This window comes from Janthinobacterium rivuli (genome assembly GCF_029690045.1).
Classification (GTDB): Bacteria; Pseudomonadota; Gammaproteobacteria; order Burkholderiales; family Burkholderiaceae_D; genus Janthinobacterium; species Janthinobacterium rivuli.
On sequence record NZ_CP121464.1, the window covers coordinates 5,665,502 to 6,125,066 of the forward strand.

Sequence of the window (459,565 nt, forward strand, 5' to 3'; positions counted from 1 at the left end):
CCTTCGCAGCAGAGCGGCTTTCCCGACGCGCCGCCGGGCGCCATGCTGATGGATTACCACCAGCCCCTGTTCGACGGCCAGCGCTACGTGGGCAGCCTGGTGGCCACCTACCAGATCAGCAGCCTGCTCGATGAAATGGTGCCGTGGTGGTTTGCGCAGGATAACCAGATTTCGCTGATCGACCGCGACGACAAGGTGCTGGCGCGGCGCGCCGCCGCCGGTCCCGGCCACGGCGTGTACACGCACAAGCGTGCGCTCGACGTGCCCGGCGCCACCATCACCCTGTTTACCGACAGCGTGAAAAGCCAGCCCAAGCTGCTGCCCAATTTGCTGGTCGGCTCCGTCATCGCCCTGTCGCTGGGGCTGCTGTGGAGCTTGCTGGCCCTGTGGCGCCACATTTCGCGCCGCCTGGTGGCCGAAGGCGCGCTGCGCCAGCAGATGCTGTTTCGCACGGCGATGGAAAACTCGCTGGTGACGGGCATGCGCGCGCGCGACCTGGAAGGCAGAGTCACCTACGTCAATCCCGCGTTTTGCCAGATCGTCGGCTATCCGCCCGAGGAAATCCTGGGCCGTTTGCCGCCCATGCCTTACTGGGTGCCCGAGGCGCTGGAGGAATACCAGCAGCGCTTCGTCAAGGCCCTGGCCGGCAATCCCACGCCGCAGTTCGAAACCTATTTCCAGCGTCCCGACGGCACGCGCGTGGCCGTGCTGATCTTCGAGGCGCCCTTGGTGGACAAGAATGGCCAGCAAACGGGCTGGATGGGTTCCGTGCTCGATATCTCGGACCGCAAGCGGGTCGAGGAGCTGAATCGCCAGCAGCAGGAAAAACTGCAAACGAGTTCGCGCCTGGCCACCATGGGCGAGCTGGCGTCGATGCTGGCGCACGAACTGAATCAGCCGCTGGCGGCCATTTCCAGCTACACGACGGGCGCCTTGAATTTGATCCGCCGCGCCATCGAGCATGACGCTCCCGTCGATCCGGGCACCTTGAAACCGGCGCTGGAACAGGCCAGCGCGCAGGCGCAGCGGGCCGGCCAGATCATCCGCAGCGTGCACGATTTCGTGCGCAAGAGCGAGCCGCAGCGCCAGGATATCGCCATCCGCACCCTGATCGACGGCATCCGCGCACTGATCGACCTGCAGGCGCGCAAATACTATGTCACCATCCAGGAAGAGCTGCCGCCGGACCTGCCGCTGCTGCGCGCCGACCCCGTGATGATCGAGCAAGTGCTGCTGAACCTGACGCGCAACGCCATCGAGGCCATGCAGGACGCGGCGCCGGGACGGCGTATCATGCGCCTGCGGGCCAGCCACGACGCGCAGCAGGACATGGTGACGGTCGACGTGATCGACCATGGACATGGCATTCCCCAGGACGTGGCCGAGCGGCTGTTTTCGCCGTTTTTCTCGACCAAGTCCGAAGGCATGGGCATGGGCCTGAACATCTGCCGCACCGCCATCGAATTTCACGGCGGCGCGCTGACCTTCGGCGCCAACCCCGCTGGCGGTACCATCTTTACATTCAGTGTGCCGGCCGCGCCGCGCGCGCCGCACTCGCACTAACCAGTAACTAATAACGCATAACGACAAGCCGGAGACCCCATGCTACACATTATCGACGACGAAGAAGTCGTACGCGACTCCCTGTCCTGGCTGGCCGCCTCGCGCAGCATCGAATCGCGCAACTACGCCAGCGCCCAGCAATTTCTCGATAGCCTCGATGGCAGCTTCGATGCCGCCGGCGACTGCGTGCTGCTCGACGTGCGCATGCCCGACATGAACGGCATCGCCCTGTTTGACCAGCTGGTCAAGCGCGACCTGACGGCGCGCCTGCCCGTGATCTTCCTCACCGGCCACGGCGACGTGCCGATGGCCGTCGACAGCCTGAAACGGGGCGCCTTCGATTTCTTTGAAAAGCCGTTCAACGACAACGACCTGATGGACCGCGTGCAGCAAGGCCTGGCCAACTCGCGCCAGGCGGGCGAACTGGCCGCCGTGCACGCGCGCCTGGCCACCCTGTCGACGCGCGAACGCGAAGTGCTGGACCTGATTTTGGCGGGCAAGATGAACAAGGTGGTGGCCGACAAGCTGGGCATCAGCATGCGCACCGTGGAAGTCCACCGCGCGCATATCTTCGACAAGATGCAGGTCAAGACGGCGGTGGAGCTGGCGGGGTTGTTGAAGTAAATGCAGTAGGTCGGCTTAGCGCAACGCGCGTAAGCCGACACCACCACCATCACTCATCGTGATGCTCATGATGCTCGGCCGCCCCATGCTTCCAGTAGCTGGCCACATGCAGATGCTGCTTCGGCACCCCGGCGTCAATAAAGTGCCCACGCAAGCCCTGCACCTGCGCGTGCTCGCACGCCACCCATACATAGCCGTCGCCATCCTGCGGCAAGGCCACTTGCGCCAGCGCTTCCAGCAGCAGCGATCCCTTGCGGCCATTGCGCGCCACCCAGCGCACGTCCAGCTGCGCCGCACACTCGAGCGCAATATGTTCGCCATCTTCGACGACCTCGATCACGGCCATCGCGCGCGCCGTGGCCGGCAACTGCTCCAGGCGGCGGGCGATGGCCGGCAAGGCCGTCTGGTCACCCACCAGCACATACCAGTCGAAATCGAGCGGCACCAGCATCGAGCCGCGCGGGCCGCCCACGCCCAGGGTCTGGCCGGGCGCGGCTTGCGCCGCCCAGCTGGCCGCGGGGCCGTCGCCGTGCAGCACGAAGTCGATTTCCAGCTCGCGCCGTTCGGCGTCGTAGCGGCGCGGCGTGTAATTGCGGGCAATCGGGCGCGCGCCTTCCGTATACTGGATGGGATTCGGGCCATTGCCCAGCACGGGAAACACGGGAGTAGCCTGCCCCGGGGCGGGGAAGAACAGTTTCACGTGGTCGTCATGCGCCGGCGAGGCAAAGCCGTCCAGGTCGTCGCCCGCCAGGGTGATGCGGCGCATGTGCGGCGTGATCTGCTCGGTGCGCACGACGGTGAGCACGCGCAGTTTCAAGTCATGCCGCACGCGCTCGATGGCATGCGGACGTGGTGTTGCTGGTGATGCAGTAGTCATGGCTTATCCTTGTAAAGTGGGCTCAGTGGCCGTCGACGATGGCGTTCGCCGCCTGTTCCAGCACGGCGGATACGCGCTCGGCTTCCGCGTCGCTCCAGCTGGTCTTGTTCAGCAACAGCGCATGCTTGAGCGTGTGCATGGCCTGGCGCACGCGCTCGGGCAAGGCGTTGCGCGCCTGGACGCGGGCAAACATGTCGAGGCGGGCCAGGATGCCATCGACCTGGGCGCGGTTCTCGTCGAGATACGCACGCCCCAGGTCCGTGATCGTGTAGAGCTTCTTGCCGCTGGCGCTTTCGGACGATGTGACATGGTCCTGCTCTTCCAGCAAGGTCAGGGTCGGATACACGGCGCCCGGGCTGGGGGCGTACGCGCCGCCGCAACGCTCTTCGATGGCCTTGATGATTTCATAGCCGTGGCGGGGGCTGATTTCGATCAGCGCCAGCACGATCAGCGGCAAGTCGCCGCGGCCGAAGACGCGCTCGGCCCGTTCACCGCGCCCGCCGCGTCCACCAGGACCACCGCCCATGCCGCCCATGCCGCCCATGCCATCACCGCGCTCGTCGAAGCCGCGCGGGCCGCGGCCATGCATAAAGTAGTCACCGCGGTGCTCATGGAGATGTTCGTGGCGGTGTTCGCCATGCTGGTGATGCTGGCCGCAATGGCCGTGATGATGGTGATGGCCATGCTGGCCGTGTTCTGCGTGGTGTGAGTTTCTCATGTTTTCTCTTTAAAGATATATCGTTAGTAGGTATCGTCATTTTATAACGATATATCGATAAGTCAAGGAGAAATTTGTTATGCTCGTCTTTTCACCATCCACACGCCGATGCCATGCCTGACAAATCCGCCCTTGAGAAAATGTATGTGAAAAATGCCAGCTCCCTGGCCGTGCTCAATGACGGCGGCGAACATGGAGAATTGCTGGCGCAGCTACCGACGGAGCGGCTGGTACTGGAGGGTGACAATGCCGACTGGATCTTGCTGTTCGCGCGCAGCCGCGCGGAACTGGAACAGTTTCTGCCCACCGCGCAGGCGCGGCTGGCGCCGGGCGGCGCCGTCTGGGTGGCGTACCGCAAGGGTGGAATCAAAGCGGGCAGCGACATCCACCGCGACGATATCCGCTTGTATGCGCAGGAATCAGGACTCGACAGCGTGGCGATGGTCGCCATCGATAACGAATGGTCTGCGCTGCGGCTGAAGCAAGCTTAAACGCAGGTCAAGCGACGCCGTGCAAGGCCAGCGCCCACTCGACGTGTTCGCGCACGATGGCCGACGGATGCTCGCGGCGCGACAGCAGGGCCGCGACGATGTCGGCCTGGCCCTTCGCCTTCGTGGCCGCATTGCCCATGCCGACGGCCAGGTTGCGCAGCCAGCGTTCGTGGCCGATGCGGCGAATGGCGCTGCCTTCCATGCGGCGGTTGAATTCCTCTTCCGTCCAGGCGAACAGCTCCACCATGCCGGCGCTGCCCAGGCTGTGGCGCTCGTCGAAGTCGGGCACCACAGCGCGCTGGGCAAACTTGTTCCACGGGCAGACGGTCTGGCAATCGTCGCAGCCGTACACCTTGTTGCCGATCAGGGGACGCATCTCGACGGGAATGGCGCCCTTCAATTCGATGGTCAGGTAAGAGATGCAACGGCGCGCGTCAAGCTGGTACGGTCCCAGGATGGCTTGCGTCGGGCACACCGTGATGCACGCCGAGCACTGGCCGCAGCGCGGGGTCTCCGGCGGGTCGATGGGCAGCGGCACGTCGATGAGGATCTCGCCAAGGAAAAAGAAGGAGCCGCCCTGGCGGTTGATCAGCAAGGTGTGCTTGCCGCGCCAGCCCAGGCCCCCCTTTTGCGCCAGCTCGACTTCCATCACGGGCGCCGAATCGCTGAAGACGCGGTAGCCGAAGTCGCCGATCTCGCCCTTGATGCGCTCGGCCAGCTGCTGCAGGCGCGAACGCATCACCTTGTGATAGTCGCGGCCCCGCGCATACACGGAAATGACGGCCGCAGCGGGATCGGCATCGCGCGCAGCCTCGTGCTCACGCCAGTCGGGCCCCAGCGCCGGCGGCAGATAATTCATGCGCGCGCTGATGGCGCGCACCGTGCCCGGCACCAGTTCGGCCGGGCGCGCACGCTTCATGCCGTGGCTGGCCATGTAATCCATTTCGCCGTGATACCCTGCATCGAGCCAGGCTTGCAGGGGCGCTTCCATGTGCGACAGATCCACGTCGGCGATGCGCACCTCGGCAAAACCCAGCTCGCGCCCCCATTCTTTGATGGTGCGCGCCAGGACGGCGAGATCGGTGATGGTGGCGGACATAGGGGACTTTACGGAAAACGGCAGGCGCGCGGGCGGTTACAATGACAGCAGCCTCCATTTTATGCGATACCGAAGATCATGACCGAACACTTCAAAGCCCACCTCCACGACGAAGCCGGCACCGCCGCGCTGGGCGCCGCGCTGGCGCGCGCGCTGGCGCCGGGCCTGGCGATCTACCTGCACGGCGACCTCGGTGCCGGCAAGACGGCCCTCACGCGCGCCCTGCTGCACGCGGCCGGCCATGCGGGCCACGTGAAAAGCCCCACTTATACGCTGTCCGAACCGTACACGGTGCAACTCGATGGCCGGAGCGTCAACGTCATCCACTTCGACCTGTACCGCATGGGCAGCGCCGAGGAATTCCTCGACGCGGGCTTTCGCGAAGACTTCGACGGCCGCAATATCTGCATCGTCGAATGGCCGGAGAAAGCCGAACCGGTGCTGCCGCCGGCCGACCTGAATATTTATTTGAACGTTGCGGGTACAGGACGTGATGTAGAATTGCAAGCGTCTTCTGAATTGGGTCTGTCATGCCTTCACCGTCTCAAATTCGCCCCGAACCTTTGATCTCCTCGCCCATCACCCGGCGCACGGTCCTCAAGGCCGGCGGCACCCTGCTGTTGTCCGTGTTCGCGCCCATGTCGGCGATGGCGGCGCAAATTCTCGCCGTGCGCGTCTGGCCGGCCGAGGACTACACGCGCGTCACCCTGGAAAACGACAGCATCCTCAAGGCGACCCACTTCATCGTCAAGGACCCGGAACGCCTGGTGGTCGACATCGAGGGGCTGGAACTCAACCCCACCCTGAAGGGCCTGGTGGCGAAGATCCAGTCGAACGACCCGTACATCAAGCAGGTGCGCGTGGGCCAGAACCGGCCCAACGTCGTGCGCCTGGTGTTCGACCTGAAAGAGGAAGTCACGCCGCAGCTGTTTACCCTGCCGCCGGCCGGCTCCTACAACCACCGCCTGATCTTCGACCTGTATCCCGTGCGCGAGCCGGACCTGATCGCGCAGATGATCGAAAAAGGCGACTGGTCGAGCGACCCGGCCAAGCCGCCGATGGCCGACACGCATACGCCGCCGCCCGCGCTGCCCCTGCCCGAGAGTGGCAAGCCGCCCGTGGCCGCCGTCGCGCCGGTAACGCCCATCGTGCCGCCCGTGCCCGACGTGCGTCCGGAACAGCGCCCCGAAGCGCGCCCGCTGCCGGGCCAGAAGGTGGTGCGCATGATTACCATCGCGCTCGATCCCGGCCACGGCGGCGAAGATCCGGGCGCCATGGGCAGCCGGGGCAGCCGCGAAAAAGACGTGGTGCTGGCCATCGCCAAGCGCCTCAAGACCAAGCTGGAAATGCAGCCGAACATGCGCGTCATGCTCACGCGCGACGCCGATTTCTTCGTCCCGCTGGGCATGCGCGTGGAAAAGGCGCGCAAGGTGCAGGCCGACCTGTTCGTCTCGATCCACGCCGACGCCTTCATCCAGCCGACGGCGCGCGGTTCGTCCGTGTTCGTGCTGTCCGAAAAGGGCGCCACCTCGACGGCCGCGCGCTGGCTGGCCAACAAGGAAAACCAGGCCGACCTGATCGGCGGCGTGAACGTCAAAAACCACGACAAGCAGCTGGCCAGCGTGCTGCTCGACCTGTCGACGACGGCGCAGATCAATGACAGCATGAAGCTGGGCAAGGCCGTGCTGCGCGAAATCGGCGGCATCAACCGCCTGCACAAGGGTTCCGTCGAGCAGGCCGGCTTCGCCGTGCTCAAAGCGCCGGACATCCCTTCCATCCTGATCGAGACGGCGTTCATCTCGAATCCGGAAGAAGAAGCCAAGCTGACCGACAACGGCTACCAGGACCAGATGGCCGACGCCATCGTCACGGGCATCAAGAATTATTTTGCCAAGAATCCGCCGCTGGCGAAAAGCCGCCTGACCTGACATGAAAGCCTAGCATGAGCGAGAGTATCTTTGGCGAGCTGCCGGCCGTGACCATCCGTGCCGCCGACGGCGCGCAAGCGACCGTCACCCTGTACGGCGGCCACCTGGTCTCGTGGCGGACCAGCGATGGCCAGGAGCGCCTGTTCTGCAGCCGCGCATCAAGCCTCGACGGCAGCCGCGCCATCCGTGGCGGCGTGCCCGTGATCTTTCCCCAGTTCGGCGCGCGCGGCACCGGCATGCGCCACGGCTTTGCGCGCGTGGCGACGTGGCAGCAGGAATCGAGCGGCGACACCGATGGCGCCGCATGGGCGCAATTTATCCTGACCCAGGCCGACTTGCCGGCAGCGATCGCCGCCAGCTGGGCTTACGCGTTCACCTTGCGCCTGCGCGTGGCCGTCACGGCCCAATCGCTGGAGCTGCATCTGTCCGTGCACAACACGGGCGAACAGGCGTTTCCATTCTCCGCCGCCCTGCATACGTATTTTTCGATTGATGATTTGAGCGAAGCGCGCATTGGCGGCTTGCAGCGCGTGCGCTACTCGGACGAGACGCCGCAAGACGCCTTGCAGGCGGAAGAAGTGCTGCAATTTTCGGACAAGCTGGACCGCATCTACTACCAGCTGCCGGGCGCCTTGAGCCTGCAGTCTGGCAGCCATACGCTGCGCCTGGAGCAGCAGGGCTTTACGGACGCCGTCGTGTGGAACCCGGGCGCGCAAGACGCGGCCGCCCTGCCCGACCTGGCCGACGACGAGCAGCCGCGCTTCATTTGCATCGAGCCGGCCCTGATCCAGCCCGACCTGCTGGCCGCCGGCGCCGAATGGATCGGCCGCCAGCGCCTCGCATTCGTTTAATTGGACTCTTTGATGATGCGGCCATTCGTCGGCTGAATCGGACGCGCATTCAGGGGATACAAACGGCTGAACAGCGCCATCTGCGCCGGCGACGCCTGCACCGGCTGCTTCATCACCATCCACAGCACGCCTTCGCTGCAAGGCGGCTCCGTCATCGATCCCATGTACGTGTAGTAATCGCGCCGCGTCGGCAGCATCTCGGCCGGGTCGAGCAGGATGGTCGGCTGCATGGTCTCGAATTTTTCCAGCGGCAGGTTGTTCCACACGGTCTGGATGGTCGCTTGCGGCGCACCGCGTTCCAGCAGCAGCGCCAGCACGGCTTGCCGGCCTTCCGCATCGCGGTGCACCAGGTGCACCACCATCTCGAACGCCTTGCCATTGATGCGCTCTTCGGACGGGCGGTGGAAATGGAATTGCTGCAGCTCGAACATGCGGTTCTGCACCGTGATGTAATTGCCGCCGCTCACGCCCACCTGCACCGTATGGCCATTGTCGACCACGTTGAATGACGACGGATGGTAGTCAAAGCTGATCTGCTCGAGTTCCACCTTCATGCCATCGCGGATATCGATCGGCGACTGGCGGCTGCCATTGCCGCACTTGCCCCAGTCGACGTTGATCTTGCTCCAGTGGGCCGGGCCGCTGTCGCCCTCGTACGACCAGTGCGTGCCGCGCGGCACGGGCGGCGGTGGCGGCGGCGCGGCCTTCACCACGGCGGCGCGCTTGGCGCGGGCGGCGGCGCGGGCAGCCTGGGTGGCGCGCATTTCCGCCAGCCGCGCCGCGATGCGTTCTGACAGGTCGACTTCGGCCGCTTCTTCCTTTTCGCGCGCCGTGGGCGCGACGACGACAGGCGCCTTGGCCTCCTTGCCCTTCACCGATTCGGTCAGGGTTTTCATGGCGGCCGCGCGCGCCGACGCCGACATGGGCGCGGATGCGGTGGCGCTCGCCGGGACGGGGGCATCTTTGGCGCTTGCCATGGCCGCCATCGCGGCAAGGCTGCAAGCTAACAGGGCGCTCAAATGTCGCATGGAAATCCAGAAAGTGAGAATACCCTCTGGTTTACGGCTGGAAAGCAACAAAACTTGAATCAACGCGGGAGTAAAACAGAAACAAGACAGGGAAAAACGGGATCCGGGGCCGGCTGCGGACTGTGCCGCAGCGCGCTTGCCCCGCATCCATGCGGCCTTACGCCGACTTGCCGACCATGCGCTTGTAGAGCTTCCACATGCCGCCCAGCACCACCGGCACGACGGCGGCGCCGACGCCGATCAGCACGATCAGGGTCAGGTGGTCGCGGATCCACGGGATATTGCCGAAGAAGTAGCCCGCCGTCACCAGACCGACCACCCACAACAGGGCGCCCGTGATGTTGTACATCTGGAAGCGCGCATGCGTCATGTCGGAAATGCCAGCCACGAACGGCGCGAAGGTGCGCACCACCGGCACGAAACGGGCCAGGATGATGGTCTTGCCGCCGTGCTTTTCAAAGAACTCATGCGTGCGGCGCATGGCGTCCTTGTTGATCCAGCGGTAATCGTGGGTAAACACCCTTTGCCCGATGGCCTCGCCTATCCAGTAATTGAGCGTGTTGCCCGTGACGGCCGCCGTGACGAGCAGGAAGATCAGCAAGCCCAGGTGCATCTGTCCCGTCGCGCAAAACGCGCCGGCGATAAACAGCAAGGTATCTCCAGGGAAGAAAAACAGCACCACGAGGCCTGTCTCGCAAAAAATAATGGCGAACAGCACCGCATACACGAGGGTGCCGTACTGCTCGATCAAGAGACCCAGCGTCTTGTCGACATGCACGATCATGTCGAGGAATTGCACAAAATCCATATATTTTTCCCTAAAGGTAGCGGCGGAATCATACACCACCGGACCGGCGCAACGGCAGTCCCCGGGCCGATATTTCTGGATTAATTATGCGGCGCCCTTGGCGGCGTGGCAATTTAAGTAAAGGTTAAGGAATCGCCTTATCGGCAGACAACTGTCAGGATTGCTGTCTGCAATGTTTTTCCAACGAAATATTGGCATTCCGGTATACACTTTCTGCACGGCGCAACCCGCGCCGACCAGGAGAAAACATGTATCGACACCCACTGAGCGGCCTGACCATGGCCACCGTACTGGGCCTTGCACAGCTGGCTGCCCACGCGGCACCTGTCCAGATCAAGGCGCCCGCCGAACTGCCCGCCAAGGCGACCTTGGCCGACGTGATCAAGGCTTCGAAACCGTCCGACTGGCGCCCACTGGACCCGAACAACACCCTGTACCTGGACATTCCCGCCGGCCGCGTGGTGATCGAACTGGCGCCGGACTTCGCGCCGAAACACGTGGCCAACATCAAGGCCCTTGTGGCCGAGCAGTATTACGACGGCCTGGCCATCACGCGCGCGCAGGACAACTGGGTGGCGCAGTGGGGCGATCCGAACGAGAAAAATCCCAAGCCGATCCAGCATGCGCAGCGCACCCTGCCCGGCGAATTCACGGTACCACTGAAAAATATCAAGAGCTTCACGCGCCTGCCGGACGTGGACGGCTACGCGCCGCAAGTGGGCCATTCGAACGGTTTCCCGTCCGCGCGCGATCCGAAAACCGGCACGGCCTGGCTCACGCATTGCTACGCCACCGTGGGCGTGGGCCGCGACAGCGCCAGCGACAGTGGCGGCGGCACGGAACTGTACGCCGTCATCGGCCAGTCGCCGCGCCACCTGGACCGCGACATCACGGTCGTCGGCCGGGTCGTCTCCGGCATGCCATTGCTGTCCACGCTGCCACGCGGTACGGGTCCCATGGGCTTTTATGACAGCCCCGAAAAAAACGTGCCGATCAAGGCCATCCGCCTGGCCGCCAGCGTGCCGGCGGAGCAGCGCGCGAACCTGGAAGTGATGCGCACCGACAGCGCCGCTTACCAGGCCGTGCTGGAAGCCCAGCGCCACCGCGGCGGCCCGTGGAGCAAGGTCACGGCCGGCCATATCGACCTGTGCAATGCGCCGATACCGGTGCGGGAGGTGGGGAAGTAGGCCAACTTTTAGCCCAAGAGCAAGGGCTGGGGTCAGACCCGGCGGGTCTGACCCCGGTATAATTGGCGCATGAACGCTCCCATTACGCCCCACCGCCCGATCCAGGCCCTGCCTGACCAGTTGATTTCGCAAATCGCCGCCGGCGAGGTGGTCGAGCGGCCATCGGCCGTCGTCAAGGAATTGCTGGAAAACGCGCTCGACTCGGGCGCCACGCAGATCACCGTGCGGCTGGAAGAAGGGGGCGTGAAACGCATCGCGATTACCGATAACGGGCGCGGCATCGACAAGGACCAGCTACCGCTTGCCCTGGCGCGCCACGCCACCTCGAAAATCGCCTCCCTGCACGACCTGGAAAACGTGGGCACACTGGGCTTTCGCGGCGAGGCGCTGGCCTCGATCGCCTCGGTGGCCGCCGTCACCGTGACGTCGCGCACGGCGGACGCCGCGCATGCGTGGGAAATCGTCGGCTCGCACAATGGCAGCGTCGCGCCATCGTCGGGCGCGCACGGCACCACGGTCGACGTGCAAGACCTGTATTTCAACACGCCCGCGCGGCGCAAATTCCTCAAATCCGAACAGACGGAATACGGCCACTGTGCCGAAGTCGTGCGCCGCATCGCGCTGGCGCGGCCGGACGTATCGTTCTCGCTGTCGCACAACGGCCGCACCATCGACCAGTGGAATATCAGCGAACTGGCCAAGCGCAGCGCCCACATCTTGGGCAACGACTTTGCCGAAGCGCGTCTGGCGCTGGACGAGTCGGCTGGCAGCCTGCGCATCCACGGCTTTGCCGGCTTGCCGACGGCGTCGAAGGCGCGCGCCGACGGCCAGTTCTTTTATGTCAACGGGCGCTTCGTGCGCGACAAGCTGCTGGTGCACGCCGTGCGCATGGCGTACCAGGACGTGCTGCATGGCGACCGCTTCCCGTCGTACGTGCTGGCGCTCGACCTCGACCCGGCCCTGGTCGACGTCAACGTGCACCCGTCGAAGATCGAAGTACGCTTCCGCGACAGCCGCTCCGTGCACCAGTTCGTCTTCCACGCCGTGCAGCGCGCGCTGGCGCAGACGTCGGCCACGGCGTTTGGCAGCGTGCCTGCACCTTTGCCGGCCGCTTCCACCCTGGGCGGCGATACCGCTGGCGCGGGTTTGGGTGGCCCCGGCATCTGGCGCCGCGAGCAGACGCAAACGTCGTTCGGCACGCAATTCACGAATACCTTCGCGCCCGCCTCGCCCGGCGCGAACCTTCCCTTCTTTGCCGACGCGCCAGGCGTGGCCCAGGACACGGCGGCGTATGGCGCCCTGTTTGGCGGCGCTGCTGCATCCTCGCCGATCACGCAGGTGGAACCGTACATCGCCTCGCCCGAAGCGATGGCGCGCGAAGAATATCCGCTGGGCTTTGCCCTGGCCCAGCTGCACGGCATCTACATCCTGGCGCAAAATACCAAGGGCCTGGTGCTGGTCGACATGCACGCGGCGCACGAGCGCATCCTGTACGAGCAGCTGAAAAACGCACTACAGGCGCAGGTCTCGGGCCAGGACATGCAGGTGCAGTCGCTCTTGATCCCCGTGACGTTCTACGCGGACGCCATTGAAGTGTCGACGGCGAATGAAAACCAGGACACCTTGAAAGCGCTGGGTTTTGATATCGCCGCCCTGTCGCCCACGACGCTGGCCGTGCGCTCCGTGCCGACCCTGCTGAAAAACGCGGACGCGCAAACCCTGGCGCGCGACGTGCTGCGCGACGTGCGCGAATACGGCGGCTCGCGCGTCCTGATCGAGCGCCAGAACGAATTGCTGGGCACCCTCGCCTGCCACACGGCCGTGCGCGCTAACCGGATTTTATCGGTGCAGGAAATGAACGCCCTGCTGCGCCAGATGGAGAGCACGGAACGCGCCGACCAGTGCAACCATGGCCGGCCCACGTGGGTGCAGGTCGAGATCAACGCGCTCGACAAATTATTCCTGCGCGGCCAATAAACAGTAGGGACAGTAGGTCGGATTAGCGCAGCGTAATCCGACACTGCAGCGGCGGCATCACGTCGGATTACGCTTGCGCTAATCCGACCTACGCATCACCTTAAAGAATCAATATGCTAAACACCCCACACCTCCCCCTGGCCGTCGCCATCATGGGCCCCACGGCCAGCGGCAAGACGGCCAGTGCGCTGGCCATCGCGCAAGCCATCCCGTCCGAGATCATTTCCGTCGATTCCGCCCTCGTCTACCGAGGCATGGATATCGGCACGGCCAAGCCGTCGAAGGAAGAGCTGGCCCAGGTACCGCATCATCTGATCGACATCATCGACCCGCTGGACGCGTATTCCGTGGCGCAGTTCCGCAACGACACCCTGCGCCTGGTGAGCGAAATCTCGGCGCGCGGCAAGCTGCCGCTGCTGGTCGGCGGCACCATGCTGTACTTCAAAGGCCTGGTCGATGGCCTCGACGACTTGCCCGGCGCCGATCCCGTGCTGCGCGCCCAGCTGGAAGAAGACGCGGCCGCCATCGGCTGGCCTGCCATGCATGCGCGCCTGGCCGAGCAGGATCCCGTCACGGCCGCGCGCCTGGCGCCACAGGATGCGCAGCGCATCGGCCGCGCGCTGGAAATCATCGCCCTGTCCGGCCAGCCCATGTCGGCCCTGCTGGCGCGGCGCGAAAAGACCGTGCTGCCGTTCCAGCTCCAATCGTTCGCGCTGGAGCCGTCGGACCGCGCCGTGCTGCACGCGCGCATCGCCACGCGCTTCGACATCATGCTGAAAAACGACGCCCTGCTCGATGAAGTAGATGGGTTGCGCCGGCGCGGCGACCTGTACCCGGGTTTGCCTTCGATGCGCTGCGTCGGTTACCGCCAGGCCTGGGAATACCTCGATGGCCGCATCGACCGCGCCGCCTTGCGCGAGACGGGCATCATCGCCACGCGCCAGCTGGCCAAGCGCCAGCTCACCTGGCTGCGGGCTATGCCCGAACGCATCGTCATCGATTGCCTGGGTCCTGATCCGGCCTCGTCCATGCTGGCGCAGATCCAGCCGTTGATGAAATAATCATGAACGCTACAGCACACAAAAAATCCACAGATTTTTCATGGCCGGCATTGACAAGGAAATGGGAAGACTGGATAATGCTCGGCTGTTGGGTGATATAGCTCAGTTGGTTAGAGCACAGCATTCATAATGCTGGGGTCGGTGGTTCAAGTCCACCTATCACCACCAAAGAACATCGATCAGGTTTTTTTACTGGTCAAAACCAGCATCCGGTCTGACCGGTCTGTTTGGTGATATAGCTCAGTTGGTTAGAGCACAGCATTCATAATGCTGGGGTCGGTGGTTCAAGTCCACCTATCACCACCAAGAATTAGCAGCATGAAAAACCCGCCCCTGCCCTGCGCAGCGGCGGGTTTTTTCATTTCCGGCACCATCTCGCGTGCGGCCTGCGCGCAACACCTGCCCCATCCCCACGCATTGGGGATTGTGGCGACACGCCTCTGCCGCTTACAATGAGAATAATTCTCATTTATATTATTCATCGCCCATGTCCGCCATCCAGTCCAGCCTGCAACAGCAAGTGCAGTCGCTCTACAGCGAGCATCACGGCTGGCTGGTCGGCTGGCTGCGCAAAAAACTCAGCTGCCCGCATGGCGCGGCCGACGTGGCGCAAGACACCTTTTTACGCATCATCGCCTCGCGCGACGCGCTGTTCGGCATGCGCGAGCCGCGCGCCTACCTGTCGACGACGGCGAAGCGCTTGCTGCTCGACCGCGCGCGCCGGCAAGTACTCGAGCGCAGCTATCTGGCGGAACTGGCCCTGCTGGCCGACAGCCTGCCCGGCGCGCCCTCGCCCGACGAGATCCTGATGGCCGTGCAGGCGCTCGGGCAGATCGCCACGGCGCTGGACGGTTTGCCGGCCAAGGCGCGCGACGCCTTTCTGTTGCACTACCTGGAAGAGCAATCGCAGGCCATCGTCGCCGCGCAACTGAACGTTTCCACGCGCATGGTGCAAAAATATCTGGTGCAAGCCTTGCTGGCCTGCCGCCACGCCTGCCCGGCCATGGCGGCATGAGCGGCACGCGCACGGATATCGCCGCCGAGCAGGCCGCGCGCTGGATCGTGCAGCTCAGCGCCGACGATCCGGCCGAACGCGACATGGCGCGGGCCGGTTTCGCCGCGTGGAAGGCAGCCGACCCGCTGCACGCGACGGTCGCCGCCGGCATGGAAAACCTGCTGCTTCAACTGAGCGCCGTGCGCGAGCCGGCCGGCGGCGACCATCGCCCCGCGCGCGCCGCCCTGGCTGCCATCGCGCCCAAGCGCCGGCGTCTGCGCCAGCTGGCCGCCGCCAGCGCCGTGGCCGTGCTCGCGCTGACCGGTACACTGGCCCTCGGCGAGCGCCCCGCCTACCTGCTGGCCGACCTGCGCAGCCCCACGGGGCAATGGCAGACGCACACCCTGGCCGACGGCAGCCACATCACGCTGGCCGGCAACAGCGCCGTCAACGTGCGTTTCAATGGGGGCGAGCGGCATGTGGAACTGGTGCGCGGCGACATCCTCGTCGACGTGGCCAAGGATGCGCAGCGCCCCTTCATCGTCGACAGCAAGCAGGCGGCGATCCGCGCGCTGGGCACGCGGTTCACGGTGCGCAGGGAAGGCGGCACCACCATCCTGAGCATGCTGGAGTCGAAGGTCTTGGCACAGGTGCCGCAACATCCGGCCGTCGTGGTGCAGGCGGGCCAGCGCACGCGCATCACGGACGATGGCGTCGGGCCACTGACAAGCATCGATGCGGCCAGCGTGCAGGATGCCTGGCGCGCGCGCCAGCTGGTGGTCGATGACTTGCCGCTGGCCCAGGTGCTCGACGAGCTGGCGCGCCACCGTCCCGGCCAGCTGCATTACGACCGCGCGCAGATCGCCGGCATCCGCGTGGCCGCCGTGCTGCCGCTGGACGACACGGACAAGGCGCTGCAGCTACTCATCGACAATTTCCCGCAGCTGCGCATCCGCATGCTGACGCGCTACCTGGTGATGGTGGACGCGCCAGACACTGGCACCGCAAAAAAATAAATGTTTTTTTGCGTTCGCGGTTCCACTTTGCGCATCTCGTGCGTCAAGGCAGCTGAGATCAATCAAAAAAGGCTGTCACCATGTACGCTCAAGTCGTTCCCGTTTCGTCCCCGAATCCCTTGCGCACGCGTTTGCGTCCGCTGGCCCTGGCGGCCATGCTGCTCGCTGGCGCCGGCCTGCACGCCCAGGCAGTTGCGCAAACGGCGCCTGCCACCGCCAGCTACAGCATTCCCGCCGGTCCGCTGGCCGGCGCCCTGAACCGCTATGCGCAGCAGGCGGGCGTGTCCATCGTCATCGATGCATCCAAGGTCCAAGGCTTGACCAGCGCCGGCCTGCAAGGCAGCTACGCCATCGATGACGGTTTCGCCATGCTGCTGCGCGGCAGCGGCTATGCGATCGGCAAGACGTCCACCGGCTATGTGCTGGTGGCCGCGCCTGCGGTCGCCGCTCCCACGGCGGCGGCCAGTAGCGCCTCGGCGGCCGAACGCACCATGCCCTCGATTACCATCGTTGGCCAGGCCGAGCAAGGCGCCACCACGGAAGGCAGCGGCTCCTACACGGCGCGCAAGATCACCATCGGCAAGGGCGAGCAAGCGATGAAGGATATCCCCCAATCGGTCAGCGTGCTGACGCGCCAGCGCCTGGACGACCAGGGCATCACGGATTTGAGTGTAGCCGTCAACAACGTCACCGGCGTGGTGGGCGTGCATGGCGTGGGACCGGGCGTGGTGATCACGGCGCGCGGCTTCCAGATCGACCAGTGGCAGTATGACGGCGTGCCGATCGACCGCAACACCTATGCACTGGGTAACTGGGGCCAGGAAAACATGGTCATCTACGACCGCCTGGAAGTGCTGCGCGGCGCTGCGGGCATGCTGGTTGGGACGGGCAGCCCCGGCGGCTCGGTCAGCCTGGTGCGCAAGCGTCCGGGCGCCACGCGCAGTGTCAGCCTGACGGCGCGCGCGGGATCCTGGGACCATTATGGCGCGCAGCTCGACGTCAGCAGCCCCCTGACTGCGGACGGCAGCCTGCGCGGACGCGTCATTGTCGATGAAGACGATACCCACTCCTTCATCGACCAGGTGTGGAGCAAGAACCGCACCCTGTACGCGGCGCTCGACTATGACCTGGGTCCGGCCACCACCCTGGGTCTGGCCATCAGCAACGTCAATGTCCACGGCCGCCCCACCTTCATCGGCCTGCCCCGCTACGAGGATGGCAGCGCACTGAACCTGCCCCGCTCCACCTTCACGGGTGCTGACTGGAACCGCAGCGAGGCCAAGCAAACCAACGTGTATCTCGACCTGGAGCACCATTTCAACAGCCAGTGGAGCCTGAAGGCCTCGGCCGTGAACATGAAGGAAAACACCGGCTCCGTGCACCAGCGCCTGGCTTCCGCCATCCAGCCCGACGGCAGCGGCGCGAGCTATGGCGACTTTGGCATGGATTTCGACAACCGCAAGCGCGGCATCGATACCTACGTACGCGGCAAATTCGACGGCCTGGGCATGGCGCAGGAAGTGCTCGTGGGCGCCAGCTATGTCACACTGGCGTCGGACGACCGCTACGCGCGCGTCTGGGAATCCGGGGCGAATGTCTTCAACATCAAGCACCATCGCCCTTGGCAAGATATCGACAGCATCGCCGCGCGCCCAATGGGCGTGACCAGCAACAGCACCTACGAAATACGCCAGAAAGGCCTGTATGGCAGCTGGAACGGCCAGTTGACCGGCAAGCTGAAAGCCGTGCTGGGCGGACGCTTCAGCTGGTATGACTTCCTGTATGCGACGCCGAAAGGTTCCGAAGAACAACTCAACGCCACCGCCAAGTTCACGCCGTCGGCGGGACTGATCTACGCGCTCGATCCGCAATGGTCGGCTTACGCCAGCTATGCCGACATCTTCACGCCGCAAAGCATCCGCGACGTGCAAGGCAAGATCCTCAAGCCCATCACGGGCAGCAACTACGAGGCGGGCATCAAGGGGGAACTGATGGATGGCAAGGTCAACACCTCGCTGGCCGTGTTCCGCTACGACCACAAGAACCGCGCCGTCACCGACTACGCCGCCGACCTCGCGTGCGACGGGCAGTACTGCTCGCGCGCTTCGGGCAAGGTGCGCAGCCAGGGCCTGGAAGCGGAAGTATCGGGCGAAGTGGCGCGCGGCTTGCAGCTGTCTGCCGGTTACGCCTACACGACGACGACGTATCTGAACGACCCGGACAATCAGGGCAAGGTCTTTTCCACCTGGACGCCGAAGCACATGCTTCGCCTTTGGTCCAGCTACACCCTGCCCGGTGATTGGGACAAATTCAGCGTGGGTGCCGGCACCAGCCTGCAAAGCCATACGGTCGATACCGAGCGCACCTTCAAGGTGGCCGGTTTCTCGATCTGGAATGCACGCCTGGGCTGGCAAGCCACGCCGCAAGTGGCCCTGTCGCTCAACGTCAACAATGTGTTCGACAAGCGCTACATCATCCCATCCTACAACACCACCGGGTCGAACAACTACTATGGCGACCCACGCAACGTGCAGTTCACCGTGAAGTACACGCCGAAGTGGTAGGCTGACGCACTGCGCTGACAGCACAGGCGGGCACGGCACTGAGCCGTGCCCGCCTTTTTTTCGTTCAGTGCTAGGCTGGCGTCCGAGAATGAATCACCACGAAAAAACCATGTCCCAACCGCTTCCCCTGTCCAGCATTGCGCTGACCCTTGCCCTGTACGCCAGCCCCGCCCTGGCCGTCGACGGCCATTACCAGACCAAGACGCCGTATGCGCCGCAGCAAGACCCGGCCACGTATGCCGCGCCGCCGGCCGGCTTCCAGCCGATCTACACGCAACTGGTGGCGCGCCACGGTGCGCGCGGATTGACGAGCATGAAGGGCGACGCGGCCCTGTATGCGATGTGGCAGCAGGCGGCCGCGCAGGATGCCCTGACGCCGCTGGGGCGCGCACTGGGTCCCGACATCCTGGCCCTGATGCGGGCGAACGCCTTGCTCGGTTATGGCGTGGCCGGCATCGAATCACCCGGCTACGGCAACCTGTCGCAGACGGGCATCGAAGAGCACCGGCAACTGGCCGCGCGCCTGCTGGCGCGCCTGCCCGCCCTGTTTGCGCAAGTGGGGCAAGACGCCGCGACGGCGCCGCGCCAGCTCGTCACCATCCATTCCGGCGTGGACCGCGCACGCGACAGCGCCCGCTTCTTCACGCAATCGCTGCTCGAGCACGCGCCCGCGGTACAGCCGATATTACAAGCGGATGGCGTCAACCGCTTCCTGCTGTACGCACACAAGCTGGCGCCGCAGACGGACCGGGTCACCGATCCGGCCCATCCTTATTACGCCACCTACCATGCCAGCCAGGCGTACCAGCGCTATATCCGCACCAAGGGCCTGCACGCGCTGATGGACTCGCCCGCCCGGCTGCCGGCAGCGGCGATGCACGCGCGCCATGTGCTCGAACGGCTGTTTGCGCCCGCCTTCCTCGACCAGCTTGAGCGCGGCGGCGCCAGCTATGCCGACACGGGCAACTACACCTTCACCAGCGACGACGGCAAACTCACGCGCAGCATGAAGGGCAGCGGCAAGACCTTCATCCGCAGCCTGAGTGCGGCCGCCACGCAGCTGTATGCGCTGTACGCGATCGCCGCCGGCATGCGCCATGAAGCGCCGGCCGATTTCAACCGCTACATGCCCGCCGAGGATGCGCGCTACTACGCCGCTGTCGCCGACCACGAGGATTTCTACGAAAAAGGACCGGCCACCACGGAAAGCGCCGGCGTGACCTGGCGCTTCGCGCTGGCCTTGCGCGAGGATTTTTTCAAGGAAGTCGATGCGCTGGCCAAAGGAGATTTGCGCCACGCGGCCAAGCTGCGCTTCACACATGCCGAGATGATCATCCCGCTGGCATCGGCCATGGGCTTGCAGCAGCCGCTGCCGGCTTCGGCCAGTTACAGTTATGACGCGAATCCCTGGCGCGGCCAGACCGTCGCGCCGCTGGCGGCCAACATGCAGTGGGACGTGTACCGCAATGGCGAGGGCCAGCTGATCGTGCGCCTGCTGTACAACGAAAAGGAAACGCCGTTCCAGCCATCGTGCGACAGTGCCCGCATCGCGCCGGGCAGCGTCTTCTATGATTACGCGGGACTGAAAGCCTGCTACGGCCACGTGGCGGCGCAATAAAAAAGCCGCCAGCTGGGCAGCTGGCGGCTTTCGAACTTCGAGCAGAAAGCAGTTACTGCCAGGCTTCCTTGCCCTCGCGTGGCTTGCCCACCATCAGCAAGGCGCCCAGGGTCAGCACGGCGGCCAGCGACAGGTAGTAACCCACGTATTGCAAGCCGTAATTCGTCGCCAGCCAGGTGGCGATGTACGGCGCCAGCGAGGCACCCAGAATGCCGGCCAGGTTGAACGTCAGCGAAGCGCCCGTGTAGCGCACTTCGGGCGGGAACAGCTCGGACAACATCGTGCCCAGCGGTCCGTAGGTCATGCCCATCAGGCCCAGGCCGACGGCCATGAAGACCGTCACTTCCCACGTCACGCCGGAGCCGAACATGGGCGCGAGCACCAGGCCGAAGATGGCGATGGCGACGGAGACCCAGATCAGGGTGGCGCGGCGGCCGCGGCGGTCGGCCAGCACGGCCGAGAATGGAATCGTCAGCGCGAAGAACAGCACGGCGAACAGCTGCACGATGAGGAATTCCTTGCGCGTGAAGCCCAGCTTGGTCGTGCCCCAGCTCAGCGCGAACACCGTCATCAGGTAGAACAGCACAAAGGTGGCCAGGGCGATGATGGTGCCCAGGAACAGCATGCGGCCATGCTGGCGGAACACGGTGGCGACGGGCAGTTTGACGACTTCGTTCTTGTCGATGACTTTCTGGAAGTCCGGCGTTTCCGTGATCTTCAGACGCACGTACAGGCCGACGATGACCAGCAGCGCGCTGGCCAGGAAGGGGATGCGCCAGCCGTAGCTGAAGAATTGCTCATCGGTCATGGTTTCGCTCAGCAGCAGGAAGATGCCGCCCGACAGGAAGAAGCCGATCGGCGCGCCCAGCTGCGGGAACATGCCGTACCAGGCGCGTTTGCCGGGTGGCGCGTTTTCCGTGGCCAGCAGCACCGCGCCGCCCCACTCGCCGCCCAGACCCAGGCCCTGGCCGAAACGGCACAGCGCCAGCAGCAGCGGCGCCAGGGTGCCGATGGCGGCATACGTCGGCAGCAAGCCGATGATGACGGTCGAGATACCCATGGTCAGCAAGGCTGCCACGAGAGTCGCCTTGCGGCCGATGCGGTCGCCGAAGTGGCCGAATACGGCCGAGCCGATAGGGCGGGCGAAGAAGGCGATGGCGAACGTGGCCAGCGACTGCAACACGGCGGCCGACGGGTCGCCGGCGGGGAAGAACAGTTTCGGGAACACCAGCACGGCGGCGGTGGCGTAGATATAAAAGTCAAAGAACTCGATGGTGGTGCCGATCAGGCTGGCGAACAGCACCGTGCCGGGGGAATTTTTCTTGGGGGGGGTGCTCCGGGGCTTACTCATTTACTGCGCTCCTTGGGGAGGGTGTCTAAAGGCCATTCTCTGGATGTTTTTTCAGGCAGCAGCACAGCACGGTGTCTAGGCGCGCGGTTCACATATCATAGCTGTGCGCGGGCGTAATTGCTGCGAATTTGCTATTAAATTCGCAAACAAATTCCACGCCGCAACACGCCGTTGTTAACGGCAGACAACGGTGTACCAACACGCGCTATCGCGCCGTGATCAGTGCTGATTTAGAGAAACAACGGTCGTGCGCCATCCGGTTACCCGGGGCACGGCAGGAAAGGCGTCAGGGGATGGGCGACGTGTATCAGGCCCGGCGTATCGCCAGGCATTCCGTACCAGACCCGCGCGTCGGCATCGCGGCATCGGTCATTTGTGGTGAATCCTTGCCTGCGGCCCCTCCGGGTGGAGCGGGCCGGCGATGATCGCGCCTGCATCACTCAGGATGCGGTTGATCTTGCTGTAAGCGGCTTATGATACGCGCAGTGGTGCAGTGCGGCAAGAAATGATGGAAATCACCTAGGCCTCGATCAGGGCGAACGCCTTGCCGATTTCCGCGCTGTCGAGCGGGCGCACGAGGCGCGCCACTTCCTGGCCATCCTTGAGGAAAATCAAGGTCGGCCACAGCTTCACCCGGAACGCGCGCCCCAGGGCGCGGCCGGGGCCGTCTTCCACGCGCAGGTGTGGTACCGCGGGGTGCTGCGCAAACGCGGCGGCCAGCGGCGCCTGGGTGGCGCGGCAATGGCCGCACCAGCCCGTGCCAAATTCCAGCAGGGCCGGCCCCGTCAAGGCGTCGATCTCTGCGCGCGTGGGTTGTGCTACAGAATACGTGTCGTGCATCATGCCAGTCTCCCAGACAGCTTAGACCACTTTTACGCGCAAGGTCTCCAGGCCGTCGATGGCCCCCACCAGCTCGTCGCCGCGCTGCACGGCCGCCACGCCGGCCGGCGTGCCCGTGTAGATCAGATCGCCCGGCTGCAAGGTAAAGTAGGTCGACAGGTCGGCGATGGTTTCCGCCACGTTCCAGATCAGCATGTCGATGCTGCTGCCCTGGCGCAACTCACCGTTCACGTGCAGGGTAATGGCGGCGCTGCCAATATTCCCCGCCTGCGCGGCCGGGGTGATGGGACCGATGGGCGCCGAATGCTCGAAGGCCTTGCCCGTATCCCACGGACGGCCCAGTTTTTTCGCTGCGCCCTGCACGTCGCGTCGCGTCATGTCCAGGCCGATCGCATAACCCCACACGTGGTCCATGGCATCGGCCACGCCGATGTCGCTGCCGCCCTTGCCGATGGCCACCACCAGCTCCATCTCGTGCTGGAAATCCTGCGTCTGCGCCGGATATGGCAGTTCGCCCGTCGTGCCGGCAGGCACGGGCAGCACGGCGTCGTTTGGTTTCATGAAGAAAAACGGCGCCTCGCGGCCCGTGTGGCCCATTTCCTTGGCGTGGTCGACATAGTTGCGGCCCACGCAATAGATGCGGTGGACAGGGAACGTATCAACGCTGCCGGTGACGGGAACGCTGGGCTGGATGGCTGCGGGAATGACATACGACATGAAAACTCCTGATCGGCACGATAAAAAGACGGTGATGAAAAAGGGACACCGCAGTGTCCCCCATTTTACGACAACGTTACTTCAACAGCCCCGAGCGGCTCGGGTCCGGCATGCGGATGGCGACGATGAAGGAAATCAGGCACATGACGGTCACGTACCAATAGAAATATTCTTCCACGTGCCAGGCCTTGAACTGCAGCGCCACGTATTCGGCCGAACCGCCGAACATGGCGTTGGCGACCGCATACGACAGGCCCACGCCCAGCGCGCGCACTTCGACGGGGAACATTTCGGCCTTGATCAAGCCGCTGATCGACGTGTAGAAACTGATCACGGCCAGGGCGATGATGATCAGGCCAAACGCCGCGTACGGGCTGGTGACGTCCTTCAAGGCATGCATGATTGGCAACACGCACAGGGTAGCCAGGCCGCCAAAGAACAGCATCGACGTGCGGCGGCCGATGCGGTCGGACAGGGCGCCGAACACCGGTTGCAAAATCATGTACACCAGCAAGGCGCAGGTCATGACGGCGCTGGCCGTCTTGGTATCCATGCCGGCCGTATTGACCAGGTATTTCTGCATGTAGGTGGTAAACGTGTAGAACACGAGTGAGCCGCCGGCAGTAAAGCCCAGTACCGTGATGAAGGCGCGCTTGTGCTTGAGCAAGCCGCGCAGGCTGCCCGCGTCCTTGTCCTTGCGCTCGCTGGCGGTGGTCGTTTCCGTCAGGGATTTACGCAGGTTCAGCGACACGAGGGCCGCCAAGGCACCAAACACGAACGGGATACGCCAGCCCCAGGCACGCAATTCTTCCAGGGTCAGCAGTTGCTGCAAGACCACCAGCACCAGCAAGGCCAGCAATTGGCCGCCGATCAGCGTCACGTACTGGAACGAGGCAAAAAAGCCGCGCTTGCCCGATTCCGACACTTCACTCATGTAGGTGGCGCTGGTGCCATATTCGCCGCCCACGGACAGGCCCTGGAACAGACGCGCCACGAGCAGCAGGAACGGGGCGAAGGCGCCGATGGTTTCATACGTGGGCAGCACGGCGATCATCAGGGAACCGCCGCACATCATCAGCACGGAAATCATCATCGACTGGCGGCGGCCGTATTTGTCGGCGATGCGGCCGAACAGCCAGCCGCCCACGGGACGCATGAGGAAGCCGGCGGCAAAAATGCCGGCCGTCTGCAGCAACTGCGTCGTCGGGTTACCGGAAGGGAAGAAAGCGTGCGAGAAATACAGCGCGCAGAACGAGTAAATGTAGAAGTCGAACCATTCGACCAGGTTACCGGAGGAAGCGCCAATGATGGCCTTGATGCGCTGCTGGGAAGTCAGCTGCGCAACGTCATGCGGAGTATCGTGGGATGTCATATCAGTCTTCTTGTTCGTGTGAAAAAGCCAACGCCAGCCGGATTGCCCGGGCTGGTTTTGCATCATACGCCCTTGATCCGGGTCAAAAAGCCGCCCGGCATACGCGTTAATACGTATGACGGGCAACTTTTTTCGCCTGCGGGCGCGTGGAATCAGACCCGTTCCAGCACCAGCGCGATGCCCTGCCCCACGCCGATGCACATGGTGCAGAGCGCATAACGCCCGCCCGTGCGGTGCAGCTGGTTGACGGCCGTCATGGCCAGGCGCGCGCCCGAGGCGCCCAGCGGGTGGCCCAGAGCGATGGCGCCGCCGTTCGGGTTGACGCGCGCATCGTCATCGGGCAAGCCCAGCTGGCGCAGCACGGCCAGGCCTTGTGCAGCAAACGCTTCGTTCAGTTCGATGACGTCGAAGTCGGCCAGGCTCAAACCCGTCATGGCCAGTACTTTCAGGGTGGCGGGCGCGGGACCGATGCCCATGATGCGCGGCGCCACGCCAGCCGTCGCCATGGCCACGACCCTGGCGCGCGGCGTCAGGCCAAAGCGGGCCGCGTTCGCTTCATCAGCCAGCAGCAGGGCTGCCGCGCCATCGTTGACGCCCGATGCGTTGCCGGCGGTAATCGTGCCGTCCGCGCGCACGACGGGTTTCAATTTGGCCAGGGTCTCCAGGCTGGTGGCGCGAGGATGCTCGTCGCGGCTGACAACAACGGGATCGCCCTTCTTTTGCGCGATGCTGACGGGGCAGATTTCACTGTCGAACACGCCCGCCTGCTGCGCCGCCAGCGCCTTGACCTGGCTGGCCAGGGCGAACGCATCCTGATCAAAGCGGCTGATGCCGAAGTCCGACGCCACGTTTTCCGCCGTTTCCGGCATCGAGTCGACGCCGTACTGGGCCTTCATCAGCGGGTTGATGAAACGCCAGCCGATAGTCGTGTCTTCCATTTTCATGCCGCGCGAAAAAGCGCTGTCGGCCTTGCCCATGACAAACGGCGCACGGCTCATGCTTTCCACGCCGCCGGCGATCATCAATCCCGCCTCGCCGCTCTTGATGAAGCGGGCGGCGCTGCCGATGGCGTCCAGGCCCGAGCCGCACAGGCGGTTCAGGGTGGCGCCCGGCACGCTGTCGGGCAAGCCGGCCAGCAAGGCCGCCATGCGCGCCACGTTGCGGTTGTCCTCGCCCGCCTGGTTGGCGCAGCCGTACAGCACGTCGATAACAAAAGTCCAGTCCACTTCGGGATTACGCGCCATCAAGGCACGGATGGGTACGGCGCCCAGGTCGTCGGCGCGCACGCCAGCGAGTCCGCCGCCGTAGCGGCCGAACGGCGTACGCTGCGCGTCGCAAATGTATGCGTGGGTCATGTTCTTTCCTCCAAGAAAGTGTTGAATTAACGTCCGTCCGTCAGCGGCACGGCCGTCAACGCTTGCAGCTGTTCAAAACTCAAACCATCGGCCAGTTCGACGACTGTGGCGCCATTTGGCCCCAGGTCAAGCACGGCCAGGTCGCTGTAGATGCGGCTGACGCAGCCGATGCCCGTCAGCGGATAAGTGCAGGCCTGCACCAGCTTGCTTTCGCCCGTCTTGGTCAGCAATTCCATCATGACCCAGGTTTTTTTCGCGCCGATGGCCAGATCCATGGCCCCGCCCACGGCGGGAATGGCGTCCGGTGCGCCCGTGTGCCAGTTGGCCAGGTCGCCCGTGGCGGATACTTGAAACGCGCCCAGCACGCAAATGTCCAGGTGGCCGCCGCGCATCATGGCGAAGCTGTCGGCATGGTGAAAATAGCTGCCGCCGGGCAGCAAGGTGACGGGCTGCTTGCCTGCATTGATCAGGTCGTAGTCTTCGTCGCCGGGCGCGGGCGCGGGGCCCATGCCGATGACGCCGTTTTCGCTGTGCAGGATGATGTCGGCGCCAGCCGGCAAGTGGTTCGCCACCAGGGTCGGCAAGCCGATGCCGAGGTTGACGACACTGCCCTCATGGATGTCGGCCGCCACGCGGGCCGCCATTTGATCTCGATTCCATTTGTTCATTTGATACTCCTCAGGCAGCTTTGAAGCCGGCGGGGCCGGTGGCCGTGCGCGGCACTTGCACGAGGCGTTGCACGAACAGGCCCGGCGTGATGACGTGCTCGGGATCGATGCTGCCCAAGTCAAGCACCTCGTGCACGGAAGCAATGCTGACTTTCGCGGCCATGGCCATGATGGGACCGAAGTTGCGCGCCGTCTTGCGGTAAGTCAGGTTGCCCCAGCGGTCGCCCTGCTCCGCCTTGATCAGCGCGAAATCGGCGTGGATCGGCGACTCGAACACATACATGCGGCCGTCGATCTCGCGTGTTTCCTTGCCCTTGGCCAGGTCCGTGCCATAGCCCGTCGGCGTGAAAAAGCCGCCGATGCCGGCGCCGGCGGCGCGGATGCGCTCGGCCAGATTGCCCTGCGGCACTAGCTCCAGCTCCAGCTTGCCCGCGCGGTACAAGGCATCGAAGACGTGGGAATCGGCCTGGCGCGGGAACGAGCAGATGATCTTGCGCACTTGCCCGTTTTTCAGCAGGGCGGCCAGGCCCGTGTCGCCGTTGCCCGCATTATTGTTGACGATGACGAGGTCGCGCGCGCCGTGGGCGATCAAGCCGTCGATCAACTCGGCCGGCTGGCCCGCGCCGCCAAAGCCGCCAATCATGACGGTGGCGCCATCGTGGATATCGGCCAGCGCATCAAGCACGCTGGAACGCAGTTTGTCGATCATTGCTGTCTCCTCCAAGTCAAACCCATCAGCCATTTGTTCGCATAACGAACAAATATTCGCATTTAGAACTTATTCGTGAGAATATGCCTGATCGGGGCGCTTGTCAATTTGCCGTTTTCGCCAGCGCCATGGCTATAATTGCCACCTTGATCAATTGGAATTGCCATGACCGCACGCAGCAGCACCTCCCTCTCCGCCGAAGACACCGTCGATGCCGATGGCGCACCGCGCCCAGGCGACAGCTATGTGCAATCGTTCGCGCGGGGCCTGGCCGTGCTGCGCAGCTTTGGCGCGGATGCGCCGCAACAGACCCTGAGTGAAGTGGCGGAACGGGCGCAGCTGACGCGCGCGGGCGCGCGGCGCATCCTGCACACCTTGCTGCATCTTGGCTACGTGGAAGCGGAGGGGCGGCTGTTCCGTTTGACGCCCAAGGTGCTTGACCTCGGTTACGCCTACCTGTCATCCCTGCCCGTGTGGACGCAGGCGCAGCCGCTGCTGGAAGAATTGATGCAGACCTTGCGCCAGTCGTGCTCGGCCACCGTGCTCGACGGCGACGACATCGTGTATGTGGTGCGCCTGTCCGCGCACCGCACCATGTCGATCAACCTGGGCATCGGCAGCCGCCTGCCCGCCTATTGCACCTCGATGGGACGGGTTTTACTGTCGGGCCTGGCGCCCGACGTGCTGCGCGAACGGCTGTCGAAGATGGCGCTGCTGAAAATCACGCCGGCAACCAAGGTCGATATCGACGTCTTGATGGAAGAGATTGCACAAGTGCGGCGCCAGGGCTGGTGCCTGGTGCAGGAAGAACTGGAACAGGGCTTGATCGCCCTGGCCGCGCCTGTGTTCGACCGGGCCGGCAAGGTGGTGGCGGCGATCAACGTCAGCGGCCAGACGGCGGGGCCGTCCGTGGCGCATCTGCTGGAACACAGCCTGCCGAAACTGCTCGATACGGCCAGCCGGGTCAGCGCGCTGGTGCGGGTGCAGCAGTAGGCTTATTTCTTGAACCTTATTTCTTGAATTTGGCGCACGGGTCCGGGCGCGGTTGCGCCGGCATCGTTTGCGTCAGGTCAAACGTGCCCTTGAAACCGGTGCTACCCTGCTCCAGGTAGCCGATGCTGCGCAGGTTCAGTTGCGGGTCGGCCAGTTTCAGCCAGCGGGGCACGCCGATATCCTTGCGCACATGCGCATTGCCGGCGATCAGCACCACGTCGCGCGGCGCCTGGTCGCGGATCAGCTTGGCCATCCAGATATCGCGCGCCACCTGGGCGTTGACGACGCCTTTAATCATCATGTCGGGCAGCATGTTGCAACGGGCCGCCTGGACTTCCTTCTGTTGCCCGTCGAGGATATCGGCCGGCACGGGCGCGGCCAGGTAGGTGGCCACCATGGCGGGCGGCATCGACCACTGGATGCCGTCGCGTACGATGCGCGAGGCATCGGCGGGCGACAGATTGCCGGCGACCAGGGTCAGCTGGTAGCTGATGACGAGGTCCAGCACGGGGCGGTACAAGCTCCAGTCCCAGCGCGGCTGTTCCATCACGCGGATGATGCAATCGGGGTCGGCGCAATCGCGCGCGGCGCGCGTCAGCAAGGCCTGGTTTTCGCGGTCGAACTGTTCCATGACAATCACGGGACGCCAGCCGGTCGCCAGGCGGCGGCGCAATTCCTCCACGCGCAGGCGCTGGCCTTGCGCATTGTCATGGACTTCGCCCAGCAGCAACACTTGCGGATTGGGCAAGGTGTCAGCCACGGGCACGGGAGCGGGCGGAGCGTCTTTCTTCAGCAAGCTGCCGCAGGCGGCCAGCGCCAGCACGCTGCACAGCAGGGCGGCGCGCGCGCCGGCGCGGAAAATCACGGTTGTCATGTAAGCAGTATCCAAAGTGGCGATGCGCCAGATTGTACCGTCTCAGGCCGGCGCGGGCAGCTTGCGGCGCTCCAGCACTTCAAACAGGGCCATGCCGGCCAGCATCGCGCTCACAAACATCCACGCCTTCGGCTGGCCCGCCAGCAGGGACACGAGGGCGGGGCCGGGACAGAAACCGGCGATGCCCCAGCCCGCGCCAAAGGCCAGGCTTCCCAGCAGCAAGCGCCGGTCGATGCGCCGCGATGCTGGCAATTGCATGGCTACACCCAACAGCGACCTGGTGCGCCGCCGCGCCAGCCAGAAGGCGGGCAGGGCCACGCCGATGGCGCCGCCCATCACCAGCGCCAGCGACGGGTCCCAGGCGCCGGCCAGATCGAGGAAAGCGAGCACCTTGGCCGGGTTGCTCATGCCGGAGACGATCAGGCCCAGACCAAAGACGAGGCCGCTCAACAGGGAAAGGATCAGCTTGCTCATAAGTGTCGCAACAGATACACGGTGAAGAAACCGGCCGCCATGAAGGCGCAAGTGGCCGCCAGCGAACGCGCAGACAGGCGCGACAGGCCGCACACGCCGTGGCCGCTGGTGCAGCCGGCGCCATAGCGCACACCGACGCCCACCAGCAGGCCCGCGACGATCAGGGCCGGCGTGCCCGCGTCGATCTGTACGGGCGGCAAGGCTTGCCACAAGCGGTACAGCAGGGGCGTGCCGATCAGGCCGGCAAGAAAGGCGATACGCCAGCCCAGGTCGCCGCTGCGCGGGCGCAGCAAGCCGCCGACAATGCCGCTGATGCCGGCGATGCGGCCATTGAACAGAATCAGCAAGGCAGCGGCCAGGCCGATCAGCATGCCGCCGGCCAGCGAGGCCCACGGCGTGAAGTGCTGCCAGGCTATGTTCATGGCAGTATCAGTCGGCTTCGTCGTTGAAGCTGGGGCGCGGCGCGCAAAATTGTGCGTACAGCACTTGCAGCACGGCCAGCACGGGCGCGCTGGCGACGCGGTAATAAATCTGCTTGCCGTCGCGCCGCGTGGCCACCAGCATCTCTTCGCGCAGCACACCCAGCTGCTGCGACAGGGTCGGCTGGCCGATGCCCACTTTCTGTTCGAGGTCGCTGACGCAATGCTCGCCCTGCGACAGCTGGCACAGCAGCATCAAACGGTCGGCATTGCCCATGGCCTTGAGCAGCGAGCTGGCCTTGTAGGCCGAGCCACGCATGGCGTCGAGGTTGTATTCGGCGTGTTGTGTTGCAACTGTCTCCATCTTGCCCTCCCACAGGCGGTCATATTGAACATCGTGCGATAAACAATATACTAATCAATATATTGTTTTCGTGCTGGCGATTCGCACAAAAAAACAACAGTGTTTTTCGACGATAGCGTGCTCATGCCAAGTGTGCGGCAGCGATAGCCTGCGCGCTATCAAAATGATAAATATTCGTAATTTAAAGCAAATATACGTAGCAAAATTGCCACGATTTGTGCTGTAATAAGACCTCATCAGAAAAATCGTGATACGCCCCCGTACAGGCGAATTATCCGTCCATGCGCAGGCCGGTTTCGGCCGCGCCGCACGGTGAACCAGGGAGTCAAAGATGAAGATACTTGAGCCGCTATGCATGGCCATGCTGGCGCTGTCGGCGTGTGCCGGCAATGTGGCGGCCAGCGATAGTTCCCCGCCCACGGCACGCGCGCCTGCCGTCAGCGACGACAGTCTCGGTTTCACCAGCACGGCCGACAATCCCGGCTGGGAAACACCGGACTTGCCGTATGCGCGCCTGCTGACGCAGGGCACGACGCTCAATGCCACCCCGCGCTGGCGCAGCGCCGGTGCGCGCCAGGGCGCATTGCCGCCGCCTGCGGCCACCATCCCGGCGGTACAGCAAGCGAACGTGCCGCCGCCTGTGCCCGAAGCGAGCATGGTCTCGATGTTGCTGGTGGGACTGGGCTTGCTGGCCTTTAGCATGCACGGTGAAAAACAGGAAAAATTCGATAGCTGAGCGTATTTCGGCGGCCGATGCCGCTGCCTTAAAAAAAATTCCGCCTTGTGCGGAATTTTTTTGACCACGTCAATCGTCCGGCCTCACTTGTCCAGCAAGCGGCAGACTCTTTCGATATTCCCCACAGGAATGCCTGACTTCAGGGCGCGCGCGATGCAGGCCGCCTTGTCCGTGCCCGAGGCGGAAATGAGCACGAAGGCCGTGCCCAGGGCGCTGACGGCAACCAGCAGGATCAGCACGCCCTTGACGATATCCCAGTTCATGGCGTCTCGATGGTAGACATCAGTGCTCCTTGGCAGATGTGGCTGCCGCCTCCGGCCCGTTCAGCAGCGCCTGTAATTTTTGCATGGTGGCCCAGTTGCGCGAGGTGACGCCATCGCCCAGCAGCACACCGAGCGCCGCCACCACCTTGCTGGCCAGCACGCCGTCGGGACACCAGGCATACGCGGCCCATTGGCCCAGCGCCAGCGCTTCCGGCTGCCACGGCCGCTGCAGCAAGGGCGCCAGGCGCTGCATGTCGGCCGGATTGTTCAGCACCAGGGTCAGCAGACGGGCCGCATCGGCCGCTGGCGCCAACGTGTTTTGTTCGATCAGTTCGGCAAACTGGCTGGCCGACAGCACCGTCACCCTGGCCGCCACGCCCAGTTTCAGCACCAGCGCTTCCTCGATGCGGGCAGCGGCGTCGGCCGGCGCGACCTTGCCGCCGTCATACACGACGTTACCGCTGTTGAGCACGGTGCGCGCCTGCGCAAAACCCAGGTCGCCCAGCAGTTTGCGCAGGTCGGCCATGGCCACGCGCTTGGCGCGGCCCACATTGATGCCGCGCAAAAACGCCACTTGCTGACTGTTTTCCATCTGTGCCATGTCTTGTCTCCTTGCCTATGCCTGGCCGGCCGGCACGCTGGCGGCGCCTTCCGGCAATGGCGTCACCTTGGGCAAGCGCAGCAGGAACGTCGCGCCCTGCCCCAAGGTGCTGCTGACCGTGATGGTGCCGCCAAACTGCTTGGCAATCAAGTTGAATACGATATTCAAGCCCAGGCCCGTGCCGCCCTGTCCCCGCCGCGTGGTGACAAACGGATCGAACACGCGGTCGAGCATGTCGGGCGCGATGCCGCGGCCGTTGTCGCGCACCTGCATGGCGATCCAGTCCTTGTCGCCATGCACGCCGATATGGATATGGCCGTCCGTGTCCGCATCAAAGGCGTGCTCGACGCAGTTCAGTACCAGGTTGGTCAGCACCTGCGCCAGCGCGCCCGGATAGCTGTCGAGCATGATGCCGGGTGGGCAATCGATATCGATGCGGATGCGCGTCTTTTTCAGGGTCGGCTGCAGGCTCGAGATCACCTCGCCAATATAGTCGCGCAATTCAAATAAACGGCGCGCCTCGCTGACCTGGTCGACGGCGATCTGCTTGAAGCTGTGGATCAAGTGCGCGGCGCGGTAGGCATTGTTCATGATCAGGCGCGCGCTTTCGCCGGCCGTTTCCAGGTAGCGCACGATATCGGTCTTCTTCACGCTGCCGCCGGCCACCGCCGCGCTGATCTCATCGGTCGCTTCCTTCAGCACCGAGGCACTGGTCAGCGCGATGCCGACCGGGGTGTTGATTTCATGCGCCACGCCGGCCACCAGGCTGCCCAGCGAGGCCAGGCGTTCCGACTGCAGCAACGATTCCTGCGCGCGGCGCAGCTCGTCCATGGCCTGCGCCGTTGCCTGCTGCGAGCGGCGCGCCATGTCTTCCGCCTCGCGGCTGCCCTCGATGATGGACTTGAGCTTGCGCTGCACGGCATTGAAGCCGCGGATCACGTCGCCCAGTTCGTCGCGCCGGTTTTCCGGCAGCTCTTCAACCTCGTCGCTGCCGCGCGTGGCCAGGTCGAACAAGCCGTCGCGCAACTGTTTCAAGGGGCCAAAGACGATGCGCAGGCTCAGCGCCAGGGCGCCCACCAAAATGATGTCAAGCAGCAACACTTCCAGCACCTTGCGCCGCACTTCGCCGCGCAGGGCCGCATCGATCTGGGCGCGGCTGAAATTGACGATAACCTTGCCGACGATCACCGGCTTGCCGCCCGTGGCCGCAGCCACGGCGTCGCGGAACACCAGCGGCGCCTCGACGGGCGTGCCGCCCATGGCTACGTCGGCGCTCAAGGGCACCAGGGTGCCGGCCGCGTCGCGCACTTCGCCGGCGAACAGGCCGACGGAGGCGTCGTAGACGCGAATACCAACCAGTTCCGGCGGCAGCATTTCTGCCGCGACAATGCTGTCAACCTTGGATTTGTCGAGGTCCCACAGGGCCGAAGGCAAGCTGGTCTGCAAGCGCGTCAGCACGCCGCTGCGCAGGCGCGCGCTGCCCGATTCGAGTTCCTGGCTCAGTGTATATTGGGTATAGGTACCCGAAATGCCCAGCACCAGGGTGACGATCACGACAAAAAGCAGGGTCAGCCGGACTTGGATACTCACCATCGATCAATACTCCCCGTGCCAGGCCGCCAGCCCGCGGCGCGGGCGCACAGACGTCAGCGGACAACAGCCTGAATCAAATGTACGGTATGACATGCTTATTGGCAAGATTTACAGCAATGCCGTTTTCCTCAGGGCCTTGATACAGGTTGAGACATTGCGTCATGGCAATGGTAATATCCCGCAATCATCTAAGGAGTCGTCATGGCGGTCATGCATCAACATCTACCCCTGGAACAAGTTCGTCCTGGCATGGTCTTGTCGGATGTCTTGCTCGATGCGCATGGACAAGTGCTGCTGCCGCAAGGCGCGGTACTCACGGAAAACATGCTGGCCCTGATGCCGCGCCACAACATCGACATGCTGCCGATCCAGGCGCCGCCACCGTCACCCGAAGAAATCGCCGCGCAACAGGCGGCCGACAGTGAACGGCTGGCCTACCTGTTCCGCAAGCATGACCCCGAGGATCCCTTGGACGCGGCCACCACCTTGCTGCGCGCCTATGTCACGGCTTACCGCCTGGGCACGGGAGAGGCCGCATGAGCACCCAGCTGACGCTCGACGACATCGTCGCCCACCTCGACGATCTGCCCTCGCTGCCCGCCGTCGTGATGGAACTGCTCAACAGCATCGACCAGGAAGACGTCGATATTTCCGTGCTGGCCAAAAAAGTGTCATACGACCAGGCGCTGACGGCAAAAACCCTGCGCCTGGCCAACTCCTCGCAATATGGCTTGCAAGTCAAAGCCACCACCATCCAGCAGGCGATCACTTACCTAGGCTTCCAGACGACGCGCAGCCTGATCACGTCGGCCGCCATCACGGGTTGCTTCCCGGAAGGACGCTGCCCCGGTTTCGACGACAAGGCTTTCTGGCGCCATTCGGTGGCCACGGCCGCTTGCGCCAAGGTGCTGGCGCGGCAGATCCGCTTCAACCAGGACTACGCCTTCACGGCCGGCCTGCTGCACAACATCGGCCGCCTGGTGCTGGTCAGCAGCTTTCCCGCGCACTACGCGCAAGTCATCGCGCACCAGGCGGCGCACGATTGCAGCCTGCTCGAAGCGGAGCAGACCGTGCTGGGCGTGGACCACGTGCAGGCGGGCGTGGCGCTGGCCGAGCACTGGAATTTTTCCGACACCATGCGTCTGGCGCTGGGCAACTACCTGCAGCCGGAAACGCCGGGAGCAGGCTTCCTCGCATCGCTGATCCACGTGGCCAATGCGATTGTGTGCGCGCTCGACCTGGCGCAGGCGGGCGACGACATGGTGCCGCGCGTCTCGCCGGTGGCCTGGGATGCGCTGGGCCTGGGCGAAGACACGTATCTGCAGCTGTTCCGCGAAACGGAGCTGCGCTACGATGAAATCACCTCGGCGCTGCTGAGCTAAACACTGGCGCAAACGCAAACGGCTCTCGCTGCGAGGCGAAAGCCGTTAGGGGTATTACGGTACGTCCATGCTGCCCGGTCCACGCCAGCCTGTTGCCGCCAGCAGCTACGCAAGCGGCACAGTCAGCGTACAACCGCCACATCAGTGCGCGTAATTCGATTCTTGCGCATCGCCGCGGTCTTCCGCTTTTGGACGGCCCTGGGCGTCGGACAAACGATACTTGGTGCGGCGGTCGCCCATCAGGTCGCGCAGGTCACGGATGCTCATGCCCGTCACTTCGTGCATGCGGATCAGCAGCGAGGCGCCGACCGGCAAGCGGTGGTGGCGGATCTTGCTGATGACGGGTGGCGCCACTTCCAGCAGACGCGACAGGGCTGCATCGTTTTTCAGCTGCATCTTGCTCAGCAGAATATCCAGCAGGTGGTTCGGGTTGTAACTCTCTTGCGATGCTAATGCATGATGTGCCATGATTTTTCCTCGTCTGGTGAATGTAGAAAATAATGCCGATTCGAACTTAAGGCTGGCTTAGAGTGTTTAATTAAATAAACGTCTTTCCATCGGATTCAGCCTCCCCTCCTTATCGCACTGCCTGCACAGGACCTGCACAGCCACGCCCAGCCAAGGTACGCAGCTTGCCGCGTGGCTAAAAGCACGTGCAATTCACTGAAATGAATTGCATATAAGACAATATACTAGCCCAATCACGCAGCATCTGCGCCTCGCGCAAACTTCCTGATTGTTAAATATCAATCAAGCTGCTGGTTGGCTTGGCAACGATGCTATTTCAACACATTAGGATGCCAGCGGGCGCACACAAGGCTTTGCAGCAACTTGTTACAAATCAATGGTGTCGCACGGCAATAAATGCTTTTAGGCATTACTGAAAATGGGCGCATATGCAGGCGGCAACCTTGTCGGCAAGGTAAGCACAACATGGCCCGCCCCGGCGATTTACGCTAAACTATGGCCTGAACTTGCAGCGAGCCTGCCACCGGGCAGCCAGAGGCGCCCGGCCGGTCATCCACCGCGCCCGCCCCTGAGCGGCCCCCTGCGCTGCAGCATCCTGCCCAACCCTCTTGTTTGCCGCCACACTTACCGATAAGCGCCCGACGCCATGCAGAAAAAAGTATTCATTAAAACCTTCGGCTGCCAGATGAACGAGTACGACTCGGACAAGATGGCCGACGTGCTGGGCGCCTCCGATGGCCTGGTGCGCACCGACACGCCGGAAGATGCCGATGTGATCCTGCTCAATACCTGCTCCGTGCGCGAAAAGGCGCAGGAAAAAGTGTTTTCCGACCTGGGCCGTCTGCGCGAGCTGAAACTGGCCAAGCCGCACCTGTTGATCGGTGTAGGCGGCTGCGTGGCGTCGCAGGAAGGCGACGCCATCGTCAAGCGCGCGCCGTATGTCGACATGGTCTTCGGCCCGCAAACCCTGCACCGCCTGCCGCAGATGATCGAGTTGCGCCGCGCCAGCGGCGATGCGCAAGTGGACATCAGCTTCCCGGAAATCGAAAAGTTCGACCACATGCCGCCGGCCAAGGTGGAAGGCGCCTCGGCGTTCGTCTCCATCATGGAAGGCTGCAGCAAATATTGCAGCTACTGCGTCGTGCCCTACACGCGCGGCGAGGAAGTCTCGCGCCGCTTCGAGGACGTGCTGACGGAAGTGGCGGGCCTGGCCGCCCAGGGCGTCAAGGAAATCACGCTGCTGGGCCAGAACGTGAACGCCTACCGGGGCGCGATGGAAGGCGGAGACATCGCCGACTTCGCCCTGCTGCTCGAATACGTGGCCGACATTCCCGGCATCGAGCGCATGCGCTTCGTCACCAGCCACCCGAAGGAATTCACGCAGCGCCTGATCGACGCGTACGCGAAGATCCCGCAGCTGGTCGACCATTTATATCTGCCGGCGCAGCACGGTTCCGACAAGATCCTCGGCGCCATGAAGCGCGGCTACACGGGCCTCGAATACAAGTCCATCATCCGCCGCATCCGCGCCGTGCGCCCGAACATGGCCATTTCGTCGGACTTCATCGTCGGTTTCCCCGGCGAGACGCAGGCCGACTTCGACGCCATGATGAAGCTGATCGCGGACGTGGGCTTTGACAACAGCTACAGCTTCATCTTCAGCAAACGCCCCGGCACGCCGGCCGCCAGCCTGGAAGACGACACGCCGCATGAAGTCAAGCTGGCCCGTTTGCAGCAGCTGCAGGCGGCCATCGACGCCAACACGCGCAAGTACAGCCTGGCCATGGTGGGCACCGTGCAAACCATCCTCGTCGAAGGCCGTTCGAAGAAGGACACAATTGATCGTGAGCTGCAAGGCCGCACGGAAAACAACCGCGTGGTCAACTTCGACGCCGGCCCCGACGGTTTGCAATTGATCGGCCAGCTGGTCGACGTGCGCATCACCGAAAGCCATTCCTACACCCTGCGCGGCGAACTCGTCGCCAGCGCACCCGCATTGAAAAGAGCCAGTTGAAAACCAAAGCCCCGATACAGCCGCATTACTTCATCCCCGAGCCGCTGGACAACACGCGCCTGGCGCACCTGTGCGGCCCCCTCGATGAAAACCTGCGCCAGATTTCCGCCGCCCTCGACGTGACGATCTTCCGCCGCGGCGAGAAATTCATCGTCGGCGGCAGCAATGCCGAACGCGCAGTGGAAATCCTGGAACAGTTCTACGCCATCGCCAACAAGGTCGTGCCGCTGGAAGAAGTGCAACTGGCCCTGGTGGAGCAGCGCGCGGGCCTGTCCGCCGCCTCGGAACACCACGCCAACGCGCCCGCCAGCACCTTCGTCGAGCCGGACATCGCCAGCCCCGTGCTGAAAACGCGGCGCTCCGACCTGCGCGGGCGCACGCCGCACCAGATCGCGTATTTGCGCGACATCCTCGAACACGACATCAGCTTCGGCGTGGGTCCGGCCGGCACGGGTAAAACCTACCTGGCCGTCGCCTGCGCCGTCGACGCGCTCGAGCGCGATGCCGTCAAGCGCATCATCCTGACGCGCCCCGCCGTCGAAGCGGGCGAACGCCTGGGCTTTCTGCCGGGCGACCTGGCGCAAAAGGTCGACCCGTATCTGCGTCCCCTGTACGACGCGCTGTACGATTTGCTGGGCTTTGACCGCACGCAAAAGCTGTTTGAAAAACAGGTGATCGAGATCGCCCCGCTGGCCTACATGCGCGGACGCACCCTGAACCACGCCTTCGTCATCCTCGATGAAGCGCAAAACACCACCGTCGAACAGATGAAGATGTTCTTGACGCGCATCGGCTTTGGCAGCAAGGCCGTGGTGACGGGCGACGTCACGCAAGTCGACCTGCACAAGAGCCAGACGAGCGGCCTGATCGACGCCGTGCATGTGCTGAAAGATGTGCGCGGCATCGGCTTCACGCAATTTAACAGCACCGACGTGGTGCGCCACCCGCTCGTCGCACGCATCGTCGACGCGTATGAAACGGCGCAGGCGGCCAACGCCGACGCCGCCCACCTGCCCTCCTTATTGAAACCAGCTGCCGCCAAAAATGTCCGAAAAAAATAAACTGTCCTTGTCCGTGCAATACCCGGACACCCGCCTGGAAACCCTGATCACGCGCCCGAAAGTGCGCCGCTGGGTCAAGGCGGCCCTGTTCGCGCCGGCCGAATTCACGATCCGCTTCGTCGACGCGGAAGAAGGCCGCAGCCTGAACCGCGACTACCGCGAAAAGGACTACGCCACCAACGTGCTGACCTTCGCCTACAACGAAGGCGAAGAACTGGCCGAGGACGAGCCGACGCGCGCCGACATCATCCTGTGCACGGACGTGCTGGAAAAGGAGGCGCAAGAACAAAAGAAAAGCGTGGAAGAGCACACGGCCCATTTGATCGTCCACGGCGTGCTGCATGCGCAGGGCTACGACCACATGGATGACGAGGAAGCGGCCGAGATGGAGGACCTGGAAACGGACATCCTCGCGAAACTTGGCATTACCGACCCGTACAAGGAGTAAGCGCATGGGAACCTGGGCCACAGACGCCTTCGGCAACGACTACGCCATGGATTGGGCGCAGGATTTGCACGAATATAAAACCCTGGAACTGGTCGAGACGACGCTCGACAACGTCATCGACAGCCAGGAAGCGGAACTCGAGGCGCCGTTCGCCGCCGAGGCGCTGGCCGCGCTGGAAGTGATCGCGCGCCTGCAGGGCCAGCCTGGCGAGGGCGAGGACGATCCGGCCACCGCGGAAGTAGACGAATGGGTGGCCGCCTGCAAGAAGAAAGTCACGCCGCCGCTGCTGGAAAAAGCGCGCCTGGCCTTCGAGCGCATCACGGCCGAATCGTCGGAACTGCGCCAGCTGTGGCAGGACAGCGAGCATTTCGCCGACTGGCAGGCCGACGTGGCGGCCTTGCGCACACGCGTGCTGGGCCAGGAAGCGGCGTAAAACATCGCGCAACGGCGCACTTCAACGTATTAAATTTGCATCAAAAGCGGGGAAATCCGGTATGGCCCCACTTTTGGTGTATCCTATATCCCTTCGCAACAACGGCTCACGCCTCCTATGCCCGAGCACCCTAGTGGCGTCAGAACTGACGTCAAGCCCCACCGGTCACTGTTTGAACGCCTGACCGCACTCATTTCCCCCGAGCCAGAGAACCGTGCAGAATTGCTCGAAGTTCTACACGATGCGCATGAACGCAAGCTGATCGACGCCGACGCCCTGTCGATGATCGAAGGCGTGTTCCAGGTATCGGATCTCTGCGCGCGCGACATCATGATTCCCCGTTCGCAAATGGATGTCATCGACATCAGCAAGCCGATCGAGGAATGGATGCCGGAAGTCCTGTCGACCGCCCACTCGCGCTTCCCCGCGATCGAAGGCGAGCGCGACAAGGTTATCGGCATCCTGCTGGCGAAAGACTTGCTGCGTTATTACGCAGAAGAAACTTTCGACGTCCGCGACATGCTGCGCCCCGCCATCTTCATCCCCGAATCGAAACGCCTGAATGTGCTGCTGCGCGATTTCCGCGCCAACCACAATCACATGGCCATCGTCGTCGATGAATACAGCGGCGTCGCCGGCCTGATCACCATCGAAGACGTGCTGGAACAGATCGTCGGCGACATCGAGGACGAATACGACTTCGACGAAGCCGAGGACAATATCCTCTCGCTCAAGGAAGGCCAGTTCGGTCCCCGCTGGCGTGTCAAGGCGCTGACCGAGATCGAACAGTTCAACGAAGAAGTGGGCAGCCACCTGGTCGACGACGACGTCGACACCATCGGCGGCCTCGTCTCGAAGTACCTGGGCCGCATGGCGCACAAGGGCGATATTTTCGACCTGGGCAATCTGCGCTTCGAGGTGCTGCGCGCCGATGCGCGCCAGGTGCACGTGCTGCTCGTCGAGCGCCTGCCCAACGTGCCGGAACTGGAACTCTGACATGCGCGTGCTGTAAATGCGTTTCAGACGCGTCGATCCCAACGCCCCCGCCAAACCGCCCCGCAGCACGTGGGCGCGCATGCTGACTGCCGCCATCGCTGGCGCCGTCGCGGTGCTGGCGTTCGCCCCTTTCGGCTATTGGCCCCTGCAAATCCTCAGCCTGGGTGTGCTGTTCTACCAGGTGCTGCGCGCATCGAACGTCAAGGCCGGCGCGCTGATCGGCTGGGCCTATGGCTTTGGCTGGTGCGCGGCCGGCACGCACTGGCTGTATATCTCCATGCACCGCTATGGCGACATGGCCGCGCCGATCGCCGCCATCGCCGTGGCCCTGCTGGCCCTCCTGATGGCCATTTACGTGGCCCTGGCCATGGGTGCGGCCGCCTGGCTGCGCCAGCGCTGGGTGCTGTCCCTGCCCGCCATGACCCTGCTGGTATTGCCCGCCACCTGGACCCTGTTCGAATGGACGCGCGGCTGGCTGTTTACGGGTTTCCCGTGGCTGGCCACCGGTTACGCCCACAATGCCAGCCCGCTGGCCGGCTTTGCTCCCATCGTCGGCGCGTATGGCCTGGGCTGGCTGGCGGCGCTGTCGGCCGGCGCTCTGCTGCTGCTGACACATCGCACGCGCTGGTTTGCGCTGGGCGGCGTCATCGCCCTGTACGCGGCCGGTATCGGCTTGCAGTACGTGGCCTGGACGCACCCGGTCGGACGCCCGATCACGGTGCGCCTGTTGCAGGGCAACGTGCCGCAGCAGCAGAAATTCGACCCCGGCTTCGTGCTGGGCGCCCTGCAGATGTACCAGAGCGCCATCACCAGCGCGCCGGCCGACCTGATCGCCACGCCGGAAACAGCCGTCACCGTGCTGCCGCACCAGCTGCCGCCCGGCTATCTGGATAACCTGGCGGCGTATTCGCAGCAGACGGGCAGCACGATCTTGGTCGGCATGCCCGTGCTCGACGAGCAGCAGCGCTTCTACAATGCGGCCGTAGGGATCACGCCCAACGGCACAGAAGGCCCCTACTACCAGTACCGCAAACACCACCTGGTGCCGTTCGGCGAATTCGTGCCGCCCGGCCTGCACTGGTTTGTCGCCATGATGGCCATCCCGCTGGGCGACATGGGCCGCGGCGCGGAAGTCCAATCGCCTTTGCCCGTGCGCGACCAGCTGGTGCTGCCGAATATCTGCTACGAAGATTTGTTTGGCGAGGAAATCGCGGGACAGCTGGCCAGCGCCCACCGCCATGGCAAGCAGTCGGCGTCCGTGCTGCTCAATATCTCGAACCTGGCCTGGTTTGGCGACTCGATCGCCATCCCGCAGCATCTGCAGATTTCGCAGATGCGCAGCCTGGAAACGGGCCGCCCGATGCTGCGCTCGACGAACACGGGCGCCACCGCCGTCATCGACGGCAAGGGCGTGGTGCAAAGCCTGCTGCCGCCGGAGCAGCAAGCCACCCTGGCGGCCAAGGTGCAAGGCATGGGCGGCATGACGCCATACATTCTGTACGGCAATAAACTGGTGCTGGCCCTGGCCGCGCTGGCCCTGCTGACGGCCTTCCTGCTGTCGCGCGCCGCCCGCCGTGGCCGCGCCGCGCAGCAATAAGCGGCCGATATTGCCCGAAGAGTCACAGTGGGCCCGTAAAAACCGCTAAAATTAGCAAAACCCCGGCCCGGACGCGCTGCCAAGCATGCGTCCGGGCTTCAAGCAAACCTTAACAAAGCGCAGCCTCCCGCGCGGCGAACTCATACGATGCTCACATTTCAACAAATTATCCTGACCTTGCAAACCTATTGGGACAAGCAAGGTTGCGCCCTGCTCCAGCCTTACGACATGGAAGTCGGCGCCGGCACCTTCCACACCGGCACCTTCCTGCGCGCGATTGGCCCGGAACCGTGGCGCGCCGCGTATGTGCAGCCGTCGCGCCGCCCGAAAGATGGCCGCTATGGCGAAAACCCGAACCGCATGCAGCACTACTACCAGTATCAGGTGGTCTTGAAGCCGGCGCCGGAAAACATCCTCGACCTGTATCTGGGTTCGCTGGCCGCCCTGGGCCTGGACTTGAAGCAGAATGACGTGCGCTTCGTCGAAGACGACTGGGAAAGCCCGACTTTGGGCGCCTGGGGCCTGGGCTGGGAAGTCTGGCTGAACGGCATGGAAGTGACCCAATTTACCTACTTCCAGCAAGTGGGCGGCCTCGATTGCAAGCCCGTGCTGGGCGAAATCACCTACGGCATCGAACGCCTGGCCATGTATCTGCAAGGCGTGGAAAACGTGTACGACCTGGTGTGGACCGAGTGGGAAGAAAACGGCACCACGAAAAAACTGACCTACGGCGACGTCTTCCACCAGAACGAGGTGGAGCAATCGACCTACAACTTCGAGCACGCGAATACGGACCTGCTGTTCGAACAGTTCGGCAACTACGAAGCGGAAGCGAAGCGTTTGATCGAGCTGCAACTGACCCTGCCCGCCTACGAGAAAATCATGAAGGCCTCGCACAGCTTCAATATGTTAGATGCGCGTGGCGCCATCTCGGTGACGGAACGCGCCGCCTACATCGGCCGCGTGCGCACCCTGTCGCGCCTGGTGGCACAAGCGTATTACGACTCGCGCGAGCGCCTCGGTTTCCCGATGCTGCCCGCCGCAGACCAACCCGCCGCCGCTTGATCGCCTAGCTCATACACCGCCGTACCAGACAAGAACACCATGAACCAAACACTGCTCATCGAACTGCTGACCGAAGAACTGCCGCCGAAAGCGCTGGCCAAACTGGGCGCCGCCTTCACGGCCGGCATCGTCAACGGCCTGAAGGCGCGCGACTTCCTCGAAGCCGACAGCGTCGCCACCAGCTACGCCTCGCCGCGCCGCCTGGCCGTCTCCATCACCAACGTGCGCGAAGTCTCGCCCGACAAATCGATCCGTGAAAAAGTCCTGCCCGTCTCCGTGGCGCTGGACGCGAACGGCAACGGCACGCCGCCGCTGGCCAAGAAACTGGCCGCGCTGGGCTTCCCCGACCTGACGGTGGCCGAGCTGGAACGCGCCGCCGACGGCAAGGCCGAGAGCTTCTTCTACACCTACACGGCGCCAGGCAGCCAGCTCGCCACCGGCGCGCAGGCGGCATTGACGGAGTCGGCCGCCAAGCTGCCGATTCCAAAACTGATGAGCTATCAGCGCCCGGACGGTAGCACCGTGCAGTTCGTGCGCCCGGCCCACAGCCTGATCGCCCTGCACGGCATCAATATCCTGCCCCTGACCCTGCTGGGCCTCGCGGCCGGCCGCACCACCCTGGGCCACCGCTTCCTGACCGACGGCGAACCGATCACCATCGCGCACGCGGAAAACTATGCGCCGTCGCTGATCCTCAACGCCAGCGTCATCGCCAGCAACGAGGAACGCAAGGAACGCATCCGCGCCCAGCTGCTGGACAAGGCTGGCGCCGACCAGGTCTTGATGCCCGAAGCGCTGCTCGATGAAGTGACGGCCCTGGTCGAATGGCCGGTCGTGTATGAATGCCACTTCGAGGAAGAATTCCTGGCCGTGCCGCAGGAATGCCTGATCCTCACCATGCAGACGAACCAGAAATACTTCGCCCTGACGGACAGCGAAGGCAAGCTGCGTTCGCGCTTCCTGATCGTCTCGAACATCGAGACGGACACGCCCGAGCACATCATCGGCGGCAACGAGCGCGTCGTGCGCCCGCGCCTGTCCGACGCCAAGTTCTTCTTCGAGCAAGACAAGAAGAAAACCCTGGCATCGCGTCTGCCGCTGCTGGCCAACGTCGTCTACCACAACAAACTGGGTACGCAAGCGGCCCGCACAGAAAGAGTAAAAGCATTAGCCGGCGCCATCGCCGCCAAGCTGCAATACGACGTGGCCCTGGCCGAACGCGGCGCCCTGCTGGCCAAGGCCGATCTGCTGACCGACATGGTGGGCGAATTCCCCGAGCTGCAAGGCATCATGGGCACCTACTATGCGCGCCATGACGGCGAGCCGGAAGAAGTGGCGCTGGCCGCCTCCGAACATTACCAGCCGCGCTTTGCCGGCGACAGCCTGCCAACCACCGGCACCGGCACCGCCGTGGCCCTGGCCGACAAGCTCGAAACCCTGGTCGGCATCTGGTCCATCGGCCTGGCGCCGACGGGCGACAAGGACCCGTTCGCGCTGCGCCGCCACGCGCTGGGCGTGCTGCGCATGCTGCTGGAAAAACGCTTGCCTTTGTCGATCCAGGGCTTGCTGGCAGATGCGGCCGCGCAGTTCGCCGCCGTACCAGGCTTCAAGGATCCGGTCGCGGATGTCACCACCTTCATGCTGGACCGCCTGCGCGGCATCCTGCGCGAGCGCGGTTTCTCGCCAAATGAAATCGAAGCCGTCGTGGCGCAAAACCCGGACCGCCTGGACGACATCGTGCAGCGCCTGGAAGCCGTGCAAGCCTTTGCCGCCCTGCCGGAAAGCGCCTCGCTGGCAGCGGCCAACAAGCGCATCACGAACATCCTGAAAAAGAACGAGGAAGCCGTGAGCCAGGTCGCCGCCGGCGGCGTCAACGTGGCGCTGCTGCAGGACGAAGCGGAGAAAAAACTCGCCGCCGCCGTCTCGCGCGTGCAGCCGGAAGTCGATGCGGCCTTTGCCAAGGGCGACTTCACCAGCACCCTGCAAACCCTGGCGCAGCTGCGTGACGACGTCGATGGCTTCTTCAATGACGTGATGGTGATGGCCGAGGATGTCGCCCTGCGCAACAACCGCCTGGCCTTGCTGTCGTCGCTGCACGGCATGATGAACCGCGTGGCCGACATTTCCAAGCTGGTGGCATAATGGGCACGCCGGCGCTGAAACTGATTATTCTCGACCGCGATGGTGTCATTAATCATGACTCGCCGGACTTCATCAAGTCGCCTGCCGAATGGCTGCCGATACCCGGTTCGCTCGAGGCGATCGCCCGCCTGAACCAGGCTGGCTATCGCGTGGTCATCGCCTCGAACCAGTCTGGCATCGCGCGCGAATATTTCGACATGACGGTGCTCAACGCGATCCACCAGAAGATGCACACCCTGGCGCAGCAGGTGGGCGCCGATATCGACGCCATCTTCTTTTGCCCGCACGCGGGCGCGGACAATTGCGACTGCCGCAAGCCGAAACCGGGCATGTTCCATGAAATTTCGCAGCGCTACAACACCAGCCTGAAAGGCGTGCCCACGGTCGGCGATTCGCTGCGCGACCTGCAGGCCGGTTTCATCAGCGGCTGCGTGCCCTACCTGGTATTGACGGGCAAGGGCGAAAAAACCAATGAAACGGGTGGCCTGCCGCCTGGCACCCAGGTCTTCGCCGACCTGGCCGCTGTCGTCAGCCACCTGCTCAAGGCGCCCGCGGCATCGGCGCCCGCCGTGGCATTGAGCATCTAATCTTCGGAGAACCGCATTGCGTAATATTTCCCTGTTCCTGCGATCCCTGCTGTTCATGATCATCATGATCGTGGCCACCATCGTCTGGGCCTGCGTGTGTTTTTTTGCCGCGCCATTGAGCTACAACAAGCGCTATTGGGTCACCTCGCGCTGGAACGTGTTTATCCTGTGGTGTGCCAAGGTCATTTGCGGCATCCGCTACGAAGTCAAGGGCGCCGAGAACTTCCCCGATGCGCCAGCCATCGTGCTGTCGAAGCACCAGTCGGCCTGGGAAACCATCTTCTTGCTTCCCAGCCTGCCACGCCCACTCGTGTATGTGTTCAAGAAGGAGATTTTGTACATCCCCTTCTTCGGCTGGGCCATGGCGCTGCTGCGCATGATCCCCATCGACCGCAAGCAGGGCAAGCATGCGTTCAAGAGCGTCGTCGCGCATGGCAAGCGACGCCTGGCCGATGGCCAATGGATTATCATGTTCCCTGAAGGGACCCGCATTCCCGTCGGCCAGGCGGGCAAGTACAAGAGCGGCGGCACGCGTCTGGCGATTGCCACGGGCGCCGTGGTGGTGCCGATTGCGCACAATTCAGGCGAGTGCTGGCCCAAGCAGTCATTCCTCAAACGCCCGGGACTGATCACCGTCTCGATAGGCAAACCGATTTCGCCGGAAGGGCAAACCCCGGACAGCATGATGCAACAGGTGGAAAATTGGATAGAATCAGAAATGCGCGTCATTTCGCCTCACGCCTACAACGCTGGCTAGACGGCATCAGCGCGGTCATCCAGGAGCCGACACTGCGCCAGCAGATGAAGACCATCAAGGTCGGCGACCAGCAACTGGATTTGTTCGCGCATGACGTCTCGACCAGCACGCCCCCGGCGGTGCGCCCCACGGCACCGCCAGCGCCGCCCGTGGAGGCAAAGCCTGTAGTTCACCTGGCGCCGCCACCGGCGCCTGTCACGCCTCCCGCGCGCCCTGTCCTTCCCTCCCCGCCACGTACCGACGATGGCCCGCCATTGCGCCAGCTGCAGCTGGGCAGCCACCTCGTCGAATTCGCCCTGCGCCGCTCCACGCGCCGTTCCATCGGCTTCATGATCGACGATAACGGCTTGCGCGTGACGGCGCCCAAGCGCGTCACCCTGGCCGAAATCGACAACGCCATCCGCGCCAAGCAAGGCTGGATCGTCTCGAAGCTGCTGGAACGGGGCGAGCGCAAGGTGCAGCGCCAGCAGCGCCCGCCCGTGGCCTGGGTCGACGGCGCCGTGCTGCCTTACCTCGGCGGCGAGATCACCTTGCGATTGCACCAGGCACCGCGCCACCGCGCCAGCTTCCAGCGCGAGACGAATGAGCTGCACGTATGGGTCACGCCCACGGGCAGCGAGCAGCAGTTGAAGGAAAAAGTGAAGGGCTGGTTCCAGCATGAAGCGCGCCAGCTGTTCGAAGTGCGCCTGGACGTGTATGCGGACAAGCTGGGGGTGCAGTACGACTCGCTGTCGCTGTCGTCAGCCGGCACGCGCTGGGGCAGCTGCACCATCGAGCGCAAGATCCGCCTGAACTGGCGTTTGATCCACTTCGCCCTGCCGCTGATCGACTACGTGGTGGCGCACGAACTGTCGCACCTGCTGGAAATGAACCACAGCCCCCGCTTCTGGGCCACCGTGGAATCGATTTATCCCGATTACGACGGCGCCAAGCAGGCGCTCAGAAAACGCTCGCAGGAGTTGCCCGTTTTGTTCCAATGAGACGGCACTACCGCCTGCGCCGTAGGCATGGGATACTGGATGTTCCATCCTGCCCATTTCGTCCATGAATATTTTCAAGATGCTGTTTGGCGCCAAGGCTGCCGCCGCGCCAGCAAGCCAACCACTGCCTGCAGCGCCCAGTGACCAGCCCTCGCTGGAAGATGAACTGAACCATTATTCCGGCTATGAACGACAGGCCGCGCTGGAACGCTGTGCCGCTCTGGACAGGACAGACCTACTGCCCTTGGTCATCGTGCGCCTCAATGACTGGGTGCCTGCCGTGCGCGATGCAGCGCGTGTCACCATGCAGCACCTATTGCCACTGGCGCCAGTCCCCCAGTTATTGCAGATACTACCGAACGTTCTGCGCCTGCGTGAAATGAGCAGGAGCGACCATGCGGACTGGCTGCAGCACTTTGAACGCACCGTACTTGAACTGCTGAGCGTGCAAGACTTGCTCGATGGCGTCTGTGGCAAGAACGTCCATGTCGCCAGGAGCTGCTTCTACATGCTGCACCAGTACGGTCTGGGCGATCGAGCACAATACATCGGTATGGCGCTCGCCACGCGCGGAGATACGGTACTGGCAACGCAAGCGCTACGGCTGTGCGCCAGCACCGCACCCGACGTACAAACGGCGCTATACCTCAAAGCGATGTCGTCGCCTTTCGGCCGGATACGTACCAGTGCGTTATTGTCGCTGACGCAAGCGCCTGGCGGCCAGGATATGCGCGCGCTGGCGTTGACAAGCCTGTTGGATGCCCAAGCGTCGGTACGCTACCTGGCCGTCGCCTGCCTTCAAACAATGGGAGAGGATGCACGCATCAGCTACCGCGCCATTCTGGCCAATCCGGCATCGAACACGCAGGCCATTCGTGTCAGCCTGCTGTCGCTGGGCAGCCTGCGCGCGCCAGAAGATCTTGAGCTGATTCGTGCCTTTACGCAGTCAACGCCGCCATCCGTGCGCCTGGCGGCCTACAACGCCTGGTTCAAGGCGGCGCCATCCGATAAAGACGAGATCGCCCTGCAAGCTGCAGGCGACGTAGCGCCAGGCATGCAGAAATTTGCCTGCCAAATGGTATCGCGTCAGGGTGCGTTCATTCCCTTCGCCACACTGCGCCCCTTGCTGGAAGCGAGGGGTGAGCATTATCTGCTACTACGCTACGCTTCCGGCAACAAGTGGCAATGGCTCGCGACCATCGCGCACCTGGCCCTGGCGCACGCACCACACGGGCCACCCCAGACGTACCTGGACCATGAACTGCTGCGTTGGATCAGGGATGCTCACCGCATTACCGGTGAGCCGAATGGTCAACAGCATGACCTTCTGTCACAAGAGTACGCACAAGCAGCGCTGCGCGCGCTGTTGACAGTGCACGACGAGCAATACAGCACGTTGCTCACGCATGAACTGGCACTGCATCAGTTGACTCCTGCCAAGACCCCGCAGCACTAAACTATCGCAGCAAAGGTTGGACGGCAGCGATAGTGCGCGGCGTGGCGCCCCGGTGCTGCGCCGCGAAGGCCAACGCCTTTTGCCCCATCGACGCCAGCTGCGCGGGATCCTGCAGCAAGGCCGACGCCTGCGCCATCAGCGCGTCGGCGTCCGCCACCCGCGCAGCACCGCCGGCAACAATCGCCTGCTCGGTCACGAGCGCGAAATTGAAGGTGTGCGGGCCGATCAGCACGGGCTTGCCCAGGGCCGCCGGCTCGATCAGGTTTTGCCCGCCCAGCGGCAGCAGGCTACCGCCCACAAAAGCGCAATCGCAGGCCGCGTAATACGCAAACATCTCGCCCATCGAGTCACCCAGCAGCACCTGCGTACCCGCAGAAACAGTATCGCCCTTGGCCAGACCAGACCTGCGCTGCACGGCCAAGCCCTGAGCCACGACCAGTTTTTCCACCTCGTCGAAGCGCTGCGGATGACGGGGCACGATCAGCAGCAGCGCATTCGCCGGTAGAGTGGTGCGGGCATAGGCATCGAGAATCAGCTGCTCTTCCCCTTCGCGCGTGCTGGCGCATAGCAGCACGGGACGTGCGCCGATGGCTGCGCGCAGCGCCGCCCCCGTCGCCAGCGCCGCCTCGGGCACGACGACGTCGAACTTGATGCTGCCCGTGACGACGACTTCCCGCACGCCCAGCTGGCGCACGCGATCGGCGTCGTCCTGCGTCTGCGCCGCCACCAAGGTGATGCCGCGCGCCGCATCGGCGATGAGCTTACCCAGTCTCTGCGCCTTGCCCAGCGAGCGCTGCGACAGGCGCGCATTGGCCAGCACCACGGGCACTTTGTAGCGATTGCATTGGTGGATCAGATTCGGCCACACTTCCGTCTCCATCAGGATGCAGATACGCGGTGCGAAATGGCGGATGAAACGGGCCGGCATGGCGCCCGTGTCGTAGGGCAGATAGCTTTGCACGAGGCGCGCGCCGTGTTTGGCGAACAGGGATTTGCCCGTGGCGCGCCCCGTCGGCGTCATGTGCGTGAGGACGATGCGGCACGCAGGCCAGGCGGCCAGCAGCGCATCGATCAGCGGCTCGGCCGCGCGCGTCTCGCCGACGGAGACGGCGTGCAGCCAGATGGTGTCCGTGGCAGATGCCGGCTGGCGGCCGTAACAGCCCAGGCGCTCGCCCCAGTGCTGGCGGTAGCCGGGTTCCTGGCGTCCGCGCAGCCACAGCCGCGCCAGCACCAGGGGCAAGGCCAGCCACCAGGCGAGGGTATAAAGAAGTCGCATGTTTATTGAATGTTAAAGTCAGGCGGGAGGATAGTCGGCCAGCAGGCGCCGCGCCGCGGCCAGCACTTCCGGCACGCCGGGCGGCGCGCCTTTGTCGCCCAGGTTGATGATTTTCGGCGACCAGTTGCCTTCCGTTTTCCACAGCGGCGAATCGGCATAGATTTCCACCGTCGGGCGCACAAAGGCGGCGGCGATGTGCGTCAGGCCCGTGTCAACGCCGACCACCAGCGCCGCGTGGCGCGCCAGCAGGGTGGCGTCGCCCATCGACAGTTTCGGCAGCACGCGCGCGTTGGGCAGGCCGGCCGCCAGCACTTCCGCTTCCGCCTTTTCCTTGGGCGAACCCCAGGGCAGCAAAATCGGCATCGGTGCGAGCGCCTGGCCTAGAGCGATCCAGTGTTCCGGCGCCCATTTCTTGGCGTCGCGCGCCGTGCCGTGGAAATACACGCAGTAAGGTGCTTCGCCCATCCAGTCCGGGCGCGGCTCGCTGTTCGATACTTCCGGCAAGCCGAAATCGGCCGGGGTGTCGACCGCGTAGCCGAGCGCCGCGCCGGCCACCAGTCGGCCGCGCGCCACCGCATGCGTGCGCGGGTCAAGCGGAATGCTTTTCGTGTGGAACAGGCGCGAGATGCCTTCGTAGCCGGAGCCTTCGCTGCCATTGGCCAGGCCGACCTTCTGTCCGCCCGGCGCCAGGCGCGCGGCACCCATGATGATGCCCGTCTTGAGCAAGCCCTGGGTATCGAACACATAATCGTAATGCGTCTGGCGCAGGCTGCGGAAGAAGGCGGCGATTTCCGCGCGCGTCTCCTTCTTGCCCAGGCTCTTGCGCCAGCGCCGCAGCGCGAACGGGAAGATGGTATTCACGCGCGGGTTCAGGCGCACCAGACTCGTGTAGCCCTCTTCGACCACCCAGTCGATGGTCGCATGCGGGAAATGGCGGGCGATGTCCGCCACCATCGGCAGGTTATGCAGCACGTCGCCCAGCGAGGATACCCGCACCAGCAGGATTTTCAAGGGCGCCTGTGCGCCAGGTTGAGCCGCCATGCTGTCAGAACGGCAGTTCGGCGTCTGGCTTGGCGGCCAGGATCACGCTCTTGAACTGTCCCTGGATGCGCGCCAGGGCTGCCGGCGTTTCCGCTTCGAAGCGCATGACGATCACCGGCGTGGTGTTCGACGAACGGGCCAGGCCGAAGCCGTCCGCGTATTCCACGCGCAAGCCGTCGATGGTGATGATCTGTTCATTGCCGGGGAAGACGGCGTCGCGGCGCAGCATGTCCATCAGCGCGACGTTCTCGCCTTCCTTCAGTTCCAGGTGCAGTTCCGGCGTGCTGTCGGACTGCGGCAGGGAGTTCAGCAGGGCCGAAGGATCCGCTTCGCGCGTGAGGATTTCCAGCAGGCGGGCGGCCGAATACAGGCCGTCGTCGAAACCGTACCAGCGGTCCTTGAAGAAGATATGGCCGCTCATTTCGCCGCCCAGCGGCGCGCCCGTTTCGCGCAGCTTGGCTTTCACCAGCGAGTGGCCCGTCTTGTACATCAGCGGCACGCCGCCATGCTTGCTGATCCACGGCGCCAGGTGGCGCGTGCATTTCACGTCGTACAAAATCTGCGCGCCAGGATGGCGGGTCAGCACGTCGGCGGCAAACAGCATCATCTGGCGGTCGGGGTAGATGATCTGGCCATCCTTGGTGACCACGCCCAGGCGGTCGCCGTCGCCATCGAAGGCGATGCCGATTTCGGCATCCGTCTCGGCCAGGCAGCGGATCAGGTCTTGCAGGTTTTCCGGATGCGCCGGGTCCGGGTGGTGGTTCGGGAAATTGCCATCGACTTCGCAGAACAGTTCGATGACGTCGCAACCCATGCCGCGGAACAGGTCGCCCGCGAACGCGCCGGCCACGCCATTGCCGCAGTCGACGGCGATCTTGATCGGGCGCGCCAGCTTGACGTCGCCCAGGATGCGCTCGATGTAGGCGGCGCGGATATCGTGCGTGGCATAGGTTCCCGGGTTGGCAACGTCCTTGGCGCTGGCGCTGCCGTCGTGCGCGACGATGCTGTGGTACAGGGCCTGGATCGCTTCGCCGTGGATCGCTTCACCGGCCAGCACCATCTTGAAGCCGTTGTAGTCGGGCGGATTGTGGCTGCCCGTGACCATGATGCCGGAGCGCGTATCGAGCACGTTCGTGCCGAAGTACACCATCGGCGTGGCCACCACGCCCAGGTCGATCACGTCGACGCCTGCCGCTTGCAAGCCCTGCGCCAGCGCCGCCGTCAATTCCGGTCCCGACAAACGGCCATCGCGGCCGATCACGACCCGCTGCTCGCCCTTGGCCAGGGCGGCCTGGCCAAATGCCTGGCCGATCTTGTGCGCCACGCTGGCATCGAGGGTTTTAGCGATGATGCCGCGAATATCGTAGGCCTTGAAGATCGTTCTGGACAATGGAAGCATGGTGTGGGCGGTATAAGAGGGTCAAATAGGGAAGCCTGGCAAGGCGCGGCGCGCGGCTGACAGCCGTGCCACTGCGCCAGGAGTATACCGAATTATACGCGCAGCAGATCGATCGACTTGCCCGATTCCACCCACTGTTTGACCCACAGCGGCTGGCGGCCACGGCCAGTCCATTGCTCGGCCGCATTGTCAGGATGGCGGTAACGCACGGCGACTTTGCCCGTGCGCGGGTGCAAGCCATCGAGTATCAGCTGTTTCAACGGAATGCCCGCCTGCTGCGCGATGGCCATGATCTGTTCGCGCGCCTTGTTCAAGTCTTCGCGCTCGCGGCCATTCAATTCCTGCTTCACATTATCTTCCAGTTTGCGCAATTCCAGCATCGTCAGCGTCGACAGATCCATTGGTACATCCTTTATATTAATTTAAATAATAAAATCACGTGGAATATACTACATTGCATAAATACCTGCGCACCATTGCATAATCCATCGCCAATTGAATCACGACTCCCGATTTATTTGGCGGCCCAACATTAAGATTAAATGAAGAATATGCAGGAAGCGTGCGTGGAGGTAAATAAACATGGATGAAATGGCATTCCGGCATGCCTGAGCGGCGTGCCGCAAGATAATGACCGATATATGACAGCGGAAAGTTCCACCCAATTAAATCCCCCTGCGGCCATAATCGGCGCCCTTATTTTCTTCCGCCGGCCAGACTCGCAATCGGGAAACCGCCAGCAATACAGCCGACGCCAATGGGCCGGCATGCTTATAATGCAGGCGCGTAGTTCACTTCACCCGGCACATATGAAAACTTACTTTATCGGCGATCTGCAAGGCTGCCATGCACAAACCGTCGAACTGATCGAACGGATCCAGGCGGCAGCCGATGGCCCCTACCACCTGCTGTTCGCGGGCGACTTGATCAATCGCGGCCCGGCCTCGCTGGCCACCCTGCGCCACGTTTACGCGCTGGCGCGGCAGGGCCTGGCCGACAGCGTCCTGGGCAACCATGACTTGCACCTGCTGGCCGTGGCCAACGGCATCCGCCCCGAGCATGCGTCCGATACGCTGGCCGAGATCCTCGACGCGCCCGACCGCGACGAGTTGATCAACTGGCTGCGCCAGCGGCCATTGGCGCTGGAACACGACGGCCATGTCCTCGTGCATGCGGGCCTGCTGCCGCAATGGAGCGCGGCCCAGGCCCTGTCCCTGAGCGGGGAAGTGTCCGCCATGCTGCGCAGCGACGGCTGGGTGGCCTTCCTGCGCACCATGTACGGCAACGAGCCGGCCGCCTGGCGCGACGACCTGCAGGGCGCCGACCGGCTGCGCTGCATCGTCAACGCGATGACGCGGCTGCGTTTTTGCACGCCGGACGGCGTGATGGACTTCAAGATGAAGGAAAGCGGCAGCCCGCCACCGGGCTCCGGCCTGCTGCCGTGGTTCGACGTGCCGGGACGGCGCAGCGCCGGCGACACCATCGTCTTCGGCCACTGGTCGGCGCTGGGACTGCAGTTGCGGGAGCACCTGATCGGCCTTGACAGCGGCTGCGTCTGGGGTGGAAAACTGTCAGCCGTGTGCCTGGAAGACCGCTCCTTGCTGCAGGTCGATTGCCCCGCCTTCCAGCAGCACAGCGGCAAGCGCTAAATGGCAAGCATGGCGCGCATATGCTTAGTCGAAATCGGTCGTTGGCCTTGCCGCGCGCAGCCCGTATGATGGCGCTTTTTCCTGTGCGATCCCATGCATCCTGATACCGACAGACTGGCGCGCTGGCTGCTCGGCAGCCTGGAACTCGACACCGCCGTCCTGCATGTGGGCCAGTACTGCGGCCGCTGGCGCGCTTCCACGGCGGGCCGGGAACTGGGCAGCTTCCACCTGGTGCTCGACGGCCACTGCTATCTGCACCTCGACGGGGCGGCGCCGATTGCGCTCGGCCCGCGCGACGGCGTCTTCCTGCTGCGCGACTTGCCGCACTTCCTCAGCCCCCACAGCGACCCGCTGCAGGCGGTCAGCGCGCAAGCGATGCTGCCGCTGCAAGCGTCCACGGACCAGCCGGCGACGGCGCTGGCCTGCGGCTTCTTTCAATTTCGCGGCGCCCTCTCCGCGCTGATCGTCGACTCGTTTCCGCCGTATCTGCTGATACGCGGCGACGCCCCCGCCTTCAGCGCCGCTGCCGCCCTGTTCGACCTGATCCTGGCGGAGGCGGGGGGCGACCCGGAACAGCCATCGCCCCTCATCGCGCGCCTGGTCGAACTGCTGTTCTTTTACCTGATCCGCCATGTGGCGCAGGGCGAGCAGGTGGCGGCCGGCCTGCTGTCGCTGCTGCACCAGCCCGCGTTTTCGCCGCTGCTCGAACGCATGCTCGACGCGCCCGCCGACGACTGGTCGATCGAGAACATGGCCAAGGCCGCGTGCATGTCGCGCGCCAGCTTCTGCAAGCATTTTGCCAGCGCCAGCGGCCACTCGCCGGCCCAGTTCCTGCTCCTGCTGCGCATGAAGATCGCCGCGCGGCGCCTGCACGACGGCGTCTCCGTCGAACGCGCGGCCGAACTGGTGGGCTACCGCTCCCACGCCGCCTTCACGCGCGCCTTCAAGCGGGTCACGGGCGAGCAGCCGGGCGCCTACCGGCGCGACCAGCGATTGCGCCAGCTGGCCAGCTGAAGTCAAGGAACGCGAAATCGCAGACGAACGAACACAAAACGACGACGCTGACGTCTGTTGCGTGCACGGCATGGCCGATATAATGGCCGGGTGACTTACCAACTTAGCAAGGTACCCCATGTCCCGTCTGACGCTGCACACTCTCGATACCGCCCCGGCCGATAGCCGCCCCTTCGTGGAAAAGGCCATCGCCAACAATGGCTTCCTGCCCAACCTGATCGGCGTGCTGGCCAATGCCCCGCTGGCCCTGGAAACCTATCTGACCGTCTCCGGCATCAACGGGCGCGCCAGCTTGAGCCTGATGGAACGCGAAGTGGTGCAGATCACGGCCGCGCGCATCCACGGCTGCGATTTCTGCATCGCCGGCCATAGCGCCATCTCGCTGAAAAAGGCCGGCCAGACGCCGGACACGGTGCGCGCCCTGCAGCACGGCCAGCCGACGAACGACGCAAAACTCGACGCCGTCGCCGCCTTCGCCACGGCCGTCATCGCCACGCGCGGCGCCGTCAGCGACGCCGAATATCAAGCCTTCCTGGCCGCCGGCTACAACGAGCAGCAGGCGCTGGAAGTGGTGCTGGGCATCAGCCTGGCCACCCTGTGCAATTTCTCCAACAGCCTGGCCGGCACGCCCGTCAATCCGCAATTGACGCCCTACCTGCCTGGCGCCGTCTGACATGGGCCAGCTCAATCACTGGCTGCACACGCATGCCGACCAGCTCGACCAATCGTCGGAACTGGCTGAAGCCGTTTTGCCGGCACTCGCTGGCGACCAGTTGCTGGCCATCGGCGTGCCGCGGGAACACGGCGGCGCGGGCGGCGACGTGCGCGACGCCATCGACGCCATCGCCAAAGTGGCCGAGCAATCGGTGACGGCCGCCTTTGTCTTCTGGGGCCAGCGCTGCTTCATCGAATTCCTGCTGCAAAGCGAGAACCGCGCGCTGGCCGAGCGCCGCTTGCCCGGCCTGCTGGCAGGCACGCAGGCAGGCGCCAGCGGTTTGTCGAACGCCATGAAATTCTTGTCCGGCATCGAGCAGCTGCAAATCACGGGCGCGCGACACGATGACGGCCTGCTCGTCGACGGCGGCCTGGCCTGGGTGACGAACTTGCGCAAGGCGGGCTTCGTCGCGGCCGCCGCCGTGGCGCCGGACGACGGCGCGCCACCCGTCATCGTCGCCTTCGACAGCGGCACGGCTGGCGTCAAACGCAGCGACGACCTGGACCTGATCGCTCTGCGCGGCAGCAATACGGCTTCCGTCAAGCTGGCGCAGGTGCACATCCCCGCCTTGGACATCATCAGCGACAACGCGCCGGCCTGGCTGCCGCAGGTGCGCCCGTCGTTCCTCGGCATGCAGTGCGGTCTGTCGATCGGCCTGGCGCGCGCCAGCCTGGCCAAAGCGGCGCAGATTTCCGCCGGCTCGCGCAACGCGCTCACGCCCCGCATCGAAGCGCTGCAAGCGACCCTGGAAAGCGCCGTCGCGACCCTGCTGGCCGGCGTGCACGATGGCCGCTTCAGGACGCAGGCGCCGGCCATGTTCCGCCTGCGCATACAGCTGGCCGACGTGCTGCAGCAGGCGCTGATGCTGGAACTGCAAGCCATGGGCGGGCGCGCCTATTTGAACGCCGAGCAGCAGGGCTTTGCCCGCCGCTGGCGCGAATCGTCGTTCATCCCCATCGTCACCCCCAGCCTGACGCAATTGCAGGCGGCCTTGCAGCTGTTCGACAGCCAGCAGGCGGCCAAGGCGGGAGCGTCGGCATGAGCGTGGCTGATTGGGCGCTGCAGGCACAGGACCTGAGCTACGCCTATCCTGGCACGGCGCCCGTGTTCCAGCACGTCTCGCTGGGCGTGCGCAAGCGCGAAATCGTCTGTCTGCTGGGCGGCAGCGGCTGCGGCAAATCGAGCCTGCTGCGCGTGCTGGCCGGCTTGCAGCCACCATCCACGGGTGAGATCCAGTTCCTCGATGCGCCCATGCGCGAACCGGACCCGCGCAGCGCCCTCGTCTTCCAGCAAGCCAGTTTGCTCCCCTGGCTGAACGTCACGGGCAACGCCGGCTTCGGCCTGGACTTCAAGCACCAGCCGCAGCTGACGCGCGCAGCGCACGAGGCGCGCGTGGCGCAAGCCATCGAAGCGGTCGGCTTGAAGGGCCGTGAAAAGCTGTATCCGTCCGCGCTGTCGGGCGGCATGGCGCAGCGCGTGGCCCTGGCCCGTGCTCTCGCGCGCGAGCCGGAACTGCTGTTCGCCGACGAACCGTTTTCCGCCCTCGACGCCATCACGCGCGCCGAGATGCAATCCTTGCTGGTCGACGTGGTGCACCGCTGGCACACGGCCGTGCTGCTCGTCACGCACGATATCGACGAAGCGATTCTCGTGGCCGACCGCATCTTGCTGATGGGCGGCAAGCCGGGCAACATCGTGCGCGAATGGCCTGTCGCCATCGACCAGCCACGGATCGGCCACAGCGCCGACGTCATCGCCCTGAAGATGGATATTCTCGACGCCCTGCAGGCGCTGCAAAAGCAGGATCAAGCGCCTGCCTTTGCTCCCCATTAATCGACCGGAACTTTCCCATGACATTCGAAGACCACAACAAACCCCTGCATATCTGCGCCTCGTCCGATTGCGACTGCGGCCTGACGCGGCGCGACTTCCTGCGCATGTCGGCCCTGGCCACGGCCAGCGTCGCCTCGCCCCTGCTGTTCGCCGGCGACGCCATGGCCCAGCAAGGCCCGAAAGGCGACGACCAGCCCGTGAAAATCGGCTACCTGCCGATCACCGACGCCACCCCGCTGCTCGTCGCCCACGCGCGCAAGCTGTTCGAAGCGGAAGGCTTGCAGGCGGAAACGCCACGCCTGTTCCGCAGCTGGGCGCAGATCATCGAAGCTTTCGTCGCCGGCCAGGTCAACGTCATCCACTTGCTGTCGCCCGCAACCCTGTGGGTGCGCTACGGCGCCAAGTTCCCCGCGAAAGTCGTCGCCTGGAACCACGTCAACGGCTCCGCGCTGACGGTGGCCAACGAGATCAACAAGGTCTCCGACCTGGGCGGACGCACGGTCGCGATCCCCTTCTGGTACTCGATCCACAACATCCTGCTGCAGCAAATCCTGTCCTCGAATGGCTTGACTCCAGTCACGCGCGCGCGCAACGCGGCCATCAAACCGAATGAAGTCAACCTGATCGTGCTGGCGCCGGCCGAAATGGTCTCGGCCCTGGCCAGCAAGTCGATTGCCGGCTACATCGTGGCGGAACCCTTCAATGCGGCGGCGGAAAACGCCGGCATCGGCAAGATCCTGCGCTTCTCGGGCGACGTGTGGAAAAACCATGCGTGCTGCGTCACTTTCCTGTCAGAGCGCGACATCAACACGCGTCCCGAATGGGCGCAAAAGGTCACCAACGCCATCGTCAAGGCGCAGCTGTGGACGCGCTCGAACCAGGTCGACACGGCCAAGCTGCTGTCGAACGTGGGCGAGCACCGCTACACGCCGCATCCGCTGCAAGTGCTGACCAAGGTGCTGGCCACCACCGATTACGCCGGCTATGAAAAGCAGGGCCTGATCGTGCACAAGAACTGGCAGCAGCGCCGCATCGACTTCCAGCCGTATCCATTTGCTTCGTACACGGAAGAACTGGTGCGCGCCATCGGCCGCACCAAGGTGGAGGGCGATACGCGCTTCCTGGCCAACCTCGATCCGAAGTTCGCCGCGCGCGACCTGGTCGATGACCGCTTCGTGCGCAAGGCCATCACGGCGGTCGGCGGCCCGGCCGCCTTCGGCTTGCCGGCCAACCTGCTGCGCAGCGAAACCGTGGCGGTCTGACGATGGCAAGCAAGTTGTTCACGAAGTTCGGCCTGCCCCTGGTGGGGCTGGCCTGTGCCTTGCTGCTGTGGTCCATGGGCGTGACGGCGCTGGAGAAATCCACGCCGATTGCCACCGCCTTTGCGCCGCTGCCAACGGCGCTGGCGTTCCAGGAGATGGTGGGCGGTGCGGATATCTGGCTGCACGTGGTATTGAGCCTGCAAAGGGTGGCCGTGGGCTTGGGACTGGCCATCGTCATCGGCGTGCCGCTCGGTGTGCTGGTGGCCATGTCGAAAAGCTTTTCCGGCGCCGCCATGCCGCTGTTCCAGCTGCTGCGCATGATTTCGCCGCTGTCGTGGATGCCGATCGCCGTGATGGTGCTCGGTGTCGGTGACGCGCCCGTGTACTTCCTGCTGGCGTTTGCGGCCGTCTGGCCGATTTTGCTCAATACGGCGGCCGGCGTGGCGCGGCTCGATCCGAACTGGCTGCTGCTGGCACGCAGCCTGTCGGCCACGCGCAGCGAGATCGTCTTCAAGGTGATTTTACCAGGCATTACGGCCGATATCCTGACGGGCGTGCGCCTGGCCATCGGCATCATCTGGATCGTGCTGGTGCCGGCGGAAATGCTGGGCGTGTCGGCGGGTCTTGGCTACTTCATCCTCGACACGCGCGACCGGCTCGCGTATTCGGAACTGATGGCCGCCATCGTGCTGATCGGCATACTCGGTTTCATCCTCGACTACCTGGCCCGCGCCGCGCATGCGCGCTGGCTGCACGTGAAGAATTAAGCTGCCTTCTCCAGCGGCAGCGTGGCGGCGATAGTCGCCTGCGTTGCCGCCGCCAGCTCGCGCCGGTGCGCGTCCAGCGTCGCCACCGGCGCCAGACAGGTCAGGCGCGCCGTGATGGGCGGGCCGCTCAGGATCGCCACCATGCTTTGCGCAAAGCTCATGTCGCCGATGAAATCGACGGCGTGGTGCAAGGCCCCCTTGTCATCCACATACACGAGCGCGAACGGCTGCACCGGCACTTGCGCGTCGATGGCCGCCTCGAACAGATTGGCGTGAAACGGCAGGATCTGCCCTTGCGCTGCGGTCGTGCCTTCGGGGAAAAACGCGATGCGCTCGCCCGCCGTCAATTTATCCACCAGGCCCTGGAAGATCAGGCGCAAATCGCGCTTGCTGCCGCGCGAAATGAAAATGGTGCCGGCGCGCCCCGCCAGCCAGCCCAGGATCGGCCAGGCGCGGATTTCCGCCTTGGCGACGAAACGGCAGGGATGGACGGCATTGATAACGAAGATGTCGAGCCACGAAACGTGGTTCGCCACCACCATCGCATGCTCGAGCGCCGGCACGCTGTCTGCCGGCTGCGCCACGTGCACGCCGCAGATGTCGAGCAGCTGCGTCGACCAGCGGCGGATGCGCCGGTTGCGCCCCTCCAGGTCCAGCCAGGGAAAGAGCACGGCGCTCTTGGCCATGCCGCAGCCCAGGTGAATGGCGATGCGCGCGAGGCGGTAGGTAAGCAGAAGTTTCAAATCACACCAACAAATAAACCAGAACCGAAATCCGGGAGCAGACAAGGGGTGCCGGGGCAGCATGCCCCCGGTCCATGGATCTGATTTTTAACGCTGAAACGCCACCCGTCCGGCAACGATGGTCGCCTTGACGATGCCGCTCAGCTCATAGCCGAGGAAAGGCGTGTGCTTGCCCTGGCTGGCCAGCGAGGCCGACGACACGGTCCAGCGCGCGGCCGGATCGAAGACGCAAATGTCGGCCGCTTCGCCCACGGCCAGGCTGCCGGCCGGGATACCGGCGACACGGGCCGCGTCGGACGTGACCTTGGCCACGGCGCGCGCCAGCGGACGTGCGCCCGCCTGCGGCTGGCCCAGCGCGTAGTCGTCGGCCCATTTCAGGGCCAAGGACAGCAGCAGTTCCAGGCCAGTGGCGCCGGGCGACGCTTCGCCGAACGGCAGCAGTTTTTCATCATCGTCGACCGGCGTATGGTCCGAGCACATGGCGTCGACCGTGCCGTCCAACAGGCCGGCTCGGATCGCATCGCGGTCACGCTGGCTGCGGAACGGCGGCGTCACGCGTGCGTTCGGGTCGAAAAAGCCGATGTCGGCATCCGTCAGGTGCACATGGTGCACGCCCACGTCGCAGGTGACGGGCAAGCCTTCGGCCTTGGCCGCGCGGATCAGTTCCAGGCCGGCCGCCGACGAAATGCGGCACAGGTGCACACGCGCGCGGCTGGCGCGCATCAATTCGAAAATCGTGTGCAGGGCGATGGTTTCGGACATCACGGGCACGCCGGACAAGCCCAGGCGCGAGGCCAGCGGGCCGCTGTGGGCGATGCCGCCACGGCCGATATGCGGGTCTTGCGGGCGCAGCCAGACGGTGTAGCCGAAGGTGTTCGCGTACTGCATGGCGCGCAGCAGCACGGTGGTGTCTTCGATCGGCTCTTCCGCCTGCGCGAAGCCGATGCAGCCCGCTTCCGTCAGTTCCGCCATCTCCGTCAGCGACTTGCCTTTCAAGCCCATGGTCAGTGCGCCCAGCGGGTGCACGTGGGCCTTGTTCTGCGTCTTGGCGCGGTATTTCAGCATTTCCACCAGGCCCGGCTCGTCCAGCACGGGATCGGTGTCGGGCGGGCAGACCAGGCTCGTCACGCCGCCTTGCAGCGCCGCCTGCAATTCCGATTCCAGGGTCGCCTTGTATTCGTAGCCCGGCTCGCGCAGGCGCGCGGACAGGTCGACCAGGCCGGGGGAAACCACCAGGCCGGCCGCGTCAAACGTGGTGTCGGCGGTGAAGCCGGCCGGGGCGCTGCCCACGGCCAGCACCTTGCCGTCGGCGATAAACAGGTCTTGCAAGCCATCGATGCCGTTGGCAGGGTCGATCAGGTGGCCGTTCTTGATATGTAGTGTCGTCATGCTCGCTTACTCGTCCTTGGGCTATCAGCCCTGATTACCAGCCAAAATACTCATCACCGCCATGCGCACGGCGATACCGAAGGTCACCTGCGGCAGGATCACCGCCTGCGGACCGTCGGCCACGGCCGAATCGATTTCCACGCCGCGATTCATCGGGCCCGGATGCATGACGATGGCGTCCGGTTTCGCCAGCGCCAGGCGCTCGGGCGTGAGGCCGTAACTCTTGAAATACTCCTGCGCCGACGGCAGCAGCGCGCCGCTCATGCGTTCATTTTGCAGGCGCAGCATGATGATCACGTCCACGCCTTTCAAGCCTTCATCCATGTTGGTGAAGGTGCGCACGCCCATCTGCTCCAGGCCGCCTGGCAGCAGGGTGTGCGGGCCGATGGCGCGCACTTCCGGCACGCCCAGGGTGGTCAGCGCATGGATGTCGGAACGGGCCACGCGGCTGTGCAGGATGTCGCCCACGATGGCCACCGTCAGATTGGTGAAATCCTTCTTGTAGTGACGGATCGTGTACATGTCGAGCAAGCCCTGGGTCGGGTGCGCGTGGCGTCCGTCGCCCGCGTTGACGACGTGGACGTGCGGCTGCCTGGTGTCGATCAGGTGCTTGGCGATCAGGTAGGGCGCGCCCGACTGCGCGTGGCGCACGACGAACATGTCGGCATGCATGGCCGACAGGTTGTCGATGGTGTCGAGCAGTGACTCGCCCTTGCTGGCCGACGAGGCCTGGATGTTCAGGTTGATGACGTCGGCCGACAGCCTTTTTGACGCGATCTCGAAGGTGGTGCGGGTGCGCGTGGAGTTTTCAAAGAACAGGTTGAAAACGCTCTTGCCGCGCATCAGCGGCACCTTTTTCACATCGCGGTCGGAGATGCCGACGAACGAGGAAGCCGTGTCGAGGATGTGGTTGACGATAGACTTCGGCAAGCCTTCAATCGTCAGCAGGTGTTGCAGTTCGCCGTGTTTATTCAGTTGCGGATTAAGCATGGTGGGTATCTATGGTGAGCGTGAATTTTCCATCGTCGGCTTGCTTCAGGACCAGAGCCTGGCCCGGCGGCACGGCTGTGAAGGCGGCCACGAAATCGGCGGCCACCGGCAGCTGGCGTTCGCCGCGGTCGACCAGGGCGGCCAGCATGATCTTCGCCGGACGGCCATAGTCGAACAATTCGTTGATGGCCGCGCGCGTGGTGCGGCCCGTGTACAGCACGTCGTCGACCAGCAGGATGGTGGCGCCGGCCACGTCAAAGCTGATTTGCGTCGGCTTGACGTCCGCATGCAGGCCCTTCTGGGCGAAGTCGTCGCGGTAGAACGAGACGTCGAGCACACCCAGGCGGCCCGGCAGGTTCAGGTCGCGCGCCAGGCGTTCGGCCAGCCAGGCGCCGCCCGAATGGATGCCGACGATGGCCACGTTGGGGATGCCCGCCAGGCCGCTCTGCACTTGCTGCAGCAAGACCGCGTACAGGGCCTCGGCGTCGAGTTGGGATGGATTCGTAGGATGCGGCATGGAGTTCTTGATCATTCAGGAATGGGCCAAAAGGTCAGATTAATAATTCGCGTCAAAATACTGTTGCAGGATGATGGCGGCGGCGCGGTCGTCGATGACCTCACCTCGCCTGGCGGCGATGACGGCCGAGGAATAGCGCTCGTCGACCAGTTCCACCGGCAGGTTGAAGCGGCCATGCACCTGGTTGGCGAAACGGCGGCAGCGCGCGCTCATCTCGTGTTCCGTGCCATCGGGATGGCTGGGCAAGCCCACCACGATGCGGCTCGCGCCCCACTCCTTGATCAGGCTATCGATGGCGGCAAACTTCGGCTCGTTCGCCGTGGCCGTGATCACGCTGAGCGGCTTGGCCTGGCAAATCATGGTATTGCCGATGGCCACACCGATGCGTTTCAAGCCGAAATCGAAGGCGAGGATGGTGTCAATGGCGTCACCGCTCATGCGTGTCCGGCTTCCGATGCCAGCATGAGAGGGTCGATACCCAGCAGCTTGATGGCCGCCACGTAGCGCTGCTCGATGGGAAAATCGAACAGGATGTCGGCCGAGGCGCCTACCGTCAGCCAGCCATTGCGGCCGATTTCGTCTTCCAGCTGGCCCGGACTCCAGCCCGAATAGCCGATCGAAACGAGCATGCGCTCGGGGCCATCGCCCTTGGCGACGGCTTCGAGCACGTCGATCGACGTGGTAAACGCGATTTCATCGGTCACGGTCAGCGACGAGGAATAGCGGGCGCCCGGCGTATGCAGCACGAAGCCGCGGTCGTCCTGCACCGGGCCGCCGAACATGATCGGTTCGTTGATGATGGGCGTGTCGCTGCCGGCCGCCAGTTTCAGGTCGATGCGGTCGAACAGCACTTCCATGGTCATGTCGGTGGGTTTGTTGATGACGACGCCGAGCACGCCGTTTTCATTGTGTTCGCACACGTAGACGACCGTGCCGCCGAAGATCGGGTCTTGCATGGCCGGCATCGCAATGAGGAAATGGTTGGCCAGATTCAGGGTGGAGGAACCGGTCGCGGCCGGCTCTCCCACACCCTGCATCAAACGATGTCCTGGTAGAGTCTGGTCGATTTTACTCTTTTTCATACGCGATGCTCTCTCTGTGGGCTTGCTGGCAAGTCTTGCTTACCCCGCTATCGTACGCCTGGCACAAGCTGCCGCAAATCTTGGGCGGCGCGCACCGTGGTGCCAGGCGTTATTCTTGTTATGTTATAAATTAATGATCCATTTGCCATGCTTGCCGGCGTATTTCAATGCCAATTGTAAAATTGATTGCAAAATCGCTGTCGCACATAAAGCACCATGAACATACCCGGTAGTTTACACTGAATTGCCGCCGCAGCGACGCCAAAGGCGCGACGCGAGCGGCCATAAATCCCTGTTGGCGGCAAAAAATCGCCTATCTTTGACCCTGAACACGCGAAATAATGACAATCAAGACTTCCCTGGTGTGGTTCCGGCGCGATCTGCGCGCGTTTGATCATGCTGCACTGCATCACGCCCTGCGCCAGAGCCAGGCCGTGCATTGCGTCTTCGTCTACGACACCACCATCCTGGCAACCCTGCCGCGCCGCGACCGGCGCGTCGACTTCATCCATGCAAGCGTGGCCGAGCTCGCCAGTGAGCTGCGCCAGCTCGGCGGCGACCTGATCGTGCTGCACGCGGACGCGGCCGAGGCCATCCCGCGCCTGGCCGCCGAGTTGAACGCCGACGCCGTCTTTGCCAACCACGACTACGAGCCGCAAGCGATCGCCCGCGACGCCACGGTGGCCGCCGCGCTCACGCGCGACGCGCGCCTGTGGTTCAGCTTCAAGGACCAGGTGATCTTTGAAAAGGACGAGGTGCTGACGCTTTCCGCCAAGCCGTATACCGTCTACACGCCGTATAAAAATGCCTGGCTGAAGAAAATGCGCGCCGAACCCGGCTGCCTGGCGCCGTTCGACATCGAACCGCATGCGGCCAGCCTGGCGCCGCCGCGCACTGGCACGCCGGCGCCCCTGCCCACCTTGGGCGAGCTGGGTTTCGAGGCCAGCAACCTGGCCGAACTGGCCATCCCCACCGGCATGTCGGGCGCCAGTCAACTGTTCGAGGATTTTTTGCCGCGCGTGGCCCGCTATGACGTGGCGCGCGATTTCCCCGCCCTGAAGGGACCATCCTACCTGTCCATGCATCTGCGCTTCGGCACCGTCTCGCTGCGCTACCTGGTGCGCACCATCGTCGACCTGATGGACCGTGGCGGTGGCGGCGACGGCGCGCCCGTGTGGCTGGCGGAACTGATCTGGCGCGATTTCTACGCCATGATTTTGTACCAGAACCCGCACGTGGAAGGCGGCGCCTTCAAACTGGCCTACGACGCCATCGCCTGGGAAACGGGGCCCGAGGCCGATGCCGCCTTTGCCGCCTGGTGCGAGGGACGCACCGGCTATCCGCTGGTGGACGCGGCCATGGCGCAGCTGAACCAGACGGGCTATATGCACAACCGCCTGCGCATGGTCACGGCCTGCTTTTTGATCAAGGACCTGGGTATCGACTGGCGCCGCGGCGAAGCGTATTTCGCGCTGCACCTCAATGACTTCGACCTGGCATCGAACAACGGCGGCTGGCAATGGGCATCGTCCTCCGGCTGCGACGCCCAGCCTTACTTCCGCATCTTCAATCCCGTCACGCAGTCGGAAAAATTCGATGCCAGCGGGCGCTTCATCCGCCGCTATCTGCCGCAACTGAAGGCGCTGGGCGACAAGGAAATCCACGCGCCCTGGCTGGTGCCGCGCATGCTGCTCGAACAAAAAAACATCGTGCTGGGACGCGATTATCCGGAACCGCTGGTGCAGCACGACGAGGCGCGCAAGGAGACCCTGGAACGTTATGCAGTGGTCAAAGTGCTCAAGTAGAGCCGCCGGCTTCCGGTGTGGTGAACGGCGTCCAGACCGACCGCCAGGCGCCGTGCGGCAGTTTCGCCTGCATGGAAAGGGAGAGTCCTCCCGTTCCTAGTGGCTCACCCGGCTGCCATTGCTGGTTTTCCAAACTCAGTGCCCGCGCCCTTCCCACGTCGACATTGATCATTTCCTTGGTGTCATAGCCGATTTCCAATATCGGGTGCAGCACCTTGCCCATACCGGTCAGATACAAGGTATCGACATGGACATCGGGCTTGTCGAAACGTTCGTACTTCCTTGTCGCCGCGGATTTGAAACCCTTGCCCGTGGCGATGGCAATGGTAGCCGGGCCATCGCATCCCAGCAGCGCGGCGAGTGCCCAATAGTCATGGTCAACAATGAGCAGCCTGGCCAGGCAGCGTTCTATCCATGCCGGCTCATCGGCCCTGAACGCATTCCAGTAGGGCTTCAGCGAGTTCTGGAGATAGCCCACTTCGTGCAGCGCCCCGACAAGGTTGATTTGCCTGTCGATGGCGTCGACATCCTGCAACAGGTGGGCTGCGGCCGCGGCGACCGCATGCTCACCATTGACGATGGCTTTGTCTTCGAGTTTTTTCAGTTTGACGTGAAGGCTCATTATTTTCCTGGTTTGGCGACGTCGGCCTGTTATGGTAGCCGAGATGTTTCGGAACCGTCACGCGTTTGCAAGCGCCGCACCTCCGCCAGCAATTCGTCCTCCTGGAACGGCTTGCCGAAATACGCATTCACGCCCAGCTCGAACGCATGGGCGCGGTGCTTGTCGGCGCTGCGCGAGGTGATCATGATGACGGGGATGGCGCGCGTCTTGTCATCGCTGCGCACATTGCGCGTCAAATCAAAGCCATCCATGCGCGGCATTTCCACGTCCACCAGCAGCAGGGCCGGCATGGCAGCAGGTTCCAGCGCATGCAACTGCTCCAGCGCATCGACGCCATCCTTGGCCAGCAGCACCTGGTAGCCTTCGCGCTCGAACAGGCGCTGCATCACGCGGCGCACCGTCAGCGAATCGTCGACCACCATCACGCGCACGGCAGGCGCTTCCAGCGCGCTGGAAGCGGCATGCTGCGCGCTGCTGGCCAGCGCATACTGCGACAACAGTTCCGGATGATGCTCGAGGTGCTGCGCCAGCGCCACCGGATTCAGAATCAGCACGATGTCGCCCGTGCCCAGCACCGTGGCGCCGGCGATGCCCGGCATGCGCGCCAGCTGCGGGCCCACGTGCTTGACCACGACTTCGCGGTTGCCCACCACGTCATCGACCTGCAAGGCCAGCCTGTCATTGCCATTGCGTAGCAGGAGCACGGGCGCATAGCGCTGCGTGGCCTGCGCCGCCGGTGTCTCGCCCAGCATGGCCGACAGGTGGTGCAGCGCCAGCGACTGCCCGTGCGACTCGATGCGCCCGGCCGCCCGCACCTGCTCCAGCTGCTCGCCTTTCAGGTGCAGCACCTGTTCCACGAGCACCGATGGCAGGGCATACGTCTTGCCGCTGGCCGCCAGCAGCACCACCTGCGTGACGGCCAGGGTCAGCGGCAAGTGGATGGTGAAGCGCATGCCCAGGCCCGCCTGCGTCTGCGTTTCCACTCTTCCGCCCAGGGCCAGCGCTTCGGAGCGCACGATGTCCATGCCGAAACCGCGCCCGGCCAGTTCCGTCAGGCTGTCGGCGGTGGAAAAGCCGGGCGTGAAAATCAGCTCGGCCGCCTGCGCGTCCGTCAATGGCGCATCCGTCGCCACCAGGCCGGCGCCGTGCGCCTTGGCGCGGATGCGTTCCAGGTCCAGCCCTGCGCCATCGTCGGAAAAGGCGATCGCCACTTCATTGCCCTGCTGGCTGACCTGCACCAGCAGCTCGCCCGTCTCGCTCTTGCCCGCGGCCAGGCGCGCGTCGCGCGGCTCGACGCCATGCACGATGGCGTTGCGCAGCAAATGCTCGAACGGCGCCGCCATGCGTTCGAGCACGCTGCGGTCGATTTCCACGCCACCGCCACGGATGTCGAGGTTGACGCGTTTGTCGACTTCCTTGGCGCTTTGCCGCGCCACGCGGAACAGGCGTTCGGCGATGCTGGCAAACGGCACCATCCGTATCTGCATCAGGTCGCGCTGCAGCTCGCGCGTCAACCGCGCCTGCAGCACCAGGTCGTCCGTCACCGCATCGACGCTGTGGCTGAGGTTTTCATGGAACGAAGCCACGTCGTTGACGCTTTCGGCCATCATGCGCGTGAGTTCCTGCAAGCGCGTAAAGCGGTCGAATTCGAGCGGGTCGAATTCGCGCTCGCTGCCGACAGCCATGCGCGAGGCGATCTGCGATTCGGCCTGCATTTCCACTTCGCGCAACTGGCGCCGCAAGCGCGCCAGGTTATCGGAAAACTCGGACAGCGAAGCGCCGAGCACGCCCACTTCATTTTCCATTTTGGAGCGCGTGATCGACACTTCGCCGGCCTGGTTCACCAGGCGGTCGAGGATATCGGCACGCACGCGCACCAGGGCCGCCTTCGGTTCGGCGGCCGGCGTGTCTTCCATGCCCGGCAAGGGCAGCAACGGTTGCTGCAGCTGCTCGAACAGGTGCAGCGCATGATCGTAATGGGCCAGCAATTCCTCGAAGGCCTGCGGCGTGGCGGTGCCCGCGTGCAGCATGTTTTCGATATGCGTCTCGATTTCATGCGCATGCTGGCCCAGGCGCATGGCGCCGGCCATGCGCGCGCTGCCCTTGACCGTATGCAGGGTGCGCAACAGCATCTGCGCCTGGCCGCTGTCGTGCGGCTGCTGCTGCCAGCTGCGCAGCGCCTCGCCGATCCGCGGCAGCAGGTCAGCCCCCTCTTCCAGGAAGACGGACAATAAATCGAGGTCGAGTTCATCGCTGATGCCGGCGCTGGCCGCCAGCAGCGCGGCCGCATCGGCCGGCATGATGGCGGGCGCCGGCGCTTCCAGCGCCGCATGCTCCAACGGCGGCGCGTGTTCAAAACCGGCGTCGAACAGATCGTCGCCAATGCCGGTGTCCGGTGCCGGCGCCGCGGCAGCCTCCGGCTGCAGCGCGTCGGCGACGATGCTCGCATACGTCGCTTCGAACAGGGTCTCGAGCTGCTGCACAGGGACTTCGGCCTGCGGCTCGGCAGGCTGCGCCGGCGCGCCGACGATGCTGGCGTAAGCGGCCGCAAACAGGGCGTCGAGCCGCTCTTCCTGGCTCTCGCCGGGCGGCGCCGTCAGGGCGCGCCACAAGATGTTGAGCGCTTCGATCATGTCCGGCTGCGTGGGTGCCAGGTCGCCCAGCGCGAACGCCTGCAGCATTTGCCCGATGCGCTGCGTGGCCTGCTCCAGCACGTCGTGCTGCTCGGCGCGCAGGCCAGCCAGCGGCGGCACCACCGTTTCGATCACCGTTTCGAGCGCATGCGCCAGGTCGCGCAGCGACTGGAAGCCCACCGTGCCCGACGTTCCCGCCAGGGTATGCACGGCTTGCAGCGCCTCCGCGCTGACGGCACGCTCCTCATGGCGCCATTCGCCGAAGTCGCGCGTGAGCACGCGCAGCAATTCATCCGTCTCGGCCAGGTAGATGTTGTACAAGGGAAGGCTGATGCGCAGTTCGCCCACGTGCTTGAGGTGATCGTCCGGCGCTTCGTGCAGCGTGGGCGCCGTGGCCAGGGGAAGTCCGATCACATTGCCATTGCTGGCCACGTGTGCGGCCGATGCCGGGCGAGGCTTGCGCAGTTCGAACGGTCCGCCTTCGCGCACGCGCTCGGCCGCCATCAGCAGCATGCCGGCCTCGCGCTCGCGCCCCGCGCCGCCTTCCAGCTCGGCCACCCATTCACTGAGCTGGTACCAGCCGTAATTCAGCAGGGTGAACAAGTCATCGCTGACGGGGCGCGATTCGGCCAGCCAGGTATTCATGACGCGTTCGATGGCGCCAGCTGCTTCGGCAAACTGCGCCAGGCCGATCATGCGGCTGCTGCCTTTCAGGGTGTGGAACGAGCGGCGCAGCATGGCCAGGTGATCGCCGCTGGCGGCCTGTTCGCGCGGCAGGGCCAGGGTGGTGTCGATAAAGGCCAGCACTTCGCGCGCTTCGGCGATGAAAATATCGAGCATTTCCGCATCAACATCGGTCACGGCCGGCGCGGCATCCATGCCGGCTGGCGCGGCGGGCGCCAGGGCCTGGTCGAGCAAGGGTACCGGTACGGCGCCGGCGGCGGCGACTTTTTCAAATGGCAGGGCGCGGAAAGTGCCGGCGGCCGCGTCGAAATGGAAACGCCCGCTGGCCGCCTGCGCGTTGCGGCCCAGCATATCGACAAAAAAGCCCAGCGCGCTGACATTTTGCGCGATCTCGTCGAGCGCCTCGGCATGGGCTTCCGCCTTGGCGTCGCCGCCGGCCAGCTGCCGCACGGCCGCATCGACGTGCAGCACGGCGGCGCGCGCGTCTTCCTGTCCCAGCCCGGCCAGCTGCTGCTGCAACTGCTCCAGCACGGGCGCGACGCCGTCGAGGGTTGCCGTCCCCGCGCCCGCCGCATCCGCGTAATACGCATTGAGCACCTTTTCCACCTGGCGCAGGCCCGTCTTCATGTCCTCGGCCAGCGCGGCCACCGTCTGGCCCTGTTCGATCTGGCGCGACAGCTCGCCCGCCGTGACGGGCGGCGGCGCTTCGCCAGCCAGCAGCGCCTGCAGGCGCGCGGCGATGGTTTCCGCATTGCCGGCGAAATCGTCGGGCAGGCGGCGCAGCTGCTCCAGTCCCGTGTCGGCAAACAGCAGCGCCATGCCGATTTCATTTTCCAGGGCCGCGCTGCGTCCACTGGCCACGGCTTGCCGCGCCACGGCCGCGCTTTCGCGCAGCAGGCTGGCCAGGGCCGGCTGCTTCAGGAACTCAGCATGTGCCGCCACCTCTTGCAGCGACGCTTCAAACTCGGCGCCCAAGGCTGGATCGAGGTCGGCTTGCGCCAGGCGGCTCCAGCTGGCGCGCGCCTGCGCCAGCGCCGTGCGGGCGCCTTGCAAGGCTGCCTGGTCGACCTGGCCGTAGCGTCGCGTTTCCACGTCGGCGGGCAGCATGCCTTCCAGCGCGAAGGCGGCACGCAGCTGGCTTGCCTCAGATGTGGGCTCGGGTGCCGCGGCGATGAAGAACAGGGCGTCGCGCAGCATCGCTTCGGGCAGGCTGGCCGTACCCTGGGCCAGGCGGCGCAACTGCAGATTGATCAGGCCAAACAGCTGCTTGACGTTGAGCGTGCCCATGCCCTCGCCGCTGGCCGCCAGCCCGGCAAACGCCTGCATGGCGAACCAGAAGGTGCGCGCCGGCGCTTCCTGCTGCGCATCGGCCACCAGGGTCAAGGTGGCGTGCAAATCGCCCGCATGCTGGCGCCGCGTTGCGTCATCCTGCGCCTTCAGGAAGGGCAGCAAAGACTTTTCAAAGCGCCCGCGCCAGGCCGGATAATCGGCTGCAGGGGGTGCCTCCGCCAAGGCGATGGCATGCCCTTCCAGCATCGACGCTGGCGGGAAAAACAGGTCGGCCGGGTGGATGCGCTCGGCACCCAGCATGCTTTGCAGGTCGCGGTAGTAGGGGAACAAACGCGCCGGCTGCGGCGGTGTGCCGGCCACCAGGTCTTCCAGGTATTCGCTCAAGGCCTGATACAGTTCGGCGACGACTTGCGCATGGTCCAGCGTGTATTCGAGGCTGCCGTCGCGAAAGCGCGCCAGCGCCTGTTCCGCGCCATCGGTCAGCAGGCTGGCGCCGGCCACGTCCACCATCACCAGCGCGCCATGCGCCTGGTGCAGATGCGAACGCGCATGCTGCAGGGCCGTGGCGCGTTCCTCGCGCTCGCGGCCACCCGCTTCGAACAGGGCCGTTTTCGAGCGGCCCAGCGCTTCGCGGATTTCCACCATCACCCACGACAAAGGCTCGCTGTCGAACGGCTTGGACTGCTGTGGACTATCTGGTGTGCTCATGCATGCCTCGGTAAGGAAATCGCCTGGACTGGCGCGGCGTTCAGGCGGCGACGCGGAAGCGCGACACCGAATTTTTCAGTTCCTGCGCCAGCATCGACAGTTTATGGATCGATTGCGCCGTTTGCTGCGTGCCATCCTGGGTCTGCTCCGTCACGCTCAGGATATGCTGGATATTCAAGGCCACGCCGCTGGCCGAACCGGCCTGCGTGCCGGTGGCGAACGAGATGCCCTGGATCAGTTCCGCCAGGTGTTTCGACACCTGGCTGATGTCGTTCAAGGCCGCGCCGGCCGCGTCGGACAGGCGCGCGCCCTCGACCACGCCCTGCGTGGACGTTTCCATCGCCCGAGTCGCATCCTGGGTATCGGCCTGGATGGTGCGCACCAGCGCGCCGATCTGCTTGGCGGCGGCGGCCGAGCGCTCGGCCAGGCGCTGCACTTCCTCGGCCACGACGGAAAAGCCACGCCCCGCCTCGCCGGCCGATGCGGCCTGGATGGCGGCGTTCAGCGCCAGCACATTGGTCTGCTCGGTGATGTCGGAAATGAGCTCGGTGATCTCGCCGATTTCCTGCGACGATTCGCCCAGGCGCTTGATGCGCTTGGAAGTATCCTGAATCTGCTCGCGGATTTCATGCATGCCCTTGATGGCGTTTTCCACCGCCGTCGAGCCCTGCTGCGCGGCCGCCACCGACTGGCGCGCCACGTCGGCCGAGACGCTGGCCGACTTCGACACGTCGGTAATCGCATTGGCCATCTTGACCACGGTGGCGCTGACGCCCTGGATTTCGCGCGACTGCTGCTGCGACGCGATCAGCAGTTTGCTGGAAATGCTTTGCGCCTGCGTCGAGGCGCGGTTCACCTGTTCCGCCGTCGCCGTCACCCTGCCCACCAGGCCGCGCAATTCCTCGACCGTGTAGTTGACGGAATCGGCGATGGCGCCCGTGATGTCTTCCGATACGGTGGCCTGCACCGTCAGGTCGCCGTCGGCCACCTTCTGCAATTCGTTCATCAGGCGCAGGATGGCCGCCTGGTTCTGCTCATTCCTGGCCTTCGCCTCTTCCTCTTTTTCCTGCGACTGCAGGCGCCGGATTTCCGCTTCCTGGCGCCGCCGCTCGGCGTCGCGCGTGCGGTTGACGGAGTCCTGCAGCAGCACCCTGCCGATGCCGGCCGCCGCGATCAGGGTCAGCAACACGCCGGCGACCATCATCCAGAAGGCGATGCCCAGGGTTTCCTGGTTCACGTGGTACATCTGCTGCAGCAGGGTCAAGCGCTGGCGCAGGTCTTCGTTCTCGTTGAAGATCAGCTGCTCTGCGCTTTTCGCCGCACTGAATTTATCGAGCCGGTCGAGTATCGACGACACCAGCTTCTGGTAATTGTCAAAACTGGCTTTCAGCGCCACCAGCCGGTCGCGCAGTTCGGCGTCGCGCGTGGGCGCCAGTTGCAGCGTCACGCTGCCATTGAGCAGGCCTTCGACGGCGGCGCGGAAATACGTCGTGTCGCGCCCCAGCGAAAACGCCGTTTCCGAGCTGATGCTGCCCGACGACAGGAATTCGCTGGCGCTGCGGCTCATGCGCTGGCTCAGCATCATCAGCCGGCCGATGACGGCCAGGTCGCGCGCATTGCCGCCGCGCTGCACCTTCAAGGCCGCGATTTCCTCGGTCTGCGCCAGCAGCGCCGGCGACAGCGCGTTCAATTGCTGCAAGGTCTTGTCGAATTCGCCCAGCTCCGGCTTCAGGCGCAGGATGGTGCTGGCCGCGCGGTCGCTGCTGGCCCACTTCTTGCGCGCGTCGGCCACCGCCGCCAGCAGGGCGGAACGCGACTCGCCGATATCGCGCCCGTGATACGTCCCGCCGCGCAGCATCAGGCGGAAATCCTGGCTCAGTTCATTGCGGCTTTCCTCAAGCTGGCGGAAGGCTTCCGGATTGCCTTGCACGGCGTTCGGCGCGGCCTTGCCGATGCGCTGCGAATGCATCAGCGCATCGCTGGCCAGTTGCGTCTGCGCCGAGGCGATATTGCTGCTGCGCGTGTTCAGTCCGACGAACAGCAGGCTGGCGGCCAGGCTCAGGGCCATCAGCGTCGACAGGATGCTCAGCTGCTTTTGCAGCGGAAAATGGCCGATCAGCGGCAGCTTCCAGTCCCCGGCCGGCGCGCTGGCCAGCGACTTGCGCCGTCCCAGCGCGTCGCGCAGGCGCAGCGGCAAGTCGGCCGCCGATGCCGGCGCGTCCGGCGCATGCTGCGCTTCGGGCATGCCGGCCGCCAGAATGGGAGAATGGGCGCCCATCAGCAAAGATCCTTGTGGACGGCGAGGCCGCCAAAGCCGGCATCAAGGAAGCGTGCCGATTGCGCCAACTGCGCCAGGTCCAGGCGCAGCCACTCTTGCCCTTCGCTGTCGCGCAGCGCCTGCGCCGCCCACGATGGCAGCACACCCGGCGCCGCATCCTGAACGGGCACCGATTGCATGGCGCGCAACTGGCGCAAACCGAGCACGCGTTCGACCAGCAATGCGCAATTGAGGCCCAGGCGGGGAGAAAAGGTGATGATGCGGCAGTGATTGCCCGGCACGCAGGCCGGTTCGCCCATGTAGCGGGCCAGGTCGACGACACCCGTCAGGCGGCCGCGCATGGCCGCCAGGCCCAGGTACCAGTCCTGCGCCAGCGGCACGCCCTGGATCTGCACGCCGGTGGCGATGACGATTTCACCGAGCTGCGTCAGGTCGAGCAGGCAGGGCCGGCCACCGAGCATCACGCCCAGTTCCTTGTGCGCCGCCAGCACGCCGCTGCGCGCGGCCTGTATCCGCTCGATCAATTGCAGCTGATACTGGCGCAAGCGCCCCTGCCGCGCACCCGCCTCGAAGACGGGCATGGCGGCAGCGGCAGGCGGAAAAGCCGCGGTGGACACGCCGTGACCTGGCATCGTGTGCATGCTCAGGAAATCGCGGCGATCTTGGCCAGCAGCTCGGCTTCGACCACCGGCTTGACCAGGTAATCGCGCGCGCCCTGGCGCAAGCCCCAGATGCGATCCGTTTCCTGGCTCTTGCTGGAGCAGATAATCACCGGCACGTCCTGCAGTTCGGGATCGCGGGCGATGGCGCGCGTGATCTGGAAGCCATTCGCACCGGGCATCACCACGTCCATCAGGATCAGGTCGGGCCTGGCCTGCTTCAGTTGCGCCAGCGCGTCGGCGCCGTCCTGCGCCGTCAACACGGCATAGCCGGCACGCACCAGCATCTCGCTCAGGTAGTAGCGCTCTGTCGGCGAGTCATCGACGATCAGAATTGTGTGTATGGCCATCTGCTTCCTTGCTGCGTTGTCAATCAATAAATCACTACTCAAAATGCCCGGCCAGGTGCTGCCGCACGGCCTCCAGCAGCGCCTCGCGCGCCAGCGGCTTGGCCAGGCAGGCGCTGGCGCCCGCCATGGCGCCGCGCGCGCGGTCGAACAAGCCTTCCTTCGACGACAGCATCAGCACCGGCGTGGCGTGGAAAGCCGCACTGGCCTTGATCAGCGCACAGGTGCGGTAGCCGTCCAGGCGCGGCATCACGATGTCGCACACGATCAGGGCCGGCTGGCAGTCGGCGATCTTGGCCAGGGCCGCAAAGCCGTTTTCCGCCACCACCACGCGATAACCGGCCTCGCCGAGGATCTTCGCGGCCGCGCTGCGTATCGTCGCGCTGTCGTCGATGACGAGGATCGTGGCGCTGGCACCCACGGCATCGGACGGCGCCGCGGGCAAAAAAGGACGCGTCATGTGATTATTCGACAATCTTTCATACGATAGCACAGGCAGCCGCGATACCTGCGTGCGGCAGCGGCATCCCGTGGAACTGATTGATTACAGCGCCACCATCTCGAAATCATCCTTGCGCGCACCGCATTCAGGGCAGGTCCAGTTCATCGGAACATCGGCCCAACGCGTGCCGGGAGCGATGTCTTCGTCGGGCAGACCGGCCGCTTCATCATAAACCCAGCCGCAAATAAGACACATCCACGTTTGGAATTGCTGCGTTGTTTCGTTGCTACTCACGTTCTGCCACCCTTCAATCAAGTAAAATGCTGAATTAGGTATCTTAATCTACCCGCCGTGCAAAACCAAACTTCTCCCCTCATATTAAGCTTCGGCGTGTCCGATCCGGTCGGCGCGATCGGCATCCAGGCCGATCTGGCCACCTTTTCAGCCTTCGGCTGCCATGGCCTGTCCGTCACCACGGGCCTCTTGATCAGCGATACGGCGCGCGTGGAAGACGTGCAGGCGGTCGACCCGGACTGGGTTTCCGACCAGGCGCGCGTGCTGCTGGAAGACATGTCCGTGGCCGCCATCAAGATCGGCGCGCTGGGCAGCGTGGAAAACGTCACGGCCATCGCCGAAATCGTCTCCGACTATCCGAACGTGCCGCTGATCCTCGATCCCTTCATTTCGGCGCTGCCGGAACAGGGCATGGACGATGAAGATATTCTCACGGCCGTGCGCCAGCTGCTGATCCCGCAAACGACCCTGCTGGTGCTCTCGCCGGTGGAACTGGAGCGCCTGGCCGAGACCTGGCGCGACGCCGATCCGGACGACACCCTGCAAAACGACGTCGACTACCTGGTGGCGCTGGGCTGCGAATACGTGCTCGTCACCGGCATGCCGGCCGACGCCAGCAAGTCCGGCACGGGCGAAGGCAAGCTGCGCGCCAATACCCTGTTCGGCGAGGACGGCGTGGTGCGCCACGACGAATGGCAGCACCTGCCCGGCATCTTCAACGGCGCCGGCAGCACCCTGTCGGCGGCGGCTACCGCCCTGCTGGCCCTGGCGGAAAACGAAGACGACGTGCCGCAGGTGGTCGTGGCGGCGCAGGAATTCACGGCCGGCGCGCTGGCCCACGCGCAGCGCCACGGCATGGGCAAGCTGGTGCCGAACCGGCTGTTCCGGCAGCAGCGCCAGCGCGGCGCCCAATAATTCTGTAGCAGACCAGACAGACGACACAGACAACGATCCACTTTCAAGGCACGATTATCATGACGACGACTTCACAGAACGACATCCTGTTTGCCCGCGCACAAAAAACCACGCCAGGCGGCGTCAATTCGCCCGTGCGCGCCTTCCGCTCCGTCGGCGGCACGCCGCGCTTCATCACGCGCGCCGAAGGCCCCTACTTCTGGGACGCGGATGGCAAGCGCTATATCGACTACATCGGTTCCTGGGGCCCGGCCATCGTCGGCCACGCCCACCCGGAAGTGGTGAAAGCGGTGCAGGATGCGGCCGCGCTTGGCCTGTCGTTCGGCGCGCCGACGGAAGGCGAAGTGCTGATGGCCGAGGAAATCACGCGCCTGGTGCCGTCGATCGAGCAGGTGCGCCTGGTGTCGTCGGGCACGGAAGCGACCATGAGCGCCCTGCGCCTCGCGCGCGGCGCCACGGGACGCGACAAGATCGTCAAGTTCGAAGGCTGCTACCACGGCCACGCCGATTCGCTGCTGGTGAAAGCGGGCAGCGGCTTGCTCACCTTCGGCAACCCGACATCGGCCGGCGTGCCGGAAGATTTTGTGAAACACACTCTGGTGCTCGACTATAACAACGTGGAGCAGCTGAAAGACGCCTTCGACAGCTTCGGCGCGGACATCGCCTGCGTCATCGTCGAACCGGTGGCCGGCAACATGAACCTGGTGAAAGCCACGCCGGAGTTCCTGCAGGCGATGCGCGAGCTGTGCACGCAGCACGGCGCCCTGCTCATTTTCGATGAAGTCATGTGCGGCTTGCGCGTGGCTCTGGGCGGCGCGCAGGCGCTGTACGGCATCAAGCCGGACCTGACGGCCCTGGGCAAGGTGATCGGCGGCGGCATGCCGGTGGCGGCCTTCGGCGGCAGCGCGGCGCTGATGCACAACATGGCGCCGCTGGGCGCCGTCTACCAGGCCGGCACCCTGTCGGGCAACCCGGTCGCCGTGGCGGCCGGCATGGCCACCTTGAAACTGATCCAGCAGCCAGGCTTCTACGAGCAGCTGGGCGCCACGGCCAAGCGCCTGGCCGAAGGCCTGACCGCCGCCGCCAAAGAGGCCGGCGTGGTCTTCTGCGCCGACTACATCGGCGGCATGTTCGGCATCTATTTCAGCGCCACGCCGCCGACCAGCTACGCGGAAATGATGGCGGGCGACCGCAGCAAGTTCAACGCCTTCTTCCACGCCATGCTGGACGAAGGCGTGTACTTCGCACCCGCCGCCTTCGAAGCGGGCTTCGTCTCGGCGCAGCACGATGACGCCGTCATCGACGCCACCATCGCCGCCGCGCGCAAGGTGTTTGCCAAACTGGCATAAGCGTTTTACACGGCCGCGGTGTCCATCACCGCGGCCACCAGCGCCGGCAGCCTGGCCATGTCATTGAACACAAGAAGCGCGCCGGCCGTCTTCAGGCGCGCTTCCTGGCCGGCGGCGACATGCCCGCCGCCGATGAATCCCAATACCGTCATGCCCGCCGCCACGGCGGCCGTCACGCCCGTGACGCTGTCTTCCAGCACCAGGCACTGGCCTGGCGGCACGCCAAAGGCGGCCGCCGCCGCCAGGTACAGGCCCGGATGCGGCTTGGCATGGCCCACCAGGTCCGGCGTAAACACCCGTCCGCCAAATAACGGTGCCATGCCGGTCCGCTCCAGCGCCGACCGCACGCGCGCGCCAGTATTATTCGACGCCACCGCTTTCGGCATATTGATGGCAGCCAGCGCCCGCAGCACGCCGGGCACGGCCCGCTGCAGCCGGTCGCAATCGGTTTCGACGCCCTGGCGGATCGCTGCGCAGACATCCGGCGCCGGCGGCGCGAGACCCAGTTCGAGGAACACGCCGGTCAGCAGCGTCTCGAAGTTCTGTCCTTGCCGCGGCTGGATCAGGGCGACCAGCGGCGTATCGGCGGGCACGTACGGGCGCAGCTGCTTGAGCAGAGAAAACAAGGTCACGCTTTCGCTGTCGACCAGAACGCCATCACAATCGCTGATCAGGTGCGTCAAATAGACATCAGACATACGCTACTCGCATGGTGCTCTCCGGCATGGGTATTCTTGAAGGGACGCCGGCCCGGTCGCGGCCAGCCTGGCCAGCATACAAGCGGCGCGGGGGCGGGCGCTACGTCAAAGACCCTGTTTTATCGATACTATTTTGTGCAATTGCCATCTTTTCCCGCCAACGTATTGCTCAGCAACATTTGACGCAATGCACAAAATTTGACTACGTCTCCTCTGATGCAAGGAAAATGCAAAAAAAGTATCGGTATACCCACATGGAATGAGTGGCCCCGCCGGGTTCGCCTGCATAGAATGGAACCATAAATCAAAAACACGCCCGGCCGGCAACAGGGTCGAAGCGCACGGTAACCCAGCAGGAGACACGTCATGCCACGCATCCGCCTCGCCCCGTTTACGCTTTGCCGCCACCGCGCTGTTTCTCTTTTTCCCGCCGTCACCGGCTAAGCGGCGCGAGGGAGCACATCATGAAACCCGATCTCGAAGTCGTCCGCGTGCCCGCCGATGAATCGTTTACAGCCTGGTCGCACGGCTACCCTTACCGCACCGTGCGCTGGCACTTTCATCCCGAATATGAAATCCAGCTGATCACCGACACCAGCGGCAAGTACTTCGTCGGCGACTATATCGGCGATTTCGAGCCGGGCAACCTGGTCATGTCCGGCCCCAACCTGCCGCATAACTGGGTCAGCGAGCTGCCCGATAACCAGCCCGTGCCGCAGCGTTGCCTGATCCTGCAATTCACGGCCGAATTCATGGCCAAGGCCATCGCCGCCTTCCCGGAATTGCAGCCGGTCGTGACCCTGCTGGACGAATCGCGCAGCGGCCTGCTGTTTACGCCGGAGGCCGGCGCCGCCGCCAGGCCCCTGATGCAGGCCTTGCTGGAAGCGCGCGGCTGCCGCCGGGTCATGCTGTTCCTGTCGCTGCTGGACCTGCTGCTGCACGACAGCGAGCGCCGCAAGCTGTCCAGCCCCAGCTACCTGCCCGATCCGCACAGCTATATGGCATCGAAGATCAACCTGGCGCTGGCCTACATCGGCAAGAACCTGTCGACCGACTTGCGCGAATCGGAACTGGCGGAGCTGATCGGACAAAACGTCAGCTCCTTCTCGCGCTCGTTCAGCAAGCACACGGGAATTTCCTTTGTGCAATACGTGAACTTGCTGCGCATCAAACTGTCCTGCGAAATGCTCAGCAACAGCGCCTTGAGCATCACAGACATCTGCTATCAGGTGGGCTTTAACAATCTGTCCAATTTCAACCGCCAGTTCCTCGCGCACAAGGGCATTTCACCGTCGAAATTCCGCCGCTACGACGGCTTGAAAACGGCGGCCCCAGGCACCTGACTCCCTTTTTCACGCTTCATGCCCCGGCAGCAGGCAAGGCAAGGCTGCCACGACACCCAAAATCCATACTAAAAACCAGGAGACGATGATGTTGAAAAGAAAATTGCTGGCCCTGTCCACGACCGCCCTGTGCGCCGCCAGCCTGTCCGTGAGCGCCAGCGCCGCGCCGCTGAAGATCGGCATGTCCTTCCAGGAACTCAACAACCCGTATTTCATCACAATGAAAAAGGCGCTGGAAGAGGCGGCCGCCAGCATCGGCGCCACGGTGGTGATCACCGATGCGCGCCACGACGTGGCCAAGCAGACGAGCGACGTGGAAGACATGATCCAGAAAAAGATCGACATCCTGCTGCTCAACCCCACCGATTCGGTCGGCATCCAGTCGGCCGTCAAGGCGGCCAAGGCGGCCGGCGTGATCGTCGTCGCCGTCGATGCGAATGCCAACGGCCCCGTCGATTCCTTCGTCGGCTCGAAAAATTTCAATGCGGGCCAGCTGGCCTGCACCTACCTGGCCAAGAGTCTGGATGGCAAGGGCGACGTGGCGATCCTCGACGGCATCCCCGTCGTGCCCATCCTGGAGCGGGTGCGCGGCTGCAAGGATGCGCTGGCAGCCTTTCCTGGCATCAAGATCGTCAGCACCCAGAACGGCAAGCAGGAACGCGACCAGGCCTTGACGGTCACGGAAAACATCCTGCAGGCGCAGCCCAAGCTGAAAGGCATTTTCAGCGTCAACGATGGCGGCGCCATGGGCGCGCTGTCGGCCATCGAAGCGAGCGGCAAGGACGTGAAACTGACCAGTGTGGACGGCGCGCCGGAAGCCATCAAGGCGATGCTCAAGCCCAATTCCAGGTTCATCGCCACGGCCGCCCAGTACCCGCGCGACCAGGTGCGCCTGGCGCTGGCCATCGCCATGGCAAAAAAATGGGGCGCCAACGTGCCGGCGCAAGTGCCGGTCGACGTCAAGCTGGTGGACAAGGCAGGCGCCAAGTCCTTCAGCTGGTAAGGGCAGCGGCCACCGTGCCTGCCCACTCCCGCGGCCTGGCTGCGGGAGCTTCACCGTTACTCCGGATCCCACCATGCAGACGATCTTGCAGCTACAAAACATCACCAAAGGTTTCCCCGGCGTGAAAGCCTTGAACGACATTAACCTGAGCATTCGTCAGGGCGAAATCCACGCCTTGCTCGGTGAAAATGGCGCCGGCAAGTCAACCCTGATGAAAATTCTCAGCGGCATCTACCGGCCCGACGCGGGCAACATCGTGGTCGATGGCCAGCCCTGCGATTTTCACAGCTACAACGACGCCATCGCCGCCGGCATCGCCATCATCTTCCAGGAGTTTTCCCTGGTGCCCTACCTGAATGCGGTGGAAAACATCTTCCTGGGACGCGAGCGGACGAATGCCCTGGGCTTGCTGTCGAAAAAAGCCATGCGGCAGGAAGCGGCAGCCATCTTCGCGCGCCTGAACATCGCCATCGACCTGTCGGCCGAAGTCAGCCAGCTCAGCATTGCCCAGCAGCAGTTCGTGGAAATCGGCAAGGCCCTTTCGCTCAATGCCCGCATCCTGATCCTCGACGAACCGACGGCCACGCTGACACCCAGCGAAGCGGGGCAGCTGTTTGCCATCATGCGCGAACTGCGCCAGCAAGGCGTGGCGATGATCTTCATTTCGCATCACATGGAAGAGATTTTCGACGTGTGCGACCGCATCACCGTGCTGCGCGATGGCCAGTACGTGGGCATGACGGACGTGGCCGCCACCGATATCGGCCAGCTGGTGGAAATGATGGTCGGGCGCAAGCTGGAAGCGAACTTCCCCGCCAAGCCGGCGCGCCCCGCCTCGCCCGCCATCGTGCTCGACGCCCGCGACGTGCGCCTGAGCAAGGATGGCCCCGCCAACAGCTTCCAGCTGCAGCAGGGCGAAATCCTCGGCTTTGCCGGCCTGGTCGGTTCGGGCCGCACGGAACTGGCGCTGGCCGTGATGGGCGCCCACCCGGCCTGGCACAAGGAGATCCGCATCCACGGCAAGCGCGCCCGCCTGCGCGATCCGGCCGATGCCTTGCGCCACGGCATAGGCCTGTTGCCGGAAAGCCGCAAGACCGAAGGACTGATCCTCGATTTCAGCATCACGGAAAACATGTCCATCAATAACCTGGGGAAATACACGGGTGCGGGCCTGATACGCCGCCCCGCCGAGCTGGCCGCCACGCGGGCCATGATGGCCAAGGTGGGCGTCAAGGCCCCCGGCCCCGGTACGCGCGTGGGCACCCTGAGCGGCGGCAACCAGCAAAAAGTGGTGATCGCCCGCTGGCTCAACCATCACTGCAAGATCCTCATCTTCGACGAGCCCACGCGCGGCATCGACGTGGGCGCCAAGGCGGAAATCTACCGCCTGATGCGCGCCCTCACCAGCGATGGCTATTCCATCATTCTGATTTCATCGGAACTGCCGGAAATCACCGGCATGTGCGACAGGGTCGCCGTGTTCAAGCAGGGCGCCATCGTGGCCATGCTGGAAGGCACGTCCATTCACTCCAGCGAGGTAATGCGCCATGCAACAGCCGGTCAACACTGAATCCCTCGCGGCGCCGCGCCGCCCCGCCCCTCCCCTGCCAGCCAGGCGCCTGTGGGGCATGCTGAAGCAGTCGCCCGCCTTCCTGCCGCTGCTGGGCCTGCTGCTGGTGTCGGCCGCGATGGCGGCCACCACCGACCATTTCTTTTCCAGCGATAACCTGGTCAATATCGCGCGGCAAGTGTCGATCAACGCCATCATCGCCGTCGGCATGACGTGCGCCATCCTCAGCGGCGGCATCGACCTGTCCGTCGGCTCCGTGATGGCGCTGACGGGCACCTTGACGGCGGGCCTGATGGTGGCCGGCCTGCCGCCCGGGCTGGCCATCGCGGCCGGCCTGGCCGTGGGCATCGCCTTTGGCGTGGGCAATGGCTTCTTTGTCGCCTACGCCAGGATGCCGCCGATTATCGTCACCCTGGCCACCATGGGTATCGCGCGCGGACTGGCCCTGCTGTACACGGGCGGCTACCCGATCAACGACTTGCCGGACTGGTTCGAATTCTTTGGCCGCGGCAATGTGCTGGGAGTGCAGACGCCGATCCTGGCCATGCTGCTGGTCTTCCTCGTCGCCTATGTGCTGCTCGACCATACGCCGCTGGGCCGCTATATCTACGCCATCGGCGGCAACGAGGAAGCGACGCGCCTGAGCGGCGTGCGCGTGGCGCGCTACAAGCTGCTGGTGTATGCCATCAGCGGCGGCACGGCCGCCATCGCGGGCCTGGTGCTCACGTCGCGCCTGATGAGCGGCCAGCCGAACGCCGGCATCGGCTTCGAACTGGACGCGATTGCCGCCGTCGTCATGGGCGGCACGGCCATCACGGGCGGACGCGGCTCCATCGTCGGCACCCTGATCGGCGCCGTCATGCTCGGCGTGCTGAATAACGGCCTGAACATGATGGGCGTCTCGCCCTACCTGCAAAACATCATCAAGGGCGTGATCATCCTGCTCGCCATTTACATCAGCCGCAACAGCAGCAAGCGCGCCTGACCATCGCCTGACCACCTTTACCACCTGGAGCCTGCCATGAAGTACACCGAAGTCGAGATGCAAGCCGTCGTTTGCCACGGTCCGAAAGATTACCGCCTGCAAAAGATCAGCCGCCCGAAGCCACGCCTGAACGAGTTGCTGATCCGCATCGCCGCCTGCGGCATCTGCGCCAGCGACTGCAAATGCCACTCGGGCGCCGCCATGTTCTGGGGCGGCGACGGCCAGCCGTCGTGGGTCAAGCCGCCGGTGATCCCCGGCCACGAATTCTTCGGCTACGTGGTCGAGGCGGGAGAGCACGGCGAGGAACACTTTGGCGTGAAGGTGGGCGACCGCATCATTGCCGAGCAGATCGTGCCTTGCGGCAAGTGCCGCTTTTGCAAATCGGGCAAATATTGGATGTGCGAAGTGCACAATATCTTCGGCTTCCAGCGCGAAGTGGCCGATGGCGGCATGGCTGAATACATGCGCATCCCGCCCACCGCCCTCGTGCATAAAATTCCCGAGAGCATTTCGCTGGAAGACGCGGCCATCATCGAGCCGATGGCGTGCGCCATCCACACGGTCAACCGCGCCGAAGTGCAGCTCGACGACGTGGTGGTAATCGCCGGCGCCGGGCCGCTGGGCCTGATGATGACGCAGATCGCCGCCCTGAAGACGCCGAAAAAACTGGTGGTGATCGACATGGTGCCGGAGCGCCTGGCGCTGGCGCGCGAGTATGGCGCCCACGTCACCATCAATCCCGCCACCGACGATGCGCTGGCCATCATCCACGGCTTGACGGACGGCTACGGCTGCGATGTGTATATCGAGACGACGGGCGTGCCGGCCGGCGTGACGCAGGGCTTGAATGTGATTCGCAAGCTGGGCCGCTTCGTCGAATTCAGCGTCTTCGGCAAGGAAACCAGCGCCGACTGGTCCATCATCGGCGACCGCAAGGAACTCGACGTGCGCGGCGCCCACCTGGGACCGTATTGCTACCCGGTCGCCATCGACCTGCTCGAACGCGGACTGGTCACGTCGAAAGGCATCGTCACGCACGACTTTCCGCTGGAAGACTGGGAGCAGGCGTTCGCGCTGGCCAACTCGCTCGATTCCATCAAGGTATTGCTGAAGCCAGCGCAACATTAACGGGGAAACCGGCATGGATTACGTCATCGGTGTCGATATCGGCACGCAAAGCACCAAGGCCCTGCTCGTCACCAGCGGCGGCGCCATCGTGGCCCAGCATGCGCAGGGCTACCAGGTCGATACGCCGCGCCCCCTGTGGGCCGAGCAGTGGCCGGCCGTGTGGTACGACGCCGTCGTGAGCTGCGTGCGGCAGGTGCTGCACGCCAGCGGCGTGCCGGCGGAGCACGTCAAGGCCATCTGCGTGAGCAGCCTGTATGGCGGCTCCGGCATTCCCGTCGATGCCGCCATGCAGCCGCTGCACCCGTGCCTGATCTGGATGGACAGGCGCGCCACCGACGAGGTGGAATGGGTCAATCAGCACGTCGATCTGGAACGGCTGTACGCGACGACAGGCAACGGCGTCGACAGCTATTACGGCTATACCAAGATGCTGTGGCTCAAGCGCCATCGGCCCGACGTGTGGGCCGGCACGCGCTACTTCCTGCCGCCGAACAGCTACATCAACTATCTGCTGACGGGGGAAGTGGCCGTCGACCATAGCTCGGCCGGCAATATCGGCGGCGTGTACGACCTGGCCGCGCGCAGCTGGTCGGCCCCCATGCTGGAGGAACTCGGCATCCCCGCGCGCATGATGCCGCAGCGCCTGGTCGACTCGTCCGAGGTGGTGGGCGCCCTGCTGCCGCTGGCGGCGCAGCAGCTCGGTTTGCTGGCCGGCACGCCCGTCATCGCCGGCGGGGTCGACGCGGCCGTGGCCACCTTCGCCGCCGGCGCCAGCCGCGCGGGCCAGCATGTGGCGATGATCGGCACGAGCATGTGCTGGGGCTATATCCACCAGCAAGTCGATGCGCGCCACGGCCTGATCAGCATGCCGCACGTGTTCAACAGCCAGTCCGACCTGTATGTGTTTGGCGGCGCCATCACGGCCGGCGCCTCCGTCAGCTGGTTCCGCGACGAGTTTTGCCAGGCCGACGTGGAGGCGGCCAGACGGCTGGGCCATGCCGATGCGCACCAGCTGATGGAAGAGCAGGCGCAAGCCGTACCACCCGGCGCGGAAGGCGTGCTGTTCCTGCCCTACCTGATGGGAGAGCGCAGCCCCATCTGGGACGCCAGGGCCAGCGGCGCCTTCCTGGGCCTGAGCCTGTACCACAGCCGCGCCCATCTGTACCGCGCCGTGCTTGAAGGCGTGAGCTTTGCCCTGCAACACAATATCGAGGCGGGCGCCAGGGGCACCGGCACGGTCGCGCTCGACGACAAGCTGATCGTCGTCGGCGGCGCCGCGCACTCGCCCCTGTGGATGCAGATCATTGCCGACATCACCAATTACCCCGTCTACACCATCGCGGAAAACGTCGAGGCGGCGCTGGGCGCGGCCTTGCTGGCGGCGCTCGGTGCCGGCCTGGTCAGCAAGGATGCGGCCCAGCGGGGCTGGGTCACCCTGGTGCCGCGCAGCAAGCCGCAAGCGGACGCCAGCGAGGTCTACCGCCGCACCTTTGCCCTGTACCGCGATGCCTATCCCGCCTTGCGGCCCCTGATGCACCGTATCAACCACGCCAACCCAAACTAAGGATGACCATGCTATTCGATTTCCGCCACAAGAAATTCATCGTCACGGGCGCTTCCAGCGGCATCGGCCTGGTCACTGCGCGCATGCTGAGCGCGGCCGGCGCGCGCGTCATTGCCATCGGACAAAACGCCGAACGGCTGGCCGCGCTGGCCGACGAAACCGGTTGCGAGCCGCTGCAGCTCGACATCAGCGACAGCGACGCCATGGCGGCCGCGCTGGCGCAGCTGCGCAACATCGATGGTCTCGTCAATTGCTCCGGCATCTCGCAACTGGGGCCCAGCATGGAAGTCGATGCGGCCAGCTTTGACCGCGTGATGGTGGTCAATGCGCGCAGCGCGGCCATGATGGCGCGCCATGTGGCGCAGGGCATGCTGCGCGAAGGACACAAGGGCAGCATCGTGAACGTTTCGAGCCAGGCGGCGCTGGTGGCGCTTGAGCATCACTTGGCGTATTGCGCCTCGAAGGCGGCCATGGATGCGATCACCCGCAGCCTGTGCCTGGAACTGGGGCCGCACGGCATCCGCGTCAACAGCGTCAACCCGACCGTGACCCTGACGCCGATGGCGGAACGGGACTGGAGCGATCCGGCGAAAAGCGGCCCCATGCTGGCCGCCATCCCGCTGCGCCGTTTTGCCACCCCGGAAGAGGTAGCCAGCCCCATTTTGTTCCTGCTCAGCGACGCCGCCGCCATGATCAGCGGCGTCAGCCTGCCGATCGATGGCGGCTATACCTGCCGCTAGGCGACTTGCGGCTCGGTGGCCGGCTGCAGCAGGGCCGCCACCAGCGCCGGCAAACTGGCCATGTCGCCGAACACGACATGCGCGCCGGCCGCCTTCAGGCGTGCTTCCTGGCCGGGCGCGATATGTCCGCCGCCGATGAAGCCCAGGACCGTCATGCCCGCCGCCACGGCGGCCGTCACACCCGTGACGCTGTCTTCCAGCACCAGGCACTGGCCTGGCGGCACGCCGAAAGCGGCGGCCGCCGCCAGGTAGACGCCCGGATGGGGCTTGGCATGGCCGACCAGGTCGGGCGTAAATACGCGCTTGTCGAACAGCGGCGCCATGTTAGTGCGCTCGAGCGCCGACAGCACGCGCGCGCTGACGCTGTTCGAGGCCACGGCCTTGGGCAGGGGAATGGCGGCCAGCGCCTGCGCCACGCCAGGCACGGCGCGCAGCTGCGCATCGCAGGCCGCGTCGACGGCGTTGCCGATGGCCATGATGTCATCGGCCGGCAATTGCGGCAGGCACAGTTCCTTGTAGATATCCTGCATCAGCGGCACCAGGCGCTGGCCCAGGCGCGGCTCGATCAAGCCTTGCAGGGTGACGCCCTCGGGCAGGTTTTGCAGGCGCGGCCCCAGCAATTCCAGCAGCGCTTGCAGGGCCACGGCTTCACTGTCGATCAGCACGCCATCGCAGTCGCTGATCAGATGGGTAAAGCGCGGTGGGGTGATGGCGGTATCAGGCATGGACTCTCCAGAAGACAACGGTGACGGGAAATGCGGCGGCCAGCCGGCCAAGGCCGGCATCGTAACGATCATAGGTGGAACAGGCGGACGCCACCACGCAGAAAACGTCTCGATGACGATACTTTTCTGCGCAGCCGGCGGCAGGCATGAATCAGCAATCAGCAATGAGCAATGAGCAATGAGCAATCACGCAATACCAATTCAATACCACACAATACCAGTGATTATCGCCGATTTTTGAATTCGCTGCGTTCGTCTTGACACCGGGACGCGGAAGCGCCCCGGCGATGCGGCTTATTTCAGCCAGCCGCGGTGGCGGAAGTACAGGAAGGGCGCGATGGCGCTGGTGATCATCAAGCCCCAGGCCCATGGATAGCCGAACGACCATTCCAGTTCCGGCATCAGCTTGAAGTTCATGCCGTACACACTGGCGATCAGGGTCGGCGGCAGGAAGGCCACACTGGCCACCGAGAAGATCTTGATGATCTTGTTCTGGTTGATGTTGATGAAACCGACGGTGGCATCCATCAGGAAGTTGATCTTGTCGAACAGGAAAGAGGTGTGACCGTCCAGCGATTCGATGTCGCGCAAAATCTGCCGCGCTTCCTCGAACTGCTCGGAATTGAGCAAGCGGCCGCGCATCAGAAAGCTCACGGCGCGGCGCGTATCCATCATGTTGCGGCGGATACGGCCATTCAAATCTTCCTCGTGGGCAATGGCGTTCAGCGCTTCGGCCGCGTGCGCATCGGTAAATTCCTTTTGCAGCACGCGCGTGCTGACTTCTTCCAGGTTCTGGTAGATGCCTTCGAGCACGTCGGCCGAATACTCGGCATCGGTGGCGTACAGGTCGAGCAGCACGTCCATGTAGTCGGCAATCGAGCCGGGCCGCGAGCGGGCGCGCATGCGCACCAGGCGGAACACGGGCAAGTCGTCCGTATGCATGGAAAACAAAATCTTGCGGGCAAGAATGAAGGCGACCGTGATGACGCGCGACGGGCCGTCGTCCTCTTCACGCAGGAAATCCGTGCGCAGGTGCAAGTCGCCGTTTTCCGCTTCGTAATAGCGGGCCGACGCTTCAATATCCTTGACTTCGTCTTCGCCCGGCAGGGTGACGTTGTAGATGGCCTTGACCCAGGCCCGTTCATCATCGGTGGGGTCGGTCAGGTCGACCCACACCGGTTCGGCATTTTCGAGGTCTGCGCGGCTGTCGATCGGCACCTGGTTGAGCCGGCCATTCTGTAATACAAAGACATTGATCATGCGCGCTCTCAGCCGGATGTGGGGTTATCGTGATGTGCTGGCGCTGGCGCCAAAAATGAAAACAGCGCAAGTGTACCCGCAAAGGCCTTTTCACGACCACCCCCGGCACGGCTTTTTCACGGAAAAAGTGCGGCGTTGCACCAAGCGGGGCCGATTAAGATGCTGCGTCGCAATAGTGCCAATCAGGCAGCTTTAATTTTATGCAAAGAAAGCCCGCTGCACTCAAGGCAATTCCGCCGCCCCCATGCGGCGCAGGATCACGCCCGTGCGCCGGTTCAGGTAACCCGTATCGCGGTGACGGTCATAAAAACGGGGATTCGGCAGCATCACGGCCAGTTTCGCCGCCTGCCCCGCGCTCAGGCCCGCCGCGCTGACCTTGTAATAGTGGCGCGCGGCCGCTTCGGCGCCAAAGGTGCCCGTGCCAAACTCCACCACATTCAGATAAATCTCGAAAATGCGCTGCTTTTCCATCAGGTTTTCCAGCATGTACGTGATGATCAGTTCCTGCCCCTTGCGCACATAGCTGCGCGAACCGGACAGGAACAGATTCTTCGCCAGCTGCTGCGTGATGGTGGAGCCGCCCGCCACGACCTTCTGCTTCTTGCTGTTTTTTTCATACGCCTTTTGCAAGGCTTCCCAGTCCACGCCTTCGTGCTCGGAGAAATTCGCGTCTTCCGAAGCGATGATGGCCCGTTTCAGATTGTTCGAGATGCGGTTGTACGGCACCCACGTCTGCTTGATGGTGGCATTGGGATTCTTGTCCTGCAAGACCGACAACTGTTCCCGCATGAAGGCCGTGCTGGACGGGTTATGGTCGACCCACCACCAGATTTGCAGGAAGAAATACAGTTGCACGACAATAAAGGCCAGCACGGGAACGATGAACAGCCACTTGATCCAGCCGTAGCGGCTGCCGCTGCCCCCCTTGCGATGGCCCTTCTTGCCGGCGCTCACAGGGTACTGCGCAATTGCGCCAGCAAGTCCTGCGTCTGCGGACGCACGCCGCGCCACACGTAAAACGCTTCGGCCGCCTGCTCCACCAGCATGCCCAGGCCGTCGCGCACCTGCGCGCCATGCTGCGCGGCAAAGTCCATGAAGACGGTAGGCTGGGCGCCGTACATCATGTCCAGCGCCAGCGTATGGCTGCCGAAAATTCCAGGCGGCACGGGCGGCAAGTCGCCCGCCAGGCTGGCCGAGGTGGCGTTGATGACGATATCGAACACGCCATCGGGCTGCGCGAAACCGCCGGCGCGCAGCTGGCCGGGGTGCGCCAGCGCGTCGGCAAACTGCGCTACCAACGCCTCGGCCGTGGCCACGGTGCGGTTGGCAATGAAGATTTCCTGCGGTCCCTGTTCCAGCAAGGGCAGCACGACGCCGCGCGCGGCGCCGCCCGCACCCAGCAGCAGGACGCGCTTGCCGGCAATGCTCACGCCCGCGTTGCGCACGATGTCGGCCACCAGGCCCGCGCCATCGGTATTGTCGCCAAGAATGGTGTCGCCATCGAAACGCAGGGTATTGACGGCGCCGGCCGCCCTAGCCCGCGGCGTCAGCACGGTGGCCAGCGCACACGCGTCCAGTTTGAAGGGCACGGTCACGTTCGCGCCCTTGCCACCCTCGGCGGCAAACGTGCGGGCCGCCAGGGCAAAGCCATCGAGCGGCGCCAGCCGGCGCTCATAGACCAACGCTTGCCCTGTCTGCAGGGCAAACGCGGCGTGGATCAATGGGGACTTGCTGTGGGCGATGGGATTGCCGAAGACGCAATATTGATCGTGATTCATTGCTTGCTTGTTCAATTGCTGCCGCCAGTCAGGTTAGCTTCCATTTTTTCTTCGCGCGTAAATTTGAAGCGGGTGATGACGACCCACAGGTCATCCTTGTCACTCGACAACATGTTCGGTGGGAAACGGCCAAACGGCGCCGCGCGGCGCACGATGGCCAGGGCCGCCGCATCGAGTGCCGGGTTGCCCGAGCTTTTTTCCACGCGGGCGCCGCCCTCTTTCTGGTAAATCGTGCCGTCCTGGAAGATGGGGATATAGACGACCAGTTCGCCATACATCTTGCGGCCATTCTTTTGCGGGAAATTCAGGGTGCCGATTTCCTCGATGCGCTTTTGCAGAGTCTTGTAATACATGGCATAGCCGACCTCCTGCGTGCTGGGCGTAATGAACGTCTTGCGCGGACGTTTATTCTGGTCTTCCACGGTCTGGCTGATTTCGGCCGCCATGCGGGCGATGGCCTTGCTGCTTTCCATCAAGTCCGAGCCGGTGGCCAGGGGATTGGGCTTGTCCTTTTCCGTGACGGGCGCGGCGCTGTAAGGCGTCGGCCTGGCCGCCTGCGTCAGCAATTCCTGCTGCTTCTGCTCCAGCTCGGCAATGCGCCTGGCGCTGGCCTTGACGCTGTCGCCCTCTTCCACCTTGCGCATGTCGGGCAAGGGCGACTTGGCGCGACCCTTGTCGGCCTGTCCACCACCATCGAGGTTGGCTTGCGCCAGGGCATCGGCCTTCAGCGGCTTGTTCGCATGCTTGGCGTTGACCAGGATCACTTCCAGGCCAGGATCGGTGGCGACGGCCCGCTGCGGGGCCGGGGCGACAAAATGCATCGCCAGCAAGGCGCCGTGCGCCAGCAGCGATACCGCCACGGCTATCATCAGGAAACGATTCTCTCGGAAAGACTTCACGCGCAACCCAGTTCGCAACAAGCACACCATACAAGATGGCTGAATTCTACGTCAAAGGGCGGTGCCGGCAACAGTTTTCAGCACCGCCTTGATGGCGTGAGGAATGCCTTACTTGACCTCGGGCTCGCTGACCACGTCTTCGCTGGCCAGTTCCGCCACTTCCGCCTCGGCGTCGCCGACCTGGTTGGCCGCTTCCGGCGCGGCTTCCGCTGCCACGTCGCCTTCATCGGCGCCTTCGTCGCCAGACTCTTCCTCATAGTCCAGCTCGGCATCGGCCGCCGCATCGGGCACGGCGGCAATTTCCAGCAGGCGCGCTTCGATGCTCAGGTCGACTTCATCCCAGCGCAGCAAGTCCAGTTTCACCTGGGCACCGCGCGCCACCGATGGCATGCCCGGCAGCTTGATGACCAGCGGAATGTCGACCAGGCGCAGGATCTCGTCTTTCAGCACGACGGCGTCGACCTGGCGCGCGTTTTCCTGGTGCAGCCAGCGCAAGCACCAGTAGCGTTCCATGTTCGACTGGAAATCGCCATACGCGGCATACGCGGCGTCGAACGCCGAGACGATGGCGAACAGATTCGCGTCGCGCGGCTTGAACGGGGCCACCAGCGGCGCCGTCACGCCATGCTCGGCGCAAGCGATGATTTGCCACTGGTTGACCAGGTCCGTGTAGCGGCGCAAAGGCGAAGTGCTCCACGCGTATTGATCCACGCCCAGGCCCTGGTGCGGCGCCGCATGGGTAACCATGCGCACCTGCATCTTTGCCGCCCAGCTATTGCCGCTGCCGCCGCCCTGGCTGCGGTAGATGCCTGGCACGCCATGGTCGTGCAGCATCTTGCCCCACGTGCTGTTGGCAAAAATCATCAGTTCGGCGACGATCTTGTCGAGCGGCGCGCCACGCTTGCGGCGCGCCACGGTGACGATGTCGTTTTCCACATAGAAATTGAAATCGACACGGTTATTCTGTTCCGGCTTCAGGCCAAACGCTTCGCGTTTCTTCATGCGGCCCTGTTCCAGTTGCTGCGCCCATTGCCACAGCACGGCAAAATCGGCCTTGTGCGGATACTCGCCCTCACCGCTGGCCAGGGTTTCCTCATTGACCAGATCGTCTAACTGGTTATGCCGCAAATTGCTGGCAATCGGCACCAGCTCGGCGCGCGTCTGCGTGCTGACCACGGCCCAGTCCGCTTTCGGATCCAAGGTCGCGTACAGCGACAGGGCCGGGCACGTCGTGCCTTCCGCCAGGGTAAACGCGTTGACGATTTCGTCGGGCAGCATGGTGATCTTGTCGCCAGGCATGTAGACGGTCGACATGCGCTGGCGCGCCATCTTGTCGATCACGTCTTCCGGACGGATGCCCAGGCCCGGCGCGGCGATGTGAATACCCACTTTCACGGTGCCATCGGGCAAGGGTTGCACGGAGAAGGCATCGTCGATCTCGGTCGTGGTTACGTCGTCGATCGAGAAGGCGGCCACGTCGGCCAGCGGCAGCTTGGCCGTCACGGAAGGCACGGGCACGTTCGGGAAACCGGCGCCTTTCGGGAAATTTTCGAAAAGGAATTTCGACAGGTGCAAGTCTTTTGGCGAAGCAATACCACCGACGGCCAGCATCAGCCGCGGCGGCGTCGTGTGCAATTCCGTGCACGCCGCTTCCAGCGCCTTGTATTCAATCGTGTTCTTGTCCGGCTTGAACAGCAGTTGCAGCACCATGGGCTGCATCGAGGCGGGCAAGCGGTTCTGCTTCAGCTCTTCCACATAGCCTGCCTGCACCAGCGCCTGCTGCTTTTTCTTTTCAATTCCGGCCAGAGCCGCCTTCAGCGAGGCTTCCGGCGCCGCCTTGTAGCGGCCACGGCCCTTCTTGTAAAAATATACGGGCGCCGAATGCAGGGCCAGGATCAGGCCGGCCGCTTCCGGCGGCAACGGTGCATGGCCGAAGTACTCGGCGCCCAGCTCGGCAAAGCCGAACTCGTCTTCGCCCGCCACTTCCCACAGGAAATCGAGATCGATCTCGGCGGCAACCGCCTTGGCTTGCTCGAGCAACTCGGCCGGGGCCGGCTTTTCATACTGCAGCAGCACATCCTTGACCTTGACCTTGGTGCGCTTGCCGCTGGCCATTTCGACCTGGTAGGCTTCACCCGCTTGCGACAGGACCGTGCCGACCTTGAAATCGCCGGATTCTTCAAAAAATAGATTCATTGTTATGCTTTGTTTATTAATGTGTCGGTTGCAACGGTGCGAGTGACGGACGTCAACTCCAGCACCGCCGGCAAAAATACTTCGGTTACCAGCAGCAAGCCCTGGTGACGCTGATACAGGCAGCGGCGGGCAAAAAACAGCGCCTGCTCGTCGGCGCGCTGCCCTTCCCATGCCAGCGCCGCCTGCGCTCGCTGTACCAGCGGGTGCCCGGCGCGCAAGCGGGCAAATTCCAGTGCACCGCGGCGTACCATGCGGTCGCCAAACAGGGTCGTGCCCAGCGAACGTTCGCCCAGCGCGGAAAACAATGGCCAGTCCGTGGCCGTCGCCTGCATGGGCACGACGGTATGGCCAAACACGGCCGGCTTGTCATCACAACGCAACAGCACTTCGCGTTCCCACACCCTGCCCGCGCGGTGCAAACCAATGATGGCAGCCTCGTCGCTCAAGCAACGTGCCGTTTCCTGATGCAAACATTGCACGCGAAATGCCTGGCTATGCGCTTTCAGCTTGGCCGTCAGCGACCCGCCACCCGTGAGCCAATGGCGCAAGGCCGCCGGCGCATTGACGGCATTCACGTGCGCATGCCATTGCGCCTGCCGCAGCGAACCCGGCCTCACTTGGCGGCATCCGCATCGATGCCGCAAAAGGCCAGCACGGGCGCCAGGTAGTCGGCAAATTCGCTGATGCCATGGTCGCTGCCATCGATGACCAACTGCCGCGCCCCCTGATAATGCGCCACCATGTCGCGGTAGTCGAGCACTTCATCGCCCGTGGCGGCAATCAGGAAATAGCGTTGCGGCTCAGTAATTGTCTCTACGGCAAACGCGCGCAGCTCATCAATGTACTCGCGCTTGAACTCGAATGGCTTGTCCGAATGGAACTCAGTCGTCACGCCCACATGCTGTTCCAGGTCGATCAAGGGCACGATGGCGGGGTTGAGCAAGACGGCGCGGCAACCGAGTTGCTCGGCCAGCCAGGTGGCGTAATAGCCGCCCAAGGACGAGCCGATTATCGTCAGCTCAGCCGGCGCCACGTCCTTGACCAGCGACAAGGCCAGTGCTATGGCCAGCTTGGGCGAGGCCGGCAATTGCGGGCACAGCCACTGTGCTTCACGGCCCAGCGCCTGCATCTGCGCGGCCAGCAGGCGCGACTTCATCGACAGGGGCGACGAGCGAAATCCATGCAGGTACAGAATCATCGGCCCAGGGCCTCCAGCAATTTCTGGTGCACGCCGCCAAAGCCGCCGTTGCTCATGACCACGATCTGGTCGCCGGGACGGGCGCTGGCAGCCACGGCCGCCACCAGGGTGTCGATGTCTTCGTAGGCGCTGGCAATCTTGCCCAGCGGCGCCAGCGCGTCGCCCAGGCTCCAGCCCAGCGCGGCATGGCTGCCGAAACCGAAGACCAGGTCGGCATCCTTGAGGCTGCCCGGCAGCGCATCTTTCATGGCGCCCAGCTTCATGGTGTTCGAACGCGGTTCCAGCACGGCCAGGATGCGGCCGCTGCCGCCTATCTTCTGGCGCAGGCCGCCCACGGTGGTGGCAATGGCCGTCGGGTGGTGGGCGAAATCGTCGTACACGGTGATGGCGTTGACCACGCCGCGCACTTCCATGCGGCGCTTGACGCTCTCGAAGCTGGCCAGCGAAGCGCACGCCTGGGCAATCGGCACGCCCACGTGGCGCGCGGCGGCGATGGCCGCCAGCGCATTGCTGCGGTTGTGCTTGCCCGTCAGCGCCCACGCCACGTGGCCTTCCTGCTTGCCATTGAAGAACACGTCGAAGCTGCCATCGGCCTGCTCTTGCAGTTGCCAGTTAGCATCTTGACCAAAACTTTCCTTTTCACTCCAGCAACCGCGCGCCAGTACGCGCTGCAGCGATGCTTCGTCGCCGTTGAAGACGAGACGGCCGATGCCGGGCACCGTGCGCACCAGATGGTGGAATTGCGTCTCGATCGCGTGCAGATCGGGGAAGATGTCGGCGTGATCATATTCCAGGTTATTCATGATGGCCGTCTTCGCGTGGTAATGCACGAACTTGCTGCGCTTGTCGAAGAAGGCCGTGTCGTATTCATCGGCTTCGATGACGAAGAAGTCCGACTCGGCGCTCTTGCCGTCGATCTTGCCGCTGAGGCGGGCGGAAATGCCAAAGTTCATCGGCACGCCGCCGATCAGGAAGCCCGGCGCGTAGCCCGCGTCTTCGAGTATCCAGGCCAGCATGGCTGATGTTGTCGTCTTGCCATGCGTGCCGGCCACGGCCAGTACCCACCGATTGCGCAAGATGTGTTCGCCGATCCACTGCGGGCCGGACACGTATGGCAAGCTGCGGTTGAGGATTTCTTCCACCAGCGGGTTGCCGCGCGAGACCACATTGCCAATCACATACAAATCCGGGTTCAGCTTGGTTTGTTCCGGATCAAAGCCCTGGATCAGTTCGATTCCCTGCGATTCCAGCTGGGTGCTCATCGGCGGATACACGTTGGCATCGCAACCGGTGACTTTATGGCCGGCTTCCTTGGCCAGGACAGCCAGGCCGCCCATGAAGGTACCGCAAATGCCGAGAATATGAATATGCATGTGATCAGTGCGAAAGGCGCACGCTTAAGTAAGTAAGACGGTGAGATAAAAAACAGCAAGTGCAGGATTTTACCTGACGCCATGACTTTTTCCGCTTCGGAGTATCATCTCGCTCATGACGAACGATGCATTTGACGATAGCGCGCAGTTGCGCCTGGAAATCGCCGCCGCTGCCGCGCGCCTCGTGGCGCAGGATGGCGCCGACTATGGCAGCGCCAAGCGCAAGGCGGCGCGGCAAGTCCTCGGCGACGCGCCGAACCGGCCCAATATACTTCCCGACAACGACATGATCGAAGAGCAGGTGCGACAATACAATGCCCTGTTCCTGGCCGACAGCCAACCGGCCCGGCTGTTCCAGCTGCGCACGATCGCGCTGCAGGTGATGGAAGCGTTGCAACAATTTCATCCTCTGCTCAGCGGCCCCGTGCTCAATGGCACGGCCGGCCCCCACGACGAGATCTATCTGCAGCTGTTTGCCGAGAGCGCCAAGGATATCCACATCTTCCTGCTGAATAAAAATGTCGTGCTCGATATGTCGGAAAGCCCGCATTTCAAGGGAGCGCGTTATGATGCGGTCGAGACAGCCAGTTTCTTGTGGAAAAACGAAGGCGTGCACGCGGCCATGTACGAGCTCGACGATATGCGCGGCGCGTTGAAAGCCAAGGCGGATGGTAAGGTGCTGCGCACCGACATCGCCGGGCTGCGCAGCCTGCTGGCCGCCAGCCTCGCCGATGGCGTGCCGGCTGCCGACTAACATTGATATAGATAAAGTTATGACAAAAAAGAATTGGATCGCCTGCGCCATCGTGGCGCTGATGTTTGCCGGCATGGGCGCTTACGTCGGTTTGAGCAAGGAAAAAGCGAAGGAAGCGGGACCGCAGACGAGCACCATCGCACCAGGCGCGACCGGCCCCGTCAACGAGCTGTATGCGCTGTCCCTGCCGGACGCGGCGGGCGCCACGCAAGCCTTGTCGCAATGGAAAGGCAAGAATTTGCTGGTCAATTTCTGGGCGCCGTGGTGCCCGCCGTGCGTTGAAGAAATGCCGGAGTTATCCGAAGTGCAAGGCCACTATGCGGGGAAAAACCTGCAGGTGATCGGTATCGGCATCGATTCGGCCAGCAATATTGCCACTTTTGCCAGCAAGGTCAAGATCGCCTATCCCGTGTATGTGTCCGGCATGAGCGGTACCGACCTGTCGCGTCATTTTGGCAATGCCACGGGCGGTTTGCCCTTTACGGTGCTGATCGGCGCCGATGGCGAAGTCAAAAAGACCTATCTGGGCCGCTTGAAATTTGATCAGTTGCGCGCCGATCTGGATAAATTGTAAATTCGGAGCGTGCTTTTTTCTCTTGCCAATGCGTATCTTTGGCGGCAAAATGCGGAACTTTCGCTAAAACGGTCTTCCATACATGGCAAAAAACCTCCTTCTGCTCAACGGTCCCAACCTGAATTTGCTGGGAACGCGCGAGCCTGAGGTCTACGGCGCCAGCACCTTGGCCGATATCGAGCAGGCAGCAATGGCGCAAGCCATGGCGGCCGGCGCCGACCTGGTCTGCTTTCAAAGCAACCATGAAGGCGCGCTGATCGACCGCATCCATGCCGCGCGAGCGGAAGGGATCGATGCCATCGTCATCAATCCGGGCGGCCTGACCCATACCAGCGTTGCCTTGCGCGATGCGCTGGCCGGGGTCGCCATCCCGTTCGTGGAAGTCCATATCTCGAATATTTATCAACGCGAAACGTTTCGACATCACTCATTTCTCAGCGCGATCGCGCAGGGGACGATCTGCGGCCTGGGTATCGATGGATATCGGTTTGCCATCGACTTTGCGCTTAAAAAACGTTAATCTACGCGATCTGCACGCATTTAGCGCGGCGATAGGTTCTTGGACATCACCGCATCACTCATAAAACAAACTACATTCCTAGGGGTTTTACATGGATCTACGAAAACTCAAGACCTTGATCGACCTGGTCGCCGAATCGGATATCGCAGAGCTGGAAGTTACCGAAGGCGAAAGCAAGGTTCGCATCGTCAAATCGTCGGCCATGCCGCAAAACCAGATGGTCATGATGCAGCCGCAAGGCATGCAAGCCCAGTACCAGCCAGCCGCGCCAGCCGCCGCCCCCGCTGCGGCAGCCGCCGTCGTGGTCGCCGCCGAGCCAACGGGCTATGTGGTCAAGTCGCCGATGGTCGGTACCTTCTACCGTTCCTCCGCTCCTGGCACCGCCGCCTATGTTGAAGTGGGCTCGGCCGTCAAGGAAGGTGATACCCTGTGCATCATCGAAGCGATGAAGCTCCTGAATGAAATCGACTCCGATAAAGCCGGTGTCGTGACCCAGATTCTGGTCGAAAACGGCCAACCGGTCGAATTCGGTCAACCCTTGTTTGTGATCGGCTAAAACCCAGTCCACACGGCCGGCAACGGCCGTTTGCAGTTTTAGCCCCTCACACTTGTTGTTTCGCCGGCTCGCCGGCTCTCACAGACATACGCGAACCTACCATGTTTGAAAAAATCCTGATTGCCAACCGTGGTGAAATTGCCCTCCGTATTCAGCGCGCCTGCCGCGAAATGGGCATTAAAACGGTTGTAGTCCACTCCGAAGCCGACAAGGACGCGAAATACGTCAAGCTGGCCGACGAATCCGTTTGTATCGGCCCGGCACAGTCGTCCCTGAGCTACCTGAACATGCCCGCCATCATCAGCGCCGCTGAAGTAACGGATGCGCAAGCGATTCACCCAGGCTATGGCTTCCTGTCGGAAAATGCCGACTTTGCCGAACGCGTCGAGAAATCGGGCTTCGTCTTCATCGGCCCCCGCTCCGAATCGATCCGTTTGATGGGCGACAAAGTGTCGGCCAAGCAAACCATGATCAAGGCTGGCGTACCGTGCGTACCCGGCTCGGAAGGCGCGTTGCCGGACGATCCGAAAGCGATCGTGCAAATTGCCCGCAAGATCGGCTACCCGGTCATCATCAAGGCCGCCGGTGGCGGTGGCGGACGCGGCATGCGCGTGGTGCACACGGAAGCAGCCCTGATCAACGCCGTGGCGATGACCAAGACGGAAGCCGGCACGGCTTTCGGCAACCCTGAAGTGTATATGGAGAAGTACCTGGAAAATCCACGCCACGTGGAAATCCAGATCCTCGCCGACGAACACAAGAACGCCGTCTGGCTGGGCGAGCGCGACTGCTCCATGCAGCGCCGCCACCAGAAAGTGATCGAAGAAGCACCAGCGCCGGGCATCCCGCGCAAACTGATCGAGAAAATTGGCGACCGTTGCGCCGAAGCTTGCCGCAAGATCGGCTACCGCGGCGCCGGCACGTTTGAATTCCTGTACGAAAACGGCGAGTTCTATTTCATTGAAATGAATACCCGCGTGCAAGTGGAGCATCCCGTCACCGAGATGATCACCGGCATTGACATCGTGCAAGAGCAGATCCGCATCGCCGCCGGCGAAAAACTGCGTTTCCGCCAGCGCGACGTCTTGCTGTCGGGCCACGCCATCGAGTGCCGCATCAACGCCGAAGATCCGTTCAAGTTCACGCCATCGCCAGGCAAGATCGTGTCGTGGCATGCACCGGGCGGCCCTGGCATCCGCGTCGATTCGCACGCCTACGCCGGCTACTACGTGCCGCCGCACTACGACTCGATGATCGGCAAAGTGATCGCTTACGGCGCCACGCGCGAGCAAGCGATCCGCCGCATGCAGATCGCCCTGTCCGAAATGGTCGTCGAAGGCATCAACACGAATATCGCCCTGCACCGCGAACTGATGATCGACGCGCGCTTCATCGAAGGCGGCACCAACATTCACTATCTGGAACAGAAGCTGGCCGACATGCCGGACCTGGGCAAGAACCTGAATGGCGGCAGCCCCAGCATTGCCAAGAAATCCGAAATCAAGGCGGGCGCATGAGCTGGACGGAAATCGTCATCGAAATCGCCCGTGACAACGCCGAGGCCATGTCCGACGCGTTGATGGAAGCGGGCGCCCTGTCGGTGTCGGTGGAAGACGCCGATGAAGGCACGGATGCCGAGCAGCCCCTGTTTGGCGAACCCGGCATGGAACCGAAGGAAGCGGCGTGGGAACGCAGCCGCGTGGTGGCGCTGACCGACGTCGACGCCGACCAGGCCGCCATCGTGGCCGCCGCCGCCCAGGCGGTCGGCATGGCGGAAGTGCCCGCCTTCACCATGCGTCCCGTGGAAGAGCAGGACTGGGTGCGCCTGACGCAGTCGCAATTCGCGCCGATTCACATCGGCAAGAATATCTGGGTTGTGCCCAGCTGGCACGAGGCACCGGATCCTGACGGCCTGATCCTGGAACTGGACCCTGGCCTGGCCTTCGGCACGGGCAGCCATCCGACCACGCGTCTGTGCATGGAATGGCTGGAAGCGAACCCCGCTCCAGGCAAGACCGTGCTCGACTACGGTTGCGGCTCCGGCATCCTGGCCATGGTGGCCAAGAAACTCGGTGCGCAAACGGTGGCCGGCGTCGACATCGACCCGCAAGCGATCGAATCGGCGCGCGACAATGCCGAACGCAACCAGTGCGACATCGAATATTTCTTGCCAGACACGTTTGCCACCTCGGCACACGCCACGGCCAAGTTTGACATCGTCGTCGCCAACATCCTGTCAAGCCCATTGAAGCTGATGGCGCCGATGCTGTCCGGCCGTGTCGCCGATGGCGGCGCGCTGATCCTGTCCGGCGTGCTGGCACGCCAGGCGGAAGAAGTGGCCGCTGCCTACGCCCCGTTCATCCAACTGGGTGTGTGGGCCGAGCAAGACGGCTGGGTGGCCCTGCATGGCCGCCTGGGCAGCACGCAAGCGCCTGCGCCCCGCGCGGAAGGTGCATAAGCACAGCAATGGCCCTCGCCACCAAATGCCCCCATTGCAACACGATATTTCGGGTCGCTGCTGACCAGTTGAAGTTACGTGGGGGCATCGTGCGCTGTGGCACGTGCAGGGAAGTGTTTGACGGCAATGCCGCGCTGGTCGATCCAGCCGCGGCATCGCCGTTTTTAACCTCCGCCCCCGGCACTGCCGCCCCGCTGCCGACCGATTATCCGCTTGACGCCAGCCTGCCGTCCGCCACGGACGACGAACCCATTTATTCCCTCGACTTCGACACCTCGTTCGACCCGTTCGGCATCTTGCCGGAAACGGCGCAGCTCAAGGACGATGAAGACGATGGCGAGCACATCGAGCTGGATCTCGACGTGATCCTGCCCGAAGAGGCGCCTGCCGCCGCACCACTCGACATACCGCTCGACATACCTGAACCTGATGCAACACCGGTAAAAGCACCGGAAGCACTGCCCGAACCACCGTTGCCCCAGCCGATGGCGCCCTTCAAGCGCCGCCAGGTCGATGACGCGCCCGCCTTCGCCACGTATCTGCGCGACAGCCGCCACGAACCGAACCTGGAAACTGGCGCCGCACCGGCGCTGCCCGCGGCCGAGAAAGTCAGCCTGGACAAGCCCACGCCCACGCGCCGTGAGCCGACGCTGGCCGACCATTCCTTTACGCCGCTGCCCGCCGCCCCCGTTGCGCCGGAGCCAGCCGAAGAGCAGGACGAACCCGTCCAGCCGCCAGCCGACGACGAGCCTGCCTTTGTGACCCTGGGCCGGCGCCGCGAACAGAGCGGCAAGGCCTTGCGCGTCGCCATGGGCGCCGGCTCCGTGGTACTGCTGCTTTTGTTGTTCCTGCAAGTAATGACCACCTTCCGCAATCCGCTGGCGGCGCAGTTTCCGCAGTGGAAGCCGACCCTGGTCACGCTGTGCAAGCTCAGTGGCTGCCAGGTCGACTTGCCGGCGCAGATCGAGGCACTGGCCATCGAACAAGGCGAATTGCAGACCATCAAGGAGCACACCTTTTCCTATGTCTCGCTGCTGCGCAACCAGAGCCGCAGCGTGCAAGCCTGGCCCAGCATCGAACTGATCCTCAACGACGCCAACGACAAGCCCGTCTTGCGCCGCGTCATCGCGCCGCGCGACTACCTGCCGGCCACGATCGACGTGAGCAAGGGCTTTGCGCCGCGCTCGGAACAAACCATCAAACTGTACTTTGCATTAGACCAGCTCACGGCGTCTGGCTACCATATCGCCATCTTTTACCCTTAACCGACACTATCATGACCAAAACATCGCTGATCTGCGGCTCGCTTGCCACCGACACCATCATGCAATTCCCTGGCCGCTTCGGCGAATCCCTGCTGGCCGACCAGTTGCACAAGGTGAACGTCTCCTTCCTCGTGCCTACCATGCGCACGGAGTTCGGCGGCTGCTCGGGCAATATCGCCTACAGCCTGAAAATGCTGGGCGGCGACCCGCGCATCGTCGGCGTCATGGGGCAAGACAGCGCCGCCTACCTGGAACGCCTGCAAAAGCTGGGCATTTCCACCGCCAACATCCTGATCAAGGCCGACAGCTACAACGCGCAGTGCTTCGTCACGGCCGACGCGGACAATAACCAGATCAATGCCTTCCACCCGGGCGCCATGTCGTTTGCGCATGAAAACCCGATCGCCAATGCCGGCCCGGCCAAGGTCGCCATCATTTCGCCGGACGGCGATCAGGGCATGCTCAAGCACGCCGCCGACCTGGCCGAGCTGGGCATCCCCTTCATGTTCGATCCGGGCCAGCAGTTGCCACGTTTCAATGGCGAACAGTTGATCGACTTCATCAACAAAGCCACGTATGTGTCGGCCAACGATTATGAAATGGAAATGTTGATGGAACGCACGGGATTGACCCTGCCGGACATCGCCAGCCGCCTGGAAGCGCTGATCGTCACGCGTGGCGAAAAAGGGTCGGAAATCTATACGGACGGCAAGCGCATCGACATTCCTGTCGTGGCCGCCAAGGAAGTGCTGGACCCGACCGGTTGCGGCGACGCCTACCGTGCCGGCTTGCTGTTCGGCATCACCAACGACCTGGGCTGGGAAACCAGCGGCCGTCTGGCCAGCCTGCTGGGCGCCATCAAGATTGCCACCCAGGGCGCGCAAAACCATGTGTTTACGCCAGAGAGCATCGCCGATCAGTTCGAAGCGGCGTTTGCTTACCGCTATTAATATGTAGGTCGTAGGTCGGATTAGCGGGGCGCAGCCACGCGTAATCCGACAACATCATTGGCATGGCGGGTAACGTCGGGTTACGCTACGCTAACCCGACCTACGCCACCACATCACCATCATCGCAGCACAATAATCATCCCCACCAGCACTTGCGCAATCTGCAGCAGGATCAAAGCCACCAGCAAAGACAAATCCAGGCTGCCGACCAGCGGCACCACCTTGCGGATCGGACGCAGCAGCGGCTCGTTCAGGGCGCGTACAAACGGCGCCAGCGGCGCATGCGGGTTGACCCAGCTGAAGATGGCTTCGATGATCAGCAAGGCCATGAAACCGTAGAGTATCCATTGCAGGAAGCGTTGCAGCGACTTGAGCAGCACCACTTCGACGGGAGCGCCGGTAATAAACAGCACCGAGCTGGCCAGCAGAACGATCAGGAAGGCGCCGATCAGGCTGGCCCAGTCATACCCGCCCACGCCCGGCACCACGCGGCGCAGGGGGCGCACCAGCCAGTCGGACAATTGAAACGTGAATTGCGCCACCGACGAGGGCGGCCGCACGCGCACCGCCTGCATCCAGAAGCGCAGCAGCAACACGCCGCCCAGCAAGGTGGCGATGGTATCAACGATCAATGTAAGGATAACGATCAGCACGACTAATTCTCCAAAAAAAAACCGCTGTGTGATTGAGTCACACAGCGGCGTGTTGCCTCATCCAGGCACCCGTATCGCAGGAATTACGATGGGCGGGTGCTGGTTGGGAATGGCCAGGCTGCAGCCGGTGCCAACACGGTTTTTGCTACAGGTGCGATAGGCGCCGATGGCTTGGCGACAGGAGCTGCCTTCTTCGGTGCGGCCTTTTTAGGCGCGGCCTTCTTGGCGGCTGGCTTGGCTGCCACGGCGGCTGGTGCCGCTGGAGCTGCTGCCGGCGCTGCTGCTGGTGCGGCTGCCACGACTGGCGCTGCGGCTGGCTTGGCGGCAGGTTTCGCTGCTGCTTTCGCTGCCGGCTTCGCTGCTGGCTTGGCGGCTGGCTTGGCTGCAGCTTTTGCTGCTGGCTTCGCTACTACCTTGGCCGCTGGCTTGGCTGCAGGTTTTGCTGCAACCTTGGCGGCAGGTTTCGCTGCTGCTTTGGCTGCCGGCTTCGCTGCTGGCTTCGCTGCTGCCTTTGCTGCCGGCTTCGCTGCTACCTTGGCGGCTGGCTTGGCTGCTGCTTTTGCCGCTGGCTTCGCTGCTACCTTGGCGGCTGGCTTGGCTGCCGCTTTTGCGGCTGGCTTCGCTGCTGCCTTGGCGGCTGGCTTCGCTGCAGCTTTTGCTGCTGGCTTGGCGACGACTTTTTTCGCTGCTGGTTTGGCTGCTGCTTTGGCGGCCGGTTTCGCTGCTGCCTTGGCTGCAGGTTTCGCTGCGGCTTTTTTCACTGCTGGCTTGGCTGCAGCTTTTGCTGCTGGCTTAGCTGCTGGCTTGGCTGCTGCTTTGGCGGCCGGCTTGGCTGCTGGCTTTGCTGCGGCTTTTTTCGCTGCTGGCTTGACTGCTGCCTTGGCGGCCGGTTTGGCTGCTGCCTTGGCTGCAGGTTTCGCTGCGGCTTTTTTCACTGCTGGCTTGGCTGCAGCTTTTGCTGCTGGCTTCGCTGCTGCTTTGGCGGCTGGTTTTGCTGCGGCTTTTGCTGCTGGCTTGGCGGCCGGTTTGGCTGCGGCTTTTTTCGCGACAGGCTTGGCTGCTGCCTTGGCGGCAGGTTTCGCTGCGGCTTTCGCTGCTGGCTTGGCTGCCGGTTTCGCTGCTGCCTTGGCCGCTGGTTTCGCTGCGGCTTTCGCTACTGGCTTGGCAGCCACTTTTGCCGCAGGCTTGGCTGCTGCTTTGGCGGCTGGTTTTGCTGCTGGTTTCGCTGCGGCCTTGGCAGCTGGTTTAGCGACTGGTTTAGCGGCAACCGTCTTCGCTGCGGCTGCCGGCTTCTTCGCGGCAGGAGCAGCCTTGGCGGCTGGTTTCTTTACTTCTGATTTCTTAGCGGCTGTTGCCATTTGTCTCTCCTTCATCTGAGATGAGAAATTTAAGCTACAAGATTTAAACCCGTCCGACCCACCACAGGGATAGGCCAGGCGAATTATTCATCGGCACAAACGGTCGTTTGCGCTAATGAATTCGGCACCAGCTGAACTGCTGCAACTCCTCACGTTTGCAGCACTTCAGCCATCGTCGGTGCCACCCTGCTTTATCTCGCAGCTGGTGGCAAAGTCTGAATTCGGTCATTCGTTTTCGATGCCGTGCGTTTTTTCGCTCCTCGCATCGCGCTCGCCACAACACCGTTGCGTCAAATAAAAAACCGCCATGCCTGAAAAAATTCGGGCACGGCGGCAGACGAAAACGGTGTGGTTTTGTGCATATCCGTGTAAATCTGTATCCCTGTTTTGCGAGGTTTTTTCGCTACCGCGCTGGTTAAAAAACCCCGCATTCTAACGCTCGCATTTGCAATCTCATAAAGTACACGAAAACCTTGTCAATGCGCAACCGGCACGACACGTTTTCGCCCGCTTTTTTGCACGATACGCGTGCTATCGCACAATCGCGCGGCAAATGCCGCCGCCAGCGTCTCCGGAAATGATTTTTTGGGTTCGTGATACGGCCATTCGCGGCAGCCGAAAATCGTGGCGCAAGCGTCGTCGCATGACCCGATGATGCACGCATTTTTCTGCCGCCATGCACGCGAAAAAAAAGCGCCGTCACGATGACGGCGCTTCTTGTCGTTGACTGAAAAAGGATTACTCCCAGTTCAGCGCACCCCCCGTTTGATACTCGGTCACGCGCGTCTCGAAGAAGTTACGTTCCTTCTTCATGTCGATCATTTCGCTCATCCACGGGAATGGATTTTCTTCCTGGGCGAACAGCGGCTCGATGCCGATCTGCTGCGCGCGGCGGTTGGCGATGAAGCGCAAATAGCCCTTGAACATCGGCGCGTTCAGACCCAGCACGCCGCGCGGCATGGTGTCTTCCGCGTATGCGTATTCCAGTTCCACGGCCTGCATGAACAACACTTTAATCTCTTCGCGGAATTCGGCCGTCCACAGCTGCGGGTTTTCCATCTTGATCGTGTTGATCAAGTCGATGCCGAAGTTGCAGTGCATCGATTCGTCGCGCAGGATGTACTGATACTGCTCCGCCGCGCCCATCATCTTGTTCTGGCGGCCCAGCGCCAGGATCTGCGTGAAGCCGACGTAGAAGAACAGGCCTTCCATCAGGCAGGCGAATACGATCAGGGATTTCAACAGCTTCTGGTCGTTTTCCACCGTGCCGGTGACGAACGCCGGGTCGGTCAGCGTGTTGATGAACGGGATCAGGAATTCATCCTTGTCGCGGATCGACTTGACTTCGTTATAGGCGTTGAAGATCTCGCCTTCGTCCAGGCCCAGCGATTCGACGATGTACTGGTAGGCGTGCGTGTGGATCGCTTCCTCGAACGCCTGGCGCAGCAGGTACTGGCGGCATTCCGGCGCCGTGATGTGGCGGTAGGTGCCCAGCACGATGTTGTTGGCGGCCAGCGAGTCGGCCGTCACGAAGAAGCCCAGGTTGCGCTTGACCAGGCGGCGCTCGTCGTCCGTCAGGCCGTTCGGGTTTTTCCACAGCTCGATATCGCGCTGCATGTTCACTTCCTGCGGCATCCAGTGGTTGGCGCAACCGGCCAGGTATTTGTCCCACGCCCATTTGTACTTGAACGGCACCAGCTGGTTGACGTCCGTCTTGCCGTTGATGATGCGCTTGTCGTCGGCATTCACGCGGCGCGCCACTTGCTCGGCGTTCGCTTCGGACGGCTCGGCACCTGCCGGCAGGTTCAATTCGGTATTACCCAGTGGCGCTTGCTGCGCCGAACGCGGCACAGCTGCCGACGTGGTTTCATCATCCCATGACAACGACATATTCTTCTTCCTTTCCATGCCGGCGAGCCGGCGATCCGCAACAGGCCCGTTGAATCGGACAATGCGGATATTGACAACATTGAATCAGCCCAGAAGTACTGGGCTGACAACTAAAATCTTACTGGCAGGCTTCGCATTCTTCAAAGCCGTCATCCCCTGGGCGCAGGTAGCAGGCTTCGCCATCGGCGTCGTCCGCTGCCGCTGCCGTCACTGGCGCCACGGCCACGGCCACTGCTGCTGCCGCCACGACGGCTGCCTGGGCGCTGGTTTGTGCACTTTGGGCGCTGGCCGACATGCCGCCATCGACTGCCACGGCGTTCAGGGCGCCCGTCTTGGAGGTCGATTTCTCCATGTGGGTAGCGGCGATGGTACGCAGGTAGTAGGTGGTTTTCAGGCCACGCAGCCATGCCAGCTTGTAGGTCTCGTCGAGTTTCTTGCCCGAGGCGCCAGCCATGTAGATGTTCAGCGACTGGGCCTGGTCGATCCACTTCTGGCGACGCGAAGCCGCTTCCACCAGCCAGCTTGGCGACACTTCGAAGGCGGTAGCGTAGATGTCGCGCAGGTCTTGCGGGATGCGGTCGATCTTCACCAGCGAGCCGTCGAAGTACTTCAGGTCGGAGATCATGACTTCATCCCACAGGTCGCGCGCCTTCAGGTCGCGCACCAGGTAGCCGTTGATCTCGGTGAATTCGCCCGACAGGTTCGATTTCACGTACAGGTTCTGGAACGTCGGCTCGATACAGGCCGACACGCCGATGATGTTCGAAATCGTCGCCGTCGGGGCGATCGCCACGCAGTTCGAGTTGCGCATGCCGAACTTGGCGATGCGTTCGCGCACCGGGGTCCAGTCCATGGCCGACGAGGAATCGACTTCCAGGTAGCCGCCGCGCTCTTCGGCCAGCAGTTTGACCGAGTCCTGCGGCAGGATGCCGCGGTCCCACAGCGAACCGGCATACGATTCATAGCGGCCACGCTCTTCGGCCAGTTCCGTCGACGCCAGGTAGGCGTAGTAGCAGACGGCTTCCATCGAGGTGTCGGCGAACGACACGGCGGCGTCCGAGGCGAACGGGATGCGCATCATGTGCAGGCAGTCCTGGAAGCCCATCACGCCCATGCCGACCGGACGGTGGCGCATGTTCGAATTGCGCGCCTTCTCGACGGCGTAGTAATTGATGTCGATGACGTTGTCGAGCATGCGCATGGCGGTGCGCACGGTCTTGGCCAGCTTGACGTGATCGAGCTTGCCTTCCTTCATGTGCGCCGGCATGTTGACGGAACCGAGGTTGCAGACGGCGATTTCGTCAGGGCCCGTGTTCAGCGTGATTTCCGTGCACAGGTTCGAGCTGTGGACGACGCCGACGTGCGACTGCGGGCTGCGGATGTTGCAAGGATCCTTGAACGTGATCCATGGGTGGCCCGTTTCAAACAGCATCGACAGCATCTTGCGCCACAGGTCCAGCGCGGCGATCTTCTTGAAGACGCGGATTTCGCCGGCGGCGGCCTTGGCTTCGTAGCCCAGGTAAGCCTGCTCAAAGGCCTTGCCGACCTTGTCGTGCAGGTCTGGCGTGTCCGATGGCGAGAACAGGGTCCAGTCGCCTTTTTCCATGACGCGCTTCATGAACATGTCGGGAATCCAGTTCGCCGTGTTCATGTCGTGCGTGCGGCGGCGGTCGTCGCCCGTGTTCTTGCGCAGGTCGAGGAATTCCTCGATGTCCATGTGCCAGGTTTCCAGGTAGGCGCAGACGGCGCCCTTGCGCTTGCCGCCCTGGTTGACTGCCACGGCCGTGTCATTGACCACTTTCAGGAACGGCACCACGCCTTGCGACTTGCCGTTGGTGCCCTTGATGTGGGCGCCCAGGGCGCGCACTGGCGTCCAGTCGTTGCCCAGGCCGCCGGCGAACTTGGCCAGCAATGCGTTGTCCTTGATGGCGTCGTAGATGCCTTCCAGGTCATCCGAGACGGTGCTCAGGTAGCACGACGACAGCTGCGAGCGCAGGGTGCCCGAGTTGAACAGGGTCGGGGTCGAGCTCATGAAGTCGAACGAGGACAGCAGGCTGTAGAACTCGATGGCGCGCGCTTCGCGGTCCGCTTCGTTCAGCGCCAGGCCCATGGCCACGCGCATGTAGAACGCTTGCGGCATTTCGATGCGCACGTCCTGGATGTGCAGGAAGTAGCGGTCGTACAGGGTTTGCAGGCCGATGTAGCCGAACTGCAAGTCGCGGTCGGCGACGATGGCTTTGGCCAGGCGCTCCAGGTCGAAACTGGCAAGTACCGGGTTCAGCAGCTCGGCGGCGATACCCTTGGCGATGTATTGCGGGAAATATGTCAGGTATTCGGCGGCAGCGGCCGCTTGCGGCACTTCCTTGCCGAACACTTCCTTGCGCACCGTGTGCAGCAGGATGCGGGCCGTGACCTGGCTGTAGGCCGGGTCTTTTTCCATCAGCGCGCGCGCCGCCAGGATGGCCGACTTGTGCAGCTCTTCGACAGGCACGCCGTCGTACAGGTTTTTCACCGTTTCAGCCAGGATGGCGTCGGCATCGACGTGCTTTTCCAGGCCGGCGCAGGCGGCGTTGATCAGGTCGCGTACTTCCTGCATGTCCAGCAGGCGGCGCACGCCGTTGTCGGTGACGTTCAGCTGGGGCGCGGTCACTTGCGCGGAAGCGCCCAGCGCTTCCTTCTGCAGGCGGCGCTCTTCCATGTGCTTGGCGCGGTACAGCACGTAGGCACGCGCCACGTCGTGCTCGCCCGAACGCATCAGCGACAGTTCCACCTGGTCTTGCACGTCTTCGATATGGAAGGTGCCGCCGCCCGGATGGCGGCGCACCAGCGCGGCGACGACGCCGTCGGTCAGCTGTTCCACCAGTTCGCGGATGCGTGCCGAGGCTGCGCCCTGGCCGCCGTTAACGGCCAAAAACGCCTTGGTCATGGCGATGGCGATCTTCGAAGGCTCAAATGCCACCACCGCGCCGTTGCGGCGGATGATGCGATAGTCGCCCAATGCCGCGCCCGTGCTCGCCACGCTGTTGGCCGCGCCTGGCGCTGGCGATACTGGCGTTGGATGGATGGAAATATCTTGTGGTGATTGCATTGAAGCTCCCGTTGTCAGCTAAAGTCAGCCTGCAGTTTTGCTGCCGCGTGTGTTGTTGAATAGAACGCCCGATGGTCAGGGTTTCTTCAGGTATTTGTTGCTAAATAGTAAATTAATAATGCATAAAACAGTGTCAGAATCCATCTCGCCACACCGCACTGCCCGGCTGGCGCGAAACACGATCAAGGGTGGTGAACCGCCAGTTCCAGTGCTTTATCAGCAATCCGGGTAGCTTTGACAATAATTCTGAAAACGTCTGTGATGGCACTACATATAGTCTTTACGTCCAACTTCTGCACTAATTGTAGTGCCCATCGAAGGGCGATGCAATAGTTTTCCGGCATCCGTCGGCGTAATTTTTTGTATTTTCATATACGATTTCGGTTGACTTTTCAGGGTATGGATGGAAAGCCCAATCCCCGCGAAGTAAGCGCTAACGCAGGCTGCCCGCGCAAGGTTTCCAACCAGCACTCTTGGTAAAAAGACCAGTCGAAAAATGGCCCCGGATCCGTCTTCCTTCCCGGCGCGATATGCTCGTGGCCGCGCACCTGCGACAAGCCGTAGCGCGCCACCAGCGCCGCCGTCAACGCCGCCAGCACATGGTATTGCCGCCGCTGGAAGGGTACATCGTCCGCGCCTTCCATTTCGATACCGATGGAATAGCCATTGCACTGCGGGCGTCCTTCGAAGGTGGACGCGCCCGCATGCCAGGCACGTTGATCAGCAGAAACATATTGCAGCAGCGCACCATCGCGCCGCACAAAAAAGTGCGCCGACACCTGCAAGCCACGCAGGTCGGCGAAAGAAGGATCGGCATTATAATCTACCCGGCCCGTAAACAAGTCCGACACATGCGGCCCGCCGAAGTGGCCGCCCGGCAAGCTGATGTTATGGATCACCAGCAAGTCGACTTGCACCCCGTCCGGGCGCGCGTCGTGGTGCGGCGAGTCGTAGCGCAGCGCGCCGTCGCACCAGCCGTCTTCATCTATCGTCCATGCGTGCATCAAGTATGCTTTCCTGTATCGTCAATTTCTGCATGCGGTAACGCAACTGGCGCACGCTCAGACCCAGCTGGCGCGCCGCCCGTGCGCGGTGGTAGCGCGCCTGCACCAGCGCCAGCATGATCATGTCGCGCTCGGCCTGGCGCAAATACACGTCCAGCGGCAAGGCCGGGGCCACGCCATGCGCCGCCATGCCGGGCAGGCACAGTTGCCGTTCCGGCAAGGCTGGCGGCACCCTCAGCGGCATACTGCCAGCGGCGGATGGCAAATCCAATCCGTCGAGCGCGATCACGCCGCCGTCGGCAAAGGCCAGCGCCCGCTCCAGCACGTTTTCCAGTTCGCGCACATTGCCGGGAAACGCATACGCGGCCAGCGCCGCCAGCACGGGCGGCGCCAGGATCACGGTCCGGCGTGGCGACAGGCGCGCGAGGATCACCTCACATAATACCTGCAGATCGCCGCGCCGCTCGCGCAGCGGCGGCAGCGCCAGCTCGATCACATGCAGGCGGTAAAACAGGTCCTGGCGAAACGTGCCGGCGGCCACGCCGCGCGCCAGGCCATGCTGGCTGGCGCACAGGATGCGCACGTCGATGGCTTCGTCGCTGCTGCCGCCCAGCTTACGCACGCGGCGCTCCTGCAGCACACGCAGCAGCTTGACCTGCATGGCCAGCGGCAGGTCGTCGACTTCGTCGAGCAGCAGGCTGCCGCCATGGGCCGCCTGGAACAAACCCTGGCGCTCGTGCAGCGCGCCCGTATAGGCGCCCGGGCGGCAGCCGAAGAATTCCGCTTCCATCAGCGCTTCGGGAATGGCGCCGCAGTTGACGGCGATAAACGGAAAGCTGGCGCGCGCGCCCTGCGCATGGATGGCGCGCGCCGCCAGTTCCTTGCCCGTGCCCGATTCGCCGCGGATGGCCACCGGCGCGCCGCAGCGGGCGATGCGGCCGATCTGCGCGCGCAGCGCCTGCATGGGCAGCGAGTTGCCGCTCAGTTGCGGCGCCGGCGGCATGCCGGCGACAGGAAGCTGGCTGGGACTGGGACGGGGACTTGGACTTGACATGGGGAGCGCGCCTTTCCACAATGGCGGCGACGAACCGCCTCATGCAGATGCTACGCCGGACGGATGCCGGACGACGTTACGATACGGCTGAGCAACGCGCGCAAACCTGCCGGCCTGCCCTTACACCGTGGCGTGCGCGTGGCTGCAGTAATCGTGGCCCTTGGCCTGCACATTTTCCGAGGCCGGGTAATACACGCCGCAATGGGCGCAGCACAGCATCAGCTCGGCATCCGGCAATTCCTGCGGCCGCGCGGGCGACGCATACGGATTGGGCTGCTGTTGCTGCTGCGCGCGGGCCCGTTGCTGCATGCCCCGGATCTTGCTGCGGATAGCAAACAGCACCAGGAACACCAGCGCCAGCCAGAATAAAACACGTGTCATGCGAATCCTCGGTGTAAAACCACTTCCAGTACAAAACGGCTGCCGACATAGGCCAGCAACAAGGTGGCGAAACCGGCCAGGGTAAAGCTCAGAGCCGTCTTGCCGCGCCAGCCGCGAAAGCGGCGCCCTGCCAGCAGCGAGGCAAACAGCAGCCATGACAGCATGGTAAACACGGATTTGTGATCCCAGTTCAGGGCCTTGCCAAACAGTTGTTCAGAAAATACGATGCCCGACAGCACGGTCAGGCTGAGCAAAATAAAACCCAGGCCAATCATGCGGAACAACAATTTTTCCATCGTCAGCAGGGCTGGCAGCTGGTCCAGCGCCGTGCCGATGAAGCCGCGGCTTTCGCTGCGCGTATGCAGACGCGATTCCTGCAGCGCCATCAGCACGGCGTGAAAGGCGGCAATCGTCAGGGTGCTGTAGGCGAGCACGGCCACGGCAATATGCCAGCCGAAGACGGCCGACTTGCCTTCCATGCTCACCTGGCTGCCCGGAAAGGCCCAGGCCAGGCCAATGGCGAGGACGGCGCTGGGCATGACCATGCGGCGCAGTCCGTCCAGGCTGAAATTGCGGTTCTCTATCCAGTAGGCGCCCACCGACACCCACAGCGCGGCCGACAGCATGGCGGAAAAACCGAAGCGCAAGGTGCCCGGCGCCATCAGGTCGAACCACAGGGTGGCGGCGTGCGCCAGCCAGGCGACGCCGGTCAGGCCGGCAATGAGCCGGGCACGGGACGAAGGAAGTACCGCGCACGCCGCGTACAACAGGGCGGCGATGAAAAAGAAATAGATCTGCATAGTTTAAGTTTACACCATAGCCGGCAAGCGCGATTCAGGCGACAGCCCGGGTGACAGGCACGACGCCGCCATCCAATGCCGCAAGCCTGCCATGATATCGCGCCTGAGGCATGACGGGGTGGCGCACCCTCAAGATTTCGGCAATCTTTCCTGCGGCGCACGGTCGCCGCGCCGCAGCCACGTTGCCATCCCGATGAGCCAGTCCTATAATTATGTCCACATAGCAATATTTATCCACCCTTACGCCACGTCCTCTCGCCATGTCTTTTCGAAAATTGTCCTGGACCTGCCTCCTGCTGGCCGCCTGCACTCTATTAAGCGGCTGCATGAAAGACGCGCCTTCCCAATCCACGTACGAGGAATACTTCCGTACGTCCATCCAGAGCTATGACCTGTACAAGGAATACTTCGACATCGCAAAGCTGGAAAAGCTGAATGGCTGGAAAGAAAACGAACAGTACGAAATCAAGGGCTCGGCCGTGCTGCGCGCCAAGGTGGGCTACCTGGAATTGCTGGCCGACGTGGCCAACAAGCTCGAGGCGGAGGCGAAGACGGATGGCTCCGTGGGCATGACCATGGGCCTGGGCCTGATGGCGCGCAGCATGGGCGGCGAAAACAAGGTTTTCCGCGAATTCTGGGTACAGCAGCAGGAAAAGAAGGCGATCCCCGCGCCCCTGCTGGCACGCCAGGCGGCGATGACGGCCGAGCGTTTCGAGAACCTGCTGCAGTGGTCTGACCAGATCGTGCAAGACAATTACGGCGCCCTCATCAACCGCCAGCTCAAGAAAGGCGATGAGCTGACCCGCATCTACACGCTGAGCTTCCGCCAGACCGAGAAGGGCTGGATGGGTTTTAACGCCCGCTAAGGCCACTCCTCCATCAAAAAACCTCCGCGCCATCGCTGGTCCGGAGGTTTTTTTCATGGCGGCCTGATTTACTTCACGTTCAGGCTCTTTTTCGCCTGTTCCAGCAAGTCCGTCTTGACCCAGTCCTTGGCCACGGGCGGCTTCGTCATGCGGCCCACGCCCGTTTTCACCATCACGTCGGTGGTGATCTGGATATGCTCGGGCGAAATATCATATGAATACGGCGAATTGCTGATCGCGTCGTCGAAGTCATCCTTCGTGATCTGGCCGCGGAACACGACTTCGCGCACATACTTTTCCGCCGTCGCCTTGTTGTCGATAAAGGTCTTGGTGGCTTCGACGAAGCAGCGCATGAATTTTTCCGCCACGGGACGGCGTTCCTTGTAGAACTTTTCCGTCATCACCATGGTCCGCACGGGTTCGCCGATCGGCGTGTCGTACGGCTTGATGACTTCGGTGCCGAAGCCCTTGTTGATGGCCTGCGACGATTGCGGTTCCGACTGCATCATGGCGTCGATATTCTTGCCCATCAGCGCCTGGTTCAAGTCGGCGTAGGCGAGGAACACCAGTTGCACATCCTTGCCCTTGGTTTCGGAATACGTCAGGCCCGCTTGCGACAGCTCGGCCAGCAGCAACACTTCCTGGATGCCGCCGCGCGTCACGCCCACGCGCTTGCCCTTGAGTTCCTTGACACTGGTAATTTTTTGCCCCGCGCCCGCCACCAGGCGCGCGCCGCCCTTAGCAAAACCGGCCACCACGTAGATCGGGGCGCCGCCGGCGCGGCCGGAAATGGCCGCCTCGGACGCCGTCGCCCCCACGTCCAGCTCGCCCGCGATAATCGCCTGCATCACGTCGAGGCCCTTGGCGAAGATATGCTCTTCCACCTTGATGCCGCACTTGGGCGCGATTTCCTTGATGTACGATACGGCGCCGTAATGGGCGAATTTCAAATTACCCAGGCGCACGACCTCCTGCGCCTGCGCCTGCACGGCGCCCATGCCGAAGGCCAGCACGAGGGCGGCGGCGATACCGGTCTTCAAAGTTGATTTTTTCTGCATCGGGTTCTCCTGTGGTGGTTGGTGTGTGCCCGCAAGGGCACGCGAATCACTGCTTTTTGTTATGGGGAGATAGTACCGTGTGTTAAGCCAGGAGCAATCTTTTTTATTGCACGATGACTTAAGCGAGTGCAAGCTATGTCCACTGTCAAAGCGGAAACAAGTTCTGCGCGATGAAGTCCACGAACACCCTGAGCTTGGGCGACAGATGTTTGCTGGAGGGCCACAATATGCGGAATGTGGTGCGGTCCTGGTTGTATTCGTCCAGCACCGTGACGAGACGGCCTTCGTCCAGCTGACGACGCACGGCGATGTCAGGCACACAGGCAATACCGAGACCTTGTTCGGCAAAGCAGATCTGCGGATCCAGCGAATTCGTGACCATGCTGCCCGGCAGCTCCATGGAGAGGGGTTGATTGTTCCTGCTCAACGGCCATGCGTCCATTTTGTCCGTCGTGGGATAGCGGTACAGCAGGCAGGCATGGTTGACCAGGTCTTCCGGTTGCCGCGGAAGTCCCGCCTCCTGGAAATAGCCGGGAGCGCCGACGATGACTCGTCGGTAAGCGCCCAGCGTGCGTGCCATCAAGCGGGAATCGCTGGGTTCTCCGGTACGGATCACGGCATCGAAGCCTTCTTCGATCACTTCCACCAAACGATCCGAACAGTCGATGTCCAGCGCGACAGCGGGATAGCACCGCTGGAAGGCCGCCAGCCTGGGCATGAACAAGGTGCCGAGCGATGGCAGACTGATGCGCAGCTTGCCATGCGGGGCGCTTTGCGTTTGCAAGAGTTCGGCCTCGGCCAACTCCACCTCGCAAAGGATGCGGCGGCAGCGCTCCAGGAACAACGCCCCTTCCGATGTCAGGCTGATGGTGCGCGTAGAGCGGTGGAACAGACGAACCCCCAGGCGCTCCTCCAGCCGCGCGATGGCCTTGCTGACGGCGGATGCGGAGATGCCCAGCTGCTGCCCGGCCGCGGTGAAGCTGCGGGCCTCCCCCGCGCGTACGAAGAGATCAAGAGAACCAAGATTTTCCATTTATGCCCATCAATTAATGACGGTTATGTCACATATATTGTTCACTTTAGCCTATTTTTCTTTTATTGGTAAGCAGGCAGCATACGTACTGATACTTCACACAGAACCAGAACGACTTCAATTTGAGGAACCTAGTTTATGCATCAGACAACAACATCCGCTCGACACAAGAGCGCCGAGCGACTACCCTTGGGTGGACTGCTTGCCTTGGCCATGGCAGCCTTTGTCACGCTGCTGACCGAGATCATGCCGGCGGGATTGCTTTCTTCCATTGCGCAAGGCTTGAGCGTCTCTGACAGCCTGGCAGGCCAGTTCATTACCGCCTACGCGGTCGGTGCGCTGGTCGCCGCGATTCCCGTCACCATGCTTACGCAAGGCATGCGGCGGCGTCCCTTGCTATTGACGGCGATCTTCGGCTTTGCGCTTGTCAATCTCGTCACCGCGCTGTCCGACAGCTATGCCGTCTCTCTGGTGGCGCGCTTCTTCGCCGGTGTCTTCGGTGGAATCGTCTGGACGCTGCTGGCTGGATATGCGGTGCGCATGTCGCCGTCTCATCTCGGCGGACGGGCGATTGCGATATCCGGTGCCGGCGCGACCATCGCGCTGGTGCTCGGTGTGCCGCTCGGAGCGCTACTTGGCCGCGCCATCGGCTGGCAAGGCGCGTTTGGCCTGATGAGTGCCCTGGCACTCTTGCTCATGCTGTGGATCATTGCCATCGTCCCCGACTTCCCTGGCCAGAGCAAGGGGCAGCGCCAAGCGCTTTCCAGCATATTTTTCAAGACCGGCATTCGCGCCGTGCTGTTCGTGGTCCTCACCTTCGTTGTTGCCCACAACATTCTCTACATCTATATTGAGCCATTGCTCGTGCCTTCGGGCTTGTCAGCGAACGTGGAAACCGTCCTGTTCGTCTTCGGACTGGGTTCGATCATCGGCCTATGGGTCGTCGGTGCCATGGTCGATCGTCGGCTGCAGTTTCTTGCCGTGGCAAGCGTCATGGTCTTTGCCGCCGCATCCCTGTTGCTGGGTCTTTGGGGCGACCTGTCGCAAGTGGTCTACCCCTCTGTGGCGGTATGGGGCCTCGCTGTGGGCGGTTTTGCCACGATCACTCAAACGGCCTTGTCCCGCTTTGCCGGCGAATCGGTTGATGTGGCGCAATCGATGTACACGACGGGCTGGAACACGGCAGTGGCCAGCGGCGGCGTGGTCGGCGGAATTTTGCTTGACCGGTCAGACGTGGCGTCGTTCGCATGGACCGTCATCGGATTTCTCGCCGTCTCGTTGCTCGCTACAGTCTTCGCCATGAACAAGGCGTTGGCAGGCAGGAGTTGCAGCGGAAGTTGATGCGTGCGGCCGCGCCGGCGCCATGCCTGGCCGCGATGGCAGGCATGGCGCCGGCGTTTTTACAACAGCCGGCCTTACTGGCCAGCCAGCGCCACGACCGGGTCGAGTCCCGACGCCTTGCGCGCCGGCATGAAGCCAAACACCAGGCCCGTCACCACGGCGCAGGCAAATGCGCCGGCGATCGCGCTCAGGGAAAAAATCACCGGCACGTCCCATACCAGCAGCAAGCCGGCCACCGTCACGCCGACCACGATGCCAGCCACGCCGCCCACCACCGACACCAGCACGGCTTCCGTGAGGAACTGGCGCAGGATGTCGCGCCGGCGCGCGCCCGTCGCCATGCGGATGCCGATTTCGCGCGTGCGCTCGCGCACCGTCATCAGCATCACGTTCATGACGCCGATGCCGCCCACCACCAGCGAGACGGCGGCGATCAGGCTGAGCATCATGGTCATGTTGTCCTGCGTCTTGGCTTCAGCGGCAATCGACGCGGCCGCGTTGCTGATGCCGTAGTCGCGGATGCGGTGGCGCTCGAACATGGTGGCGTCGACCGCCGCCTCCACCTCCGTCACGCGCTTGACGTCGGCCACCGCCATGACGGTGTACGTCGGCTCGCGCTGGCCGAAGACGCGGATGCCGGCCGTGGAAAACGGCAGCAGCAGCACGTCGTCTTCATCCTTCTCGCCCGTCAGCGCGCCCTTCGCGCTCATCACGCCGATCACCTGGAACGGCACGTTGCCGATCAGGATGCTCTGCCCCACGGGATTGGCCACGTCGGGCATCAGTTTTTCCGCCAGGTGCGCACCCAGCACGGCCACGGTGGCCATCTCGCGCTCGTCTTCCTCGGTAAAGAAGCCGCCCTTGGCCACGGGCCAGGTCTGAATCTGCGGCAGGGCCGGCCCCGTGCCGCGCACATAGGTCTGCACGTCGAGGTTACCGTGGCGTATCACCTTGTTGCCCGTGACATTCGGCAGCACGTGGGTGATGCCCGGCACGTCCTTGAGCGCATCGAGGTCGGCCAGGGTGATGCTGCGCCCCGGGATGCGCGAGCTTTCGCCGCGCGACGCCATGTACAGCAAGTTCGAGCCGAAGGCGCCCAATTGGGCCATCACCTGCTGGCGCGTGCCCAGGCCGATGGCCAGCATGACGATGACCGAAGCGACGCCGATGACGATGCCGAGCAAGGTCAGGCCCGTGCGGAAGCGGTTGATCCACAGCACGCGCCATGCCGCGCGCGCCGCGTCGAGCAATTCCGTGCCCAGCGACGCCCCCGTGTCATGCGCGGCGCGCGACATGTCCAGCGGCGGCAGGGCCGTCGACGTGGCAGGAATGGCGATGGCGCCCGAGTCTGCGACGATTTCCCCATCGCTGATCTCGATCACGCGGCGCGCCTGGGCCGCCACCTTGCGATCATGCGTGATGAGGATGATGGTGTGGCCCGCGTCGGCCAGTTCACCCAGCAGCGCCATGACTTCGGCGCCGCTGCTGCTATCTAACGCCCCCGTCGGTTCATCGGCGAGGATGATGCGCCCGCCATTCATCAGCGCGCGCGCGATCGACACGCGCTGCTGCTGCCCGCCCGACAACTGGTTCGGCCGGTGATCGAGCCGTTCTCCCAGTCCCAGGCGCTTGAGCAGCGCTGCGGAACGCGCATGGCGGGCGGCGGCCGGCATGCCCGCGTACAGGGCCGGCACTTCCACGTTTTCGCGCGCCGATTCCGTGGCGATCAGGTGATAACCCTGGAAGACGAAGCCGAACGCTTCGCGCCGCAGCCACGCCAGTTCATCGGGGTTCAGGCTGGCCACATCCTGGCCGGCAAAGCGGTACGTGCCGTCGCTGGGCCGGTCCAGGCATCCGAGCAAATGCATCAGGGTCGACTTGCCGGAACCGGACGCGCCGACGATGGCGACGAATTCGCCGGCGCCAATCGACAGGGTCAGGCCGCGCAGCACTTCCACGGCCGGTGCGCCGTCATGGCCGCCGTAGCGCTTGCGGATGCCGGCAAGTTCAATCAAAGGAACCGGCTGGCCAGCTTCTCCGGCTTGCCCCAGCGACCTGGCCTCGCTCATCGCGCTCACAGCTGGAACCTGCTGCTGCCGCTGCCGGCCGGCTGTTCGCCCGTGACCAGCAGCTCGCCTTCGCGCAAGCCTTGCAGCACTTCCGCGCTGAGGCGGTTGCGCACGCCCACGGTGACGGCGCGCGTATCGACCTTGCCGTCCGCATCCATCACGCGGGCCGTGAACTGCCCCGGCTTGGCGCCTTCTTCCGTCGAGGGTTTCAGGGCCGGCAAGGGCACGGCCAGCACATTGTTCGCCGCCGCCGTGACGAATACCACCTGCGCCGTCATCTGCGGCATCAGTTCGCCGTCGGCGTTATCGACGTCGAACAGCACTGTATACAAGATCACCTTGCTGGTCGACGGCGCCAGGGCCGTGCCGGCGGCGGAACCACCGGGCACCGGCGGGGCCGGCAGCACCTGGCGCACCTTGCCGCTCCAGCGCCGCTGGTCGCCGCCCAGGGTGGTGAAGTACACGGGCATGTCCGGGCGCACGCGGCGCACGTCCGCTTCCGATACTTCCGTCCATACCGTCATGGCCGACAGGTCGGCGATGCGCAGGATGTTCGGCGTCTGGTACGTGGCGTTCAGGGTTTGCCCCTCTTTTGCATCCAGGCCCACTACCTTGCCGGCCATGGGCGCGTAGATGCGCGTGTAACCGAGGCGCGCCTCGTCCGCCTTCAGGCTGGCCTGGGTCTGGGCTATCTGCGCCTTCAGGTGATCGATCTTGGCACCGGCCGAGGCCAGCGTGGCTTCGGCCGTTTCCAGGTCGGCCAAGGGCGTGGAGTCGAACTTGGCCATCTGCTTCTGGCGGCCATGCTGCTGGCCCGCCAGGCGGTGCTGCGCCTGCTGGTCGGCCAGCTGCGCGCGCAAGCCCGCCAGCGCGGCGCGGCCCGCGTCGACCGTGGCTTGCTGCACGCTGGGGTCGATCTCGGCCAGCAACTGGCCTTTTTCCACGGCGCTGCCCGGCTGTACGTGCAAACGCGTGATCTGGCCCGACACCTGCGCGCCCACGTCGACATAGGTTTGCGGCTGCAGGGTGCCGATGGCCGTGACGCTGGCCTCAATGTTGCCGCGCTTGACGGGCGCCGTGTCGAACACGGTTTTCGGGCCGCGCGTGGCCCACAGTGCGCCGGCGCCGAACAGCGCCAGCAAGACCACGCCGCCCAGGATGCGGGCGCGGCGGGTAGGCAGGCGGGCCGCCATCAGGCAGCCACTTTCAATACATTCAACACATCAATCGGTGTCGCCAGGCGTGAAAAGTGCATCAGTCTATCCTTGAAAATGGCGGTAAACATCACCGCAGGAACGTCACAAGACCTGCCAGCGCGGCGACGGCTGCCAGCAGGGAACTACGAAACAGCAAGCGGGGCGCATACGGCAGCAGCAGGGCCACCAGCAGCGCGCCCGCCCCGATGAACCCCAGCCAGGCGACCACGCCGACGGTGGCGCTCCAGCCGGCCACGCAGGGCCAGATGGCCAGCGCCAGCAACACCGCGCCGGCCAGTTGCAGCGCGCGCCGCACGTTTGGCGCCGCGTCCCTGCCCCAGACCTGGCCATGGTGGCGGTCCATCGCCAGCGAGAGGCTGGCCATGCCCGCATACGACAGGCCCAGCGCGCACAGGATGGTATTGATCATGACTGTCCTTCCGTAGTGACGTGCAGGCTGGCCGTGGGCGCAGCGTTTTCCCTGGCCGCGGCCTTTTTCAGTGGTTTTTCCTTGCGCTTGTGGACTTTCCACGCGCCCCAGGCGGCCAGCAGACCGAAGGCCATGCTGCCCAGCTCCACGCCGGCGCTTTCCCAGTCGCCGCGCGCGATTTGCGCCGCCAGATTGTCGCCCGTGCTCAATACATTCAAGACGGGCAGCAGCAGGCACAGGGCGGCCAGCAAGCCCAGTTGCTCGATCCACGCGCGCTTTTCCGCGCGCAGGCAGGCGTGCACCAGCATCACAAACCACACGCCGAAGAAGGCCCGCAATTCCCAGCCGGCGCGGTGCTCGATGCCGACGGGGATCAAACGGTTGGCCCACAGGAAGCCCACGCAGGCGATGGACAGGCCGGCGATCGCCGCCACGTTCAGGCAGGCGATGACGCGGTACACGCGCTGTGTGTAGGCGCCGAACTCGCCGCCCGACTTCTGGCGACGCTTGACCATGAACAGGATCGCCCCCGTGCCCATCATGGCCGTACCGGCCAGGCCGCAGAAAAAGTACAGCCAGCGCATCGGCGTGCCGCCGAAGCCCACCATGTGCAGGTTCGACATGACGGAGCGCGTCAGGCCCGCGCCACCCGTATCCGACTCGCCGGGCAGGCGCAAGGCGACCTGTTCGCCCGTGGCCAGCGCATAGCAGGCCCGGCCCGTGTTGGCGCTGAGGCGTTCCATCGTGTCCGTCTCTTCATTCCAGCCGTACATGCACACGCGCATGGACGCGTCGTTCGGGTTGTCCAGCACCACGGCGCGGATTTCCTGGCCGATGGCCTGTTCGGCGCGCAGCGCGAACGATTCCAGCGCGGGAATGGCCAGCGGCTGGCCCGTTTTCACGGGTTTACCCACATCGTTCCAGTCGGCCAAAAAGGCTTTCTTGGCATTGTCCATGCCGTATTGCGCCACCACGGGGGCCGGCACATAGTCATCGCTGAAGAAGGCCAGGCCCGTGTAGGCGATCATGAACTGGAACGGCAAGGTCAGCACGGCCACCGCGTTGTGCGCGTCGAGCCACGAGCGCTGGCCCTTGGCCGGGCGGAAGGTGAAGAAATCCTTGAAGATGCGCTTGTGCGTGATGACGCCGCTCACCAGCGCCACCAGCATGATCATGGTGGTGATGGCGACGATCCATACGCCGATGCGTCCCGCGTGCAGCTCGTAGTGAAAATCGACGAAATGGTGGCCGCCGATGGTCTCGCGCGCATTTTCCTCGCGCGCATGTTCGATGACGGCGCCCGTCAGCGGATCGAGGTCCGCCGAGCCGTAGCCGCCGGCGGGCTGGAACCAATAGGCGGACAAGCCGTGGCCGGGACGCTGCACGGGCCAGATTTCCCACATGTCCGCCTTCGGATGTTCCTTGGCCATGAAGTCGAGCGCCAGTTCCAGGCGGTGCCCACGGTCCGTGACCTTCGGCAGCGGCGGATCGTTCGCATGCGCCGCCTCTTCGAGCGCGTGTTCGGGCGTCATCCAGTGGCCGATCGGGTCGTCGAAGACGGCCAGGGTGCCGGTCAGGAAAATGGCGAACAGCAGCCAGGAAATCCACAGGCCGCTCCACGTATGCAGCCAGGCCATGGCCTGGCGCAAGCCGCCCTGCTGCGGCGTTTTCACCACTTTATCTACCTTGACGGCGTTCATGCTGCACCTCGCGACAGCAGCAGGCCAAGGCCGCCGCATAGAATCGCCGGCAGCAGCATGCCCAGCCAGGCGCGGCGCAGGTCCTGCACGGCAAAGACCCAGATCACGGCGCAGGTGTAGACGACGAAGGCGCTCAGGGTGGCCGTCAGCACGGCTTCGGCGCGCGACAGCGGCAGCACGGCGGCCAGCAGCACGGCCACGCCGGACGTGAGCGCATAGCCGCCAAAGACGGCGGCCAGCACGCGCGAGAACAACATCATGTGGGCCGATTTCATCATCGCGGCGCTCCCTGCGGCACACGCTGGCTCACGCCATTGCTGGCGTGGGCCAGATTCAACTGCACATTCATAAGCCATGCATCCTTCATCAAGATAGATCATTCAAAAGCGGTTATTTACAGTGTGTAGTTCAAGGTCAGCATCAGGTTGCGCGGCGTGCCCACCAGGTTGCCCACCACATCGGAGTAGATGCTCTGGTAGTAGCGCTTGTCGAGCGCATTGTTCACGTTCAGGCGCAGCTCGGCGCGGCTGTCGATCTGCCACGCGGCGTTCAGACCCACGATCGCGTAGCGGCCCTGGCGCAGATGGTAGGCGCCTTCCTTCGACTCGGTCGCGCCCTGCCCGTACACCGAAGCGCCGATGCGCCAGCCCTGCGCCGCGCCGGACAGGCGGTAGCTGGTGGCCAGCTTGAGCTGCTGGCGCGGATAGCGGCTGTTGAAGTCCTTGCCGATATTGGCCGGATCGCTGTCGCGCGTAAATTGCGCCTTCACATACGTAAAGCCGGCCGACAGCTGCCAGTCGGGCGTCAGCGCGCCCGCCACGTCCAGCTCCACGCCTTCGCTGCGCACTTCGCCCGACGCGCGCTGGCAATAGCCCCAGGTGCTGCCGGGGCAGGGATCCGGGCCGGCCAGGTCGTCCACGCCGCGGTTTTGCTGGCGGATCTGGAACACGGCCGCGCTGGCATTGAGAGCGCCGCCGAAGTATTCGCCTTTTACGCCCGCTTCATAGTTGGTGCCGCTGATCGGCTTCAATGGCTGCGCATTGGCGTCGGTGGCCGCTTGCGGCTGGAAGATTTCGGTCCAGCTGGCGTACACGGAATGCTGCTTGTCGAGGTCATACACGACGCCGGCGTACGGCGTGAATTCGCGCGCCACCGAGTAGCCGGCATCGTCCTTGTACCAGCTCACGCGCCCGCCCAACACCAGCGACAGCGGCTCGGCCAGGCGCATGCGCGTGCCCGCATACACGCCGCTTTGCTCGGTGATGCTGGCCGTGCCCCACTGCGCGTAATTGATGACGGGGCGCGCCACGCTGCCCACATCCCAGTGGTAGGGGTCGATCACCGGCGCGCTCGCTTGCCGGGTGTACGCCGCCCAGCCGCCATAGCTGTTTTTCGACGAACGGCGGTGGCTGGCGCCGACCGTCAGCTCGTGCTCGCGGCCGAACAGGCTGTAGCTGCCGCTGGCATACGCGTCATAGCTGGTATTGGCCAGTTCGGCGCGGTAGCTTTGCGAATTGAAGCGCAGGGTGTCGCCGCGGCGGTTGATGCCGGAAAACGTCGTGTCGATCTCGGGCGTCTTGCGCGTGGCGGCCAGCTTGGCCTTCCAGCCATTGCCGAAGCGGTGTTCCAGTTCGGCGAAGATGGTTTTATCCGTCTGGCGCCAGCCATCGAAGTCGGTGCCCAGGTAAGTCGAGCGGGGCAAGTTCAAAAAGCTGCCGTCGGCGGCCGTCACCACGCCCGTCGCGACGCCGTCGTTATCCGTCTTGCGGTAGTGGGCGCCCACGGTCAAGGTGGTGTCCGGGCGCAGATCCGCCTCGATGATGCCGTACAGCTGGTGATTGCGGCCATGCAGCACGTCGACAAAATCCTTCTTGTCCTGCACCGTCGCGACGATGCGCCCGCGCAGGGTCTTCGCTTCATTGAGCGCGTTGGCCGCATCGGCTTCCAGGCGGTAGTTGCTCCAGCTGCCCACGCTGGCCGAGAATGACGCTTGCGGCGTGGCCGTCGGGCGCTTGCGCACCATATTGATGGCCGCGCTGGGCGTGCCGCTGCCCGTCATCAAGCCCGTGGCGCCGCGCACCACTTCGATGCGGTCATAGATGGCCAGGTCGTCATTGTCGCCATTGAAGGTGCCGTTCGCGCCCAGGCTGGTAGGCAAGCCATCGAACAGGATGTTCTCGACTGGAAAGCCGCGTGCGCTGAAACTGCCCGAATCACCCGTAAAGTTGCCCTTTTGCATGACCAGCCCCGTGATCGACTGCACCGCGTCGTCCAGTGTCGTGATGCCCAGGTCGTCGATCTGCTGGCGCGTCAGCACGCTGACCGACTGCGGCGTCTCGCGCAGCGACAGGTTCAGCTTGGTTGCCGTATTGCTCACGCCCGTCGTGTAGGAGCCGCTGCCTTCTGTTGTCGCATCGCGCCCTGCCGTGACGGACACGCCGAGCATGGTCTGTTCGGCAGCAGGGATGGCAGGCGTGGCCTGCTGCGCCAGCGCCGGCAGGCTGGCGGCCAGGCACAGGGCGGCAGCCGCTTGCGCCAGCGGACGCAATGCGCAGTGATGAGATGGCAAACTGACAAAATTCAAAGCGTGAAACATGCAAGTTCCTGATAGTAGTGGCGTCATCAGACGGTGAAAAACAGGCGCCCTACTCTGTAGGTGCCGCGAAAACGAAAAACGGGCAGTCCGGCTGCAAGTATTTTTTGTGGGGTGCTACGGCGCCGGTTCGACGCTGACCCAATACCGCGTGCGGCTGCGCACCTGCACTGGTAAGGAATTGGGCAGCATGTTCAGGATGCGCTGGGTGTCGGCCAGCGGGAACACGCCCGACAGGCGCAGCTGGGCCACTGCCGGTGCGCAATCGATCACGCCGGGGCGGTAGCGGGCCAGGTCGGCCAGGAAATCGCCGAGGGTCACGTCGTCGACGATCAGTTGCCCACGCGACCAGGCGTGCGCATACGCATCGATGGCGTGCGGCGCGTCTGGCGCCTGGCGGGAAAACGCCACGCCGTGGCCGGCCGCCAGCAGCAAGGGCGCGCCGCTGCCATCGCGGGGCAGGATTTCAACGGCGCTTTCCAACACGTCCACGGTGCTGTAGTCATCCTGCTGGCGCACGGCAAAGCGCGTGCCCAGCGCGCGCACCATGCCTTCGCGCGTGGCCACCACCAAAGGCGCGCCGCTGCCGGCGCCATGGCCGCTGGTGACGAGGATCTCGCCAGCCAGCAGCTCGATCAGGCGCCGGCTGGCGTCGAAACGCACGTTCACGGCCGATCCCGTATTCAGACTGAGCACACTGCCATCGTCCAGCACCACCTCGCGCCGCTCGCCCGTGGCCGTGCGGTAGTCGGCGCGCAGGGCGCGCACGCCATCCCAGGCATCCGTCTGCGCGGCCAGCATGCCGCCGCCGGCCGCCACGCCCAGCCACGCCAGCAACTGGCGCCGCTTGCCGTTGACGGCTTGCTGCTGCGTGCCGGCCAGCGCCTGCGCGGCCGCACCGCGGTGCAAGCCGTTGAAGCGCTGCGATACGGCTTCGATATGCCGCCAGGCCCGTTCATGTTCAGGGTCGGCCTCGCGCCAGCGCTGCCATGCGGCGTGCTGCGCCGCGTCCATCTCGCCCGACATCAGCATGGTCAGCCACTCGGCCGCCTGCTTCTGCACATCCTCGCGGATGGCCGCCGGGGCCGCAGCATTCCCCACCGTGCTCATGCCGGCAGCGAGAAAAACACCTGGCGGTTGGCGCGCGTCAGGTATTGCTTGACCGAGCTGGCCGACACGTTCAGGCGCGCGGCGATCTCGGCATAGCTGAGGCCCTCCAGTTGCGCCAGCAGGAACGCCGTGCGCACGGGCGCCGGCAAGCCGTCGAGGGCCGCATCGATTTCCTGCAAGGCTTCCAGCGCCAGCAGCCGTTCTTCGGGCGCGGGCGCCAGCTCGGGCGGCAGACAGGCCAGCGCCTCCAGATACGCATCTTCCAGCACTTGCCGGCGGTGGCGGTGCGCCACCAGGCGGCGCGCGATGGTGGCCAGGAAAGGCCGCGCTTCGCGGATCTGCGGCGCGGCATCGGCCGTCAGCACGCTGATGAAAGTATCTTGCGCCAGGTCCGCCGCGTCGCCTGCATTGCCCAGCTTATGCCGCAGCCAGCCCTGCAGCCAGCCGTGATGGCTGCTGTAGAGCGCGTGCAGGTCTTGTTGCTGTGCAAAATCGGCGGCCGACATGGCATCCCTTTCCGCCCGGGCGTGCGGCGCCCGAGAATGTAAATAAGAATTATTCTCATTCTAACCGCGTTCCTGCCATTCATGCAATCGCGGCATTGCCAGAAATACCAACTAATTCAAAAGCAGGCCAACCGCCAGGCGGCGCAGCGCGGGACCGCCAGCCACCCGCGATGGGGTAAAATGGCGCCCATCGTCCGGCTTGCGCCGCCCACTCCCAAGCTTTTCATTGCAGGTTCATCATGCTAGATAATCTCACCCAACGGCTTGCCAAAGTCGTCAAGACCATGCGCGGCGAGGCGCGCCTGACCGAAGCGAACACCGCCGACATGCTGCGCGAAGTGCGCCTGGCGCTGCTCGAAGCCGACGTCGCCCTGCCCGCCGTGCGCGAATTCATCGCCAAAGTCAAAGAAAAAGCCATGGGCGAGGATGTCATTTCCTCGCTCACGCCAGGCCAGGCCCTGGTAGGCGTGGTGCAGCGCGAACTGGCCGCCCTGATGGGCGCCGACCTGGGACCGGAAGCGTCGCAGATCAGCTTTGCGCAGCAGCCGCCCGCCATCATCCTGATGGCCGGTTTGCAGGGTGTGGGTAAAACCACCACCGTCGGCAAGCTGGCGAAGTATCTGAAGGAAGAAAAGAAGAAGAAAGTGCTGACCGTCTCGGCCGACGTGTACCGTCCCGCCGCAATCGCCCAGCTGCAATCGGTCACCGCCCAGGTGGGCGCCGACTTCTTCCCGTCCACCAGCACGGACAAGCCGGTCGACATCGCGCTGGCCGCGCTGGACTGGGCGAAAAAGCATTACCACGACGTGCTGATCATCGATACGGCGGGCCGTCTCGGTATCGACGAAGAGATGATGCGCGAAATCGCCGCCGTCCACGGCGCCGTGAAACCGATCGAAACCCTGTTTGTCGTCGACGCCATGCTGGGCCAGGACGCCATCAACACGGCCAAAGCCTTCAATGATGCGCTGCCGCTGACCGGTATCGTGCTGACCAAGCTCGATGGCGATGCGCGCGGCGGTGCGGCCCTGTCCGTGCGCCACATCACGGGCAAACCGATCAAGTTTGCCGGCGTCTCGGAAAAACTCGACGGCCTGGAAGCGTTCGACCCGACCCGCATGGCCAACCGCATCCTGGGCATGGGCGACATCCTCGCGCTGGTGGAAGAAGCGCGCAAGGGCGTCGACAGCAAGGCGGCGGCCGACCTGGCGCAGAAGATCAAGGTCGGCGGCAAGTTCGACATGAACGACTTCAAGGCGCAACTGGGCCAAATGAAGAAAATGGGCGGCATGGCCAACCTGATGGACAAGCTGCCGGCCCAGTTCCAGCAGGCGGCAGGCGGCAAGAACATGGATCAAGCCGACAAGCAGGTGCGCCGCATGTGCGGCATCATCGACTCGATGACGCCGCAGGAACGCGCCAAGCCTGAACTGATCAAGGCCACGCGCAAGCGCCGCATCGCCGCCGGCGCCGGCGTGCAGGTGCAGGAAGTGAACCGCATGCTGACGCAATTCGAGCAAATGCAGACGATGATGAAGAAATTGTCGGGCGGCGGCATGATGAAGATGATGCGCTCGATGAAGGGCATGATGCCTGGCATGAGGTAAGGCTTCAAAATCCGCTGCGCGGTGGTCTTTGCGGCCGGCGATGCTCACCGTACTAAAGTACGGTTGCGCTTCTCGGCCACAAATACCATCCGCTCGCTGTGATTTTGAAGGCCTTTTTTACGCCGCGTGAGGCGTATCTCAAATCAAGAAACACCGTTATCAAATAATGCCGGATTGCATTTTCATGTGTCCGGCATCACTCTTCCCTCCCCCAGCAACGCCCCTCCCCGCATAGCCAGCAACCATGCCATTTACAGGCAAAAACGCCGTTCTGCGCTCCCAAGCGGTGCGCCCGGGCGACAGCATTGCCATTTCCCTGCTTTTTCCTCGTGAAAACGTGAAAAACACTTGCATACAAGGTAAATCCACACCAATATTAGCCGTGCGATTAATTGCGCAATTTCCCATGTGTTTGTTAAGGAGGCTCGAAGATGGCAACAGCCAAAAAAACCCCAGTAGCAGCGCCAGCCAAAGCAGCAGCAGCCAAGCCTGCAGCCGCCAAGAAAGCAGCACCCGCAGCCAAAGCAGCAGCTAAACCAGCAGCGGCGAAGAAAGCGGCAGCACCGGCAACACCACGCAAGCCAAACGCAGCATTCATGAAAGCAATGACGCCATCGAAAGAGCTGGCCGCCGTTGTTGGCGCAGCACCACTGCCGCGCACGGAAGTGACCAAAAAGGTATGGGATTACATCAAAAAACTCGATCTGCAAGATCCGGCCAACCGCCGCATGATCAATGCGGACGACAAGCTGAAAGCAGTTTTCGGCGGCAAAGCCCAAGTCTCCATGTTTGAAATGACGAAACTGATCTCCGATCATTTGAAATAATCAGATACGCACAGGGCGTTTCGCGCCGTGTGAGTGCCCCGCCGCTTTACTGCGAGCGGGGCATTTTTTTGGGGTCAGACCCGTTGGGTCTGACCCCAGCCTTCATTTGAATTCCCACTGCCGCCAAGCCGCCCTGACCGCATTCGGATACTCGGCCCGCCCCCGGCTGCCGTTATACCGCCCCAGCGCCAGGTACAAATCGCCTTTTTCCATATCCAGGTACATGCGCAAGATCGCGCAGCCGTAGCGCAGATTCGTCTGCATGTGAAACAGCTTGCTGCGGTCATGGTCGCCGATGACGCCCGTCCAAAATGGCATCACCTGCATGTAGCCACGCGCGCCGGCCAGCGAGACGGCGTACTTGCGGTAGGCGGACTCCACCTGGATCAGGCCCAGCACGAGGGCCGGTTCCAGGCCCGCGCGGCGCGCTTCATACCAGACGGTTTCCAGGAATTCCGTGCGCAGCTGGGCGTCCGGCAGCTTGCGCTGCAGGCGCGACGACATCTGCGCCAGCCATTGCTGGTAGCGCTGCAAGTCGGCGGGCGTGGCAAATTTGGGTTGCGGCGGGCGTTCGTCGCGGATCGCGTGCGACAGGGCCAGACGGACGGAGTCGGCCAGCGCCTCCTCCTTCTGGTTGCCGGCCTGCGCCGGAGAGACGCAGGCCAGGCCGGCGGCCAGCGCGAGCGCGCCAGCCGTCTTGCTTACAGATAAACGCTTCACTGCGCCATTTTGCCCTGGATGAAGGCGACGATCTCGTCCGGTGCCACGCCGGAAGCTTCCGTATCGCGGCGGCCCTGGTATTCCAGCTTGCCTTCTTTCAGGCCGCGCTCGCCGATGACGATGCGGTGCGGCACGCCAATCAGTTCCCAGTCGGCGAACATGGCGCCAGGGCGCAAGCCGCGGTCGTCGACGATGACGTCCACGCCAGCGCCTTGCAGGGCCGCGTACAGCTTCTCCGTCTCTTCCTTGACCAGTTCGCTGCGGTCCATGCCCATCGGGCACAGCACGACCTCGAATGGCGCGATCGACGCGGGCCAGATGATGCCCTTGTCGTCGAAGTTCTGCTCGATGGCGGCGCCCAGGATGCGCGTCACGCCGATGCCGTAGCAGCCCATCTGCAGCGGCGCAGGCTTGCCGTTTTCGTCGAGGAAGGTGGCTTTCATGCTTTCCGAGTACGCCGTACCCAGCTGGAACACGTGGCCCACTTCGATGCCGCGCTCGATGGCGAGTGCGCCCTGGCCGTCCGGCGAAGCGTCGCCGGCGACGACATTGCGCAAATCAGCCACGATGGCAGGCTCGGCCACGTCGCGGCCCCAGTTGGCGCCCGTGTAGTGGAAACCGGCCTCATTCGCGCCGCAAACGAAATCGCTCATGTGGGCGACCGTGCGGTCCGCCACCACGGTGACGGGTGCTTGCGTGCCGATCGGGCCCAGGTAGCCAGGAATCGTGCCGTAGACTTCCAGGATTTCCGCTTCCGTGGAGAAACGGTGACCGGCCAGGCCGGCAACCTTGCCCACCTTGATGTCGTTCAATTCATGGTCGCCGCGCAGCAGCAGCATGAAGTGCTGTTTCGTGACTTTCTCGTCCTTGCCCGTCGTTTCCACCGTCAGGGCGATGGTTTTCACGGTGCGCGACAGTTCCAGGCCCAGCAAGGCGGCCACGGTTTCGCACTTGACGGTGTCCGGCGTGGCCGTTTTCGTCAGTGCCTGGGCGGCGGCCGGGCGCTCGCCGGCTGGCGGCAGCGCTTCGGCCGCTTCCATGTTGGCGGCGTAATCGGAGGTCGGGCAGTACACGAGCGCATCTTCCCCCGTGTGGGCGATGACGTGAAATTCATGCGAACCGGAACCGCCGATGGCGCCGTTATCGGCTGCCACGGCGCGGAATTTCAGGCCGAAACGCGTGAAGATGCGCGTGTAGGCGTCAAACATGACCTTGTACGACGCTTGCATGCCGGCCAGGTCGCGGTCGAACGAGTAGGCGTCCTTCATCGTGAATTCGCGGCCGCGCATCAGGCCGAAGCGTGGGCGGCGCTCGTCGCGGAACTTGGTCTGGATGTGATAAAAATTCAACGGCAGCTGGCGGTAGGACTTGATTTCCGTGCGCACAACGTCGGTGATGACTTCTTCCGATGTCGGCTGGATCGCGTATTCGCGGCCGTGGCGGTCTTTCACGCGCATCAGTTCGTCGCCCATCTTGGTCCAGCGGCCCGTCTCTTGCCACAGTTCGGCTGGCTGCACGAGCGGCATCAGCAGTTCGATACCGGCGGCTTTGTTCATCTCGTCACGGATGATGGCTTCCACCTTGCGAATCACGCGCAAGCCCATCGGCATGTAGGTATAGATGCCGGAACCGAGGCGTTTGATCATGCCTGCACGCATCATCAATTGGTGGCTGACGATTTCCGCGTCAGAAGGTGCATCTTTAAGTGTGGAAATAAAAAAACGGGAGGCGCGCATAACGGTGAATTCTTTTTAAAAAGAGAGGGTTATAATCAACCTAATTTTAAAGGATTAGCTGGCTGATGCGTCCATACTTTACACAAATGCGCTCAATTGGTGCGATTCCGGCGCTTTTCGCACCCCGAAAAGGTCACCGGCTTGCGAAGTTGTGGGTAATTATGTAAAAAAAGACGCACTGTCGCAGAAAGTTTGAGGTGCATTATGCTCGACCGTGAAGGGTTTCGGCCCAACGTCGGCATCATCCTGCTAAACGCCCAGAACGAGGTGTGGTGGGGCAAGCGGGTGCGCGAGCACTCATGGCAGTTTCCGCAAGGCGGTATCAAATATGGCGAAACACCGGAACAAGCCATGTTTCGCGAACTTGAAGAGGAAATCGGACTCAGACAGGAACACGTCAAAATTGTCGGCCGCACCCGCGACTGGCTGCGCTATGAAGTGCCAGACCACTTCATCAAGCGCGAGATTCGCGGCCATTACCGTGGCCAGAAGCAGATTTGGTTTCTGCTGAGAATGTGCGCGCGCGATAACGACGTCAATCTGCGCCTGACCGACCATCCCGAGTTCGACGCCTGGCGCTGGCATGAATATTGGGTCCCGCTCGATGTCGTCATTGAATTTAAGCGCGATGTTTACCAGCGCGCCTTGCAGGAGCTGTCCCGCTTCCTGACCTGGCCCGTGCATGGCAACGCACAGCAAGCGCACCGCCACACGTCGCGCTACCTGCGCCAGCCCCATGCGCCACGGGCGCAGGATGGTACGGCACTGGCCAAGCCATGCGACGGCATCGCCGCCGAAGGGTGTACGCCGGAGCTGATTCTGCCAGGCAAGGAGTAGTCCGCCGCACCATGAACGCACTCTCCCACGCAAAAGGGGCAGCCTGAACAGGCTGCCCCTTTTTCATGCCGGCAGGAAACTTCCCTGCCGGTCAGGCTGACTTAGTTTGCCGCAGGCGCCGGTGCTGGCGCTGGTGCCACATCCAGGGTGATCGCTTTCAAGCCCAGGATATTGCTGCTGTAGTGGCGGATCTTGTTGGCCAGGGCCGGGTCGTTGTTCAGCTTTTGGCCATACGACGGCACCATTTCCACCATCTTGGCTTGCCACTCTGGCGTGGCCAGACGGCTCTTGAATGCCGTTTGCAGCACCTTGATCATGATCGGCGGCGCGGTCGAAGCGCCTGGCGATGCGCCCAGCAGGGCAACGATGCTGCCATCGGCGGCGCCGACGACTTCCGTGCCGAACTGCAGCAAGCCGCCTTTGACCGGGTCATCCTTGACAATCTGCACGCGCTGGCCGGCGTTTTGCAGGGTCCAGTCTTCCATCTTGGCATTCGGCAAGTACTCGCGCAGGGTGTTCAAACGGTCTTCCGGCGAGTTCATGACCTGTTCCACCAGGTATTTCGTCAGCGGAATATTGTCGTAACCGGCTTGCAGCATCGGTTTCACATTGCCCGTGCCGATCGAGGCAGGCAAGTCGATCCACGAACCGTTTTTCAGGAACTTGGTCGAGAAAGTGGCAAACGGGCCAAACAGCAGGGCTTTCTTGCCGTCGATGATGCGCGTGTCCAGATGCGGCACGGACATCGGCGGCGAACCGACGGACGCCTTGCCGTAGACCTTGGCCGCATGCGCCGCCACCAGTTCCGGATTCGTGGTCACCAGCCATTGGCCGCCGACCGGCACGCCGCCGTAGCCCTTGGCTTCAGGAATGCCCGATTTTTCCAGCAGCGGCAGCGAACCGCCGCCGGCGCCGATGAAGACGAACTTGGCGCGCATGGTCTTTTCCTTGCCTGCGGCCAGGTCTTTCACCGTCACGTTCCACACGCCATCGGCGCCGCGCTGGATGTCTTCCACCTGATGGCGCAGGTGCAAGACCATGCCGTGGCTGTCCGTCAGGTATTTCACGAGACCGCGCGTGAGGTTGCCGAAATTGACGTCGGTACCGATTTCCATGCGCGTCGCGGCCACTTTCTGGCCCTTGTCGCGGCCTTGCATGACGAGCGGCGCCCACTGCTCGATCTGCGCCTGGTCTTCCGAGAACAGCATGCCCTTGAACAGGTTTTCCTTTTGCAGCGCAGCATAGCGCTTCTTCAAAAAGGCAATATTGTCGTCGCCCCATACAAAGGCCATGTGCGGCACGTTGTTGATGAAGGTCTGCGGCGCACCCAGATGCTTGTTGGCGACCTGATAAGCCCAGAATTGCTTGGAAATTTCGAATTGCTCGTTGATGGCAACGGCTTTCTTGGTCTCGATGCTGCCATCGGCCGCTTCCGGCGTGTAGTTCAGCTCGGCGAATGCCGAGTGGCCCGTGCCGGCGTTGTTCATCGCGTCCGAACTTTCGGCGGCCACGGAATCGAGGCGTTCGACCATTTCCATCGTCAGCGACGGATCGAGTTCCTTGAGCATGCTGCCCAGGGTGGCGCTCATGGTACCGGCGCCGATCAACAGCACGTCGACCGGTTTTTCGGACGAGGCCGGCGGGGTCTTGTTACATGCCGCCAGGATCAGGCACGACATCAAAAGTAATAGCGATTTACGCATGGGTAACTCCGTTATGAATACTGAGGGGTGGCTCTTCCAGTCCACCGGGCGGCAAGTGCAAGATCATCGGAAAATGGCTATCCCTCCAGCAAAAAAACGGCCGGATCAAAGGATAACGATGGTGATGAAGCAAGCATGCTGCCGCCGCGCCGCAAGTTGCGGCAGCGATCGGGTGGCGATGGTGCGGACAAGGAAAACACGGCGCCGCTGCTGTTATGGCCCTCGCGCGGGGCCAAGCTCACAACACGGCGAATGTCCATAGCAAATATCAAGAACAGCGATTTTATCACCGTTATTTGCCCTTGCCGGGCCCTCAGGATCGTGGATAACACTTACTGTGGAGTATTAATTTAACGGTAACCAGGCGTTAAAATCCAGTTGATGCAGCAATGCACGGCGCAATACGGAGCAAGATACGGATGGCGGGACCGTATCCATCGTGGTGTGATAACGCTTTGACCACACCGGAGCTTGACCATGTCTTTTCGTATCCGCGGCCTGTCGCCCACCCCTTTCCTGGCCTGTTTCGGCCTGCCCGACGCCGAACTGGCCGCGCTGGGCATGATCCGCCACGTGGTCGACAGCCAGCCCGGTTATCCGGACCGCATCGAACTGCGCGACGCGGCGATCGGCGACACGGTGCTGCTGCTGAACCATGTTTGCCAGGATGCGGACACGCCCTACCGGGCCTCGCACGCCATCTTTATCCGTGAGGGAGCCACGCAAACCTATGACGCCGTCGACCAGGTGCCGGAATCGATGCGCATTCGGCTGCTGTCGCTGCGCGGCTATACGGAAGATGGGATGATGGTCGACGCCGATGTGGTGGAAGGCACGGCCATCGAAACCGTGATCGCGCGGCTGTTTGAGAAACCGGCTGTCAGCTATATCCACGTGCACAATGCCAAGCGTGGTTGTTATGCGGGCAGGATCGACCGGGCCTGAGAACTTATCACGGCTACGCGGTACAATATCGCCTGCCCTTTTCAGCCCCGTGCCAAAACGATGTTCAATCCTTCTTCCGACGATGTGCGCCGCTTCTTTTGCGACACTTTGCGCAAGCACCGCGCCCATGACATCCTCACGCCGATGGAAGCCATCGCACTCGACTGGATCCTCGAACATCCCGAGTATGAAAGCGAGCTCTCCGACGTCGAAGCGGCGCTGGCGCGCGATTACTCCGTCGAAGGGGGACAAGCCAATCCTTTCCTGCACCTGTCCATGCATCTGTCGATCACGGAGCAAGTGCAGGTGGACCAGCCGCGCGGTATCCGCCCGGCCGTCCAGCAGCTGACCCAGCGCCTCGATTCGGCCCATGCGGCCCAGCACGAAGTGATGGAATGCCTGGGCCAGATGATCTGGGCCTCACAACGCTCGGGTTTGCCGCCGGATACTGAAGCCTACATCGACTGCGTCCGCAGGCGTTAACCGGGCCGCACCGCCTGCGGTTGCAGTAAAGCCGCCTTCGGCGCCTTGCCCAACAACCCCAGCACCACCTGCAGCGCCATGGCCACCGCGCCGACGATGAAGACCACGTCGCCGAAGGTGCGTATCCAGCGCAGGTTCTGCAACAGCGGCTGCTGCATGAATGCCTCGCTGCGCGCATACCACAGGCCTTCCGTCACGCTGGCGTGGAACTGGATGATGCCTATCGGCAGCAAGCTGGTAAAGATCATCAGCACCAGGCCCGCATTCAAGCCCCAGAACGCCGTCTTCATCAAGGCAGGGCTGAAGCGGTAGTCGGGCCGCAAATAGCGCAGCACCAGCAAGGTAAATCCCAGCGCCAGGAAGCCGTACACGCCGAACAGCGCCGCGTGCGCATGCACGGGGGTCGTGTTCAGGCCCTGAATATAGTACAAGGCCACGGGCGGGTTGATCATGAAGCCCAGCACGCCGGCGCCCAGCATGTTCCAGAAGGCGACGGCGACAAAGCACATCATGGGCCAGCGCAACTGCTCCATCCACGGCGCGCGCTCCTTCAAGCGCCAGTTTTCCCACGCTTCATGCCCCAGCACGATCAGCGGCACCACTTCCAGCGCGCTGAAGCTCGCGCCGATGGCCATCACGGGCGTGGTGGTGCCGGCGAAGTACAGGTGGTGGAAGGTGCCGGGTATCCCGCCCAGCATGAACAGCGAGGCCGACGCCAGGCTGGCCGTCGTGGCCATGCGCACCGACACCAGGCCCAGAGTCGAGAAGATGAAGGCCAGCGCCGTCGTGGCGAACACTTCGAAGAAGCCTTCCACCCACAGGTGCACCACCCACCAGCGCCAGTATTCCATCACCGACAGGTGCGTGCGTTCGCCGTAGAACAGGCCGGCGCCGTAAAACAGGCCGATGGCGCCGACGGATGCGGTCAAGAGCGCCAGCAGGTTCTTGTCGCCGCCCGGCTTGCGCAGGGCCGGCACGACGCCGCGCAGCATCAGCACGAGCCACAGCAGGATGCCGATATATTTACCGATCTGCCACAAGCGTCCCAGGTCCACATATTCATAACCCTGGTGCCCCAGCCAGAAATTCCACTCGGGCGGCATCACTTGCGCGATGGCCAGGTAGTTGCCGATGAACGAACCGACGACGACCGCGACGAGGGCCCAGAACAGCACGTCGACGCCCAGACGCTGCCACTTGGGGTCCTTGCCGCCATTGATCAGGGGCGCGAGGAACAGGCCGGCGGCCAGGAAGCCCGTGGCGATCCAGAACAGCGCGGCCTGGATATGCCAGGTGCGCGTGAGCGCATACGGGAACCAGCGCGACACGTCGACGCCGTAGAACCGCTGCCCTTCCACCGTGTAGTGCGCCGTAAAGCCGCCGATGAAGACCTGGAAGGTAAACAGCGCCACCACCAGGAACAGATATTTTCCCAGTCCCCGCTGCGAAGGCGTCAGCGCGAACGTGGTGAGCGGGTCGCGCGGGCCGGCGGCCGGCAGCGCTTCGTCGTGGTCGCGCAAGAAAGCCCAGCCCCAGACGAGGAAGCCCACGCCGGCCAGCAGCACCACCACGCTGGCAACGGACCAGACGAGGTTTTCGCCGCTGGGCTGGTTGCCGATCAGCGGTTCATGCGGCCAGTTGTTCGTATAGGTCACTTTCTGCCCAGGACGCTCGGTGGCGGCGGCCCACGCCGTCCAGAAGAAGAACTGCGTCATCTGCGCGCGCCGCTCGGCGCTAGGCAGGGTGTTTTCCTTCATGGCGAAATGCTCGCGGCTGGCGTGCAGCGCCGGCGCGTCGGAGAACAGCTGGTCGTAGTAGTGCGCCGTGTTGGCAATCGCTTGCACGCGGCGCGGCGACAGGCGCAGCACTTGCGCATCATCGGTGCGGTTGCCCCGGTATTCCAGCTTGAGCGCTTCGCGCAGCGCCGCCTGCGCGGGGCCGTCGAGCGCCGCGTACGCCTTGCCATGCTGCTCTTGTGCGGCCAGTTCCAGCCAGGCCGTCAGTTCGCGGTGCAGCCAGTCGGCCGTCCAGTCGGGCGCCTGGTAGGCGCCGTGGCCCCAGATGGAACCGAGCTGCATGCCGCCGACCGATTGCCAGGCCGTCTGGCCATCGAGGATGCCCTCGCGGTCGAACAGCTGCCGGCCATCCTGCGCCAGCACTTGCGCGGGGATGGGCGGCGCCTGCCGGTAGACTTCCGTGCCGTAGTAGCCGAGCAGCGAAAACGTCACGATCAGCACACCGATCAGGGTGAACCAGAGTTTTTTGTAGGGACCCATGGGTCTTTCCTTTGTCAGTGCACCACGGCCGGCGCAAAGCGCTCGAACAGGATATTGTTTTCAGTGTGAATATGCGCCATCAGGTCTTCGCGGAAGGTGCGCAAGCCCGTGTACAGCGCGCGCCAGGTGGTGCAGGCGCCGCCAGGTGCGGTGATGTCGTTCGTCATCGCCTCCATCGCGCGCAAGGCCACGCCGTGGTCGTCGTGCTCCATGCGCATCACGTTGATCGGTGCGCCGGCCCGGGGGCCCTGGCCGCGCACGATCATGGGGAACAGCACGTCTTCTTCCTTGCGCATATGGCTTTCCAGCTCCTGCGTCATGGCCGACAGGTGTTCGGCCAGCCCGTGCGGACAGTCGGCGCGGTCGCCATGCACCTGCTCGACCTTGCGCGCCAGGCGTATCAGCTCGGGCAGCTGCTCGCGGTGCACGGCGTGGTAGCGCGCCAGGATGTGCTCCACCAGTTCGGTGGCCGAGGCCTCCTGCCAGTCACGCTCGCCGCTGGCGTCAGCCCGTCCTGCCAGCACTTGCAGTTCCTTGACGATGGGCGCCGTGTCCACGCCGGCCGCTTCGGCCGCCGCGCGCAATGTCTTGTTGCCGCCGCAGCAGAAATCCAGGCGGTGGGCATCGAACAGGCGCGTGGCGCCGGGGATGCGGCGGGCCAGCTGGCCCAGGGATAGCTCGATCATGTCCATAATGGTTCCTTGAGGATGAATGGGGTTTATTGATGGGTACCAGCGTGGTAGACGCCGGGCACGGGTTCGCCAGTCACTTCCAGCACGCCCACGGCGCCCTTGCCGGCGCGCGACAGCGCATGGTCGACCAGCAGATAGCTGCCCGGATGCTGTACCTTGAGTTCGACGATGGTCGCGCCGCCCGGCGCCACGAGCGTCGTTTGCACGTCGTGTTTCGGGCTGCTGATCGAGCCTTCGCTGTACACCTTGTCGAAGATCTCGCCGATGATGTGGAACGATGAAATCTTGTTCGGGCCACCGACGCCGAAATAGATGCGCACCGTCTCGCCGACTTTCGCCTGCAATTTGTGCGTCTTGCTCAGGGCGCCCACTTCGCCATTGAAGACGTAGTAGTCGGGCAGCTCATTGGCCATTTTTTCCAGGTTCGGCTCCTGGTGCACGGGCGCGCCGTGCGGACGGCCCGTGTACATCTCGCCCTGCATCACGTAGTACTCGCGGTCGACTTTCGACAGCCCGCCTTCCGGTTCGACCAGGATCATGCCGTACATGCCGGCCGCGATATGCTGCGGCACCAGCGGCGTGGCGCAGTGGTACACGAACAGGCCGGGATTGAGCGCCTTGAAGGTGACGGTTTTTTCCTGCCCCGGCGCCACCTGCGTATGCTGTCCGCCACCATGCCCGCCCGTCACGGCGTGCAGGTCGATCGAGTGGATCATCTTGCTGTCCTTGGCGTTGAACAGGGTCAGCTCCACCGTGTCGCCCACCTTCGCGCGCAGCATGGGGCCCGGCACCTGGCGATTGAAAGTCCAGTACGTAAAACTGGTGCCGTCATCGAGCTTGCCCGGCAGTTCCACCGTCTCCATCCGGTATTTCAGGGTTTGCGGCGCGCGCGCGCCGATGGCGGTCGGCACCGAGGCCGGATTGGCCGCCACGTTGACGGCAGATGGATCGGGGCCGCGCATCGGCGATGGCGCGGGCGTGTACAGGGCCAGCGCTGCGGCCTGGCTCGATTCGCTGGCGGCCTTCGGTGCCGCCGTCTCGGCCAGCGACGTGCCGCTCACTTCCAGCTTGCCTTCCATGCCGATCTGGCGGTGGCCGGGGATCGAGCAGTAATAGGTGAACGTGCCGGCGCGCGTGACCTTGAAGCGCACGGTGGTGCTGCCGCTATTGGCGCTGAACTTGGCGGATGCGACGTTCAGTTCCGGGATCAGCAAATCGTGCTCGGCGCCTTCGCCGCTTTTCAGCACGAGTTCCACCGTGTCGCCCACCTTGGCCGCCAGCACGGGGTTGACCTGGCCCTTGGCATCGATGAACACCATCTTGCCATCGACGATATTGGTTTGCAGTTCATAGCGCTTGACCGCAGCGGTAGCGGGTTTGGCGGCGGTGGCGGCGGCGCTGGCCGGCAGGCTCGCCTGGGCTTGCACGGACAGGGGCATGGCCAGTACGCAGACGGCGGCGGCGATGGCGCGGAGGGAGGGAGTCGTTTTCATCAAGCTTTCCTTGGTCTTGTATGCCGGTTCGGCACCCTTACCTAGGCAATCCGTGTGCCAGGAAAAACTTGTTTTAAATCAACGATTTGAAAAATGCAGGGTCGGTATGACCCTCTTTGGACGTGGTCCGTTGTACCCTGCATGGTACTTATGACCACCACTGCCATCCACCTGCTGTTACTCACCGACCTGGTCGCCGACCTGCCCGTGGCCGTGCGCCTGCAACGCCTCGTCGGCAGCCTGCGCGCGCACTTCGGCTGCGAGGCCGTGGCCTTGCTGAAAATCGATGGCGAACACCTGCGCCCCGTGGCGATGGCCGGCCTGGCCAGCGACGCGCTGGGACGCCGCTTCGCCGTCGCCGACCATCCGCGCCTGGCCGCCATCCTGCAGCGGCGCGGCGTGCTGTGCTTCCATCACGACAGCTCCCTGCCCGATCCCTACGATGGCCTGATCGCCGAGCGGGCCGGCGAACCGCTGCCCGTGCACGACTGCATGGGCATGGCGCTGGACCTGGAAGGCGAACGCTGGGGCGTGATCACGCTCGACGCGCTGCAGGTGGGCACCTTCGATACGCAGGCGCAGCGCGACCTGGGCGAACTGGCCTGCGCCATCGAGGCGGCTGTGCGCGTGACCCGCCTGGAGACGGAAATCCGCGCCCTGCGCCTGTCGGGCGGCGCCATGCTGGCCGATGCGCAGGCGCCGCGCGAGGAACATGACTTCGTCGGCCAGAGCAGCGCCATCACGCACTTGCTGCACGAATTGCAGGTGGTGGCCGATTCCGAACTGCCCGTGCTGCTGCTGGGAGAAACGGGCGTGGGCAAGGAGCTGTGCGCGCACCGCCTGCACCGGCTGTCGCGCCGCGCGGGCAAGCCTTTGATCCACGTCAATTGCGCGGCCTTGCCCGAGTCCCTGGCCGAAAGCGAATTGTTCGGCCATGTGCGCGGCGCGTTTTCCGGCGCCGTCAGCGACCGGCCCGGGCGCTTCGAGGCGGCCGAAGGGGGTACCCTGTTTCTCGATGAAGTGGGGGAATTGCCATTGTCGATACAGGCCAAGCTGCTGCGCACCTTGCAAAATGGCGAAATCCAGCGCCTGGGCGCGGACCGGCCGCGCCGGGTCAACGTGCGCGTGATCGCCGCCACCAACCGCAGCCTGCGCGAACATGTGCGCGACGGCTCGTTCCGCGCCGACCTGTATCACCGTTTATCCGTGTATCCCGTGCCGATTCCGCCGCTGCGCGAGCGGGGCAATGACGTGCTGCTGCTGGCCGGCGGTTTCCTGGAACTGAACCGCGCGCGCCTGGGCTTGCGCAGCCTGCGCCTGTCCGCCGCGGCGGAAAACGCCTTGTGCCATTACCGCTGGCCGGGCAACGTGCGCGAATTGGAACATGTGATCAGCCGGGCCGCGCTGAAAGCCGTGATCCGCGGCGCGGACCGCAAGGATATCGTGACACTGGAAACGGATATGCTCGACCTCGATGCGCTGGAAGCGCCGGCCGGCACGGACGCGCTGCCGCTGGCGCCAGCCGCGTGCGGCACGCCGCCGGCGCCGCTGCTATCGATGCATCAGATCGTGGAAGCGAGCCAGCGCCAGGCGATCCGGCAAGCGCTGATCCTGCATCAGGATAACTGGGCCGCCGCCGCGCGGCAATTGGGACTCGACGCCAGCAACCTGCATAAGCTAGCGCGCCGGGTGGGGCTGAAAGCCTGAGCCGGCGATACTGCTCAGCGGTGAGTCACCAGGCTGCTCGGCAAGCTGTGCAAGTAGGCGGCCAGGTCCTTGATGTCCTGGTTGCTCAGCGGTTTTACCTGGCCCGTCATGATGGCGTTGTTGCGGCCGTTGGGCTTGTCGCCCCGTTTATACGCGGTCAGGGCGTGTTCCAGGTAATCCTTGTGCTGGCCCGCCAGTTTCGGGTACGACGGGTCGATGGGTGAGCCGTAATCCTTGCCGTGGCAGGTGGCGCAGCTGTATTTTTCGGCCAGAGCTTTACCTGTATTGATATTGCCGGCGGCGCTGGCGGAAAACGAGACGGTGGCACAAACGAGGGCGGCGAGTAATTTTTTCATCGGGCTGGTCCTCAGTTCGTCTTGGCTTGTTGCGCATAATACGCGGCGACATCGGCGATATCCTGGTCCGACAGACTGCTGGCGATGCCCTTCATGCTGGGGTGCTTGCGGTCGCCCTTCTTGTAGGCCTGCAGCGCATTCTCGATATATTTTGCCGGCTGGCCGCCGATCATCGGCACCTGGAATACTTCAGGGAAGGTTGCCTTGTAACCGGGAATGCCGTGGCAGCCGATACACATTTCCACCTTGGCAGGGGCTGCCTTGGCGTTTCCTACAATGTCAGCCGCTGTGACGGCATTTGCTATGCCGGCAAGCACGAGAAGTGCAAATATTTTTTTCATAGTGGCAATGTGAACAAAGGTAATCGGAGAAACGCCAGAGCTGGTTTTTATTGATTTTATGTATTGACAATTAAGGTTGCCAATTAATCTGCTGCTTGCCGATTCTAGCCAAGATATTCTTGCAAGTCCACCTATAAAACCCGCATTGTAGGCAGGCAGGCACAGGCTGCCCGCGTGACGCTGGGCCACAGTTCTGTTTATACTCACCATTTCCCCACTTTGGCAGACCGCTCATGCAAGCACAGCACACCCAGCAAGGCCAACGCTTCGAAGGTTCCGACAGCTATGTCGCCACCGCCGACCTGAAACTGGCCGTGAATGCGGCGCTGACCCTGCAACGCCCGCTGCTGATCAAGGGCGAGCCGGGCACGGGCAAGACCATGCTGGCCGAGGAAGTGGCCGCCGCGCTGAACATGCCGCTGATGCAATGGCATATCAAATCGACCACCAAGGCGCAGCAGGGCCTGTACGAATACGACGCCGTCTCGCGCCTGCGCGATTCGCAGCTGGGCGACGAGCGCGTGCGCGACATCCAGAACTACATCGTCAAGGGCGTGCTGTGGCAGGCCTTCACGGCGCCTGAACCGGTGGTGCTACTGATCGATGAAATCGACAAGGCCGACATCGAATTCCCGAACGACCTGCTGCGCGAACTGGACCGCATGGAATTCTATGTGTATGAAACGCGCGAAATGGTCACGGCGCGCCACCGTCCGCTCGTCATCATCACCTCGAACAACGAGAAGGAGTTGCCGGACGCCTTTTTGCGCCGCTGCTTCTTCCATTACATCAAATTCCCGGACAAGGACACGATGGAGCAGATCGTCGCCGTCCACTACCCGCACCTGAAACAGGAATTGCTGGCGCAGGCGCTGCAAACCTTCTATGAAGTGCGCGACGTGCCGGGCCTGAAGAAAAAACCGTCGACGTCGGAATTCCTCGACTGGCTGAAACTCCTGCTGGCCGAGGACATCCCGGCCGAAGCCTTGCGCAGCAAGGACAACAAGGCCGTCGTGCCGCCGCTGCACGGCGCGCTGCTGAAAAACGAGCAGGACGTGCACCTGTTCGAGCGCCTGATGTTCATGTCGCGCACCAACCGTTAAGGAGCGCCGGTGAACGACATCAGCCCCGACAAGGTCTTCGTCCCCCTGGAACTGCACGGCATCCGCCTCGAAGCGCTGGCGCCGCACCATGCGGCCGGCCTGCGCGCAGCGGCCATGGATGGCGAACTGTGGAACTTGCGCGTCACCTCCGTGCCCGAGCCGGACCAGGTGGACCAGTACATTTTCAAGGGCATCGAGATGCGCCCTTCGCGCTTCGCCTTTGCCGTCATCGATGTGGCCAGTGGCGAGGTGCTGGGCACCACCAGCTACCACGACGTGGTGCCGGAGGTAAAACGCCTGGAAATCGGCTACACCTGGTATGCGAAGCGCTGCCAGCGCAGCCACGTCAACACCACCTGCAAATTGCTGCTGCTGACGCACGCCTTCGACACGCTCGGCTGCGCGCTGGTGGGCCTGCGCACCGACAATTTCAACCATGCCTCGCAGGCGGCCATCGAACGCCTGGGCGCGAAAAAGGACGGCGTGCTGCGCCACCATGCGCTGCGCCGCGACGGCACCGTGCGCGACACCGTCATGTACAGCATCACGCGCGGCGAGTGGCCGGAGATTGCCGCGCATTTGCGCTACAAGCTGGCGCAGCGCCCCATCGCCGCGCTGCCCCGCGCGGGGGAACCCACGCCATGCTGATCGACTTCTTCTTCACGCTCAAGGATGCGAAGATTCCCGTCTCGATCAAGGAATTTTTGACCTTGCTTGAGGCCCTGCAAAAGAACGTCATCGACGCGTCGATGGATGATTTTTACTATCTGGCGCGCCTGACCCTGGTCAAGGATGAAGCCCATTTCGACAAGTTCGACCGCGCGTTTGCGCAGTACTTCAAGGGCGTCAACGCGGCCTTCGACACGAACGCGGCGATTCCCCTCGACTGGCTGCTGAAACGCATGCAGCGCGAGCTGTCCGAGGAGCAGAAGGCGCAGCTGGAAAAATTCGGCTACGACAAGCTGATGGCCCGCCTCAATGAACTGCTGAAGGAGCAGAAGGAGCGCCACGAAGGCGGCAGCAAGTGGATCGGCACGGGCGGCACGTCGCCATTCGGCAATGGCGGCACGAATCCGGAAGGCATCCGCATCGGCGGCAAGGGCGGCAACCGCACGGCCGTGAAAGTGTGGGAAGCGCGCAGCTACAAGGATTACGACGGCGAGCGCGAACTGGGCACGCGCAACATCAAGGTGGCCTTGCGCCGCCTGCGCAAGTTCGCGCGCGAAGGCGCGGAAGACGAACTGGCGCTGGACGCCACCATCGCCGCGACGGCGAACAACGCGGGCTACCTCGACATCAGGATGCGGCCCGAGCGCAAGAACCGCATCAAGGTGCTGATGCTGTTGGATGTGGGCGGCAGCATGGACGACCATATCGAACGCACCGAGGAACTGTTTTCGGCCGCGAAGACGGAATTCAAGAACATGGAGTTCTTTTACTTCCATAACTGTGTCTACGACTATTTGTGGAAGAACAACCGGCGCCGCAACGCCGAGCGTTTTCCCACCTGGGACGTGCTGCGCAAATACCCGCCCGACACCAAGCTGATTTTCGTCGGCGACGCCACCATGAGTCCCTATGAAATCCTGCAGCCGGGCGGCAGCGTCGAATACAACAACGAGGAAGCGGGATCGACGTGGCTGGCGCGCTTTACCCAGGCGTTCCCGAAATTCATCTGGCTCAATCCCGAATCGGAAGGCTTGTGGCAGTACCGCCAGTCGATCGGCGTAATGCGGCAGTTGATGAACAACCGCATGTTTCCCCTGTCGATTGACGGGCTGGAGCGGGGCATGCGCCTGCTCAGTAAATAAAAACGCATAACAAAAAGTCCATGGCGGCAGGGGGCCGCCATGCCGTACACTGCGACACGGCACTACCGTGCGGAGCATCTCCGCTGCGGGCGGGTACCATACGCTGATACCAGCCCTGCCCAACCTGCTGCATCCTGTGCGCGGCCGCCATGGCCGCGACACTGTTCGATTGCGCACATCGTGCGCGCCTTCTGCTCCGGTAGAATCGGCGCATCGCTCTGCGCAAACCATGCACCACCGCTGCACCACGACATTGCCGCGCCAGCCCCCGTGCTGCCGGCCTGTGCCAGCGCCATTTTCAAAGGAATGAGCATGCAAAGTCTGATCTCGATCGCCGCCGACCTGTCCTGGCCGTTCGCCATCACCCTGGCCTGGGTGGTGGGCGAATTCGGCCACCGCTGGACTGGCCTGCCGCGCATCAGTTTTTACGGCGTGATCGGTTTCGTCCTCGCCCAGACGCAGGTGGGCATCCTGCCGCAGACGGACGCCGGCCCCATGCTGGTGCTGGCCGACGTGGCCTTCGGCCTGATCCTGTTCGAGGTCGGCTACCGCATCAACCTGCGCTGGCTGAAGAACAACCCGTGGATCGCCGTCACGGGCCTGGTCGAATCCTTGCTGACCTTTGCCGTCGTCTACTTCATCGGCATCGAATTCGGCAGCACCTCGATGACGGCGCTGCTGCTGGCATCGCTCGCCATGTCCACCTCGCCGGCCACCATCATGCGCGTCATCAACGAGGAACGCAGTTCGGGCCAGGTCACGGAACGCATCGTCCACCTCACGGCCTTGAATTGCGTGCTGGCCGTCTTCACGTTCAACATCATCGTCGGCTTCTGGATGTTCCAGAGCTCCACCGACCTGATCGAGGCGAGCAGCAGTAGCGCCGCCGTGCTGGCCGCCTCGGTGGCCGCCGGCACCGTCTTCGGCATCGTCGTGCCGGCCATGCTGCGCCGCCTGGGCAACATGGCGCAGGACGCCACCGTGGCGTTCGCGCTGTCGGTGATGCTGCTCGTCGCCCTGACCTACACCACCAGCCTGTCGCCGCTGCTGGCCACGCTCACCTTCGGCCTGGTGGCGCGCCACCGCCGTGTCGCCTTCAGTCAGGCGCAGCGCAATTTCGGCGCCATGGGCGAGCTGCTGACGGTGCTGCTGTTCGTATATGCCGCCTCGACCCTGGAATGGGCCAGCGTGACGGCCGGCGCGGGCCTGGCCCTGGCCGTCGTCGGCGGACGCTTGCTGACGAAGGTCGTTGGCGTGGCCGCGTTTTCGCACGTGAGCGGCATTTCCTGGCGCAAGGGTGTGCTGACGGGCGTGGCGCTGACGCCCGTCTCCGTCTTCATCATCCTGCTGCTCGAACACGCGCGCCAGCACGGCGTGAACTTCGGCGACGAATTGAACGCCCTGGCCGCCATCACCCTGGGCCTGGAACTGGTTGGCCCCGTGCTGGTGCAGCGCGTGCTGATGCTGGCCAAAGAAACCCACGAAATCAAGGAGCGCTAAATGCCGCTGGAACCCTTTGGCCAATCGGCCGCGCTGACCTTCGGCGTCGAACTCGAACTGCAACTGGTGAACCTGTCGGACTATGACTTGACGGCCGCCAGCCCCGACCTGCTGCATCTGCTGAACAAAAAACCGTTCCCCGGCAACGTCACGCCGGAAATCACCGAGAGCATGATCGAGATTAACTCGAGCGTGCACACGCATCACGGCCCCCTGCTGGAGCAGTTGCAGGAGATCCGCGACACCCTGATCACGGCCGGCGACAAGCTCAATATCGGCATCGCGGGCGGTGGCACGCACCCGTTCCAGCAATGGTCGTCGCAAAAGATCTTTTCCAAACCCCGCTTCCAGGAGATTTCGGAACTGTACGGCTACCTGGCCAAGCAGTTCACCATCTTCGGCCAGCACGTGCACATCGGCTGCGCCTCGGGCGACGACGCCATGTTCCTGCTGCATTCGCTGAACCGCTACATCCCCCACTTCATCGCCCTGTCGGCGTCTTCTCCCTACGTGCAGGGGCGCGACACCCTGTTCGACTCGGCCCGCCTGAACTCCGTGTTCGCGTTTCCCATGAGCGGGCGCGCGCCGTTCACCCTGAGCTGGGACCAGTTCTCCAACGAGTATTTCGCCAAGATGGAGAACACGGGCATCATCAAGAGCATGAAGGATTTTTACTGGGATATCCGTCCCAAGCCGGAATTCGGCACCATCGAACTGCGCGTGTGCGACACGCCGCTGACGGTGGAACGGGCCGCCGCGCTGGCCGCCTACCTGCAGGCCCTGTGCCGCTACCTGCTCGAACGCAAGGAGGTGCCGCCGGTCGAAGACGATTACCTCGTATATAACTACAACCGCTTCCAGGCTTGCCGCTTCGGCCTCGATGGCGCCATCACGCATCCGAAAACCTACGAAACGATGTCGCTGCGCGAAGACATCATGACCACCTTGCGCAAAATGGAACCGCACGCCGAGGCGCTGGGCAGCACGCCGGCCCTGAAACACCTGTCGGACGTGGCCAAGCAGTGGAGCGATGCGCAATACCTGCGCAAGCAGCGCAATGTGCAGGGCAGCGCGGAGGGGATGGTTGATTCGGCGATTCGATGTTTTCGCGGCGAGCCGATGAACTACTGACGTTGCTCTGCCTGGTAACGTAGGTCGGATTAGCGGCGGCACGCCGCGTAAATCCGACAACATCGTTAGCGCCGGTGGTGGCGTCGGATTACGCGCTTGCGCGCTAATCCGACCTACCAGCCCCTCAACCCAAAAAACCACACCGCGCCTGCCCGTCATTTACAGCCCCCACCCCCGCTTGTTACAATAATTGAGAATGATTCTTATTATTGTTTAAAAACACCAGCCCACCCGGGCCGGCCATGCAAGGGGAACGCGATGCCGCTGGCAGAGCCGCTACAACGCCAGGACATCGCGACACTGTATGCCGACCACCACGGCTGGCTGCAGGGGTGGCTGCGCAAAAAACTCGGCAGCACGGCGTGCGCCGCCGATGTGGCGCAGGACACCTTCGTGCGCCTGCTTGACCGCGAAGACGCCGTCGCCGCGCGCGAGCCGCGCGCCTTGCTCGCCACCGTCGCGCAGCGCGTGCTGTTCAACCACTACCGCCGCCAGAAGCTGGAACAGGCTTACCTCGACGTGCTGGCGCAACTGCCGCCCCTGCACACACCGTCGCCCGAGGAACGGGCGCTGCTGCTGGCCACCGTGTTTGAACTGGACCGCATGCTCGACGGCTTGCCGCCTGCCGTGAAACGGGCTTTTTTGCTACGCCAGCTCGACGAACTGCCGCAGGAAGACATCGCGCGCCAGCTCTGCATCTCGCTGGCGACAGTCAAACGCCATCTGCAGCGGGCCGGCAGCGCCACGCAGGCGTGGCAGCAGCTGCAAATGCAGCACGAGCATCTGCCGTCCGCGGCGCACACGACCCTGCTGCGCGCCTGCGTGCAGGCGAATGCGCCGCGCCGCCACGCCGTCAAGACCCTGGCACTGCTGCTGGCCTGCGGCGCCTCGCTGTATGCGTTTGAGCGCCGCAGCCCATGGCGCGGCTGGATGGCCGACTATCGTACGGCCGTCAACCAGCGCCGCGTCGTGACCCTGGCCGACGGTACGCAACTCACGCTCAACACGAATAGCGCGGTGAATATCGACTACAGCGCGGAACAACGCCAGATTCATTTGCTGGCCGGTGAAATCTTCATCGCCACCGGCAAGGATGCGGCACAGCGGCCCTTCTTCGTCGGCACGCCGCATGGCAGTCTGCAGGCGCTGGGCACGCGCTTCACCGTGCGCCTGCACGAAGGCTATGCCAGCGCCGGCGTGCTCGAAGGGGCCGTCGCCGTGCTGGCCGATGATGGCGCCCAGCGCCTGGTGCTGCGTCCCGGCGAAGGCGCGCATTTCGACGGCACGGGTGCACACCGCCAGGCGCTGGCGCCATATGGCGGCGGGTGGCTCAATGGCATGCTGGTGGCGCGCGACATGCGCCTGGCCGATTTCCTCGCCGATCTGTCGCGCTACAGCGACCATCCGCTGGCCTGCGCGCCCGCCGTCGCCGGCCTGCGCGTCTCCGGCTCCTACCCGCTGGCCGATGTGGGCGCCATCCTCGACGCCGTCAGCGCCAGCCTGCAACTGCGGCGCAATACCGTCACGCGCTTCTGGGGCCATCAGGTGGTGCGCATCGAACTGGCGGCCCGCTGAAAAATATTTTCTGCAAAGTGAGCTGTTTCGGCGTGCTCGCGTGACTTGGAAGACAGGCAGTCTCCATCTTGCGCATCCACGAAAGGTTTTATTCCATGCACCACGCTTCGCGTTCCCTCCTTACCCGCACCGTCCTGGCCTGCGCCCTGTCGCAGATCGGCATGGCCCTGGCCCTGCCGGCATTCGCTCAGGCGCAAAGCCAGCAAGTACGCGTCTACAGCATTCCGGCCGGCGCGCTGGGCGACGTGCTGACGCGCTTCGGCAGCGACAGCGCCATCCTGCTGTCGTTTTCCAGCGATGCCACGCAAGGCTTGCGCAGCGCCGGGCTGCAAGGCAGCTATGGCGTGCAGGACGGCTTCCGCGTGCTGCTGGCCGGCAGCGGCCTGCAGGCCGTGCCGCAGGCGAATGGCGGCTACCTGCTGCAAAAGGTTCCCGCCAGCACTGGCGCCCCTACGGCGGACAGCCGCAGTGTGGCCGTCATGGGCGGCGTCACCGTGGTGGCGGCGGCCGAGCGCAACGCCGCCACCAGCGGCACGGGCAGCTACACGGGCGGCCCTGCCAGCGGCGCCACGGGCCTGGCCCTGACGCAGCGCGAAACACCGCAATCGCTGACCATCGTCACGCGCCAGCAGATGGATGACCAGAACAGCAACGCCGTCTCCGACGTCATGAAGAACGTCAATGGCGTGAGCGTGCAAAACTATGACAGCGACCGCTGGAGCTTCCAGGCGCGCGGCTTTTCCGTCACCAATTTCCAGTACGACGGCGTGTCGGCCATCTATGACGGTGTCTACGACTGGGGCACGACCAACAGCGATATGGCCATCTATGACCGCATCGAGGTGCTGAAGGGCGCGACGGGTTTGATGAGCGGCTCGGGCGACCCGTCGGCCACCGTCAACATGGTGCGCAAGCGCCCCACCGCCCACTTCGAAGGCTCGGGCACCCTGGGCGCGGGATCGTGGGACAACTACCGCGGCGAAGTCGATGTCTCCGGCCCCCTGAACGACAGCCGCACGGTGCGCGGCCGCCTGGTGGGCGCCTATCAGGACAAACACTCCTACCTGGACCGTTACAAGCAGCAAAAATCCGTCGCCTACGGCCTCATCGAGGCGGACCTGACACCCGTCACTCTGCTGACGGCCGGCTTCACGCACCAGGACTACAAGCCGCGCGGCTCCACCTGGACGGGCTTTCCCCTGATGTTTTCCGACGGTACGCGCACGAACTTTCCCACCTCGTGGAATCCTGCCACCGACTGGAGCCGCCGCGACATGCAGAACACCACGCTGTTCACGTCGCTGGAACATACGTTCGCCAACGAGTGGAAGCTGACATTGAGCGCCAACCAGCTGCGCAGCAAGCATGACAGCGTGCTCGGTTCGGCCAGCGGCGGCAATCCCAACCCTGTCACCGGCGCAGGCGCGTTTTACTACATGGGAAAATACAAGGGCGACCGCCGCCAGAGCACCGTCAACGTGGACGCCAGCGGGCCATTCACGGCCTTCGGCCGCCGGCATGAAGCGATGTTCGGCTATTCCAGTTCGACGGCAAAGCAGGATGGCCCCGTCTACGAATCGGTCTACCCGCCCGTGGAAGGCAGTTACTTTGACTGGCGCGGCCAGTACGCGGAACCGGCGTTCAAGCGCCTCGGGAACGACAACGACAGCACGCGCCAGAGCGGCCTGTATGGCGCCGTGCGCCTGCGTCCCGTTGACGCGCTGTCGGTCATCGTCGGCACGCGGATCAGCAACTACAAGATGGACCAGAAGCGCAGCTTATTCGACAATGCCACGCCCAGCCATACGCACATGGACGAAAGCGGCGTCATCACGCCGTATGCGGGCGTCGTGTATGACCTCGACAGGACGTACTCCGTGTTCGGCAGCTACACCAGCATCTTCGCGCCGCAGAGTAACCGCGACGTGAACCGTAACTTCCTGTCACCCGTGCGCGGCAAGGGTGTTGAAGCGGGCGTGAAGGCAGAATATTTGGATGGCAAGGTCAATGCCAGCGCGTCCCTGTTCCAGATCCGCCAGAGCAACATGGCCAGCTCCGTGGGCCAAGTCAACGGTGAGGAGGTATTCAAGGCCATCGAGGGCATCACCAGCCGCGGCGTGGAAATGGAAGTGACGGGCGACGTGATGCAGGATGTGAAGCTGAGCGCCGGCTACACCTACACCCACGTGCGCGACGCGGATGGCAAGGACGTCTTTTCCACCATGCTGCAAACCACGCAGCCTGCCCACCTGCTGCGCGTACAGGGCACGTGGCGCCTGCCGGCCAGCCTGGACAAGCTGAGCATCGGCGGCGGCATCAACTGGCAAAGCAACTACTACGGCAATATCTGGAATCCCGCCATCGAGGACGATTCACGCATCAAGCAGGGCAGCTATGCGCTGGTCAACCTGATGGCGCGCTACGAGATCAGCAAGAACGTCACGGCCAGCATCAACGTGAACAACCTGCTCGACAAGAAGTACTTCACGGGCCTGGGCCTGTTCCAGACGGGCTTTTACGGCGAACCGCGCAATGTGATGTTCACCGTGCGCACGAAGTTTTAACGCGACGTCCTCACTAAGCGCCATACAGCGCCAGCGCCCAGGCTGGCGGGCGCAAGTCCAGGACCAGCGACAGGTAAGCGGGATCGAAGCGCGCCGCCAGCAGGTACACATTGGCGGCGCCCTTCGGCTCCCAATTCCCCGTAAAGCCCTTTTCGCCGGCCGCCACGCGCTTGCGGTCGAAGGGCACGGCGCTTTTGGCGAATTCCTCGTGCGTCTTTTTGCCCTGCGCATACGGCGCCAGCCAGGCCAGCGCCTCGGCCAGGCGCCGCGCTTCCGGCGCGCCGTACCAGTCGTCGCCATGCGCCTGCGCCATCAGGGCCGTCGTCAGCAGCGGCTCCAGGCTGTAGGTGGTGTAATGCAGGGCGTCGCGCTGTTCGAAGTCGAAGGGCACGCCGCCGGCACCGATATTGCGCGGCACGTGCGCCAGGAAGCGCTCTTTCGCGCGCGCGATCAGCAAGGCGTCGCCCGTCACATACGCGGCGGCCGTGCCGATCTTGATGCGGTGGCTGTGCCAGTTGTTGCGCGCCGTGGACGGGCCGCCGACCTTGATGGGGTCACTCAGATACCCTTGTGCCAGGGTGCGGCAAAACGCCTGCACCTGCTCGCGCTCGACGCCGTTCAAGCGCTCCTGTACCAGGTCAAAACCCATCAGCAGGCTGGCCAGCTCCGTCTCGTCGACGGGACTGAACGAGGGTGCATAGCTGCCGCTCCAGGCCAGCAGCAGCTGGCGCGCCGCCTCGAAATGCGCCAGCTCGCCCGACAGCCGCCAGGCCAGCGCCTGCAAGCGCGCCTGGCGCCAGTCTTCCTGCGCCTGCTGGCTGGTCTCGCGCCCGCCCTCTCCCTTCAGCAAGCCGCCCGTGCGCACTTCGGCCATCAAGTGCACGGGCCGCGTCGCATCCTTGCGTGCCGCCTTGAGCACCTGTTCCGCAATGGCCGGCGCCACGCGCGCCTTGAGCGTGCGGGCGCGTGCGGCAGACGTCAGCGCAAACGCCAGCGGGCCGTCGTGCGGGCGCGGCGCCGCGCGCAAGCCCGCCAAGGGAAGTGCCAGCAGGCCGGCCAGCAGCGTGCGCCGGCGCATCAGGTGCGCACTCAAAACCGCGTCTCCCGCGCCGCGCGCAAGAAATTATCGAGGATGGGCGTGCAATCGAGCAGCTCGACGCCGCCCGCCGAATGGAATTCAGGATGCCACTGCAAGCCCATGACGAAACGCGCCCGCTGATAGCGGATGGCTTCGACGATATTGTCCCCTTGCGAATACGCTTCCACGGTGACGTCGCGTCCCAGATCCTTGACCGACTGGTGGTGGATGGAATTGACGAGCGCCTCGCCCGTTTTAGGAAACATGCCCGCCAAGGACGAGCCTTTCGGGAAAACGATGGTGTGGCGGTGGCGGTCATACAGGTCGTTGACGTGCGAGGTAGCGCCTTCCACGTCCGAGGCGATGTCCTGGTACAGGGTGCCGCCAAAGCCCACGTTGATCAGTTGGCAGCCGCGGCATATGCCCAGCACGGGTTTGCCCGCATCGACGAATTCGTGCAGCAGTTCCAGCTCGTACAGGTCGCGCGCGCGGTCGCCGTTCCATTCGGGCCGCGTGGCCGCCTCGGAATATGTCTGCGGCGAGACGTCGGCGCCGCCCTGCAGCACCAGGCCGTCCAGGTGGCGCGCATAGTGGCGCAGGGTGATGTTGCTCGGGTGTAGCTGGCCGCTGGTATTGACCGTCGGGATCATGAACACCAGCACGTCGCGCGACATGACCCATTGGGCGATCGACTCTTCCAGGTATTGCAGGTTCTTGCTGCGCAGGCCAGTGGCGCCCGGCTCTGGGTGGAAAATGCGGGCCGAGATGCCGATGCGCAGGGTGCGCCGCATGAAATCGCGGCTGGCCTTGTCGCGCATGGAGCGGTAGCGCGACGAGATCACCCGCCAGGCCAGCGCCAGCGGCGTGTCGTTATCCTTCAGGTAGCGGGGAGCGGCGTCGCGCGCGCGGTGCTCGTCATCGGGCGCCCGGCGGCCCACCCGGTCGGGCCGCGCCGGTGCTGGCTCTGGTGGCGCTGGGTCGGTGGACGGGGGCTGCTGGGGATCTTTTTCGTCTGACATGGCGGGGCTGACTGAAAGCGGAGAACGGTTTCAATATAAACCCCTGCTTCCGAAAGCACGATTCAATTTTGTAACAAAAGCATACCTGCGGGGCATCCACGCAACACGCCGGCGGCAAACGCATACGCCCCGTTTACGCTGGGGGCCCCGCTTTTTAGAGAATCTTTACGCCCCCGCTGCTAATCTTGAACGTACCTCAACCACCGCTGCAAAGCCACCATGGAACCCCATTCACGCCTGTCCGCACATCACGCACTGCCCCACCGCCATCCCCGCCTGCCCACCTTCCTCATGCATATCACGGTCGATAGAGCCTGTCTGGCCGAGCTGCGCCAGCTGGTCGTCAGGACGTGCGGCGGCATGCTGTCGTTCATGCGCGTCGAGGCGGTCGACCATGCCGAACGCATGAAAGTCTGGCTGTGCGTGACGGAACCTGCCCTGCGCCTGACCATGGACGCCGTCATGCGCCTGCTGCCAGCGGCGGAATTTGGCCGCATCAGCCAGGGGAAATCGCTATGAACCAGTATGCCTGCGACCACGCGATGTCGTCGATGCGCATCACCGCGCACTTCCAGGGCATCTGGGTGCCGATGGTCACGCCCTTCCATGATGGCGATGGCGACATCGACTTCGGCGCGGCCCAGCAGCTCGCGTGCGAGCTGGCCGCCAGCGGCATCGATGGCCTGGTGGTGTGCGGCACCACGGGCGAAGCGGCCATGCTGAGCGCCGCCGAACAGACCATGCTGTTAGATAGCGTGCTCGAAGCCGTCGGCCCCCGCTTTCCCGTCGTGATGGGGATAGGCGGCAGCGATACGCGCAGCGTCGTCTCCGCCGTGCAGCGCTACAACGACCATCCGCTGGCGGGCCTGCTGATCTCCGCTCCCGCGTATGTGCGCCCGTCGCAGGACGGCATCGCGCGCCACTTCCAGGCCATCGCCGCCGCCACCGACCAATCCATCGTGCTGTACAACGTGCCGGCCCGCACGGGCGTCAATATCGAACCGCAGACGGCCGCGCTGCTGGCGCGCGACTCGCACTTCGTCGCCATCAAGGAAGCGGGCGGCAAGCTGCAGCAGCTGGGCGAACTGCTGCTCGACACGCGCCTGGACGTCTTGTGCGGCGACGATGCCCTGCTGCTGGCCAGCCTGTCCATGGGCGGCCACGGCGCCATGTCGGCCGCCGCCCAGGTGCGTCCCGACCTGTATGCGCAGCTGTACCACCTGGTCAAACAGGGCCGCCACGGCGCCGCCGGCGCCCTGTTCAAGACCATGCTGCCCGTCATCCGCCTGCTGTTTGCCGAACCGAATCCCGCTCCCGTCAAGGCGGCGCTGGCCATGCAGGGCAAGCTGCGCAACGCCTTGCGCCTGCCGATGACGCAGATGTCGGCCGCCGGCCAGGCCGCCCTGGCCGCGACGCTCGAACCCCTGCTGGCACTGCCCGCATGGACAGCCAGCGACAGGGATGCGCCGCGCGAAGGCTGTCTGCTGCAGCTGGTCTCCCCTGCCAACATCATGCCAGCCGTACGCCAAGATGATCATCGCCATCACGGATGAACGCGGGGGAATGGAGAAATCCATCCTGGCCGGGCGGCTGGCCGCTTCGCGCGCGCTGGCCGGACGCAAAGTATTGCTGCTCGATGCCGATCCGCGCCAGGGCGCCATGGCGCAGGCCAGGAACATGCACGACGGCGCCATGCACGGCAGCCTGACGCGGCCGCGCCTGATGGCGCGCGCCATCAGCGCCAAGGGCTTGCAACCGGAGCTCGAACACCTGGTGCACTGCTACCATGACATCGTCATCGACAGCGAGGGCCGCGACTCCATGGGCAGCCGTTCGGCCCTGATCGCCGCGCGCGTACTGGTGGTGCCGCTCGACGGTGTCGTCGACGCCACTGCGCAATCAGGGCTGGCGCGCCGCATCGCGCACGCGCGCAGCGTCAACCCCGAGCTGCGCGTCCTGCTGGCAACGGACACCCAGGCGGCACCCGCCCATGCCCTGGCCACGCAGATTCCGGCCGCCCGCGTGGTCAGCCTGGGACAGCTGTATTGCGCCGTTTTCAACCTGCGTTCTTAAACGCTAAAAAGGCGGCGCATGCGCCGCCTCTTCTCTCATCTCCGTTAATTAAAACGTCTTGCTGACCGTCAGCTGCAGCGCCGTCTTGCCCATGAATTTGCCATTCACGGGCGAGGCATAGGCCGACTTGCCCGCGTTCGTGCCGATCACGGCCAGCGCGCCTGTCACGACGCCGAAATCGCGCGTGACGCCCACTTTCCAGTCCGTGTAGCTGGCCGCATCATTGTTGTTGACCTTCTGGTGGCCCGCGTGCAGGTTGCCGGTCCAGCCGTTCGTCAGGTCGATATTCGCGCCGATGTCCAGGTAAGCGCTGTTCTTGCTGTTGACGATACCGAACAGGTTGGAGACGGCGTGCGAATACTTGATATAGGCGGGGCCGTACGACAGCTGGCCATAGATTTCCTGCGTGTCCGCGTTGGCCAGGCCGGCGACGTGATTCAAGCCGTTGTCCGCATACACATACGCGAGCACGCCCACGTCATAGCCAATGGCGTCGTTCAACTGACCGCGCTTGCCCGCATACAGGTCCACTTCCACGTCGCCGCTGCCGCCCGCATCCTTGGTCCACTTGATAGTCGACGCCCAGGCGCCCGCGTACAGGCCCGTCGGGTTGTTGACGTAGTCGGCGCCGCCCTGCAGCGCCGGTTTCAAGCGCGTCTGCGAGATGCCGCGGTAGCGGTAGTCGGACACGCCGGCCACGTTGAAACTCACTTCATTGTCCGGCTTGGCCTCGTCCGCGTGGGCCAGGCTGCCCGTAAAAGCAGTGGCGACGGCAAGTGCAAGTAGCATTTTATTCATGGTTATTCTTCTTCATGGGTGGTATGGGCCTTTGCCAACATGGCGCAGCTGGCCCGCCGCTGCAAAAAATCGCTGCAAAAATTTTAAGTAAAGCGTCCCCCTGGCGCGCGCAGCGCCTGTTTCAAACGGGGGAAAAGAATCGGTTTAGAGCGGCAGCAGCAAGCGGTAGCCGACGGCCGTTTCCGTCAGCAAGTACTGCGGCTGGGCCGGATCGGCTTCCAGCTTCTGGCGCAGATGGCCCATGTAGATGCGCAGGTAGTGGCCGTTTTCGCTGTTCGACGGCCCCCACACTTCGCGCAGCAGCTGCGGATTGGTGACCACCCTGCCCGCGTTTTTCACGAGCACGGACAGCAAACGAAATTCCGTCGGCGTCATGTGCACCAGCTGCTTGTTGCGCGTGACCAGCCGGTCCTTCAGGTCGACGCGCACGTCGCCGAACTGCACCACGCCGTCATCGCTGGCGGCGGGCTGGCGCTGGCGGCGCAGGGTGGCGCGCACGCGGGCCAGCAATTCGCCCACGCCAAACGGCTTGGTCAGATAGTCGTCGGCGCCCGCGTCGAGCGCGCGGATCTTGTCCTGCTCGTCGACCCGCGCCGACAGCACAATGATGGGAACGGCCGACCATTTGCGGATGTCGGCGATGAAGTCGATGCCGTCGCCGTCGGGCAGGCCCAGATCCAGCACGATCAGGTCGGGCCGGCGCGTGCCCGCATCGATCAGGCCCCGCTGCATGGTGGCCGACTCGAAAATCTGCCAGCCCTCGTCTTCCAGCGCGGCGCGCACGAAGCGGCGGATTTGCGGTTCATCCTCGACCAGCAAGGCGGTGGCGGAAGGTTCGTTCATGTTGGTTTTCCTGTTTCATGATCATTGGCGTCGTCGGGCTCGAGCTCCGGCGGCGCCGGGGGCGTGCCCAGCGGCAGGCTGAAGACGATGGCCGCGCCCTGTCCCGGCGCGTGCGGCTGTGCGTGGATGGTGCCGCCGTGGGCTTCGACGATGGCGCGGCAAATGGCCAGCCCCAGTCCGACGCCCGGCTTGTTCGATTCGCGCTCGCCGCGCGTGAATTTTTCAAAGATGGCTTCTTCGCGGCCGGGCGGCAGGCCCGGGCCATCGTCAGACACCGTCACCTGCAGGAACTGGCCGTGCCCCCCGGCCGCGACCGTGATGGTGCTGCCGGGCGGCGTGTACTTGGCCGCGTTTTCCAGCAGGTTGCACAGCACCCGCTCGATCAGCACGGCGTCGTAGCGCACCAGCGGCAAGTCCGGCGCCAGCTGCGTCTGCACGGCATGCTGCTGCAATTGCGGACCGCTGGCGCGCAGCGCGCTGCCCACCACCTCTTCCAGCGCCTGCCATTGCAGGTTCAGCCGCACCTGGCCGCTTTCAATGCGCGCCATGTCCAGCAAGTTCGCCACCAGGGCGCTCATACGCACGGTTTCGGACTGCAGCGAGCGCGCCATATCCAGCTGCGCGGGCGACAGCGCAGGCCGGGACAAGGCCAGCGATTCGGCCAGGCCCACCAGCGACGTCAAGGGCGTGCGCAAGTCGTGCGACAGGGCCGCCAGCAGCGAATTGCGCAGCCGTTCGGACTCCATCTGCAGCAGCGCGCCCTGGGCCACGTCGATGTAATGCACGCGTTCGAGGGCGATGGCCGCCAGCGCGGCAAAGGTATCGAGGTGCTGGCGCTGTTCCGGCACCAGCAGCCAGCGCCCCCGCTGCGCGCCCTCGAGCGGCAGCAGCGCCAGCACGCCGCGCGTGCGCATCGGCGCGATCAGCGGCAGGTAGAAAATGGGCGACGCCGGCAAGGTGTCGGTGCCCGTTCCCGCCGCCTGCGCATGGTCGAAGGCCCACTGTGCGATGCCGATATCGAGCGGCTCGCCGCCATTCGGGGCCTGCAAGCTGCTCTCGTCATCGGGCAGCAGCAGGGTGGCGCGCGCGCGGAAAGCCCGTTCGATGGCGCTTTTCGTGATGTCGAAAATCTGCTCCGTCTGCAGTACGCCGGACAGCTCGCGCGAGAATTCATACAGGGCGCGGGCGCGCGCTTCGCGGTGCGAGGCCACGCGCGCCTGGAAACGCAGGCCGGCCGTCAGGTGGCCCGTGATCAGACCCACGGCCAGCATCACGCCAAAGGTAATCACATACTGGAAATCGCCCACGGCAAACGAGAAGCGGGGCGGCACGAAGACGAAATCGAAGCAGGCCACGCCCACCAGGCTGGCCAGCGCCGCCGGTCCGCGTCCCAGGCGCACGGCCACCAGCACCACCGTCAGCAAGGACAGCATGGCGATATTGGCCAGGTCAAGATAAGGCTGCAGCGGTACCGAGGCGAGGGCCGTGGCCAGGCTGGCGCCGGCAGCCAGGATGTAACGCCAGTGGCGCGAGGTCCGGCGCGGCACCTCCGCATCGTCGCCGACTGCGCGCCGCGGCGCCGCATCGGCTGGCGGCAAGCCCACCTCGATCAAATCGATATCGGGCGCCACGCTGGCCAGGCGCGCCGCCGGCGGTGCCTGCCACAGGCGCGCCAGCGCATTGGCGCGACCACGGCCGACGATGACTTTCGAGATATTCGCGCTGCGCGCATACTCGACCACGGCGCCGGCGATGTCGGCGGACGGCATAACAGCCGTGCGCGCGCCCAGGTCCTGCGCCAGTTTCAGGGTTTTCAAAATGCGCTCGCGCTGGCTCGCCGGCAGGCGCTGCAAACGCGGCGTTTCCACGTACAGCGCATGCCATTCCGCATTCAGCTGGCTGGCCAGGCGCGCCGTGCTGCGGATCACGTGTTCGCCACCCGCATGCGGCCCCACGCAGGCCAGCAGCGCGGCGCCCGTCTTCCACACAGGATTGATGGACTTCTCGACGCGGTAAGCCTGCACGTCATCCTGCACCCGGTCCGCCGTGCGGCGCAAGGCCAGTTCGCGCAGGGCGATCAAATTACCCTTGCGGAAAAAATGCTGGGACGCCCGCTCGGCCTGCAGCGGCTGATACACCTTGCCCTGCTTCAGGCGGCGCAGCAGTTCATCGGCGGGAATATCGACCAGCACCACTTCATCGGCGCGGTCGAACACCGTATCGGGCAGAGTTTCGGCCACGCGCACGCCTGTAATCCCCCCCACCACGTCGTTGAGGCTTTCCAGGTGCTGCACGTTGACGGTGGAGAGCACGTCGATGCCGGCCGCCAGCAATTCCTCGACATCCTGCCAGCGCTTCGGATGGCGCGAACCGGCCACGTTCGAGTGGGCCAGTTCATCCATCAATATCAGCGGCGGCGCGCGCCGCAGCGCTTCGTCAAGGTCGAACTCGAACAGGGTCTTGCCCCGATACTCGATCGCTTTTAGCGGAAGCACGGGCAAGCCGTCCAGCTGGGCCGCCGTATCCTGGCGCCCATGCGTCTCCACCACGCCCACCAGCAAATCCTGGCCATCGGCCAGCAGCTTGCGGGCGGCGGCCAGCATCGCATAAGTCTTGCCGACGCCGGCCGAAGCGCCAAAATAAATGCGCAGCCGGCCGCGCGCGGCTTTCTTTTCCTGCGCCTGCACTTGCGCCAGCAGGGTGTCAGGGTCGGGGCGTTGGCTGTCGTTGGGGAGCATGGGCATCTTTTAATTGTCGATTAGCCCAAGAACAAGGGCTGGGGTCAGACCCGACGGGTCTGACCCCGGTATCATCTTACTTTGCGGCCGCATCGAGCGCCAGATTCAGTTCCAGCACATTCACCCTTGGTTCGCCGAAAAAGCCGATATACGCGGTCTTCTGCACCTTGGCGATGGCGTTTTCCACCTGCGCCAGCGGCACGGCGCGCACGCGGGCCACGCGCGGCGCCTGGTACAGGGCACCCGCCAGGCTGATTTCCGGATCCAGGCCGCTGCTCGACGCCGTCACCAGGTCGACGGGAATGGCGCGCGTATTGCCCGGGTCAACTTCCTTCAGGGCGGCGATGCGCGCCTTGACGGCGTCCACCAGGGCTGGATTGGTCGGTCCCTGGTTCGAGCCGCCCGAGCCGGCACCGTTATTGGCCATCGGCGCGGTGGCCGATGGCCGGCCCCAGAAATACTTGGGCGAGGTGAATGACTGGCCGATCAGAGTCGAGCCGACGGGCTTGCCACCACGCTCGACGATGCTGCCGTTGACTTCATCGTTGAAAGCCAGCTGCCCGATGCCGGCCGTGGCAAATGGATAGACGACGCCGCAGATCACGGTCAGCGCGGCAAACAGGACCAGGGCGGGACGTACGATAGTGCTCATGATGGTTCCTTTAGACTAAATTGAGTGCGGACAGCAGCATATCGATCAGCTTGATCCCGATGAAGGGCAGGACGATGCCGCCCAGGCCGTAGATCAGCAGGTTGCGGCGCAACAGGCTGGCCGCGCCGATGGCCCGGTATTGCACGCCTTTCAGCGCCAATGGAATCAGCACGACGATGATCAAGGCATTGAAGATCACGGCCGACATGATGGCCGACGCAGGGCTGGCCAGGTGCATGATGTCGAGCGCCTTCAATTGCGGATACGTGCCCACGAAGGCGGCCGGGATGATGGCAAAGTACTTGGCGATATCGTTCGAAATCGAGAACGTCGTCAGCGAGCCGCGCGTCATCAGCATCTGCTTGCCGATTTCAACGATTTCCAGCAGCTTGGTCGGGTTCGAATCCAGGTCGACCATATTGCCCGCCTCCTTTGCCGCCTGCGTGCCCGAGTTCATGGCCACGGCCACGTCGGCCTGCGCCAGCGCCGGGGCATCGTTGGTGCCGTCGCCCGTCATCGCCACCAGCCGGCCTTCGGACTGGTAGCTGCGGATCAGTTTCAGTTTGTCTTCCGGCGTCGCTTCGGCGAGGAAATCGTCCACGCCCGCCTCGGCCGCAATCGCCGCCGCCGTCAGCTTGTTGTCGCCCGTGATCATGACCGTCTTGATGCCCATGCGGCGCAATTCCGCGAAGCGCTCCTTGATGCCGCCCTTGACGATATCCTTCAGCTCCACGGCGCCCATCACGCGGCCGTCGTCGACCACCACCAGCGGCGTGCTGCCGCGGCGCGCGATGTCGTCGACGGCGCGCCCCACCTCGGCCGGATACGGCTGGCCCAGCGCTTCCACATACTTTTTCATGGAATCGGCCGCGCCCTTGCGCAGCTGGCGCACCTGCTGCTCGCCAGGGATATCCACGCCGCTCATGCGCGTTTGCGCCGTGAAGGGCACGAAGGTGGCGTGCAGGCTGGCCATCTCGCGTTCGCGGATGTTGAACTTTTGCTTGGCCAGCACGACGATGCTGCGCCCTTCCGGCGTTTCATCGGCCAGCGAGGCCAGCTGCGCCGCATCGGCCAGCTGCTGCTCCGTCACGCCGGGCGCCGGCACGAAGCTCGACGCCTGGCGATTGCCCAGGGTGATGGTGCCCGTTTTATCGAGCAGCAGCACGTCGACGTCGCCGGCCGCTTCCACGGCGCGGCCCGACGTGGCGATCACATTGGCCTGCATCATGCGGCTCATGCCGGCCACGCCGATGGCGGACAACAAACCGCCGATGGTGGTCGGAATCAGGCATACGAGCAGCGCGATCAGCACGGTGATCGTCACCGGCGTGCCAGTGCCGGCCGCCGCCACGGAAAACAGCGAATACGGCAGCAGGGTCACGGTGACGATCAGGAACACGATCGACAGGGCCACCAGTAAAATCGTCAGGGCGATCTCATTTGGCGTCTTCTGGCGCTTGGCGCCTTCGACCATGGCGATCATGCGGTCGATGAACGCTTCACCGGGGTTGACGGAGACGCGCACCAGCAGCCAGTCCGACAGCACGCGGGTGCCGCCCGTCACAGCCGAAAAATCGCCACCCGATTCGCGGATGACGGGCGCCGATTCGCCCGTGATGGCGCTTTCGTCGACGGAGGCCACGCCGGCCGTCACTTCGCCGTCGGCCGGAATCACGTCGCCCGCTTCGACCAGCACCGTCATGCCCTTGCGCAGGTCGGTGGCCGGCGTGGGCAGCCAGGAAGTGCCGTATTTCGGCGTCTGCATTTTCTTTGCCATCACCGTCTGCTTGAGGGCGCGCAGCGAGGCCGCCTGCGCCTTGCTGCGGCCTTCGGCCAGCGCTTCGGCGAAGTTCGCGAACAGCACGGTAAACCACAGCCACACGGCGACGGCGGCGATGAAGCCGAACGGCGCTTCGCCCTGGCCACCGCTGATCCCGGCCTGGGTCGCCAGCAGGCTCGTGATGATGCTGCCCACGTAGACGACGAACATCACGGGGCTGCGCCACTGCGTGCGGGGGTCGAGTTTTTTGAACGCATCGACGACGGCGGGGCCGATCAGTGCGGAATCGAACAAAGTCAGGCTTGTGCGTGACATGGTAGCCTCTTATTTGATGAAAAGTTGCAGGTGTTCGACGATCGGGCCCAGGGCCAGCGCGGGAACGTAATTCAATACACCGACCAGGACGACGACGCCGATCAGCAAGCCGATGAACATGGGGCCGTGCGTGGGCATGGTGCCGGCATTGGCCGACAGGCGCTGCTTGGCCGCCAGCGAACCGGCCACCGCCAGCACGGGTACGATCACGCCGAAGCGGCCGAACCACATGGCGATCGCCAGCATCACGTTGTAGAAAGGCGTGTTGGCGGACAGGCCAGCAAACGCGCTGCCGTTGTTGTTGGCCGCCGACGTGAAGGCGTACAGGATTTCCGAGAAACCATGCGCGCCCGGATTGGCCACGCCGATCTTGCCCGGTTCGACCATCACGGCGATCGCCGTGCCCGTCAAGACGAGGGCTGGCGTGATCAGGATGGCCAGCGAGACCATCTTCATTTCATACGCCTGGATTTTCTTGCCCAGGTATTCAGGCGTGCGGCCGATCATCAGGCCGGCGATGAAGACGGCCAGGATGGCGAACATCAGCATGCCGTACAGACCCGTGCCCACGCCGCCGAAGACCACTTCGCCGAACTGCATCAGCAGCAGCGGCACCATGCCGCCCAGGGGCATGTAGGAGTCGTGCATGGAATTGACGGCGCCGCACGATGCCGCCGTCGTCACCGCCGCGAACAGGGTCGAGGAGCTGATGCCGAAACGCGTTTCCTTGCCTTCCATATTGCCGCCCGATTGCAGGCTGCTGGCCTGCTGGTCCACGCCCAGCGCTTGCAAGGCGGGATTGGCTTGCTGCTCGGCGCTCATCACGCCGGCCGTCATGACGACAAAGATCAGGGTCATCGCGGCCAGCACGGCCCAACCCTGGCGCAGGTCGCCCACCATGCGGCCAAAGGTGAAGCACAGGCCGGCGGGAATGATGAAGATGGCCAGCATCTGCAGGAAGTTCGACAGCGCGGTCGGATTTTCATACGGGTGCGAGGAGTTGGCATTGAAGAAACCGCCGCCATTCGTGCCCAGCAGCTTGATCGATTCCTGCGAAGCGACGGGGCCCATGGCAATCGTCTGCGTGGTCGCCACTTGCGCTTCCATTACAGGCTTGCCGGCGGTATCGAGCACGGGCTGGCCGTCGGCCGTCACCTTCGGCGTTTCATACGCCACGTGGTCGAGCAGGGTCACTTCCTTGTAGGCGGAAAAATTCTGGATCATGCCTTCGCCCATGAAGACGACGGACAGGGCCAGCGACAGCGGCAGCAGGATGTACAGGGTAGAGCGCACCAGGTCGACCCAGAAATTGCCGATCGATTTGCCCGAACGCGAAGCGAAGCCGCGCACCAGCGCGAAGATCACGGCGATGCCGGTGGCCGCCGAGAAGAAGTTCTGGCACGCCATGCCCAGCATCTGGGTCAGATAGCTCATGGTCTGTTCGCCGCCATAGCCCTGCCAGTTGGTATTGGCGACGAAGCTGACGGTGGTATTGAACGAGGAATCGGGGCTGACGGCGCCCAGGCCCTGTGGATTCAACGGTAAAAAGCCCTGCAGGCGCTGCAGGCCGTAGACGAAGACGGCGCCCACGGTATTGAAAACGATCAGGGCGATGGCATAGCTTTTCCAGCCCATGGCCTTGTCGGCGGGCAGGCCGGACCAGCGGTACAGCAGGTTTTCCAGCTTTTGCAGCCAGCCCAGGCCGCGCACGGGCGCATCGCCGGCCACTTTGGCCATGTACAGGCCCAGCGGATAGCCGGCGGCCAGCAGCACGGCCAGGAAGGCCACCAATAACAGTATCGATTGCGTCGTCATCACAGTTCCTCCGCCTTCAGCAGCGCCACCAGCAGGTACACGAGCAGGCCAGCCGAGACGACGGCGCCCAGCACATAAAACGCGTTCATTTGACGCTCCCTAATTTGTCGCAGGCGACGGCAAAGCCGGCCGCCACGACGAAAAACACGGCAATCAAGCCGAGATACACGAGATCCATTCCCACCCTCACACAGGTTTGTTTTGATAGTGAGCAGATTAGCCAAAAGGGTCTAAAAAATTCGTAAAGACTGGGGAGGTGCATGTAAACAAGATGTAAAAACGGGAGCTTTACCGCATAAAATCCATCACAATTGGCGCAAAACCACGCGCGCGGCGCACTGTTGTTGCCTTGGAGTAGCGCTATTGCTCGCGGGACAAGATAGAATGCGCGAGCGTCCGCACAAGGACGCCAAGCCTGCCGCACTGCCCTCCCCCAGTGACGCTGGACGGGATATACTGTATATTCATACAGTTATCGCCGCCGCTGTCATTGCGCCCGCAGTGCCCTGGCCTGGCGTTCCAACCACTGTCTTTACTTAGCTTGAACACGTATGGCCACTAAAAAACCAGCATCCGACTACAGCGAATCATCCATCCGTGTCCTGAAAGGACTGGAACCCGTCAAGCAGCGCCCGGGGATGTACACCCGCACTGAAAATCCGCTGCACATCATTCAGGAAGTGATCGACAATGCCTCCGACGAGGCGCTGGGCGGTCATTGCACGCATATCGCCGTCACGCAAAACACGGACGGCAGCATCACCGTCGAAGACAATGGCCGCGGCATTCCCGTCGGCCTGCACCCGGAAGAAGGCGTGCCGACGGTGGAAATCGTGTTTACACGGCTGCACGCGGGCGGCAAGTTCGACAAGGGTTCGGGCGGCGCCTACGCGTTCTCGGGCGGTCTGCACGGCGTCGGCGTGTCCGTCACCAATGCGCTGTCGACGCGCCTGGAAATCACCGTCTGGCGCAAGGAAAGCGATGGCAACGGCTTGCACCACATGGTGTTCGCGAATGGCGACGTGATCGAGCCCTTGACTTCCCGCCCCGCCCCGCGCGACGGCAAAAAATCGGGTACGCGCGTCACGGCCTGGCCCGATGCGAAATACTTTGATTCGCCGAACATCTCGCAAACGGAGCTGCAACGGCTGCTGCGCTCGAAAGCCGTGCTGCTGCCGGGCGTGACCGTCACGCTCACCAACGCGAAAACGGGCGACACGCAGACCTGGCAGTACGCGGAAGGCTTGCGCGGCTACCTGACTGAAACGCTGGCGCAGGTATCGAATGGCGAAACCCTGATTCCCCTGTTCGAAGGCGCGCAGTACGCTGGCCCGGATTCGGAAGGCTTTGCCGAAGGCGAAGGCGCGGCCTGGGTGGTCGCGTGGACGGAAGAAGGCGCCATCGTGCGCGAATCGTATGTCAACCTGATCCCCACCTCGAATGGCGGCACGCACGAATCGGGCTTGCGCGACGGCCTGTTCGGCGCCGTGAAAAACTTCGTCGAAATGCATTCGCTGCTGCCGAAAGGCGTCAAATTGCTGCCGGAAGACGTGTTCGCGCGCGCCTCGTTCGTGTTGTCGGCCAAGGTGCTGGACCCGCAATTCCAGGGCCAGATCAAGGAGCGTCTGAATTCGCGCGACGCCGTGCGCCTCGTCTCGACCTTCACCAAGCCGCCGCTGGAACTGTGGCTGAACCAGCACGTCGACTACGGCAAGAAGCTGGCCGATCTCGTGATCAAACAGGCGCAGTCGCGCCAGCGCTCGCTGCAAAAAGTGGAAAAGAAAAAATCCTCAGGCGTCGCCGTCCTTCCCGGCAAGCTGACCGACTGCGAATCGTCGGACATCGCGCGCAATGAACTGTTCCTCGTCGAGGGCGACTCGGCGGGCGGTTCGGCCAAGATGGGCCGCGACAAGGAATTCCAGGCGATCCTGCCCCTGCGCGGCAAGGTCTTGAATTCGTGGGAAACGGACCGCGACCGCCTGTTCGCCAACAACGAGATCCACGACATCGCGGTCGCCATCGGCGTCGATCCGCACAGCGTGGGCGACTCGCCCGACCTGTCCGGCCTGCGCTACGGCAAGATCTGCATCCTGTCCGACGCGGACGTGGACGGCTCACACATCCAGGTACTGCTGCTGACCCTATTCTTCAAGCACTTCCCGGTCCTGATCAACAAGGGCCACATCTGCATCGCCCGCCCGCCTTTGTACCGCGTGGACGCGCCAGCGCGCGGCAAGAAGCCGATGCAGAAGATCTATGCGCTCGACGACGGCGAACTGGTCGCCATCGAAGACAAGCTGCGCAAGGAAGGCGTGAAACAGGGCGCCTGGTCGATCTCGCGCTTCAAGGGCCTGGGCGAGATGAACGCCGAGCAGCTATGGGAAACGACGATGAACCCGGACACGCGCCGCCTGCTGCCCGTGACCTTGGGTGAAGTCGACCACATGGCCTCGGCCTCGCGCTTCAATATGTTGATGGGCAAGGGCGAAGCGGCCGGACGCCGCGCCTGGATCGAAGAACACGGCAATGAGGCGGAGGCGGATATCTGATGATCATCGGCATCGACCTGGGCACCACCAACAGCCTGGTCGCCATCTGGCGCGACGGCAAGGCTTCCATCATCCCGAATGCGCTCGGTGAACACCTGACGCCGTCGTGCGTCAGCATCGATGACGACGGCACCGTGCTGGTGGGCCGCGCCGCGCGCGAGCGCCTGCAGACGCACCCGCAGCTGACGGCGGCCGTCTTCAAGCGCTACATGGGCAGTGAAAAGAAGATCACCCTCGGCACGCAGCAATTCCGTCCGGAAGAACTGTCGTCGATGGTGCTGCGCGCGCTGAAGGAAGATGCCGAAGCCTTCCTCGGCCACAAGGTCGAGGAAGCCATCATCACCGTGCCCGCGTATTTCAGCGATGCGCAGCGCAAGGCCACGCGCATCGCCGGCCAGCTGGCGGGCCTGCGCGTCGAGCGCCTGCTCAACGAGCCGACGGCCGCCGCGCTGGCCTACGGCATCCGCGACAAGGAACAGGAAAGCAAATTTCTCGTCTTCGACCTGGGCGGCGGCACCTTCGACGTGTCGATCCTGGAACTGTTCGAAGGCGTGATGGAAGTGCGGGCCTCGGCCGGCGACAATTTTCTGGGCGGCGAAGACTTCGTCACCGTGCTGGTCGACGCTTTCATGGAAGGCAGCGGCTTGCGCGACGCCGTCGGCAGCCGCCTGCTCGACCCGCGCCAGCAACAGCTGCTGCGCGATGAAGCCGAGCGCGTCAAGCGCCTGCTGTCGGACCAGCCGTCCGCGCGCATGGCCACGCGCTACCAGGACAAGGAATACAGCTGGGAGATCGGCGAAGACAAACTGGCGCAGCTGTGCGAGCCCCTGCTGGCCCGCTTGCGCCTGCCCGTGGAACGGGCGCTGCGCGACGCCACCATCCGCGCCGCGGAATTGAATGAAGTGGTGCTGGCCGGCGGCGCCACGCGCATGCCGCTGGTGCGCAAACTCGTCTCGCGCATGTTCGGCCGCTTCCCTGCCATCCACCTGGATCCGGATGAAGCCGTGGCGCTGGGCGCCGCCGTGCAGGCTGGCCTCAAGATGCGCGACGCGGCCCTCGACGAAGTGGTCATGACGGACGTGGCGCCGTATTCGCTGGGCATTTCCATTTCACGCCAGGTCGGCGCGAACCAGTATGAAGGCGGGCATTACCTGCCCATCATCGAGCGCAACTCCGTGGTGCCCGTCTCGCGCACGGAAAACATCACCACCATCCACGACAACCAGAAGGAAATCAACGTGGCGATCTTCCAGGGCGAATCGCGCCTGGTGGCCGACAACGTTTTCCTTGGCAAGATCAGCTTCCCGATCCCCGCGAAAAAGGCGGGCGAGATCGGCATCGACGTGCGCTTCACCTACGACGTCAGCGGCGTGCTGGAAGCGGAAGTGACGGTGCTGGCCACGCAGGAACGCCACAAGATGATCATCAGCGATAACGCTGGCGTGATGACGCCGGAGCAGATCGAGCAGCGCTTTGCGGAACTGGCCGACCTGAAGATCCACCCGCGCGAGCAGATGGAAAACCGCACCCTGGTCACGCGCGCCGACCGCCTGTACGAACAGTCGCTGGGCGACGTGCGCCAGTACCTGGCGGCGCACACGGCCAACTTCCAGGCCGCGCTGGAAACGCAGGACCCGAACACCATCCGCAAGGCGCGCCAGGCATTGGATGACGTGCTGCGCCAGGTCGAGAGCGAGAGCTTCCTGTAGATGGACGGCGGCATGGACAACGGACAGCGCAGCCTGTGGGCCATTCTGGGCACGGAGCCGACCGGCGACGAGCGCGCCCTCAAGCGCGCGTATGCGAAGCGCCTGAAGGTGACGCGTCCCGAAGACGATCCGGCCGCCTTCCAGGAGCTGCGCGAGGCGTATGAGTACGCGCTGCGCCATGCGCACCTGTTTGCCGAGGAATTCCCGGAAGCGCAAGCGGCAGCGGTAGAAACGCCGCCCATGGAAACGGCCGAGCTGTGGGGCGTCATCGACGAACCCGCGCGGGAAGCGCAGGAATCGCAGGAACCGCCTGCGGAACTGTGGGGCGTCATTGCCCAGGAACCCGCACCGCCATCCGAATTATGGGGCGTGGTCGCCATCGATCCGGCGCAGGAAGCGGCCAGCCTGTGGCAGGCATTCCTCGAGCAGTCGCGGCACGCCGATGCCGGCGAGGTACTGGCCGGCATCCTGCAGGACGACGCCATGCTCAACCTCGACGTGCGCGAGGAATTCGACCTGTGTGCGCTGCGCTACTGCGCCAGCGCCGGCTATGAGCTGGCGCTGCGCCAGGCCCTGTTCGAGCAGCTGGGCTGGGACCGCGATTTTTCCTACCTGGCGCGCAGCCATGGGGACCTGGTGCGCGCTGCCGTGCAGCGCTACCGGGCCGACCGTTCGTTCGCCCATTTCAGCGACAACCGCGACAGCTACCCGGGCCTCGATTGCATCATGTCGCAGCAATCGCCAAGCGCCTATGCGCGCCAGCTGTTCGACCAAAAATTCACGCTGCAGCTGCGCGAGCTGCTGCACGCGATACGCTGGCAGCACGCCGAGATGCTGGCCTGGAAGCTCGATACGGACCTGTTCGAGCAATGGGAACACGCCGTCCATGCCAAGCGCTACTTCAAGCAGACGGCGCTGGCCTCGGGCGGCCTCGGTTTCGTGCTGCACTTCATGCTCGCAGGCGTGCTCGATGCTGCCGGCTTCAAGCTCGGTGACACGGCGGCCTATGCCAGCCTGCTGGGCTTCCAGGCGCTCGCCTTTGCCTTGCTGGCCATGCATGCCTTGCGCTGGCCGGCGCCGCTGTTCACGCGCCTGGAAGCGCTGCAAGAAACGCTGCAGGACCGCCTGCCCGTGCTGTGGCAGCGGCCCGGCTTGCGGCAACTGGGCTGGATCGCACCCTACCTCGTGCTGGCACTGCTGTTGTTCCTGCCCGAGCGCAGCGACGGCATGCGCCTCGTTACCGCCGCCGGCTTGTGCGCGTCGGCCCTGCTCGCGTATGCGATGAACCGCCAACTGCTGCATGGCATGCTGCTGCTCCTGTGTCTGGGCCTGTCGCTGTTCGCGGCCATGTTCATGAGCGGCAGGGGCCCGTCGGCGCTGGCCATCGGCGAGGCCATGCCATTGATGTTTTGCCTGGCGGCGCTGGCCCTGCGCTGCGCCACCGGCCTGTATGGCGATTGCGGCTTCCCCGAGGCGCTCTTGCCCCGCCTGCGCGCGGCATGGCTGATCGGCTGCGCGGGCTTGCTGTCGCTACTGTATGTGCAGCAGCTGCCGGCCGCCTTGGTCGGCGCCGCGCTGTATGCCTGGTCGTGCGCCGGCTTGCTGTTTTCCCCCACCGATTTCAAATGGAAGACGATCTGGCCGGTGGTCCTGGTGCCGTCACTCGCCAGTGTCGTGCTGGCCGGCCACGCCCCGGCCATCCGCGCCATGCCGATGATGCATCACAGCGTCGAACTGGCCCTGGCCGTGCTGTATCTGACCCTGCGCTATATCTATCTGTCGTACCGCACATCTGTCACAAAACCCGGGCTGTCATAATCAGCCCCACGAATTCAACCGCAACCACTTAACACCGAAACAAGCGCCATGTCCACACAAACCAATTTATTTGACGATGCCCAGCCTGAGCCGATCGAGCCGGATGAACCGGTATTCGACGGCGAAGCGCTGACCCTGTCCACCTTTGCCGAGCGCGCCTATCTCGATTACGCCATCTCCGTCGTCAAGGGCCGCGCCCTGCCCGACGTGTGCGATGGACAGAAACCCGTGCAGCGCCGCATCCTGTATGCGATGAATGAGCTGGGCCTGAACTCCACGGCGAAGCCCCGCAAATCGGCGGCCGTGGTCGGCGACGTGCTCGGTAAATTGCATCCGCACGGCGACCAGTCCGTGTACGACGCGCTGGTGCGCATGGCGCAGGATTTTTCCTTGCGCTACCCGCTGATCGACGGCCAGGGCAACTTCGGCTCGCGCGACGGCGACGGCGCGGCGGCCATGCGTTACACGGAAGCGCGTCTGACGCCGATCGCCAAGCTGCTGATGGATGAAATCGGCATGGGCACGGTGGACTTCCAGCCCAACTACGACGGTTCGACGGAAGAACCGAAGCTGCTGCCGGCGCGCCTGCCGATGGTGCTGCTGAACGGCGCCTCCGGCATCGCCGTGGGCCTGGCGACGGAAATCCCGTCGCACAACCTGGCCGAAGTGGCGAAAGCGGCTGTCGCCATGATCCGCGATCCGAAAATGACGCACGCCGAACTGATGGCCATCATTCCCGGCCCCGACTTCCCCGGCGGCGGCCAGATCATCACGCCGCCCTCGCAAATCGCCGACATGTACGCGAGCGGCCGTGGCAGCATGAAGGTGCGCGCGCGCTGGAAAATCGAAGAGCTGGCGCGCGGCCAGTGGCAAGCCGTCGTGACGGAACTGCCGCCGGGCACCTCGTCGCAAAAGGTGCTGGAAGAAATCGAAGAGCTGACGAATCCGAAGATCAAGCTGGGCAAGAAGGCGCTGTCGCCGGACCAGGTGGCCCTGAAGGCGCTGATCCTCAACTCGCTCGACACCATCCGTGACGAATCGGGCCGCGCCGCCCCCGTGCGCCTCGTGTTCGAGCCGAAGTCGAAGAACCAGGACCAGACGGAATTCATGCTGATGCTGCTGGCGCATACGTCGCTGGAATCGTCGACCTCGATCAATCTGGTGATGATCGGCGGCGATGGCCGTCCGCGCCAGAAGGGCCTGGGCGACATCCTGCGCGAGTGGATCGATTTCCGCTTCGAGACCGTCACGCGCCGCACCGGCTACAAACTGGGCAAGGTCAAGGACCGCATCCATATCCTGGAAGGGCGCGAAGCGATCCTGCTCAATATCGACAAGGTGATCCAGATCATCCGCAATTCGGATGAACCGAAGGCGGCCCTGATCGAAGCGTTCAAGCTGTCCGAACGCCAGGCCGACGACATCCTGGAAATCCGCTTGCGCCAGCTGGCACGCCTGGAAACGATCAAGATCCAGCAGGAACTGGCCGAGCTGCGCAAGGAAGAAAAGTCCCTGCAAGACCTGCTCGACAACCCGGGCTCGATGAAGCGCGCCGTCATCCGCGAAATCGAAGCGGACGCCAAGCAGTTCGGCGACGCGCGCCGCACCCTGATCGAGGAAGCGCAGAAAGCCGTGGCGGAACAGAAGGTGGTCGATGAACCGGTCACCGTCATCATTTCGGAAAAAGGCTGGGCGCGCGCGCGCACCGGCATCGGCCACGATGCGGCGCAGTTCACCTTCAAGGCGGGCGACAGCCTGCATGGCGCCTTCGAGTGCCGCACGGTCGACACCCTGCTGGGCTTTGGCAACAACGGCAAGATTTACTCGGTTCCCGTCTCCGCGCTGCCCAATGCACGCGGCGATGGCGTGCCGATCACGACCTTGTGCGACCTGAGCGGCGGCACGCCCGGCAACGCCGTGCGCATCCTGCACTACTTTGCGGGCAATGGCGCCACCAATTTGCTGCTGGCGTCGAGCGCGGGCTACGGCTTCATCGCCAAGGCGGGCGACATGACGAGCCGTCTGAAAGGCGGCAAGGCCTTCATCACCCTGGACGACGGCGACGTGCCGCTCGAACCGAAAGTCATCCCCGAGGCGGCCAGCGCCCTGGCCTGCCTGACGGAAGGCGCGCGCCTGCTGGTGTTCGGCCTCGATGAAATGAAAACCCTGTCCAAGGGCGGCACCGGCGTCAAGCTGATCGACCTCGATGCGAAAGACAAGCTGCTGGCCGTGCAGCCGATCACGCAGCGCGGCGTGGTGGTCTCGGGCATCGGCCGGGCCTCGAAACCGCAGGATGCGTCGCTCGGTGCCACGGCCCTGGCCGAGCATTTCGGCAAGCGCGCGAAAAAGGGCAAGGCGCTGGCGGCCAAGCTGAAACCGGTGTCGATGGCGGCCATCGGCTGACCGGCATCGCGCCACACGAAAAGACAGGTTCGCCTGTCTTTTTTTTCGCCTGGCGCATCTAGCGGCGGCAGGGATAAATAATTTTACAAATACATCCCCCGATCCCGTTACTCCTGCAGGCATGCCACCGGCATGCCGCCAACTGACAGGAGAACAAGGATGACAAACAAGGTTTCAGGCAGGCTGCCATGCAGCGTCTGACCCCGGCCGAGCGGCTGGTGGCGGCCATGGCGGCCGAAGGATTGCCGTATAAAAGCATCGCCAGGGAACTGGGCAAGTCGCCAGCCACCGTGCGCAACCAGCTGCATGCGATTTACCAGAAACTGGGCGTGGGCAACCGCACGGCGCTCGCGCACAAGCTGCGCGGCCAGCCTTAGCGCCGCGCCAGGCGCAGCACGTCGGGTGTCGCTTCGACGATGTCGATCACGTCCTGCGCGCCTGCGCCATCACCGAGCGCATAGCGGCCCATGCCCAGGGGCACCAGCCGGGTCACGGGGCCGGCGCGGGGCCGGTCGTCGGGGCCGGGCGCCATGGACGTCAAGGTTGCCGCCCCTTGCGCCATGGCGCCGGCCGGCGTGCCGAATTCCAGCACCTTGCGTCCCTTGCGGCTGGGAGGGAACGCGAACGTGGCCGTGGGCCGGTACACCTCGATACCGTCCGCATCCTCCTCGAACGAGTGCGTCCAGCTGCCGCTGGGCAGTGCCGTTGTCATGCCGTGCATGGCGATTCCTCCCTCATAAACACGATACCACGCCGCCCAGGCTTTCATAACCGCTCACGGACGGCGACCAGGCCGCGCCGTTCCACGCCTTGTGGAACAGGGCGCCGTTCGTGCCCGTGACAAACACGTCGAGGCGGTTCGGCGCCCAGGCCGTGGCGCGCGGCCGCGAGGTGCACACGCCGCCCAGGTTGTCAAAACCCGTCACGGAGGGCGACCAGGCGGATCCATTCCAGGCCTTGTGGTACAGGGCGCTGTCCGTGCCGATGACGAACAGGTCGAGCCGGTTCGGCCCCCACGACACGGCTTCCACCTCGCCCACGCAAACGCCGCCCAGGCGCTCGAAACCATCGTTGGAAGGCCCCCATTTCGCGCCATCCCACCATTTGTGATACAGGGCGCCGTCGGTACCCGTGACGAAAACGTCGAGGCGGTTCGGTCCCCACGCCACGGCTTTCGGCGACGAGGTGCAGATGCCGCCCAGCCGCTCATAGCCCGTCAGCGACGGTCCCCAGGCCGTGCCGTTCCACCACTTGTGGTACAGGGCCCGGTCCGTGCCGACGACGAACACGTCCAGGCGGTTCGGTCCCCACGCCACGGCTTCCGGCTGGCCCAGGCAAATACCGCCCATGGCTTCATACCCCGTCAGCGACGGCCCCCAGGCGGCCCCGTTCCACCACTTGTGATACAGGCCGCGGTCCGTGCCGACGACAAACACGTCGAGGCGGTTCGGTCCCCAGGCCACAGCGCGCGGGTCGCCCACGCACAAGCCGCCCATCGCTTCGTAACCGGTCAGGGACGGTCCCCAGGCCGTGCCGTTCCACCATTTGTGGAACAAGCCGCTGTCGGTGCCCGTGACGAATACGTCGAGCCGGTTCGGCGCCCACGACACGACTTGTGGCGCGCTGGTACAGATGCCGCCCTGCCCCTCGTAGCCGGTGACGGATGGCGCCCAGGCCGTGCCATTCCAGGCCTTGTGGTACAGCGCGCGATCCGTGCCCACCACGAAGACGTCGAGGCGGTTCGCGCCCCAGGCGACGACGGGAGAAGAGCTCTGGCGCGGCGTGGCGCCTGCGCCCGTTCCGCCCGTGCCGATGCTGGCGCGCGGGCCATCGAGGCAAGCCTGCATGCGTGCCACCTGACCGGCCGTGAACATGAACATGGCGGGATCGTCGACGTAATCCATGTAGTTCATGAACATGTCGCCATTCGGCCCGTTATTGCACGACACCTGGGGAAACGAGGGCTGGCCCGTGTTCGGCCCGCCCTGGTTCGGCGTGTCGGCCACGTTGTCCGTGCCCGAGCAACCGGTGCCGTCGTCGCCCCAAATATGGTTCAGATTCAGCCAGTGGCCAATTTCATGCGTGGCCGTGCGCCCCAGGTGGAACGGCGGCGCCGCCGTGCCCGTCGTGCCAAAGGCCGATTGCAGTATCACCACGCCGTCGGTGGCGGCCGGGCCGCCGGGAAACTGCGCATAGCCGAGCAAGCCGCCGCCGAGCTGGCAGACCCAGATATTCAGGTAGCTGTCGGCCGGCCAGGCATCCATGCCGCCCGTCGCCTGCGACTTGACGGCATCGTCCGCGCCAAACGAGGCCACCGTCGTCTGGCGCCGCTCGATGCCGCTGGTGGCCGCGCCATGCGGATCGGTCGTGGCCAGCGCGAACTCCACGCGCGCATCGGCCGTCAGCGGCAGGAATGGCGCTGGCGTACTGTTCACATCCGGGTTGACGCGGCGGAAATCGCGGTTCAGCACATCGATCTGGCTGCCGATCTGCGCATCCGAAATATTCTGCGCGGCCGTATTCCACACCACGTGCACGACCACCGGGATGTGCGTCACGCCGGCACGCCCCGCAATGCTGGCGTCGCCCTCGTACAACCCGGCCAGGTTTTCGATATCGGCGCGCACGTTCGCATACGATGGGTCTTCGGTCAGCAGGCGCCGATGCACGTCCATCGTGGCGCAGGTGCGCGTCTGCGGCGTGCCGCCGCCCTGCCCCCCATCACCGCCATTGCCTCCGCTATCGCCACCATCGCCGCCCATGCCGCCACCGCCAACCTGCATGCAGCTGGCGCCCGCCATGCCCTGCGGCGCCTGCTGCATGCCGCCGCCCGGCATGGCGTAGGTATCCGCAGCGGACGCCGCCTGGGTGAGCGCCACCTGGTCGGCATATGACACGCCCAGGCGCAGCCCCGGCATGGCGTCGCCGCCCGCCGCATCGGCGCCAGCCTGCATGTCGCCCTCGACCGGCATGGACTGCGTGGCGGACATGGCTGGCGCGCCTTCCGCCGACCCGGTGGCCGGTGATTTTTTCGTTTTAGCGGTGCTCATGATGTCTCCTTCGTCTGTTTGCCAGTTCACTATGGCACGGCGAAAAGCGGAGCATTTGCGCCAGATCAAGACTGGCAAGCGCAAGCAAGGAAAAGTGCTGGACGAAAAAAAAGACAGCCGAAGCTGTCTTTTGGGCTTGCGGGCCGTGGCCCGCAAACAGGGAATTACTTGGCGGCGGCGGCCTTGACTTCAGCGTCTGCCTTGGCCTTGACTTCTTCCGTCTTGGTGGCGGCGATGGCTTTATCGGCGTTCGCTTCCACTTTTTCCTTGGCGACCTTGGCGTCCGCTTTCACGGCGGTTTTGCCCGCTTTCGCATCGGCCTTGGCGGCGGCCTTGTCAGCCTTGGCTTGCGCCTTCATCTTGTCTTCCGGATCGGCATCGACCACTTTGTCGTGGGCCTTGGCCTTGGTTTTGTTCGCCTTGTGCTGGGCGTCGGCTTTCTTTTCGTCAGCCTTCATTTCAGCCTTGGCGACGTTGGCGTCAGCCTTGGCATCGACTTTGGCTTCCTTGTTGGCAGCCTTGTTGATGTCATGCTGCGCAGACGCCTGGGCGCTGGCAACGGCTGGGGTAACTGGCGTTTGCGCGATGGCAGCGGTGGCAAACAGGGTAGCGATCAGGGTGGCGAGTAATTTGTTCATGATGAGACCTTTCAATATGGTTTAATTTTATTCTTACTAAAGGCGGGCAAAATGTTCAAAATTTGCCAGGCATCGCGCTGTTTCTTGATGTAGCGCAATGGCATGACTTCATAGTAAAGATAACGGGCAAACCACACAGTGCGTTAGCGCACTCAACGGAAAATATGTTCAATTCGGCAAATTTCCCATCGAGCGCGATTTTATGCTTCCAATCCTCATGCGCCCACGGCCAGCGCCGCATGGCGGGCAGCCACCCACTCCTCGTTGGCCGGCTCCACGCCCACCACGATGCGGCTGGCATCGGTGGAAATACGGCTGGCGTTGCGCGCATTCGCCTCCCCGTCAAGCAAGGGACCGAGGAATCCCAGCTCGGCGCAGATGCGCTGGCGCAGCTCGGCGCTGTGCTCGCCGATACCGGCCGTAAACACCAGCATGTCCAGTCCCCCCAGCACGGCCGTCAGGGCGCCGATCTCGCGCACAATACGGCGGATATATAAAGCCAGCGCGGCGCGGATGCGCTCGCCCGTGGCGTCCTGCCGGTCCTGCTGCGCCAGCAAGACGGGTGGGTCGGCCGACACGCCCGACACGCCCAGCAAGCCCGACTCGTGGTACAGCACATGCGCCACTTTTTCCAGCGACAGCTTTTCGATTTCCATCAGGTAGATGACGGCGCCCGGATCGAGCGAACCGCAGCGCGTGCCCATCATCAGGCCATCGAGCGCGGAAAAACCCATGGTGGTGGCCACGCTGTGCAAGTTCTCCATGGCGCACAGGCTGGCGCCGCTGCCCAGGTGGGCCACGATGACCTTGCCGCGCGCGACGGCGCCAAAACGCTGCTTCAGCACCAGCGACTGGTATTCATATGACAGGCCGTGGAAACCATAGCGGCGCAAGCCCCGCTCCCACGCATCGTATGGCAGGGCCAGCATCTGCTCGACCTGCGGCACCGTGTGGTGGAAGGCCGTGTCGAAGCACGCCACCTGGGCGATGTCGGGCCGCGATTCGAGCAGCACCTCGATCGCTTCGAGCGCAAACGGCTGGTGCAGGGGCGCCAGCGGCACATAACTTTTCAGGTCGGCCAGCACCTTGAAATCGATGCGCACGGGGGCGAAATACTTGCTGCCGCCGTGCACCACGCGGTGCGCCACGGCGCGCAAGGAACGCCCGTCCAGCTGCGCCACGACTTGCGCGCGGATGTATTCGAGCGCCGCGTGATGCGGCTGCGCCGGATCGAGTTGCAAGGCGACTGCCGGCAGGCCGCCGGCCCGGTAGGTGGCGTTTTCACGGCCGATGCCTTCGACCTTGCCGCTCCATTGCGCCTGCTGCGGCAGCACGCCGCCCGCCTGCTCGAACAGGGCGAACTTGATGCTCGACGAGCCGCAATTGAGCACCAGGATCAGGGTGCCATCGGCATGTTGGACTGCTGCGTTCATGGCGGCGTGCTCCGGTAATGGTTGGCCAGCATCACGGCGATGGCGCACGAGGCGATGCGGCTGGCGCGCGAGTCGGCGCGGCTGGTGAGGATGACGGGGATTTTCGCGCCCAGCACGATGCCGGCGCTGTCCGCGTCGCCCATGTATTCGAGCTGCTTGGCCAGCATGTTGCCGCTTTCCAGGTCGGGCACCAGCAAGATGTCGGCGCGGCCAGCCACTTCCGAGACGATGCCCTTGACGGTGGCGGCGGCGATCGACACGGCGTTGTCAAAAGCCAGCGGACCGTCGAGGATCGCACCCGTGATCTGGCCGCGGTCGGCCATCTTGCACAGGGCGGCCGCGTCCAGCGTGGCCGGCATGTCGGCGTTCACCGTTTCCACGGCGGCCAGGATGGCCACGCGCGGGCAGGCCACGCCGATCACGTGCGCCAGGTCGATGGCGTTGCGCACGATGTCGGCCTTCATGGCCAGGTTGGGCGCGATATTGATGGCCGCGTCCGTAATGATGAAGGGGCGCGGATACGCCGGCGTCTGCATCAGGAAGCAGTGGCTGATGCGGCGCTTGGTGCGCAGGCCGGCGCTGGCGGCCAGCACGGCCGACATCAGTTCATCCGTGTGCAGGCTGCCCTTCATCAAGGCTTCCACTTCACCCTTGCCCGCCAGTTCGGCGCCGCGCGCGGCGGCGGCATGGCTATGCTCGACGTCCTCGATGGCGATGCCTTCCAGGCTCAGGCCCGCTTCCAGCGCCACGGCTTCCAGGCGCGCGCGCGGCGCCACCAGCACGGGCGTGATCAGGCCGGCCGCATGCGCGTCGAGCGCGCCCGACAGGCTCAGTTCATCGCAAGGGTGGATCACGGCCACCCTGATCGGACCCAGGGTGCGCGCGTGTTCCAGCAGGCGCCGCGTGCCGTCGCCGTTATGCAGGCGTACTTCGGGGAGGGTGGCGCGCTTGCGTTCGATCTGCTCGGCGGGCGCGATCACCTGCGCCTCGCCATCGAGCACCACGGCGCCGTGCTGGTTGACGCAGCGGCAAACCAGGGTCACGTGGCGGCTGCGCGGCTCGAGCGCCGTCACGGTGACGCTGATGGCCAGGGTATCGCCCACCCGCACTGGCTGCAAAAAGCGCAGGGTCTGGCCCGTGTAGACGGTGCCTGCGCCGGGCAGGCGCGTGCCCAGCACGGCGGAAATGAGGGCCGCACCCCACATGCCGTGCGCGATCACGCCCTCGTAACGGGTGGCGGCGGCAAATTCCGTATCGAGGTGCTGCGGGTTGTCGTCGCCCGACATCACCGCGAACAGGGCGATGTCGTCCATGCTCAGGGTGCGCGTGATGCTGGCGGTGTCGCCGATGGCGATCTGGTCGAAGGTGCGGTTGCGTACGATATTCAGATCATCGTCTTGGGGAGTAGTCATCGTGGTCTTCTAGGCAGGGGTAATGTGTTTGGCCGGTTTGGCTTTCGGTTCAGTCCTGGATGTGCGCACAACCGATTGCTGCTCCTTGACCGCCCGGTCAAAGACGTCCAGCATCTGCTGCAGGCTCGCTTCCTCGTCCGGCGTCGGCGCCTCGGGCACTTGCAGCACTTGCTGCAGCCATTCGGCCAGCGCGCCGATGTCGTCCGGGTCGGCGCGCGACAGCAAGGCCGGCAAGGCGGCGATGGCCGCATCGAAATCATGCAGCATCAAGCGCGCCTGCTGGCGCACGATACCGCGGAACTCCTCCATGCCGACATCCTGCCGGTATTGCGGCTTGATCAGTTTGAGGGCCAGGTTGACCCTGCGCTCGTCGGCGATCATGCGGAAGCGGTAGATGTAGAACAGCGCGCGCACGGCCGCTTCCACCAGGCCGCCCCGCTGCATGTCCTCGTCCATCTTGCGCGTTTCGCAGCGCACGTATTCGCAATGCTCGGGCGAGATGCCGGGATGGGGGCGCGGCGGCGTCGTGTCGCCGATGGCTTGTCCCGTCAGCGCCTGCACCAGGGGCGAGCCGTACACCAGGTCGAAGGTGGTTTCCTGCACGCTGTCGCGCCAGTCGCGCCAGCCGTTCAAGCCGGCCGTGATGGCGCCGGAGATGGCTTCCTGCATGGCCAGCAGCGGATTGTCGGGCGATACCGGCTGGCGCTGGGCGCGCACTTTTTCCGCCTCTTTGGCCACCAGCCTGGCCAGCGGATTGTGATCCGTCCAGCGCTCGTACGACACGCGCAGCGGATGCGCGAGCTGCAGGAAGCGCGCCGTCTGCGGCGTCACCATGGCGCGCACCCACGGCTGCGCAAACGTGCGGTACAGGGCCAGATTCACTTCCGACACGCGCGCGGCGGCGGCGAACTTGCGGTCGTTTTCCACGCTCGGCTGCACGATGGCGCGCACGTCGTCGATGCCGCGGTGCTCGACCTGCAGCACATAATCGCCGCTGGCCAGGTCCGCGTTCGGCGTATCGGGCGTCTTGTCGACAATCCGCGCTTCGTAGATACCGGCCGGCAGCAGGTTGATCAGATCGATATTGCTGGCGAATTTCTGGTGTTCCTTGTGCCCCACCTTGGCCGACACAAAAATGCCCAGGTGGCCGATGCTGTCATGCACGGCGTAGACGATGGTCTGGTCGTGCAGCAGCACGTCCTTGTCGTCGCGGTACAGGTCCGTGATCCAGCCCAGCGCCTGCGGCGGCGGCGTGATGTTGTCGCCGTTCGAGCAAAACACGACGATGGGCGAACGGATGTTGCGCAAATCCAGGCGCACGCCGTCGGAGGTGATCAATTCGGCCGTGGCCAGGCGGTTGCCGATGAACAGATTGTCGACGATATACTGCATCTCGACGTCGTTCAGGAAGACGTGGCCGCCCCAGTATTTTTCAAATTCCAGGTAGCGTGGCGCTTCCGTGTCGATGTTCGCGTACAGATTGTACTGCTTGCCCCACAGGGTATTGGCCGGGTTGAGCTTTTCGAAATTTTGCACCAGGCTGGCGCCGTCGAAGCGGCCCTTGCCCAGGTCGCCCGCCAAGGCCGTGGCCCAGCTGCCGCCCATCAGGCCACCCGCGTAGCGCATCGGATTGCGGCCATGCCAGCCGGCCCAGTACGACACGGGCGCGCCGGCCACGATGATGGGGCCGAACAATTCCGGGCGCATGGCCGCCGTCATGAGGATTTGCCAGCCCGCCTGGCAATTGCCGATGACGACGGGTTTACCCTCGCTGAGCGGATGCAGGGCGATGACTTTTTCCAGGAAGGCCGCCTCGGCGTGCATCACGTCTTCCACCGTCTGTCCCGGCACGGGATCGGGCAGGAAGCCGATGAAGTAGCACGGGTGGCCGGCGCGCAGGGCCACGCCGATCTCGCTCTCGGCCTTGAAACCGCCGATGCCGGGACCGTGTCCCGCGCGCGGATCGACGACGACGAAGGGGCGCTTCGATGGATCGGGTTCGGGCGCATCGGGCGTCAGGATGCGCGCCAGGCCATAGTTGACGGGGCGCGCCAACTCCAGGCCCGACAGCACCAGTTCGGCGGGGAAGTCCAGCACGTTCGGCACTTCCTCGGCCATGTGCTCCTGGTACTGGTTGCCGCGCCGGCGCATCACGTCCGCATACAGCACGATGCGCTGCCACGAGTCGCGCGCATAGTCGCCCAGCACGCCCAGCGACGGCAAGCCGCCGGTGGAGAAAAATGGTGCAGCTTCGATCTTCATGGCTATCCTTTTCATGCAAAAAACGCCGGACCATTCCGGCGCGGGAGCTATGCCATCTGACTGATGGTCTTGCGAAAACGGGCAAGGGCAAACGTGAACAGGGCCGTGCCGATGGCCAGCAGGGCCAGGAACGGCTTCCACACCACGTCGATGCCGGCGCCCCGGTACAGAATCGCCTGGCTCAATTCGACGAAATGCGTGGTCGGCGCGATCAGCATGATGTTCTGCACCAGTTCGGGCATGCTTTCGCGCGGCGTGCTGCCGCCCGACAGCATCTGCAGCGGCAGCAGCACGAGGATCAACAGCATGCCGAATTGCGGCATGCTGCGCGCCACGGTGGCGAGGAAAATGCCCATCGACGTGGTGGCAAACAAGTGCAGGGCCGCGCCGCACAGGAACAGCGCGATCGAGCCTTCGATGGGCACGTGCAGCATGCCGCGCACCACCAGGTTCAGCGACAGGGCGGCGGCCAGCAGCACCACCAGGCCCATCGACCATACCTTGCCCAGCATGATTTCGGCCGGCGTCACGGGCATCACCAGCAAGTGCTCGATGGTGCCGTGTTCGCGCTCGCGTATCAGCGCCGCCCCGGTGAGGATGATCGACAGCATCGTCACCTGGTTGATGAGCTCCATCAGCGAGCCAAACCACGCCTGGCTCAGCGACGGGTTGAAGCGCGCGCGCATCACCAGTTCCACGGGCGAGACGGTCGCACCGCGATAACGTTTGGCGAATTCGGATACTTCACCGGCGACGATCTGCTGGATGTAGCCGCTGCCGCTGAAAGCCTGGCTCATGCGCGTGGCGTCCACGTTCAGCTGCAGCTCCGCGTGGCGTCCGCCCAGTACGTCCGCCTGCAGCTTGGGCGGTATCGTCAGCACGAAGGTGTACTGGCCCGCGTCCAGGCCCGCATCGACCTGGCTCTGGTTGATCATGGCCGGCGGCGTGAACTGCGGCGGGAAGAAGGCCGAGGCGATGCGCCCGGACAGCGGCGAGCCATCCTCGTCGACGATGGCGATCGAGGCCATGTGCAGGGTTTCCGGCTTGGCAGTGGCGGCCACGTAGATCGCCAAAGTAAACGTGTAGAGGATCAGGATCAGCATCATCGGATCGCGGATCAGGCTCCAGATTTCCTTCACGCCCAGGCGGTAGATGTTTTCAAGGTGCCGCATATCAGCTCTCCTGTTTCTTCAGCAGCGCCACGGTCACGCCGAGGATCACGGGGATGGCGATGATCAATGGCCAGAACGAGGCGTGCAGGTCGCCGAATCCCAGCGCCTTGTTGAACACGCCCCGGCTGATATTGAGCATGTGCGTGGCCGGGTACATCAGGCCGATGGCCTTGCCCACGCCTTCCATCGAGGAAACGGGATTGAGCAGGCCGGAAAACTGGATGGCCGGGATCATGGTGCCGATCATCGTCACGAACAGGGCCGCGATCTGGCTGCGCGTAAAGGTCGAGGCGAACAGGCCGATGCCGGTGGCGCAGATATTGAAGATGAAGGTGGCGCCGATCAGGGTCGCCAGGCTGCCCTTGATCGGCACGCCGAAAGCGGTGACCGCCAGCAGCGCCATGAGGAGGAAGTTGAACATGGCCAGCGCCACATACGGCACCTGCTTGCCAAGCAAGAATTCCAGGCGCGTGACGGGCGTCACGTACAGGTTGATGATGGAACCGAGTTCCTTTTCGCGCACCACGGACAGCGCCGCCAGCATGGCCGGCAGCATCAGCAGCAGCAAGGGAATCACGGCCGGCACCATGGCCGGCAGGCTTTTCACGTCGGGGTTGTAGCGGTAGCGGGTCTGGATGGCGACGGGGTTGTTCATCTTGATGCCATAGCGGTGCAAGGCCTGGTCGGCCAGCCACAGCTGGTGCATGCCCTGCACGTAGCCCTGCACGGTTTCCGCGCGCATCGGCATGGCGCCATCGATCCACGCGCCCACCTGTGCCGGCGCGCCGCGCTGCACGTCGCGCGCGAAGCCGGGCGGGATCTCGATGGCCAGCGACAGTTCGCCGCTGCGCATGCGCTTGTCGATATCGGCATAGTCGCGCAGCGGCGGGCGTTCGACGAAGTAGCGCGAGCCGGCCAGGTTATTCGTGTAATTCTGGCTCAGTGTCGTCTGGTCGTGGTCGAGCACCGCGTAGCTCAAGTCCTCGACGTCGAGGCTGATGCCGAAGCCGATGACGAACAGCAGCAGCACGGAGCCGCCCAGCGCCAGGGTCAGGCGCACGGGATCGCGCCGCAGCTCCAGCGTCTCTCGCCACATGTAGCTGAGCATGCGGCCCAGGCTGAAGCGGCTGCGCTGCTGCTTCTGCTGTGGTGCGGCCGCTTCAGCCTTCTGCACGGGCGCCTCGCTTTCCTGCGTCGCCGCTGCCGTGCCGCCGCCCGCCTCTTCCAGGTAGGCGATGAAGGCCGCTTCCAGCGATGGCGCACCCTTCTTGCGCACCAGTTCGGCCGGCGCATCGCTGACCAGCACTTTACCCGCGTGCATCAGCGAGATGCGGTCGCAGCGCTCGGCCTCGTTCATGAAGTGGGTGGAAATGAAAATGGTGACGTGGTCGCGCCGCGCCAGCTCGATCATCAGGCGCCAGAAATTGTCGCGCGCGATGGGGTCGACGCCGGACGTCGGCTCATCGAGGATCAGCATTTCCGGCTTGTGCACCATGGCCACGGCCAAGGACAGCCGCTGGCGGATGCCCAGCGGCAGGCTGTCAGGCAAGTCGTCCATCACCGCGCGCAAATCGAAGCGCTGCGCCATCTCGTCGATGCGCGCCCCTATTTCGCCCTCTGGCACGTGGAACAGGCGCGCGTGCAGCACCAGGTTCTGGCGCACCGTCAGCTCGCTGTACAGCGAGAAGGCCTGCGACATGTAGCCGACCCGGCGGCGCGTGTCGATATCGCTGGAGTCGACCTCCTTGCCGAACAGCCAGGCCTTGCCTTCCGTGGCCGGCAGCAGGCCCGTGAGCATTTTCATGGTGGTCGACTTGCCGCAGCCGTTCGAACCGAGAAAGCCGAAGATCTCGCCGCGGCCGATGCGGAAATTCACATGGTCGACGGCCGTGAAATCGCCGAAGCGCATGGTCAGATCCTGCGCCTCGATGGCGACGTCCTGCGCGCTGGCCGCGTCCAGCGGCGTGATCACCACAGGCTGGTGGCCAGCGCGCTTGGCTTCCGGCAGCAGCTTGATGAAGGCCGCTTCCAGGGTATCGCTTTGCGTGCGCGCCAGCAGTTCGGCCGGCGTGCCCGTATCGAGCACCTTGCCGTCATCCATGGCCACGAGCCAATCGAAGCGCTGCGCCTCGTCCATGTAGGCCGTGGCCACCATCACGCTCATTTGCGGGCGCTGCACGCGAATGCCGGCGATCAGGTCCCAGAACTGCGCGCGCGCCAGCGGATCGACGCCGGTGGTCGGTTCATCGAGAATCAGCAGGTCGGGATCGTGGATCAGCGCGCAGCACAGGCCCAGCTTCTGCTTCATGCCGCCTGACAGCTTGCCGGCCGGACGCGCAAGGAACGGCTGCAAGCCCGTGCTGCGGGTCAGCTGGTCGATGCGGCGACGGCGCTCGGCCGCGTCGTGGCCGAACAGGCGCGCGAAAAACTGCAGGTTTTCCTCGACCGACAGGGTCGGATACAGGTTCTTGCCCAGGCCTTGCGGCATGTAAGCGATACGCGGACAGACCTCGTCGCGGTGGCGCGCATCGCGCATGTCGCCGCCCAGCGCCATCACTGTGCCCTGCTGCACGGCGCGCGCGCCGGCCACCAGCGACAGCAAGCTCGATTTGCCCACGCCATCGGGGCCGATCAGGCCCACCATGCGGCCGGCCGGCACGTCCAGGTCGATGCCGTCCAGCGCCACCGTCTTGCCGTAATGCTGGCTGACGCCCTTGATGCTGACGACAATGGAAGTGGAAGCCACGGTCACTGCGGGACCTTGGCCGTCAGTTCAGCGGGCCATGGCTGCTTCGCATCGAGACGCACCCAGGCCACGCCGGGCAAGCCCACTTTGACGAGGGCCAGATGCTTTTGCAGCAGCTCGCGGCTGATCTGCGCTTTCACACGGAACATCAGTTTCTGGCGTTCGCTGGCCGTTTCCACGGTCTTCGGCGTGAACTGCGCGCTGGCGGCGACAAACGAGATCGTCGCGGGAATCACATAGTTCGGCGCCGCGTCGAGGATGATGCGCACTTCGCCGCCCAGCGCCACCTTGCCGGCCGCCGTCTCGGGCAGGAAGAAGGTCATGTAAACGTCCGACAGGTCGACCAGGTTGAGCACCTTGCCGCCGCCGGCCAGCACTTCACCCTGCTGCGCCACCAGGTATTGCACGCGGCCGTCGCGCGGCGCCGCCAGCTGGCCGTCAGCCAGGTCGGCATCGATGCGCGCCGTGGTCGCCTCGGCCGCCACGACGGCGGAGCGGGAACCGACCACCTGCGCTTTTGCCGCGTCGATGGCCGCTTGCGCCGCCGTCACTTGCGCCCTGGCCGCATTCAGGGCGGCGGCCACGCTGCGCACGCGGGCGCGGTCGTCGTCGAGTTCCTGTACCGAGGAAGCGCCCTCTTTCGACAAGGTTTCGGAGCGGGCCAGGCGGCGTTTGGCCGCATCGAGTTCGCTTTCGCGCTGCGCCACCATGGCCAGCGCGGCCGCCTTGTCGCTTTCGCGCACGGCCACCTGCGCCTGCACGCCGACCACGGCGTCCAGCGCCTGCTGCTGGCGCGCGCGCGCCTCGTCGCGCTGGGCCGTCAGCGAATCGACCTGCATGCTGGCCAGCGGCTGGCCCGCCTTGACGAAGTCGCCCTCGCGCACGAGGATCTCCTTGACCCGGCCCGCCAGCTTGGTGGCGACGTCGACTTCCGTCGCTTCGATACGGCCATTGCCGCTGACAAAACCTTCGCCAGGGCCCGTGGGACGCATTTTTTGCCAGGCCACATAGCCCAGCACGAGAACGGCCACGAGCAGCGCCGCGGGGATGAGTTTTTTCTTCAGTTGAGCATTCATGGTATCGGGGCGATCAAATTAGTGGGTGGAAGCGGCGGCGGAGGCGACGGGTGCGCCGCCGCCCAGGGCGGCATACAGGCTGACCTGGCTCGAGAGCAGCGCGCGGCGCGTCTGCACCAGTTGCTGCTCCACCGTCAGCAAGTCGCGCTGCGCATCGAGCACTTCCAGGTAGGGCGCGGCGCCATTGTCGTAGCGCAGCTTGGCCAGGCGCGCCCGTTCGCTCTGCGCGGCCAGGGTCGTCTTGCCGATGTCGACCTGCAGCGCCAGCCAGCGCCGGTTCGACAGCGCATCGGCCACTTCGCGGAAGGCGCCCTGCACGCTCTTTTCATAATTGGCCACGGCCACGTCGCGGCGCACTTCGGCCAGGTCCATATTCGCGCGCAGGCGGCCCGCATCAAAGATCGGCAGCACCAGGCGCGGCGCGAGATTCCAGGCGCCGCTGCCCGAATCGAACAGGCCGTTCAATTCCGCGCTGGCCGTGCCGTAGGCAGCCGTCAGCGAAATGGTCGGGAAGAAGGCGGCGCGCGCGGCGCCGATATTGGCTTGCGCGGCGCGCAACTGGTGTTCGGCCGCGATCAGGTCGGGGCGCTGCGTGAGCAAGGCCGAGGGCAAGCCCGCATGCAGCGGCTGCAGCACGCTGGCGTCGTCGAAGCGACTCACCTCACCAGCCACCGGCGTCAGGTCGACGGGGCCGCCCACCAACTGCGCCAGCGCATGCGCCTGCACGGCGCGCGCCTGCTCCAGCTGGGCCGACAGCGAGAGGGCCTGGCTGAGCAGGGTTTCCACCTGCGTCAGGTCCAGCTTGGAAATCGAACCGACTTCAAAACGGCGCGTGAAGATGCGCAGCGATTCGGCGCGGCTGTCGACCGTGGCACGCGCCAGCGCCACCCTTTCATCGAGTTCGCGCAAACCCAGGTAGCCATTGGCCACCTGCGCCACCAGGGCCACGCCGACGGCGCGGCGCGCCTCGTCGCTGGCCAGCAGGGTTTGCAGCGCGCTGTCCTTCAGGCTGCGCACCCGGCCCCAGAAATCAAGCTCCCAGGCGCTCACGTTCAAGCCCGTTTGGTACTGCGCGCTCATCATGGCGCGGCCCGTCGGACTCAGGTCGGCCGGCACGCGCGCGCGGCTGCCGGAGGCGCCCAGCGCGATGGTGGGAAATTGCTCGGCGCGCACGATGCCATACGCGGCGCGCGCCTCTTCCACGCGCAGGGCGGCGATGCGGATGTCGCGGTTGCTGGCCAGCGCCTGCGCAATCATCGCCTGCAGGCGCGGGTCGGCAAAGTAGGCTTGCCAGGCGACGTCGGGCGCGCTTGCGCCGGCCGTATCGGTTTCCGGGTACTGCGCCGCCACGGGTAGCGGCGGTGGCGCATACGGCGGCGCCATCGAGGCGCAGCCGGCCAGGGCCAGCGTGGTGGCCAGCGCGGCCATCCTGGCGCGGTGTGGCAAAGTAAAAACAGCCTTGGTCATCATCTTCCAGTCAATTCAGAATGTTGTAGCCGCCATCGACATACAGGGTGCCGCCCGTGATGGCGCGTGCGCCGTCGCCGGCGAGGAAGGCGCACAGCGCGCCCACGTCCTCGATGGTGGCCAGGCGCCGCATGGGCGAGCGTTCGATGGCGTCAGCCATCAGGCGGTCGAAATGGGCGATGCCGGAAGCGGCCCGCGTCTCCAGGGGACCGGGCGAAATGGCGTTCACGCGGATGCCTTGCGGGCCCAGTTCCGCAGCGAGGTAGCGCACCGACGCTTCCAGCGCCGCTTTTACGGGACCCATCAGGCCATAGTCGGCGATGACTTCCTCGGCGCCCAGGTAACTCATGGTGGTCAAGCTGCCGCCGTCCGGCATCAGCGGTTCGGCCAGTTTCGCCATGCGCATGAAGGAGTGGCAGGAGACATCCATCGCCTGCGCAAAGCCGTCGGCGGAACTGTCCGTCACGCGGCCATGCAGGTCCTGCTTCGGCGCGTAGGCGATGGAGTGGACAACGAAATCGAGCCGTCCCCACTGCCGTTCGATCTGCGCGAACAGCGCTTCCAATTGCCCCGGCACGGCCACGTCGAGCGGCGCCATGATGGCCGCCTGCACTTGCTGCGCCAGCGGCTCCACGTGCGGCCTGGCCTTGTCATTGAGCCAGGTCACGGCCAGTTCGGCGCCGGCCGCGCGCAGGGCGCTGGCGCAGCCCCAGGCGATGCTTTGCGTGTTGGCGATACCCACCACCAGGCCCCGCTTGCCCTGCAAAGGCAGCTGCTGCAAGGGGGCCGTCATGCCTGGACTGGACGCAGGGCGGGCCACGGCGTGGCCGCCTGCACGCAGCGCACGGCGCCGGCGCGCACGGTGGCGGCGCACGTGGCCAGGGTCACGCCGCCAACGCGCGCATACGGCAAGGCAATCGGAGAGTGGGGGTGTAAGGTACTGCACGCGTCAGGCGCGGGGGTCTGCATCTTCATGAATCGGCTTCCGTCACTGAAATTCGAGGCACGCACCAGTGCATTTTCGGGGAACTGGTGCGGGGCGAAAATTACTCTACAGCATTTAGATACGTGATTCGCGATGAGGCCGGTCCGCATGCATAACGCTTTTGAGCTAGGTCAACTATAAGTGCGATTGCGGCAATGCAACATTGATATACATCAAATTCTACATCAATATTATTTAAATGAACTAATTAACAAGCAAGCGAATCGCAGTGCTCATTTGATAGCAACATGGGGCTGGCGTGCGTAAAAGCGGCCGCGCAAAGGAAGGGGAGATTGCCTGGAAAACAAGCTGTGCTGCGCCATGGCGCGAGGCGCCAGGCGGAAAATGGTAAAAAATGGGGGCCATGCTATTGCGTTGCAACATGGCCCGCCTTGCCTCACTGCTTATGGGAATGACAGAAGCGGTCTTATTTGCCCGATGCCGGGGCGGGACGCGAATACAGGTCGATGATGGTGCTGATGCCATCCTGGCACACGGAGCAGAACGTCTCGCTGCGGTCGAACATGATGCACTGCATCTCGGGACGGTAGTAGCCGGACGACTCGTAGTTCGCGCCTTCAAAGGCGCCCACCGCATGGCGCTGCGGCGCCTTCGAGAACAGCTGCTGCGTGTACGCCAGGTCGGCCTTGAACAAATCGCTCATCTCGCTTTCGGGACGGTTGGCCGCGCGCAGGGCGGCGCGCTGCTTCTGGTATTCGCGCGCATGGCTGTCGTACGCTTCCTTCGGCCACGGCGTGGGCAGCGGCGTGCCCGCCTTGACGTGGTTCTTCCATTTCAGCCTGGCTGGATCGCGCAGCGCCGTGGCGTTCGGCTCCCAAGGTTCCTGGCGTTCGCCATTCGACTGATAGGCCACGGGCGAGGTGTAGTACTCGTCGGCCAGGCCCGCAAAATGGTGGCCGAATTCATGCACGAACAGGTAATTGGCCCAGTCATTGTTCGCCGCCGCCGTGCTGAACTGGCCGAAGATGCCGCCGCCGCCATAGGTATCGTTATTGACGAGGATTTCAATGAACTCATACGGCGCGTACTGCGCCAGGTCGCGCAGGGCGCGGTTGTCCGTCGTCAGCACATAACGCTCGCTGCCGAAAATGTCGTAGCGCGTGCCCAAGGGTGACGCGTGATGCACGCCCGTCGAAGGGCGCGACACGCCCGATTCCTGGGTCGGTGCGGCCATGGCCCACACATTGAAGTCCTTGGCCCGCTCGCGAAATGGCGAGACGGTGAAAAGATGCTCGGCCAACTTGCGCGCCGTCGCTTCGAACTTGCCCATTTCGGCCGCCGTGTAGCCATCGCCCATGATCAAGAGGTCGACCTTGTCGCTGGAGGGACCACTGATGCGGATCGGGATCGGCTTGACGGGCGCAGGCGGCTGCTTGCGGATCACGTCCTGCGCGGCCGGATCGACATCGGTGCTCCACACCACGGAAAACAGGCCGCGCTCATCGCGTTTCAGGATGCGCACGCGCACGGGATGCTCGGGCTGCGGGAAGCGCACGGATTCCTGGAAGGCGCGCGTCGTGGTTTTCGCTTCATCGGTGCTGGCCCATTCGCCAAAGATGGTGGAAAAACCGCGCGAGTACAGCACCTTGCCCGACTTGATGTCGACCACTTCCAGCATATTGTTACCGCGGTTGCTGTCGTCGATGGGACGCGCCAAATTGCCCGGCCATGGCAGGGGTTCGACCAGCACGCGCTCGACTGCATAATGCTCGCCCAGCGCATTGCCGCTGTGCTGGTAATCGAGGCGCATGGTGGCCGGCTGGGCGACACTGGCAGCGTGCGCGGCAGGGACGATGCCGAAGGCCAGCGCCAGCGCGCAGAGGAAAGATCGAATCGGGGTCTGCTGCATGTCATTCCTAAAACGGTAGAAAAACAGGTGAATGGATCGGTTTTCCAAACAATCGGCGGGCCTGCCGGCAGGCGCGGGAAAAACCGCTGCGGCACATTGTAGCGACAGGAAGCAAGCGTGCAAAGCGCCCTTTTCAGCCGATTCGCTTGACCAGGCAAGGCAATCGGCCTATATTAGACTGACCAGTCGATTAATTAAAGGCAAATCCATGCGCACCATCGATCCCGATAAACACGCGGCCCGCCGCGACGCCATTCTCGCCGCCGCGCGCCACTGCTTTGCGCGCAAGGGCTTTCACCAGACCAGCACCGCCGCCATCTGCGCGCAAGCGGGCATGAGTCCCGGCAATCTGTTTCATTATTTCCCCAGCAAGCAAGCCATCATCGCCGCCATCGTCGACCAGGAAGGCAGCGAGACGGCCGCCTACTTCGCCGGCGTGCAAGGCAGCGCCGATGCCTACGGCGCCCTGCTCGACTTCATGGATGTGGTGCTGGCGCTGGCGGCCGACGCGGATTTTGCGGGACTGGCGCTGGACATTGCCGCCGAAGCGATGCGCGACACGGATATCGCGGCCAGGGTGGCGCGCAACGACGCCAGCCTGCGCGGCGGCCTGCAAGCCTTGCTGGAAGAGGCGGCCGCAGGAGGCCAGGTCGACGCCGCGCTGGACGCGGCGCAAACTGCCAGCTGGATCGCCGCGCTAATCGACGGCATCTTCAACCGGGTCGCCGTCGATCCCGATTATGCACCGTTGGCGCAACGCGCCAGCCTGCACCTGCTGCTGGCGCGCTTCCTGCGCCCTGCCCTGGCATGAGCGCCGTCATGCAAACCCGGCCCACGCGCATCGCCGACGTCGACGCCCTGCGCGGCTGCGCCCTGTTCGGCATTTTGGTCGTCAATATCGGCGCCTTCGCCACGCCCTGGTTCGGCCTGGGCTTGACCGATCCCGCCTTTCCCGGCGGCGTGGACCGCGCCACCCACTTCCTCGTCGCGCTGCTGTTCGAGACCAAATTCTACCTGCTGTTTTCCTTCCTGTTCGGCTACAGCTTCACCTTGCAGATGCAGGCGGCCGCGCGCGCCGAGGCGCCGTTCGTGCCGCGCATGCTGCGCCGGCAAGCGGGCCTGTGGCTGATCGGCGCCCTGCATGCCGTGCTCCTGTTCCACGGCGACATACTCACGACCTACGCCCTGCTGGGCATCGTGCTGCTGGCGCTGCACCGCTGCGGCGAACGCCAGGCATTGTCCCTGGCGCTGGTGCTCGTCGCCGTCTGCGTGGCGTTCTGGGCAGGCATGGCCTGGCTGCAAAGCCTGCAGCCGGAGGGCGACACCGCCGACAACGCCGTGGCGATGGCGCAAAAGGCGGCAAGCGCGCTGGCCGCCTATCGCGCCACGCCGGCCGCCGTCATCCATCAGCACCTGCGCGAACTGAATGACATCTGGCTCGTCCTGCTGCTGGTGCAGGCGCCGTGTGCGCTGGCCATGTTCCTGTGCGGCCTGGCCGCCGGCAAGCGCGAGATGCTGCTGCACGCCAGCGATTATCTGCCGCTGCGCCGCCGCCTGCTGTGGGCCGGCGCGCTGGCGGGGCTGCCCGGCGCCGCCTTCTATGCGTGGACGTCCGTGTATGGTGACAGCCAGACATGGCAGGTGGCGGGACTGGCCGTGGGCCTTGCCACCGCGCCGTTGCTGGCGGGCGCCTACCTGGCATTGGCGCTATCGCTGTTCGAGCGCCTGCGCGACGGCACGCTGTTTGCGCTGCTGGCCGACACGGGCCGCATGGCCCTGTCGAACTACCTGCTGCAGTCGGCCATCTGCGCCGTGCTGTTCCTCGCGTATGGCGCGCGGCTGATGGGCAGCGTGTCGCCGCTCGGTGCGCTGACGCTGGCCGCCATCATCTTTTGCGCGCAGCTGCCACTGAGCCACTGGTGGCTGCGCGGCCATGCGTATGGCCCCGTCGAGTGGCTGCTGCGGGCCCTGACGATCGCCGCGTGGCCGCGCTGGCGGCGATCGCGCGCCACTTACTTGTAGCGGTACAGCGGCTGGCGCAGCTGGATGGGGCGGATGTCGAGGCGCAGCTTCAGCACCGAATACGCTTCCGCCTCGGTCGAGCTGTAGCCGACGCTGTTGACCGTTTTACTGAAGCGGAACTCGAAGCCCAGGTCCGGGTACGGGTCGCGCGGGTTACCGAAGGCGATGCCGATGGCTTCCTGCTGCGCGTTGTCGATCAAATTGCCCATCAGGTCGAGCACGGCGTTGTTGCCGAGGATATCGTTGGTAAACACGGGCTCGCGCATGTCTGGCTGGTTCGGATCGAGCTTGTTGTCGGCCTTGTCCGGCGACGGCGTAAACACGCGCGTGACGAGGTTGAATTTATCGCCCCGGTCCAGGTAGCTGATGGCGGCATTGCTGATATTGAAATTTTTCACGCCACGGTCGCTGATGGCGCCCGACAGGTCGATCAGCAAGGCGCCGCTGTAGCCGATGACTTCCACGTCGCGCATGGCGTCGACCACCATGGCGCTGTTTTCATCGATGCCCAGTCCCAGGTGATAGCCTTTTTTCAGCATCACGGGGATCATGCGCGCAAAGCGCCCGCGCACCAGCAAATGCTGGTCTACGAAGACATCGCTGCCGATGAAGCCGAGGCCAGGCGCGATCTCGCGGCCGTCCGTCACGCCCATCTTGAGCATGTCGAGCACGGGCTTGGCGTCGTAAAACATGGTGGTGCTCATGATGGCGGCGCCGGCGCTGGAACCGGCGATCACGCCGCCGTTGCGGTAGACCGACCAGATGGCTTCCAGCGCGGCCGTGCGGCTGCCGTCCGGACGCAGCAAGGCTTGCGTGATGCGTCCCTGGTCGCCGCCGGCAAAATAAATGCCGCTGGCCGACTTGATCTGCGTGACGATGGCCGGGTCTTCGGCCGCCTTGCGGTAATCCCTGTTCGCCAGCTTGACGGCCAGCGGCACGAAAAAGGCGTCGGCGCCGTACTGGTTCAGCTTTTTGATGATGCTTTCGCCCGATTTTTCCGGGTTCATCGCGGCCGAGGCCAGCACGGCGATGCGCGCGCCTGGCCCGCCCGACAGCTTGACGATGCGCTGCCAGACTTCGGCATTGTCGGCGCGCAGGCCGCCGCCGATGATGACGAGCGTGCCCTGCGGCGCGCTGCCGATGGCGCTGCCGCCCGGCGCCGCCACGGCATGGATGCTGCACAATGCCAGCGCGAACAGCAGCGCGGCGCGGAAGGTGTGATACAGGCTTGCGGATGATTTCATGGTGCCTTTCGAATACAAGGAAAGTGGCGCGCACTTGTTGATACAGGCACGCGCCCTTGCTGCCAATACTGCTGCTTGCAACCCAACTGCATCAAACTGCAATACTACTTGCTGCATATGACAGCGCTGTTGCGGTATCTCCTGCTTTTCCGCCTTATTTGAAGCTGTAATTGGCGCTCGCATAAAAGCGCCGGCCACGCGGGTCCGAATAAGTAGGGTCATAGCCGGACAGGAAGTAGTACGCCTGGTTCGAGTATGGCGGGCTGGTATTGAACAGATTCTGTATGCCCGCGCGCAGCTTGAACTGCTTGCTGACGGCGTACGCGCCCGACATGTCCCACAAGGTGTAGGCCTTCACCCGGTTCGGCTTGACGACGCTGCCATCGTCCGTGTTGATGGCCGAATTCTGGTCATCGTAGCCGCTCGAATACGTGTTCGACAGGCTGGCCGAATACGGGCCGTTGTCCCAATCGAGCGTGATCGTATGGCGCCAGCGCTGCACCACGCCTTCCGTGACGAATTTATTGAGGTTGCTGATAAAGACTTCGCCAGGGCTGGTCTGGATAGTCGAATCGAGCACATATGTGCCGCTCAGGTGCGCGCCAAAGCGTCCCCACGCCGTTTTCACGCCATGCAGGTCGGCCGTGATATCGATGCCCGCCGCCTTTTGCGCGCCGCGGTTTTCCTTGCGCAGCTCGATGTAGTCGATCAAGCCGTCTTCATCGCGGTGCACCAGATCGCCGTACTTGGCCAGATTGCCGAGGATGATGTCGTCGCCGATTTCGCTGATCAGGTCCGTGCGCTTGATGTTCCAGTAGTCGGCACTGAAGGTCCAGTGCTGGCTCGGTTCGAGCACCAGGCCGGCCGTGAACTGGCGGCTGCGCTCCGGTTTCAGCTTGTCGTTGCTGTAGCGGCGCGTATCCCAGTTATCGGCGCAGACGGAATAATCATTGTTCTCGCTCGCGCAATATACGGGATCGGGCAAGGTCGCCGTGCTGCTGTAGGCAGTGGGCCGGTGCAGGTCGGACATCGATGGCGCGCGAAAGCCCTTGCCGGCCGAAGCGCGCAGCAGCACCTGCTTGCTGGGCATGTAGGTCAGGCCGATCTTCGGACTGAGGGCGCCGCCCACCTGCTGGTAATGGTCATAACGGCCCGACAACTGCGCCTGCCACTGCTTGGTAAACGGCAGCAGCAATTCGCTGTAAATCGCTTGCACCTTGCGGCTGTCGCTGGTGGCCACACCGCCTTCGGGCGCCGCGTCGTTGTTGATGTTGTCGCTCATCAGCAACGCCGACGGACGGAACTCGGTGCGTTCGCGCCGCACTTCGCCACCCACGGCCAGCGCCATGTCGCCGCCCTCCAAGGCCATCAGCGCGCGCGATGCCTTGAAGTCGAGCGCATCCATGGTGCCGCGCGCATGCCGCACTTCGTCATTGACCTGGATGCTGTCGAGCAGCGCCTTGCCCTTCGCGCCCGATGGGCCAAACGGGTTGATGTCGCCGGAGGCGATGCCTTCCAACAGCTTGTCGTACAGGACATAACCATGCGTGTCGCGGTCCTTCACGACGTTGACGCTGTGATTGAAGCCCACGTCATAATCCCAGCCGCCGAGCGTGCCGCTGGCGCCCACCACGAAGCGCTGGCTCTCGCTGGTCAACTGGCTGGTGCGCATGCCCGCCTCGTTCAGCCGCATGCGCAGCTCCAGTTCGCGCGCAGTCGGATTGCCGTCTTCGTCGACGATGCTATCGAGGCCGGTATTGGCCAGCTGCGGCACCTTGCTGTAATCGAGATAGCCGATCACGCGCGCCGACGAGCCCACGTAATAGCTGCGCGAGCGGCTCAGCGCCACTTCCGCATACAGCTGGTGGTCATTACTCAGTTTCAGCACGCCGCGCGTGAGCAGGTTCTGCTTGTCCGTCTTCGGATACAGCTCCGTGTCGCCCATGTAGTCATAGGTACAGGCATCAACACCACCCGTTCCCGCCGGCAGGTACAGGTTGGCCGGCGGCGAACAGTTCGGGATCGACGGATTGATCTGGCGATTGGTAATCGGCTGGCCATTGAGCAGGAAGCCATTCTCTTGCAAATAGTCGCGCTGCTCCCCCGACAGGCGGATATTCGCCGGGCTGGTAAAACTCGACAGCAAATGCCCGAGGCGCTGCGGCACCTGCAGGTTCGGAATGAACTTGCGCTGCGAGGAACTGAGGCGGTCCGTTTTTTGCAGGTCGACCACAGCGAAGATATTGTAGCCATCCGTGGCCAGGTCGCCCGTGCCTGCCGTGATGCTGGCCGTGCGCTTGCCCGCGCCGCCTTCATCGGTGCGGCTGCCGTAGACGTTCAGCTCCACGCCCTGGTAATCCTTGCGCGTAATAAAATTGATGACGCCGCCGATGGCGTCCGTGCCGTACAGGGCCGAGGCGCCGTCGAGCAGCACTTCCACGCGCTGCAGGGCGGCGGCGGGAATGTTATTCAGGTCCACGCCCGCGTCGTCGCCGGGCGAGGCAAAGTTGGCCATGCGCCGTCCATTGAGCAGCACCAGGGTCGACGACGTGCCCACGCCGCGCAGGTTGGCGCTGTTGAAGCCGCGCTGGTCGCCGCCGATATTGATGCTGGCGCCATCGGTCAGGCCACCCACGTTGGCCGACACGCGCGCCATCAGCTCGGCCGCCGTCGTCACGCCCGCCTTTTCGATCTCGGCGCGCGTGATGACCTGCACCGGCAGCGCCGTCTCCGACTCCAGCCGCTTGATGGCCGACCCCGTGATCTCCACGCGCTGCATTTTTTTCGGCGCAGGCTCTTCATCCCGCACCGGCTCCTGTTTCTGCTCTTGCGCCTGCGCGCCGCCGGCCAGCATGCCCAGCGCCGCCGACACGCTCAGGGCGCCCAGCGCGAGGCGCACGCCTTGCGCCAGCGCCGACTCGCGCGGCAAGGAGCCACCGTCCTGTCTTTTCATCTGCATTGCCACTCTCCCCAATAATGATGCCTGATTTTTATAATGATTTTGCGACTGCCTTGCGTTGCTTTGAAGCTGTTTTCCGGGAGCCCTGCACACCATGCTCGCCGCCGTACAGATAGGCGGCGATGACGTCGCTCAGGCGGGCCGCTTTTTCAACGTTCTTTTTGTTCGATACCATCAGTGCCACGGCCAGCGCCTCGATCATGGCCAGCGCCGTGCTGGCGCTGCTGGGCAGGACGGGATGCGTGCTTTGCGCATACAGCGCGTGGTCGGCCAGTTCGGCCAGCGGTGAGGCGGGAGAATCGGTGAGCGCCACGATGCAGGCGCCGCGGTCGCGCGCGAAGCTGGCCAGGCCGATGCAGTCGAGCGTGTAGCGGGGGAACGAGATCACCACCAGCACGTCGTGCGCCGTCAGGTTGACCAGATGGCCGGCCGCCACTTCCGAGCCGCCGATGCCCACCACTTCCACCACATGCGGGCAAAACGGCTGCAGGTGCTGCACCAGCATGCCGGCCAGGTTGGCCGACAGGCCGAAACCCATCACATACACGACCCTGGCGCGCGTCAGGCGGCGCACCACGGCCTGCATGGCCTGCGGCGACAGGGCATCGGACGTGGCGGCGATGTTCGCGGCCGCATATTCCAGGCTTTGCGTGACAGGCGAGGTGGCGCGCGCGCGCCGCTCTATGGTGCGGCGCAGTTTGTCGACCGGCTGCAACAGCGATTGCAGGGTTTCGGCCATGGCGCCGCGCATGGCCGAATAATTCTTCTGGCCGATGTCGCGCGCGAAGCGGCTGATGGTGGCTGTCGATACCTGGCAGCTGTCGGCCAGTTCCTCGATGCCCAGCGCCGTCACCCGCATCTGGTTGCGCAGCAGGTAGTCGGCGATCTGCCGCTGCGAAGCCGAGCCGCCGGCCAGCACGTGCATCAGCGCCTGCCCCAGCGGCGATTGCGCGAAGGCGGCGTCGGGCGACGCCAGCGCGGTGGCAAGTGGCTTGGGGACGCTGCTTCTGGCAGGACTGGCGGATGCTCTCATATCACTGGCGGCCTGTATTCTTGGGCACTGCGGATCACTGGCGGAAGGCGAAATCGGGTCGCTGGAACTTACTGTACTCATATCAAAAAGAAAACTCAACAAATATTTGTAAAAGGATTTTCATTGATTTACTTCGTGAAAATATTGCTACATAATCGACCGGAATCCATCAACCATGCACCTTTTCGGGGCACCCACCATGCAAGTACACCAGCATCCCATCTCCACCGCACACGCCAGCGTAGCGTGCCAATTGAGCAGTTTCCACTTCGGCGCCGCGGCCGCCACCAGCCGCAGCGGCAAAAAGGTGTACATCCAGGCGGCGCTGCACGCGGACGAGGTGCCGGGCATGCTGGTGTCGCAATTTTTGCGCCGTGAACTGCTGGCGCTGGAAGCGGCCGGCAAGATCCACGGCGAAATCATCCTGGTGCCGGCCGCCAACCCGATCGGCCTGGCGCAAGCCATCCATGGCGCGCCGTTCGGCCGCTTCGACCTGACCACCGGCATCAACTTCAACCGCGCCTACCGCCACGTGGCCGATGAACTGAAAACCACGCTGGCTGGCCTGCTGGGACAGGATGCGCAAGCCAACGTGGCCCTGATACGCGAGCATGCGCGCGCCGCCGTCGCCGCCTGGCGGCCGGGCACGGATGCGGAGACCTTGAAGAAGACCCTGCTGGGCATGGCCATCGACGCCGACATCGTGCTCGATCTGCATTGCGATAACGAGGCGGCCCTGCACATCTACACGGGCACGCCGCTGGCGGCGCAGATCGCGCCCCTGTCCGCGCTGCTGGGCGCGCGCGCCGTGCTGCTGGAACTGGCGGCCGGCGAAGAGCCGTTCGACGAAGCCTGCAGCCGCTTGTGGTGGGATCTCGACGCGCACTTCGGCGGACGCTATCCGATTCCCGCCGCCTGCCTGTCGACCACCGTCGAGTTGCGCGGCGAAGTGGAAGTGAGCTACGCCCTGGCCGAACGCGACGCCGCCGCCCTGCTGCGTTTTCTCGCCATCGAGGGCGTGCTGGAGATAGCCGGCGCCGGCGACGACCTGCCCGCGCCGCAATGCGAGCCCACGCCGCTGGCCGGCGTGGAACCGATCCTCGCGCCGCATCACGGCGTGCTGGTCTACCTGCGCGAAATGGGCGAGGTGCTGGCCGCCGGCGACGCCGTGGCCGACCTGATCGATCCCGTCAGCGGCGAGACGACGACCTTGCGCTGCACGGTCGCCGGCGTCTTTTTTGCGCGCAGCGCCCACCGCCACGTTTTGCGCGGCATGAACGTTGGCAAGGTCGCAGGCGCCGTCGCCTTCCGCGGCGGCAGCCTGCTGAGCCAATAAATGACACCCATGAGAAAATTCAAGCTCCCCAATACCTTCGTCCTGCTGTGCGGCATTCTGGCCATGATCGCCCTGGCGACGTGGCTGGTGCCAGGCGGGAAATTCGACACCCAACTGGTCAATGGCAAACAGCTGATCATCCCCGGCACGTTTCATTACGTCGACAACAAGCCGCAGGGACTCGCCGCGCTGATGATGGCGCCCATCAAGGGCTTTGTCGACGCCAGCCTGATCATCGGCTTCGTGCTGATCGTCGGCGGCGCCTTCGCCGTGCTGCAAAAAACGGAAGCCTTCGATTCGCTGATCAAGGCCATCGCCAAGGCGCACACCAGTTCGCGCTTCGTGCGCGCCGCCATCATCCCCGTGTTCTTCACCATGTTTTCGCTGGGCGGCGCCACCTTCGGCATGAACGAGGAAGCGATTCCCTTCATCCTGATCTTCGTGCCGCTGGCCCTGGCTCTGGGCTATGACACCATCACGGGCGTGTCGATTCCCTTCATCGGCTCGCAAGTGGGATTTTCCGCCGCCTTTTTGAATCCGTTCAACGTCGGCATCGCGCAGGGTATCGCCGGCGTGCCGATCTTTTCCGGCATCGGCTACCGCCTGATCGTGTGGGCCATCGCCACGGCGGTCAGCATCGTGTTCTTGATGTGGTACGCAGCGCGCATCAAGCGCCATCCGGAAAAAAGCCCCACTTACCTGCTCGACATCGAAAAGCGCAGCGAGCACACACTGGACCTGAGCAGCTTTGCCGGCATGACGCGCACGCATCGCGCGGTACTGTGGATTTTCATGGCGACCCTGCTGACGATGGTCGTCGGCGTCGTCAAGTACGACTGGTTCATCGATGAAATCGCCGCCCTGTTCCTGGTGATGGCCATCGTCGTCGGCCTGGTCGGCCGGCTCGACATGGACAGCCTGGTGGCGTCGTTCGTGCAGGGCGCGCGCGACATGGTCAGCGTGGCGCTGGTCATCGCGCTGGCGCGCGGCACCATGATCCTGGCGCGCGACGCGCAGATCATCGACACCATGCTGCATGCATTGACGCCCCTGGTGGCGTCGTCGAGCCCCGTCTTCGCCGCGCAAAAGATGTTCTTCATGCAGTCGGTGATCAACTTCTTCATCCACTCGGGCAGCGGGCAGGCGGCTCTCACCATGCCGATCATGGCGCCGCTGGCCGACCTGGTGGGTGTGACGCGCCAGACCGCCATCCTGGCCTTCCAGTTCGGCGAATTCACCACGCCGATGATCCCCACGTCCGGCATCACCGTCGGCGTGCTGGCGCTGGCGCGCGTGCCCTGGATTACGTGGGCCAAGTGGATGATTCCGCTGCAGCTGATTTACCTGGTGCTGGCGCTGCTGCTGCTGATTCCGCCCTGCCTGATGCACTGGCAGTAAGCACGGCGGCACCATCGCCGTGGCTTTCTTATTTGCGGTACGCCTGTCCGTAGGCGCCATGGATGCCGCCCTTTGCCCAGTCGGCCATCAGGTCGTAAAACCCGGGCGTGATGACAGTGGACTTGCGCGTTCCATCCGGCGCCTGAACGTAGCCGCGCATGCCGTGATCGGCCTGCGGGAAAACGTAGACAGAGATGGCCTGGCCCTGGCCACGTAACGCCGTCAGGCGCTCCACGGTGACAGCCGGCGGTGCCTGGCGGTCGTCCTCCGCCAGGGCCCATAACTGCGGCGCCGTGACTTGACTGACAACCTGCACGGGATCGAGCGACCAGTCGATATCGAGCTTGTCGAACCGCGGTATGCCATGCTTGCGCAACTCCTCGGCCGGCATGCCCAGCAACACCCCCGTGTAGCCTCCCTTGATGAGGCCAAACCACGCTTCCTTGCCAAACTGCTGCTGGAATGCCGACAGGTCGTCCAGTCCATCCTGGTAGCTGGATTTGACGATTCTGGCCGTGATATCCGTCACCGTCCTGGCCTTGGCGATGACGTCGTCGCCATAGCCCTTATCCTGCAATTCCCTGGCGACCTGCGCCGCATCCTGTTCCGTGATATCGGCCACCAGGCCATAGCCAATGCCGAGAAATTGCGCCTTGGCGCGCGCCTGCGCCAGCGGGGCGATCCAGCCACCCTGGCTCACGCCCATCAGGCCGAAGCGGCCGTAGCGCCCTTGCGCCAGCCGTTTTGCTTCACGCGACGCAGCCACCAGGTCATCGGCCAGGCGTGGGAAATTCTGCGTATATTCGCCTTCGGACAGCCCCGTACCGCGCTTGTCATACACGAAAACGGACACGCCCCGTCCAACCATCTGGTAAGGGTCGCGCGCGCGGTCTATCCAGCCGCTGCTTTCGGAACCATGGGCATACACGACCAGCGGCGTATCCTTGCCGGCGCCCGGCGCTTCCAGCAAACGGCCCGCGAGCATGATGCCATGCGATTCAAAACGCGTATCCGCTTCGGCCAATGCCACTTTCGGCCAGCGTTCCTTGCCGTTGACAAGCACGGCGTCCTTTCCGCACGCGAGCAACGCGCCGGCATCCTGCGTGTTGCCGACGGTCCCGTCGCTGAAGGTATAGGCGTACCCTTTTCCCCCTTGGGTGAGGGCGACGAAGCCCGTCTGGTCCTGGCGAAAAATACCCGTCTCGCAAGGCGCCGGACTGAATGCCTCCGGCATCGGTGCGGCAGTCGCCGTGAGCGATGCGACAAGGAGAGGCCAGAGAAAATAAGGAGTCATGGAGTCAGTATCCGCTAGGGAGCTGTCGCGTTGTTGATCAGGAAAATGGCGATATCAGGCCAAGACTGGGGGCGCGCACAAACCGCGTCAGCTGTTCAACGCCGATAAATATCGGGAAAATACCGCTCCATCAGCGTCTCCGGCCTGAGTGGCGCCGTAAAGCCGTGACGCGCATACAAGCCATGCGCCGTGCTGGTGGCCAGCATGAAACGGCGCAAACCCTGCAAGTCGGGATGCGCCATCACGGCCTCCATCAGGCGCTTGCTGTAGCCGCGGCCGCGGCACTCTTCCAGCACATACACGTCGACCAGATAGGCAAACGTGGCGTAGTCGCTGACCACGCGGGCGAACGCCACTTGACGGCCGTCCAGCGTGCCGCCGAAGCATAGCGAATGGTCAATGGCACGCTGTACGGTGGCCTGCGCGATGCCGATGGCCCATGTCGATTGCGTACTGAGAAAATGGTGAATGGCCGGAACGTCAAGTTCCGCCCTGTCGCTACTGATCTTCAAGTGTGGCATCACGCTGTCCGCCTGTCGTGGGAAAAACTGATCATCGGCGATTTGCGCGCTGCTGTCACCTGGGCAGGAAAGAATCGGGCTGCCTCCCCTTCTGACTGCTGATGACGGGGGTACTCTGCCTGCTGCTGCCGTAGCTGCGACTGGCACGCTGCCGCCATGCTTACAGCGCGGCTTTTTCTTCGGCGTTCAGACGCTTGGCGCTGACATACACGGTATGCATGGTGGCTTGATCGGCGCTGGCAACGAGGGCGGCGGAAGCGGCTGGCGCGGCGCGGAACTTCGGCACGGCGGCGGTGGCCAGGCTGGTGGCAGCGGCGATGGCGATGATGGCGACGAAGATGGCTTCCATATTTTTAGCGATGTTCATGATGGTGTCCTTTGGATGGCTGGTTGTCTGCTGCGATGATGGAACTGTAGGCGCATCGGCCCACCATCTCCACCGGATTGCGACAAACCGCCCAAAAGAAGGGACAGAATACCAAGTGACCCGATGAAAGGCAGGAAGCGGCGCTGGCCGCGCTGCTGCTGGCCTTGCTCGACCCGCAGCCTGTCGTGCGCCAGCTTGCCGTCTGGGCCTTCAGTGAAATGCGTTTTCCCGAAATGGCTCCCGCCGCGGCGGCGCTGCTGGCCGATCACGACGCCTCGGTGCGCGCCGAGGCTGCCGCTGCGCTGGGCATTGAACGAAATGCGCCAGGGCGTGGCTGTCCACTGCCGCCGGCGCGATGCCGATGGTCACTGAGGGCTGTCTGGTGAAAATAAGCTGCCTGGCTGGAAGCGCGCGTTCTGCCTGCGGCTACTGTGTGTTGGGTATTGCTGCTGTCACCTGGGCTGGAAAGAACCGGGGGCGCCGCCCGTTCCGATTGCCCATGATGGGATACTGCAAGGTGCTGCAAGATGCGGTGCGGCTACTGCTGTTACTGATACTGCCTGCATGGCATTGCCGCGCTTACAGGGCAGCTTTTTCTTCGGCGCTCAGGCGCTTGGCGCTGACGTACACGGTATGCATGGTGACTTGCTCGGCACTGGCGACGATCGGTGCCGGCGCGGCGCGGAACTTCGGCACGGCGGCGGTGGCCAGGCTGGTGGCGGCGGCGATGGCGATGATGGCGACGAAGATGGCTTCCATGTTTTTAGCGATGTTCATGATGATGTCCTTTGAGTGGCGGGTTGTGTGCTGCGATGATTGAACTGTAGGCCGATCCCCCCTGAACTGCCATCGGATTGCGACCAAACGCACGATTCGCGGGACAGAATACAAAAAGCCGGGATGGAACGCACAACCTACCCGCGCCGTGGCATTTGAGGCTTGCCAGCCCCATTCCTGGCCATTTCAGCGCCCTGCAAGCCCCTAAAAGCCCTACCGCCGGCCAACCTTGTTTATAATCGCCCTACACTAAAGGACTTCTTTCATGACTGATCAATTCTCCAAAAAGGGCGAAGCCTGGTCGGCCCGGTTTTCCGAACCGGTCTCGGACCTCGTCAAGCGCTACACAGCTTCTGTATTTTTTGACAAGCGCCTGGCGCTGTTCGACATCGAAGGTTCGCTGGCCCATGCGGAAATGCTGCATGCGCAAGCCATCATCAGCCCAGCCGACTACGCGGAAATCCAGCGCGGCATGGCGCAAATCTCGCAGGAAATCGCCGCCGGCCAGTTCGAATGGCTGCTGGACCTGGAAGATGTCCACCTGAATATTGAAAAGCGCCTGACCGAACTGGTAGGCGATGCGGGCAAGCGCCTGCACACGGGCCGTTCGCGCAACGACCAGGTGGCAACCGACATCCGCCTGTACGTGCGTTCCGCCATCGACGACATCACCGCCCTGCTGGCGACGTTCCGCAGCGCGCTGACGGACCTGGCCGAGCAGCATGCCGACACCATCATGCCCGGCTTTACGCACATGCAGGTGGCCCAGCCGATCACCTTCGGCCACCACATGCTGGCGTATGTCGAAATGTTCGGCCGCGACGCCGAGCGCATGGCCGACTGCCGCAAGCGCGTCAACCGCCTGCCGCTGGGCGCCGCCGCCCTGGCCGGCACCACCTTCCCCATCGACCGCCTGCGCGTGGCAAAAACGCTGGGCTTTGACGACGTCTGCCACAACTCGCTCGACGCCGTCTCGGACCGCGATTTCGCCATCGAATTTTGCGCCGCCTCCGCCGTGCTGATGATGCACGTGTCGCGCATGGCCGAAGAACTGGTGATCTGGATGAGCCCACGCATCGGCTTCATCGACATCGCCGACCGCTTCTGCACCGGCTCGTCGATCATGCCGCAAAAGAAAAACCCGGACGTGCCGGAACTGGCGCGTGGCAAGACGGGCCGCGTCTACGGCCACCTGATTGGCCTGTTGACCCTGATGAAAGGCCAGCCGCTGGCCTACAACAAGGACAACCAGGAAGACAAGGAACCGCTGTTCGACACCGTCGACACCGTTATCGACACCCTGCGCATCTTCGCCGACATGGCCGGCGGCATCACGGTGAAACCGGAAGCGATGCGCGCGGCGGCCCTGCAGGGCTATGCCACGGCGACCGACCTGGCCGACTACCTGGTCAAAAAGGGCTTGCCGTTCCGCGACGCGCATGAAGCGGTGGCCCTGGCCGTGCGCGCCTGCGTCGACGCCGGCTGCGACCTGGCCGACCTGTCGCTAGAGCAGCTGCGTGCGTTTTCCCCGTTGACGGACGACGACGTGTTTGCCGTGCTGACCCTGGAAGGCTCCGTTGCCGCGCGCGACCACGTGGGCGGCACGGCGCCACGCCAGGTCCGCGCCGCGATCGCCCGCGTGCGTACACAGCTGGAAAAATAAGCAGCGACTACTCTGCCTGACGCCCCGCTGCATTGCTGCAGCGGGGCGTTTTTCATTGGGCGACGATTTTCGACAGCACGGAAAAGGCGGCCCCCGTCTGCGACGCTTCCAGCAGCAAGGTCAGCTCCGTATACGTGCAGATGATGTTGATCAGGTTGATGCGCTCCCAGGCCAGGCGCTTGAGGATGGCGTGATACACGCCCGGCGTATAGCAGGTTTCGGGCGCCAGGTGCAGGGTCACGGCCGTCACCCGCTCCAGGCGCGCCAGTTCCTGCTCGCCGCCAAAGACCTCGTCCACCAGCGCATGCAGCGAACGGCTGCAGATCACCATCACCTCGTTGACGCCGCGCGTGACGGTGATGAAAGTGCCGCGCTGGGGCGCGGCTAGCGCCAGCAACTGGCGCTGGCAGTCATAGGTCTGGTCGGAATAACGGTAGGTAAAAATCATCAATTCACTGCGCGTGGACAGTTCTCCCGCGCGGTGCGCCAGCACGATCTCGCCGCTTTTCTGCTGCGGCATCCGTTCGGCCAGGCGGCGCAGCGCCATCACCACGGCGGCCTGCCCCACCGGTTTCCATAAGTCGCTCTGCAATTGCGGCTGCAACTGGCGCGCCAGTTCCGACAGGTTCAGCAAGCCCCGGCCCAATCCCTCGCTGAGAAAGGCCGATTCCATCACGATCTGTTCCACTTTGGTCGCTATCGAAAGCATAGTTCGTCAGGCCGGTGATTCCGGTGCACGCACCAGGAGCCGGCAACCCTTCCTGAAAAAAAGATGCACTGCGCCAGCGGCCGCGCCGGGCGGCGCGGTCGGACTCACTGAAAAGCCCCCCTCGCGGGGGAAGAGCCGGCTGGCGGCGGCTAGGAAGGCGGATGCAGCATGAATGCCGCTCCAGAGGGGAAATGGCTGAAACCAACAGCAGAAAACAGAACTGACGTCATGTGAAACTCCCGATTTTTTTCCCGATGCGCTGTATCTGGACGCGGTCATTGCCGCGTGCGCTTTTTTTGTCGTCGCCTGGTCCACTGGGGACAATGCGAAGAGCTAGTGTAGATCGCAACATTTAGAAAATGCAACAGTGTTTTTCCAACAGAGCGCGCCATTAGGGGAAGTAGTCCAAAACAAAAGTTACAGCTTGTGGTAGATCAAACTTTCCGATGATGCAGCGTCGATAAATGTTCAATTCTTAACAAAAATTCGCCTGGTGACCCATTTCTTGAATTTTTTGACATGGCGATCTCGACAAGTTTAGTGTCCCCCTACCCGGCGTCACGCCACCACAAAACGGCAGGCTATCCGCCTGCCAGGCACGCCGGGGTGGCCATCAGGCATCGCGGCCAGCTCATTCACCATTTCCTTAACCGATACCATGGAGCAGAAATGAATTTACGTTTGACGATAGTTGCCGCATCCATCGCCGCCCTGCCGCTGATGGCCACCACGGCGGACGCCGCCACGCCGCTGCCACAGACCCTGATGGCTGCCCCGGTGCCCCTGGCCTCTCCACAAGAGAACGCCGGCCTGGTCAACAAGCTGGCCGCACAGGCACGCAGCCGCGGCTTGAATACCGAGCATGGCTTTGCCGTCGGCGCCCAGCATCCGGGCGTCAGCGGCACGCGCGTGAGCCGCGTGCAGCACACCTACAAGGGCTTGCCCGTCTTCGGTTCCGAGACGGTCGTGGTCAGCAACAGCGCCGGCGACATCGTCAGCGAATCCGTGTCGGACCGCGCTTCCGGCCTCGGTAGCGGCGGCGTCAATTCCGTCACCCGCAGCGCCACCACCGATATCGACACCACGCCGGCCGTCAGCGCCGCCGCCGCCATCGCCGCCGCCGTGAAAAGCATCGGCGTGCAGGCCGTCGACCACGTGCCGCCGCATGCGCAGCTGCTGATCTACCCTGTCATGAAAACCGTGCGCATAGCCGGCGCCGAGAACAAGTCAGAAGCCGCGCTGAACGCCCTCGACGTGCAGGACGTGGTCGACCACTACGAGCTGGCCTACCTGGTGCAAACGCGCATGATCAGCGGTAGCAAACCGGTCTACTACGACACCGTCGTCAGCGCCAAGGATGGCCGCATCCTGCGTCAATGGAAAGCCCTGAAAACCGTGGCCGGCATCGGCAACAGCCAGTACAACGGCCAGGTACCGCTCAACACCACGCTCACGGGCAGCACCTACACCATGAAGGACCCGAGCCGCGGCACGGGCGGCAGCTTCGGCGGCATGGCCATCACGAATGCCAACCACGGCACCACCTCGGGCAGCGTGTACAGCAGCACCAGCAACACCTGGGGCGACGGCCAGCAATACATCAACGGCGGCAGCACCACCAACGCCAACGGCCAGACGGCGGCCGTGAACGCGATGTGGGGTCTGATGAACACCTACGACACGCACAAGAATGTGCTGGGCTGGTCCAGCCTGGATGGCAACAACACGGCCACCCACATCGCCGCCCACGTCAACACGGCCTACGACAACGCCTATTACGACAGCAGCTGCAAGTGCATGTACATCGGCGACGGCGGCAGCTCGTTCAACAACCTCGGCTCCATCGACGTGATCGGCCACGAAATGGGCCACGGCATCACGGACGCCACCTCGGGCCTGATCTACTCGCAAGAATCGGGCGGCTTGAACGAATCGAGCTCGGACATCGCCGGTGAAATGGTGGAAGCGTATGCGCGCGCCGGCGGCACGGGCACGACGATCCCCAACACGGGCAACGATTGGATGACGGGCAAGGAAATCGCCAAGAATGGCCAGCCGCTGCGCTGGCTGTACAAGCCAAGCAAGGATGGCAGCAGCCCGAATGCGTGGAGCAGCACCATCAAGAACCTCGACGTCCACTACAGCAGCGGTCCGAACAACCGCATGTTCTACTTCCTGTCGCAAGGTTCGAACTCCACGTCCAGCAGCGACTACTACAGCTCCTACCTGAACAAAAGCCCGCTGGCCATGACCGGTATCGGCAGCGACAAGGCTTACCGCATCTGGTTCAAGGCCGCCACCACCAAGTTCACCTCGTCGACCAACTACGCCGACGCGCGCAACAAAGTGCTGCAGGCAGCCGAGGAACTGTATGGCGTGGGCAGCGCCGAATCGATCGCGGTCAAACGCGCGTATGCGGCCATCAACGTGGGCGCCGACGTCGATGAATCGACGACGGGCGGCGCGGTGACGATCACCAGCCAGCCAGCCAGCATCACCGTCGCACCGGGCGCCACCGCCTCGTTCGCCGTGGGCGCGGGCGGCGGCACGGCACCGTACACCTACAAGTGGTTCCGCAACGGCGCCGTGATCAGCGGCGCCACGTCGCCAGCCTACAGCTTCACGGCCGTGGCGGCCGACAGCGGCGCCGTGTTCAAGGCAACGGTGACGGATTCGTCCTCGCCTGCCGTGACGGCCACGTCGAACAACGCCACGCTGACGGTGGGTACGAGCAGCGCTACCGAGCGCGTGACGAACGGCGGATTCGAGTCCGGCGCCACGGGCTGGAGCGGCACCACGGGCGCCATCGGCACCTTCACGGGCCAAACCGCGTACGAAGGCACGAAGTACGCCTGGCTGGGCGGCAATGGCGCCACGGCCAGCGAATCGCTGACGCAAAGCGTGGCCATTCCGGCCGCCGCCACCTCGGCCAGCTTGAGCTTCGCGCTGCATATCGACACGGCTGAAACAGGCAATACCGTGTACGACAAGCTGGTCGTCACCGTGAAGAACAGCGCCGGCACGGTGCTGGGCACCCTGGCCTCGTACTCGAACGTGAACAAGGCGGCCGGCTACCAGATCCGCACCTTCGACCTGATCGCCTACAAGGGCCAGACCGTGCAGATCTCGTTTGCCGCAACCGAGGACGCATCGCTGCAAACCTCGTTCGTGATCGACAAGGTCAGCCTGGTTACCCAGTAAGCGGCTGAATTGCGGGCAAGCCATCGATGCAAGGCTTGCCCGCACGGCACGATTGATTTCCTGGCAATTCCAGTCTACCCTGAGGCAGTGATTGCCTCTTGCCTGCTGCCGGTACCCGCGACGAATTGAACTTTTTTGGATTGTTCCTGACCGATGCCTACTTCGACCTTGTCCGCACGCGCTTTCCCCTTTTCACTTCACCCCATTTTCACGCCCCAGGCCCTCGCCATGCTCGCCTGAGCCGACGATGCAGTTCCACCTCCAGGTGCAGGGCCCGGCGGGCAGCCAGGCGCTGGCCATCGACGCCGCCAGCGAGGCCGAGGCGATCCGCGCAGCCGTGCGCGGCGGCTGGCGCGTGCTGGCCGTCGACGCCGGCGCCGCGCCGGACGCGGGCGCCGCGCCGCGTCCCGGCAAACAGGGCCTGCCACTGCTGCAATTCAGCCAGGAACTGCTGGCCCTGCTCGAAGCGGGCCTGAACCTGGGTGAGGCCATGGCCACCCTGCACAACAAGGAAACGCGCGCGGGCGCCAGGGCCACGCTGGCCGCCATCGTGCTGACCCTGCAGCAAGGGCAAAGCTTCTCCGACACCCTGGCCGATTTTCCCGACATCTTCCCCGACATTTACATCGCCACCGTGCATGCGGCCGAACGCTCGGGCAACCTGCCCGAGGCGCTGGCCCGCTTCGTCGGCTACCAGCTGCAGTTCGACGCCATCCGCAAAAAACTCATTTCCGCCGCCATCTACCCGTGCATGCTGCTCGTCGTCGGCGGCCTGGTGACGCTGTTCCTGCTCGGCTACGTGGTGCCCAAATTCAGCGTCGTCTACGAAAGTTCGGGGCGCGAGATTCCGTGGATGTCGCAAATGCTGCTGGGCTTTGGCCAGACCCTGGCCGCGCATCCACTGCTGTGCGCCAGCGCGCTGGCCGCCGTGGTGGCCGCCGTGGTGTTCGGTATCGCCAACCGCAGCATGCGCATGGCGCTGGTGCTGCGCCTCTTGCGTCTGCCCGTGCTGGCCGCGAAGGCGGCGGAATTTCGCCTGGCGCGCTTCTACCGTGCCCTCAGCCTGCTGCTGCACGCCGGCATCCCCCTGCACAAGGCGCTGGCCATGGTGGCGCCCATGCTGCTGCCGGCGCAGCAGGAGCCGCTGGCGCAGGCGCGCCGCGCGGTGCAGGAAGGCATGCCGTTTTCCACCGCGCTGGAACAGGCCGGCATGGCCACGCCGGTGGCGCAATCGCTGCTGAAAGTGGGCGAGAACACGGGCCGCCTGGGCGACATGCTGGAACGCTCGGCCAAGTTCCACGACGAGGAATTCGCCCGCTGGGTGGACTGGGCGTCGCGCCTGCTCGAACCGCTCTTGATGACCATCATCGGCGTGGTGATTGGCGGCGTGGTGGTGCTGATGTACATGCCGATCTTTGAACTGGCGGGGAGCTTATCGTGACGGTTTTTACCATGTGGTGCATGACATGAACGCGCGCGACGAAGAACGGGCCGTGCTCGATGCGGCCATGCTGCGCCGGGCCCACGCCAGCGCAATGGAACAGGGCCGCCCGCAAATGACCGTGCTGCAGGAAACGGCAGCCCTGCCGCCTGAAGTCTTCTTGCGCCAGCTGGCCGCCCTGTTCCGCTACCCGGCCTGGACGATGGCCGAGCTGCAGGCGGCCTTGCCCGCCTTCGGCCTGCTGCCCTACACGGATTGCGCCCAGCGCGACTGCGTGTTGCTGCACCCAAGCGTTCCCGGCGCGCCGCCCGTGCTCGTCATCGGCAACCCGTTTGCCGAAGACTTGCTGCAGTGGGCCGACTTCGCCTTGTCCACACCCTTCACGGTGGGGCTGGCGCATCCGGACGATCTGGCCGCCTATCTGCTGCAGCAGGAAAGCGTGCAGCAGGCGATGCAGGAAATGCAGCATGGGGATGACATTCCAGGGCTCGACCAGAGCATCGAGGATATCTCGCTGATTCGCATCAGCGAGGACAGCAGCCCGGTGGTGAAACTGGTGAACTCCACCATCTACGACGCCCTGAAATTCCAGGCCAGCGACATCCACCTCGAATGCGACGTGGCCAGCTTGGTCATCAAGTACCGCGTCGACGGCGTGCTGGTACAGGCGGGCCAGGTGCAGGGATTACAAATGGCCGAACAGATCATCTCGCGCATCAAGGTGATGGCCGATCTCGACATCGCCGAGCGCCGCATCCCGCAGGATGGCCGTTTCAAGGTGCGCGTGAAAGGGGCGGAGATCGATTTCCGTGTCTCCATCATGCCCAATATCTTTGGCGAGGATGCCGTGCTGCGCCTGCTGGACCGGCGCGCGCTGACGGAAGCGGCGCAGGCGCTGCGCCTGGAAAGCCTGGGCCTGAACGAGGACGCCATCGAGCAGATACGCCGCCTGGCCGCCAAGCCGCACGGCATGCTGCTGGTGACGGGGCCCACGGGTTCCGGCAAGACCACCACCCTGTACGCGGCCATCACGGAAATCAATACGGGGCGCGACAAGATCGTCACCATCGAAGACCCCGTCGAATACCGCTTGCCGCGCGTGCTGCAGATCCCCGTCAACGAAAAAAAGGGGCTGACGTTCGCGCGCGGCCTGCGCTCCATCCTGCGCCACGATCCCGACAAAATCATGATCGGCGAAATACGCGACGATGAAACGGCGCAGATCGCCGTGCAGGCCGCGCTCACGGGCCACCTGGTGTTTACCACCGTGCACGCGAATAACGTCTTTGATGTGGTCGGCCGCTTCCTGCACATGGGTGTCGATGCCTACAGCTTTGCGGCGGCCCTGAACGGCATCGTGGCGCAACGCCTGCTGCGCCTCAATTGCGCCCATTGCGCCGTCGACGCCAGCGCCGAGGTGCTGGCCGATGCGCAGCAATTGCGCGATAGCGGCCTGGCCCTGCACCAGGTGCAGGACTGGCAGTTCATGGCTGGCAAGGGCTGTGGCCATTGCCGCGGCACCGGCTACAAGGGCCGCAAGGCCGTCGCCGAAGTGCTGATGCTCAGCGACGCGATGCGCGAAATGATCTGCACGCGCGCGCCCCTGAGCCAGATGAAGGAAGAAGCGGCGCGCAACGGTTTCCGCCTGGCGCGCGAAGCGGGCCTGGACCTGGTGCGGCGCGGCGAAACCACGTTAGCGGAGCTCAATCGTGTCACTTATTGAACGCCTTGCCCGCGCCACCGTCTGCCTGCACCTGGCGCCGCACGGATTGCACGGCGTGCTGCGCCGCGCCGGCCGTCCCGTGGCGGACAGCGCCTTCCACCTGCCGATTGCGAACCCCGACGCCAGCCGGGAAGTGGCGCTGACCGCCCTGCGCGGCTGGCTCGAACAGGATGGCGGCAAAAAACTGCCGCTGGCCGTCAGCCTGGCCAGCCGCTGGTGCGCCATGCTGATGGTGCCGTGGAGCGGCGCCCTGCTCGATGCGGCCAGCGCCCAGCGCTTCCTGCACAGCCAGTTCGCCGCCGTCTACGGCGATGGCGCGCGCGCCTGGCGCCTGGCCGCCGACGATGCGCCCTATGGCAAGCCGCGCCTGGCCTGCGGCATCGATGCGGCCCTGCTGCAAGGCGTGCAGGAGGCGGCGGCCGCGCATGGCCGGCGCTGCCTGTCCATCGAACCCATTGTCGGACCGGCCTGGCGCAGCATCGCCGGCGGCAAACCGGCCGCCTTCGCCCTGGTGGAAGCGGGACGACTGCTGCTGGCAACGACGGTCGCCGGGCGCATCACGGCCCTGCACAGCCAGTCTTGCGACGCCGCCTGGGGCGATGAACTGGAGCGGGCGTGGCGGCGCTGGAACTTGCGCGCGCCGCAACTGGACGCCATCGAACAGGTGGCGCTGCTCGACCTGAGCGGCGTGCCGCAAGCCAACGTGCCGGAGCGCTTCGTGCCCATCGCCGTGGCCAGCGGCGCCCACCTGATGCGGGAGGCCGCATGGGCCTGAGCCGCCTGGAATTCCTGCCGCCCGGCGTGGCACAGACCTTCAAGGGCTGGCGCCTGGCCCTGTGCCTGGCGGGCGGCCTGATGCTGCTGCCGGCCGCCGGATATTGGCTGGTGCAGGCACAGGAAACGCGGCGCCTGGAAACGCAACTGGCGCAGCTGCAGCCCGCGCGTCCCGTGCGCGCGCCCCTGTCGGCGAGCCAGCAACGCGAACGCGACCTCGAACTGAAACAGGTGGCCGCCGCCGTGCGCCAGCTCAACTTGCCCGTCACGCGCCTGGTCAAGACGGTGCAGGCGCCGCGCGACGTGCGCGTGGCCTTGCTGGGACTGGACCTGAACGCGCAGCAGGGACAGGATGGCGCCAGCGTCCTGAAAATCGCCGCCGAAGCGGAGACGCCGCAGGACATGCTCAACTACCTGGCCTTCCTGAACCAGCAGCCCATGTTCAGTTCCGTGTACTTGCTCAAACATGAGATGAATGCGAACGCCCCCGAACACCCTTACCGTTTTCAGCTGGAGGCGCAATGGCGGCAATAAAACCCGTATTCAAAGCCGGCACGCCCGTGGCCCGTCCACGCCTGCAACTGCGCATGCCGCCGCGCCTGGCGTGGGAAGTGCAGCGGTTGGGGCGCACCCTGGGCTGGCCCAGCGCGCTCGGTGCGGCCTGCCTGGCGCTGGCTGCTTTCGCCATGCAGCAGGGCGATGCGCTGGCCCGACACCAGCAACAATTGCGCGCCCAGCTGGCCATAATGGCGAAACAGGCGGCGCTGCCGCCGGCACACATCACGCTCGATGCGGATGCCGACAGCCTGGCCGCCTTTCACGCCTACCTGCCCGCGCATGACAGCATTCCCGACCAGTTGAAAGCTTTGCTGGAAGTGGCGCAAAAGAGCGGCGTCACCCTGGCCAAGGCCGACTACAAGCCGCAGGAAGATGGCAACACGGCCTTCCTGCGCTACCAGATCACCCTGCCGGTAAAAGCCGAATACGCGCAGCTGCAAACCTTTATCGTCGACGCCCTGCAGGCGCTGCCGACCCTGACGCTCGACTCCGTGCTCTTCAAGCGCGAGCAGATCGAGGCGGGCGAGATCGACGCGCGCATCCAGTTCATCCTGCTGGTGAAAAAAGCGGAGGTGCGCCGATGAAAAAAGCCGTATTGGCAGGCGCCGCCGTGGCGACCTTGCTGGCCGCCCTCTTCGCCCCCGAGGATGAAGGCAGCATCGTGGGGCCGGCCACGGCCACCACGCGCCAGGTGGAGCGGGTGGCGGTCGCGCCGCTCGCCGCAGTCGCCGCGCCGCCAACCCATCGCGCGCTGGCCATCGAACCGCGCCGGGCGCTGGAAGACGAGGAAGCGGCCACCCTGTTCGCCAAGCAAAGCTGGCAGCCGGAGACGCCGAAAAAAATCATGCTCGACCAGCAGGCAGCCCAGGCCGCGCTGCCCGCGGCCCGCGTGGATGCAAACGCGCCGCCACCGCTGCCCTTTCAATTCCTGGGCCGCTTCGTCGACGAAGGCAAGGCGGCCTACTTCCTGCAAGCGGGTGAACGCAATGTCGTGGCGCGCCCAGGCGACACGCTCGAAGAACGTTACCGCTTCGACGGCGTGGTGCAAGGCGCCCTGCAATTTACCTATCTGCCTCTCAACCTGAAACAGACACTCGCCGTAGGGGACCTCAATTGAAACGATGCGCCGCATGTATGTCTCGTAATCTCATCACCCTGCTGCCGATGCTGTCCCTGCTGGCCGCCTGCGCCGGCAACCAGGCCTACAACGATGGCCAGGCCATGCTGGGCGCGGGCCGCACGGAACAGGGCCTGGCCCTGCTGGAACAGGCGGCGCAAGCCGAGCCGACCAACGCCAAGTACCGTATCGCCGTTACCAACGGCAGGATGCGCGCGCTGAACAAGCTGAATGGCGCTGCGGAAGCGCTGCGCCAGCAGGGCAAGCTGCCCGAAGCGCAAGCGCTGTACCAGCAGGCCTTGGCGCTGGACGCCAGCAACGACGTGGCGCAGCGGGGCCTAGCCGGCGTGGCGCAGGATGAACGGCACCGCAAGCTGGTGCAGGAAGCGCAGGCCAGCTACCAGCGCGGCGGCGAGGCGAATATCGCGCAAGCGCAGGAAGCCTTGCGCCAGGTGCTGCAGGAGCGCCCCGCGCAGCGCGAGGCCCTGGCCCTGAAAAGCCGCATCGGCGAATCGCAATCGAAAAGCCTGCCGGCCGGCGGCAAGCTGGCGGCCGCCTACCGCAAACCCGTGACCCTCGAATTTCGCGACGCGCCGCTGCGTTCCGTGTTCGACTTCATCAGCAAGGTCTCGGGCCTGAACTTCGTCTTCGACAAGGAAGTCGACCCGGCCCTGCGCGCCACCATTTCCGTGCGCGACACCAGCATCGAAGAGGCGATTGCCATGCTGCTGGGCGCCAACCAGCTGGAACAAAGCGTCACCAACGACAAATCGATCACGATCTATCCGAACACGCCGCAAAAGGTGAAGGATTACCAGCAGCTCGTGGTGCGCACTTTTTTCCTCGCCAATGCCGACGTCAAGACGGTGGCGTTTTCCATCAAGACCCTGCTCAAGGCCAAGGACGTCGTCACCGATGAACGCCTGGGCATCATCATGCTGCGCGATACGCCGGAAATGGTGCGCATGGCCGAGCGCATCATCAACGTGCAAGACCTGGCCGATCCGGAAGTGATGCTGGAAGTCGAGGTGCTGGAAGTCAAACGCACGCGCCTGATGGAGCTGGGCGTGCGCTGGCCGGACCAGGCCAGCCTGACACTGGCCGGTGCTGCAGGTATTACGGGAGGCCTGGGCGGCCTGAAAGTGGCGGACCTGCACCGCATCAATGGCGACAATATCAACCTGGGCATCGGCGGCGTCACCCTGAACGCCAACAAGACGGACAGCGACAGCAATATTCTGGCCAATCCGCGCATCCGCGTGCGCAACAAGGAAAAAGCCAAGATCCTCATCGGCGACCGTGTGCCCGTCATTACCGTCACGACGAATAACGGCGTCAGTTCCGACAGCGTCAACTACATCGACGTGGGCCTGAAACTCGACGTGGAACCGAATGTCTACCTGGACGACGAAGTGGCCATCAAGATCAACCTGGAAGTGTCGAACGTCGTCAAGGAAGTCATCAGCAAGACGGGCACGCAGGCTTACCAGATCGGCACGCGCAGCGCCTCGACGGTCCTGCGCCTGAAGGATGGCGAGACGCAGGTGCTGGCTGGCCTGATCAGCGACGAAGACCGGGGCACGGCCAACAAGGTGCCGGGTGTGGGCGAGCTGCCCGTGCTGAACCGTTTGTTCGGCAGCCAGAAGGACGACGCCATGCGCAGCGAGATCGTGCTGTCGATCACGCCGCGCCTGCTGCGCAGCATCCGCCGCCCGGACCTGACGACGGCCGAATTCAACTCGGGCACCGAAGCCTCCGTGGGAGGCCGCGCCAGCGTGGGCGGCTCCCCAGAGGCTATCGCCGCGCCGGAGCAAGCCCCGGCGCGCACCGGCTCGCCCATGACGGGCGGCGACGAGGCTCCGGCCGCCGGCGAAAAATCAGGCAAGGGTGGCCAGTGAAAGAGCGGGGCTTTACCTTCATCGAGCTGATGATCACCCTGGCCATCATGGCGACCCTGGCCACGGTGGCCGTGCCGATGGCGCAGGTGGCATTGCAACGGTCCAAGGAACAGCAATTGCGCAGCGCCCTGATCGAAATGCGCGAAGCGATCGACGCCTACAAGCGCGCTTCGGACAATGGCCGCATCAAGCTGTCGCTGGGCGCCTCCGGCTATCCGAAAAAACTCGATGAACTGGTCGAGGGCGTGCCCGACCAGCGCAGCCCGTCCAAGCAGAACATCTATTTCCTTCGCCGCCTGCCGCGCGACCCGTTCCAGCCCGGGGAAGAAGGCAGCGCCGCCGACAGCTGGAGCAAGCGCGCCTATGCCTCGCCGCCCGACAATCCCAGCGAAGGCGAGGACGTGTTCGATGTCGCCTCGCGCTCGACCAAGGTGGGCCTGAACGGCGTGCCGCTCAATCAATGGTGAACCCGATGCCAGCCTCTTCTCCTCGCCGCGGCTTTACCCTGGTCGAACTGCTGGTGGTGCTGGCGATCATCTCGCTGCTGTTGACGATCGCCATTCCCCGCTATTTCGGCTCGGTGGAAAAATCGAAGGAGGTCGCGCTGAAGGAAAACCTGCAGGTGCTCAGGAGCGGCCTGGATAAATACTATGCCGACAAGGGCGAGTATCCGGCCGCGCTGGCCGACCTGGTGACCCACCATTACTTCCGCAGCGTGCCGCTGGACCCCGTCACCGAGTCCGCCGCCACCTGGCAGCTGATCCCTTCGCCGAATGGCGAGATCGGCGGCGTGGCCGACGTGCGCAGCGGCGCCAAGGGCAAGACGCGCGAGGGCATCCCCTTTGAGCAGCTCTGATTTTCGACGCCGCGCACGGGGCTTCGCATATATCTGGACCCTCATGCTGGTCGCCTTCATGGGCGTGGGCCTGGTGCTGGCCAGCGAATTGCATGCCACGGCCGCGCGGCGCGAGAAAGAGCGCGAGCTGCTGTTCATCGGCCATGAATTTCGCAATGCGCTGGGCCGCTACTACGACAGCACGCCGGGCGACGGGCGGCCCCGCTATCCATTGACCCTGCAGGAATTGCTGCGCGACCCGCGCTTTGCCAACGCCCGGCGGCACTTGCGCCGCCTGTATGCGGACCCCGTCACGGGCAAGACGGAATGGGGCGTGCTGCGGCAGGAGGGACGCATCGTCGGCATCCATTCGCTGTCGCCGCAGCTGCCCATCAAGCAGGACAATTTTCTCGATGAAGATGCCAGCCTGCGCCGCAAGCAACGCTATGCGGACTGGCACTTCACCTATCCGCACGACCTGGTGCTGGCACCGCCCGATGCGGCCGGCGGCGCGCCCGGGCTCAAGCCGAAAGGCGCGAACTGATATCATGCCCGCATTCCATATTCAGCATCGAGCAAAGGAGCAGGCATGAGCATAGGTGGCACTTCCATCGAACAGGCATTGGCATCGCTGTCGGACATGACGGGCGGCATGGTTGCCATCGGCAAGGACGAACATGCGCAACGCATCGCCAAGGCGCAAGCGTTCATGCGCCAGCAGGGCATCGCCGCCATCTACCTGAACGCGGGCGCCAACCTCACCTATTTCACGGGCACCAAATGGTATGCCAGCGAACGCATGGTGGGCGCCATCCTGCCGGCCAGCGGCGACATCGAATACATCGCCCCCGCGTTCGAGGAAAGCACCTTGCAAGGATTCATGCTCATCGAAGGCAAGGTCAATTGCTGGGAAGAGCATGAAAGCCCGTACCAGCTGTTCGTCGACGTGCTGGCGCGCATGGGGATAGCCCAGGATGCGGCTGCGCCGCCGCGCGTGGGCATCTGCGAAAGCGCCGCCTACTTCATCTACGACGGCATCAAACCGCTGGCCCCCGGCTATGCGCTGGAAAACGCGCGCGCCGTCACGGCGTACTGCCGCAGCCGCAAGTCGCAGGCGGAAATCGCCCTGATGCAGCGCGTGATGGACATGACACTGGCCGTGCACGTGGCCACGGCCAGCATGCTGGTCGAAGGCATCACGACGGTGGAAGTGGAAGAATTCATTCAGCGCGCGCACCGCAAGGTAGGGGCGCCCCGCTCGTATTTCTGCATCGTGCTGTTCGGCGAGGCGACGGCCTATCCGCATGGCGTCAATTACGTGCAAACCCTGAAGGCGGGCGACACGGTGCTGATCGACACGGGTTGCCAGGTGATGAACTACATCTCCGACATCACGCGCACCTATGTGTTTGGCGACATCAGCGAGCGCCAGCGCAGCGTGTGGAACAGCGAAAAGGCCGCGCAAGCCGCCGCGTTTTCCGCCGCCCGGCTGGGCGTGCCCTGCGGCGACGTGGACCGTGCCGCGCGCGTCTCGCTGGAAGCCGACGGCTTTGGCCCCGGCTACAAATTACCAGGCCTGCCGCACCGCACGGGCCACGGCATCGGTCTCGATATCCACGAGTGGCCTTACCTTGTGGGCAATGACACGACGCCGCTCGACGTGGGCATGTGCTTCTCGAACGAGCCGATGATCTGCATCCCCGGCGAATTCGGCATCCGCCACGAAGACCATTTTTACATGACGGCAGACGGTCCGCGCTGGTTCACGCAGCCGGCGCACAGCATCGACGATCCGTTCGGGCTGCGGGCGTAGCGTGACGCCCTTGTGTTGGATTACGCTGCGCTAATCCAACCTACGCACACACCAATGTCAGGTAGGTCGGATTAGCGCCTTGCGCGTAATCCGACATCACCGCAACGCCAGGTAAGCCGCAGGAGCGCCCTGCGCCAGCTTGAACACGGCCAGCGCCGTGCCCAGTTGCACGGCTTGCTCCTGCAGCGATTCGGCGGCCGCCGACGCTTCTTCCACCAGCGCGGAATTTTGCTGCGTCATCTGGTCCATGCTGCCGATGGCCACGCCGATATCGCCGATGCCGGCACTTTGCGCCTGGCTCGCCGCGCTGATCTCGGCCATGATGTCGGCCACCTTTTTCACGGAGTCGACGATCTGGCCCATGGTCAGCCCCGCCTCGTCGACCAGCTTCGAACCCACGTTGACCTTGGCCACCGAATCGCCGATCAATTGCTTGATTTCGCGCGCCGCAGCCGCGCTGCGCTGCGCCAGGTTGCGCACTTCGGACGCCACCACGGCAAAGCCCCGTCCCTGTTCACCGGCGCGAGCCGCTTCCACGGCCGCATTCAAGGCCAGGATATTCGTCTGGAAGGCGATGCCGTCGATGACGCCGATGATGTCGACGATGCGTTTGGACGAGTCGTTGATCTCGCCCATGGTGGTGACCACCTGGCTGACCACTTGCCCGCCTTTGACTGCCACGGACGATGCCGACACCACCAGTTCGTGCGCCTGGCCCGCGTTGGCGGCGTTGTCGCGCACGGTGGAAGTCAGGCTGTCCATGCTGCGCGCCGTCTGATCCAGGCTGCCCGCCTGCGATTCCGTGCGCGCGGCCAGGTCCGCATTGCCCTGGGCGATTTCGGCGCTGGCCACCTGGATGGTTTCGGCCGACGCCTTGATACCAGACACCATGCCGGCCAGCCGGCCGCGCATTTCTTTCAATGCCGCCAGCAGGCTGGCCTGGTCGCCCGCCTCGGTGGCGATCTCCATCGAGAGGTCGCCATCGGCCACGGCGCGCGCGATCTGGCGCGCGTATTCGGGTTCACCACCGAGCTGCTGCCAGATGGCGCGCCCGACGAAATGCGACACGGCCACCAGGCAGACGATGACGGCCAGCGCCACGGCAATGCTGGTATTGAGCGCATTGCGCACATTGGCCGCGCTGCGTTCGATGCCCTGCTTGAATTGCAATTGCGCCTGTTCGTTGGTCTTGGCCAGGTCCGTGTTGAGCACTGCCAGCGCGCTCTGCATGCGGGTCACGGTCGCTTGCGGGTCGCCCTCTTCCATTTCCAGCATGATGCGCGCCGCGCTCAGGGCCGGCGCGTAATAGGCATCGAATTCCCTGGCCAGCCGCTGGCCCTGCTCGCGCTGGCCGGGGATCGCCGCGAAGGCGGTCAGTTTTTCGCGCAGCTTGACTGCCTGGCCGCCAACTTGCCCGATACGCTCCTTGTCGCCTTCGCTGACGGCGTCGCGCAAGGCGTCGCCGACGGCCGCCACGTCCAGAGTCAGCGACTTGGCCATGTCGAGCACGGGATAGTCGGCGCTTTCCGTCGCGTGGATGGAATTGAGCGTGGCCGTGGACAGATAGGCGCTAACGGCCAGCCCCAGCCCGAAAATCACGGCCGAGACGACAGGCAGCGCCCATATCTTGCGTTTGATGCTCATTGCTGTCTCCTGATGTATGTGTACCGGGCCGCCGCATGGCGCGCGGCCCGGGCCGGCTTTATGGCGCCGTCAGCACCACTTTGACGCTGGCGTCGACGGCACTTTTTTCGATATAGCCGATGGCTTTCGGATCGGCGGCCACGGCCTTCTTCACGTCGGCGCTATTGGCCACTTCCTTCGGCAAGGTCGCCTTGCCCGTGAAGACCAGTTTGGACCACAGGGCCTTCGCCTGCGACGGCTCCTTGTCCGTCACCTTCTTGTAGAACTCGGCGCGCACGGGAGCGCTTTCCGGCTGGTCGATCGGCGTCATGGCCGTCGATTTACCGAGGAAAAACTGCGCCACCTGTTCATTCGTCATGGCGCCCGCAGCGTTCTTCGGATTGACCACCACGACCACTTCGGCCATGGCGGGAACAGCGGTCGACAAGGCCAGCAAGGCAGCCACATTCAAGATCAATGGTTTCATGCGGCGCTCCTTAGAAAACGAAATCGATGGCGGCGGCAGCCACCGTGACGGAGCCATGGGAACCCGGCTTGGCTTGCACGAACAGGCCAGGGCCATTCTTCGGCTTGATGCGGTCGATCTGCACCTTCAGCGCGGCCGAACGGTGGAAGTCCCAGCGCACGCCGATGCTGTCCGTCGATTGCTCGAGCTGGTTGCGCGTATAAGCCAGGGTGTCGACGCCCGCCGACAGGGCGCGCAGGGTCGGCGTGCAGGCGGCCGGATAGCCGGCCGGGCAGGATGCGGGCACCGTGTTGTTCACGCGGCCATCGGCCTTCAGGCTGGCGTGGCTGTAGTACGGCAAAAAGGCGCCGATGCGATAGCCGCCCATCACGTACCACGAGGTGCTGTCGCTGACATAGCTGTCCGTCTTGCGCTTCGCATATTCCGACTGCACCAGCACATTGTTCCAGTCCAGGCCCAGGCCCACGGAGGTGAACGACGCCTTCTTGTCCTCCACTTCCAGCGCATCGGCCAGGGCGCCCAGCTGGGCGATCCTGTAGCCGCCGCCGGCCGCGCGCAAGCTGCCCATCAGGGTGTTCAGGCTCGGCGAATCGTTGATCGTCAGCTTGGTCTCGGCACGGCCGAAGCGCACGGTGACGGGGCCATGTTCGGCCACCACGTTGAGGGCGACGATGGACTTGCCTTCCACCTGCACGGTCGAAGCGGGACCCGTGGCCAGGGTGGCCTTGGTGCGTCCCAGCGCCAGCTGCGTGGTGATGCTGGTGTCGCCCGCGCTGAACTGGTAAGTGCCGTCGATGCCATCGATGCTGTTGAGGGGAACCTGCGAATACATTTCGCCGGGCGGGCGCAGCATGGTGTTGGCATAGCCGACGTTGCGGTAATCGGAAATCATGAAGACGGGCAGGCCCATGCGGCCAACGCGCACGCTGAAGCTGTCCGATACCTTGGCCTTGGCGAAGGCCCACGCCAGTTCGGCGCCGAAGTCGTCCTCGCCATCCTTGCGCGCCAGGCCCTGCACGGTGGCCGACAACCACTGGTTGACGGTGACATTGGCTTGCAGCCCCAGGTTGGAATCGACGCCCGTGCGGGCGGTGCGGCCTGCGCCAGCCGCCTGGTTCGGGCGCGCGAACTGCGCGCTGTCGGTATCGGCCATGGTCAGGGCGGCGGTGCCGTAACCGCTGATCTTGACGGCGGGGCCAGTGGCCTCTTCGGCATAAGCATGGCTGATGGCCAAGGGCATGGCCAGCAGGAAAATCAGGACGTGTTTATTCATAGTAATTAAATACCCGTAGCGGTGAACGTGGAGTTGGACTCGCGGTCGATGGCTCACCGGCCGTAAAAGGCCGGGTCCGTTTTTTTCGCGCCGCCATCGCGTCGAGGAGCGTGCATGGCGGCGTGACCAGTGAGTAAAACAATGCTACAGAGAAAAAGTTTTACGTTGGAAAGTTTTCTTGAGGCAATGAGTGAATTCGCCCCTTTTCACGAAAAAAGCACGCGTTCTAGAGGGGTTTATCTAAATAGCACGCCGTGCAAAACCACACTTACGCTATATTTTTCATACACTTATGGATAATTCAAGACCAAAAGAAATCGGAATAAAAAAGCGCCACCCGCGCGAAGATCGCGGCTGGCGCCGTTCACACCAGTGCTGCAGCAGACGCTTATTCGCGCTTCGACACCAGGGTCAGAATGTCGTAGCTGGCCACCAGTTCCTCGTTCTGGTTCGTCACTTGCACGTCCCACGCGACCACGCCCTGGCCGACGCCAAAGACGTCCTTGCGGTTGCGGTCGACCTTGCGCTTGCACGTCAGGCGTGCGCGGATGGTGTCGCCAATCGCCACCGGCGCGACGAAGCGCAGGTTGTCCAGGCCATAGTTGGCCAGCACGGGACCGACGCCAGGCGAGACGAACAGGCCGGCGGCGGCCGACAGCACGAAGTAGCCGTGGGCGATGCGCTTGCCGAACTGCGATTCCTTGGCCGCGATTTCGTCGAAGTGCATGTAGAAGAAGTCGCCCGAGATGCCGCCGAAGGCGACGATGTCCGCTTCGCTGACGGTGCGGCGGTGCGTGAGCAGCGAGTCGCCCGTCTTCAAGTCCTCGAAGTGCTTACGGAACGGGTGGATCGGGCTTTCATTGACGTCCGCGCCGCGCACGTATTCGCCCGTGATGGCCGCCAGCATGGTGGGCGAGCCTTGCACGGCCGCCCGCTGCAGGTAATGGCGCACGGCGCGCACGCCGCCCAGCTCCTCGCCGCCGCCCGCGCGGCCAGGGCCGCCGTGCTTCAGTTGCGGCAGGGGCGAGCCATGGCCCGTCGAATCGACGGATGCCACGCGTTCGAGCACGTGCACGCGGCCATGCGTGGCGGCCACTTGCGGCACCACGCGCGCGGCGATCTTCGGATCGCGCGTCACCAGGGTGCTCACCAGGCTGCCCTTGCCACGCGCGGCCAGGGCCAGCGCTTCATCGATATCGTGGTAGCCCATCATGGTGCTGACGGGGCCAAACGCTTCCACGTCATGCACGGCGTCGTTGCCGAAGGCGTCGCGGCACAGCAGCAAGGTCGGCGAGAAGAAGCTGCCATCCTGCGCGCCATCGCCGAGCGGATTGAAACCGTCTCCGGCGCCAAATACCACCTCGTTACCCTGCGACAGAGTGGCGACACGTTCCGCCACGTCGTTCTGCTGTTCTTTTGATGCCAGCGCGCCCATGCGCACGCCTTCGATGGACGGATCGCCCACCACCACTTTCGCCAGGCGCTCGCGCAGGCGCGTGCCGACGGCGTCCATCAGGTGCTCGGGCACGATGATGCGGCGAATCGCCGTGCACTTCTGGCCCGACTTGCCCGTCATCTCGCGCACGACTTCCTTGACGAAGAGGTCGAATTCCACGTCGTCTGGCGTGACGTCCGGCGCCAGGATGGCGCAGTTGAGGGAATCGGCTTCGCCGTTGAAGGGCACCGACTGGGCGATCAGGTTCGGGTTCGTGCGCAGCTTGGCGGCCGTGGCGGCCGATCCTGTGAATGTCACGAAATCCTGGCCATTCAGGCGGTCCAGCAAGTCGCCCGTGGAGCCGATCACCAGCTGCAAGCTGCCGGCTGGCAGCAAGCCCGATTCATGCATCATGCGCACGACGGCCTGCGTCAGATAGCTCGTCGCCGTGGCCGGCTTGGCGATGCAGGGCATGGCCGCCAGGAAGCTGGGCGCGAATTTTTCCAGCAAGCCCCAGATGGGGAAGTTGAAAGCGTTGATATGCACGGCCAGGCCACCGCGCGGTACCAGGATGTGCGTGCCGGCGAAGCCGCCCTTCTTGCCCAGCGCGATGGCCGGGCCTTCGTGCAGCACGTTCGACGATGGCAGCTCGTTGCTGCCCATGCTGGCGTAGGCGAACAGGGTGCCCGTGCCGCCTTCGATATCGACCCAGCTGTCGGCGCGCGTGGCGCCCGACAAATGCGAGATCGCATACAGTTCTTCCTTGCGCTCGACCAGATACAGGGCCAGCGCCTTCAGGCGCGCGGCGCGCTGCTGGAAATCGAGCGCCATCAGGCCCGGCACGCCCGTCTTGCGCGCATACGTGACGGCTTCGTCAAAGTCGATCTTTTCCGCATGCGTGTGATAGATGACGCGGTTGTTCAAGGCGCTGTGCAGGGGCACGGCGGCGCTTTCGCCCAGCCAGCGGCCGGCGATCAGGCTTTGCAGGGTGGATATGTGAGCCATTTTTTTCTCCATAAATGATGTTGGCGGTGGCGTCGGATTACGCGGGGCTTGGCCCCGCTAATCCGACCTACGCCCATATTGCTTATTGCGCGGCGGCGTTCTTGTGCAAATGCAGCGGCAAGGCGGATTCGAAATTCAGGCGCTGGCGGTTCGCCTCGACTTCCGTCAGGGCTTCCACTTCGCGCATCGTCTGCATGGAGCGCACGGCCAGTTCGTGGTACTGGCCCGTGCCCGAGCTTTTCCATTTGATTTCATCGTCGGTCAGCGCGCGGATGATCTTGGCCGGCGTGCCCACCACCATGCTGCGCGGCGCGACGATCATGCCTGCCTTCACAAAACTCATGGCTGCGACGATGGATTCCTCGCCGATGACGGCGTTATCCATCACCACGGCGTTCATGCCGACGAGCGCATTGCGGCCGATGCGGCAGCCGTGCAGCACGGCGCCATGGCCGATATGGCCGTCGACTTCGACCACCGTGTCGCAGCCGGGGAAGCCGTGCATGACGCAGGTATCCTGCAGGTTGGCGCCCTCTTCCAGGATCAATCGGCCGAAGTCGCCGCGGATCGAGGCCAGCGGACCGATATAGCAGCGCGGACCGACGATCACGTCGCCGATCAGCACGGCCGACGGGTGCACATAGGCGCTGGGGTGGACGACGGGGGTAACGCCGTTGATTTCGTAGACTTTGACCATATTGCTCTCCAAAACATTATTGCCAGCCGTAGCGGCTGATGTCGGATTACGCGCAAGCAGCTCGGCGCCCCCGCTAATCCGACCTACGTCATCACATACCCAGGTACGCGCTCTGTACCTGCTCGTTATGCAGCAATTCGGGACCGGGACCGGACAAGGTGATGGCGCCCGTCTCGATCACGTAACCGACGTCGGCGATCGACAGGGCCGCGTGCGCATTTTGCTCGACGAGGAAAATGGTGATGCCCTGGTCGCGCAGGTCGGCCACGATGCGGAAGATCTCCGCGATCAGCAAGGGCGCCAGGCCCATGCTCGGCTCATCGAGCAGCAGCAGTTGCGGACGGCCCATCAGCGCGCGCGCCATGGCCAGCATCTGCTGCTGTCCGCCAGATAAGGTCCCGGCCAGCAGCAGGCGCTTTTCCTTCAGGATCGGGAACAGGCCATACATGCGTTCCATGTCACCGACCACGTCCTGCTGTGGGCGTGTAAACGCGCCCAGGCGCAGATTGTCTTCCACCGTCATGGGGCCGAACACTTGCCGCCCTTCCGGCACCTGGCAAATGCCGCTGCGCACGCGCTTGTCGGCGCTCATGCGGCTGACGTCCTGGCCGGCGAAGGCAATGCTGCCGGCGCTGATCGGCTGCACGCCGGAGATGGCACGCAGCAGGGTGGTCTTGCCGGCGCCATTCGCGCCCACCAGCGCCACCAGCTGGCCCTGGCGCACCTGCAAGTCGATGCCGTGCAGGGCCTGGATGCGGCCGTAATGGCTGGTCAATCCCTGGATGTCGAGCACCAGCGGAGTCTGAGGTTTTTCCATCTTCATCATGCCGCCACTCCCAGGTACGCCGCCACCACGTCAGGGTTCGCGCGCACTTCGGCGGCGGTTCCTTCGGCCAGCTTCTTGCCATAGTCGAGCACCAGGATATGGTCCGACAGATTCATCACCAGTTTCATGTCATGCTCGACCAGCACCACCGTCACGCCCGATTGCGCCACCTTGCGGATCAGGGCTTCGATCTCGCCCGTCTCCGTATGGTTCAAGCCCGCCGCCGGCTCATCGAGCAGCAGCACTTTCGGCTTGGCCGCCAGCGCGCGGGCGATTTCCAGGCGTTTCAAGGCGCCATACGACATCTGCCCCGCCTCGTCATCGATATGCCGGCCCACGCCGACAAACTCCATCAGGCCCGCTGCCTCGTCGCGGCAGGCCGCATCCGCGCGGCGCACGGACGGCAAACGCAGCATGGAGGCGAACAGGTTCTGGTTCAGGCGCAAATGCGCACCTACCATCACATTATCGATGGCCGTCATGTTCATGCACACTTGCAGGTTCTGGAAGGTGCGGCTCATGCCGCGCCGCGCCAGCGCATCGGGTGACATGGCGGCCACGTTCTCGCCATTGAGCAGGATCTCGCCCTTGCTCGGCGTGTACACGCCCGTGATCAGGTTGAACAAGGTCGTCTTGCCGGCGCCGTTCGGTCCGATTACGGAGTGGATATTGCCTTCCTTGACGGTAAAGCTCACGTCCTGCACCGCGTGCACGCCGCCAAAGCTCTTGCTCAGATTGTTAATCGTCAGCATCTCACACCTCCTGCGCAGATTTAGGCGGTGCTTTCGGCGTAGCGGAACGCTTGCGCGAACGGCTGGCCAGACTCGGCACCAGGCCCTTGGGCATGAAGATCATGGTCGCCATCAGGATCACGCCAAACACCACCGTTTCCCAGCCTTCAAAACTGGACAGCAGTTGCGGCAAGATCGTCAGCAGGGCCGCGCCGATGATGGAACCGAAAATCGACGCCATGCCACCCACCACCACCATCGTCACCAGCTCGATCGAGTGGAAGAAGCCGGCCAGGTTGGGGGTGATGAAACCGATGTAGTGGGCACTGATGCTGCCCGCGATGCTGGCAATGACGGCCGACAGCACGAACACGCGCACCTTGAAGCGGGTCGTATCGACGCCGACCACGCGGGCCGCCACTTCCGAACCGTGAATCGCCTGCAGCGCGCGGCCGACGGGCGAGTCGATCAGATTCAACGCCAGCCACGTGACCAGCAGCAGCAATACGGCGCACACCAGGTACCACGATTTTTCACCGGCGATTTCCAGGCCGGCGACACTGAAGGCGGACACGCCGATGCCGTCCGGGCCACCCGTCCACTGCGTCTCGTTGTTGATGACGATGGAAATGATGATGCCCAGGCCCAGGGTCGCCATGGCCAGGGTATGGCCCTTGAGTTTTAGTACCGGACGGGCCAGCAGCAGCGCCAGCAGACCGGTGGCGACGGCGCCGGCGGCCAGCGCAGCCAGCGGCGGCCAGTTGTAGTGCGTGGTCAGCACGGCAGACGCATACGCGCCCAGGCCATAGAAACCCGCGTGCCCCAGGCTGATCTGGCCCGTGTAGCCCATCAGCAGATTCAGGCCGATGACGACGATGGCGTTCAGGGCGATGCGGATCGCCACATCATAGTAGAACGCGTTGGTGAGGAACAGGGGCAGGATGGCCAGCACGAGTGCCAGCACCAGCAAGCCAGCGTGGCGCGAGCGGGAGAAGAAGGTCGTCATACACGCTCCGAATTTTTAGCGCCAAACAAGCCTTGCGGCAGGAAGAACAGGATCAACAGAATCAGCACGAACGGGACCGCGTCTTTATAAGCCGACGAAATATAGCCGGCCGTCATGGCTTCGGCGATGCCGAGGATCAGGCCACCGGCAATCGCGCCCGCGCCGCCACCGAGGCCACCGAGGACGGCGGCGACGAAGCCTTTCAGGCCCAGCATGATGCCGGCGTCATACGAGGTATAGGTGATCGGTGCAACAAGGATGCCGCCGGCCGCGCCCAGCAGGGCCGACAAGCCGAACGAGAACAGCAGCACCTTGCGCGTGTTGATGCCCACCAGTTGCGCGGCCAGCTTGTTGTGCGACGTGGCCAGCATGGCCTTGCCCATCAGGGTACGGCCAAAGAACCAGCCCAGCACCAGCACGATGACGACCGTCACGCCCAGCACCCACAGGCTTTGCGGCAGCAGGCTGGCGCCCAAAAATTCAATCGGCGCGTCGCCGGAAAAGGCTGGCAGTGTATGCGTATCCTTGCCCAGCCAGATTTGCACCAGGCCGCGCAGCACGAGCGAGGCGCCGATGGTGATGATTAGCAGGGTGATGACCTGCGCATTTTGCGCCGGTTCGATCACGGTTTTTTCCATCAGCAGGCCCACCAGGCCCGTGGCGATGACGGCCAGGATGATGGCCAGCGGCAGCGGCACGCCGGCGGCCGACATCACGGCGGCCAGCATCCCGCCCAGCATGATGAATTCGCCCTGGGCGAAATTGATCACGCCGCTGGTGTTGTAGATGATGGTAAAGCCCAGCGCCGCCAGCGCATAGGCGGAACCGACCGTCATCCCGGAATACAGAAATTGTAGAAATTGAGCGACTTCCATGGTGTCTCCATTATGTTCGGCTATGCGCGGGCCCCCTTCAAGGGCAGCCCGCGCAGGTACTTCTGGCTTACATCACTTCGACAATTGCCATTCGCCGTTCTTCACTTCCACCATGCGGAACGCCGACAGGTCCAGGCCCATGTGGTCTTTGGCCGACATGTTGAACACGCCCGTCGTCCCCACAAAACCCTTGGTCGATTCCAGCGCCGCGCGCACTTTTTCACGGTCCGTGCCGCCGGCGCGCTTGATGGCGTCGACCGACAGGTTCAGGGCGTCGAGCGCATAGCCGCCAAAGGTCGACGGGTCGATCTTGTAGCGCTCTTTATACGTCTTGTCGTAACCGACGACGATGGCCTTTTGCGCGTCGCTGTCCGGCAGCATGGCGCCAATCAGGAGGGCCGGCGTTGGCAGACGCACCCCTTCGGCGGCCTTGCCCGACAGTTTCAAATACTCGTCCGACGCCACGCCATGCGACTGGTACAGCGGCAGCGCGGCCATGCCCAGCTGGCCATAGTTCTTGGTGACCACGGCAGGGCCCTGGCCCAGGCCGAAGACGAAGACGGCTTGCACGCCAGCCGTATTTTTGATGCGCGTCAGCTGCGCCGTGATGTCCGTGTCTTTAGGACCGTAGGTTTCATCGGCCACCAGGGTGATGCCGTATTTCGAGGCGACGATTTGCGATTCCTTGCGGCCCGAGGCGCCGAAGCCGCTCGTTTCCGACAGCAGGCCCACCTTGCTGATGCCGCGCTTCTTCATGTCTTCGAATACCTTTTCGGCCGCCATGCGGTCCGTATGCGGCGTCTTGAAGACCCATTTCTTGACCGGGTCGATGATGACCACGGCGCCCGCCAGCGAGATGAACGGCATACTGGCGCGATCCACCAGCGGCGCCATCGCCATCGTCGCACCGGTGGTGGTGCCGCCGATCAGCACGTCGACCTTGTCGGACTCAATCAGGCGCTTGGTAAAGCCGTTGGCCTTGGCCGCATCGCTGCCATCGTCGTAATGCACCAGTTCCAGCTTGCGTCCCAGCACGCCGCCGGCCGCGTTGATCTTCTCGATGTACAGCTGCAGGGTTTTCAGTTCAGGGTCGCCCAGGAAGGCGGCCGGTCCCGTGACGGACAGCACGGAACCGATCTTGATGTTATCGGCCGCATACGCGCCTGCGGCGGACATGGCCAGCACGCCGGCGATCAGGGTTTTCTTGAAGATATTGGCAATCATTGTGGTCTCCACCAGGTTGGCACTACGGTCAATTATGCTTGGCGCTTTTTTACAAGCCTGCGCCTTTTATGTTTACTTTGTTTTTACTTTGTTATACGCGTTCAATTACGACGGCAATACCCTGCCCCACGCCGATGCACATGGTGCACAGCGCATAGCGCCCGCCCGTGCGCTCCAGCTGGTTCAGGGCGGCCATCACCAGGCGCGCACCCGATGCGCCCAGCGGGTGGCCGATGGCGATCGCGCCGCCATTCGGATTCACGTGGGCCGCGTCGTCCGCCAGGCCCAGGTCGCGCGTGACGGCCAGTGCCTGTGCGGCAAACGCTTCGTTCAGTTCGATGACGTCCATCTGCTCGATGGTGAGTCCCGTTTGCGCCAGCACCTTGCGCGACGCCGGCGACGGGCCAAAGCCCATGATGCGCGGCGCCAGGCCGGCCGTGGCCATGCCCAGCACTTTTGCGCGCGGCGTCAGCTTATATTTATCGACGGCGGCGGCGGACGCCAGCAGGATGGCGCAAGCACCATCGTTCAAGCCCGAGGCATTGCCGGCCGTGACCGTGCCGTCCGGCTTGACGACACCCTTGAGCTTTGCCAGCATCTCGATCGAAGTGTCCGGGCGCGGATGTTCATCCATCGTCACCATCTTCGGCTCGCCTTTTTTCTGCGGCACGGCGACGGGCACGATTTCACAATCAAAGACGCCAGCCGCGTTGGCCGCGGCCCAGCGCTGCTGGCTGCGCAAGGCCAGGGCATCCTGGTCGGCGCGGCTGATGCCGAACTCCACGGCCACGTTTTCCGCCGTTTCCGGCATGGTGTCGATGCCGTACTGTGTTTTCATTTTGCCGTTCACAAAACGCCAGCCCAGTGTCGTATCTTCGATTTTCGCCGCGCGCGAAAACGCGCTGTCAGCCTTGCCCATCACGAAAGGCGCGCGCGTCATGCTTTCCACGCCGCCGGCGATGATCAGCTCCGCTTCGCCCGCCTTGATGGAGCGCGCCGCCATGCCCACGGCGTCCAGGCTCGATCCGCACAGGCGGTTGATGGTATTGGCCGGCACGGCCGCCGGCAGGCCGGCCAGCAGCGCGGCCATGCGGCCCACGTTACGGTTGTCCTCGCCCGCCTGGTTGGCGCAGCCGTAGAACACGTCGTCGATGGCGGACCAGTCGACGGACGGGTTGCGGACGATCAGCGCGGCGATCGGCAGCGCGCCCAGGTCGTCCGCGCGCACGCTGGACAGCGCGCCGCCATAGCGGCCAAACGGGGTGCGTACGGCGTCACAGATAAAGGCTTCGTTCATGTTTGCTTCCTTGTTCGTTTTCTTGTTCAAACTATCAGGAAAAAATCTTCGGGCGCTGGTCGACCACGCGGCGGGCCTTGCCCGTCAAAGTGCGTTCGATGCCGGCGGCGGCCACCAGACGCACGCGCGTGCTCACGCCCACGTGTGTCTTGATGCGGTGTTCCAGCTCGCGCGCCAGCGCGTCCGTTTCGCTGGCCGAGATGGTGGCGGTCAGGTCGATGCGCAGCTCGGCGATCACTTCCAGTTTGTCGAGGTGGCCGTCGCGCGTCACCACCAGCTGGTATTGCGGCGCCAGACGCGGCATCTTGAGGATCAGCTCTTCGATCTGCGTGGGGAAGACGTTCACGCCGCGGATGATCAGCATGTCGTCGGAACGGCCCGTGATCTTGCCGATGCGGCGCATCGAGCGCGAGGTCGGCGGCAGCAAGCGGGTCAGATCGCGCGTGCGGTAACGGATGATGGGCAGCGCTTCTTTCGACAGCGAGGTAAACACCAGTTCGCCCTCTTCGCCGTCCGGCAGCACTTCGCCCGTTTCCGGGTCGATGATCTCCGGATAAAAATGGTCTTCCCAGATGACGGGGCCATCTTTGCTTTCGATGCATTCGGATGCCACGCCAGGCCCCATCACTTCGGACAGGCCGTAGATATCGACGGCGTCGATACCGGCGCGCGCCTCGATTTCAGAACGCATGGCGTCCGTCCACGGCTCGGCGCCGAAGATGCCCACCTTCAGCGACGATTCGGCCGGGTCCAGACCCTGGCGCGTGAATTCCTCGATGATGTTGAGCATGTAGGACGGCGTGACCATGATGATCGATGGCTTGAAATCCTGGATCAATTGCACCTGCTTTTCCGTCTGGCCGCCGGACATCGGAATGACCGTGCAACCGAGACGCTCGGCGCCGTAATGCGCACCCAGGCCGCCCGTGAACAGGCCGTAGCCGTAGGAGATGTGCACCATGTCGCCCGCGCGGCCACCGCCGGCGCGGATCGAGCGCGCCACCACGTTGGCCCAAGTATCGATGTCGTTCTGCGTGTAGCCGACCACCGTGGCCTTGCCCGTCGTGCCGCTCGACGCGTGGATGCGCACCACTTGCTCGCGCGGCACGGCGAACAGGCCGAACGGGTAATTATCGCGCAAGACCTTTTTATCGGTGAACGGGAATTTGGCCAGGTCGGACAGGGATTTCAGGTCGTCCGGATGCACGCCCGCTTCGTCAAAAGCGGCGCGGTAATGGGGCACGTTGTCATACGCGTGCTTGAGCGTCCACTTCATGCGTTCGAGCTGCAGCGCCTGCAGTTCATCCTTGCTGGCGCGCTCGATCGGCTCGAGGTCATTCGGTGCTGGGGTTCTCTGGACCATCTCTGTCTCCTGTTTAATTCTTTAACTGTTCAATCGGTACCGGCAGTTCAAGCCTGCTCTTGTCACTTCAATTGCTGATAACTTCACCGGCCACGCGGATCGACTTGCCGCGGAAGAGCGCGACGGCGCGCCCTTCCTGGTTGCTGACCTTGACGTCGTAGACGCCGCTCTTGCCGGCCAGCGCCTGTTCGACGGCATGCGCTGTCAGCACGTCGCCTTCGCGGCCCGGCGCCAGGTAATCGATGGTACAGCCGGCGCCCACGGTGTTCAGGTTGTAGCTGTTGCAGGCGAAGGCGAAGGCGCTGTCGGCCAGGGCGAAGATGAAGCCGCCGTGGCAGGTCTGGTGGCCATTGAGCATGTCGGCGCGCACCGTCATCGTCATGCGCGCATGGCCGGGGCCCACTGCGGCCAGGGCGATACCCATGGCGGCGGTGGCGTTGTCGCGCGACAGCATGGAGGCGGCTGCCGCTTCGGCCAGGGCTTGTGCAGTGATGTTGTGGTCTTCATTCGGCATGAAAGCGATCTCCATTGGCAAGTTTACGGCGCAGCAGCGGCGAGACCCGGTAGCGGTCTTCGCCATAGCCCAGCGCCAGGTGCTGCAATACGGTGACGATGTGCTGGACGCCGACGGCATCGGCCCAGGCCAGCGGCCCGCGCGGATAATTGACGCCCTTCTGCATGGCGATATCGACGGCGGCCACCGTGCACACGCCCTGGTTGACGGCGTCGGCCGCCTCGTTGGCCAGCATGGCGACGGTGCGCATGACGGCCAGGCCAGGCACGTCGTCCAGGCGCGTGACGATGAAACCGGCCGCCTGGAACAGGCCGACGACGGCCGCGTAGGCGGCGTCGCTGCACTGGTCCGCACGGGCCACGGCGATGCGCTTGGCGCCAGCATAATCGAGCGCCAGGTCGAACAGCACCGTATCCGGATGCTGGTTGTCGTGCGCGCGCTGGGTGGCGCTGCGCCCATCGGTGAGGTAAATCGCGGCGCCATGGCAATGCAGGGCTGGCGCCTCGTCGTGCGCCTGGCCTTCCTGCGTCACGCGGCGGCTGACGGTGATGCCCGCCTGCTCGAGCCGCTGCACCAGGCTGTGGATGATTCCGCTGTGGCCACGGCCATCGCCGCCGATGGCCGCTGACAGGGCGACGAATTCCGGGGTCGCTTGCGCGCTTTCCGCCTGCGCCACAGGGGCAACGGCGCCTTCGCCGTACCGGTAAAAGCCGCGGCCCGATTTGCGGCCGAGGAAACCGGCGTTGACCATTTCCTGCTGCAGCACGGACGGCGTGAAGCGCGGGTCGTTGAAATAGGCGCCGAACACGGATTGCGTGACGGAGAAATTCACATCGTGGCCGATCAGGTCCATCAATTCGAATGGGCCCATGCGGAAACCGCCCGCTTCGCGCAGCACGGCATCGATGGTGGCGGCATCGCCCGCCTGTTCGTTCAGCAAGCGCCAGCCTTCCGCGTAAAACGGACGGGCGACACGGTTGACGATGAAGCCCGGCGTCGATTTCGCATGCACGGGGTTCTTGCCCCAGGCGATCGACGTATCGTAGACGGTGGCGGCCACCTGCTCGCTGGTGGCCAGGCCACTGATCACTTCGACCAGCGCCATCAGCGGCACGGGGTTAAAGAAATGCATGCCGACCAGGCGTTCCGGGCGGCGCAGCTTGGCGGCAATCGCCGTGACGGAAATCGACGAGGTATTCGTCGCCAGGATGCAGTCGTCACTGACCAAGGTTTCGAGTTCGGCGAACAGGCCGCGCTTGACGTCGAGGTTTTCCACGATGGCTTCCACCACCAGGGCGCAATCGCTCACATCGGCCAGGCTGCCGGCCGCCTGAAGGCGCGCCGTGGCGGCCGTGGCTTCGTCCGCCGTCATGCGGCCCTTTTCGGCCAGCTTCGAATACATTTTCGCGATGTCGGCCAGCGCCTTGCTGACGGCTTCCGCCCGCGTGTCATACAGTTTGACCCGGTAGCCGGCGGCCGCGGCCACCTGCGCGATACCGGCCCCCATGGCGCCACTGCCGATGACGGCGACGATACTGTTGTTGTCCAGAGCTGCCATATCAATGTCCCTTGAATTGCGGTGCGCGCTTTTCCATGAAGGCGGCCACGCCTTCGCGGTAATCGTCGCTGTGTCCGAGATCGCTCATCATGCGCGCTTCCAGCGCCAGCTGCTGCGGCAGGGTATTGGCGCCACTGGCGGCCAGCGCCTGCTTGGTGAACGCCAGACCCTTGGTCGGCGCCGTGGAAAAGTGTACGGCCAGCTTGCGCGTTTCTTCCACCAGCTGGGCATCCTCGACGCATTTCCAGATCAGGCCCCAGTCTTCCGCTTTTTCCGCCGTCAGTTTTTCGCCAAGCATGGCCAGGCCCATGGCGCGCGCGGAACCGATCAGGCGTGGCAGGAAGAAGGTGCCGCCCGTGTCCGGGATCAGGCCCAGCTTGCAAAACACTTCGACGAAGCTGGCCGACTTGCCGGCGATGACGATGTCGCAGGCCAGCGCCAGGTTGGCGCCCGCGCCGGCGGCCACGCCGTTGACGGCGCAAATCACGGGCATGGGCAAAGCCTTCAAGGCCAGCACCAGCGGCGCGTAATTCTTTTCCACCGACTCGCCCAGGTCCACGCCCTTCGAACCTGGTTCCACGGCGCGGTCGGACAAATCCTGGCCCGCGCAAAAACCGCGGCCCGCCCCCGTCAATACAAACACGCGCACGCTGCTGTCGGCGTTGACTTTCGCAATCGCGTCGCGCACTTCCTCGTGCATGGCTTGCGTAAAACTATTGAGCTTGTCGGGACGGTTCAGGGTCAGGGTGGCGATACCCTGTTCGATGGTGAAGAGGATGTTTTGGTAGCTCATGGCGTGTCTCGGTTTTTAGTTTTCAACCCAAGGACAAGTGCCGGGGTCGAACCTTAAGGTCCGACCCCAGTCTTCGCTTGGGGTCTGATGTTATTCAGCCTGGTCGAAGTCGACGACGACCTTGTCGGTCAGCGGAAAACTCTGGCAACTGAGGACGAAACCGCGCGCCACTTCGTAGTCTTCCAGCGCGTAGTTGACGTCCATTTCGACTTTGCCGTCGAGGATCTTGCAGCGGCAAGTCGAGCATACGCCGCCCTTGCACGAATAGCGCATGTCCAGCCCGGCGCGCAGGCCCGCGTCGAGGAGGGATTCCTTATCCTTGTCCATCGTGAAGGTGGTGTGGTTGCCGTCCATGATGACGGTCACTTCCGTTTCCTGCACAGTATCGGCGGCCAGCTGGGCGCGCGGCTTGTGGGCATTTTTCGGGATGCTGGCGGCAAACAGTTCGATCTTGATATTCTGCTTGGGCATGCCGGCTGCCTGCAGGGCGGCGGAGACGCCCAGCATCATGTCTTCCGGGCCGCAGATGAAGGCGTTGTCGTAGTCTTCGACCTTGATCCAGTGCTGCAGGAACTGCTCGCATTTTTCCTGCGTGATGCGGCCGTTGAACAATTCGATATCCTGCTGCTCGCGGCTCATCACGTAGACGAGGTTCAAACGCTCCAGGTACACATCCTTCAGATCCGTCAATTCTTCCTTGAAGATGACGGACGACGAGGCGCGGTTACCGTAGAAAAGGGTGAAGCGGCTCAGGGGTTCCGTCAGCAAGGTCGTCTTGATGATGGAGAGGATGGGAGTGATGCCGCTGCCGGCCGCGAACGCCAGGTAATGCTTACGGTTGACGCAGTCGAGCGGCACGTTGAAGTGACCCATGGGCGGCATCACTTCGATGGTGGCGCCGGCTTTCAGGGTGTCGTTCGCCCAGGTCGAAAATGCGCCGCCCGGCGTGCGCTTGATGGCCACGCGCAGGGTGCCGTCCTGTACCGCCGAACAGATGGAATACGAGCGGCGCACGTCTTCCGCATTGATATTGGCGCGCAGGGTCAGGTGCTGGCCCTGCTGGAAGCGGAACTGCTGCTGCAATTCAGCTGGCACGTCGAACGTGACGGCGATGGTGTCGCGCGTTTCGTTGCGCACCTTGGCCACGCACAGCGGATAAAATTTACTCATGCTTCATCTCCAGTTTCTTCGGAACGTGTGCCTGATTTTTTTAGTGGCACTTGAAGTAGTCAAACGGTTCGCGGCAATCGATGCATTTGTACAGGGCCTTGCACGGTGTGGAGCCGAACTGGCTGGTCAGCTGCGTATGCGTCGAGCCGCAGTTCGGGCAGATCACGTCCAGCTTAGGCATGGGCTGACGCTTGACGCCACCCGCTGCTCCTCTACCAAGGCCGCTAATGTCGATCACCTGCTGCTGCGGCGGGGCGATGCCATAGCCTTTCAGCTTGGCCTTGCCTTCTTCGCTCATCCAGTCCGTGGTCCACGCAGGCGCCAGCTGATTCACCAGGGTCACCTTGGCCACGCCATGACTGCGCAAGGCATCCGTGACGGCGTCGGCGATCACCTGCATGGCCGGGCAGCCCGAATACGTGGGCGTGATCGTCACGATGCACTCTTCGCTGCTGACCACATCGACGGCGCGCACGATGCCCAGGTCCACCACCGAAATGACGGGGATTTCCGGGTCCGGCACGTCGCCGAGCCAGGCCCAGACCTGGGCGGCATCCAGCGCTGCGGCGCCAGCGACCGTGTTCATTACCACTCCGCCCCGGGATAGGCGCGCTGCAGGAACTGCATCTCGGCCAGGATAAAACCCAGGTGCTCCGTGTGCGTGCCCTGCTTGCCGCCCTTTTGCATCCAGGCGTCGGGCGCCGGCATGGTCAATGTCGCTTCGGCGAAGATCTCGGCCACGTGTTCGAGGAAAGCGCGGCGCAGCACGTCCGATGGCGGCGCGATGCCGGCGGCGACCATGGCCTGGTCGACGGCGTCGTACTTGAACATCTCGCCCGTGTACATCCACAGCTGGTCGGCGGCGGCCTGCGTTTTCGCGTGGCTGTCCGCCGTGCCGTCGCCGAGGCGCACGATCAGGTCGCCGCTGCGGCGCAAGTGATAGGTCACTTCCTTGATCGATTTTTGCGCCACCTCGACGATGCGCGCATCCGTCGATTTCGTCAGTTCCAGCAGCTGGAAGTAGTGCCAGCTGTCGAAGAAGAACTGGCGCATCATGGTGTCGGCGTAATTGCCGTTCGGCTGCTCGACCAGCAGGCAGTTCTTGAAATCGTGGGCGTCGCGCAGGAAAGCGATGTCGTCTTCGTCGCGGCCCGCGTTTTCCAGCTCGGCCGCATAGCTGAACCACAAACGCGTCTGGCCCAGGAGGTCCAGCGCCACGTTGGTCAGCGCCATGTCTTCTTCCAGCGCCGGCCCCTTGCCGCACAGCTGCGACAGCTGCTGGCTGAGGATCAGGGCATTGTCGCCCAGGCGAAAAAGATAATTGACCTTGTCATCCATTGCAGGCGCTCCCATCACAGGTTCTTGACTTCTTCCGGCATCGGGAAGAAGGTGGGATGGCGGTACACCTTGCTGTTCGACGGTTCGAACAGGGCGCCCTTGTCGCCGGGGCTGCTGGCAACGATATCGGCCGCGCGCACCACCCAGATGCTCACGCCTTCATTGCGGCGCGTATAGACGTCGCGCGCATGGTTGACCGCCATGGTGGCGTCAGAGGCGTGCAGGCTGCCCACATGCTTGTGCGCCAGGCCGTGCTGGCTGCGGATGAAAACTTCCCACAATGGCCATTCTTTGCTCATGTTGCTCTCCCCTATCTGTCTTATGTAATTACGCTGCTGCTTTGTTAGCGGCTTGCTTGTCTGCATACGCGAGCAAGGCATCGCGGAACCATGCGCCGTCTTCATACGCTTTGACACGCGTTTGCAGGCGTTCGCGGTTGCACGGGCCATTGCCCTTCAGGACGTTGTTGAACTCGGACCAGTCGATCTCGCCGAATTCATAGTGGCCCGTTTCCGCATTGAACTTCAGGTCGGGATCGGGCACGGTCAGGCCCAGGTATTCGATTTGCGGCACGGTCTGATCGACCATGCGCTGGCGCAATTCGTCGTTCGAGAACAGCTTGATGCGCCATTGCGCCGACTGGGCGCTGTTGACGGAGGCGGCGTCGGACGGGCCGAACATCATCAGCGAAGGCCACCACCAGCGGTTCAAGGCATCCTGCGCCATGGCTTTCTGCTCGGGCGTGCCCTTGCACAGCGACATCATGATGTCGTAGCCCTGGCGCGCATGGAACGATTCTTCCTTGCACACGCGGATCATGGCGCGCGCATACGGACCGTAAGAGCAGCGGCACAGGGGAATCTGGTTGATGATGGCGGAACCGTCGACCAGCCAGCCGATGGCGCCCATGTCGGCCCACGACAGGGTCGGATAATTAAAGATGCTGGAATACTTGGCTTTACCCGAGTGCAAGGCGGCCAACAAGTCGTCGCGCGACACGCCCAGGGTTTCCGCGGCGCTATACAGGTACAGGCCATGGCCTGCTTCGTCCTGGATCTTCGCCAGCAGGATGGACTTGCGTTTCAGGGTCGGCGCGCGCGTGACCCAGTTACCTTCGGGCAATTGGCCGACGATTTCCGAGTGCGCGTGCTGCGAAATCTGGCGGATCAGGGTCTTGCGGTAGGCATCCGGCATCCAGTCCTTGGCCTCGATCTTGATGCCTTCGTCGATGCGTGCCTGGAAAGCGCGCTCTTCTTGACCCATGTCGTCGAGGGAACGGACGTTCTTGAGGCCGGTTTCAACCATTTGTGCGTACATGATGTGTCTCCCATGTCTTTGATTTTGCGCAGCAACGCGGTGCGATGAACAGATAATACGATACAAAAAACGATTTGCATACACTTGATATGAATCATTTTAAAAATTCGTATCTTATGCCGCTTTTTTGTGCGTATGATATTGCTTATGAGAAAACACTACGAAGCGCCACCAGCGCTTCCGGCAAATTATTGCCGCGCTACCCGCGCAGCCAAGTAAACTGCTGCTTTTATTGAACCGACCGCAACACGGCCAGACCGGAACCACATGAAGAACACCCGCTGCACGGCATGGATAGCCGATTTCCTGGAAAGCGACCCACCGCGCTCGAAGTCCCTGGTGATGACCATCTTTGGCGACGCCATCGTGCCGCGCGGCGGCGCCATCTGGCTGGGCAGCCTGATCGAACTGCTGGCGCCATTCGGCGTCAATGACCGCTTATTGCGCACCAGCGTATTCCGCCTGGCGCAGGAAGGCTGGCTCAGCTCGCAGCGCGACGGCCGCCGCAGCGCCTATACGATACGCCCGGAGGCGCTGGCCCGCTTCGAACGCGCCTACCGCCGCATCTATGCGCCGCTGGTCGTGCATTGGGATGGCAGCTGGACCCTGGTGATCGGACCGGCCGGCAGCATCGGCGCGGCCGAGCGGGGGGCGCTGCGCAAGGAATTATTGTGGGCCGGCTATGGTTTGATTTCTCCCGGCATCTTTGGCCACCCGGCCAGCAATGCGGAGGCGCTGGAAGATATCCTCGTGCGCAATGAGGTGCAGGGTAAGCTGTACGTCTGCCACACCACGGAATTGCCGGGCGTGAGCACGCGTCCCCTGCGCGACATGGTGGGCGACTGCTGGGACTTGTCGGAAGTGATGGCCGGCTACGCAAAATTCATCGCCAGCTTCCAGCCCCTGCTGACCCTGCTGCAGGAAGAACCCGTGTTCGATGCGGAGCAGGCGTTCGTCATCCGCTCCCTGCTGACGCACGCCTACCGCCGCGTGCAATTGCACGACCCGCAACTGCCCGTCGAACTGCTGCCCGAACCGTGGCCCGGCACGCAAGCGTATGCGCTGGCGCGCGACCTGTACCGCATCACGTATGCGGCTGCCGAGGAACATATCCTGGCTACCCTGCGGCGCGAGGATGAGCAGGCGGCATCTGTCGAGCCGTGGTTCTACGAACGATTTGGCGGTCTGACTACTTGAACGTCTGAAAAATGTTCAGGGCCAGGCGCGTGGCCGCAGGCAGTACGACTAGTACGCCAAGGCAACGCAACGCCGCCATGGGCATTTTCTCAGGCGTTCACTGCTTCAGCACTACTTGCTTGGCCCCAGCCAGCAAATCCTGCCCCAGCTTTTCCAGCGCATTGACCTGCACCAGCATGGTGTCGAGGATGGCGACGTTGAAGGTGTATTCGGCCGGCGTCGTATAGCCGGGGAAACGTATGATGCGCAGCAATTCCTGCAAGGTCGTGCCCTTGCCCAGGTGCGCCAGGGCGTCGCTGAGGGCGCTGACTTTCTTTTCCAGTTCGCGTATGTGTTTGCCGTTGTCGTCCATGATGATCTCCTGTGTCGGAGCTTCCACGTTAGCAAAGCACGTCCGCCGTCGTTTGCGCCAGCACAAAGGCGCGGCTAAAACGGGTATCATCGCGCCATTGCACACGATGCAAAACCCATACGTTTTTATCAGGAACACACATGACCATTAAAATCAGTCAGCAATTCGACGCCGGCGCGATCGAGGTGCTGCGCGCCGACGATGCCCACTCCATCGAGCTGAACATCCGCAAGGATTCCCACGCCGACATCACGCAGTGGTTTTACTTCCGCCTGCAAGGCGCGCAAGGCGAGGCGTGCACGATCCGCTTCATGAACGCTGGCAAGTCGGCCTACCCGGACGGCTGGAAAGATTACCAGGCTGTCGCCAGCTACGACCGCGAAACCTGGTTCCGCGTGCCGACCAGCTTTGACGGCACCGTGATGACCATCGAACATACGCCGGAAGAAGAAAGCGTGTACTACGCCTACTTCGAACCGTATCCATGGGACCGTCACCTGGCCTTGATCGACAGCGCGCAAGCGTCGCCGCTGGTACGCCTGATCGACCTGGGCAGCACCGTGGAAGGCCGCGACATGAACCTGCTGGTGGTCGGCGACGCCGATGCCGAGAAAAAAGTCTGGGTCATCGCGCGCCAGCATCCCGGTGAAACGATGGCCGAATGGTTTGTCGAAGGCATGCTCGAAGCCTTGCTGGACCAGGCCAATCCGTTTGCCCGCCAGTGCCTGCAGGACGCCGTCTTCTACGTGGTGCCGAACATGAACCCGGACGGTTCCGTGCATGGCAACCTGCGCACCAACGCGGCCGGCGCAAACTTGAACCGCGAATGGATGACGCCAACGATGGAGCGCAGCCCGGAAGTATTCTTGGTGAAACAGAAGATGCATGAAATCGGCTGCGACCTGTTCCTCGACGTGCATGGCGACGAAGGTCTGCCATATGTATTCGTGGCTGGCAGCGATGCGCTGGAAAATTTCACGCCAGCACAAAAAGCCGAGCAAGACCGCTTCATCGCCGACTTCAAGGTGGCCAGCCCCGACTTCCAGGATGAGCACGGCTACGAAGACGGCCCGTTCACGCCGGAAGTGCTGACCATGGGTTCGCCCCACATCACGCACGCCTTCGGCTGCCTGTCGCTGACCCTGGAATTGCCGTTCAAGGACAATGCCAACGATCCCGACCCGCAAACGGGCTGGAGCGGCGCCCGCAGCGCCGCCCTGGGCGCGGCCGTGCTGCAACCGATTCTGTCCACTTTGCGCGCCTGAGCGCCAGGGCCGAACCGGCCCGCTTGATCCCATGCCCCGCTCGCCGGGGCATTTTTTTGCCCGCGCGGCCAGCGTTTGGGAAGCGTGCCGAGGCAGCAGCTGCCGTCTGGCATCGAACCGCTTGCGCCTCAGCCGCCCGCCACCACCATGCTCTCGATAAGGATGGAACCCGTCTCTTTGGTGCCGCGGCGCAAAGCGTCGGCACCCACGGCCACGATGTTGCGCAGCATGTCCTTCATGTTGCCGGCGATGGTGATTTCTTCCACCGGGTATTGGATGACGCCATTTTCCACCCAGAAACCGGACGCGCCGCGCGAATAATCGCCCGTCACGTAATTGGTTCCCTGTCCCATCAGTTCCGTCACCAGCAAGCCCGTGCCCAGCTTTTTCAGCATGGCGCTAAAATCGTCGCTGGCGGCCGTCAGCTTCGAGGTCAGGTACAGATTGTGCGAACCGCCCGCGTTGCCCGTCGTCTGCATACCCAGCTTGCGGGCCGTGTAAGTCGACAGGAAATAGCCTTGCACCACGCCATCCTTGACGACGTCACGGCTGACGGTTTTCACGCCCTCTTCATCGAACGGGGCCGAACCGACGCCGCCGATCACATGCGGGTCTTCAAAGATCTGCACGTGCGACGGCAACACTTGCGTGCCCAGGGAATCGTTCAGGAACGTGGACTTGCGGTACAGGGCGCCGCCCGAAGTCGCTTGCACATAAGTACCGAGCAAACCGGCCGCCAGCGGCGCTTCGAACAGCACAGGGCAAGTACGCGTGCCCAGTTTGCGCGCGTTCAGGCGCGACAGGGCGCGCTCGGCGGCGTAGCGGCCGATGGCTTCCGGGCTAGCCATTTTGGCGGCGTCGCGCACGGACGAATACCAGTCGTCGCGCTGCATCTTGGCGCCCTTGCCAGCGATGGGCGCCACGGACAGGGTGTGGCGCGAAAACGGGTAGCCGCCGATGAAGCCGCGCGAATTGGCGGATACAAAGTGCGATTGCTGCACGTGCACGCTGGCGCCTTCGCTATTCGTGATGCGCGGGTCGACGGCAAACGCGGCCGCTTCGGCCCGCTGGGCCAGCACGACGGCTTCCTCGGTGGAAATGCGCCATGGATAAAACAGTTGCAAGTCGCGGGGAGACATTTCCAGCATGTCGGCGTCGGCCAGGCCGGCGCAATCGTCCTCGGCTGTGAAGCGGGCGATGTTGTAGGCGGCGTCCACCGTGGCGCGCAGGGCGGCCGGAGAGAAATCGGAAGTGCTGGCATTGCCGCGCTTCTTGCCGATAAAGACCGTCACGCCCATGCCCTTGTCCTTGTTTTGCTCGATCGTCTCGATCTTGCCTTTTCGTACAGAAACGGACAGGCCACCGCCTTCGCTGACTTCGACGGCAGCGTCGGTGCCGCCCGCTTCCCGCGCAAAAGACAACACATCACGGGCCAGTTGCTGCAATTGCTCTTGACTATGGGTAAATACGGAGTCGTTCATGCGCTGTTTTCTTCGGAAAGCCGCTAAAAAGGTTATCATAGCAGTCGTTTACAGTTTACAGGTGCGGCCTACGCGGCCAATCCCGCCTTATCATGCCAAATCCAAACCGGGGAGCTTGCGGCTTCCAATCGACCGAATTCGAACAGGAATATGAACGTCCTTCGAAGTCGGAACTCAAACGCCAGATGACCGTCCTGCAAAAGCTGGGCGAAGAACTCGTCAATGAAGCACGTGACCGCGTCAAGCGCGTCCCGATGCCGGAAGACGTGCGCGACGCCATTCTCGAATGCCAGCAAATCAAGGATCACGAAGGCCGCCGCCGCCAGTTGCAATACGTGGGCAAGAAGATGCGCACCCTGGATGAGGAAGAAGTTGCCGCCATCCAACGCACCATCGATAGCTGGAAAGGCTTGTCGAAAGCCGACACGGCCAATATGCACGCGATGGAACGCCGCCGCGACAAGCTCTTGACGGACGACAAGGCGTTGACCGTCTTGCTGTCGGAAAACCCGGAACTAGACGTGCAGCACCTGCGCACCCTGATCCGCAATGCCCGCAAGGAGCAGGCCGAGAACAAGCCGCCAAAAGCCTACCGCGAAATCTTCCAGATCTTGAAAGAGATCGCCAAGAAGAACAACGGCGGCAAGAAAGATGCCGACGAAGATGACGTTGAAGGCGAAGACGACGAGTAAAAAACTGGGGTCAGACCCGGCGGGTCTGACCCCGAAAGTAGCTAAAAACCGGGATCAGCCCGGTTTTTTTACGACATAAACAGGTGCCCCATGACCACGATAGAAGACGAATTGATTATCGGCCTCGTGTCGATCTCGGACCGCGCCAGCGGCGGCGTGTATGAAGACCTGGGCATCCCGGCCCTGGAAAGCTGGCTGTCCGCCGCCATCCGCACGCCATTCCGCCTGGAAAAGCGTTTGATCCCGGACGAGCGCTCGCAGATTGAAAACACCCTGATCGACATGGTCGACCTGAGCCACTGCCATTTGATACTGACGACGGGCGGCACGGGACCGGCGCGGCGCGATGTGACGCCAGACGCCACCTTGTCCGTCGGGACCAAGGAAATGCCCGGTTTCGGCGAACAGATGCGTCAGATCAGCCTGCAATTCGTGCCGACGGCGATCCTGTCGCGCCAGGTGGCCGTGATCCGCGAGACGCCCGAGCGCGCCGCCCTGATCATGAACTTGCCGGGCCAGCCGAAAGCCATCAAGGAAACCCTGGAAGGCTTGAAAGATGCCGACGGCGTGCAACTGGTCAACGGCATCTTTGCCGCCGTGCCGTATTGCATCGACCTCATCGGCGGTCCCTACATGGAAACCGACCCGGCCATCTGCAAGGCCTTCCGTCCCAAATCGGCGCTGCGTCCGGCGCAACCTTTACCTGAGGAAAACACATGAGCACCTTGCTGGAAACCATAGAACTCGACAGCGCACCGAATCCCACCGTCTCCATCATCTGGATGCACGGCCTGGGCGCCGACGGCAACGACTTCGTGCCTCTGGTGAAAGAACTCGATTTGCGCGGCTGTCCCGCCATCCGTTTCATTTTCCCCAGCGCGGGCACCATGCCCGTCACCATCAACAACGGTTATGTGATGCGCGCCTGGTACGACATCCGCGAAAACGACCTGGTGCGCCGTGAAGATGAAGGCGGCTTGCGCGCCTCGCAAGCCCAAATTGAAGCGCTGATCGCGCGCGAAAAGGCGCGCGGCATTCCCGCCAGCCGCATCATCCTGGCCGGTTTCTCGCAAGGCTGCGCCATGACCTTGCAAACGGGCTTGCGTCACGCGGAACCGCTGGCCGGCCTGATGTGCCTGTCCGGCTATCTGCCGCTGGCCGACAAGACGGCGGCCGAACGCACCCCGGCCAGCCTGGAAACGCCGATCTTCATGGCGCACGGCACGGCCGACCCCGTGGTACCGGTCGGCCGCGCACAGCAGTCGCGCGACTTGCTCACCGGCATGGGTTACAAGGTGGAATGGCACGAGTACATGATGCAGCACTCGCTGTGCCAGGAAGAGATCGACGCCATCGGCGCGTGGCTGAAAAAAGTGCTGGCATAAAATAAAACAGGCGCGGTGTGCGCCGCGCCTGTTGCCTTGCGAAACGCCGGGAACGATCAGTTCGCCGGCGTTTTTTCGTTCCAGATTTTCAGCATGTCGGGCGACGCTTCCGAACGGATGCCATTGTCCGTCAGTATCGATTCCGTCGCCGCCAGCATGTCCTTGCGCGGCACGACGACCATTTCCGCATCGCGCTGCTGGAAGCGGAACGTCAGCAGCTCATCCGTCTGGTCGCGCAGCAAGGCCACCAGGTGCGCCAGGCTGCGCACGCGCACGCCATTGACGGAATCGACGACCGAGAAGAAACGGGTACTGTAACCATTCATCAGCTTGTGCGGGAAGAAGGGTGCGGCGATCACCACCAGTTCGTCGCGCTCGCTATCGGGCGCATCGCCGCGCCGCGTGGCCAGCGGATTGCCGGCAAACGCCATGCCGCCCAGGATCGCCGGGTTGCCATTCGGCGCCGCCATGAATTCCGTCGTGGCGCGTGAAAACACCATCGGGCCGAAGATGAAATAGGATGGGTAATTGCCCTGCAGGCCGGCGATCAGCATCGGATGCGCAGCCGAGACGGGCACCTTGATTTTCAGGGGCGCGCCCTGGCGCACCACCGTCAACGGCAATTCGCCATCTTTCGCCAGCTGCTGCACCCGGTACTGGAAGCGCACGCGGCTGTTGGCGTTCAGCTTGACCATGCCCTGGTTGTCGATGGGAAAATCGCCGATATGCGTGATGACATCCCACTCCTTGAGCGGATAAGCCGCATCCTTGCTGGCTGGCGACATCACGACGGCGCCCTCGACACCCTTGGCCAGCTTCAGATAGGTGCGCAGCGCCGGATTTTCCAGCGTTTGCGTCACGTCGCGCATGGCCGGCTTGCCCTTGGGCGCACCACTTTCCTGGTCGCGCAGGAACAGCTCAATTTCCTCGTTGGGGATGATGTAGCCGATGTTTTGCGCATTGAGCATGCCGGCAAAGGCCAGGCCGATCATCTTGTCGCCGGCAATCACGGGGCCGCCGCTATTGCCCGGATTGATGGCCGCATCGATCTGGATGCGCAGGCCGGAGACGGGAAAGTTGTAGCGCACGAATTCGATGCGCGAGACGATGCCCTTGGTGATCGACAATGAAGTGCCGCCCGTCGGATAGCCATACGCCAGCACGGCATCGCGCACGTCCGGCAAGACATTCGCACGCGGCACGGCTTTGTGGCTGGCAAAAAAACTGTCGTCGTCGATTTTCAGCAAGGCCAGGTCCATGCCGCGCGAGATGGCCAGCACGGTCGCCGGTATCTTGTCGCCCGCGCCATTGGCCTGGATCTGCACCTGGCTGGCATAGCCGACCACGTGCGCATTGGTGAGGATGCGGCGGCCTTCGATGACGACGCCGGAGCCCGTCACCTCTTGCGGCGCGGCCTTGCTCCAGGGTTTATAGGGGTCCGGCCCGCGCAGGGTGGAAAACACCTTGACGACGGAGTTTTCCAGGGCGGAAGCGCTGGCGCTGGCGGCCGTCTCGGCGGCAAGTGCACGCACCGTCATCAAGGGGCCAAGGGCCAGTATCAGCAAGATACGGCCCATCAGGGTGAAGCACGGACGAGTTTTCATTGAGCTTGTTGGCAATGGAAGGGAAGTAAAATTATATATTGAATAATTGCAACTTCATTACACTTTGTCCATCTTTGCCGAAGAACTCCTCTAAACTCCTCTCGTCAGGCGGGCAAGGGCGTCACGCCCAAGGCCGGCACGGCCGTCTGCGCGCCATTCATCACCATGGCCAGGAAAGTGTAATAGCCATTGATACCCATCAAGTCGACCACGCCATGCTCGCCAAACAGCACCAACGCCCGCGCATACGTGGCGTCGCTGACCCTTTTGTTCTGCTGCAGCTCGATGCAAAAGTCGTGCACGGCTTGCTCATCTTCTTTCAAGGCAAGCGGCACGCGCCGTTCAGCGATGGCGTCCACGGCCGCTTGCGCGATGCCGTTCTGCACGGCGAGCGGCGCGTGGATGGCCCATTCGACTTGCTGGTCCCACTGGCGCGCCGTCACCAGGATCGCCAGTTCCGACAACCGCGTGCCGATGGCGCTGCGGTAGCGCAAATATTCTCCCATGCGCTGCGCCGTTTCCATCAGCTCGGGGCTGCGGATCAGCGGCACGAAAGGACCGTACAGCGCCCCGCGCGGGCCATCGATGATGGCTTGCGCGGCGGCGCGCTGCTGCTGGTCAAGCTGGTTCAGCGGCAGCGGCGGCAAGCGGTCGATATCGCTACCGGCCATCAGGCAGTCCAGGCGACCACGTCCTGCTGCTGTTCGCCCAGACCAGGGATGCCCAGGCGCATGCTGTCGCCTTTTTTGAGGAAGCGCTGCGGCTTGCGGCCCTGGCCCACACCCGGCGGCGTACCCGTGGCGATGACGTCGCCCGGTTCCAGTGTCATGAATTGCGACAGGTAGCTGACGATCTGCGCCACCGTGAAGATCATGGTTTGCGTATTGCCCGTCTGCATGCGCTTGCCGTTGACTTCCAGGTACAGGTCCAGGTCTTGCTCATCGATGATTTCATCGCGCGTCACCAGCCACGGGCCGATGGGGCCGAAGGTGTCGCAGCCCTTGCCTTTATCCCATTGGCCACCCCGTTCCAGCTGGAACGAGCGCTCGGAGATATCGTTGACGACGCAATAGCCAGCCACGTATTTCAGGGCGTCTTCTTCGCTCACGTATTGCGCGCGCGTGCCGATGATCACGCCCAACTCCACTTCCCAATCCGTTTTTTTCGAACCTTTTGGCAACACGACATTGTCGTCCGGGCCATTCAGGCAAGTGATTGCCTTCATGAAGACGATGGGTTCGGCCGGAATCGGCATGCCGGATTCGGCCGCGTGGTCCGCGTAGTTCAGGCCGATGCCGATGAACTTGCCGACTTTCGCCAGCGGCACGCCGAAGCGTGGATTGCCGCGCACCAAAGGCAAGGTCTTTTCGTCGAGCTTGGCCAGCTTGCGCAGGGCTTTGTCGGACAGTTGTGCGCCGTCAATATCGGCAATCACGCCGGACAGGTCGCGCAGTTTGCCTTCTTCATCGATCAGGCCCGGTTTTTCCTTGCCTGGACGTCCATAACGAACGAGTTTCATAGTCTTCCTTGGAGTTGATCATTGCCGCTGTGCAGGCTGCCATTTTACCGGATGGTCCGGCACGGCTGCAGCGGTGAATGAAAAACATCGCAAGTCCCGGCAGTTGCAAGGCCGCCAGCACGCCAAACGCGACCTGGTAGGCCTGCGGCGGATACTGCTGCTGGCTGTTCAGGGGCCAGCAGCCGAGGATCAGGCCAAAGCCCGCCTGTACCAGGAAGGCGCCCGTGAAAATGAGCAGATTGAGACAGGTGGCCGCCCTGCCCGTCAAGCTGGCCGGCATGCTTTGCGCGACGATCGCATATTCGAGGCCCGTCACCGTGCCCAGCAAGGTAAACAGCACGGACAGCAACGGCAGGCTGGGCACCACATTGCATGCCATCGCCACTTGCACTGCGACAAACAGGACGATGCCGGCGCCCGCCACTTGCATGGGTTCAATCGCGCGCCGCCCGGCCCATTCCGTCAGCATGCCCATGCCGATGGCGCCGAAGATGACGGCCGCCATGCCCAGGTACAGCAGATACGCCACATTGTCATCGGACAAGCCGCCCACATCGGCCAGCCAGCGGCCTATCCATAAACCCTGCACGCCAAAGAACACCGTGTGCGGCAGCAGGATCAGCGCGATGGTGCGGCGAAAGGCAGGGTCACGATAGACACTCCACACGCTGACCTTGCTCATGGTTACGGCAGGCGCGGGCATGGCCGGCGACAGCAGGCGGATCAGCAAGCCGATGGCCAGCGCCGCCAGCGCCAGGCCCAGGAAGACGCCGCGCCAGTCCGTATAGTGCAGGGCCAGCTTGACGGGCATGGTAGCCGTGGCCGCGCCCAGTCCGCCCACGGCGATCAGATAGCCATGCACGGACGGCAGGCGGGCTGGCGCGATGGCGCACGAGATCGCTTTCACGGCGGCCATGAAACAGCCGCCCAGGCCCGCTCCCATCAAGGCGCGCGCCCACATCAGCTCGGCAAAGCTGTGGCCCCGGCTGAACAGCCACACGCCCAGCGCTGCCAGCGCCAGCAGCCACAGTTGCACCGTGCGGGGGCCGTAGCGATCCAGCGCCATGCCAACCGGCAATTGCACCAGCGCAAAGGCGAGAAAAAAAGCGCTGGTCAGCAGGCCCAGCTGGGCTGGCGTCAGGGCGATGGCGCCCAGCAACTCGGCCGTCAGCACGGCATTCACGCCGCGCAGCAGGCAAGACAGATAATGCCCGAGCGCGAACGGCAGGAACACGAGGCAAAACACGGCCACGCCGGAGCGGGAAGAAGCGCCGGCGCCGTGCATGCTCAGGCTGCCTTTGCCAGACGGATGACTTTATGCGGCACGTGCGGCACAGGCTCATCCGTTTCAAAGAAAAACTTGTCGTGGCCAAAGGCCGGCTTCAGATCGTCCATCCACGTCGCTTCCGCATCGAATTTCGCATAAAACGGCCGCCGCACCCAATCCGGATTGCGCGCCTGCAAAAATTGCAGGGCAAACAGTTTTTCGCCATTGATGGTGACTATGCCGTCGATGACGATCTTGCCAGGGAATGCACTCATGGACGGTCCGCGCACCGTGCGCGACAGGCCCGACACCATCTGGTAGGCGGCCTGGAAAATCTCGTGCGCCTTCGCCAAGGGCAACTCGAAATAGCCGCGCGGCCCCGTGTCACGTTCGACGAACATGTAATACGGAATCGCCCCCAGGCGCGTGCCCGTCTGCCACAACTCGGCCCAGCTTGCCGGATCTTCATTGATGTGGCGGATCAGCGGCCCCTGCATGCGCAAGGTGGCGCCCGTGGAGACGATGCGTTTCACGGCTTGCTGGGCGATGTCCTGGCGCAACTCAACGGCGTGGCTGTAATGGCCCATCACGGCCAGGTTCTTGCCCGCCTTGACGACGCGCTCGAACAGGCGCATCAAGTCGTCCGCATCGCGGTCGGACACGAAGCGCTGCGGCCAATACGCCACCGCCTTGGTGCCGATGCGAATGTTCTGGATGTGTTCCAGACCCGGCGCCAGCAGCGGCTCCAGGTAGGCGGCCAGTTGCCGCGTGTTCATGATCATCGGGTCGCCGCCCGTGATCAGCACGTCCGTCACCTCCGGGTGCAGTTTCAGATAGGCGGCCAGCTCATGCGATTCGCGCGCATCGAACTTCATGTCGTCCATGCCGACGAACTGGGGCCAGCGGAAGCAGAAGGTGCAATACGCGTGGCAGGTCTGGCCCGCGCTGGGAAAAAACAGCACCGTCTGCGCATATTTATGCTGCAAGCCGCGCACGGGCGCATCGTTGACCTTCGGCACGTTATGCGTCATCTGGCCAGCTGGGTGGGGATTCATGCCCAGGCGCAAGCCATGCACATAGGCATCAATGGCAGCCTTGTCCTGCTTGACCAGCACCAGGTCGCGCAAGTGCGCGTACTGCTCGGGTGGCAGCATGTCGCGGTGGGGAAAGACGAGGCGATAGATGGGGTCGTCAGGAATATTGTTCCAGTCGATCAGCTGATCGAGCACATATTCATTAGTGCGAAACGGCAAGACGTGCGACACCACTTGCACGGCTACACGCTGCTCTTCCGGCAGCCATTCCCACTGCCGCGCCTGTTGAATGGTTTGCCGCGTGTACGGCTTGAACTTGGGTGAAAACGGCTCGGTAATGAGTGCGGCCACGATAAGCTCCTTGCCTGTAAATAGCGATAACTTGCATGAAATCAGCCCTACATCGTCCAATTCCAGCCTCTCCCCCCTCATGCCAGACCCGCCCGGCATGCTGTGAAAGTCATCATAATTCTTGCCGTTCGGAACCAAATTGCTACATATCAACAAGCCGTCGATACGTTGCAAGCTGCCTACAAGCAACACCTTAGTTTGTTCCATCGCAATTTGAGGGACGCGTCGGCGACGTAAATTACGACTTGGCAACATATCCCTCGATATCACAAGGAGCTTTCATGAAACGCTTATTCACGGGTAGCCTGCTGTGCCTGGCATTTGCCGGCGGCAGCGTCAGTGCCGCCGTCGAACCAACGGAAAAAGACGCCATCGCCATGGCCGAACGGGGCGCCGCCTTCATGAAGGCGCATGGCAAGGAAGAAATGATGAAGAAAATCACGGCGAAAGACCCGGACTTCGTGCAGGGCTCGCTATACGTGGACATGCGCGACATCAAGACGGGCATCGTGCTGGCCCACCCCATCAATCCTTCCATCGTGGGCAAGGATTTGACGGATGTGCCCGATGCGAATGGCAAGAAATATCGCCGTGAAATCATTGAACTGGCGCAAAAACAAGGCAAGGGCTGGGTCGACTACCAGTACAAGAATCCCACCAGCGGCAAGATCGAACCGAAGACCACGTACATCCTGCGCGTCAACGATGTGGTGCTGGAAGCGGGCATCTACAAAAAATAAGGCAGGGGCGGCGCGCATGCACACCGCGCGCCGCCTGCGGTGTGAACAGCCATAGCCAGGAGTCAAGCATGCTCAATCAATTACGCATCGGACCAAAATTATTGCTGGCGCCCATACTGGTCTTGCTGTTGCTGATACTCAGCTCGACCGGCGCATGGTATGGCATGGTGCGGCAAAATGCCTCGCTGGAAAACATGGTGCGGGTGCGCATCACGCATTTGAAGGCGGCCGCCGATGTACTCGGCGAAGCCAGGCAGGTGCATGGCAATATGTACCAGTTGCTGTCGTGGACCAATGGCAGCTTCGCCAAGGCCCGCCTCGATGCACTTGAACAACAGATCAAGGTGCGCCACGCGGCCATCGGCACCCAGTTGACTTCGCTGCGCGCCACGGCCACGGGCGCCGAGCGCACTTTGGTCGATGCGGCCATCGCAGCGCTGGCCGGCTATCGCAAGGCAGTGCTGGAAACCATGGAAATGGCGCAGATGGATCAATCGATCGCCACCAATTCCATGCTCAAGGCGGAAACCCAATTCGGCCAGTTCAATACGCAGCTGGCGCAACTGTCGGCCCTGGAAACCACCCTCAGCAGCCAGGCCCATGCGACGGCCAGCGCCGAGTTTCGCACCCTGGGCTGGAGCCTGCTGCTGACGGTGCTGCTGTCCATCCTCGTTTCCATCGTCGTGACCATGCTGGTGCGGCGCGCCATGCTGGTGGAAATCCGCGGCATCGCCGACGCCGTGCAAGACCTGGCGGCGGGCAAGCTGACGGCCGGCGCGCCCAAGCAGGGCAATGACGAAATCGCCGCCACCTCGCGCGTGCTGGACCAGACCATCGCCCACCTGAACCAGACCTTGCGCACCATCATGGACGCCGTGCAATCAATCGACACGGCCTCGCACGAAATTGCCACCGGCAACCTGGATTTATCGGCGCGCACGGAAATGCAGGCCAGTTCGCTGGAGGAAACATCGAGCGCCATGGAAGCGCTGACGCAAGCCGTCAATGACAACGCCGACAACGCCCAGCTGGCCTGCGAGCTGGCCGGGCAAGCATCCACCCTGGCCGTGCAAGGAGGGGAGTCGATGCAGCAGGCGGTGACGACGATGGCGACAATACGTGCCAATTCGCGCCAGATCGTGGATATTATCGGCGTGATCGATGGTATTTCCTTCCAGACCAATATCCTCGCGCTAAACGCGGCGGTGGAAGCGGCGCGCGCAGGCGAGCAAGGCCGCGGCTTTGCCGTGGTGGCGTCCGAAGTGCGCACCCTGGCGCAGCGTTCGGCGCAGGCGGCCAAGGAAATCAAGACCCTGATCGCCACCTCGGTCACCACCATCGATGGCGGCAGCGTGGCCGTGCAGCAAGCGGGCGACAGCATGGGCGCCATCGTGGCCTCGGTGCAGCAAGTCAATGAAATCATCCAGCGCGTGAAACAAGCCAGCGCGGAGCAGGCGTCCGGCATCACGGAAGTGAATCAGGCCGTCACGCAAATGGATGATGTCACCCAGCAAAATGCGGCCCTGGTGGAGCAGGCGGCGGCAGCGGCAGCCAGTTTGCAGGACCAGGCCGTCAAATTGTCGGCGGCAGTCAGCGTCTTCACCCTGGACCAGCGCCCCGCCGCGCCGAGCGGTCACACCGAAGAAGAAGCATTCCAGCATCCGGCGAGTACGCAGCAGGACAGGCGCGCACTGCACAGCCCGCTGCGCGGCAAGTCCGCCTTGCCCGGCACAAACACGGCGCCGCAGCGCCGCCGCAGCTAGGCGGCTGGCGCGCGCATCGGTTTGCTGAGATAGCGCGAGCCGGCCAGCACGAAACGCCACGGCGTGTCCACCGCCTTGGAAATGCCGATGCGCAAACCCGCCTGCACCGTCACCTCTTGTTCGCGGGGCAACAGCATGAACGGCGGCGCATCGAGCGCCAGCCGGTTGTGCATGTGCGTGACACCGAGCGCCTGGCACACCTTGCCCGGCCCCGAGCACAGCAGCCGCGCATCGTCGACGCCGCGCCGCTCGCGCATGATGTCGAGGCCCTCCAAAGGTTCGATGGCGCGGATCAGCACGCCCGCGCCATGGCCAGGCTCGCGGCACACAAAGTTCAGGCACCAGTGGATGCCATACGAGCGGTAGACATAGGCGTGCGCGGGCGGACCGAACATGGCCGCATTGCGCGGCGTCATGCCGCCATACGTGTGCGAAGCGGGGTCCAGCCGGTCATACGCTTCCGTTTCCACGATGCGCCCGCCCACGCCGTCGACCAGCACCGTCACGCCGATCAGCTGGCGCGCCACGCTGCTGGAATCGTCCGCAAAATCGATACCCGCGAGGATTTTTTTCATCCGGCAATTGTACCGCCGCGCATCCCGCCGCACGCCCTGCCCCGCCTTGAAAACAAATGAAACTTGCTCTTTTCATCATGATCATCTTCATGGGCAGCGTCGTAAAATGATGAAAATCGGGGCTGGAGCAGGCCAAAACAGGGATTTTTGCGAGAATATATTGCAGAGATGAACTATTGCCATGCATAAACAGCGATAATCGTCGGGCACTGCGCCAGACGCTCATGAGGCGGGCAGCGGCAGCGCGCGACAGAATAAGCACCGGACACAAAAATGATGATGAAAGCGTGATGATGAGAGCGGCAGCGCAAAAGCAGGTAGTGCAGGAAGATCCGGTTGACGCCCTGATGCGTTCCATCCGCATCCCGCCGCGTCCCAGCCTGCTGGTCGACCTGCAGCGCGAACTGGCGGAACAAGACCCGTCGCCGCGCCGCATCGCGCGCATCATCGCCGATGACGTCGGCATGTCCGGCGCCCTGCTGAAACTGGCCAACTCGCCGTTCTATGGCGCCGCGCGCAAAGCCAAGTCCGTCGAGCAAGGCATCAATTTTCTTGGCATCAACCAATGCAGCGCCATGATGACGGGCTTGCTGGCACGCCAGGCGCTGGAAGCGGAAGGCGTGGAACTGACCAACTTCTGGGATGTATCGGCCAAACGCGCGCGCGCCCTGGTATTTACTTCGCGCAAGCTGCGCATCGCCCCGCCCGACATCGCCCACACCTTCGGCCTGTTCTGCGATATCGGCGTGCCCCTGCTGATGAACCGCTTTCCCGACTACGTCAACACGTATGCGGCGGCGGCCAACGATGCGAACAATTGTTTCACGACCCTGGAAGACGCGCGCCACCAGACCAACCATGCGGCCATCGGCTGCTTGCTGGCGCGCAACTGGGGCCTGTCCTCCGATGTCTCCTGGGCCATCTTGCACCACCACGACTACACGGTGCTGGCGGACCCGTCCACGGACGACGCCATCCGCTCGCTCGTCGCCCTGTCGTTGCTGGCCGAAAAGGGCATTCAGCGCTACCATGGCAACAGTACCTCGCTCGAGTGGGACAAGGGCGGCGAGCTTGCCTGCCAGCATCTCGGCCTGTCGCAGGAAGAAGCCGCCGACCTGCTCGACGAATTGCACGAGATGTTCGATACCGACCATTGAGGTATCAGGCGGCCGCGTCCGCCTGTATGATCTGTCCCGGCGCCTGGCCTGAGCCCTGGCGCCTGTTTCCGTTTGCCTGACCCGTATTTCTTAACCTGTTGATCGCCATGCCCAAAAATAAGCGCCCTGTCCCCCGTAAATCCGCCAACACGCCTGAAGACAAGGACGAGTCCGTCACACGCATGCTGTGCACGATGGCCCTGAACCTGGCGGAGCAGGAAGACAGCGAATCGCAAGGCACGGTACTGGCCGAGCAAGCCGTGGAATTTGGCCGCCTGATCCGCAAGGCCCTGAATCAAAAGAAGGATGAAATCCTGTACGACGCCATCGAGCGTTCGAAATACGAAGACGTGGGCGCCTACCAGTACCTGCGCAGCCATATCGAGGAAGCGGCGTCCATTTCCGTGATCCGCCGCGACAACGCACCGGCGATGGAAATCAACGCCTTCGTCGTGCCCCTGCTGGTGCAAAGCACGGGCGGCCTGAAGGAAGCGGACAGTTTCCAGGACCAGGACGCTTTCGAAGCACTGGTGAAAAGTTTCCAGCAGGCAGAACTGGAAAGCGCCAAGGCCAAGGTAGTCCTGATGAGCCATGCCTACGACCTCGATGAAATCGACCGCATCACGTATAGCCATTTGCACGAAATGGTGCGCGATGCGTATAGCTCGATGACGGACAAGAAAATCGTCGCCACGCCGGGCCTGGAAAGCAGCATCGTCGGCTGGAGCGAAACGGCTTTCGGCCCGCAGGACACGGCCGTCGAACTGCGCTTCCTGCTGGGCTTTGCCTTGAAACGCGTGGACGACCCGTTCTATGCGGAACCGAAGGACGAAGCGGCGCTCGACGCCTGGTTTGACGCACGCATGGCCCGCTACCAGCAGTGGACGACGGAAGTGGGCGAGCTGGTGAAACGCTGCATGGCGCCGGCCGGCAGCGCCCTGGAAGTGAGCTTCCTGTACCAGGATTTGTTCCACGGCGGCAAGGAACAAGGCATGAGCGAGTACGCGATGCTGCAAATGATGTCCGGCATCAACCATGCCTTGGCGGAAAACAAAGTCGACGCCAGCGATGTATCAGTCGTCGTCGGCCCGGCCGATGAACATGGCGAAATGCTGCTGCGCGTCAACGTCAGCACGGCAAACGGCCAGCTGCTGCACAGCGCCGACAAGCCGCTGGACCTGGCTGCCGACCTGCAGGACGAAGTCGACGACATCTGCGATGCGCTGGCCACCATCGGCGTGACGCAACTGTCCGTGGCGCTGAAATTCGATGCCAAGGGACAGCCGCTGGAAGCGCAGCCGTACGCGCCGGCGTAAGTCCTGCCCCGCCATCTCGACAAGCGGCAGTTATCAAGATACCATCTCCCGTTAGCGTGCGACCAGCCTGGCGCACCTTCCGGAGATGTGCATGTCCCAGCCGCAACTGATCAATATTGCCACCCATGTGCTGGCCGGCAGCGCCGCCATCGGCCTGGGGCTCTTCCTGCTGGCGGCAGCCAAGGGCACGCCGCGGCACCGCCGCCGCGGCAGGCTGTTCGCGTGGCTGACCTTGCTGGTCTGCATCACTGCCGCCATCGGCAATCTGCTGTTTGACTATCGTCCCGTCTTTGCCGTGCTGACGGTGCTGGTGCTGTACCAGTTGCTGAGCGGTTGGCGCGCCGTCTACACGCGCGATGCCGGTCCGCAAGCCGTCGATGGCGCGATGACGGCAGCCGCGCTGGTAGCCGGCGGGTTGATCCTGTTGCGCCTGCAGCACGATGCTTCCGGACAGCAAGCCATCGTCGTGCTGTCATCGCTGGGCGGCCTGGCCACCATCCTCGTCTACGACGGCGCGCGCTGGGCCTTTCCCCGCCGCTGGCATGGCATATTGTGGCGCTATGAACATATCTACAAGCTGCTCGCCTCGCTGTTCGCCATGCTTTCCGCCGCCGCGGGCAACCTGCTGCGCGTGGGCCAGCCCTGGACGCAGCTGGCGCCATCCCTGCTGGGCTTGATCTGCATCGCCTGGTTCTGGCGGCGCCAGTACCGGCAAGAACGGGCGCAGCGCCTCATGCACGGGCTTGCCGCCTGACATCAGCCACGCAAAGCCAGCCACGCCTGCAATTTCTGCGCATACGCCAAGGTATAGGCCGGGCTGCTCGACGGCAAGCTGACGATGCGGTAGCGCTGCGCATGTTCACCCAGCACCTTGATGCCCAGCTTCGCGGCCGTGCCTCCATTGAAAGCGATCGTGCGCAGCTGCGGCAGGCTGGCGGCCAGAGCCACGAGGTCGTTGTCGTCGCGGGCGCGGATGTTGCTGTCCAGGCTGCCCGTGCGCTGCGCCTGCGCCACCACATCCCACAGGCCCACGCCGTGCGCCAGCAAGGTCGCCAGGCGCTCTTCATAGGGCAGGCTCTTCAATTCAACGCCCAGCACTTCGCCCAGCAGCATCCAGAACCTGTTTTGCGGATGCGCATAGTACTGGCTGTGGGCCAGCGATTTTTCTCCGGGCAGGCTGCCCAGTATCAGCAAGCGCGTATCGGCATTGACGACGGGGTCGAAACAGCGCTTGCGCGGGTCGGCGGCAACGTCTGGCAAGAAGGCTGGGCTATTCAAATGAACGTTCCGAAAAGGAAAATGATGGACCATTTTACCCGGCCACGCGACGGTGTAGAATTCCCGCACAACCCTCCCGACACAAGAGACCGCCCATGCGCACCATCGACACCCTGCTGGCCCAGTATGGCGAAAGCCACCGCAACCACGTCAATGAATGGGTGCACATCGTGTGCGTGCCGCTGATCGTTTTCAGCCTGCTGGGGCTGCTGTGGAGCGTGCATCCCAGCGTGGCGCTGCTCGGCAGTATTCTGGCCTTATACTATTATTACAAGCTGTCGCGCCCGTTTGCTGCGGGCATGCTGGCGATGCTGGCCGCCATGCTTGGCCTGCTGCTGCTCATGCCGGCGCTGACCATCCTGCCCGTGTCGCTGGCACTGTTCGTGCTGGCCTGGATAGGCCAGTTCATCGGCCACCAGATCGAAGGCAAGAAACCGTCGTTCCTCGACGACTTGCGCTTTTTACTGGTGGGGCCGCTGTTCGTGCTGGGATTTTTATACCGGCGCCTGCGGCTGGCGTATTGAGCGGCAAGCGCTTACGCAAAGTTGGTAACAGATTTTTACCATTCGTAACTAGTTATCTGAGGCAAGTGTCCTTATGATAAATCACCATCTGCCGGTCGATGCAATCGGCAAGCAACTTTTGTCCAAGGGAGTCCCACATGAAAGCACCAATTATTGCAGTGGCATTGCTCGCCACCCTGGCCGGCTGCGCCGTACAACCGAACTCGGCAAATGTCTACAATGCGCGCCAGGCGCAGAATGAACAATCGGTTCGCATGGGTACGGTTGAATCCGTGCGCCAGGTAACCATCGACAAGGGTGAAACGGGCACGGGCGTGTTGGCTGGCGCGGCGCTGGGCGGTGTGGCCGGCTCGACTATCGGCGGCGGCAAAGGCGCCATCGCGGCCAGCATCCTCGGCGCCGTCGCCGGCGGCATGGCCGGCAAGAGCATCGAAGCGAATGCCTCGAACAAGGCCGGCCTGGAAATCACCGTGCGCCTGGACAATGGCGACATGCGCGCCATCGTGCAGGACGCCGACGAGCTGTTCCGCCCGGGCGAGCGCGTGCGCCTGCTGTCCGATGGCCGCAAGACCCGCGTCACGCATTGATCCGCTTGCCGGCGCATGCGCTCAGCCGAATGCGCCGGCAGCGAGCAAGGCGGAAGGGTGCAGCCAGATGGCAATCACAGCCGTCACGACGACATACACAAGCACGCTCCATACTTTGATCTGCAGTGAGGCTGGCATGGCGGTCCCCTTCAAAAATGCAATTCAGAAAATATTTACTTGATAATAAAGTAAATATTTTCATAAATTCAACATTTTCCAGAAGCACTGCGCTGGCTCAATGTCTGCCTGCGCATTTGCCAAACTCGACCGGGACGCGCGATGCCCGTATACTTGCGCGATGTCCTCTCCTCTCCTGTTCATCATTGCCTGCCTGATCTGGGGCTCCACCTTCTGGGCCATCACCTTGCAGCTGGGCGATGTCGCCCCCGCCGTTTCCGTGGTCTACCGCTTCGGCCTCGCGTCCGCCACCCTGTTTGCCTGGTGCGCCGTGCGCGGCGACCGCTTGCGCCTGCCTTGGCGCGCGCAAAAATGGATGCTGCTGCAGGGACTGGCCTCGTTCGCCCTCAGCTATGTGTGCACCTACAGCTCGGAGCAATACCTGGTCTCGGCCCTTGTCAGCGTGCTGTTTGCGCTGATGGTGTTCTGGACGCCGTTGCTCAACCGCATCGCTTTCGGCACACCGATCACCTGGAGCACCTGCTGCGCGGCATTCGTCGCCATCTGCGGCATCGTGCTGCTGTTTTACCAGTCCATCGGCGCGGCGCTGCAAGATATTCTGGGCGGCGGCAATGGCCATTTTCTGCTGGGCTTTATCCTGGCGCTGGTGGCAACCGTGTCGAGCACGGCAGGCAACGCCCTCGTCATGAAAGTGCGCGAACATTCCGGCAACGTGATGCTGACCATGGCCTGGACCATGCTGTGGGGCACCTTGATGGTGGCCGCCTGGGCCATCGCCACGGGCCAGTCCTGGCAATTGCCCGCGCGCCCCAGTTACTGGATGGGCTTGGTGTACCTGGCCATCTTCGGTTCGGTGATCGCCTTCAGCGCCTATTTCACCTTAATCGCCCGCATCGGCACGCAAAAGACCGTGTACATCGGCGTCGTCACGCCCGTCATTTCCGTCCTGCTGTCGGTGCAGTTCGAACACTACCGGCCCGCCGCCATCGAATGGGTGGGCATGGTGCTGTGCCTGTCCAGCGTGGCCTGGGCCCTGACGTCGGGGGCGCGCAAGACGAGTACCATCGCTTCCCTTTCCACCACTCCATCCACAAAGGCAACATGAGCACCTCTTCCTCCCTCGCCATCCGTCCCGCGACCGCATCCGACGTGGCCGCCATCTTTGGCATGATCCACGAACTGGCCGTGTTTGAAAAACTCGAACACATGATGATCGCCAGGGAATCCATGTTGCACGACAGCCTGTTCGGCGCCCACCCCGCATGCGAAGCGCTGGTCGGCACGGAAAATGGCGAAGTGGTGACCTTTGCCCTGTTCTTCCATAATTTTTCCACTTTCCTGTGCCGCAAGGGCTTGTACCTGGAAGACCTGTATGTAAAGCAATCCGTGCGCGGCAAAGGTTATGGCAAGCAGATGCTGGTAGCGCTGGCGCAACTGGCCGTCGAACGCGATTGCGGCCGCTTCGAATGGTCGGTGCTGGACTGGAATGAAAACGCGATCAATTTCTACAAGGGCATGGGCGCGGACGTGATGCCGGACTGGCGCATCTGCCGGGTCGCTGGAGATGCCTTGACGCAATTGTCGGCGGGTACGCCGATATCTGCATAAACCAATTGCCCAAAAAAAATCCCCGCGGGCTAGCGGCACCGCGGGGTAGAACCCATTGTCAAGTGGGAGGGGGAGAATGCAATCAACGGTTATCAATATAAACGCTGCCGCTTACGATGGCGCAGACCTTTACATTTGCTTACCGGGCCTTACATTTGACTTAAATCTGCTAACCAAGTTTCACCAAGTGTCGCTTGAAAGACACTGATTATTTCCGTGGTTCAATCAATGTGCCGTGCAAGCCGATATGTTGTTGCGCAACCCCACCGCCACCCTGCGATTTTCTATAGATTTGGTACACTGTCAGGCAGGCGATGCAGCCAGCAACCACGGCAAAAATGACCATGCGACGCTCCTTGAATATGCTTGAAGGAATCAGGGCCTGCGGCACCTGATGATGACCAGGCGAGCAGGGAAGATTCAGTGTGGCATCTTCGCCCTGGCGGGCATTGTGCAATGTCAAACACGCCAATTTGACGGGGTCATGGCATTTGATATGGCGCAAAGTGGCGGCATTCCGCTCACACAAAATGAACGCATCATTACGCACCTGGGAGCCACATCATGAATGTTTCTGCCAAACCGCTCGTCATGAAAATCTACCGCGCCTACCTGCGCTCCCGCCTGGAGCGCTATACGCGCGACTTGCAAGCCATCGCCGAACAGCGCGAGAACGACTTCCAGGCTGAACGCATCCTGCACCAGGCCGTCGTCTCGGTGCGCTCCAAACTGCACTCGCTGTAACCGTGATGCCGTCAGTGCTGCCGGCCGGCCACGGCCCAGCGCTCCACCAGTTCGAACAAGCCTTGCGTCAGCAGGGCCAGCACGGCTGCGGGGATCGCGCCGGCCAGCAGCATGTCGTTGTCGTTCAGCGCCAGGCCGATGGTGATGCGTTCGCCATAACCGCCCGCGCCGATGAAGGCGGCGATGGTGGCCGTGCCCACGCTCATCACGGCCGCCGTTTTCACGCCCGCCAGCATGACGGGCAAGGCCAGCGGCAAGTCCACGTGCAGCAAGCGGTCGCGCTTGCTCAAGCCCAGCGCCAGCGCCGCCATGCGCAAGCCTTGCGGTACCTGCAAGATGCCCGTGCACGTGTTGCGCACGATGGGCAGCAAGGCATACACGAATAGGGCCACCAGTGCCGGCACGGTGCCGATCATGCCCAGCACGGGGATCAATATCGCCAGCAGGGCCAGCGACGGCACCGTCTGCAGCACGCCGACGAAGGCCAGCACCGTTTGCCGCAGCGGCGCCGAAAACGCCGCCAGCACGCCCAGCGGAATGCCGATCACGCACGCCAGTGCCACCGACAGCAGCACCAGGGTCAGATGCTGGCGCGTCAGTGTCCACAAATCGTCGCCGATGATTTTATCGAGCAGCTTGCTGCGCGTGGCGGCCGGTTTGTTCGCCTGCGTGCCGGACGCCAGCCACTGGCGCGCCACGTCGGAAAAAGTCTTGCCATCGATTTCCACGGCCGCATTCATGGCGATCATGTCGCTCTCGCTGATACGCCCCTGCAAGCCTTGCAGCGCCAGCCAGGCGGCGGGAAAGCGCTGCGGCACGTCGAGCCGGTACAGCAGCATGGCGTCGTAGCGGGGAAAATACTGCTGCGTGTCGGCCAGCACGCGCAAGCCGTACTGGCGTATCTTCGCGTCCGTCGAATAGATGTCGATCACGTCCACCTGGCGCTGCGCCAGCGCTTCATAAGCGATGCCGTGATCGAGCCCGCGCGGGCGCTGCGGCAAGCCATAGCGGGCGGCCAGGCCCGGCCAGCCATCGACCCTGCCGATGAATTCATGCGACAGGCCGAATGTCAGGGCCGGGTGCTGGGCCAGCTGCGCCAGGCTGGCGATGGTTTTTTCATCGCTGCGCACGGCCAGCGCATAGGTATTGTTAAAGCCCAGCGGCACGGCCACGCCCAAGCCCAGCGTCGCCAGCTCGCGCCGCATCTGCGCCAGGTCGATGGCTTTGTCGTGCTTGAGGATTTCGCTGCCGATGGTGCCCATGTATTCGGCATACACGTCGATGCTGCCCGCCTGCAGCGCAGCGAGCACGATGGCCGTGTTGCCCAGGCCCTGGCGGTGCTGCGCCTTGACGTGCGGCGCGGCGCTCTGCTGGATGATTTCGCCGAGGATGTACGATTCCGTGAAGCGCTTCGAGCCCACCTTCAGGGTGCCGCCATCCTGGGCAAGGGAGGACATGGGCGCGGCGGCAAAGACCAGCAACAACAACAGGTAAACAACACGCACGCGGCGCTCCAGGACGGATGATCAATCCGGCAAGCTTACCACCGGCGCGCGCCAGACACCGCCATGCACCACGCCCGCGCACGGGTTCAGGCCCAGCGCATACGCCAGGTCGGCCGGGCGCGCGATGCGCCACAGGGCAAAATCGGCGCGCTTGCCCACCGCCAGGCTGCCCGTTTCATGCTGCAAGCCCAGCGCGCGCGCCGCATGCAGCGTGCAGCCGGCCAGCGCTTCCTGCGGCGTCAGGCGCCACAGGGTGCACGCCATGTTCATCGCCAGCAGCAGGGACGTCATCGGCGACGTGCCCGGGTTGCAATCGGTGGACACGGCCATCGGCACGCCGGCCGCGCGCAAAGCCGCCACCGGCGGCGGCTGCGTTTCGCGCAAAAAGTAATACGCGCCCGGCAGCAGCACGGCCACCGTGCCATGTTGCGCCATGGCGACCACACCCTCTTCCGACAGGAATTCCAGATGGTCGGCCGACAGGCCATCGTAACGGGCCACCAGCGCCGCGCCGCCCAGGTCCGACAGCTGCTCCGCATGCAGTTTCACGGGCAGATTCAAGGCGCGCGCCGCCTCGAACACCCTTTCAGTCTGCGCCGGCGTAAAGCCGATGCGCTCGCAAAACGCGTCGACGGCGTCGACCAGTCCAGCGCCCGCCAGCTTCGGCAGCATCTGCGCGCACAGCAGGTCGATATACGCGTCGGCCTGGCCCGCATATTCGGGCGGCAGCGCGTGCGCGCCGAGGAAGGTGGTGCGCACAGATACGGGCAGCTGTTGCCCTATCCTGCGCGCCACGCGCAGCATCTTCGCCTCGCTGTCCGCGTCGAGACCATAACCGGACTTGATCTCCAGGGTCGTCACGCCCTCGGCCAGCAGCGCCAGCACGCGGGGCAGGCTTTGCCGCAGCAACTCGTCATCGCTGGCCGCGCGGGTGGCGCGCACGGTGGACATGATGCCGCCGCCGGCGCGGCTGATGTCTTCATAGCTGGCGCCATTCAGGCGCGCCTCGAATTCGTCGCTGCGGTTGCCCGCATGGACGATGTGCGTATGGCAGTCGATCAGGCCGGGCGTCAGCCAGCAACCCTGACCATCGTGCAGCACGGCGCCGCTGGCCGGCAGCTCGTCGCCGGGGCCGAACCACGCGATGCGGCCATCCTTGACGGCGATGGCCGCATCGAGCAATTCGCCATAACCGTGTTCCATCGTGGCCAGGTGGACGTTATGGATGACCATATCCCAGTCTTGCATGGCTTTTCTCTCCTAGGTGAACAGGTCGACGCACAACACGGCCGAACGCTGCAAGGCGTCGAGCCGCCACTCCGACGCATCGTCGGCATCGAGCAGCAGCGCGTCATAACGGGCCAGCGCGAACTGCTGTTCCGCGCCGCGCGCCAGCACGTGGCCTTCGCCGGCGACAAACAGCAAGGTCGCCGCGCTGCGCCGTACCAGCCGGCACGGGGCCGTGATTTTTTCCAGCTGGTGGCGGCAGCGGTCGCGCCGCGTCATCACATTGAAATCCGTCGTCGTTCCCTTGACCTGCGCCTCCACGGCCGCCTCGCCGGGAAACCACAGCATCGGTTGCGTAGCGTTCAAGACCACCTTGCGCGCGCCGTCGAACGTCAGTTGCACGCTGTCGCCATCGACCAGCATCAGGCTGCGGTCGATGCCGGGAAAGCTGGAAAACGGCCCGCTGGCCGTGATCGTCGCCAGGCTGATACGCCAGTCGAAATCATCGAAGCCGGCGCCGGGGGGAGCAATGGCGATTTCCGTCGTGCTGCCACCGCCGTTTTTCCACGGCGCGGCGCGCAGGCATTCGTGCGGGATGAAGGTCGCCATCAGAGCGCCCTCAGTTGCGCCAGGGTGCGCTTGTAGGCGGCGGCGATGGCGTCCTGCGCCACGTGGCGCCCATCGCGCACCTGCCACTGGCCGCCGCACAGCACGTCGCGCACCAGCTTGTCGTTGCCGCAGAAAAGTACGCTGCCCAGCACATCGGCGATGGCCACGCCGCACAGGTTCACATGCGCGTCGTCGAGCACCAGCAAGTCGGCGCGGCAGCCGGGCGCCAGCGCACCGAGCTTGCGCCCGGACGCCTGCGCGCCGCCCTGCAGGGCCGCCTGCCACAGGTAATCTCCCACGTGGCGTTCATCTGCCGTGGCGGCCACATTGCGTTGCTGGCGTTGCAGGCGCTGGCCATATTCGAGCCAGCGCAATTCTTCCACCGGCGACTGCGACACGTGGCTGTCGCTGCCGACGCCAAAACGCCCGCCGGCGGCGATGAATTCGGCCAGCGGAAACAAGCCGTCGCCCAGGTTCGCTTCCGTCGTCGGACACAGGCCCGCCACGGCGCCGCTGGCCGCCATCAGCGCCACTTCATCGGGCTGCACATGCGTCGCATGCACGAGGCACCAGCGCGCATCGACGTCGATCTGATCGTACAAATACTGCACCGGGCGCCGGCCGCTGTAGTCCAGACACTGGCGCACTTCGCCCGGCTGCTCGGCGATGTGGATATGGATGGGACGCTCTGCGGGCAGCGCTTGCGCCACTTCGCGAATCTGCGCCACGCCGGCCGCGCGCAGCGAGTGGGGCGCAAAGCCCACCTCCACCTGCCCGCCACGCTGCGGCGCCAGCGCTTCGACAATGCGCAGCACGTCGTCCGCACCGGTGCGAAAGCGCGCCTGCTCGGGTTTGAGGGGCTGTGCGCCGAAACCAGCATGGCTGTACAGCACGGGCAGCATGGTCACGCCGATGCCGCTGAGGCGCGCCGCGGCCAGCACCCGTTCGGCCGTTTCGGCAGGGCGCGCATACAGCGCACCGGCCGCATCGCGCTGCAGGTAGTGGAATTCGCACACGGCCGTGTAGCCATGGCGCAGGCATTCCGCAAACAGCTGGGCGGCGATGGTTTCCATCTGCTCCGGCGTGATGTGGCGCGCGAACCGGTACATCAGGTCGCGCCAGGTCCAGAAACTATCCGGCCCGTCACCGGCGACTTCCGTCATGCCGCCCAGCGCCCGCTGGAACGCGTGCGAATGCAGGTTGACCATGCCGGCCAAAACATATTCGGCCACTTCCGCGCCGGGCGGCGGCGCGGCATTGTCGGTCACCGCCGTCAGATCGCCGGCCGCATCCCACTCCAGCAGCACGTCGCGGCGCCAGCCTTGCGGCAGCAGCGCATGGCGCGCGAACAGACAGCCGCTCAACGCGCCACCCATGCCACGGCCGCTGCCATCATCTGGCGCAGCAGCGGCTGCACCTGTGCCGCCAGGTCGGGCCGGTAGCCGAATGGCGCCGCGTCATCCATGCCAGGTTCATTCATGTACAGGCACTGGCACATCTCCAGCTGGATCGCATGCACGCGGCCGGCCGGCTGGCCGTAATGGCGTGTGATGTGCCCCCCTTTGAAGCGGCCATTCAGCGCCACGGTAAATGCATCCTGCGCGCGCGCGATATCGACCACGGCGGACGTCAGGCCCGCATCGCAGCTGGCGCCATCAGCCGTGCCAAAATTCAGGTCGGGCAGCTTGCCGTCAAAGAAGCGCGGCACATGCGAGGCGATGGAATGGGCATCCCACAGCACCACGGCGCCATGCGCGCGCAGCAGGCGGTCCAGTTCCGCGCGCAACTGCGCATGATACGGCGCCCAGTAGCGCCGCAGGCGCTGCTGCACGTCCTGCACATCGGGCTCCTTGCCAGCCAGGTACAGCGGCTCGCGGTGGAAGGTATCGTTGGGCAGCAAGCCCGTCGTATCCTGGCCCGGATACAGATTCGTGTCTTCTTGCGGGCGATTCAAGTCGATGGTGTAGCGCGACCAGCGCGCCGACAGCACCGACGCATCCATCTCCTGCAAAAAGCCATACAGCTCGCGCAGATGCCAGTCCGTATCGGCCTTGATCATGGCCTGCGGCGTCATGCGCGCGGCGATATCGTCGGGTATGTCGGTGCCCACGTGGGGCATCGACACCAGCAACGGGATGCTGCCTTCGTTGAAGCGGAATTCCATGCCTGTCTCCTTGCGCCTGCTCAGGCGTACAGCGGGGCGAACAAATTCTTGCACGTGCTGCTCAACTCACCCTGCAGCACCATCTGCTTGGCCGCTTCGATATCGGGCGCGAAGAAGCGGTCGGCGTCGAAGAACGGCACTTTCTGGCGCAGCTGCTGGTGCACATGTTCGAGGTGCGGCGAGGTTTTCAGCGGACGGTGGAAGTCGATGCCCTGCGCGGCGGCCAGCAGCTCGATGCCGACGATGACGGCCGTGTTGTGCGCCATGTCGTCCAGGCGGCGCCCGGCGAACGTGGCCATGCTCACATGGTCTTCCTGGTTGGCGGACGTCGGCAGGCTGTCGACGCTGGCCGGATGCGCGAGCGACTTGTTTTCCGACGCCAGCGCGGCCGCCGTCACATGGGCGATCATGAAGCCGGAATTGACGCCCGGGTCGCGCACGAGGAACGGTGGCAGGCCGGACAGGGTCGCATCGATCAGCAGCGCGATGCGGCGCTCGGCCAGCGCGCCGATTTCAGAAATCGCCAGCGCCAGGGTGTCGGCCGCAAAAGCCACCGGCTCGGCATGGAAATTACCGCCCGAGACGATTTCCGCCTGGCCGTTGGGACCATCCTGGAAGATCAGCGGATTGTCCGTGACGGCATTGGCTTCGATCAGCAGGGTGCGGCCGACGTTACCAATCAGGTCCAGGCAGGCACCCATGACTTGTGGCTGGCAGCGCAGGCTGTACGGATCCTGCACGCGCTCGTCGCCTTCCAGGTGCGAGGCGCGAATGGCGCTGTGCGCCACCAGCTGGCGGTACATCTGCGCGGCCAGGATCTGCCCCGGCTGCCCGCGCACGGCATGCACGCGCGCGTCGAAAGGCGAGTCGCTGCCCTTGGCCGCGTCGAGCGACAGCGCGCCCGTGACCATGGCCGCTTCCAGCAAGCGTTCGGCCATGAACAGGCCATGCAGCGCCAGCGCGTTCGACACTTGCGTGCCGTTGATCAGCGCCAGGCCCTCTTTCGCCGCCAGCACCACGGGCGCAATGCCCGCCTGCGCCAGCGCTTCGGGCGCCGCCATAAATTCACCGTTGACGCGCACGTCGCCCACGCCCAGCATGGCCAGGGTCATGTGCGACAGCGGCGCCAGGTCGCCCGAGGCGCCGACGGAGCCCTTGGCGGGAATGGCCGGCATGATGCCCGCGTTGTACAGGGCGATCAGGGTGTCGACAATCAGCGGGCGCACGCCGGAATAGCCGCGCGCCAGGCTGCCGATCTTCATCAGCATGATCAGGCGCACGACGGCGTCCGACAGCAGTTCACCCGTGCCGACAGAGTGCGACAGGATCAGGTTGCGCTGCAATTGCTCCAGCTTTTCATCGGGGATGCGCGTCTTGGCCAGCAAGCCGAAGCCCGTGTTGATGCCATACGCCGCATCGCCCTTGGCGACGATGGCTTGCACGGCGGCGGCCGACGCCTCGATGACGGGATAGGCCTCGGCGGCGAGGATCAGTTTCGCGGGGGCGGCCCACACGGCGCGCAGGTCGCCCAGGGTCATCGCGCCCGGTTTCAGGGTCCAACTTTTGGAGTGCTGTGTCATGTTTGCTTTCACTTCGTATTAAGCATCGGCAGGTTCAGATTGTTGCGCTTGGCGCAGGCGGCCGCTGTTTCGTAGCCGGCATCGGCATGGCGCATCACGCCCGAGCCGCTGTCGTTGACCAGCACCCTGGCCAGGCGTTTCGCCGCCGCTTCACTGCCGTCGGCCACGATGACCATGCCCGCATGCTGAGAATACCCCATTCCCACGCCGCCGCCATGGTGCAGCGAGACCCAGGTGGCGCCGCCGGCCGTGTTCAGCATGGCGTTGAGCAGCGGCCAGTCGGAAACGGCATCCGTGCCATCCTTCATGCTTTCCGTTTCGCGGTTCGGGCTGGCGACGGAGCCCGTATCGAGGTGGTCGCGGCCGATGACGATGGGCGCCTTCAGTTCGCCCGTGCGCACCATCTCGTTGAAGGCCAGGCCGGCGATGTGGCGCTCGCCCAGTCCCAGCCAGCAGATGCGCGCCGGCAGGCCCTGGAAGGCGATGCGCTCGCGCGCCATGTCCAGCCAGTGGTGCACCTGCGTGTGGTGCGGGAACAGCTCCTTGATCTTGGCATCCGTTTTATAGATGTCTTCCGGATCGCCCGACAGGGCCACCCAGCGGAACGGGCCCCGTCCTTCGCAAAACTGCGGGCGGATATACGCGGGCACGAAACCGGGGAAGTCGAAGGCGTTCTGCACGCCCTGGTCGAACGCCACCTGGCGGATGTTATTGCCGTAATCGACGGTGTGCACGCCCATGGCGTGGAAATCGAGCATGGCCTGCACGTGGGCGGCGCAGGAATCGGCGGCGGCCACCGTCAGGCGCGCGTGGCGCTGCGGGTCTTGCTGCGCCGCCTTCCAGTCCGACACGCTCCAGCCACGCGGCAGGTAGCCGTTGACCAGGTCATGCGCGGAGGTCTGATCCGTCACCATGTCCGGCACCAGGCCGCCCGCTTTCGCGCGGCGCACCAGTTCCGGCAGCACTTCGGCCGCGTTGCCCAAGAGGCCAATGGAGATCGCTTCCTTGCGTTCGGTGTGGTACTTGACCAGCTCCAGGGCTTCATCCAGGCTGGCCGCCTGCTTGTCCAGGTAGCGCGTGCGCAGTCGGAAATCGATACTGCTTTGCTGGCATTCGATATTGAGCGAGACGGCGCCCGCCATGGTGGCGGCCAGCGGCTGCGCGCCGCCCATGCCGCCCAGGCCCGCCGTCAGAATCCAGCGCCCGCCCCAATCGCCGCCAAAGTGCTGGCGGCCCGCTTCGGCGAAGGTTTCATACGTGCCCTGCACGATGCCCTGCGTGCCGATATAGATCCAGCTGCCGGCCGTCATCTGGCCGTACATGAACAGGCCTTGCCGATCGAGTTCGTTGAAGTGTTCCCAGTTGGCCCATTTCGGCACCAGGTTGGAGTTCGCGATCAATACGCGCGGCGCATCCGCGTGGGTCTGGAACACGCCCACCGGCTTGCCGGACTGGATCAGCAAGGTCTGGTCGTCTTCCAGTTCGCGCAGCGAGGCGAGGATCTGGTCGAAACAGGCCCAGTTGCGCGCCGCGCGGCCGATGCCGCCGTAGACGACCAGGTGCTGCGGATTTTCCGCCACTTCCGGGTCCAGATTGTTTTGCAACATGCGGTAGGCCGCCTCGGCCTGCCAACTCTTGCAAGCCATGACCGTGCCGCGCGGGGCGCGGATGGTACGGCTGGCATCAAAGCGTGGATCGGTGTCCATTGTGCTGTTCATGCTGTCTCCTCGTAGGGTGCGAGCGGACATGCGTGGTCCGCTCTGGTGCTCCCAGCATAGGTTGTCTATACAACCAAGTCAACAGATTTTTGCAAGCGAAAACTGCCTACTTTTTCTCGTACACGCGCTTGCCCGCCACCCACGTCTGCAGCACCTGCGTCTTGCCGATGGCGGCCGGCGCGACGGTGAACAGGTCCTGGTCGACGACGACGAAGTCCGCCCATTTTCCCGCTTCCAGGCTGCCGATGACCTTTTCCTGGTGCGCTGCCCAGGCCGCGTCGAGGGTGAAGCAGCGCAGCGCTTCCGTCACCGTCATGGCTTGCTGGGGATACCAGCCGCCGGCCGGGAATCCTTCGCTGTTTTGCCGCGTGACGGCCGCGTGGATGCCTTCGAACGGGTTAGGCGACTCGATGGGAAAGTCCGATCCGCAGGCGATGCGCGAGCCTTGCGCAAGGAAGGTGCGCCACGCATACGCGCCCTTGATGCGCTCGTGGCCCACGCGCTGCTCCGCCATGTTCTGGTCGGACGTGGCGTGCGTCGGCTGCATCGATGGCACGATGCCCAGCGCCTTGAAACGGGGGATGTCGCTCAATTGCACCACCTGCGCATGCTCCATGCGGTGGCGCAGGCCCACGCTGCGGTATTGCGCGGTCAAGGCGGCATAGCCGTCGAGGATCTGGTGGTTGCCCGCGTCGCCGATGGCATGCACGTTCACCTGGTAGCCGGCCCGCATGGCTTTTTCCATCTTCGCGCGCATGGCGTCATCTTTGAAGAACAGCAGGCCGCTGGTGGACGGATCGTCACTGTACGGCGCCAGTAGGGCCGCGCCGCGGCTGCCCAGGGCGCCGTCGGACAGCAGTTTCACGGCGCGCAGGGCGTACAGGTCGCGCGCATAACTATTTAAGGGGCCGTTTTTCGACAGCGCGTCAAAGTCTTCCGTCGTGTCGGCAATCATGCCGTACACGCGCACCGTCAGCTTGCCATGGTCCGCGTAGTCGCGGAACAGCCGGTCCTGCATCTGGCCGATGCCCGCATCGTGCACGCTGGTCAGGCCCACCTGCGACAGCTGCGCCAGCGCGCCATCGAGGGCGGCGCGGTTTTCCACGTCGCCCGGCTTGGGCAGCACGGCGTCCATCAAGTCCATGGCATTGTCGACCAGCACGCCGGTGGCATTGCCGTCCGCGTCGCGTTCGATCTTGCCGCCCGCCGGATCTGGCGTGGCGCGCGTGATGCCGGCCAGCGCCAGCGCGCGGCTGTTGGCCCAGCCCGCGTGGCCGTCGACCCGGCGCAGCCACACGGGCCGCGCGCTTTCCGCCGCATCGAGTTCCAAAGCCGTGGGAAAGCGCCCCAGCTTCCAGATTTCCTGGTTCCAGCCATTGCCGACGACCCAGCTGCGATCCGGATGCGCGCGCGCGAAGTCGCCCACGGCTTGCACGGCGGCCGGCAGCGAGGACGAACCGTACAACATCACGCCGCTGGCAATCGTCCCCAGGCCGAACACGTGGCCATGCGCGTCGATCAGGCCCGGCAGCACGGTTTTTCCCTGCACGTCGACGTGCAGGGCGCCCTTGGCCGCCTTGCGTTTCACCTGCGCGGCGCTGCCGACGGCGAGCAGTTTGCCCGCATCGTCAAAGGCCAGCGCCGTGAAGCGCACCACCTTGCCGGCAGCATTGAGCGTGTAGCCGTTGGCGTTGTCGATGACGGTATCGGCATGGGCGTAGACGTGGGTCAGGGCGCCCAGGCAGGCGAGAACGAGCAGGGTGCGGCGCGGGGTCGGCATTTCCATCTCCAGGTCTTGAATAAAAAGACGAGTGTATAGAAATTAGCAAAATGGTCAATCAGGCAGCGTGAGGCTCCCTTACCATCAGCCAGTAATCGCAGCCCGTGACAGCTTCCGCGTACCGCCCCGCCACCACGAAGCCCAGGCGGGCATAGAACGGCAGGCTGCGTTCGTTATACGTCTCCAGGAAGCACGCGGCACCAGCCGCATCGACGGCCGCCAGGCCAGGCGCCAGTACGGACGCGCCCAGTCCCCGGCCCTGTGCTGCGGGATCAATGCCGGCGATCGACAGATACCAGGCGTCCTGCAGACCATACGGCGCCAGCGCGTGTTCCATGTTCCAGACGATGGCCGTGAAATGCGCGAAGCCGCGCTCCCCCAGCAACGCGTGCAAGGCGGGTTCGCGTTGCGCATACGCGGCCTGGCGCACGGCCGCCGGCGTATCCGTCGTCCAGATGGCGGCGCCATTGCCCGCGTCATCCGCCATATCGACGCGCCCCGCCTGCCACCCCTCGGCCAGCGCCAGCGCGAAGTAGGCTTCCAGCATGGCGTGCCGCGCCGCCTCGTCGTCGCCGCACGCCACCGTGACGGTGCGGTAGAACGGATCGCCGACCAGGGCGGCGGCCAAGCTGCGGGCGGTGCGGGAGGATTCGATGTTGGATGGACTGGACATGGGGACTCTTTCTTCTCATTGAAACGCCCGGCATCTTAACGCAAGCGCGCAGGCCTTGCGCCCAGTCAATACTTGCAAGGCTCCACAGGTCTACGCTGAGGTTTTCAGGTGGAATACCCCATGGCCAGGCACCATGTCATCAGCACCACCGCGTGCGACGTGTTCTTCAAGCTCGTGGCGCACCAGAAGAGCAGCCTGGGCGCGCGCTTCGACAGCATGATCGTCACCTTCAGCGCCGGTGGCCAGCCCGTGCTGGGCGCCACCCTGCGCAACGCGACAAGCGGCTGCGAACTGCACCGCCTGGCCGGCCAGCCCGACGAATGCTGGTGCTGCGGTTATGACGAGCAGCTGGAATTCGTCTCGCAAGCCGACGTGCCGCTGGCGCACGCCGACTACCGGCTCACCTTGAGCAATGGCGAAACGTGGACGGGCACGACGGATGCGAAGGGGCGCACGGGGCGCGTCACCAGCAAGCTTGAGGCGCAAATCATCCAGGCCGAATTCCTGCCGCACGCGGATAAATCACCATGCTGCGCCGCCGCGCCAAAACACGCTGCGCCTGCGGTCAAGGTCATTCAGCTGGAAGGCATCAAGACGACCGACAAGGATGTCGGTTCGTCCGTGAAACAGGTCAAAGTGAAGGACAAGGTTCGCCCGCTGACCAAGGGCGAGATCGACATGGCGTGGATGCTGTTCCAGGATGCGATCGACTACGACAAGGTCAAGGTGCATGGGGAGCCGTATCTATGGTTTGGCTTGCAGCCCAAAAATGTGGCCATGACACCGGATGGGGAGATGTATTTTCATGAGTCGGAATTCCGAAAGGACTTCTCAAAGGAGAAACCAAGGCCAAAAAACTGGTTCATGCATGAAATGGTGCATGTTTGGCAGCATCAATTGAATTATCCAGTAGCGATACGGGGACTTGTCAGGCTAGGTTTGGATTACAAGTATGTGCTACTTCCGAAGAAAAAATTATCAGACTACAACATGGAAGCCCAGGGTGATCTGCTCGCCGACTATCACACATTGAAGTACTTAAAAGATCCAGACGCAATGCGTCAACCTAAATATCAACACTCACTAAAACTTTATGAAGAGGTACTACATGAGTTTTTTAAAGATAGGAAAAGCAAGGCAAATCTGCCTGGCCGTAATGCTGAGCATGAGCCTTTGTTTGACATACCATGACGCTTTCGGCATGTCCCGCATGGCATACGCGGAAGTACAGCTAAAAAATGGCACTCCCTGTTTCTCTATTTCTGAAAAGGAAGAAGCGCGTAACGGGGTTCCGCAGATTAGTGCGGTCGTACTGACAGATGTATCCGTCAAGCCAGCAGTCAAAGTATGGTCCTTTCTTTTACCGGGCGCAGCGACTATTCCTGTGCATGCCAAGTCCTGTCTTCTGTATGGAGTTGCACCAGCAACAGCAGAGGTCAAACCACCCAAAGCCCCGCCACTGAAAACGGGGCGCATGTATGACGTCTTTCTGAACGGTGGGCCAGCCGATCCATCGGACCCTACTCGCGGTTACGTGGGGAAATTTTGCTTAATCACCGGCATCTCCGGGGAGCGAAAAATTCTCCGTATCGACAGCGATAGCCAAGCCTGGATAGATGAAATCTGTCCAGAACATTCGCTCATCAGATAGTGCGAGGGTCGCCATGCCATATCGTCACACGCTGCTATTCCTGCTTGCCACCCTGACGGCTATCGATGCCTCGGCGTGGTCGCGCATCGCTGATGCCCTCATTCACTCTGTCAACGGCATGCCCTGCTTCTCCATTACAAAAAAAGAAGAGGCACGCAATGGCCTGCCATTTCTTGGCGCACTCATGGTTTCTGACATGTCCGTGCAACCGGTAAAGGAAGTATGGGGGTTCTCCCTACCGCCAGACATGCCCTTATCCATCCGTGCCAGCACATGCATCCGCTATGGAAACGTGCCTACCGGTGCGACGGGCATACGCGCTGGAAAGCTGATACCCGGACATTTCTATAGCGTATTCCTGAATGGCCGCCCCAAAGATCCATCCGATCCAACCTATGGCTATCAAGGAGAATTCTGCGTGAAAGCTACGGCTGCTGACGGTCAGCAAGTCATTCCTATTAGCAGCGACATGCAGGAGTGGCGCACTGAAATCTGCCCACCCCATCCATCCCTCCCATAGTCCGACGTCATTTATCTTCCTCCCCCCGCCTCGCCGGCGCCCTGAACCATTCCTCCGGCGGCACCACCTGCGACTCTTTCGGATCATCGATGTAGTGCGGCGACGTGATCTGCACGTCGAATTCGTTGAAGACATCGATGATATTCTGGTGCAAGCGGTTCAGTACTTCGGCACGCTGGCGGGGGACTTCGGCGCTGGCGTAGGCGACGAGGCGGTATTGCACATAATAATCCTGCAGCGCCAGCTGCATCACGTACGGTTTTGGCGTGGTCGACAGTTCCGGCGTGCGCGAGGCGGCCAGTTCCAGCATGGCGTGCACTTGCCGCCATGGCGTGGCGTAGCCGATGGTGACGGTGGAGTCGAGCACGAAGCCGCCGCCGGGCTGGGCGCGCGAATAGTTCTTTGTCGTTTGCGACATCACCCACGCGTTCGGCAAGGCGACCTCTTCGCCCAGGCCCGTACGCAAACGCGTCTCGAACATGCCCACGTCGACCACGGTACCCTCGCTGTCGCCCACGCGCACATATTCTCCCTTGCGCAGGGCACGCGTGTACATCAGGATCAGGCCGCTGGCGCCCTGGCCCACGATGCTCGACGCGCCGATCGACACCATCAGGCCGACCAGCACGGACAGGCCCTGGAAGGCGGCCGTGTGCGAGCCGGGCAGATATGGATACGCCATGGCCAGCGCGAACAGCCAGATCACCACGCTGGCGATGCGGCGCGTCGGCAGGGCCGTGTCCTTGTCGAGCCAGCCGATTTGCAATTCGCCGCTTTCCACGCGCTTGAACAGCGAGGCGGCCGTGGCGGCGATCAGGCGCGCGATGGCGAAAATCACGCAGACCAGCACCAGCCCCGGCAAGGCGCCGATGATGGCGTGGAAGACGTCGGCCGCCACATCGAACAAATAGCCGCTCAGGCTTTCGCCCCACGAGCGCGTGTACGGCAAGCGCCCCAGTACGAAGGCGGCCCACAGATAGGTGGCCATCAGACGCAAGCCCCACAGCACGGCGCTCAGCAGTTGATACGCGAAGGCGATGTAGTGTTCGGCGTCGAGCACGCGCACGTTTTTCAGGCGCACGTCGCGCAGGCGCGAGGCCAGCAACACACCGCTGCGGCGCTTGGCCCAATGGTGCAAACGCGTCAGGCCCATCCACACGAGCCAGAACACGAGCGTAGCGACGGCGCACACGGCGGCGGCAATCGCCAGGTAGCGCCAGCTGCCCTGTTCGCGGTAGTCGAGCACAGCCTTGCTCAGCTCGCCGGCCGCCGTTTTCGCCACGCTTTCCGTCGTGTCGCCGGCCAGCTGGTTGACGTCGCCAGGCACGACGACGAACAGTTGCACGCCGTCGAGCAGCACTTGCGTGCCTTCGGGAATCATGCGCGTGCTCGTCTGCAAGGGACCATTCTTCGCCAGCACGCTGTCCAGACGACGCTGCGCCCCGATGGCACGCTCATCGGGCGGATAGCCGGCCAGCGCGGCGCGGAAGACAAATACCTTGCGGTTGGCAAACATCAGCGGCGCCGTCCTGGCCGCAGCAAGCTGCGATGGCGCCACGACGGATGCGGCCTCCGCAACGAGCGCGGGCACGCCCTCGTCCGCATGGGCTGCGGGCAGCAAAAACATGGTCAACAGGCACAACAGGCGGAGCAACGCGGACATGGCAGCAATGAAAAGTGACAGGGAGTAGCCATCATGCCATGTAATCATGGAAACTCAAGCGCCGCCGCTAGCGTTCAGCTCGCATCATGGAAAATGATGCCCAAGGTGTGACGCAAGCCCGAACGCAGGCGCGACACGCCGTGGCGCATGTTCACGCGGTAAGTGCCGCGCGTGCCAATCACGGGACGCTGCGCGACGGGAAAGAGGACGGCGTCGCCCTGCGCCAGCGGCACCACTTCGGCGCGCGACTGCATGCGCGGACGCTGCTCCGTCAGCACGAACTCGCCGCCCGTGAAGTCTTCCTGCGGGCGCGACAGCAGCACAGCCAGTTGCAGCGGAAACACGTGCTCGCCATACAGATCCTGGTGCAAACAGTTGTAATCGCCTTCGCGGTAGCGCAGCAGCAAGGGCGTGGGCCGCGTCTGCCCCGCCGCATGGCAGCGCGCGAGGAAATCGGCGTGGCTGGACGGAAAGCGCGTCTCGATGCCCATGGCGGCGTGCCAGCGGTTGGCAATCGCCGCCAAGGGGGAATACAAGCCCGTGCGCAAGGCGGCCACCACCTCCGGCAGCGGATGCGCGAAATACTGGTACTCGCCCTGGCCAAAACCATGGCGCTGCATCACCACCTTGCTGCGAAAGCGCGACGCGTCCTCATACTGCGCCGCCAGCGCCACGCAGGCATCCGCATCCAGCAAGCCCGGCACGACGGCGCAGCCGTATTGATTGAGATCATCCTCGATCTGGCGCCAGTCCAGCGCCCTCACCGTTCGCCCTCGCGTTCCAGCAGCGCCTGCTTGCGCTCCACGCCCCAGCGGTAGCCGGACAGCGCGCCATCGTTGCGCACCACCCGGTGGCAGGGAATGGCGACGGCCAGGGCATTGGCCGCGCAGGCACCGGCCACGGCGCGCGCGCCGTGCGGAGCGCCGATGCGCCGGGCCAACTCGGCATAGCTGACGGTGCTGCCGGCAGGAATCTCGCGCAAGGCTTGCCACACGCGCTGCTGGAACACCGTGCCGCGCACGTCGAGCGGCAAGTCCAGTCCCAGGCCCGGCGCCTCGACCAGGCCCACCACTTGCGCCACCGTCTGTTCGTATTCAGCTTCCGCGCCGTGCAACTCGGCTTGGGGAAAGCGGTCCTGCAAGTTGCGCAGCAGCACTTCCGGATCGTCATCGATCAAAATGGCGCAAATGCCCTTGTCCGTGCTGGCCACGAGGATGGCGCCCAGCGAGCAGGCGCCGATGGCAAAGCGGATCACGGCGCCGCTGCCGCCGGCGCGAAAGGCGCCCGGCGTCATGCCCAGCAAGCCCGGCGTGGCGGCATACAGGCGGCCGCTGGAATTGAAGCCGGCCGCATACAAGGTTTCCGTGACATTCGCCGCGCCCTGCAAGCCGGCCTTCAGGCGTTCGCCGCGCCGCGCCGCCGCGTACGCTTTCGGCGTGATGCCCGTGTGCGCCTTGAAGACGCGGTGGAAGTGAAAGCGGCTCATGCCGGCAGCCTGCGCCAACGAGTCCAGGTCGGGCAGCTCGTCGCTGGCGTCGATCAGCCGGCAGATGTCGGCCACGATGGCCGCCTGGCGCTGGGCCAGCGGCGGCAAGTTGGGTTTGCAGCGCAGGCAGGGCCGAAAGCCGGCCGCCTCCGCCTGCTCGCACGTGGCGTGGAAAGCCACGTTGCGGCGCAAGGCGGGACGCGCCGCGCAGGAAGGGCGGCAATACACGCCCGTCGTGCGTACCGAGTAATAAAAGACGCCGTCGGCGTCGGGGGCGCGCCGCTGCAGGGCATCCCAGCGCTCATCATCGGTGGTGTAAGAGTGATCCATGTCGGACTCCGTGCTTGTCATTGGCAAGTAGCCAGCATAGCCAGCGCTGGCCGGCGCCACACTCCGGCGCTTGCTTTTGAATTCAAAAAAAGGCTGGCGGCAGGCATCGTGCTCGGTGCTAAAATCGGCCATCGCGCCTCCAGCCGGCGGCGCGCCCTGCCCGTGCCCCGGAGAAACCGCATTGGACGACCACACTACACAAGAAAATACGCCCATTTTCCAGCGCATCAAGGATTTTCTGCTGGCCGGCATCGCCGCCGGACGCTGGAAGGAAGGCGACGTGATTCCCTCCGAGCAAGCACTGGTAAAACAATTCGGCGTCTCGCGCATGACGGTCAACCGCGCCGTGCGCGAACTGACCAGCGAGCAAATACTGACGCGGCGCCAGGGTTCCGGTACCTATGTGGCGCAGCAAAAATACCAGGCGACCTTGTTGGAAATCAAGAGTATCGCCGATGAAGTGCGGGCGCGCGGACATATCCATCGCAGCAGCTTGCAATTGCTGGAACGCACCAAGGCCTCCGACTTGCTGGCCAAGCAATTCGGCCTGCCGCCGGAACACCCGCTGTTTCATTCGCTGATCGTGCATTTTGAAAACGGCGTGCCGATCCAGGTCGAGGACCGCTGGGTCAATCCCGAATGCGCACCCGACTACATGACGCAGGATTTTTCCAGCATCACGCCGAACGAATACCTGATGGCAGCGGCCCCTCTGCAAGGCGCCACCTACAGCATCGAAGCGCTGTCGGCGCCGCGCGACATCGCCGAAATGCTGGCCATCGACACCAAGCAGCCTTGCCTGGTGCTGCGCCGCCAGACGCGTTCAGGCGGCAAGATCGCCTCGACCGCCACCATGTGGCATCCCGGACACCGCTATCAGTTCGCCGGCAGCTTTACCTGAGGCTACCACCGCGATTGAGTAGCACGATTTCGCGCAAACTTTCTCACGAATTCTCACTAAATCGCGAAAAAAACAGCCATTTCGGGGCAAAAAAAATCCCGTTTTGGCCGTTTCCGAACTTAAATACTCCGAGTAAATATTCGATGCTATAGTTGCCGCCAGAAAGCGCCGCAGGCGTTTATTTGAGCGCGCCTCATGTACTGCCAGCCTAGTCCAATCACGCCCCAGAAAGGGATGCATTTGTCGTATTGCAGCCACACGAGTTTCGGCGCACCACGCCCACGGCGCCCTGCGCTGCGCCGGCTCGCGCGTACGATGCTGGCGGCAGGCATGACGCTTTCGCTGCCGGTGCAGGCGGCGCACGGCATGACGCCGGCATTGCTGTGGCCGTATGCCGCCGCCAGCGCCACCGCCCTGGCGGGACTGGCTTGCTGGCAAGCCTGGCGCCTGCGCCAGCAGTTGCGCCACCAGCCCCAGCCCGCGCAGGCCCAGGCCGAACAGGATGCCGTGCAAGCCTTGCGCGGCGCCACCATGGCCGGCTGGACCTGGCGGCGCCAGTCCGACCGGCTGCAGTTCGCGCCCCAGTACCAGGACGTCCTGGGCGACAAGCATGCCAGGCTCGAACATGCACTGGCCGACTGGCTGGCCGAAGTCCACCGCGATGACCGAGCGCGCCTGAGCCTGGCCTTTCGCCAGCATCTGGACGGCCAGGCGCCTGGCACCTTCAATTGCGAATTCCGTTTGCGCCACAGCGACGGCCACTGGCGCTGGCTGCTGGCGCGCGGCGCCGTCCTGTCGCGCGCCTCGGATGGCAGCGCCACGCAGGCCAGCGGCATCGTCTGCGACATCAGCGAGCGCAAGCAGGACGAGCAATCGCGCATGCGCTCGATGCTGGAAGCGGCGCCCGAAGCCATGCTGGTGGCCGATGTCGAGGGCAAGGTGCATTACGCCAACCAGATTGGCGCGCGCTGCTTCGGCTATCCGCTGGCCGAATTGATTGGCATGTCGCTGGAGCAATTGGTACCGGAAAGCACGACCAGCCACTCCGCGGGCGACCCGCAAGGACGGCACAGCCTGCCTGGCAGGGTGATGATGGCGCGCCGTCGCGACGGCACGCACTTCCCCGCCAAGGTCAGCCTGTCGCCGCTGCGCATGGCCGGGCAAGTTTTTTCCATCGTCTCGCTGCGCGACATGACGCAGCGGCAACGCGCCGAGGAAGCGCTGCACGCCAGTTCGGAACGCTACCGCCTGATCGTGCAGACGGCCGCCGAAGGCATCTGGATGACGGATGCGAACGGCAAGACCACCTTCGTCAACCCGAAGATGGCGCACATGCTCGGCTACACGGTGCAGGAAATGCTGGGCCGTCCCCTGCTCGACTTCATGGACCGCGACAGCCAGCTGCTGATGCAGCGCCGCCTGGCCAGTCACGGCAGTCAGGCCAGCCAGCCGGACCAGGTCGATTTCCGCTTCTTCCGCAAGGATCAGTCCAGCCTGTGGGGTTTGCTGTCGAGCACCAGCATCCAGTCGGACAATGGCGAGCCGGGCGGCACCCTGGCGATGATCACCGACATCACCGAGCGGCGCCAGGCGTCGATCGCGCTGTCGAACTCGAGCCAGCGCATGGCGTCCGTGTTCGGCGCCGTGACGAATGGCCTGGTGGTGCAGGACAGCCACGGTCACATCCTGGAAAGCAATGCCGCCGCCGAGCGCATGCTGGCGGCCAGTCCGGCCGGCAACAGCCTGTGGCAAGCCATCCGCGAAGACGGCTCCGCCTTCGACCAGCGCAGCCATCCCGTGCACATCACCCTGTCGACGGGCGAAGCCATGCGCGACGTGCTGATGGGCGTGCTGCAGCCCGATGGCAGCCTGTCATGGCTGTCCGTAAATACCGAGGCCATCCGCGATGAGTACGGCAAGGTGGGCATGGTGGTGGCCAGCCTGACGGACATCACGTATCACAAGCGCAGCGAGAGCGCCTTGCGCGAGCTCAATGAACATCTGGAAGAGCGCGTGGCGCAGCGCACGGAACAGCTCGACCAGGCCAAGCAGGTGGCAGAGGAAGCGAGCCTGGCGAAGGGACAATTCCTGGCCAACATGAGCCATGAAATCCGCACGCCGATGAATGGCGTGATTGGCATGGCGTATCTGGCCCTCAAAACGGACCTGGAACCGCGCCAGCGCGATTACCTGGAGAAAATCCGCTTCGCCGGTGAACACTTGCTGGGCATCATCGACGATATCCTCGACATCTCGAAAATCGAGGCGGGCAAGCTGGAAATCGAGCACGTCAACTTCAGTTTCGACCATGTCGTGCAAACGCTGATGACGGTGGTGGCGCCGCGCGCCGCCGGCAAGAACCTGGAACTGCTGTTCGAGATCGACCCGCAATTGCCCGCCGTGCTCGTGGGCGACCCGCTGCGCCTGGGGCAGGTATTGATCAACTACGCCAATAACGCCATCAAGTTCAGCGAACAGGGCAGCATTACCGTGAAAGTGCGCAGGGTGGTGGCGGACGCGAAACACTGCCTCGTGCGCTTTGAAGTGTGCGACCACGGCATCGGCCTGTCGCAGGATGAAATGAGCAAACTCTTCCAGTCCTTCCAGCAAGCCGACACGTCCACCACGCGCGAATATGGCGGCACGGGCCTGGGCCTGGCCATCTGCAAGCAGCTGGCCCAGCTGATGGGCGGCGACGTGGGCGTCGACAGCCGTCCCGGCGCCGGCAGCACCTTCTGGTTCACGGCCAACCTGGGCATTTCCGACCAGGCCGCGCCCGCCATGCTCGACAGCATGGTGCAGACGGCGGCCGCCATGCGCGCCAGCGCCGACGCGGCCCTGGTGATGCGCACGCTCAAGCATGCACGCATCCTGCTGGTGGAAGACAACACCTTCAACCAGCAGGTGGCGCTGGAATTGCTGGAAGAAGCGGGCGCCTCCGTCTGTCTAGCCAACAATGGCGAAGAGGCGCTCGACCTGCTGCGCCAGACCCAATTCGACTGCGTGCTGATGGACGTGCAGATGCCGCTGATGGATGGCTTGCAGGCGACGCGCCACATCCGCGCCGACCCGCAGCTGGCGCACCTGCGCGTGCTGGCCATGACGGCCACGGCCACCAGCGAAGACCGCGTGCGCTGCCTGGAGGCGGGCATGGACGATTTCATTTCCAAGCCCATCCAGCCGGCCATGATGTACCAGACCATCGCCAGCTGGCTGCCGGCGCGCGAGACGCCGCCACCACCGGCGCGCAGCCGCGCCGCGCCCGCCTTCAAGACCACGCTGGCCGGCGACCCGCAAGTGATCGACCTGTCCATCCTGGCAAAGTTGCTGGGCTACAACCCGGAAAAGGTGCGCAAGTTCGCCTTCAAGTTCCTGCAGACCACGCAGGATGGCTTTGGCGACATCGATGCGGCCCTGGCGCGCGGCGACGTGCACCAGGTGCGCGAACTGGGGCACCGCATCAAGTCGTCGGCGCGCACCGTGGGCGCCCTGGGACTGGCCGAGCTGTGCCACAACCTGGAAACCCTGGCGCCGGGCGAACCGGCCGACGAGGCGGAGCGGGCGCGGCGCATCGTCACGCGCCTGTGGCCCCTGCTGGAACAGATTACCGAACAAATCATGAATAACACCAGCTTTGCCAATGACGATTAGCTACCGCCAAATTGGATTGCGGCAAGGTATCGGCATCGACAGCGATGCATATCAACAGAAAGACATGACGATGAACACTGTATCAAACCAAGCAAGCCAGGAACACAACGAAGCAGGCCTGGCGCCATTGCGCGTGCTGCTGCTGGACGACGACGTTTTCATGCTCGACGTGCTCAGCGACATGCTTGAGCAAATGGGCTCGTTCGACATCCGCTGCGAATCGCACAGCGAACAGGCGCTGTCGACCCTCAAGCAGCACCAGCCCGACCTGCTGATCTGCGACCTGTCCATGCCCGACATCGACGGCATCGAATTTTTGCGCATGGCGGCGGAAAACGGCTTCCGCGGCGGCGTGGTTCTGCTGTCGGGCCTGCATTCGGCCGTGCGCCTGGCGGCCGAACGCCTGGCCATGGCCAACGGCCTGCATATATTGGGCACCTTCCGCAAGCCGATGGAAAGCGCGGAATTGCAGCTGATGGTGAACTTGCAACTGCAGCACACGGCGCGTCAGGCCAGCGTACAAGCCTGAGCGCGCAGGCCGGCCGGGAGGGCGGACACGGCGCTGCAGGCCAGCAGGCATGCGGCTTTGCCGCCCTGCCGGCAACTGCAGCGACGATATGCCTCAAGTTTTTCTGCAATAATCGCCACGCTTTGAAAAAATGGGTTATTATTTCAGCCATCCCCGCCTGCATACCTCTGGTCGCACCTTCCAAGACATTGAAGTCGTGCCCATTGTCCCCATCTTCTCATTGCATTCCAGGAAGCATGGATGGCGAACCAGCGTATGGTTAATTCCAGGCATTATTGATCCCACCCTCATTTGAGGAAAATATGAGCGAAAATATCAAACACATTAGCGATGCATCTTTTGAAGCAGACGTCCTGCAATCCGAGTTGCCCGTACTGGTCGACTTCTGGGCAGAATGGTGCGGTCCCTGCAAGGCCATCGCCCCGATCCTGGAAGAAGTGGCCAAGGAATACGCCGGCCGCATCCTGATCGCCAAGATGGACGTGGACGCGAACCAGGCAGTGCCTGCCAAGTTCGGCATCCGCGGCATCCCGACCCTGATCCTGTTCAAGGATGGTGTTGCAGCTGCTCAAAAAGTGGGCGCCATGGCCAAGGGCCAGTTGACCACTTTCGTCGACAGCAACATTTAATGTATGATGGGCAGCGCTGCGCCCGCAGCGCCGCCTGACTGGAACCACCGGGAAGCGGCTTTGCCCTCATTCGTGCACAGCCTTCCCCAATAATTAATCAACGCCACGCAGTCCCCTCCCCTACCTTTACCTCCCGTCTCGGGACACTCAACATATATGCATTTATCCGAACTAAAGGCCCTACACGTATCCGCCCTGCTTGAGATGGCGATCGGTCTTGACATTGACAACGCAGCCCGCTTGCGCAAACAGGAGCTGATGTTCGCTATCCTGAAAAAACGCGCCAAGTCCGGCGAACAGATTTTTGGCGACGGCGCCCTGGAAGTGCTGCCTGACGGCTTCGGCTTCCTGCGCTCGCCCGACGCCAGCTACATGGCGTCCACCGACGACATTTACATCTCCCCTTCGCAAATCCGCCGCTTCAATCTGCACACCGGCGATTCGATCGAAGGCGAGGTACGGACCCCGAAAGATGGCGAACGCTATTTCGCATTGGTCAAAGTCGACAAGGTCAACGGCGAATCGCCGGAGATGTCGAAACACCGCATCCTGTTTGAAAACCTGACGCCGCTGCACCCGAACGAGCCGCTGCGCCTGGAACGTGAAATGAATGGCCAGGAAAACATCACCGGCCGCATCATCGACCTGATCGCCCCGATCGGCAAAGGCCAGCGCGGCTTGCTGGTGGCGTCGCCGAAATCCGGTAAATCCGTGATCCTGCAGCACATCGCCCATGCGATCACGGCCAACCACCCGGACATCACCCTGATCGTGCTGCTGATCGACGAACGTCCGGAAGAAGTGACGGAAATGCAACGCTCCGTGCGCGGCGAAGTCGTCGCCTCGACCTTCGACGAGCCGGCCACGCGCCACGTGCAAGTGGCCGAAATGGTGCTGGAAAAAGCCAAGCGCCTGGTCGAAATGAAAAAAGACGTGGTGATTCTGCTCGACTCGATCACCCGTCTGGCGCGCGCCTACAACACCGTCATCCCTGCCTCGGGCAAGGTCCTGACCGGTGGTGTCGACGCGAACGCGCTGCAACGTCCAAAACGCTTCTTCGGCGCCGCGCGCAATATCGAAGAAGGCGGCTCGCTGACCATCATCGCCACGGCGCTGATCGAAACGGGCTCGCGCATGGATGACGTGATCTTTGAAGAATTCAAGGGTACCGGCAACATGGAAGTGCATCTGGAACGCCGTCTGGCCGAAAAACGCGTCTACCCGGCAATCAACCTGAACAAATCGGGTACCCGCCGCGAAGAACTGCTGATCAAGCCGAACGAACTGCAAAAAATCTGGATCCTGCGCAAGTTGCTGTACTCGATGGACGAGATCGAGGCGATGGAGTTCATTCTGGACAAGATGAAAGCCACGAAGAATAACGCGGAGTTCTTCGACATGATGCGCCGCGGCGGCTGATTTGGTGTGAACCCTTGAACCGCCGGGGTCGGACCCTCAGGGTCCGACCCCAGTTTTTGCCTTGGGTTATCGATGCAAAGCCGCTTTCGAGCGGCTTTTTTATTGCCGCCGGCCCGAAAGCGCTATATAATCGACGGTTGCATTATTTTAAACCCTGGCAAGTGATCGGCAATCGGGTCAAGAAGCTGGACGACCGACGAAGTGCTGTTTGGCTACCAAACTAGAGAGAAGACCATGAAAGTCGATACCCATCCAGAATACCGCGAAGTTGTTTTCCACGATCTGTCGTGCGATTTCAAATTCGTTACCCGCTCGACCATCCAGACCCGCGAAAAAATCACCCACGACGGTAAAGAATACCCACTGGTGAAGATCGAGGTTTCGGCTGAATCGCACCCATTCTTCACGGGCAAGCACAAAATCGTCGATACCGCTGGTCGCGTCGAGAAGTTCCGTCAGAAGTTCGGTTCGGTTGGTTCGAAAACCGCAGTCGCAGCAGGCTGATTTTTGCCGCTTTGCGGCAAAAAAGGGCAGCTTCGGCTGCCAGAGAAAAGGCAGCCACGGCTGCCTTTTTTGTCTTTGGCCGCTTTACTTTATACTCGCGCATACCCGACGCCATTCGTCGCGTCTTGCCACTATTCTGATACCGATTATCGATGAAGCCAGTCCGCCTTCCCGCCGCTGCCACACTCGCGCTGCCACGATGGGCCTTGTTTGCGCTCGGCCTGCTGTACATCCTGCCTGGCCTGATCGGCCGCGAACCGTGGAAGAACGATGATGCCGCCAGTTTCGGCATCATGTGGACCATGGCGCATGGCGGCCTGAACGACTGGCTGTGGCCCAACGTGGCCGGTCTGTCGCTGCCCGATGAAGGCCCGCTGGCCTTCTGGCTGGGCGCCATTTTCATCAAGCTGTTCGGCTGGATCGACGGCGACGTCTTCGGCGCGCGCATGTCGACCATCGGCATCTTCGTCGTCAGCACCCTGTCCGTCTGGTACACCGCCTTCAACCTGGGCCGCCGCAATGACGCCCAGCCGCTGCGCCTGGCCTTTGGCGGCCAGCCCGAGCCCGACGACTTCGGCCGTACCCTGGCCGATGCCGCCGTGCTCATCTACCTGGGCTGCCTGGGCCTGCTGCAGCACAGCCATGACATCACGGCCGAAGCGCTGTACGTGTCCCTGATGGCCTATTTGCTGTACCGCGCCGTGCGCTACATGGAAGGCCCGTCCGTGCGCAATGCGGCCCTGCTGGGCCTGGCGATGGGTGGCCTGACCCTGGCGCGCGGCTGGATCACGCCGGCGGCGCTGAGCATCGCCCTGCTGCTGTGCACCATCTTCCTGCGCCTGCCCTTGCTGCGCAGCATACGCCACCTGGCGCTGGCCATCCTGATCGGCGTCGCGCTGACCCTCGTCTGGCTGCTGCCGGGCGAATGGCTGCAGCCGTACGGCCATTCGCCGCTGCAAGCGTGGATGGAATGGAATTGCCGCCAGTTCAGCGCCCCGAGCCTGAAGAGCCTGCAATATTTCTTGCGTGTCGGCATCTGGTTCTTCTGGCCCGCCTGGCCGTTCGCCGCCTGGGCCGTGTATGCCTGGCGCCGCCAGCACCACGTGCTGCACATCGTCGTGCCGCTGACTTTTGTCGCCATGCTGGCCATCCTGGGCCTGTGCCATCCCGATCCGGATCCGAGCCAGCTGCTGCCGCTGTTGCCGCCGCTGGCCGTGATGGCCGCGTTCGGCTTGCTGACGATGAAACGGGGCGCCATCAACGCCATCGACTGGTTCTCCGTGATGGTGCTGACCATCTGCGCCCTCGCGCTGTGGCTGTTCTGGTTCGCCATCCTGACGGGCTGGCCGCCAAAACTGTCGCACAATGCGCTGAAACTCATGCCCGGCTTCAAGCCCGAACTGGACTTGCTGGCCTTTTTCGTGGCCGCCTGCGCCAGCGCGGGCTGGGTGGCGCTGGTGCACTGGCGCATCTCGCGCCAGCCGGCCGTGCTGTGGCGCGCCGTGGTGCTGTCGTCCGGTGGCCTGATCCTGATCTGGGTGCTGATCATGACCTTGTTCCTGCCGCCGCTGAACTACAGCAAGAGCTACGCCAGCGTGGCGCACCAGATTTCCGTCCACCTGCCGCCGGGCAGCAAGTGCATCAACAGCAACGTCGGCGCTGCCCAGCGCGCCTCGTTCGCCTACTTCGGCCACTTGCCGTTCGCCAAGGTGGGGCAACAGCAATGCGATGTGTTCTTGTTGCAAGACAGCATCAAGGTGCCCGACAGCAAGGAACAATTGCCCGAGCACCATGGCGCGGACTGGATCAAGCTGTGGGAAGGACGCCGTCCCACGGATGACGTGGAACGTTTCCGCCTGTACCAGCGCGTCAGATAAACAGCAAAAAACCGGGCTAGTCCCGGTTTTTTCATGTCCGTCAGACAAACACTGGCGACAGAAAAAGTGTTGCTTTTAAATATAGTTAATTACCTAAATTGAACTAAAATTGTTTTTTAGATTATAATGATGGCTTGCGCGATGGCGGTGTCTTGCTTTCCCGCCCTATTCGTCCCCCCATTCACCATGAGATTGTCCATGAAATTATTTACTACCCGCACCTTGCCGCTCATCAGCGCCGCCCTGTTCGCCTTCTCCTTCAGCGCTTCGGCCCAGGCGACCGTGATTGACCTCGGCGTCGCCAACGGCTACTCGGCCTTTATCTTCGGCAACATCGGCAGCAGCAACGCCAGCGGCTTTACCAGCGTCGGCGGCAGCCTGGCCGCTGGCGGCAATATCTACCTGGACGGCTACAGCGTCGGCTCGAACAAGAAGCCGGGCAGCGCCGTCAACACCTTGGTCGCCGGTAACAGCCTGAACATCGGCGGCGGCACCATCAATGGTACGGGCGTGTATGGCGTGAGCAATGCCAGCGGCAGCGTGACGGCGCCATCGTGGTACCCATCGGGTACCTTCAGCAAGGGCAATGCCTCCACCCTGGACTTTGCGGCGGCCCAGCAGCAACTGACGACCCTGTCGGGCGATGTGGCCAAGCTGCAATCGAACGGCACCGTGATCTCGCAATACGGCGGCTTCAAGCTGGTCGGCGATGTCAACGCCGACGTCAACGTCTTCACCATCGCGGCGAACGACCTGCATAACCTGACCCTGGACGTATCGTCGCTGAAAAGCACGGCCAGCATCATCATCAACGGCACGGCCACCAACATCACCATGAGCGGCGGCTTCGACAATTTCGGCAGCTTCGCCGACCGTACGCTGCTGAACTTCGCCAACGCCACCACCACCAACCTGAACAACGTCGGCATCAACGGCAGCATCCTGGCACCGAACAGCGCGTTTTCCGGTTCGGGCAGCATGAACGGCACCCTGGTCGCCAATTCGGTCAGCTCGATCAATTATGGCCACGTGTCGATGAACGGCGCCGGCTTCAACACGGTGAGCGTGTCGGCCGTGCCGGAACCAGGCACCTACGCCATGCTGCTGGCCGGCCTGGGCCTGCTCGCCTTCGTGCGCCGCCGCCGCACGCCAGCGCGCGCACCACAAGCCGCGATGGCTTAAGCTTTACGCTAAATCAATGCGAAACACCGGGCCGCGCGAGCGTCCCGGTGTTTTTTTATGCGCTGACGAAAAATTTATTCCACGCTCAAGCCCAGATCCGTCGCCACCTGCTTGCGCAACAGGTATTTCTGGATCTTGCCCGTCACCGTCATGGGGAATTCCTCGACGAAACGTACATAGCGGGGAATCTTGTAATACGCGATCTGTCCATCGCAAAAGGCGCGGATGTCATCGCTGGTCGCCTGCGTGCCCGGACGCAGGATAATGCAGGCGCACAACTCTTCGCCATACTTGGCATCGGGCACGCCCACGCATTGCACGTCGAGCACGCTCGGGTGGCGGTACAGGAATTCCTCGACTTCGCGCGGATAGATGTTTTCGCCGCCGCGTATCACCATGTCCTTGGAGCGGCCGACGATGCTGCAAAAGCCGTTGTCGTCGATGACGGCCAGGTCGCCCGTGTGCATCCAGCGCGCCGCGTCGATGGCCTCGGCCGTTTTTTCCGGATCGCCCCAGTAGCCCTGCATCACGGAATAGCCGCGCGTGAGCAATTCGCCCTTCTCGCCGCGCGGCACGATACGCCCTTCCGCATCGATGATTTTCACTTCCAGGTGCGGGTGGACACGGCCGATGGACGACACGCGCATTTCGCGCGGGTCCTCGATCGCCGTCTGGAAGCTGACGGGCGACGTTTCCGTCATGCCATACGCAATCGTGATTTCCGCCATGTGCATCAATTCGATAACCCGCGTCATGACTTCCATCGGGCAGGGCGAGCCGGCCATGATGCCAGTGCGCAACTGGGACAGATCATATTGCTTGAAGTCAGGATGGTCGAGGATGGCGATGAACATCGTCGGCACGCCGTGCAGCCCCGTGCAGCGTTCGGCCTGCACGGTTTCCAGCACGGCCTTCGGGTCGAAGCCCTCGCCAGGAAACACCATGGCCGCGCCATGCGTGACACAAGCCAGGTTGCCCAGCACCATGCCGAAGCAGTGGTACAAGGGCACGGGGATGCACAAGCGGTCCTGTTCGGTGAGGCGCATGGCTTCGCCGATGAAAAAACCGTTGTTCAGGATATTGTGGTGCGTCAAGGTGGCGCCTTTCGGCGCGCCCGTGGTGCCGGACGTGAACTGAATGTTGACGGCGTCGTCAAACTGCAAGCCAGCGCTGACTTCTTCCAGGCGCGCCAGGTCGGCGTCGGCAATGCCGTCCATCAGGGCGTCGAAGTTGTGCATGCCCGGCGTGGCGGCCGCACCCAGCCGGATGACGTGGCGCAATTGCGGCAGGCGCGGCGACTGCAGGGCGCCCGCGCGCGAACGGGCAATTTCCGGCACCACGTCCTGCACGATGGCCAGGTAATCGCTGGACTTGAAGCTGGGCGACAGGATCAGCGCGCTGCATTGCACCTTGTCGAGCACGTATTCGAGTTCCGAGCGCCGGTAGGCGGGATTGATGTTGACCATGATCAAGCCGGCTTTCGCCGTGGCAAACTGGGTCAGCACCCATTCGGCGCAGTTTTGCGACCAGATGCCGACCCGGTCGCCCGGCTGCAAGCCCAGTTTCAGCAAGCCGGCAGCCAGGCGGTGCACGCGCTGCTGAAACTCACGATACGTCCAGCGCACGTTCTGGTGCGCCACGATCAGGGCGTCGTGCTGGCCGTAGCGGGCGGCAATGCCGTCCAGGTAGGCACCTATCGTTTCGCCGATCAACGGCGTCTCGTGGGCGCCGTGTACATAACTCATTGCTTGCATGCTGTCTCCAGGGTGTATGGCGCGACGCGCTCTTGTTATCGTCTTCGATGCAGAAAATTATAGCCGCAACCGCCCCCGCCCTGCGCAGCTTGCTGTAATGTGCAGGCCAGTACACCAGACACTCACGGCACCATGACAGGCACCACGCAGCACCCGCTCGAACAGGGCTTCATCCTGACCCGCCACTGGCGCGACACGCGCGACGGCACGGAAGTCGATTTCTGGCTGGCAACGGATGCCGGGCCCCGCCACGTGCGCCTGCCCGTGCAAACGGCCGTCGCCTTCCTTCCCATGGAGCAACAGGAACAGGCGCAACAGTTGCTGCGCGGCGAGCGCCACGCAGAGCTGCGTCCCCTGTCGCTGTGCGATTTTCATCACCGCCCCGTGCTGGGGCTGTACTGCAAGCAATACCGGCATTTGCTGAAGCTGGAAAAGCAGCTGCGCGCGCACGGCGTCGACGTCTACGAAGCCGACATCCGCCCGCCCGAGCGCTACCTGATGGAGCGTTTCATCACGGCACCGGTGACCTTCAGCGGAGAAACGGAAGTGCAGTTGAAACCGGCGCCCGGCTATCGCCCCACATTGCAACTGGTGTCGCTCGATATCGAGACGACGGCGCATGGCGAGCTGTATTCGCTGGCCCTGGAAGGCTGCGGCCAGCGCCAGGTCTACATGCTGGGGCCGCCAAACGGCGGCGATTACGCCTTGGACTTCGACCTCGAATACTGCGACACGCGCGCGCAAATCCTCGAACGCCTGAACACATGGATGGAACGCCACGACCCTGACGCCATCATCGGCTGGAACCTGGTGCAGTTCGACTTGCGCGTGCTGCGCCAGCACGCCGAGCGCTACCAGATACCGTTGAAACTGGGACGCGGCGGCGCCGTGATGGAATGGCGCGAACACGGCGGCAAGCAGGAACACTATTTTGCGGCCGCAGCGGGGCGCCTCATCATCGACGGCATCGAAGCCTTGAAATCGGCGACGTGGAATTTTTCCTCGTTCAGCCTGGAAAACGTGGCGCAAACGCTCTTGGGCGAAGGCAAGTCCATCGACAATCCCTACCAGCGCATGGCCGAGATCGACCGGCGTTTTCGCGAAGACAAACCGGCGCTGGCCCGCTACAACCTCAAGGATTGCGAGCTGGTCACGCGCATCTTCGCCAAGACCGAGCTGCTGACGTTTTTGCTGGAACGGGCCAGCGTGACGGGCCTGGCGGCCGACCGCAGCGGCGGCTCCGTGGCCGCGTTCGAACACCTGTACTTGCCGCTGATGCACCGGCAGGGTTACGTGGCGCCCAACCTGGGCGATGTCTCCGGCGAAAACAGTCCGGGTGGCTTCGTCATGGATTCGCAGTCGGGCCTGTACGATTCCGTGCTCGTGCTCGACTACAAAAGCCTGTACCCGTCCATCATCCGCACCTTCCTGATCGACCCAGTCGGGCTTGTGGTGGGCACCAGCGGCGATGAAGCCGATACCGTTCCCGGCTACCGGGGCGCGCAATTTTCGCGTGTGAAACATTGCCTGCCGGCCATCGTGGAACAGGTGTGGCAAGGCCGCGAGACGGCCAAGCGCGAGCGCAATGCACCGCTGTCGCAAGCGTTAAAAATCATCATGAACGCGTTTTATGGTGTGCTGGGTTCCAGCGGCTGCCGCTTTTTCGACCCGCGCCTGGCCTCGTCGATCACCCTGCGCGGCCACGACATCATGCACCGCACGCGAGAATTGATCACCGGGCAGGGTTATCAGGTGATTTATGGCGACACGGATTCCACGTTTGTGTGGCTGAAAACGGCGCATAGCGACGAAGCGGCGGGCAAGATCGGCCGCGCCCTGGTGGCGCATGTGAATGCCTGGTGGAATACCTGTCTGCGCGATGAATTCGGCCTGGACAATGCGCTGGAGCTGGAATTCGAGACGCATTACCGGCGTTTCCTGATGCCCACCATCCGCGGCTCGGAAGAAGGCAGCAAGAAGCGCTACGCGGGCCTGGTGGGCAAGCCGGACGGCAGCGAGGACATGGTCTACAAGGGCCTGGAAACCGTGCGCAGCGACTGGACGCCGCTGGCGCAGCAATTCCAGCAGGATTTGTACCGGCGCATCTTCCAGCGCGCCGCCTACCAGGATTATGTGCGCGACTACGTGGCGCGCACCGTGCGCGGCGAATTCGACGCTTTATTGGTCTACCGCAAACGCCTGCGCCGTCCGCTCGACGACTACCAGCGCAACGTACCGCCCCATGTGCGCGCGGCGCGCACGGCCGACGCCTACAACCTGGCGCAGGGACGGCCACTGCAATACCAGAACGGCGGCTGGATCAGCTATGTCATCACGGTGGCGGGGCCGGAACCGCTGGAAACGCAGCGCTCGCCCATCGACTACCACCATTACCTGACGCGCCAGCTGCAACCGGTGGCCGACGCGATCCTGCCCTTCCTGGGCGACGATTTTTCGCGCCTCGTGTCGGGCCAGCAGGATTTGTTTTAGATCAATTCTGCTTACCTGCGCGGCCAAGCTGAGGTAATATCGGCGCCTGCCGGGCTTATCTGACCCAGTCCACGGGCGCTGTGCGCCGCGGCAGCGTAAAATACGCCATGGCGAAAGAATAAGAGCTGTTCCAAAGAAGAAGATGCCGCTCCAGACGAGAATCGTTCGCAAGAAGATTGTCGCCACTGAAAGGGCGCATAATTTATCACTATGTTGAACCAGCAGGCTGTGCGGTATGCGCCTCCCCTGCTATTTTTTGAATGAATTGACACCATGACCGAGATCACGTCCTTAAGAGACATCCCGCAAAAAAATATCTTCCGCAAGGGCGACACCTTTGTGCTGTTCGGCGAGCTGTTCGGCCGCGGCTATGTGAATGGCTTGCTGGACGAAGCGCGCAAGGCGGGCATGAATATCGTCGGCATGACGGTCGGCCGCCGCGATGAAAACATGGCGCTGCGTCCGCTGAACGCGGAAGAGCTGGCCGAAGCGGAAGCCAACCTGGGCGGCCGCATCATCAATGTGCCGCTGATGGCCGGTTTCGACCTCGACGCGCCAGCCGGCGAACCGACGCCGACGGCCCTGCTGGCCGACATGACCCTGAAAAGCTGGCAGGAAGACAAGCTGGACTGGGCGCAGATCGAACGCTGCCGCGAAGCCGGCATCGCCCGCTTCAGCGCTTCCGTGGCCAAAGCCATGGCCGAGCTGGACAGCCTGATTCCTGACGGCAGCAATGTGTATTTCGCCCACACCATGGCTGGCGGCATTCCAAAGGTCAAAGTCTTCCTGGCCATCGCCAACCGCATCTATAAAGGCCGCGGCGAGCGCTTCATGTCCTCGCGCGCCCTGCTCGACAGCGACCTGGGTAAATTGATCCTGATGAACTTCGACGAAGTCACGGCCAACACCCTGCAACACCTGATCGACGGCAGCGCCGCCATCCGCGCCCGCATCGAGCAAACGGGCGGCCAGGTGCGCTACAGCGCCTACGGCTACCACGGCACCGAGATCTTGATCGACGGCAAGTACCAGTGGCAAACCTACAGCAACTACACCCAGGGCCTGGCGAAGATGCGCCTGGAAAACGTGGCCAAGGCCGCGTGGGACAAAGGCATCAAGGCCACCGTCTTCAACTGCCCGGAAATCCGCACGAACTCGTCCGACATTTTCGTCGGCGTGGAACTGTCCCTGTTCCCCCTGCTCGACGCGCTGAAAAAAGAAGGCGGCGCGGCCTGGGCCGAAGAGCAATGGAAAATCTGCCAGGGCTTGCTGGAAGACGGCGTTGCGCTGCAAGACTTGCTCGACCGTATCGCCGCCTACAATGGCGACGCCACCAGCGTGCAATTCCGCAACTTCGCCGCCTGGCCGATGGACAACACGCCAGAGCTGGCCGACGTCATGATCGGCACCTCGGACGACATCACCAAGCTGCACAAGGACCGCAAGGAACTGATCACCGACCACCTGAGCTCGCTGGTCCTGGAAGGCACGGGCCCGCTGATGTTCCACACCATGTCGGAACCGCCAGCACCGGTCGTCTGGCTGAACCACGACATCATCGCGCGTCTGCTGAACTCAGTGCATAACTGAATCGCACTACGCCCGGCAAATGCGCTAAACAGTATGTAAAGCGAAAAACTTGCCGGATCACGATAAATCAGTGATAATGCGTCTCGCGTTGCCGGGATGGCGGAATAGGTAGACGCACGGGACTCAAAATCCCGCGCTGGAAACAGCGTGCCGGTTCGATTCCGGCTCCCGGCACCACCAGACACGGTAATACACATAGAAAGCCACTCACCTCAGGGTCGAGTGGTTTTTTTATGTCGCCTGCGTGCCTGCACCGGCCATCCCTTCCTGGCGCACTCCCGCCCAGCAACTCCATCAACTTGCCCCTCCCCTCGGAAAACAGCGAATATCAGGCTGTCAAGAAAATATTTCGATCAAACAAAAATGTGTGACGGAAAAAATAATTAATCTAAGATCAATATGACATTTTTGCTTTTTAATAGGCATACTTGCGTCTTCAGGCAATCATTGGTTTACTTCTCGCGACTTCCACTCGCACTACCACAATGTCTCCCGGAACCAGAGGCATTATTCGCCATACATGACCCGAACTGAAATCCGCTCATTATGAATTCCCTATCTGAACTTGCATCCGCCACGAACCACGACAACCTTGCATATTTTCGCGAACTCAATGCCCGCTTGGGCACGCTCAAGGCGGCTAACTACGATGTGGCGTCCAAATGCAATTTGCGCTGCGAGGGATGCCTTTTCTTCGAGGGCGAAGAAAACGAAGGTCACGAAGACAGCCGTTCGCTTGCCGAATGGGATGCCCTGTTTGCCGCCGATGCGGCGCGCGGCGTGACGCTGGCCTACATGGCGGGCGCGGAACCGAGCCTGGTGCCCGACAGGCTGCGGGCGGCCCAGAAATACATTCCGCACGGTATTGTGTTTACGAATGGCACGATACGCTTGCCCGACGATATCTTTTACCGCATCCATATTTCATCCTGGGGCGTTGATGAAATCGGCAGTTCATTGCGTGCCGGCGACGTGCTGACCAAGGCCATGAACAATTACCGCGACGACCCTCGGGCCGTCTGCGTGTTCACCATTACTTCCCTGAATATCAATCAGATCATGACCATGGCAAAGCTTGCCAACAGTCATGGCCTACCGCTCACCTTCAGCTACTTCAGCCCGACCACCCGCTATCTCGACAAGCTGGAAAACAAGGTGGATAACGACAAGGCATATTTCCGCATCAGTAGCGCCACGCAGAACCTGGCCCTGACGCCAGCCGATTTTGCCCATGCACGTGCGGAAATCGTGCGCGCCATGCTGGCCTATCCGGACACGGTGCAATATTCCCTGCATTATGACGACTGGGTCACGGGCGACAAGCTCTACGACATCGACCCCGTCACCAAAATCGCCAAGAACTGCGGTTTTCGCATCACCAAACAAGTGCATGTGCATGTCGACCATCAACCGGGCAAGGGCAAGTGCTGCAGTTCGAATATCGATTGCAGCAATTGCCGCGCTTATGCAATGGGACAATCGACCTATCTGTCACGCATCCGCCAAGCCGTCAGAAACCCGGAAGAGCTGGCCAAATGGCTGGAAGTACGGGAAATCTGGGCCCATCTGTTTTTGAACGCCGACCAATCGGCCACGGTACGCCTGTAATGCGATGAGTTTTACCTCGTACTGGTTTACCCTGGCCTTCCTGCCTGTCTCCGCGTATGCCTACCGGCGCCTGATCTCAAAAAACCAGCTTCATCTGCTGCTGCCGCTGCTGATTTCCCTGGTTTTTTATTATCTCAACGATGCGCACAACCTGTTGCTGTTCTGTGCATCCATGGGCGCCAACTGGGTGCTCGCCGGCGTCATCGCTAAAAACCGCGAGAAGACCAGCTACCTGGCGCTGGCCATCGCGGGGAACTTATGCTTTCTCGCCTTATATAAGTACGCGAAGTTCTTTGTCGTGCCCGGGACCGCAATTCCGGCTCTCCCGCTGGGTATCTCGTATTTTACATTTACGCAAATCGCCTTCCTGGTCGATACGGCGCGTGGGCAAGCCCGCAGCACCAATCCGCTCGAATACGCGCTCTTCGTGGCCTGGTTTCCCCACCTGCCTGCCGGGCCCCTGCTATCGCACAAGGACATGCTGCCGCAATTCATGGCCGCGCCGGGCGCGACCTCGGCCCTGCGCCCTGCACCGCGCGACTACGCTGTCGGCCTGACGCTATTCGCCATGGGGCTGTTCAAAAAGTCCTGCGTTTCTCCCCTCTTCCTCCATGCGCAAAGCGACGTCTTCCTGCGCGCGGGGCAAGGCGACCCCATCGGCCTCATCGAGACTTGGATCGCTTGCCTGGGCTTCCTGTTTGAAACGTATTACGACTTTTGCGGCTATTCGGAAATGGCCATGGGCATCAGCAGGATGTTCGGCATTCACCTGCCCGTCAATTTCCATGCACCGTTCAAGTCTTCCAGCCCAGTCGAGTTCTGGACCCGCTGGCATGTAACATTGGGCGCCTTCATGCGCGACTACCTGTACCGCCCGCTGACCAAAAAACGCCAGGTGTGGCGTCATTATGCGGCCCTGTTCGTGGTCATGATGGCCGTCGCCATCTGGCACGGCGCCACGGTTCCGTTGCTCATCTTTGGCATTTATCAAGGGCTGCTGGTCACCGGGAACCATGCATTGCGGCGCTGGAATATCGTCTCGCGCAAGGGCGGCTGGCTCCAGCACTGGGCCGGCAGGGCGTTGACGCTGGCGGCCATCGGATTTTCCGTCAGCCTGTGGGCCACGCGGGACTGGCATCAAGCCAGCAGCATCATGCTCGGTTTACTAGGTGCCGGAAACGGTTCCGTTTGGCCAATTAGTTTCCTCAGCCCAATCCTTATCCTCGCCGCCATTATCTTCAACTGGTTTGCCCCTTCGTTGATTGACCTGATGACCAAGGAATTACCCGCATGGAGCGTGCAACTGAAAAAATCCACCACAAGCACGCTGGCTTGGAGACCAAGCCTGGCGTGGGCAGCGGCGGTGGCCATTGCACTTTGCCTTGCCCTTATCAATTTGTCAGGCCTGAAGGAATTCAAATATGCGGGCTTTTAATCATGAAATTCCCGTCAGGCACTTTTTCGCCTGCATTTTTTTCGTTGCCAGCGGGTTGACACTACTCCTTGCAGGATTCATTTTCATGATGGATCCTTATGCCATTTGGCGACAGCAGATGGACGACAAGCTCATTGCGATCAGGCCGGAGATCTCCGCCGCCAGTCAGCCAGGCGCGGCCATCTTGCGCAGCCGGCTGCACACCCCTGACGTGCTGATTCTCGGCTCTTCGAGAGTCAGGCGCGGATTCAACGAGGCATTCGCCTCTCACTTATACGGAGGTAAAGTCCAGGTGGCGGGTCTCGATGCACTGCCACTATCGAGCGCCAAGGAGCTGATTTTTACCATCAGCCAGCAAACACATATTAAAAAATTCTATTTGGAAATTAATTTCCTGACTTCGAATGCTTGCAACGCAAAAAATGACAATATGACGAGGTATAAACTCGCATCCCCGCTACAATACTTTTCGCCCAAGGATGCCCTCCTGCAAAGCTACACAACCCTGAAAATCAATCTGCTTCCACGCCGTTCCTTCGATGCTTACTTTGATGCACAAGGACGCTACCATGATGACCCTAGCAAGGGGGCGACGCGTGCCGGAAGAATGGAAACATATGAATCACGCTACAACCGTATGTTTCAGATGGTGACCAGCCCTTGTGAACGCAACGTAGAAAATGCTGCCGATATCAAGGACCTGTCGGATATCTTCAGGCTGGCGCAAGCCAGACAAACCGAGGTCATTTTGCTGGCTTTACCTGTCAGCCCCCGATGGCAAATTCGTATGCAGGAGGGGGGGTTATCGCCACAAGCTGCAAAATGGAAAAAGGACATGACCTCGGTCGCATCGCAATTCCACGTAACTGTGCTCGATTATGAAGAACGTGGCGATTTGAGTCCCCTTGCTGAAAACAGCAACGACGCCATGCCGACGTTTTGGGATGAAACGCATTTCTCCAACCGTTTAGGCGATCACATATTGAACAACATGCGAGACACTGGCCATTTTTCCAGCATCTCCCCTATCCAGTGATGACGCCGGGTACGCACGTAGCCTCTCCAGCCAGCCTGAACGCACGTAATTGCGCTTGCGCCCGCCAGGCATGCCGTCGTAGTGCTCTACGCCTTGCCAGCCCACGTCAAAGCGCAAGGCGGCGGCGCCCAATCATGGGAACCGGGCAGCAAGCCAGGAAGCAGCGCTTGATCCAGCTTTATGCGCTAGGCCGAAAGCGGCGCGCAAATCAACGCTCCTCGCGATAATAATCGCAGCCTTCGAACGTGGTGCGCAGCGCCTGCTGCAGCTGGGCGTAGCGCTCGGGCGTCAAGTTGAAGCGCACGTCGATCTGGCCGTCGTCATCCATCTGCATGGCGGCCTCGGCATCCATCTGCACGGACAAACGGTTCGGGTGCAGGATGACGGCGTGCATGTGGCCGTACCACGCAAATTCCTGGCCGCAGTATTCGATGTACGGTTCGTCCATGCCCATGGCCACGTCCTGCTCGTCATACTCGTCGGCGCGCTGCAGCATCAGGTAGACGGGCTCGCCTTTGCCGGCTGGCGCGGCCAGGGTGGTGATCAGGGCGTCGTCTTCATGAATGACGGACAACTCGGTGGCGGTAAATCCTGCGGACATGGCGTGCTTTCAACAAATAGATGGATGACGCCACCATAGCGCAAAAGCGGCGCGGACGACATAGCGCGCGGCGAATAAAGCGTGCCCCTATAATGGTCATTCCATCCATATTGCACAGGAGACCGCCTTGACCGCAGCATCGCCCTACACCACCCGCCTGGCCATCCCCTCCATCGCCACCTACCAGCACCTGCGCGTGGCCGCCGGCATGAGCGCGAAAAGCACGGCGGCGGCGGCCAAGGGCTTGCCGAATTCCCTGTTTGCCGTGCAAATCCTGCATGGCGACGAGGTGGTGGGGATCGGACGCATCATCGGCGACGGCGGCTGCTTCTTCCAGGTCACCGATATCGCCGTGCTGCCGGCCCATCAGGGCAAGGGCCTGGGCAAGCGCATCATGCGCGAGATCATGCAATTCATCGAGACGGAGGTGCCGCAAAGCGCGTATGTCAGCCTGATCGCCGATGGCCAGGCGCAAGAACTGTATGCGCAATTCGGTTTCAAGCACACGGCGCCCGCCTCCGTCGGCATGGCGCTGGTACGCTAGTGCCGGCCTGGCTGGCTGCCAGCATGGCGCTGGCGCTGCTGTTGAGCGCCGCCGCCTGGCGCGCCGAGCGCCTGCTGCAGCGGCACGGGCGCACGACGCGCTGGCTGTGGCTGGCGGCCATCGCCGCGTCCGCCATCTTGCCGCTGGCGTGGCTGCCCGGCGTGCTGGCGGCCATGCCGGCGGAACAGGCGCAGCTGAAGCTGGGCTGGTTTGTCTTATCCAGCGGCATGCTGTTGCTGTTGGCGCTGCGCAGCGTCTGGCTGCTGTCGCACCAGCGGCGCTGGCAGAAAACATCGTTGCTGGGTACGCCCGTGTACTTGAGCGGCGGCATCGGTCCCTGCGTGGCGGGGCTGCTGCGGCCGCGCATCGTGATGCCCGTCTGGCTGCAACTGATTTCGCCGCAGCAACAGGCGCTGCTGCTGGCGCACGCGCAATGCCGGCTGGCCGCGCGCGATCCGCTGCTGCTGGCCCTGGCGTACGCCTTGATTATTCTCATGCCGTGGAATCTGCCCCTGTGGTGGCAGTTGCACCGGCTGCGCTTTGCCATCGAAGTCGATTGCGACGCACGCATGCTGGCGCACGGCCACGCGCCGCGCGACTATGCCATCGTCCTGCGCCAGCATGGCCAGTACTATTCGGGCCTGACGGGCGCCTCGCCCATCGTGCTGAACGACCCGCTGGCGCTGCGGCGCCGGCGGCAAATCATGGCCAGATTTACGCGGAACCGGGCGGCGAACTTGCTATAGTAGCGGCAACGCCGCACGGCGCGCCCGCGATCCCGGCTCCCCCTTAGAAATCAGAGAGATACCATGCTTTACCTGCTTGCCATCGTGATCGTCATCGCCCTGCTGTACTACGTCTTCAGCGGCCGCACGCCCGTCAAACCGCTGCACAAGCCGCTCGTCTCGGTGCGCCAGTACGTGCCGGCGATTCCTGCGGGCGCCCCCGCGCATCACTGGAGCGACGAGGGACGCTTTGCGTCGGAAGTGGAAAACGAAGCGATGTACCAGAGCGCCATCGCCAAACTGGCCGGCGAGCACGGTCCCGGCAATGCGGAAGAGAAATGCCTGGCCCTGCTCGTCTGCGACGATGCCAACCCGTTCCAGGACAAGGCCATCGCCGTCTTCATCGATGGCCTGCTGGTCGGCTACCTGTCGCACAACGACGCGCTGCGCCTGCGCCGCAACCTGGGCCGCATGGACCTGGTGGGCCAACTGACCTCGTGCGACGCCGTCATCCGCGGCGGCGGACTGTGGAATGGCAAGCGCCTGTCATATGCCGTGTGGCTCGATTTGCAGCCGTACAACTGATAAGCACTACACCGCGCGCGCCTGCCTGATGGCGCGCGTGGCGATAAAGCTGGGCAAGTATTTTTCAATTTCAAAGCGCGGGTGCGGATGCATTCCCTCGTGATACCCCGCCAGCACGAAGCCCGCCGCCAGCTGGCCGCCGATCTGGCTGTCCAGCCCGTGACCGAAGATCAGCGCTTCGCCCTTCTCCATGCGCGATGCCAGCGCATCGGCGTCCATATCCTCCAGATCCGAATACGGCAGCACGAAGCGGGGCCGTATCAAGCCCTGCTGTGCCCATTGCGGGTCGCGGTCGCCGATGAACACGGCCGGATTGAAAAAACTGCTCAACAGCACGCCGCCGTCGGCCAGCACGCGCGCGCATTCGCGCCATACGGGGCCGATGTCGGGCACGTACTGGTTCGATACAGGATGGACGATGACATCGAAACTGGCATCGGCAAAGCGGCTCAGGTCGCGCATGTCGCCCTGCACGGTGGCCAGCTGCAAGCCGTCACGTTCAGCCACCATGCGGTCTTTCGCCAGTTGCTGCCCGGACAAATCGAACACGGTCACGTGCGCGCCGGCGGCCGCCAGCACGGGCGCCTGCTGCCCGCCGGCGCCGGCCAGGCACAGGATACGCTTGCCATGCACCTCGCCCAGCCAGCCGGCCGGCAAGGAGCCGGGCGTCAAATGAATTTGCCACTGCCCGGCACGCGCCGCGGCGATGGTGGCGCTGTCGACAGGCTGCGACCATGGGCTGTTCTGTGCAGCCTGGGCATCCCAGGCTTGCTGATTATGCGGCAAGAAGTTGTTACTTAAAGGCATAGTCATCCTTTCAGAAAAAACAGGACGCGAATGTAGCATGACGCATGGCAAGGCGTCGCACCTTGCAAAAAAACCACACAATTCCTGATGGCAATTTCCTCGTCAGCACCGCCATTCCACGGGCACGACAAGGTGAGCGCCCCGCTTATCCCGCTTGGGAATGGCTTGCACGACAGGGAAAATAATTACAATTAAGATATTTGTTTCCGGAAATCTGGTAAGGTAATCCGCATCGATCACCCGCCGTGGCGGCAGGCGCACACGCCAGCGCCACACGCGTCACCTGCTTCCTACGATGATACCTGCCAGCGTCCAGCACCTGTTCCACCTTCCCGCCGATCCGGCCCAGTTGCACCATGGCCAGCATGCGCCGGGCCTCGTGCTGCTGTCGCTCGTGATCGCCATTTTCACGTCGTGGATGGCTTTCCAGATGACGGCGTACAGCCGCGCGCAGGCAAGCATCAGCCGCCGCTTGCACTTGCTGTGCCTGCTGGCCGGCAGCCTGGCGCTGGGCTGCGGCGTGTGGGCCATGCATTTCATCGGCATGCTGGCCTTCGAGCTGGGCACCAGCGTCGCCTACGATCCGGGCCTGACCCTGCTGTCCATCGTGCCCAGCGTGGCGGCCTCGTTCGTGGCCCTGGCCACCATCAGCCGGCGCGCCGTCACGGCGCCGCTGCTGCTCGGGAGCGGCCTGCTGGTGGGCCTGGGCATCGGCGCCATGCATTACACGGGCATGCACGCCATGCGCATGGGCCTGTCGCTGCGCTACGATCCGCTGCTGTTTGCGCTGTCGCTTGCCGTTGCCGTGGCGCTGGCCACCCTGGCCCTGTGGATACGTTTCGGCCTGCGCGGCTGGAGCAGCCGCATAGTCGCAGCGCAGCGCACGCTGATCAGCGCCTGCGTCATGGGGTGCGCGATTACCGGCATGCACTACATGGGCATGCAGGCGGCCCGCTTCGTGGGGACGATTCCCCCTGGCAATGATGCCGATGCCAACCGGCCCATGCTGGTGATCAGCGTGACCCTGCTGACCATCGCCCTGACCATCCTGGTCGCCTCGGCCGTGGGCATCTTGCGCTACCGCGAGCTGTTTCGCCACCTGAACCAGAGCGAACACTGGACCCGTTCCCTGCTGACGAGCACGGTTGACGGCGTCATCACCATCGACCGCCACGGCAACATCGTCGACTTCAACGGCGCCGCCGAGCGCATCCTCGGCTGGCGCTCGGCGGAAATTGTCGGCCGCCATGTCAGCGTGCTGGTCAGCGACGTGCGCCAGTCGGAACAGCACGGCCTGCTGCACTACCTGCGCACGGGCGAAGGCGACGCGGTCCATACCAGCGAGGAAATCGTCTACCTGCGCAAGGATGGCGCCCCGGTCGCCGTGCAGCGCTCGATGGCCAGCGCGCGCCTGGCCGACCAGGATTTATATGTGCTGTTCATTACGGACATCAGCGAAAGGCGCGCCATGCTGGCCGCCCTGCGCGAAAGCGAGCAGCAGTTGCGCTCGCTGATCGGCAATATTCCCGGCATCGCCTTTCGCTGCACCACGGCGGAAAACCAGCCCATGCTGTTCATCAGCGATGGCGTGGAAGCCGTCACCGGCTATCCGCCCGCCGATTTTCTCGGCGCGGCGCCGCGCCGCAGCATCACGGGACTGATCGCCAGCGAAGAGCGCGCCTACGTCATCGACGTCTTCAACCGCAGCGTCGCCAGCGGCGAGCCCTACCTGCTCGAATACCGCTTGCTGCATGCCGACGGCACGGCGCGCTGGCTGTGGGAGCGGGGCACCGTCGTGCACGATGCGGCCGGCGCCGTGCGCTGGGTCGACGGCGTCATCCTCGACATCAGCGAACGCCGGCAAATGGAGGAAGACTTGCGCATGGCCAAGGAAAAAGCGGAGCTGGCGGCCGCCACGCGGGCCAGCTTTGTCGCCAACATGAGCCATGAAATCCGCACGCCGATGAATTCCATACTCGGTTTCACGGATGTGCTGCTCGACTCGCCGCTGGCGCCGGAGCAGCGGCGCCACCTCGACACCGTGCGCCAGTCCGGCCGCTCGCTGTTGCGCCTGCTCAACGAAGTGCTCGACACGGCCAAACTGGACAAGGGAGCCGTGGCGCTGGAATTGCGCGACTACAGCCTGCTGGCGCTGGTCGATGAACTGGCGTCCACGTATGGCATCCACGCGCGCGCCAAAGGCTTGCGCATGGAGGTGCAGTACGACCCGCAACTGCCGGCCGTGCTGCATGGCGACGAATTGCGCATGCGGCAAGTGCTGGGCAACCTGCTCGACAACGCCATCAAGTTCACGCCCGGCGGCGGCGTCAGCCTGACGGCGCGCCTCAAGGATGGCCAGCTGCACCTGCTGGTGCAGGACAGCGGCATCGGCATCCCCGCGGAACGGCGCGACGCCATTTTTGATCCGTTCGTGCAGGCCGACGCCTCGACCACGCGGCGCTTTGGCGGCACGGGCCTGGGCACCACCATCAGCCGGCAGCTGGTGACGCTGATGCAGGGGCGCATCTGGGCCGACGCCGCCTTGCCGCACGGCAGCGTGTTCCACGTCATGCTGCCCTTGTTGCCGGCACGCCAGGCGGCGCTGCCCGCCAGCGAACGCCGCAGCGTGCGCCTACCGCCCCTGCGCGTGCTGGCGGCCGACGACGTGCCGCAAAACCTGGAGCTGCTGAGCTTGCTATTGGGCAAGCGCGGCCACACGGTGATCACGGCCGGCGATGGCGCGCAAGCCCTGCAACTGGCGCAGCAGGACGACTTCGACGTGCTGCTGCTGGACTTGCAAATGCCGCACATGGATGGCCTCGCCGCCACGCAAGCCATCCGCGCCGCCGCCCTGCGCGATGGCCGCCCGCGCGTGCCCGTGATCGCCATGACGGCCAGCGTGCTCGATGCGCACCGCAAGGCGGCGCGCGCGGCCGGCATGGACGGTTTCGCAACAAAACCCGTCGAATGGCAGGCGCTGTCGCAGGAAATCGCCCGCGTGCTGGGCCTGGCGGCGGACCCGGCCGACGCCAGCCACGCGCCGGCGCCCGCTGGCGGACGGGTGCTGCACCATGCGGGCGCCCTGCAGCGCTGGGCCGGCAACGACGGCGCCTACCGCGCGGCGCTGGCCCGTTTCGGAATCGAGCATCCACGTCTGCCGCCGGCCCTGCTGGCTGCCATCGAGGCGCGCGAGCATGCAACGCTCTTGCCTCAGAGCCACCAACTGCGCGGCGTGGCGGCCAACCTCGGCCTGGAGCAACTGGCCGCCAGCCTGGCGGCGCTGGAGCAATGCTGCGCCAGCCCCGGCCCCGCCACGGCACAACAGCTCGACGCAACGCTGGGCGCCCTGCTGACGCAATGGCCGGCGGCCCTGGCCGCCATCGCCCGGCTGGCGCCGCCTGCCTTGCTGGCGACGACAGCAGCGGCAGCCATCGACGCGCCCGCCGCCCGGCAAGCGGCCAGTGCACTATTAAACGCCTTGCGGCGCGGCGAACTCGATGACGCGGCGCAAGCACAGTTGCAGCACGCCATGGGCGCGCAAGCGGAGGCACTGGCGCCGCTGTTGCACGCCATCGACGACTTTGATTTCCCCCTGGCGCAGTCGCTGCTGCACGACTTGCTGCACACCTACGCCCCGGAGTCCCCATGAATGTATCCGCCCGGCCCGTGATTCTCGTCGTCGACGATGAGGCGACCAATTTGCAGCTGCTGCGCCAGATCTTGCAGAACGACTACGCGCTGCTGTTCGCCAAGGATGGCGCGCGGGCGCTGGCACTGGCGCAGCAGGAACGCCCGGCGCTGATCCTGCTCGACGTGATGATGCCCGGCATGAGCGGCCACGACACCTGCCGCCAGCTGAAAGCGGCGCCGCTGACGGCCGCCATCCCCGTCATTTTCGTCACGGCCCTGAACGACATGCGCGACGAACTCAGCGGTTTCGAAGCGGGCGCCGTCGATTACATCACCAAACCGCTCAGCCCTGCCATCGTGCGCGCCCGCGTGCGCACGCACCTGTCGCTGGTGCGCATCGATGAATTGAAGGAAACGCGGCTGCAGATCGTCCAGCGCCTGGGTCTGGCGGCCGAATACAAGGACAATGAAACAGGCTTGCACGTGATCCGCATGAGCCATTACGCGCGCCTGCTGGGCGTGGCCGCCGGCATGGACGAGGCCGCCGCGGACGACCTGCTGCACGCGGCGCCCATGCACGATGTGGGCAAGATCGGCATCCCCGACCGCATCCTGCAAAAGCCGGGCAAGCTCGACGCGGAGGAATGGGCCATCATGCAGACGCATGCGCGCATCGGCGGCGACATCATCGGCGAACATGCCGAAGGCGGCATGCTGGCGCTGGCGCGCGCAATCGCCCTGTCGCACCATGAAAAATGGGATGGCAGCGGTTATCCGGACGGCTTGGCGGGCGAAGCGATTCCGCTGGCCGGGCGCATCGTCGCCGTGGCCGACGTCTTCGACGCGCTGACCTCGGTGCGCCCGTACAAGCGCGCGTGGTCGGTGACGGACGCCGTGGGCTATCTGCAAGCGCAACAAGGCAGCCATTTCGATGCGCGGCTGGTCGAACTGTTTGTGCAGGAACTGCCCGCCATCGACGCCATCCGGCTGCGCTGGGCGGAGAAAGCCGAACACCAGGCGCAGGCTTGAAGAGTGAACTCCCGCCACGGCCAGCGTTGTTGCGTCACACAAACAAGTGCCGGACAGATGGCGCCGGCGCCGATGCAGACCACTGGAAGAGCAAGGAGTTCAATGCCATTATGGCTGGCTGCGGGCCAGGCATTTTGACGCGCATCAAACAGCTCGCAATTTCCTGGCTGTGGCCTTGCAGATGGCCACGGCCCGTATTTTTTTGACCCATATCAAGCCCAGCATAAGAAAAACGTCCGCCAGCACGGCAATGCTGGACTTGCCCCTGTTGCCGTTCTAGCCTTGTTGCCATCCTGACTAGCGAATGACACCATGGCCTATAAATCCATCCTCGTCCACGCCGACCTGTCGCGCCATGCGCCGCAGCGCATCGCCATCGCGGCGCGGCTGGCGCACGCGCACCAGGCGCACCTGATCGGCGCGGCCATGACGGGCCTGTCGCGCTTTTACGTGGAAAACAACCGCGGCATGCGCGGCGGCGCCGTGGCGGCGCAGATTTCAGCCCTGCACGGGCAGGCGGAACAGGCGCTGGCCCAGTTTGAAACGCTGGCGCGCCAGGCCGGCGCCGCCTCGCTGGAACGGCGCCTGATCGAAGACGATGAAGATGGCGGCATGGCCGTCAGCGCCCGCTACAGCGACCTGACGGTGCTCAGCCAGCACGACGACAGCGAAGCCCTGCCCGGCGCCATGAGCGACCTGGTGCCCTACGTGATGCTGAACGCGGCCCGTCCCGTGCTGATCGTGCCGCGCAGCGGCCAGTTCGCGCAAGTGGACAACACCGTCGTGGTGGCCTGGGATGGCAGCATGGAAGCGACGCGCGCCATCGGCCACGCCTTGCCCCTCTTGCGCGCGGCGCGCCTGGTGGTGCTGGCCCTGCTGCACCCGCCGGCCGGCCACGCGCAGCCGGCGCGCCACCCGGGCGCCGACATCGCCGCCTACCTGAGCCGCCATGGCGTGCCCGTCGAAGTGCGTTCGGCCACCACCACGGGCGACATCGGCGCGGCGCTGCTGGCCATGACCGCCGAAGTGCATGCGGACTTGCTGGTAATGGGCGGCTACGGCCACGCGCGCTTCCGCGAAATGTTACTCGGCGGCGTGACGGAAACGATCTTGCGCCAAATGACGGTACCGGTGCTGATGGCGCATTGACGTCAAGCGCGCCATGTTTATTTGCTAAATAGCTATAATTGCCTGATTACTTACCTCAAGGCAATGTACATGAAGCAACAACTGCTTAACTGGAGTAGCACCCTGGCGCCGTTCGGCAGCGACCTGCTGTGGACAGTCCTGCCGTGGATGCTGCTGTATGGCGTGATCGGCTTTGTGCTGGCGCTCGGCATCTGCTACCAGCTGGCCAGAAAATGCCTGCTGGTGCGCCGTCCGCCCGCCTGGCATGTGGCCGCCAAGCTCAGCTATGTGTTGATCCTCATCGCGCTGCCGCTCCTCGGTGGCGGGTTTGGCGCCGTACACAGCGTGCACCGCGTCGTCAACCAGGCCCTTGAGCGCGACCTGCAGCCGGTGGTCGAAGCGCAGATGCCGGCGCTGCGCGTCTACCTGGAACAGCAGGTCAAGCTGATCGCCCCGGGCCAGGCTATCAGCATGCGCAGCCTGATCGAACCCTTCGTGCAAGACATGTATTACCGGCCGACATCCGGCAGTTACTGGGAACGCAGCAAGGCGCGCTGGATCAATGAATTCATCTTGCGTCGCGGCAGCGTGCTGCTGACGCAGGTGCTGCAGGAACAGCTGATCGCCAGGGCAACTGTGCTGGGCGAAGCGCTCAAGGGCGCCGGTTTCCGTGGCCAGGCGACGGGCGACCTGGCCAGTCTGGGCACCGACCTGGCAGTGCGCCTGACCACCGATGTGGCGCGCCAGGCCGATTTCAGCAAACTCGACAAATCAGTGCCGATGATTTTCATCGACGCCGTCAAACGCCAGGCCGGCGCCTATTTCAATTCGCTCAAGATCACGCTGGGCCTGCTCGCGCTGGCCGCGCTGCTGCTGGTGTGGGGCGAGATCATGTTGTACCGCCACTATTACCTGCGCCGCCATCCGGCCACGGCCCTGCCCGTGCCACCCATGTAAAAAAGCCGCGCCTCCTTGCGGATGGCGCGGCTTTTCATGTGCAGCTAGCGCTTAGGCTTTGCGCTGTGCCACGGCGTCGACCACGCACAGCGCCGTCATGTTGACGATGCGGCGCACGGTGGCCGATGGCGTCAGAATGTGCACGGGTTTGGCGCAGCCGAGCAGGATCGGGCCCACGGCGATGCCGTTGCCGGCCGCCGTTTTCACCAGGTTGTAGGCGATGTTGGCCGATTCGATGTTCGGCATGACGAGCAGGTTGGCGTCGTTCTTCAGTGCCGAATTGGGCATCAGTTTTTGACGCAGCTTGCTGTCGAGGGCCGTATCGCCGTGCATTTCGCCGTCGATTTCCAGGTCCGGCGCACGTTCCTTGACGATGGCCAGGGCGGCGCGCATCTTTTGCGCCGAGGCGCTGTCGCTGGAACCGAAGTTCGAGTGCGACAGCAGGGCCGCGCGCGGCGACAAACCAAAGCGGGTCATCTCTTCGGCGGCCATGATGGTGATCTCGGCCAGCTGCTCGGCGTCCGGGTTTTCATTGACGTGCGTGTCGACCATCACCAGCTGACGCTCCGGCATGATCAGCACGTTCATGGCGGCATACACGTTGCTGCCGGCGCGCTTACCCAGCACCTGGTCGATGTATTTCAGGTGCAGCTGGGTGGTGCCGAAGGTGCCGCAGATCATGCCGTCGGCGTCGCCCTTATGGATCATCATCGAACCGATCAGGGTGTGGCGGCGGCGCATTTCCAGCTTCGCGTATTCCTCGGTGACGCCCTTGCGGCTCGTCATCGCATAATACGTGTTCCAGTAATCGCGATAGCGCTCGTCGAAGTCCGGGTTGATGACGTCGAAGTCGACGCCTTGCTTCAGGCGCAGGCCGAACTTCTGGATGCGCGCTTCGAGCACCGGTGGACGGCCGACCAGGATAGGACGCGCCAGTTTTTCATCGACCACCACTTGCACGGCGCGCAGCACGCGCTCTTCTTCGCCTTCGGCGTAGACGATGCGTTTGAGTTCGGCCGGCGTGGATTTGGCCATCAGGAACAGCGGCTTCATGAAGGTGCCGCTGCGGTAGACGAATTGCTGCAGGCTGTCCGCGTACGCTTGCAAGTCCTTGATCGGACGCGTGGCGACGCCGGAATCCTCGGCCGCCTTGGCCACGGCTGGCGCGATCTTGATCAGCAAGCGCGGGTCGAACGGCATCGGGATCAGGTATTCAGGACCGAACGACAGGTTGCTGATGCCATACGTGGTGGCCACGATGTCCGACTGCTCGGCATGCGCCAGGTCGGCGATCGCGTGCACCACGGCGATTTCCATTTCGCGCGTGATCGTCGTCGCGCCGCAATCGAGGGCACCGCGGAAGATGTACGGGAAGCACAGCACGTTGTTGACCTGGTTCGGATAGTCCGAACGGCCCGTGGCGATGATGGCATCGCTGCGCACGGCCTTGACTTCTTCCGGCAGGATTTCCGGATTCGGATTGGCCAGCGCCAGGATCAAGGGGTTCGGCGCCATCTTGCGCACCATGTCTTGCTTGAGCACGCCGCCGGCGGAAACGCCGAGGAAAATGTCGGCGTCCGGGATGATCTCGGCCAGGGTGCGCAGCGGCGTGTCTTGCGCGAAGCGTTCCTTGTCCGGATCCATCAGTTCCGTGCGGCCCTTGTAGACGACGCCGGCCAGGTCGGTGACATAGATATTTTTCAGCGGGAAGCCCAGGTCGACGATCAGGTCCAGGCAGGCCAGCGCCGCGGCGCCCGCGCCCGACACGACCAGCTTGCAGTCTTCGATTTTCTTGCCGACGGCTTTCAGGCCGTTCAGGATGGCCGCGCCGACGATGATGGCGGTGCCGTGCTGGTCGTCATGGAAGACGGGAATCTTCATGCGGTCGCGCAGCTGGCGCTCGATGTAGAAGCACTCGGGCGCCTTGATGTCTTCCAGGTTCACGCCGCCGAAGGTCGGTTCCAGCGAAGCGATGATGTCGACCAGTTTGTCGGGATCCATCTCGTTGATTTCGATGTCGAAGACGTCGATGCCGGCGAATTTCTTGAACAGCACGCCCTTGCCTTCCATCACCGGCTTGGCGGCCAGCGGACCGATGTTGCCCAGTCCCAGCACGGCCGTGCCGTTGGTGATGACGGCCACCAGATTGCCGCGCGCCGTATATTTATAAGCATTCGCCGGATCGATGACGATTTCTTCGCACGGTGCCGCCACGCCTGGCGAGTAGGCCAGTGCCAGGTCGCGCTGGTTGGTCAGTTGTTTGGTCGGCGTCACGCTGATTTTGCCGGGGCGCGGGCACTCGTGATACTCGAGTGCGGCCAAGCGCAATTGTTGACGCAATTCTTCTTTTTTATCAGATGACGAATCCATGCTGTGCTGCCTTCCTGTTTGGTCGATCGGGTGTTCCGGATTTTATCAGACCGATTCTTTCAATTAGCTAGGTATTTTCCGCTAGCCACAGTCTGATATCACGAAAACGCATAACCTAGCATTGTAAGGCCGTCCGGCGACACAAACGTCCTGAACAGGAAAAACTATCAAATTTTATATTTCAATTAGTTTTGTGATGGATCATCGGAGGCGCGCCACAGCGGCAGCGCGGCGACGGCGCGCTCGATATCGTCCATGTCGTCCGCGCCCAAGGTGTCGTCGAAGGGCGCGGACAAAATGCGGCGCATCAGCGCCAGACGCGTCGTCGCTTGCTGCGCATCGATGAAGCGCGTCGTTTCCGCGCAATACCGCGCGCGCCGCTCGGCATCGGCGCCGTCATCGTCGCCATCGGGATAATAATGGCGGCCGATGTGATGCAGCGACTGCAGCAGGAATTCGATCTCGCGCAGGATGCGCAGCGCATCCTCGCCGGACAGCACGATGCGGCGGTTGGCGGGCAGCAGGGATGGCGGCGTGGCGGGATGGTCAGCCATGGCGGATCTTTCTATCAAGGACAAGCCGACAGCCTACGCGATTTTTGCCGCTGGCGACGCCAACCGCGCACCGGGCGCGAAGCGCACGGCGATCAGCAGCAACAGCACCACGCCGCCCGCCATCACCATCCACGCCTGGGCCAGGCTGGACGAATGCTGGCGGATCAGGCCGGCAATGAACGGCATGCTGCTGGCGATGATGTAGCCGCCGCCCTGCACAAAACCGAGCAGCGCGCCGGCGCCGGCCGGGTCACGCACGTGGTCCATGCTGACGATCAGCGACAGGGGGAACAGCGAACCGATGCCGCAGCCCAGCAATATCACAGCAGGAATGGCCAGTTGCACGGGCGCCACGATCAGGCAAGCCAGGCCGGTCAGCACGGACAACAATACGGACAATAACAGGATGCGGCGGTCGGGGAAGCGGTGGATGACGCTGGAAATCACCAGTCCCGCCAGCACTTCCACCAGGGTCAAGGCGCCGAGCAGCAAGCCGCTGTCGGCCGCGCTCCAGCCCAGCTCCGTATAAAACGGCGGCAGCCAGGCCAGCACCAAGGTGTAGGCGCCCGTGCCGATGCCGAAAAACACCATCAGCAGCCAGGCGCGTGGGCTGCCCACGGGCAGGCTGGCGCCCGCGCCGCCGGACACCTCCACGCGCGCGGCCGATGCGCGGCGCCACAGCAGCGCGGCGGCCACGGCGGGCAGCGCCCACAGGGCCAGCAGCGCCTGCCAGCCCAGCGATTGCGCCAACGGTGAAGCGGACGCGGCGGCAATGGCCGCGCCGCCCATGATGCCCGTTGTATAAAAGCCCATCAGCTGGCCGGCCCGCTCGGGAAAATGGCGCTTGATGAAGGCCGGTAGCAGCGCCTGCACCAGCGCGATGCCCAGGCCGCCCAGGGCCGCCGTGGCGATCAGGCCGCCGCTGCCGTGCAAGGGCCAGCGCAGCGCGCAGGCGGCGGCGATGATGGCGATGCCCAAGCTAATGCCGCGCGCCACGCCGAGCCGGCGCTGCAACTGCGCGCCCGCCAGCGCGCACAAGCCCATGGCGAACACGGGCACCGTGGTCAGCAAGCCCGCGTCAGCATTGCTGAGGCCCGTGCTGGCCTGGATGCTGTCGAGCAAGGGACCGATGGCGGCAAGGATGGGGCGCAGGTTCAGCCCCAGCAAGATGATGGCGGCCACCAGCAAGGCCGAAGACGTTGAAGAAGGGGAAGCGGCAGGGCGTGTGGAAGGCATGGGATAGTCCTTGCCTCGCTGGGAGGCACATGGTTTAATGCGTCATCAAATATGACTCGATGAAAAGTATCTTAACATAAAGATAGAAATCTATCTTGAGGTCGAGATAAATGGATGCCCGATGACAACTACCCCGCAAGAACACACGCGCGCGCAATTTGCCGCCGCACAATGGCAACGCGAGCTGCCGCAGATGGATACGCGCGCCATGCAGCTGGTGGGCCAATTGGGCACGGTGGCGCAGCTGATGGCACGCGACTGGCTCAACCCGCTGTTCGCCGAACACGGCTTGCAACCGGGCGAATTCGACGTGCTGGCGACCTTGCGCCGCTCGGGCGCGCCCTACAGCTTGACGCCGACGGCCCTGTACGAAGCGGCCATGCTGTCCTCGGGCGGCATGACCAACCGCATCGACCGCCTGGAAGCGGCCGGCTGGATCGAACGCCAGAAGCACCCGACGGACCGGCGCGGCGTGCTGGTGGCCCTGACGCAAAAGGGGTTGGAACTGATAGAAAAGCTGGTGCTGCTGCACGTGGAGAACGAGCGCGCCATGCTCTCGGCTTTGAACTCGGAGGAGCAGCGCCAGCTCGACCAGTTGCTGGCCAAGCTGCTGCACGGCATGGCGCAGGCGAAGAAAATTTAGGAAAGCAGGTGCGCCAGCTCGCGCAGCGCCGCATTGCCGCGCCGGGCCAGGCGCTGCAGTTCGGCAGGGTCGCGGCTGTCGTACAGGGCCTGGACATGGCCCACGCTGGCCGCGCGCAAGTCAATATCGCTGTCGCGGTCGGGAAGCTGGGCGTCGGCCACGTGCCCCTCGACCAGGGTCAGATAGTAATGGCGGGGCTTGCCGCGCAAGTTGGCGGCAAACTGCAGCACCAGGCCATTCTCAAACAGCAAGGCGCCGCTGCGTCCGCCCTGTTCCAGCAGCACGCGAAACGCCGGCAAGGGCTGCCGCGCCGCGCGCAGGAAACCGGCCAGGTGCACCTGATAGCCGAGGTCCAGGCCATTCGCGCCCAGCTGGCCGCGCTGCAGATACGCCTTGAACGACGCCTGCACAGACCGCTTGCCCCTGCGGAACAGGCGCTCGTCCTCGTACAGGCACAGCTGGCCGCCGTCGCTGATGGCGTCGAAGCCCCACGCCACCAGTTCCTGCGCCTCGAAGGAGGCCAGGCCGACGGCTTGCGGGTCGCGCAAGCAGCCATGGTCGAGCCAGGATTGCAGCAGGTCGTGAATATCGAGAATGGGCATGGCAGGTTGCTCGGCAGTGGAAAAGACCCGTATTGTAGGCCAGCCTATAATAGCCGGGCCACACCCTCATTCAACGAACTGACCACGCCATGGCCCCACACGACGCGCTTTCCGAATTCGACCTGATCAAACACTATTTCGTGCGCCAGCGCCCCGGCCGCGCCACCCTGGGCATCGGCGACGATTGCGCGCTGATGACGCCCGGCGCCGGCAAGCAGATCGCCATCTCGTCGGACATGCTGGTCGAGAGCCGGCACTTCTTTGCCGGCGCCGACGCCCGCATGCTCGGTCACAAAAGCCTGGCCGTGAATTTGTCCGACCTGGCCGCCATGGGTGCGCGCCCCGTGGCATTCACCTTGGCCCTGGCGCTGCCGCAGGCGGAGCGCGCCTGGCTGGCTGGCTTTGCCGACGGCCTGTTTGCGCTGGCCGACGCGTTTAATTGCGAACTCATCGGCGGCGACACCACCAAGGGTCCTTTGAATATCTGCATCACCGTGTTCGGTGAACTGGCGCCGGGCCAGGCCCTGCGCCGCGGCGCGGCCGTGGTGGGCGACGATATCTGGGTCAGCGGCACCCTGGGCGACGCGCGACTGGCGCTGGCTGGCTACCGCATGGAACAGGAGCTGGCGCCAGCCGACCTGGCCACTGTTGGCGCGCGCATGCACATGCCGACGCCGCGCGTGGCGCTCGGCTGCGCGCTGGCCGAAGCGGGCCTCGCGCATGCGGCCATCGACATTTCGGACGGCCTGGTGGGAGATTTGGGCCACATATTAAAAGCGTCGCAAGTAGGCGCCACCGTCGACGTCGACGCCCTGCCCGCCGGCCCCGTGCTGGCGCGGCAAGACATGCAACTGCGCCGCCGCTACACGGCCGCCGGCGGCGACGATTATGAATTGTGCTTCACGGCGCCCGCCACGTCGCGCGACGCCATCGCCGCGCTGGCGGCCAGCTGCGCCACACCAGTCACGCGCGTGGGCAGCATCGAGGCGCATGCGGGCCTGCGGCTGGTGGATGCAAAGGGGCAGCCGCTGGATCTGGCCTTGAGCTCTTTCGACCACTTCAGCGATTGAGCTAACGCACCGCCACCCGCGCCAGCCCCGGCTGGTTCACCATCCAGTAGTGTTGAAAAGCCAGGCGGATGTTGTCGCGCAGCTGGGTGTCGTCCCACGGTTTCGTATAAAAACGATAGATGGCGCCGCGGTTGATCGAGTCGAGCACGGCTTCGAGACCCGTGTAGCCGGACAGGATGATGCGGATGGTTTCCGGGTACAGCTCTTTTACTTTACTGAGAAATTCCGTGCCGCTCATGCTCGGCATGCGCTGGTCGCAGACGATCACGTGGACCCGGTGCAGGGCCAGCATTTCAAAGCCTTCGGCCGGCGTGCTGGCCGTGAGGATCTGGTAACCCTCGGGACGGAACAGGCGGTGCAATGACGACAGCACGTTGACGTCGTCGTCGACGATGAGCAGCGTTTGCGCCGGCTGCGCGGCCGGGTCGTGGCCGGGCGGCAGGCCGGCGCCGGCGACGATCATCTGTCCCAGTTCCAGCGCCGGCAGGGCGCGGCTGAAATAGAAACCCTGGATTTCGTCGCAGCGGTTGCGCCGCAGGTATTCGAGCTGCGGACGCGATTCCACGCCCTCGGCCACGACGCTCAGTTTCAGGCTGTGCGCCATGCTGACGATGGCCAGCGCGATGGCCGCATCGTTCGGATTGCTGGTGATGTTGCGCACGAAGGCGATGTCGATTTTCAGCTTGTCGATGGGGAAGCGCTGCAGATACGCGAGGCTCGAATAACCGGTGCCGAAATCGTCAATGGCCACCTTCACGCCGATTTTTTTCAGTTTGCCCAGCACGACGATGGTGCGCTCGGCGTTCGACATCAGCGCCGTTTCCGTCAGTTCCAGTTCCAGCAATTCCGGCGCTACATTGTGCTGCGCCAGCGCGCGCGTCACCTCGCCTTCCAGGTCGCCTTCGGCAAACTGGCGGCTCGACACATTCACGGCCACGTGCACGGGTCCCACTTCGCTGTCGCGCCACTCGGCGATCTGGCGGCAGGCGGCCTGGATCACCCAGGCGCCCACGCGCACGATCAGCCCCGTGTCTTCCAGCACCGGCACGAATTCGGCCGGCGCCACCAGGCCGTAGCCGGGACGGCGCCAGCGCAGCAGCGCTTCGACGCCGCTGATGCGGCCCGTGCGCAAATCCACCTTCGGTTGATAGTAGAGGATGAACTGCTCGTGTTCGAGCGCATGGCGCAGCGCCAGTTCCAGGTCCAGGCGCGCCAGCACCTGCACGTTCATGCCGGCCGTGAAAAAGCGGTAGCCGTCGCGTCCCGCCTGCTTGGCGCCGCCCATGGCCGTATTCGCGTATTTGATCAGGGTTTCCGGGTCGGTGGCGTCGTCCGGATACATGGCGATGCCGATGCTGGCCGTCAGGGTGGCCGGATGGCCGCGCAAATCGAATGGCGCGCGCAAGGCTTCGCGCACCTGGTTGGCCACGGCCACGGCTTCCTGCTGGTTGCGGCTCATGGTGAGTATCAACGCGAATTCGTCGTTGCCCAATCGCCCCACCGTGTCGCGCAGGCGCACGCATTCGACCAGGCGGTTGCTGAACTGGCGCAGCAATTCGTCGCCCAGCGCCGCCCCCAGGGTGTCGTTGATGCTTTTAAAACGGTCGAGCGCGATGAACAGCACCACGATGCGCCAGCTTTTCTCTTGCGCCAGTTCGACGGCCTGGGCCAGGGTCTGGTAAAACAGGCTGCGGTTCGGCAGCCCCGTCAAGCCATCGTAATGGGCCAGGTGCTTGAGGCGCTCCTGCGCCTGACGCCGCTCGCTGATGTCGCGCGCCACGGCGATCAGCAGCAGGCCGCCCGTGCCCTGCCCTCCCCCCACGGGCGCCTGCGCATACCAGTGCCAGCCCAGCTCCACGGGGATCAGGCTCAGGTCGCGCCGCACCAGTTCGCATTCCGTCACTTCCGTGGCCAGGTGGGCCGGGCCGCCGGGCATCGCGGCCAGCGGCGGGGCCGGCGGCGACGGCAGCAAGGTGCCAGGGGCCAGCGCCAGCAGTTCGGTGCGCGCATAGCCGAGCAGGCGGCACGCGCCATCGTTGACGTCGACCAGGGTCATGCCCACCACGTCGACGAGGAAGATGGCGTCGGTGGTGGCGTCCATGGCGCCGCGAAAGCGCTGCAGTTCCGCCGTGCGCTGGCCTACCGTGCGTTCGAGCAGGGTGTTGTAGTGGCGCGCGGCGCGGTGCAGCAGCCGCACTTCGAGCATGTTGCGGATGCGCGTGAGCACCTCGAGCGCATCGAACGGTTTACTGATGAAGTCGCGCGCGCCCGCTTCCAGCGCCGCCAGCTTGGCGTCCGGGTCGGCGGCGATCACCAGCACGGGCAAATAGCCTTCCAGTTCCAGCGGGCGCAAGGTATCCATCACCTCGTAGCCGCTCATGCCCGGCATCACCAGGTCGAGGATGATCAGGTCGAACTGGTGGCGCTGGTGCAGGCCGGCCACGGCGTGCGCGTCGAGGGTGCTGGTGATGGCCGTGTAGCCGCCGCTGTGCAGCAAATGCTCGAGCAGGCGCAGATTGACTTCCTGGTCGTCGACGATGAGAATTTTCGCCGCATAGATATCGGCCTGGCTGATCATGGCGCGCCGGTTCCCTTCTGCCGGCGCTGCTGCGCCACGTAGGCCAGGGTGCTGTTGATCGCCTCGGTAAATTCATCGAGGTTGATCGGCTTGGTCAGATAGCGGTAGAAGCCCAGCGCCAGGCTGCGCTCGACGTCGCCCGGCATGGCGTTGGCCGTCAGGGCGATGACGGGAATGTGCGCCGTGCGCGGATCGGCACGCAGCAGTTTCAGCGCGTCCGTGCCATTCACGTGCGGCAGGTTGATGTCCATCAGGATCAGCTGCGGCAAATGTGTACGCGCCATTTCCACGCCCAGGCGACCATCCGTGGCCGTCAGCAGCTGCAATTGCGGGCAGTAGCGCACGATTTCCTCGACCAGGGTCAAGTTGGCGGGATTGTCTTCCACGTACAGCAAGGTCACGGGCGCGCTGTGCTCGAGCAGCGCGCCGGCCAGGTCCGGCCGCGGCAAGGCCAGCGTGGCGGGTGCGGGCAAGGCATCGACCACGCGCAGCTCGATCCAGAAGGTGCTGCCCTCGCCGGGCGCGCTGGAAACGCCGATGCTGCCATCCATCAGCTCCACCAGGCGCTTGGTGACCACCAGGCCGATGCCGCTGCCTTCTTCCGTGCCGCCTTCCTGCCCCAGCCGGTTGAAGGGCTGGAACAGCAGCGCCACCTGTTCGCCGTCGAGGCCCACGCCCGTGTCGCGCACGCTGATGCGCACCCGCCCGCCCGCTTGCGGCACGCAATCGATGGCCACCTGCCCCCGCTCGCGGTTGTACTTGAGCGCATTCGACAGCAGGTTCAACAGGATTTGCTTGAGGCGCGTGCGGTCGGCCAGTACGTTCAGGGGGCAGGCATCGGGGAAGGCCATGCCGATGCCGCGCTGGCTGGCCAGCGGCGCGATCATGTCGCGGCATTCCTGCAAGATGGCGTCCAGGCCCACGGGTTCCAGCGACAGGCTGACGGTGCCCGATTCCACCTTGGCCAGGTCGAGGATTTCATTGATCAATGTCAACAAATGGCGCCCCGATTTCAGGATATGCCCGGCGAACTCCTTCTTTTGCTCCAGGGTCGACGGCAGGCGGTCGGAACTGAGGATTTGCGCGAAGCCCAGGATGGCGTTGAGCGGCGTGCGCAATTCATGGCTCATCGAGGACAAGAAGGCCGACTTGGCATAGTTGGCGCTGCGCGCCTCTTCCATTGCCATGGCCAGTTCGCCATTCGTCATTTCCAGCTGCACCGTGCGCTCGTGCACGCGCACTTCCAGCTCCTGGTTCAGGCGCATGACTTCCTGCTGCGCCTGGGTGCGCTGCTCGCCTTCGCGCGCCAGTTCGCCGTTCGAGCGCTCCAGCGCCTGCGTGCGCAGCTCGATCTCGGCCAGCATCTTGTTGAAGGAATCGACCAGTTGCGCCACTTCGTCGACGCTGAGCTTGCGCGCGCGGCGCGAATAGTCGCCCGTTTCAATCACTTCGCGCGCCACGTCGGCGATATCGAGGATCGGTTGCGTGATGACGAAATCAAGCCGGCGCAGCAGCAGCAAGGCCACCAGCAGCGCCAGTACCGTCACGCCCAGGGCGATGGCCAGGTAGTCGGCCGTGCGGCCGGCCAGCTCGTAGTCGGCGCGCAAATACACGGTGCCCAGCAGTTCGCCATTGTCGACGATGGGCTTGAACAGCTCCACCGAACTGCCGGCGATGTTTTCGCCTTCCTTGCCCACCTTCGCCGGCAGCTCGCCCACACGCTCATTCGCGCGGTAGCTGGCGAACAGGCTGCCATCGGCCTTGTACAGGGCGCCGGCCGTCACGCGCGGGCGGATGCGCATCAGGTTGAGGTTTTCCAGCGCCAGACGCTCGTCGTCGAAGGCCAGCGCGGCCGAACTCATGTGCCCCAGCAGCTCGGCCTGGGTACTGATGTCGGCCACCAGGTTGCGGTGGTAGGCGCGCAAGTCATAGACGACGATGGTGCCCAGCGAAATGACGAGGGCCACCAGGGTCGTCAGCAAGACCACCGACATCAGCTTGTGGCGGATGGAACGCAGTCTGATCATCTAGGCGCCTCCCGTCTGCACGCGGTAGGCGGCCAGCAGCATGCGCGCGCTGATGCGGATATGCGCCTGCGCCACGGGTTTCAAGGCCACGTCGAAGCGGACCTTGTCTTCGGCCATTACAAAATTGATCATGCTGCCCATCGCGTAGACCTCATCCGAATCGGACACCGTCAACAACGCCAGGCCACGGCTGGCGGCCAGCATCTCCTGCAGCGCCGGTTTCTCCAGCGCGCCCAGGTACAGCACGTGCAGCCCGGCCAGCGTTTCGCCACGGCGCACTTTTTTCACCTGCACGGCGCGGCCGTTGACGCTATGCCCGGCCACGCTCTGTTCGAGCTGCTCGGCCAGCGCATCGGCGCCCGCCACGCCGATCACCAGCGGAGATTCGGGCCGGGCAAAGCTGCCGTCGGGCCATTCGACAAAGCCGGCAAACTTGTACAGATACGCGGCCTTGACCTGGCGTTCCAGCTCCCCCGGCACCTGTGCCCGCGCATCGGCGCACAGCACGCCAAGAAGCAGCAATAACCAGCCCAAGCGGAGAGAGCGGCGGCCAGCGCCGCGCGCGGGGCGGCGCAGGGGGCCAGGATGACGCCACCAGGTCCAGTTCAGAATTACCATGACAACCGAGTAAAGATATTGCAATCCGAAGGCGCGGCACCATGCCGCTTGCCTGTTCGAGCGATGCGCACCTGGGTGGCGCAGCGACAGAGCGCCTGCCGGCCCGAAGTGGTAGCAAATGTATAAAAGAGTGTACGCATTTTCGCTGTGACCGGGGAAAGTTTCTTTTACCGTTGACCATGCTACAGTCTTGCCACCATTTTCACCGCATGCAGGAGTCATCCATGAGCAACGAACTCGCCTCTCTCTCCACCGCCGTCGGCCTGGCCTTGCAGGCGAAGGGCTGGCTGCTGGCCACGGCGGAATCGTGCACGGGCGGCGGCGTGGCGCAAGCCGTCACGGATATTTCAGGCTCGAGCGCCTGGTTCGAACGGGGCTTCGTCACCTATTCCAACGGGGCCAAGAGCGGCATGCTGGGCGTGCCCGCCGCGCTGATCGCCGCACACGGCGCCGTCAGCGAGGAAGTGGCCGCTGCCATGGCGCAAGGCACCCTGGCCCACAGCGAAGCCCAGGTGGCCGTCTCGACCACGGGCATCGCCGGCCCCACGGGCGGCGTACCGGGCAAGCCCGTCGGCACCGTCTGTTTCGGCTGGGCCATGGACGGGCGCGTGCAGACGCAGCGGCTGGTGTTTGCGGGCGACCGGCAAGCCGTGCGCGAGCAGGCCGTGGCGCACGCCTTGCGCGAACTGCTGCGCTTTATCCAGTAGCATCGGCGATGCAGGCGCGGTCGCGGCCCGCCTGCTTGGCCGCATACAGGGCGCTGTCGGCGCGCATCAGCAATTCGTGGCGGCCGGCGCCGTGGCGCGGGTATTCCGCGATGCCGGCCGAAAAGGTGCAGCCCGTCAAGCTGTGCGGCGCCTGCTGGATCAGCAACTGGCGGTAGCGCGCGGCGATATCGTCGATCTTGTGCGCCGCGATGAGGCTGTCGGCTTCGCGCAACAGCAGGCAGAATTCCTCGCCGCCATAGCGGCACAGCATGTCGCTGCCGCGCAACTGGCCTTCCACCAGGCGCGCGAACTGGATCAGCACTTCATCGCCAAAGTTGTGTCCGTAGGTATCGTTGACGCGCTTGAAAAAATCCAGGTCGATGATGGCGATGGCCACGGGCGCATCCGCATCGGCCTCGTGCAGGATGGCATTGAGACACGTTTCAAAATGGCGGCGGTTGTACAGGCCCGTCAGGTGGTCGCGCATGGCCTGTTCCTTCAGGCTGTCCTGCAGGGAATTGACGTGCAGTATCTGGTGCGCCAGCTCGCGGTTCAGGTGCTCGAGCTTGGCGTTTTCCGTCTCGCGCGCCGCCTGCAGTTCCAGCGCCTTGTCGCGCTCGGCCTTCAGGCTGTGCATTTCCTTTTCCAGGTTGCGCATCAGGCTGCGCGAGGCGCGCGCCGACTTGCTGCTGGCCTCGTAGGCGGCCTGGTATTGCTGCAAATAGCCATACGCGGCCTGCCATTCTCCCAGCTGGGCATTGATATCGGACAAGCCGCGCAAAATCTGCTGCTGGTGAAACGGATTGCGCGTCCAGCTCAGCAGGCTGTGCGCCTGCGTCAGCGAGGCCAGCGCCTGCGCCGTCTGGCCCGCATGCAAGTCCAGCTTGCCGCGCACCAGCCACGCATGCATCTGCTCTTCCAGGTCCTGGCCCCGGCGCGCATATTCTTCTGCGCGCAACAGCAATTGCAGGGCGCTCTCGGGCTGGCGCAGCAGGATGGCAGCGTGGGCGGCGATGCAGAACAGGAAGGCGCGCACGGCCAGGTCTTCTTCCGGCCACTCGTAAAACGGCTCCACCAGCGCCAGCGCCTCGGCCGGCTTGCCGGTGGCTAATAAACACATGGCCAGGTTGGCCGAGACGATGGTTTGCTGGTATTTGAGTTTTTGCGTGCCGATGATCTCGAGCGCCTCGACCAGCAGGGGAATCGCGTCCTCATCGTTGCCCAGGTCATGCTGCGACGAGGCCAGGTTCGACAGGCTGTTGACCCGGTGCGCGGGGCTGCCGAAACGCTCGGCAATGTCGAGCGCCAGCAAAAAGTTGCGCGGGCCGTCCTGCGTATCGCCACGGTTCAGGGCATCGACGCCCAGGCGCGCGTACAGCATGAATTTGTGCAAGGAATCGGGTATCTGCGCGGCCTGGCTGCGCGCCTGCAGGAAATGCTGCTCGGCATCGGCAAAATCGCCGCGCCGGCTCGCATATGCGCCCTGCAGGGCGGCCACTTCCATGCCCCCTTCCAGGTCGCCGCTGTGCTGGAAATACGCGCCCAGGGCCTCGCACGACGGTTCGGCCTCGCCCGCGTAGTACGCCAGCCAGCAATGATTGAGTTCCGCATACGCGCCGCCGCGCGCATACTGTTGCCGTTGCGCCGCCGCCAGCGCCATCTGCGCCAGCCGGCGCGCCTGGCGGCGGTTGCCGACCAGGCAAGCCAGGGCTTGCTGATTCAGACGGTCAATGTCGGCTTTATCGAGACTGGAGATCGGCACTGCGTCCTCGTTCACACTCTGGGGTGCATTTTTCACACAAAACTTGCTCTGTATCAATGGTATCCTGATTAACATCATAACCAGATTCGCTGTTCCGCATGGCATATTTGCAAAGGATTGTGGTAAAAATGCCAGTCGCCGCTGTCACGGATCTTTGATTGTCACTGACGCAACAACTTGGAGTAGTCGCAATGCAAAACACGGTACATTTCATCCTGCAGGGCAAGGGCGGCATCGGCAAGACCCTCGTCTCGACCCTGCTGGCCCAGTGGATAGGCGGCAAGGACGACACGCCTTTGCGCTGCTATGACACCGACCAGGAAAACGCGACTTTTTCGCGCTACAAGGCGATGCAGGTCAAGCACGTGCCCGTGATGACGGATGCGCGCAACATCGACCCGAAACGCTTCGACGCGCTGATGATCGACATTCTCGACACGGACGGCAACTGCGTGATCGACAATGGCGCCAACACCTTTTCGCCGCTGATGGGCTACCTGCTGGAAAACGACTGTTTCTCGCTGCTGGAAGAATCGGGCCGCAAGGTGTACATCCACACCATCGTCGGCGGCGGCGACACCCTGCACGACACGGCCACGGGCTTTGTCGCCACGGCCCAGTCAACGAAGGTGCCGCTGGTGCTGTGGCAAAACGAACACTTCGGCCTGCTGCAATCGGCGTCCGGCAAGCAATTCGTCGAATCGCAGTCGTACAGCGACAACCGCGCGCGCGTGAAAGGCAGCATCACCTTGAGCCAGCGCAATCCCGACACCTTCGGCGCCGACGTCAAGAAAATGAACACGGCGCGCCTGACGATGCAGGAAGTGCTGCAGAACGACAAGTTCAACATCATGGAAAAGCAGCGCATCAAGGTCGTCTACCGCGACATCTTCGAACAGCTCGACAAGGTGCAGTGGTAGATGGACCGGCACAAACTGCGCAGCCACGTGTTCGACAAGACGGGCATCAAGGTCGATGTCGATGACCCGATATTCGCCCTCGTGGCGCTGAACGAAGCCGTGCTGGCGGAAACCGTCGAGCGCCAGCTGGCCCTGCTCGACGCCGCCACGCAGGCGCTGGCGGCCCAGGCGCGGGCGGCGGGCGGCTTGCCGGCGGCCGCGCCCCAGCCTGCGCCGCAAGCGCCCCTGTCCACCGCTTGGTTTTCTCCGCGCGAATGGCGCTTGCTGGGCGCGGCGGCCATCGTCTCCGTCGCCAGCGCGCTGCTGGTGCTGGGCGGCGCGGCCCTGCTGTATACACTGTAGCACCGACCGTAGCACCGGCCGTAGTAACGTACCGCTGCGCCAGCCACGAGCGAGCCGCAGCGTCTTCTCCACCTATCCCTGGAAGCATGCATGAAACCGATCAAACTGCTGGCCCTCCCCGCCCTGTTGCTGTCGCTGTACGGCGCCCCGCTCACCCTCGCCCACGCCGCCGATGCGGCCGTCACGACGGGCGCGGCGGCCGTGCCGCATATCGCCTACGAAAAATACACCTTGCCGAACGGCCTCGACGTCATTCTCGTGGAAGACCATAAACTGCCCGTCACGGCCGTCAACATCTGGTACCACGTGGGTCCCGCAAATGAAGCGCCGGGCCTGACGGGCTTTGCCCATTTGTTCGAGCACATGATGTTTGCCGCCACCAAGCACGTGCCGCGCGGCATGGCCGACCAGTTGCTCGAAGGCGCGGGCGCCACGGATTCGAACGGCAGCACGGATTTCGACCGCACCAATTATTTCGACACGGTACCGTCGAACCAGCTGGAACTGGCCCTGTGGACGCATTCCGACCGCATGGGCTACCTGCTTGACGTGCTCGACCAGACGGCGCTGACGAACCAGCAGGACGTGGTGCGCAACGAACGCCGCCAGAGCGTGGAAAATGCACCCTACGGCATCGTGCAGGAAGCCCTGTACCACCAGCTGTTTCCCAAGACCCACCCGTATTACGCCAGCGTCATCGGTTCGCACGCGGACATCCAGAACGCCAAACTGGCCGACATCAAGGAATTCTTCAGCAAATACTATGGTCCAAACAACGCCAGCCTCGTGATCGCGGGCGATATCGACAAGGCGAAGACCAAGGAACTGGTCAACAAGTATTTTGGCAGCTTCAAGAGCGGCCCGGCCGTGCCGAAGCCCGATGTCGTGACGCCGCCCATCACGCAAGAACGCCGCATCGTGGTGCAGGACCGGGTCGAATTGCCGCGCGTCTTCATGGCCTGGCTGACGCCGTCCGCCTACACCAAGGATGACGCGGAACTGTCGATGGCCGCGCACATCCTGGCCGGCGGCAAGTCCAGCCGTTTATATAAGTCCCTGGTGTACGACAAGCAGATCGCCCAGGACGTGGGCGCCAGCCAGGGCTCGAACGCCCTCACCTCCATCTTCACCATCGACGCGACGGCGCGCCCGGGCCGCAAGCCCGAGGAAATCGAGCAAGCCCTGCAGGCGGAGCTGGAGCAATTGCGCGCCAAGGGTCCGACCGAGAAGGAACTGGAGCGTGCACGCAACAGCATCGAGACCAACATGCTGAGCCAGGTGGAAAAAATGGGCGGGCGCGGCGTGGCCAACTTGCTCAACGAATACAACCAATACCTGGGTGACCCCGGCTACCTGGTCAAGGATATCGAACGCTACCGCCAGGTGACGGCGGCCGGCGTGCAGCGCGCCGTCGACCAGTACCTGAAGAACCAGTCGCGCGTGGTGGTCTATGGCGTGCCCGGCACGCCGGACCTGGGCGCGGAAGTGCCGACGCCGGCGCCTGGCAAGGTCAAGCCTGCGCCAGGCACGGCCATCAATGCGGACGAGCCATGGCGCAATGCCGTGCCGAAGGCCGGTCCCGCACCGAAGATTGTTTTACCGCAAGGAAAATCGTTCACCCTGGCGAACGGCCTGACCGTGATCCACCACTACAACGGCGCCGTGCCGCTCGTGTCCAGCCAGCTGGTCATCAAGAGCGGCTCGGGGGCCAATCCGCTGGCGCAGCCGGGCTTGTCGAGCTTTACGGCGCAATTGCTGCAGGAAGGCACGGCCACGCGCAGCGCGCCGCAAATCGCCGACGATGTGGCGCAACTGGGCGCCCTGCTGAGTACCGGCTCCGGCACGGATGCCTCGTTCGCCCAGCTGACGTCGCTCAAAGCCACCTTCCCGCAAGCGCTCGACGTGCTGGCCGACGTGGTGCTGCACCCGCAATTCCCGCAAGAAGAAGTGGAGCGCCAGCGCGCCAGCCGCATCGGACAGTTGGCGCAGCAGCGTGAAAACGCGGGCTTTGTCGCGGCCCGCGTGGAAGCGGCGGCCCTGTATGGCCTGCAGCATCCGTATGGCTACATCCAGCTGGGCACGGAAGCGGCGCTGAAAGCGGCCAGCCGCGCCGACCTGCAAGGTTTCTGGCAGCAGCATTATCTGCCCAACAATGCGGCCCTGATCGTCTCGGGCGATATCGGCGAAGCGGAATTGAAGGCGCTGGCTGAAGCGAAGTTCGGCAGCTGGAAGCCAGGCACGGTGGCGCCAGCCGTGGCCGCCGCGCCGCAGACGACGAAGGCAAAGTTGATCCTGGTCGACAAGCCGGGCGCGCCGCAAACGGCCGTGCGCCTGTCCGCTATCGCCGTGCCGCGCGCCACGCCCGACTACGCGCCGCTGCAAGTGATGAATGCGGCGCTGGGCGGCTTGTTTACCAGCCGCCTGAACACCAACTTGCGTGAAGAAAAGGGGTATACGTATGGCGTGCGCTCGCAATTCCAGTACCGCAACCAGCCTGGACCGTTCTCGATTGCCGCCAGCGTGCGCACCGATGTGACGGGCCCGGCAGTGTCGGAAACCGTCAAGGAACTGCGCGCCATGATCGCCAAGCCCTTGAGCAACAAGGAACTGGCGAATGCGCGCAACTCGCAAGTGCTGTCCTTGCCGGGCCAGTTCGACACGAACGCCAGCATCAGCGCCAGCATGGCGAACGCGTACATCTACGGCCTGGGCCTCGACTATTACACGACCTTGCCGCAGCGCTTTGCCAGCGTGACGGACAAGCAGGTGCAGCAGGTGGCGAAAAAATACCTGCAGCCGGAAAAGCTGATCGTCATCGGCGTGGGCGACAAGGCGAAGATCGCCCCGCAATTGAGCAAGCTGAAACTGGCGCCGGTGGAACTGCGCGATGCTGAAGGCAACGTGAAGTAATCGGGCTAGCGGCGCTTGAACAGCGCCGCTTTATCCACCAGCGCCGCGATCGCCACACCGGCCGTGTAGGCGATCAGATCGACCCAGCCGAAGGCAGAGCCCAGCACCAGGTGCCCCAGCGGATGCGCGCGCAGCGCGACGAGCCACGGCGCCTGGACCAGCTGGCCAAATTCCACGGCTAAGCAGATCAGCAGGGACCACGATGCCAGTTGCCAGGTGCGCATGCGCGTGGCGATGATGCCCAGCGCAAAGACGATCATCATGGCCCACAGGGCGTCGCCCGGATACTTGCCGAGCGCGGCGGGGACGAATTGGGGATAGGCGCGCGAGGCCAGGCCCAGCGCGATGACAGCCACGGTTGCGCCCACCTGCAGCAGGCGGCGGCGTTCAGGTTTTACCAGGAACATATTTCCATTCAAAGGCACAATACGGACCGAACCATTGCGGCCCGTCCGATATTGTACTGCGCGGCCGTGTCCGCCTGTAGCCTAATGCATCAGTTCAGCTTGACGTTCTGCGCCAGGAAATCAAGAAAGACGCGCACGCGCAGCGGCACATGTCCGCCTTGGCCCACGAACACGGCATGCACTTCCTCGCTGTCGCCGGGATTGAATGCTTCCAGCACGGCCTGCAAACGGCCGGCCGCGATATCGGCGCGCACCTGGAAGGCGGCCAGGCGCGCCAATCCCAGTCCCACCAGCGCCAATTGCCGCAAGGCTTCGCCATCGCTGGCCTGCGCATTGCCGACGACAGGCACGACGACGTCGCCCTCGGGCAGGTGCAGCGGCCAGCCCGAGCGGGCGCGCGCGTAATTGGCATCAAGCAAGTTGTGCGACGCCAGCTCGGCCGCTGTCTGCGGCGTTCCGCGCCGCGCCAGGTAGGCTGGCGCGGCCACGATGGCCATGCGCGTCTGGCCCAGCTTGCGCGCCAGCAGGCTGGAACTTTTCAATGGCCCCGCCCGCACGGCCACGTCCGTGCGCTGCTCGAGGATATCGACCACTTCATCCGTGAGCACGATGTCGAGCGTCACCTCGGGATAGCGTTCCAGGAACAGGGGCGCCAGCGGCAGCAAAAAATGCTGGCCGAATGGCACGTTCGCATTGACCCGTATTTTGCCGCGCGGCACATCCTGCATGCCGGCGCAGCGCTCGGCCTCGTCCAGCGCCGCCAGCACGTGCCTGCCCCGTTCGTACAGGCCGCAGCCCTCGGCAGTCAGCTGCAGCTGGCGCGTGGAACGGTTCAACAGGCGTGCGCCCAGGCGCTCTTCCAGCCGCGCAACGAGCTTGCTGACGGCCGACGGCGTCATGCCGCAGGCACGCGCGGCGGCGGAAAAGCCGCCCAGCTCGACCACGCGCACAAACACTTCCAGCTCGCCGGAACGGTTCACTTCCAGTCTGGCCATTGTGAATTCAACTCATAAATGTTCTTCGATGAGATAGTCTAGTACATAAATGGCTTTGCTTTCATCATGCGCACATTCCTCTTGATGAAGCGAGCCGCCATGCAACGATTTCCCCTCCTCCCCGCCGCCCTGGTGAGCCTGGCACTGAGTGTTTCCTCCGCCCATGCGGCCGAACCTCCTCAAGCCTGGCTGGCCAGCTGGACGGCCAGCCCGCAAGCCGTGTGGCGCACCGATTTCCTCTTCCCATCCAACGTACCCGCCGTGCTGCAAGCGCAAACCGTGCGCCAGGTGGCGCGCCTCAGCGTGGGCGGCCCGCGCGTGCGCATCGTGTTGTCGAACGCGTATGGCAAGGCGCCGCTGCGCATTGGCGCGGCCACGGTGGCCCTGGCCGCGTCCGGCTCAGCCATCCAACCCGGCAGCGTGCGCACGCTCACGTTTTCCGGCCAGCCGGCGGCCAGCGTGGCGCCGGGTGCGCCGCTCGTCAGCGACCCCGTCGAGCTGTCCGTGCCGGACCTGGCCCGCCTGACGGTGAGCATCCATTTGCCGCAAGCCAGTCCCGTCTCCACGTTTCACTGGGATGGCCGCGAGACGGCGTGGATCGCGCCGCATGACCAGACGCAGGCGGCGCGCATCGATGATGGGCCCGGCGTGCAAGCCACCACGGCGCGCCTTTTACTGACGGCCATCCAGGTGGAGGCGACGGCGGCGGGGCAAGCAGTGGCCATCCTTGGCGATTCCATCACCGATGGCGCCAGCGCCAGCCTGGGGATGGATGCGCGCTGGCCCGATTTCCTGGCTGAACGCCTGGCGCCGCACGGCGTGGCCGTGGTCAATGCGGGCATTTCCGGTGGGCGACTGTTGTCCGACGGCATGGGAGACAACGCCCTGGCGCGTTTCGAGCGCGACGTGCTGGCGCAGCCTGGCGTGCGCACGGTGATCGTCTTGTTGGGCATCAATGACATCAGCTGGCCCGGTACGGCGTTTGCGCCACGGGAAAAACGGCCGACATTGGAGGAATTAACAAACGGCTACGCCCAGCTGGTGGCCCAGGCCCGCAGCCGCGGCGTGCGCGTGATCGCGGCCACCCTGACGCCGTTCGCAGGCGCCCTGCCCGGCACGCCCCTGAGCAACTATTATCAGCTTGATAAAGATGCATTGCGACAGCAATTGAATGCGTGGATACGCGCCAGCGGCCTGTTTGATGCCGTCCTCGACTTCGATGCGCTGGCGCGCGACCCTGCGCACCCGCTGCGCCTGCTGCCCGATTACGACTCGGGCGACCACCTGCACCCGGGCGACGCGGGCAACCGCGCGCTGGCGGAAGGGATAGACCTGTCCCTACTGTTTACAAATCAATCACCGAGGCCTGCGTACAAAGCCGTGCTCAGGTAGCGTTCGCCGAACGACGGGATGATGGTGACGATGGTCTTGCCCGCGTTTTCCGGACGGCGCGCCACTTGCAGGGCGGCCCACAGGGCGGCACCCGACGAGATGCCGACCAACAAGCCTTCGTCGCTGGCGGCCAGGCGCGCCGTGGCGAAGGCGTCGTCGTTCTTGACGCAAATGATTTCGTCGTAGATGGTCGTGTTGAGGATCTGCGGCACGAAACCGGCGCCGATTCCCTGGATCGGGTGCGGCCCTTTCGTGCCTTTCGACAGCATCGGCGACGCTTCCGGTTCCACGGCAATCACTTGCACGCCGGGTTTGCGTTCCTTCAGCACTTCGCCAATGCCCGTGATCGTGCCACCCGTGCCCACGCCGGCGATGACGATATCGACTTGCCCATCCGTGTCGCGCCAGATTTCCTCGGCCGTCGTGGCGCGGTGGATGGCGGGATTCGCGGGATTGTTGAATTGCTGCAGCATCAGGTAGCGCGGGTCGGCCGCCACCAGTTCCTCGGCCTTGCGGATGGCGCCCAGCATGCCTTCGCTGCCTGGCGTAAGCACCAGCTCGGCGCCATAGGCGCGCAGCAGGATGCGCCGCTCGCGGCTCATGGTGTCGGGCATGACGAGGGTGCAGCGGTAGCCGCGCGCGGCGCACACCATGGCCAGCGCGATGCCCGTGTTGCCGCTGGTGGGCTCGACGATGACGGTATCAGGATGAATCTTGCCAGCGGCTTCCGCGGCGACGATCATGGCCAGGCCGATACGGTCCTTGACGCTGTGCGCGGGATTGTAGAATTCGAGTTTGGCCAGGATGGTGGCCACACTGCCGGCGGCGATGCGGTTGATGCGCACCAGGGGCGTGTTGCCGATCAGTTCAGTGACGTCGTTGGCGATGTTCATGGGGGTGGTCTCCACAGCAATTACAGAAGAACCCAGTCTACCGTGTTTCAGCGCGTAAATGGCGGCGGCGCGGGGATGCGCCGCCGCCAAACCGAACAATTACTTCACGTCCAGCAATTCCACGTCGAAGATCAGTGCCGAGTTCGGCGGAATGTCGCCATTGCCGGCGCCGCGCGGACCGTAAGCCAGTTCGCCTGGAATGATCAGGGTGCGCTTGCCGCCCACTTTCATGCCGGCCACGCCCTGGTCCCAGCCCTTGATGACCATGCCCTTGCCGAGCGGGAAGTCAAACGGGCCACGGCCCACGGAGCTGTCGAATTTCTTGCCGCGCGAATCTTTCGCCAGCGGACGATACAGCCAGCCCGTGTAGTGCACGGTGACTGCATTGCCGGCGGACGCTTCCTTGCCCGTGCCGACCTTGTTGTCGATCAGGATCAGTTTATCGGCGACAGGGCCGGGGCTCAGCGAGACGGCGGAGGCGGGAACAGGCGCTGGCGCCTGTGCCTGCGCCAGCGACGCGGCGACGGAGCAGATCAGGGCAAACAAAACGGAGCTACGCGTCATGATGTATTCTTTCAGTGAGTTTCGGTGAGATCCCTGCCAGTGCAAGTGGGCAGGCAACGCCAATAATAGCAAACCGCCGCAACGATAGGAAAAACTTGTCGCCCGATACCCATTGCCCCCGTCTGTTTTACGCGCTGTGGCCCGACGCGGCCACGCGCGCGGCGCTGGCCGCCTGGCAGGCGCGCCTGGAAGGCAAACCCGTGCGCGCGGACAAGCTGCACCTGACCCTGGCCTTCCTGGGTCAGCGCCCGGCCAGCGAGCTGCCGGCCCTGCTCGATATTCTGGCGCACACACCGGCGCGGCCCATGCCCTTGCTGTTCGATCACGCCAGCCACTTTGCGCAGCTGGCGCTGGCCTGGGCCGCGCTGGCGCAACCTTCGCCGGCCTTGCTGGACTTGCGCGCGGCCTGCATGCAGCGCTTGGCGGAACAGGGACTGGCGCCCCGCTTCGAGCACGACCGCTTTACGCCGCACGTGACCCTGGCGCGCCAGGCGCCGCCACCGGCCATCGGGGACTTCGCGCCCATCACCTGGCTGGCGGACGAGCTGGTGCTGGTGGAATCGCTGAAAAGCAGCGGCGACTACCGCATCCTGGCCAGCCGGAAACTAAGCTAGGCGACTAAGCTAGGCGGCGTCCGGCAAGGCCGCTGATTTGTCCTGGCGCAAGCTTTTCAGCGCATGGGCGGCCGCCACCATGCCGAAGCTGGCCGTCACCACCACGCTGGAACCGAAGCCGGCACAGTTCAGGCCCGTGACGCCGGCGGCGGGCGCGCCATCGATGGCGCACGCTTCGGCGCTTTCTGGCGTGCTCAACGGTTCCATGGAAAACACGGCGTCGACGTTGAATTTGTTTTTCACGCCACGCGGGAAACCATATTCAGTACGCAACAGTTTGCGTACTCGCTTGAGCAGCGGTTCCTGTTCCGTTTTCGACAGGTCGCGCACGGCGATCAAGGTCGGGTCCGTCTGGCCGCCCGCGCTGCCGATGGTCAGCATGGGAATGTTGCGCGCGCGGCAATACGCGATCACGGCCGCTTTCGCCTTGGCATTGTCGATGGCGTCGACCAGGTAGTCGAAATCGCGCCCGCCCAGCAACTGCTCCAGATTATCGGGAGTAATAAAATCCTCGATCTGCGTGACCTGGCAAAACGGGTTGATCAGTTCGATGCGTTCGGCCAGGGCCGTGATCTTGGCCTGGCCGATGGTATCGCTCATGGCCTGGATCTGGCGGTTGATATTCGATTCGGCAACATTGTCGAGGTCGATCAGGGTCAGGCGGCCGACGGCGCTGCGCGCCAGCGCTTCGACGATCCAGGAACCGACGCCGCCCACGCCGATCACACACACATGCGCGGCGCGGAAGCGTTCCAGCGCGGGGGCGCCGTACAGGCGGGCGATGCCGCCGAAACGCCGCTCAAAATCGATCTCGGTCAAGTCCATGGAAATTTGTTCATTGGTGGAGGTATGCATGGCGCCATTTTAACGGACACTGCGCTGGCGGATATTCTAAAATAGCCGAATTGACACAGCGACAATCCAAACCGTCGCCACGCCCCCACACCGCCCACCACGAGAACTCGCCATGACCTCTCCCCTGTTCGACTCCGTTCCCGGCTTTGACCAGCCCATCGCCGTGCTCAAGCATTGCCACGACAAGATCCGCAAGCAGCTGACGACCCTGCAAAACCTGCTGGGCCATCTGGCGCAGCACGGCAACACGGCGGACGCGCAGCAGGCGGCCAAGGCGGTGTTGCAATATTTCAATAAAGCGGCCCATCTGCACCATGACGATGAAGAGCAGGATTTGATGCCCATGCTGCAGGCGACCGCCACGGGCGACGATGCCGCCCTGCTGGTGACCCTGGTGCCGGAAATCCTTGCCGACCACCAGCGCATGGACCAGGCCTGGCTGACCCTGCGCCCGGAACTGGACGCCATCGCGGCCGGCACGGGCACCCAGCTGGCCGACGAGGGTGTGGCCGCCTATGTCGCCGCCTACCAGGCCCACATGACTAAGGAAGAGGGGCATTTGGCGCCGATGGCCAAGCGCCTGTTCAGCGCGCAACAGATGGAGCGGCTGGGTACGGCCATGCAGCGCCGCCGCGGCATCGCGCCCGATGCGCCGGAACTGCCCGCAGTGCCGGATGCGGCCGCCGTGCTGGCCGCCATGCGCACCGACTACGTGCAATCGAGCCTGAGCGAGACGGACGTGCTGGCCGATCCCATCGCCCAGTTCCAGAAATGGTTTGCCGAGGCCGTCAACGCGCAAGTGATGGAACCGAACGCCATGGACTTGTCCACCGTCACCCCTGATGGCAAGCCCAGCTCGCGCATCGTGCTGATCAAGCAGTTCGATGAACGGGGCTTTACCTGGTACACGAATTACCACAGCGACAAGGGCCAGCAGCTCGAACACAATCCACACGCCGCCCTGCTGTTCTTCTGGCGCGAGCTGGAGCGGCAAGTGCGCATCGAGGGCACGGTGGTGAAAACCACGGCGGCCGAGAGCGACGAGTATTTCAATGTGCGCCCCCTGCAAAGCCGCTTGTCGGCGATTGCCTCGCAGCAAAGCGCCCCCATCGACAGCCGGGCCGCGCTGGAAAGCAATTATGAGGCCGTGGCCGCCGCCGTCGGCGACGCGCAGCCGCCGCGCCCGGCACACTGGGGCGGCTACCGCTTGCAGCCCGAGCGCATCGAATTCTGGCAGGGACGCCGTTCGCGCTTCCACGACCGCATCGTGTTTACGCGTGGTGCTGACGGGCAATGGAGCATGCAACGCTTGCAACCTTAAGCAGGATAGGCCGGGCGGCGCAAAGCAGGCTGGTCAATATCGGTGTAGGCTATGAGGATAGAAGTTACTAAATGACATTGTTTCTCAATTTGCGGCTGCCACGGCGGCCGCTGCATTGGAGGCCATTTTGTTTGTACAAAACCAACTCAAGTCCTGGATCGCCAGCATCCGCAGCAAGACCGCCTTGCCGCTACGCATAGAATTGTGGAACGGCCAGCACGTCGACCTGTCCAGCGAAACGCCCAGAGTCACCATCCGTTTGCCGACCGTCGCCTCGGCCCGCTATCTGCTGAACCCGTCGCTGGCCAACCTGGGCTCGGCCTATGTGGAAGGCAATATCGAGGTCAAGGGCAAAGCGATGGACATGATTTCCATCTGCAATGCCCTGGCGCGCAATACCTTGAAGCCGGAAGGCAAGCTGGCCCGCATCGTGCGCAGCTTTACGCACGACAAGAGCAAGGATGCGGAAGCCATCCGCTACCACTACGATGTGTCGAACGCGTTCTATGAACAGTTTCTCGACCCCGCCCTCGTGTATTCCTGCGCCTATTTTGAACAGGGCGATGAAACCCTGGCGCAGGCGCAAGTCAAGAAGATCGACCATATCCTGAAGAAAATCCAGCTGCAGCCGGGCCAGACCCTGCTCGACATCGGCTGCGGCTGGGGCGCGCTCGTCATCCGTGCCGCGCAGCAATATGGCGCCCGCTGCGTGGGCGTGACCCTGTCGGAAAACCAGTACGCGCTGGCGCGCGAGCGCGTGGCGGCGGCCGGCCTGGCGCACCTGATCGACATCCGCCTGCAAGATTACCGCGACGTCACGGGCCAGTTCGACCGCATCACCAGCGTGGGCATGTTCGAGCACGTGGGCCTGAAACACTTGCCCGACTACTTTTCCATCATCCATAAACTGCTGGCGCCGGACGGCATGGCGATGAACCACGGCATCACCTCGACCGATCCGGAGAATGGCGAGACGCCATACGGCGGCGGCGAATTCATCGAGAAATATGTGTTTCCGCACGGCGAGCTGGCGCACATCGGCAATGTCCTGAAAACCATGCAGCAAGGCGGGCTGGAAGTGCTGGATGTGGAAAACCTGCGGCGCCACTATGCGCGCACCTGCGCCCTGTGGACGGAGAATTTCGAAGCCCACGCCGAGCAGATCCGTCCGCTGGCGGGCGAACGGCGCTTCCGCATCTGGCACGTCTACCTGGCCGGCTGCGCCTATGCCTTCGAGCAAGATTTGATCAGCCTGTACCAGATCGTCTGCGTGAAGGCGGGCCGGCGCTCTTCCACGCTGCCCTGGTCGCGCAACTACATGTATGCGCAGGACGCCAAGCCGGCGCCCGTGCTCGAGAACTGACAGGCACGCGGGGCGTTCACTTCAGGCGTCCCGCGTACATGGCGCGAAATTTCTCCACCTTCGGCACGACGACCAGCGCGCAATAGCCCTGCAAGGGATGCTGCTCGACATAATTCTGGTGGCACTCCTCGGCTGGATAAAAGACGGCGGCTGGCGCCAGTTGCGTGACGATGGGCGCATCCCACACACCGGCCATCTCGGCCACGACCTTGCGCGCCACGCTTTCCTGCGTGGACGACTGGTAATGGATGACGGAACGGTATTGCGTGCCAACATCATTTCCCTGGCGATTCAAGGTCGTGGGGTCGTGCAAGGTAAAAAAGATTTCCAGCAAGTCGTGGTAGCTGATGATGGCGGGATCGAATTCCAGGCGCACCACTTCCGCGTGGCCCGTCTCGCCCGTGCACACCTGTTCATAGCTGGGGTCAGGCACCTTGCCGCCCGTGTAGCCGGCCTCGACGCGCGTCACGCCGCGCACTTCCCCGTACACGGCGGCCAGGCACCAGAAACAGCCACCGCCGAATACCGCCACTTCCGTCTGTTGATGCATGATGCCCTCCCGCAACGCCTCTGCGACGTATCATTTCACCACTGTAACGTAAAGCGCAACGGCCTGCAGCGCCGCTTGAAACGGTGCGTTAGGCACCGCACATAGGGGCATGCTGGCCACGATTGCGCTGGCGCGGCCGATTTTTGGCATAATGTCAGCAAATAGACAGGTCACCCATGAACACACGCTCTCCCCGCGCGCCAGCGCAAGAATTCGATACGACACATTTCCGCCAGGCACTGTCACAGTTTGCCACCGGCGTGACGGTCATCACGACGCGCCTGGCCGACGGCAGTTTCCGTGGCTTGACGGCCAGTTCCTTCAATTCCGTCTCGCTGTCGCCGCCGCTGGTGCTGTGGAGCCTCGGTTCCGTGGCGAACAGCATGCCCATTTTCAGCGGCAACTCGCATTACGTCATCAATGTGCTGGGCGCCGACCAGGCGGAACTGGCGACGCGTTTTTCACGCCGCACGCCGAATCCCTTCGACGATGTCGAGTACGAACTGTCGCGCACGGGCCAGCCCATCCTGAAAGGCGCATCGGCCTGGTTCGAATGCCACAACCGCAGCCGCTATCCGGAAGGCGACCACGTCATTTTCGTGGGCGAAGTGGAACAATGCGCGTTTGCCGCGCAGCCGCCCTTGATCTTCCACAATGGGAAGTTCAATACCCCGCCAGCCTGAGCGTGAACGGGACAAAAAAAAATCCGCCGAAGCGGATTTTTTGTTTTACAGGGTAAAGTTATACCCGATGCTGATACTCACGGCAACCGGGTCGAGCTTGATGTCCTGCGTCTGCCCCGTCGAGAATTTCGCCTTGGTTTTCAGGTAGGTCTTGACCACGGCCACATCGGCAAACCAACGCTCGTTGAAGGCCAGGGTGCTGCCGACCACTAGGCTGCCGGTCAGCTTGTTGTCCATGCGGTAGGTCACTGGTTTTCCACCCGGATCCAGCAAGGCCGTCATCTGGCCCGAACCTTTTTCCTTTTGGAAATAGGCATACGTCAAGCCCGCGCCCACGTAGGGGCGGATCATCGCATTGGGCTGGAAGAAACGGTACTGGATGAAGGCCGTCGGCGGCAAGGCTTCCGCCGTCCCCAGCTTGCCCGTGCCCTTGATGGAACCGTCGCCGATCAGGTCATGCTTGTACGGCACGCCCAGGATCATTTCAGCGGAAACATTGTCCGTGATCATGTAGGCAAAGGTCAGGATGGGCTTGGTATCCGACTTGACGTCGGCTTTCGTGCCCGGCAGTGCCGGCGCGGAAATGTCGCCACTGTCCACGTGCGGTGTGATCTTGTTGAGGCCGGCTTTGACCATCCAGGTGCCTGCGCTTTGCGCCGAAGCGCCCGTCGCCATGGCCATCGCGGCAGCCGCGGCCAGCACGCGTACAGCGGTATTCAAACGATTCTTCATCTTGTCTCCTGATCATTATGTGCGGATAGCCGGGCTATCCAAACTTGTCGCTGCCAGCGCCAGCCACGTCCCGTAGACGTAGCTGGCGCGGCCATCCCTTACAGCCAGCCCCGCACGACCATGTCCTTGGCCACGTAACGGGCCAGCAACAGGTTGTTGAACGGCGTAGGATGCACATCGTCGGCATACGAGTAGTGGCTGACGTCGCCCGCTTTCAGGTTCGTGCCATTGCAGACCAGCGAGCTGCCCAGGGAATTTTTCGCTGGCGACAGGTCGCACGCCGTCTCGCTGACGTTGGTCAAGCCATACGGGGCAGGATTGACGCCCTGGTCATGGCTGACGGCATACACGTCGACCAGCAAGACTTTCGCATTGCCGTTCAAGCCGGCGCTCAGTTCGATGTTGAAGGCGCTGACCATGGCATTGATGAGCGCCTTGGTATTGGCATCCTTGCTCAGGCCCGATGGTGTACCGGCCACGTCCGGCAGGTTGTTGACCACCACATTGTTGGCGCCCTTGGCAATGATCTGGTCCTTGACCTGCGCCACCAGTTCGATACCAGCTTTTTTCATCTCGGCAACCAGCAACGGCCCCTGGGCCGCAGCGTATTCGGCACCGGCCTTGGCGCCAGCCGCATTGCCCGTCACAGTCGCATCGGCTTGCGCCTTGGCGACCAGCGGGCCATACACGGTGGGCGAACCGACGGCGGCATTGCCCGGCTGGTTGGCTGCAGCGAAGACGGCGGCCTGCACAATCGATGTCGATGTCGCGCCAGGTGCCGCACTGGCTGTCTTGATGGCGGCGCCAATGGCAACCACTGCCGTGTTGGGATTGGTGGCGCCGGCCGCCAGGGCCACCGCCAGGTTGGTCGCGAAGGCTTGCGCACCCGCGGCAGCGCCCGCCTTCTTGCCGGCTTCCGTCGCGCCCGCTTGCAATTGACCCAGCAGGAACAGCACGTCATTACCGCCGGCCATCACGAAAACGACTTCCGTGCCGCTGAACTTGCCGCCGGAAACAGCCAGATGGTTCGCGATCTGCGTCACCACGGGCACGGTCAGGGCGCCCAGCACACCGCCCGCCAATTTGTTGTTCGGACCAACGGGGTTGGTGACGCGCGAACCGCCCATGGCGTAGCCGAAGCAGCCGGCATGCTTGACGCGCGGAGCCTGCAGGCTCGGTACGCTGCCTTCCAGGCCCGTTTCGGCGGCGCATGGCGCCGGCAAGCCGAATTGCGCGGCCAGGTGCTCGGTCCAGTTCTTGCCCGTCAGTTCAGGATTGATCTTGGTATTGTCGCCATTGATGGTGAATTTTCCGCCACCGCTCGCCGCCACCCCGGCGACGGCATACGAACCGACATCGGACAAGCTGTCGCCGAACGACACCTGCGCCGTGTATTTGACTTTCAAGGCTTGATCACCGCCACTGGCGCCGCCGCAACCTGCCAGGACAGCCGCTGCCAGCACGGCCAGCGCGAATTTGGTTTGATGCATTTTGTCTCCTCGGTCTTTTTTCTGGTTTCTAAACGAACGGGCGTGCTATTCGCTACCCAACTAATATGCCATCGTTCCTCAGGCTTGTATAGAAAATATGTTTTAAAAATCAACGAAATAACAACACTGACGGCACCCTGTCATGGCCGGGCGATCAGATGGATTATGGCGGATTTACTATGTTTCGTGGCAAGCATCGCTATTGCGCTGCATCAAGAAAAAGCCCCTTGCGGGGCTTTTTTCAGACGGACAGGAATTGCTGCAAGATACCACTTGAGCCGAATGCGGCACGCCGCAGACGGTCGTTGACGCCCAGCCACGCGGGGCCGGTCGGTGGGGCTTCGACGAGTATCAGCTCGGCGCCGACCTGGTCCATCGTGCGCAGCGAGGCATACAGCGCATGTGCGTAATTTTCCGGTGTCGCGGCCAGGCGCACGCTGGCGCTGGCCGGCGGCAGATCCGAGTAATGGATCAGGGCCACGCGGCGCCCGTCATTGAGCAGGCGGTTCAGGGTGGCGCTCACGTCGTCGCTGTGCTGCATCGCAACAGGCGTGTGCGGCGCGTAATGCGATTCCAGGGTGCCCGAGGCGCGCGGCGCGGCAGCGTCCGCCACTGCCGGTGCGCGGCCGATGACGGCGGCGATCTGTTCGCTGCTGATATGGCCGGGACGCAACAGCACGGGACCGTGTGTGGCCAGGCGCGACAGGTCGACGATGGTCGACTCGATGCCCACGTCGCTCTGCCCGCCATCGAGGACCTGGCCCAGCAAGCCACTGGCGAGTTCCGCCGCGAATTCATCGCGCACGTGCTGCGCCGTGGTCGGGCTGACGTTGCCGAATTTGTTTGCCGACGGCGCCGCCAGGCCGCCCTTGCCACCCTTGAAAGTGCGTAGCAAGGCGATAGCCACCGGATGCGACGGGCAGCGCAAGCCCACCGTGTCCTGGCCGCCGGAGACGGCGTCGGGAATATGCGCGGCGCGCTTGACGATCAGAGTCAGCGGACCGGGCCAGAAAGCGTCCACCAGTTGCTGCGCCTCGACTGGAATGTCGTCGGACCAGTGCGCCAGATCGGCGCCGGGCGCCACGTGCACGATCACGGGGTGGTCGGAAGGCCGGCCCTTGGCTTCATAGATGCGTGCCACGGCGGCCGGGTTTTCCGCATCGGCGCCCAGGCCGTACACGGTTTCCGTCGGAAAAGCGACGAGGCCGCCCGCCTCCAGCACGGCGGCAGCAGCTGCCAAGTCTTGCGCGGACACGCTCACGGCGCGATTCCCAAAATCAGGCAAGCGTCGCGCAGGCGCTGCTGCGCTTCCGGCAAGGTGGCGGCGATGAAGGTCAGGTGGCCCATCTTGCGGCCACGGCGCGGATCATCCTTGCCATACAGATGCAGGCAAGCGCCCGGCAGCGCCAGCACCTGGTCCCACGCCGGTTCGCAGGCAGCATCGCTGTCGCCGGCAAACCAGGCGTCGCCGAGGATGTTGAGCATCACGGCCGGCGAATGCTGGCGCACGTCGCCCAGCGGCAGACGCGCCATGGCCCGCACCTGCTGCGCGAACTGGCTGGTGACGCAGGCATCCATCGTGTAGTGGCCGCTGTTGTGCGGACGCGGCGCCATTTCATTGACCACCAGGCTGCCATCTTCCAGCACGAAAAATTCGATGCACAGCACGCCGACATAGCCGAGTTCGGCCACCATGGCTTGCGCCGCCCGCTGCGCCTTGGCGGCGCAGTCATCCGACACGTTCGGACCCGGCACGGTGGTGGTAAACAGCACGCCGTCGCGGTGCACGTTTTCGGCGATCGGATAGACGACCGATTCGCCATCCACGCCGCGCGCCGTCAGCACGGACACTTCATACGCCAGCGGCAGCATCTTTTCCAACAGGCAAGTTACTTCGCCCATTTCCGCGAACGCGGCGCGCACATCGTCGCGCGTGCGCACGCGGAACTGGCCCTTGCCGTCATAGCCCATGCGCACGGTTTTCAAGATACCCGGCAGCAAGTCGTCGCTGATGGCGTCGATGTCAAGCTGCGTGGCGATGACCATGTGCGGCGCCGGCAGCACGCCCGATTTCTCCGCACAGTCGACAAAGAAACGCTTTTCCGCGATGCGGTCCTGCGCCACCGACACGCCATGGGCGTTCGGGGCCACGAACACGCGTTCGGCCAGGCGCGACAGGCTGTCGGCCGGCACGTTCTCGAATTCCGTGGTGACGGCCAGGCATTGCGCCGCCAGGGCGTCGAGGCCGGCGACATCGCTATAGCCGGCATTGATGAGGCGCTGCGCCACCTGCCCCGCAGGGCAAGTGGCGGCCGGTTCCAGCACAGGTTCAAGAACTGCAACCTGATAACCCATGCTCTGGGCGGCCTGGGCAAACATGCGGCCGAGCTGGCCGCCACCCATCACGCCCAGCCACGCCGATGGATTAGCGGCAGGCAGCAATGGGGAAGTCGATTTACTATTCATTATTTTTCAAACACATTATTCAGGCAAGACCATGGCCTTGGCGGCGGCCGTTTGCGTGGCACGGAAGGCTTCCAGGCGCTCGGCCAGGGCGTCGTCATTGGCGGCAAGCATCGCCACCGCCGTCAGCGCCGCATTCGCCGCGCCCGCTTCGCCGATGGCGAAGGTGGCCACCGGCACGCCCTTGGGCATTTGCAGGATGGACAGCATGGAATCTTCGCCGCGCAAGTATTTCGACGGCACGGGCACGCCCAGTACGGGCACGATGGTCATCGCCGCCACCATGCCAGGCAGGTGGGCCGCGCCGCCGGCGCCGGCGATGATGGCGCGCAAGCCGCGCGCGCGCGCGCTTTTCGCGTACGCATACATCTCGTCGGGCATGCGGTGCGCGGAAATGACTTGCGCTTCGTACGGCACGCCAAACTGTTTCAGGATGGCGACCGCGTTCTGCATCACGTCCCAGTCCGAGGACGAGCCCATGATGACGCCGACCAGCGGCTTGTTTTGCTCAGTCATCTCAGGCCTTCAGCTTCTCGCCCGTCAGGCGTTCGATGGCTTCAAAATACTTGGCCTGGGTTTTTTCGATGACGTCGGCCGGCAGCGCAGGCGCCGGTGCGGTCTTGCCCCAGGTCAGCGTTTCCAGGTAGTCGCGCACGAACTGCTTGTCGAACGATGGCGGCGAAATGCCAGGCTGGTAGGAATCCGCAGGCCAGAAGCGCGACGAGTCGGCCGTCAGCACTTCATCCATCAGATGCATGACGCCATTGTCGTCCAGGCCGAATTCGAACTTGGTGTCGGCGATGATGATGCCGCGCGTGGCCGCGTATTCGGCGGCCGTCTTGTAGAGTTGAATGGCCACGTCGCGCATCTTGGCGGCCAGGTCGGCACCGATGCGCTCTTCCATTTCAGCAAAGCTGATGTTTTCGTCATGCTCGCCCAACTCGGCCTTGGCGGCCGGCGTGAAAATCGGTTCCGGCAATTTTTCCGCCTGTTGCAGGCCCGCTGGCAGCTTGATGCCGCAGATGCTGCCCGTATCCTGGTAATCTTTCCAGCCCGAACCGATGATGTAGCCGCGCACGACTGCCTCGACCATGATCGGTTTCAAGCGCTTGGCCACGACGGCGCGGCCTTGCACTTGCTCCACTTCATCAGCTGCCACCACGGATTCCGGCGCCACGCCGGTCAGGTGGTTCGGCACGATATGGCCCAGTTTCTCGAACCAGAAGTCGCTCATCTGGTTGAGGACCTTGCCCTTGCCGGGGATAGGCTCGTTCATGACGACATCGAAGGCCGACAGGCGGTCCGTGGTGACGATCAGAATCTTGTCGTCGCCAACGGCGTAGTTGTCGCGGACCTTGCCGTGGCCCAGCAATGGCAGGGAATGGATGGAAGTCTGATAGAGGCTGTTCATAGCGGGGGAATAGTTGGATGAAACGAAACCGGCAGGCAGGGGGTGCCCGCCGGTCGAGAAAATCGGGCACGGAGCATTGCTTCCGGCCCGTTCCAGACAGAATTTTACTTCACAATTTGCGACAGCTCGCCGGCCTTGTAGCGCTCGGCCATTTTTTCCATCGTGATGACCTTGATTTTCGACGCCTGGCCTTCGCAGCCGAAAGCCTGCATGCGCGCGCGCACGATTTGCTCGGCGGCGGTGCGCGCTGGCTTCAGGAAGTCGCGCGGGTCGAATTTCGACGGGTTCTCGAACAGGTACTTGCGCACGGCAGCCGTCATCGCCAGGCGGATGTCGGTGTCGATGTTGATCTTGCGCACGCCGTGACGGATGCCTTCCTGGATTTCCTCGACTGGCACGCCGTAGGTTTCCTTCATGTCGCCGCCGAATTCGCGGATGATGGCCAGCAATTCCTGCGGCACCGACGAAGAACCGTGCATCACCAGGTGGGTGTTCGGGATGCGCGCGTGGATTTCCTTGATGCGGTCGATGGCCAGAATGTCGCCCGTCGGCTTGCGCGTGAATTTGTAGGCGCCGTGCGAGGTGCCGATGGCGATCGCCAGGGCGTCGCACTGGGTGCGCTGCACGAAGTCGGCCGCTTGCGCCACGTCCGTCAACAGTTGCTCGCGCGTCATGGTGCCGTCCGCGCCGTGGCCGTCTTCCTTGTCGCCCTTCATGGTTTCCAGCGAACCGAGCACGCCCAGTTCCGCTTCCACCGTCACGCCGATGGCGTGCGAGAATTTCACCACTTCACGCGACACTTCCACGTTGTAGTCGTAGGAGGCAACCGACTTGCCGTCCGCTTCCAGCGAACCGTCCATCATCACGGAAGTAAAACCCGAGCGGATGGCGGCCATGCAGACGGCCGGCGACTGGCCGTGATCCTGGTGCATGACGACGGGAATGTGCGGATACGCTTCGACGGCGGCGTCGATCAGGTGGCGCAGGAACGCTTCACCGGCGTACTTGCGCGCGCCAGCGGACGCCTGCATGATCACCGGCGAGTTCAGCGCATCGGCGGCGGCCATGATGGCTTGCACTTGCTCCAGGTTGTTGACGTTGAAAGCAGGAATGCCATAACCGTTTTCGGCGGCATGGTCCAGCAGTTGACGCATGGATACGAGAGACATGGTAATACTCCAGATAACAATAGAAACCGTTGCGGCGCTTCGCGGTCGATGACCGCGGCGGCGCCTGAATTCTTTACATCAGATCAGCACTGCTTCGAGGTCGCCTACCTTGACAATTTTCAGGGCATTCGTGCCGCCCACCTGACCCATCGGTTCACCCCAGGTAACGACGATCATGTCGCCCTTGCGGACGATACCTTGTTCCACCAGCAAGTCTTCCGCCTGCTTCAGCACTTGCGCGCTGGGGGCGTTCTGCATCAGATGATACGCCCGAACATTGCGGTACAGCGCGGCTTTGCGCAAAGTCGTCACGCTGGGCGTGAGCGCGTAGATCGGCGTGTCGATACTGTGGCGGCTCATCCACAAGGCGGTGGAACCGGATTCCGTCAGCGCCACGATGGCTTTGACGCGCAAATGGTGGGCCGTAAACAGCGCGCCGTAGGCGATCGACTGGTCGATGCGGGTAAACGTGACGTTGAGGAAATCGGCGTCGAGCTTGTTGTATTCGGACTGTTCCGCTTCCACGCAGATGGCGGCCATCATTTCCACCGTCTCGATCGGGTACTTGCCCGAGGCCGTTTCGGCCGACGTCATGACGGCGTCCGTGCCGTCGAGCACGGCATTGGCCACGTCGGACACTTCCGCGCGGGTTGGCACGGCATTGACGATCATCGATTCCATCATCTGCGTGGCCGTGATCGCCAGCTTGTTCGATGCGCGCGCCATCTTGATCATGCGTTTCTGCAAGGCTGGCACGGCCGCATTGCCCACCTCGACGGCCAGGTCGCCACGGGCCACCATGATGCCGTCGGAAGCGTCGAGAATTTCCTGCAGGGCAGGAATGGCTTCCGCGCGCTCGATCTTGGCGATCATCATCGGCTTGTGGTGGTAAGGCTCGCCGGCGATATTGGCCAGCTGACGCGCCATTTCCATGTCGGTCGCGCATTTCGGGAAGGAAATGGCCAGATAGTCGGCCTGGAAACTCATGGCCGTCTTGATATCTTCCATATCCTTGGCCGTCAGCGCGGGCGCGGACAGGCCGCCGCCCTGGCGGTTGATGCCCTTGTTGTTCGACAACTCGCCGCCGATCTTGACGGTGGTGTGAATTTCGCTGCCGTGGATGCGCTCGACGATCAGCACGATCAGGCCGTCGTTCAGCAGCAGCACATCGCCCTTGTGCAAGTCGCGCGGCAAGGCCTTGTAGTCGAGGCCGACACGCTCCTGGTTGCCCAGTTCGCCATTCTCGCCCCACTTGGCGTCGAGGATGAAGCGCTCGCCCGCCTCCAGCTGGATACGGGTGTTTTCAAACTTGCCGACGCGAATCTTCGGCCCTTGCATGTCGGCCATGATGGCCACTTCGCGGCCGCACTCGGCCGCCGCCAGGCGCACCAGCGCCGCGCGGTCGATATGGTCTTGCGCCTTGCCGTGGGAAAAATTCAAGCGCACCACGTCGACGCCCGCGCGTATCATTTTCACCAGGATATCGAAGTCGGTGGAAGCGGGGCCGATTGTTGCTACGATTTTTGTACCGCGTGGCATAGGAGTCCTTGTGCGCGAGCGAAGGTGAGCAAGACCTGGCGGCTATGCCGCCCGGCAAGGTAAAAGCGCAGCGATCAGGCTGCGCTTGGTACTGAACGGCTAACGGCAGCGCCTCAAGCGGCGCGCTGCATGAGGATCTCGACGGCTGGCAAAGTCTTGCCTTCCAGGAACTCCAGGAAAGCGCCGCCGCCGGTCGAGATATAGCTGATTTTATCGGTAATGTCGTATTTGGCAATCGCCGCCAGGGTGTCGCCACCGCCGGCAATCGAGAAAGCTTTCGACTCGGCAATGGCCAGGGCCAGAGTCTTGGTGCCGTTGCCGAACTGGTCGAATTCGAACACGCCGACCGGGCCGTTCCACACGATGGTGCCGGCCGCGGCGATTTGCTGCGCCAGCAGGGCCGCCGTTTTCGGGCCGATATCGAGGATCATGTCGTCGTCCGCCACGTCGGCCACGTCCTTGACGGTGGCAACGGCCGTAGGCGAGAATTCCTTGGCGCACACGACATCGACAGGAATCGGCACTTGCGCGCCGCGCTTGGCCATGATCTCGATGATGGCCTTGGCTTCCTCGACGAGTTCCGCTTCCACCAGCGACTTGCCGACATTCAAGCCGACGGCTTTCATGAAGGTGTTGGCGATGCCGCCGCCGACGATCAGGTTATCGACCTTGTCGGACAGGGCTTTCAAAATGGTCAGCTTGCTCGATACTTTCGAACCAGCAACGATGGCCAGCAATGGGCGGGCTGGGGCGTGCAAGGCTTTCCCCAGTGCATCGAGTTCGGCGGCCAGCAGCGGACCGGCGCAGGCGACGGGGGCGAACTTGGCGATGCCGTGCGTGGACGCTTCCGCGCGGTGGGCCGTGCCGAACGCGTCATTGACGTAGATATCGCACAGCTTGGCCATTTTCTGCGCCAGCTCATCGCTGTTTTTCTTTTCGCCCTTGTTGACGCGCACGTTTTCCAGCAGGACGACCTGGCCGGCAGCCAGCGATTCCAGGCCGGCGCCATCGACCCAATTTTGTTTCAGTGCAACTTCCTGGCCCAGCAGCTCGGACAGGCGGGCGGCCACGGGCGCCAGGCTGTCGGCAGGCTTGAACTCGCCTTCCGTCGGACGGCCCAGGTGCGACGTCACCATAACAAAGGCGCCAGCGTCGAGGGCGGCGCGGATGGCCGGCACCGAGGCGCGGATGCGCGTATCTTCGGTGATCTTGCCACTGTCATCTTGCGGGACATTCAGGTCGGCGCGGATAAACACGCGCTTGCCTTGCAGTGCATTTTGGGCGATCAAATCTTGCAGACGGATGAAGTTGAGAACAGCTGACATGGCGATCCAGATGACGAGTGGAAGGAAGTGCGCTATTTTACCGCAATGACCAGAGCAAATCCCCGATTTGTCCTGCTTTACTAAAAAACGTGCAACAGTCGCAAGCCCGTGAAAACCAGCATGCCGAAGACGATGGTTTGCAGCATATTGCGGCGGATCACGAAAAAGAGCGTGGCGGCAATCCCCGACAAGAGTTTCAAATTCGACAATTCCAAGTGTACTTGCTGCCCCTCCATCAGCAGGTCGGGCGCGATGATGGCCGCCAGCGCGCAGGCCGGCGCATAGCGCAGCATCTCGCCCACGCGGCGCGGAATGGTGATGTGGTGGCCGATCAGCCAAAAGGTGCTGCGCGTGGCGGCCGTGGCCACCACCAGCACAGCGATGGCGATCCACACGTCGCTCCCGCCCAGGTCGATGCCGTCAAACATGGCGTTTTGTCCATTTCTCGGTCAATTCTTCCACGGCCATGGCGCTGACCATGCCCACCACGACGGCCACCAGCAAGCCCAGCTTGTACGGCAGGCTGAAGGCCAGCACGGCCACCGCGCCCGCCACCAGCACGCCGCACAGGGCGGCGCGGCTGAGAATCAGCGGCACCGTCACGCACAGGATCGCCAGGGTGCCCGCAAAACCCAGCCCCCATTCGGCCGGCACGACGGCGCCCAGCACGATGCCGATGAAGGAACCGATTTGCCAGGCCAGCCAGTTGGGGTAAATCAAGCCTTTCAGGAAGGGCAGCTTGGCCGGGTCCGGTGTTTCATGGGGATAGCGCTGCAGGAACAGGCCCACCGTGATGTCGCCCGCCACATAGCCGAGCGCAAAGCGCTGGCGCCACGGCAAATGGGAAAAATGCGGGGCCAGCAGCACGGAAAAGATGACAAAACGCAAATTGACGACGAGGGCCGTGGCGAAGATCACCCACACGGGCGCCTGCGCGGCCAGCAGGGGTAAAGATGCGAGCTGGGCCGAGCCGGCGAAGACAAACAGGGTCATGGCCCCCGCCTGCGCGACAGTCAGGCCGCTTTTCACCATGGCCACGCCCACCACCATACCCCAGGCGGCGATGCCCAGCAGGGTGGGCGCACCCAGGTTCAGGCCGGCGCGCCAGGCGTCTTTCAGCAGGGCGTCGTCCTTGGCGGCCGGGACGGCGTTCACGCGGCGCTCCGGCCGAGGTAGTGTGGTAACTGCACAACAATGGTGCGCGGGGCGCATGGGCGCAACGGTAATACCGGCAAGGCAAATCCAGTCAGTGTGGCGCTGCAGCTGCCATATTTCCGCAAAAACCCGCGCTGCAGCCGAAGATGATCAAGGCGACATTTTAGCCATGATTTTTGCTGTCTGCCTGAATCCGTTAAAATCGTGCTTTTGGCAGCAGCCGACTTCCTTCCATACAGCCTCACGGAGCATGACAAGATGACAAAAACCACCCAGCCAGCGGTCGAACTCGACAGTAAAGACTTGCCAGCCCACTGCCCTAACCCGGCCATGCCATTGTGGTCGTCGCATCCGCGTGTGTTCCTGGAATTCAACAAGGACGGTATCGCCAAGTGCCCTTACTGCGGCACGGCCTACACCCTGAAGGAAGGCGCCAGCGCCGGCCACCATTAAACTGCCCAGCGGCGCGCCCCCAGCGCGCCGTTTTCATTTGCACACTTAGCTGTACCGATCAAGCCGGAGTCGTCATGAAACGTCTGAAAGAACTCAATGGCAGCGCCGCCGAAGTCGAAGCGGCGTTCTACGATGCCTTGCACCGCGCCGACCTCGAAGCGCTGATGGCGCTATGGGCCGACGATGAAGAGATCGTCTGCATCCACCCGGGCGGCGCGCGCCTGATCGGCCACGCCGCCATCCGCGCCTCGTGGGAAACCATCCTGGCCGGCGGCGGTCTGCATATCGTGCCGGCGCAGCTGCATGAAACGCACAATCTGATGAGCTCGGTGCACACGGTCATCGAAGGCGTGACCCAGGAGGAAGGCGGCCCGGCGCACCTGCTGGCCACGAATGTGTACGTGAAAACGCCGCGCGGCTGGCGCATCGTCTTGCATCACGCCTCCATCGCCCCCGGCGGCGCACCGGCCGATGCCGCGGGGACACAGATCCTGCACTGATGGCTTTATCTCTTTCTTACACCGCCCCGCTGTGGCTGCCTGGCGGCCACGCGCAAACGATTTATCCGGCCGTGTGCCTTGCCAAGCCGGCCGTGGCCTTCCGCCGCGAACGCTGGCAAGCGCCCGATGGCGATTTCGTCGACGTCGACCTGGTCGACGGCCAACCGGGCCAGCCCTTCGTGGTGCTGTTCCACGGCCTGGAAGGCTCGTCGAACAGCCATTACGCGCGCGCGCTGATGGCCGAGGTGGCCGCGCGCGGCTGGTCCGGCGCCGTGCCGCATTTTCGCGGCTGCTCGGGCGAAGCCAACCTGGCCCCACGTTTCTACCATTCTGGCGATGCGCAGGAAGTGGACTGGATCGTGCAGCGCCTGCGCCCGCGCGCCACCGGTAAATTTTACGCGGCCGGCGTCTCGCTGGGCGGCAACGCCCTGCTGTGCTGGCTGGGCCAGTCGCAGCACCAGGCCGATTTCATCGATGCGGCCGCGGCCGTATCGGCCCCGCTGGACCTGGCGCAAGGGGGCAAGGCCCTGTCTTCGGGCGCCAACCGGCTCTACACGCGCATGTTCCTGAATACCTTGAAACCGAAATGCCTGGCCAAGCTGGAACAGTTCCCCGGCCTGTTCGCGCGCGACGCCATGCTGGCCGCGCGCGACTTGCACGCCTTCGACAATGTCGTCACGGCCCCCCTGCACGGCTACCGCGACGCCGACGATTACTGGCACCGCGCCAGCGCCAAGCACGTCTTGCACGACATCACCGTGCCGACCCTGGTACTGAATGCGCAAAATGATCCTTTCCTGCCCGGACGCTTCCTGCCGCGCAGCGCCGCGCCGAACGTCACGCTCGAGTATCCGCGCCACGGCGGCCACGTCGGCTTTGCCGCCGGCAAGTTGCCGGGAAGCACACGCTGGCTGCCGCAACGGCTGCTCTCCTTTTTTGAAAACGGCAACATGGCGCCGTCTGTGTCGCAAAGCTGGCACGCTGGCGGTGCGCCCACTCACATGGAAAACGCTACACATGGATGAACTCGTCAAGCAAGCCCTGGCCAAATGGCCGAACGTACCGCACTGCTACGGCTGGCTGGGCCTGGATGCGCGCGGCCACTGGCGCATGCGCGACCAGCAGGCGCAACAGCAACAACTGCCCGGCGACAAGATCGCCCATGTGGCCCTGCTGAGCTTTATCAACCGCAATTACGACCATGACGAACAGGGCTGCTGGTTTTTCCAGAATGGCCCGCAACGCGTCTACCTGAATCTGGAAGCGACGCCGTATATCGCCCGCAGCGACCCGCAGCACGGTTTTGTCTTGCAGACGGGCGCGCCGCTTGCGATCATCGAAGCAGCGTATCTGTGCGACAACGGCACGCTGATCCTGCGCCATGGCGACATCGTGGCGCAGGTGGATGACCGCGACATGGCCCAGGTGCTGGCGTCGCTGCGCCTCGATGGGCTAGCCTTGAGCGACGAGGCCCTGCTGGCGTGGCTGGAACATGCTCAAGGCAACTTGATGTTATTGCATGCCGGCAAAGAGATTGCCGTGCAACCGCTGGCCTATGCCAGCGTAGCGCAGACCTTCGGCTTCCAGCAGGCGCCGCAAGCCGAATAAAAGTCAGCCCTTCTGGTCCTTGATCTGTTCGCGGCGCTTTTCCTGCAATTCTCGCTCGCGCGCATCGATCACGGCCTGGTCATAAAAGGTCGCGTCCGTCGATTTGCGGGCGATCGTCAGCTGGTCCAGCGCGGCCATGGTGGCGCCCTGCAACACATAGGATTCGGCCAGCGCCATGTGCTGCAAGGTCATCTTGCCCTGGTCCGCATAGGCTTTCGCCAGTAAATCGTAGAGTTCCGGCTCTTCCTTGTAGAGCTGCACCTGCTCGCGCAAATACAGGGTCGATTGCTCCAGCTTGCCGGCAGCCATCAGCGCTTCCGCATACTGGTGGGCAATGCCGCGCGAGAGGGGAAACTGCTGGCGCGCAGCGTCCGCCGCCTTCAGGGCCTGTTGCGCCACTTCCGGCTTCTGCCCCGGCATCAACAGCACTTCCAGCCCCATCGCCGCCAGCAGGGAATTGGGTCCCTGCGTGCCACCCGACGTCAACACATTCGGCCCGACCGGCTGGTGCAGGGCCGCATTGGCCGCATCGAGTTCCTTTTGCGCCTCCGCCGGCTTGCCCTGCTTGACGGCGACAAAGGACAAGCCATAGTGGGCGGCCGTCACCTGGAAACGGCTTTGCTGTTCCAGCTGCGTCTTGAAGACGGCCTTGGCATTCAACAGGCCTTGCACGCTTTCATCCTGCAGCACGCGGGCACGGGCACGGGCCAGGTGGAAACTCAGGCTGTCCGCACGCTGCTTGTAGGGCTGCTCGCGGATGCGCGCCTGGATGTCGGCGATGCGTTCCGTCGTCAGCGGGTGGGTCTGCAGGTAGGCGGGCATCAGGTCGCTGTACGAACGGCTGGCCGCCTGCATGCGGCCGAAGAAGGCCACCATGCCGGTGGTATCAAAACCGGCTTCGCCCATGATCTGGAAACCGATGCGGTCGGCCTCGCGTTCGGCGTCGCGGCCGAAATTGAGCTGACGCTGGATGGCCAGGCCCTGGCCGGCGGCAAACACGCCCATGGCCACGTCACCACCCGCCCGGGAAGCGAGCGCCGCCAGCAGCATGGCGGCCAGCGGCATCAGGGCATCCTGGCGCTGCTGGCCTAGCATGCGGGCGATATGGCGCTGCGCCACGTGGCCGATCTCGTGCGACAGCACGGAAGCCAGTTCCGCCTCCGTTTGCGCTGCCAGCACCAGGGCCGAGTGCACGCCGATGAAGCCGCCGGGCAAGGCAAACGCGTTCAACTGGGGATCGCGCACGGCAAAGAAGAAATAATCGTAATTCGTTTCGCCGCGCACGCTGGGACGCGCCGCCACGAGGGCGTTGCCGAAGGTATTCAGGTATTCCAGCAAGGGCGCGTCATCGAGGTAGTCGCGGTCGCCGCGGATGCCGCGCATGATTTCCTCGCCGATCTTGCGCTCCATCGCCGGCGACAGGTCTTCGCGCGAGGTGTCACCCAGGTTCGGCAGGTTTGGCGCCGGCGGCACGGCCAGCGGCGTCCAGCTGCTCGCCGGCTTGGCCGCCGCGCTGGCGGCCGGCGCCGCAGGCGCGGAGGTATAGGTTTGCGCTAGCGCAGAAGGGGCAGCGCAGCACAGCGCGGCCAGCAGGGATGCACGCCATGGCTGGCGCAGCCATGCGGCGGCGGCGTTTTCAAGTACGGTCTGGAGGGGAGTTTTTGAATTCACGGGTGCTATCATACCTTGTTAGCGGCACCCATTCCCACGCGTGCCGCGCCCCACTCCTCACCTATTTTTGACGCCATGACAACAGCAGACAAGCAAGCCCCCGCCGGGGAATTGACCCATTTCGACGCCACGGGCCAGGCCCATATGGTCGACGTGGGCAGCAAGGAAGACACGCGCCGCAGCGCCGTGGCCGCCGGCACCATCCGCATGCAGCCCGCCACCCTGGCATTGATCATTTCGGGCAATGCAAAAAAAGGCGACGTGCTGGGCATCGCCCGCATCGCCGCCATCATGGGCGCCAAGCGTACCAGCGACCTGATTCCCCTGTGCCACCCGCTGGCCCTCACGCGCGTCACCGTCGATTTTGAAGTCGATGAAGCGGCCAACAGCGTGCACTGCCGCGCCCAGGTCGACACGACGGGCAAGACGGGCGTGGAAATGGAAGCGCTCACTTCCGTGCAAATCGGCTTGCTGACAATTTATGACATGTGCAAGGCCGTCGACCGGGGCATGGTCATGACGAATGTGCGCGTGCTGGAAAAGCATGGCGGCAAGTCGGGTGATTGGCACGCCGAGGTGTAATTATTTTGCCTGGCGCGCCAGCTGCTCCTGGAAGCGGCGCAAATCGTACACTAGCCAGGCGCCGCCGGACAGGCACAGCGCGATGATGGCCTTGGACAGCGGCAAGTGAAATTGCTCCTGTCCTGCCAGCGCAAAGCCGGTATGGATCAGGAAGGTGGCCACGCCCAGGCCCGCGCAGCAGCTCGCATAAAAAGGTGCCCGCGCGGTGGACAGCAACACGTGCTTGTAGCCCACCAGCACCAGGGCAATCGCCGCCAGGTTAAACACGAGAAAACCCTGCACGCCGCCAGGCAGATGGAACATCTCCCACTCTTTCCAGTAGGCAGCGTCGATTTGATGCAGGATGAGGGACAACATGGTCCAGAAGTAGCTGCGCGGCATAGGATTCACATTCGTCAATATTGAAGCAATTGTAAAGCCTGCACCGCGTGACGGCGCGTGCACCTGGCATTTTTCGATGCCAATATGAATTTCATTGATATAAATGCTTTTTCATCAAGAAATCATGCATACTGCGAGTCGTCCATATCCAGATGAGCATCGCATGACAAGCCAGCACCCCGCCGCGGAAACCAAGCTCCAGGACTTCGACTTCGAGGCCATGAATCTGCAGGTGGGTGGCCGCATCCAGTTCATCACGCACCGCACCATCAAACCCATCCAGCATTTCTCGACCCTGATCGGCTATGTGAAAGATGAGTACCTGATCGTCAAGATTCCCATGGAAAACGGCGCTTCCATCGTGCTCAACGAGGGCGACAAGCTGACCATCCGCGTGTTTTCCGGCGTCACCGTCTGTTCGTTTTCCTGCAGCGTGCTGCGCATCTTTGGCCGCCCGCTCAACTATGTGCACCTGAGCTTTCCGGACGCCATTCAGGGCACCAGCCTGCGCACGGCCATGCGCGTGAAAGTGGACATTCCGGCACAGCTGAGCTACCGTGACGTGGCGGCCGTGCCCGTGTTCATCGTCAACCTCAGCGTCTCGGGCGCGCTAATCGAGGCGCCCGGCATGCTCACGCCGGACGATGAGGGCGTGGCCCTGAGCTTTACCCTGCTGGTGCAGCCGAACAAGCACCAGATGCGCGTCAATACGCGCGCCCGCATCCAGAACGTCAGCGTGGGCAAGCCGTCGAACGGCCATGCCGCCGAGGTGGCGGAAATCTACACATATGGCGTGCAATTCATCGACCTGGAACCGACCCACTACACCCTGCTGCAAAACCTCACCTATGAAGCGCTGATCGCGGACCGGCAAAAAATCGTCTGATACCGGGCTGACAAGCGTCACCTAGAGCGTCGGCGTCACGTCGGGAATGTTGTTTTTGGTAATCGCTTCCTTCGCCGCCGGATTCGTCACGGTGGTGCTATTGAACCAGGTCAGACTGCTCGTGCCCGGCTTCATGGTCATCGTCACGGTTTGTCCACCGATACCGGTGCCCAGGTCGGCCGCCAGGGTCAGCACGATATCGCCCTTATTCACCGTGGCGCTGGCCACTTCGCGCGTGGCACTGAACACGGGAATGGCGCTGGGCACGGCCTGGGTGGGCGTGCTGCAGGCGGCCGCCTCGCCGCCGTTTTCCTGCACGCACAGGGCCACGGCCGTTTTTAACGGGGCAGCGGCCGCCAGCACATTGCTGACCTTGGCCCGCATCGTGTAGTCGCCATACTGGGGAATGGCCACGGCCGCCAGGATGCCGGCGATGGCCACCACGATCATCAGTTCTATCAGGGTAAATCCGCTTTGCGCGCGCATCGTATCCTCCCATGGTGCATTGCTCACGCCAGGTACGTTGCAAGCGCCATGCCAGCGGCGCGCCCGGGCAGCGGCGGCACGCATGGAAAGAAAAGCGACACATTTGGGCAGGTTCGGACCAGCATCGTCCGCCCAGGCCGGGAATCGGCCTGTCTTGCGGACAAAAAAAGGAGCCGAAGCTCCTTTTTTGTACTGCGGTAACCAGGCTGAAATTACAGCATGGCTTTCAGCAGACGCGCCATTTCCGACGGGTTTTTGGTCACGGTGATGCCGCAAGCTTCCATGATTTCCAGCTTGGCTTGTGCCGTATCGGCACCGCCCGAGATCAGCGCGCCGGCGTGGCCCATGCGCTTGCCTGGAGGAGCGGTCACGCCAGCGATGAAGCCGACGACCGGTTTTTTCATGTTGTCTTTGATCCAATAAGCCGCGTTGGCTTCGTCAGGACCGCCGATTTCGCCGATCATGATGACCGCGTCGGTATCTGGATCGTCATTGAACATCTTCATGATGTCGATGTGCTTCAGACCGTTGATCGGGTCGCCGCCGATGCCGACTGCCGACGATTGGCCCAGGCCCAGTGCGGTCAGCTGACCCACTGCTTCATAGGTCAGGGTGCCCGAACGCGACACCACGCCGATACGGCCCTTCTTGTGGATGTGACCTGGCATGATGCCGATCTTGATTTCGTCTGGCGTGATCAGGCCTGGGCAGTTAGGGCCCAGCAGCAAGGTTTTGCTGTTGGCTTTGGCCATGCGGTCTTTCAGAGCCATCATGTCGCGGACAGGAATGCCTTCGGTGATGCAAATGGCCAGATCCATTTCAGCTTCGACAGCTTCCCAGATCGCCGCTGCCGCGCCTGCTGGCGGTACGTAGATCACGGAAACGTTGGCGCCGGTTTCTTTTTTCGCTTCGGTCACGTTAGCGAAAATAGGAATGCCTTCGAAATCTTCGCCGGCTTTCTTCGGGTTCACGCCTGCCACGAAGGCAGCTTTGCCGTTCGCGTAGTCGCGGCAACCGCGGGTGTGGAACTGGCCGGTCTTGCCGGTGATCCCTTGGGTAACGACTTTGGTATCTTTATTGATCAGAATGGACATGTTGATTCCTTAATTAAGCTTGACCGGCAGCAGCGGCAACGACGCTCTTGGCTGCATCTTCCATGGTGTCGGCTGCGATGATAGGCAGACCGGAATCGGCCAGCATCTTTTTGCCCAGGTCTTCGTTGGTGCCCTTCATGCGCACGACCAGTGGCACGTTCAGCGAGACGGCTTTCACTGCGGCGATGACGCCTTCAGCGATCACGTCGCAACGCATGATGCCGCCGAAAATGTTCACCAGGATGGCTTTCAGGCCTGGGTTTTTCAGCATGATCTTGAACGCTTCGGTGACTTTTTCCGCCGTGGCGCCGCCGCCGACGTCCAGGAAGTTGGCTGGCTCGCCGCCGAACAGTTTAATCGTGTCCATGGTGGCCATGGCCAGGCCGGCGCCGTTCACCAGGCAACCGATGTTGCCGTCGAGCGAAATGTAGGCCAGGTCGAATTTCGACGCTTCGATTTCAGCTGGATCTTCTTCGTCCAGATCGCGCAGGGCGACGATTTCCGGATGACGGAACAGGGCGTTCGGGTCAAAGTTGAACTTGGCGTCCAGAGCGATGACTTTGCCGCTGCCGGTAACGATCAGCGGGTTGATCTCGGCCAGCGAGCAGTCGGTTTCCCAGTATGCTTTGTACAGGCCTTGCAGGTTGACGCGCGCGTCGGCGATGGAGCCGGCAGGCACGCCGATTTTGGCGGCGATGTCGTCTGCCTGGGCATCGGTCAGGCCGGTGCCTGGATCGATGGTGACGTGGTGGATCTTCTCAGGGTGGCTCTCGGCCACCTCTTCGATGTCCATGCCGCCTTCGGACGACGCCATCAGGACGATTTTCTGGGTAACGCGGTCGGTGACCAGCGAAACGTACAGTTCTTGTTTGATGTCGGCGCCTTCTTCCACCAGCAGGCGGTTGACTTTCTGGCCTTCGGCGCTGGTCTGATGCGTGATCAGCTGCATGCCCATGATCTGGTCAGCGTATTCCTTGACTTGCTCGATCGATTTTGCCACTTTCACGCCGCCGCCCTTGCCGCGGCCACCTGCGTGGATCTGTGCCTTGACGACCCACACCGGGCCGCCCAGGGTTTCCGCAGCCTTGACTGCCTCTTCGACGGACATGCACGGGATACCGCGTGGTACCGTCACTCCGTGCTGCCGGAGGATTTCTTTGGCTTGATACTCATGGATTTTCATGCTGGCTTCCCTTCTGATACTGATGTGTAAAAATACGGTTAGTGGTGCAAAAAAAACAGGAAAGCGCCGGGATCACGGCTTGGCTACCCAGCGCGGGTAATACTGTGCCACCGCCCCGCCATCGGTGCGCAGGGCGTGGCATTTGTCGAGTTGAAACGGCTTTTCATGCGATAAGTCAGCATTCGCACCGTCGCGGGTCGACCAGACATCGCCGGCAAATGCCTGAACCGTCGCAGTCGGCAAGACTTGCGCCAGTTCGGTCAAATGGGTACAGCCAGCGATTCCCGCCAGGCGCTGTTTCAAGTCGCGGCGGAAATTCTTCAATAAATTCAGACCGATCAAGGCCCGGTAAGCGGGGCCGATGGTATCGCAAAAACCGGGATAGGGCACGGCATCGGAGGCAGCTTCGGCCTCGACAATGGTCAGTTCGCGATCGACGGTAATGCGTAAATGGAGGTCATGCAGAGGAGCGCCGGCGGGACGGGGGCCCGAGGCCAGGGTCGCGTCATAGCTTTTGATATCGGTGATACGGGCGTCAATATCCCACAGGCCGTCGTCGCGCACATACGCTTGGACGTCGATAACGCGGGAGTGCCGTAGGGCGCGCCGGGATACGGGAGTTGACAGGGGCATAAGACCGATGCCGCTTGCGCGGCCATAATTAGTAAGCAGCCATGTGCATAAAGCACGCCGTTCGCAGCTTCTACGAACAGCAACCGCACCTGCGGCGCCGCAAAAACCCTAAAAGTGTAGCACACAGGGCGCTAGTTGCGCCGCAACATAATTATTTATTGGTCTGGCCGCCCGCCGCAAATCATCAATGAAAATCACAAAATGAATGACAAACATTCACAATTTAAATAACTCGGAAGCAGGTCGGCAGGCACCGGCAAGCTGGCCGGCGCCGCGCCTCAGTCTGTCACGCCCAGTATGCGCAAAATGGGCAAGTTACGCGCAGCGAAATGCTGTGCGTGCGCCAGCAGTTCGGCCAGGTTTTCCTCTTCCGTCAACAAGGGCTGCCCGTCCTTCGTCACCAACTGGTTCAGGCGCAGCAACACCGGCCACGTCGCGCGCACCCATTCTTGCGGCGTTGAACAACCTTGCAGTTTCGCCCACAGGAAGAGCTGTTGTAAATGCGGTACAGCCACGCCGCTGCCCGTCAGGGGACTGGCGAGGATGTTCAAATCGGTTCTTGCCAGCGCCTGTTCCAGCAGGTGCGCATTCAGGCGCGCCGTCTGCGGCCGCGCCACGGCGATGTCGGCCTCGTCCTGGACAGCCAGCACGTTACCCTTGCTGACCAGCACCAGCATGATCTGCAGCAAGGCGGCCAGCTTGGCTTCGCTGCCCGCCAGTTGCTGCTCCAGCTCGCCTATCGTATAGACGCGATGGTCGGCCATGGCATCGAGCACGGGCGCATACACGCGCTCATCCATATCGGCGTCGCCCAGCACGCCATGCACGCTCAACACCACTTCGTCGCGCGGCACGGCCAGCATCACGCGCACGGCCCGCAAGGCGCTGGCCTGGGCGAGCGGCGTCAGCCTGCGCGCGCCCTTGACCCAGTAATCCTTGCGGAACTGCTCGTTGACGAGGAAGGCGCGCGTCGTCTCGCGGAAGGTGGGATCGGGTATCTCGGCCAGGAATTGCTGGTGCTCGGCCGTCAGGTTCAGCATGTCGACCAGAGCGGTATAGGTGGCGGACGCGGCAAACTCGAGCTTGGCTTCGCCCAGCATGGCCGCGACGCTGGAAAAGGCCATCGGCTGCCAGTCGGCATTGAAATACTCATGGGCAAGATAATGTCCATCCATCGCCTTGAGCTTGTCGATGCGGTCCGCCAGGAGCGGGTTGGCCTCCAGGAAGCGCGGTTGCGCGGCAATCATCCTGTCGACGAAATCGATGGCGCCAGCGACTCTGTCCAGCACGCCCTGGCCCGGGGCACTCATGACGCGACTATGTTCGGCCATCAGGTCGCGCATCGGCATCATGGCGGCCCAGCCTGGCTGCGTGTTGTAACTGATGAAGACGACACCGCCGACTTTCAGCTTGCGCCGCAGGAAGTCGACGATCAGCGCGCGATTGTCCGCCGAGACCCAGCTCCAGATCCCGTGCAGGCAGATGAAGTCGAAATCGGGCAAGTCGTCGCGGCGGCAAAACTGCGCGAACGATTCGTCCGTGAACTGCGCGCCGGCGCCGGCCGCGCTGGCCAGCTCCTGCGCAAAGGCGGCCTGGGAAGGATTGAAATCATTGCCATGCCAGCGCGTGGCGGACGCCGCCGCATGGATGTTGGCGCTGATGCCCTGGCCAAAGCCCAGCTCGCAAGCCGTGCCGCTGGCCGGCAAGGCAAGGCCGGCGGCCAGCAGGGGCAGCCGCAGGCGCAAGGGATTCAATTCTTCGTAATAGCCATAGGTATAAGCGATTTCGGCCATATAGCCGGCATTCCAGTTGCTCATCTTGCATCCTGTCATGATCAGTGGTGCCGCGCGCATCGCACAGCGTTCGAGCGCCAGCATACCCGATCGCGCGGCGTCGCCATACGGGAAACAGACGGCGTTTGAGAGCGCAGTTCATGGCGGCACGGCGGGGCCGCCATGAACTGCCTTATTCCTCGTCGGGATTCAGCCCCTTCAGGGCCACCTGCACGGCGCGCTGCGAAAAGCCGCGCTGCATCAAAAAACGCATCTGCTTGTTGCGCTGCTCGGCATCCTGCGCCACTTCACCAAATTTGCGGCGCCACACTTCGCACGCGCGCGCGGTCTCGCCTTCCGCCAGGCCCGCCTTGAGTTCCTGCAGCGCCTCGCCACCGATGCCATGGCTTTGCAACTCCGCCATGATGCGGCTGTTGCCGAAACGGGCCGAGCGGCGGTGGATCAGCGACTCGGAAAAGCGCTCCTGCGACAGCCAGTTGGCTTGCTCCAGGCTGTCGAGCAAGGCTTCCACGTCATCGCCCTCCTGCGCATGGCGCTGCAGCTTGCGCCGCAATTCCATGCGGCTATGCTCGCGCATCGACAGAAAGCGGAGCGCCCTGCCCTTCAGGCTTAGTTGTACTGCGGCCATACACCCACCTTGTCTTTCATTCCACGATCACATCACCCAAACACAATCGCCGCCCGGCGCAACAGCGCGGGACGGCGATCATGGTCCTACCTTGCAGCAAGCCATGCGTAGCTCGGATCAGGCCCATTGGGCCGTCATCCGACAACATTGTTGGCGTCTGTGGTGTTGTCGGATTACGCGCGGCTTTGCCGCGCTCATCCGACCTACTCTGGCTTGGCTTCCGCAGCCTTGGCAGCCTTGTCGGCGGCTTTATCGGCTTTTTCCGGCTTTTCAGCAGCCAGCGGCGGCAGTTCGCGCACGCCCAGCGACGCGCGGACCTTGTTTTCGATTTCGCGGGCCAGCGCCGGACGCTCTTGCAGGAAGGCGCGGGCGTTGTCCTTGCCCTGGCCGATGCGTTCGCCGTTGTAGCTGTACCACGAACCGGATTTTTCCACGATCTTGGCATCCGAACCCAGGTCCAGGATTTCGCCTTCGCGCGAGGTGCCGGCGCCGTACAGGATGTCGAAGTGCGCTTCCTTGAACGGTGGCGCGATCTTGTTCTTGACGACCTTGACCTTGGTTTCGTTACCGATCACTTCATCGCCGGACTTGATCGAGCCGGTGCGGCGGATATCCAGGCGCACGGAGGCGTAGAATTTCAGGGCGTTACCGCCGGTGGTCGTTTCCGGGCTGCCGAACATCACGCCGATCTTCATGCGGATCTGGTTGATGAAGATGACCAGGGTATTCGTGCGGTTGATGGAACCGGTCAGCTTGCGCAGGGCTTGCGACATCAGACGCGCTTGCAGGCCTGGCAGGGAATCGCCCATGTCGCCTTCGATCTCGGCGCGTGGCGTCAGTGCGGCCACGGAGTCGATGACGACGAGGTCGACACTGCCCGAACGCACGAGGGCGTCGCAGATTTCCAGCGCCTGCTCGCCCGTGTCCGGTTGCGAGATCAGCAATTCATGCAGGTTCACGCCCAGCTTTTGCGCGTAACCGACGTCGAGCGCGTGCTCGGCATCGATAAAGGCGCAAGTGCCGCCCAGTTTTTGCATTTCGGCGATGGTTTGCAGGGTCAGGGTGGTTTTACCCGACGATTCCGGACCGTAGATCTCCACCACGCGGCCGCGCGGCAAGCCGCCCACGCCCAGGGCGATATCGAGGCCGAGCGAACCGGTCGACACGACTTGCACTTCTTCGATCGGTGCGCTGGCATCCATGCGCATGACCGAACCTTTGCCAAACTGCTTCTCGATCTGCGCCAGTGCGGCGGCGAGCGCCTTGGCTTTTTCCGATGCGGGTACTACAGCTTTTTTATCGTCCATATGTTCTTTCAGCCGTTCTACAGGTGCGGATTCACGTGACGCATCTACGTGAACCGTGCAGCCTGCGATAGCGCCAGTGGGTTAAATTCTTTACACAGACAGTACTGTATAAAAAAACAGTGATCAATGCAAGCGGAACGTGGATTTGTTTTGAAACAGATCAATACAAGCCTGGTTTCTCACAAAAACTCGCCACCTTGCGGAAAATGAAACACAATACAAACTTCTACCGCCGCAAGCATAGGAAGTGCACCATGCGTATTTTACTTGCCGAAGATGACAGCGTGCTGGCCGATGGCCTGACCCGCTCGCTGCGCCAGTCCGGTTATGCGATCGACTACGTCAAGACGGGCCAGGAAGCCGATACGGCCCTGTCCACCCAGGAATTCGACTTGCTGATCCTCGACCTGGGCCTGCCCAAGATGTCCGGCCTGGAAGTGCTGCGTCGCCTGCGCGCGCGCGCCTCGCTGCTGCCCGTGCTGATCCTGACGGCCGCCGATTCCATCGAGCAACGCGTGAATGGCCTTGACCTCGGTGCCGATGATTATATGGCCAAGCCGTTCGCCCTGTCGGAACTGGAGGCAAGAGTGCGCGCCCTGACGCGCCGCGGCGCCGGCGGCGGCGCCACCATCATCAAGCACGGCCCCCTCAGCTACGACCAGGTGGGGCGCAGCGCCTACATCAATGACCAGATGCTCGACCTGTCGGCGCGCGAACTGGGCTTGCTGGAAATCTTGCTGGGCCGCACCGGCCGCCTCGTCTCGAAAGAGCAGCTGGTCGACCACCTGTGCGAATGGGGCGAAGAAGTGTCGAACAACGCCATCGAAGTGTATGTGCACCGCCTGCGCAAGAAAATCGAGGTGGGCGGCGTGCGCATCGCCACCGTGCGCGGCCTCGGCTATTGTCTGGAAAAATACTCGGAAGCGGCGCGCCTGAACGCCGAAGCGGGCGAGGCGGCAAGCCCGGCCAGCGGACCCGCCAGCAAGTGAAGGCGCGCGAGGCGCCAGCGGACGAGCCGGACGACGACGACTGGTTCGAGCCGCCCACCACGGAACAGGACGACACCATCGAGCATTCGCTGTTCGGCGAAATCCTCGACTGGATGCTGGCGCCCTTGCTGCTGCTGTGGCCGATGAGCATCGCCATCACCTATCTGGTGGCCAAGGGCATCGCCAATCAGCCGTTCGACCATGCGCTGGAAGACAGCGTGACCGTGCTCACGCAGCAGGTCAAGCAGGCCGACGGCGCCATGCTGCGCCGCGTGCCGGAAAAGAGCAGTAATAATAGCGGCCGCGACTTCCTGCGCGGCGACGATATCGACACCCTGTATTACCTGGTGGTGGGGCCGCGCGGCGAATACATCGACGGCGACCGCGATTTGCCGCCGCCGCAGGACGCCGACAAATACCGCAGCGGCATGGTGCTGTTTCGCAACGACACCATCCATGGCGCGCCCGTGCGCGTAGCGTTCAGCTATCTCGACATTCCGTCCAGCAACGACGACGAGCCCAGCCGCGCACTGGTGCAAGTGGCGGAAACCTTGGAAAAGCGCGCCCAGCTGGCCAATGAAATCATCAAGGGCGTGATCTTGCCGCAGTTCATCATCCTGCCCGTGATCCTGGCCCTGGTCTGGTTTGCCCTGGCGCGCGGCCTGTCGCCGCTGGCGCAGTTGCAGGAGCGCATACGCGCCCGGCCGCCCGACGATTTATCGCCCATCGAATCGGGCCAGGTGCCCGAGGAAATCACGCCGCTGGTCGGTTCCCTCAACGAAATGCTGGCGCGGCTGTCGCTGTCGATCGACATGCAGAAACGCTTCATCGCCGATGCCGCGCACCAGATGAAGACGCCGCTGGCCGGCATGCGCATGCAGTCCGAGCTGGCCCTGCGCCAGACCGACCACGACGAAATCCACCGCTCGCTGCTGCAACTGGCGAAAAGCTCGGAAGCGGCCACGCGCCTGGTCAACCAGCTGCTGGCCCTGGCGCGCGCGGAAAACCAGCCGCAGGCGGGCACGGCGTTCGAGCCAATCGAGCTGAGCGAACTGGCGCGCGGCGTGGTGCAGGACTGGGTGCAAGCGTCGTTTGCCCAGCATATCGACCTGGGCTTCGAGCAGCCCGCGTATTCGATCATGATTTCCGGCAATGCCATGATGCTGCGCGAGCTGCTGAGCAACCTGATCGACAATGCCCTGCGCTATACGCCGGCCGGTGGCAGCGTCACGGTACGCGTGCGCAGCACCCTGGAGCTGGCCATCCTGGAAGTGGAAGATACGGGCCCCGGCATTGCGCCGGCCGAGCGGGCCCACGTGTTCGAACGCTTTTACCGCATTCTCGGCAGCAATGTCGACGGTAGCGGCCTGGGCCTGGCCATCGTGCGCGAAATTGCCCAGCAGCATGGCGCCGAAGTCGATATTTTTAACAATCCGCGCGCGCAGTCGCCGAAGCTGCCGGGCACCCTGCTGCGCCTGAGCATCGCCCTGCTGTTGCCGGACGCGCCAGAAGAGGATGACATCACGTATGGATAAGCCAAGCCCAAGCGCTCCCCCGGCGCGGCCGGCGCGCACGCCCAGCCCAGAGTTACAGGCGCGTCGCGATGTGCACTGGCGCAAGACGCGGCGCCTGACGGCCATCCTGTTGCTGGTCTGGCTGCTGACGGGCTTTCTGACCGTGTTTTATGCGCGCGAACTGTTGCATTTAAATCTGTTCGGCTGGCCGCTGCCCTTTTATATGGCGGCCCAGGGCGCCTCGCTCGTGTACCTGGCCATCATCGCCTTGTATGCCTGGCGCATGCGACGCCTGGACCGGGCTTTTCATGCCGAGGAGCAAACATGAGCGCCCAGCGCAGCTTCTTTGCGCGCCTGTGCCGCTACTATCTGCTGTTTACGGCCGGCTTCGCCGCCTTCCTGCTGGCTTTGTCCGTGCTGGAACAGGAAGGCATGCCGCGCGCATGGATCGGCTACCTGTTCATGCTCGTCACCATCACCCTGTACGCCACCATCGGCGTCATCAGCCGCACCTCGAACGTCACCGAATACTATGTGGCGGGGCGCCGGGTGCCGGCCATGTTCAACGGCATGGCCACGGCCGCCGACTGGATTTCGGCAGCCAGCTTCATCAGCCTGGCCGGCGGCCTGTACCTGAACGGTTTCGACGGCCTGGCCTTCATCATGGGCTGGACGGGCGGCTATTGCCTGGTGGCGCTATTGATCGCCCCCTACCTGCGCAAGTTCAGCCAGTACACGATTCCCGATTTCCTCGCCGCCCGCTATGGCAGCGGCACCGACAAACGGGGCGCCAGCGTGCGCGTGGTGGCCGTGGCCGCCACTATCATCGTGTCGTTTACCTATGTGGTGGCGCAGATCTACGCCGTCGGCCTCATCGCCTCGCGCTTCACGGGCGTGGATTTTTCCGTCGGCATCTTCCTGGGCCTGGCCAGCATCCTCGTCTGCTCCTTTCTGGGCGGCATGCGCGCCATCACCTGGACCCAAGTGGCGCAATACATCATCATCCTCGTCGCCTTTCTGATTCCCGCCATATGGCTGTCGGTCAAGCATGCGGACAATCCCGTGCCGCAGATCGCCTACGGCAAGGTGCTGCCGCAATTGAGCGCGCGCGAACACGTGCTGGAAACGGATCCGAAAGAAAACGAGGTACGCGCCATCTTCCACCAGCGCGCCATCAGCTACCAGGCGCGCATAGCCGGTTTGCCCGCTTCCTGGGAACAAGGCCATCTGACGGCCCAGCGCCAGCTCGATAGTTTGCGCCAGCGCAATGCTTCACTGTTCGACATCCGCAACGCGGAACGCTATCTGATTGCCTATCCGAAAAGTCCGGACGAGGCACGCGTGCTGTGGCAGGCCGCGCAGGCGCAAAATCAGAAACGCGCCGAGCCGATCATTCCGCACGCGCAGCCGTTTCCCGCCGCCGACCGGGAACAGTCTGACATCAAGCGCAACAATTTCCTGGCTCTCGTGTTCTGCATGATGCTGGGCACGGCCGCCCTGCCGCATATCCTCATGCGATCGTACACCACGCCCTCCGTGCACGAGACGCGCGTCTCCGTCTTCTGGACCCTGTTCTTCATCTTGTTGATCTACCTCACAATTCCCGCGCTGGCCGTGCTGGTCAAATACGATATTTACTCGGCGCTGGTGGGCACGCAATACGCGAACCTGCCCACCTGGGTGTCGTACTGGGCCAACGTGGACAAGCTCAGTCCCCTGATCAGCATCGTCGACGTCAACCGCGACGGCATCGTGCAACTGGCGGAAATTTCCATCGACGCCGACGTGCTGGTGCTGGCCACGCCCGAGATCGCCGGCCTGCCCTACGTGATTTCCGGCCTGGTGGCGGCCGGCGGCCTGGCTGCCGCCCTGTCGACGGCCGATGGCTTGCTGCTGGCCATCTCCAACGCCCTGTCGCACGACGTGTATTACAAGGTGGTCGACCCGACCGCCTCGACGCAAAAGCGCGTGACGATTTCAAAATTGCTGCTGCTGGCCGTGGCCTTCATCGCCGCCTATGCCGCCTCGCAAAAGCCGGCGGACATCTTGTCGCTGGTGGGCGTGGCCTTTTCCCTGGCCGCCTCGACCCTGTTCCCGCCGCTGGTGCTGGGCGTGTTCTGGCAGCGCGCCAACTATCAGGGCGCGCTGGCCGGCATGCTGACGGGCTTTGGCGTGTGCCTGTATTACATGCTGCACACGAGCACCATGCTGGGCGGTAATGCCAGCGGTCAATGGATGCATATCGCGCCTATTTCCGCCGGCATCTTCGGCGTGCCGGCCGGCCTGGCCGCCGCCATCCTCGTCAGCTGGCTGACGCCGGCGCCGGGACGCCGCAGCACGGGACTGGTCGAGCATATCCGTGCGCCGGAATAACAGCGCATCGTGACCTGGGGTAAAAAGACAGCGCCGCGGCAAAAAAGGAGTAGGCTGGAGGGCCGTTCCACTTACGAGGAAATCCCATGCCGTCTGGAAAAATTCTTGTTGCCCAGGGAGGCGGCCCCACCGCCGTCATCAACCAGTCGCTGGTGGGCGTGGTGCTCGAATCGCGGCGCTTTCAGCATGTCACGCGCGTGTATGGCGCGCTGCACGGCGTGCGCGGCATCGTCAATGAAGAATTCGTCGATCTGACGCAGGAAACCAGCCATAACCTGGAACTGGTGGCCGCCACGCCGTCCTCGGCCCTCGGTTCCACGCGCGACAAGCCCGACATCGCCTACTGCCAGCAAATCTTCGAAGTGCTGCGTGCGCACGAGATCGAACATTTCTTTTATATCGGCGGCAATGACTCGTCCGACACGGTGCGCATCGTCAGCGAGGAAGCGCACAAGGCCGGCTATCCGCTGCGCTGCATCCACATCCCGAAAACCATCGACAACGACCTGGTGGGCAGCGACCACACGCCCGGCTTTCCCTCGGCCGCGCGTTTCGTCGCACAAGCGTTCGCCGGCGCCAACCTCGACAACGCAGCCTTGCCCGGCGTGTACGTGGGCGTGGTGATGGGCCGCCACGCGGGCTTCTTGACGGCCGCCTCGGCGCTGGGCAAGAAGTTCCCCGACGATGGCCCGCACCTGATCTACCTGCCCGAACGCGTCTTCGTGCTCGAGAACTTCCTTGCCGACGTAAAGGCGACCTATGAAAAATATGGCCGCTGCGTGATCGCCGTCTCGGAAGGCATCCACGACGCCTCGGGCGAACCGATCGCCAGTCTGCTGGCGAAAGAAGTAGAACGCGACGCACACGGCAACGTGCAATTGTCCGGCACGGGCGCGCTGGCCGACCTGCTGTGCGACGAAATCAAGGCCAAGCTCGGCATCAAGCGCGTGCGCGGCGATACCTTCGGCTACCTGCAGCGCTCCTTCATCGGCTGCGTTTCCGACGTCGACCAGCGCGAAGCGCGCGAGGTGGGCGAAAAGGCGGTGCAGTTCGCCATGTGGGGCGACCGCGACGGCTCCGTTGCCATCAAGCGCACGGGCTTTTATTCCGTCGATTATGAACTGCTGCCGCTTTCCGAAGTGGCGGGCAAGACGCGCACCATGGAAGACGAATTCATCAGCGCCAGCGGCACGGACGTCACCGATGCTTTCAGGTTGTATCTGCGCCCGCTGCTGGGTTCGGGCATGCCCGATGCGTTCCGCCTGCGCGCCGCAAAAGTAGCGAAGGTCTTGAAACCTTAGCTGTTTTCCGCCAGCAATAGCGGCCGTAGTTTCACGGCCGCTTCTTTTAACTGCGGCACGTGCTGCAGCAGTTGCTCCACGGACTTTCTCGCCACGGGCGCGTGGCAGGCCACGGCCGCCACGATGCGCCCGTCGGCTGCGCAGATGGGCACGGCCACGGCCACCATGCCGTGCACAAATTCCTCGTCATCGATGCCGATGCCCAGCCGGGCGATGCGCACGATCTCGCGTTCCAGCAGCACGGGGTCGGTGATGCTTTTCGGCGTGCGCGCTTCCAGGCCCAGCATGGCCAGCAGCTCGCGCCGCTCCAGCAGGGTCATGTGCGCCAGAAATAATTTTCCGCTCGCCGTGCAATGCATGGGCGCGCGCGTACCCAGCACCAGGTGCAGGCGCAGCGGTTCCTGCGTTTCCACCCGGTCCACGTAGACGATCGCATTGCCTTCGGGAATGGCCAGGTTGCACGTCTCGCCCGTCACGGCCACCAGGCTGCCCAGGATGCTGCGGCTCACGCGGATCAGGGCATTGTTGCGCAGGGTCGCCAGCGCCAGGTTGGTGGATGCCGCACCGGGCACATAGCCGCGTCCCACGGGCGTGCGCAGCACATAGCCATGCTGTTCCAGGGTATCGAGCAAGCGCATCATGCTGGCCTTGGGCACCTGCATGCGCGCGGCCAGCTGCGACAGGGTCAAGGGCTGGCTGGCGCTGGCCAGGTGCTCAATCAGGCGCAGCACGCGCAAGCCCCGCGCCTCGTCGCCATGGCTGGCCGCCGTGCCAGCACCCGCTTGGTTGCCTTCTTCGGCCTCACCCGGCCGTTTTTGAAACGCATCATGCATGTTCTGTTTCACCTCTCGCGTATGCGGCTGTTTCCGCTTGTCCCGGTGCTGCACGTCTTTTATAAATGGAACCAGACGTTCCAAAAATAACCAATAAAGACCAGTGTATCGCAAAAAATGCCCGTCGAGGCAGCTAGATACCGCAACGCAGGAGACAAGAGCAATGTTGCAAACACACTACGATTACATCGTTGTCGGCGCCGGTTCCGCCGGCTGCGTGCTGGCCAACCGCCTGTCGCATGACAGCAACAATCAGGTATTGCTGCTGGAAGCGGGCGGCAAGGACAACAATCCGTGGATACACGTGCCGGTCGGCTATTTCAAGACCATGCACGACCCCAGGCTGGACTGGTGCTACCGCACGGAAGCGGACGCCGGCATCGCGGGGCGCCAGCTGCAATGGCCACGCGGCAAGGTGCTGGGCGGCTCCAGCTCGCTCAACGGCTTGCTGTACGTACGTGGCCAGAAGGAAGACTACGACCGCTGGGCCGAACTGGGCAATGCAGGCTGGAGCTATGCCGAAGTGCTGCCCTATTTCAAGAAATCGGAAGACCAGGAACGCGGCGCCAGCGATTACCACGGCGTCGGCGGTCCATTAAAAGTGTCGGACCTGCGCCTGCGCCGTCCCATCGCGGAACACTTCATTGCCGGTGCCACGGAAAGCGGCATCCCCTTCAATGCCGATTACAACGGCGCCACGCAGGAAGGCGTCGGCTACTTCCAGCAGACGGCCAGCAAGGGCTTGCGCTGGAGCACAGCGAAAGCCTTCCTGCGGCCGGCCCGCAAGCGCGCCAACCTGCGCGTGGAAGTGCGCGCGCAAATCACCCGCGTGCTATTCGAGGGCAAGCGCGCCGTCGGCATCGAATTCCGGCAGGATGGCCAGCTGCGCCAGGTGCGCGCCAGCGGCGAAGTGATTTTATGCGCGGGCGCCATCGGCTCGCCGCAAATCCTGCAATGCTCGGGCGTCGGACCGCGCGCCCTGCTCGATGAAGTAGGCGTGCCGCTGGTGCACGACTTGCCTGGCGTGGGACAGAACCTGCAAGACCATCTGCAAATACGCCTCGTCTTCAAGACGCGATTGAAAACCCTGAACGATGAAGTCAACAGCCTGTGGGGCAAGCTGTGGGTGGGCATGCAATATGTGTTTTCCCGCTCGGGGCCTTTGACCCTGGCGGCCAGCCAGGTGACGGTGTTTACCCGCTCCTCGCCCGAGGTGGAGCGGCCCGACATCCAGTTCCACATGCAGCCGCTGAGCGCCGACAAGCCGGGCGAAGGCGCGCATCCGTTTTCCGCGTTTACGTCATCCGTGTGCCAGCTGCGCCCGCACAGCCGCGGCCACGTATCGATCAAGTCCGCCGATCCGTTTGCGTATCCGGGCATCTACCCGAACTACCTGTCCGACCCGCGCGACCAGCAAACGGCGATTGCCGCCCTGCGCGTGGCGAGAAAAATCGCCGCCGCCCCGTCGCTGGCGCCGCACATCATTTCCGAGTTCGTGCCCGGCCCGCAGTTCGAAACGGACGAGGAACTGCTGGACGCGGCACGGCGCTTCAGCCAGTCCATCTACCACCCCAGCGGCACCTGCAAGATGGGGCATGACGCCATGGCCGTCGTCGACGAGCGCCTGCGCGTGCACGGCATGCAGCACCTGCGCGTGGTCGACGCGTCGATCATGCCGGAAATCGTCTCGGGCAATACGAACGCGCCCACCATCATGATCGCCGAAAAAGCGGCCGACATGATCCTGGCGGACGCCGTGCGGCTGCCCAAGGCGGCCTAGTCCGCGCCCCATTCCACCTCACCCGGGAGGACGCCAGCGGCGGGCAGACGGCCCCGCCCCATGTATCGGCGACAAGCCAAGCATCAGAAAAAAACACATAATCGATATCGATTGGAGACTAGATATTATGGATAACAATACGAACAATCCGAAAAAGGCCAAAGAGCTACGGAAAGTCGTGATGGCCAGCGTGATCGGCGCCACCATCGAGTGGTACGACTTCTTTTTATACGGCGTCGTGGCCGGCATCGTGTTCAGCAAGCTGTATTTCCCGGGCGGCGATCCGCTCGTCTCGACCATGCTGGCCTACGGCACCTTCGCCGTGGGCTTTCTGTCGCGCCCCATCGGCGGCGTGATCTTCGGCCACTTCGGCGACAAGATCGGCCGCAAGAGCATGCTGGTGATGACCCTGATGATCATGGGCGTCTCCACCTTCCTGATCGGCGTGCTGCCGACGTATGAGCACATCGGCTACTGGGCGCCCGGCCTGCTGCTGTTCCTGCGCGTGCTGCAGGGTATCGGCCTCGGTGGCGAATGGGGCGGCGCCGTGCTGATGGCGTATGAATATGCACCGCCGAAGGAGCGCGGCTTCTACGCCAGCCTGCCGCAGATCGGCCTGGCCATCGGCCTGTGCCTCGCGTCCGGCGTGGTGGCGATCCTCTCCTACAGCCTGACGGACGCGCAATTCCTGTCATGGGGCTGGCGCGTCGCCTTCATCCTGTCGGCCGCCCTCGTCTTCATCGGCATGTGGATACGTTTGAACGTGATGGAAACGCCGGAATTCCAGGCCGTCAAGGAGAAGAACGCGGAGACGCAAATCCCGTTCTTCGACCTGCTGAAGCGCTATCCGGGCAACGTCTTGAAGGGCATGGGCGCGCGCTATATCGACGGCGTGTTCTTCAATATCTTCGGCGTGTTTTCCATCACCTATCTGACCAACACCATCAAGATCGACCGCACGGAAGCGCTGATGGGCGTGATGGCGTCGGCCGTCGTGATGTGCTTCTGCATCCCGTTCTTCGGCCGCCTGTCGGACCGCATCGGCCGCAGCAAGGTGTTTTTCTGGGGTTCGCTGATCACGGGCGTGTCGTCGATTCCCGCCTTCTGGATCATGCTCAACCACGCCGACAATCCGCTGCTGCTGTGGTGTTCCGTGATCATCCCGCTGGGCGTGCTGTATTCGGCCGTGTACGGCCCGGAAGCGGCCCTGTTCTGCGACCTGTTCGACGCCAAGGTACGCTACACGGGCATCTCCTTCGTGTACCAGTTCTCCGGCATCTTCGCCAGCGGCCTGACACCCATCATCGCCACCTACCTGCTGAAAACGGGCAATGGCGAGCCGTGGCACATCGTCGGCTACATCCTGTTCGCCTCCCTCGTCTCGGCCGTCAGCGTGGCCATGATCGGGAAAGGAGGCTCGCAACCGGATGGCCGCATGAAGACGGTGCACGCAAGGTAAGACCTGCGGACGTAAAAAAGGCAGGCCTCTCGCGAGTGCCTGCCTTTTCTATGCGTGTGATAACTTAGATGACGATGGTCTGATGCTCGTCGCCGTTACGGGCACGAATGGTGCCGATGCGCGAAACGGTTTCGCCGGCCGCTTGCAGCTGGGCGATGGCGGCGTCCGCGTTTTCCTGCGAGACGATGACGGTCATGCCGATGCCGCAGTTGAAGACGCGGTGCATTTCGGCGTCAGCCACGCCGCCGTGCTGTTGCAGCCACGTGAACAGTGGCGGCATAGTCCACGATTTCGAGTCCAGCTCGGCCACCAGGCCAGGCTGCAGCACGCGCGGGATGTTTTCCACCAGGCCGCCACCGGTGATGTGCACCATGCCTTTGACTTCCATCGCATCCATCAGCGCCAGCAGCGGCTTGACGTAGATGCGCGTCGGCTGCATCAGCACGTCGGCGAGTTTACGGCCGTGGAAGTCGCCTTCCAGGTCTGGTTTTGCCACTTCGATGATCTTGCGCACCAGCGAGTAACCGTTCGAGTGCACGCCCGACGAGGCCAGGCCCAGCACCACGTCGCCCGGGGCGATCTTGGTGCCGTCGATGATTTTCGATTTTTCCACGGCGCCGACGGCAAAACCTGCCAGATCATATTCGCCGGCCGGGTACATGCTCGGCATTTCCGCCGTTTCGCCGCCGATCAGCGCGCAACCCGCTTGTTCGCAACCCTGGGCGATACCCTTGATGACGTCGGTGGCAATGGCCACGTCCAGCTTGCCGCAAGCGAAGTAGTCGAGGAAGAACAGGGGCTCGGCGCCTTGCACCAGGATGTCGTTGACGCTCATGGCGACCAGGTCGATGCCGACCGTGTCATGGCGGTTCAGTTCGAACGCCAGGCGCAGTTTGGTACCGACGCCGTCGGTGCCCGAGACCAGCACCGGTTCCTTGTACTTCTTGCTGATTTCAAACATGGCGCCAAAACCGCCCAGGCCGCCCATCACGCCTTCGCGCAGGGTGCGCTTGGCAAACGGCTTGATTGCTTCGACTAAAGCGTCGCCTGCGTCGATATCGACGCCAGCGTCACGGTAGGAAAGGGAAACATTAGAAGTCTGGTTCATGGTGTGGTGGCAGCGGAGGCGGTAAAATAGAAGGCGGATACCCGCCGGCACGCGCGCGCAAGCATGTTTTTCAACATCGTGCGGCAGGACGCCAGCGGGTGAATTCGGTCGATCAAGTCGCTATTTTATCAAACTGCCCCGCCATTTCGTAATTAACTGCCTTTTTTTAACGCAACAGTACAAACTACATGCCATTCGCCATCACTGCCGAACAGAAGCAAACAGCATTTTGGATCGCGGTCTGGCTGGCATTCTTGCTGCTGCTCGTCAGCCTCGGTCCCATCCTGACGCCCTTCCTGGCCGCCGCCATCCTCGCCTACGTGCTCAATCCCGGCGTCGACCGCTTGCAGCGCCTGCATTACAAGCGTTTTTACGTGCCCCGTCCGCTCGCCGTGCTGGTCGTCGTAGTGTTGTTTTTCCTCGCCATTACGGCGCTCGTGCTGATCGTCGTGCCCGTGTTGCAGAAGGAAATCCCCTTGCTGCAGGCGCAAATCCCGCAGTTTCTCAGCAAGGCGAACGAGTTCCTGGCGCCGAAACTGCGCGACCTCGGCATCCGCGTACGCCTCGATGGCACGGGCATCAAACGCATGCTGAGCCAGCAGATGGCCACCAGCGGCGACGAAATCTGGAGCACGGTGCTGGCCTCGGCCCGTATCGGCGGCACGGCCGTGCTGGGCTGGCTGGCCACCGTGGTGCTCATTCCCGTCGTGCTGTTTTATCTGTTGCTGGACTGGCACCCGATGCTGGCGCGCATCGCCGGCGCCGTGCCGCGCCGCTGGGTGGGCCGCACGGTGGGCATGGCGCAGGAAGTCGATACCTTGCTGGCGCAATACCTGCGCGGCCAGTTGCTCGTCATGCTGGTGCTGGCCACGTATTACTCGGTGGCGCTGGCCATCGCCGGTTTTGAAGTGGCATTGCCTGTGGGCATCATCACGGGCTTGCTGGTCTTCATCCCCTACCTGGGCTTCGGCCTGGGACTGATGCTGGCGCTGATCGCCGCCCTGCTGCAGTTTGCCGACTGGAGCGGCGTCATCGCCGTGGCCGTCATCTACGGCTGCGGCCAGGTCATCGAAGGCTTTTTCCTCACGCCGCGCCTGGTGGGCGAGCGCATCGGCCTGAACCCGCTGGCCGTGATCTTCGCCTTATTAGCTTTCGGACAATTGTTCGGTTTCGTCGGCGTTTTGCTCGCTTTACCCGCTTCTGCCGTGCTGATGGTCGCTTTTAAGCATCTAAGACGCCACTACCTCTCCAGCAGCTTCTATAATACCTAGTAAAAGCGGATATCATATCAACCTAGCAATACCACGATGCACATGCAGTAATGAAAAACAGGACAAGGCGTACGCCATGAAACAACTGGTGCTCGATTTAGGCACAGACCAGGCGCACAGCCTCGATACCTTCGAGGTGGGACAGAATGCCGAAGTGGCGCAGCTGATGCGCCAGTTCGCCGCGCGCACGTCGCGCGAACATTTTGCCTACCTGTGGGGCGAACTGGCCGCCGGCAAGAGCCACCTGCTCAAGGCCCTGGCCAGCACCGAGCGCGCGCGCTACATTTCGCCATTCTCGATCGAGTCCGAATTCGTGTATTCGCCCGACGTCGACCTGTACCTGCTCGACGACTGCGAAAAGCTGTCGCCGCTGGCGCAGATCGACGCCTTTGCCCTGTTCAATGAAATCCGCGCCAACAAGGCCTATATGGTGTGCAGCGGCGCCGTGCCACCGGCCGTGCTGCCCGTGCGCGAAGACTTGCGCACGCGCATGGGCTGGGGCCTGATCTACCAGATCCACGGCTTGACCGACGATGAAAAAATCGCCGCCCTGACCCAGGCGGCCACCACCCGCGGCTTGACCTTGTCGCCCGGCGTGTTACCCTATCTGCTGTCCCATTTCCGGCGCGACATGCGTTCGCTGTCGACGATGCTGGACTCTCTCGACCTCTACTCCCTTGAAACCCAACGCCCGATCACCTTGCCATTGTTGCGCGAGTTGCTGCAGGCGGAAGCGAAAGAATGATGAATCTGGCCCTGTTTGACCTCGACCACACCCTGCTGCCCATCGACTCGGATCACGAGTGGGGCGAATTCCTGGTACGCATTGGTGCCGTGGACGCCGCCGAATTCACCCGCCGCAACGACGAATTTTTCGCGCAATACCAGGCCGGCACGCTCGATCCGGTGGAATACCTGGAATTCTCGCTCGGCACCCTGGCGCAATTCCCGCGCGAACGCCTGGAAGCGCTGCACCGGCAATTCATGGCCGAAGTGGTCATGCCGGCCATCCGCCCGGAAGTCGTGGCTCTGCTGAAACAGCACCAGGACGCGGGCGACCTGTTGGCCATCGTCACGGCGACCAACCATTTCATCACCAAACCCATCGCCGATGCGCTGGGCGTCGAGCACTTGCTGGCCGCCATGCCCGAGTATGACGACGCAGGCAATGTCACGGGCAAGCTGGTCGGCACGCCGACTCTGGGCGCGGGCAAGCTGACCCACACCCACGCCTGGCTGGAAAAGATGGGCAAGGAACTGGGGCAGTTCGAGCGCAGCTATTTTTACAGCGATTCGCACAACGACATTCCCCTGCTGTCGGTCGTGACCCACCCGGTCGCAACCAACCCCAATACCGCTTTGAGCGCACACGCATCCCTCCACGGCTGGCCATCACTTCACTTATTCAATGATTAAAAAATTCATCCGCAAGATCCTCGGCGTTAAAAAAGAGGCAGCGCGCGACACCACGGCACCCATCGTGCTCGGTCCTGCGCAACACGGAATCGACCCGAAACTGGTGTCGTCGAATGCCATCCGCGTCACCAGCAGCCTGCAGGAAGCGGGCTTCGAGGCCTTTGTCGTCGGCGGCGCCGTGCGCGATCTGCTGCTGGGCGTGAAACCGAAAGACTTCGACATCGCCACCAACGCCACGCCGGAACAGGTCAAGCGATTGTTCCGCCGCGCCTTCATCATCGGCAAGCGCTTCCAGATCGTGCACGTGATGTTCGGCCAGGATTTGCTGGAAGTGACGACCTTCCGCGGCGCCGGCGCCGACTCCGCGCCCAAGGATGAACATGGCCGCGTCCTGCGCGACAACACCTTCGGCTTGCAGCACGAAGACGCGCTGCGCCGCGACTTCACCATCAACGCCATGTACTACAACCCGGCCACGCAGGAAGTGCTCGACTACCACGGCGGCGTGGAAGACATCCGCGCCCAGACCTTGCGCATGATCGGCAAACCGGAAGAGCGCTACCGCGAAGATCCCGTGCGTATGCTGCGCGTGGTGCGCTTCGCCGCCAAGCTGAAATTCACCATCGAGCCGCACACGGCCGCGCCGATCCCCATCATGGCGCCGCTGATCAACAACGTGCCCGCCCCGCGCGTGTTCGATGAAATGCTGAAACTGCTGATGAGCGGCCACGCGCTGGCTTGCCTGCAGCAGCTGCGCAAGGAAGGCTTGCATCACGGCCTGCTGCCGCTGCTCGACGTGGTGCTGGAGCAGCCGCTGGGCGCGAAATTCGTCACCCTGGCGCTGGACGCCACGGACCAGCGCATCGCGGCCGGCAAGACCGTCTCGCCGGGCTTTTTGTTTGCCTCGCTGCTGTGGCATCAGGTGCTGGAAAAATGGACGGCCTACCGCGCCGCCGGCGAGTCGACCATTCCCGCGCTGCACCTGGCGGCCGACGACGTGCTCGATTCGCAAACGGAAAAACTGGCCTTGCAGCGCAAGATCGGTTCCGACATGCGCGACATCTGGTCGATGCAGCCGCGCTTCGAGCGCCGGGTCGGCAAGGCGCCGTACAAACTGCTCGAACACCTGCGCTTCCGCGCCGGCTACGACTTCCTGCTGCTGCGCTGCGCCTCGGGCGAGATCGACATGGACATCGGCGAATGGTGGACGGCCTTTTATGAAGGCGACGAGGAAACGCGCGAAGCGCTGCTCGTCAGCGCCAATGCCGCACCGGGCGCCGTCAAGAAAAAGCGTCCGCCACGCCGCAGCACGCGCAGCAAGACCAGCACGGGCGGCGGCTCGACCACCGGCAGCAGCAGCGGCGAATAATGGTAGTCATTGCTTACATCGGCATCGGGGCCAACCTGGGCGACGCGCGCGCGAATGTGCAAGATGCCATCGCGCGACTGGCGCGCCTACCCGGCGCATCGCTGGTGGACGCCTCGGCCAGCTACCGCACGGCGCCCATCGATTCGAGCGGTGACGACTACATCAACGCCGTGGCGCGCATCAGCACCACCCTGCCGGCAGAGGAACTGCTGCAGGCCCTGCACGCCATCGAGGCGGCGCACGGGCGCGAACGGCCCTACCGCAACGCCCCGCGCACCCTCGACCTGGACTTGCTGCTGTACGGCGATGAGCAGATCGCCAGCGCCACCCTGACGGTGCCCCATCCGCGCCTCACCGAGCGCGCCTTCGTGCTGGTGCCGCTCTTGGCCCTGGCGCCCGCCATCGTCGTGCCCGGACTCGGGCCGGCGCAGGACTACCTGGCCACGGTGGCCGGCCAGGCCATCAGCCGGCTCTGAGCCGCTGCGCCAGACATACACTACAATGCCGTCCCTGCAGCACGCCGCATAAAGTACTACACTAGCGGCGTCGCAATCGCATCACCCCCTTTCACTCTAGAGAATACCTATGTCCGCTTATTTGCAAGGAACAGATCTGGCCGCAAAAGACAAGGCTGCCACACCGGCGCCGGCGCCATCCAAGCCTGTCGCCAACAAGGCCGTGACGATCCACACGCTGGCTACGCTGCGCGCCGCCGGCGAAAAGATCACCATGCTGACCTGCTATGACGCCAGCTTCGCGTCCCTGATGGACCGCTGCGGCGTGGAGATCCTGCTGATCGGCGATTCGCTCGGCATGGTCTGCAATGGCCATAGCTCCACCCTGCCCGTCACCGTGGCCGAACTGGCTTACCACACGGCTTCCGTGGCGCGCGGCAGCAAGTCCGCCATGATCGTTGCCGACCTGCCGTTTGGCGCGTACGGCACGCCCGAGACAGCCTATGCCAACGCCGTCATCCTGATGCAGGCCGGCGCGCACATGATCAAGATCGAAGGCGGCGCCTGGCTGGCCGAAACCGTGCGTTTCCTCTCCGAGCGCGGCATTCCCATCTGCGCGCACATCGGCCTGACGCCGCAATTCGTGCACCAGCTGGGTGGCTATAAAGTCCAGGGCAAGAGCACGGAAAGCGCGGCGGAACTGAAGAACGACGCGCTGGTGCTGCAAAACGCGGGCGCCGCCATCGTGCTGATGGAAGCCATGCCGACGCAACTGGGCAAGGAAGTGACCGACATGCTGACGATTCCGACCATCGGCATCGGCGCAGGTCCCGACTGCTCGGGCCAGGTGCTCGTCATGCACGACATGCTGGGCGTCTTCCCAGGCCGCAAAGCGCGCTTCGTGCGCAACTTCATGGAAGGCGCGGCCAGCATCGACGACGCCGTCACCGGCTACGTCAAAGCCGTCAAGGATGGCAGCTTCCCGGCGCTGGAACACTGCTTCTGATCCAAGTAACCCCCATAAATTATTGTGATTTCTGACTTCCATAACCGGCACTCTGCGGCGTTGCCCACCGCTCGCAGTGCTCGCACTGCGTCGCGGCGGACGCCTTGCATAGCATCCGGCTATGTTCGTCATAATTTCACAATAATTTCCTGAGGATTACTTAGCCTATTGAGGCGATATCGCTCCGGTACTTGCCGGGGCGATTTTTTTTTCGCGTAGCGTTTCTGTCCGTACAAACGCCACCTCCAGTCCAAAAAACTGTCCGATGCGATTCAGCGACTGGATGGTCGGATTGCCCTTGCCGTTCTCGATTTCCTTGATGGTTTTCAGGCTGACTCCTCGGTGTTCCGCAAATTGCGCCTGCGTCATGCGCGAGATGGCGCGCATCTCCTTCACCGCATGCTGGAGCGTGACTTCACCGCGCGCGATGGCGTCGTAGAGCACCGCCCTGCGCTGCCTGAGCTGTTCCTTGTCGATATGGGTGCGCGCCATCTCAGTGCTCCCCCAGCGCGCTCAATTGTTCGATCTGCATGGCGATGTGAGGCCTGAGAAAGGCGACGATATCATCATCCACGCCTGCCTGCAGCATGCGCCGCTCCAGCTCGACGAGTCGTTGGCCGAAGCGGTAAAGTTCAACCTGAATGTGATTGCGCTCCACGTCAGCAATATCCATGGCGGCCAGAATGGCAGGCCATGCATGCAGCTCTTTTTTGCTGACCGGATGGTACCAGCGCGCTGCCCGCGCAATGCCTGCCGGGTCCAGATACATGGGCGCAAAATCGAACAACGGCGTGAGACGCACGTTGGCACCGATCTTTTGAACGGCGGTATTGCGTGCGTGGTTGTCGGTATTGCGCATGGCCAGGTTCAATATGTCGCGCTTGAGGAATTCAACGGTCTCGGTGGTCTTGTCGCTGACGACGGCGCGCAATGCCTGCAACAGCTCGAACTGGCTGGGCGAAGCTTCAAATCCAACGATGCCGGCTAACGAAGCCGCACTTTCCTGATGCAGGCGAAGTACCTTGCCATCCCGGACTATCCGGTCAAAGCGTGGAATGAACAGGGTATCTTCCTGGTAGCGAAGCTCGCCAGCCGTGCGCAAGCCCATCGCGCTCGCCACGCGCATGTAGGCCGCTTCATTTCTCAGCACCTTGTCATCGCTCGGGGTCTTGCCCCGCGCCCGCTTGACGATAAAATGCGCTGCCGCGCGCTCGTCGGCCAATGCGCCATCCGCATGCCACATTCCCTCATGGTCCGTCGTCAGCAAATATTTCGGCGCCGCGCCCTGGACACCGAGGCTACCTGCTGCCAGCATGCTGTGTACCAGCATGCGTTCGTGAAATGCCTCGCCGCGGCCAATGATGTCTTCCAATGACAACCCGTGCATGGGTGTGTCGGTCTCGTGGCGGGCAAGATGCTGTTCATAGTATTGCACTGCCTCGGCAACGCGGACACACCCGATGGGATTGAAGGCACCGGCGCACATCAACGGAAAATCGGCGGCAGGACCATCCGCCAGTTGCAGCTGCCCCAGCAGATACGCCCGCCCACTCCCCTGGGGGATCAGGTCAAACACAAAGGCTGGCCATTGCGCCAGCTTCTGCATATCTGCCGTGACGGGAAAGCGCAGCGATACGGGTTCGACTTTTTTCTCGAAGGCATAATCGAGGTCGTATTCAAACAGCGTGGCAGTACGGGGGTTGCCGCCGGCGGGTTCGAGCAGGGTAAGCAATGCACAATCTTTCCATACTTCCTCATGAAAGATTTGAAAATGACACTCCATACCGCCCCCAAAATAGTCCCTATAACGCCTAATTTAGCATATTTTTGCCAATAATTAGATCATATAGGAGCTAATTATCGCGATAATCGACGCACACTAGCCCACCTGTATCCACGTCGTCTTCAGCTCCGTGTACTTGTCCAGTGCGTGCAATGACTTGTCACGCCCGTTGCCCGACTGCTTGTAGCCGCCGAACGGCACGGTGATGTCGTCGCCGTCGTACTGGTTGACGTGCACGGTGCCGGCACGCAGGGCGCGCGCCGTCTGGATGGCTTTGGTGATGTCCGAGGTCCATACGGCCGCCTGCAAGCCGTACGGCGTGGCGTTGGCCTGTTGCACCGCTTCGGCGATATCCGTAAAGCCCAGCACGGAAAGCACAGGGCCAAAGATCTCTTCGCGCGCGATCGTCATGCCTGCGTCCACGCCGAAGATGGTCGGCTGCACGTAATAGCCACCCGTATCAAGGCGCACGGCCTCGCCGCCACCGAGCAATTGCGCGCCTTCGCTCTTGCCGGCCGCGATGTAGCCCATCACCGTCTGCATCTGGGTGGCGTCGACGATGGCGCCCATGACGGTGGCTTCGTCGAGCGGGTCGCCCGGCTGGAAGCGGGGCAGCATGGCCAGCGCCTTGGCGATAAATACATCCTTGATCGATTCTTCCACGAACAGCCGCGAGGGTGCGTTGCAGCTTTCGCCCTGGTTGAAGAAGATGGAGCCGACGGCGGCCGCCACGGCCTTGTCCAGGTCCGGGCAATCGGCGCAAACGATGTTGGCGGACTTGCCGCCCAATTCCGTCCACGCCAGTTTCAGGTTCGACTGGCCCGCCATCTGCACGATCAATTTGCCCGTGCGCGTGGAACCCGTAAAGCCGATGCAATCGACATCCATGTGCAGCGCCAGCGCGGCGCCGGCCTCGTTGCCGTAACCGGGCAGCACGTTGAAGACGCCCGCCGGCACGCCCGCTTCCAGCGCGATGTCGGCCAGGCGCAAGGCCGTCAGCGGCGATTTTTCGGATGGTTTCAATATCACGCTGTTGCCGGCCGCGAGGGCGGGCGCGATCTTCCAGGCGGCCATGATCATCGGGTAATTCCACGGCACGATGGCGGCGACGACGCCCACCGGTTCGCGCGTGATCAGGGCCAGGCTGTTGGCGGGTGTCGGTGCGATTTCATCGTAGACCTTGTCGATCGCCTCGCCATACCAGCGCAGGCAATTGGCCGTGGAGCCCACGTCCACGCTCTGGCTGTATTTGATCGGCTTGCCCATGTCCAGGGTTTCCAGCAGGGCCAGCTCGGGACCGTATTTCTGCACCAGGTCGGCGAACTTGATCAATATCCGCTTGCGCTGCGCGGGCGACTTGCCTGCCCAGCGGCGGTCGTCAAAGGCGGCGCGGGCGGCCTGCACGGCCGCATCCACGTCGGCAGTGTCGCAGCGGGCCACCTGCCCCAGCAAGCGCCCGTCGATGGGCGACAGCTTATCGAAAGTCTGGCCGGATACGGCCCCTGTCCGCTTGCCATTGATGACAGCGCGTCCATCGATCGTCAGCGCTGCGGCCCGTGCATGCCAGCTGGTGTTTTCCGTCATGGTCGTCTCCTGCAAGGTGAAAACGCCAGCTTACTCTAGTCTTCCAAATACGCCGCAGACAGTTGCTTGCGGCGTCTGCGGTCCGCGCGCGCCAGCATCACGGCATACGCGATGACGGCAATGGTCACGACCAGGATCGTCAGCGCCGCGATGGCGTTCACGCGCGGATCGAGCCCCAGGCGCGCGCGCGAGAAAATCACCAGCGGCATCGTCGTCGAGCCGGGGCCGGACAAGAAGGCCGACAGCACCACGTCGTCGAGCGACAAAGTAAATGTCAGCAGCCAGGCCGAGGCCAGGGCCTGCGTGATGTTCGGCAGGGTCACGAGGAAGAAGACCTGGTGCGCGCGGCAGCCCAGGTCCATCGCCGCTTCGGCCAGCGATTTGCTCATCTCCTGCAGGCGCGACTGCACCACCACGGCCGCATACGCCATGCCCAGCAGGGTGTGGCCGAGCCAGATGGTCAGCACGCCCCGCTCGGGAAAACCGAAGACCTTTTGCATGGACACCAGCATCAGCAGCAAGGACAGGCCGATGATCACTTCCGGCATCACCAAAGGCGCGCTGACCATGGCGGAAAACACGGTGCGGCCGCGGAAGCGCTGGTAACTGGTCAAGGCAAAGGCGGCAAACGTGCCGAGGATGACGGAGGATGTCGCCGACATGAAGGCAATCTTCAGCGACAAGCCAAAACCTGAGATGATCTCCGTATCGCTCATCAACTCGCTGTACCAGCGCAGCGAAAAACCGCTCCACACCATGTCCTGGCGCGAGCTGTTGAACGAGAAGACGATCAGTACGATGATGGGCAGGTAGAGGAACAGATAGCCGAGCGAAAGCCAGCCGCGGCCGAACCAGCTCTGCAGGAAAGTACGTCCGTTCATGTGCGCTCCTCCGCGTCCTGCTCCGTCTTGTATTTGTTAAAAATGGCCATCGGCACGAGGATCAGCAAGACCACCAGCACCGTCACCGACGACGCCATGGCCCAGTCGTTATTGGTGAAGTATTCATCCCACAGCACCCGGCCGATCATCAGGGTTTCCGGGCCGCCCAGCAGTTCGGGAATCACGTATTCGCCCACGGAAGGAATGAACACCAGCATGGCGCCGGCGATGATGCCCGATTTCGACAGCGGCACCGTGATGCGCCAGAACGCCTGCAACGGCGTGGCGCCCAGGTCGGCCGCCGCTTCCAGGTAGCGCATATCCATTTTTACCAGGTTCGCGTACAGGGGCAAAATCATGAAAGGCAGGTAGGCGTACACCATGCCGACCACCAGCGAGAACGAAGTGTTCATCATGTGCAGCGGTTCCTGCACCACGCCCAACGCGATCAGCAGGTCGTTGAGCAAGCCGTGGTTGGCCAGGATGCCCTTCCACGCATACACGCGCAGCAGGAACGAGGTCCAGAACGGCAGCATCACCAGCATCATCAGCACGGGACGAATGGACGGCCTGGCGCGCGCCATGAAGTAGGCGAACGGATAGCCGATGAAGAGGCAGATGGCCGTGGTGATGGCCGCGTATTTCAATGAACTGAGATAGGTGAGCAGATACAGTTCATCGGCGGCGATGAACAGGTAGTTGGCGATTTTGACCTTCAGCACGACGATGCCGTCGACATACGACAGCAAGCCGCCGAACGGGCTGCCCGCCGTGTCCATGTCGGACAGGCTGATACGCAGCACGATCAGAAACGGTACCAAAAAGGCGGCCGTGAGGAACAGCGACGGCACGGCGATGACGGCGTTGCGGCCCGCGTTTTTCCCTGTTACCCAGCGCAGGGTGACCAGGCTACGCAGCAATTGCAGAATGGACGTCATGATGGCCTCAGCTGGTCAGCACGACGATGTCGGCGCCATCCCACCATACCCACACGCGCTGTTCGCGCTCAAGGCGCGCGGCGTCGTGGCGGGCCGCGTTGGTGCGCGAGACTTTCACCACCGTGCCGCTGTCGAGGCGCACATGGTAGCTGGTTTCATTGCCAAAATACGCCATGGCGACGATCACGCCCTGGGCGCAGTTGTAGCCGTGTTCCTTTGGTGACGCGCGCTCTTCCAAGGTGGGTGGCGCGATCTGGATGCCGATTTTTTCGGGGCGCACGGCCACCGAGACATCCATGCCCAGATTGCCCGTGATGCCATGCGAAACATAGTGCTCGCCATCGGGCGTGGCGATCACCACGTGATCCGGTTCGTCCTGCGTGATGCGGCCGTCGAACAGATTGACGCTGCCGATGAAGTCAGCCACGAAACGGCAATTCGGCGTTTCATAGATTTCACCGGGCGCGCCCACCTGCAGGATGCGCCCTTCGCTCATGACGGCGATGCGCGTGGCCATGCTCATGGCCTCATCCTGGTCGTGCGTGACCATCACGCAGGTGACGCCCACCTGCTCGATGATATTCACCAGTTCCATCTGCGTGCGCTCGCGCAGTTTTTTATCCAGCGCGCCCAGCGGCTCGTCGAGCAGCAGCAATTGCGGCCGCTTGGCCAGGCTACGCGCCAGCGCCACGCGCTGCTGCTGCCCGCCCGACAACTGGTGCGGCTTGCGCTTCGCATACTGCCCCAGCTGCACCAGCGCCAGCATCTGCTCGACCCGCGCCGCCACTTCCGCTTTCGGCAAGCCATCGCGGCGCAGGCCGAAGGCGATGTTGTCCCACACGGACAGATGTGGAAACAGCGCGTACGACTGGAACATCATGTTGATGGGGCGCTGGTGCGGCGGCACATCGACGATGCTGTTGCCCGCCAGGGCGATCCTGCCCGACGTCGGCGTCTCGAAGCCCGCCAGCATGCGCAGCAGGGTCGACTTGCCGCAACCTGAACTGCCCAGCAGGGCGAAGATCTCGCCCTTGTTGATCGTCACGGAAATATCATTGACGGCGCGCACGCCATCGAATTCCTTGACCAGTTGATCAATCAGCAAGAAAGGCGCTGGGGCGTCGCTGGCCGACGCGGCGGGTGTTGCTATCGTCATGTGGGTGCTTTGGGTAAGTGGGTGTCAAAATGAAAAACTGGCCGCTACAAAGAGCGGCCAGGATGGAAGTTTAGCGGAACTGTCGCTTATCTGGTCTAAAAATTGTACAGATGTCGATAAAAACCCAACAGCAGAGACTGGGGTCGTACCCTCAGGGTACGACCCCAGCGCTTAGATTTTGGGTTCAGTAAAAACCTACACCCACCCCTTCGCTTTCACGTCCGCATACGTCTTGTCCAGGCACAGACGTATCAAGCCCACCATTTCATCGATCTGCGCGCGCGTCATCACCAGCGGCGGGGCGACGATCATGCGCTCGCCCACGGCGCGCATGATGACGCCATTGTCGAACATGTGGCCGCGGCAAATCATGCCCACGCCCTGGCCCTCGTCGAACAGCTCGTTTTCGTGCACGGTGGCGCCCTTCCTGCGCACCAGGTTCAGGCCCGCGACCAGGCCGCAACTGTCCGCATAGCCGACCAGCGGATGTTCGCCCAGGCTGGCGAAGCACTGCCGCAGATACGGCCCCGTATCTTCGGCCACCTTGGCCACCAGCTGTTCCTCCTCGATGATGCGGATGTTTTCCAGCGCGGCCGCGCAGGCGACGGGGTGGCCGGAATACGTGAAGCCGTGGGTGAACTCGCCGCCCTGTTCAATCAAGACTTTAGCGACCCGGTCGCCCACCAGCACGCCGCCCAGCGGCACATAGCCAGAGGTGACGCCCTTGGCAAAGGTGATCAGGTCGGGCTTGATGCCGAACAGTTCGGAGCCGAACCAGCGCCCCAGGCGACCAAAGCCGCAGATGACTTCATCGGCGATCAGCAAGATGCCGTACTTGTCGCAGATGCGCTGGATCTCGGGCCAGTAGGTCGATGGCGGAATGATGACGCCGCCCGCGCCCTGCACCGGTTCGCCGATGAAGGCGGCCACCTTGTCGGCGCCGATTTCCAGGATTTTGTCTTCCAGCCAGCCAGCCGCCTTCAGGCCGAATGCCTCGGGAGTCAATCCATGGCCCGATTCCAGGTAATTGGGCTGGCCGATATGCGCGATGCCCGGTATCGGCATGCCGCCCTGCGCATGCATGCCATCCATGCCCCCCAGCGACGCTCCCGCCACCGTGCTGCCGTGATAGGCGTTGTGGCGGCTGATGATGGTATGTCTCTCCTTGTAGCCGAGGATATCCCAGTAGCGGCGCACCATGCGCAGATTCGTGTCGTTGCCTTCGGAACCGGAACTGGTGAAGAAGACGTGCTGGAACTGCGGCGGCGATATCTGCGCCAGCTTGGCGGCCAGCTGCGCGGCCGGCACGTTCGTCGTGCCAAAGAAGCTGTTATAGAACGGCAGCGTCTCCATCTGCCGGTACACGGCTTGCGAGATCGATGTGCGGCCGTAGCCGACGTTGACGCACCACAGGCCCGACATGCCGTCGACGATTTTCTTGCCCTGGCTATCCCACAGGTAGACGCCATCGCCGCGCACCATCACCCTGGCACCCTTGCTTGCCAGGTCCTGGAAATCGGTGAATGGATGCAGGTAGTGGGCCGAGTCCATCTGCTGGATGGCGGCCGTGTCATAGACTTGTGGCGCCGCGTTTTTCTGCGCCACGGAGGCGACCAAAGCGGCGCTCGGCGCCAGCGGATTGTTGGATGTGCTCATTGATATCCTTTCTTAAACATGGAGCAGAAGATGTTCGCGCTCCCACGGGCTGATCACGGTCATGAACTCCTGGTGTTCCAGGTCCTTGATGGCCGCATACACGTCGATGAAGCGCTCGCCCAGCACCGTGCGCAGCTTGTCTTCCGCGCGCAGCAACTGCAGGGCCTCCGGCAAGCCTTGCGGCAGTTCGAACTTCATGTCATAGGCACTGCCCACCATCATCGGTGTCGCCTCCAGCTGCTCCGTCATGCCCAGGTAGCCGCAGGCCAGGGTGACGGCCAGGGCCAGGTAGGGATTGGCGTCAGCGCCGATGATGCGGTTTTCCACGCGCCGGTCCTGCACGCCCGACTCGGGCACGCGGAAACCCACCGTGCGGTTGTCCAGGCCCCATTGAATATTGATCGGCGCGGCCGTATGGCGCACGATGCGACGGTAGGAATTCACGTAGGGCGCGACGATGGCCATGGCCGACGGCATGTAGCGCTGCAGTCCCGCGATGTAATGCTTGAAGATGGGCGCGGCCGAACCATCCTCGTTGCTGAAGATGTTCAGTCCCGTCTTCGCATCGACAACGCTCTGGTGCACGTGCATGGCGGAACCTGGTTCGCCCGCCATGGGCTTGGCCATGAAGGTGGCGTACATATCGTGTTTCAAGGCCGCTTCGCGCAGGGTGCGCTTGAAGAAAAACACCTTGTCGGCCAGGCCCAGGGGGTCGCCGTGCAGGAAGTTGATTTCCATCTGCCCCGCGCCGATTTCGTGGATCAGCGTATCGACGTCAAGATTCATCAATTCGCAGTAATCGTAGATATCCTCGAACAGGGGATCGAACTCGTTGACGGCGTCGATGCTGTAGACCTGGCGGCTCGTCTCGGCACGGCCGCTGCGCCCGATGGGCGGCTTCAATGGCAAGTCGGGGTCCGTGTTTTTCGCCGTCAGGTAGAACTCCAGTTCCGGCGCCACCACGGGTTTCCAGCCCTTGTCCGCATACAGTTTCAGCACGCGCCGCAGCACGGAGCGCGGGGCGAAATCGACCAGCGCGCCATCGGCAAAATAGCAGTCGTGGATGACTTGCGCGGTGGGATCCGTGGCCCACGGCACCATGGTGATGGTGGTGGGATCGGCCTTCAAGATCATGTCGCGGTCGGTGCTGGAAATGGCGCGGTCGTAGCCGCCATCGTCGACCGGGTAATTGCCCGTCACCGTCATGCCCAGTACCGCTTCCGGGATGCGCATGCCGCGCTCCTGGGTGAATTTCCCGCGTGGCAGGATCTTCCCCCGCGCCACGCCCGTCAAGTCGGGGACCAGGCATTCGATTTCCGTGACGCGCTTTTCATTGAGCCACAAATCCATGTCCGTATAAGTGAAATTTTCGCGTATTGCCATGTTTCCCTCTCGTTGGTCTTGCGCTTTTCCTGATTAAGCGCCGCATGGTGCTGGTGCGGCGCGCCTGTCATCCTTTCTGTCTATGCTGCTGTTCCTGGTAATCGCGGCATGCCTGGCCGAAGGCGCCAAACAGGCGCATGGACTGCGGATTGTCTTCCACCTGCCATTCCGGATGCCATTGCACGGCCAAGGTAAAACCGGCGGCGCTGGCCACGCTATACGCTTCCACCAGGCCGTCGTCGGCCAGCGCTTCCACGAGCAAGCCATCGGCCAACCGGGCGACGCCCTGGCCATGCAGGGAATTGATCATCATCTCGCTCTCGCCGCCCAGCAGCCGTGACAGCAGGCCGTCGGGCATCAGCTTGATGCGGTGCGAAGGCGCGTACTGGCGGTTCAAAGGATCGAGCACGTTTTCACGGTGGTCCTGCATGCCGGGCACCGCATGCACGGCCTGGTGCAGGCTGCCGCCCAGGGCCACGTTGACTTCCTGGAAGCCGCGGCAAATGGCCAGCAAGGGCAGCTGGCGCGCCAGCGCGGCGCGGATCAGGGGCAAGGTGGTGGCGTCGCGCGCGGGGTCTTGCGGCAGGTCGGGATGGAGGATGTCTTCGCCATACAGGCGAGCGTCGACGTTCGAGGCGGAGCCGGTCAGCATGACGCCGTCGGCGACGTGCAGCGCCGCCTCCAGGTCCGCGTCCGCTCCCAGGGCGGGCAACAGCAGCGGCATGCAGCCGGCGCCGCGCAGCACGGCGTGCAGGTATTTGTCCTGCGCCATGTGCCAGGCGTGGCTGCCAAGCTGGCGCTGGCAGGCGGGAACGAGAACGATGGGACGGCGCATGGAGCTTCCTCGCTGGCGTGACGATCCAATGACAGCGCCATGACAGCGCTGCCGCTCGCTTCACTGTACAGCAGAGCCGCAGGCAGCGGCCACACGGATGGGAATGGCCAGCGGTGGCACACATCGCCTACACTACGGCTTTGCAATATTGCTCTTGATAAAATCATCATATGCCCGTCCGGCGCCAAACACCAGCGCCGCAGGCAAAGTCCCTACCTTTCCCATGCATCCACACCGTTTTCCAGCCATCCCGAACACCATTTTCACCCTGCGGGGGCAGCCATGAAGCACATGCCTTGGCGCGACTTCTTCGCCCTCGTCGTCAGCATCGGCGTGGTGGGCCTGGGCCTGGGCGCCACCATGCCGTTGACGGCGCTGACCCTGCACCAGCGCGGCGTGGGCACGGACATCATCGGCATGATCACGGCCGTCAGCGCCCTGGGCATCCTGGCCGCCTCGCCATTCGTCTCGCGCTGGGTGGGACGTTTCGGCGCGCGCGCCACCATGCTGGGCGCCGTATGGGTGGCTTCGCTGGCGACGATCGCCATGCAGTGTACCGACCACCTGCTGGCGTGGAGCGTGCTGCGCTTCCTGTTCGGCGGCGCCATGGGCGTGCTGTTTACCATCGGCGAAGCGTGGGTGAACCGGCTGGCGCCCGACAATTCACGGGGAAGAGTGGTGGCCATGTACACCACCAGTTTTACGTTTTTCCAGCTGATCGGCCCTGCCCTCGTGGCACTGTTCAACGACAAGATTTCCTGGAGCTTCGCCGCCTGCGGCCTGCTGTTCTTGCTGGCCGTGCCGGGATTGATGCTGATCTCGAACAGCGGCCCGGCACGCGAACCGGAAGAACATGGCGTGAAGTGGACCCTGATCCTGCCGCGCATGCCGATGATCGTGCTCGGCGCCGCCTTCTTCGCCCTGTTCGACACCCTGGCATTGAGCTTGCTGCCGCTGTACGCGATGGAGCACGGCATCGGCACGGACCTGGCCCTGCTGTCGGCCACCGTGGTGCTGGTGGGCGACACGGGCCTGCAATTCGCGCTGGGCTGGATGGCCGACCGCTACGGCCGCGCCAAAGTCCACGCGGCCTGCGGCGTGGCCGTCTGCCTGCTGCTGCCGCTGCTGCCATTCGCCGTCGGCACGCCGTGGCTGTGGTGGACCTTGCTGCTGTTGCTGGGCGCGGCGGCAGGCGGCATCTACATGCTGGCGCTGGTGGCTTGCGGCGAACGGTTTACGGGCCTGTCGCTGACCAGCGCCAGCGCCATCGTCAACGCCACCTGGGGCATCACCAGCGGCGGCGGCCCCCTGCTGACGGGCGTCTTGATGCAATCGGTGGGCGTGAACGCCCTGCCGGCCGTGATGTGGGTGTGCGCCGCCATTTTCGTCGGCAGCGCCGTGTGGGAACGCAGGAAGGGGATCGTCTAGCGTTTTTTACTTACTCTCCAGGCGCTGCCGCAGTTCCTCGGCCACCGGGTAATCAGGATACGCCTGCCGGAACGCCGTCCACTCCTCGTGCGCCAAGCTGCCTTCGCCGGCCTTCAGCAGGGCGTCGATCTTCACCAGCCACACGGAAGCATCGAGCCTGGCCGGTGGCGGCAGCGGCGCCGACTTTGCCACGATGGGAGCGGGCATGGCCAGCGCCCGCTGTGCCGGCGCCTGGCGCTGCAGGCTGGCTTCGGCCTGCATGGCCGCTTGCTGCTCCATCGCCTCCCGCATTGCCGGAGGAGGTGGCGGGGCCGGTGGCGCTGGCGGAGAAACGGGTGCTGACACGGGTGCTGGCACTGGCCCGGCTTGCGCCGGCGGCCTCGGTGCCGCCTTGGCCATGGCGCGCGGTGCTGGCGGTAGTGGCGCAAACTCGGTCGCAGGTGCGGCGGCCGGTGTGGCTTCCCGCATCACCTCCTGCGTGACCGGTTCCCCCACCACGGGAAACTGCGCCGGTTTCGAGCCGAACCAGTCCACGCCGATCAGGTTCACCGTCAACAGCACGGCGGCGGCCAGTCCCAGCGGAACGCGCCAGCGCTGCAGGTAGTCGGGTGATTTTTTGGCCGGCAGGGTGCGCAGCACGCCATCGGCGCTGTCGTTCGCGGCGACCGGTTGCGGCAAGGCTTTTTCCGCGTCGGCCAGGATGGCCGCATCGAGCGCGCTGGAAGGCGCGGGCTGCGGCAGACTGGCCAGCAGGGCGTTCAATTCCTCGTCATGCAAATCGTCGTTATCTTGATCGTGCGTCTTCATGCCTGTCCTCCCGCGCCCGCGGCGCTGTCCAAGCCCGCGCGCAATTTCTGCATGGCGTAGCGCAGCCGGCTCTTGACGGTTTCCGCTTCCGCCCCCGTCACCACGGCGATCTCCAGAATGCTCATGCCGCTGAACTGCTGCAGCACCAGCGCTTCCTTTTGCTCCACCGGCAGCGCCGCGATGGCCGCATGCAGCAATGCGTGCTGCTGTTTCTGTTCCAGCGATTGCGGCGGCGATGCGCCCTCGTCCGCCAGTTCGTCTGTAGCGTCGATTTCCTGACCTTCGCGCTGGCGCAATAGGTCGATCAGGCGGTTGCGCGCGATCTGGTACAGATAGGTACGAAACGCCGCTTGCGGCTGGTAGCCGGCGCGCGCCGCGTGCAGGCTGGCCCACGCATCCTGCACGATCTCGGCCACCCAGGCGCGGCGCGGCGAACGCCAGGCCACGAAGCGGTACAGTCCCTGGCCATGGCGCCGGTACAATTCGCGAAACGACGGCAGGTCGCCGGCGCTGTAGCGCAGCATCAGGTCTTCATCCGTCGCGGTAATGAGGGTGTCGGGCATGCGGAGCAGTGTAGCCGAACTACGCGGCAGCGGCAATTTCCCTGCGCCGTCAGCGAACAGGGGACGCAATGGGTGCATAGCTGATGCGGCGCACTTCGCGGATATGTCCATCCTTGAGCGCCCCTTCCACCACTTCATAGCCGAGCAGGGCGAAGACACGGCCCTGCAGGAACAATGGCCGCGCATTGCCATACCAGTCCACGCACGATGCGCGGCAGCCGTCGTCCGGTGCCGGACCGGGACGCGCGGCCAGCGCACCGAGTTCCGTCAATGTCAAACCATTGTTGCGCAGATACAGGACGGAGGCGGCCGGCTTGTTGAGGCCAGGCCGCTCGTCCGCACTCAAGATGGGCAGGCCGATCAGGCCTTCGCTGGCCGTGTGCGGCTTGTAGAAAAAGCCGTGGCTGCGCGACTCGCCCTGCGCCGCGTCCGCGCGGATGTAACGCGTGGCGATCGCCGCCTGCGCCCCCAGGCGGATGGTGCTGAAGTGCAGATCCCTGCCTTGCGCGCCGATCACCACGGCGTCATTGCCCAGCGCCTCGATGCGCTCGACGCCATGCGGCAGGGACAAGGCTTGCACGCTGCCCGCATCGGCCCAGCGCACGGCATACAGTGGCTGGCGCGGCCAGGCCTGGTCCGCCTGACGGCGTCCGGGATTGCCCGGATTGCCGTACAAGAGATAGGATCCCACATAACGGTTTTGCAGCCCATAGCCGCCACCACCGGGCAGCGGCTGGTAGCTGCTGGCGGGCGCGCTGTCGCGGCCATCGGAAAACGACGCCAATGGCACGCGCAGCAAGGCCATGTCGCCGCGCCCGCGCGCGCCATCCCACATGGCGTCGCCCTGGCCTTCGGCGCGCAGCAGCACGTTCAGGTGACCGTCAGGGCTTTCGAGGAACGAGAACTGGTCGACGGGCGCGCCCGCCACCTTCAGTGCGCTGGGCGCGCTGCCATCGAGGGGAATGCGGAACACGCCCGAGTCGCTGCCGCGGCGCGTGGTCCACACGAAAACGGATTCGCCCGACACATAAAACACGCGGCCTTGGGGCCCCATCACGGCCGTCGCTTCGCAGCGCATGTCGCGCTGCGCCAGGTCGCACACGGTGACCGTGTGCAGGGTCAGGCCGAAGCCCGTTTCCGGTTCTTCATCGGTGCGGTAGATGCGCGTGGCCGGGGCGATGCGCTTGAAGTCGGACGGCACGGCGTCAGGACGCCAGCGGCGCAGCGCGGGAAAGCCGCCGAACGGGTCGCCCCGGCGCAAATTTAGCGACAGGGGCGAATAGAACACCAGTTTGCCGCCGACCAGGCGGCTCGCGTAATTGCGCGACGAATAATAGTCGTTTGAGCGCAAGTGATAGGTGGAGCGGTAGGCCAGCTTGCCGTCGGCGTTGACGTCGAACAGGCCGATCTCCGTGCCGCCACGGCTGTAGCTGTAGCCGATCACCACGACCGTGTCGCCATCGATCAGCATCTCGTCATACCAGCTGCCCGACGGGTCGCTGCCCGGCGCGAACGCGTCGAGCGACGACACGGGTTGCAGGGCATTGCCCCCCACCTGCACGGTAAACAGCTTGCCGCGCCGGAGCATCACCAGGTGCTTGCCATGCAGCTTGACGATGCCGCCTTCGTCCACGCCCGCCGTCTGCACATTGGTGACGGATTCCGCCGCTTCGGCCGATGCCGCCGGCGCGGATTTCGCCATCGTCGGCGCGGGAGGAGCCGGCGGCGCCGACATGGATTGCGCCGTGGCGCGCTGCAGTTTCTGCTGCTCCCTTTGCAGGGCCGCCTGGCGCGCCTGCAACTGCTGCAGATAGCTGCTCAAGGCCTGCTCGCTGGCGAACGGCGCCAGGGTCTTGCGCGGCGCCGTGCCGGCGGCGTGGCTGCCTGCCGACAGCAGCAGGGACAGTATCAATGTGATCTTGAGGACGCTGGGCATCGCTTCTTCTCCGGTTGGCTGGGGTGTCCAACATGAAACGCGGCAGCGCAGAAAAAGGGGTTAAACGCGCGCGAAAATAATCACGCAGCGTTTTACCTTATTCAAAACCCCGTATGCGGTCGCCGTTAAAATTCGGCAGGCGCCACTCGAAGTGCAGGGCCAGGAAGCGGAACAGGAAGCCGGCGCCGATGGACGCCAGTTGCGCCACCGAGCTGTCGACCTTGAAGTGCAGCAGGCCCACATACAGGGCGCCCGTAAACAGGGCCACGGTGGCATACACTTCGCGCTGCAGCACCAGCGGGATCTGGTTGCACAGGATATCGCGCAGCAGGCCGCCGAAGACGCCCGTGATCATCCCCGCCAGCACGACGATGGCCGGATGCATCTTGGCCGACATGGCGATGTCGCAGCCGATCACGCAAAACGCCACCAGGCCCAGTCCATCGACCAGCAGGAAGATGGCGCGCAAATGGTGCAAATAGCGCGCGACAAAGGCCGTCACGATGGCCGCGCCGATGGTAAACAGCAGGTATTCGGGATGCGCGATCCAGCCCAGCGGATAGTGCCCCAGCAGCACGTCGCGCACGGTGCCGCCGCCGAGCGCCGTGACGGTACCGATCATGCAGATGCCGAACAAGTCCATGCCCCGCCGCATGCCCATGATGGCGCCGGACATCGCTTCGGCGACAATCGCCACCAGGTAAATCGTATATAGCAGCATGCTCTTATTCTTCCGAAAATGATTTGAGAATTTGTTCGCGTTCGCGCGCTTCGTTCAAGGTGCGCGCTTCGTTCGTGCCCGTGCCGGAGCCGCCATCGCCGGCTTCACCGTGCGCCATGCGCGTGTCCGCACCGCCGCTGCCGCAGCCGACACTGCTGTGGATAAAGGCAAAGTTATCCTGCAGGCAGTCGCCGGCCAGGTATTCGGCATACACGTAATCGCCGTCGAGCAGGGCCAGGCCTGGCGGCTCGGCCAATACCTGTTCGCGGCGGCCCTGCACGGCCACCTGCATGTAGTCGCGCCAGACGGGCAGCGCCAACGTCCCCCCGGTGGCGTTACCCAGGCTCTTGGGCTGGTCGTAGCCGAGCCACACGACGGAGACGAGGCCCGAGGAATAGCCGGCGAACCAGGCGTCATAGGCGTTGTTCGACGTGCCCGTCTTGCCGGCCGCGTCGCCGCGCCCCAGCGCCAGCGCGCCGCGTCCCGTGCCACTTTTGACGACGTCGCGCAGCATGCTGTCCATGACGTAGGCATTGCGCGTGGAGATCACTTGCGTACCGGGCGCAGGCGCATCCTTGGCGCGTGGCGCCGCATCGCTGAACAGCACTTCTCCGCTGCGGCTGCGCACTTCCTTGATCAGTTTCGGCGGCATCTGCATGCCGCCATTGGCGAACACGGCATACGATTGCGCCAGCTGCAGCGGTGTGACGGCGCCCGCGCCCAGCGCCAGCGGCAGGGAGACGGGATTGCGCGCGCCCTCGAAACCGAAGCGCGTGGCGTAGTGCTGCACGTAGCCGGGACCGGCCGCCTGCATCAGGCTGACGGCCACGAGGTTTTTCGAGCGCACGAGGCCGCGCCGCACGCTGATGAAGCCTTCATAGTTGTTGCCGTAATTGCGCGGGCGCCACGGCCGCGCACCCGTTTCCTGCGGCAGCAGCAAGCGCTGCGTGTCGTCCACGGCCGTGCCGGGAAAATATCCCTTTTCCAGCGCCGCCGAATACACGAAAGGCTTGAAGCTGGAACCGGGCTGGCGGTAGGCCTGCATGGCGTGGTTGTAGTGGTTGCGGTAGAAATCGAAGCCGCCCGCCATGGCGACGATTTCGCCGCTGTGCGCCTCGACGGAGATAAGCGCGCCTTCCATCTCGGGCAGCTGGCTGACCAGCCAGCCCTTCTTGGCCGCGTCGTGCACAACGCGGATCACGCTGCCCGCGACGATGGCGCGCTTGCCATCCCATTGCAGCTTGCCACCCAGGCGCGCTTCCGAGGCCGTCAGCACGATCTCGTCGCCATTGCGCAGCTGCGCCGTCAGCTGGCGCTTGCCGGCGGTGTCGACTTTGCGCACGAGGGCGGCGCGCAATTCTCCGCTGTCCGGGTAGGCGGCCAGCTGGCGCGCCACGCTGTCTTCGGAAGCGGCCAGGCGCGCTTCCGGGCCACGGTAGCCACGCCGTGCCTGCGCATTCAAGAGCCCATCGCGCAGCGACTTGTCGGCCGCGATTTGCGGCGCCATGCGGATGGTGGTCGTCACGTCCAGGCCCATGCTGTAAGCGCCTTCGGGATAGCTTTGCAGGATCAGTTGACGCGCTTCCTCGACCGCATACGCGGCCGCGTGCACGGAGCTGTTGCGGTCCTTGTTCAGCGCCAGTTTTTCCGCCACGGCGGCCGTGTATTCGGCCGGCGTGATGTAGCCGAGTTCGCGCATGCGCTGCAGGATGTAATGCTGGCGCACGGTGGCGCGCTGTGGGTTGGCGACGGGGTTATAGGCCGATGGGGCTTTCGGCAAGCCGGCCAGCATGGCCGCTTCGGCGATGCTGACGTCCGCCAGCGGCTTGTCAAAGTAAATGTTCGAGGCGGCGGAAAAACCGTAGGAGCGCTCGCCCAGGTAAATCTGGTTCATGTACAGTTCCAGCAGCTTGTCCTTGCCGTAGTGCTGTTCCAGCTTGTAGGCGAGCAGCATCTCCGTCAGCTTGCGCTGCACGGTTTTTTCGCGCGACAGGAAAAAGTCGCGCGCCACCTGCATGGTGATGGTGCTGGCGCCCTGCGCGTGGTGGCCCGTGACGACGTTGGCGAGCGTGGCGCGCGTCAGACCATAGAAATCGACGGCGCCATGCTCGTAGAAACGCGCATCCTCGATGGCCAGCAAGGCCTGGCGCATACGCAGCGGGATGTCTTTCAACGGCAGGAATTCACGGCGCTCTTCACCGTACTCGGCCAGCAGCTCACCTTCGCTCGAGAAAATACGCAGCGGCAGAGCGGGCTTGTACTGGGCCAGGTGCTCGACGGCGGGCAAATCCTGCCACGCCTGGCGCAGCCACCAGCCGCCCGCCAGTGCGGCGGCCATGCCCAGGCCCAGGGTCAATCCCAGGCCGAATTTCACATTGCGCGCCAGCTTGGACTGGGGCTTGCGGGTGGTGCTGTCGTTCGCTTGTGCTTCCATGGTGGTATTCCTTGCTGCCAGGAGGCCGCGCGCTGACGCGCGGCACTCCATCAAAGAGGCATTGTGCACTGCAACACATCCATCCTTATGAAAAGTAAGTATTATTTAGTATTGATAAATTTTTCTTATGTAAGGTAGTGGCCATGGATCTCAATCCCAAGCATACGGAAGCGTTTCGCGCCGTCGTCGAAACGGGCAGCTTCGAGCAGGCGGCGTTGCGGCTGCACCTGACGTCGCCCGCCATTTCACAGCGGGTGCGCGCGCTGGAAAGCCAGTTGGGCAATGCGCTGATCGTGCGCAGCCGTCCCGCGCGCGCCACGCGCATGGGCCAGCGGCTGATGCAGTATCTGAAACGGGCCAAGCTGCTGGAAGCGGACTTGCAGGCGGAACTGGCGGTGCAGCAGGATGCCCCGCTGACCCTGGTGCTGGCGCTGAATGCGGACTCGATGGGCACCTGGTTCTTCCCGGCCCTGTCGAAAGTGCTGATACGCGAGCGCGTGCTGCTGGATCTGACCGTGGAAGACCAGGACCACACGTACACCTTGCTGGAGACGGGCATGGCGATCGGCTGCATCAGCACGGAAGCCAAACCCATGCGCGGCTGCACGGCCGAACCGCTGGGCGTGATGCGCTACTGGCTGGTGGCCACGCCCGCGTTCCGCCAGCAGTGGTTTGCGCACGGCCTGACGCGCAAGGCGGCGCGCACGGCGCCCGTCGTCGCCTACACGCGCAAGGACACCTTGCAATCGTCGTTCCTGCAAGAAGCGCTGGGCTTGCCCGAAGGCGCCTACCCCTGCCATTACGTGCCGGGCGCCACCTCGCACTTCAACGCCATCCGCTACGGCCTCGGCTACGGCATGGTGCCCGAACTGCTGCTGAAAGCGAACACGGATGGCGAACTGGTGGAAATGCTCACGCCCAAGACCCCGGCCGACGTGGCCCTGTACTGGCACACGTGGAAGGTGCAGTCGCCGCGCATGGAGCAGCTGTCGCGGCAAATCATCGCGGCGGCGCGCAGCATGCTGAAATAACTATCTTTGCATGCCCCAGCGTTTGAGAGTCACACGCTCCAGGCTGCGAAAGCCAAGGTTTTCCACAATTAAACCGATGACGATGACGGCCGCCAGACCAGCGAAGACCTTGTCCGTGTACAGCTCGTTACGGTTCTGGAAGATGTACCAGCCCAGGCCGCCCTGCCCCGACGTGGTGCCGAACACCAGCTCGGCCGCGATCAAGGTACGCCAGGCAAACGCCCAGCCTATCTTCAAGCCAGAAACAATGGAAGGCAGAGCACCCGGCACGAGGATGTGCAGTACCAGGCGCAAGCCGTTCAGCCCGTAATTGCGGCCCGCCATGCGCAGGGTTTCGGGCACACCCTGAAAGCCCGCATACGTGTTCAGGGCCAGCGGCCACATCACGGAATGGACGATGACGAAGATCAGGCTGGCGCGCCCGAGGCCGAACCACAGCAGGGCCAGCGGCAGCAAGGCAATCGCCGGCAAGGGATTCAACATGGCCGTCAGGGTTTCCAGCAGGTCGCGCCCGATGCGGCTGGACACGGCCAGCAAGGTCAGCACGAAGGCGGCCAGCACGCCCACCGCATAGCCTTGCAGCAAGACGACGAGGGAGGCAGCCGTGCGCGTGAGCAATTCACCGCTGGCGATGCCGCCGATAAACGCCTGCGCCGTCTGCAGAAAACTGGGCAGCAATAAATCGTTCTGCGTCCAGCGCGCCGCGCCTTCCCACAACAGGGCCAGGCTGAGCAAAATGAAAGCCTTGCGCCACAGCACGTGCTGGCTCACACGCTGCCAGCGCGACAGCGGCTGCTCGACCGTGACGCCGGCCGGCGGCGGCGCCGCGTAGACGAATTCCTGGCGGATAGGCGGCTCCAGCAGCGCGCTCATACGGCCTCCCGCTGCGCGGTCACTGCTTGCGGGACGGGAGCGACTTCCTCATCGAACAACAAGCCATGGATACGGCTGCTGGCGGCCTGGAATTCCGCACTGCCCGCGCTGTGCAAGCCGAACTGATGGCTGTTGAGTTCGGCGCGCACGCGGCCCGGATGGGGCGACAGCAGCAGGATGCGGTTGCCCACCACCAGCGCTTCCTCGATCGAATGCGTAACGAACACGAGCGTAAAGCGCAGCTCTTCCCACAGGCGGCTCAGCTCTTCCTGCATCTTGCGCCGCGTCAAGGCATCGAGGGCGGCGAACGGCTCGTCCATCAACAGCACTTCCGGCTGCATGGCCAAGGCGCGGGCGATGGCCACCCGCTGCTTCATGCCGCCCGACAAGGTATGCGGATGGGCATCCTCAAAGCCGGCCAGGCCCACCTTGGCGATCCAGTGATGGGCGCGCTCGCGGGCCGCCTGCTTGTCCAGGCGCTTGCTGGCCAGCAGGGGGAACATGACGTTTTCCAGCACGGTCTTCCACGGCGGCAACTGGTCGAATTCCTGGAACACGACGACACGGTCCGGCCCCGGTTTATGAATGGGCTGCCCCTGCATGGCGATGCTGCCCGCGCGCGGCGCGATGAAACCGGCCACGGCTTTCAGCAAGGACGACTTGCCGCAGCCCGATGGTCCCAGCAGCACGAAACGGTCGCCGCGAAACACGTCGAAACTCACGTCATGCGTGGCGCGCACGGTGCGCTGCTCGGTGCGGTATTCCAGGCTGACATGCTTGACGCTGAGCAGCGGCTGTAGCGCAACGGGAGGACGGACCAGGTGAAAAGCGGGCGCGTTCATGTCAGCCTCCTTGCGTGATGGCAGGATCGTCAAAGAAATAATCGCGCCAGCTGTCGGGCAAGTTGCGGATGGCGCTCACGCGGTGCAGGAATTGCGCCAGGCCATAGGTATTTTGCGGCGCGATCTTAAATTGCACTTGCGGGTTGGCAAAGATTTTCAGCAGCAGATTGCGGTCCACCTTGCTTTTATTCACCTTGATGTAGATGTCGGCCGCGCCTTGCGGGTTGCTGCTCGCATACTGCGCCGCTTCCGCCAGCGCGGCGATGAAGGCGCGGTAGGTTTTCGGATTGTCCTTGCGGTATTTTTCCGTCGCATACAGCAAGGTCGACGAGCTGGGGCCGCCTTGCACGTCGTACGAGTTCAGGATGATGTGGGCGTTCGGGTTTTGCGCCAGTTCCTGTTCCTGGAACGGCGAATTGCCGAAGTGGCCGCTGAGCTCCGTGCCGCCGGCGATGATGGCGGCGGCCGCGTCCGGGTGTGGCAGGGTTTGCGTGATTTTATCGAGGCGGGCAAATTCCTTGTCGCCCCACTGTTTCGCCACGGCCATTTGCAATATCCTCGCCTGGACGGAGACGGAGACGGCAGGCAAGGCGATGCGATCCTTGTCCGTCAAGTCGGCCAGGGTTTTCACCTTGGGATTGTTGCTGACCAAATAGTAGGGGAAGTTGCCCAGCGACGCCACGCCGCGTACATTCTGCCGGCCTTTGGTGCGGTCCCAGATGGTCAGCAGCGGCCCCAGTCCGGCCCCGGCGATATCGATATTGCCCGACAACAAAGCATCGTTGATGGCAGGGCCGCCGGACAGGGTAATCCACTCGACCTTCACATCGACGCCCTGCTGCTTGCCATGCTTTTCAATCAGCTTTTGTTCCTGCGCAATATTGAGCAGCAAGAAGGTGATGCCATGCTGGCCCGCGATGCGGATCTGACCTTCGGCCCGGGCCATGGGCATGGCCATGCACAGCACGGCGATGGTGGCGAGCAGGCGGCGGGAAAAGCTAAAGATCGGCAACATGGACACTCCTTGGGTCAGGCTTACAGGGAAAAATCAGTACGGCGCATCGCCTTCAATTGTCGTGCGATACAGTTTGCGGCGCTGCTCGGGCGGGCAACCCGTCGCCAAATGCATCAGGGAACGGTTATCCCAGAACACCAGGTCGTACGGCTGCCAGCGGTGCACATACAGGTGCTCCGGGCGCAAGCTATGGGCAAACAGTTCGTCGAGCAGGGCGCGGCTTTCATCGTCGGGCAAGCCGACGATGCGCGTGGTGAAATGTTCGCTGACAAACAGGGCGCGGCGTCCCGTTTCCGGATGCACGCGCACGACGGGATGGGTGACGGGTTGGACTTCATCGATCTGCGCCTGCGTCAGGGCCGGCCGCCATGGATTGCGGCGGCGCAATTCTTCATACTGGCTCAGGTAGCTGTGTTCGGCACGGGCGCCGCGCACGGCGTGGCGCAGCGCGGCAGGCAAGCTGTCCCACGCCAGATGCATATTCGCGAACACGGTATCGCCGCCGTCCTGCGGCAACTCTTGCGCGTGCAGCATGGAGCCGAGGCTGGGCACTTTCTTGTACGACAGGTCGGAATGCCAGAAATGACCCGCGTCGCCCAGGCCGATGGGCTGGCCATTTTCAACGATGTTCGAGATGATCAGCACTTCCGCTTGCGTGGGCAGCTGGAACTGGCGCAGCACGTGGATTTGCAGCGGACCGAAGCGGCGGCTGAAATCGACCTGCTGCCGCGGCGTGATGCGCTGGTCGCGGAACACCAGCACGTGATGGTCGAGGTGGGCGTGGTGCAGGCGCTGGAAGTCGTCCAGTGACAGCGGCTGCGCCAGGTCCAGCCCCAGCACTTGCGCGCCCAGGGGCGCATCGAACGTCTCGATACGGAAATGGCTGGTGGAGTACTTGGGTTTCAGGACGGCCGACATGGGAATTCGCCAAGAGTCTGGGGAAGTCCACTGTATGCCTGCTCGCCCATCCTGCAAACGAAGCATTTCTGATATGGATATGCGCGGCGCGTTGTGCCACGCCGCAACAGGCACTGTCACGCAATGGCACAGCAGCACGGGATTTGCCTTGGAATCGCGCTAGCACGCAACTTGCTTATCTACCAGGCTTCAATCGTTGATCAGGAAAGCCATGCCCACCTACGCCCTGCTGCTCGCCTTGCTGTTCCCTGCTTTCGTCCACGCCCAGGATAGCGAGGGCGAAAGTGATCTCAGCTACAAAGCCTATGTGCACAGCGACAAGCGCATCAAGTGTTTGTACGGCTATGCGGCCGACAAGACGGGCGACCATGCGTCCGCCGTCGCCATCTTTGAAGATTGCATCCGGCGCTGGAACGATGTGTATTCGATGATTTGGCTGGCCCAGCTGTACGAAACGGGCATCGGCGTGACTAAGGACTTGCAACAGGCGACGGCGCTGATGCGGCGCGGCGCGCATACGAATGATGACGCGGCCTATGCGCGGCTGGCGCGCTACCACTATGGCGTGGCGCTGGCCGAAGGCCGGGGCACGCCGCAAGACATTCCCCAGGCCAGAACCTGGCTGCGCCAGGCGGCGCAGGAGGGCGTGCGGGAGGCGGCCGATTACCTGGACCGCCTGGACAATGCGGCGCCGTAGGCACGGCGCCAGCATCGACTAAGCGATTGCTTCGTAGCGGGCCAGGCGCGTCGCCATGCGCGGCGCCAGTTCGTGGCCAGCCGTGACGGTCACTTCCAGGTCATTCAGCAAGCCATCTTTCAAGCCATAGACCCAGCCGTGCACGCTGAGTTCCTGGCCCCGTTCCCACGCATCTTGCACGACGGTGGTCTGGCACACGTTCAAGACTTGTTCCACGACGTTCAGTTCGCACAAGCGGTCGCCGCGCTGGCGGCTGGTCAGCACGTCGCCCAGGTAGCGCTCGTGCTTCTGGCCCACGTCCTGCACGTGGCGCAGCCAGTTGTCGACCAGGCCGATGCGCGTGCCCGTCATGGCCGCATGCACGCCCTTGCAGCCGTAATGGCCGACGATGATGACGTGTTTGACTTTCAGCACGTCCACGGCAAATTGCAGGACGGACAGGCAATTGAGGTCGGAATGCACGACCACGTTGGCAATATTTCGGTGCACAAACACGTCGCCAGGCGCCATGCCCAGCAATTCATTCGCTGGCACGCGGCTGTCGGAGCAGCCGATCCACAGGTATTCGGGCGACGTTTGCGCTTCCAGGTTCTTGAAGAAGTTCGGGTCTTTCGCCACCATCGAGTCGGCCCAGCGGCGGTTACGCTGCAGCAGTTCCGCCAGGGCCGGGCCATTTTTCTGTTCGGTCATATCGCTCCCATTGTGTACGTACGACTGCATTGGCGGCAGATCGCGCCCATAGGCCGGCGATGCGCGCACATTGCTCAGTCGTGATGAAAAAAACGCCGGGATGTTGAAGCATCCCGGCGCATGGTATTACGTGTGCTTATTCAAAAAAATCCTTGACCTTGTCTTTCCAGGTCTTGCTTTGCGGACTGTGCTTGGCACCGCCCTCGGTGGTCGACTTTTCAAAGTCGCGCAGCAGGTCTTTCTGTTTTTCCGTCAGTTTCACGGGCGTTTCGATAGCCACGTGGCAGAACAGGTCGCCCGCGTAACCGGAGCGCACACCCTTGATGCCCTTGCCTTTCAGGCGGAAGGTTTTACCCGACTGGGTGCCTTCCGGGATCGTGAACGACACTTTGCCGTTCAGGGTAGGCACTTCGATTTCGCCGCCCAAAGCCGCCTTGGTGAACGAGATCGGCATTTCGCAATGCAGGTCGTCGCCTTCGCGCTGGAATACGGCGTGCGGCTTGATGTGGATTTCCACATACAGGTCGCCCGACGGACCGCCATTCGTGCCCGGTTCGCCGTTGCCGGACGAACGGATACGCATGCCGTTGTCGATACCGACTGGAATTTTCACTTCCAGGGTCTTGTTGCGCTTGATGCGACCGGCGCCGCCGCATGGTGTGCACGGGTCGGTGATGACCTTGCCGCTGCCATGGCATTTCGGGCAGGTTTGCTGGATGCTGAAGAAACCTTGCTGCATGCGCACCTGGCCGTGGCCACCGCAGGTACCGCAGGTGGTGGGCGACGTGCCCGGCTTGGCGCCGCTGCCGTGGCAAGTGTCGCACTTGTCCCAGCTCGGCACGCGGATGGTCGTGTCGAAGCCGTGCGCGGCTTGCTCCAGTGTAATTTCCAGGTTGTAGCGCAAGTCGGCGCCACGGTACACCTGTGGCCCCGCATTGCGGCTGCGTCCACCGCCACCGCCAAAGATGTCGCCGAAGATATCGCCGAAGCTGTCGGCAAAGCCGCCAGCACCGCCGCCGAAGCCGCCACCGCCGCCCATGTTCGGATCCACGCCAGCGTGACCATAACGGTCATACGCGTCGCGCTTTTCCGGATTGGTCAGCATCTCGTAGGCTTCTTTGACTTCCTTAAACTTTTCTTCCGATTCTTTGCTATCCGGATTGCGGTCCGGATGGTATTTCATCGCCAGTTTACGGTAAGACTTTTTGATCTCTTCTTCCGAAGCATTTTTTGCGACACCGAGTGTCTCGTAAAAATCACGCTTTGCCATGTTGTCGGCACCTTGCAGTCTATCTACTGATGTAAAAATTACACGAAAAAGCCGAGTCGAGTGCTGCGCTAGGCGCAGCGACTCGGCTCGGCCGGTCTTCGCGGCTAATCCCGCGATGTAGCGTTCAGCCCGGCTGCCCCCAGTTCATGGGAGCGCAAGACATTACTTGCTGTCTTTGACTTCTTTGAAGTCAGCGTCAACAACGTCGTCTTGCTTGGCGCCTGCGTCCGATGCGCCAGCAGCTTGCTGTGCACCTTCCGCGCCGCCGGCAGCTTGCTGCGCTTGCATGTCGGCATACATTTTTTCGCCCAATTTCTGCGATGCGCTCGACAGTGCTTCCACCTTGGCGTCGATCTCAGCCTTGTCGCCCGCCTTGATGCTTGCTTCCAGGTCGGTGATCGCCGCTTCGATCTTCTCTTTCTCGCCCGCGTCCAGCTTGTCGCCGTATTCGGTCAAGGATTTCCGGGTCGAGTGTACCAGAGCATCGGCCTGGTTGCGCGACTCGGCCAATTCTTTGACCTTCTTGTCTTCTTCCGCGTTCAGCTCGGCATCCTTGACCATCTTCTGGATTTCAGCCTCGGTCAAGCCGGAATTGGCCTTGATCGTGATCTTGTTTTCCTTGCCGGTGGCCTTGTCTTTCGCGCCGACATGCAAGATGCCGTTGGCGTCGATGTCGAAGGTCACTTCGATCTGTGGCGTGCCGCGCGATGCTGGCGGGATGCCTTCCAGATTGAATTCGCCCAGGCCCTTGTTGCCGGCGGCGATTTCGCGCTCACCCTGGAAGACCTTGATGGTCACCGCAGGCTGGTTGTCGTCGGCCGTCGAGAAGACCTGGCTGAACTTGGTCGGAATCGTCGTGTTTTTGTGAATCATCTTGGTCATCACACCGCCCAGGGTTTCGATACCCAGGGACAGAGGAGTAACGTCCAGCAACAGCAAGTCCTTGCGTTCGCCCGACAGGACCGAACCTTGAATCGCTGCGCCCACGGCGACGGCTTCGTCCGGGTTCACGTCCTTGCGTGGATCCTTGCCGAAGAATTCCTTCACTTTTTCCTGCACCTTCGGCATACGCGTCATACCGCCGACCAGGATGATGTCATCGATGTCCGACACTTTCACGCCAGCATCTTTGATAGCAATGCGGCATGGCTCCATCGTGGCCGTGATCAGCTCTTCCACCAGGGACTCCAGCTTGGCGCGGGTCATCTTCAGGTTCAAGTGGACCGGTGCGCCGTTCGCCATGGCGATGTACGGCTCGTTGATCTCGGTTTGCTGCGACGACGACAATTCGATCTTCGCGCGCTCGGCCGAAGCCTTGATGCGCTGCAGGGCGATCGGATCTTTTTTCAGGTCGATGCCGTTGATCTTCTTGAATTCGTCGATGATGTAATCGATGACGCGCTGGTCGAAGTCTTCGCCGCCCAGGAAGGTGTCGCCGTTGGTCGACAGCACTTCAAATTGTTTCTCACCATCAACATCCGCGATTTCGATGATCGACACGTCGAACGTACCGCCACCCAAGTCATACACGGCAATTTTACGGTCGCCTTTTTCGGTCTTGTCCAGACCGAACGCCAGCGCTGCCGCGGTTGGCTCGTTGATGATGCGCTTGACGTCCAGGCCAGCGATACGGCCGGCATCCTTGGTAGCTTGGCGCTGCGAGTCGTTGAAGTACGCAGGCACGGTGATGACGGCTTCGGTAACTTCTTCACCGAGGTAGTCTTCTGCCGTTTTCTTCATCTTGCGCAGGACTTCAGCCGAAATTTGCGGCGGCGCCAGTTTTTTGTCGCGTACACCGATCCATGCATCCCCGTTGTCGGCTTTCATGATCTGGTACGGCATCAGAGCGATGTCTTTTTGGACTTCTTTTTCGTCGAACTTGCGACCGATCAGACGCTTGACTGCGTACAGCGTGTTTTTCGGATTGGTCACGGCCTGGCGTTTCGCTGGCGCGCCGACGAGAATTTCGCCATCTTCTTGATAAGCAATAATCGACGGCGTCGTGCGTGCGCCTTCAGCGTTTTCGATTACCTTTGGTTGACCGTTTTCCATGATGGAAACGCAGGAATTCGTGGTTCCCAGATCGATACCGATAATTCTACCCATGATTTATTTCCTTTTATTTGCTAGATTTCAGATGGTTCTTATATGTGGCAAAGCGGCATGGTTTCAAGGCTTGCTTGATGCCGCACTCTGATTATTTTGCTTGCGCGGTCGTTACAATGGCTGGACGCAGCAGGCGGTCCGCAATCATATAGCCCTTTTGCAGGACTGACACGATGGTATTGGCTTCCTGCTCCGCCGGCACCACGGCAACGGCCTGGTGTTTCATCGGATCGAGCTTCTCGCCCTGCACTGGCAATACTTCCACCAGGCGGTTGCGCTCGAACGCGGCGTTCAGTTGCTTCAAGGTCATCTCGACGCCTTCTTTCAGCGATTCGATGGTCGGTGCTTCCACCGTCAGCGCCGTTTCCAGGCTGTCTTTGACGGGCACCATGGCTTCGGCAAAGCTCTCGACTGCGAATTTGTGCGCTTTAGCAACATCTTCCTGCGCGCGGCGGCGGATATTTTCGCCATCAGCCTTGGCGCGCATGAAGGCATCGTGCATCTCTGCAAGACGCGCTTCGGTACTCGCCAGCTGCTCTTCCAAAGTAGGCTCTGCGGGAGTCGATGGGGCAGTCGCCGCGGCGTCCGCTTGCGGATTAGGTACAGCTTGGTTTTCCTGATCTTGCATCTGAAAAGCTCCTACAATCAATGACTTAAATGAGTTAGTCTAACTATCTTTACAACACTAACGGGCAGATGGGGCTATATCCTATTGTTTCAAGGGGTATGCATGGCAAAACCAGAATTACATCGATCCATGTTACAGCGTATTACAAACGCTATCCATTTTGGCCAGCGATCCGTGCGCGCATCCCTTGATTTTCCTGGCTTCCCACGGCAAAGCGGGCATTCTACCAGCCCCGCCACGACCATCGCCACTGGCGGTGTTGCTATTTGGAAAACCCCTTGGCCGCGCCAGACATGACAAAGCCGCGCAAGCGCGGCTTCAAGATGGCAAAAATTCAATGATGTCAGTTCGTCGCGCCCAGGGCCAAGGCCGCCGCGCGCGCCTGTTCGCCCGCTTTCTTGTCCGCCTCGCGCTGCGCCGCCGTCTTCATCGTCGGCCAGCCAATCATGTGCTGTTCCGCAATTTCCGCCAGGCCCGCGATCCACGCTGGCGTTTCGTTCAAACAAGCGATGTAGTGAAACTGCTGGCCGCCGGCCGTCTCGAAATCATGCTTGGCTTCCATGGCGATCTCTTCCAGGGTTTCCAGGCAATCGCTGGTAAAGCCAGGACACAGCAGGTCGACGCGCTTGACGCCCTGCTGCGCCAGCGCCACCAGGGTGGGCGCCGTGTACGGTTGCAGCCATTCGGCCTTGCCAAAGCGCGACTGGAAGGTCACCACATATTGCTCTTTAGTTAATTTCAACTTTTCCGCCAGCAGGCGCGCCGTTTTCAGGCATTGGCAGTGATACGGGTCACCCAGCAGCAAGGTCCGCTTGGGCACGCCATGAAAGCTCATCACCAGTTTTTCCGGACGGCCATGCGCTTCCCAATGGTTCAGCACCGAGTCGCGCAAGGCGTCGATATACGTGTCGTGCTCGTGGTATTGCTTAATAAAACGCAATTCCGGCACATTGCGCACGGTGGCGTAATGGGCAAACACGGCGTCGTAGATGGAACCGGTCGTCGTGCCAGAATATTGCGGATAGGCAGGCAGGATGGCGATGCGCTCGCAGCCTTCGCTTTTCAGCTTGGCCAGCACGTCAGGCAAGGAAGGCGAACCGTAGCGCATGGCCATGGCCACCGTGACGCCGTCGTGGCCACGCTCGGCCAGCGCGCCGGCCAGCAGCTTGGCTTGCTTTTGCGTATGCACTTTCAGCGGCGAGCCTTCGCGCGTCCAGATCGACGCGTATTTCTTGGCCGACTGGCCGGAGCGGAACGGCAAGATGATCAGGTTCAAAATGAACCACCAGACGAGGCGGGGAATTTCCACTACGCGCGGGTCCGACAAAAATTGCTTCAGGTAACGCCGCACGGCCGACGACGTCGGCGCATCGGGCGTGCCCAGGTTGACCAGCACCACGGCGCTGCGGTCGATACTGCCATGCGTGTACGGAGGTTCTGTTTGAAATGACATGAAGGCTCTTCGAAGGCGTTGGATGGATTAGCCAGTTATTATAGTTGCATTGAGTTAATAGCGAAGTGCTGGGGTCAGACCCTCAATGCCGCTAACGTCAAGCTCAGCGCTAACGCATCCGGGGGTCTGACCCCGGATTTAAGCCTGCGTCTAAATTGCCAGCAGTTCACGTGCATGCTTGCGCGTGGTGGCCGTGATTTCCAGGCCGCCCAGCATGCGCGCCACTTCTTCCACCCGGGCCTTGGCGTCGAGCATGTCGATGCGCGAGGCCGTCTTGCCATTGTCCAGGGTACTTTTTGCCACTTGGAAATGTTGATTGGCCTGGCTGGCCACTTGCGGCAAGTGGGTCACGCACAGCACTTGCCGTCCCTGCCCCAGGCGTTTCAGCAAGCGCCCGACGACTTCCGCGACGGCGCCGCCGATGCCGCTGTCGACCTCGTCGAAGATCAGGGTCGGCGTGGTGGTGGCGTGCGAGGTGATGACGGAAATGGCCAGCGCGATGCGCGCCAGTTCGCCGCCGGACGCCACTTTCGCCAGGGAGCGTGGCGCCGTGCCCGCATGGCCGGCGACGAGGAATTCCACCTGTTCCAGGCCGTGGGCGGCCGGTTCGCACGGGTGCAGGGCGATTTCAAAGCTGCCGCCCGTCATGCTCAGTTCCTGCATCGCGCGCGTGACGGCTTGCCCCAGTTCCAGGGCGGCGGCGCGGCGCGTGTCTGATAACCGTTCGGCCACGGCGCGGTATTCGGCCTCGATCTTCGCTTCCTGGCGCAGCAAGCCTTCGATGTCGGAAGCATCGGCCAGGTGCTGCAGCTTTTCCGACAGCTTGGCGTGTTCTTCCGGCAATTCTTCGGGCGTGACGCGGAATTTGCGGGCCGTGCTGTGCATGGCTTCCATGCGCGCGTCGAGCTGGTGCAGGCGTTCCGGGTCCAGCTCGACCCGGTCCAGGTAATTGTTCAGCGCGTACACGGATTCCTGCAGCTGAATGCGCGACGATTCGATCAGGTCGACGATCGGTTGCAATTCCGCATCGACGGAGACCAGCTTGCCCAGCTTCTGGTTCAGGGCCGACAGTTGCGACACGATCGGATGGTCTTCCTGCTCGGAAATGATCGCCAGCGCTTCCTGCGCCCCTTCCAGCAGGCTGGCCGCGTGCGACAGGCGGCTGTGCTCGTTCGTGATGTCCGTCCACTCGCCGGGCTTGGCGGCCAGTTTTTCCAATTCACCCACTTGCCATTCCAGGCGTTCACGTTCGTACAGCACGTTGGCCGCATTCGTTTCGAATTCCTCGCGCTGGCGCACGAGGGCGCGCCAGCGCTTGTGCAGGGCCGCCACTTGCCGCGCATCCTGTTCCGCGCCCGCTTCGCGCGCCGTCGCCTGGCCGTCGAGCAAGGCGCGCTGCGCTTCGCTTTTCAGCAAGGACTGGTGCGCGTGCTGGCCGTGGATGTCGACCAGCATGTCACCGAGTTCGCGCAGCTGCGCGGCCGTGGCGGGAATGCCGTTGATGTACGCCTTCGAGCGGCCCGCGTTGTCGATCACGCGGCGCAGCAGGGCGCCGCCCTCGTCGTTGGCGAATTCGTTGGCCACCAGCCACGCTTGCGCCACGTCACTGACGGAAAAATCGGCCGTGATGTCGGCCTTGGCCGCACCTTCGCGCACCACGCTGGCGTCGCCGCGCCCGCCCAGCGCCAGGGTCAGCGCATCGATGAGGATGGACTTGCCGGCGCCCGTCTCGCCCGTCAGCACGCTGAAGCCGGCGGAAAATTCCAGTTCAATGGTATCGACAATGACAAAATCGCGAATGGACAGTGTATGGAGCATGGCTTCAGTGGTTGGGCGGCGCACCGCGGGTTGAAGTGGAGAAAAATGTTAGCTGAGCTTGCCCTCGCCCGACGGGTACTCATTCCAGTGCAACTTTTCACGCAGGGTGTTGTAGTAGCTCCACCCTTCCGGATGCAGGAAGGTAATCGTGTGCGGCGAACGGCGGATGAGGATGCGGTCTTGCTGCACCAGGCTGGCAAAGGTCTGCATGTCGAAATTGACGCTGATATCGCGTCCGCGCACGATCTCCACGACGATCTGGCTGGAATCTGGCAAGACGATGGGCCGGTTCGACAGCGCGTGCGGGGCGATCGGCACGAGCACGATGCCGCCCAGGGTCGGGTGCAGCAGCGGGCCGCCGGCCGACAGCGAATACGCGGTCGAGCCCGTCGGCGTGGAAATGATCAAGCCATCGGAACGCTGGTTGTACATGAAGTGGCCATCGACCTCGACGCGCAATTCGGCCATGCCGGCGCCAGCGCCGCGCGAGACGACGACATCGTTGACGGCCATGCCCACGTGAATCGACTCGCCGTCGCGCAGCACGCTGCCTTCAAGCAAGGTGCGGCGTTCGGCCTTGAAGCGGCCGCCGAGAATTTGCGCCAGCACGGGCAGCATGCGCTCGAGCGGGATATCCGTCATGAAACCCAATCGTCCTTGATTGATACCGATCAAGGGGACGTCGAATGGCGCCAGCTGGCGCGCAATGCCCAGCATGGTGCCGTCACCGCCCATGACGATGGCGCAATCGGCGGCGGCGCCGATCTCGGCCGGCGACATGGCGCGCACGCCGGGAAACGCCAGGTTCAGATGCGCCGCAGTCTCCGCCTCGAAGACCACCGTGTGACCCAGCACTTGCAGAAAATCGACGATGCTTTTCACGGGCTCGGCAATGCCATCCGTATTCTGGCGCACGACCAGGGCGATGGTCTTGGCGCCCAGGTTGAAGCGCTCGCCCGGGGCTGGCAAGATCGCTGCTGGCTGTTCGGCGCGCTGTTCGGCGTGTGTATCGACGGGCATAAGAGTCTCGGTAATGAATTCGGTGGCAAACCGCCCCAGGCTGTCGCGTCGCACGCCGGCATCGCATGATACTGTATATATGAACAGTATAGTGCGGCTGCCGCGTGCCCGCAAGGGGCGTTCTTGGTGTTGCACGCAGTGTAGCGCAGAAAAAGAATCGTCCATGCGTGCGCCAGCGCTCCCTGCATGGACAAATCCGCTTGCAGATGGCCTGCCGCGGCGTGACACTGGTTTTACTTTACTGTCAGGAGGCCATATGGTTACCCAGCATAGCGAGCGCAAGATCAATACCGATGAAAAGGTCAAAAATGACGGCGTCGACCGCCTGCCGCACGAGCGCGATGAATCGCCCGACGCGCAAAAGGTGCGACCGCGCAAGATCATGCAACAGGCGGCCAGCGACCTGGAACAGGGCCTGGTCGACACGGACCGGCGCGCCCAGCCCGGCGTGGAAAAGGTCAAGCCCACCGTGCCACAGCAAGCGCGTCCCGACCCGCAGTTGGAACCAAAGAAGGCGCGCTGACTCCAACTGTCACGCACTGCTGCTCTGGAGTACGCCATGCACCGTTACGTCTGTTCATTCTTGCTGGCCGCTGCCTGCGGCGCATCTGTCGCCCACGCCCAGGCGCCCGCCATGCCCGCGGGCTTTGGTCCGCAGCCCGCCCTGCCCGCACCGGACAAGCAACTGATTCCCACCGTCAACGTGGCACCCGTGCAGCGCTGGACGGCCGCGCAGCGCCCCGTGGCCGCGGCCGGCCTGGCCATACACGCGTATGCGCGCGACCTCGACCATCCGCGCTGGCTGTACGTGCTGCCGAATGGCGACGTGCTCGTGGCGGAAACGAATGCCCCGCCGAAGCCCGACGATAACAAGGGCATCAAGGGCGCCATCATGCAGATGCAAATGAAAAAGGCGGGCGCCGCCACGCCCAGCGCCAACCGTATCACTTTGCTGCGCGGCATCGATAGCAAGGGCATGGCGCAAACGCGCAGCGTGTTCCTGCAAGGCTTGCACTCGCCATTTGGCATGGCCCTGGTGGGTAACGATCTGTACGTCGCCAACGCCGATGCGCTGCTGCGCTTCCCATACAAAACTGGACAGACGGCCATCACGGCGCCTGGCGTCAAGGTGATCGATCTGCCGGGCGGCCCCATCAATCACCACTGGACCAAGAACGTCGTCGCCAGCGCCGATGGCAAATTTCTCTATGTTGCCGTCGGCTCGAACAGCAATGTGGGCGAGAACGGCATGGCGGCCGAAGATGGCCGCGCCGCTATCTGGCAAGTCACGCGCGCGACGGGCAAGGCACGCGTGTATGCGACGGGTTTGCGCAACCCTGTCGGCCTGGCCTGGCAACCCAAGACGGGCGCCCTCTGGACGGCCGTCAATGAACGCGACGAGCTGGGCAACGACCTGGTGCCCGACTACATGACGTCCGTCAAGGACGGCGCTTTCTATGGCTGGCCCTACAGTTATTTCGGCCAGCACGTCGATGCGCGGGTCCAGCCGCCGCGCCCCGAACTGGTGGCCACCGCCATCGCGCCGGACTACGCGCTCGGTGCGCACACGGCCTCGCTGGGCCTGGCGTTTTATGACGGCGTCTTGCTGCCCGAACGCTACCGGGGCGGCGCCTTCATCGGCCAGCATGGTTCATGGAACCGCAAGCCCTTCAGCGGCTATAAAGTCATTTATGTGCCCTTCGCCAACGGCGTGCCCAGCGGACCGCCACACGACGTCGTCAGCGGCTTCCTGGACGGGAACGGCAAGGCGCAGGGCCGCCCCGTCGGCGTGGCCGTCGACAAGGCGGGAGCACTGCTGGTGGCGGACGACGTGGGCAATGTCATCTGGCGCGTGACGCCGGCGCCGTGAGTGACTAAGCCCTGCACGTGCTCCCCTGCATGCGCCCCCTGTGTGGCGCAACGAACGGAAGGGCAAAGGAGGCTCGCGCATGATGGATGCTCGAACCACGCAAGGAGTACATCATGAAAAAAACAGGATCAGCCGTCTGGAGTGGCGGCCTTAAAGATGGCAAAGGGTTTATTTCCACCCAAAGCGGTGCGCTCGACAATGTAGCCTATGGTTTTAATACGCGCTTCGAAGACGGTCCCGGCAGCAATCCGGAAGAACTGATCGGCGCGGCCCATGCGGCCTGCTTCACCATGGCCCTGTCCGGCCAGCTGGGCGAGGCGGGCTTGCGCGCCACGGCCCTGAAAACCACGGCCGACGTCAGCCTGGAAAAAATCGATGGCAGCTATGCCATCACGGCCGTGCACCTGACCCTGGTGGCCACCATTCCCGGCGCCACCGACGAAGCGTTCCAGGACGCGGCCCTGCGCGCCAAGCTCGGCTGTCCAGTATCGAAGTTGCTGGCGACGGAAATCACCCTGGACGCCCATCTGGAGTAACGCCGGCATGCCGTCCGCTGCTGTTCCATCACCGGGCGGCAGGGGCGGTCTCGGCAAGAAAGCCGTAAAACGCATAAAATCCTGCCATTCCCCTATCAACATCAAGGATTTACGATGCGTATTTTGCACACCATGTTACGGGTCGGCGACCTGCAGCGCTCCATCGATTTTTACACCAAGGTCCTGGGCATGACGCTGCTGCGCACCAGTGACAATCCGGAATACCAGTACACGCTGGCCTTCGTCGGCTATGGTTCGAACCCCGACCACGCGGAACTGGAACTGACGTATAACTATGGCACCACCAGCTACGAGCTGGGCACGGCGTACGGCCACATCGCCATCTCGGCCGACGACATCGTCGCCGCGTGCGACGCGGCACGCGCAAATGGCGGCAACGTCACGCGCGAACCGGGTCCCGTGAAAGGCGGCAACACGGTCATCGCCTTTATCACCGATCCGGACGGCTACAAGATCGAATTGATCGAGCGCAAGTTCGACGGCCAGGGCGGCGGCCTGTAAGTCCTCAGCCTGGCTCGGCGGCCTGGGCGATGGCCGCGCGCAGCCAGGCAATGCCCGCATCGCCGTCCGTACGGCGGTGCCGTATCGTTTCAAACGCAAACGGCGCGATGGCAAACGGCGCAGCATACAGCGCCAGCCCTTGCGCCACGCTTCCCTGCAAGGCCCGCTGCGCCACCGTCAGGATCAAGTCCGTCCCCCGCACGACATCCGGTGCGACCGTCCAGTAAGGCACACGCACGGCGATGCGGCGCGTCTGTCCCAGCTGGGCCAGGGCCGCGTCGACTTCGGCCGCCATGCCGCCTTCGCTGGACGCCACCAGCACGTGCGGGCGCGCCAGATAGGTTTCCAGGCTCAGCATTTCACCGTCCGCCAGGCTGGCGGGATCCAGCGCGCACACGAACGTTTCCTCGAATAAAGTTTCACGGTGTAACTGCTCGGGCAATTGCGGGAACACGCCCAGCGCCAGGTCGATTTCGCCATCCTGCACGCCAGCGATCACGGCCGGTCGGCTGGCATAGCTGATGGCCAGGTCGATGCCGGGCGCTTCCACGCGCAAGCGCCGCAACAAACGGGGCAAGATCAGCGCCGCGCCGTAATCCGACATGGCCAGGCGAAACACGCGCTGCGCCGTGGCCGCCTCGAAGACGGCGCCACCGAGCACGGAGCGCACGCTTTGCAAGGCTTCGGCCAGCGGCCGCGCCAATTCCAGGGCGCGCGCCGTTGGCTGGAAGCCGCCCTTGCCGCGCAGCAGCAGCGGGTCGCCGAGCAAGTGGCGCAAGCGGGCCAGCGCATGGCTGACGGCAGGCTGGCTCATGTGCAAGCGCTCGGCCGCGCGCGACAAATGGCGCTCGCTGAGCAGCGCGTCCAGGATCACCAGCAAGTTCAAATCGACAGCGCGCAGATTATTCATTTGGTGCATAGTTAGATGACAAAGTACGAATTGGATTTAATCCTGACAGCATAATACGATGATCCCATCAACTCAACTGTGGGAGTGTCACATGCATGGATGGATTACCGTATTTGCCCCGCTGGCCATGCTGGCCGGCGCCGTCGTCCCCTTCCAGGCGGGCGCGAACGCCGCACTGGGCCGCAACCTTGGCCACCCGTTGTGGGCCACCCTCGCCTCGCTGGCCGTCAGCGCCGTGCTCGCCTCGCTCGTGATGCTCGTCTGGCGGGTACCGGCGCCCGACGTCGGTCTCGCCATGCGGGGACCGGGCTGGTCCTGGCTGGGCGGCGCGGCTGGCGTGTTTTACATTACGGCCGCGCTGATGCTGGCGCCGCGCATGGGTTCCGGCCCCTTCATGGCGGCCGTCATCGGCGGGCAAATGCTGGCCGCGCTGGCCATCGACCGCTACGGCTTGCTGGACTTTGCCGTCAAACATATTTCTCCGCTGCACTGGGCCGGCGCGGGGCTGGTGGTGGCCGGTGTCGTGCTGACCCAATTCGCCAACAGCCGCGCCGTGTAACACCACTTCAAGACGAAAAAAAAACCAGCGCCGTTGCCGGGGCTGGTTTTCATTCAGCAAGACCGCGCTTACTTGTCGAGCAAGGCGTTGACGGGCATCAAGTCCGTTTCCTTCAGGGTGCCGGCCGCCGCCTTCAGGCGCAAGCCGTTCATGATGGTGTCGTAGCGGGCTTTCGACAGGTCTTTTTGCGTGGAGAACAATTGTTTCTGCGCATTCAAGACGTCGATATTGATGCGCACGCCCACTTGATAGCCGAGCTGGTTCGACTCCAGCGCCGACTTGCTCGACACTTCCGCCGCTTCCAGCGCCTTGACTTGCGCCAGGCCGCTGTTGACGCCGAGGAATGCCTGGCGCGCGCCTTGCGAGGCCGTGCGGCGTGCCGTTTCCAGGTCGTTGCGGGCCTTGTTTTCCAGCGCGATCGATTCACGCACCTTGCTGGTGACGGCAAAGCCGCTGAAGATCGGGATGCTCCACTGCACGCCGATGGCGTTGTTGTTGTTGCCGTTGCCATTGCCGCCACCGGAACTGTAGCTATGGCCCGTGTTGGCGATCAGGTCCAGGGTCGGGTAGTGGCCGGCGCGGTTGCGGCCGATGTCGCGCTTGGCCGATTCCACATTGAACTGGGCCGTGACGACGCCGTAGTTCTGCTCTTCGGCGGACGATACCCACGGCTCGACGGCAGCCGGTTCCGGCGCGCTGATGACGACGCCCGTGCGCATCGGCGCCAGCGACGTTGGCGCTTCGCCGATGATGGTTTGCAAGGCGCTGCGCTTGTTGGCCAGGTCATTGATGGCGGCAAATTCCTGCGCCACCACCAGGTCGTACGCCGCTTGCGCTTCGTGCGTGTCGGTAATCGTTTGCGTGCCCACTTCGAAGTTGCGCTTGGCCGATGCCAGCTGCTCCGTCGTGGCGACCTTTTGCGCCTGCGTGGCGCCCAGGTTGTCCTGCGCGCTTAGCACGTCGAAATACGCTTGCGCCACGCGGGTGATCAGGTCTTGCTGCACTTGCGCAAATTGCGCTTCCGCAATCGCTTGCGCCAGCTTGCTTTGCTGATAGGTTTCCCAACGGTCCCAGCGGAACAGCGGTTGCGCCAGGGTCAGGTTGTAGCTATTCGTGCGCACGTTGACGGATGGCGAAGTGATCTTGTTGCCGCCATTGTTCTGGACGATTTGCTCCTGATTGCCGCGCGTATTGCTGCCCGAGGCGGAGATTTGCGGCAGCAAGCCTGCCAGCCCCTGCGGAACCCGCTCCATCCCGGCCGACAGGGCCGCGCGCGCGCTCGCATACTGCGCGTCATTGGCCAGCGCCTGCTGGTACACCTGGATGAGATCGGCCGCCTGCGCTTGCAGCGAGCATGTCATCGAGACAAAGGCGCTGGTCATCAGCACGGCGATAAGGGGTTTCCGCATTGCATTTCTCCGTTGGAGTCGTCAAAAGTTGATGGAATCAAAAATCTGCTACCGCTTGCCTTGCGCCCGCCGGGTGAGCGGGGTACAGGCCTCCGCAGGCATGCGGGAAAACATGCCTGGGTGCATCTACTGCAAATAACTTAGTATGTAGGCATCGCGCTGTCGACTTGCAGCGCCCAGGCATGCACGCCGCCCGTCAAATTACTGATCTTGCCAAAACCATTGCGCTCCAGGAAGGCCGCCACTTGCATGCTGCGCATGCCGTGATGGCAGATGCAAACGATCTCGGCGTCTTCATCGAGGTCATCGATGCGCGCAGGAATCGAATTCATCTGCATCAGGGTGGCCCCGTCGAGGTGGCACAGGTCGAACTCCCACTGTTCCCGCACATCCAGCAACAGCGGACGCGGGCGGGAAGGGTCAGCCAGCCAGGCGGCCAGCTGCGGTGCACTCAAATGCTCCATCGAATCGGTCGCCTCAGAACTGGAAATGCGACGGTGCCACGGCTTGCAGCGGCGTGACATTGGTTTCAAACAGCTTGCGCGTGTCGTAAGCCTTGTCCGAGCTGCGCGTAATCAGGTGCGCCGACATGATCGGCGCTTCGCCGATGATGGCCAGGATGCGGCCGCCGACTTTCACTTGTTGCAACAGTGCTTCCGGCAACACGGCCAGGGCGCCGGACACGACGATCACGTCATACGGTGCGCCCTTGCTCCAGCCCTGGGCGCCGTCGCCCAGTTCCACGGTGACGTTCGTCACGCCGTTGGCGGCCAGGGTCTGCTCGGCCAGGGTTTTCAATTGGGGAACGATTTCCACGCTCGTCACATGACGCGCCTTGTGCGCCAGCAAAGCGGCCATGTAGCCGCTGCCGGTGCCGATTTCCAGCACATTTTCATGCTTTTTGACGGCTACGTCTTGCAAAATGCGCGCTTCCAGCTTCGGCGTCAACATGCATTCGCCGCCGCCCAGTGGAATTTCGGTATCGACGAAGGCCAGGTTTTTATAGGCGGCCGGCACGAAATCTTCACGCTTGACCACGTTCAACAGCTCCAATACGTCGATATCCAGTACGTCCCATGGACGGATCTGCTGTTCGATCATATTGAAGCGGGCTTGTTCGATATTCATCTTTGGACTCGGTAAGTGAAGTAATAATCCGCCATTTTATCGTTGAACTGGCTGAAAGCACATGTTAACCATAAAGACGGGGAATGGAGGAAATTTGCGACGATCTGCAGATTTGAGGGGGCGAACCTTGGATAGGGGCAACTGAACGGTAGAGGCAAGCGCCGCATGTCAACTTTTCCCGGGCGCCTCCACCTGCAGACTGCGCAAGCTCATGTCGATAAAGGCATCCATATAGGCGACGGGATCGATGTTCTTTACCTCGCACGGCAGGAAAGAGTGCGTCCACATCATCAGCATGGTGACGGGCGCGCTGAGGATGGTGCTGACCAGCACGGGATCGACCTGGCGGAATTCGCCGCGCTGCATGCCCCGTTCGAGCAGGGTGGCGATCAGCGCATTGCCGCGCGCGACCACCTCTTCGTTGTAAAACTGCGCCAGTTCCGGGAAATTGTTCGCTTCAGCCAGCATCAGCTTGGTCAAACCGGCCAGCTTGGTGGCGCCAAACTCTTCCCACCATTGCATCATCATGCTGCGCAACAACTCGGCGCTGCTGCTGTCCGAGGCGGCCATGCTGTTTTCCGCCTCGCCGATGGAATGCACGATATTGTCGCGCACCACGGCCTTGAACAGCTCTTGCTTGTTCTCAAAGTACAGGTACAGGGTGCCTTTCGACACACCGGCCCGTTTGGCCACATCCTCCAGGCGCGTCGATGCGAAGCCCCGTTCGACAAACAGGTCGAGGGCGGCGGCGAGCAATTCCTGCGGGCGGGCATCCTTGCGCCGCTCCCAGCGGGGCTTGGTATCAATCGGGGCTTGCATGTATCTTTCCAAGTAACTTACTTTTGAGTCATTAATGGTAGACCGGTCTACCGTCAAGGTCAAGCGCGGGGCATCGCCCGGCATCCCGAACACAGGCATTGTACCCTCCGTGCCGGCGTTGTCGGCACCGCCCTCTGGCGCCGGACCTGCGGCGCCGGGTGAAGCAGAATGCGTTTCAGCCCCCATTTTGCGCAGTTCATCGCATTTCCCTGCAAGCCAAGGTATCGCCTTGCTATCTTCTCATCGACAGCACGGCAGCCGCGGCGCGGCAGCCGGCTTTTTTCTTGTCCTGAACTAAAACAATCATAAAGGAAACACCATGCGTACCTTGCTGGCCCTGTGCTGTGCCGTTGCCCTTGGCGGTTGCGCCATCGTCATCAACCCCAACGATGGCGAAGTGCGCTATGCCGATTCAAGCGGCAATGCCATCCAGGGCAGCGGGCAAGTGAGCCGCGAGGTGCGCCAGGTCAGCAACATCAGCGCGCTCGACATTGACAACATGAAGCGCATCGACATCAAGATCGACGTGCGCGTCGGCCCGACGGCATCGCTGGTGATCGAGGCGGACAGCAATCTGCAACCGCTGATCCATAGCGATGTGAACGGCAATACCCTGCGCCTCTGGAGCGATACGAACATTCGCAGCAGCAATGGCATCCACGTCATCTATACGACGCCGCAATTGAAGAAGATCAATATTTCCGGCTCGGGCCGTCTGGTGGTCAGCGGCCTCAATGGCGATGATTTCAGCCTGGAGCAGCGCGGTTCGATGAAGAGCGAACTGTCGGGCACGGTGGGCCGCTTCGGCGTGAGCAACGGTGGCTCGGGCAGCATCAACGCGGCGGCCCTTGCCAGCGGCAATACGGACGCGGCGCAAAACGGCTCGGGCAGCATCCAGCTGGGCAGCGTGCGCGGCGAGCGCATCAACGTGGCCGTCAACGGCTCGGGCAGCATCAGCGCCAGCGGCGCCGTGCAGCGCCTCGACGCCAACGTGAATGGCTCGGGCGATGTCAACCTGGCGGCCCTGCGCAGCGACGTTGCCTATCTGGCGAGCAACGGTTCCGGCGACATCGACGTCACCGTCCAGAGTGAAGTCAACGCCCGCGCCAGCGGTTCCGGTCGCATCACCGTGCATGGCGATCCGGCCCGCCGCACGTTGTCGGGCAAGCGCGTCAGCATCGTGCGCTAAGCACGCCCTGGCGACGCATGGGAGCCGGCTTGCTATACTGTCGGCTCCTCACCCGCCCGTCTGAAATCCCATGTCACCATCCGCCACCCTGGCATGCCGTCCCTCGTGCGGCGCCTGCTGCACCGCACCGTCCATCACCAGCCCGATTCCCGGCATGCCGGATGGAAAACCGGCGGGCGTGCGCTGCATACAGCTGGCTGACGACAACCGCTGCAAGATCTTTGGCCAGCCGCAGCGGCCCGCCTTTTGCGGCGGCTTGCAGCCATCGGCAGAGATGTGCGGCGACAGCCGCGAACACGCGGTGCACTGGCTGGCCGAGCTGGAACGGCTGACGGCGCCCTGAGCGGCGCGACGAACGGCGTCCCTGCCTGCCCCGTGCTCAGCGCGCGTCCTCCGCTTCCTCGGCGTCGCGCTGGCGCTTGTATTCCAGCAATGTGGCAATCCCGAAATAGATTAACAGCAGGAACACGGAATCGCGTGCATCGCTCCAGCCCAGCGTGCCATTGCGCAAGTAATGCAGCGCGTTCAACACGATCATCATGCCCAGGATCAACCATCCACTGCGGCGCAGGGCGCGGCCTGGCAAGCTTGCCTTGAAAGAAGTAACTGAAAACATGGCTTTCCTTATTTCATTCCATTTTTCACAACACTAACAGAGTTTATATTTTTTCGGCCATATTTGACGGAAGCATAGCGTACGCTTGACTCCATCTGCACGTTTGCGTATATTCATGCACATTCCTGCACGTTTCAAACATATACCGATGTCCGCCACCCTGCTCCTTAAACAACGCCACGCGCTGATCCAGCAACAATTGCATGCCGACGGCAGGGTGCTGGCGCTCGATCTGGCGCGCCAGCTCGACGTGTCCGAAGATACGATACGGCGCGATCTGCGCGAGATGGCGGCGGCCGGCCTGTGCCAGCGCGTGTACGGCGGCGCCCTGCCGCTGGCGCCCGACGGCGGTACCTTGACGCAGCGCAAACAGGAAGCGCCGGAACGCAAGGCGCGCCTGGCGCAGGCCGCCGTCTCGCTCGTGCGCGCGGGCCAGGTGCTGTTTCTCGATGCGGGCTCGACTAACCTGGCCATCGCCAGCGCCTTGCCAGAGTTGGCGCTCACTGTCATCACCAACGCACCAGCCATTGCCATGGCGCTCATGGAACGCCCGGAAATCGAGCTGATCATGGCTGGCGGCCGGGTCGACCGCCGCGCCGGCGCCAGCCTGGGTCCGCAAGCCTTGCGCACCGTCGAGCGCATGCATCCCGACCTGTGTTTCCTCGGCGCTTGCGGCGCCGATGCGGACGCGGGCGTGACGGCCTTCAACTACGATGAAGCCGAGTTCAAGCGCAGCATCGCCGGCGCCAGCAAGGCGGTGGTGGTGGCCGTCACCAGCGACAAGCTGGGCACGGCCGCACCGTTCGGCGTGCTGGCCACGGGCTTGCTGCAGCACCTGGTGCTGGAAGCCGATGCCGACGCCGCCCACGTGGCCGCCTTTGAACGGCTGGGCGTGCAAGTGCTGCGCGCCCGCGCCTGATTTTATCCACCCCGACCTTTGAAAAGTTCCATCATGCATCTCACCGGCACCCTGCAACAACGCGCCACGCGCCTGGTCTTCTTCGCCGCCGGCCTCGGCATGGCCGCCTGGGCACCGCTGGTCCCCTACGCCAAGTCGCGCCTGGGCCTCGATGAAGCCACTCTCGGTATTTTGCTGCTCTGCCTGGGCGCCGGCTCGCTGTGCGCGATGCCGTTTACGGGCATGCTCACGGCACGCTTCGGCTGCCGCAAGGTCATCGCTGGCGCCGGCCTGCTGCTGACCGCCATCCTGCCCGGCCTGGCGCTGGCCGCCACGCCGCTGCAACTGGGCCTGGTGCTGCTGGTGTTTGGCGCGGCCATGGGCACCTTCGACGTGGCCATCAATATCCAGGCCGTGATCATCGAAAAAGCCAACGGCGGCGCCATGATGTCGGGCTTTCACGCCCTGTTCAGCGTGGGCGGCTTCGCCGGCGCGGCCTGCATGGCCCTGCTGCTGTGGCTAGGCCTGACGCCGGCCTGGTCCTGCGTGGTGATGATGCTGCTGCTGTGCGGCGTGCTGGGCGCGGCGCAAGGCCATCTGCTGCCGACGGCGTCCGCCTCCGGCGAAAAGACGCCGCTGTTCGTCATGCCGCATGGCGCCGTCATTTTCATCGGCTTGCTGTGCTTTATCGTCTTCCTGGCCGAAGGCGCCATCCTCGACTGGAGCGCCCTGTTCCTCACCACCACGCGCGGCGTGGAAGAAGCCAAGGGCGGTCTCGGCTACGCCGCCTTCGCCATCGCCATGACGGTCGGTCGATTTACAGGCGACAAGGTGGTCAGCCGCTTTGGCGGCAAGCGGGTGCTTACTTTTGGCGGCCTGTGTGCAGCGGCAGGCTTCTTCCTGGCCGTCATGGCGCCGCACGCCAGCCTGGCCATGCTCGGCTTCGTGCTGATCGGCCTGGGCGCGGCGAACATCGTGCCCATCCTGTTTACGGCGGCGGGCAATCAGCATGCCATGCCAGCCAGCCTGGCCGTGGCGGCCATCACCACCATCGGCTACGCGGGCATCCTGGCCGGCCCGGCCGTGATCGGCTTCGTCGCCCACGCCACCAGCCTGAATATCGCTTTCGCCATGCTGGGCGCCGCCCTGCTGCTGGTCGCGGCCAGCGCGCGCCTGGTGGCGCCGGCAAAACAGGCTTCCTGAAGCCTCCCCCCGCCTGGCGGACGGCGCTAAAAAAGCGCCGCCCAACTGCGCCCAAATAAGGTCCGCGGGCCTGCGGCATGGTAAGCTTCGACCCCGCGCACATTGCGGGCGCCGCACACTCACCCCATCCTGCCACTTATACCCGTTTATACCTATGGATCTCATTCTTGCGTTAAAAGCCATCATCATGGGGCTGGTCGAAGGTTTTACCGAATTCTTGCCGATTTCGTCCACGGGTCACCTGATCCTGGCCGGCAGCCTGCTCGACTTTACCAAGGATGTCTCGAAAGAAGTCATGGATGTCTTCGAGATCGCCATCCAGGCCGGCGCCATCCTGGCCGTGTGCTGGGAATACCGCCAGCGCATCGGCAGCGTGCTGACCACCTTCGGCAGCGAAGCCAAATCGCGCAAGTTCGTGCTGAACGTGGCCATCGCCTTCCTGCCCCTGGCCATCATCGGCCTGGCCATCGGCAAGATGATCAAGCATGCGCTGTTCAAGCCAGTACCGGTGGCCATGGCCTTCATCATCGGCGGCATCGTGATCTTGCTGGTGGAGCGCCGCGCGCGCACCAATCCCGTCACCGTGCGCGTCAACTCGGTCGATGAAATGACGCCGTTCGACGCCCTGAAAGTGGGCTGCGCGCAGGCGTTCGCGCTGATCCCCGGCACCAGCCGCTCCGGCTCGACCATCATCGGCGGCATGCTGCTGGGCCTGTCACGCAAGACGGCCACCGAATTCTCGTTCTTCCTGGCCATCCCGACCCTGCTGGCGGCCACCTTCTACTCACTGTACAAAGCGCGCGACATCCTGTCGGCCACCGACGTGCCCCTGTTTGGCCTGGGCACCGTGTCCGCCTTCATCTCCGCCTTCCTGTGCGTGCGCTGGCTGCTGCGCTATATCAGTTCGCACGACTTCACGTTTTTTGCCTGGTACCGCATTGTGTTCGGCTTGCTGGTGTTGGCCAGCGCCCACTACGGCTGGGTTGTTTGGGCAGAATAAGGCACTATGAATCAAGATCTTAACCAGCGCGCGCTGCACCTGCTGCAAACCGTTTTCGGCTACCCGGCCTTCCGCGGCCAGCAAGCCGACATCGTCGACCACGTCAGCCATGGCGGCGACGCGCTGGTGCTGATGCCCACGGGCGGCGGCAAGTCGCTGTGCTATCAGATTCCCGCGCTGCTGCGCGACGGTGTTGGCGTCGTCGTCTCGCCATTGATCGCGCTGATGCAGGACCAGGTGGACGCTTTGGCCGAAGTCGGCGTGCGCGCCGCCTTCCTCAATTCCACGCAAACCTACGAAGAAGCGAGCCGCATCGAGCGCCTGGTGCGCACGGGCGGCATCGACGTCGTCTACGTGGCGCCCGAGCGCCTGATGACGCAGCGCTGCCTGGACCTGTTCCAGGCCTCGAAAATCTCCCTGTTCGCCATCGACGAGGCGCACTGCGTGGCCCAGTGGGGTCACGACTTCCGTCCCGAATACATCAAGCTGTCGGTGCTGCACGAGCAGTTCCCGGACGTGCCGCGCATCGCGCTCACGGCCACGGCCGACCCGCAGACGCGTGCCGAAATCGCCCTGCGTTTGCAGCTGGAAGACGCGCGCCAGTTCGTCTCGTCCTTCGACCGCCCGAACATCCGCTACCAGATCGTGGAAAAGGCGAATGGCCGCAAGCAGCTGCTCGACTTCATCAACACGGAACACACGGGCGACTGCGGCATCGTCTATTGCCTGTCACGCAAAAAGGTCGAAGAGACGGCGGAATTTCTGAACCAGAGCGGCATCCGCGCCCTGCCGTATCACGCCGGCATGGAGTACGCCAAGCGCAGCGCCAACCAGGCGCGCTTCCTGCGCGAAGAAAACATCGTCATGGTCGCCACCATCGCCTTCGGCATGGGCATCGACAAGCCCGACGTGCGCTTCGTCGCGCATCTGGATCTGCCGAAAAGCATCGAGGGCTATTACCAGGAAACGGGGCGCGCGGGCCGCGACGGCATGGCCGCCAACGCCTGGATGGCGTACGGTTTGCAGGACGTGGTGCTGCAGCGGCGCATGATCGATGAATCGGAAGCGGACGACACTTTCAAGCGCGTGCTGGGCGTCAAACTCGACGCCATGTTGGGCCTGTGCGAAACGCTCAGCTGCCGCCGCATGCGCCTGCTCGAATACTTCGGCGAACCGGCTTCGCCGTGCGGCAATTGCGATACCTGTTTAGTGCCGCCCGTGTCCTTCGACGGCACCGTGCCCGTGCAAAAACTGCTGTCGGCCATCTACCGCGTCGACCAGCGCTTCGCCGGCGGCCACGTGATCGACGTGCTGCGCGGCGTGGAATCGGAACGCATCAAGACCTGGCACCACGATTCGCTGTCGGTGTTTGGCATCGGCTCGGATCTGGGCGAAGCGGAATGGAAGTCGATCCTGCGCCAGGCCATCGCGCTGGGTCTCGTCTCGGTCGACCATGAACAATACAGCTCGCTGAAACTGACGGACGCTTCGCGCCCCGTGCTCAAGGGCGGCCAGAAAGTGCAGCTGCGCCAGTACCAGAAACCGGTGAAAACCAGCAAGCGCAGCACCAGCGTGGCGAAGGGCTATGTCGAGACGGATCTGTCCACCAGCGAGCAGGCGATCTTCGACAAGCTGCGCTGGTGGCGCGTGGAAACGGCGCGCACGCACAACGTGCCCGCCTACGTGATTTTTGTCGACGCCACCCTGCGCGAAATCGCCAAGGCCAAGCCTACCTCGCTGGAACAGATGCGTGGCGTAAGCGGCGTGGGCGAGAAAAAACTGGCCTCGTACGGCGAAGAAATCGTCGCCATGATTCTGGAGATGATTTGATGGAAGATTTGATGGAAGCGCTCTCGCCGGACCTGATTTACCAGGCCGTGAAAATCCTCGGCGCCCAGCCCGACGCCGAAGACGCGGTGGAAGCGCAAGTACGTTTACTGGTGCAGAACGACCTCACCGTGCGCCGCCTGGCCGACGTGGTGCCGGAAGCCTTCGGCCTGGTGCTGGCGTCGCACCTTCCCGGCGCCGAAAACATGACCCTTCCCGATACGTTCTGCGCGCAGGACGACGACGGCGAATGGGTGGAGTTCCCCTTGCGCCGCGAGCCGATCTTTGTCGTCGCTGCGGACATCGCCCAGCACACTTTCCACAACGGCCCGCGCGCGCTGATACAAAACCTGGCCGACCGCAGCTCCCTGCTGGCGGCCATCAACAAGGCCCTGAACGCGGGCGGCTCGCTCGATGGCACCACCCTGGGCCCGCCGTCTTTCTTCGGCCTGCCCGCCGCGCTGTACCAGCCGGCGGCATCGCCCGAGACGCCCTGAGCACTTCACCTTGCCCCTGCCCTTGATAAGAGAACGCTGCCACGATGGAAACCAAATGGCTGGAAGACTTCATCTCGCTCGCTGAAACGCATAATTTCAGCCGTTCCGCGGCCCTGCGCCACGTCACCCAGCCAGCCTTCTCGCGGCGCATCCAGTCGCTGGAAAACTGGCTCGGCATCGACCTGGTCGACCGCACGTCCTACCCCACGCGCTTGACGCCGGCCGGCGCCGTGTTCTACGAACAGGCGCTGGAAATGCTGGGACAAATCAACGGCGTGCGCGCCCTGTTGCGCGGCAAGCGCGCGGCCACGCAAACGAGCGTCGACTTCGCCGTGCCGCATACCCTGTCGCTGACCTTCATGCCGAAGTGGCTGACGGCGCTGGAAGAAGGTTTTGCGCCGATCAACAGCCGCCTGATGGCGCTGAACGTGCACGACGCCGTGCTGCAGCTGGTCGACGGCGGCTGCGATTTGCTGCTGTGCTACCACCATCCGCGCCAGCCGGTGCAGCTGGACCCGGGCCGCTACGACATGCTGGTGATGGGCCGCGAAACCCTGCGCGCGTATGCGCGCTGCGGCCAGGACAAGGTGCCGGACTTCGTCCTGCCCGGCAGCGCCAAAGAGCCGCTGCCCTTCCTTTCCTACACCAGCAATGCCTACCTGGGACGCATGGTGGAACTGCTGCTGGCCGACGCCAAGGCACCGCTGTTCCTGGAAACCTGCTACGAAACGGACATGGCCGAAGGCCTCAAAATGATGGCGCTGGAGGGACGCGGCATCGCCTTCCTGCCCGAATCGGCCGTCATGCGCGACGTCAAATACAAGCATCTGGCACGCGCCGACGGCGGTGCGCCAGGCTGGGAAATCGAGCTGGAAATCCGTTTATATCGCGAGCGCCCATCGAGCCTGCGCCCTGGCAAGCAGATCGTCGAAAGCCTGTGGCAGTACCTGGTGCAGGCGCAGGAAGGCAAGGCGCGCGCCAGCAAGCGCCGCAAGCGCGCCACCGAGGCTGCCCGATCCTGACTGGCAATCCTGGCAATACAACTATGCAAGAAATGCATAACCGGATGCGCACAAAGCATTGGCCCGGGCATGAGGCTATCGCCTACGATGCGGTTCCGCTGCGCGCAGCTGCATCTCGGCTGTGCCTCTAACGTATTCGTATTGTCCAGGAGCTTATCAAGCATGACCAGCAAGCACGCACTTCCTTCCTACCTCAATCCTGAAGACCTGGGCCCATGGGGCGTCTACCTCGAGCAGATCGACCGCGTTACGCCGTACCTGGGCAACCTGTCGCGCTGGGTGGAAACGCTGAAGCGTCCAAAGCGCATCCTGACGGTCGACGTGCCTATCGAGCGCGATGACGGCACCATTGCCCACTACGAAGGCTACCGCGTGCAGCACAATCTGTCGCGCGGTCCGGGCAAGGGCGGCGTGCGCTTCCACCAGGACGTGACCCTGTCGGAAGTGATGGCCCTGTCGGCCTGGATGACGGTCAAGAATGCAGCGGTCAACGTGCCATACGGCGGCGCCAAGGGCGGTATCCGTGTCGATCCGAAGACCCTGTCGCGCAACGAACTGCAACGCCTGACCCGCCGCTACACGAGCGAGATCAGCATGATCATCGGACCGAACAAGGATATCCCGGCGCCGGACGTCAACACGAATGAGCAAGTCATGGCGTGGATGATGGACAGCTACGCGATGATCGGCGGCAATATGTCGACCGGCGTGGTGACGGGTAAACCAATTTCGCTGGGCGGCAGCCTGGGTCGCCGCGACGCGACGGGCCGCGGCGTGTTCGTCGTCGGTTGCGATGCGGCCGCCAAGGTCGGCATGTCGCTCGAAGGCGCGAAAGTCATCGTGCAAGGTTTCGGCAACGTGGGCGGCGTCGCTGCACGCATGTTCGCTGAAGCCGGCTCGAAAGTGGTCGCGGTACAAGACCACAAGACCACCGTCGTGCATGCCGGCGGCTTGAACATCCCGCAATTGCTGGCACACGTGGCCGAAGTGGGCAGCGTCGAAGGCTTCCCGGGCGCCGAGGCATTCGTGCCACGCGAAGATTTCTGGGGCATCGATTGCGACATCCTGATCCCGGCCGCGCTGGAACAGCAAATCACGGCTGAACGCGCACAAGTCATCCGCGCCAAGATCATCCTGGAAGGCGCCAATGGCCCGACCCTGCCGGCAGCGGACGATATCCTGACCGACCGTGGTGTCTTGATCGTGCCGGACGTGCTGGCCAACGCCGGCGGCGTGACCGTCAGCTACTTCGAGTGGGCGCAGAACTTCTCGAGCTTCTTCTGGACGGAAGAAGAAATCAACAGCCGCCTGACCCGCATCATGCGCGAAGCGTTCGACTCGGTATGGCAAGTGTCGCAAGAGAAGAAAGTGTCGATGCGCACGGCCACCTTCATCCTGGCATGCACGCGCGTGCTGCAAGCTCGCGAAGTGCGCGGCTTGTATCCATAATGGCTGCCTGAGAAAATGCCTGGGGCGTTGTTGCTTCGCCTAGCCGTACTAGCGTACTGTCTTCGGCTTTGCGCCTAGCCCCAGACATTTTTCAGGCGCCATTGGGTTGCTGGCACTCTTAAAAAATCCCGCCACACTTGCGTGTGAGCGGGATTTTTTATGGGTGCTCGATTTGCGTCAAGCTGCGTAGCCTTGCGGATTCTGGTGCTGCCAGCGCCAGTGGTCACGGCACATGTCGTCGATGTTTTTCTGTGCTTGCCAGCCCAGCAATTCCTTTGCCTTGTCGGCCGAGGCGTAGCAGCTGGCGATGTCGCCGGGGCGGCGCGGCACGATGTCGTACGGCACCTTGCGGCCGCTGGCCGCTTCGAAGGCGCGCACGGTGTCGAGCACGCTGTAACCGTGGCCCGTACCCAGGTTGACGGTAAAGCCGCCCTCGGTGGCAAACAGGCGGTTCAGCGCGGCCACATGACCCAGCGCCAGGTCGACCACGTGAATGTAGTCGCGCACGCCCGTGCCATCCGGCGTAGCGTAGTCGTTGCCGAACACGGCCAGGCGCTCGCGGCGGCCCACGGCCACCTGGGCGATGAAGGGCATCAGGTTGTTCGGGATGCCGGCCGGATCTTCACCGATCAAGCCGCTGGCATGCGCGCCGACCGGATTAAAGTAGCGCAGCACGCCGACCTGCCATTGAGCATCAGCATGCACGAGATCCCCCAGGATCTGCTCGACCATCAGCTTCGAGCGGCCATACGGGTTGGTCACGGACAGGCGCGACGATTCCAGGATCGGCAAGGCGTCCGGATCGCCATACACGGTGGCCGACGAGCTGAAGACAAAACGCTTCACGTTCGCCGCCGCCAGCACTTCCAGCAGGGCCACGGTACCCGACACATTATTATCCATATACATCAGCGGCTGCGCCACGGATTCACCCACCGCCTTCAAGCCGGCGAAATGGATCACGGCATCGATGGCGTGCTCGCGCAGGATGGCGGCCATGGCCACGCGGTCGCGCACGTCCGCTTCATAGAAGGGCACGCTTTTACCGGCAATGCACTCCACGCGCGCCATCGCTTCGCGCGCGCTGTTGCACAGATTATCCACCGCGACGACATCAAAGCCGGCAGCGAGCAATTCCACACACGTATGCGAACCGATGAAACCGGATGCGCCCGTCACGAGTATTTTCTTGGACATAATATCAACCAATGCAAAAAAGATAAGACTACCGTAATTCACCCGCCTTGCCTAGCCAGCGCACCATAGCGCGCGCATTAAAAAAGCCTGCGGCGTCGCCGCGGCAGGCTTGTTCTCGTGCAAACGGCACAGGTGGGCAAACCGCCAGGTTATTTCTTGATGAACACCAGATCCCACACGCCATGGCCCAGCTTCAAGCCACGGTTTTCAAATTTGGTCAGCGGACGATACGCCGGTTGCGGCGCGTAGCCCTCAGCGCTATTGCGCAGTTGCGGCTCGGCGCCCAGCACGTCCAGCATTTGCACCGCGTAATCTTCCCAGTCGGTGGCGCAATGCAGATAGCCGCCCGGCGCCAGGCGCTCGGTCAACTGCTTGACGAACGGCGACTGTATCAGGCGGCGCTTGTTATGGCGCGCCTTGTGCCATGGATCAGGGAAAAAAACGTGGATACCAGCCAGCGAATTGGCGGGAATCATGTGCGTCAGCACTTCCACCGCATCGTGCTGCAGCAGGCGCAGATTCGTCAGCGACTCTTCGCCGATCAGCTTCAACAGGCTGCCGACACCGGGCGTATGCACTTCGACGCCAATAAAATCCTTCTCCGGCATGGCTTTGGCGATATGCGCCGTCGTCGCGCCCATGCCGAAGCCGATTTCCAGGATGACAGGCGCCTTGCGGCCGAACACCTGCTCGAAATCCATCGATTCCTTGGCGAAAGGCAGCAGGAACTGCGGCCCAAGGGTCTCGAGCGCGCGCGCCTGCGCCACGGAAAGTCGTCCCGCGCGGGTCACGAAACTGCGGATGCGGTGTTCGGTCGGATCGTACATCATCGGCCGCGCCGGGCCGTTTGCTGGGGTATCAGAAGACATGGGAATGGAGAAATAAGTGGCTGCGCCGCATCAAGCCAGGCGCCAGCGAAAAATGGAGCGGGTGAAGGGAATCGAACCCTCGTCGTAAGCTTGGGAAGCTTCTGCTCTACCATTGAGCTACACCCGCGAAGCCTGCATTTTACGCGGGATGGCAAGGACTTGGCAAACTTGCGGGTCGCTTTCGAATTTTCCGCCAATTCTCGCGATAGTTTATAAAAAAGACAAATAAAGTCACATCGGTACGATGTCGTTTTTGTTGATATAGCACAACAATGCGGGCGGCCGGACACGATGAATAGTTTGGTATACCGCTAAAATAGAATAAATTATTGTTACCGTGAACTGTGTGGCACAGACTAGCTGGAGAAATGTTGCTACAATCGCGTGACAGTTTAGCATTCCCGCTGTTCAACCTAAAAGGATATCCCATGAAGAAAATTCTGATCGCTTCGGCAATCCTGTGCTTCGCTTCCGCACAAGCCATGGCTCAATCGGCACCAGCTCCTGCACCAGCAGCAGCTGCACCAGCTGCTGGCGCTACCGGCGCTGCCGTCGGCGGCACTGTTGCCGGCCTGAGCACGAGCGCCCTGATCGCAATCGGCGCAGCAGTTGCCGTTGTGGCTGGTGCTGCTAGCTCGGATTCGACCACCGCGCACACGCCCTCAAGCCACGCCAAGTAATCTGTCGACGCCTCTGGCTGAAACAGACAAGACCAAGCCTGCGGATTGACGTCAAACCTCGACACGCTGGCCTGGTCCCCCGAGAAGCTGGCCTTGTCATACGCAGCGCCACTTCCTCGCTAAAAGCCCTTTTTCATTTCTTGAAAACGGGCTTTTTATTTTTCTTCAATAATGCGCGCGCTGAAGCGCACCGGCCGTCAGGAATATGAAACGCCCTGACCAATCATGCATAGCCAATGAAAAACCAGCCTTTCCATAAACGCATGGGATTTGCCCTGCAAGGCTTGAGTGCCGCCTTCCGCATGGAATCGAGCTTCCGGCTGCAATGCCTTGCCGCCCTCCTGGTATTGCTTGTACTTGCCTGCTACCGGCCAGCGATGATCTGGTGGGCGTTGTTATTGCTTAACTGTGGCATGGTCCTCGCTGCGGAACTCTTCAACACCGCCCTCGAAAATTTGATTGATCACCTCCACCCGGCCCTCCATCCCAGTATCAAGATCGCCAAGGATTGCGCAGCAGGAGCCGTGCTCATTCTCAGTATCAGTGCCCTATGCGTCTTTGTTGCTTTTTTGCTTGAAAACGTTGTGTGCTAAGCAGGAATACCGGGGTAGCAAACTACAATACAGGATGAGCTGAACTACCTGCCTCCCAGACCCAATAGCGTCGGGAGAAAAGACAGAGATCCCTGTAATTCATTAGAATATTGCCCCCATTGGCAATAATTACATTTACATTGAAGCATAGATGACTATTCCCCTCCTACCGGTAATTCTTTGTGGTGGTTCCGGCACACGTTTATGGCCGCTTTCGCGCGATGCGTTCCCAAAGCAGTTTCTGCGCTTGTCGACCCAAGGCAGCATGCTGCAACAAACGCTGCAGCGCCTGGCAGACATCGACAACGCGTCGCCAGCACTGCTGGTATGCAACGAATCCTCGCGCTTCATTGTCGCGGAGCAAGTGCGTGAGATCGGCCTGGAACATAGCCGCCTGTTACTCGAACCCATGCGCCGCAATACGGCACCGGCGATCGCCTCGGCCGCCTTGCATGCAATGGAAAATGGCGAAGATCCGCTCCTGCTGGTGCTGCCATCGGACCACGTCATTCTGGATACCCCGGCGTTCCATCGGACCATCGCGCTGGCGCGTACTGCTGCAGAGGCAGGTAATTTGCTGACTTTCGGCATCACGCCAACGGGTCCAGAAACAGGATACGGCTATATTCGCGCCGAGGGCGCTGCAAACGGACAAGTCCAACGCGTACTTGAATTCGTGGAAAAGCCGGCCCTGGCGCTTGCGGAGCAATATATCGCCAACGGTGATTACTTCTGGAACAGCGGCATGTTCCTGTTCCGCGCCAGCCGCTACCTGGAAGAGCTGGAACGCTTTCAGCCCGCCGTCCTGGCGGCTTGCCGCGCTGCCATCATTGTCGCAAAGAGCGACCTCGACTTCATTCGCCTGGACAAGGATGCCTACGCTGCCAGCCCCGATATCGCCGTCGACTATGCGGTCATGGAACGCACCAGCCATGCCTCGACCATCGCCCTCGATGCGGGCTGGAATGATATTGGCTCCTGGAAAGCCGTACTCGACGTGGCGGAAAAAGATGCCGATAGCAATAGCGCCCATGGCGATGTGCTGATTCAGGATTGCAACGATTGCCTGGTACACAGCACTAGCCGCCTGGTCACCGCCATCGGCATGCGCAATACCGTGATCGTGGAAACGGCCGATGCCGTGCTGGTCATGGATGCGGACCAGGCACAACAAACAAAAACCTTGGTTGCGCAACTGGTCGCCAGGGAGCGCCCCGAGGCCACCATGCACCGTGAAGTTTTCCGTCCGTGGGGCTCCTATGATTCCATCGGCAATGGCGAGCGCTTCCAAGTCAAGCGGATCACTGTCAAGCCTGGCGCCAAGCTGTCATTGCAAATGCATCACCACCGCGCCGAGCACTGGATCGTGGTCTCCGGCACGGCGCAGATCACCAATGGGGACAAGGAATATTTGCTGACCGAGAACCAGTCCACGTATATTCCCCTCGGCGTGGTCCACTCCCTGGCCAACCCGGGCAAGCTACCGCTGGAATTGATTGAGATTCAATCGGGCAGCTACCTTGGGGAAGACGATATTGTCCGCTTTGAAGACCGCTACGGCCGCGTTTGACAGCGCAAATACGTCATCACCATGCATGCGTCACAGCAAGAATTTACACTGAAGTTTATAAGGTTTAGCAAGTCATCATGAAACCAATCGAAGGCATCTTTGTACAAGAAGTGAAATGGTATTGCAGCAGCAGGGCAGAGAAATATTTTCTCACCTTTGCCGATGCCTTTGCCATGTTCATGGCATTCTGGTTTGCCGGAAAATGGACGCTCGATGCCAGCGACTTGAACAGCTTTGGCCTGGATAGCTCACGCCTGCTCAGTTACAGTCTGCTATCCGTGGTTACTGTGGCTATCTTCAAACTGAAGGGGCATCATGCCAAACGCCGTCCTTATTCGAATGAAATCAAGGAACTCCTGAAGGTCGCCATGGTCATGGGTCTGATCGACGCTGCCCTGGTCTTCCTCGACAAGCGCGACTCCTCGCGCGAGGCACTGTTGGCCACCTGGCTGCTGGTGCCATGCTGTGTCTTGCTGCTGCGCGGCATGGTCAAATACCTGCTGATGAAAGCTGGCGGCTGGATACGCCCCATGGTCATCATCGGATGGGGTGACAATGCCTTGCAAACAGCGCGCGCCTTCGATGAGGAAGCGTTGATGGGATATCGCCTGATTGCGTTCCTGATACCGGAAGGCCAAGACCGCCTGGAACAACATTATGTGAACCGCAGCAAGCAAGTCGTGCCCTGCATTCAGCTAGGTGAAAACACGGAACAAACGCTCAGGTTGCTGGGCGACCCGCATACGGTTGTCGCCCTGGAACAAGGCGGTATCGACACTTATCAGAGCATGATCCAGCAAGTCAGCCGTTGCGTTGCCAATATGCAAGTTGTGCCAGCCGTACGCGGGCTCCCCTTGTACGGTATGGAGGTCAACCATTTCTTTGCACATGAAGTATTGCTGCTGACCATGCGCAACAACCTGGCACGGCCAGGCTTGCAACTGATTAAGCGCTGCTTTGATCTGGCGGCCTCGATCTGCGTGCTGATCGTCGGCTCCCCCATCTTGCTGTGGATCGCGGCCAAGGTCATGGCATCTGGCCGTCCCATCTTCTACGGCCACAAACGCGTGGGGCAGAATGGCAAGCATTTTCTCTGCTACAAATTCCGCACCATGGCCGTGAACGCCGACGTTTTGCTCAAGGAGTTACTGGAGCGCGATCCTGAAGCCCGTGCCGAATGGGACCGTGATTTCAAACTGAAGAACGACCCGCGCATCACCTCGATCGGCCACTTCCTGCGTCGGACCAGCCTCGATGAATTGCCGCAGCTATGGAACGTGCTGAAAGGCGAAATGAGCCTCGTCGGGCCGCGTCCCGTTGTCGATGCGGAACTGGAGCGTTACGGCCCCCAGGTAGACTATTATCTGGAAGCGAAACCCGGGGTCACTGGCCTGTGGCAAGTCAGCGGCAGGAACGACGTCAGCTATGATACGCGCGTTTATCTGGATGCCTGGTATGTCAAGAACTGGTCGTTATTCAATGACATCGTCATCCTGCTGAAAACAGTTAAAGTCATCTTCAAGAAAGATGGTGCGTACTAATAGCATCATCCATCAAGTACGCGACTGGCTGTACCTGGGCAAGAATTGCTCGGCGACCCGCAGCGTCCTCGAAGTGGAAAGCCTGGGCGAGGTCAACGGTCAATCTGACAGTCGTGCACGCTCTGTACGACATCCTCGATACGCCTGCTCCAAGGCGTCCGCCAGCTTTCGCGAACAAATCACCCATGTACAAGATCGCCCAGGCCATGGCTGCCGCGACGGCAACTGTGCCAGCCATTGAAGAAAAAGGCGTAGGGTCAATACCTGCGGCGTTTACTCGACGAGAAGATATCCTGCGACGCCCCCAGGCTTCAAGGCGGAAGTCGCGATAAAACCGGGCGCGGCAATGATGTATGCAGTACCCACAGCGTCGTCGAAGGCGCGAAAGGCAGTCCCTGCATCGAAAACGAGCCAACCGGCCAGCTAAATACCTATGATCGCAGCAAGCGCGCAGACACGCAAACCGCTCGGGCCGTTGGCATCCCGCCTCTGATAACAGAGTGCCAGGCTATCGAACACCGCACGCTGACTTTGCGCTGCAGTTCCGGACAAGCACAGTACCGGCACATTCCCAACGACAGTCATCAATTCAAGTACACGAACTGCGTCAAGACCGCCAGCTCACTGCCACTGAACTGCACGAAATGACGGCTAAATACATCGTTTTTTTTTACACGACTATACGCCGTTTTTGAATGTAGGTATGCTAAAGGGAGTTTATGACAAGCGTGTTACAATAAATGCCGCAAAAAAAACATTGTCAAACAATCACGCCTCTTGGTGCTTTCCGAGACTTTTCCCTCGCACCAATAAAATCCCCTTTTTAGTATTTTCAATTCATGAGTTCACCTTTCATACTACAAGAAGATCGATTTTTTTCTCTTCAATCTAAAAAATTTGTATATTTCCGCTGTTTTTTATGGATGTTACTACCAAGTATTATCTGGAGTTTCGCATTCGGCAGGGTGTACATATGTATCGAACCGCTGTTTTTTCCTTATGTAGAAAAACGTTTCAAGCCCTGGCTATCCTTGCTGATAAAGATTGTCTGGTTTTTTATCTTTTTGGTTTCCATCCTGGCAAATTGGAATATCCGACCGAACGCCTACAATTTCTATTTCTTTACGGTGATGGGAAATTCTCCCACTCCAGTATTGGTTACATGTTTTTTATTTGTTGCTGTAATGTCGTTCTTTATTTTTTCCGACATATATAGAAAAAGCTCCCTGGGATTCAGGAAATTTGCATTAATTATCGGTATTGTCTTGCTTGTCTTAAAATCTGCCATGTCGATTTTTGATGTGGGACCTGGATTCCTGCGAAAAACCATCATCACGCCATCGCCATTTGCAATAAAGACATTGTTTTCTGATGATATCTCTAATGAAAAGATTTTTTTGGGAAAGACTACCGAACCGACGTTCTTAAACCATATCAAAGGTACTGAAAAGACGCCCCAAAAGATGGTTTTGTTGGTTGTGGAATCGTGGGGCGAAAGCCACGCCAGCTTGGTATCAGTTAAGAAAAGGCTGCAGCGGGATGGTGTCAAAGTGCTTGCTTCCGGCTTTACCGATTACCATGGTTCCACCATGCAGGGCGAGATACGCGAATTATGTTCCCAATATATAAAACTTGACTCCAGCACAAATTTTTCATCAGTTGCTGACAACTGCGCACCGACATACATGAAAAATAAAGGATATGAAGTTTTTGGCGTGCATGGTTATCAAAAAATGTTTTATGCCCGAGATACTGTCTGGAAGCACTTGGGAATCGATAATGCATACTTCCAACCTGACATGCAACAACTCAATACTTGCCCAGGACCATTTGCAGGAATCTGTGATGAGGATATGATTAGCTACGGAATTGACTTGATACGTCACAAAGATAAGGCATTTTTATATATGCTTTCTTTGTCCAGCCACGAACCAATCGCCTCATCCATGCTCGAAGCTCCAACCCAATATTTCCGAGATATCGATGCGATTGGAGACTCCCAAATTGTTGCACGCAATGCTATTGGCAGCATGGTAACAACCTTGAGCACCAGTGCTGATTTGGGTTGCACCGAAGCCTATATCGTCGGTGATCACCAACCCCCATCGGCGGTCAATAGCGAACAACTCCCGGCAAATCAGGTTCCATATATGCGGATGTCCTTTCATTGCAATGAGTAAATACGATTAGATATGGCTCTGTCCCCGTTAACTAGGGAGGGTTCCAAGAATTTACTCGGTACCTGCAACCTGACTGCGTATAGCAGGCAGACGAGAACCTTTCCTGCAGTCAGCCGAATAGAAAACCGCAGTTCACTGCGCTGAACCACCGCCAGTGCATGACGGGCATCGCCGTAAAGCTCGGCGAAAATGCCGGACGGTACCGTAGCACTGATCAAAAGCGTGGCCTGGCAGCGATTTCATTCTCCCGCCTGCAACGGCGGCCATGCTCTTTGGTATGATCACGCGCGGAATGCAGCTCTACCGTTGCGTGCCCTTCAGCCGCATACCACTACGCTCACTGGCACGCCGTTGGCAACGCGTATATAGCCGCTTGCGCATCCTCCACGACCTGGCCAGCCGTTATCTTCCAAATTAGTGCACGTCACGACGGCCCCCGATTAGATTCATCAAGACTTTTGTGTACGGCTCGCGAATATGTCATTATTTATATTTCGACCTATTCTTTGAAAAGGTTTTTCTATAAACCACCAAGAAAGAGTAGAAACACCAACAACAAATAAGAAAGCGATTAATATTGAAAAAAAATTTAAATTTTCGCTATGAAAAAAACTTAAAACAATCGGATGCATTAAATAAAACGAATAGCTGATGGATCCAAAAAACACAAGATAGCGGGGAACCTCGCGGCATTTCTCAAAGAAAAAAAACAGAGACACTGCCAAAAAATAAGCCAATATGAATCTATAGGGATTATCATCAGATCCTACATTTGCTCCGTAAGAAAAGTGGCAGGAAACAATCAGCACAATAATCAGAGTGGAAGCTCTAAAAATAGAAATCGGTTCAGATTTCAGTCTTGAGAAACGCAAGTCAGTAGCAAAGAACATCAAAGATAGCGCAATGGGTAGCGCCACAGGAAGTTTAATTTCAAAGATAAATCTTATAACTGAAAAAACCAATGTAAAAACCAATGAAATATAAAATGCCGCACGCACCTTTTTATAGTCAAATATAACCTTGGTTAGGAACATCAAGGAAATAACAAAATAAAATATTAATTCTATTTGCAGTGTCCAATATACGCCTAAAGCATTTTTCACACCAAAAAATTGTTGCAACATCGTGAAATTCAAGGCGATGGAGAAAAATCCTAACATGGAGGAATTTTCAACGTTAAAAAGTAATGCAAAAATTATGGAAACAATATATGCAGGCCATAATCTAAATAAACGACCAATCCAGAATGATTGCAAAGTTGAATTTTTCTTGATGCTGAACGGTATCACATAGCCACTTACAAGAAAAAAAGCGCCTACGCCGATGCGTCCCAGATCGACATAGAAGTTTGGCATCTCAGAAAAATATCCTCTTCCGAGAAACTCCGATGGCAACGCATGCTGGAAAAAAACAAAAATAGCACATAATCCTCTCAGAGCATCCAAATTACCTAGTCTATTATTATTCAAAATTTGCACCTATTCATAAGCATCCAGTATCTACAACACTTAATAAAAATCAATATCCTCTTAACTTGGTCGAAAAAACAGGCCGTCCTGCAGTCTTTCTTTCTCCAAAGCACTCAGCCCTAAAATAATTCCGTACAAAGCCCAAACATAAGTACGTAAGTAGCTTGAATCAATCAATAACGCCGCCATGGTTACGTAAAATGCTATCTTGAAGGGTGCCAAAACAACATAATTATTTTTCTTCCGGTGAATGAAGAAAAGAATAGACATGAAACCAATAAACCCAATTATTCCGGCTTCAGCTCCAACCTCGACAAAGACATTCGCCGCAGTAGATTCAACGATAAAATCGGCCGCAGTAATTCCATTAATTATAAAATCACTGGCATTGAAATTACTGGAAGAATATGCCTTAAGTGTACCCAAACCCACGCCAAAAAAGGGACTTTCCGTGAATGCTTGATATGCTACCAATACCCTTTGAAGTCGATTTCCCACCACAAAAACCAATAAATTCAAGGAACTCGACGGATTCGAAAACAGACCATATAATCCATCAATAATCTTTCTTGTACGTGCATCAAAAAAATATGCAATGAGAAGAAAAAATAATAATGCGGCACAAAAATATGCAAAATATATCAAACGTACTCGACCAAAACTTATATAGGTCAGTACAAAACATATGAAAATCCACAATACCATGGATACAGATTGAGATATAAAAATTGCCAAGAAAATAAAAAACAAGTCAATAATGGAAATTTTAAAACCGTACAAAAATGCACGATGAAAAGTAATGCAAAAATACGGAATCAACGCCACGGCATAATAAGACGGCTCATACAGCAAGAAATGACCGCGATATTGAATTTGCATCACTACCATGGCGGCAGTTAGCATCACCGAGAAACGATAAAACAAAAATAGTAATTTTATTATCTTGACTGGGGCCAAATACACCATCTTAGAAAAAGTAAACATTATAACTAGGCAAATGCATGTTCCCGCATAAAACGCTACGCTGGTTATAAGATTACTTGAAAATAATACTGATGGCAAAAAAGATAATATAAAAATAGCGGATATTTTAACATTATCTAATCTCATTCTTAGATCAAAAAAATAAGCGAAGAGGATGAGATAAAGAGGAAACCAAACGTACGATATTTTTAATTTAAAATTCCCAAGGTCTATACTAATTACATCCAAACAGACTACAATCATTCCCAAAAAAAATAGTACTTGGATAGCATAATGGTTTTTTAAGCTAGGGGAAACGTCATTATTCATATTGACTCAAATCGTTTTGCAAAAAGAAAACAAGGGATTAAATTAATTGCAACCGACATAGTTTCAATTAGCTAAGTTGAAAAACTTTAAACAGAGTGTATTTCACAGCAAAAAAACGGGCCCGAAACTGGTCAAGTGTACCTAATATCGCTTGCGGTTGCCATTGCCACGACCAAAGGGCGTCTTCTTGACGGCCTCTAGGTACTAATTTAGCTTTAGGCTACCCGCATATCGTGGGTCCCCTAAAGACGGGCTTCCTCGCATTGACGAGCGCGACACCTTGACTGATATAGTCTTCTAAATAAGCTTATCCCAGAATATGTCCGTCGCGGACTAGTCTACGGTAATAGCATAAGCTGCCGACATTGAACCGCGCGAACGCCTAGGCATGACGATGGAGTGGTTGAGCCGGGACTCGGGTGGTTCCATCGTTTCCACTACGAACGAAGCGCAGATGCCCATCCAAATTTTCTCTCGCTTACTTGAATGCTCAATTTCTGGAAATATATCCAGAGGGTTGATTAGGAGGACCTAAGCACCGGCTCAGCCTGGGACATGCCTCCCATCAGTCGCAGCAATCCTTGGCGCAGGACGTCCCCAAGTACGATAACTTTGAGAGCTTGGCCAGCTTGACCGTTCCTTATCAGCCGGCTTGTCTGCATTCCGACGCATCCTCCCTACTCCCATATCTTCGTCAAACACGCAACCCAGCCTCTGCTACTTGCAAGAAAATCTCCAGGTACTTGCGCGAGGCACTCAAATTGCTCAACGAACAGACTTCTCTTCATCGTGAACAGCCATCAAAAAACGTGCAAGCCCAGACCAAAGTTACACAAATTCAGTATGCAAATGCCATGCTAAAAAACTGCGAAGCCCTTGGCTTAAAAGAATTGCTGCAGATCCGACTCTCAACACTGCTGGATGTATTAACGAACTCTCAGAATGCTAACCGATATCTCCGCATTTAAAACAATCATTAATATATAAATTTTCACTATCCATTAGAACGGCCCAACTGAAATTCATTCCATCGACTATCAACATAAGCACTAAATTCAGAATTAAAGCGCGCTACTGAAAATCGCTCGGCATTCCGACGACAGGCATCCGGTTGGAATTCATCTTGCCGGCGCTCAAACTCGTCAATTGCAGCACAAACAGATGCAATTTTCTGTTCTTCAAAAAATAGCCCTGTAGGCTCAGGTCCTGTGGAACGGACAATCTCAAGTACACCACCTTTGCCAAATGCAATCACTGGCGTACCACAAGCCTGAGCCTCCACTGGGGTAATACCAAAATCCTCTTCAGCAGCAAAAACAAAGGCCTTTGCTTTTTGCATCATATCTTTCAATACTGAAAATGGTTGGTAGCCCAACATTTCTACGTTTTTTCCGGCTTTAGCTTTTATTTTCTCAAAATCGATACCGTCACCAATAACAATAAGACGTTTATCCGGCATGGTGGAAAATGCCTCAACAATTAAATCCATCTTCTTGTAAGGTACTAACCGAGAAGCGGTAAGATAAAAGTTCTCTTTATTAGAACATGTTGAGAAAGAATCAACATCAACAGGAGGATAAATAACATCAGCTGTTCTGCCGTAAACCTTCTTTATTCTTCTGGCAATGAAATGCGAGTTGGCAATAAAGTGATCGACGCCGCTCGCGGTACGGGTGTCCCACATGCGCATTTTATGCAGAATTAGCTTGGCTAACCATCCTTTTAAACCAGTCTCCAATCCAGACTCGCGTAAATATTGATGCTGTAGATCCCAGGCATAACGCATCGGAGAATGGACATAAGAAATATGCAGCTGATCCGGCCCAGTCAGAATGCCTTTAGCAACAGCATGATTACTAGAGATGACCAAATCGTATGGTGAGAAATCGAGTTGCTCAACTGCCAATGGCATAAATGGTAAATATGAACGAAACCGTTTCTCAGCGCCAGGGAAATTTTGAATAAAGGTCGTTTTAAGACTACGGGATTGTAAAAATTTGGTTTTTTTTACGAATTCCGGATCTGCATAAACACAGAAAAGATCAGCTTTCGGGTACATTCCGGCGAACTGTTCGACTACTTTTTCCGATCCAGCCAATGTTGTGAACCATTCATGCATTAATGCAATATTTTTCATATTAAATCTTTTTTATAAAATACTTTCGCAATATATAATCCAACCATGTCTAAAACTTACAAAGTTCCAGAATTAGTTAAAAGATATCGCTAGTCATCTTTAGCCGATTCAAAAACCGACGCTACTTTCTGCACCGTTTTATCCCAAGTAAAATGACCTGCTTGCTCAATGCCTTTGGCACGCAACTCATTTCGTAAATTCAGGTCAGAACACAGGCGGCTAATACCCGCAGTAATTTCTTTCACATTCATTGGGTCCACCAGAATGGCTGCATTTCCAGCTATCTCAGGTAAAGATGTGGTATTGGAAGTCAGAACTGGAACACCACACGCCATCGCTTCTATCACCGGCAACCCGAAACCCTCATACAAGGATGGAAAAATCAGCGCAAGCGCACCGCAATATAAACCAGGTAAGTCAATTTCAGCGACTCTGCCCAAAAAAATTACTTTCTCTTGTATTTTTAACTTTTCACAAAGAGAAGCCATTTGAGAATTCACAGAACCCGTAAAAATCAGGCGAATTGCAGGATCGATTCCAGCGTCGGAAAAAGCTTCTAATATACGCTGTTCATTTTTATGCTCTTTACGGTTACTTACGCATAAAAGATAAGTGTACCCAGGCGAATAAGGAATGGCAGTCAAGCAATAGCTTGGATCAACCCCATTTCCGACATTTATAATTTTATTTATATCAATGCAAGCCCAATCCGCAATACGTCGGCGCGAAAATTCAGACACTGTTAACACTTTGAATGCTTTTCGGCAACCTCTCTTCATGATAATTTCATAGTATAGCCGCTTTAAAAAACTGCTATTTTCAGGTCTATCAATATGATTAAGATCATGAATTACAAATACAAATTTTCGGATAAAAAATAGTGGCGCATTGAATCCAGGACTAAATATCAAAGATTTTTTTATTGTTTTTAAAAAAATCGCAAGAAAAAATCGTACGGGGTCTAATGGTGAAGAGGGCGATCTTGATATTTCAATAGGTTCGAGTTGCAGCTTTTCACCGACGACTCTTGCAAAGCGACCTATTCCATGATCTCCGATCCATCGCGCGTCAAAATATATTTTCAAAATTCGTACCATTTCCACAAATCGCCCAACAAATTATCATTATCACAACATTAATTTAAATTTAATTTTGAGGCAAGAACTTTTGATTGAAAAATATAAATATTATTCTTATTGAGGAACTTTATTCATTACAGCATTTCCTATAATCAATGAGAATTTTTTGTCGTCCCAGATTATTTAGCTACAAATATTCAACATAGCAATAGCGCTAATTTTTTCGCTTCAGTACTCCACTTGGGAAATTCTTCACTTCCACTTGCAAGTGTTAGATTCGGATCGCGAATTTTCAATGAGGCCAGAATTCCATTTTTTATACCGATCTCAGTAGGTTGAATATAAATAGAATTTTTTCCTCCGGCTTCTCTCAACTCAGGAATATCAGTGGTAACAACGATAGTGTTACTTGCACGCGCCTCCAAAACAGGAATACCATAGCCTTCATAAAACGAAGGAAATACAAAACACTCCGCATTTTTATACAGTGCTGGAAGATCGCTGTCATTTACATAGCCCAAAGGCAATAAATCGTCTGCGGTCTGCGTATCAATCAATTTAGCAAGGTTCTCATCTTTCCAACCGCGTCCTCCAGCTAAAACAAGCTGCATTTCTGACAGCAAACCATCTGCTTTCATTGAAGTAAATGTCTGGATCAAGAGTGCGAGATTTTTCCTTGGTTCCCAAGTCCCAAGAGCCAGAATATATGGTTTGGTAATCTTTAAAACTCTAAGTGTTTCATTCATATTAGAGTCAGTATCCTTCCCCTGCGAGTAAAATAACTCACTGACGGCAGGGGTTACAACCGCATCGACCTTACGCCCAATCGCATCAAATAGCCTCTTGGCCGTGCCATATGAATTTGTACTCACTGCACTTGCAGACAAAACGTCGTGCCGGAAAAATAATTTATGTGCCCAGTAGGTTGCAAACGGCATAGTTTTTGGTGCAATAAGATGGTTAAGATCGTGCACAGTGACAACAATCCGCGTTTTTCCATTTAACCGCGGAGTAAATGTACTACCTGCCCAATAAACGTCTAAATTATCTTTTTTACATAGTTTCCCTGCGCGCAATTTTTGCCAGACAATACTTTTCATATACTTTCGCATATTCGAAGTATCATGTATGTGTGACCATCTCTCGGATATCGGTTTAAGACTCAGAGGCCACTGGCTGTAGACAAAAAACTTTGCATCAGGGATAGTCTTTTCAAGTTCCTGGCACAGCTCCCACACATAACGCCCTACTCCGGTTATATTATTTTCCAGTGAGCGGCCATCGATACCAATACGTAGTGTCATAAAACTTTCTCTTTCATAAGAACAGAAGAAATTTTTCTTCTAATTTCTCTTATATTCTTCAATCCCCACCAAGCTGTCCAAACGATTTTACTGGGGAAAAATAAAATTGGCACGAGAACAAACCAATATAGAACATATTTCTTATAAAATGGAAACATGAGCATTAGGAGACCACCCGTCTCTTTACGATCTCTCTTTTTAACAAGAATATCCGATATGACGTATTGAGTAATAACTTTCTTCTTTGCCTTGTCGCCGGCACTTTTCTCATATCCCCGAGCAATTAATGAATCAAAAATTAATGAGCTTCCAATGACAAAGTACTTGTACCAATCATAATTCCCGGAATTTCCAGCTCGATTCAAAATTAATGGTGCAGAAATGTATGCCGCATTACATTCATTCGAAAGGCCAGCATATACGGCATATACAAATGGAAAACCATAAGGAACGTACTTCTCATATTCATCCTCAGGAAGAATGAAAAAAATATCTTTTCTTACAACAACACTTGAAATGTAGCCAACATTAAGACCCACATCACTCATCAATAAATTTTTATCTTTGTATTCTGCATCAATTAAAGATAACGTTCTTTGTTTTATGCACTTGGAAAAAGACTTATCCCATATCGAATAATTAAAAATTATCAGATCATTGCCTGATGATATTTTTTTTAAAATCTCACCAATTGCGTCCGGAGTAATCCTGTCATCATCACCTAAAATCCATATATATTTACAATTCGACATGGATGCAACCAGCCTAAAATTCCTTTCAGCACCAATATTCTCGGTATTTTTTGAATATATTACATCAGGAAAGTCTTTCTTGAATTTTGTTACTACTTCTTCCGTATCGTCAGAACTGGCATTATCTGAAATAATTATTTCTATTTTCTCTTCGAAGTTCTTTATAGCGATAGAAACCGTTTCCAAACATTCCCTTAAATATTCAGAACGATTGAATGTGGGTATACATATGGAAAGAATTTTATTCATTACATTGTCTCGATGTTTTGATATGAGAAAATACTCTTCTTGGAATCAGCCACACAGCAGTCAACAAGAAAGAAAGTATCATTCCTAATGTGGCACCATATATTCCTATTTTTTCAACCAGAAATATTTGAAATATAATACTTAATGCCGTTTGAAAAATGGAGCAAACCAACAGCACCTTCATGTCACTCATGCTTTGCAATATGATTGCATAACCGTGCACCCAAACAAGAATCAAGTGATACACGCCAAGCATTAAAATGAAGTTTAAAGGGATCGATATTTTATTTGATGGAGATAATAAATTAGAAATCCATGGCATGAAATTTAACAGAAATATCGTAAATAAAATAATGAAGGAAGCTGAGAACAGAAAGGATTTTTTAATATGCGCACGAACATTACTCCAGTTATTCTTTGAAATATCTTCAGTAAAGTGTGGCCACAAAGCTGCATATAATGAAACATAAAAAAATGCAGCAAACCCAAATATTTTCGTTCCAATACCATAAATTGAAATTTCAGATGGTGGAACGTATTGGGAAAGAATCAGAAAGTCAACATTCAATACTCCAGCCGCCAGTGCATACAATATCCAGAATTTCGATGCCCGCTTTAACAAAGAAGATAGAACATGGGTTTCCACTTTCCAACACTCTGGAGGAAAATTTCTTATTTGCCATACTAAGGAAGCAACAGATATCAATGCCGGTGGAGAAATAAACCCCAAAATACAATAGAAAAGTTTGTCATTTTCGCTGATGTTACTTTTCAATATTATCAATATTGCGACGAATCCGATAACAGAAGCGATAGCCGGCATGATATTGGCCAAGTATCCTTTATGATGCGCATACCAGGCTTTGTATGCAACTGCTCCCAAACCAGACATGAGGAATAGCATTCCTGAATAAAGGAATATTCTTCCTTTTTCCAAGTCAGAAATAAAAATGAAATTTTTAAAATATGTCTGCGACAGCCATTGATTAATGAAATATAGGAGAATGGAGAAAAACAAAAAAAGACCCAAGCACAAAATAGAAGCAGTCGCCAGGTAGTTTGCGCTAGTTTCTTGATCCCTTCGATATTCAGAAATATAGTTTTGCAGGCTAATTCCAACGCCCATATCAGCCAACATATACCAGCTGAGTAGTGCATTAGTAAGCAAAAATACTGCGTAACGCTCTGCTCCTAACCCTTCCAGCAATACGCGAATACTCAATAATTGCAAAGCTGCAATAACAATTCGACTTCCCCAAGCACTACCTGTAACAATATAGTGAGAGGGAACACGTTTTACCAGAAGGATAAATTTTTCCCAAAACATAGTTATCAGCGGCGCCATATAGAATAAAACATTGCAAAATAAATAAAACTCACAGATTCCGTGGCATGATCATGTTTTTAATTTCAAATCTACCTAGATGAAATCACTTAACATGTGACAAGGAATTTTCCATGAAAATATCTATTTTGTCTTTAATTGCGCGTACATCCAACTTATGTTCACTCAAAAGATAATCCCAACTACCACAATAGTTTGAAAAGCGGTCTTCTACTCCGATGCGACAGACAGGCAAAGGACGAATTGACGAAACCTCTTCGGCAATGAGCGAACCCAGACCACCCATGACAGAGTGTTCCTCAATGGTAATTACGCCCTCAACCCGATGAAAGATTCCGGCTAATTGTTCCCGGTTGATTGGTTTTATCGATGGAACGCTCCAGACCTCAGCGTCCAAGCCTTGGTCAACCAGTTCCATCGCCGTTCGCACCATTGATCCGGTTGCTAAAATAGCCACCTTTCCACTTCCAGGCCGAGTATTCACCAACTGTCCGGGCTGGAGAACCAACGGTGTATTATGAATATCTCCGCGGTCACTTTTACCTATGCGTATATAAGTTGGAGATTGCAACTTGAGCGCAAGTTCAATCGTCGCCGTCATTTCAAACCGGTCGGCCGGAGACAACAGCGTTAGTTCCGGAATTGCCCGGGTACACGCAATATCTTCCGTCGATTGATGGCTGGTGCCAAGGTGGCTATACACCAGGCCTGCGCCATCGCCAATTAGTATTACCGGCAAATTTTCATAGCAAATGTCAATTTTGATCTGTTCGAGCACGCGGACGGGAACAAAGGCTGCCAGACCATATACGATCGGCTTGAAGCCTGCCTTGGCCAAGCCCGCCGCTACGCCAACCATGTTTTGCTCGGCGATGCCGCAATTGATGTATTGATCAGGGCGGGCTTTTCTAAAGGCGTCAAACAAGGCGTAGCCGTGATCGCCTGTCAGCAAAACAACTTTGGGATCCGCTATCGCCGCCGCGACCAATGCATCAGAAAAAGCTGTTCTCATTTTGATTTCTCCAACTCAGCAATGGCTTCCTGGTGCGAGGTTTCCGTCAAGCGCGTGTAATGCCACATATTGTTATTTTCCATGAACGACACACCTTTTCCCTTGATGGTGGTGGCAACGATAGCCTTGGGGCGACCATTACGCGCCATTTTCATATTGGAATAGGCGGCATCGATGGCGCTTTCGTCATGCCCATCTATCGTCACCGCATCAAAGCCAAAGGCCTTGAATTTGTCTTCGATATTCCCCAGCGCTATAACCTCGTCTGTCTCGCCCATGGCTTGAAAGCCATTCTTATCTATAATGACCACCAGGTTGTCGAGTTTAAAGTGGGAGGCGAACATTGCCGCTTCCCATATCGTGCCTTCGTTCAACTCGCCATCACCAACGATGGCATAACACATCTTGTCGCTATGATCGAGCTTTGCCGCAAGCGCGATGCCAGCCGCCACCGACAGCCCATGCCCAAGTGAACCGGTAGTTGCATCTACGCCTGGAATGTGAGCATCGGCCAATCCTTTCAGGCGCGTGCCATTCTTGAAGTACTGTTGAATGTCGACGTCGCTCAACCAGCCAAGCTCATGCAGACATGCATATTGAGCCATGACCCCGTGCCCCTTGCTCAGTACAACACCGTCACGCGATGCCAGGTCTGGATTGAGCGGGTCCAAGGTCAGATGACTACGGTATAAAACCGCTAAAATTTCAACAATAGAGAATGCGCAACCGATGTGAACGGTAGAGCCGGAATAGGCCATATCAAGAATGACCTTACGAATCTTCGTGGCGTTAAAATTCATCATAATTCTGCGTTCTTTCGGGTCCATTGAAGTGTTTTAGCAAGGGCGGCATCCAGAGGAACATATTCCTCAAGTCCTAAGTCGCACCGGGCTTTCGTTGTATCCGGGACATAACGCGGCGCCAGAACATCTGCAATACCGGGCGTCTGGATATGCACCGGCGTGGAGCTTCCCACGCTACGCACAATTCTGTGCGCCAACTCCTCGATGGATACTGCATCCTCAGATCCCACGTTATAGGCTTGTCCTGGCGCACCAATGGCAAGTATGCGCAGCAGCCAGATACACAAATCGGCCATATACAGATAGGAACGCATAGGTCTGCCATCGCCTTGAATATGGATGGGGTTTCCAGCCATCGCATCGCGCAGAAAATTACCTGCAGCGAAAGGACCATGTAAAGGCAAGCCAGGTCCCACAATGGCGAAAATACGCGCAATACATGACTCAAAGCCCGATTGTGCGGCGTGGCTGCACGCCAGCCATTCCGCTACCCGTTTTCCATTGCCATAGGCCGCATTGACCTGCAGGCAATCTGGCGCCCCAATATAGCTTTCAGGCACAAGCGCCAAGTCCGGTGGCTGCACGCCATAAATCGCCCCGCTGGAGGTCAGCATGAAACGTGATACACCGCTGGCGTGCGCCAGATCGAGCATGCGCCGGGTGCCGTTAACGATGTCATCGAATACCTGCGCCGGCCCGTCGGACTTCGATAGGTTCCCCACATCAGTGGCCGCATGTATACATAGATTCAGCTTGCCCACATTGCCCTTGAATGTAGCGACATCGCCCATTACCAGACTGGTGTCCTGACGCGTAAACATGCTGGGGTGCCGGCGCCTGGCCAGATCGGGATCACGGCTCAGCACGACCATCTCGATCTTGCTGTTCAGGGTATCGTTGGCGCGCTGCAGACTTTGTATCAACCAGCTACCGATAAAGCCGGTTCCGCCCGTGACGAACAGCCTCGCGCCACTAAAGCGCAACAAGAATTCAGACGATGCCGACAGTACCAGGTCGAGATCTTTAACCGGCAAGGCTGAGGACATTAGAAATTCACGCCAAAGAACTCTTCAATTTTGCTGATCGAGAAATCCATCATTTCCTTGGTCAAACCAGGGAAGACGCCAATCCACAAAGTATCGTGCATGATGCGGTCGGTATTCGTCAGCTCGCCGGAGACGCGGTAGTTACGTCCGATCATGTAGGGCTGGCGTGTCAGATTGCCAGCGAACAGCAGACGTGTGCCAATCTTGTTTTGATCGAGGAACGTCAACAGGTTGACCCGGTCCACATTAGCCTCAGGGCGCAGAGTGATCGGGAAACCGAACCACGATGGATCCGAGTTCGGTGTCGCTTCCGGCAGGATCAGGAATTCCTCGCAGCTTTTCAGACCGTTTTTCATGTAGTCGAAATTGTCCTTGCGCGCCTGAACGAAGCCCGCCGCGCGGTCCATCTGCGCCAGGCCGCAAGCGGCTTGCATATCCGTGATCTTCAGGTTATAGCCGAGATGCGAGTAGGTATACTTGTGGTCATAGCCTTCCGGCAGCGTGCCCAGCTTGCAGCAGAAACGCTGGCCGCAAGTGTTGTCCTTGCCCGGCGCACAATAGCAATCACGGCCCCAGTCACGGAACGATTCGGCAATCGCTTTCAGTTCCGGATTATTGGTAAACACCGCGCCGCCTTCGCCCATCGTGATGTGATGTGCAGGGTAGAAACTCATGGTGCCGATATCGCCGAAGGTGCCGCACATCTGGCCGTTGTAGGTGGCGCCCAGGGCGTCACAGCAATCTTCCACCAGCCACAGATTGTATTTTTTGCAGAGCGCGACGATGACTTCCAGATTGAACGGATTGCCCAGGGTATGGGCCAGCATGATGGCCTTGGTTTTATCGGTGATGGCCGCCTCGATCTTGCTGGCGTCGATATTGTAGGTGCCCAGCTCGACGTCGACGAAGACAGGCACGGCGCCAAATTGCAGGATCGGATTGACGGTAGTCGGAAAACCGGCCGCGACGCCGATGACTTCGTCACCGGGCTGGATGGCGCGCGCACCCAGTTTTGGCGATGTCAGCGCCGAAAAGGCCACCAGGTTGGCCGACGAGCCAGAATTGACGGTGATCAGGAATTCAACGCCGATGAATTTGGCCAGGCGCTTTTCGAATTCATCGTTGAAGCGACCGGTGGTCAGCCAGGCGTCCAGCGAGGCTTCGACCATCAGACCCATTTCAGGCGCGCCAACGACCTTGCCGGCCGGTGGAATCACCGTCACGCCAGGTTCGAATGGCTTCGGCACGCTGGCCAGTGCGCCGTATTGCGCCACCAGGGCGGCGATCTGTTCACGGATTTGTTGTTGGGTCAGTTGTTCGCTCATGATACAGCCTTCAATTTATTAGGTAATTAATTAGGTATTTTGATAGGTGGCAATTTGCGCCAGCGTCATTGCACGCATGTCGGCCCCTTGATCGCACGCCTTATGCCACTCGACGATCTTGACGATCGTCTGGCCGATGTCCCAGCGCGGATGCCAGCCCAGCTGGCCGCGCGCCTTGGAACAATCGAGCTTCAGATAGGTCGCTTCGTGTGGATGATCCTGGCCATCGAGCGACCAGGAGGCGCCAGCGCCCCACTCTTGCGTCATGCGCTCGATGATCCATTCGACGGGCTTGGCGTCGGTATCGTGTGGACCGAAGTTCCAGCCCTCGGCATGCACGGGACCCTCCGTGTACAGTTTTTCCGCCAGCGTCAGATAACCGCTCAGCGGCTCGAGGACGTGTTGCCACGGGCGGATGGCGTGGGGATTGCGGATCATGACCGATTCCCCGGCGCCAATGGCGCGCAGCATGTCTGGAATCAGCCGATCCAGCGCCCAATCGCCACCGCCGATGACATTGCCGGCGCGGCCGCTGCCCAGGGCAATGCCGTGCTCGGTGTATTTATCCGCATGGAAGAAGGAACTGCGGTAGCCGGCCGTCACCAGTTCGGCACAGCCCTTGCTGTTGCTGTAGGGGTCGTAACCGCCCATGGCTTCGTTTTCGCGGTAGCCCCACGGCCATTCGCGGTTTTCGTAGCACTTGTCGCTGGTGACGTTGACCACTGCGCGCACGCCAGGCGTGGCACGCACGGCTTCGAGCACATTCACCACGCCCATGACGTTGGTGGAATACGTTTCCACCGGGTTCACATACGAATAGCGTACCAATGGCTGGGCGGCCATGTGAATGACAATGTCAGGACGCGCGGCAGCCATGGCGCGCTTGACGGCGTCGCCATCGCGCACGTCGCCGATGACCGATTGCATGCCATGCGCGACATTGGCCACTTCAAACAGGCTGGGCGTGGTAGGCGCTTCCAGTGCGTAACCGGTCACGTCGGCGCCAAGCTGCTGCAGCCACAGGCTCAGCCAGCCACCCTTGAAACCAGTGTGGCCGGTGAGGAAGACGCGCTTCCCTTGCCAGAATGCGGGATTCATCAAGCCGCCTTCCAGGGCGCCTTGCCCGATTGCCACAATTCTTCCAGATGCACCTTGTCGCGCAAAGTATCCATCGGTTGCCAGAAGCCACGATGGAAAAAGGCGTCGAGTTGCCCCTCTTCAGCCAAGCGCTCCAATGGCTGCTTTTCCCAGGTGGTGCTGTCTTCGGCGATGTAGTCGATGACCTTGGGCGACAGCACGAAATAGCCGCCGTTGATCCAGGCGCCATCGCCTTGCGGTTTTTCCTGAAAGCTATTGATTTTCTGCCCGTCCAAAATCAGTGCGCCGAAGCGGCCGGGCGGCTGGGTCGCCGTCAAGGTGGCGAGTTTGCCATGCGCCTTGTGGAAGGCGATCGATTCAGTGATATTAACGTCACTGACACCATCGCCGTAGGTAAAGCAGAACGCCTGCTCCCCTTCCAGGTACTGTTTGACACGCTTCAGGCGGCCACCGGTCATGGTTTCATCGCCGGTATCGACCAGGGTGACCTTCCAGGGTTCAGCATTGCGCGCATGCACTTCCATCTGATTATTCTGCATATCAAACGTCACATCCGAGGTATGCAAGAAATAGTTCGCGAAATATTCCTTGATGACATAACCCTTGTAGCCGCAGCAGATGATAAAGTCATTGACGCCATGAGCAGAATAACTTTTCATGATATGCCAAAGGATCGGCTTACCACCAATTTCCACCATCGGCTTAGGCTTGGTTGATGTTTCCTCACTAATACGGGTTCCCAATCCTCCCGCCAGAATAACAGCTTTCATTTTATTTCCTTACTCTTCAATCTGCTGCCCGCAGGTCAGCCCAGGCATACCCGCCATTCAATTAGTTTTTCCCTGCCCAAGCATTTCTCAGAACGCTCCAGCGATATCTGCTACCCTCATCGAGGGCAGACCGCAAATATGCATCACGTATCAGCGCCAAAAACAATGCCAAGAATCCACCACCAAAAAATCCCAAAAGAATAATAATCAATTTTTTCGGTTTTGATTTTTTTTCTGCCGGCACTGCATTATCGAGAATTTGTATGTTCGACGATTCTTTGGCTTCGTCTATTTTGGCCAACTCATACTGCTTTGACAGCAATTCAAATATGGTTTCCTGATATTTAACATTGCGCAAGCTTCGTATATATTCAACCCCAACCTCAGGAATTTTCCCGGTTGGCACCATCAAATCGCCATCCTTGGATGATTTCCCTGTTTTCAATCTAGCAAGTTGAGCTTGATATCCCTGTATCTCCCCCTGCAAACGCATAAGATCGGGATTGTTATTTGTTGCAAAGCTCCGCATGGCATTCAGTTGCACTTCTTTCGCTGCAATTGTTCCTTCCAACTGGGCAACGTTACGGATAATGCCTTCGACTTGTCCGTCCAATTGCAGCAGGCCAGTACTTTCCTGCGTCTTGCGCAACGCAATTTCGGCATTCGCCAGGTCGTCTTTCACCGCGACTAGCTGTTTTTCAAAAAACAGACGGCGCTGCGCAGCATCGGTTATCGCAAGACCCTTGGTCAAATTCGACAACTCACTGACAAAGGCATTGGCAATTTGGGCCGCAAATTTTGGATCTTTATCTTCGACCAGCACAGAAATAGTTCCGGCTTTATCATTAACGACAGTCGCCATTCCGTCCAATTTCCTGCGTGCCTCGTCCAAAGTTTCCACGTCGAAGCGTGTTTTCAAATCAAATTGGCTTATCAGTTTGTCTGCGATGGTCCGGCTTTGCAACATTGCAACATACAAGTCATTAGGATTCTTCAACCCTGTAATGCCGCCGGCAGCGCCAGCCAATCCACCAAGCTGTCCCAACATGGCAGAGACTCCCGAGCTTTGCTGCTGAGGAGGCAAAATGACTGCTGTAGACAAGAAAGTCGGTTTAATCAGGAATGCAGCAGCAATTGACAATACCCCCGTTACCAGCGGCACCATGAACAATATTTTTTTTTGCCGGGCAAGTGCAGTCAATATATCCAATAAGTGAATTTCATCATTATTTTCATTCATCCGTGCACTCTGCCCACTATTTTTTAATTGCTCAGCCATCTTTTTCTCTCGGTTGATAACCCGTCATATTTTCAGCGTCGCCAAGGTCCATTAGTCTCGCGCATATCGCATAACTATCAAGATACCCTGGCATCTACCTGGCCATTAGTCTTTCAGTACTTTCAAACCAGCCGCACCCAGGCCAAACTGATAAAAGATTGCCGTCCAGTCCTTTATGCTCTGCATGAACGTGCTGCGTTCAATCTTCTCCGGCACCACCACGGTATCGCCAGGATTCAACGCCGTGCCGCCGAGGCCACCGAACCAGCCAGTGCCTTGGCTGCTTTTCGCCGTGCCATCGGCACGAATCACGTACATTTCGGATTTGTCTGCATTCGCGGTGATGCCGCCAGCTTGCTGCACATAGTCGTTGACCGTGCGCTGTGGACGATACACAAAGGCGTTTTGCTGGAATACCGAACCCAGCACATCTACGGTGCCTGGGCGGCGCGGGATCAGGATCGAGTCGCCGTCCTGCAACGGCAGGTCGGGCAAGTTTTTCACTTGCGTATCGACGCCTGGCAGATCGAGGACAATGCGTCCTTCCGCCTTGACGGTGCGCAGTTTTTGCACGATGCGGCGCTGCTGCTCCACTTCGGCCGCGGTCTTCGCTGCATTTTCCTTGTCGCCTGAGGCAGACATGCGCTGGGTGGCGTTCGATTCCAGGTCGCGTTCGAAACGGTCGGCCACCTGGTTCAATTTGATTTGCTGGGCGCGGCGGACGGATTCACGGTTCAGCTGTGTCGCGTACAGGTAGCCGTTTTCATTGGCGCCGCCAACACGGGCGATCAGCTCGCGCAGGGTTTCGCCTTTTTTCAACAGGAAGATTCCGCTCTGCTTTGCTTCGCCGGCCACGCGCACATATTCGTTCTGGATTTGTGCCTGCACCGGTACGGCGCCTGGCGCGAATACGCGCAGAATATCGGTCGGTTTGACGGCAATGCCGGCCAACTGACTGCTGGAAACACCTTTATCAGCCACCAGTTCCAGCACGGTCTTGTATTGGTTATCGACGTTTTTCTCGACGATCACCTGCTTCGTTTCCGCAGCCGAATCAAAGCCGCCGGCCCAGTTCAAGACATCGGCCAGGCTGGCATTGCCCTTCAATTCAAAAATGGCCGGTTGCTTCACGCTACCAGTCAAAGCCACCAGCGGGCCGACTTCAGGAATATAGATCACGTCGCCATCACGCAAGGTGACGTCGCGGCTCTTGTCGCCTTTGACCAGCATGTCATACAGGTCGAAGGTGCTGATGGTGTCCTTGCCGCGCTTGAGCTGGATATTGCGCATGCTGCCGGTGGCATCCGGACCGCCCAACGTAAACAGGGCATTGAGCAAGGTGCTCATGGAATTCAAGGTATACGTGCCAGGACGAACGGCATGGCCAACCACGTACACTTGCACGGCGCGCGTTTGCGCGATGCTCGCCGTCAGGTCAAAATTGGTGTAAATCTTGCTAATGGCTTTCTTCAGGTAGCCCTGCAGATCCTTGTACTGCACGCCGCTGACCTTGATGGAGCCGACGCGCGGAATGAAAATCGCGCCGCTGCGGTCAACCGTGGCGCTGACGTCGATGTCGACCATGCCCCAGCCGCGTACCTGCAACTCGTCACCCGTGCCAATCACGTATTCCTGGTTCACCTGGACGCCATCGAGCGGCGCAAAGGTGGACGGTACGTCACTGAACAGATCCTTGCCGAAGATGCTCAGCTTCTTGCCCGTCACGCCATCGACATACTCTTCGAAAGCACCGACGGGCGCATCGGCATCCGCAACGCCGCGTTTGGCGGTCGGGCTGGCTGGCAAAGA

At 62.6% G+C, this 459,565-nt stretch carries 418 protein-coding genes, 4 tRNA genes and 2 pseudogenes (2 of these 424 cut by a window edge); 192 read left to right on the forward strand and 232 right to left on the reverse strand.

Annotated elements, in window-relative coordinates:
* Together P9875_RS25685 and P9875_RS25690 are read left to right on the forward strand one after the other, a co-directional pair.
* A protein-coding gene (locus P9875_RS25685) for a sensor histidine kinase (RefSeq protein WP_278316965.1) crosses the window boundary here: on the forward strand, positions 1–1,563 show its 3' portion. The gene continues 456 nt to the left of window position 1, outside the view; only the last 1,563 of its 2,019 coding nucleotides appear in the window; its start codon lies beyond the left edge, outside the window; its stop codon occupies positions 1,561–1,563.
* A 39-nt stretch (positions 1,564–1,602) separates the two neighbouring features.
* On the forward strand, positions 1,603–2,187 hold the full coding sequence (locus P9875_RS25690) for a response regulator transcription factor (RefSeq protein ID WP_099401532.1): 585 nt from the start codon (positions 1,603–1,605) through the stop codon (positions 2,185–2,187).
* A 49-nt stretch (positions 2,188–2,236) separates the two neighbouring features.
* Here the strand turns inward: P9875_RS25690 and P9875_RS25695 are convergent, their stop codons facing one another.
* Both P9875_RS25695 and P9875_RS25700 read right to left on the reverse strand, forming a co-directional pair.
* Complete coding sequence (locus P9875_RS25695) at positions 2,237–3,064, reverse strand: siderophore-interacting protein (RefSeq protein WP_099401533.1); 828 nt, start codon at positions 3,062–3,064, stop codon at positions 2,237–2,239.
* A gap of 22 nt (positions 3,065–3,086) precedes the next feature.
* Complete coding sequence (locus P9875_RS25700; protein ID WP_278316966.1) at positions 3,087–3,653, reverse strand: PadR family transcriptional regulator; 567 nt, start codon at positions 3,651–3,653, stop codon at positions 3,087–3,089.
* Here P9875_RS25700 and P9875_RS25705 point away from each other — a divergent pair.
* Positions 3,648–3,773: a hypothetical protein gene (locus tag P9875_RS25705; RefSeq protein ID WP_278316967.1), complete on the forward strand. Its 126-nt coding sequence runs from the start codon at positions 3,648–3,650 to the stop codon at positions 3,771–3,773. The genes P9875_RS25700 and P9875_RS25705 overlap by 6 nt on opposite strands.
* A 122-nt stretch (positions 3,774–3,895) precedes the next feature.
* Positions 3,896–4,273, forward strand: a complete 378-nt coding sequence (locus tag P9875_RS25710) for a DUF3052 family protein (protein ID WP_099401535.1) — start codon at positions 3,896–3,898, stop codon at positions 4,271–4,273.
* Positions 4,274–4,280: 7 nt separating this feature from the next.
* On the opposite strand, the gene queG is transcribed toward P9875_RS25710, so the two are convergent.
* The gene (gene queG, locus P9875_RS25715) at positions 4,281–5,372 is read right to left on the reverse strand and encodes a tRNA epoxyqueuosine(34) reductase QueG (RefSeq protein ID WP_278316968.1); all 1,092 of its coding nucleotides are present in this window, start codon (positions 5,370–5,372) and stop codon (positions 4,281–4,283) included.
* 78 nt (positions 5,373–5,450) lie between these two features.
* Between queG and tsaE the strand changes: the two genes are divergently transcribed.
* Genes tsaE through P9875_RS25730 form a run of 3 tightly spaced genes read left to right on the forward strand, consistent with a single transcriptional unit; the run spans position 5,451 to position 8,151 of the window.
* Complete coding sequence (gene tsaE / locus P9875_RS25720; RefSeq protein WP_058049853.1) at positions 5,451–5,939, forward strand: tRNA (adenosine(37)-N6)-threonylcarbamoyltransferase complex ATPase subunit type 1 TsaE; 489 nt, start codon at positions 5,451–5,453, stop codon at positions 5,937–5,939.
* The gene (locus tag P9875_RS25725; RefSeq protein WP_035821991.1) at positions 5,903–7,300 is read left to right on the forward strand and encodes an N-acetylmuramoyl-L-alanine amidase; all 1,398 of its coding nucleotides are present in this window, start codon (positions 5,903–5,905) and stop codon (positions 7,298–7,300) included. Before tsaE ends, P9875_RS25725 begins: the two co-directional genes overlap by 37 nt.
* A gap of 14 nt (positions 7,301–7,314) precedes the next feature.
* Positions 7,315–8,151: a D-hexose-6-phosphate mutarotase gene (locus tag P9875_RS25730; RefSeq protein WP_278316969.1), complete on the forward strand. Its 837-nt coding sequence runs from the start codon at positions 7,315–7,317 to the stop codon at positions 8,149–8,151.
* Here P9875_RS25730 and P9875_RS25735 read toward each other — a convergent pair.
* Both P9875_RS25735 and P9875_RS25740 read right to left on the reverse strand, forming a co-directional pair.
* Positions 8,148–9,128 (reverse strand): carbonic anhydrase, encoded by a 981-nt coding sequence (locus P9875_RS25735; protein WP_235211737.1) that lies wholly within the window; start codon positions 9,126–9,128, stop codon positions 8,148–8,150. The genes P9875_RS25730 and P9875_RS25735 overlap by 4 nt on opposite strands.
* A 208-nt stretch (positions 9,129–9,336) precedes the next feature.
* Entirely contained in the window at positions 9,337–9,987 is a 651-nt protein-coding gene (locus P9875_RS25740; RefSeq protein ID WP_176387447.1) for a VTT domain-containing protein, read from the reverse strand.
* 248 nt (positions 9,988–10,235) lie between these two features.
* On the opposite strand from P9875_RS25740, the gene P9875_RS25745 reads away from it, so the two are divergent.
* The 9 genes from P9875_RS25745 (at position 10,236) to P9875_RS25785 (ending at position 20,404) form a co-directional block, all read left to right on the forward strand.
* Entirely contained in the window at positions 10,236–11,174 is a 939-nt protein-coding gene (locus P9875_RS25745) for a peptidylprolyl isomerase (RefSeq protein ID WP_278316970.1), read from the forward strand.
* A gap of 69 nt (positions 11,175–11,243) precedes the next feature.
* A complete protein-coding gene (gene mutL / locus P9875_RS25750; protein WP_099401540.1) occupies positions 11,244–13,151 on the forward strand; it encodes a DNA mismatch repair endonuclease MutL in 1,908 nt (635 codons plus the stop codon).
* A gap of 113 nt (positions 13,152–13,264) precedes the next feature.
* Entirely contained in the window at positions 13,265–14,212 is a 948-nt protein-coding gene (gene miaA / locus P9875_RS25755; RefSeq protein WP_278316971.1) for a tRNA (adenosine(37)-N6)-dimethylallyltransferase MiaA, read from the forward strand.
* 91 nt (positions 14,213–14,303) lie between these two features.
* Positions 14,304–14,380: transfer RNA gene (locus tag P9875_RS25760), tRNA-Met, on the forward strand.
* Between the two features lie 61 nt (positions 14,381–14,441).
* Positions 14,442–14,518: transfer RNA gene (locus P9875_RS25765), tRNA-Met, on the forward strand.
* Between the two features lie 181 nt (positions 14,519–14,699).
* Positions 14,700–15,227 (forward strand): sigma-70 family RNA polymerase sigma factor, encoded by a 528-nt coding sequence (locus P9875_RS25770; protein ID WP_099401542.1) that lies wholly within the window; start codon positions 14,700–14,702, stop codon positions 15,225–15,227.
* Positions 15,224–16,222 carry a FecR family protein gene (locus P9875_RS25775; RefSeq protein ID WP_278316972.1) on the forward strand — a complete coding sequence of 333 codons (999 nt, stop codon included), beginning with the start codon at positions 15,224–15,226 and terminating at the stop codon, positions 16,220–16,222. Before P9875_RS25770 ends, P9875_RS25775 begins: the two co-directional genes overlap by 4 nt.
* Positions 16,223–16,302: 80 nt before the next feature.
* The gene (locus P9875_RS25780; RefSeq protein WP_278316973.1) at positions 16,303–18,786 is read left to right on the forward strand and encodes a TonB-dependent siderophore receptor; all 2,484 of its coding nucleotides are present in this window, start codon (positions 16,303–16,305) and stop codon (positions 18,784–18,786) included.
* 109 nt (positions 18,787–18,895) lie between these two features.
* The gene (locus P9875_RS25785) at positions 18,896–20,404 is read left to right on the forward strand and encodes a histidine phosphatase family protein (RefSeq protein WP_255206068.1); all 1,509 of its coding nucleotides are present in this window, start codon (positions 18,896–18,898) and stop codon (positions 20,402–20,404) included.
* 52 nt (positions 20,405–20,456) lie between these two features.
* Here the strand turns inward: P9875_RS25785 and P9875_RS25790 are convergent, their stop codons facing one another.
* The 7 genes from P9875_RS25790 to P9875_RS25820 all read right to left on the reverse strand — a co-directional run bounded on the left by P9875_RS25790 (position 20,457) and on the right by P9875_RS25820 (position 27,416).
* Positions 20,457–21,755, reverse strand: a complete 1,299-nt coding sequence (locus tag P9875_RS25790) for an MFS transporter (RefSeq protein WP_035822011.1) — start codon at positions 21,753–21,755, stop codon at positions 20,457–20,459.
* A 519-nt stretch (positions 21,756–22,274) separates the two neighbouring features.
* Complete coding sequence (locus tag P9875_RS25795) at positions 22,275–22,598, reverse strand: thioredoxin family protein (RefSeq protein WP_099376598.1); 324 nt, start codon at positions 22,596–22,598, stop codon at positions 22,275–22,277.
* A gap of 18 nt (positions 22,599–22,616) precedes the next feature.
* Positions 22,617–23,312: a fumarylacetoacetate hydrolase family protein gene (locus P9875_RS25800; RefSeq protein WP_278316974.1), complete on the reverse strand. Its 696-nt coding sequence runs from the start codon at positions 23,310–23,312 to the stop codon at positions 22,617–22,619.
* 76 nt (positions 23,313–23,388) lie between these two features.
* On the reverse strand, positions 23,389–24,684 hold the full coding sequence (locus P9875_RS25805; protein WP_035828173.1) for an MFS family transporter: 1,296 nt from the start codon (positions 24,682–24,684) through the stop codon (positions 23,389–23,391).
* Between the two features lie 152 nt (positions 24,685–24,836).
* Positions 24,837–26,039 (reverse strand): 3-oxoadipyl-CoA thiolase, encoded by a 1,203-nt coding sequence (gene pcaF, locus P9875_RS25810; RefSeq protein ID WP_278316975.1) that lies wholly within the window; start codon positions 26,037–26,039, stop codon positions 24,837–24,839.
* 26 nt (positions 26,040–26,065) lie between these two features.
* Positions 26,066–26,707, reverse strand: a complete 642-nt coding sequence (locus P9875_RS25815) for a 3-oxoacid CoA-transferase subunit B (RefSeq protein ID WP_278316976.1) — start codon at positions 26,705–26,707, stop codon at positions 26,066–26,068.
* Between the two features lie 10 nt (positions 26,708–26,717).
* Entirely contained in the window at positions 26,718–27,416 is a 699-nt protein-coding gene (locus P9875_RS25820) for a 3-oxoacid CoA-transferase subunit A (protein WP_278316977.1), read from the reverse strand.
* A 165-nt stretch (positions 27,417–27,581) separates the two neighbouring features.
* Here P9875_RS25820 and P9875_RS25825 point away from each other — a divergent pair, with 165 nt between their 5' ends.
* Complete coding sequence (locus P9875_RS25825; RefSeq protein ID WP_278316978.1) at positions 27,582–28,409, forward strand: IclR family transcriptional regulator domain-containing protein; 828 nt, start codon at positions 27,582–27,584, stop codon at positions 28,407–28,409.
* A 16-nt stretch (positions 28,410–28,425) separates the two neighbouring features.
* Here the strand turns inward: P9875_RS25825 and P9875_RS25830 are convergent, their stop codons facing one another.
* From P9875_RS25830 to P9875_RS25845, 4 genes are read right to left on the reverse strand one after another with little or no spacing between them, the layout of a single operon-like run.
* Positions 28,426–29,283, reverse strand: a complete 858-nt coding sequence (locus tag P9875_RS25830) for a ChaN family lipoprotein (protein ID WP_099376593.1) — start codon at positions 29,281–29,283, stop codon at positions 28,426–28,428.
* A 42-nt stretch (positions 29,284–29,325) separates the two neighbouring features.
* Entirely contained in the window at positions 29,326–29,757 is a 432-nt protein-coding gene (locus tag P9875_RS25835) for a DUF6691 family protein (RefSeq protein WP_278316979.1), read from the reverse strand.
* On the reverse strand, positions 29,754–30,179 hold the full coding sequence (locus P9875_RS25840) for a YeeE/YedE family protein (protein WP_278316980.1): 426 nt from the start codon (positions 30,177–30,179) through the stop codon (positions 29,754–29,756). The genes P9875_RS25835 and P9875_RS25840 overlap by 4 nt, the downstream gene beginning before the upstream one ends.
* A gap of 7 nt (positions 30,180–30,186) precedes the next feature.
* Entirely contained in the window at positions 30,187–30,540 is a 354-nt protein-coding gene (locus tag P9875_RS25845) for an ArsR/SmtB family transcription factor (protein WP_278316981.1), read from the reverse strand.
* Between the two features lie 331 nt (positions 30,541–30,871).
* Between P9875_RS25845 and P9875_RS25850 the strand changes: the two genes are divergently transcribed.
* The gene (locus P9875_RS25850) at positions 30,872–31,276 is read left to right on the forward strand and encodes a hypothetical protein (protein ID WP_278316982.1); all 405 of its coding nucleotides are present in this window, start codon (positions 30,872–30,874) and stop codon (positions 31,274–31,276) included.
* Positions 31,277–31,359: 83 nt separating this feature from the next.
* On the opposite strand, the gene P9875_RS25855 is transcribed toward P9875_RS25850, so the two are convergent.
* From P9875_RS25855 to P9875_RS25865, 3 genes are read right to left on the reverse strand one after another with little or no spacing between them, the layout of a single operon-like run.
* Positions 31,360–31,539: a hypothetical protein gene (locus tag P9875_RS25855; protein ID WP_099376588.1), complete on the reverse strand. Its 180-nt coding sequence runs from the start codon at positions 31,537–31,539 to the stop codon at positions 31,360–31,362.
* A gap of 19 nt (positions 31,540–31,558) precedes the next feature.
* A complete protein-coding gene (locus P9875_RS25860; protein ID WP_278316983.1) occupies positions 31,559–32,140 on the reverse strand; it encodes a DUF1697 domain-containing protein in 582 nt (193 codons plus the stop codon).
* 15 nt (positions 32,141–32,155) lie between these two features.
* Positions 32,156–33,733, reverse strand: a complete 1,578-nt coding sequence (locus tag P9875_RS25865; RefSeq protein ID WP_035822031.1) for a sensor histidine kinase — start codon at positions 33,731–33,733, stop codon at positions 32,156–32,158.
* A 210-nt stretch (positions 33,734–33,943) separates the two neighbouring features.
* Here P9875_RS25865 and P9875_RS25870 point away from each other — a divergent pair, with 210 nt between their 5' ends.
* A complete protein-coding gene (locus P9875_RS25870; RefSeq protein ID WP_341353810.1) occupies positions 33,944–34,273 on the forward strand; it encodes a hypothetical protein in 330 nt (109 codons plus the stop codon).
* Positions 34,270–35,115, forward strand: a complete 846-nt coding sequence (locus tag P9875_RS25875) for an HDOD domain-containing protein (protein WP_035822035.1) — start codon at positions 34,270–34,272, stop codon at positions 35,113–35,115. Before P9875_RS25870 ends, P9875_RS25875 begins: the two co-directional genes overlap by 4 nt.
* Positions 35,116–35,256: 141 nt before the next feature.
* Here the strand turns inward: P9875_RS25875 and P9875_RS25880 are convergent, their stop codons facing one another.
* The gene (locus tag P9875_RS25880; protein WP_034746769.1) at positions 35,257–35,583 is read right to left on the reverse strand and encodes a hypothetical protein; all 327 of its coding nucleotides are present in this window, start codon (positions 35,581–35,583) and stop codon (positions 35,257–35,259) included.
* A 646-nt stretch (positions 35,584–36,229) separates the two neighbouring features.
* On the opposite strand from P9875_RS25880, the gene miaB reads away from it, so the two are divergent.
* The 12 genes from miaB (at position 36,230) to P9875_RS25940 (ending at position 49,119) form a co-directional block, all read left to right on the forward strand.
* Positions 36,230–37,597, forward strand: coding sequence for a tRNA (N6-isopentenyl adenosine(37)-C2)-methylthiotransferase MiaB (miaB, locus tag P9875_RS25885; protein WP_099401557.1), 1,368 nt, complete (start codon positions 36,230–36,232; stop codon positions 37,595–37,597).
* Positions 37,594–38,658, forward strand: a complete 1,065-nt coding sequence (locus P9875_RS25890) for a PhoH family protein (RefSeq protein WP_034746759.1) — start codon at positions 37,594–37,596, stop codon at positions 38,656–38,658. The genes miaB and P9875_RS25890 overlap by 4 nt, the downstream gene beginning before the upstream one ends.
* The gene (gene ybeY, locus P9875_RS25895) at positions 38,642–39,106 is read left to right on the forward strand and encodes an rRNA maturation RNase YbeY (protein ID WP_278316985.1); all 465 of its coding nucleotides are present in this window, start codon (positions 38,642–38,644) and stop codon (positions 39,104–39,106) included. Before P9875_RS25890 ends, ybeY begins: the two co-directional genes overlap by 17 nt.
* Positions 39,107–39,110: 4 nt before the next feature.
* Entirely contained in the window at positions 39,111–39,539 is a 429-nt protein-coding gene (locus tag P9875_RS25900) for a DUF4259 domain-containing protein (protein ID WP_035822043.1), read from the forward strand.
* 117 nt (positions 39,540–39,656) lie between these two features.
* Positions 39,657–40,535, forward strand: coding sequence for an HlyC/CorC family transporter (locus tag P9875_RS25905; protein ID WP_034746750.1), 879 nt, complete (start codon positions 39,657–39,659; stop codon positions 40,533–40,535).
* A gap of 16 nt (positions 40,536–40,551) precedes the next feature.
* Positions 40,552–42,132 (forward strand): apolipoprotein N-acyltransferase, encoded by a 1,581-nt coding sequence (gene lnt / locus P9875_RS25910; protein WP_278316986.1) that lies wholly within the window; start codon positions 40,552–40,554, stop codon positions 42,130–42,132.
* A 147-nt stretch (positions 42,133–42,279) separates the two neighbouring features.
* Positions 42,280–43,197, forward strand: coding sequence for a glycine--tRNA ligase subunit alpha (gene glyQ, locus P9875_RS25915; RefSeq protein ID WP_034746745.1), 918 nt, complete (start codon positions 42,280–42,282; stop codon positions 43,195–43,197).
* Positions 43,198–43,236: 39 nt separating this feature from the next.
* Complete coding sequence (gene glyS, locus P9875_RS25920; RefSeq protein WP_278316987.1) at positions 43,237–45,339, forward strand: glycine--tRNA ligase subunit beta; 2,103 nt, start codon at positions 43,237–43,239, stop codon at positions 45,337–45,339.
* Positions 45,339–45,926, forward strand: coding sequence for a D-glycero-beta-D-manno-heptose 1,7-bisphosphate 7-phosphatase (gmhB, locus tag P9875_RS25925; RefSeq protein WP_051959086.1), 588 nt, complete (start codon positions 45,339–45,341; stop codon positions 45,924–45,926). The genes glyS and gmhB overlap by 1 nt, the downstream gene beginning before the upstream one ends.
* Before the next feature lie 16 nt (positions 45,927–45,942).
* On the forward strand, positions 45,943–46,683 hold the full coding sequence (locus P9875_RS25930) for a lysophospholipid acyltransferase family protein (protein ID WP_034746739.1): 741 nt from the start codon (positions 45,943–45,945) through the stop codon (positions 46,681–46,683).
* Between the two features lie 44 nt (positions 46,684–46,727).
* Positions 46,728–47,663 carry a M48 family metallopeptidase gene (locus P9875_RS25935; RefSeq protein ID WP_278316988.1) on the forward strand — a complete coding sequence of 312 codons (936 nt, stop codon included), beginning with the start codon at positions 46,728–46,730 and terminating at the stop codon, positions 47,661–47,663.
* A gap of 64 nt (positions 47,664–47,727) precedes the next feature.
* Positions 47,728–49,119: a hypothetical protein gene (locus P9875_RS25940; RefSeq protein WP_035822054.1), complete on the forward strand. Its 1,392-nt coding sequence runs from the start codon at positions 47,728–47,730 to the stop codon at positions 49,117–49,119.
* Position 49,120: 1 nt separating this feature from the next.
* Here P9875_RS25940 and waaA read toward each other — a convergent pair whose 3' ends face one another.
* The 4 genes from waaA to P9875_RS25960 form a co-directional block, all read right to left on the reverse strand.
* Complete coding sequence (waaA, locus tag P9875_RS25945) at positions 49,121–50,395, reverse strand: lipid IV(A) 3-deoxy-D-manno-octulosonic acid transferase (RefSeq protein WP_278316989.1); 1,275 nt, start codon at positions 50,393–50,395, stop codon at positions 49,121–49,123.
* 18 nt (positions 50,396–50,413) lie between these two features.
* Positions 50,414–51,436 (reverse strand): lipopolysaccharide heptosyltransferase I, encoded by a 1,023-nt coding sequence (waaC, locus tag P9875_RS25950; protein WP_278316990.1) that lies wholly within the window; start codon positions 51,434–51,436, stop codon positions 50,414–50,416.
* A gap of 4 nt (positions 51,437–51,440) precedes the next feature.
* Complete coding sequence (locus P9875_RS25955; RefSeq protein ID WP_278316991.1) at positions 51,441–52,835, reverse strand: phosphomannomutase/phosphoglucomutase; 1,395 nt, start codon at positions 52,833–52,835, stop codon at positions 51,441–51,443.
* Between the two features lie 92 nt (positions 52,836–52,927).
* Positions 52,928–53,236, reverse strand: a complete 309-nt coding sequence (locus tag P9875_RS25960; protein WP_099401568.1) for an H-NS family nucleoid-associated regulatory protein — start codon at positions 53,234–53,236, stop codon at positions 52,928–52,930.
* A gap of 408 nt (positions 53,237–53,644) precedes the next feature.
* Between P9875_RS25960 and P9875_RS25965 the strand changes: the two genes are divergently transcribed.
* The 7 genes from P9875_RS25965 (at position 53,645) to P9875_RS25995 (ending at position 60,075) form a co-directional block, all read left to right on the forward strand.
* Complete coding sequence (locus P9875_RS25965; RefSeq protein WP_278316992.1) at positions 53,645–54,484, forward strand: symmetrical bis(5'-nucleosyl)-tetraphosphatase; 840 nt, start codon at positions 53,645–53,647, stop codon at positions 54,482–54,484.
* A 93-nt stretch (positions 54,485–54,577) separates the two neighbouring features.
* Positions 54,578–55,498 carry an AraC family transcriptional regulator gene (locus P9875_RS25970; protein WP_099401570.1) on the forward strand — a complete coding sequence of 307 codons (921 nt, stop codon included), beginning with the start codon at positions 54,578–54,580 and terminating at the stop codon, positions 55,496–55,498.
* A gap of 118 nt (positions 55,499–55,616) precedes the next feature.
* Complete coding sequence (locus tag P9875_RS25975; protein ID WP_099401571.1) at positions 55,617–56,171, forward strand: carboxymuconolactone decarboxylase family protein; 555 nt, start codon at positions 55,617–55,619, stop codon at positions 56,169–56,171.
* Position 56,172: 1 nt separating this feature from the next.
* Positions 56,173–57,255 carry an acyl-CoA dehydrogenase family protein gene (locus P9875_RS25980; protein ID WP_278316993.1) on the forward strand — a complete coding sequence of 361 codons (1,083 nt, stop codon included), beginning with the start codon at positions 56,173–56,175 and terminating at the stop codon, positions 57,253–57,255.
* Complete coding sequence (locus P9875_RS25985; protein ID WP_278316994.1) at positions 57,252–58,046, forward strand: ABC transporter ATP-binding protein; 795 nt, start codon at positions 57,252–57,254, stop codon at positions 58,044–58,046. The genes P9875_RS25980 and P9875_RS25985 overlap by 4 nt, the downstream gene beginning before the upstream one ends.
* Positions 58,047–58,063: 17 nt before the next feature.
* Entirely contained in the window at positions 58,064–59,308 is a 1,245-nt protein-coding gene (locus tag P9875_RS25990) for an ABC transporter substrate-binding protein (protein WP_035822077.1), read from the forward strand.
* A gap of 2 nt (positions 59,309–59,310) precedes the next feature.
* Complete coding sequence (locus P9875_RS25995; RefSeq protein ID WP_035822080.1) at positions 59,311–60,075, forward strand: ABC transporter permease; 765 nt, start codon at positions 59,311–59,313, stop codon at positions 60,073–60,075.
* Here P9875_RS25995 and P9875_RS26000 read toward each other — a convergent pair.
* The 6 genes from P9875_RS26000 to P9875_RS26025 all read right to left on the reverse strand — a co-directional run bounded on the left by P9875_RS26000 (position 60,072) and on the right by P9875_RS26025 (position 64,751).
* A complete protein-coding gene (locus P9875_RS26000; protein ID WP_278316995.1) occupies positions 60,072–60,818 on the reverse strand; it encodes a lysophospholipid acyltransferase family protein in 747 nt (248 codons plus the stop codon). The genes P9875_RS25995 and P9875_RS26000 overlap by 4 nt on opposite strands.
* 87 nt (positions 60,819–60,905) lie before the next feature.
* Entirely contained in the window at positions 60,906–62,207 is a 1,302-nt protein-coding gene (locus P9875_RS26005; RefSeq protein WP_219307997.1) for a dihydroorotase, read from the reverse strand.
* A gap of 24 nt (positions 62,208–62,231) precedes the next feature.
* Positions 62,232–63,197, reverse strand: coding sequence for an aspartate carbamoyltransferase catalytic subunit (locus tag P9875_RS26010; RefSeq protein ID WP_034780223.1), 966 nt, complete (start codon positions 63,195–63,197; stop codon positions 62,232–62,234).
* A complete protein-coding gene (gene pyrR / locus P9875_RS26015; RefSeq protein WP_035828187.1) occupies positions 63,190–63,714 on the reverse strand; it encodes a bifunctional pyr operon transcriptional regulator/uracil phosphoribosyltransferase PyrR in 525 nt (174 codons plus the stop codon). Before pyrR ends, P9875_RS26010 begins: the two co-directional genes overlap by 8 nt.
* A 39-nt stretch (positions 63,715–63,753) precedes the next feature.
* The gene (ruvX, locus tag P9875_RS26020; RefSeq protein WP_217916667.1) at positions 63,754–64,152 is read right to left on the reverse strand and encodes a Holliday junction resolvase RuvX; all 399 of its coding nucleotides are present in this window, start codon (positions 64,150–64,152) and stop codon (positions 63,754–63,756) included.
* Positions 64,149–64,751 carry a YqgE/AlgH family protein gene (locus P9875_RS26025; protein WP_035822086.1) on the reverse strand — a complete coding sequence of 201 codons (603 nt, stop codon included), beginning with the start codon at positions 64,749–64,751 and terminating at the stop codon, positions 64,149–64,151. The genes ruvX and P9875_RS26025 overlap by 4 nt, the downstream gene beginning before the upstream one ends.
* Positions 64,752–65,137: 386 nt before the next feature.
* On the opposite strand from P9875_RS26025, the gene P9875_RS26030 reads away from it, so the two are divergent.
* Complete coding sequence (locus tag P9875_RS26030) at positions 65,138–66,601, forward strand: cryptochrome/photolyase family protein (protein ID WP_278316997.1); 1,464 nt, start codon at positions 65,138–65,140, stop codon at positions 66,599–66,601.
* Here the strand turns inward: P9875_RS26030 and P9875_RS26035 are convergent.
* From P9875_RS26035 to P9875_RS26065, 7 genes are all read right to left on the reverse strand, one after another.
* Positions 66,594–67,223 (reverse strand): hypothetical protein, encoded by a 630-nt coding sequence (locus P9875_RS26035; protein ID WP_278316998.1) that lies wholly within the window; start codon positions 67,221–67,223, stop codon positions 66,594–66,596. The genes P9875_RS26030 and P9875_RS26035 overlap by 8 nt on opposite strands.
* A gap of 29 nt (positions 67,224–67,252) precedes the next feature.
* Entirely contained in the window at positions 67,253–72,538 is a 5,286-nt protein-coding gene (locus P9875_RS26040; RefSeq protein WP_278316999.1) for an Hpt domain-containing protein, read from the reverse strand.
* Positions 72,539–72,578: 40 nt separating this feature from the next.
* Positions 72,579–74,816, reverse strand: a complete 2,238-nt coding sequence (locus P9875_RS26045) for a methyl-accepting chemotaxis protein (protein WP_278317000.1) — start codon at positions 74,814–74,816, stop codon at positions 72,579–72,581.
* Positions 74,816–75,457: a chemotaxis protein CheW gene (locus P9875_RS26050; RefSeq protein ID WP_278317001.1), complete on the reverse strand. Its 642-nt coding sequence runs from the start codon at positions 75,455–75,457 to the stop codon at positions 74,816–74,818. The genes P9875_RS26045 and P9875_RS26050 overlap by 1 nt, the downstream gene beginning before the upstream one ends.
* 2 nt (positions 75,458–75,459) lie before the next feature.
* A complete protein-coding gene (locus tag P9875_RS26055; protein WP_034780235.1) occupies positions 75,460–75,825 on the reverse strand; it encodes a response regulator in 366 nt (121 codons plus the stop codon).
* Positions 75,826–75,859: 34 nt separating this feature from the next.
* Complete coding sequence (locus tag P9875_RS26060) at positions 75,860–76,282, reverse strand: response regulator (protein ID WP_051959089.1); 423 nt, start codon at positions 76,280–76,282, stop codon at positions 75,860–75,862.
* Positions 76,283–76,366: 84 nt separating this feature from the next.
* On the reverse strand, positions 76,367–76,519 hold the full coding sequence (locus P9875_RS26065) for a rubredoxin (RefSeq protein WP_010401308.1): 153 nt from the start codon (positions 76,517–76,519) through the stop codon (positions 76,367–76,369).
* 96 nt (positions 76,520–76,615) lie between these two features.
* Here P9875_RS26065 and thiD point away from each other — a divergent pair, with 96 nt between their 5' ends.
* Positions 76,616–77,473, forward strand: a complete 858-nt coding sequence (gene thiD, locus P9875_RS26070) for a bifunctional hydroxymethylpyrimidine kinase/phosphomethylpyrimidine kinase (RefSeq protein WP_035822099.1) — start codon at positions 76,616–76,618, stop codon at positions 77,471–77,473.
* A 59-nt stretch (positions 77,474–77,532) separates the two neighbouring features.
* Positions 77,533–78,822: a glutamate-1-semialdehyde 2,1-aminomutase gene (gene hemL / locus P9875_RS26075; protein WP_035822102.1), complete on the forward strand. Its 1,290-nt coding sequence runs from the start codon at positions 77,533–77,535 to the stop codon at positions 78,820–78,822.
* A gap of 5 nt (positions 78,823–78,827) precedes the next feature.
* On the opposite strand, the gene P9875_RS26080 is transcribed toward hemL, so the two are convergent.
* Positions 78,828–79,520, reverse strand: coding sequence for an HAD family hydrolase (locus P9875_RS26080; RefSeq protein WP_278317002.1), 693 nt, complete (start codon positions 79,518–79,520; stop codon positions 78,828–78,830).
* Positions 79,521–79,984: 464 nt separating this feature from the next.
* Here P9875_RS26080 and P9875_RS26085 point away from each other — a divergent pair, with 464 nt between their 5' ends.
* The 7 genes from P9875_RS26085 (at position 79,985) to P9875_RS26115 (ending at position 87,853) form a co-directional block, all read left to right on the forward strand.
* Complete coding sequence (locus tag P9875_RS26085) at positions 79,985–80,863, forward strand: AraC family transcriptional regulator (protein ID WP_176387409.1); 879 nt, start codon at positions 79,985–79,987, stop codon at positions 80,861–80,863.
* Between the two features lie 85 nt (positions 80,864–80,948).
* Positions 80,949–81,866: an ABC transporter substrate-binding protein gene (locus tag P9875_RS26090; RefSeq protein WP_278317003.1), complete on the forward strand. Its 918-nt coding sequence runs from the start codon at positions 80,949–80,951 to the stop codon at positions 81,864–81,866.
* A 73-nt stretch (positions 81,867–81,939) separates the two neighbouring features.
* The gene (locus P9875_RS26095; protein WP_278317004.1) at positions 81,940–83,436 is read left to right on the forward strand and encodes a sugar ABC transporter ATP-binding protein; all 1,497 of its coding nucleotides are present in this window, start codon (positions 81,940–81,942) and stop codon (positions 83,434–83,436) included.
* The gene (locus tag P9875_RS26100) at positions 83,414–84,421 is read left to right on the forward strand and encodes an ABC transporter permease (protein ID WP_423221807.1); all 1,008 of its coding nucleotides are present in this window, start codon (positions 83,414–83,416) and stop codon (positions 84,419–84,421) included. Before P9875_RS26095 ends, P9875_RS26100 begins: the two co-directional genes overlap by 23 nt.
* Before the next feature lie 36 nt (positions 84,422–84,457).
* The gene (locus P9875_RS26105; RefSeq protein WP_176387405.1) at positions 84,458–85,549 is read left to right on the forward strand and encodes an alcohol dehydrogenase catalytic domain-containing protein; all 1,092 of its coding nucleotides are present in this window, start codon (positions 84,458–84,460) and stop codon (positions 85,547–85,549) included.
* A gap of 13 nt (positions 85,550–85,562) precedes the next feature.
* Positions 85,563–87,113: an FGGY-family carbohydrate kinase gene (locus P9875_RS26110; protein ID WP_278317005.1), complete on the forward strand. Its 1,551-nt coding sequence runs from the start codon at positions 85,563–85,565 to the stop codon at positions 87,111–87,113.
* Positions 87,114–87,115: 2 nt separating this feature from the next.
* Positions 87,116–87,853 (forward strand): SDR family oxidoreductase, encoded by a 738-nt coding sequence (locus tag P9875_RS26115; protein WP_278317006.1) that lies wholly within the window; start codon positions 87,116–87,118, stop codon positions 87,851–87,853.
* On the opposite strand, the gene P9875_RS26120 is transcribed toward P9875_RS26115, so the two are convergent.
* The 9 genes from P9875_RS26120 to mpl form a co-directional block, all read right to left on the reverse strand.
* Positions 87,850–88,578: an HAD family hydrolase gene (locus P9875_RS26120; RefSeq protein ID WP_278317007.1), complete on the reverse strand. Its 729-nt coding sequence runs from the start codon at positions 88,576–88,578 to the stop codon at positions 87,850–87,852. The two genes, P9875_RS26115 and P9875_RS26120, sit on opposite strands and share 4 nt — an antisense overlap.
* Before the next feature lie 294 nt (positions 88,579–88,872).
* Positions 88,873–89,838, reverse strand: coding sequence for a magnesium/cobalt transporter CorA (gene corA, locus P9875_RS26125; RefSeq protein WP_034746658.1), 966 nt, complete (start codon positions 89,836–89,838; stop codon positions 88,873–88,875).
* A 222-nt stretch (positions 89,839–90,060) separates the two neighbouring features.
* Positions 90,061–90,807, reverse strand: a complete 747-nt coding sequence (gene mtgA / locus P9875_RS26130) for a monofunctional biosynthetic peptidoglycan transglycosylase (protein WP_423221863.1) — start codon at positions 90,805–90,807, stop codon at positions 90,061–90,063.
* Entirely contained in the window at positions 90,789–91,616 is an 828-nt protein-coding gene (gene aroE, locus P9875_RS26135) for a shikimate dehydrogenase (RefSeq protein ID WP_278317009.1), read from the reverse strand. The genes mtgA and aroE overlap by 19 nt, the downstream gene beginning before the upstream one ends.
* Before the next feature lie 11 nt (positions 91,617–91,627).
* The gene (locus P9875_RS26140) at positions 91,628–92,485 is read right to left on the reverse strand and encodes an energy transducer TonB family protein (protein WP_034746649.1); all 858 of its coding nucleotides are present in this window, start codon (positions 92,483–92,485) and stop codon (positions 91,628–91,630) included.
* Between the two features lie 138 nt (positions 92,486–92,623).
* Positions 92,624–94,711: a ribonuclease catalytic domain-containing protein gene (locus P9875_RS26145; protein ID WP_176387399.1), complete on the reverse strand. Its 2,088-nt coding sequence runs from the start codon at positions 94,709–94,711 to the stop codon at positions 92,624–92,626.
* A 2-nt stretch (positions 94,712–94,713) separates the two neighbouring features.
* Complete coding sequence (locus tag P9875_RS26150) at positions 94,714–95,328, reverse strand: chorismate--pyruvate lyase family protein (protein WP_278317010.1); 615 nt, start codon at positions 95,326–95,328, stop codon at positions 94,714–94,716.
* Positions 95,325–95,909 carry a YqiA/YcfP family alpha/beta fold hydrolase gene (locus P9875_RS26155; RefSeq protein ID WP_035822112.1) on the reverse strand — a complete coding sequence of 195 codons (585 nt, stop codon included), beginning with the start codon at positions 95,907–95,909 and terminating at the stop codon, positions 95,325–95,327. The genes P9875_RS26150 and P9875_RS26155 overlap by 4 nt, the downstream gene beginning before the upstream one ends.
* Entirely contained in the window at positions 95,906–97,246 is a 1,341-nt protein-coding gene (gene mpl, locus P9875_RS26160) for a UDP-N-acetylmuramate:L-alanyl-gamma-D-glutamyl-meso-diaminopimelate ligase (protein ID WP_423221864.1), read from the reverse strand. The genes P9875_RS26155 and mpl overlap by 4 nt, the downstream gene beginning before the upstream one ends.
* Before the next feature lie 151 nt (positions 97,247–97,397).
* On the opposite strand from mpl, the gene P9875_RS26165 reads away from it, so the two are divergent.
* The 8 genes from P9875_RS26165 (at position 97,398) to P9875_RS26200 (ending at position 104,359) form a co-directional block, all read left to right on the forward strand.
* Positions 97,398–98,036: a hypothetical protein gene (locus P9875_RS26165; RefSeq protein ID WP_035822115.1), complete on the forward strand. Its 639-nt coding sequence runs from the start codon at positions 97,398–97,400 to the stop codon at positions 98,034–98,036.
* A gap of 19 nt (positions 98,037–98,055) precedes the next feature.
* On the forward strand, positions 98,056–98,610 hold the full coding sequence (locus tag P9875_RS26170) for a TlpA family protein disulfide reductase (protein ID WP_176387396.1): 555 nt from the start codon (positions 98,056–98,058) through the stop codon (positions 98,608–98,610).
* An 82-nt stretch (positions 98,611–98,692) separates the two neighbouring features.
* Positions 98,693–99,130, forward strand: a complete 438-nt coding sequence (gene aroQ, locus P9875_RS26175; protein ID WP_034746628.1) for a type II 3-dehydroquinate dehydratase — start codon at positions 98,693–98,695, stop codon at positions 99,128–99,130.
* Between the two features lie 91 nt (positions 99,131–99,221).
* A complete protein-coding gene (gene accB, locus P9875_RS26180) occupies positions 99,222–99,686 on the forward strand; it encodes an acetyl-CoA carboxylase biotin carboxyl carrier protein (protein ID WP_099401598.1) in 465 nt (154 codons plus the stop codon).
* A 101-nt stretch (positions 99,687–99,787) separates the two neighbouring features.
* Positions 99,788–101,203, forward strand: coding sequence for an acetyl-CoA carboxylase biotin carboxylase subunit (gene accC, locus P9875_RS26185; protein WP_034746622.1), 1,416 nt, complete (start codon positions 99,788–99,790; stop codon positions 101,201–101,203).
* Complete coding sequence (gene prmA, locus P9875_RS26190) at positions 101,200–102,144, forward strand: 50S ribosomal protein L11 methyltransferase (protein ID WP_035822121.1); 945 nt, start codon at positions 101,200–101,202, stop codon at positions 102,142–102,144. Before accC ends, prmA begins: the two co-directional genes overlap by 4 nt.
* Positions 102,145–102,152: 8 nt before the next feature.
* Positions 102,153–103,409, forward strand: coding sequence for a DUF3426 domain-containing protein (locus P9875_RS26195; RefSeq protein WP_278317012.1), 1,257 nt, complete (start codon positions 102,153–102,155; stop codon positions 103,407–103,409).
* 11 nt (positions 103,410–103,420) lie between these two features.
* Positions 103,421–104,359 carry a carbohydrate kinase family protein gene (locus P9875_RS26200; RefSeq protein WP_176387393.1) on the forward strand — a complete coding sequence of 313 codons (939 nt, stop codon included), beginning with the start codon at positions 103,421–103,423 and terminating at the stop codon, positions 104,357–104,359.
* Between the two features lie 119 nt (positions 104,360–104,478).
* Here the strand turns inward: P9875_RS26200 and P9875_RS26205 are convergent, their stop codons facing one another.
* On the reverse strand, positions 104,479–105,012 hold the full coding sequence (locus P9875_RS26205) for a YggT family protein (RefSeq protein WP_035822131.1): 534 nt from the start codon (positions 105,010–105,012) through the stop codon (positions 104,479–104,481).
* A gap of 253 nt (positions 105,013–105,265) precedes the next feature.
* On the opposite strand from P9875_RS26205, the gene P9875_RS26210 reads away from it, so the two are divergent.
* Positions 105,266–105,808, forward strand: a complete 543-nt coding sequence (locus P9875_RS26210; RefSeq protein ID WP_278317013.1) for a hypothetical protein — start codon at positions 105,266–105,268, stop codon at positions 105,806–105,808.
* A gap of 8 nt (positions 105,809–105,816) precedes the next feature.
* Entirely contained in the window at positions 105,817–106,389 is a 573-nt protein-coding gene (locus P9875_RS26215) for a hypothetical protein (protein WP_200880284.1), read from the forward strand.
* A gap of 719 nt (positions 106,390–107,108) precedes the next feature.
* On the opposite strand, the gene P9875_RS26220 is transcribed toward P9875_RS26215, so the two are convergent.
* The 6 genes from P9875_RS26220 to P9875_RS26245 form a co-directional block, all read right to left on the reverse strand.
* Positions 107,109–108,260: a ribonucleotide-diphosphate reductase subunit beta gene (locus P9875_RS26220; protein ID WP_099401602.1), complete on the reverse strand. Its 1,152-nt coding sequence runs from the start codon at positions 108,258–108,260 to the stop codon at positions 107,109–107,111.
* A gap of 118 nt (positions 108,261–108,378) precedes the next feature.
* Positions 108,379–111,348 (reverse strand): ribonucleoside-diphosphate reductase subunit alpha, encoded by a 2,970-nt coding sequence (locus tag P9875_RS26225; protein ID WP_278317014.1) that lies wholly within the window; start codon positions 111,346–111,348, stop codon positions 108,379–108,381.
* A 392-nt stretch (positions 111,349–111,740) separates the two neighbouring features.
* A complete protein-coding gene (ampD, locus tag P9875_RS26230) occupies positions 111,741–112,352 on the reverse strand; it encodes a 1,6-anhydro-N-acetylmuramyl-L-alanine amidase AmpD (RefSeq protein WP_278318876.1) in 612 nt (203 codons plus the stop codon).
* Positions 112,330–113,406 (reverse strand): sigma-54 dependent transcriptional regulator, encoded by a 1,077-nt coding sequence (locus P9875_RS26235; protein ID WP_341353811.1) that lies wholly within the window; start codon positions 113,404–113,406, stop codon positions 112,330–112,332. Before P9875_RS26235 ends, ampD begins: the two co-directional genes overlap by 23 nt.
* A gap of 120 nt (positions 113,407–113,526) precedes the next feature.
* Positions 113,527–113,787: a PP0621 family protein gene (locus tag P9875_RS26240; RefSeq protein ID WP_035822137.1), complete on the reverse strand. Its 261-nt coding sequence runs from the start codon at positions 113,785–113,787 to the stop codon at positions 113,527–113,529.
* Entirely contained in the window at positions 113,784–114,587 is an 804-nt protein-coding gene (locus P9875_RS26245) for a cytochrome C assembly family protein (RefSeq protein WP_046684240.1), read from the reverse strand. The genes P9875_RS26240 and P9875_RS26245 overlap by 4 nt, the downstream gene beginning before the upstream one ends.
* 326 nt (positions 114,588–114,913) lie before the next feature.
* Here P9875_RS26245 and P9875_RS26250 point away from each other — a divergent pair, with 326 nt between their 5' ends.
* Positions 114,914–115,453: a hypothetical protein gene (locus P9875_RS26250; protein WP_278317015.1), complete on the forward strand. Its 540-nt coding sequence runs from the start codon at positions 114,914–114,916 to the stop codon at positions 115,451–115,453.
* A gap of 68 nt (positions 115,454–115,521) precedes the next feature.
* Here P9875_RS26250 and P9875_RS26255 read toward each other — a convergent pair whose 3' ends face one another.
* Both P9875_RS26255 and P9875_RS26260 read right to left on the reverse strand, forming a co-directional pair.
* Positions 115,522–116,451 (reverse strand): ABC transporter substrate-binding protein, encoded by a 930-nt coding sequence (locus P9875_RS26255; RefSeq protein ID WP_225242853.1) that lies wholly within the window; start codon positions 116,449–116,451, stop codon positions 115,522–115,524.
* A gap of 205 nt (positions 116,452–116,656) precedes the next feature.
* A complete protein-coding gene (locus tag P9875_RS26260; RefSeq protein ID WP_278317016.1) occupies positions 116,657–117,544 on the reverse strand; it encodes a LysR family transcriptional regulator in 888 nt (295 codons plus the stop codon).
* 138 nt (positions 117,545–117,682) lie between these two features.
* Here P9875_RS26260 and P9875_RS26265 point away from each other — a divergent pair, with 138 nt between their 5' ends.
* Complete coding sequence (locus P9875_RS26265) at positions 117,683–118,885, forward strand: MFS transporter (RefSeq protein WP_219308041.1); 1,203 nt, start codon at positions 117,683–117,685, stop codon at positions 118,883–118,885.
* Positions 118,886–118,959: 74 nt separating this feature from the next.
* Here P9875_RS26265 and P9875_RS26270 read toward each other — a convergent pair whose 3' ends face one another.
* The 8 genes from P9875_RS26270 to P9875_RS26305 all read right to left on the reverse strand — a co-directional run bounded on the left by P9875_RS26270 (position 118,960) and on the right by P9875_RS26305 (position 128,489).
* The gene (locus P9875_RS26270; RefSeq protein WP_278317017.1) at positions 118,960–120,954 is read right to left on the reverse strand and encodes a MacB family efflux pump subunit; all 1,995 of its coding nucleotides are present in this window, start codon (positions 120,952–120,954) and stop codon (positions 118,960–118,962) included.
* Positions 120,955–120,959: 5 nt separating this feature from the next.
* A complete protein-coding gene (locus tag P9875_RS26275) occupies positions 120,960–122,147 on the reverse strand; it encodes an efflux RND transporter periplasmic adaptor subunit (RefSeq protein WP_099401610.1) in 1,188 nt (395 codons plus the stop codon).
* A gap of 91 nt (positions 122,148–122,238) precedes the next feature.
* Positions 122,239–122,580, reverse strand: a complete 342-nt coding sequence (locus P9875_RS26280; protein WP_278317019.1) for a DUF3325 domain-containing protein — start codon at positions 122,578–122,580, stop codon at positions 122,239–122,241.
* Positions 122,577–124,280, reverse strand: coding sequence for a PepSY-associated TM helix domain-containing protein (locus tag P9875_RS26285; protein WP_035822160.1), 1,704 nt, complete (start codon positions 124,278–124,280; stop codon positions 122,577–122,579). Before P9875_RS26285 ends, P9875_RS26280 begins: the two co-directional genes overlap by 4 nt.
* Positions 124,277–124,558, reverse strand: a complete 282-nt coding sequence (locus P9875_RS26290) for a hypothetical protein (protein ID WP_152598776.1) — start codon at positions 124,556–124,558, stop codon at positions 124,277–124,279. Before P9875_RS26290 ends, P9875_RS26285 begins: the two co-directional genes overlap by 4 nt.
* Before the next feature lie 116 nt (positions 124,559–124,674).
* Positions 124,675–126,876, reverse strand: coding sequence for a TonB-dependent siderophore receptor (locus P9875_RS26295; RefSeq protein ID WP_278317020.1), 2,202 nt, complete (start codon positions 126,874–126,876; stop codon positions 124,675–124,677).
* A gap of 114 nt (positions 126,877–126,990) precedes the next feature.
* Complete coding sequence (locus tag P9875_RS26300) at positions 126,991–127,983, reverse strand: FecR domain-containing protein (RefSeq protein WP_278317021.1); 993 nt, start codon at positions 127,981–127,983, stop codon at positions 126,991–126,993.
* Positions 127,980–128,489, reverse strand: coding sequence for a sigma-70 family RNA polymerase sigma factor (locus P9875_RS26305; RefSeq protein ID WP_278317022.1), 510 nt, complete (start codon positions 128,487–128,489; stop codon positions 127,980–127,982). The genes P9875_RS26300 and P9875_RS26305 overlap by 4 nt, the downstream gene beginning before the upstream one ends.
* Positions 128,490–128,728: 239 nt before the next feature.
* Here P9875_RS26305 and ffh point away from each other — a divergent pair, with 239 nt between their 5' ends.
* Together ffh and P9875_RS26315 are read left to right on the forward strand one after the other, a co-directional pair.
* Positions 128,729–130,096: a signal recognition particle protein gene (gene ffh, locus P9875_RS26310; RefSeq protein WP_034746567.1), complete on the forward strand. Its 1,368-nt coding sequence runs from the start codon at positions 128,729–128,731 to the stop codon at positions 130,094–130,096.
* A 431-nt stretch (positions 130,097–130,527) separates the two neighbouring features.
* A complete protein-coding gene (locus P9875_RS26315; RefSeq protein WP_071653383.1) occupies positions 130,528–130,923 on the forward strand; it encodes an SWIB/MDM2 domain-containing protein in 396 nt (131 codons plus the stop codon).
* 102 nt (positions 130,924–131,025) lie between these two features.
* Here the strand turns inward: P9875_RS26315 and P9875_RS26320 are convergent, their stop codons facing one another.
* Together P9875_RS26320 and P9875_RS26325 are read right to left on the reverse strand one after the other, a co-directional pair.
* Positions 131,026–131,643 carry a lytic transglycosylase domain-containing protein gene (locus P9875_RS26320; RefSeq protein ID WP_278317023.1) on the reverse strand — a complete coding sequence of 206 codons (618 nt, stop codon included), beginning with the start codon at positions 131,641–131,643 and terminating at the stop codon, positions 131,026–131,028.
* A complete protein-coding gene (locus tag P9875_RS26325; RefSeq protein WP_278317024.1) occupies positions 131,640–133,379 on the reverse strand; it encodes a proline--tRNA ligase in 1,740 nt (579 codons plus the stop codon). Before P9875_RS26325 ends, P9875_RS26320 begins: the two co-directional genes overlap by 4 nt.
* 204 nt (positions 133,380–133,583) lie before the next feature.
* Here P9875_RS26325 and P9875_RS26330 point away from each other — a divergent pair, with 204 nt between their 5' ends.
* A complete protein-coding gene (locus P9875_RS26330) occupies positions 133,584–134,216 on the forward strand; it encodes an RNA pyrophosphohydrolase (protein ID WP_034780273.1) in 633 nt (210 codons plus the stop codon).
* Between the two features lie 101 nt (positions 134,217–134,317).
* On the opposite strand, the gene mqo is transcribed toward P9875_RS26330, so the two are convergent.
* Positions 134,318–135,919, reverse strand: a complete 1,602-nt coding sequence (gene mqo / locus P9875_RS26335; RefSeq protein WP_035822170.1) for a malate dehydrogenase (quinone) — start codon at positions 135,917–135,919, stop codon at positions 134,318–134,320.
* Between the two features lie 477 nt (positions 135,920–136,396).
* On the opposite strand from mqo, the gene P9875_RS26340 reads away from it, so the two are divergent.
* Together P9875_RS26340 and P9875_RS26345 are read left to right on the forward strand one after the other, a co-directional pair.
* Positions 136,397–136,864, forward strand: a complete 468-nt coding sequence (locus tag P9875_RS26340) for a DUF1203 domain-containing protein (protein ID WP_278317025.1) — start codon at positions 136,397–136,399, stop codon at positions 136,862–136,864.
* A 60-nt stretch (positions 136,865–136,924) separates the two neighbouring features.
* Positions 136,925–137,347: a DUF1841 family protein gene (locus tag P9875_RS26345; RefSeq protein WP_099401619.1), complete on the forward strand. Its 423-nt coding sequence runs from the start codon at positions 136,925–136,927 to the stop codon at positions 137,345–137,347.
* On the opposite strand, the gene P9875_RS26350 is transcribed toward P9875_RS26345, so the two are convergent.
* The 3 genes from P9875_RS26350 to nirK are packed head-to-tail and all read right to left on the reverse strand — an operon-like array spanning position 137,344 to position 141,808.
* The gene (locus P9875_RS26350) at positions 137,344–139,623 is read right to left on the reverse strand and encodes a nitric-oxide reductase large subunit (protein WP_278317026.1); all 2,280 of its coding nucleotides are present in this window, start codon (positions 139,621–139,623) and stop codon (positions 137,344–137,346) included. The genes P9875_RS26345 and P9875_RS26350 overlap by 4 nt on opposite strands.
* 14 nt (positions 139,624–139,637) lie before the next feature.
* Entirely contained in the window at positions 139,638–140,315 is a 678-nt protein-coding gene (ytfE, locus tag P9875_RS26355) for an iron-sulfur cluster repair protein YtfE (RefSeq protein ID WP_278317027.1), read from the reverse strand.
* 26 nt (positions 140,316–140,341) lie between these two features.
* Positions 140,342–141,808, reverse strand: a complete 1,467-nt coding sequence (gene nirK / locus P9875_RS26360; protein ID WP_278317028.1) for a copper-containing nitrite reductase — start codon at positions 141,806–141,808, stop codon at positions 140,342–140,344.
* A 150-nt stretch (positions 141,809–141,958) separates the two neighbouring features.
* On the opposite strand from nirK, the gene norR reads away from it, so the two are divergent.
* Positions 141,959–143,515, forward strand: a complete 1,557-nt coding sequence (norR, locus tag P9875_RS26365) for a nitric oxide reductase transcriptional regulator NorR (RefSeq protein WP_278317029.1) — start codon at positions 141,959–141,961, stop codon at positions 143,513–143,515.
* 14 nt (positions 143,516–143,529) lie between these two features.
* Here the strand turns inward: norR and P9875_RS26370 are convergent, their stop codons facing one another.
* Together P9875_RS26370 and P9875_RS26375 are read right to left on the reverse strand one after the other, a co-directional pair.
* Complete coding sequence (locus P9875_RS26370) at positions 143,530–143,871, reverse strand: c-type cytochrome (RefSeq protein ID WP_099401624.1); 342 nt, start codon at positions 143,869–143,871, stop codon at positions 143,530–143,532.
* A gap of 11 nt (positions 143,872–143,882) precedes the next feature.
* Positions 143,883–144,212: a c-type cytochrome gene (locus tag P9875_RS26375; RefSeq protein ID WP_034746524.1), complete on the reverse strand. Its 330-nt coding sequence runs from the start codon at positions 144,210–144,212 to the stop codon at positions 143,883–143,885.
* A gap of 233 nt (positions 144,213–144,445) precedes the next feature.
* On the opposite strand from P9875_RS26375, the gene P9875_RS26380 reads away from it, so the two are divergent.
* The 8 genes and pseudogenes from P9875_RS26380 (at position 144,446) to P9875_RS26415 (ending at position 153,896) form a co-directional block, all read left to right on the forward strand.
* Positions 144,446–145,315 carry an AAA family ATPase gene (locus P9875_RS26380; protein ID WP_034746522.1) on the forward strand — a complete coding sequence of 290 codons (870 nt, stop codon included), beginning with the start codon at positions 144,446–144,448 and terminating at the stop codon, positions 145,313–145,315.
* A 9-nt stretch (positions 145,316–145,324) separates the two neighbouring features.
* Positions 145,325–145,963, forward strand: coding sequence for a GNAT family N-acetyltransferase (locus P9875_RS26385; RefSeq protein WP_278317030.1), 639 nt, complete (start codon positions 145,325–145,327; stop codon positions 145,961–145,963).
* Positions 145,957–147,126 carry a vWA domain-containing protein gene (locus P9875_RS26390; protein ID WP_278317031.1) on the forward strand — a complete coding sequence of 390 codons (1,170 nt, stop codon included), beginning with the start codon at positions 145,957–145,959 and terminating at the stop codon, positions 147,124–147,126. Before P9875_RS26385 ends, P9875_RS26390 begins: the two co-directional genes overlap by 7 nt.
* Positions 147,127–147,438: 312 nt before the next feature.
* Positions 147,439–148,626: a cation:proton antiporter gene (locus P9875_RS26395; RefSeq protein ID WP_035828222.1), complete on the forward strand. Its 1,188-nt coding sequence runs from the start codon at positions 147,439–147,441 to the stop codon at positions 148,624–148,626.
* Positions 148,627–149,757 (forward strand): YbdK family carboxylate-amine ligase, encoded by a 1,131-nt coding sequence (locus P9875_RS26400; RefSeq protein WP_099401627.1) that lies wholly within the window; start codon positions 148,627–148,629, stop codon positions 149,755–149,757.
* A 258-nt stretch (positions 149,758–150,015) separates the two neighbouring features.
* Positions 150,016–150,498, forward strand: a pseudogene (locus P9875_RS26405) (sigma-70 family RNA polymerase sigma factor); the annotation flags it as partial.
* A 189-nt stretch (positions 150,499–150,687) separates the two neighbouring features.
* A complete protein-coding gene (locus P9875_RS26410) occupies positions 150,688–151,332 on the forward strand; it encodes a FecR domain-containing protein (protein ID WP_278318877.1) in 645 nt (214 codons plus the stop codon).
* A 95-nt stretch (positions 151,333–151,427) separates the two neighbouring features.
* Entirely contained in the window at positions 151,428–153,896 is a 2,469-nt protein-coding gene (locus tag P9875_RS26415) for a TonB-dependent siderophore receptor (RefSeq protein ID WP_278317033.1), read from the forward strand.
* A gap of 13 nt (positions 153,897–153,909) precedes the next feature.
* On the opposite strand, the gene P9875_RS26420 is transcribed toward P9875_RS26415, so the two are convergent.
* Together P9875_RS26420 and P9875_RS26425 are read right to left on the reverse strand one after the other, a co-directional pair.
* Positions 153,910–154,989 carry an alginate lyase family protein gene (locus P9875_RS26420; RefSeq protein ID WP_278317034.1) on the reverse strand — a complete coding sequence of 360 codons (1,080 nt, stop codon included), beginning with the start codon at positions 154,987–154,989 and terminating at the stop codon, positions 153,910–153,912.
* The gene (locus P9875_RS26425) at positions 154,986–155,993 is read right to left on the reverse strand and encodes a gamma-glutamyl-gamma-aminobutyrate hydrolase family protein (protein ID WP_278317036.1); all 1,008 of its coding nucleotides are present in this window, start codon (positions 155,991–155,993) and stop codon (positions 154,986–154,988) included. The genes P9875_RS26420 and P9875_RS26425 overlap by 4 nt, the downstream gene beginning before the upstream one ends.
* A 219-nt stretch (positions 155,994–156,212) precedes the next feature.
* On the opposite strand from P9875_RS26425, the gene P9875_RS26430 reads away from it, so the two are divergent.
* From P9875_RS26430 to P9875_RS26440, 3 genes are read left to right on the forward strand one after another with little or no spacing between them, the layout of a single operon-like run.
* Complete coding sequence (locus P9875_RS26430) at positions 156,213–156,512, forward strand: hypothetical protein (protein ID WP_278317037.1); 300 nt, start codon at positions 156,213–156,215, stop codon at positions 156,510–156,512.
* On the forward strand, positions 156,509–157,546 hold the full coding sequence (gene dapA / locus P9875_RS26435; RefSeq protein ID WP_099401630.1) for a 4-hydroxy-tetrahydrodipicolinate synthase: 1,038 nt from the start codon (positions 156,509–156,511) through the stop codon (positions 157,544–157,546). Before P9875_RS26430 ends, dapA begins: the two co-directional genes overlap by 4 nt.
* Before the next feature lie 10 nt (positions 157,547–157,556).
* Positions 157,557–158,066, forward strand: coding sequence for a cobyrinic acid ac-diamide synthase (locus P9875_RS26440; protein WP_278317038.1), 510 nt, complete (start codon positions 157,557–157,559; stop codon positions 158,064–158,066).
* A gap of 48 nt (positions 158,067–158,114) precedes the next feature.
* On the opposite strand, the gene P9875_RS26445 is transcribed toward P9875_RS26440, so the two are convergent.
* The 7 genes from P9875_RS26445 to kdpF all read right to left on the reverse strand — a co-directional run bounded on the left by P9875_RS26445 (position 158,115) and on the right by kdpF (position 167,096).
* Positions 158,115–158,864 carry a TorF family putative porin gene (locus P9875_RS26445; RefSeq protein ID WP_099401810.1) on the reverse strand — a complete coding sequence of 250 codons (750 nt, stop codon included), beginning with the start codon at positions 158,862–158,864 and terminating at the stop codon, positions 158,115–158,117.
* A 144-nt stretch (positions 158,865–159,008) separates the two neighbouring features.
* Positions 159,009–159,707, reverse strand: coding sequence for a two-component system response regulator KdpE (gene kdpE, locus P9875_RS26450; RefSeq protein ID WP_034746496.1), 699 nt, complete (start codon positions 159,705–159,707; stop codon positions 159,009–159,011).
* On the reverse strand, positions 159,704–162,445 hold the full coding sequence (locus P9875_RS26455; protein ID WP_278317039.1) for a DUF4118 domain-containing protein: 2,742 nt from the start codon (positions 162,443–162,445) through the stop codon (positions 159,704–159,706). Before P9875_RS26455 ends, kdpE begins: the two co-directional genes overlap by 4 nt.
* Positions 162,446–162,521: 76 nt before the next feature.
* A complete protein-coding gene (gene kdpC, locus P9875_RS26460) occupies positions 162,522–163,097 on the reverse strand; it encodes a potassium-transporting ATPase subunit KdpC (protein WP_099376494.1) in 576 nt (191 codons plus the stop codon).
* A gap of 10 nt (positions 163,098–163,107) precedes the next feature.
* Positions 163,108–165,192 (reverse strand): potassium-transporting ATPase subunit KdpB, encoded by a 2,085-nt coding sequence (gene kdpB / locus P9875_RS26465; protein ID WP_278317040.1) that lies wholly within the window; start codon positions 165,190–165,192, stop codon positions 163,108–163,110.
* A 9-nt stretch (positions 165,193–165,201) separates the two neighbouring features.
* Positions 165,202–167,007, reverse strand: coding sequence for a potassium-transporting ATPase subunit KdpA (gene kdpA / locus P9875_RS26470; protein WP_278317041.1), 1,806 nt, complete (start codon positions 167,005–167,007; stop codon positions 165,202–165,204).
* Positions 167,007–167,096 carry a K(+)-transporting ATPase subunit F gene (kdpF, locus tag P9875_RS26475; protein WP_034746483.1) on the reverse strand — a complete coding sequence of 30 codons (90 nt, stop codon included), beginning with the start codon at positions 167,094–167,096 and terminating at the stop codon, positions 167,007–167,009. Before kdpF ends, kdpA begins: the two co-directional genes overlap by 1 nt.
* Before the next feature lie 462 nt (positions 167,097–167,558).
* Here kdpF and P9875_RS26480 point away from each other — a divergent pair, with 462 nt between their 5' ends.
* The 5 genes from P9875_RS26480 to P9875_RS26500 all read left to right on the forward strand — a co-directional run bounded on the left by P9875_RS26480 (position 167,559) and on the right by P9875_RS26500 (position 175,863).
* Positions 167,559–169,556 carry a DNA topoisomerase IV subunit B gene (locus P9875_RS26480; RefSeq protein WP_035822215.1) on the forward strand — a complete coding sequence of 666 codons (1,998 nt, stop codon included), beginning with the start codon at positions 167,559–167,561 and terminating at the stop codon, positions 169,554–169,556.
* Positions 169,556–171,265, forward strand: a complete 1,710-nt coding sequence (locus P9875_RS26485; protein WP_278317042.1) for a molecular chaperone HscC — start codon at positions 169,556–169,558, stop codon at positions 171,263–171,265. The genes P9875_RS26480 and P9875_RS26485 overlap by 1 nt, the downstream gene beginning before the upstream one ends.
* 12 nt (positions 171,266–171,277) lie before the next feature.
* Positions 171,278–173,083, forward strand: a complete 1,806-nt coding sequence (locus P9875_RS26490) for a J domain-containing protein (RefSeq protein WP_278317043.1) — start codon at positions 171,278–171,280, stop codon at positions 173,081–173,083.
* 48 nt (positions 173,084–173,131) lie between these two features.
* Positions 173,132–175,486: a DNA topoisomerase IV subunit A gene (parC, locus tag P9875_RS26495; protein ID WP_278317044.1), complete on the forward strand. Its 2,355-nt coding sequence runs from the start codon at positions 173,132–173,134 to the stop codon at positions 175,484–175,486.
* A 188-nt stretch (positions 175,487–175,674) separates the two neighbouring features.
* The gene (locus P9875_RS26500) at positions 175,675–175,863 is read left to right on the forward strand and encodes a helix-turn-helix domain-containing protein (protein ID WP_035822224.1); all 189 of its coding nucleotides are present in this window, start codon (positions 175,675–175,677) and stop codon (positions 175,861–175,863) included.
* Here the strand turns inward: P9875_RS26500 and P9875_RS26505 are convergent.
* The 13 genes from P9875_RS26505 to P9875_RS26565 all read right to left on the reverse strand — a co-directional run bounded on the left by P9875_RS26505 (position 175,860) and on the right by P9875_RS26565 (position 193,597).
* Positions 175,860–176,207, reverse strand: a complete 348-nt coding sequence (locus tag P9875_RS26505) for a hypothetical protein (RefSeq protein WP_176387359.1) — start codon at positions 176,205–176,207, stop codon at positions 175,860–175,862. The genes P9875_RS26500 and P9875_RS26505 overlap by 4 nt on opposite strands.
* A gap of 13 nt (positions 176,208–176,220) precedes the next feature.
* Positions 176,221–178,536, reverse strand: a complete 2,316-nt coding sequence (locus tag P9875_RS26510; protein ID WP_278317045.1) for a M43 family zinc metalloprotease — start codon at positions 178,534–178,536, stop codon at positions 176,221–176,223.
* Between the two features lie 164 nt (positions 178,537–178,700).
* Positions 178,701–179,174 carry a hypothetical protein gene (locus P9875_RS26515; protein WP_219308101.1) on the reverse strand — a complete coding sequence of 158 codons (474 nt, stop codon included), beginning with the start codon at positions 179,172–179,174 and terminating at the stop codon, positions 178,701–178,703.
* A gap of 215 nt (positions 179,175–179,389) precedes the next feature.
* Positions 179,390–180,607 carry an acetate/propionate family kinase gene (locus tag P9875_RS26520; protein WP_278317046.1) on the reverse strand — a complete coding sequence of 406 codons (1,218 nt, stop codon included), beginning with the start codon at positions 180,605–180,607 and terminating at the stop codon, positions 179,390–179,392.
* Entirely contained in the window at positions 180,604–182,019 is a 1,416-nt protein-coding gene (locus tag P9875_RS26525; protein ID WP_099376483.1) for a bifunctional enoyl-CoA hydratase/phosphate acetyltransferase, read from the reverse strand. The genes P9875_RS26520 and P9875_RS26525 overlap by 4 nt, the downstream gene beginning before the upstream one ends.
* A gap of 9 nt (positions 182,020–182,028) precedes the next feature.
* Positions 182,029–184,281, reverse strand: a complete 2,253-nt coding sequence (locus P9875_RS26530) for a DUF3141 domain-containing protein (RefSeq protein ID WP_278317047.1) — start codon at positions 184,279–184,281, stop codon at positions 182,029–182,031.
* Between the two features lie 47 nt (positions 184,282–184,328).
* Entirely contained in the window at positions 184,329–185,453 is a 1,125-nt protein-coding gene (locus tag P9875_RS26535; protein ID WP_035822234.1) for an ABC transporter permease, read from the reverse strand.
* Position 185,454: 1 nt separating this feature from the next.
* Positions 185,455–188,199 (reverse strand): ribosome-associated ATPase/putative transporter RbbA, encoded by a 2,745-nt coding sequence (gene rbbA, locus P9875_RS26540; protein WP_278317048.1) that lies wholly within the window; start codon positions 188,197–188,199, stop codon positions 185,455–185,457.
* A 2-nt stretch (positions 188,200–188,201) separates the two neighbouring features.
* Positions 188,202–189,275 (reverse strand): HlyD family secretion protein, encoded by a 1,074-nt coding sequence (locus P9875_RS26545; protein ID WP_278317049.1) that lies wholly within the window; start codon positions 189,273–189,275, stop codon positions 188,202–188,204.
* An 18-nt stretch (positions 189,276–189,293) separates the two neighbouring features.
* Positions 189,294–190,742: an efflux transporter outer membrane subunit gene (locus P9875_RS26550; RefSeq protein WP_278318878.1), complete on the reverse strand. Its 1,449-nt coding sequence runs from the start codon at positions 190,740–190,742 to the stop codon at positions 189,294–189,296.
* Between the two features lie 10 nt (positions 190,743–190,752).
* Entirely contained in the window at positions 190,753–191,535 is a 783-nt protein-coding gene (gene fabI / locus P9875_RS26555; RefSeq protein WP_278317050.1) for an enoyl-ACP reductase FabI, read from the reverse strand.
* On the reverse strand, positions 191,532–191,717 hold the full coding sequence (locus P9875_RS26560) for a hypothetical protein (protein ID WP_278317051.1): 186 nt from the start codon (positions 191,715–191,717) through the stop codon (positions 191,532–191,534). The genes fabI and P9875_RS26560 overlap by 4 nt, the downstream gene beginning before the upstream one ends.
* 437 nt (positions 191,718–192,154) lie before the next feature.
* The gene (locus tag P9875_RS26565) at positions 192,155–193,597 is read right to left on the reverse strand and encodes an IgA Peptidase M64 (RefSeq protein WP_278317052.1); all 1,443 of its coding nucleotides are present in this window, start codon (positions 193,595–193,597) and stop codon (positions 192,155–192,157) included.
* A gap of 208 nt (positions 193,598–193,805) precedes the next feature.
* Here P9875_RS26565 and P9875_RS26570 point away from each other — a divergent pair, with 208 nt between their 5' ends.
* Together P9875_RS26570 and P9875_RS26575 are read left to right on the forward strand one after the other, a co-directional pair.
* The gene (locus P9875_RS26570; RefSeq protein ID WP_278317053.1) at positions 193,806–194,408 is read left to right on the forward strand and encodes a TetR/AcrR family transcriptional regulator; all 603 of its coding nucleotides are present in this window, start codon (positions 193,806–193,808) and stop codon (positions 194,406–194,408) included.
* Between the two features lie 8 nt (positions 194,409–194,416).
* Complete coding sequence (locus P9875_RS26575; RefSeq protein WP_278317054.1) at positions 194,417–195,619, forward strand: DUF418 domain-containing protein; 1,203 nt, start codon at positions 194,417–194,419, stop codon at positions 195,617–195,619.
* Here P9875_RS26575 and P9875_RS26580 read toward each other — a convergent pair.
* From P9875_RS26580 to P9875_RS26590, 3 genes are all read right to left on the reverse strand, one after another.
* Positions 195,610–196,863 (reverse strand): cyanophycinase, encoded by a 1,254-nt coding sequence (locus P9875_RS26580; protein WP_099401650.1) that lies wholly within the window; start codon positions 196,861–196,863, stop codon positions 195,610–195,612. The two genes, P9875_RS26575 and P9875_RS26580, sit on opposite strands and share 10 nt — an antisense overlap.
* Before the next feature lie 154 nt (positions 196,864–197,017).
* Entirely contained in the window at positions 197,018–199,822 is a 2,805-nt protein-coding gene (locus P9875_RS26585) for a TonB-dependent receptor (RefSeq protein ID WP_278317055.1), read from the reverse strand.
* Positions 199,823–199,853: 31 nt separating this feature from the next.
* Positions 199,854–200,855 carry a MurR/RpiR family transcriptional regulator gene (locus P9875_RS26590; protein ID WP_278317056.1) on the reverse strand — a complete coding sequence of 334 codons (1,002 nt, stop codon included), beginning with the start codon at positions 200,853–200,855 and terminating at the stop codon, positions 199,854–199,856.
* A 199-nt stretch (positions 200,856–201,054) separates the two neighbouring features.
* On the opposite strand from P9875_RS26590, the gene P9875_RS26595 reads away from it, so the two are divergent.
* On the forward strand, positions 201,055–202,191 hold the full coding sequence (locus P9875_RS26595; protein ID WP_278317057.1) for a succinylglutamate desuccinylase/aspartoacylase family protein: 1,137 nt from the start codon (positions 201,055–201,057) through the stop codon (positions 202,189–202,191).
* Positions 202,192–202,200: 9 nt separating this feature from the next.
* Positions 202,201–203,589, forward strand: coding sequence for a YfcC family protein (locus tag P9875_RS26600; protein WP_176387343.1), 1,389 nt, complete (start codon positions 202,201–202,203; stop codon positions 203,587–203,589).
* A 28-nt stretch (positions 203,590–203,617) separates the two neighbouring features.
* On the opposite strand, the gene P9875_RS26605 is transcribed toward P9875_RS26600, so the two are convergent.
* The 3 genes from P9875_RS26605 to P9875_RS26615 all read right to left on the reverse strand — a co-directional run bounded on the left by P9875_RS26605 (position 203,618) and on the right by P9875_RS26615 (position 205,771).
* Positions 203,618–204,823, reverse strand: a complete 1,206-nt coding sequence (locus P9875_RS26605; protein WP_278317058.1) for an alpha/beta hydrolase family protein — start codon at positions 204,821–204,823, stop codon at positions 203,618–203,620.
* 155 nt (positions 204,824–204,978) lie between these two features.
* Positions 204,979–205,404: a GNAT family N-acetyltransferase gene (locus P9875_RS26610; RefSeq protein ID WP_278318879.1), complete on the reverse strand. Its 426-nt coding sequence runs from the start codon at positions 205,402–205,404 to the stop codon at positions 204,979–204,981.
* A gap of 160 nt (positions 205,405–205,564) precedes the next feature.
* On the reverse strand, positions 205,565–205,771 hold the full coding sequence (locus P9875_RS26615; RefSeq protein WP_278317059.1) for a hypothetical protein: 207 nt from the start codon (positions 205,769–205,771) through the stop codon (positions 205,565–205,567).
* A 185-nt stretch (positions 205,772–205,956) separates the two neighbouring features.
* On the opposite strand from P9875_RS26615, the gene P9875_RS28770 reads away from it, so the two are divergent.
* Positions 205,957–206,157 carry a hypothetical protein gene (locus P9875_RS28770; protein WP_423221865.1) on the forward strand — a complete coding sequence of 67 codons (201 nt, stop codon included), beginning with the start codon at positions 205,957–205,959 and terminating at the stop codon, positions 206,155–206,157.
* A gap of 193 nt (positions 206,158–206,350) precedes the next feature.
* Here the strand turns inward: P9875_RS28770 and P9875_RS26620 are convergent, their stop codons facing one another.
* Complete coding sequence (locus P9875_RS26620) at positions 206,351–206,548, reverse strand: hypothetical protein (RefSeq protein ID WP_278317060.1); 198 nt, start codon at positions 206,546–206,548, stop codon at positions 206,351–206,353.
* 265 nt (positions 206,549–206,813) lie between these two features.
* Here P9875_RS26620 and argH point away from each other — a divergent pair, with 265 nt between their 5' ends.
* Positions 206,814–208,211 carry an argininosuccinate lyase gene (argH, locus tag P9875_RS26625; protein WP_278317061.1) on the forward strand — a complete coding sequence of 466 codons (1,398 nt, stop codon included), beginning with the start codon at positions 206,814–206,816 and terminating at the stop codon, positions 208,209–208,211.
* A gap of 52 nt (positions 208,212–208,263) precedes the next feature.
* Here the strand turns inward: argH and P9875_RS26630 are convergent, their stop codons facing one another.
* A complete protein-coding gene (locus P9875_RS26630) occupies positions 208,264–208,920 on the reverse strand; it encodes a hypothetical protein (protein WP_035822266.1) in 657 nt (218 codons plus the stop codon).
* A gap of 669 nt (positions 208,921–209,589) precedes the next feature.
* Here P9875_RS26630 and P9875_RS26635 point away from each other — a divergent pair.
* The 12 genes from P9875_RS26635 to P9875_RS26690 all read left to right on the forward strand — a co-directional run bounded on the left by P9875_RS26635 (position 209,590) and on the right by P9875_RS26690 (position 222,280).
* The gene (locus tag P9875_RS26635; protein ID WP_278317062.1) at positions 209,590–212,121 is read left to right on the forward strand and encodes a M4 family metallopeptidase; all 2,532 of its coding nucleotides are present in this window, start codon (positions 209,590–209,592) and stop codon (positions 212,119–212,121) included.
* Positions 212,122–212,368: 247 nt separating this feature from the next.
* Positions 212,369–213,562 carry a type II secretion system F family protein gene (locus tag P9875_RS26640; protein ID WP_099401659.1) on the forward strand — a complete coding sequence of 398 codons (1,194 nt, stop codon included), beginning with the start codon at positions 212,369–212,371 and terminating at the stop codon, positions 213,560–213,562.
* Between the two features lie 25 nt (positions 213,563–213,587).
* Positions 213,588–215,285 (forward strand): GspE/PulE family protein, encoded by a 1,698-nt coding sequence (locus P9875_RS26645; RefSeq protein ID WP_099401812.1) that lies wholly within the window; start codon positions 213,588–213,590, stop codon positions 215,283–215,285.
* Entirely contained in the window at positions 215,272–216,060 is a 789-nt protein-coding gene (locus P9875_RS26650; RefSeq protein ID WP_278317063.1) for a hypothetical protein, read from the forward strand. The genes P9875_RS26645 and P9875_RS26650 overlap by 14 nt, the downstream gene beginning before the upstream one ends.
* Positions 216,051–216,593, forward strand: coding sequence for a hypothetical protein (locus P9875_RS26655; protein ID WP_278317064.1), 543 nt, complete (start codon positions 216,051–216,053; stop codon positions 216,591–216,593). Before P9875_RS26650 ends, P9875_RS26655 begins: the two co-directional genes overlap by 10 nt.
* Positions 216,581–217,201 (forward strand): type 4a pilus biogenesis protein PilO, encoded by a 621-nt coding sequence (pilO, locus tag P9875_RS26660; RefSeq protein ID WP_278317065.1) that lies wholly within the window; start codon positions 216,581–216,583, stop codon positions 217,199–217,201. Before P9875_RS26655 ends, pilO begins: the two co-directional genes overlap by 13 nt.
* Positions 217,198–217,734: a hypothetical protein gene (locus P9875_RS26665; RefSeq protein WP_278317066.1), complete on the forward strand. Its 537-nt coding sequence runs from the start codon at positions 217,198–217,200 to the stop codon at positions 217,732–217,734. The genes pilO and P9875_RS26665 overlap by 4 nt, the downstream gene beginning before the upstream one ends.
* A gap of 17 nt (positions 217,735–217,751) precedes the next feature.
* Complete coding sequence (locus P9875_RS26670; RefSeq protein WP_278317067.1) at positions 217,752–219,632, forward strand: secretin and TonB N-terminal domain-containing protein; 1,881 nt, start codon at positions 217,752–217,754, stop codon at positions 219,630–219,632.
* Positions 219,633–219,661: 29 nt separating this feature from the next.
* Complete coding sequence (locus tag P9875_RS26675) at positions 219,662–220,099, forward strand: type IV pilin protein (RefSeq protein WP_423221866.1); 438 nt, start codon at positions 219,662–219,664, stop codon at positions 220,097–220,099.
* Positions 220,100–220,104: 5 nt separating this feature from the next.
* Positions 220,105–220,488: a type IV pilin protein gene (locus P9875_RS26680; protein WP_257626127.1), complete on the forward strand. Its 384-nt coding sequence runs from the start codon at positions 220,105–220,107 to the stop codon at positions 220,486–220,488.
* 43 nt (positions 220,489–220,531) lie between these two features.
* On the forward strand, positions 220,532–221,011 hold the full coding sequence (locus tag P9875_RS26685; RefSeq protein WP_278317069.1) for a type II secretion system protein: 480 nt from the start codon (positions 220,532–220,534) through the stop codon (positions 221,009–221,011).
* Between the two features lie 45 nt (positions 221,012–221,056).
* Positions 221,057–222,280, forward strand: coding sequence for a M24 family metallopeptidase (locus P9875_RS26690; protein ID WP_278317070.1), 1,224 nt, complete (start codon positions 221,057–221,059; stop codon positions 222,278–222,280).
* A 96-nt stretch (positions 222,281–222,376) separates the two neighbouring features.
* On the opposite strand, the gene P9875_RS26695 is transcribed toward P9875_RS26690, so the two are convergent.
* From P9875_RS26695 to paaA, 20 genes are all read right to left on the reverse strand, one after another.
* Positions 222,377–223,924 carry a methyl-accepting chemotaxis protein gene (locus P9875_RS26695; RefSeq protein ID WP_278317071.1) on the reverse strand — a complete coding sequence of 516 codons (1,548 nt, stop codon included), beginning with the start codon at positions 223,922–223,924 and terminating at the stop codon, positions 222,377–222,379.
* Between the two features lie 58 nt (positions 223,925–223,982).
* The gene (locus P9875_RS26700; protein ID WP_099401665.1) at positions 223,983–224,390 is read right to left on the reverse strand and encodes a hypothetical protein; all 408 of its coding nucleotides are present in this window, start codon (positions 224,388–224,390) and stop codon (positions 223,983–223,985) included.
* A gap of 10 nt (positions 224,391–224,400) precedes the next feature.
* The gene (locus P9875_RS26705) at positions 224,401–225,663 is read right to left on the reverse strand and encodes a hypothetical protein (RefSeq protein ID WP_278317072.1); all 1,263 of its coding nucleotides are present in this window, start codon (positions 225,661–225,663) and stop codon (positions 224,401–224,403) included.
* Positions 225,664–226,051: 388 nt separating this feature from the next.
* A complete protein-coding gene (gene paaZ, locus P9875_RS26710) occupies positions 226,052–228,103 on the reverse strand; it encodes a phenylacetic acid degradation bifunctional protein PaaZ (RefSeq protein ID WP_278317073.1) in 2,052 nt (683 codons plus the stop codon).
* A gap of 82 nt (positions 228,104–228,185) precedes the next feature.
* Positions 228,186–228,800, reverse strand: a complete 615-nt coding sequence (paaY, locus tag P9875_RS26715; protein WP_035822296.1) for a phenylacetic acid degradation protein PaaY — start codon at positions 228,798–228,800, stop codon at positions 228,186–228,188.
* Between the two features lie 91 nt (positions 228,801–228,891).
* Positions 228,892–229,623 (reverse strand): ABC transporter ATP-binding protein, encoded by a 732-nt coding sequence (locus P9875_RS26720; protein WP_278318880.1) that lies wholly within the window; start codon positions 229,621–229,623, stop codon positions 228,892–228,894.
* On the reverse strand, positions 229,623–230,378 hold the full coding sequence (locus P9875_RS26725) for an ABC transporter ATP-binding protein (protein ID WP_278317074.1): 756 nt from the start codon (positions 230,376–230,378) through the stop codon (positions 229,623–229,625). The genes P9875_RS26720 and P9875_RS26725 overlap by 1 nt, the downstream gene beginning before the upstream one ends.
* A 1-nt stretch (position 230,379) precedes the next feature.
* Complete coding sequence (locus P9875_RS26730; RefSeq protein ID WP_278317075.1) at positions 230,380–231,363, reverse strand: branched-chain amino acid ABC transporter permease; 984 nt, start codon at positions 231,361–231,363, stop codon at positions 230,380–230,382.
* Positions 231,360–232,238 carry a branched-chain amino acid ABC transporter permease gene (locus tag P9875_RS26735; protein WP_010401459.1) on the reverse strand — a complete coding sequence of 293 codons (879 nt, stop codon included), beginning with the start codon at positions 232,236–232,238 and terminating at the stop codon, positions 231,360–231,362. Before P9875_RS26735 ends, P9875_RS26730 begins: the two co-directional genes overlap by 4 nt.
* 72 nt (positions 232,239–232,310) lie before the next feature.
* Positions 232,311–233,462 (reverse strand): ABC transporter substrate-binding protein, encoded by a 1,152-nt coding sequence (locus P9875_RS26740; RefSeq protein WP_278317076.1) that lies wholly within the window; start codon positions 233,460–233,462, stop codon positions 232,311–232,313.
* Positions 233,463–233,553: 91 nt separating this feature from the next.
* The gene (gene pcaF, locus P9875_RS26745) at positions 233,554–234,759 is read right to left on the reverse strand and encodes a 3-oxoadipyl-CoA thiolase (RefSeq protein ID WP_278317077.1); all 1,206 of its coding nucleotides are present in this window, start codon (positions 234,757–234,759) and stop codon (positions 233,554–233,556) included.
* 34 nt (positions 234,760–234,793) lie between these two features.
* Positions 234,794–236,122, reverse strand: a complete 1,329-nt coding sequence (paaK, locus tag P9875_RS26750; protein ID WP_278317078.1) for a phenylacetate--CoA ligase PaaK — start codon at positions 236,120–236,122, stop codon at positions 234,794–234,796.
* Positions 236,123–236,189: 67 nt separating this feature from the next.
* The gene (gene paaI / locus P9875_RS26755; protein ID WP_278317079.1) at positions 236,190–236,636 is read right to left on the reverse strand and encodes a hydroxyphenylacetyl-CoA thioesterase PaaI; all 447 of its coding nucleotides are present in this window, start codon (positions 236,634–236,636) and stop codon (positions 236,190–236,192) included.
* Entirely contained in the window at positions 236,626–238,194 is a 1,569-nt protein-coding gene (gene paaH, locus P9875_RS26760; protein ID WP_278317080.1) for a 3-hydroxyacyl-CoA dehydrogenase PaaH, read from the reverse strand. The genes paaI and paaH overlap by 11 nt, the downstream gene beginning before the upstream one ends.
* Position 238,195: 1 nt before the next feature.
* Positions 238,196–238,987, reverse strand: coding sequence for a 2-(1,2-epoxy-1,2-dihydrophenyl)acetyl-CoA isomerase PaaG (gene paaG / locus P9875_RS26765; protein ID WP_278317081.1), 792 nt, complete (start codon positions 238,985–238,987; stop codon positions 238,196–238,198).
* Between the two features lie 90 nt (positions 238,988–239,077).
* On the reverse strand, positions 239,078–240,157 hold the full coding sequence (paaE, locus tag P9875_RS26770; protein ID WP_278317082.1) for a 1,2-phenylacetyl-CoA epoxidase subunit PaaE: 1,080 nt from the start codon (positions 240,155–240,157) through the stop codon (positions 239,078–239,080).
* Between the two features lie 40 nt (positions 240,158–240,197).
* Entirely contained in the window at positions 240,198–240,743 is a 546-nt protein-coding gene (paaD, locus tag P9875_RS26775) for a 1,2-phenylacetyl-CoA epoxidase subunit PaaD (RefSeq protein ID WP_278317083.1), read from the reverse strand.
* The gene (gene paaC / locus P9875_RS26780; protein ID WP_423221867.1) at positions 240,743–241,495 is read right to left on the reverse strand and encodes a 1,2-phenylacetyl-CoA epoxidase subunit PaaC; all 753 of its coding nucleotides are present in this window, start codon (positions 241,493–241,495) and stop codon (positions 240,743–240,745) included. The genes paaD and paaC overlap by 1 nt, the downstream gene beginning before the upstream one ends.
* 14 nt (positions 241,496–241,509) lie before the next feature.
* Complete coding sequence (gene paaB / locus P9875_RS26785) at positions 241,510–241,794, reverse strand: 1,2-phenylacetyl-CoA epoxidase subunit PaaB (RefSeq protein ID WP_034746356.1); 285 nt, start codon at positions 241,792–241,794, stop codon at positions 241,510–241,512.
* Between the two features lie 28 nt (positions 241,795–241,822).
* On the reverse strand, positions 241,823–242,812 hold the full coding sequence (paaA, locus tag P9875_RS26790; RefSeq protein ID WP_278317085.1) for a 1,2-phenylacetyl-CoA epoxidase subunit PaaA: 990 nt from the start codon (positions 242,810–242,812) through the stop codon (positions 241,823–241,825).
* A gap of 267 nt (positions 242,813–243,079) precedes the next feature.
* On the opposite strand from paaA, the gene paaX reads away from it, so the two are divergent.
* Positions 243,080–244,009 carry a phenylacetic acid degradation operon negative regulatory protein PaaX gene (gene paaX, locus P9875_RS26795; RefSeq protein ID WP_278317086.1) on the forward strand — a complete coding sequence of 310 codons (930 nt, stop codon included), beginning with the start codon at positions 243,080–243,082 and terminating at the stop codon, positions 244,007–244,009.
* Between the two features lie 97 nt (positions 244,010–244,106).
* On the opposite strand, the gene P9875_RS26800 is transcribed toward paaX, so the two are convergent.
* Positions 244,107–244,361 (reverse strand): hypothetical protein, encoded by a 255-nt coding sequence (locus P9875_RS26800; RefSeq protein WP_278317087.1) that lies wholly within the window; start codon positions 244,359–244,361, stop codon positions 244,107–244,109.
* Positions 244,362–244,501: 140 nt separating this feature from the next.
* Between P9875_RS26800 and P9875_RS26805 the strand changes: the two genes are divergently transcribed.
* On the forward strand, positions 244,502–245,626 hold the full coding sequence (locus tag P9875_RS26805; protein ID WP_035822333.1) for a M14 family metallopeptidase: 1,125 nt from the start codon (positions 244,502–244,504) through the stop codon (positions 245,624–245,626).
* A gap of 128 nt (positions 245,627–245,754) precedes the next feature.
* Here the strand turns inward: P9875_RS26805 and pmbA are convergent, their stop codons facing one another.
* Complete coding sequence (gene pmbA / locus P9875_RS26810) at positions 245,755–247,107, reverse strand: metalloprotease PmbA (protein WP_099401682.1); 1,353 nt, start codon at positions 247,105–247,107, stop codon at positions 245,755–245,757.
* Positions 247,108–247,199: 92 nt separating this feature from the next.
* Between pmbA and yjgA the strand changes: the two genes are divergently transcribed.
* The 3 genes from yjgA (at position 247,200) to P9875_RS26825 (ending at position 249,184) form a co-directional block, all read left to right on the forward strand.
* Positions 247,200–247,799 (forward strand): ribosome biogenesis factor YjgA, encoded by a 600-nt coding sequence (yjgA, locus tag P9875_RS26815; RefSeq protein ID WP_035822337.1) that lies wholly within the window; start codon positions 247,200–247,202, stop codon positions 247,797–247,799.
* Positions 247,800–247,889: 90 nt separating this feature from the next.
* Positions 247,890–248,519 carry a molybdopterin adenylyltransferase gene (gene mog, locus P9875_RS26820; protein ID WP_035822340.1) on the forward strand — a complete coding sequence of 210 codons (630 nt, stop codon included), beginning with the start codon at positions 247,890–247,892 and terminating at the stop codon, positions 248,517–248,519.
* Positions 248,516–249,184: an alpha/beta hydrolase gene (locus P9875_RS26825; RefSeq protein ID WP_035822342.1), complete on the forward strand. Its 669-nt coding sequence runs from the start codon at positions 248,516–248,518 to the stop codon at positions 249,182–249,184. Before mog ends, P9875_RS26825 begins: the two co-directional genes overlap by 4 nt.
* 56 nt (positions 249,185–249,240) lie before the next feature.
* Here the strand turns inward: P9875_RS26825 and P9875_RS26830 are convergent, their stop codons facing one another.
* The 5 genes from P9875_RS26830 to P9875_RS26850 all read right to left on the reverse strand — a co-directional run bounded on the left by P9875_RS26830 (position 249,241) and on the right by P9875_RS26850 (position 254,959).
* A complete protein-coding gene (locus tag P9875_RS26830; protein WP_278317088.1) occupies positions 249,241–250,788 on the reverse strand; it encodes a S1C family serine protease in 1,548 nt (515 codons plus the stop codon).
* A gap of 104 nt (positions 250,789–250,892) precedes the next feature.
* A complete protein-coding gene (locus P9875_RS26835; protein ID WP_278317089.1) occupies positions 250,893–251,459 on the reverse strand; it encodes a carboxymuconolactone decarboxylase family protein in 567 nt (188 codons plus the stop codon).
* Positions 251,459–252,307, reverse strand: a complete 849-nt coding sequence (locus P9875_RS26840; protein ID WP_099401685.1) for a fumarylacetoacetate hydrolase family protein — start codon at positions 252,305–252,307, stop codon at positions 251,459–251,461. The genes P9875_RS26835 and P9875_RS26840 overlap by 1 nt, the downstream gene beginning before the upstream one ends.
* Positions 252,252–253,592 carry an MFS transporter gene (locus P9875_RS26845; RefSeq protein WP_278317090.1) on the reverse strand — a complete coding sequence of 447 codons (1,341 nt, stop codon included), beginning with the start codon at positions 253,590–253,592 and terminating at the stop codon, positions 252,252–252,254. The genes P9875_RS26840 and P9875_RS26845 overlap by 56 nt, the downstream gene beginning before the upstream one ends.
* A gap of 2 nt (positions 253,593–253,594) precedes the next feature.
* Positions 253,595–254,959, reverse strand: a complete 1,365-nt coding sequence (locus tag P9875_RS26850; RefSeq protein WP_278317091.1) for a KamA family radical SAM protein — start codon at positions 254,957–254,959, stop codon at positions 253,595–253,597.
* Positions 254,960–255,240: 281 nt separating this feature from the next.
* Between P9875_RS26850 and P9875_RS26855 the strand changes: the two genes are divergently transcribed.
* Positions 255,241–255,699 carry a cache domain-containing protein gene (locus P9875_RS26855; protein WP_034780434.1) on the forward strand — a complete coding sequence of 153 codons (459 nt, stop codon included), beginning with the start codon at positions 255,241–255,243 and terminating at the stop codon, positions 255,697–255,699.
* 68 nt (positions 255,700–255,767) lie between these two features.
* A complete protein-coding gene (locus tag P9875_RS26860) occupies positions 255,768–257,462 on the forward strand; it encodes a methyl-accepting chemotaxis protein (RefSeq protein ID WP_278317092.1) in 1,695 nt (564 codons plus the stop codon).
* On the opposite strand, the gene P9875_RS26865 is transcribed toward P9875_RS26860, so the two are convergent.
* On the reverse strand, positions 257,459–258,037 hold the full coding sequence (locus P9875_RS26865) for a DNA-3-methyladenine glycosylase (protein ID WP_278317093.1): 579 nt from the start codon (positions 258,035–258,037) through the stop codon (positions 257,459–257,461). The genes P9875_RS26860 and P9875_RS26865 overlap by 4 nt on opposite strands.
* Positions 258,038–258,327: 290 nt before the next feature.
* Between P9875_RS26865 and P9875_RS26870 the strand changes: the two genes are divergently transcribed.
* From P9875_RS26870 to P9875_RS26880, 3 genes are all read left to right on the forward strand, one after another.
* Positions 258,328–259,194: an HDOD domain-containing protein gene (locus P9875_RS26870; protein WP_225242669.1), complete on the forward strand. Its 867-nt coding sequence runs from the start codon at positions 258,328–258,330 to the stop codon at positions 259,192–259,194.
* A gap of 107 nt (positions 259,195–259,301) precedes the next feature.
* Positions 259,302–260,510 (forward strand): hypothetical protein, encoded by a 1,209-nt coding sequence (locus P9875_RS26875; protein WP_278317094.1) that lies wholly within the window; start codon positions 259,302–259,304, stop codon positions 260,508–260,510.
* Positions 260,511–260,601: 91 nt separating this feature from the next.
* Entirely contained in the window at positions 260,602–261,264 is a 663-nt protein-coding gene (locus P9875_RS26880; protein WP_278317095.1) for a hypothetical protein, read from the forward strand.
* A 2-nt stretch (positions 261,265–261,266) separates the two neighbouring features.
* On the opposite strand, the gene P9875_RS26885 is transcribed toward P9875_RS26880, so the two are convergent.
* Complete coding sequence (locus tag P9875_RS26885) at positions 261,267–261,788, reverse strand: DNA-deoxyinosine glycosylase (protein WP_278317096.1); 522 nt, start codon at positions 261,786–261,788, stop codon at positions 261,267–261,269.
* Positions 261,789–261,883: 95 nt separating this feature from the next.
* On the opposite strand from P9875_RS26885, the gene P9875_RS26890 reads away from it, so the two are divergent.
* From P9875_RS26890 to P9875_RS26905, 4 genes are all read left to right on the forward strand, one after another.
* Positions 261,884–262,312, forward strand: a complete 429-nt coding sequence (locus P9875_RS26890) for a DUF962 domain-containing protein (protein WP_046684331.1) — start codon at positions 261,884–261,886, stop codon at positions 262,310–262,312.
* Positions 262,313–262,449: 137 nt separating this feature from the next.
* Positions 262,450–262,899, forward strand: a complete 450-nt coding sequence (locus P9875_RS26895) for a glycine zipper 2TM domain-containing protein (protein WP_035822363.1) — start codon at positions 262,450–262,452, stop codon at positions 262,897–262,899.
* A gap of 298 nt (positions 262,900–263,197) precedes the next feature.
* The gene (locus P9875_RS26900) at positions 263,198–264,142 is read left to right on the forward strand and encodes a DMT family transporter (protein ID WP_278317097.1); all 945 of its coding nucleotides are present in this window, start codon (positions 263,198–263,200) and stop codon (positions 264,140–264,142) included.
* The gene (locus P9875_RS26905; protein ID WP_278317098.1) at positions 264,139–264,645 is read left to right on the forward strand and encodes a GNAT family N-acetyltransferase; all 507 of its coding nucleotides are present in this window, start codon (positions 264,139–264,141) and stop codon (positions 264,643–264,645) included. The genes P9875_RS26900 and P9875_RS26905 overlap by 4 nt, the downstream gene beginning before the upstream one ends.
* Before the next feature lie 208 nt (positions 264,646–264,853).
* Here the strand turns inward: P9875_RS26905 and P9875_RS26910 are convergent, their stop codons facing one another.
* Positions 264,854–265,195 carry a hypothetical protein gene (locus P9875_RS26910; protein ID WP_152598782.1) on the reverse strand — a complete coding sequence of 114 codons (342 nt, stop codon included), beginning with the start codon at positions 265,193–265,195 and terminating at the stop codon, positions 264,854–264,856.
* Between the two features lie 14 nt (positions 265,196–265,209).
* On the opposite strand from P9875_RS26910, the gene P9875_RS26915 reads away from it, so the two are divergent.
* Complete coding sequence (locus P9875_RS26915) at positions 265,210–265,389, forward strand: hypothetical protein (protein ID WP_034746290.1); 180 nt, start codon at positions 265,210–265,212, stop codon at positions 265,387–265,389.
* Between the two features lie 11 nt (positions 265,390–265,400).
* On the opposite strand, the gene P9875_RS26920 is transcribed toward P9875_RS26915, so the two are convergent.
* The 9 genes from P9875_RS26920 to P9875_RS26960 all read right to left on the reverse strand — a co-directional run bounded on the left by P9875_RS26920 (position 265,401) and on the right by P9875_RS26960 (position 276,645).
* Positions 265,401–266,846, reverse strand: coding sequence for a glycine betaine ABC transporter substrate-binding protein (locus tag P9875_RS26920; protein WP_278318881.1), 1,446 nt, complete (start codon positions 266,844–266,846; stop codon positions 265,401–265,403).
* Between the two features lie 69 nt (positions 266,847–266,915).
* Positions 266,916–268,142: an imidazolonepropionase gene (gene hutI / locus P9875_RS26925; RefSeq protein WP_278317099.1), complete on the reverse strand. Its 1,227-nt coding sequence runs from the start codon at positions 268,140–268,142 to the stop codon at positions 266,916–266,918.
* A gap of 12 nt (positions 268,143–268,154) precedes the next feature.
* Positions 268,155–268,730: a HutD family protein gene (locus P9875_RS26930; RefSeq protein WP_278317100.1), complete on the reverse strand. Its 576-nt coding sequence runs from the start codon at positions 268,728–268,730 to the stop codon at positions 268,155–268,157.
* Entirely contained in the window at positions 268,730–270,106 is a 1,377-nt protein-coding gene (locus P9875_RS26935) for a formimidoylglutamate deiminase (RefSeq protein WP_278317101.1), read from the reverse strand. Before P9875_RS26935 ends, P9875_RS26930 begins: the two co-directional genes overlap by 1 nt.
* The gene (gene hutG, locus P9875_RS26940) at positions 270,091–270,894 is read right to left on the reverse strand and encodes an N-formylglutamate deformylase (RefSeq protein WP_278317102.1); all 804 of its coding nucleotides are present in this window, start codon (positions 270,892–270,894) and stop codon (positions 270,091–270,093) included. Before hutG ends, P9875_RS26935 begins: the two co-directional genes overlap by 16 nt.
* A 20-nt stretch (positions 270,895–270,914) precedes the next feature.
* On the reverse strand, positions 270,915–272,474 hold the full coding sequence (hutH, locus tag P9875_RS26945; protein WP_278317103.1) for a histidine ammonia-lyase: 1,560 nt from the start codon (positions 272,472–272,474) through the stop codon (positions 270,915–270,917).
* An 8-nt stretch (positions 272,475–272,482) separates the two neighbouring features.
* Positions 272,483–274,192, reverse strand: a complete 1,710-nt coding sequence (hutU, locus tag P9875_RS26950) for a urocanate hydratase (RefSeq protein ID WP_278317104.1) — start codon at positions 274,190–274,192, stop codon at positions 272,483–272,485.
* A gap of 106 nt (positions 274,193–274,298) precedes the next feature.
* A complete protein-coding gene (locus tag P9875_RS26955; protein ID WP_278317105.1) occupies positions 274,299–275,972 on the reverse strand; it encodes an amidohydrolase in 1,674 nt (557 codons plus the stop codon).
* A gap of 58 nt (positions 275,973–276,030) precedes the next feature.
* A complete protein-coding gene (locus tag P9875_RS26960; RefSeq protein WP_278317106.1) occupies positions 276,031–276,645 on the reverse strand; it encodes a GNAT family N-acetyltransferase in 615 nt (204 codons plus the stop codon).
* 120 nt (positions 276,646–276,765) lie between these two features.
* On the opposite strand from P9875_RS26960, the gene P9875_RS26965 reads away from it, so the two are divergent.
* The 3 genes from P9875_RS26965 to P9875_RS26975 are packed head-to-tail and all read left to right on the forward strand — an operon-like array spanning position 276,766 to position 278,816.
* The gene (locus P9875_RS26965; protein WP_152598783.1) at positions 276,766–277,836 is read left to right on the forward strand and encodes a hypothetical protein; all 1,071 of its coding nucleotides are present in this window, start codon (positions 276,766–276,768) and stop codon (positions 277,834–277,836) included.
* A 19-nt stretch (positions 277,837–277,855) separates the two neighbouring features.
* Complete coding sequence (locus P9875_RS26970; RefSeq protein ID WP_152598784.1) at positions 277,856–278,296, forward strand: hypothetical protein; 441 nt, start codon at positions 277,856–277,858, stop codon at positions 278,294–278,296.
* Positions 278,297–278,309: 13 nt separating this feature from the next.
* A complete protein-coding gene (locus tag P9875_RS26975; RefSeq protein WP_278317107.1) occupies positions 278,310–278,816 on the forward strand; it encodes a hypothetical protein in 507 nt (168 codons plus the stop codon).
* Between the two features lie 7 nt (positions 278,817–278,823).
* On the opposite strand, the gene P9875_RS26980 is transcribed toward P9875_RS26975, so the two are convergent.
* The 3 genes from P9875_RS26980 to ada form a co-directional block, all read right to left on the reverse strand.
* On the reverse strand, positions 278,824–280,479 hold the full coding sequence (locus P9875_RS26980; RefSeq protein ID WP_035822392.1) for a mechanosensitive ion channel family protein: 1,656 nt from the start codon (positions 280,477–280,479) through the stop codon (positions 278,824–278,826).
* 74 nt (positions 280,480–280,553) lie between these two features.
* Positions 280,554–281,243, reverse strand: a complete 690-nt coding sequence (locus tag P9875_RS26985) for a 2OG-Fe(II) oxygenase (protein ID WP_278317108.1) — start codon at positions 281,241–281,243, stop codon at positions 280,554–280,556.
* Positions 281,240–282,295 carry a bifunctional DNA-binding transcriptional regulator/O6-methylguanine-DNA methyltransferase Ada gene (ada, locus tag P9875_RS26990; protein ID WP_081922822.1) on the reverse strand — a complete coding sequence of 352 codons (1,056 nt, stop codon included), beginning with the start codon at positions 282,293–282,295 and terminating at the stop codon, positions 281,240–281,242. The genes P9875_RS26985 and ada overlap by 4 nt, the downstream gene beginning before the upstream one ends.
* A gap of 181 nt (positions 282,296–282,476) precedes the next feature.
* Between ada and hutC the strand changes: the two genes are divergently transcribed.
* From hutC to P9875_RS27030, 8 genes are all read left to right on the forward strand, one after another.
* Complete coding sequence (gene hutC, locus P9875_RS26995) at positions 282,477–283,196, forward strand: histidine utilization repressor (RefSeq protein WP_035822394.1); 720 nt, start codon at positions 282,477–282,479, stop codon at positions 283,194–283,196.
* Between the two features lie 330 nt (positions 283,197–283,526).
* On the forward strand, positions 283,527–286,847 hold the full coding sequence (locus tag P9875_RS27000) for a PAS domain-containing hybrid sensor histidine kinase/response regulator (RefSeq protein ID WP_278317109.1): 3,321 nt from the start codon (positions 283,527–283,529) through the stop codon (positions 286,845–286,847).
* Between the two features lie 70 nt (positions 286,848–286,917).
* Positions 286,918–287,376 carry a response regulator gene (locus P9875_RS27005; protein WP_051959621.1) on the forward strand — a complete coding sequence of 153 codons (459 nt, stop codon included), beginning with the start codon at positions 286,918–286,920 and terminating at the stop codon, positions 287,374–287,376.
* A gap of 302 nt (positions 287,377–287,678) precedes the next feature.
* On the forward strand, positions 287,679–288,005 hold the full coding sequence (gene trxA / locus P9875_RS27010) for a thioredoxin TrxA (RefSeq protein ID WP_035822396.1): 327 nt from the start codon (positions 287,679–287,681) through the stop codon (positions 288,003–288,005).
* Between the two features lie 156 nt (positions 288,006–288,161).
* Positions 288,162–289,424, forward strand: coding sequence for a transcription termination factor Rho (gene rho / locus P9875_RS27015; protein ID WP_034746249.1), 1,263 nt, complete (start codon positions 288,162–288,164; stop codon positions 289,422–289,424).
* A 234-nt stretch (positions 289,425–289,658) separates the two neighbouring features.
* Positions 289,659–289,928: a type B 50S ribosomal protein L31 gene (locus P9875_RS27020; protein WP_034746247.1), complete on the forward strand. Its 270-nt coding sequence runs from the start codon at positions 289,659–289,661 to the stop codon at positions 289,926–289,928.
* 152 nt (positions 289,929–290,080) lie between these two features.
* Positions 290,081–291,805 carry an ArnT family glycosyltransferase gene (locus tag P9875_RS27025; RefSeq protein WP_278317110.1) on the forward strand — a complete coding sequence of 575 codons (1,725 nt, stop codon included), beginning with the start codon at positions 290,081–290,083 and terminating at the stop codon, positions 291,803–291,805.
* Positions 291,806–292,003: 198 nt separating this feature from the next.
* A complete protein-coding gene (locus P9875_RS27030) occupies positions 292,004–292,987 on the forward strand; it encodes a choice-of-anchor A family protein (RefSeq protein WP_278317111.1) in 984 nt (327 codons plus the stop codon).
* Between the two features lie 74 nt (positions 292,988–293,061).
* On the opposite strand, the gene P9875_RS27035 is transcribed toward P9875_RS27030, so the two are convergent.
* Positions 293,062–294,741, reverse strand: a complete 1,680-nt coding sequence (locus P9875_RS27035) for an AMP-binding protein (RefSeq protein WP_278317112.1) — start codon at positions 294,739–294,741, stop codon at positions 293,062–293,064.
* A gap of 132 nt (positions 294,742–294,873) precedes the next feature.
* Between P9875_RS27035 and P9875_RS27040 the strand changes: the two genes are divergently transcribed.
* From P9875_RS27040 to P9875_RS27065, 6 genes are all read left to right on the forward strand, one after another.
* Positions 294,874–297,231 (forward strand): DNA polymerase II, encoded by a 2,358-nt coding sequence (locus P9875_RS27040; RefSeq protein WP_278317113.1) that lies wholly within the window; start codon positions 294,874–294,876, stop codon positions 297,229–297,231.
* A 273-nt stretch (positions 297,232–297,504) separates the two neighbouring features.
* Complete coding sequence (locus P9875_RS27045; RefSeq protein WP_278317114.1) at positions 297,505–298,821, forward strand: enoyl ACP reductase FabMG family protein; 1,317 nt, start codon at positions 297,505–297,507, stop codon at positions 298,819–298,821.
* 90 nt (positions 298,822–298,911) lie between these two features.
* A tRNA-Leu gene (locus tag P9875_RS27050) sits at positions 298,912–298,998 on the forward strand.
* A gap of 369 nt (positions 298,999–299,367) precedes the next feature.
* Entirely contained in the window at positions 299,368–300,429 is a 1,062-nt protein-coding gene (locus tag P9875_RS27055) for a radical SAM protein (RefSeq protein ID WP_278317115.1), read from the forward strand.
* Positions 300,430–300,433: 4 nt separating this feature from the next.
* Entirely contained in the window at positions 300,434–301,864 is a 1,431-nt protein-coding gene (locus P9875_RS27060; protein WP_278317116.1) for an MBOAT family O-acyltransferase, read from the forward strand.
* Positions 301,851–302,900 (forward strand): hypothetical protein, encoded by a 1,050-nt coding sequence (locus P9875_RS27065; protein ID WP_278317117.1) that lies wholly within the window; start codon positions 301,851–301,853, stop codon positions 302,898–302,900. The genes P9875_RS27060 and P9875_RS27065 overlap by 14 nt, the downstream gene beginning before the upstream one ends.
* A 208-nt stretch (positions 302,901–303,108) precedes the next feature.
* Here the strand turns inward: P9875_RS27065 and P9875_RS27070 are convergent, their stop codons facing one another.
* Positions 303,109–303,501: an Imm10 family immunity protein gene (locus P9875_RS27070; protein WP_099762027.1), complete on the reverse strand. Its 393-nt coding sequence runs from the start codon at positions 303,499–303,501 to the stop codon at positions 303,109–303,111.
* Positions 303,502–303,628: 127 nt separating this feature from the next.
* Here P9875_RS27070 and P9875_RS27075 point away from each other — a divergent pair, with 127 nt between their 5' ends.
* From P9875_RS27075 to P9875_RS27085, 3 genes are all read left to right on the forward strand, one after another.
* Positions 303,629–304,045 carry a GNAT family N-acetyltransferase gene (locus P9875_RS27075; RefSeq protein WP_278317118.1) on the forward strand — a complete coding sequence of 139 codons (417 nt, stop codon included), beginning with the start codon at positions 303,629–303,631 and terminating at the stop codon, positions 304,043–304,045.
* Complete coding sequence (locus P9875_RS27080; RefSeq protein WP_278317119.1) at positions 304,045–304,791, forward strand: M56 family metallopeptidase; 747 nt, start codon at positions 304,045–304,047, stop codon at positions 304,789–304,791. The genes P9875_RS27075 and P9875_RS27080 overlap by 1 nt, the downstream gene beginning before the upstream one ends.
* Before the next feature lie 63 nt (positions 304,792–304,854).
* Positions 304,855–305,355: a hypothetical protein gene (locus P9875_RS27085; protein WP_035822417.1), complete on the forward strand. Its 501-nt coding sequence runs from the start codon at positions 304,855–304,857 to the stop codon at positions 305,353–305,355.
* A 6-nt stretch (positions 305,356–305,361) separates the two neighbouring features.
* Here P9875_RS27085 and P9875_RS27090 read toward each other — a convergent pair whose 3' ends face one another.
* Complete coding sequence (locus P9875_RS27090; protein WP_423221808.1) at positions 305,362–306,168, reverse strand: class I SAM-dependent methyltransferase; 807 nt, start codon at positions 306,166–306,168, stop codon at positions 305,362–305,364.
* Positions 306,169–306,457: 289 nt separating this feature from the next.
* On the opposite strand from P9875_RS27090, the gene P9875_RS27095 reads away from it, so the two are divergent.
* The 4 genes from P9875_RS27095 (at position 306,458) to P9875_RS27110 (ending at position 312,906) form a co-directional block, all read left to right on the forward strand.
* Entirely contained in the window at positions 306,458–309,811 is a 3,354-nt protein-coding gene (locus tag P9875_RS27095; RefSeq protein ID WP_278317121.1) for an MHYT domain-containing protein, read from the forward strand.
* Complete coding sequence (locus P9875_RS27100) at positions 309,808–310,821, forward strand: response regulator (RefSeq protein ID WP_278317122.1); 1,014 nt, start codon at positions 309,808–309,810, stop codon at positions 310,819–310,821. Before P9875_RS27095 ends, P9875_RS27100 begins: the two co-directional genes overlap by 4 nt.
* A 312-nt stretch (positions 310,822–311,133) precedes the next feature.
* Entirely contained in the window at positions 311,134–311,970 is an 837-nt protein-coding gene (locus P9875_RS27105; RefSeq protein WP_278317123.1) for a universal stress protein, read from the forward strand.
* A 69-nt stretch (positions 311,971–312,039) separates the two neighbouring features.
* A complete protein-coding gene (locus tag P9875_RS27110; RefSeq protein ID WP_278317124.1) occupies positions 312,040–312,906 on the forward strand; it encodes a hypothetical protein in 867 nt (288 codons plus the stop codon).
* A gap of 51 nt (positions 312,907–312,957) precedes the next feature.
* On the opposite strand, the gene P9875_RS27115 is transcribed toward P9875_RS27110, so the two are convergent.
* The 3 genes from P9875_RS27115 to P9875_RS27125 all read right to left on the reverse strand — a co-directional run bounded on the left by P9875_RS27115 (position 312,958) and on the right by P9875_RS27125 (position 317,066).
* Complete coding sequence (locus P9875_RS27115; protein ID WP_035822433.1) at positions 312,958–315,276, reverse strand: NADP-dependent malic enzyme; 2,319 nt, start codon at positions 315,274–315,276, stop codon at positions 312,958–312,960.
* A gap of 185 nt (positions 315,277–315,461) precedes the next feature.
* A complete protein-coding gene (locus P9875_RS27120) occupies positions 315,462–315,830 on the reverse strand; it encodes a hypothetical protein (RefSeq protein WP_278317125.1) in 369 nt (122 codons plus the stop codon).
* A 33-nt stretch (positions 315,831–315,863) separates the two neighbouring features.
* Entirely contained in the window at positions 315,864–317,066 is a 1,203-nt protein-coding gene (locus P9875_RS27125) for an MFS transporter (RefSeq protein ID WP_278317126.1), read from the reverse strand.
* A 121-nt stretch (positions 317,067–317,187) separates the two neighbouring features.
* Here P9875_RS27125 and P9875_RS27130 point away from each other — a divergent pair, with 121 nt between their 5' ends.
* Complete coding sequence (locus P9875_RS27130) at positions 317,188–317,709, forward strand: MarR family winged helix-turn-helix transcriptional regulator (protein WP_278317127.1); 522 nt, start codon at positions 317,188–317,190, stop codon at positions 317,707–317,709.
* Here the strand turns inward: P9875_RS27130 and P9875_RS27135 are convergent.
* Complete coding sequence (locus tag P9875_RS27135) at positions 317,706–318,311, reverse strand: hypothetical protein (RefSeq protein ID WP_278317128.1); 606 nt, start codon at positions 318,309–318,311, stop codon at positions 317,706–317,708. The genes P9875_RS27130 and P9875_RS27135 overlap by 4 nt on opposite strands.
* Positions 318,312–318,400: 89 nt before the next feature.
* Here P9875_RS27135 and thiL point away from each other — a divergent pair, with 89 nt between their 5' ends.
* Positions 318,401–319,381, forward strand: a complete 981-nt coding sequence (thiL, locus tag P9875_RS27140; protein WP_278317129.1) for a thiamine-phosphate kinase — start codon at positions 318,401–318,403, stop codon at positions 319,379–319,381.
* Between the two features lies 1 nt (position 319,382).
* Here the strand turns inward: thiL and P9875_RS27145 are convergent, their stop codons facing one another.
* Genes P9875_RS27145 through P9875_RS27155 form a run of 3 tightly spaced genes read right to left on the reverse strand, consistent with a single transcriptional unit; the run spans position 319,383 to position 324,604 of the window.
* Positions 319,383–321,959 carry an EAL domain-containing protein gene (locus P9875_RS27145; RefSeq protein ID WP_278317130.1) on the reverse strand — a complete coding sequence of 859 codons (2,577 nt, stop codon included), beginning with the start codon at positions 321,957–321,959 and terminating at the stop codon, positions 319,383–319,385.
* Complete coding sequence (locus P9875_RS27150; protein WP_278317131.1) at positions 321,956–323,986, reverse strand: ATP-binding protein; 2,031 nt, start codon at positions 323,984–323,986, stop codon at positions 321,956–321,958. Before P9875_RS27150 ends, P9875_RS27145 begins: the two co-directional genes overlap by 4 nt.
* Positions 323,987–324,604 (reverse strand): YfiR family protein, encoded by a 618-nt coding sequence (locus P9875_RS27155; RefSeq protein WP_158301069.1) that lies wholly within the window; start codon positions 324,602–324,604, stop codon positions 323,987–323,989.
* 224 nt (positions 324,605–324,828) lie between these two features.
* On the opposite strand from P9875_RS27155, the gene P9875_RS27160 reads away from it, so the two are divergent.
* The gene (locus tag P9875_RS27160; RefSeq protein ID WP_278317132.1) at positions 324,829–325,311 is read left to right on the forward strand and encodes a CinA family protein; all 483 of its coding nucleotides are present in this window, start codon (positions 324,829–324,831) and stop codon (positions 325,309–325,311) included.
* Here P9875_RS27160 and P9875_RS27165 read toward each other — a convergent pair.
* Complete coding sequence (locus tag P9875_RS27165) at positions 325,301–327,073, reverse strand: GGDEF domain-containing protein (protein ID WP_278317133.1); 1,773 nt, start codon at positions 327,071–327,073, stop codon at positions 325,301–325,303. The genes P9875_RS27160 and P9875_RS27165 overlap by 11 nt on opposite strands.
* Before the next feature lie 191 nt (positions 327,074–327,264).
* Between P9875_RS27165 and P9875_RS27170 the strand changes: the two genes are divergently transcribed.
* From P9875_RS27170 to P9875_RS27180, 3 genes are all read left to right on the forward strand, one after another.
* The gene (locus tag P9875_RS27170) at positions 327,265–327,993 is read left to right on the forward strand and encodes a hypothetical protein (protein ID WP_099401722.1); all 729 of its coding nucleotides are present in this window, start codon (positions 327,265–327,267) and stop codon (positions 327,991–327,993) included.
* Positions 327,994–328,335: a hypothetical protein gene (locus P9875_RS27175; RefSeq protein WP_278317134.1), complete on the forward strand. Its 342-nt coding sequence runs from the start codon at positions 327,994–327,996 to the stop codon at positions 328,333–328,335.
* A 90-nt stretch (positions 328,336–328,425) separates the two neighbouring features.
* Positions 328,426–331,245, forward strand: coding sequence for a M16 family metallopeptidase (locus tag P9875_RS27180; RefSeq protein ID WP_278317135.1), 2,820 nt, complete (start codon positions 328,426–328,428; stop codon positions 331,243–331,245).
* A gap of 5 nt (positions 331,246–331,250) precedes the next feature.
* Here the strand turns inward: P9875_RS27180 and P9875_RS27185 are convergent, their stop codons facing one another.
* Positions 331,251–331,652, reverse strand: a complete 402-nt coding sequence (locus tag P9875_RS27185) for a DUF2809 domain-containing protein (RefSeq protein ID WP_278317136.1) — start codon at positions 331,650–331,652, stop codon at positions 331,251–331,253.
* Between the two features lie 89 nt (positions 331,653–331,741).
* Positions 331,742–332,647, reverse strand: a complete 906-nt coding sequence (locus tag P9875_RS27190; protein WP_278317137.1) for a LysR family transcriptional regulator — start codon at positions 332,645–332,647, stop codon at positions 331,742–331,744.
* A gap of 99 nt (positions 332,648–332,746) precedes the next feature.
* Here P9875_RS27190 and P9875_RS27195 point away from each other — a divergent pair, with 99 nt between their 5' ends.
* Positions 332,747–334,039 (forward strand): SGNH/GDSL hydrolase family protein, encoded by a 1,293-nt coding sequence (locus P9875_RS27195; protein ID WP_278317138.1) that lies wholly within the window; start codon positions 332,747–332,749, stop codon positions 334,037–334,039.
* Here the strand turns inward: P9875_RS27195 and cysK are convergent.
* Together cysK and P9875_RS27205 are read right to left on the reverse strand one after the other, a co-directional pair.
* Positions 334,000–334,932: a cysteine synthase A gene (gene cysK / locus P9875_RS27200; RefSeq protein WP_035822460.1), complete on the reverse strand. Its 933-nt coding sequence runs from the start codon at positions 334,930–334,932 to the stop codon at positions 334,000–334,002. The two genes, P9875_RS27195 and cysK, sit on opposite strands and share 40 nt — an antisense overlap.
* Before the next feature lie 99 nt (positions 334,933–335,031).
* Positions 335,032–335,496 carry an FKBP-type peptidyl-prolyl cis-trans isomerase gene (locus P9875_RS27205; protein WP_035822462.1) on the reverse strand — a complete coding sequence of 155 codons (465 nt, stop codon included), beginning with the start codon at positions 335,494–335,496 and terminating at the stop codon, positions 335,032–335,034.
* 95 nt (positions 335,497–335,591) lie between these two features.
* Between P9875_RS27205 and thpR the strand changes: the two genes are divergently transcribed.
* Complete coding sequence (gene thpR / locus P9875_RS27210) at positions 335,592–336,110, forward strand: RNA 2',3'-cyclic phosphodiesterase (protein WP_278317139.1); 519 nt, start codon at positions 335,592–335,594, stop codon at positions 336,108–336,110.
* Between the two features lie 9 nt (positions 336,111–336,119).
* Here thpR and tcdA read toward each other — a convergent pair whose 3' ends face one another.
* Positions 336,120–336,965, reverse strand: a complete 846-nt coding sequence (tcdA, locus tag P9875_RS27215; protein ID WP_278317140.1) for a tRNA cyclic N6-threonylcarbamoyladenosine(37) synthase TcdA — start codon at positions 336,963–336,965, stop codon at positions 336,120–336,122.
* Positions 336,966–337,077: 112 nt separating this feature from the next.
* Between tcdA and pdxH the strand changes: the two genes are divergently transcribed.
* Complete coding sequence (gene pdxH, locus P9875_RS27220) at positions 337,078–338,286, forward strand: pyridoxamine 5'-phosphate oxidase (protein WP_278317141.1); 1,209 nt, start codon at positions 337,078–337,080, stop codon at positions 338,284–338,286.
* A 127-nt stretch (positions 338,287–338,413) separates the two neighbouring features.
* Complete coding sequence (locus P9875_RS27225; RefSeq protein WP_278317142.1) at positions 338,414–339,649, forward strand: SAM-dependent methyltransferase; 1,236 nt, start codon at positions 338,414–338,416, stop codon at positions 339,647–339,649.
* Between the two features lie 16 nt (positions 339,650–339,665).
* Here P9875_RS27225 and msrA read toward each other — a convergent pair whose 3' ends face one another.
* Entirely contained in the window at positions 339,666–340,199 is a 534-nt protein-coding gene (gene msrA, locus P9875_RS27230; RefSeq protein WP_278317143.1) for a peptide-methionine (S)-S-oxide reductase MsrA, read from the reverse strand.
* A 176-nt stretch (positions 340,200–340,375) separates the two neighbouring features.
* On the opposite strand from msrA, the gene P9875_RS27235 reads away from it, so the two are divergent.
* Positions 340,376–340,882 (forward strand): flavin reductase family protein, encoded by a 507-nt coding sequence (locus P9875_RS27235; RefSeq protein WP_077408668.1) that lies wholly within the window; start codon positions 340,376–340,378, stop codon positions 340,880–340,882.
* Between the two features lie 45 nt (positions 340,883–340,927).
* On the opposite strand, the gene P9875_RS27240 is transcribed toward P9875_RS27235, so the two are convergent.
* From P9875_RS27240 to P9875_RS27290, 11 genes are all read right to left on the reverse strand, one after another.
* A complete protein-coding gene (locus P9875_RS27240) occupies positions 340,928–341,614 on the reverse strand; it encodes an OmpW/AlkL family protein (RefSeq protein WP_199534208.1) in 687 nt (228 codons plus the stop codon).
* 98 nt (positions 341,615–341,712) lie between these two features.
* Positions 341,713–343,104 carry an SGNH/GDSL hydrolase family protein gene (locus tag P9875_RS27245; protein ID WP_278317144.1) on the reverse strand — a complete coding sequence of 464 codons (1,392 nt, stop codon included), beginning with the start codon at positions 343,102–343,104 and terminating at the stop codon, positions 341,713–341,715.
* Between the two features lie 241 nt (positions 343,105–343,345).
* Positions 343,346–344,365, reverse strand: a complete 1,020-nt coding sequence (locus P9875_RS27250; protein ID WP_278317145.1) for an L-threonylcarbamoyladenylate synthase — start codon at positions 344,363–344,365, stop codon at positions 343,346–343,348.
* Entirely contained in the window at positions 344,362–345,570 is a 1,209-nt protein-coding gene (locus tag P9875_RS27255; RefSeq protein ID WP_278317146.1) for a 5-(carboxyamino)imidazole ribonucleotide synthase, read from the reverse strand. The genes P9875_RS27250 and P9875_RS27255 overlap by 4 nt, the downstream gene beginning before the upstream one ends.
* Positions 345,571–345,585: 15 nt before the next feature.
* Positions 345,586–346,083 carry a 5-(carboxyamino)imidazole ribonucleotide mutase gene (purE, locus tag P9875_RS27260; RefSeq protein ID WP_035822487.1) on the reverse strand — a complete coding sequence of 166 codons (498 nt, stop codon included), beginning with the start codon at positions 346,081–346,083 and terminating at the stop codon, positions 345,586–345,588.
* 1 nt (position 346,084) lies between these two features.
* Positions 346,085–346,978 carry a phosphoribosylaminoimidazolesuccinocarboxamide synthase gene (locus P9875_RS27265; protein WP_278317147.1) on the reverse strand — a complete coding sequence of 298 codons (894 nt, stop codon included), beginning with the start codon at positions 346,976–346,978 and terminating at the stop codon, positions 346,085–346,087.
* Between the two features lie 104 nt (positions 346,979–347,082).
* On the reverse strand, positions 347,083–348,147 hold the full coding sequence (gene fba / locus P9875_RS27270; protein ID WP_035822493.1) for a class II fructose-bisphosphate aldolase: 1,065 nt from the start codon (positions 348,145–348,147) through the stop codon (positions 347,083–347,085).
* Positions 348,148–348,225: 78 nt separating this feature from the next.
* On the reverse strand, positions 348,226–349,686 hold the full coding sequence (gene pyk / locus P9875_RS27275) for a pyruvate kinase (RefSeq protein WP_035822495.1): 1,461 nt from the start codon (positions 349,684–349,686) through the stop codon (positions 348,226–348,228).
* Positions 349,687–349,799: 113 nt separating this feature from the next.
* Positions 349,800–351,011 (reverse strand): phosphoglycerate kinase, encoded by a 1,212-nt coding sequence (locus tag P9875_RS27280; RefSeq protein ID WP_219308283.1) that lies wholly within the window; start codon positions 351,009–351,011, stop codon positions 349,800–349,802.
* Positions 351,012–351,091: 80 nt separating this feature from the next.
* On the reverse strand, positions 351,092–351,439 hold the full coding sequence (locus P9875_RS27285; RefSeq protein ID WP_099401736.1) for an AzlD domain-containing protein: 348 nt from the start codon (positions 351,437–351,439) through the stop codon (positions 351,092–351,094).
* Positions 351,432–352,166: an AzlC family ABC transporter permease gene (locus P9875_RS27290; protein ID WP_035822502.1), complete on the reverse strand. Its 735-nt coding sequence runs from the start codon at positions 352,164–352,166 to the stop codon at positions 351,432–351,434. Before P9875_RS27290 ends, P9875_RS27285 begins: the two co-directional genes overlap by 8 nt.
* A 258-nt stretch (positions 352,167–352,424) precedes the next feature.
* On the opposite strand from P9875_RS27290, the gene P9875_RS27295 reads away from it, so the two are divergent.
* The 4 genes from P9875_RS27295 (at position 352,425) to P9875_RS27310 (ending at position 354,727) form a co-directional block, all read left to right on the forward strand.
* Positions 352,425–352,619: a zinc-finger domain-containing protein gene (locus P9875_RS27295; protein WP_034780619.1), complete on the forward strand. Its 195-nt coding sequence runs from the start codon at positions 352,425–352,427 to the stop codon at positions 352,617–352,619.
* A 74-nt stretch (positions 352,620–352,693) separates the two neighbouring features.
* Positions 352,694–353,119 (forward strand): YybH family protein, encoded by a 426-nt coding sequence (locus P9875_RS27300; RefSeq protein ID WP_034746103.1) that lies wholly within the window; start codon positions 352,694–352,696, stop codon positions 353,117–353,119.
* Positions 353,119–354,144 carry a YheT family hydrolase gene (locus P9875_RS27305; RefSeq protein ID WP_176388212.1) on the forward strand — a complete coding sequence of 342 codons (1,026 nt, stop codon included), beginning with the start codon at positions 353,119–353,121 and terminating at the stop codon, positions 354,142–354,144. The genes P9875_RS27300 and P9875_RS27305 overlap by 1 nt, the downstream gene beginning before the upstream one ends.
* A complete protein-coding gene (locus tag P9875_RS27310) occupies positions 354,137–354,727 on the forward strand; it encodes a DUF2946 family protein (protein ID WP_278317148.1) in 591 nt (196 codons plus the stop codon). The genes P9875_RS27305 and P9875_RS27310 overlap by 8 nt, the downstream gene beginning before the upstream one ends.
* 3 nt (positions 354,728–354,730) lie before the next feature.
* Here P9875_RS27310 and P9875_RS27315 read toward each other — a convergent pair whose 3' ends face one another.
* Entirely contained in the window at positions 354,731–356,320 is a 1,590-nt protein-coding gene (locus P9875_RS27315; RefSeq protein ID WP_278318882.1) for a M48 family metalloprotease, read from the reverse strand.
* Positions 356,321–356,473: 153 nt separating this feature from the next.
* Here P9875_RS27315 and moaC point away from each other — a divergent pair, with 153 nt between their 5' ends.
* Entirely contained in the window at positions 356,474–356,980 is a 507-nt protein-coding gene (gene moaC / locus P9875_RS27320) for a cyclic pyranopterin monophosphate synthase MoaC (RefSeq protein WP_034746095.1), read from the forward strand.
* Here the strand turns inward: moaC and P9875_RS27325 are convergent, their stop codons facing one another.
* On the reverse strand, positions 356,981–357,361 hold the full coding sequence (locus P9875_RS27325; RefSeq protein ID WP_278317149.1) for a DUF6713 family protein: 381 nt from the start codon (positions 357,359–357,361) through the stop codon (positions 356,981–356,983).
* A gap of 163 nt (positions 357,362–357,524) precedes the next feature.
* Between P9875_RS27325 and P9875_RS27330 the strand changes: the two genes are divergently transcribed.
* A complete protein-coding gene (locus tag P9875_RS27330; RefSeq protein WP_099401741.1) occupies positions 357,525–358,247 on the forward strand; it encodes a flagellar brake protein in 723 nt (240 codons plus the stop codon).
* A 21-nt stretch (positions 358,248–358,268) separates the two neighbouring features.
* Here P9875_RS27330 and P9875_RS27335 read toward each other — a convergent pair whose 3' ends face one another.
* The 7 genes from P9875_RS27335 to recA form a co-directional block, all read right to left on the reverse strand.
* Positions 358,269–358,733: a pilin gene (locus P9875_RS27335; protein ID WP_099401742.1), complete on the reverse strand. Its 465-nt coding sequence runs from the start codon at positions 358,731–358,733 to the stop codon at positions 358,269–358,271.
* Positions 358,734–358,945: 212 nt separating this feature from the next.
* The gene (sucD, locus tag P9875_RS27340; protein ID WP_034746085.1) at positions 358,946–359,827 is read right to left on the reverse strand and encodes a succinate--CoA ligase subunit alpha; all 882 of its coding nucleotides are present in this window, start codon (positions 359,825–359,827) and stop codon (positions 358,946–358,948) included.
* A gap of 13 nt (positions 359,828–359,840) precedes the next feature.
* Positions 359,841–361,010, reverse strand: coding sequence for an ADP-forming succinate--CoA ligase subunit beta (sucC, locus tag P9875_RS27345; protein WP_034746081.1), 1,170 nt, complete (start codon positions 361,008–361,010; stop codon positions 359,841–359,843).
* A 72-nt stretch (positions 361,011–361,082) separates the two neighbouring features.
* On the reverse strand, positions 361,083–361,574 hold the full coding sequence (locus P9875_RS27350; RefSeq protein ID WP_423221809.1) for a DUF2889 domain-containing protein: 492 nt from the start codon (positions 361,572–361,574) through the stop codon (positions 361,083–361,085).
* 347 nt (positions 361,575–361,921) lie between these two features.
* Entirely contained in the window at positions 361,922–363,460 is a 1,539-nt protein-coding gene (locus P9875_RS27355; RefSeq protein WP_278317150.1) for a class I SAM-dependent methyltransferase, read from the reverse strand.
* Positions 363,461–363,608: 148 nt separating this feature from the next.
* Entirely contained in the window at positions 363,609–364,064 is a 456-nt protein-coding gene (recX, locus tag P9875_RS27360) for a recombination regulator RecX (protein ID WP_278317151.1), read from the reverse strand.
* A 203-nt stretch (positions 364,065–364,267) separates the two neighbouring features.
* The gene (gene recA / locus P9875_RS27365) at positions 364,268–365,371 is read right to left on the reverse strand and encodes a recombinase RecA (RefSeq protein WP_034746069.1); all 1,104 of its coding nucleotides are present in this window, start codon (positions 365,369–365,371) and stop codon (positions 364,268–364,270) included.
* A 254-nt stretch (positions 365,372–365,625) separates the two neighbouring features.
* Between recA and P9875_RS27370 the strand changes: the two genes are divergently transcribed.
* The 5 genes from P9875_RS27370 (at position 365,626) to P9875_RS27390 (ending at position 371,548) form a co-directional block, all read left to right on the forward strand.
* Positions 365,626–366,360, forward strand: a complete 735-nt coding sequence (locus P9875_RS27370; RefSeq protein ID WP_099401744.1) for a response regulator — start codon at positions 365,626–365,628, stop codon at positions 366,358–366,360.
* A complete protein-coding gene (locus P9875_RS27375; protein ID WP_278317152.1) occupies positions 366,357–367,895 on the forward strand; it encodes a sensor histidine kinase in 1,539 nt (512 codons plus the stop codon). The genes P9875_RS27370 and P9875_RS27375 overlap by 4 nt, the downstream gene beginning before the upstream one ends.
* Positions 367,888–368,202 (forward strand): DUF4212 domain-containing protein, encoded by a 315-nt coding sequence (locus P9875_RS27380; protein WP_219308298.1) that lies wholly within the window; start codon positions 367,888–367,890, stop codon positions 368,200–368,202. Before P9875_RS27375 ends, P9875_RS27380 begins: the two co-directional genes overlap by 8 nt.
* Positions 368,199–370,247 (forward strand): sodium:solute symporter family protein, encoded by a 2,049-nt coding sequence (locus tag P9875_RS27385; RefSeq protein ID WP_278317153.1) that lies wholly within the window; start codon positions 368,199–368,201, stop codon positions 370,245–370,247. Before P9875_RS27380 ends, P9875_RS27385 begins: the two co-directional genes overlap by 4 nt.
* A gap of 86 nt (positions 370,248–370,333) precedes the next feature.
* The gene (locus P9875_RS27390) at positions 370,334–371,548 is read left to right on the forward strand and encodes a 6-phosphofructokinase (protein ID WP_035822534.1); all 1,215 of its coding nucleotides are present in this window, start codon (positions 370,334–370,336) and stop codon (positions 371,546–371,548) included.
* Here P9875_RS27390 and P9875_RS27395 read toward each other — a convergent pair.
* The gene (locus P9875_RS27395; RefSeq protein ID WP_278317154.1) at positions 371,545–372,381 is read right to left on the reverse strand and encodes an IclR family transcriptional regulator; all 837 of its coding nucleotides are present in this window, start codon (positions 372,379–372,381) and stop codon (positions 371,545–371,547) included. The genes P9875_RS27390 and P9875_RS27395 overlap by 4 nt on opposite strands.
* A gap of 163 nt (positions 372,382–372,544) precedes the next feature.
* On the opposite strand from P9875_RS27395, the gene P9875_RS27400 reads away from it, so the two are divergent.
* On the forward strand, positions 372,545–374,161 hold the full coding sequence (locus P9875_RS27400) for a GMC family oxidoreductase (RefSeq protein ID WP_278317155.1): 1,617 nt from the start codon (positions 372,545–372,547) through the stop codon (positions 374,159–374,161).
* 127 nt (positions 374,162–374,288) lie between these two features.
* Positions 374,289–375,620 (forward strand): MFS transporter, encoded by a 1,332-nt coding sequence (locus tag P9875_RS27405; RefSeq protein WP_278317156.1) that lies wholly within the window; start codon positions 374,289–374,291, stop codon positions 375,618–375,620.
* Between the two features lie 64 nt (positions 375,621–375,684).
* Here the strand turns inward: P9875_RS27405 and purM are convergent, their stop codons facing one another.
* A complete protein-coding gene (purM, locus tag P9875_RS27410) occupies positions 375,685–376,728 on the reverse strand; it encodes a phosphoribosylformylglycinamidine cyclo-ligase (RefSeq protein ID WP_278317157.1) in 1,044 nt (347 codons plus the stop codon).
* Between the two features lie 188 nt (positions 376,729–376,916).
* Here purM and P9875_RS27415 point away from each other — a divergent pair, with 188 nt between their 5' ends.
* The 6 genes from P9875_RS27415 to panB all read left to right on the forward strand — a co-directional run bounded on the left by P9875_RS27415 (position 376,917) and on the right by panB (position 382,245).
* The gene (locus P9875_RS27415) at positions 376,917–377,999 is read left to right on the forward strand and encodes an AI-2E family transporter (RefSeq protein WP_034746048.1); all 1,083 of its coding nucleotides are present in this window, start codon (positions 376,917–376,919) and stop codon (positions 377,997–377,999) included.
* 76 nt (positions 378,000–378,075) lie between these two features.
* Positions 378,076–378,744 carry a DnaA regulatory inactivator Hda gene (gene hda, locus P9875_RS27420; RefSeq protein WP_034788687.1) on the forward strand — a complete coding sequence of 223 codons (669 nt, stop codon included), beginning with the start codon at positions 378,076–378,078 and terminating at the stop codon, positions 378,742–378,744.
* A complete protein-coding gene (locus P9875_RS27425) occupies positions 378,744–379,415 on the forward strand; it encodes an HAD family hydrolase (protein ID WP_035828308.1) in 672 nt (223 codons plus the stop codon). Before hda ends, P9875_RS27425 begins: the two co-directional genes overlap by 1 nt.
* Complete coding sequence (gene pcnB / locus P9875_RS27430) at positions 379,408–380,784, forward strand: polynucleotide adenylyltransferase PcnB (RefSeq protein ID WP_099401752.1); 1,377 nt, start codon at positions 379,408–379,410, stop codon at positions 380,782–380,784. Before P9875_RS27425 ends, pcnB begins: the two co-directional genes overlap by 8 nt.
* Entirely contained in the window at positions 380,784–381,260 is a 477-nt protein-coding gene (gene folK / locus P9875_RS27435; RefSeq protein ID WP_278317158.1) for a 2-amino-4-hydroxy-6-hydroxymethyldihydropteridine diphosphokinase, read from the forward strand. Before pcnB ends, folK begins: the two co-directional genes overlap by 1 nt.
* 109 nt (positions 381,261–381,369) lie before the next feature.
* Positions 381,370–382,245: a 3-methyl-2-oxobutanoate hydroxymethyltransferase gene (panB, locus tag P9875_RS27440; RefSeq protein WP_176388229.1), complete on the forward strand. Its 876-nt coding sequence runs from the start codon at positions 381,370–381,372 to the stop codon at positions 382,243–382,245.
* 165 nt (positions 382,246–382,410) lie between these two features.
* Here panB and P9875_RS27445 read toward each other — a convergent pair whose 3' ends face one another.
* The 9 genes from P9875_RS27445 to P9875_RS27485 form a co-directional block, all read right to left on the reverse strand.
* Complete coding sequence (locus P9875_RS27445) at positions 382,411–382,737, reverse strand: helix-turn-helix transcriptional regulator (RefSeq protein WP_035822549.1); 327 nt, start codon at positions 382,735–382,737, stop codon at positions 382,411–382,413.
* A 1-nt stretch (position 382,738) separates the two neighbouring features.
* Positions 382,739–383,977 carry a type II toxin-antitoxin system HipA family toxin gene (locus P9875_RS27450; RefSeq protein ID WP_278317159.1) on the reverse strand — a complete coding sequence of 413 codons (1,239 nt, stop codon included), beginning with the start codon at positions 383,975–383,977 and terminating at the stop codon, positions 382,739–382,741.
* Positions 383,978–384,124: 147 nt separating this feature from the next.
* Positions 384,125–385,612, reverse strand: a complete 1,488-nt coding sequence (locus P9875_RS27455; protein WP_278317160.1) for an aldehyde dehydrogenase — start codon at positions 385,610–385,612, stop codon at positions 384,125–384,127.
* Positions 385,613–385,647: 35 nt separating this feature from the next.
* Complete coding sequence (locus tag P9875_RS27460; RefSeq protein WP_278317161.1) at positions 385,648–386,493, reverse strand: ABC transporter permease; 846 nt, start codon at positions 386,491–386,493, stop codon at positions 385,648–385,650.
* Positions 386,490–387,431: an ABC transporter permease subunit gene (locus tag P9875_RS27465; RefSeq protein ID WP_278317162.1), complete on the reverse strand. Its 942-nt coding sequence runs from the start codon at positions 387,429–387,431 to the stop codon at positions 386,490–386,492. Before P9875_RS27465 ends, P9875_RS27460 begins: the two co-directional genes overlap by 4 nt.
* 7 nt (positions 387,432–387,438) lie before the next feature.
* Positions 387,439–388,587 (reverse strand): ABC transporter ATP-binding protein, encoded by a 1,149-nt coding sequence (locus tag P9875_RS27470; protein WP_278317163.1) that lies wholly within the window; start codon positions 388,585–388,587, stop codon positions 387,439–387,441.
* Between the two features lie 195 nt (positions 388,588–388,782).
* Positions 388,783–390,243 (reverse strand): aspartate aminotransferase family protein, encoded by a 1,461-nt coding sequence (locus P9875_RS27475; protein ID WP_278317164.1) that lies wholly within the window; start codon positions 390,241–390,243, stop codon positions 388,783–388,785.
* Positions 390,244–390,255: 12 nt separating this feature from the next.
* The gene (locus P9875_RS27480; RefSeq protein WP_035822563.1) at positions 390,256–391,626 is read right to left on the reverse strand and encodes a glutamine synthetase family protein; all 1,371 of its coding nucleotides are present in this window, start codon (positions 391,624–391,626) and stop codon (positions 390,256–390,258) included.
* 67 nt (positions 391,627–391,693) lie between these two features.
* Positions 391,694–392,461 (reverse strand): gamma-glutamyl-gamma-aminobutyrate hydrolase family protein, encoded by a 768-nt coding sequence (locus P9875_RS27485; protein ID WP_278317165.1) that lies wholly within the window; start codon positions 392,459–392,461, stop codon positions 391,694–391,696.
* 282 nt (positions 392,462–392,743) lie between these two features.
* Here P9875_RS27485 and P9875_RS27490 point away from each other — a divergent pair, with 282 nt between their 5' ends.
* Entirely contained in the window at positions 392,744–393,889 is a 1,146-nt protein-coding gene (locus P9875_RS27490) for an MFS transporter (RefSeq protein ID WP_278317166.1), read from the forward strand.
* Positions 393,890–393,895: 6 nt separating this feature from the next.
* On the opposite strand, the gene P9875_RS27495 is transcribed toward P9875_RS27490, so the two are convergent.
* The 5 genes from P9875_RS27495 to P9875_RS27515 all read right to left on the reverse strand — a co-directional run bounded on the left by P9875_RS27495 (position 393,896) and on the right by P9875_RS27515 (position 400,350).
* The gene (locus P9875_RS27495) at positions 393,896–394,696 is read right to left on the reverse strand and encodes a hypothetical protein (RefSeq protein ID WP_278317167.1); all 801 of its coding nucleotides are present in this window, start codon (positions 394,694–394,696) and stop codon (positions 393,896–393,898) included.
* The gene (locus tag P9875_RS27500) at positions 394,693–395,259 is read right to left on the reverse strand and encodes a sigma-70 family RNA polymerase sigma factor (protein WP_278317168.1); all 567 of its coding nucleotides are present in this window, start codon (positions 395,257–395,259) and stop codon (positions 394,693–394,695) included. The genes P9875_RS27495 and P9875_RS27500 overlap by 4 nt, the downstream gene beginning before the upstream one ends.
* A 49-nt stretch (positions 395,260–395,308) precedes the next feature.
* Entirely contained in the window at positions 395,309–397,195 is a 1,887-nt protein-coding gene (locus P9875_RS27505; protein WP_278317169.1) for a beta-propeller domain-containing protein, read from the reverse strand.
* A 97-nt stretch (positions 397,196–397,292) separates the two neighbouring features.
* The gene (locus P9875_RS27510; protein ID WP_035822575.1) at positions 397,293–397,916 is read right to left on the reverse strand and encodes a trimeric intracellular cation channel family protein; all 624 of its coding nucleotides are present in this window, start codon (positions 397,914–397,916) and stop codon (positions 397,293–397,295) included.
* A 4-nt stretch (positions 397,917–397,920) separates the two neighbouring features.
* Positions 397,921–400,350 carry a penicillin-binding protein 1A gene (locus tag P9875_RS27515; protein WP_278317170.1) on the reverse strand — a complete coding sequence of 810 codons (2,430 nt, stop codon included), beginning with the start codon at positions 400,348–400,350 and terminating at the stop codon, positions 397,921–397,923.
* Between the two features lie 137 nt (positions 400,351–400,487).
* Here P9875_RS27515 and P9875_RS27520 point away from each other — a divergent pair, with 137 nt between their 5' ends.
* Positions 400,488–401,381 carry an HTH-type transcriptional regulator ArgP gene (locus P9875_RS27520; RefSeq protein WP_278317171.1) on the forward strand — a complete coding sequence of 298 codons (894 nt, stop codon included), beginning with the start codon at positions 400,488–400,490 and terminating at the stop codon, positions 401,379–401,381.
* Here P9875_RS27520 and P9875_RS27525 read toward each other — a convergent pair whose 3' ends face one another.
* From P9875_RS27525 to P9875_RS27540, 4 genes are read right to left on the reverse strand one after another with little or no spacing between them, the layout of a single operon-like run.
* Positions 401,382–402,254 carry an ABC transporter permease gene (locus P9875_RS27525; RefSeq protein WP_278317172.1) on the reverse strand — a complete coding sequence of 291 codons (873 nt, stop codon included), beginning with the start codon at positions 402,252–402,254 and terminating at the stop codon, positions 401,382–401,384.
* Positions 402,251–403,096 (reverse strand): ABC transporter ATP-binding protein, encoded by an 846-nt coding sequence (locus P9875_RS27530; RefSeq protein WP_058048406.1) that lies wholly within the window; start codon positions 403,094–403,096, stop codon positions 402,251–402,253. Before P9875_RS27530 ends, P9875_RS27525 begins: the two co-directional genes overlap by 4 nt.
* Position 403,097: 1 nt before the next feature.
* Positions 403,098–404,111, reverse strand: coding sequence for an ABC transporter substrate-binding protein (locus tag P9875_RS27535; protein WP_176389695.1), 1,014 nt, complete (start codon positions 404,109–404,111; stop codon positions 403,098–403,100).
* A 33-nt stretch (positions 404,112–404,144) separates the two neighbouring features.
* Positions 404,145–405,029, reverse strand: a complete 885-nt coding sequence (locus P9875_RS27540; RefSeq protein WP_278317173.1) for a TauD/TfdA dioxygenase family protein — start codon at positions 405,027–405,029, stop codon at positions 404,145–404,147.
* Positions 405,030–405,240: 211 nt separating this feature from the next.
* On the opposite strand from P9875_RS27540, the gene P9875_RS27545 reads away from it, so the two are divergent.
* A complete protein-coding gene (locus tag P9875_RS27545) occupies positions 405,241–405,726 on the forward strand; it encodes a tetratricopeptide repeat protein (RefSeq protein WP_176389697.1) in 486 nt (161 codons plus the stop codon).
* A gap of 18 nt (positions 405,727–405,744) precedes the next feature.
* On the opposite strand, the gene can is transcribed toward P9875_RS27545, so the two are convergent.
* The 7 genes from can to P9875_RS27580 all read right to left on the reverse strand — a co-directional run bounded on the left by can (position 405,745) and on the right by P9875_RS27580 (position 414,711).
* Positions 405,745–406,416 (reverse strand): carbonate dehydratase, encoded by a 672-nt coding sequence (gene can, locus P9875_RS27550; protein WP_035822585.1) that lies wholly within the window; start codon positions 406,414–406,416, stop codon positions 405,745–405,747.
* Positions 406,417–406,552: 136 nt separating this feature from the next.
* Complete coding sequence (dnaJ, locus tag P9875_RS27555; RefSeq protein ID WP_034745985.1) at positions 406,553–407,686, reverse strand: molecular chaperone DnaJ; 1,134 nt, start codon at positions 407,684–407,686, stop codon at positions 406,553–406,555.
* A 162-nt stretch (positions 407,687–407,848) separates the two neighbouring features.
* Positions 407,849–409,792, reverse strand: a complete 1,944-nt coding sequence (gene dnaK, locus P9875_RS27560) for a molecular chaperone DnaK (RefSeq protein ID WP_034745982.1) — start codon at positions 409,790–409,792, stop codon at positions 407,849–407,851.
* A 91-nt stretch (positions 409,793–409,883) separates the two neighbouring features.
* Positions 409,884–410,420, reverse strand: coding sequence for a nucleotide exchange factor GrpE (grpE, locus tag P9875_RS27565; protein ID WP_034788734.1), 537 nt, complete (start codon positions 410,418–410,420; stop codon positions 409,884–409,886).
* 343 nt (positions 410,421–410,763) lie between these two features.
* The gene (hemH, locus tag P9875_RS27570; protein ID WP_176389699.1) at positions 410,764–411,873 is read right to left on the reverse strand and encodes a ferrochelatase; all 1,110 of its coding nucleotides are present in this window, start codon (positions 411,871–411,873) and stop codon (positions 410,764–410,766) included.
* Positions 411,874–412,023: 150 nt separating this feature from the next.
* Positions 412,024–413,691: a DNA repair protein RecN gene (gene recN / locus P9875_RS27575; protein WP_278317174.1), complete on the reverse strand. Its 1,668-nt coding sequence runs from the start codon at positions 413,689–413,691 to the stop codon at positions 412,024–412,026.
* Positions 413,692–413,739: 48 nt separating this feature from the next.
* Positions 413,740–414,711, reverse strand: a complete 972-nt coding sequence (locus P9875_RS27580; RefSeq protein ID WP_278317175.1) for an NAD kinase — start codon at positions 414,709–414,711, stop codon at positions 413,740–413,742.
* A 256-nt stretch (positions 414,712–414,967) separates the two neighbouring features.
* On the opposite strand from P9875_RS27580, the gene P9875_RS27585 reads away from it, so the two are divergent.
* The 4 genes from P9875_RS27585 (at position 414,968) to gloA (ending at position 417,639) form a co-directional block, all read left to right on the forward strand.
* The gene (locus P9875_RS27585; protein ID WP_099401770.1) at positions 414,968–415,234 is read left to right on the forward strand and encodes a hypothetical protein; all 267 of its coding nucleotides are present in this window, start codon (positions 414,968–414,970) and stop codon (positions 415,232–415,234) included.
* A 36-nt stretch (positions 415,235–415,270) separates the two neighbouring features.
* Positions 415,271–416,581, forward strand: coding sequence for a PQQ-dependent sugar dehydrogenase (locus tag P9875_RS27590; protein WP_278317176.1), 1,311 nt, complete (start codon positions 415,271–415,273; stop codon positions 416,579–416,581).
* Between the two features lie 113 nt (positions 416,582–416,694).
* Positions 416,695–417,117, forward strand: a complete 423-nt coding sequence (locus tag P9875_RS27595) for an OsmC family protein (protein ID WP_035828320.1) — start codon at positions 416,695–416,697, stop codon at positions 417,115–417,117.
* 114 nt (positions 417,118–417,231) lie between these two features.
* A complete protein-coding gene (gloA, locus tag P9875_RS27600) occupies positions 417,232–417,639 on the forward strand; it encodes a lactoylglutathione lyase (protein WP_071653386.1) in 408 nt (135 codons plus the stop codon).
* A 4-nt stretch (positions 417,640–417,643) separates the two neighbouring features.
* On the opposite strand, the gene P9875_RS27605 is transcribed toward gloA, so the two are convergent.
* Positions 417,644–418,549 (reverse strand): LysR substrate-binding domain-containing protein, encoded by a 906-nt coding sequence (locus P9875_RS27605; protein WP_278317177.1) that lies wholly within the window; start codon positions 418,547–418,549, stop codon positions 417,644–417,646.
* 91 nt (positions 418,550–418,640) lie between these two features.
* On the opposite strand from P9875_RS27605, the gene P9875_RS27610 reads away from it, so the two are divergent.
* Positions 418,641–419,108: a DMT family transporter gene (locus P9875_RS27610; RefSeq protein ID WP_278317178.1), complete on the forward strand. Its 468-nt coding sequence runs from the start codon at positions 418,641–418,643 to the stop codon at positions 419,106–419,108.
* 68 nt (positions 419,109–419,176) lie between these two features.
* Here P9875_RS27610 and P9875_RS27615 read toward each other — a convergent pair whose 3' ends face one another.
* The 4 genes from P9875_RS27615 to P9875_RS27630 form a co-directional block, all read right to left on the reverse strand.
* Entirely contained in the window at positions 419,177–420,517 is a 1,341-nt protein-coding gene (locus tag P9875_RS27615; RefSeq protein ID WP_035822601.1) for a TolC family outer membrane protein, read from the reverse strand.
* Positions 420,518–420,657: 140 nt separating this feature from the next.
* Positions 420,658–420,981, reverse strand: a complete 324-nt coding sequence (locus P9875_RS27620) for a rhodanese-like domain-containing protein (RefSeq protein WP_035822603.1) — start codon at positions 420,979–420,981, stop codon at positions 420,658–420,660.
* 13 nt (positions 420,982–420,994) lie between these two features.
* Positions 420,995–421,645 carry a protein-L-isoaspartate O-methyltransferase family protein gene (locus tag P9875_RS27625; protein WP_034788761.1) on the reverse strand — a complete coding sequence of 217 codons (651 nt, stop codon included), beginning with the start codon at positions 421,643–421,645 and terminating at the stop codon, positions 420,995–420,997.
* A gap of 168 nt (positions 421,646–421,813) precedes the next feature.
* Positions 421,814–422,464, reverse strand: a complete 651-nt coding sequence (locus P9875_RS27630) for a TetR/AcrR family transcriptional regulator (RefSeq protein ID WP_278317179.1) — start codon at positions 422,462–422,464, stop codon at positions 421,814–421,816.
* 319 nt (positions 422,465–422,783) lie between these two features.
* Here P9875_RS27630 and P9875_RS27635 point away from each other — a divergent pair, with 319 nt between their 5' ends.
* Together P9875_RS27635 and P9875_RS27640 are read left to right on the forward strand one after the other, a co-directional pair.
* Positions 422,784–423,653 (forward strand): head GIN domain-containing protein, encoded by an 870-nt coding sequence (locus tag P9875_RS27635; protein ID WP_278317180.1) that lies wholly within the window; start codon positions 422,784–422,786, stop codon positions 423,651–423,653.
* A gap of 70 nt (positions 423,654–423,723) precedes the next feature.
* Complete coding sequence (locus tag P9875_RS27640) at positions 423,724–423,996, forward strand: YkgJ family cysteine cluster protein (protein WP_219308339.1); 273 nt, start codon at positions 423,724–423,726, stop codon at positions 423,994–423,996.
* A gap of 36 nt (positions 423,997–424,032) precedes the next feature.
* Here P9875_RS27640 and P9875_RS27645 read toward each other — a convergent pair whose 3' ends face one another.
* Positions 424,033–424,269: a hypothetical protein gene (locus tag P9875_RS27645; protein WP_152598787.1), complete on the reverse strand. Its 237-nt coding sequence runs from the start codon at positions 424,267–424,269 to the stop codon at positions 424,033–424,035.
* A 148-nt stretch (positions 424,270–424,417) separates the two neighbouring features.
* Between P9875_RS27645 and P9875_RS27650 the strand changes: the two genes are divergently transcribed.
* From P9875_RS27650 to P9875_RS27680, 7 genes are all read left to right on the forward strand, one after another.
* Positions 424,418–425,188, forward strand: coding sequence for a DeoR/GlpR family DNA-binding transcription regulator (locus P9875_RS27650; protein ID WP_278317181.1), 771 nt, complete (start codon positions 424,418–424,420; stop codon positions 425,186–425,188).
* A gap of 33 nt (positions 425,189–425,221) precedes the next feature.
* A complete protein-coding gene (locus P9875_RS27655; RefSeq protein WP_099401778.1) occupies positions 425,222–426,370 on the forward strand; it encodes an MFS transporter in 1,149 nt (382 codons plus the stop codon).
* 154 nt (positions 426,371–426,524) lie between these two features.
* Positions 426,525–427,370: an undecaprenyl-diphosphate phosphatase gene (locus P9875_RS27660; protein WP_034785863.1), complete on the forward strand. Its 846-nt coding sequence runs from the start codon at positions 426,525–426,527 to the stop codon at positions 427,368–427,370.
* Between the two features lie 6 nt (positions 427,371–427,376).
* Complete coding sequence (recQ, locus tag P9875_RS27665; protein ID WP_278317182.1) at positions 427,377–429,200, forward strand: DNA helicase RecQ; 1,824 nt, start codon at positions 427,377–427,379, stop codon at positions 429,198–429,200.
* Positions 429,200–429,694: a hypothetical protein gene (locus P9875_RS27670; protein WP_278317183.1), complete on the forward strand. Its 495-nt coding sequence runs from the start codon at positions 429,200–429,202 to the stop codon at positions 429,692–429,694. Before recQ ends, P9875_RS27670 begins: the two co-directional genes overlap by 1 nt.
* 44 nt (positions 429,695–429,738) lie before the next feature.
* Positions 429,739–430,716, forward strand: a complete 978-nt coding sequence (locus tag P9875_RS27675) for a LysR family transcriptional regulator (RefSeq protein WP_278317184.1) — start codon at positions 429,739–429,741, stop codon at positions 430,714–430,716.
* A 162-nt stretch (positions 430,717–430,878) separates the two neighbouring features.
* Entirely contained in the window at positions 430,879–432,165 is a 1,287-nt protein-coding gene (locus P9875_RS27680) for a Glu/Leu/Phe/Val family dehydrogenase (RefSeq protein WP_035822630.1), read from the forward strand.
* A gap of 177 nt (positions 432,166–432,342) precedes the next feature.
* Here P9875_RS27680 and galE read toward each other — a convergent pair whose 3' ends face one another.
* From galE to P9875_RS27695, 3 genes are all read right to left on the reverse strand, one after another.
* Positions 432,343–433,362, reverse strand: a complete 1,020-nt coding sequence (gene galE, locus P9875_RS27685) for a UDP-glucose 4-epimerase GalE (protein WP_278317185.1) — start codon at positions 433,360–433,362, stop codon at positions 432,343–432,345.
* Positions 433,363–433,511: 149 nt separating this feature from the next.
* Positions 433,512–434,192 carry a tRNA (guanosine(46)-N7)-methyltransferase TrmB gene (gene trmB / locus P9875_RS27690; RefSeq protein ID WP_035822634.1) on the reverse strand — a complete coding sequence of 227 codons (681 nt, stop codon included), beginning with the start codon at positions 434,190–434,192 and terminating at the stop codon, positions 433,512–433,514.
* Positions 434,193–434,284: 92 nt separating this feature from the next.
* Positions 434,285–434,358: transfer RNA gene (locus tag P9875_RS27695), tRNA-Gly, on the reverse strand.
* 301 nt (positions 434,359–434,659) lie between these two features.
* On the opposite strand from P9875_RS27695, the gene P9875_RS27700 reads away from it, so the two are divergent.
* The 5 genes from P9875_RS27700 to P9875_RS27720 all read left to right on the forward strand — a co-directional run bounded on the left by P9875_RS27700 (position 434,660) and on the right by P9875_RS27720 (position 440,795).
* Positions 434,660–434,911 carry a hypothetical protein gene (locus P9875_RS27700; protein WP_152598788.1) on the forward strand — a complete coding sequence of 84 codons (252 nt, stop codon included), beginning with the start codon at positions 434,660–434,662 and terminating at the stop codon, positions 434,909–434,911.
* 236 nt (positions 434,912–435,147) lie between these two features.
* A complete protein-coding gene (locus P9875_RS27705) occupies positions 435,148–435,504 on the forward strand; it encodes a diacylglycerol kinase (protein ID WP_035822636.1) in 357 nt (118 codons plus the stop codon).
* 151 nt (positions 435,505–435,655) lie between these two features.
* On the forward strand, positions 435,656–437,074 hold the full coding sequence (locus tag P9875_RS27710) for a mannose-1-phosphate guanylyltransferase/mannose-6-phosphate isomerase (RefSeq protein WP_099401781.1): 1,419 nt from the start codon (positions 435,656–435,658) through the stop codon (positions 437,072–437,074).
* A 179-nt stretch (positions 437,075–437,253) separates the two neighbouring features.
* A complete protein-coding gene (gene wbaP, locus P9875_RS27715; RefSeq protein WP_423221868.1) occupies positions 437,254–438,615 on the forward strand; it encodes an undecaprenyl-phosphate galactose phosphotransferase WbaP in 1,362 nt (453 codons plus the stop codon).
* Between the two features lie 839 nt (positions 438,616–439,454).
* Positions 439,455–440,795 (forward strand): sulfatase-like hydrolase/transferase, encoded by a 1,341-nt coding sequence (locus tag P9875_RS27720; RefSeq protein WP_278317187.1) that lies wholly within the window; start codon positions 439,455–439,457, stop codon positions 440,793–440,795.
* 449 nt (positions 440,796–441,244) lie between these two features.
* On the opposite strand, the gene P9875_RS27725 is transcribed toward P9875_RS27720, so the two are convergent.
* The 15 genes and pseudogenes from P9875_RS27725 to P9875_RS27795 all read right to left on the reverse strand — a co-directional run.
* Positions 441,245–442,264, reverse strand: coding sequence for an acyltransferase family protein (locus P9875_RS27725; protein WP_278317188.1), 1,020 nt, complete (start codon positions 442,262–442,264; stop codon positions 441,245–441,247).
* 60 nt (positions 442,265–442,324) lie between these two features.
* Complete coding sequence (locus P9875_RS27730; RefSeq protein ID WP_278317189.1) at positions 442,325–443,557, reverse strand: O-antigen ligase family protein; 1,233 nt, start codon at positions 443,555–443,557, stop codon at positions 442,325–442,327.
* A gap of 1,039 nt (positions 443,558–444,596) precedes the next feature.
* A pseudogene (locus P9875_RS27735) lies at positions 444,597–445,685 on the reverse strand (glycosyltransferase family 4 protein); the annotation flags it as partial.
* Positions 445,686–445,783: 98 nt separating this feature from the next.
* Positions 445,784–446,791, reverse strand: coding sequence for a glycosyltransferase family 4 protein (locus P9875_RS27740; protein ID WP_278318883.1), 1,008 nt, complete (start codon positions 446,789–446,791; stop codon positions 445,784–445,786).
* A gap of 179 nt (positions 446,792–446,970) precedes the next feature.
* On the reverse strand, positions 446,971–448,077 hold the full coding sequence (locus tag P9875_RS27745) for a glycosyltransferase family 4 protein (protein WP_278317190.1): 1,107 nt from the start codon (positions 448,075–448,077) through the stop codon (positions 446,971–446,973).
* A complete protein-coding gene (locus P9875_RS27750) occupies positions 448,074–449,078 on the reverse strand; it encodes a glycosyltransferase family 2 protein (RefSeq protein WP_278317191.1) in 1,005 nt (334 codons plus the stop codon). The genes P9875_RS27745 and P9875_RS27750 overlap by 4 nt, the downstream gene beginning before the upstream one ends.
* Positions 449,071–450,405, reverse strand: coding sequence for an MATE family efflux transporter (locus P9875_RS27755; RefSeq protein WP_278317192.1), 1,335 nt, complete (start codon positions 450,403–450,405; stop codon positions 449,071–449,073). Before P9875_RS27755 ends, P9875_RS27750 begins: the two co-directional genes overlap by 8 nt.
* A gap of 103 nt (positions 450,406–450,508) precedes the next feature.
* Positions 450,509–451,435, reverse strand: coding sequence for a transketolase family protein (locus P9875_RS27760; RefSeq protein WP_099401789.1), 927 nt, complete (start codon positions 451,433–451,435; stop codon positions 450,509–450,511).
* Positions 451,432–452,238 (reverse strand): transketolase, encoded by an 807-nt coding sequence (locus P9875_RS27765; RefSeq protein ID WP_278317193.1) that lies wholly within the window; start codon positions 452,236–452,238, stop codon positions 451,432–451,434. Before P9875_RS27765 ends, P9875_RS27760 begins: the two co-directional genes overlap by 4 nt.
* On the reverse strand, positions 452,235–453,284 hold the full coding sequence (locus P9875_RS27770) for an NAD-dependent epimerase/dehydratase family protein (RefSeq protein ID WP_278317194.1): 1,050 nt from the start codon (positions 453,282–453,284) through the stop codon (positions 452,235–452,237). Before P9875_RS27770 ends, P9875_RS27765 begins: the two co-directional genes overlap by 4 nt.
* Positions 453,284–454,609, reverse strand: a complete 1,326-nt coding sequence (gene rfbH / locus P9875_RS27775) for a lipopolysaccharide biosynthesis protein RfbH (protein WP_176389732.1) — start codon at positions 454,607–454,609, stop codon at positions 453,284–453,286. The genes P9875_RS27770 and rfbH overlap by 1 nt, the downstream gene beginning before the upstream one ends.
* Before the next feature lie 30 nt (positions 454,610–454,639).
* The gene (gene rfbG, locus P9875_RS27780; protein ID WP_099404139.1) at positions 454,640–455,707 is read right to left on the reverse strand and encodes a CDP-glucose 4,6-dehydratase; all 1,068 of its coding nucleotides are present in this window, start codon (positions 455,705–455,707) and stop codon (positions 454,640–454,642) included.
* Positions 455,707–456,477 carry a glucose-1-phosphate cytidylyltransferase gene (gene rfbF / locus P9875_RS27785; RefSeq protein ID WP_278317195.1) on the reverse strand — a complete coding sequence of 257 codons (771 nt, stop codon included), beginning with the start codon at positions 456,475–456,477 and terminating at the stop codon, positions 455,707–455,709. Before rfbF ends, rfbG begins: the two co-directional genes overlap by 1 nt.
* A gap of 61 nt (positions 456,478–456,538) precedes the next feature.
* On the reverse strand, positions 456,539–457,756 hold the full coding sequence (locus P9875_RS27790) for a GumC family protein (RefSeq protein WP_278317196.1): 1,218 nt from the start codon (positions 457,754–457,756) through the stop codon (positions 456,539–456,541).
* A gap of 105 nt (positions 457,757–457,861) precedes the next feature.
* Positions 457,862–459,565, reverse strand: the 3' portion of a protein-coding gene (locus tag P9875_RS27795; RefSeq protein WP_278317197.1) for an SLBB domain-containing protein. Its footprint extends 99 nt past the window's final position; only the last 1,704 of its 1,803 coding nucleotides appear in the window; the start codon falls outside the window, past its right edge; the stop codon is at positions 457,862–457,864.

Coding starts and splice junctions, on each gene's coding strand:
- grpE (WP_034788734.1), bottom strand. CDS start 410,420: ATGCAAGATCAGGAAAACCAAGCTGTACCTAATCCGCAAGCGGACGCC.
- P9875_RS26585 (WP_278317055.1), bottom strand. CDS start 199,822: ATGCAGATGAAAAGACAGGACGGTGGCTCCTTGCCGCGCGAGTCGGCG.
- miaB (WP_099401557.1), top strand. CDS start 36,230: ATGCAGAAAAAAGTATTCATTAAAACCTTCGGCTGCCAGATGAACGAG.
- P9875_RS26535 (WP_035822234.1), bottom strand. CDS start 185,453: ATGCGGCACCTTGAAAACATCTACCGCCTGGGCGTGAAGGAAATCTGG.
- P9875_RS26400 (WP_099401627.1), top strand. CDS start 148,627: ATGCCGCTGGAACCCTTTGGCCAATCGGCCGCGCTGACCTTCGGCGTC.
- P9875_RS27580 (WP_278317175.1), bottom strand. CDS start 414,711: ATGCCCGTCGATACACACGCCGAACAGCGCGCCGAACAGCCAGCAGCG.
- P9875_RS26080 (WP_278317002.1), bottom strand. CDS start 79,520: ATGTCTGATGTCTATTTGACGCACCTGATCAGCGATTGTGATGGCGTT.
- ampD (WP_278318876.1), bottom strand. CDS start 112,352: ATGCACGCATGGACGATAGATGAAGACGGCTGGTGCGACGGCGCGCTG.
- P9875_RS27045 (WP_278317114.1), top strand. CDS start 297,505: ATGACCGAGATCACGTCCTTAAGAGACATCCCGCAAAAAAATATCTTC.
- paaD (WP_278317083.1), bottom strand. CDS start 240,743: ATGAACACGGTCGCTGGCGCCGCAGCGCTGGATGCCGCCCAGGTCTGG.
- P9875_RS26595 (WP_278317057.1), top strand. CDS start 201,055: ATGCAAGTACACCAGCATCCCATCTCCACCGCACACGCCAGCGTAGCG.
- P9875_RS26410 (WP_278318877.1), top strand. CDS start 150,688: ATGGCCGACTATCGTACGGCCGTCAACCAGCGCCGCGTCGTGACCCTG.
- P9875_RS27170 (WP_099401722.1), top strand. CDS start 327,265: ATGCAAAACACGGTACATTTCATCCTGCAGGGCAAGGGCGGCATCGGC.
- P9875_RS26345 (WP_099401619.1), top strand. CDS start 136,925: ATGTTCAATCCTTCTTCCGACGATGTGCGCCGCTTCTTTTGCGACACT.
- ruvX (WP_217916667.1), bottom strand. CDS start 64,152: ATGAGCGGTGACGCCATTGACACCATCCTCGCCTTCGATTTCGGCTTG.
- P9875_RS27060 (WP_278317116.1), top strand. CDS start 300,434: ATGAGTTTTACCTCGTACTGGTTTACCCTGGCCTTCCTGCCTGTCTCC.
- P9875_RS26965 (WP_152598783.1), top strand. CDS start 276,766: ATGGCCAGGCACCATGTCATCAGCACCACCGCGTGCGACGTGTTCTTC.
- P9875_RS26140 (WP_034746649.1), bottom strand. CDS start 92,485: ATGATAGCCGTGGCGGTATCGCTGCTGGCGCACGGCGCCTTGCTGGCG.
- P9875_RS26510 (WP_278317045.1), bottom strand. CDS start 178,536: ATGAGCACCGCTAAAACGAAAAAATCACCGGCCACCGGGTCGGCGGAA.
- P9875_RS26680 (WP_257626127.1), top strand. CDS start 220,105: ATGCCAGCCTCTTCTCCTCGCCGCGGCTTTACCCTGGTCGAACTGCTG.
- can (WP_035822585.1), bottom strand. CDS start 406,416: ATGACCGAACAGAAAAATGGCCCGGCCCTGGCGGAACTGCTGCAGCGT.
- P9875_RS26155 (WP_035822112.1), bottom strand. CDS start 95,909: ATGATTCTGTACCTGCATGGATTTCGCTCGTCGCCCCTGTCGATGAAG.
- P9875_RS25830 (WP_099376593.1), bottom strand. CDS start 29,283: ATGACAACCGTGATTTTCCGCGCCGGCGCGCGCGCCGCCCTGCTGTGC.
- P9875_RS26610 (WP_278318879.1), bottom strand. CDS start 205,404: ATGCCACACTTGAAGATCAGTAGCGACAGGGCGGAACTTGACGTTCCG.
- P9875_RS27310 (WP_278317148.1), top strand. CDS start 354,137: ATGGATGAACTCGTCAAGCAAGCCCTGGCCAAATGGCCGAACGTACCG.
- dapA (WP_099401630.1), top strand. CDS start 156,509: ATGAACCAGTATGCCTGCGACCACGCGATGTCGTCGATGCGCATCACC.
- sucD (WP_034746085.1), bottom strand. CDS start 359,827: ATGTCCATTCTGATCAATAAAGATACCAAAGTCGTTACCCAAGGGATC.
- P9875_RS25875 (WP_035822035.1), top strand. CDS start 34,270: ATGAGCACCCAGCTGACGCTCGACGACATCGTCGCCCACCTCGACGAT.
- P9875_RS27090 (WP_423221808.1), bottom strand. CDS start 306,168: ATGACTATGCCTTTAAGTAACAACTTCTTGCCGCATAATCAGCAAGCC.
- hutU (WP_278317104.1), bottom strand. CDS start 274,192: ATGAACAGCACAATGGACACCGATCCACGCTTTGATGCCAGCCGTACC.
- tsaE (WP_058049853.1), top strand. CDS start 5,451: ATGACCGAACACTTCAAAGCCCACCTCCACGACGAAGCCGGCACCGCC.
- P9875_RS26980 (WP_035822392.1), bottom strand. CDS start 280,479: ATGTCCGCGTTGCTCCGCCTGTTGTGCCTGTTGACCATGTTTTTGCTG.
- P9875_RS27490 (WP_278317166.1), top strand. CDS start 392,744: ATGAAGCACATGCCTTGGCGCGACTTCTTCGCCCTCGTCGTCAGCATC.
- P9875_RS26835 (WP_278317089.1), bottom strand. CDS start 251,459: ATGGCCGGTAGCGATATCGACCGCTTGCCGCCGCTGCCGCTGAACCAG.
- thiL (WP_278317129.1), top strand. CDS start 318,401: ATGGCCCCACACGACGCGCTTTCCGAATTCGACCTGATCAAACACTAT.
- P9875_RS25740 (WP_176387447.1), bottom strand. CDS start 9,987: ATGGATTTTGTGCAATTCCTCGACATGATCGTGCATGTCGACAAGACG.
- P9875_RS27625 (WP_034788761.1), bottom strand. CDS start 421,645: ATGAATATCGAACAAGCCCGCTTCAATATGATCGAACAGCAGATCCGT.
- P9875_RS27095 (WP_278317121.1), top strand. CDS start 306,458: ATGATACCTGCCAGCGTCCAGCACCTGTTCCACCTTCCCGCCGATCCG.
- P9875_RS27155 (WP_158301069.1), bottom strand. CDS start 324,604: ATGGTAATTCTGAACTGGACCTGGTGGCGTCATCCTGGCCCCCTGCGC.
- P9875_RS26315 (WP_071653383.1), top strand. CDS start 130,528: ATGGCAACAGCCAAAAAAACCCCAGTAGCAGCGCCAGCCAAAGCAGCA.
- P9875_RS25900 (WP_035822043.1), top strand. CDS start 39,111: ATGGGAACCTGGGCCACAGACGCCTTCGGCAACGACTACGCCATGGAT.
- P9875_RS27130 (WP_278317127.1), top strand. CDS start 317,188: ATGACAACTACCCCGCAAGAACACACGCGCGCGCAATTTGCCGCCGCA.
- kdpB (WP_278317040.1), bottom strand. CDS start 165,192: ATGTCACGCACAAGCCTGACTTTGTTCGATTCCGCACTGATCGGCCCC.
- P9875_RS26960 (WP_278317106.1), bottom strand. CDS start 276,645: ATGTCCAGTCCATCCAACATCGAATCCTCCCGCACCGCCCGCAGCTTG.
- queG (WP_278316968.1), bottom strand. CDS start 5,372: ATGTCCGCCACCATCACCGATCTCGCCGTCCTGGCGCGCACCATCAAA.
- P9875_RS26010 (WP_034780223.1), bottom strand. CDS start 63,197: ATGCTTAATCCGCAACTGAATAAACACGGCGAACTGCAACACCTGCTG.
- P9875_RS26560 (WP_278317051.1), bottom strand. CDS start 191,717: ATGAAGATGCAGACCCCCGCGCCTGACGCGTGCAGTACCTTACACCCC.
- paaY (WP_035822296.1), bottom strand. CDS start 228,800: ATGGTCAAAGTCTACGAAATCAACGGCGTTACCCCCGTCGTCCACCCC.
- P9875_RS25735 (WP_235211737.1), bottom strand. CDS start 9,128: ATGGCAAGCGCCAAAGATGCCCCCGTCCCGGCGAGCGCCACCGCATCC.
- paaZ (WP_278317073.1), bottom strand. CDS start 228,103: ATGGCTCACATATCCACCCTGCAAAGCCTGATCGCCGGCCGCTGGCTG.
- P9875_RS25775 (WP_278316972.1), top strand. CDS start 15,224: ATGAGCGGCACGCGCACGGATATCGCCGCCGAGCAGGCCGCGCGCTGG.
- P9875_RS26055 (WP_034780235.1), bottom strand. CDS start 75,825: ATGGCCATACACACAATTCTGATCGTCGATGACTCGCCGACAGAGCGC.
- glyQ (WP_034746745.1), top strand. CDS start 42,280: ATGCTCACATTTCAACAAATTATCCTGACCTTGCAAACCTATTGGGAC.
- P9875_RS27005 (WP_051959621.1), top strand. CDS start 286,918: ATGAACACTGTATCAAACCAAGCAAGCCAGGAACACAACGAAGCAGGC.
- P9875_RS25865 (WP_035822031.1), bottom strand. CDS start 33,733: ATGGTGAGTATCCAAGTCCGGCTGACCCTGCTTTTTGTCGTGATCGTC.
- P9875_RS25880 (WP_034746769.1), bottom strand. CDS start 35,583: ATGGCACATCATGCATTAGCATCGCAAGAGAGTTACAACCCGAACCAC.
- P9875_RS26305 (WP_278317022.1), bottom strand. CDS start 128,489: ATGTCGGCCGCCGATTTTGCACAGCAACAAGACCTGCACGCGCTCTAC.
- P9875_RS27680 (WP_035822630.1), top strand. CDS start 430,879: ATGACCAGCAAGCACGCACTTCCTTCCTACCTCAATCCTGAAGACCTG.
- P9875_RS26260 (WP_278317016.1), bottom strand. CDS start 117,544: ATGGAAAATCTTGGTTCTCTTGATCTCTTCGTACGCGCGGGGGAGGCC.
- P9875_RS27145 (WP_278317130.1), bottom strand. CDS start 321,959: ATGATCAGCCAGGCCGATATCTATGCGGCGAAAATTCTCATCGTCGAC.
- hutI (WP_278317099.1), bottom strand. CDS start 268,142: ATGCAAGACTGGGATATGGTCATCCATAACGTCCACCTGGCCACGATG.
- moaC (WP_034746095.1), top strand. CDS start 356,474: ATGACAACAGCAGACAAGCAAGCCCCCGCCGGGGAATTGACCCATTTC.
- P9875_RS26430 (WP_278317037.1), top strand. CDS start 156,213: ATGGAACCCCATTCACGCCTGTCCGCACATCACGCACTGCCCCACCGC.
- hemL (WP_035822102.1), top strand. CDS start 77,533: ATGACGACGACTTCACAGAACGACATCCTGTTTGCCCGCGCACAAAAA.
- P9875_RS27245 (WP_278317144.1), bottom strand. CDS start 343,104: ATGCATCAAACCAAATTCGCGCTGGCCGTGCTGGCAGCGGCTGTCCTG.
- pilO (WP_278317065.1), top strand. CDS start 216,581: ATGGCGGCAATAAAACCCGTATTCAAAGCCGGCACGCCCGTGGCCCGT.
- P9875_RS27530 (WP_058048406.1), bottom strand. CDS start 403,096: ATGAACGCGCCCGCTTTTCACCTGGTCCGTCCTCCCGTTGCGCTACAG.
- P9875_RS26245 (WP_046684240.1), bottom strand. CDS start 114,587: ATGCAGATCTATTTCTTTTTCATCGCCGCCCTGTTGTACGCGGCGTGC.
- tcdA (WP_278317140.1), bottom strand. CDS start 336,965: ATGCATACCTCCACCAATGAACAAATTTCCATGGACTTGACCGAGATC.
- P9875_RS27185 (WP_278317136.1), bottom strand. CDS start 331,652: ATGTTCCTGGTAAAACCTGAACGCCGCCGCCTGCTGCAGGTGGGCGCA.
- P9875_RS25745 (WP_278316970.1), top strand. CDS start 10,236: ATGTATCGACACCCACTGAGCGGCCTGACCATGGCCACCGTACTGGGC.
- P9875_RS26700 (WP_099401665.1), bottom strand. CDS start 224,390: ATGAAACCATTGATCTTGAATGTGGCTGCCTTGCTGGCCTTGTCGACC.
- P9875_RS26695 (WP_278317071.1), bottom strand. CDS start 223,924: ATGAGCATCAAACGCAAGATATGGGCGCTGCCTGTCGTCTCGGCCGTG.
- P9875_RS27445 (WP_035822549.1), bottom strand. CDS start 382,737: ATGGCGCGCACCCATATCGACAAGGAACAGCTCAGGCAGCGCAGGGCG.
- P9875_RS27545 (WP_176389697.1), top strand. CDS start 405,241: ATGCCCACCTACGCCCTGCTGCTCGCCTTGCTGTTCCCTGCTTTCGTC.
- P9875_RS26380 (WP_034746522.1), top strand. CDS start 144,446: ATGCAAGCACAGCACACCCAGCAAGGCCAACGCTTCGAAGGTTCCGAC.
- P9875_RS27670 (WP_278317183.1), top strand. CDS start 429,200: ATGGAAGATTTGATGGAAGCGCTCTCGCCGGACCTGATTTACCAGGCC.
- kdpA (WP_278317041.1), bottom strand. CDS start 167,007: ATGACGACGCAATCGATACTGTTATTGGTGGCCTTCCTGGCCGTGCTG.
- P9875_RS26375 (WP_034746524.1), bottom strand. CDS start 144,212: ATGAAAAAAATATTTGCACTTCTCGTGCTTGCCGGCATAGCAAATGCC.
- paaI (WP_278317079.1), bottom strand. CDS start 236,636: ATGCCGAATGAAGACCACAACATCACTGCACAAGCCCTGGCCGAAGCG.
- recX (WP_278317151.1), bottom strand. CDS start 364,064: ATGGCCGCAGTACAACTAAGCCTGAAGGGCAGGGCGCTCCGCTTTCTG.
- P9875_RS27330 (WP_099401741.1), top strand. CDS start 357,525: ATGACAAGCCAGCACCCCGCCGCGGAAACCAAGCTCCAGGACTTCGAC.
- P9875_RS26690 (WP_278317070.1), top strand. CDS start 221,057: ATGAGCATAGGTGGCACTTCCATCGAACAGGCATTGGCATCGCTGTCG.
- P9875_RS26670 (WP_278317067.1), top strand. CDS start 217,752: ATGTCTCGTAATCTCATCACCCTGCTGCCGATGCTGTCCCTGCTGGCC.
- P9875_RS26060 (WP_051959089.1), bottom strand. CDS start 76,282: ATGACGCGTCCTTTTTTGCCCGCGGCGCCGTCCGATGCCGTGGGTGCC.
- P9875_RS26370 (WP_099401624.1), bottom strand. CDS start 143,871: ATGAAAAAATTACTCGCCGCCCTCGTTTGTGCCACCGTCTCGTTTTCC.
- pyk (WP_035822495.1), bottom strand. CDS start 349,686: ATGCCACGCGGTACAAAAATCGTAGCAACAATCGGCCCCGCTTCCACC.
- P9875_RS25870 (WP_341353810.1), top strand. CDS start 33,944: ATGCATCAACATCTACCCCTGGAACAAGTTCGTCCTGGCATGGTCTTG.
- pmbA (WP_099401682.1), bottom strand. CDS start 247,107: ATGAACGACTCCGTATTTACCCATAGTCAAGAGCAATTGCAGCAACTG.
- ytfE (WP_278317027.1), bottom strand. CDS start 140,315: ATGGACATGATCGAGCTATCCCTGGGCCAGCTGGCCCGCCGCATCCCC.
- P9875_RS27175 (WP_278317134.1), top strand. CDS start 327,994: ATGGACCGGCACAAACTGCGCAGCCACGTGTTCGACAAGACGGGCATC.
- P9875_RS26605 (WP_278317058.1), bottom strand. CDS start 204,823: ATGCCGGAGGCATTCAGTCCGGCGCCTTGCGAGACGGGTATTTTTCGC.
- P9875_RS27390 (WP_035822534.1), top strand. CDS start 370,334: ATGCCGTCTGGAAAAATTCTTGTTGCCCAGGGAGGCGGCCCCACCGCC.
- trmB (WP_035822634.1), bottom strand. CDS start 434,192: ATGATGTACGATCCGACCGAACACCGCATCCGCAGTTTCGTGACCCGC.
- P9875_RS26890 (WP_046684331.1), top strand. CDS start 261,884: ATGCGCACCATCGACACCCTGCTGGCCCAGTATGGCGAAAGCCACCGC.
- paaC (WP_423221867.1), bottom strand. CDS start 241,495: ATGGATGACAAGGTCAATTATCTTTTTCGCCTGGGCGACAATGCCCTG.
- P9875_RS26735 (WP_010401459.1), bottom strand. CDS start 232,238: ATGGAAGTCGCTCAATTTCTACAATTTCTGTATTCCGGGATGACGGTC.
- P9875_RS26970 (WP_152598784.1), top strand. CDS start 277,856: ATGGCATACGCGGAAGTACAGCTAAAAAATGGCACTCCCTGTTTCTCT.
- waaC (WP_278316990.1), bottom strand. CDS start 51,436: ATGGCGGCTCAACCTGGCGCACAGGCGCCCTTGAAAATCCTGCTGGTG.
- P9875_RS25970 (WP_099401570.1), top strand. CDS start 54,578: ATGCATCCTGATACCGACAGACTGGCGCGCTGGCTGCTCGGCAGCCTG.
- P9875_RS25795 (WP_099376598.1), bottom strand. CDS start 22,598: ATGATGCACGACACGTATTCTGTAGCACAACCCACGCGCGCAGAGATC.
- P9875_RS26580 (WP_099401650.1), bottom strand. CDS start 196,863: ATGAAATCATCCGCAAGCCTGTATCACACCTTCCGCGCCGCGCTGCTG.
- aroE (WP_278317009.1), bottom strand. CDS start 91,616: ATGAATCACGATCAATATTGCGTCTTCGGCAATCCCATCGCCCACAGC.
- P9875_RS27470 (WP_278317163.1), bottom strand. CDS start 388,587: ATGACGATAGCAACACCCGCCGCGTCGGCCAGCGACGCCCCAGCGCCT.
- P9875_RS27760 (WP_099401789.1), bottom strand. CDS start 451,435: ATGAGAACAGCTTTTTCTGATGCATTGGTCGCGGCGGCGATAGCGGAT.
- P9875_RS27205 (WP_035822462.1), bottom strand. CDS start 335,496: ATGACGCGTAGCTCCGTTTTGTTTGCCCTGATCTGCTCCGTCGCCGCG.
- P9875_RS26145 (WP_176387399.1), bottom strand. CDS start 94,711: ATGAATCTATTTTTTGAAGAATCCGGCGATTTCAAGGTCGGCACGGTC.
- P9875_RS27085 (WP_035822417.1), top strand. CDS start 304,855: ATGCTTTACCTGCTTGCCATCGTGATCGTCATCGCCCTGCTGTACTAC.
- P9875_RS26255 (WP_225242853.1), bottom strand. CDS start 116,451: ATGGGCGCCGTGCAGGCGCAGGCGCAGGAGGTCGTGCGCCTGGGTAAT.
- P9875_RS26200 (WP_176387393.1), top strand. CDS start 103,421: ATGACCAAAACATCGCTGATCTGCGGCTCGCTTGCCACCGACACCATC.
- P9875_RS25825 (WP_278316978.1), top strand. CDS start 27,582: ATGACCGCACGCAGCAGCACCTCCCTCTCCGCCGAAGACACCGTCGAT.
- P9875_RS26425 (WP_278317036.1), bottom strand. CDS start 155,993: ATGTCAGACGAAAAAGATCCCCAGCAGCCCCCGTCCACCGACCCAGCG.
- yjgA (WP_035822337.1), top strand. CDS start 247,200: ATGCCAAATCCAAACCGGGGAGCTTGCGGCTTCCAATCGACCGAATTC.
- aroQ (WP_034746628.1), top strand. CDS start 98,693: ATGGCAAAAAACCTCCTTCTGCTCAACGGTCCCAACCTGAATTTGCTG.
- purM (WP_278317157.1), bottom strand. CDS start 376,728: ATGAACCAGACTTCTAATGTTTCCCTTTCCTACCGTGACGCTGGCGTC.
- P9875_RS27105 (WP_278317123.1), top strand. CDS start 311,134: ATGGCCTATAAATCCATCCTCGTCCACGCCGACCTGTCGCGCCATGCG.
- P9875_RS25785 (WP_255206068.1), top strand. CDS start 18,896: ATGTCCCAACCGCTTCCCCTGTCCAGCATTGCGCTGACCCTTGCCCTG.
- P9875_RS26045 (WP_278317000.1), bottom strand. CDS start 74,816: ATGGGCGCCCATTCTCCCATTCTGGCGGCCGGCATGCCCGAAGCGCAG.
- P9875_RS26935 (WP_278317101.1), bottom strand. CDS start 270,106: ATGGGTGGCGCGTTGAGCGGCTGTCTGTTCGCGCGCCATGCGCTGCTG.
- P9875_RS26575 (WP_278317054.1), top strand. CDS start 194,417: ATGCAAACCCGGCCCACGCGCATCGCCGACGTCGACGCCCTGCGCGGC.
- P9875_RS26005 (WP_219307997.1), bottom strand. CDS start 62,207: ATGACGACACTACATATCAAGAACGGCCACCTGATCGACCCTGCCAAC.
- P9875_RS25790 (WP_035822011.1), bottom strand. CDS start 21,755: ATGAGTAAGCCCCGGAGCACCCCCCCCAAGAAAAATTCCCCCGGCACG.
- P9875_RS25905 (WP_034746750.1), top strand. CDS start 39,657: ATGCCCGAGCACCCTAGTGGCGTCAGAACTGACGTCAAGCCCCACCGG.
- P9875_RS27070 (WP_099762027.1), bottom strand. CDS start 303,501: ATGTCCGCAGGATTTACCGCCACCGAGTTGTCCGTCATTCATGAAGAC.
- P9875_RS26165 (WP_035822115.1), top strand. CDS start 97,398: ATGACGAACGATGCATTTGACGATAGCGCGCAGTTGCGCCTGGAAATC.
- P9875_RS25805 (WP_035828173.1), bottom strand. CDS start 24,684: ATGACATCCCACGATACTCCGCATGACGTTGCGCAGCTGACTTCCCAG.
- pcnB (WP_099401752.1), top strand. CDS start 379,408: ATGATTAAAAAATTCATCCGCAAGATCCTCGGCGTTAAAAAAGAGGCA.
- P9875_RS27265 (WP_278317147.1), bottom strand. CDS start 346,978: ATGAACAGCCTCTATCAGACTTCCATCCATTCCCTGCCATTGCTGGGC.
- P9875_RS27510 (WP_035822575.1), bottom strand. CDS start 397,916: ATGCTGCTATATACGATTTACCTGGTGGCGATTGTCGCCGAAGCGATG.
- P9875_RS27355 (WP_278317150.1), bottom strand. CDS start 363,460: ATGAGCAACTGGAATGCCGGCTATATGGCCGAAATCGCTTATACCTAT.
- P9875_RS27745 (WP_278317190.1), bottom strand. CDS start 448,077: ATGACACTACGTATTGGTATCGATGGCCGCTCACTGGAAAATAATATA.
- P9875_RS25965 (WP_278316992.1), top strand. CDS start 53,645: ATGAAAACTTACTTTATCGGCGATCTGCAAGGCTGCCATGCACAAACC.
- P9875_RS25725 (WP_035821991.1), top strand. CDS start 5,903: ATGCCTTCACCGTCTCAAATTCGCCCCGAACCTTTGATCTCCTCGCCC.
- fba (WP_035822493.1), bottom strand. CDS start 348,147: ATGTCTCTCGTATCCATGCGTCAACTGCTGGACCATGCCGCCGAAAAC.
- P9875_RS27235 (WP_077408668.1), top strand. CDS start 340,376: ATGAACACACGCTCTCCCCGCGCGCCAGCGCAAGAATTCGATACGACA.
- P9875_RS27120 (WP_278317125.1), bottom strand. CDS start 315,830: ATGGCTGACCATCCCGCCACGCCGCCATCCCTGCTGCCCGCCAACCGC.
- P9875_RS27755 (WP_278317192.1), bottom strand. CDS start 450,405: ATGTTTTGGGAAAAATTTATCCTTCTGGTAAAACGTGTTCCCTCTCAC.
- P9875_RS26675 (WP_423221866.1), top strand. CDS start 219,662: ATGATCACCCTGGCCATCATGGCGACCCTGGCCACGGTGGCCGTGCCG.
- pcaF (WP_278316975.1), bottom strand. CDS start 26,039: ATGACCCACGCATACATTTGCGACGCGCAGCGTACGCCGTTCGGCCGC.
- lnt (WP_278316986.1), top strand. CDS start 40,552: ATGCGTTTCAGACGCGTCGATCCCAACGCCCCCGCCAAACCGCCCCGC.
- P9875_RS27620 (WP_035822603.1), bottom strand. CDS start 420,981: ATGGAGCATTTGAGTGCACCGCAGCTGGCCGCCTGGCTGGCTGACCCT.
- P9875_RS26805 (WP_035822333.1), top strand. CDS start 244,502: ATGACCATTAAAATCAGTCAGCAATTCGACGCCGGCGCGATCGAGGTG.
- msrA (WP_278317143.1), bottom strand. CDS start 340,199: ATGCATCAACAGACGGAAGTGGCGGTATTCGGCGGTGGCTGTTTCTGG.
- P9875_RS26520 (WP_278317046.1), bottom strand. CDS start 180,607: ATGAACGCAGCAGTCCAACATGCCGATGGCACCCTGATCCTGGTGCTC.
- P9875_RS27385 (WP_278317153.1), top strand. CDS start 368,199: ATGAGCGCCCAGCGCAGCTTCTTTGCGCGCCTGTGCCGCTACTATCTG.
- P9875_RS26480 (WP_035822215.1), top strand. CDS start 167,559: ATGGCCACTAAAAAACCAGCATCCGACTACAGCGAATCATCCATCCGT.
- galE (WP_278317185.1), bottom strand. CDS start 433,362: ATGTCCAAGAAAATACTCGTGACGGGCGCATCCGGTTTCATCGGTTCG.
- kdpF (WP_034746483.1), bottom strand. CDS start 167,096: ATGAACGCGTTTTATGTGCTGGGCGCCGTCGTCTCGGCTGGCCTGCTC.
- norR (WP_278317029.1), top strand. CDS start 141,959: ATGACCACCACTGCCATCCACCTGCTGTTACTCACCGACCTGGTCGCC.
- glyS (WP_278316987.1), top strand. CDS start 43,237: ATGAACCAAACACTGCTCATCGAACTGCTGACCGAAGAACTGCCGCCG.
- P9875_RS27515 (WP_278317170.1), bottom strand. CDS start 400,350: ATGGAAGCACAAGCGAACGACAGCACCACCCGCAAGCCCCAGTCCAAG.
- ada (WP_081922822.1), bottom strand. CDS start 282,295: ATGGATCACTCTTACACCACCGATGATGAGCGCTGGGATGCCCTGCAG.
- paaH (WP_278317080.1), bottom strand. CDS start 238,194: ATGGCAGCTCTGGACAACAACAGTATCGTCGCCGTCATCGGCAGTGGC.
- P9875_RS26025 (WP_035822086.1), bottom strand. CDS start 64,751: ATGCAGGGTGTGGGAGAGCCGGCCGCGACCGGTTCCTCCACCCTGAAT.
- P9875_RS26115 (WP_278317006.1), top strand. CDS start 87,116: ATGACCATGCTATTCGATTTCCGCCACAAGAAATTCATCGTCACGGGC.
- P9875_RS25855 (WP_099376588.1), bottom strand. CDS start 31,539: ATGAACTGGGATATCGTCAAGGGCGTGCTGATCCTGCTGGTTGCCGTC.
- P9875_RS26065 (WP_010401308.1), bottom strand. CDS start 76,519: ATGTGTCTTATTTGCGGCTGGGTTTATGATGAAGCGGCCGGTCTGCCC.
- P9875_RS27730 (WP_278317189.1), bottom strand. CDS start 443,557: ATGAATAATGACGTTTCCCCTAGCTTAAAAAACCATTATGCTATCCAA.
- P9875_RS25975 (WP_099401571.1), top strand. CDS start 55,617: ATGTCCCGTCTGACGCTGCACACTCTCGATACCGCCCCGGCCGATAGC.
- P9875_RS27135 (WP_278317128.1), bottom strand. CDS start 318,311: ATGCCCATTCTCGATATTCACGACCTGCTGCAATCCTGGCTCGACCAT.
- P9875_RS27655 (WP_099401778.1), top strand. CDS start 425,222: ATGCATCTCACCGGCACCCTGCAACAACGCGCCACGCGCCTGGTCTTC.
- P9875_RS27675 (WP_278317184.1), top strand. CDS start 429,739: ATGGAAACCAAATGGCTGGAAGACTTCATCTCGCTCGCTGAAACGCAT.
- P9875_RS26515 (WP_219308101.1), bottom strand. CDS start 179,174: ATGAACAAATTACTCGCCACCCTGATCGCTACCCTGTTTGCCACCGCT.
- P9875_RS27395 (WP_278317154.1), bottom strand. CDS start 372,381: ATGCATGATGCGTTTCAAAAACGGCCGGGTGAGGCCGAAGAAGGCAAC.
- P9875_RS27150 (WP_278317131.1), bottom strand. CDS start 323,986: ATGATCAGACTGCGTTCCATCCGCCACAAGCTGATGTCGGTGGTCTTG.
- hutH (WP_278317103.1), bottom strand. CDS start 272,474: ATGACACAGCACTCCAAAAGTTGGACCCTGAAACCGGGCGCGATGACC.
- P9875_RS26225 (WP_278317014.1), bottom strand. CDS start 111,348: ATGCAATCACCACAAGATATTTCCATCCATCCAACGCCAGTATCGCCA.
- P9875_RS26825 (WP_035822342.1), top strand. CDS start 248,516: ATGAGCACCTTGCTGGAAACCATAGAACTCGACAGCGCACCGAATCCC.
- P9875_RS26545 (WP_278317049.1), bottom strand. CDS start 189,275: ATGAATGCTCAACTGAAGAAAAAACTCATCCCCGCGGCGCTGCTCGTG.
- purE (WP_035822487.1), bottom strand. CDS start 346,083: ATGACTGAGCAAAACAAGCCGCTGGTCGGCGTCATCATGGGCTCGTCC.
- P9875_RS26490 (WP_278317043.1), top strand. CDS start 171,278: ATGGACAACGGACAGCGCAGCCTGTGGGCCATTCTGGGCACGGAGCCG.
- P9875_RS26290 (WP_152598776.1), bottom strand. CDS start 124,558: ATGATGAAATCGGCCCACATGATGTTGTTCTCGCGCGTGCTGGCCGCC.
- P9875_RS26265 (WP_219308041.1), top strand. CDS start 117,683: ATGCATCAGACAACAACATCCGCTCGACACAAGAGCGCCGAGCGACTA.
- paaA (WP_278317085.1), bottom strand. CDS start 242,812: ATGTACGCACAAATGGTTGAAACCGGCCTCAAGAACGTCCGTTCCCTC.
- P9875_RS26040 (WP_278316999.1), bottom strand. CDS start 72,538: ATGAGCACACCAGATAGTCCACAGCAGTCCAAGCCGTTCGACAGCGAG.
- P9875_RS27500 (WP_278317168.1), bottom strand. CDS start 395,259: ATGCCCGACACCCTCATTACCGCGACGGATGAAGACCTGATGCTGCGC.
- P9875_RS27400 (WP_278317155.1), top strand. CDS start 372,545: ATGTTGCAAACACACTACGATTACATCGTTGTCGGCGCCGGTTCCGCC.
- P9875_RS27305 (WP_176388212.1), top strand. CDS start 353,119: ATGGCTTTATCTCTTTCTTACACCGCCCCGCTGTGGCTGCCTGGCGGC.
- P9875_RS27615 (WP_035822601.1), bottom strand. CDS start 420,517: ATGCGGAAACCCCTTATCGCCGTGCTGATGACCAGCGCCTTTGTCTCG.
- P9875_RS27040 (WP_278317113.1), top strand. CDS start 294,874: ATGACAGGCACCACGCAGCACCCGCTCGAACAGGGCTTCATCCTGACC.
- P9875_RS25840 (WP_278316980.1), bottom strand. CDS start 30,179: ATGAACATAGCCTGGCAGCACTTCACGCCGTGGGCCTCGCTGGCCGGC.
- P9875_RS27405 (WP_278317156.1), top strand. CDS start 374,289: ATGGATAACAATACGAACAATCCGAAAAAGGCCAAAGAGCTACGGAAA.
- P9875_RS27595 (WP_035828320.1), top strand. CDS start 416,695: ATGAAAAAAACAGGATCAGCCGTCTGGAGTGGCGGCCTTAAAGATGGC.
- P9875_RS25980 (WP_278316993.1), top strand. CDS start 56,173: ATGGGCCAGCTCAATCACTGGCTGCACACGCATGCCGACCAGCTCGAC.
- paaK (WP_278317078.1), bottom strand. CDS start 236,122: ATGGTCCAGAGAACCCCAGCACCGAATGACCTCGAGCCGATCGAGCGC.
- P9875_RS27540 (WP_278317173.1), bottom strand. CDS start 405,029: ATGTCGGCCGTCCTGAAACCCAAGTACTCCACCAGCCATTTCCGTATC.
- P9875_RS26085 (WP_176387409.1), top strand. CDS start 79,985: ATGAAACCCGATCTCGAAGTCGTCCGCGTGCCCGCCGATGAATCGTTT.
- P9875_RS26740 (WP_278317076.1), bottom strand. CDS start 233,462: ATGATTGCCAATATCTTCAAGAAAACCCTGATCGCCGGCGTGCTGGCC.
- P9875_RS26635 (WP_278317062.1), top strand. CDS start 209,590: ATGAATTTACGTTTGACGATAGTTGCCGCATCCATCGCCGCCCTGCCG.
- P9875_RS26275 (WP_099401610.1), bottom strand. CDS start 122,147: ATGGCGGCCCGCCTGCCTACCCGCCGCGCCCGCATCCTGGGCGGCGTG.
- P9875_RS26730 (WP_278317075.1), bottom strand. CDS start 231,363: ATGACGACCTTCTTCTCCCGCTCGCGCCACGCTGGCTTGCTGGTGCTG.
- P9875_RS26035 (WP_278316998.1), bottom strand. CDS start 67,223: ATGAGCCTTCACGTCAAACTGAAAAAACTCGAAGACAAAGCCATCGTC.
- mutL (WP_099401540.1), top strand. CDS start 11,244: ATGAACGCTCCCATTACGCCCCACCGCCCGATCCAGGCCCTGCCTGAC.
- P9875_RS26105 (WP_176387405.1), top strand. CDS start 84,458: ATGAAGTACACCGAAGTCGAGATGCAAGCCGTCGTTTGCCACGGTCCG.
- P9875_RS27285 (WP_099401736.1), bottom strand. CDS start 351,439: ATGTTTGACGGCATCGACCTGGGCGGGAGCGACGTGTGGATCGCCATC.
- P9875_RS26640 (WP_099401659.1), top strand. CDS start 212,369: ATGCAGTTCCACCTCCAGGTGCAGGGCCCGGCGGGCAGCCAGGCGCTG.
- P9875_RS26975 (WP_278317107.1), top strand. CDS start 278,310: ATGCCATATCGTCACACGCTGCTATTCCTGCTTGCCACCCTGACGGCT.
- sucC (WP_034746081.1), bottom strand. CDS start 361,010: ATGAAAATCCATGAGTATCAAGCCAAAGAAATCCTCCGGCAGCACGGA.
- cysK (WP_035822460.1), bottom strand. CDS start 334,932: ATGAACATCGCCAACGACGTCACTGAACTGATCGGCAACACGCCCCTG.
- folK (WP_278317158.1), top strand. CDS start 380,784: ATGGTAGTCATTGCTTACATCGGCATCGGGGCCAACCTGGGCGACGCG.
- P9875_RS26485 (WP_278317042.1), top strand. CDS start 169,556: ATGATCATCGGCATCGACCTGGGCACCACCAACAGCCTGGTCGCCATC.
- kdpC (WP_099376494.1), bottom strand. CDS start 163,097: ATGAGCACTATCGTACGTCCCGCCCTGGTCCTGTTTGCCGCGCTGACC.
- P9875_RS26110 (WP_278317005.1), top strand. CDS start 85,563: ATGGATTACGTCATCGGTGTCGATATCGGCACGCAAAGCACCAAGGCC.
- P9875_RS26170 (WP_176387396.1), top strand. CDS start 98,056: ATGACAAAAAAGAATTGGATCGCCTGCGCCATCGTGGCGCTGATGTTT.
- P9875_RS26250 (WP_278317015.1), top strand. CDS start 114,914: ATGAAAGACGCGCCTTCCCAATCCACGTACGAGGAATACTTCCGTACG.
- P9875_RS25835 (WP_278316979.1), bottom strand. CDS start 29,757: ATGAGCAAGCTGATCCTTTCCCTGTTGAGCGGCCTCGTCTTTGGTCTG.
- P9875_RS27590 (WP_278317176.1), top strand. CDS start 415,271: ATGCACCGTTACGTCTGTTCATTCTTGCTGGCCGCTGCCTGCGGCGCA.
- P9875_RS26875 (WP_278317094.1), top strand. CDS start 259,302: ATGCCCAAAAATAAGCGCCCTGTCCCCCGTAAATCCGCCAACACGCCT.
- P9875_RS25955 (WP_278316991.1), bottom strand. CDS start 52,835: ATGCTTCCATTGTCCAGAACGATCTTCAAGGCCTACGATATTCGCGGC.
- P9875_RS27125 (WP_278317126.1), bottom strand. CDS start 317,066: ATGCCTTCCACACGCCCTGCCGCTTCCCCTTCTTCAACGTCTTCGGCC.
- P9875_RS27605 (WP_278317177.1), bottom strand. CDS start 418,549: ATGAATAATCTGCGCGCTGTCGATTTGAACTTGCTGGTGATCCTGGAC.
- P9875_RS26280 (WP_278317019.1), bottom strand. CDS start 122,580: ATGATCAATACCATCCTGTGCGCGCTGGGCCTGTCGTATGCGGGCATG.
- rho (WP_034746249.1), top strand. CDS start 288,162: ATGCATTTATCCGAACTAAAGGCCCTACACGTATCCGCCCTGCTTGAG.
- P9875_RS26630 (WP_035822266.1), bottom strand. CDS start 208,920: ATGCTTTCGATAGCGACCAAAGTGGAACAGATCGTGATGGAATCGGCC.
- P9875_RS26505 (WP_176387359.1), bottom strand. CDS start 176,207: ATGCACGGCATGACAACGGCACTGCCCAGCGGCAGCTGGACGCACTCG.
- P9875_RS26415 (WP_278317033.1), top strand. CDS start 151,428: ATGCACCACGCTTCGCGTTCCCTCCTTACCCGCACCGTCCTGGCCTGC.
- paaE (WP_278317082.1), bottom strand. CDS start 240,157: ATGAGTAAATTTTATCCGCTGTGCGTGGCCAAGGTGCGCAACGAAACG.
- P9875_RS26270 (WP_278317017.1), bottom strand. CDS start 120,954: ATGAGCGAGGCCAGGTCGCTGGGGCAAGCCGGAGAAGCTGGCCAGCCG.
- P9875_RS26090 (WP_278317003.1), top strand. CDS start 80,949: ATGATGTTGAAAAGAAAATTGCTGGCCCTGTCCACGACCGCCCTGTGC.
- P9875_RS26865 (WP_278317093.1), bottom strand. CDS start 258,037: ATGAAAAAAATCCTCGCGGGTATCGATTTTGCGGACGATTCCAGCAGC.
- P9875_RS26645 (WP_099401812.1), top strand. CDS start 213,588: ATGAACGCGCGCGACGAAGAACGGGCCGTGCTCGATGCGGCCATGCTG.
- P9875_RS25935 (WP_278316988.1), top strand. CDS start 46,728: ATGAAGACCATCAAGGTCGGCGACCAGCAACTGGATTTGTTCGCGCAT.
- P9875_RS27000 (WP_278317109.1), top strand. CDS start 283,527: ATGACGCTTTCGCTGCCGGTGCAGGCGGCGCACGGCATGACGCCGGCA.
- P9875_RS25820 (WP_278316977.1), bottom strand. CDS start 27,416: ATGATCGACAAACTGCGTTCCAGCGTGCTTGATGCGCTGGCCGATATC.
- P9875_RS27415 (WP_034746048.1), top strand. CDS start 376,917: ATGCCATTCGCCATCACTGCCGAACAGAAGCAAACAGCATTTTGGATC.
- P9875_RS25940 (WP_035822054.1), top strand. CDS start 47,728: ATGAATATTTTCAAGATGCTGTTTGGCGCCAAGGCTGCCGCCGCGCCA.
- P9875_RS27055 (WP_278317115.1), top strand. CDS start 299,368: ATGAATTCCCTATCTGAACTTGCATCCGCCACGAACCACGACAACCTT.
- wbaP (WP_423221868.1), top strand. CDS start 437,254: ATGGCATTCTGGTTTGCCGGAAAATGGACGCTCGATGCCAGCGACTTG.
- P9875_RS25700 (WP_278316966.1), bottom strand. CDS start 3,653: ATGCATGGCCGCGGCCCGCGCGGCTTCGACGAGCGCGGTGATGGCATG.
- P9875_RS26120 (WP_278317007.1), bottom strand. CDS start 88,578: ATGCCTGATACCGCCATCACCCCACCGCGCTTTACCCATCTGATCAGC.
- P9875_RS27770 (WP_278317194.1), bottom strand. CDS start 453,284: ATGTCCTCAGCCTTGCCGGTTAAAGATCTCGACCTGGTACTGTCGGCA.
- trxA (WP_035822396.1), top strand. CDS start 287,679: ATGAGCGAAAATATCAAACACATTAGCGATGCATCTTTTGAAGCAGAC.
- P9875_RS26530 (WP_278317047.1), bottom strand. CDS start 184,281: ATGAAGATCGAAGCTGCACCATTTTTCTCCACCGGCGGCTTGCCGTCG.
- accB (WP_099401598.1), top strand. CDS start 99,222: ATGGATCTACGAAAACTCAAGACCTTGATCGACCTGGTCGCCGAATCG.
- P9875_RS26905 (WP_278317098.1), top strand. CDS start 264,139: ATGAGCACCTCTTCCTCCCTCGCCATCCGTCCCGCGACCGCATCCGAC.
- paaB (WP_034746356.1), bottom strand. CDS start 241,794: ATGAGCAAAGAATGGCCATTGTGGGAAGTTTTCATCCGCAGCCAGCAC.
- P9875_RS26665 (WP_278317066.1), top strand. CDS start 217,198: ATGAAAAAAGCCGTATTGGCAGGCGCCGCCGTGGCGACCTTGCTGGCC.
- P9875_RS26870 (WP_225242669.1), top strand. CDS start 258,328: ATGATGAGAGCGGCAGCGCAAAAGCAGGTAGTGCAGGAAGATCCGGTT.
- P9875_RS25780 (WP_278316973.1), top strand. CDS start 16,303: ATGTACGCTCAAGTCGTTCCCGTTTCGTCCCCGAATCCCTTGCGCACG.
- P9875_RS27370 (WP_099401744.1), top strand. CDS start 365,626: ATGCGTATTTTACTTGCCGAAGATGACAGCGTGCTGGCCGATGGCCTG.
- P9875_RS27240 (WP_199534208.1), bottom strand. CDS start 341,614: ATGAAGAATCGTTTGAATACCGCTGTACGCGTGCTGGCCGCGGCTGCC.
- P9875_RS27525 (WP_278317172.1), bottom strand. CDS start 402,254: ATGAGCGCGCTGCTGGAGCCGCCTATCCGCCAGGAATTCGTCTACGCG.
- P9875_RS26570 (WP_278317053.1), top strand. CDS start 193,806: ATGCGCACCATCGATCCCGATAAACACGCGGCCCGCCGCGACGCCATT.
- P9875_RS26590 (WP_278317056.1), bottom strand. CDS start 200,855: ATGAGAGCATCCGCCAGTCCTGCCAGAAGCAGCGTCCCCAAGCCACTT.
- P9875_RS27115 (WP_035822433.1), bottom strand. CDS start 315,276: ATGGATTCGTCATCTGATAAAAAAGAAGAATTGCGTCAACAATTGCGC.
- P9875_RS27610 (WP_278317178.1), top strand. CDS start 418,641: ATGCATGGATGGATTACCGTATTTGCCCCGCTGGCCATGCTGGCCGGC.
- P9875_RS25860 (WP_278316983.1), bottom strand. CDS start 32,140: ATGGCACAGATGGAAAACAGTCAGCAAGTGGCGTTTTTGCGCGGCATC.
- P9875_RS26845 (WP_278317090.1), bottom strand. CDS start 253,592: ATGCACGGCGCCGGCGCTTCTTCCCGCTCCGGCGTGGCCGTGTTTTGC.
- ybeY (WP_278316985.1), top strand. CDS start 38,642: ATGTCCGAAAAAAATAAACTGTCCTTGTCCGTGCAATACCCGGACACC.
- P9875_RS26350 (WP_278317026.1), bottom strand. CDS start 139,623: ATGGGTCCCTACAAAAAACTCTGGTTCACCCTGATCGGTGTGCTGATC.
- P9875_RS27650 (WP_278317181.1), top strand. CDS start 424,418: ATGTCCGCCACCCTGCTCCTTAAACAACGCCACGCGCTGATCCAGCAA.
- waaA (WP_278316989.1), bottom strand. CDS start 50,395: ATGCGACTTCTTTATACCCTCGCCTGGTGGCTGGCCTTGCCCCTGGTG.
- pdxH (WP_278317141.1), top strand. CDS start 337,078: ATGACCTCTCCCCTGTTCGACTCCGTTCCCGGCTTTGACCAGCCCATC.
- P9875_RS27710 (WP_099401781.1), top strand. CDS start 435,656: ATGACTATTCCCCTCCTACCGGTAATTCTTTGTGGTGGTTCCGGCACA.
- hda (WP_034788687.1), top strand. CDS start 378,076: ATGAAACAACTGGTGCTCGATTTAGGCACAGACCAGGCGCACAGCCTC.
- P9875_RS26455 (WP_278317039.1), bottom strand. CDS start 162,445: ATGCTCCCCAACGACAGCCAACGCCCCGACCCTGACACCCTGCTGGCG.
- P9875_RS26095 (WP_278317004.1), top strand. CDS start 81,940: ATGCAGACGATCTTGCAGCTACAAAACATCACCAAAGGTTTCCCCGGC.
- argH (WP_278317061.1), top strand. CDS start 206,814: ATGACTGATCAATTCTCCAAAAAGGGCGAAGCCTGGTCGGCCCGGTTT.
- P9875_RS26565 (WP_278317052.1), bottom strand. CDS start 193,597: ATGCAGCAGACCCCGATTCGATCTTTCCTCTGCGCGCTGGCGCTGGCC.
- P9875_RS27645 (WP_152598787.1), bottom strand. CDS start 424,269: ATGTTTTCAGTTACTTCTTTCAAGGCAAGCTTGCCAGGCCGCGCCCTG.
- P9875_RS27255 (WP_278317146.1), bottom strand. CDS start 345,570: ATGAATAGTAAATCGACTTCCCCATTGCTGCCTGCCGCTAATCCATCG.
- P9875_RS27030 (WP_278317111.1), top strand. CDS start 292,004: ATGAAATTATTTACTACCCGCACCTTGCCGCTCATCAGCGCCGCCCTG.
- P9875_RS27020 (WP_034746247.1), top strand. CDS start 289,659: ATGAAAGTCGATACCCATCCAGAATACCGCGAAGTTGTTTTCCACGAT.
- P9875_RS26285 (WP_035822160.1), bottom strand. CDS start 124,280: ATGAACGCCGTCAAGGTAGATAAAGTGGTGAAAACGCCGCAGCAGGGC.
- P9875_RS26445 (WP_099401810.1), bottom strand. CDS start 158,864: ATGAATAAAATGCTACTTGCACTTGCCGTCGCCACTGCTTTTACGGGC.
- P9875_RS27025 (WP_278317110.1), top strand. CDS start 290,081: ATGAAGCCAGTCCGCCTTCCCGCCGCTGCCACACTCGCGCTGCCACGA.
- P9875_RS25800 (WP_278316974.1), bottom strand. CDS start 23,312: ATGTCGTATGTCATTCCCGCAGCCATCCAGCCCAGCGTTCCCGTCACC.
- P9875_RS25770 (WP_099401542.1), top strand. CDS start 14,700: ATGTCCGCCATCCAGTCCAGCCTGCAACAGCAAGTGCAGTCGCTCTAC.
- hutG (WP_278317102.1), bottom strand. CDS start 270,894: ATGGAATTCCGCTTCAACGAAGGCAGCATCCCGTTGCTGGTGTCGATG.
- P9875_RS26930 (WP_278317100.1), bottom strand. CDS start 268,730: ATGGCGACCTTCATCCCGCACGAATGCCTGCGCGCCGCGCCGTGGAAA.
- P9875_RS27705 (WP_035822636.1), top strand. CDS start 435,148: ATGAAAAACCAGCCTTTCCATAAACGCATGGGATTTGCCCTGCAAGGC.
- P9875_RS26915 (WP_034746290.1), top strand. CDS start 265,210: ATGAATGTTTCTGCCAAACCGCTCGTCATGAAAATCTACCGCGCCTAC.
- P9875_RS26705 (WP_278317072.1), bottom strand. CDS start 225,663: ATGAATAAACACGTCCTGATTTTCCTGCTGGCCATGCCCTTGGCCATC.
- P9875_RS27035 (WP_278317112.1), bottom strand. CDS start 294,741: ATGCAAGCAATGAGTTATGTACACGGCGCCCACGAGACGCCGTTGATC.
- P9875_RS26220 (WP_099401602.1), bottom strand. CDS start 108,260: ATGTCGTTGTCATGGGATGATGAAACCACGTCGGCAGCTGTGCCGCGT.
- P9875_RS27765 (WP_278317193.1), bottom strand. CDS start 452,238: ATGATGAATTTTAACGCCACGAAGATTCGTAAGGTCATTCTTGATATG.
- P9875_RS26725 (WP_278317074.1), bottom strand. CDS start 230,378: ATGCTGACGATTAACAATCTGAGCAAGAGCTTTGGCGGCGTGCACGCG.
- P9875_RS27280 (WP_219308283.1), bottom strand. CDS start 351,011: ATGTCAGCTGTTCTCAACTTCATCCGTCTGCAAGATTTGATCGCCCAA.
- accC (WP_034746622.1), top strand. CDS start 99,788: ATGTTTGAAAAAATCCTGATTGCCAACCGTGGTGAAATTGCCCTCCGT.
- P9875_RS26525 (WP_099376483.1), bottom strand. CDS start 182,019: ATGACTACTCCCCAAGACGATGATCTGAATATCGTACGCAACCGCACC.
- P9875_RS27485 (WP_278317165.1), bottom strand. CDS start 392,461: ATGCGCCGTCCCATCGTTCTCGTTCCCGCCTGCCAGCGCCAGCTTGGC.
- P9875_RS26235 (WP_341353811.1), bottom strand. CDS start 113,406: ATGTCAAGTCCAAGTCCCCGTCCCAGTCCCAGCCAGCTTCCTGTCGCC.
- paaX (WP_278317086.1), top strand. CDS start 243,080: ATGAAGAACACCCGCTGCACGGCATGGATAGCCGATTTCCTGGAAAGC.
- rfbH (WP_176389732.1), bottom strand. CDS start 454,609: ATGAGCGAACAACTGACCCAACAACAAATCCGTGAACAGATCGCCGCC.
- miaA (WP_278316971.1), top strand. CDS start 13,265: ATGCTAAACACCCCACACCTCCCCCTGGCCGTCGCCATCATGGGCCCC.
- P9875_RS27535 (WP_176389695.1), bottom strand. CDS start 404,111: ATGTTGCCGATCTTTAGCTTTTCCCGCCGCCTGCTCGCCACCATCGCC.
- P9875_RS26440 (WP_278317038.1), top strand. CDS start 157,557: ATGGAGAAATCCATCCTGGCCGGGCGGCTGGCCGCTTCGCGCGCGCTG.
- P9875_RS27660 (WP_034785863.1), top strand. CDS start 426,525: ATGGATCTCATTCTTGCGTTAAAAGCCATCATCATGGGGCTGGTCGAA.
- P9875_RS27630 (WP_278317179.1), bottom strand. CDS start 422,464: ATGCAAGCCCCGATTGATACCAAGCCCCGCTGGGAGCGGCGCAAGGAT.
- P9875_RS26330 (WP_034780273.1), top strand. CDS start 133,584: ATGCTCGACCGTGAAGGGTTTCGGCCCAACGTCGGCATCATCCTGCTA.
- P9875_RS25850 (WP_278316982.1), top strand. CDS start 30,872: ATGAAGATACTTGAGCCGCTATGCATGGCCATGCTGGCGCTGTCGGCG.
- P9875_RS26920 (WP_278318881.1), bottom strand. CDS start 266,846: ATGTCCTCCCTTGCCCAGGATGGCGGCACCCTGAAGGTGGGCTCGAAG.
- mpl (WP_423221864.1), bottom strand. CDS start 97,246: ATGGGCGGCCTGGCTGTCCTGGCCAAGGAAGCCGGCCATAAAGTCACC.
- P9875_RS26620 (WP_278317060.1), bottom strand. CDS start 206,548: ATGAACATCGCTAAAAACATGGAAGCCATCTTCGTCGCCATCATCGCC.
- mog (WP_035822340.1), top strand. CDS start 247,890: ATGACCACGATAGAAGACGAATTGATTATCGGCCTCGTGTCGATCTCG.
- fabI (WP_278317050.1), bottom strand. CDS start 191,535: ATGACGGCCCCCTTGCAGCAGCTGCCTTTGCAGGGCAAGCGGGGCCTG.
- gloA (WP_071653386.1), top strand. CDS start 417,232: ATGCGTATTTTGCACACCATGTTACGGGTCGGCGACCTGCAGCGCTCC.
- pyrR (WP_035828187.1), bottom strand. CDS start 63,714: ATGCCGCATCCTACGAATCCATCCCAACTCGACGCCGAGGCCCTGTAC.
- hemH (WP_176389699.1), bottom strand. CDS start 411,873: ATGTCATTTCAAACAGAACCTCCGTACACGCATGGCAGTATCGACCGC.
- P9875_RS27790 (WP_278317196.1), bottom strand. CDS start 457,756: ATGGCTGAGCAATTAAAAAATAGTGGGCAGAGTGCACGGATGAATGAA.
- P9875_RS27110 (WP_278317124.1), top strand. CDS start 312,040: ATGAAGCAACAACTGCTTAACTGGAGTAGCACCCTGGCGCCGTTCGGC.
- P9875_RS27335 (WP_099401742.1), bottom strand. CDS start 358,733: ATGCGCGCGCAAAGCGGATTTACCCTGATAGAACTGATGATCGTGGTG.
- P9875_RS26395 (WP_035828222.1), top strand. CDS start 147,439: ATGCAAAGTCTGATCTCGATCGCCGCCGACCTGTCCTGGCCGTTCGCC.
- P9875_RS27460 (WP_278317161.1), bottom strand. CDS start 386,493: ATGAACGGACGTACTTTCCTGCAGAGCTGGTTCGGCCGCGGCTGGCTT.
- mqo (WP_035822170.1), bottom strand. CDS start 135,919: ATGCGTAAATCGCTATTACTTTTGATGTCGTGCCTGATCCTGGCGGCA.
- recN (WP_278317174.1), bottom strand. CDS start 413,691: ATGCTCCATACACTGTCCATTCGCGATTTTGTCATTGTCGATACCATT.
- kdpE (WP_034746496.1), bottom strand. CDS start 159,707: ATGAACGAACCTTCCGCCACCGCCTTGCTGGTCGAGGATGAACCGCAA.
- P9875_RS27295 (WP_034780619.1), top strand. CDS start 352,425: ATGACAAAAACCACCCAGCCAGCGGTCGAACTCGACAGTAAAGACTTG.
- P9875_RS26390 (WP_278317031.1), top strand. CDS start 145,957: ATGCTGATCGACTTCTTCTTCACGCTCAAGGATGCGAAGATTCCCGTC.
- P9875_RS26655 (WP_278317064.1), top strand. CDS start 216,051: ATGGGCCTGAGCCGCCTGGAATTCCTGCCGCCCGGCGTGGCACAGACC.
- P9875_RS27740 (WP_278318883.1), bottom strand. CDS start 446,791: ATGGTACGAATTTTGAAAATATATTTTGACGCGCGATGGATCGGAGAT.
- P9875_RS27635 (WP_278317180.1), top strand. CDS start 422,784: ATGCGTACCTTGCTGGCCCTGTGCTGTGCCGTTGCCCTTGGCGGTTGC.
- P9875_RS25995 (WP_035822080.1), top strand. CDS start 59,311: ATGGCAAGCAAGTTGTTCACGAAGTTCGGCCTGCCCCTGGTGGGGCTG.
- P9875_RS26300 (WP_278317021.1), bottom strand. CDS start 127,983: ATGAGCACGGTGGGGAATGCTGCGGCCCCGGCGGCCATCCGCGAGGAT.
- recA (WP_034746069.1), bottom strand. CDS start 365,371: ATGGACGATAAAAAAGCTGTAGTACCCGCATCGGAAAAAGCCAAGGCG.
- P9875_RS27640 (WP_219308339.1), top strand. CDS start 423,724: ATGTCACCATCCGCCACCCTGGCATGCCGTCCCTCGTGCGGCGCCTGC.
- P9875_RS27325 (WP_278317149.1), bottom strand. CDS start 357,361: ATGCCGCGCAGCTACTTCTGGACCATGTTGTCCCTCATCCTGCATCAA.
- P9875_RS25845 (WP_278316981.1), bottom strand. CDS start 30,540: ATGGAGACAGTTGCAACACAACACGCCGAATACAACCTCGACGCCATG.
- P9875_RS26880 (WP_278317095.1), top strand. CDS start 260,602: ATGTCCCAGCCGCAACTGATCAATATTGCCACCCATGTGCTGGCCGGC.
- P9875_RS25710 (WP_099401535.1), top strand. CDS start 3,896: ATGCCTGACAAATCCGCCCTTGAGAAAATGTATGTGAAAAATGCCAGC.
- P9875_RS25705 (WP_278316967.1), top strand. CDS start 3,648: ATGCATAAAGTAGTCACCGCGGTGCTCATGGAGATGTTCGTGGCGGTG.
- P9875_RS26195 (WP_278317012.1), top strand. CDS start 102,153: ATGGCCCTCGCCACCAAATGCCCCCATTGCAACACGATATTTCGGGTC.
- P9875_RS26500 (WP_035822224.1), top strand. CDS start 175,675: ATGCAGCGTCTGACCCCGGCCGAGCGGCTGGTGGCGGCCATGGCGGCC.
- P9875_RS26030 (WP_278316997.1), top strand. CDS start 65,138: ATGACAATCAAGACTTCCCTGGTGTGGTTCCGGCGCGATCTGCGCGCG.
- P9875_RS26615 (WP_278317059.1), bottom strand. CDS start 205,771: ATGAACATCGCTAAAAATATGGAAGCCATCTTCGTCGCCATCATCGCC.
- rfbG (WP_099404139.1), bottom strand. CDS start 455,707: ATGAATCCCGCATTCTGGCAAGGGAAGCGCGTCTTCCTCACCGGCCAC.
- pcaF (WP_278317077.1), bottom strand. CDS start 234,759: ATGAACGAAGCCTTTATCTGTGACGCCGTACGCACCCCGTTTGGCCGC.
- P9875_RS26325 (WP_278317024.1), bottom strand. CDS start 133,379: ATGCGCGCCTCCCGTTTTTTTATTTCCACACTTAAAGATGCACCTTCT.
- P9875_RS27750 (WP_278317191.1), bottom strand. CDS start 449,078: ATGAATAAAATTCTTTCCATATGTATACCCACATTCAATCGTTCTGAA.
- P9875_RS27495 (WP_278317167.1), bottom strand. CDS start 394,696: ATGAAGACGCACGATCAAGATAACGACGATTTGCATGACGAGGAATTG.
- P9875_RS27475 (WP_278317164.1), bottom strand. CDS start 390,243: ATGAGCACATCCAACAATCCGCTGGCGCCGAGCGCCGCTTTGGTCGCC.
- P9875_RS25960 (WP_099401568.1), bottom strand. CDS start 53,236: ATGGATCTGTCGACGCTGACGATGCTGGAATTGCGCAAACTGGAAGAT.
- P9875_RS26050 (WP_278317001.1), bottom strand. CDS start 75,457: ATGCACACGATGCCAGGTCACGGCGTGTCCACCGCGGCTTTTCCGCCT.
- corA (WP_034746658.1), bottom strand. CDS start 89,838: ATGATCAATGTCTTTGTATTACAGAATGGCCGGCTCAACCAGGTGCCG.
- P9875_RS27195 (WP_278317138.1), top strand. CDS start 332,747: ATGCAACGATTTCCCCTCCTCCCCGCCGCCCTGGTGAGCCTGGCACTG.
- P9875_RS26550 (WP_278318878.1), bottom strand. CDS start 190,742: ATGACCAAGGCTGTTTTTACTTTGCCACACCGCGCCAGGATGGCCGCG.
- P9875_RS26830 (WP_278317088.1), bottom strand. CDS start 250,788: ATGAAAACTCGTCCGTGCTTCACCCTGATGGGCCGTATCTTGCTGATA.
- P9875_RS27505 (WP_278317169.1), bottom strand. CDS start 397,195: ATGCCCAGCGTCCTCAAGATCACATTGATACTGTCCCTGCTGCTGTCG.
- P9875_RS26240 (WP_035822137.1), bottom strand. CDS start 113,787: ATGACACGTGTTTTATTCTGGCTGGCGCTGGTGTTCCTGGTGCTGTTT.
- P9875_RS27480 (WP_035822563.1), bottom strand. CDS start 391,626: ATGGCAATACGCGAAAATTTCACTTATACGGACATGGATTTGTGGCTC.
- P9875_RS26855 (WP_034780434.1), top strand. CDS start 255,241: ATGAAACGCTTATTCACGGGTAGCCTGCTGTGCCTGGCATTTGCCGGC.
- P9875_RS26955 (WP_278317105.1), bottom strand. CDS start 275,972: ATGCCGACCCCGCGCCGCACCCTGCTCGTTCTCGCCTGCCTGGGCGCC.
- P9875_RS26840 (WP_099401685.1), bottom strand. CDS start 252,307: ATGAAACTCGTTCGTTATGGACGTCCAGGCAAGGAAAAACCGGGCCTG.
- P9875_RS26860 (WP_278317092.1), top strand. CDS start 255,768: ATGCTCAATCAATTACGCATCGGACCAAAATTATTGCTGGCGCCCATA.
- P9875_RS27300 (WP_034746103.1), top strand. CDS start 352,694: ATGAAACGTCTGAAAGAACTCAATGGCAGCGCCGCCGAAGTCGAAGCG.
- dnaK (WP_034745982.1), bottom strand. CDS start 409,792: ATGGGTAGAATTATCGGTATCGATCTGGGAACCACGAATTCCTGCGTT.
- P9875_RS26340 (WP_278317025.1), top strand. CDS start 136,397: ATGTCTTTTCGTATCCGCGGCCTGTCGCCCACCCCTTTCCTGGCCTGT.
- P9875_RS26800 (WP_278317087.1), bottom strand. CDS start 244,361: ATGGACGACAACGGCAAACACATACGCGAACTGGAAAAGAAAGTCAGC.
- P9875_RS27455 (WP_278317160.1), bottom strand. CDS start 385,612: ATGACGGAAAACACCAGCTGGCATGCACGGGCCGCAGCGCTGACGATC.
- P9875_RS27180 (WP_278317135.1), top strand. CDS start 328,426: ATGAAACCGATCAAACTGCTGGCCCTCCCCGCCCTGTTGCTGTCGCTG.
- P9875_RS27380 (WP_219308298.1), top strand. CDS start 367,888: ATGGATAAGCCAAGCCCAAGCGCTCCCCCGGCGCGGCCGGCGCGCACG.
- gmhB (WP_051959086.1), top strand. CDS start 45,339: ATGGGCACGCCGGCGCTGAAACTGATTATTCTCGACCGCGATGGTGTC.
- P9875_RS27700 (WP_152598788.1), top strand. CDS start 434,660: ATGAAGAAAATTCTGATCGCTTCGGCAATCCTGTGCTTCGCTTCCGCA.
- nirK (WP_278317028.1), bottom strand. CDS start 141,808: ATGAAAACGACTCCCTCCCTCCGCGCCATCGCCGCCGCCGTCTGCGTA.
- P9875_RS26895 (WP_035822363.1), top strand. CDS start 262,450: ATGAAAGCACCAATTATTGCAGTGGCATTGCTCGCCACCCTGGCCGGC.
- parC (WP_278317044.1), top strand. CDS start 173,132: ATGTCCACACAAACCAATTTATTTGACGATGCCCAGCCTGAGCCGATC.
- panB (WP_176388229.1), top strand. CDS start 381,370: ATGTCCGCTTATTTGCAAGGAACAGATCTGGCCGCAAAAGACAAGGCT.
- P9875_RS27100 (WP_278317122.1), top strand. CDS start 309,808: ATGAATGTATCCGCCCGGCCCGTGATTCTCGTCGTCGACGATGAGGCG.
- P9875_RS25695 (WP_099401533.1), bottom strand. CDS start 3,064: ATGACTACTGCATCACCAGCAACACCACGTCCGCATGCCATCGAGCGC.
- P9875_RS25990 (WP_035822077.1), top strand. CDS start 58,064: ATGACATTCGAAGACCACAACAAACCCCTGCATATCTGCGCCTCGTCC.
- P9875_RS27465 (WP_278317162.1), bottom strand. CDS start 387,431: ATGACGTCCATTCTGCAATTGCTGCGTAGCCTGGTCACCCTGCGCTGG.
- ffh (WP_034746567.1), top strand. CDS start 128,729: ATGCTAGATAATCTCACCCAACGGCTTGCCAAAGTCGTCAAGACCATG.
- P9875_RS26685 (WP_278317069.1), top strand. CDS start 220,532: ATGCTGGTCGCCTTCATGGGCGTGGGCCTGGTGCTGGCCAGCGAATTG.
- rfbF (WP_278317195.1), bottom strand. CDS start 456,477: ATGAAAGCTGTTATTCTGGCGGGAGGATTGGGAACCCGTATTAGTGAG.
- P9875_RS26100 (WP_423221807.1), top strand. CDS start 83,414: ATGCAACAGCCGGTCAACACTGAATCCCTCGCGGCGCCGCGCCGCCCC.
- P9875_RS27585 (WP_099401770.1), top strand. CDS start 414,968: ATGGTTACCCAGCATAGCGAGCGCAAGATCAATACCGATGAAAAGGTC.
- paaG (WP_278317081.1), bottom strand. CDS start 238,987: ATGAGCTACCAAAACATCCTCTTCACCATCGAACAGGGTATCGCCACC.
- P9875_RS27425 (WP_035828308.1), top strand. CDS start 378,744: ATGAATCTGGCCCTGTTTGACCTCGACCACACCCTGCTGCCCATCGAC.
- P9875_RS27065 (WP_278317117.1), top strand. CDS start 301,851: ATGCGGGCTTTTAATCATGAAATTCCCGTCAGGCACTTTTTCGCCTGC.
- P9875_RS27160 (WP_278317132.1), top strand. CDS start 324,829: ATGAGCAACGAACTCGCCTCTCTCTCCACCGCCGTCGGCCTGGCCTTG.
- P9875_RS25730 (WP_278316969.1), top strand. CDS start 7,315: ATGAGCGAGAGTATCTTTGGCGAGCTGCCGGCCGTGACCATCCGTGCC.
- P9875_RS26295 (WP_278317020.1), bottom strand. CDS start 126,876: ATGTTTCACGCTTTGAATTTTGTCAGTTTGCCATCTCATCACTGCGCA.
- P9875_RS26600 (WP_176387343.1), top strand. CDS start 202,201: ATGAGAAAATTCAAGCTCCCCAATACCTTCGTCCTGCTGTGCGGCATT.
- recQ (WP_278317182.1), top strand. CDS start 427,377: ATGAATCAAGATCTTAACCAGCGCGCGCTGCACCTGCTGCAAACCGTT.
- P9875_RS26720 (WP_278318880.1), bottom strand. CDS start 229,623: ATGAAGATGGAAAAACCTCAGACTCCGCTGGTGCTCGACATCCAGGGA.
- prmA (WP_035822121.1), top strand. CDS start 101,200: ATGAGCTGGACGGAAATCGTCATCGAAATCGCCCGTGACAACGCCGAG.
- P9875_RS26900 (WP_278317097.1), top strand. CDS start 263,198: ATGTCCTCTCCTCTCCTGTTCATCATTGCCTGCCTGATCTGGGGCTCC.
- P9875_RS27190 (WP_278317137.1), bottom strand. CDS start 332,647: ATGGCCAGACTGGAAGTGAACCGTTCCGGCGAGCTGGAAGTGTTTGTG.
- P9875_RS25985 (WP_278316994.1), top strand. CDS start 57,252: ATGAGCGTGGCTGATTGGGCGCTGCAGGCACAGGACCTGAGCTACGCC.
- P9875_RS25690 (WP_099401532.1), top strand. CDS start 1,603: ATGCTACACATTATCGACGACGAAGAAGTCGTACGCGACTCCCTGTCC.
- dnaJ (WP_034745985.1), bottom strand. CDS start 407,686: ATGGCAAAGCGTGATTTTTACGAGACACTCGGTGTCGCAAAAAATGCT.
- P9875_RS25815 (WP_278316976.1), bottom strand. CDS start 26,707: ATGAACAAATGGAATCGAGATCAAATGGCGGCCCGCGTGGCGGCCGAC.
- P9875_RS27720 (WP_278317187.1), top strand. CDS start 439,455: ATGAGTTCACCTTTCATACTACAAGAAGATCGATTTTTTTCTCTTCAA.